This window comes from Hyphomonas jannaschiana VP2, from assembly GCF_000685215.1.
GTDB classification, from domain to species: Bacteria; Pseudomonadota; Alphaproteobacteria; order Caulobacterales; family Hyphomonadaceae; genus Hyphomonas; species Hyphomonas jannaschiana.
In genome coordinates, this window is sequence record NZ_ARYJ01000005.1 from 1 (window position 1) to 369354 (window position 369354).

The window sequence follows — 369354 nt, forward strand, 5'->3', positions numbered from 1 at the left end:
GTCCGCGCCGCTTGTCCGGCCATGACCAGCGGTGCACGAAACCTGACTTCGGCATGACCAGTCATGACGATAACGGACTATAACTGACTATAGCGGACTATACCGGACTAGGGTGCCAGGCCGGCCACAAAGAAAAGCCCGCCGGAGGGCGCTCCGGCGGGCTTTGTCCTTGATCTGTGTTCCGGATCAGGCCGGGTTCGGCTCCGGGTCGCCGGCCGCTTCGCCGCCATCGCCCTTCGGCTTGCGGCGCTTGCCGATGACCGGAACGGCGGAGGCGGGGCCGGTGTCTTCGGCGCCAAGGTCCGGACGGGTCGGCGGCTTGCCGTCAAGAAGATCGGTGATCTCGCTGCCGGTCAGCGTCTCGTATTCAAGCAGGCCATTGGCGATGGCAGACCATTCGTCATGGCACTCGGTCATGATGCGGCGGGCATCGTCCATGCCGGTCTGGATCAGCTTGCGGACTTCTTCCTCGATCTTGCGGGACGTGTCTTCCGAGACATGGCTCGACTGCACGATCTGCTGGCCGAGGAACACGTCGCCCTGATCGGAGCCGTAGTCCACCGGTCCGATCGTATCGGAGAGACCGAAACGCGTGACCATGGCGCGGGCAAGACGGGTCGCCTGCTGGATGTCGGAGGCGGCACCGGCGGTAACATTGTCGTCGCCGAATTTCAGCTCTTCCGCCACACGGCCGCCCATCATGATGGCGAGGCGCGAGGTCATCTCGATCTTGGACATGGACAGCTTGTCGTCTTCCGGCAGCTGCATGACCATGCCGAGGGCGCGGCCGCGCGGAATGATCGTCGCCTTGTGGACCGGATCAGCGGCCGGCACTTTCATGGCCACGATGGCGTGGCCGGCTTCATGCCAGGCGGTGAGTTCCTTTTCCTTCTCGGACATGACCATCGAGCGGCGCTCCGGCCCCATCAGGACCTTGTCTTTCGCGTCCTCGAATTCCTGCATCGCCACGACGCGCTTGCCGCGGCGGGCTGCCAGCAGCGCGGCCTCGTTGACGAGGTTCGCAAGGTCGGCGCCGGAGAAGCCCGGCGTGCCGCGCGCGATGGTCTTCGCGTCGACGTCTTTGGCCAGCGGCACATTGCGCATGTGAACGCGCAGGATCTTTTCGCGGCCCATGATGTCCGGATTGCCGACGGTGACCTGACGGTCGAAGCGGCCGGGGCGCAGGAGCGCCGGGTCCAGCACGTCAGGCCGGTTGGTGGCGGCGATCAGGATGATGCCTTCATTGGCTTCAAAACCGTCCATCTCGACCAGCAGCTGGTTCAGCGTCTGCTCGCGTTCGTCATTGCCGCCGCCGAGGCCTGCGCCGCGGGAACGGCCGACCGCGTCGATCTCGTCGATGAAGATGATGCAGGGCGCAGAGCGCTTGGCCTGTTCGAACATGTCGCGCACGCGGCTGGCGCCGACACCGACGAACATTTCAACAAAGTCGGAACCGGAGATGGTGAAGAAGGGCACCCCGGCTTCACCGGCCACGGCGCGGGCCAGCAGCGTCTTACCCGTACCGGGCGGGCCGACCAGCAGCGCGCCTTTCGGGATCTTGCCGCCGAGGCGCTGGAATTTGGACGGATCCTGCAGGAATTCGACGATCTCCTGCAGCTCTTCCTTGGCTTCGTCGACACCGGCAACGTCGTCAAAGGTGACGCGGCCATGCTTCTCGGTCAGCAGGCGGGCACGCGACTTGCCGAAGCTCATCGCCCCGCGGCCGCCGCCGCCCTGCATCTGGCGCATCATGAAGAAGACAAAGCCGACGATCAGCAGGATCGGCAGGATCGAGAACAGGAGCGAAGCGAAATTGTTGCGGCCGCTGTCGGCATCCACCGTGAACGGCACGTTCTTGTCGCGCAGATAGTCCTGCGTGCTCATGTCGAGGGCGCGCAACTCGCTGACCATCTTGCGGCCGTCAGTGGTCGTCACGATGATCTGGTCATCACCCAGCGTCGCCTCGGCCACTTCGCCATTGTCGACGAGCGTGTAGATTTCGGAGAGTTTCGCGCGCTTGGCACTGGCGGCTTCGGGATTTCCGCCCATCGCGACCGCCATGCCGATCACGAGCAGCGCAATTGCACCCCAGATGGCCAGGTTCCGAACGTTCATAGCATCTCTCTCAGTTTGGAAAGCTTCTCGACAGATAACATAGGGCCACCGGGCCCGAAAAACGACTCTTTAGCTGCGGCGTGGACATTTTATCTCATATGCAGCTGAACAGGCCGTCACCATGGCCGAAAGGCGTGCAGGGATTGCATTAACCTGTTCTGCCGGCAGCGCATGCTCCGCCGCGACTTTCAGATTGCCGTTTTTGATGTGGATGGCCGCCCCGCCGAGCGTTGCCGGGCGCAGCGTGTCCGGATTCGAGATGCGGCGTGTCAGGCGCGAGAGGGCATCCGTGCGCAGGGGCCGGGTCCGCCCGCCGGCAAGCGCGATCAGCGCGCCGAGCGCCCGCTCCCCCTGCTCGCCCGGCGGCATCGGGAGGGGCGTGCGCAGGGTGCCGTCGGCGCGGACTTCCACATCGGCCGACAGCCAGCGTCCAAGCGCCCGGTCCTGCACCAGCCGCAACAGCTGCAGCTTCTCCCGCAGGGCCAGCACCCGGGCGCGCAGGGCCGGCTCTGCCGCCAGCAGCTGGCGCATGCGCACCCGCTCATAGGCCGGATCCTTGTTCGACGGGTCTTCGACCCAGTCCTGCCCTTCGGCGCGCAGCATGTCCCGGAGCCTGGCACGCGAGGCCCGCAGCAGCGGGCGCGCAATCAGCACCGGTACGCCGGTCCCGCCTGCCGGAGACAGGGACAGCGGCTGGATGCCCGCCAGCCCGTACCAGCCGGACCCGGCCCGGGCGCGGATCAGAAAGGTCTCGGCCTGATCGTCTTCCGTGTGGGCGGTGAGGAGGATCACGCTGCCTGCCTCCCGCGCGGCGGCGGCGAGCAGGTCGTGGCGCGCCTGACGGGCCCTGGCCTGGCCGGGCTCAGGGCTTTCCCAGCGCAGCGTCCGGTGCGGGACGCCCAGCCCGGCAGCGACATCTGCCACGAAACGCGCCTCATCGGCCGCTTCAGGCCGCAGGCCATGGTCCACGGTCAGGGCCAGCAGGCGGCGGCCGCGCAGATTGGCCCAGTCAGCTGCAATCCGCAGGAGGGCAAGCGAATCCCCTCCTCCGGAGACAGCAATGCAAACCGGCCCTGCAGCATGGCTGCAGAGCCGGTCAAACGACTCAATCAGGTCTGCCGGAGCAGCGGGGGGCTTTAATTGTCGCAACCGGACCGGGTCCGTTCGACGGCGGCCAGGTCGCGTGTCACGCCGGATGCGTTCGGATAGCGTTTGGGCAGCGTATCGAGCGCCACGCAGGCCTTGTCCTTGTCGCCGATGAGACGCATCGACCGGGCCAGTTTCACCAGCGCGTCCGGCGCACGCGGATCGTCCGGATAAGAGCGGATCATCGTCGTGTAGGCCGCGCCGGATTCGGCATAGGCTTTCTGCTGGTAGAGCGACTCGGCCAGCCAGTAATGCGCTTCGCCGGCCTGCGGATCGCTGCCGAACTGGTCAAGGAAGGCGCGGAAGGCCTCTTCGGCGCCGGCATAATCGAACTGGACGAGCTTTGCCTTGGCGGCGGCGAACAGCGGACCGGCCTCACCCGGCAGGGCACTTGCGGGCAATGTGCCGAGCGAGCCCTGCGGCGCGCCGGGCGGCACAGCCGAAGCCGGGGTCGTATCAATCGCGGCGGTCTCTTCCGGCGCACCGGACTCAGAACGCGGCAGAAGCCGTTTCGGGCCGGTCGTCTCCGGTTCAACCGTTGCCGTGCGGGACATGCTGCCCGTCGCGGAAGGCCGGGACGGCGCAGACGCCGCCGCACCGGCAGATTCGTAAGGGTCCGTCGAGGCCGCGCCCGGATAGTCGGACAGGCCGGTAGCGGCCTCCCCTTCCGGCGGGTCCATGCCGAGGGAGCGGGCCTGCAGGTCCTGAATGGCGCGCGACTGGGCACGCAGCTCACTCTTCAGGGCGTTGATCTCGCGGGCCAGCGCTTCATTGTCATTGACCAGCGTTTCATTCTCGTTGCGGGCCTGCTGCAGCTGGAATTCCAGCGTCTCGACCCGGCCCGTCAGGGTCATCAGGTCGCTGGACAGGGCGTTCACCTGCACTTTCGTGTCCGCACTCAACTGGCGGGCCTGCGAAATCTGGTCAGCCAGATCGAGGCTGGTCGTGCCCTGCGTGATCGGGGCACCGCGCTGGGCGACAGCAGGCGCAGCAAGAAGCAGGAAGCTGGCCATAGCCAGGGCCGGGGTCTTGAACATGGGCGAATGTCTCCAGGATTTGCGGGACCATAGTAAAGCAGCCGGGGCCAAAATATGGCACCCGGCTGCAAATTCTTTCTGAATCAGATGCCCGGTCAGGGCAAGCCGGATCAGGTATTCGGGGAAACGACCTGGATGAAGCCGTTGCGGTTCATTGCCCAGGAAGCTTCGTCGGAACCGGCCGCGATCGGACGTTCCTTGCCGTAAGAGATCGTGTCGATCCGGTTCGGCGAGATGCCGAGGCTGACAAGATAGTCTTTCACCTTGGCCGCGCGGCGCTCGCCGAGGGCCAGGTTGTACTCACGCGTGCCGCGCTCGTCGCAGTTGCCGGCAACGAGAATGCGGACCGACGGGTCCTGGGTGTATTTCAGGGCGTGCTGCTTCAGCAGGGACTGGTCGTCGCTGTCGAGCGAGTCGCCGTTCAGGTCGAAATAGACGCGGTCGCCGAGGGCCGTGGTCTGGGCGATCTGCCCGACGTTGCCATCATCGACTGCGCCGGTATCGACGGTCTGGATGTCTTCGACCACGTTTTCAGAGGTCGTGGCGCCTTCCGTGATCGGGGCGGGCTTGGACGCACAGGCGCCGAGCAGAAGGAGCGAGGCACCTGCGAAGACAGATGCAGTGCGAATGTTCATGGACATGCCTTTCATGTGAAAAAGGGAGAGAGGAACGCACGAAATCCCTGCCCCTAAATAAAACAGCCGGGGCCAAAATGTGGCACCCGGCTGCTTGTTACTGAATTGAAATGTTCCGTTAGCTGGTGGTGCCCGAAACAATCTGGGTGAATCCGTTACGATTCAGGGCCCAGGAGGCTTCGTCCGAACCGGCAGCGATCGGACGTTCCTTGCCGTAGGAGATCGTGTCGATGCGGGACGGGTCCACGCCGAGCGACACCAGATAGTCCTTCACGACGGATGCGCGGCGCTCGCCGAGGGCGAGGTTGTATTCACGCGTACCGCGCTCATCGCAGTTACCTGCGACCATGATGCGGACCGACGGGTAGGACTGCAGCCAGGCAGCCTGCAGCTTCAGGATTTCCTGATCGTCGGGGTCCAGACGGTATTCGTTGAGGTCAAAATAGACGCGCTCACCGACGTTCACGCGGAAATCTTCCAGCGAACCCGGTGCCGGGCCAGTCGGCTCTTCGACCACCGGCGGCGGAGGCGGCGGCGGCGGCGGAGCCGGCTGCTCGACCGGCGGTGCTTCTTCAACCGGCGGCGGCGGCTCGGGTTGCGATGCGCAGGCGCCGAGGGCGATAAGCACAGCGGCTGCTGTGGAGATTTTGAGATAGGATTTCATTCAGTCAGACTCCCCTGGATGTCCTGAGCTTGGTGACGCCTTGCGGCCTCTGGTCTTGTCAGCCGCCGGCGAACGACGGGTGATGCTTGCACAATCGGGCCGAAATCCGGCAACAATCGGGCGCAAGCGGCTGCGATTGGCCTTTTACACAAAGATTTCCGTGCTGTCTCCCTAAAGCAACGCCCCCGATCGAAGAATCGGGGGCGAAACCTGTAGATTAATCAGCATATTATTGAAGAAGCGGCGACCAGGCAGGGTCAGACGCCTCCGTCTGGGTCTGCAGGCGGCGCTCATTGCGGCCCGAAAGGTCCACAGACCAGAGCTGCGGGCCGGCGCCGGGGCGGCTTTCGCGGAAATAAACGATCACACGGCCGTTCGGCGACCAGTCCGGACCTTCGTCCAGATAGGCTTCGGTCAGCAGGCGCTCGCCCGTGCCGTCGGTGCCGATGACGCCGATATAGAATTTGCCGCCGAGCTGTTTGGTGAAGGCCACCAGATCGCCGCGCGGGCTCCAGACCGGGGTCGAATACTGGCCCTTGTTGAAGGTGATGCGGCAGGCCACGTCACGGCCGCCCGACGGGCAGGTGCGCGGGCTGCCATCGGTGTTCATGATGTAGAGCTGCGGGCTACCGCCGCGGTCGGAGGTGAACACGATAGCCTTGCCGTCCGGCGACATGGACGGCGAGGTATCGATCGCCGGGTGATCCGTCAGGCGGCGCGACTGCCGCGTCTGCAGGTTCATGATATAGAGGTCGGAGTTACCATTGTTGGCCTGGGTGAGCAGGACACTCTCGCCATCGCGCGAGAAGCGCGGGGCGAAGGTCATGCCCGGGAAGTTGCCCAGCAGTTCCTGGCGGCCGGTCTCGATGTTGAAGAGATAGACGCGCGGCTTGCCGCCCTCATAGGACATATAGGTGATTTCCTGCGCCGACGGGCTGAAGCGCGGCGTCAGCACCGTATTGGTGCCGGGCGTCAGATACTGCTGGTTGGCACCGTCGGAATCCATGATGGCGAGGCGCTTCACGCGGTTCAGCTTCGGGCCGGTTTCCGCGATGTAGACGATGCGCGTGTCGAAATACGGGTCTTCACCGGTCAGGCGGGTGTAGATCGAATCGGCGATCTTGTGGGCGATGCGGCGCCAGTTGTCCGGCGTCGTGGTCAGGCGGCGGCCCGGCTGGCCGTTGATGCGCATGACATCCCCGGCATAGACATCCCACAGACGGAACGAGACGGCGATCTTGCCATCGGGCAGTTCCTCGAACGCCCCGACGACGAGGCCGTCGGTCTTGATGATCTTCCAGTCGGCAAAGCGCGGCTGAACATCAATCGACAGATCCTTCTGGATGAAGGAGGCCGGGTTCTGCATTTCGAACAGGCCGGTCGATTCCAGGTCGTTGCGCACGACATCGGCAATCTGACGGGCAAGATCGGTGTTCGTCCCTCCGCGGACTTCAAAGTCCGGAATGGCGAGCGGCACCGGTTTGAAGTTGCCGGGACCCTCCACAAGCACTTTGAGTTCGGCCGAGGCGGTGGGCGCCAATCCGATGGCGGCGGTGAAGGCCATCACCAGGGCGAGCAGCAGGCGGGTCATGGGATTCCTCCTTTGAGTGGGTCTAGGGCTGTGTCGGGCTGACGGTGACATTGATGTCTTTCCACAGGTCATAATCGTCTTCGGGCAATTGGTAAGGGGCACATTTGCGGACGGCGCGCAACGCCACGTCGACCGCGATGCCGGAGCGGCCAATCGGGCGCGAGCGCGGGCTGACCAGTTCGACATTGCCTTTCAGCGTGCCGTCCGGGTTCAGCGTGATGCGCATCTGGACATCGATCTGGTCCTCCTTGGGCAGATCGGACACACCGCGCCAGCAGGTATAGATCTGGCGGCGCATGGCGGCCTGCAGCGAGGCCGTATTGCCGCGGCGCTCCCCTGCCCCGGGGCGGGTTTCCTGGGCATCGCGCAGCACCGGCTTGTTGATCTGCGGCGGGACTTCCTCGCGCGGCTTGCGGCGTTCGTCCTCTGCCTTGTCCTTCAGGATGTCCTCGAACTCGTTCAGGAAGTCGAGATCGTCCGTGGCCTTCGGCTTCTGCTTCTCGATCAGCTTGGGCTCTTCCTTCTTGGGCGGAGGCGGTTCTTCCTTTTCAGGTTCGGGCGCAGGCTCGGGTTCCGGTTCGGCTTCCTCGTCGGGAATGACGACTTCTTCCTCTTCCGGGGCCGATTCCTCCTCAGGCGGAGGTTCAGGCGCCTCTTCCACCTCTTCGGGGACGGCCTCTTCTTCTTCCTGCGGCTCCTCGGCCTTCTGGACCGGGGCGATGTCGGTCACCAGGCCGATCTCCACGAAATCGATGGGCACATCGATGGCGCTGGCGCATTGCGGGATGCGCATCAGGATGTCGACCGGCGCAAGGCCCGGCTCCTCCTTCTGGAGGCGCTCGATCATCTTGTCGCAATCCGACTTCTGGTGCGGCCATGACAAGACCGCCGCCGCAAGGACGGATGCGTGCACGATCGTGGAGACTGTCAGGCCGCGAAGCATTCCTGCCGGCCGCTCCTTATTTCTTCTGTTCCGTTACGAGCGAGACGCGGGTGTAACCGGCGGCCCGGATCTCGGACATGACTTCCATCATGATGCCATAGGGCGTGGCTTCATCGCCGCGCACATAGATCGGCTTGTCATAGCCTTCGCCGATGATTGCCTGCAGTTGCGGGCCCAGCGTATCGACCTGAACTTCCGTATTCTGGATGAACACAGAGCCGTCCGACTTGATCGTGATGGCCAGCGGGGCATCGTTCGGATCTGTCTGGATCGGGCCGGACTTGGTTTTCGGCAGGCTGATGTCCTCACCCCGCACCAGCATCGGCGCGGTGATCATGAACACGATCAGCAGGACGAGCATGACGTCCACAAAGGGCGTCACGTTGATTTCGGCATTGAGAGAGCGGCGCCCGCGCCGTCCGCCCTTGCCGCCGGAGCCGAGGATCATACCCATGCGCTCAGTCCCGCGCCGGATCCGACGCCCGGCGCGACAGGCGCACCAGGACATCCTGCGAGAAGGCGTCGAGCTGGTCGGCGAACCGCGTCAGGTCGCCGGTAAACTTGTTGTAGAAGATAACGGCCGGGATGGCGGCCACGAGCCCCATGCCGGTGGCGAACAGGGCTTCGGCAATCGGGCCGGCCACGGTGCCGAGGCTGGTGTCCTGTTGGGCGGCAATGTTGAGGAAGGCGTTCATGATGCCCCAGACCGTGCCGAACAGGCCGATGAAGGGCGAGGCAGATCCGATCGTCGCCAGCACGCCGAGGCCATTGCCGGCGCGGCCAAGCTCGCGGTCGATGGTGGCGCGCATGGAGCGCTCGGCCCGGTTGACGAGGGCGGTCGCTTCGCCGGAACCCGGCGGCACGCGGCGCGCATCCGACCATTCCCGGGCAGCCGCCTGAAAGACACGGCTGGCCGCATCACCGCCGCCGGAGCCGGGGCGCAGGTCGAGGTCTTCAGTCCGGCCATTCCAGAAGGCGTCTTCAAACTGGCGGGCCTTTTTCCGGGCCGAGCCGAGCGAGAAGAGCTTCTCGCCGATCACGATCCAGGACCAGACCGAGGCCAGGAACAGCATGAACATGACCAGTTTGACCACCGGATCCGCCTCGAAAATGAGGGCAATCAGGGAAAAGTCGGTATTACTGGCCGCTGTGCCGATCGCTTCCGATTCCATAGGATGAATGTGCTCCTTGAAGATGGCAGGCCGGCAGCCCGCAGATAAGGCATGCGTCCCGTGGGGACGGGCGCTTTGTGCCCCTGTTTCTACAACAATTCCGGCAGAAACACGGCAGAGCGCCCTGATTCCGCAGCTTGCCTCCCGGCTAGGTGGGAAGGGTTAAGAATTTGTTCGATTTTATTAACCCTGCACGGGAAACAGGCAGGGCGAGTTATGCCGGATCCGCCCCGGTCCAGCGGAACGCGGCGAGCGTGTCCGTCATCTCGCGGACGGGACGGCGCGGGCGGCCATCGGCATGGATCATCACCGCGGTGATCTCGCCCTCGGCGATCACCTCCCCATCCCGCAGGCAGGCCTGACGGAACAGGAAGCGCGGGCCGTCGAGGCCGAGATAACGCGTCCGGATCTGCAGGAGGTCGTCCACTTTCGCGGCGCGCTTGTAGTCCACCGCCACGCGGGTCAGCGTGAAGGCGGCAGGGTCCTCCCGGTTCAGCAGGTCCTGGTGCGAGACGCCTGCATCGCGCAGGCAATCGGACCGGCCCCGCTCGAAGAAGCGGAGATAGTTCGCATGATAGACCATGCCGGTGAAATCGGTGTCTTCGTAATAGACACGGACCTCGATCCAGTGCTGGCGCTCAGCGTCGAAATTGCGGTCATCAAGGGCAGGCAGGCTCATGATTTCGCCGTACCAGAGGCGGCGAGAGCCGTCACCCCTGTTGCGCCCGCCTTAGTCACGCTGCCGCGTCAGTTCCAGCGGCGCCGTCCGGTAGCCGAGCGCCTCGGCGCGTTCTTTAAGCGCTTTCAGTTTCTTCGCTTCCAGCTTCGGCGTGCGCGACAGGATCCAGAGATATTTGCCATCCGGGCTGCCGACGAGCGAGGCAGAATAGTCCGGCTCCAGTGCGAGGATCCAGTAGTCGCCCTCGGCAAAGGGCACCCAGGACGGGGCGAACTTGACCTTCAGCTGGCTGTTGCCTGTGCCCTCCACGATCCGGGCCCGGCCTTCGGCGACCTTTTTCTTCCCGTCGAGCGTGTCCTTGAAACAAGTGTTCGTGACAGCGATGGTCCCGTCATCATTGACGTCATATTCGGCGGTCACGCCGGTGCAGTCGCGCTCGAACCAGTTGGGATAGCGGGCGATCTCGTACCAGAGCCCGGCATAGCGGCTAAGGTCGACCGAGGAGACCGTCTCCGGAGCGGATGGCTCTTCGCGATAATCGGGCTGGCTGGTGCAGGCGGCGAGCAGCAGGGCAGAAATGGCAGGAATGGCGAGGCGCATGGGAAAGTCTCCTTCCTCTCAGATACGCGCGAGACCGGTCACTGGTTTCCAGACATTGGCATCAGCCGTCTTCCGTCGGCTCTGCCGCCTCCGGCTCCGGCGCGTTTAGCTCTGCCAGGAAGGCGCGCAGGTCGCCAGCGGATTCGGCGGCCAGTTCTTCCTGTGGCAGGTGACCGGCATCCGGATAGATGACCAGTTCGGCCCCCGGGATGGCGTCTGCGAATTTGCGCGCCGCCGCGACGGGGATCAGCTTGTCCTGCTCGCCATGCAGGATCAGGGTCGGCACATCGATCCCGGACAGGGCGTCTTTCGTGGCCCAGACGCGCCCCTTCCCGCCGGAGGTCAGCGCCATCAGGGCGTCGCGGTGACAGGGCGCCCGGGCGAGCGCCGTGTAGCGGTTGACCATGTCGTCGGTTGCCAGATCCGGATTGGCAAAACTGTCCCGCAGGCCATCACGCACGAGCCAGGTCATATCGGTGTTCTTCATCAGCCGCCGGGCAACGGGATTCGACAGCAGCTTGAACACGATGGGATCCGATTTTTCTTCCTGTGCGTTTTCAGGCCAGCCGGACGCATCGACCAGGACCAGCCCGTCCAGCCGCGAGGGATGTGCCAGCGCATAGGCCCAGGCGACACCGCCGCCCATGGAATTGCCGGCAAGCGTGAACGTGTCGAGGCCGAGGGATTTCGTCACCGCATCGACCGTCTCGACGAATTGCTCGGTGCCGATCCGCTCGCTCTCAAGGCAATTGGTCAGGCCGTGGCCGGGCAGGTCGAGCGAGATCACGCGGTAATCGCGCTTCAGATTCGCAACCCAAGGTTCCCAGGTGTGCAATGAGGACGAAAATCCGTGCACCAACACAATTGCCGGCGCATCGCGCGGACCGACATCGCGGTAATGGACGCGCAGCCCATTTTCGAGCGGCAGGATGCGGCTGTCCGAATTGGCATAGACAAGTTCAAGCCGGTCATAGCCGATGTCTGCACGCTGCAGGGCGAACCAGCCAGCTGCCAAAATCGCAACAAAGGTAAGCAGAACCACCAGAAAACGGCGCATACCCGTTTCCTTCCTCCCGGTTGATTTCTGAATCAGGCTGGCAGAGTAAGCGCCCCCGGTCCTGCCCTGTCAATTACGGGACTCACCTGGCGCCACAAACCGCGCAGGCTTTGTCGCGCCGCAGCATGACCGTTCGCGACTCGCCGCCAAGTCCATTGATCAAAAGGACGCGGCCAATCAGGGGCCGCCCTGCACCAGTGATCAGTTTCACCGCTTCCATCGCCATGGCGGACCCGGTCATACCGGTCAGTGCACCGACCACGCCCACTTCGTCGCAGGCCTCTGCATCGGGCGGGGTTTCCGGCACCCAGCACCTGTAGCAGGGCGCATCCGCCTGCACGCCGGACGCAAAAACGCTGACCTGACCGTTCCAGCCGGCTGCGGCGCCATGCACCATGACCCGGCCAGTCTCGTGCGCCAGCCGGTTCAGCGCATAGCGTGTCGGAAAATTGTCGCTCGCATCGATCAGGATGTCCCCGGCCGGGGCCGCGCCCTCTCCAAAGCGCTCTGTCTTCACTTCCACATTCAGGGAAGGATCCATTCCGCGCAGCCGGGCTGCCAGCCCTTTCGCCTTCAGCGCGCCAATCTCTTCATCCGTAAACTGAATCTGCCTCTGGAGGTTTGAGCGCTCCACCCGGTCATCGTCCCAGAGTTCGATCTTTCCTACACCGGCCGCCGCGAGATAGAGCGCGCACGGCCCGCCAAGGGCGCCGGCACCGATTATGGACACATGTGCCGCGCGAAGCTTCTGCACGCCGGGCCCGCCGATCTCCTTCAGCAGGATATGGCGGCGGTGGCGGTCCAGCTCTTCCGGTGTCAGGCTCATGCCCTGCCCTCCCGGATCGCCGTGGAAGACGACGGGTCCAGCGGGCCGGTCAGATAGACCCAGGCAGGCGCCGCGAGGTCCGGCAGCAGCGGGGCGTAAGCTTCCGCAATGCGGTCTTTCACAAAGGTGCGGGTGAATTTCGAATTGCGTGCCCCGGGTCCCACCCCCGGCCGGGCCACGATGGCAATCGGCATCAGCCGGGCAATATCCTGCCAGCGCCGCCAATGGTGGAAACCGACCATATTGTCAGCGCCCATCAGCCAGACGAAATCTGCCTCCGGCGCATGAGAAACCAGCGTCAGAAGCGTCGGCCAGGAATAGCTGTAACCCAGCTGCTGCTCGATGTCGGTGACGATCATGCGCGGATGATGCCCCGCAATGGCTTCAGCCGACGCAAGACGTGCGTTGAAGTCACCATGGTCTGACTTCAGCGGATTACCGCGGGCAACGATCCACCAGACCCAGTCGAGCCGGAGCCGTTTCATCGCTGTTTCGGCAAGGTGGAGGTGTCCGGTATGGGCCGGGTTGAAGCTGCCACCGAACAGGCCGATGCGCAGCCCCTTTGCAGGACCCGGTAACCGGACTGGCCTCAAGGACGGACCTGCCCCTTGCCGCGGACGAGGTATTTATAGGTCGTCAGCTGTTCTGCGCCGACAGGGCCGCGCGCATGAATGCGCCCCGTCGCGATGCCGATCTCGGCGCCCATGCCAAACTCGCCGCCATCGGCAAATTGGGTGGACGCATTATGCAGCAGGATGGCGCTGTCGACATCGGCGAAGAATTTGTCGGCCACGGCCTGGTCTTCGGTGATGACCGCCTCGGTATGGCCGGACGACCAGCGGGAGATGTGCGCCAGTGCGCCATCAATTCCGTCGACGACGGCCACGGCGAGGATCGGCGCGAGATATTCGGTTGCCCAGTCCTCTTCGGTCGCAGGCTTCATGTCGGCAACGATCGCGCGGGCGCGTTCGTCCCCGCGCAGCTCGCAGCCGGCCTCTTTCAGTGCATCGGCCAGTTTCGGCAGCAGCGTCCCGGCAATTGCAGCGTCGACCAGAAGCGTCTCGGCCGAGCCGCAGATGCCGGTGCGGCGCATCTTGGCGTTCACGGCGGTTGCGATGGCCTTCTCCGGATCGGCCGCGCCGTCGATATAGACATGGCAAAGGCCTTCAAGGTGGCCGATCACCGGGACGCGGGCATCCATCTGGACGCGCTCGACCAGGCCGCGCCCGCCACGGGGCACGATCACGTCGACATTGCCGTCGAGACCGGCCAGAAGATGGCCGACGGCTTCGCGGTCCTGTGTCGGGACCAGCTGGATCGCGTCCTGCGGCAGGCCTTCTTTCTCAAGCGCACCGCGCATGGCGCTGACCAGCGCGCGGGACGAAAGCGCGCTTTCCGAGCCGCAGCGCAGGATCGCGGCATTGCCGGAGCGCAGGCAAAGCGCGCCAGCGTCGGCTGTCACATTCGGGCGACTCTCATAGATGATGCCGATCACGCCCAGCGGCACGGCAACGCGCGCAATGTCGAGGCCGGACGGCACGGTCCAGCGGGCCAGCTCGCGGCCAATCGGGTCTGCCAGGCAGGAAACGGCTTCGACGCCGCCGGCGATGCCTTCGACGCGGGCCTCGTCCAGTGCCAGCCGGTCGAGCATGGCCGCATCCAGGCCCTTGGCCCGGGCGGCTTCCATGTCTTCTGCATTGGCGGCGAGGATCTCCGGCGCCGCAGCACGGATGGCGGCCGCGATGGCTTTCAGGCCGCGGGTACGGTCCTCTGGGGTGAGCTTGCCGAGCGCGCGGGAAGCTGCCCGGGCGTTCCGGCCCAGTTGTAGCATGGTTTCAGCGAGGTCGGCGTTCGGTGCGGGGGTCTGAATAGTCATAGGCTTCAAGTGCCGTAAACGCGCGTGGGCTGCAAGGGTTCCGCCTGCAGCTGCAGGCCGGACATGGGCTGACAAGCGGGCGGAACCGGCTAAAGTCTGCGGCAATAAAGAGACAGGCCGGAGGACCCCATGATCGACACAGAGGCAATGCCCTTCCTGGCGGACATTCCCCGCGTTCAGGCCCAGATGCGCCCCAATGACACCGCTTTCTGGTTCGAAGGCGAGACGACGACCTATCAGGACCTCGACACCTATTCCAGCCAGGTCGCCAACGGGCTGATCGGTGCGGGCATCGAACCGGATGACCGGGTCGGCTACCTCGCGAAGAACACATCACAATATTATGAGATGCTGTTCGGCGCCGCCAAGGCCCGCGCCGTGATGACCGCCGTGAACACGCGGCTCGCCGCGCCGGAAGTGAAGTTCATCCTGTCCGATGCAGGCGCGAAAGTGCTGTTCGTCGGCAAGGATTTCTACGCCATGGCCGAAGAGATCCGCGCAGAGCTGCCGGATCTCGTCCAGATCATCGCCATTGATGGCGGCCATCCCGAATGGCCCGACTATCGCGAATGGCGCGACAGCCAGAGCGCCGCCCTGCCGGGCCTGACCCCCAAGGCAGATGATGACGTCATCCAGCTCTACACGTCCGGCACGACCGGCCTGCCGAAAGGCGTGCAGCTGACCAATGCGAACTATCACGCCCTGTTCGAACAGGCCGGCCAGCTGGAATGGTCCAGCTATGGCGCCGGCGAAGGCGTGATGAATGCAATGCCGCTGTTCCATGTGGCGGGGGTCAATCTCGGCCTGCTGGGTGCGATCCAGGGCGCGCGCACCGTCGTGCTGCGCGAGATCGACCCACAGGTCATCCTCAGCCTGATCGAAGAGCAGAACATCATGCACGCCTTCTGGGTGCCGGCCGTGATCCTGATGCTGACCCAGCAGCCGAATGTGCGCGACATCGACTGGAGCAATCTGAAGCAGGTGTTCTATGGCGCCTCCCCCATCACCGAGAGCCTGCTGCTGGAAGCGCAGGAGATCATGGGTGCCCGCTTCACCCAGCTTTACGGACTGACCGAAACGGTCGGTGCGGCGACCTTCCTGCCGCCGGAAGCGCACAACCCGTCCTGGGGCAAGCTGCGCTCCTGCGGTGTGCCCTATCCGGGCGCGGTGATCCGCTGCGTCGACGAGACGGGTGAGCCGGTGCCAGCTGGCGAAGTTGGCGAGATCGTCATCAAGGCCGGCTTTGTCATGAAGGGCTACTGGAACCGTCCGGATGCGACCGAAGAGTCGATCCGCAATGGCTTCTTCCATACCGGGGATGCCGGCTATTTCGACGAGGATGGTTTCCTCTACATCCATGACCGGGTGAAGGACATGATCGTCTCCGGCGGGGAGAACGTCTATCCGGCCGAAGTCGAGAATGCGATCTTCGGGCATCCGGCCGTCGCCGATGTCGCCGTGATCGGCGTGCCCGACGAGAAATGGGGCGAAGCGGTCAAGGCCATCGTCGTGGCCAAGCCGGGCGAGACGCCGACGCCGGAAAGCATCATTGCCTGGGCAAAGGAACGCATCGCCGGATATAAATGTCCGAAGTCTGTCGATGTGATCGAGGCCCTGCCCCGCAACCCGTCCGGCAAGATCCTGCGCAAGGATCTGCGGGAGCCCTACTGGAAAGACATGGACCGGCGGGTGGGCTGACCCTGCATCGGTGTCCTGTGCCTGCACAGGACACCCTTCGCCGCTGCGCCCTGTTTCAGGCTGAGACACGCCCTCGCGCTCATGGAGGGACAGGAGGGCTGTTGCAGCCACCTGCCTGAAGCGCAGTGAGCGCCCGAGCACTCTTCCGGAGGGTTATGGTTACCCATCCGTACACCAAATAAATCCGGAAAACGCAGCAAACAGGTCCCGTTCCAGTCAATTCAACAGATTGGCGAAAACAGGTGGAAAGCTTTCCGGGAGATTTTCGTCTGCAATGTTCAGACACGCGGCGGGTTCGGTCCGTCCAGTGCGCCGCAAAGGGAGACGAACATGAAAGACTGGCAGATATTCTTCTGGGCCGCCGCCTTCTTCAACTTTGCAATCGGCGCGCCACTTTTCATCTCCCCGGAGATGATGGTCGGCATGACCGGCACGGTGGAAGCCGTCGACCCGGCACTGATGAAAGTCACCGGCGCGCTCGTGCTCTGCTTCGGCGTCGTCTATGCGATTGTCGGCGGAGACCCGCAACGCTACCGCCCGGTCGTCTGGGCTGGCCTGCTCGGCAAGCTGGGTGTGGCCTATGTCTACCTTCCGGACTGGTATCAGGGCACGATCCCCTTCACCACGACTTTGATCGTCCTGATGGATGTCGGCTTTATCGCCGCCTTCCTCTATTTCCTGCTGCGGCCAACCCAGAAGAAATCTGGTTTCCAGGCCAATCGTGCGGTGAGTTCGTAAGGATCCCCACAAGAAAGAGGGCTCATGCAAGCCATCTTCTTTCCTTGCGGCTGACCGCAACTCAAGTGGCCTCCGGTGTGCGCCCCCCATACGCATTGCACCGGGGGCCCATTTCTTTTCCGGCGCAGCGTTCCGGTGCGCCCTGGCCCTGCGGCCGGTAATCACGCATGCTCACCAAACATCCGCACCCGCACGTCCCGATGCGAGCGCTGGCCTGGCAGGCCTGTAACGTAAAGCCAGCCCTTAAGAACGGGTCTTAGTGAGCGAGTTTCAGCCAGTCGCGCGCCGCAGACAGGGCGATCTTCACTTCGTCCGATGTCAGAAGCTCCGCCATTTCCTGGCGCTGCACTTTGGCTTCCTCATGCCCGCGAGCGGCAGCGAGGTTGAACCATTTGTGCGCGGCAACCAGATCGACATCCGCATCGATCCCGGCGGCGCAGACAAGGCCGGTCTGGTAAAGGTCTTCTGCACAAGCGTCAGCGCCCAGCAGGGCACCTGGCGGCAAAGGCATATCTGAATAGGGCATCTCTTTCTCCTGTCACCCATGTTCCCGTCTGTCGGAGTCTTCTCCGTACTTCAGGGATCAACCCAAGGGTCACCGGAATGTCCGGTGACGGAGAAAAGAGTGCGCCTTCAGGTTTTCGTTAGGGTTAACAGAAGATGGCCCCGCGAATCACTTCGTAAACGGAATGCCGGTTTTTGTTAGGACCAGACGCAAAAACGCCCCGCAGACAGGCTGCAGGGCATTCTCGCATGATGAGGCTTTCAGACCCGGTGGGAAACCGGAGCGTTATGCCGCAACTTTTTTCTTGGCCAGGGACTTGGCCAGTTTTTCCATGGCGTCGGTCTTGTCGATGTTTTCGACAGCCGCCAGTTCGCGGGCCATCCGGTCCAGCGCGCTCTCATAGAGCTGGCGCTCGGAATAGGACTGTTCCGGCTGGTCTTCGCCGCGGTGCAGGTCGCGCACGACTTCCGCGATGGAGATCAGGTCACCGGAATTGATCTTGGCTTCATATTCCTGGGCACGGCGCGACCACATGGTGCGCTTCACGCGGGCCTTGCCGCCGAGGGTCTTGAGGGCGTCGTCCACCAGTTTGGAGCCGGCCAGCGCCCGCATGCCGGAGGCTTCGGCGCGGTTGGTCGGCACGCGCAGGATCATTTTGTCCTGATCGAAGGCGACGACGTAAACTTCCAGCTCCATCCCGGCAACAGTCTGCTTCTCGACCCCGGTGATCTTGCCGACCCCGTGTGCCGGGTAAACGACGCTTTGACCCACCCCGAACGTCAGTGACGCATCTGCTTTTTTCGCCATGTCGGATATCGCCCTTTTCTACGCGTATAAGAGCCGACGAAACCCACCCCAGTCCGCTGTGTGTACGGTCTGAGTTAGGAAATTGCAGCTCTTTTCATTTATTGCTCAAGTCTGAACAGTATCACAAATCTGCAGCTTTTTCAACAGGTCTGCGCAAGCGTTAACTATGTATGAAGTTAACGAACCGCCGGAAATCGTTAACTTTTCCCCGGTTCTGCAGCAATCATTGGGCCGGCAGGGATACTGCCGGCATACAGATTGTCAGTCTCCCGTGCCCGGATTTGCGCTGAAGTATTTCTCAAGCTTACCGGTTTCCTGCGCAAACTCTTCGCGATCGGCCGGCGGCTCTTTCATTCGCGTGATGTTTGGCCATGACTTCGAATACTCGGAGTTCAGCTTCAGCCACTTGCCGTCCGGATCATCCTCCGTGTCGGGCTTGATGGCCTCAACCGGGCATTCGGGTTCGCACACGCCGCAGTCGATACACTCTTCCGGGTGAATGACGAGCATGTTCTCGCCTTCATAGAAGCAATCGACCGGGCAAACCTCGACGCAATCCATGTATTTGCAGCGGATACAGGCGTCGACAACGATATAAGTCATGGGCGGGAGGCCTCTTCAGAGGATTTTTGCAGGGGCGAAATGGCGCGCCCGGGCGGCCCTGTCAATGCGGCGTCCTGCACGGTGTGTTTAGCTTTACGCAGTGCGGCGGGCTTCTGCGCGCTGGCGGGCCCCAGCGCGGGCCACATCGTCGACATAGAGGAGCGAGGCGACATGACGGATGAAGGCGTCTTCCTCATCCGAGCGTTCGCCGTCCGAGAGGGCCACCCGGTACAGCCCCTCAACCACAGATACCCTTGATTCCATGGGAAGTTTCTTCACATGGCGGGTAAAGCTGTAGGAATCGACCGCCTCTTCGGCGAGGGTTTCGCCTTCTGCAATCAGTTCATCCACCGTCGCGGCATCGAGGTTGAACGCATCGAGCAGGATTTCCGCGATCATGTCGCTTTCAATGTTCACATATACGCCATCGACCAGCGCGGCCTCCACCAGAAGGGCGGCGGCAGCGAGGTGCGGGTCCATGTCCCGCTGGGCGGGCGTCCGGGCCCCGAAAAGGTTTCTGAGGATGTTCATTCGGCTCCGCCTTCCAGCAATGTGTAGAGGGCCTGGGCTTCAGCGGGCGGCCCGCGGCGGGTGCCGAGCTCCAGGATCTCAACGCTCGTTATATGCCCCCCGCGCACGAGGGTTACAACATCACCCGGTGTGATCCCCTGGCCGGGCTTGTCGACCCGGCGGGTCTGACCGTTGTGAGACAGGCGCACCCCGCGCCCGCGTACATGGCTGGCGGCCAGTGACCTCGTCTTGAAAAAGCGCGCCCGCCAGAGCCAGACATCGAGGCGCAGCGTGTCGGCCATTCAGCGGGCTCAGCGGAACGGTGTGTAGGTGAAGCCGCTCTCGGTGCCAGCGCCAGCCCTGGCCCCTGTGTCAGGCTTCGGACCGCCCTTCTTCTTCGGCTTGCGCTTCTTTTTCGGCGGCGGTTCGGGCGGCAGGAGCGCAGCCAGAGCGGCGAACGGGCTGTTCGGGTCGGGCTGACGCTGGCGGCTCTGGTGTCCGCCGCCGCGTTGCTGGCTATCCCGGCGCGGACCGCCTTTTCCGCCGCCACGATTGTCAGCGCTGTTGCCGCCTCTTTTGTCCGGGCGTTTACCCTGTCCTTGCCCGCCATCACGGCGGGGCGGGCGTCCGGCGCTCTCGTCCGGGCGGGACCGGGCGCTGTAGCGCCACAGGGTGACCGCGCCGGTTTCCTTGTCCTTTTCGGCCGGCGCCAGGCCAAAGCCTTTCAGCACGGCCGGCCAGTCATCTGCCGGGCACGACACAACGGACGCAAGATCGATCGGCACGGCGAAGGCGCTCTTTCCCGCTTCGCGGCGGCGCTTGGAGAGTTCCCAGCCAAGGCGTTCGGCCAGATCGGCCCGCACGGCACGTTTGCCGAAGCGGAGATAGCCATTGGCAGCGAGCGCCTCTTCCGGCCAGGTGCCGTCGAGCGGGAACGAGCCCGCCCCTTCCGGCGCGAGCGGAAAGGCTTCGCCTGCAAAGACGGCGCGCAGGATGGCGATCATGCGCTGGGCCGCCGGTTTCTGCGCATCCGGCACATGCGCGGCCACACGGCCGGCGCGGATGCCGATACCCTTCAGGGCTTCACGCTGTTCCGGTGTCAGGCGGACAGACTGGTCGTCACTCCGAAGATCCACCGCCGCGCCACTTTCCAGCACGCGGAAAGCAAGACCGCGCGGCAAGCCGTCCAGCGCCTCGCCGGATTTCTCTTCCGAAAGCTTCCAATGGACCGGCAGGACACGCGCGAGTTCCGCGCGCAGCCATTCCTCGATCCGGGCACGGGCCGGTTCACGGTCATGCGGTTCGGTCTCGGTTGCGCCAATGAGGTCGACACGCGGCGACATCCAGCTGGCGCCTTTCAACAGCCGCGCAACCGGCGCGCCGCCATGTTCGATCGAGCCATCATCGGCCAGCGTGAAGGCATCCGACGGCGCCCCGGCAATCTCGGCGAGACGTTTCAGCAGCATCGGGCGGATGGCGGCAGCGGCCGCGCCGCGCACAGCCTTGCCTTCCAGGGTTCGGGAATCCAGGACCGGTTCAAAGGTCAGGCCTTTCAGGCGTCCGACGATGTGGCCTTCGACGGTCACGTCGCCTTCCGGCGTCAGGTCAGTCACGAGTGCATCTTCCTTTTTCAGGCTGGCCAGCAGCGCTGTTGTTCTTCGGTCCACGAATCTTGCTGTCAGCGCCTCATGCAGCGCGTCCGACAAGGCGTCTTCTATCGTGCGGGTCTTTTCCTGCCAATAAGCAGGGTCTTCCAACCAGTCGGGGCGGTTGGCCGCATACGTCCATGTGCGGATGCTGGCAAGGCGTTGCTGCAATTTTGCGATGTCGCCTGCAGTGGATGAAAGATCGTCGAGGCGGCGCTCCATGCCGGCATTGGAGAGGCGTGCATCCGGGTCCATCAGCGTTTCGGCAAGGCCGAGCACAAGCCGGCCATGGCCTTCCGGGCCGAGCTTGCGGAAGTCCGGCAGGCGGGCAAGGTCCCACAACCTGCGCACTTTCCGGGCCCCGGAGATATTCGGCCCGATATGGCCGTCCTCGCTCATCCGGCGCAGCACCCATTCATCCAGCGCATGCGGTGTATGGATCAGAACCGGATTGCCGGACGGTTTTTCAAGGCTGCGGATCAGCGTTTTCAGCGACGAGAAATCGAGATCGGAATTGCGCCACTGGATCGCATCCACGGGGTCGAACCGGTGCGCCTCGATGGCGCGCCACTGTTCTTCCTCAAAGGGCGGGCAGTCGGCCGTCTCGCCAAACTCACCATCCTGCCGGAAGCGCCCGGCCCGTCCGGCGATCTGTCCGCACTCGGCGGTGGTCAACGGACGGTGACGGCGGCCATCGAATTTCGAGCGGGACGCAAAGACCACCCGGTCGACATCGAGGTTCAGGCCCATGCCGATCGCGTCCGTGGCAACGATGTAATCGACCTCGCCGGACTGGAACATCTCCACCTGCGCATTGCGTGTGCGCGGGCTGAGCGCGCCCATCACCACGGCCGCCCCGCCCTTCTGCCGGCGCAGCAATTCCCCGATGGCGTACACTTCCTCTGCGCTGAAGCCGACAATGGCGGTGCGCTTCGGCAGCTTGGTGATCTTGGTATGGCCGATATAGCGGAGCTCGGAGAAGCGCTCACGCGGCTCGGTCCCGGCGCCGAGCTTCAGCTCTCCCAGAATGCCGCGCATCGTGTCGGACCCGAGCAGCAGCGTCTCGTGATTGCCACGCAGGTTCAGGATGCGGTCGGTAAAGATGTGGCCGCGATCCTCGTCCTGGGCGAGCTGGATTTCGTCGATGGCCACAAAGTCGGTGCGCAGCTCCACCGGCATCGCCTCCACGGTGCAGATGAAGTAGCGCGCCGTGGGCGGAACAATGCGTTCTTCCCCGGTGATCAGCGCGGCGGACGCTTCGCCTTTGCGCTCCACCACGCGGTCATACACTTCCCGCGCCAGCAGGCGCAGCGGCAGGCCGATCATGCCCGTGCCGAAACCGGTCATCCGTTCAATCGCGTAATGCGTCTTGCCGGTATTGGTGGGGCCCAGAATGGCCTTCAGGGAGGAAGTCATGCGCAGCAGGTGCGCAGGAAGGCGGCACGTGTCAACATCCCACTGCCGCATGCCTTGCCACGCATGGCCGCTCTGGCACCGATCCTGCAGTTTCGTCACGCGAACCGTAAGAGGATGGCACGTGGCGAGCGGCGTAGTTTACCAGGGGAAAGCAGCACCCGTGCAGCGCTTTTATGTGCTCGACGGGTTTCGCGGCATCGCGGCGCTGATCGTTGTCCTCTACCATTATATCGGACCGGAAGATTATCCCTTCCTCGCGAACAGCTACATCGCGCTGGACATGTTCTTCGTCCTGTCCGGCTTTGTGATCTATCATTCCTACGCCCGTCGCCTGCGCAGCGGCATGAGCGCCGGGACTTATATCAACCAGCGTTTCGCGCGCCTTGCCCCCACCGTGGCCATCGGCGTCCTGTTCGGCGCGGTTGCGACGCTCGCCTATTACAATTCGACCGGGCAGGAAGTGGACGCGACCCGTTTCGCCCTGGTCCATGCCGGGCACCTCCTCTTCATCCCTGGCCTTGTCGACTATAACGATCCGGCAACCGGCATTTTCGAGCTCTTCCCGTCGAACGGGCCGCTCTGGTCGATCTTCTTCGAATTCGTCGCCAGTGTCTGCTTCATCTGGTTCGTGCGCATGCGCCGCCGGGCGCTCCTGATCGGCAGCCTCGCCTGCTTCATCATCCTGTTTCTCGGCGCCTGCTATGTCACGCTGACCACCGGGCGGCTGCTGACCCCGGGCGTCGGGTTCGCGCCGGAACACTTCCTGCTGGGCTTCCCGCGCGTCTTCGCCTCTTTCCTGGCCGGCATGCTGATCTATGCCCTGACCCAGGAAGCGCCGAGATACCTGACACGTCGGCTGCCGGTCAGCCGCGGCCTGCTCCCGGCTTTCGGCATCTATGGCGTCATGCTGGCCATGCTGTTCTTTCCCTTCCACATGTCCGGCGTCTATCCCTTCCTCGGCGTTGTCGTGCTCTGCCCGCTGCTGATCACGGTTGGCGCCCGCATCCAGCCGCAGGTGCGCTGGTTCAACTGGATCTCGGATTATCTGGGGCAGGTGTCATTCCCGCTCTACTGCATCCATGTGCCGGTCTTCCTGCTGGTGAAGACCTACCTGCCCGATGCGCCATGGAAGATTCAGGTTGTCGTATCGCTCGGCGCAGCGTTCGGGGCTTCGGTCCTGATCCTGGCCCTGATCGAATCCATGCGGGTCCGCCAGAACGTCACCAAGCTGCTGAAGCCTGTGCTGGGCTAAAAGCCGGCGCTCAGGCGACGGCGCGGATGCGGGCCTCTTTGGCGACCGGTTCGTCCGCCTTCACAGCATGCGGCTGGAAGTGGAGCAGTTCCCAGCGGCCGTCATGGTGCTCGACCAGGGCGGAGCAGCTTTCCACCCAGTCGCCGTCATTCATGTAGGTGATGCCATTGATCTCGCGCATCTCGGCCACGTGAATGTGGCCGCAAATCGCGCCGTCATAGCCCTTGCGGCGGCAATAGTCCGCCACATGGCCCTCGAAATTGTGGATATGGTTCAGCGCCCGCTTGGTGCGCTTCTTCAGCGCCTGGGACAGTGACCAGTAAGGCATGCCGAGGCGGCGGCGGATCGCGTTCAGCTTCGTGTTGGCCCACAGAAGGAAATTATAGGCATGGTCGCCAAGGTGCATGATCCATTTGCGGTCGGCGCGCATCATGCCGTCGAACATGTCACCATGGACAACGAGGTAGCGCTTGCCGTCCTCGCCTTCATGCAGGGCACGGTTCTTGACGCTGATTTCGCCAAACGCCAGCCGGAACTGGAGGAAGGCCCGCAGGAACTCGTCATGATTGCCGATGATATAGGTCACTTCCGTGCCGCGCTTGGCGGCCGTCAGGATACGGCGGATGACATTGGTGTGGGACTGCGGCCAGTACCATTTCTTGCGCATGCGCCAGCCATCGATGATGTCGCCGACAAGGTAGAGCTGCTGCGACGTATGCGTTTTCAGGAAGGCGCACAGCGCATCGGCCTGGCACCCGGCACTGCCGAGATGCACATCGGAGATGAAAATCGCCTTGTAGTCAGGCTTGGGCTGTTGACGCGGGGAGGGCATCCGTTGGCGGATAGCCTGATTTCATAAGGCTTTTGTGACAGTTCGGGTGCGAATATGTAACAAATACAGTGGCCTGATGGTTAATCAGCCTTCCAGCTCAACATCCCAGTAGAGATAGTCCATCCACGTCTCATGCAGATGGTTGGGCGGGAAGCGGCGGCCGGTTTCCTGCAGCTGGTAATTGTTGGGCCGGAAGGGCCGGCGCAGCAAGTGCATATCCGTCTGGTTCAGCAGCTTGTTGCCCTTGCGCAGATTACAGGGCGAACAGGCAGCAACGATATTGTCCCAGGTCGTGCGCCCGCCCTTGGAGCGCGGCACCACATGGTCAAACGTCAGCTGGTCATGCGCGCCGCAATAGGCGCACTGGAAACCGTCGCGCAGGAACACGTTGAAACGGGTAAAGGCCGGTGGGCGGTCCTGACGAACGAAATCGCGCAGGGCGATGACGCTCGGCAGGCGGAATTCCGTGCTCGGAGAGCGGATCACATGGTCGTATTCTGCAATAATATCGACACGATCGAGGAAAACCGCCTTCACGACTTCCTGCCAGGGCCACAGCGATAGCGGATAATAGGAAAGCGGCCTGTAATCGGCATTCAGAACCAGTGCGGGCCGCCCGTGCGGCGGCGCCGAAAGTATCTCAGCCATGGTGACCCCCCATGCGACAGAGACTGGAAACCTGTTGATTGAACCGACTGAAAGCGCACGCTCCTCTTCGTTTCGCCCAAACGTCTAGGCGATTCTTATCAAGAGAATATGACAGGAACCGCGTTTTGCAACGCTTTCCGGTCAGGCGGGCGGAATCCCGGCTTTCGCCCGCTCGGCATTCACCCAGCCCCAGAGGAGGTGCGCCGCAACGCCCCGGTGCGGGCGCCAGCGCTCTGCATGTTCGGTAAACGCCTTGTTTGCCATGCGCATCTCATAGCCGCCAAGCCGCCTGTGCGCCTCCATCAGGGCGGCATCGCCATGCGGGAAGGCGTCCATCTTCCCGGCGGCGTAGAGGAGGTAAAGGTCCGCCGTCCACGGACCAATCCCCTTCACGGCCAGCAATTCGGCGCGCGCCTCGCCCACCTCTGCCGCCTGCACACGGGAGAGGTCCAGCGCGCCATCCGCGATCGCCGCCGCGATCGTATTCATGTGGGACAGTTTCGGCCGGGAGAGCCCGCAGGCGCGCAGCGCGTCCTGATCGCAGGTGAGGACGCGCTCGGGCGTCACCTCTCCCAGAAAATCCGTCACCCGGCCCCAGATCGCATCTGCCGCGCGGGTGGAGACGAGCTGGTAGACCACCGTCCGCGCGAGCAATTCATAGCTCGCATCATGCGTCCGCCAGTCCGGGACGCCGACAATATCGTAGGCGCGGCCGAGCGCCGGGTCGATGTCTGACAAAGCCTCGCAGGCGGCCTTGATGGCTTTCCGGGATGGCGCAGTCACGACCGGTTGCCGGGCAGCTTGCCCAGCGGCACAGGCCCGACAAACACCGTGTCATCAATCACCGGCAGCGTCAGGAAGCCGCCATCGCGCGAGGCTGGCGCCAGCGTGCCGAAGACGATCTGCTCCTGCTGGCTCCAGTGACCGCTGTCGATCATGGCCTGTTTCAGGTCATCGGCATTTTCGATCCGCACCTTGAACGCCCCGTTGGAGCGGCCATTCGCCAGTGTCAAATTCGCCTGTGCGCCAAGGTCCAGCGGCCCCCAGTCCAGCAGCAGCTGAGCGACTTCCACTTCGCCGCCATCATCCAGAAGCGCTGGCCAGACACCGCCCACCTGGCGCCCTGCCGCTTCATAGGCCGGGAAGAAGCCGCGCACTTCCCCGATCAGGCGGGATGGCCCAAGCTCCGTACCCAGATAAGGCGCAGCGGCAGGCGCGGCATCGAGGGAGAGCTTCTCCCACTGGATTGCCACCATGAGATCATCCGGGCTTTCCGGGCGCGGGGCAAAATTCATCGACAGATTGGTCAGGTCATAAAGCTGCCCGCCCAGCAGCGCCTGTGCCTCGCCCGACTGGAAGCCGAGCCGGTTCAGCCCTGCCTTGTTCCAGGACAGGCTGAAGGCGGCCTTGCCGTCGAAATCGATGCTGTTGCGGATGCCATCCGCACCCGTGATGACATGATGGCCCGGCATGCGGCCGATCATGTGAGTGAGGTTCCAGGCCTGCATCGCGAACTGGACCTTGTCGCCTTCCCAGGACGCCTCCCCCGGCGCGCCGGAATAAGCGGGCGTATCGAACGTCAGTTCGAAGCGGAACGGGTATCCGCCCATTTCCCGGCTGGCATAGGTGAACGCGGCGCCCCTGGCCTCCTGGTCGGCGATCCATTCGTCGACAGCCTGATCGATCCGGCTGCTTGCCAGGTGCCACCAGGCCGACCAGCCACCGATGGCCAGCAGGAGCAGGACAAAAGGCAGGAACAGGCCGAGGCGCGACCGTTTCTTCGGTGTGGAGGCAGATGCCATCTTCGGAATTCCTTTATGCGGCCGGCAATTCGCGGCCCTGAACGGCGAGGCCTTCCTTCACCAGCGCATCGGTCGCCGGTTCCAGTTCGCCCTGCAGTCTTGCCATCATGTCCTTGCGCGGAAGGCCACCCGGTATTGGCGGCAGGATCTGGTAGACGATCTTGCCCGGCCGCCGCATGAAGCCCCGGCCCGGCCAGCAGAGACCGGCATTGGTTGCCACCGGCACGATCGGCGCTTCAATCGCCTTGGCCAGCGCAGAGATCCCGGCGGCATGATATTCCGGCGGCGCGCCCGGCGCCTTGCGGGTGCCTTCCGGGAAGATCACGATCTGGCGGTAATTCTCGGCCCGCTTCTTCGCTTCGCCCACCATGGCCTTCAGCGTTTTCGTCGTGCCCGCCCGGTCAATCGGGATCATGGCCGCTTTTAGCGCATACCAGCCGAGGAAGGGATACCAGAGCAGTTCCTTCTTCATGATGATGGCGGGGTCGCGCATCACGAGGAAGGGTATGAAGACGTCATACATGCACTGGTGCTTGCCCGCATAGATCACAGGGCCTTCCGGCATGTGTTCACGTCCGCGGATCTCCGTGCTGATCCCGCAGATCAGGCGCAGGCCAAGGCGAATGACGCGCGCATAGGTGCGGATGCCGAAGATCGTCGCCCAGCGCGGCAGAAGGAGGGCTGGCAGGAAGATGATGCCGAGGATGGCCATCCAGAGATACAGCCAGACCACGAACAGGAGAGAAGTGAAAACTCGCATGACCGCTGGCTTAGCCAATCGCGCGCGATCATTCCAGCGTCGTTACCCGCCACTTCGCCCATTCGAGGAAGACGCCCTTCAGAGACCTGTAATCGGTGAAGAGATGCGAGGGGTCGATCACCGTGCGCACGGGCCACGGCTCCAGCGTCAGATCTGGCATCGCGTCCTGCAGGACCAGCACACTGCGCGCCATGTGATAGTCCGACGTGACCACGATCAGGTCATGGTATCCGTTCTCATAGGCCCAGGCGGCGGTCTCGTCGGCATTGCCCAGCGTCGTCTCCGCCGCGTGGCCAATCGTGACACAGCAGGCCCAGACATCCGGGTCACCACCCGCCAGTTCGATCAGCTCTTCCATCGTCACATCCGGATGGACACCCGAGATCAGGAGGTGTCCGCCCCTGCCCTGCGAGACGAGCTTCACGCCTTCGGCAATGCGCAGGCCGGAACCGCCTGTCAGGGCCACGATGGCATCGCCCTTCACGGCCGGGTCCGGCTTCATGTTTGCCGCACGCTGGGCAAACAGAAGAAAGTCGATGGCCAACAAGCCCAGCACGAACACGACCAGCATCGTGCCGAACCGGGCCGCGCTTCGCCGGGGGTGGCTGCCTCTGCTCACATCATGCTCTTGAGCGCGCGGATCACCGTGACCCGCGCCGCGATGCGCGCGGCCAGGCCGGCAATCACCGGGGTCAGGACGAGGACGACGAGGTCCAGATAGTCGAGGCTGAGTTCCGGCAGGAGGCCCGCATGCCCGCCATGCGCCTTGGCTGCAAAAATTGCCGCCGCCGCAGCGCCGAGCGCCAGCAAGGCGCCCACTGCCCCTGCCCTGAGGCCGAGGACCCAGAAGCGCCGCTCGAACAGGCTGGCAATGAACCGGTCGCGCGCACCGGACAGGTGCAGCACATCGACAATATCCCGCCGCGCCAGCAGCGCGGCATGAGTTGCAAAGGCAATCACGGCGACGGCGGTGGAGGCCAGCAAGGCCACAGCCGTCAGGGCGATAAGGCGGGTAATCGCCAGCACACGGCGCACATCGCCGGCCCAGTCGGCATGCTCGTCCACGGCGCTGTCATAGCCCGCCTCGGTCAGCACGCGCTGCAGGGCCGGTCCCATGTCGGCCACGCCCGGATCCGCCGTCACAGCGACCAGCTGCGGCAGGGGCAGGCTGTCCGGAAGGCCGCGATTGCCGAAATTGGGCTCCAGCAGCTCGTCGATCTCTTCCTTCGACAAGAGGTGCGCCGAGGTCACGCCGTCCGTCTTCTCGATCAGCTTGCGGGCGTCCTCCGCCGCGCGCCGGTCGACATCCTGAAGCGTGACGGTCAATTCGCCCTCCACTTCCGCCGTCCAGGCCCGGGCGGCGCCATAGGTGGACTTGGCCGAGAGGGCCGCCAGCGCGGCCAGGAAGCAGAGCGCGGCCACAACGAAGAACAGCGCCGCTTCGCGCGCGTCTTCGACCGGCAGGAGGGGCGTTTCACGAGCCATCAGTCTGCCGCCTTTGCCGGGTCTGTCCGCCGGCGCCCGGCGGAGTCCTCGCCGAATTCGACATCGCGCACCAGAAGGCCATTGTTCAGCCGGTACACCGGCGCCTCCACCTGCCGGACGAGCCCCAGATCGTGCGTTGCGATGATCACCGTCGTGCCGCGGCGCTTGTTCAGCTCCAGGAAGAGGCGCATCAGGCGCGAGCCCATTTCCGGGTCGACGTTCCCGGTCGGCTCGTCGGCAATCAGGATGTCTGGTTGGGTGACGACCGCCCGGGCGATGGCCACCCGCTGCTGTTCCCCGCCCGACAGGGTCGGCGGTTTTGCGTGCAACCGCTTGCCAAGGCCGACCCAGGCGAGCAGCTCTTCCACATCGCCCCGATAATCCGAATCCTTGCGGCCAACCACGCGCAGCGGCAGGGCGACATTCTCATAGGCGGAGAGATGCTCCAGCAGGCGGAATTCCTGGAAAACGACGCCGACCCGGCGGCGCATCGCCGACAGCTGGTCCCGGGCCAGGCGCCCGGTCGGGCGGCCAAACAGCGAGACCTCCCCGCGTGTCGGCTTCAACGCTAGGTATAACAGCTTGAGAAGACTGGATTTCCCGGCGCCGGATGCTCCTGTCAGGAAGGTGAAAGATCCCTGTTTCAGGCTGAGATCAATACCGCTAAGAACGTCATCCGAAGTGTCGTAGCGTAACGACACGTTATCCAGACGCACAGCAATATCGTCAAAAGGGTCGAGTCTCGAAAGGGTCATCGGCTCCATCGATTGGCTCGGATGGCTGGATTATTGGGGCGAATTGCGGGAAAGACCAAGGCATGATCCTCACCTGCCCGAATTGTGAGACACAGTATTTCGCCGATGACTCAACAATCGGTGAAAGCGGCCGCACTGTGAAGTGCGCGGCCTGCGGGCATTCATGGTTCGTTGCCCCGCCGGGGCTGGAGATGGACCCGGCCCGGGCGAACCCGGCAGCCGCCCATGAAATATATCGCGAACGGGTGCGCGAACAGCGCCGCCGCAAGAGCCGGACCGTCGCCCTCCTCTCCTGGATCGGCACGGCTGTCCTGTTCTTTGCCCTCGGCGTCGCGGCCATCATGTTCCGCAATGATGTGGTGAAAGTGTTCCCGCGCGCGGCTGCCGCCTACAAGATGGCCGGCTTCACGGTGAACCGGTTCGGCATCGAATTCGCTGATATTGAGCGCTCGCGGACCTTTAACGACACGATTCCGGTCGTGACCGTCTCCGGACGAGCCGTCAATGTGGCCCGCTCCACCGTCGATACGCCGCTGGTGAAGGTCGACCTGAAAGACGAGCGCGGCCGTACCGTCGCCACCCGCTTTGGCGCCATCCAGCCTGCGCAGCTGGCCGCAGGCAGCGAGGGCAGTTTCCAGGTCGTGCTGGAACAGGCGCCGATGGAAAGTTTCCAGGTGGAACTGTCCCTCGTCGACCGGGGTGACGCCCCGCCGGATGCGCTGGCAGCCCCTGCCCCGGCAGCAGACGCCGCCCTGCCTGAAGCGGCAGACGAAATACCCGCCGGGGAAGACACCGAATGAGCCAAGACCAGAAGATCGAAGTCATCGTGCCGGAAGACCAGCTGATGGCCCGGATCGATGAGCTGGCCGACCGGCTGGCCCCGCGGCTGACCGGCGACTGGACGGTCGTCTCCATCCTGATCGGCGCGACGCCCTTCACGTCTGACCTGATGAAGGCGCTTGCCCGGCGCGGCGTCCACCCAATGCTGGATGTGATCTGGCTGGAGAGCTATCGCGATGCCCGCGAAAGCTCCGGCCGCGTGGTCGTGCGGGCAGACCTGTCGCGGCAGGTGAAGGATCGCGGCGTGCTGTTGCTGGACGATGTGTTCGATACCGGCCGCACGCTGGATTTCGCCAAGCATCATCTGCTCGCCAAAGGCGCGAAGGAAGTCATCACCTGCACGCTGACGCAAAAGCCGTGGGCCCCGCGCGGCGAAAAAGGCGTCGATTTCTGCGCCTTCGATTCGCCGGGCCGCTACCTCGTCGGCTACGGCATGGACGATGCCGGCAAATACCGCGGCCTGCCCTATATCGGCGCGCTGGACTGATCAGCCCCCCGACTATTACCGCTACAGGATCGCAGGGATGACGCGGTCTGGCGGGCGGTGGCCGTCGGCGAAGGTCTTGATGTTGATGATGACCTTTTCGCCCATTTCGGTACGGCCCTCGATCGTGGCCGAGCCCATGTGCGGCAGCAGCAGCACGTTCGGCAGGCCGATCAGCTCTTCATTCACCGCCGGTTCGCGTTCGAACACGTCGAGCCCTGCCCCGGCGAGCTTGCCGGCCTTGATGGCGCGGGCGAGCGCCGCTTCGTCGATCACCTCGCCGCGGGCCGTGTTCACGATGAAGGCTTCCGGCTTCATCAGCTCCAGGCGGCGGGCATTCATCAGGTGGAACGTGGCCGGTGTGTGCGGGCAGTTGATGGACACGATGTCCATCCGGGCCAGCATCTGGTCGAGGCTGTCCCAATAGGTCGCTTCCAGCTGTTCCTCGATCCGCGCGCCGACCGGCTTGCGGTTGTGATAGTGGATCTGCAGGCCGAAGGAGCGGGCCCGGCGGGCCACGGCCTGGCCGATGCGGCCCATGCCGATGATTCCGAGGCGCTTGCCTGCCAGACGCCGGCCGAGCATCCAGGTCGGCGTCCAGCCATCGAAGCCGCCGCCATCCATGATCTGCGCGCCTTCATGCAGGCGGCGCGGCACGGCCAGGATCAGCGCCATGGCGACATCTGCCGTGTCATCGGTCAGCACGCCCGGCGTGTTGGTGACGGTGATGCCGCGCTGAACGGCGCTCTGCACGTCGATATTGTCCACCCCCGCGCCGAACTGGGCGATGAGGCGCAGCTGGTCACCCGCACGGGCCAGCAGACGGCCATCGATATGGTCTGTCACGGTGGGCACCAGCACGTCGGCGGTCTGCATCGCCTCGGCCAGTTCTTCCTGCGTGAAGGGGTGATCGTCCTCATTGAGGCGGGCGTCGAACAATTCCTTCATCCGCAATTCCACCGCAGCAGGCAGTTTGCGGGTGACGACGATCTTCAGCTTCCTGGTCGGCATGAGCACCCTTTGTATCTTTTATAATCGACTCTGCGGAGGCCTTAGCAAAGCCCTGCCGGAACGCCAATGGCGAAGATTTTACGGCTAATTCACCAGAGCGTGGAATCTTGTCGCAGATTTCGCATTGGAAACCGTTGCACATGAAGTGGGCACCCATCCTGATCTCGGCCGTCTTGCTGATTGGCGGCACCGCCATGGCGCAGGCACCGGAGCTGGTGCGCGTGTCGCGATTCTCGGGCAAACCGGTCCCCCGTTTCGAAACGCTGAAATTTGCCATGGTCAACGGCCGTGCCGGCCCGTCCAAGGACCACCCCGTGCTGTGGGAATACCAGCGCAAGGGCCTGCCCCTGCTGGTGATCAAGGAAAGCGAGAACTGGCGGCGCGTGCGCGACCCCTCCGGCACGGAGGTCTGGGTCCATGCCCGGATGCTGGAAGAAGGCCACAAGGCCTATGTCCAGACGCCGACCGTGCTGCGCCAGGACCCGATGGAAGGCGCTGAGCCCGTGGCCGACCTTGGCCGCGGCGTGCTGGTCGATCTCGGCGCCTGTTCGCGCGGCTGGTGCCGGGTCCAGGCACAGGATTACCGGGGCTATGCGCCCCAGCCTTCCCTGTGGGGCGCCGACACGGGCGAAGCCGGTCTCTGACCCAAAACAGCGCCTCATGAGTTGACATTCCGGGCGGTCCGGTGCCTTCAGGACCGGTTACTGACGCTAAGGAAAACTACGCATGTCCGGACCGCACGACTTTCACAAGCCCCAATCCTCCTATTCCAAGGAAGACCTGCTCGAATCCGGCAAGGGCGGCTATTTTGGTCCCGGCAACGCCCAGCTTCCGGCCCCGCCGATGCTGATGATGGACCGGATTACCGAGATCACCATGGATGGCGGCCAGTTCGGCAAGGGCCATGTCGTTGCTGAACTCGACATCACGCCGGACCTCTGGTTCTTCGAATGCCACTTCCCGGGCGACCCCGTCATGCCGGGCTGCCTTGGCCTCGATGCGATGTGGCAGATCGTCGGCTACTGGCTCGGCTGGTCGGGCAGCCCCGGCAAGGGCCGCGCCCTCGGCGTGGGCGACGTCCGCTTCACCGGCGAGATCACGCCGGACAAGAAGCTGGTTCGCTACGAGATCGACATGAAGCGCGTGCGCCGCGGCAAGCTCGTCCTCGGCATTGCCGACGGCCGCGTCTATGTCGACGGCGAGCATGTCTACACGGCCACCGACATGCGCGTCGGCCTGAAGAACATGGACCAGCCGGCCTGATCCAGCGTGCTTGACGGGGGCCAGCCGCCCCCCTAGCCGTTTTCTTCAAGAACAAGCAGGAAGGATTCGCGCCATGGCTGATGACTGGACCCCGCCCGAAGGCACCCTGATGAAGGGCAAGCGCGGCATCGTGATGGGTGTTGCCAACCAGAACTCCATCGCCTGGGGCATCGCCCAGCAGCTGGCCGCCCAGGGCGCCGAGATTGCGTTCACTTATCAGGGCGAGAATCTGGAACGCCGCGTGCGGCCGCTGGTCGAATCCATCGGCATGGACTTCATGATCCCGGCCGACGTGACCGACGATGCCTCGATGGATGCCGCCTTCGCCTCCGTGAAGGAGAAATGGGGCAAGATCGATTTCCTCGTCCACTCCATCGCCTTTGCCGGCAAGGATGAACTGGTCGGCTCCATGGTCGAGAACACATCCCGCGAAGGCTTCCGCCGCGCGATGGACATCTCCGTCTATTCCTTCATCGACAGCGCCCGCCGCGCCGCAGAGATCATGCCGGATGGCGGCGCGATGATCTGCATGACCTATCTCGGCGCCGAACGCACCGTACCGTCCTACAACGTGATGGGCGTCGCCAAGGCCGCCCTCGAAGCCTCCACCCGCTATGCGGCACGCGACCTCGGCACGCAGGGCATCCGCGTCAACGCGATCAGCGCCGGCGCCATGCGCACGCTGTCGCTGGCCGGTATTCGCGGCGGCAAGAGCCTGATGGGCACGGGCCGCGACTGGTCCCTCCTCAAGGAAGACACACGCATGTCCGGCGTCGCCGGCTGCGCGCTCTACCTCCTGTCAGACCTCGGCCACTCCATCGCGGGCGAAGTGATCCACGTCGATGCCGGCTTCCACGCCGTCGGCGTGCCGGAGCTTCCGGAGGAATAATCCCCTCTCAGAAGACTTGACCCGTGTGAGCCGCTTCCCCAGATAAGCGGCTCAACGGAGTGTTTATGTCCAATTCCATGTCTGAGTCCCGGTAAGGGGCCTGCCGTTTGAGGCGCTGAGGGTCAGCGTCAGGCAGGCCGGCGAGAACGATGCCGCTGGCACTTGATGCCAGTGAACGTTTTTGCGCGCCGTCATATCTCCGGAGTGCGGCGCCCGACTTCGGACCACCAACAAAATGGACATCTCACGCGCAGAACAGCGCATCCTCCACCTGCTCGCACAGGGCGGGCATATCGACATCATCCGCAACGAGCACAACAAGCCGGAAGAACTGCATTGCTTCACCCGCGATGGCTGGCGCTATCCGGGCCTGAGCCTCCGCCTCTTCCGCAAGCTGAAGCGCAAACGCGCCATCGCCTCGCAGGGCGGCAAGCCCTACCGCATTACGCGGCGCGGGCTGGAGCTCGTCCGGGCGGAATTCGATAACCGGTAAGTGATGTTGCCCGGTCAGGTGTGCATGGTATCGGTGAGGCATGAAAACCTCGCCAGAGACCCATGTGCCCCTGACCGGCTATGCCGACGTTCCTGAAGACCAGATGCTGGCCCGCGCCCTCGCCTTCCATGACCGGATGGCGCGCCGCCGCTCTGTCCGTCAGTTCTCTGACAAGCCTGTCCCCCGCGAGATCATCGAGGCCTGCGTGCGCACCGCCGGCTCCGCCCCGTCCGGCGCGAACCATCAGCCCTGGTATTTCGCCTGCGTCGGCAGCGCAGACAAGAAGCGCGAGATCCGCGAAGCGGCCGAGGTCGAGGAGCGCGAATTCTATGCCGGCCGTGCGGGCGAAGAGTGGCTGGATGCCCTCGCCCCGATCGGGACCGATGCAGACAAGCCCTATATGGAAACCGCGCCCTGGCTGATCTGTATCTTCGCCCAGCGCCGCGGCGGCTTACGTGAAGGCGAAGACCGGAAAAACTACTACATCCACGAAAGCGTCGGCATTGCGACGGGTCTCCTGATCGCGGCCTGCCATGAGGCCGGCCTTGCCACGCTGGTCCACACACCGAACCCGATGAAGTTCCTGAACGGCATCTGCGGCCGTCCGGAGACGGAGAAGCCTTTTCTCATCCTCGTCGCGGGCCACCCGGCAAAAGAGGCAATGGTGCCGAAACACGCCCTGATCAAAAAGCCGCTGGATGAAATCGCCGGGTTTCTCTGACGCCTAACGCCCCACTGTCACGGCCGGGCCCGGCAGGCGGATGATGTAGTACATGCCCGGCTTCTCGCCGCGCGTCTTACCATAGGCCGTCAGCTCTATATCGCCCGACAGCGCTTTCGGGATGGCGCCGTTGATGACCGTGTAGCGATTGTCGGGAAGCTTGGCGTCGAAATGCTGGAAGCTCCACCCGCTCAAGGTCGGCGTCATGTTCAGGCGCTGGCCCGGCTGCATGCGCACCGGCAGCGGCGCCGGCAGCGAACCGGACAGCTCCACAAAGACCTGCGTCACCCACACGCCAGACTCCGTCCGCACAACGCCCATCGCGACATCGGTAATGTCCGGATTGAGAATATTGGCGCGGTGGCCGGGACTGTCCATCAGATTGCCGTGCAGGCGCTCAACGGCATTGCGGTTCAGGTTCCACCGTCCACCGATCACCTCCACCATGGCAACATTTTCGGCGCTGTACTCGACCAGCGCGCTGCGGTCGAAAGCGGCGACGCGCTCGAAATGGTGGCGCCCGTCCGGGCTCTCATGGCCGAAGAATTTATTGTAGGCCATGTCGAGACTCTGGAACCGCGCCGCATCCAGCAATTCCGGCCGGTAGCGCAACGGCTTCAGGCCGCGCGACGTGCGCTCCTCATTCACCCGGACAAGGAAATCGGCCTCCATCGCCGGATCGGCGGTGAAGCCGGCCGGCCAGCGCCGCAGGCAGGGTTGCACGGTCTCGACATAGTCGGCCACGGTCACGCCGCGATGGTGCACATCCATATTGCAGGCCGCCGCAGGCAGGGCCGCAAACAGGAAACCGGACAAACGAAACAGCGCGCGCATCTTCATGGCCTGCACAGTCTACCGCGCCGAACATGAACAGAATAGTTACGGGAACAGACGCCCCGAACGCGTCAGATCACGCCCGCCGTCTGCAGGCGGGCCAGCACAGGCGCCAGCATCCGCTCCAGCGCTTCGCCCGTTGGCCGTACATTGCCATAGGCCGGCAGGCCCTCATCGGCGATCACGAGGTCTGCCTCGAACTTCGCCGGATGGGTCCAGCGGTAATGCGCCGCGCGCACGGTGCCGAGATATTGCTGCAGCACGCTTTCCACGTCGCGCCCGCGCTCCACCACGTCCCGCCGGATCCGGCGCGCCAGGCGCAAATCGTCCGGCGTGTCGACATAGACTGACAGGTCGATCAGCGACCGGATCTTGGGCATGGAGAGCGCATGGATGCCTTCCAGGATGAGCACCGGCGCCGGCTCGATCCGGCGCGTCCTGGTGCTGCGGTCATGCCGGTCATAGTCATAGATCGGCTGGTCGATCCCCTGCCCCGATTTCAATGCGCGCAGGTCTTTCACCAGATGGTCCACCTCTTTGGAGGCCGGGGCATCATAGTTGATCGTCGCGATCAGGGCGTTCCGCTCTTCCTCATTGGCCGGGTCGCCGTAGAAGCTCATCGGGTGATAATAGGCATCCTCCCCGAACATCACGGCCTGGCCGTCCGGCAAATGGTCGAGCAGCGCCTCGGCCAGGGTGGACTTGCCGGATCCGGACCCGCCGGACATCGCGATGAGGAAGGCTTTGCGCTTGGTCATGCACTGGCTTTTGCGGCAATTACCCTTGCGCTTCAACGGGGAAACCGCCGCAGACCTGCGCAGGGCGCGACATTTTCCGGCTGGCCCTGCCCGGCCACGGGCGTAAGACAGCGGGGCAAGGAGTGATGACATGACTGACCCGCTCGACCGTGCCCGGTTCCACGCCCGGCAATGGCTGGACGCTCTCTCCACCTGCCCCGCCGGAGCGCAGGCAAGCGCGGCAGAGCTGCGCGCAGCCTTTGAGGCGCCGCTCCCTGAAACCGGCCGCGACGCCGCCGCGATCATCGACGATCTGGCTGCAAAGGCGACGCCGGGCCTCAATGCCAATGCCAGCGGACGCTTCTTCGCCTGGGTCATGGCCGGGTCCCTCCCCTCCGCCACGGCAGCGGACTGGCTGGTCTCTGCCTGGGACCAGAATGTCGGCCTGTTCTCCGTCGCCCCGGCCGCCGCCATGATCGAGGAGGTCACCGGCGAATGGCTGAAAGACCTGTTCGACCTGCCGCGCGAGGCCTCCTTCGCCTTCACGACGGGATGCCAGATGGCACATGTCACGGCGCTCGCCGCGGCGCGTCACCGCGTGCTTGCCAATGCCGGCTGGAATGCAGAAGAAGACGGCCTGTTCGGCGCGCCCGCAATCCGCGTGCTGACCAGCCGCAACCGACATGGCTCCATCGATTCGGCTGCGCGCTATCTGGGCATCGGCCAGTCGAACATTGTGGACGTCGACACCGGCCCGATGGGCGACATGCTGCTGGACGATCTGGAGCGCAAGCTCTCCCATTATGACGGGCCGATCATTCTCTGCCTCAATGCAGCGGACCTGAATGTCGGCACGTTTGACGATTTCGCGAAGCTGATTCCGGTGGCGCAGGCCGCGGGCGCCTGGGTGCATGTCGATGGGGCGTTCGGCCTGTTCGCCCGGGTGAGCGAGCGGCTGCGCCCACTGACCGAAGGAATTGACCTCGCCGACAGTTGGGCGACCGACGGACACAAATGGCTGAACGTGCCTTATGATTGCGGCATCGCCTTCGTGCGCGACGCGGAGGCCCACCGCGCGGCCATGGCGCTCGGCGCCGCCTACCTCTCGCCCAGCCGGGAGGCACGCGACCCGAATGACTGGAACCTTGAACTCTCCCGCCGCGCCCGGGCCATCCCGGTCTATGCGGCCCTGCAGGAACTGGGGCGTCAGGGCGTAGCCGACATGATCGACCGGTGCTGCGATCATTGCCGCGCGCTGGTTTCCGGCATCGGCGCCTTGCCCGGCGCGCGGCCGCTGAACGACCCGGTGCTGAACCAGGGCCTCGTCCGCTTTGAGCGGGACGCTGCCAGCAAGGAAGAAAATGACGCCTTCACCGACGAGGTCATCGCACGCGTGAATGCCAGCGGCGAAGCCTTCTTCTCCCCCACCATTTGGAACGGCCAACGCGCCATGCGCATCAGCGTCGTCAGCTGGCGGACAAATGAGGAAGATGTGGCGCGGACGATTGCCGCAGTGAAGCAGGCGCTGTCAGACGCAGACGCTTAGCAAGGCTGCGCACCGGCTTCAGAATAGATGATGCTGGCGCTGGGCATACGCTCCACCAGAAGGGCGAGCCGGTCGAGTGTGGCTTCGAACTGACGGGTCAGCCATTCGGCATCGAGGCCGGGCGGTGTGTCGCGCGCGACAAGACGCAGGCAGGTGCCTTCGGGCACGTCTTCCAGGCTCCAGATGATGCGTATCGCACCGGCAAAGCCACGCACAGGGGAGTCCAGTTCCACGATCTGAACGATCTGCTGGTCACGGACAATATCGACAAACCGGCCATTGATGGCCTGAACCGGACATTCGCCTGAAGAGCCGAAACTGACACGGAAGCGGCCACCGGGGCGCAGATCGAAGGTTTCGATGCAGATCTGCTCGCCCTCCGGCAACAGCCAGGTCCGGACCCGATCAAGGTCCGTCATCGCGCCATAGAGGGTGTCTTCAGGCGCAAAGACAATACGGGAGGCTTCATGAGTGTTGCAGGCAGGCATGGTTACGGCTCGTCAGTTCTTGTTGCTGAACGAATTGACGCGCGAAATGCGGCCGGGTTCCGGAAAACATCTGGGCAATAAAAAGGCCGCCCGTTTCGGGGCGGCCTTCTGAAGTCCATTGAGGGGCGAGGATTATTCCTCTTCGCCGCCCTTGTCTTCGGAGATTTCCTTGCCGGTCTCCTGATCGACGACTTTCATTGACAGGCGGACTTTGCCGCGATCGTCGAAGCCGAGCAGCTTGACCCAGACCTTGTCGCCTTCCTTGACCACGTCTTTCGGATGGCCAACGCGCTCGTTTGCCATCTGCGAGACGTGGACGAGGCCGTCCTTCGGTCCGAAGAAGTTCACGAAGGCGCCGAAGTCTTTCAGGCCAACAACCGTACCCTGATAGATCTCGCCGACTTCCGGCTCTGCAACGATCTCCTTGATCATCTGCAGGGCCTTGTCGATGGAGGCGCGGTCAAGTGCGGAGACCTGCACGGTGCCATCGTCGTCGATGTTCACCTTGGCACCGGACTCGTCCACGATACCGCGGATCACCTTGCCGCCAGACCCGATCACGTCGCGGATCTTGTCGGTCGGCACCTTGATGATTTCCATCTGCGGGGCATTGTCGGAGAGCTGGCCGCGGCTTTCGCCGAGCGCTTCCGCCATCTTGCCGAGGATGTGCATGCGGCCGCCATTCGCCTGGGCGAGGGCTTTCTCCATGATGTCCTTGGTGATGCCGGCAACCTTGATGTCCATCTGGAGCGAGGTCACGCCGACTTCGGTGCCAGCGACCTTGAAGTCCATGTCGCCGAGGTGGTCTTCGTCACCCAGGATGTCGGAGAGGACGGCGAACTCTTCGCCTTCCAGGATCAGGCCCATGGCGATGCCGGAGACCGGACGCTTCACCGGCACGCCGGCATCCATCATGGCCAGCGAGCAGCCGCAGACCGTCGCCATCGAGGACGAGCCGTTGGACTCGGTGATCTCGGAGACGAGACGGATCGTGTACGGGAATTCCGCGTGATCCGGCAGGACGGCTTTCAGCGCGCGCCATGCGAGCTTGCCGTGGCCGATTTCGCGGCGGCCAGCCCCACCCATCCGGCCGGTCTCACCGACGGAGTAAGGCGGGAAGTTGTAGTGCAGCAGGAAGTTTTCCTTCCGGGTGCCGTCCAGGCTGTCGATATATTGTTCGTCGTCGGACGTCCCGAGCGTCGCCACACAGATCGCCTGCGTTTCACCACGGGTGAACAGCGAGGAACCGTGCGTACGCGGCAGGAAGCCGGCTTCGGCCACGATCGGGCGAACCTGGTCCAGTTTCCGGCCGTCGATGCGCTCACCGGTCTTCAGGATGTCCCCGCGGACCACAGCGGCCTCGGTTTCCTTGAAGGCGGCCTTGAAGGTCTCGGCCGACATTTCGCCCGGCGCTTCTTCGGTACCCACCAGCGCGGCTTTCGCCTTGTCGCGGGCTTCAGCCACAGCGGCCTGACGGGCCAGCTTCTCGGTGATCTTGTAGGCAGCGGAGAGGTCTCCGCCGACAATGCCCTGGATCGCGGCGACGGCGGCGGAATTGTCCACCGGCTCGAAGTCGAACGGCGCCTTGGCGGCTTTCTCGGCGAGCTCGATGATCGCATCGATCACCGGCTGCATGGCGTCATGGCCGGCGACAACGGCGCCCAGCATCACGTCCTCGGAAAGTTCCTTGGCCTGAGATTCCACCATCATCACGGCGTCGGCGGTGCCGGCGACGACGAGGTCCAGTTCGGACTCTTCAAGCTCCATCTGGGTCGGGTTGATGAGGTATTCGCCATCCTTGTAGCCGACGCGGGCTGCGCCGATCGGGCCCATGAACGGGGCACCCGACAGCACCAGCGCCGCGGAGGCGCCGATCATGCCGAGAATGTCCGGGTCGTTTTCGAGATCGTAGGACACAGCCGTCAGCACGACCTGGACTTCATGCTTGAAGCCGGACACGAACAGCGGGCGGATCGGGCGGTCGATGAGGCGCGAGGTCAGCGTCTCTTTCTCGGTCGGACGGCCTTCACGCTTGAAGTAGCCACCCGGGATGCGGCCCGAAGCGTAGTATTTTTCCTGATAGTTGACCGTCAGCGGGAAGAAGTCCTGTCCGGGCTTGGCTTCCTTCGCAAAAACGGCCGTCGCGAGGAGGACCGTGTCGCCATACGTCACCATAACGGCGCCATCGGCCTGGCGGGCCACCTGGCCCGTTTCAATCGTCAGCGTGCGGCCGGCCCATTCCAGCGACACGGATTGCTTGTTAAACATTTCGTCTTGTCTTTCTTCACATACGAAAAGCCCGCCGCGGCCCTATTGCCCGGCGGGCTTGTTTTGGGTCGCCCTAGCGGCGGATGCCCAGTTCTGCGATGAGTTTGCTGTAGCGCGCCTCATCCTTGCCCTTGACGTAGTCAAGCAGCTTTCTGCGCGTTGCCACCATGGCCAGCAGGCCGCGGCGGGAGTGGTTGTCCTTCTTGTTGGACTTGAAGTGCTCGGTCAGATTGTTGATCCGTTCGGTCAGGATCGCGACCTGCACTTCCGGAGAGCCCGTATCGCCCGGTTTGGTGGCGAATTTCGTGATCAGCTCTGCTTTTTTCTCAGCGGTAATCGACATCGAATATCTTTCGTACTGTCGCCTTGCGGCGGGGTTCACATAAACGCCTGATTTGGCGGGGTTTTTCGGTGGTTTCCGGGGTCATTGGCCACAGCCGGGATGTCGTCCAGCAGGGTCAAGGTCCGAAAGGCCCACCTCAAGCGGCGGCTTATGGCTCATTTCGGGGGGAATTGGAAGGGTGGATATGCTGACAACGCCCAATCAACAACACACTTCTTATCTACTTCAAGTCGCTGGAAAAGAGTGTTCGAAAAATGCTGGCTGGCGGCACCGGTGAGGGACCAAAACGCAAATGCACATCTTCATAGATGAGTCCGGGTCGTTTAGTGGGATCGACAGTGAGACACCCTCCGTTTCAACCTTGGGAGCACTTGTTCTGCCCAGTTACTGTCTCCCGAAACTATTTCGAAAATACGCCAAGCTTCGAGAGCATCTGCCAAAACGCAACAATGAAGTAAAAGGCAGTTTGCTCGACGAAAGCCAGTTTGCTCAGGTCATTGACTTATTGAGACGCAATCAAGCGCTCTTTTGCGGTTCAATGATCGATCTATCCAATCATACGCCCGATGACATAGAGCTGCACAGAACCAAAGGTATTGCTGCTCTTGAACGGAATCTGGCCGATGGTCACACGCAGGAACTTCGGGAGAATTTGAAGAACCTCCAAGAACGGATGGCGAGTTTCTCTAAACCGTTATACGTCCAAATGATGGTCACGGTGGATCTGCTTCACCGAGCGATGGAGGAGATGATCGGCTTTCACTGTCAAAGAAATCCAAAAGAGCTTGCTGGTTTTCATTGGATGGTAGACGCAAAGCAGAAGTCTATTACTGACTGGGAGGATTGGTGGTCCAACACACTGATCGTTTGGCTTCAAGCCATGTCGATCAGGCAGCCAAAATCCCTGAACAGCGATGGAAACTACCAACATTTCGAACGGTTTTTTATATACGAAACTCCTGGATACCTTCTGAATACCGTGCCACCACGATTAGACGGACGTCCGGTCGGAGTAGATCTACAGAAAGTATTCGGGGAGCACTTCGACTTTTCGAGTGACCCACTCCCCGGCCTTGAGCTGGTCGACATAGTTACGAACTGTTTGCGCCGCGCGTTAATTGGGAATCTACAAGAGGCAGGCTGGCTTCCGCTTCGTGAACTAATGATAAATGGGCCCGACTATTCCGTCCGCCCCGTATCTATGAAGTTCGAAGACCAGATTGACTCACATAGCTACTCAGAAGTGCTTCACAAACTAATACCCGGCGCCCGCCCACTATCACCTTAGGTATCGTCCACCGCTTTCAGGAATCGAAACCTGCCATCGAGACTCGTAAGCCCCGTGTCGGAGAGGTTGGCGTCTATCCCACACCCTCCACCACGCCCTCCCCAACCACCACTGCAAGCCCGCCCCTCGCTCCCCCACCCAAATCCACCCCATATCCCTCCCCTGCCATCCTGCACGTCTCCCCCGGGCGGGGGCCGGGCCGGTACCGTTCGGTTTGCCTTGGGGAGGATTGGAGAGATTGGTTTGCACCCGGGGTAACGGCCGTGGGCAAGTCTAGCGATTCCGGTCTCGACGGGGGTGAAGGGAAATACCACCTACCAAGGCCGGTCCCGTTATGGCGGATCCGGTTTGAGGGCTTACCCTCTTGCTGGGCCGGCCGGGCATGCCAGGTGCATCCGGGCATGAAACGGCGGACGTGTCGGCGGATAGCGAAATCTCCAATCGGCGCGGCGGGCGGTAACGCTCCATTCCGTAGCCTTTTTCAACACCAGGCGGAGCGCCACGGCGCCTGCCGCGCCTTGGCCTCTTCGAGGGGGCAGACATCAACCCGCAACCGGATGGCAGCCGCCAGTCCGGCTTTAAGTGCTGGGCCTGCCTCCCGCACCGGCACGCATGGACAAGGCCCCGCGCGGGTGAAATGCTTCCCCAAAGGATAAAGGGAGACACATCATGCAGGTTCACGCATATGCAACCGAGGGCGCCACGGAGGCGCTGAAGCCGTTCGAGATCACGCGCCGCGACCTGCAGCCGAACGATGTGCTGATCGACATCACGCATTGCGGCGTCTGCCACAGCGACATTCACGCCGCGCGCAATGAATGGGGCCGCTCGAAATATCCCTTCGTGCCGGGGCACGAGATCATCGGCCGGGTCAGCGAAACCGGCCCGGACGTGACGCAGCACAAGGTGGGCGATCTCGTCGGGGTCGGCTGCATGGTGGATGCCTGCCTCGCCTGCCCGGCCTGTCATGACGGGGACGAACAATATTGCGAGAAAGGCATGGTCGGCACCTATGGCGGGATTGAGCCCGTGATCGGCGGGCCGACCTTTGGCGGCTATTCCCGCCAGATCGTGGTGCGCCAGGAATTCGTGCTGAAAGTGTCTGAGAAGCTGCCGCCGGAAAAGGTCGCCCCCCTGCTCTGCGCCGGGATCACCAGCTGGTCGCCGCTGAAGCACTGGAACATCGGCAAGGGCGACAAGGTGGGCGTGATCGGCCTCGGCGGCCTTGGCCATATGGGCATCAAGTTCGCCGTCGCCCTCGGCGCGGAGGTCGTGATGATCACCACCTCACCGGAAAAGGGAGAGGATGCGCGCCGCCTCGGCGTCAGCGATGTGCTGGTCTCGAAAGACCGGGCACAGATGAAAGCGCACCTGGGCAGCTTCGATTTCCTGCTGAACACCGTGCCGGTGAAGCACGACCTGAACCCCTATCTGGGCCTGCTCGCCCGCAACGGCACAATGGTGATTGTCGGCGCGATCGAGCCGCTGGAAGAAATGCATGGCGGCCTCTTGCTGGCCAACCGCCGGCGCATTGCCGGCTCCGGCATTGGCGGCCTCGAAGAGACGCAGGACATGCTCGACTTCTGCGCCGAACATGACATCACCTGCGATGTGGAAGTGATCGCCATGAAGGACATCAACGAAGCCTATGACCGCGTCGTCGCCAGCGACGTGAAGTACCGCTTCGTGATCGACATGGCGACGCTCTAGGCGACGAACACGCGGGCCGGTTCGAACCGTCCGGCGCGGACCTCGCCCATGGCGACGGCCTGTCCGTCGAAGATGACGAGGGCGGAGCGGTCGTCCTCCACGCGCTCGGCCCGCCACTGTTCCACAAGGTGGGGCATCAGCTGGATCTCGCGACCCTGGCGCACATTGGCCGCCTCGTCGCGGGTGATGGTGAGCTGGGGGATGTCGTCCAGCACGGCCTGCACCGGCTGCAGCAGGGCGAGCAGCTCGGCCTTGTCCTCGGTCTCCTCGATCCTGGAGATGGGCACGGCCTGCGCGGCGCCAAAATTGCCGACGCGCGTGCGGCGCAGCTGGCTGATATGGCCCTCGCAGCCAAGGTCGAACGCCAGGTCCCGCGCCATGGCCCGGACATAGAAGCCCTTGCCGGAAGTGACGTGGATCACCGTATGGTCCGCATCCGGCATGCCGATCACGGCGGCGTCGAACACGTCCACTTCGCGGGCCTTCAGTTCGAAATCCTCGCCCTCGCGGGCAAGGTCATAGGCGCGCTGGCCGTCTACCTTGATGGCGGAATATTTCGGCGGCACCTGTTCGATCGTGCCGACATAGGATTTGAGGAGCTCCTCGACCGCTTCCCGCGTGGGCCGCGCATCAGAGGTGGCGGTCGCTTCCCCTTCTGCGTCCTGGCTGGCGGTGGAAATGCCCCAGCGGATGGTGAAGACATATTCCTTCTCGGCGTCCATCGCCCACTGGACGGTCTTGGTCGCCTCACCAAAGGCAATCGGCAGGATACCGTCTGCCAGCGGATCAAGCGTGCCGCCATGGCCGACTTTTGCGGCATTGAAGCGGCGCTTCAGGATCGCCACGGCCTGGGTGGAGGTCATGTCCACAGGTTTGAACAGGTTCAGCCACCCGGTGACCGGATCGCCCTTGCGCTTGCGCTGTCTCGCCAAGATCAACTCCCTTGCACCGGCCGGCGGATCGGACGCCGCGATGCGGTCTGGCAGAATGGAAAGCGAGGGCCTTAAGCGGGCGGGCCTTCGCCGTCAACCGGGCGGAATGCAGCGCCGCTTCAGGAAGCCAGTCAGGAGGCGGGCTTCATCGCCTCGGCCACCTTGTCGAACAGGGCGTCCTGATGGTCGTCATCATGCCGTCGGGCGAGCTTTGGCAGCGGCGGGTCGTCGTCGGCCTCGTCCAGCTCGGGCAGCGGTTTCGACTCGGGCTCACCGGCGCGTTGCGGCGCGGCGGCAGACCGGCCACGCGGCGGTTCCGGATCAGGATCGTTCGGGGATTTGAGGTTCACGATGTCGAGATTGAGGTCAAAATCGCCGGTGATCGTCCGGTCGTCGGTGTCCATCTTGTGGCGCACCACATCGCGGATCTTGCACAGCACGTCACGATTGTCGTCCACCAGCGGAATCTGGCGGGCATCCGATGTGCCGATGACGAGGCGGAAATATTTCTGCTTTACCCGCAGCTTCGCCGCGATCATGCCCGCGCGCAGACCGCAGATCATGGCGCCGATCAGCATCACGACGCCGATACCCAGCATCACCATGCTGGACGGCCGGCCCGGCAGGACCGCCCACCAGCCAATGCCCATGAGAGCAAAGAACATCAGCGACACAAAGGCCGTGGCATAGCCCTTCTGCGTCACCCGGTTCTTCGGCGTATCCCAGGGAAAAAAGTCATTCGCCTCCACCGTCATGGTGGCGATGCGCTGGATGGCAATCGTATCGTCACCCATCTGCAGCGAAGCTGCGGAAATCTCACCCTGGCGGGCGCCCTCCATGTCGAGCGTCTGACGATCCATCACTTGCCCCTCTTCGGGCCCCTCTTCGGGCCCCTGTTCCAGGCCATATCCGTGGCCGCTTATCAACTTGTCATGAAATGCTCGCAATGTGGCCAGAGTAAGTCAACTTACAACGGGTCCAGAAACAGCCGGTCACTGCGACTGCCAGATTCGCCGACTTCAGAACGGGCAGTCCAGTTCCAGATGGAGCTGAAAATGAAGCGTATCATCCGTCAGCGGCAGTTTTACGGCCCGGACGGCGCGTCAGCGTGCCACCGCTTAAGAGTGGCCATCTGCATCAGGCATGCTTGCGGTGAGGGTCATCCGGAACGGCGGCCTCATTGTCGGCGTCCGTCTCCTCCGTCCTGTCACCGGTGATACCGCGCGCCTCGGGCCGGCCAAACAGGAACCCCTGCCCCACGTCGCATCCATATTCGGTCACGGTCATCGCATTATCGACCGAGTCGATTCCTTCAGCCGTAACGGAGAGCCCCAGGCTGTGCGCCATTGAGGTGACCGTGCGGACGATGGTCTGTGCGGTCTCGTCCGAAGACAGGTTCGAGATAAACGACCGGTCGATCTTCAGCGTCTCAAAGGGCAATTCACTGAGGTGACGCAGGGAGGAATAGCCCGTCCCGAAATCATCCAGCGAGATATGTATACCCTGTTTTTTCAGTACCCAGAGCACATCCCGGGCGATCTGAAAGTCACCGACCAGTGCATTCTCGGTCACCTCAATTTCCAGACGTCCCGGCGCGATGCCTTCATCGACGAGGATCTGCAGGATACGCTCGACAAGCCAGGGGTCGTTGAACTGCACCGGAGACAGATTGACCGAAAACTTCATGTCCCCCGGCCATGAGCGCGCGGCCCGGGCCGCCTTACGCAGCACCGCATAAAATATATCGGAGATAAGACCCGCTTCTTCAGCAATGGTGATGAAGTCTTCTGGTTCCCGGCACGTCCCGTCACCCATGCACCAGCGCGCGAGCGCTTCATAACCGATCACCGCCTTGTCCTCGAGACGGACCAATGGCTGGAAATGCGCCTGGATCCTGTCTTCGGCGAGCGCACTGCGCAGCTCGTCTTCGATCTTGGCACGGCGCAGGGCGGCGACTTCCATACCGGCTTCGAAGAAGCTGAAGCCGCTTCGTCCCGCCTGCTTGCACCGATACATCGCCGCGTCTGCCTGGGCGAGCAGCGTGTCGATACTGTCAGCCGGGTCAGATGTTGTGGTCACCCCGACACTCGCGCCAACCGACACGGACACTTCGCTGAGATCGAACCGGCGGTCAAAAGCGAGATAAATCGCCTCGACACGCGCCAGCAATTCATCTTCAGAGAATGCGCCGCGCAGGAGAATGCAGAATTCATCACCACCGAAACGATAGACCGACGCATCCGGCCCGGCGGCATTGACCAGCCGCGCCCCTACCGCCAGCAGAAGTTCGTCCCCTGCGGCATGGCCGTGGAGGTCATTCACCGGCTTGAACCGGTTGAGATCGAGGGACACGATCGTGACCGGCGCGCTTTCGGCCTCTTCCAGCGCTGCGGAGATCTCAATCTGTGCTTTGCGGCGATTGGCAAGGCCCGTCAGCGGATCATGCAGCGCCATCTGGCTGGCTGCTTCTTCCGCAGCCTTGCGGCGCCGCAATTCCTGCCGCGTGTCATCCAGCCGGCGCTTGGCATAAATGCCCAGCCCGATCGGCAGCACCATCAAGGTTGTCAGGATCTCGTCGAGTTCCCAGTGTTCATGCGCATCGGAGAGATGCAGAACATAGTCAAACGCTTCAATGCGAATTGCGATCAGGAGGACTGCCCCGAAAACCAGAACAAGCCAGACGCCATCAATCCAGGGACGTGATTGCCAGAACGGCTTTTCAGCGCGTTCCTCTTTGGGAGAATCGTTCATATGCCTTCGCCAGACGGCGACCCGATAAAATCTACGATATACCCAAGACAATCCTTTCCTAGATGGGATTCATTTCCAACAGCTTAAGCAAACCGGCCAGAAGTGGCCGGTGACTGCGCATCTAAATATCTGAATTTATTGGCCTTCTACGTCCCGCCGAACCTTGGGATCCATCAGAAGACGGTCAATTGCCGTGGCATCATCATATGATTTGTCAGCAATGAAGTGCAATTCCGGCGTGTAACGAAGATCGACTTCCCGGCCGAGACGCCCGCGCAGGAAACCGGCAGCCCGGTTCAGCGCGTTGGCCAGCTTTGTCCGCCCCTCCTCGGAATCGTCACCCAGCGGCGAAACAAAGATATTCGCATGCTTGAGATCAGGCGAGCAGCGCACCTCCCCGACCGTGATCATGACCTGTTCAAGGTCCGGATCCCGGAACGCTTCGCGCGAGAGAATGTCGGTCAGGGCATGACGGACAAGTTCGCCAGCGCGCAGCTGGCGCTGGGACGGCATGCCGGGCGGGGCTGCTTTACGGGCCATCAGGTAGAGCCTTCTCTTTGAGCCGGGCCACGAATGCCTGGCGCGCGGCTTTGTTCTTGCCAAACCATTTACTGGGGATGATCAGCGGCGCCGCCCCAACGAGCTGCACCGTCACATACCCTCCGGACACCGCCACATCTGAAACACTTGGCCAGGCCGCGCGAGTTTCGATACCGCCGCGCCGGATAACCACCCCGTCGTCTTCCAGGTCGATCCGGGTCTCCAGCGATGTTTCTGTCCCGCGCCCATGCGAGTGGCGATAGGACCACCGGATGAAGATCAGATACCACGCAATCCCGGCAAACGCCGCGACCAGCGCCGCGACCAGCCATTGCCAGTAAGGGCTGGCACCGACCATGATCATCGCATTGCGGATCAGCACAGACATGCTGGCCGAAATGATCGGCGCCGTGACACCCGCATAATAGACCGCAGTCGGACCAACCGTTCCGCCACGTGCCAGCCGTGTCAGTTTCCTGACATCCTTTTCGGTCAGCAGGCCGGCGACGGACAGCGGTTCAGTCATCACCGACCAGCTTAGTCGAGGGTCCTTGCGATTTCTTCAACCTGGAAGCACTCGATCTTGTCGCCGACGCGAATGTCGTCATAGCGCTCGAACGCCATGCCACATTCCATGCCGGCGGTGACTTCGTTCACTTCATCCTTGAAGCGCTTCAGCGTCTTCAGCTTGCCTTCGTGAATTACGACATCGTCGCGCAGGAGGCGGACGCCGCAACCGCGAAGCACCTTGCCTTCGGAGATCTTACAGCCGGCAACCTTGCCGACCTTGGTGATGTTGAAGACTTCGAGGATCTCGGCATAGCCGATGAAGGTCTCGCGTTTCTCCGGTGCCAGCATGCCCGAAAGCGTCGCTTTCACATCGTCGATCAGGTCGTAGATCACCGAGTAATAACGGATCTCCACGCCTTCCTTCTCGGCAAGGTCACGTGCCTGTTTGTTGGCGCGGACATTGAACGCGAAGATCGGGGCTTCGGACGATTTCGCCAGCAGCACGTCGCTTTCGGAAATACCGCCGACAGCGCCGTGGATGACGCGGGCGCGGACTTCCTCGGTGGACAGTTTGTCCAGCGATTGGCTGATCGCCTCGACCGAGCCCTGCACGTCGCCTTTGACGACGACCGGCAGTTCGGACGTTTCGACCGCGCCCTCTTTCAGGCGGGTCATCAGCTGGTCCAGCGAGGCGCGTGCCGCAGCACCGGCCTTGCCTGCCACCTGACGCTTCGTCCGGACACGGTAATCCGTGATTTCGCGGGCGCGGGCTTCGGTATCGACGACCACGAAGGCCTCACCCGGATCGGGCGCGCCATCAAGGCCGAGCACTTCGACCGGCTGGGACGGGCCTGCATCTTTCAGCTGTTGGCCGCGTTCATCGACCAGGGCACGGACCTTGCCCCACTGGGTGCCGGCAACGACGATGTCACCGCGCTTCAGCGTACCGCGCTTGACCAGCACAGTTGCAACCGGGCCGCGGCCCTTGTCGAGCTGGCTTTCGACCACGATGCCGTCTGCGTCCCGCTTCGGGTTGGCTTTCAGCTCAAGCAGCTCAGCCTGTAGCGAGATGGCGTCGGTCAGCTCATCCAGGCCCATGCCGGTCTTGGCCGACACGGCAACCGCCTGAGTTTCACCGCCCATGCTCTCAACCTGAACATCATGCTGCAGCAGGTCTGTCAGCACCTTGTCCGGATTGGCCGTTTCAAGGTCGCTCTTGTTGACCGCAATGATGATCGGGACACCGGCCGCCTTGGCGTGATTGATGGATTCAATCGTCTGCGGCATCACCGAGTCATCGGCAGCCACAACGATGATCGCAATATCGGTCGCGGTTGCGCCGCGGGCGCGCATCGCCGTGAAGGCCGCGTGGCCCGGCGTGTCGAGGAAGGTGATCCGTTCACCCGACTTCAGTTTCACCTGATAAGCACCGATGTGCTGGGTGATCCCGCCGGCTTCGCCCGAGACCACGTCTGTCTTGCGGAGCGCGTCGAGCAGCGAGGTCTTGCCGTGGTCGACATGGCCCATAATCGTCACGATCGGCGGGCGCGGTTCCAGATCCTTCGGATCGTCCTCAGCGCCTTCCAGACCGATTTCGACATCGGACTCAGCAACACGCTTCACCGTGTGGCCAAATTCCTCGGCGATCAGTTCAGCGGTGTCGGCATCGATGATGTCGTTGCCGCGCAGCATCTCGCCCTGCTGGATCATGAACTTCACAACGTCGGCGACGCGTTCGTTCATCCGGCCGGCCAGATCCTGCAGCGTGATCGTTTCCGGCAGCGTGACCTCGACGGACACTTTTTCGCGCTGATCACCGCCGCCGCCACGACGTTCGCGTTCACGTTCGCGTGCCCGGCGGACCGATGCCAGCGACCGCTGACGGTCGGCATCATCGCCAAGCGCGGATGTAATGGTCAGCTTGCCACGGCGGCGGGAGTCGCCACCGCGTCCGCCCCGCGACGGGGCTTCATTACGCGACCGGTCATTGCGGTCATCACGGCCGCCTTTGCCGCGCTTGCTGCGGCCGCCGCCATCGTCTGCCACAGGCGGGGCACCGTCCGACGCGGGCTGGAAGTCAGCCTTGGCGCGGGAAGACGAGGACTTGCTCGCCCGTTCCGCGCGCTCCTTCTCAGCCGCTTCGGCGGCCTTGCGGGCTTCTTCCTCAGCCTTGCGGCGGGCTTCAGCCTCTTCGCGTTCTTTTTGTTCCTGAAGCTTGCGCTCCTGTTCGGACCGGAGGCGCTCCTGAGCTGCCTTGTCTTTCTCGATCTCTTTGGCGCGCGCGTTCTGCTTGTTCTTTTGTTCTGCCAGCGCTTTCTGCTGCGCGATCAGTTCGGCAACCGTGATGCCGCGCTGGGCCGCGATGGCCTTCAGCTTCTGCTCAAGCGTCGCTTCGCCCTTGGCCTTTCCGCCTGCGGACGCAGGTGCGGAACCGGACCCTTCAGATCCGCCAGGACCAACCGTCCGGCGCTTCTTCGTCTCCACGACGACCTGTTTGGACCGGCCATGGCTGAAGCTCTGCTTCACCGTCCCCGAGGTCTTGCGGGAAACAGTGAGCGGCTTGCGCCCGCCCGTATTGCCACCAGTGTCTTTCGTATCGCTCATTCGTCCTACATATCACAATTCTGGCCAACGCACCCACATGGCGCGAAGGCGGTTTGTCCGCTACCGATCCTGATCCGTAAACCAGTCCAGCTCCGGCCTCTCCCGAAACCCGGCAAGGCGCGCATACGCGGCCTTCAGAGCTTTGGCGAAAGGCCCCTTGCGGACGAGACCGTGTATCACACGCTCACGTCCGAATGCCATGCCCAATTCAGCCGATGTCAGGGCACCCGCAACTTCCACCCCGCTATATAGGCCTTTCGCGAGGAAATACAGCTTCGAACGGCCATCTTCTGCACCGTCAGAGGCTTCCAGAAGCAGCCCGGGCGCCCGCTTCTGCAGGGCATCACGCACCTGATCGAAGCCGATCACGACGTCGCCGCCCTTCTTCGCCATGCCGATCAGGCCGATGAAACGCTGCACCAGCAGGCCTTCCACCGTATCCGGAAGGCCATCGGGAACCTGGACGGATGTCTTGAATGCGCGGGCAAACGCATTCTTCTTCACCGCTTCGGCCAGGACAGCGCGGTCTGCCTTGATCCAGACCCCGCGCCCGGGAAGCTTTTCCGCCACGTCCGGCGTGACAACGCCATCGGGCGAAAGTCCGAAGCGCACAAGCGCCTCCTTGCCGAGACGCTCCCGCGTCACAGCGCACTGACGGACGGAAGCATCGCCTCCGTCCGCAGTCTTTCCTTCAGTGCCGGCTACTGCGACATCACTCTTCGGGTGCGGCTTCGTCATCGCCGCCCTCCGCTGCTAGTGCGTCGAGATCGAGATCGCCAAGGTCACCGAGGTCACCCAGGTCGATTTCCTCTTCCGCGCCGCCGTCGAGCGTGTTGAGGGCGAGCAGTGCGCGCTCTTCCTCGGTCAGCTCCTGCGGGGCTTCGGCTTCTTTCTGCGCGGCAATCATCTGGTCGATGGCGTCGGCCTCAATCCAGCCAGCAGCAACGCGGGCCTTCATGATGAACATCTGGGCGTCATCCTTGCGCATTTCGCCCTTCTTCAGGATGCCCTCAACCCAGACCGGCTTGCCGTCCGGGCCCGGCTCGCGCCAGCCGGTGATGTCGTCCGGCACCAGGCCAGCCACATCGTCCAGCGTCTGCACGCCTTCCTCGCCGAGGCGAACCGCGAAGGACGGGTTCATGCCTTCCAATTCCATGACAGCATCCTCGACGCCCAGCTCCTTGCGCTTGGCATCGTTTTCAGCAGCGAGGCGCTCGAGGTATTCGCGGGCACGTTCCTGCAGCTCGGCCGCCACATCCTCGTCGAAGCCTTCGATCGAGATGAAGTCTTCCGGGGCGACATAGGCGATCTCTTCGACCGTCTCGAAGCCTTCCGAGGCCAGCAGCTGGGCCAGCGTCTCGTCGGCGTCGAGCGCCTTCATGAACAGTTCGGTCCGCTCCTGGAATTCGCGCTGGTAACGCTCGGAGTCGGCGGTTTCTGTGATCAGGTCGATCTGCCAGCCGCTCAGCTGCGAAGCGAGACGCACGTTCTGGCCGCGGCGGCCGATGGCCAGCGGGAACTGGTCGTCGGCGACGACGACTTCCACGCGGCGCTCTTCCTCGTCCAGCACCACTTTCGACACTTCGGCCGGCTGCAGCGCGTTCACGATGAAGGTCGCGTCGTCATAGCTCCACGGGATGATGTCGATCTTCTCGCCCGACAGTTCGCCCACAACCGCCTGCACGCGCGCACCGCGCATACCGACACAGGCGCCGACCGGATCGATCGAGCTGTCGTTGGAGATCACGCCGATCTTGGCGCGCGAGCCCGGATCGCGGGCACAGGCCTTGATCTCGATCACGCCCTCGTAAACTTCCGGCACTTCCTGGGCGAACAGCTTGACCATGAATTCCGGCGCAGCGCGCGACAGGAAGATCTGCGGGCCCTTGGTCTCGCGGGAAACCTTGTAAAGATAGGCGCGCACGCGGTCGTTCGGCTGGAAGTTCTCACGCGGGATACCATCATTGCGGCGGATGATGCCTTCGGCACGGCCGAGGTCGACGATCACATGGCCGTATTCGACGCGTTTGACGACGCCGGAAATGACTTCGCCGACGCGGTCCTTGTATTCATTGTACTGACGCTCACGCTCGGCATCGCGCACTTTCTGCATGATGACCTGCTTGGCGGTCTGGGCAGCGACGCGGCCGAAATCGAACGGCGGCAGCTCTTCGGTCAGCTCACTGCCGATCTCGAGCGACGCATCGATTTTCTTCGCTTCGGCGAGGCGCAGCTGCTTGGCTTCGTCCTCGAAGTCCTCGTCGGACACGACGGTCAGGACGCGCAGCAGGGTCTGCTCACCGGTCACCGGGTCGATGGTGGCGCGGATGTCATGCTCCTGGCCGTATTTCGCCTTGGCAGCCTTTTCGATCGCTTCCTGCATCGCCTCGATGACGATGTTCTGGTCGATCGACTTTTCCTCGGCCACGGCCTTGGCGATCTGCAGAATTTCGAGCCTGTTGGCTGAAACGCCGATAGCGCTCATGTGACGTCTCCCGTCTCTTCGTTGGAGTCTGTGTTGTCTTCTGTCTCGTCGATCTCAAGATCGCCGAGGTCGTCTTCATCCGGTTGCGGCGGCAGATTGCCGGACGCGCGGGCCGCTTCGATCAGCTCATCCGTCAGGACGAGGCTGGCCTTGCTCATCTCATGGACGTGCGCCACCAGCTCCACCTCATCGTCGAGCTCGATATGCGCGCCGTCCTCATCTTCCGCCGTGATCACGCCGGTAAAGCGGCGGCGGCCATCGATTGGACGGGCCAGTTCCACCTTGGCCAGATGGCCGATCCAGCGGCCAAAGTCCCCTTCCCGGGTCAGGGGCCGGTCGATGCCGGGGGTCGAAACCTCCAGCGTATAGGCTTCCTTGATCGGGTCTTCGGCTTCCATCACCGGACCAATGGCGCGCGACAGGCGGGCGCAATCCTCGACATCGGTCGGGGCGCCGCCTTCTTTCTCGGCCATGATCTGAAGGTGCGGCCGGCGCCCGCCCTGGATGCGCAGGCGCACGATCTCCATGCCCAGAGACTCGGCCACAGGCGTGACGAGGCTGAGAATGCGGCGTTCCTGTTCAGTCAGGGCGATCATGCGGGTCTTGTGGACCTTCCGGTAAAGAAAAGCGGCGGCCCCGTTTCCGGAACCGCCGCCGATATGTTTCGACTTGGTAGCTTATATAAGGCTGTAGGCGCCCGCTGTCGAGAGGGACGCTCAGCGCATGACATATTCGAAGGGATAGATCATGGCCGTCTTCTTCGTGCGCGTGCAGCCGGGCTCCTCCTGCACCTCATCAAATTTCCAGCGAAACGTCTTCATTCCCCTCACAGACGCACTGGCAAACGTATCATCCGGGATGGATGCGAGCACTTCGATATTGCTGATCTCACCGTCCTCAAAATCGACCCCGAGCACAACCGCGCCGACATACCCCCTGCGCGCAGCACTGGAAGGGTATGTGGGTCTTGGCGGCTTCACAACTTTACCGGAACAGAAAGGCGGCTCACTCGACATCGTCTTCGGAAATTCTGCCAGGATGGCCTCGGCTCTTTCCTCCGCCTGATCGAATTCATTCTCGTATTTGAACCGTCCATCCCTGCTGACATTGCTGAAACTGACATTTTCAAAAGAGCGGAAGTACGCGCCAAGTGCATATCTCCAGGCCATGGCCTGATAATCCAGCGACCGTAACGGCGCCTTCAGCGCCTCATCGCGGCGCTTGCCGCGCAGCCATGCCGCAAGATCGCTGATCTTGTCATAAGAGGCAAAATCCCGGTTCTCGTTGAAATCCGCGGTGGCGGAGAGGAGTTCGGCGATGGCCCAGCGGTCCGGCACGAGATCCCGGACCGGTTTCAGATGGGATGCCGCCATACCGGTCCGCGACGTGATCTCATCCCAGTCCGAGGTCTGCGTGGCCGGCACATAGAACGCCTCGAACGCAGACACGGTCAGCAGGCTGGGCTGGGCCGCCTCATTTGCGGCGAGCACGGCGCGGAACGCGTCGTCCGCAGCTGCATCCCCCTCGCTGGCCGACCAGATCGCGAAAGCCTTCAGCACATCGAACTCAGCCTGGCTCACCGGCGGGCTCTCTTCCCGCTGGCTGAGGAAGGTCACCATGGGCACCGCATCGGCACAGGCGCCGCGCAGGCAGAGCTGATTGGCCGCTTCGAAGGCGGCCGCAACCGCCTGAGGGTCTTCCGGATGCGCGATCGCCGTCGCACCCATCTCCCTCGCGGCCGCAACGATCACAACAGGGTCACCGGACTGAACCGCCTGATTGAAGCCGGAGACCGTTCCCGCCGGCATCTCGGCCCGGGCCGTCAGGGACAGTGACAAAACCATGCCCAGGACTGCCAGTCCGTATCCAAATAAATGTCTCATTCCGATTGCGCGCCCCGTCTCTTTAGGGGTGAACCTTTTCCGATCGTGAGACGGCGGTCAAGTGTAGCGGCCAGCTTTGCCGCAAACAAAAACGGCAGCTCCGGAGAGCTGCCGTTCGCATTCCTGAAAATCAGGAAACCCTTAGAGGATCTTCAGGTCCACCGCCGAGGTCTTGCCGCGGCGCTCGTCCTTGTAGAGCTCGTAGGAAACTGCCTGGTCTTCCGCCAGCGTGCGGAGGCCCGAGCGTTCAACTGCGGAGATGTGAACAAACACGTCCGTGCCGCCTTCATCAGGTTTGATGAAGCCAAAGCCCTTCTGGTCGTTGAACCATTTCACTTTGCCAGTTGCCATTACTTCTAGTCCTTTGTGTCAATTCAAGCAGCCGATCCCGGAATGGGAAGGTCTGCCTATCGAAACGGGTAGGAAGAAAGTCATGGCCGTCGGTCTGACGGGGTCTTGATATTTCAGACCGACCGAATTCGATGCGACATTTTGTACACGCCTTCGGGGTTTCCGTCAAGAAAATCCGCAGAGGTCAGACGATCTCGAAATCGTACCAGACCGGGGCACAATCGCCGAGCTGTTTTGTCTCATAACGGGTCGTTACATGATCGGCCGGCGGGCAGCGCCAGTCGTCGGCACGTTCTGCCAGCCAGCGGAAGCCGCCATGCTGCAAAAACCGCCACAGGGCTTCATCGGCATAGCTGGCGACATCTGTCGCAAAACGTAGGCGCGCGCCTGTCCGGCAGGCGCGATGCAGGCTGTCCAGGAAGTCCGGCTGGATCAGGCGGCGCTTCTGCTGGCGTTTCTTCGGCCAGGGGTCCGGGAACATGATGAAGACGCGGGACAGGCTGCCCGGCGCCAGGCCGTCAATCAGCGGGCGCGCATCATCCATCCGCAAACGGACATTGCCGAGCCCGTCAGCATCGACCTGGGTCAGCAGCTTGGCCATGCCTTCAATGAAGGGCTCGCAGCCGATCAGACCGGCCTCCGGGTGGCGCCGGGCCTGTTCGGCGAGATGTTCACCGCCGCCAAACCCGATCTCCAGCCAGATTTCCTTCCGTCCGGGGAACAGTTCCTGCGGATCGCTCAGCCCTTCCGGAACCTGCAGCTGCGGCAGCAGATCGTCGACCAGCGCCTGCTGGCGCGCCGAGAGGGCCCGCCCGCCAATGCGGCCGAAGGTCCGGATGGGGCGTGCGGTCTGGTCGGCGCCCTGATTATCGCCCTGATGCTCGGAAGTCTCGTTCATGTCGCGCCTGATGCCCGAGCAGGGCGGCGCAATCAATCCTCGTCCTGCTTCGACTCGAACGCCGAGGCTGCCGCCCGCACCGTATTGAGCAGCGACTTGCGCAGGGAATCGTCCTCGATCTTGCGGAAGGCGGCGATCAGGTCCAGCGTTTCGGCATCCAGCACCGGCGCAGCCGGACCGCCCGTGCCCGGCCCGTCTTCTGCCACCGTCAGACGGCCATCGTCCAGCATGTTCTCGGCGCCGTCATAGAAATAATTGACGTTCACGCCCATCACCGAAGCGATCTCGAACAGGCGCCCGGCCGAGACCCGGTTGACGCCCTTCTCGTACTTCTGGACCTGCTGGAAGGTCAGGTGCAGCAATTCGCCGAGTTGTTCCTGTGAGAGCTTCAGCTCCCGGCGGCGCCAGCGGATACGCTGACCGACCACGCGGTCTATTCCACTCGGAAGCTTGCTTTCAGACATAATCCCCTACCCACGGCACGTTACTGGTCCGGCGCGCACTCCTAACGGCGCCATGACGCAAATGCCAGACCCACAAAGGCCGCAAGTGTCAGCCAGAACAGCACAACCCCCGCCCGGCTCTGGAAAAGGGTCACTTCTGCAGGCGCCGGCAGCTTGCCGCGCCCGAAGGTCGTGTTCCAGCCTGACGGGGCGTCCTGCACCGGCGTGGCCCGCAACACTTCGCGGCCATAGCCGTCAATGATGGCCGAGGCTCCGCGGCTTGCGACCCGCACCATGGGCAGGCCGCTCTCGATGCTGCGATAGCGGTTCTGGGCATAATGCTGGGCCGGCCCCATACCGCCACCGAACCAGGCGTCGTTGGAGACCAGCACGATCCAGTCGGCCCGCGCCGCGAGGTTCGCAGCGCGCGTAATTTCCGGATAGAGGCCCTCATAACAGATGAGCGCCACGAAAGGCGGCACATTGTCGGCGAAGATCACAGCAGGGCCGGTCCCCGGGCGGAAACCGTTGCGCGCCAGCTGCTGCATTGCGCCCGGCAGGTAATCCGACAGCGCCTGGCCGAAGGGGACAATCTCTGCCGCCGCCAGCTCTCCGAACGGGACAAGGCGGAACTTGTCGTAAAGCGCCACCGCGCCGGACCGGCTGACATTCTCATCCAGCACGACGAGCGAGTTGAAATAGGCCCGCTCATTCTGCTCTTCCAGCTGGTAGCGCGTCGTCCCGGCAATCAGGGTTCGCGGCCCGAGATAGGCGCCGATGGCATCGAGGGCATTGATGTCGTTCAGCAGGCTGGTCGGCACGGCGCCTTCCGGCCACACGATGATGTCGCCCGGCTTGCTTTCGCCATTGGTCATCATGCGCAGATATTCGATCATTACCGGATCCGGGCCGACTTCCCATTTCTCGTCCTGCGGCACGCCGGAATCCATCAGGACCACGGATTGCTCGGTCAGCGGCGACGGCGCGGCGATGCGCTGCGCGCCCCAGGCCCAGCCGACTGCCAGCAGGATCACCGCCCCGAAGGACGGCGCGATCCGCAGGACAAGGCCGCGGGCATCACGGGTGTCGACCATGGCTGCCGGGGCCGCCATCACAAACACGGTCAGCAGGGTCAGCCAGTAGACGCCGCCCAGCGAGGCGGCCTGCGACAGCGCCCCACCCGGCACCCATGTCGTGCCCGGCAGGTTCCACGGAAAGCCACCGAATAAATGTCCACGTACGAATTCCGCCAGCGCGAAGAAGAAAGCAAACACAAAGACCCGCGACGGCGAAGCCGACCAGAAGGCTCCGGCCATGGCGCCGAAGAAGCCCCAGATCAGCGCCATGCCCGCCGGCAGCAGGATCAGCGGCATCCAGAGGAAAACAGCGAAGCGTTCCGGCTCAACCAGGAAAGGCTCTGCCGTCCAGTGCATGGAGATCAGCGTGAAGCCGACCCCGAAGGCCCAGGTGCGCATGAACACGGCCCGGCCCCAGCGGCGATGGCCGCGCGCGCCATCGATCATCCAGATCAGGCCCGTGAAGGACAGGGCCAGCACGGCACTGAAGTGAAACGGGGCAAAGGCGACGGCCGAAAACGCGCCCAGCAGGAGGGCGGCGCCAGCGGCGGCCCAGCCGGTCAGCCGGGCAAAAGCTTCGTGAAGGGGTCCAAGCGCAGTGAACCCGTGGCTGCGAACAGCAGTATTCATTTTGTCCTACTCCTGCGGCTTGGGCGCGGGCACAGGTTCTGGCGTCCTGAGACGTAAACGCCGGATGCGGCGGGCATCGGCATCGAGGATTTCGATCTCCACCCCGGACGGGTGGCGCAGGATTTCCCCGCGCACTGGCACACGGCCAGCGAGCGCATAGGCGATGCCGCCCAGCGTGTCGAATTCCGAATCCTCATCACTGAGTTCGAGGTCAATCCCCGTCTCCTCGGCGAAATCCTGTATTTCGGTGCGCGCATCCACTTCCCAGATCCGTGCGCTGCGCCGGACGAACATGGGCTCTTCATCGTCGTGTTCGTCTTCGATGTCACCGACGATTTCCTCAACCAGGTCTTCCAGACTCACCAGTCCGTCCGTTCCCCCATACTCATCCACAACCAACGCCAGATGAATGCGGGTCGACTGCATCTTCACCAGCAAATCGGACAGTTTCATGGAGGGCGGCACATAAAGGACTTCGCGGTGCAGCTGTTCCAGCGGCCGTTTGGCCGGTTCGCCGCCCTTGGCCAGTTCGCTGACAACGTCCTTGATGTGCACAAAGCCGATCGGATCATCCAGCGTTTCCCGGAAAACCGGCAGGCGCGAATGGGTGCAATCGGCAAAAATCTTCAGCAGTTCCGGGAATTCGGTGTTCACCTCGACGGCCTTCACCTCGGCCCGGGCGACCATCACATCCTCGACGCGCAGCTCCTCGAATTCCTGTATGCGCAGGCGCATGGCCTGCGGCGTCACGGGGGCGGATGCCTCCGGGTTTCCGTTGATTTCGGCCGTGGTTTCAGGCGCGGCACCCTGCCGGCGGCCTATTCCGAAAAAACTACGCCTGCGCCTCTGCGGCGCGGGTTCAGAAGGGTCTGGATCGCTCATCGTCTCTGTAATTCAATCCGTTCCATATGGGTTTGGAATGCCGAGTGATGCAAGCGCCTTTATTTCGAGGTCCTCCATGATCTCAGCCTCTGCCTCCACCTCATGGTCATGTCCCAGAAGATGCAGGTAGCCGTGCACCAGAAGATGCGTCAGATGATCGGCGAGGCTGATGCCCTGCGCGTCGGCGTCGCGCGCCGAAACGCCAAGCGCCACGGCAATGTCGCCCAGCTGCGGCCGGTCCATTTCATGGGCTGGGAAAGACAACACATCGGTCGGCTTGTCCTTGCCGCGGAAATCCCGGTTCAGCTGGTGCAGCGCCGCGTCATCGGCAAGCAGGAGAGACACCGTCCCTTCCGCAGGCTCCACTGCGGCGGCTGCCGCAAAGGCCCGGTCGCACAGGGCGGCAAGATCCGGCACGGCCTCCCAGCCGGTCTCTTCGACAATCAGGTCTGTTGTGATCATGGAGCCGCTCAATTGCCCTCGCCGGCAGCGGCATAGGCATCGATGATCCGGCTGACGAGGCCGTGGCGCACGACATCGGCAGCGGTCAGCGTGTGGACGCTGATCCCTTCGACATCCGACAGGATCTGCAGCGCATGGCGCAGGCCTGAGGTCTGAATGCCCGGCAGATCCACCTGCCCCGGATCGCCGGTAACGATCATGCGGCTGTCGCGGCCAAGCCGGGTCAGCACCATTTTCATCTGGGCGACGGTCGTGTTCTGCGCTTCGTCAACAATCACGAAGGCGTTCTTCAGCGTCCGCCCGCGCATGAAGGCGATGGGGGCGACCTCGATCTCGCCGCGTGCCATGCGGCGTTCCATCTGTTCCTGGCCCATCAGTTCACGCAAACTGTCCCAGATGGGCAGCATGTAGGGATCGACCTTCTCTTCCAGCGTGCCGGGCAGGAAGCCGAGCTTTTCCCCGGCTTCGACGGCCGGACGCGTCACGATCAGGCGCTGGCGCGCGCCGGACATCAGTTCCGCAACGCCGGCTGCCACAGCGAGGAAGGTCTTGCCGGTCCCGGCAGGGCCGATGCCGAAAACGAGGCCATTGTCCGGATTTGCCAGCAAATTGATGTAGCGCGCCTGACCCTTTGTCTGCGGCGTGATCGGCTTCTTCAACCCTTTGAGGCCTCCGCCAAAGCTCTGCGCCGGGGTGGACGCGGCCTCGATGGCGGCGTCGAGGTCCATGTCGGTAATCTCGGCGCCGGACCGCATGCGGCGCTCCAGCTCCGCAAGGGCGGCTTCCGCGATGGACACGCCCTCAGCGGTGCCTGCCAGCAGGATGCCTCCGCCCTGGCTTTCGGCGCGCAGGCCGTAATCCTTCAGCTTGTCTTCCAGCCGGTGAAGATACCGGTGGTGCGGTCCGCACAGGTCGCGCAGGCGCTCGGCATTGCTGACTTCGTAGAACCGGCTCACCGGCGCTTCCGGTGACATGTTCGGACGGCGCTTTCCGCTCACAGGGCGGCCTCGCGGACTTTGACCAACTCACCGGAGAGCGAGTTGAGGCTCGCATCGATCACGCGGACGTCCACAATGGTGCCGACAAGGTCCGCTATAGTCATGGCCTGGTCATGCGGTAGTTCGAAGTGAACCGCCTGAAGCCAGGGCGAGCGGCCATGCGCCTGTCCCGGATTGCGGCCCTTGCCGGTGATCAGGACCGGCACGGTCTGGCCAATCTTGGAATGGTTGAAGGCGGTCTGCTGCTCCCGCAGAAGCTGTTGCAGCTGCTGCAGGCGCGCGTCTTTCACCTCTTCCGGCACCTGGCCGAACATGTCGGCCGCCGGCGTGCCCGGACGCGCCGAATACTTGAAGGAATAGGCAATCGCATAGTCCACATCCCGGACCAGCTGCATCGTCGCCTCAAAATCGGCATCCGACTCGCCCGGAAAACCGACAATGAAATCAGAGGCAATCGCGATGTCCGGCCGGGCTTCGCGCACTTTGCGGATGATCTCGCGGTACTCATCCGCCGTGTGGCCGCGGTTCATGGCCTTCAGGATATTGTCCGAGCCCGACTGCACCGGCAGGTGCAGGAATGGCATCATTTCCGGCACCTCGCCATGCGCGGCAATGAGGTCATCATCCATGTCGCGCGGATGGCTGGTTGTGTAGCGAATCCGGTCGATCCCGCCAATCTTGGCGATATGGCGGACCAGCTGGCCAAGCGTCCAGTCAGGCGCGTTCGTCAGGGCCGGGGCCGCACCATGGAAGGCGTTCACATTCTGGCCAAGCAGCGTGATCTCGCGCACGCCCTGCGCCGCCAGGCTGCGCGCCTCCATCGTAATATCATCTACAGGACGCGAGAGTTCGGCGCCGCGCGTATAGGGTACGACACAGAAGGTGCAGAACTTGTCGCACCCCTCCTGCACCGACAGGAAGGCCGTCGGCCCGTCCGCTTCGCGCGCCTTCGGCAGCGCGTCGAATTTCTCCAGCGTCTCGAACTCGGTTTCGAGCCGGTCGCCCACAGCGCGGCTGGCCCGGGCGATCATTTCCGGCAGCTTGTGATAGGCCTGCGGGCCGAGTACGAGGTCCACAGCTGGCTGGCGGCGCATGATCTCGGCGCCTTCTGCCTGGGCCACACAGCCCGCCACGGCGATGGTGAGATTTCCACCACGTGCCTGTTTCGTCAGTTTCAGCTGGCCGAGCTCGGAATAGACCTTTTCCGTCGCCTTTTCGCGGATATGGCACGTGTTCAGCACGACCAGGTCGGCCTCGTCCGCACTCTCCACCGGCGCATAACCGAGCGGCCGCAGCACATCTCTCATGCGCTCGGAGTCGTATACGTTCATCTGGCAGCCATAGGTCTTGATGAAGACGCCCTTGGCTTGTTTGGGTTCGCGGGGGTCGGTCATTCGCGGGCTTATGCCTTAAAACAGGCCGGCCTTCCACAGCCGATTGCGGAGGCCTTGCAGCATGACATGCCTGCAATGCTCGCTTCACACAGTGGCAAACGGGGTTAGTGTCGGCCTCAAGCAGAGTAAAGGAGCCGGGGAGGCTTATGGAAAGTATTATTCGGACGCTAAACGATTTCGTGTGGGGGCCGCCAATGCTGGTGCTCCTGCTGGGAACGGGGCTCTATCTGACAATCGGCCTGCGGCTGTTGTCCGTCCTGAAAATCCCGTTCGCCTTCGGGCAGCTGTTCAAGAAACCGGACCAGAATGAAGAGGGTGACGTCACGCCATTCGCGGCCCTGATGACCGCCCTCTCGTCCACCATCGGAACCGGCAACATCGCTGGCGTTGCGGCCGCGATCGCCATTGGCGGGCCGGGCGCCGTATTCTGGATGTGGATCACAGCCATCGTCGGCACGGCAACCAAATATTCCGAAGGCGTACTGGCCGTCCGCTTCCGCGAGATCGACCATGACGGCCGCCATGTCGGCGGACCGATGTATTACATCAAGAACGGCATGGGCAAAAAATGGATCTGGCTGGGCGGCCTGTTTGCCACGCTGGGCATTCTGGCCAGCTGGGGCACCGGTGCATCGATCCAGTCCAATTCCATCGCGGATGCGCTGAATGCGACCTACAATGTGCCGCCGATTGTATCGGCTGTGGTTCTGTCGGCTGCAGCGGCAGCGGTTATTCTGGGCGGCATCAAGCGGATCGCGAGCGTCGCGAGCCGGCTGGTTCCGATCATGGCGATCTCCTATCTCGCTGGCGGCCTGCTGGTGATCTCGCTTCACCTCGACGCCGTTCCGGCGGCGTTCGGCATGATCTTCTCCGGCGCCTTCGGCTTCGACAGCGCAGGGACCGGTATCTCCATCGGCCTCTTGATGCTGGCGATGCAGAAAGGCGTCGCACGCGGCATCTTCTCGAATGAAGCCGGTCAGGGCTCCGCTCCGATCGCGCACGCCGCTGCCAAGATCCAGGACCCGGTCGACCAGGGTCTCGTCGCCATGCTGGGCACGATCATCGACACGCTGATCGTCTGCTCGATCACCGCGCTGGTGATCCTGACCTCCGGCGTGCTTGGCCAGGAATGCATTCCGACCGCTGCCAATGCGGCCGACATCCTGGCGAACGGCCAGCCGGCCGGCTGCGATACGGGGGCACCGCTGACGGTTGCGGCGTTTGACGCAGGCCTGACGGGTATCGGTGAGCACATCGTTGCCATCGGCCTGACCGTGTTCGGCTTCACCACCATTCTCGGCTGGAGCTATTATGGCGAGCGCTGTGCGGAGTACCTGTTCGGCGAGAAGTCCATCCTGCCGTTCCGCATCAGCTGGATCGTGGTCACCTTCTTCGGTGCCGCCGCGCTGATGCTCGAAGGCTCGGTCGCCAATATCGTGAACCTGTTCTGGCTCGTGGCTGACACGCTGACCGGCATGATGGCCGCGCCGAACCTTGTCGGCCTGGTCTTCCTCAGCCCGGTCGTGTTCGCGATGACCAAGGCGCATTTCGAAGCCGTCCGGAACGGCACGCCGAAACCGCGCTATCCGATCATCGACCAGCGCGAGCAGGCGCCGAAAAAGTAAGGCGCCCTTCACCCAAAACGAACGCCCCGCCCGGTTTCAGCCAGGCGGGGCGTTTTCATTTCCGGGGCCCCAAAAGACCATAAGAAACACCATGAAGAACACCGTGTATGGACCATATACAGACCATTTATACGGGGGTGCTTTCCGCGGGCGGGCGCTACCAGCTGCCGATATTCTCCGCGCTGGCCCAGGGCTCTTTCGGTTCGAGCGGCTTGCCCTGCTGGAGCAGCTCAACCGAGATCCCGTCCGGCGAGCGGATGAAGGCCATGCGGCCGTCGCGCGGCGGACGATTGATCGTCACGCCCATGCCCTGCAGCCTTTCGACAGCGGCGTAGATGTCTTCCACCGAATAGGCGAGATGGCCGAAATTGCGCCCGCCGCCATAGTCTTCCGGGTCCCAGTTATGGGTCAGCTCGATCATCGGGATCTGCATCTCGGTCGGGCTTTTGCCTTCCGGGATGCCGCCGCAGCGTTCGATGTCTGCCGGCGATGCCAGGAAGACCAGCGTGAAGCGCCCGGCCTCGCTGTCATAGCGGCCGACTTCGGTCAGGCCGAGGCCGTCGCAATAGAATTTGAGTGAGGCGTCAATGTCGGTGACACGCACCATTGTGTGCAGGAATTCGATGCTCATCAGGCACCTCCGTTCAGATCGCGAATAACTTGTTTCAGATTGGGCGGCATCAGCGCGTAATAGCGGCGCATGGCAATCGCCAGCAGGCCGATCGTGGCGAACATGAATGTCAGAAACACCATGAATGTGTGGATCAGCGTGCCCGTCTCGAACACCGGCGACTTGCCGCTCATCAGCCAGAACATGTTCCACACGGCATTGAAGCCTGCCACGAACGGGCCGAGCAGCAGGAACAGGATCGCCGCGCAAGCGAAGAAATAGGTCTCCCCCCGCGGGCCTTCACTGCGCAGGTAGAGATCGGTGAATTCGACATCGGTGACGTCTTCAGGGATTTCCTTGTCACGCTTCTTCGCAGCGAGGACGTCGGGCGCGAAGGCTCTGGTCTCTTTCCAGCGCCAGCCAAGGCTGATGCCCCAGGCCAGCAATCCGGCAATGGCGAAATAATAGATCAGCATGAGCAGGCCGTCCGGGCTTACGCCCCGGCCCGCTTTCAGGCGGCGTGGGCGCGTTCATAGGTGAGCATGGCGCGTTTGCGGGCCACACCCCAATGATAATTATGAAGACGCCCATCCGCCGCAAGGGCGCGATGACAGGGAATGAACCAGCTGACGGGGTTTGCCCCGACCGCTGCCCCGACGGCCCGCGCTGCTTTCGGATGCCCGCTCGCCCGGGCGAGTTCGCCATATGTGCAGGTCTCCCCGGCCGGAATTTCCAGGAGAGCGCGCCAGACCTGGCGCCGGAAAGGCGTGCCGTAGAGCGCGACAGGCAGCGGCTCGCCCTTTTCGAAGACCTGCGCCGCCATCCTGCGGGCGGCGGCATCGTCGCGCCGGATGTCGGCATCCGGATACCGCCCGGCGAGATCGGCAAAGGCCGCATCCTCGCCATAGCCCGGATGGATGAAGCCGGCCTTCTCCGGCGCCCCGTCATCGATAAAGCCCAGCGCGACGAGGCCGCGTGGCGAGATCAGCCAGGCCCCTTCCCCGAACGGGGTCGGCGCCCGGCCGAGCACAAGGTCTGCCCCGCGCCCGCCGGCCTTGGCTTCACCGGGGGTGAGGCCCTCATGTGCGATGAAGAGGTCATGCAGGCGGCCCGGCCCGGAGAGGCCCGTCTCGAACGTCGCGTCCAGCACGCTTGCGCCCTGACGCAGCAGTTCTCCCGCCTCGGCATGGGCGATGGCCGACTGGAACTGGCGCGGGGAGATTCCGGCCCAGCGGGTAAACTCCCGCTGGAAATGGCTGGGGCTGAGGCCCATGGCCCCGGACACGGACGCAAGGTCCGGCCAGTCGCGCCAGGTGTCGCCCAGATAGGACAAGGCCTCGGCCATCCGGTTATAGGCCGCGGCGCGTTCATCGAGAGGGAGCATCCGGTCTGTCATGCGCCGCAATCTGCCTGAGCCCTCAGGCCACGGCCACCCGATTCTTGCGCCCGGGCGCAAAGCCGCCAGGTCAGAATTGGCCTCTTCCCTGCCTGCGAAAAGCCCGGCATGACTACAGGATCGAAAACAAGAGACCGGAGTGAAACGGCCATGGCGGATGCACGCAGCATTATTCTGCACGAATACCCAACTTCGCCATATGCCGAGAAAATCCGCCTGGCGCTGCGCCTGAAGAACCTCGCCTGGTCGCGCGTTGAAATCCCCGTCATCATGCCCCGGCCGGACCTGATGCCGCTGACCGGCGGCTATCGCCGTACGCCGGTGATGCAGATCGGCGCCGACATTTACTGCGACACGGCGATCATCCTGCGCGAGCTGGAAGCGCGCTATCCGATGCCGGCGCTGAAACTGCCGGGCCATGAAGGCCTCGCCCAGATGGTGGCCGGCTGGACGGACGGACGCTGGTTCCAGTCTTCCGTCGCCGTCATCTTCGGCGAGATGGGTGACAAGGTCGGCGAGGATTTCAGAAAGGACCGGGAAAAACTCTCGGGCCGCCCCTTCGATGTCGACGCGATGAAAGCCGTCGCGCCAATGATGCGCGACCAGTGGCGCGCGCGGCTGATGCTGCTGGAAGAACGCCTTCAGGGCGGCAAGGGCGCAGGCTCGGGCAACTATCTGGTCGGCATGAAGCCCGGCCTTGTGGATGTGCATGCCTACATGAATGTCTGGTTCATGCACCAGAACGTGCCGGACTTCCTGGAGAAGTGTTTCGAGACGGCAGACCTGACCAAGGCCTGGTTCGAGCGCTTGCGGGAATTTGAAGGCCAGGAGCCGGAAACCATCTCGTCCAAAGAAGCGCTGGAAATCGGCAAACATGCCGCGCCGCGGCTTGTCATGGCGACGACGAAATACGAACCGCAGGACATCGTTCCCGGAGACATGGTGGCCGTGGCCCCGGACGATTACGGGCAGGTCTGGGTCGAAGGCGAGATCGTGCACGCAGACTCCCAGCGCGTGATCCTTCAGCGGATGTCGGAAGAAGCCGAGACCGTGCACATTCATTTCCCGCGCGCGGGCTTCCTCGTCCGCCGCATCTGACAAGGCGTTCCTGACCGGTCTTAACCGACTGGCCCTGTTCCCGGCGGCACAATGCGCTACATTTACAGGTAAAGGAGGGCCACCAGCATGGATCGACGCCTTTGCCTGATCACAGGGGCTTCCGCCGGGATCGGCGCGGAATTTGCCCGCCAGTATGCCGCGCTCGGCTGGGATGTGGCGCTAACCGCCCGCCGGGCTGACCGGCTGGACGCACTCGCGGCTGAGCTACAGGAAAAATACAAGATCACCGCGATCGTCATCGCTGAAGATCTCGCCAAGAAGTCTGCGCCGGCGAAGATCCTCGCGGCACTGGAAGAGCAGGGCCGCCATGTCGATGCGCTGGTGAACAATGCCGGGTACGGCCTGCCGGGCACCTTCTTTTCCACCAGCTGGAAGGAGCAGGGCGATTTCATCCAGGTGCTCTACACCGCGCCGCTGGAACTGGCGCACCGCGTACTGCCGGGCATGGCCGAGCGCGGCTATGGCCGCATCATCAATGTCGCCTCCCTCGCCGGCTATGCCGCCGGAAGCGCCGGGCACACGCTTTACGCCAGTGTGAAGGCGGGGATGATCAAATTCTCCGAAAGCCTGAACGCCGAATGCGAGGCACTCGGCCACGAGGACATCCACTGCACCGCGCTCTGCCCCGGCTTCACCTGGAGCGAGTTCCATGACGCCAATGGCACGCGCGAACAGACGAACAAGATGCCCAAATGGATGTGGATGGATGCAGAACCGGTCGTCCGGCAGGGCATCGAGGCCGTAAACAGGGGACAGCCGGTGATTGTGCCGGGCCTGGTCAACAAGGGGATGGCGACATTGTCCCGGATCCTGCCCGAACCGCTCGGCCGGGCCATGGTGCGGTCGCAGGGCAAGCGATTCCGCAAGATCGACTGAGGCCCTGCGTTGTTGCACCGCACAATTATGGACTGACAGAGCCAGAAGAGGCCCCTATAAGGGCAAAAAACTGAAAAGGGGCAAGGATATGAGCACCGGCGAAATGGTTCAGGAAAAGCAATCTGCGGTCATGGATGGCCTGACAGGCACGATGCGCGACGCCCTCGGCGCGCTCGACACCTATGCCGCCGCCGCAACGTCCGGCGCACGCGGCCAGCTCGCCGGCGAAGACGGCCGCCCGGACCGCAAGGCGTTCGAACGCCACCAGCATCTCGCCCACGGCCTGTCCTGGCTCGTCACCTATGTCGAGACGCTGCGCCAGGTGTCCGAATGGGCCTCCCGCCTCGAAGCGGAAGGCCGCTTTGGCCAGGTCGAGGCCCTGCTCTCCCAGATCCTGTTCAGCGAATATTGCGCCCAGATCGTCGGCGGCATTCCGATGAACCAGGGCGAGACCATCCGCCCGCACGAACTTGGCAGCCTGGAAGCATCCGAAACGCTGTTCTCAGATCCAGCGGTCAAGAAGCTGATCACCGAGGGCAAGACGCCAGCCTCCATGGCCGAAGCCGCTGCCCTGCTGCCGGACGCCCTGACACGCAACACGGTCGAAGAGACCGGTCTCGACGAAACCATGAGCATGGTGCGCGAACAGTTTGCGAAATACGCCGCCGAGCGTATCAAGCCGCACGCCCATGGCTGGCACCTGCGCAACGACTATATCCCGATGGACGTCGTCAACGAGATGGCAGAGCTCGGCGTGTTCGGCCTGACCATCCCGGAAGACTTCGGCGGCCTCGGCATGGGCAAGACGGCGATGTGCGTCGTCTCCGAAGAACTTTCCCGCGGCTATATCGGCACCGGCTCGCTCGGCACGCGGTCTGAAATCGCCGCCGAACTGATCCTGATCGGCGGCACGCCGGAGCAGAAGGAAAAATGGCTGCCGATGATCGCCAGCGGCGAGATCCTGCCGACGGCCGTCTTCACCGAACCGAACACCGGCTCGGACCTCGGCTCCCTGCGCACCCGCGCGGTGAAGGATGCCGACGGCGAGACCTACTCGATCACGGGCAACAAGACCTGGATCACCCACCCTGTGCGCGCAGACGTGATGACGCTGCTCGCCCGGACCGATCCGGCGACGAACAATTTCTCCGGCCTCTCCATGTTCCTGGCCGAGAAGCCGCGCGGCGACGATGCCACCCCCTTCCCGGCTGACGGCATGACCGGCGGCGAGATCGAAGTGCTCGGCTATCGCGGCATGAAGGAATACGAAATCGGCTTCGACGACTTCAAGGTGAAGTCCGAGAACCTGCTCGGCGGTGTCGAAGGCCAGGGCTTCAAGCATCTGATGGCAACCTTCGAAAGCGCCCGGATCCAGACCGCTGCCCGCGCCATCGGCGTGGCGCAGAACGCCTTCGAAACCGGCCTGCAATACGCCCTCGACCGCAACCAGTTCGGCAAGCCGATCTTCGAGTTCCCGCGCGTTGCCAACAAGCTGGTGATGATGGCGGCCGAACTCGTCGGCGTGCGCCAGCTGACCTATTACTCCGCCCGCAAGAAGGACGAAGGCAAGCGCTGCGACCTGGAAGCCGGCATGGCCAAACTGCTCGGCGCGCGCGTCGCGTGGGCGGCAGCCGACAATGCCGTGCAGATCCATGGCGGTAACGGCTTTGCCCTCGAATACACGATCAGCCGCATCCTGCAGGATGCCCGTATCCTCAACATCTTCGAGGGTGCCGGCGAAGTGCAGGCCATGGTCATCGCCCGCCGTCTGGTCGAAGGCGGCAACTAGGCCCGACTGAATTGCCGCGGGCAGGCAGATCCATCTGCCTGCGGTCTATTCCCCAAATGGCCTATTCTTCTGGGGGAACGTGTTCGTAGACACGGACCCAGTCGACAATGAATTTGTCCGGGAAGGTCGCTGGATCGGGCACATTTGCCCACCATTTGTTCGCCGCGCCATCAGTCGTATCGACTTCGCCGGACAGCTTCACCCAGAGCGGCACCTGGGAAACCCCGCCGGCAGAGGTGCGCCAGGTTTCGTCGCCATCAACATAGAAGATGTATTTGTCCGGGAACCATTCCAGCGTGAATGTGTGCCAGCCCTGCCGGATGCCCGGCCGCATGGAGGCGAAGACGCTCCACTGATGGTCTTCCTCATAACTGTCCCAGTGCAGGGCGTGGTTCACCTTGTCGGTCCAGCCGAAGGTTTCCATGATGTCGACTTCCGTCCCGTCCCGGCCGGACCCATCGACATTGTGCACCGAGCGGGAGAACAGCCAGAAGGCTGACCACCACCCTGCCGACCGGGGCAGTTTCGCGCGCACTTCGAACCGGCCGAACGCCTGCTCGAACTTGCCTTCGGTCGAGACCATCGCGCTGGCATAATCATAGGGGTCGGAATCCTCATCCGGATTCCGGTTGTCGATCACGCTGGTGCGGATAACCAGCTGTCCGAGGCCATTGAGGTAGACATTGTCTGCGTCCCACCAGCCGTCCGGCCCGTTCCTGTTGGGCCGGCGGTTGTATTCCTTGGAAATCCATTTGTCCGGGTCCGGACGGCCGCGCCCACTGAACTCGTCCTGGAACACAAGCCGCCATTCCGGCGACTGTTCGTCCAGCGCCGAAAAAGTCGGGGTTTCGCAGGCCGTGACGAACAGGGCCAGGAACAGGGACGCAAAGAGGCGTTTCATGCCTCCCTACCGGATCACGCCGCCGAGCGGCTCAACATCATCCGGTTCGTGTTGCAGGATCACCTTGGCGCCGAGCTCTTCGGCCAGCGTCTCGAACTTGTCCATCGAGGCCAGCGTTTCCGGCTCGCTCCAGTTAAAGCGCGGGACACGGCGAAGCTCCCGGCTTTCCTTGCGGTGCCAGAGATCGCCCGCCAGCAGGACGGGACCGCTTTCCGGCATGTCGAGCAGCAGGACGGAGTGGCCCGGCGTATGGCCCGGCATCTCGAGAATTTTTACACGGCCATCGCCGAAGACGTCATAGTCACCGGAGATGGTCTTCACCTCCAGAGGACGGAACGCGGCCCACATGGCGGCGAGCTGCGGGTCGACCTCGCGCTCGGTGCCTTCCGGCGGGAACATGTCATTGTACTCGTCCTCCTGCACGATCCAGGTTGCGCCCTGAACCTGATCGACCTGGCCGATATGGTCGAAATGGTCGTGCGAGAGAGAGACATAGTCGATGTCGTCCGGCGTGAGGCCGAGATCGGCCAGCTGCTCGGTGATCGTCTTGTCGAGCGAGACATTGAAGATGCCGCCGACATTCTGTTCCCCGGCCCCGGCGAGCATGCCCGGCAGGCCAAGATCCCACAGCAGGCGGCCTGCCGGATGATTGATGACATAGCAGGTGTCGGTGAATGTGTCGGTCTGGCCGGCATAGTCACCGGCGCTGGAGAAGGCATCCAGATCGAGCACATTGATCGTGCCGCAATCCAGCACGTTCACGGTCAGCGGCGCCGGCGCTTCGGCCTCGGTCACCTCTTCGGCGGCGGGCGTGTCTGCCGGCGTATCAGCCGGAGCTGCCTTCGGCGCACAGGCCGGTGCAAGCAGGAACGCAGTTGTGGCGAGCAGCGCATGGAACAGGCGCATCGGAACCCCCTTCAGTTCTCTGAAAAACCCTATGAAGGCGAACCTAACCCATGTCCGGATCGCGGGAAAGCGCAGTCCCGTCAAAGGGGACAATCCGGTAGAAACAACTCGCGCGGCCGGTGTGACAGGCCCCGCCGGTCTGCTTTACCTTCAACAGGACCGCGTCCTGGTCGCAGTCGATCCGCACCTCAACGACCTCCTGCGTGTGGCCGGAGGTTTCGCCCTTCACCCACAATTCGCCGCGCGAACGGGACCAGTAGGTTGCCCGGCGCGTCTCCAGCGTGGCGGCCAGCGCCTCGGCGTTCATCCAGGCCAGCATCAGCACATCGCCGGTCGCGACGTCCTGCGTGATCGCGGCGATCAGGCCGTCGGCATTGAATTTCGGGCGCAATTCGGGCGTCTCGTCCTGCGCACTGCCGGAAAGGGGGGGCGGAAAATCACTCATGCCCGCTCCATACGTCACCCCTCCCCTTCACGCCAGTCACAGTCTAGGCTGTGCTCATAAGAGTCCAAACCGGACCAACCCATGACGGAGGCATGACTATGGCGGACTATGAGCAGATCCTGAGCGACACAAAAGACGGCGTCCTGACGCTGACCCTCAACCGGCCCGACCGGCTGAACGCGTGGACCGATGTCATGCACAATGAGCTGAAACACGCCATCGTCACCGCCGGCAGCGACGAGGCCGTCCGCGTCATCGTGGTGACAGGCGCGGGACGCGGCTTCTGTGCCGGGGCGGACATGGACGTGCTGCAGGGCATTCAGGGCGGCGCGCGCGACCGGTTGGCGGAAATTGAGGAGACGCCGTCGGACCTGCGCGATCTCTATCCGGGCCGGTTCGGCTACATGTATGCCTGCCCGAAGCCGATCATTGCCGCGATCAATGGCGCCTGCGCCGGGATCGGCCTGATCTTCGCCCTGTTCGCGGATTTGCGCTACGCCGCCGCCGAGGCGAAATTCACGACCGCCTTTGCCCAGCGCGGCCTGATTGCCGAGCATGGCATCGCCTGGCTGCTGCCGCGCCTGATCGGCGAGGCAAAGGCGCTGGACCTTCTCTTCACCGCCCGCAAGTTTACCGGGGCCGAAGCGGCCGAGCTGGGCCTCGTCAATGCGGCCCTGCCGACCGGCGAACTGATGGGCAATGTGCAGCACACCGCCCACCATCTCGCCAATATGGTCTCGCCGCGCTCGGTGGCGGTGATGAAACAGCAGGTGCGCAAGACCTATTTCCAGAGTTTCGGCGACTCTCTTGCAGAAGCAGATGCTGCAATGGAGGAAAGCTTCACCACATTCGACTTCAAGGAAGGCGTGGCGAGCTTTGTGGAGCGCCGCGCCGCTCAGTTCAAAGGACGATAGGAGACCCATGACCCGCCGCATCGACATTGTGGAAGTCGGCCCGCGCGACGGGTTGCAGAACGATCCTGCGAACCTGACGGTCGAGCAGAAGCTGGAATTCATTGCCCGCCTCGAAGAGGCCGGGGTGAAGCGGATGGAATCCGGCAGCTTCGTCAGCCCGAAGGCCGTGCCGAAAATGGCGGACAGCCCGGCCGTGTTCGCCGGGCTCGACCGGTCGAAACCGACGCGGCACATCGCGCTCGCCCTCAATGAGAAAGGCGTGCGCCGCGCCATCGATGCGAAAGCCGACGAGATCAATTTCGTCCTCGTTGCCAGCGAAACCTTCGGCCGGAAGAATCAGGGCATGAGCCCACAGGAGAGCGCCGACATGCTGGCCCGGTGCGCGCCGCTGGTCCATGAGGCGGGCATCCCCCTCTCCGCCACGATCTCGGTTGCCTTCGGGGACCCGTATGATGGCGAGGTCGACCTCGGCGTGGTCGGCAATCTCGCGGCCCAGTCACAGCGCGCGGGCGTGGCGGAGCTGGCGCTCGGCGACACGATCGGCGTTGCGGACCCGTGGGCCGTGCGCCGCGCCATAGACCGGGTACGGATCGAGGCCCCGGACGTTTACCTGCGCATGCACTTCCACGACACGCGCGGACAGGCGCTGGCGAATGTTGCCGCGGCGGTGGATGCGGGCGTCGACGTGATCGATGCGAGCTGTGGCGGCATCGGCGGCTGTCCGTTTGCGCCGGCAGCGACGGGCAATGTGGCAACCGAAGACGTCGTTTACATGCTGGAACGCGGCGGCTTCGAAACCGGGCTGGATTTGTCCAAGCTGATCAACACGGCAAAGTGGCTGGAAACGGTGCTGAAGCACCCTGTCAGCTCAGCGCTGAGCAAGGCGGGTGGGTTTCCGGTGAAAGAAAGATTGATCACCTGAAGTCGCTGTTGCGAAAAGGCCACAACTTTCATGTTTTGTTTCCGTCTGGATTGTCGATAGGCAGCCTATGCTTATGTCACTCTATGGCGGGGGCCCGTGGGAGGTGCCGAGATGGCAAATTCGATTCAGGGTTTCGTACATATTGTTGAATCCCCGTCAGCATACGACATGCTGGATGGGCGCACAGAAGGTCGGTCTCTCTCTGAATTTTTGGAGCTCGCTCAGATCGATAGCAGCTATTCGCTAGCAACGACGCGAGAGACATTTGAGACAGCACTTAGTGAACGCCTAAGCGCTGCTGTGCAGCGATTTGATCCTAAACTGCCCATCATTCATCTAAGCATGCATGGCAACCAGCAGGGTATCGGCCTGACCGATGGACATTTTCTGTCGTGGGACGATCTGCGTACTGTACTTCTTCCGATCCAAAACGCTCTTCAGGGGCAGCTGCTAATATGCATTTCGTCCTGTTCGGGATACTATGGATGCCAGATGGCTATGTATGAGGACAACGAACAACCATTTTGGTCTCTTGTCGCAAACTCCGAAGAGGCAACTTGGCACGACTCTGCCGTCGCCTTTGTTACATTTTACCATCAGTTTTTCAAAACCGGGAACATCTACTCATCGGTTGAAGCGATGAAAGTAGCGTCCGGCGACCATAACTTTTTCGTTCAAAACGGCCATCATACAAAATCTGAGTGGCTTAAGAATATGACCGCCCTTCGAGAAGGTCAGCCACGACCGCCTCAAAATTTTGCAAATGCGCTGGCTCAGTTCGGTACGATAGGAAATTAGGCTGCTCATCTTGAGCTGGCAGGTGATCAGAACGCAATGCCATGAAAGCAAGGGCTATTTCTTAGCGCCCTTCACTTCCTGCAGGCTGGTGGTCTTCACGGCGCGGCCGATGTCGACCTTTTTCTTGCCTTTGCCATAGGAGGGCGCGCCGGCGGAGGCGCCGGAGACGGCGCCGCGGACGGTACGGTCCGTCAGCGGAGGGATGGTCATGGCCTTCGGGTTCGGCTGGTTCTCGTCGAAGAGGCTGGCCAGCTGGTCCGTCATCGCGCCGCCGAGCTGTTCGGCGTCCACGATTGTGACGGCGCGCTTGTAGTAGCGCGTCACGTCATGGCCGATGCCGATGGCGATCAGCTCGACAGGGCTGCGCGTTTCGATCTCTTCGATCACCTGGCGGAGGTGGCGCTCAAGATAATTGCCGACATTGACGTTCAGCGTGGAATCGTCGACCGGCGCACCGTCCGAGATCACCATCAGGATCTTGCGCTGTTCCGGCCGGGCGAGCAGCCGGTCATGCGCCCAGAGCAGCGCCTCGCCGTCGATATTCTCTTTCAAGAGGCCTTCGCGCATCATCAGGCCGAGGTTCCGGCGCGCGCGGCGCCACGGGGCATCGGCCTGCTTGTAGACGATGTGGCGCACATCGTTGAGGCGGCCGGGAGACGCCGGCTTGCCCGCCTTCACCCAGTCTTCGCGGGAGAGCCCGCCCTTCCACGCTTTCGTGGTGAAGCCAAGCACTTCGGTCTTCACATTGCAGCGCTCCAGCGTGCGGGCCAGAATGTCCGCACACAGCGCTGCGACCATGATCGGGCGCCCGCGCATGGAGCCGGAATTGTCCAGCAGCAGCGTCACGATCGTGTCGCGGAATTCCGAATCGTCTTCCTGCTTGAAGGAAAGCGGCGCGGTCGGATCGGTGATGACGCGTGTGAGGCGCGCGGTGTCCAGCACGCCCTCTTCCAGATCGAAGCTCCACGAGCGGTTTTGCTGCGCCATCAACAGGCGCTGCAGTTTGTTCGCCAGTTTCGAGACGGCGCCCTGCAGGCCCTGCAGCTGGTGGTCGAGATAGGCGCGCAGGCGCGTCAGTTCTTCGGCGTCGCACAGGTCGGGTGCCTGGGCCACTTCGTCGTGTTCGCGCGTGAAGACCGAATAGGTGAACCGGTCCTTATCGTCGCCATCGCGGAAATTGGGGCGCAGCGGCTGGGTGCCGTCTTCCTCGTCATCCGGCGTGTCGTCGGATTCCATGTCCATGTCCTGATCGACCGAGACATTGGATTCCTCGCCTTCCATTTCCTCCGTGTCGCCGGCTTCCATCTGCTCGGCGGAGGCGCCCATCGGCTCCTCGGATTCCATTTCCTGCTCGCCCTGGTCCGGCTGCTCCTCGGACTCCATCTCGCTGTCCTGCTGATCCTCGCTGGTCTCAGCATCTTCGCTGGGCACATCGGTGGCCGTCAGGTCACGGATCATGTCGCGGACAGTGCGGGCAAATTCCGGCTGGTCGTGCAGCTGGGAGATCAGCTTGTCGAGCGCATCGCCGGTCTTGTCGGCGACCTGCTGGCGCCAGACATCGGCCACGCGGGCCGCCGCTTCCGGCAAGGGGCGACCGGTCAGGCGCTCGCGCAGCAGGAATTCGATCGCCGGGGCCAGCACGGCTTCCGGTTCTTCGGCGCCCATGGCGAACTCGCCGGACTCGCAGCGATGGGTCAGCACCGCGTCCAGATTGTTGGCCGTGCCGCGCATCGCATTGGCGCCGAGGCTTTCGATCCGCGCGGTTTCGGCCGCATCATAGACCCGCCGGGGCAACTCCCCCTGCGGACGATGCTTCATATGCGCGCTCGTGTCATGATGCGCCTTGCGCAGCGCCACAGCATCGGCCTCGCCGCGGATCCGCGCCGCGACTTCCGCCGGCAGCGTGACCGGCGGCGGGCGCAGCACGATGCGCTCGGCATCGGCGCCTGCGTCATTGCCAAAGCCGACTTCCACGTCCCGGTCGGCGCTCATCGCCTTGGTCGTCACGGCGAGCGCTTGCTTGAAGAGTTCCTGGGGGGTGGTGTCCTTGGCCATATAAGTCTTGTCTTGTGCGCCTTCAGCGCAGTCTAGAAGCCGGCATCGGCCGCGGCCTGATTGAACAGGTCGAGGGTGCGGCGGAAAGCGAGGTCGTCGGCATGGGCGTCATAATCGTCCGAACGACGCCGGGCAAAGCCATGGCCGGCGTCATAGACATAGACCGGCACATCGCGCCGGGCCTGTTCGAACGCACGCACGCCGTCCATCGGAATATGCGCATCATGCTGGCCGAAATGGACGATGGTCGGGCATTTCGGCGACTGATCCTTCGCGCCGGGCACGAGGCTGCCATAATAGCCGCTGGCCGCCGACAGGCCTTCCAGCTGGCAGGCAGCGAGATAGGCCATCGAGCCGCCATAGCAGAAGCCTGTGATGAAGACCGGCGCCTCCAGTTCGGCGATGCAGGCCGCAATGTCCGCCATCGCGTTTTCGAGGCCGTTGGCGCGGGCATAGCCGCCGCCTTCCGCGATGGCTTCCGGCGAATGGCTTTCGGTGACGAAGCCTTTCTTCTGGCGGTCGAACATGGACGGGGCCAGCACTTCATAGCCCTCGGCGGCGAAGCGTTCGCACGCCTCGATCATGTAGGAGTTCACGCCGAAGATTTCCTGCACCAGCACCAGGCCGCCCTTGCGCGCGCCCTTTGCCGGCACATGCAGCGCATTGAACCGGAAGCCGTCACCGCTTTTGAGTTCGATGACCGTGCCGCTCATCTCAGGCCACCCGCACCATCAGGGCGCTTTCAGGCAGTTCCTCGGCGAAGCAGCGCTGGTACATCTCGGCGACCAGAGGCCGCTCCAGCTCGTCACACTTGTTGAGGAAGGTCATGCGGAAAGCATGGCCGAGATTGCCGAAGATGGCGAAGTTTTCCGCCCAGGTGATCACGGTCCGCGGGCTCATCACGGTGGAGAGGTCGCCGGACATGAAGGCGTTCCGGGTCAGGTCCGCCAGCGTCACCATCTTGGCGAGCGTGTCGTCGTCGACGCCGGTCGCCTTGGACTTCACGATCTCCACTTCGGCGTCGTGTTCCAGATAGTTCAGCGTGGTCACGATGTTCCAGCGGTCCATCTGGCCCTGGTTCAGCTGCTGCGTGCCGTGATAGAGGCCCGTCGTGTCGCCGAGGCCGACCGTATTGGTGGTCGAGAACAGGCGGAAATACGGGTTCGGCGCGATGACGCGGTTCTGGTCCAGCAGGGTCAGTTTGCCGGAGCTTTCCAGAACGCGCTGGATCACGAACATCACGTCCGGGCGGCCGGCATCGTATTCGTCGAAGGTGATCGCGACCGGGCGCTGAAGGGCCCATGGCAGGATGCCTTCGCGGAATTCGGTGATCTGCTGGCCGTCTTTCAGGACGATGGCGTCCTTTCCAACCATGTCGATCCGGCTGACATGGCTGTCGAGATTGACCCGGATCAGCGGCCAGTTGAGGCGCGCGGCCACCTGTTCGATATGGGTGGATTTCCCTGTGCCGTGATAGCCCTGCACCATGACGCGGCGGTTGTGCTCAAAGCCGGCAAGGATGGCCAGCGTCGTCTGCGGGTCGAACCGGTAGGCATCGTCAATCTCGGGGACATATTCGGTGCGGGTCTTGAAGCCATGCACCACCATGTCCGTGTCGAGGCCGAACACCTTGCGGACATTGATTTTCTCGGTCGGCTTCATGCCGTCCAGGGCGGTGGTGTCACTCATTACGGTCATTGCAAATATCTCAGGCTTCGGGAGGTCTATTCATACAATTAGGCTTCTAGCACGGCTACGTGTCCGGGCTAGTGCGACGTAGGGGAAATCCTGCAGCCGTGCTGGCTGGTCAGCGATCTTCCGGAGCGGGGGCGCCAGCGCCCATATCGGCAATCCACTTCCAGCTGCCGTCGTCCTGGCGCTGCCAGACGGTGATGTATTTGCCATAGGACGCCCCCTCCTGGCCGACACGCGTGTAGGTGGCGTAGCCCCAGGTATAGCCGAAATCCCCGCCTTTTCCGGCATGCGCCGCTTCCGGGGCCCATTCGATGATCATGTCTTCCGGCCAGTCAGACGTCCACGCCTCGACCGCGGCTTTCCCGGTTTCCGGCACGCCCGCAGACGGGAAAATCGTGACATCGTCGGCGGCGAACTCGACAAAAGCGGGCCCTGCCCCGATTTCGAGTGCGCGGGCGGCAAAGGCGCGGTCCGCCGCCAGCATTTCCTGTTCTGTTGTTGCGGCCGGGGAAACCGTGGCGCACGCGGCGAGTGCCATCACCGGCAGGACGATGACACGCTGCATCCATGGAGGCATTAGCCTCTCCTTCGATATGTGCCCCTACTCAGCCTCCGCCGTGCTGGCATCATACACGATCTTGCCGCCGACCACAGTCATAACGGTTTTCGCGTCCAGGATTTCGGCTTCCGGCACGGTCATCAGGTCGATGTCGAAGACGGTGAAGTCGGCGAGCTTGCCGGCCTCGATCGTGCCGAGATCGTCTTCCTGGAAGGCGGCATAGGCGGCCGCCGAGGTGAAGAGGGCGAGCGCCTGCTCGCGCGTCAGCTTCTGTTCCGGATGCCAGCCTTCGCCTTCAAAACCTTTCAGGTCTTTCCGGGCGACCGCGGCGTAGAACTCGATCAGCGGCGAGCCGACCTCCACCGGGGCATCGGAGCCGCCTGCGACGACGGCGCCGTCGTCAATCAAGGCTTTCCAGGCATAGGCCCCGGCCAGACGGTCGATACCGAGGCGGGCCGGCGCGAAGTGAAGGTCGCCGATGGCATGGCTCGGCTGCATGGACGCGATCAGGCCGAGGGCGCCGACGCGGGCAATGTCGGTCGGGGCGAGAATCTGTGTGTGCTCGATGCGCCAGCGCTTCTCCGGCGGGTAACCGCCAGCCTCATAGATGTCGAGAATGCGCTGGTTGGCGAGGTCGCCGATCGCATGGATGGCCACCTGGATGCCGGATTCGTCGGCCCGCTTCATGAAGTCTGCCAGGTCTTCATCGGTGATCAGGGACAGGCCGGACGTGTCTGGGCGGTCGGAATAAGGCTTGATCAGCTGAGCCCCGCGCGAGCCGAGCGCGCCGTCCATATACAGCTTGATGGCATGATTGGTGATCGTCGGCGTCTCATAATCCTGCGCGGCGGCAAGCGCCATGCCTTCCTCGGTGGCGTCGAAGGCGTTCCAGAGGCGAAGCGGGAGTTTCCCCTCCCCGGCCAGCTCCTGCATGATCGGCGCTTCGTCCGGGCCGACACTCATATTGTGTACGCCGGTCCAGCCGCGCGAGACATAGACTTTCGCGCCGGTTTCCAGCGCGCGGGCCTTGTCGGCCGCGTCCGGCTGGGTACGCAGCGGGGCGACCAGACCCATCGCATTGTCGATCAGCATGCCGGTGGCATGGCCGTCGGCATCGCGTTCGATGGCGCCGCCATCCGGGTTTTCGGTCTCGTCCGTGATCCCGGCGGCTGCCATCGCGGCGCTGTTCACCACCATGGCATGGCCGTCGGCGCGGGTCAGGATGACCGGATTGTCGGGGCTGACAGCATCGAGGTCTGCCGCAGATGGCATGCGGCCTTCCGGCCAGCCGGTCTCGATCCAGCCGCGCCCGAAGAGCAGCACGCCCGGCTCCATGCCGACGAGTTCGGCTTCGATCCGGGTGACCAGCTCGTCGATGGAGGCGGTGCCTTCGAGGCTGAGGTTCAGTTCCCGCTGGCCAATGCCCATCAGGTGGGCGTGAGCATCGGTGAAGCCCGGATACATGAAGGCGCCCTTCAGATCGACAAGATCGATCTCGGACTCGTCCCAGTCTTCTGACAGCGGCGGGGCGGTGCCGACAATACGGCCGTCTTCGCCAACCACAACGGCATCGACGGTCGGCAGGTCAGCCAGGCCGGTATAGATCGTGCCGCCGGTGAAGACCGTCAGTTTCTGCGCTGGTTCCGTCTCAGCTGCCTCTGGCGTCTGGCCTGCCCCGCAGGCAGCAAGTGTCAGAGCAAGGGCGAGAATGGCAAAGCGCAACATTAAGACCTCCGTTGATCAGCGGTCTTTGTCCTGCCATGCGATTTTACAGGGGGCAAAAGAAAAGCGCGCCAGAATTGGCGCGCTGTTCCGTTTCTGCAACTTTCGCTGCAGCTATGGGCAGATATCAGGCAACGGCCTTTTTGGCGATATCGCGCTTGATCTTGAGGGCCTTGGCCGACAGCGTGTCGTCCTTGGCTTTGGCCAGGAAACCGTCGAGGCCGCCCAGCTTGTCAACGGTGCGCAGGGCCGAGGCCGTGATGCGCATCGGGAAGTTCTGGTTCAGCGCTTCGGAGTGAAGCGTGACGCGCACGAGGTTCGGACGGAAAATCCGCTTCGTCTTGATCTGGGAGTGGCTGACACGGTGGCCGACCATCGGCTTGGTGCCGGTAAGTTCACACTCGCGGGACATGGTCTCGCTCCAATAAATGGGTCTTATCTCGAAGGCGCGCTGTTAAAACGCCTGAGGCCTGCCTGTCAACTCTGCTGTGCGGCGATTCCTCAGTTCCTGCGGCCTGTAACTGCTTGTCACAAGGTTTGACCTCAAATCCGCCCGATTAAGGCGGGAAAACGGCACCCTTGTTCAGGCAGCGTTGGCCCCCAATGCTTATATAGGGCAAAACGACAGTGTCCGGCCCCTCCGGCCGGTCAGGAAACGGTACAGTTCAGATGACGAAACGTTCGATCTTCCTTGCATCCGCCGCCGCGCTGGCCCTCACCGGGCTCGCCACGGCCGGCCTCGCCGTTGCGGACAAGTCCCCCGCCCCGACCAATGCGTCCGGCGCAATCCTGACCAATGTGAAGGCGGGCACGCCGACGCGGATGGAATATGAGCTGCGGGCCAAGGCCTATATCTTCTTCATTCCGGCGACCGGGCGGGCGACGTTCACGACAGACCTGATGCCCGACCGCTACACGATCGATTCCCGCGTGAAGGTCACGGGCATCGCGGACTGGTTCGTCAATTACGACATGAACATCCATGCCGAGGGCGAAACCCGGGACAATGAATTGAAAACCCGCACTTATGTTTCCCAGAACAAGGACGGGAAAAAGAACCGCAAGGTCGAACTCGCCATCAGCGACACCGACTTCACCATGAACGCGACCCCGCGCTTCGGAAATCTCGGCGATCCGGCCGCGACCACCGAACAGGTGCTGAAGACGAATGACCCAATCACCGCGCTGATCACCTTCGCGCTGGAACCCCGCGCGCCGGGTGCTGACCCGTGCGGCGGTCCGATCCGCATATTCGACGGACGCCAGCTGACTTATCTCCACCTCAAGAATGCCGGCACCAAGCGGGTCGACACGCCGGTCTGGACCGGTGAGGCCATCGAGTGTCACGTCACCATGGACAAGATCGCCGGCTACAAGAAGGGCGAGGCGGACAATGACAACCTGACCGGCATCGATGGCCCGCTGCGCATGTGGCTGGCCCCGCTGGACAATGGCGCATCGGTTCCGATCAAGATCGCCGCCGATTCCAAGAAGATCGGCGATGTGACCCTGACGGCGAAAACCCTGCGCTTCGAACCGCTGGTGACCACCGAGGCCGCCGCCGGACAGGACGTCGCCAAGAACTAGGCCTTATTCGCCGCTAAACCTGCTTGGGCAGGCGCCGCAGCGCCGCAATCAGATCGCTCATATCTTCAGGAAGGGGCGCTTCGAACCGGAGCGCCTCTTTCGTTATGGGGTGGACGAAGCCGAGCACGGCGGCATGGAGGGCCTGACGCGGGAAAGTACGCGCGGCATCGAAGCCGGCATCACGCCCCGGTCCGCTGCCCAGTACCGACACACCCTTGTGGCGGCCATAGACCGGATCACCGACCAGCGGCGTGCCGATATGCGCCATGTGGACCCGGATCTGGTGTGTGCGTCCTGTCTCCAGACGGCACTCGACCAGCGCCGCGGAGGGAAAGTTCGTGCCCTTCTCGCGGATGCCGAACGTTTCCAGCGTCTTGTAGTGGGTGATGGCATGGCGCCCGAAGCCGGCCTCCGGATTCTTGACCACGGCCATCTTCTTCCGGTCACCGCTGGAACGAGCGATATGTTCATCCACCGTGCCCTGCGAGGGCCGCGGGGCGCCACGCGTGACGGCGAGATAGGCGCGCTCGATGTCATGCGTGCTGAAAAGGGCCGACAGGCCAAGATGCGCCGGCTCGGTCTTCGCTGCGACGAGGACACCGGTCGTCAGCTTGTCGATCCGGTGCACGATGCCGGGCCGCTCAACCCCGCCGATGCCGGAGAGCTGGCCCTGGCAATGGAACAGCAACGCATTGACCAGCGTTCCGTCCTGGCTGCCCGGCGCGGGGTGCACGGCCATGCCGGACGGCTTGTTGAGAACGATCAGGTGCTCGTCCTCGAACAGGATGTCGAGCGGGATGTCCTGCGGCTCGGGCGTGGCGGCGACCGGCTCCGGCACGGCAACGACATACTCGGCGCCCGCCACGACAGGTTTTTTCGGATTGGTCTCCGCCACGCCATCCATGGTCACCGCCCCGTCCAGGATCAGCGCTTTCAGGCGCGAACGGGACAGGTCCTCTGCCGCGGCGGCGAGGAAAACATCGAGGCGTTTGCCGGCATCATCCGGGGTAGCGGTGAAGGTCATTCTGTGAGTCGGGCGGGTCATCGCGCGGCTTATAGACGAAACCGGCCCGACCCGTCATGCTATTGTCTCGAACCGGCGCTAGACCGGCCCCGCCCAGTTGGAGGATACCCCATGACAAACGTCACACGCCGCGGCCTGCTCGGTGCTGCCGCCACCGGAACGCTCAGCCTGGCGGCCTGCGCCACCCCGACCCCCAAAACCACCCCGTCCGGTTATGCAGGCGAAGTGGAATTCCTTCACGGCGTGGCCTCGGGCGACCCGCTGACCGACCGCGTTATCCTGTGGACCCGCGTGACGCCGAAAACCGGCGACGGCGCGATCCCGGTCAAATACGAAGTCTTCGGCCAGGACGGCGGCCTTGTTACCTCCGGCATGCTGAGCGCCGATGCCGCCCATGATTTCTGTGTCAAAGCCGACGCCAAGGGCCTGAAGCCTGCGACCACCTATACCTACAAATTCACCGCCATGACCGAAGGCGGCGACGTCACCTCCCCCACCGGGCGGACACGTACGACCGCCGCATCGGGCGAGGCGCCGGTGAAGATGATCGTCATCTCCTGCTCCAACTGGCAGTTCGGCTATTTCAATGCCTACAAGGCCCTGTCGGAAGAACCCGATCTCGATGTGATCCTCCATCTTGGCGACTATATCTACGAATATGGCATCGACGGCTATGGCGGTGAGATCGCAGAGAAGCTTGGCCGTCAGCATGATCCGATCACGGAATGCATTACTCTGTCGGACTATCGCCGCCGCCACGCCCAGTACAAGACGGACCCGAACCTGCAGGCCGCCCATGCCGCAGCCCCGTGGATCTGCACCTGGGACGACCATGAAAGCGCCAATGATTCCTACCGGACCGGTGCGCAGAACCATAATCCGGAAGAGAATGAAGGCAGCTGGTCGGACCGCAAGATGGCCGCCATCCAGGCTTATTTCGAGTGGATCCCGATCCGCGAACCGGAAGCTGGCAATATCACCTCCGCTGTCTGGCGCAGCTTCGAATTCGGCGACGTGGCCACGGTCCACGCGCTGGAATCCCGCCTGACCGGCCGCTCGCCGGAACTGGAATGGTATTCAGTTGCGGCCGGTAATCCGTCTCAGGAAGAAATGATGGCACGCGTCCAGGCGAAACTGGCCGAAGTCAACGATCCTGCCCGCACCATGCTGGGCGCCGAACAGGAGGCCTGGCTGGAAGGCGAACTCGGCAAGTCCGTCGCCGACGGAAAAACCTGGCAGGTTCTGGCCAATCAGGTGATCATGGCCAAGGTGGCCCTGCCGAACATGGGCGAGGTTCTCACCCCGGAACAGATCGCCGCGCAGGACAGCCCCTATGTCGAAGGCATGGTCGGCTTCTCTGCCCTTGGCCTGCCCTTCAACCTGGACGCCTGGGATGGTTTCCCTGCCGCCCGCGAACGTCTCTACACCTCAGCGAAGAAAACCGGTGCGCGCCTCGTCACGGTCACAGGCGACACGCACACGGCCTGGGCCAATACGCTGCACGACGCAGCAGGCGACCAGCGCGGCGTGGAATTCGGCTGCACCTCGATCACATCACCGGGCATGGGCTCGGTCATCAAGGACGTGCCGAATCTCGGCGAACTGTTCACCGACGCCAACAAGGACGTCGACTGGCACGACCCGTTCGGCCATGGCTATATCGTGATGACGCTGACTCCGGATACGGCGCATGCGGAGTTCAAGAAAGTCTCCGGCATCCTCAGCCATGACTGGACACTGGAATCGGTCTCGGCATGGAAAGCCAACGCCGAAGACGGCGGCATGACCGACCTTATGCCCGCCTGATCAGTCCAGAATACCGGCGAGGCCTGACCGCCCCCCATCGAGGCGCATCACCTCGCCGGTAATTATGGCGGCTTCCGGAGACGCCAGGAAAGCGGCAGCATCGGCAATCTCATCGGCCAGCGCGGCGCGGCCCAGCGGCGTGCGCTTGCTGGTCCAGGATTCCATTTTTTCCTCACGCGGACGGATGGCCACAATGGCATTCACGCGGATGCCGGCCTCGGCCAGATCCAGCGATCCGGCGCGGACAACCCCCAGCACACCGGCCTGCGTCACCGATTCGGTGAACCGGCCGGGCATGGTGGCGAGCGCGGAGTAAGACAGGACGAAGGTTACCGTGCCGCGCTGGCGGATGCGTTCGGCCCCACTCGTCGGCAGGTCGGCCTGATCGGCGATCCGCTCGGCAAAGACCTTGAGGCTCTGGGCGGCGCCGCGAACGGTGCGGGCCAGCGCCTTGTCGAATTTGTCCTGCTGGAAATCATGGATGGAATCGGGGTCGTCGATGCTGGGAATGACGATCAGATTGTCGATCCGGCCAAAACCTTCGACGGCGGCGGCCACGGCATTGCGCAGACCAAGCTTGGTATGCAGGTCACCCAGATGCAGCAGCACCTTTTCCGGCATGGCATTCTGCGCCGTCAGCATCCGGTCGCCGCTGGCGTCGGCGGCCAGCACATTGTGTCCCAGTTCGTGGAACCGGCGCGCCACAGCATCGCCGACTTCGCGGCCCAGTCCAAGGATGGCGGTTACGGGAGAGGCCACGGCGGTCAGTCTTCTTCGGCGTCGCGCACGGCGCGCAAATCGTCACCCAGCACGGTCAGCCGGTCATTCAGCCGGTGCATCGCGGCGAGCAGCTCCGTCAGCAGCCGCACAACAAGGAACAGGAAGCCAAGGACAGCAAATGCCCCAAGGACTTCAAGAAAGGCGCCGATGAAGTGGCCGGTGAACAACTGGCCCAACCCGCGCAGAACGGCCAGGACGACCAATGCGGCCAGCAAGAGATTGAAAATACCCGCCGCCTGGCGGATCGCGCCGAGGCTGAGCGATTTGTCCTGATCGAAAATGTCCCGCATGGAACCGGTCCTTTCGCCTGCTGCAATCACCGGCGAAAGGACCTTTCGTCCATTCAGCCGTTAGCTGGCTTCAAGCCATCGCAGCTCTTCTTTAATCTTGAGTTTCCGTCGCTTGAGGTCTTTGAGGCGGAGGGTGTCTGCAGCTGGGCGTTTTTCTTCTTCTTCGATTTTCTGGTCCAGCTTACGGTGCTTGTTTGCGAGCTCACTGATCCGGCCCTGTAGCGACATATCTGCCTCCTTCTTGCTAGTTAAGTGGCTGTGTCCTAATGGCAACACTTAAGCACAAGCTTGGCGGCTCGTCACCCTGATCTCAAATGAATCCTCCTTTAGATTCAGACTCCGCTTCAACTGCGGGCAGAGCGCCCGCTTTTCCTGTTCGCTTTCTGCGCAAACATGGCCTGATCGGCCCGCGCGATCAGGTGCCGGGCATCTTCGCCCGGTTGCCAGGCCACCACGCCGCAGGAAGCCCCGATGCGTAATCCCCGGTCGGGCGCATCCTCTGCGCCGCGCACCGTAAGCGCGTCGATCTGCTCGGTCAGCTGGATGGCCTTGCGCTCGGAATCGGCCAGAGTGGCCTGCGACAGGACGATTCCGAACTCGTCCCCGCCGAGACGGCCGACAATGTCGGTATCCCGCGTCAGGCTGAGCAGAATCTCCGACACTTTCAGCAGAACGGCATCGCCCGTGGCATGGCCGTAGATGTCGTTGACCGGCTTGAAATGGTCGAGATCGGTGAAAATCAGGCTCAGCGGCGTACCGAACCGGCTGGCAAGCGCGATTTCGCGGCGGACTTCGCGCTCAAAGGCGCGCCGGTTGAACATCGGGCAGAGGGCATCATTGTCGGCCAGCAATTCGGCCTCCGACAGGGCCTTGCGCGCCCCGGCCAGCTCTTCGCGCAGGGAGATGACCTCGTCGCACAGCGCCTCGATTGCCGCGCGGGTCTGACGGTCCACCGCGTCCAGATCGACACCCAGAATGTCGATCAGCGCGCGCCGCCGGTCTGCCTGCAGGGGAAAGCCGTCATCCGCCATTTCATGACGATACTGGCAGTCCGGGGCCTTGTGGAGCGAGTTCTCCCAGCAGGCGGCAGTTGACGAGGCAGGCCGCCTGCATATGGTGCGCGCTTTCCGCCAGCGAGGATGCCATGGCAACAAGCGAATCCCCCAAGGTAGGCATTATCATGGGCAGCCAGTCGGACTGGCCCGTGATGAAGGAAGCTGCTCGCCTGCTGGGCGAACTCGGCGTGGACTATGAAGCCCGGATCGTCTCGGCGCACCGCACACCGGACCGGCTGGTCAGCTATGCCAAGGGCGCGAAGGCACGCGGCCTGAAAGTGATCATCGCAGGCGCCGGCGGCGCAGCCCACCTGCCCGGCATGGCGGCTTCGATGACCCCCCTGCCCGTGCTGGGTGTGCCGGTGCAATCGAAGACCCTGTCCGGCCTCGATAGCCTGCTTTCCATCGTGCAGATGCCGCGCGGCGTGCCTGTAGGCACCTTGGCCATCGGCGAAGCGGGCGCCGTGAATGCCGGCATCATGGCCGCCTCCATCGTCGCGCTGGAAGATGAGAGTGTGGCGGCCAAACTCGACGCTTACCGCCAGTCGCAGACCGATGGGGTTGGGGAGACGCCGGAAGGATGACCCCCGTCGCGCCAGGCAGCGTTATCGGGATCCTCGGCGGCGGCCAGCTGGGCCGGATGCTTGCGAATGCCGCGCAGCGCCTTGGTTTCGATGTCGACATCTATTGCCCGGAAGATGATCCGCCCGCTGCGCGTGTTGCCCGCCATCACTGGAAAGGCGCCTATGATAACAAGGCACTGCTGGCCGAGTTCGCCAGGGCCTGCGCCGTCATCACGCTGGAATTCGAGAACATTCCCGTCATCGCCGCCGAAGCCATAGAAGCGGCCGGGACACATCTTCACCCCGGTGCAAAATCGCTCGCGACGTCTCAGGACCGGGCCGAAGAGAAGGCATTCCTGAACGGCATAGGCATCGCCACGGCGGACTATCGCATGATCAATTCGGATCATGACATTGCCAAAGCCCTGCCTGAACTTGGCGGAACCGGACTGCTGAAGACCCGCCGCGACGGTTATGACGGCAAGGGCCAGGCCTGGATCCGGTCTGCCGATGATATTGCCGCCGCCTGGGCCGATGTCGGCGAGGCGCCCTGCGTGCTGGAAGCGCCCGTCCCGTTCGAGCGCGAAATTTCCGTCATCGTCGCCCGCTCCAGTCAGGGTGAGACCGCGACCTGGGCGCCGCCGCACAATGTGCACAAGGACGGCATCCTTGCGACCTCCACCGTGCCCTCCGGCCTGCCCCGTCATGTGGAACAGGCCGCGCGGGAGAAGGCCATCGCGCTGGTTGATGCACTTGAACATGTCGGCGTGCTGGCGCTGGAACTGTTCGTGCTGCCGGATGGCACGCTGCTGGCCAATGAATTTGCCCCGCGTGTCCACAATTCCGGCCACTGGACGCCGGAAGCCTGCCAGACCGGCCAGTTCGAACAGCATATCCGCGCCATCTGCGGCTGGCCGCTGGGAGATACGCGCCGGCTGTTCGATGCCGAGATGGAAAACCTGATCGGCGAAGCGGGCAATGTCGACCCGGCCAGCCTTGCCCCGGCAGATGTGCTGACCCTTTATGGCAAGCACGAAGCCCGCCCCGGCCGCAAGATGGGCCATATCACCCGCCGCCTGGCCCCCCGGAAGGACTAGAACATGCTGCTTCCCGTCTCCACCTGGCAGGATATTGAAGCCTGGCTCAAGAAATCCCGCACGATCCTGATTCCCATCGGATCGATGGAACAGCACGGGCCGAACGGCTTTATCGGCACTGATGCGCTCTGCCCGGAAATCATTGCGCGCCATGCCGAAGCGCAGGCGCCGGATGACGTTCTGGTCGGTCCGACCTTCTCGGTCGGCTGCGCCCAGCATCATCTCGGCTTCCCCGGCACGATCACGCTGCGCCCGACGACGATGATCGCCGCGATGGCGGACTGGACCGAAAGCCTGATGCGCCACGGTTTTGAGCGGATCTACTGGCTGAACGGCCATGGCGGGAACGTTGCCACGATCCAGGCGGCCTTCTCCGAGATCCATTCGCGGCGCAGCTTCGACCCGCGCGGCGAGGACAACCGCCCGGGCCTGGAGCTGAAACTGCGCAACTGGTGGGATTTCTCTCCGGTCATGCAGCTCTGCAACCAGCTCTACCCCGTCGGCCATGGCAGCCACGCGACAGCCTCCGAAGTGTCGGTCACCTATTTCGGCTATCCGGACCGCGCGCGGCCTGAGGTGGAGATGAGCCCGAAGATCGCCCCGAACGGCAAGATCGGCGATGCGGTGCAGTACCGCCGCGACTTCCCGGATGGCCGCATCGGCTCCGACCCCACCCAGTCCAACGCGGAAGACGGCGGGAAGATCGTCGAAGCGGCCGCGAAAGCCGTTCTCGAAGAGGTGAAACGCTTCGCGGCGTAACCCAACCTTACTGAGAGCGTAATTTTCCAAAGTCTGGCCAGATGGGGCCAAGGGCGGTATCAGAATCTTCCAATGGAAAGAGGCGTCTGAACCAGAGAATGCTCGACATTCGCAGTCTGGAAAAAAGCTTTGGCGCCAAGCGCGCTGTGCAGGGCGTTTCCTTTACGCTTGAGAAGGGCACGGTGCTTGGCTTTCTCGGCCCGAACGGGGCCGGCAAGTCGACGACCATGCGCATGATTGCCGGCGTGCTGGAACCCGATGCGGGTGACGCGCTGATCAATGGAAAATCCATCGTCTCTCACCGCAGGCAGGCGCAGGCCGCGCTCGGCTATCTGCCGGAAGGCGCGCCGCTCTATGACGACATGACGCCGCCGGAGTTCCTGAATTTCATGGCCGCCGCGCGCAAGATCGAGCGAAGCAAGCGCAAGGACGCCGTGGAGCGCGCCATTGCCGACGCGCGTATCACGACCGTGGCAGGCCAGCGGATCGGCTCTCTCTCCAAGGGCTATCGCCGCCGCGTGGGTCTTGCCGGGGCGATCCTGCACGATCCGCCCGTCCTGTTGCTGGACGAGCCGACCGATGGCCTCGACCCCAATCAGAAGCGCGCCGTGCGGGCGCTGATCGCGCGGATGGCGCCGACCAAGGCGATCCTCATCTCCACACACACGCTGACCGAAGTGCCCGCCATGTGCACACGCGCCATCGTGGTCGACCGGGGCATCATCGTTGCTGACGGCACGCCGGAAGAGCTGGCGAAGAAATCCGATGACGGATCGCTGGAAGGCGCCTTCATGCGCCTGACCGACCAGGCCGAGGCAAACGCGCGATGAAGGAATTCCTGCGACAGCAGATGGGCGGCTTCGGCGCGACCTACCGGCGTGAACTTGGCGCCTATTTCGCCACGCCTATGGCCTATGTCTTCCTGGCCGTCTTCCTGCTCGCCCTCGGCGTGTTCACCTGGGAGGCCGGAAATTTCTTCGGGGCCGGTTCGGCTGACCTGTCGACCTTCTTTGTCTGGCACCCCTGGCTCTACATGATTTTCCTGCCCGCCCTGGCCATGCGCCTCTGGGCGGACGAACAGGGTGCGGGCACGGATGAGCTCCTGCTCTCCCTCCCGCTCGGCATGCCGGGGCTCGTGCTCGGCAAGCTGTGTGCGGCATGGACGGTCGCGGGCGTCGGCCTGCTGCTGACCTTCCCGATGTGGATCACGGTGAATTACCTTGGCGGACCGGACAATACGGCCATCGCGCTGACCTATCTGGTCAGCTTCCTGATGGCGGGGGCCTATCTCTCTGTCGGTTCTGCCATTTCGGCCCTGACCGGCAGCCAGGTGACGGCCTTTGTCATCAGCGTCCTGATCGCCTTTGCCTTTACGGCCGCAGGCTGGCCACTGGTCCTGTCCACCGTGAAGGCCGTGTTCGGAACCGGCTTTGCCGACCTTGTCGCGCAATTCTCCTTCCTGACCCAGTTCGAAGGCGCCCAGCGCGGCGTGCTGGAATTGCGGTCGGTCATGTTCTTCCTCGGCTTCACCGCCTTCTGGTCCATTCTGAACGGCCTGTGGGCCGCCCGCCAGAGGCTCGGCTGAGATGAAGTCGAAACACTACCTCCTCATCGCAACGGCGCTGGTAACGGTCATCTTCGTGGCGGGAAATCTGCTGGCGCAGAAAGTGCTGACCGGCGTTCAGCTCGATTTCACCGAGAACCATCTTTATTCGCTGTCGAAGGCGACGAAGGAAAAACTGTCGGACATCGCCGAGCCGGTGGACATCACGCTCGTCTATTCGCGCAGCGTCGGACAGGACTATCCGGCCGTGCGCGCCTATGCCGCCCGCGTGCGGGAATTGCTGAAAGCCTATGAAGCCCAGTCCGGCGGATATGTCCGGGTGCGGGAGATCGACCCCTCCCCCTTCTCGACAGCGGAAGACGAAGCGCTTGCGGCCGGCATCACCGCCATCGACACGAATGGCGACGACCCGCTCTATTTCGGCATCATCGGGCACAACACGATCGACGACCAGCGCGTGATCCCCTTCCTCGCGCCGGAACGGGAAGTCACACTGGAATATGACCTCACCCGCATGGTTGCCCGGCTGGACGATCCGGACCCGCCACGGGTCGGCATCCTGACCACGCTGCCGGGCATGTCCGCGCCGGGCGGACAGGGCGGCTACACATTGCTGGCAGACATCGACCGGTCCTTCGAGATCGTCCCGATTGCCGATAATTTCCAGTCGCTGCCATCCGATCTCGACGTACTTCTGGTGGCGCATCCGCCCCCCCTGTCGGAGCGTCAGGAATGGCTGATCGACCAGTTCGTGCTGCGCAAGGGCCGCGCGGTGTTCCTGGTCGATCCGGCGGCCAAGACGGCTGTCGGGCAAGGCCTGTTCGATGTCTCCACCGCGGGAGCGAAGTCCGATCTCGGACTATTGGGCGATTCCTGGGGCGTTTCGCTGTCAATGGATGCCGTTGCCGATGCAGCAGGCTCCCTGCCCGTGCCCGTCGATCTGGGTGACGGCCGGGTCGAGGAGCAGGCCCACCCGCTGTTCATCGCAGCGCCCGCTGGCGACATGAACCAGGACGACCTGATCACCGCCGACCTGACCCGCGCCGTGAACTTTGGCGCACCAGGCGCGCTGGTCACCTCCAAGCTGCCGTCTGACGTGACCTTCTCTCCCCTGATCGAGACCGGGCCAAGCCCCTCCTATATCGATGCCGACAAGGCCGTGCGCGACATGACGCCGTCCGACACGCTGAAAGCCTACCAGACCCAGCCCGGGCCGCTGGTGCTGGCCGCGCGCCTGTCCGGGCCGCTGGTCACCGCCTTCCCGGCCGGGGCACCGGCGCTGGAGGAACCGTCCGACCCCGTCATGGCCGAACTCGCGCGGGCCGACGCCGCCAATGCCCCGCCGCACATCTCTGCCAGCCTGACGGACGCCGAGCTCGTCTTCATCGCCGATGTCGATTTCATTGCGGACGATTTCTACATCGTGCCCGGGCGCGGCATCGTGGTGGCCGACAATGGCGCGCTGGTCCTGAATGCGCTGGACGCGCTTGCGGGCGGCGGGGAACTCTCGCGCCTGCGCTCGCGCGCGCCAAGCCTGCGCCCCATGACCCGCATCGACGAGATGCGCGCCTCCGCCGAAGCGATCTATTTCCGCCAGCAGGCCGAACTTGAGGCCAGCCTCAACGAAGCGCAGGGACGGCTGGAAGAATTGCAGGCCATCGGCTCGACTGACGGCTTCTTCCAGGGCGATGAGGCCGCCGACCTGACCGATGACGAGCGCGCCGAGCTGACCCAGCTGCGCGAACGGATCGTGACGCTGCGCGGCGAACTGCGCGCCATCGAACGAGACTACCGCCATGACATCGACCGGATGGAAGCGACGCTGAAAGCCATCAATATCTGGGGCGGTCCGATCCTGATTGCGCTGGCTGGCCTGCTTGTCTGGCGGCGCCAGCAGGTCCGCGCGCGGAGAGAGTCATGACAGAGCAGCGCCAACGCCAGCGGCGCAAACGCCTGCAGATCCTCGGCGCGGCCGCGGCCGTGCTGACAATCCTTGCCGTGCTGGCGCATATGGATTTCCGGGGCGGCCCGGCTCAGACCGGACGGACCGGACAGGCCGTCCTGCCGGACTTCGCCGCAATCCGCGCCGAAGCGACGGAGATCCGCGTGACGCTGGCCGACGAATCCTACCGCCTGCAGAACACGGCCGATGGCTGGACGCTGGAAGGGTCTCATGGCTATCCCGTGCGTGCCGACCGTCTGGCGGAGCTGGCGACCGGCCTTGGCGAACTGACCTGGGGCGAAGCGCGCACGCGGGATCCGGACAAGCTGAACCGGGTCGGCCTCGGTGATCCACGCAAGGGCGGCACCGGCGCGCTGATCGAGCTGGCCAACAGCGACGGCGAGGTGACCGCGTCCATCATCACCGGGCGCAAGGGAGAGCATCTCTATGCCCGCCGCCCGGACGAGATGCAGGCCTATCGTGTCACCGGCGACCTGCCGCCGCTCTACAATGGTGATGCCTGGCTGGACCTCAATATTCTCGACATCAGTCCGGATGCGGTCTCCGCCGTGCGCCTTTTCGACAAATATGGCGAGAGTCTTTACCTGCAGCGCGCCGTCGGCACGAGCGAACGCAGCTTCCGTCCGGGCCCGCCCTATCAGGACTTCCGCCTGATCAGCCGGCTTGCGGCGTCCACCCCTGCCCTCGCCCTGACGCGCTTCCAGCCAACGGGCGTAAAGCCGGCCACCGAGCTGACGACACGCCCGGTCGGACGGCACATCACGGAAACACATGACGGGCTGGAAGTGGAAGTCGAAGCCTATCGCGAGCCCGATGGCTTTTTCGTCACGCTTCGCGCCATCGAGGCTGGCGAAGGCGCGCATCGGGGCAGCACGATCAATGACAAGGCCACGGGCTGGGCGTTCGAACTGTCCGAATACGACTGGAACGATTTCACGCCGGCGGTCAGCTCCATCGTCCGGCCACCGGAAATTGCCGTGCCGGAGGCGCCGGAAACACCGTAAGCTTAGGGCGCGGGCGGCGGGTCCAGCGGCAGCGTGGCCAGCACAGGCCCGAACCCGGCTTCCTGCACAATCAGCGCACAATGCGAATGACAGGCCGGCAGTGTGATCTGTGTCCGTCCGCCAAGCCAGGGACCAAGCGCGGTGACCTGCGTCACAGGATGCACCATGTCGGTCGTGTTGTCGGCGCCGTCCAGATAATCGACATACCAGATGTCGGTCAGGCCATTGGCCTTGCCGCTCAGCTCTACCCCGTCTCCCTTGCGGACAAGACGCACGCCTTCCGGCGCTTCCTTGCGGGCTTTGGAAATGGCGGCCTCAACCTTTCCTGGCCGGTTGCCCGGACATTGTTCAACACCATTATAGACGGTCTGCGGCGTATACGGCCCGCGAAGGCGGAACCGGTCGACATAGGCGCGCTGGCGCTCTTTCGACTCTCCCATGGCCATCGGATCCTTGCCGCCCAGATAGTCCCAGTAATCCACCGACCAGGTCAGGATCAGGACATCATCGCGGGCCTGGTCCACGTCCTTCAACGTCGCATGCGCCTTCGGACACGCCCGGCAGTTCTGCGATGCAAAAAGCTCAATCAGGGTCGGCGACTCCGCCTGGGCGGCGGGGACGGCGACGGGCGAGAGAAGGAAAAGGGCTGCGAGCAGGCGTTTCATAACGGTTTTATTTATAGATCACCCTGGCCCTGACAACACAATCACAGCGGTGTGAGGGCTGCAAAAAACCCCCGCAGCGCCTGCTGCGGGGGTTTCTGATACTATGTTCCGGTCAGCCGCCCTATGCGTCGCCGCGCGCCAGGTTGCGCAGCACATAGTGCAGGATGCCGCCATTGCGGTAGTAGTCCAGTTCGTTCTCGGTATCGATGCGGACCACCGTATTGGCGGTGAAGGTCGTGCCGTCTTCACGGGTGATCTTCACTTCCATCGACTGGCGAGGCTTGATGTCGTTGATGCCTTCGATGGTGACCTGCTCCTTGCCGGTCAGGCCGAGCGCGGCAGCGCTTTCGCCTTCGGCAAATTCGAGCGGCAGGACACCCATACCAATCAGGTTGGAGCGGTGGATCCGCTCGAAGCTGCCTGCGATCACGGCGCGGACGCCGAGCAGGACGGTGCCCTTGGCAGCCCAGTCACGCGATGAGCCGTTGCCGTATAGATCTCCTGCAAAGATCACCAGTGGCGTGCCTTCGGCCTCGTACTTCATGGCGGCGTCATAGATCGGCATCTGTTCGCCATCCGGGTAGTGAACCGTCACGCCGCCTTCGACACCCGGAACCATCTGGTTCTTGATGCGGATATTGGCAAAGGTACCGCGCATCATGACTTCATGGTTGCCCCGGCGCGAGCCGTAGGAGTTGAAGTCCAGCGGGGAGACCTGGTGTTCCTGCAGATAAATGCCTGCCGGGCTGGAGGCCTTGATCGAACCGGCCGGAGAAATGTGGTCGGTGGTGATCGAGTCGCCGAAGACGGCCAGGACGCGGGCGTCTTTCACATCGGTCGGCGCATCCACGTCGAGGGTCATGCCTTCGAAGTAAGGCGGGTTCTGGACATAGGTCGAGGCAGGCGGCCAGCTATAGGTCTGTCCGCCGGAGACCTCGATGCCCTGCCAGTGCTCGTCGCCCTTGAAGACGTCAGAATAACGCTCGGCGAACATTTCCGGGGTCACGGCCTTGGCCATGATCTCGGCGATCTCGTGCGAGGTCGGCCAGATGTCTTTCAGATAGACGTCGTTGCCATTCTTGTCGGTGCCGATCGGATCCTTGGTCAGGTTCTTGCGCAGCGTACCGGCGATGGCATAGGCGACGACCAGCGGCGGCGAGGCGAGATAGTTCGCCTTGATGTCCGGACCGATGCGGCCTTCGAAGTTCCGGTTGCCCGAAAGCACCGAGCAGGAGACGAGGTCGCCGTCTGCGATCGCTTTCGCCAGCGGCGCGTCCAGCGGGCCGGAGTTACCGATACAGGTGGTACAGCCATAGCCGACGAGGTTGAAGCCGAGGGCGTCGAGATCGTCCTGCAGGCCGGCTTTTTCGAGATAGTCGGTCACGACCTGCGATCCGGGCGCGAGCGAGGTCTTCACCCACGGCTTGCGGGTCAGGCCGAGCTCGTGCGCCTTCCTGGCCACGAGGCCAGCGGCGATGAGCACGGACGGGTTGGACGTGTTCGTACAGGACGTGATGGCGGCGATGAACACGTCGCCATGGGTAACGGTGTAGTCTTCGCCTTCCACGGCGATCGGCTCAGCCGCATCCGATGCCTTGCCGAACTCTTTCGACATGGCTTCCGCGAACGCGATGTCACCTTCGGACAGGAGCACGCGGTCCTGCGGGCGTTTCGGGCCGGAGATGGACGGCACGACAGCGCTGAGGTCCAGTTCCAGCGTATCGGTGAAGACCGGCTCGGCCTGCTCCGGACGCCAGTAGCCCTGCGCTTTGGCGTAGGCTTCGACCAGCTCGACACGGTCCGCTTCGCGGCCAGTATTGGTGAGGTATTTGATCGTGTCATGATCGACCGGGAAGAAGCCGCAGGTCGCGCCATATTCCGGGGCCATGTTGGAGATGGTCGCCTGGTCTTCGAGGGTCAGGTTCGACAGGCCCGGGCCGTAGAATTCGACGAACTTGCCGACAACGCCCTTCTGGCGGAGCATCTGCACGACGGTCAGAACGAGGTCGGTCGCCGTGGCGCCTTCAGCCATCTTGCCGTCGAGACGGAAGCCGATGACTTCCGGGATCAGCATTGAGACCGGCTGGCCGAGCATCGCGGCTTCAGCCTCGATCCCGCCGACACCCCAGCCGAGGACGGACAGGCCATTGATCATGGTGGTGTGCGAGTCGGTGCCGACGCAGGTGTCAGGATAAGCGACGGTTTCGCCGTCTTCTTCCTTCGTCCAGACGGTCTGGCCGAGATATTCGAGGTTCACCTGGTGGCATATGCCGGTGCCGGGCGGCACGACGCGGAAATTCTTGAAGGCCGTGGAGCCCCAGCGCAGGAACTCATAGCGTTCCTGGTTGCGCTGATATTCGATCTCGACGTTTTTCTTGAAACTGTCCGGACCGGCGAAGCTGTCGACCATGACCGAGTGGTCGATGACGAGGTCAACCGGGACCTGCGGGTTGATGGCTTCGGCCGAAGCGCCGAGCTTCTTGGCGGCGTCGCGCATGGCGGCGAGGTCGACCACGGCCGGAACGCCGGTAAAGTCCTGCATCAGCACGCGTGCCGGGCGATAGGCGATCTCGTGATCGTCCTTACCCTTGTTGTCGAGCCATTTCTTGAACGCGAGAATGTCGTCCTTGGTGACGGTCTTGCCGTCTTCGAAGCGCAGCATGTTTTCCAGCAGCACTTTCAGCGAGGCCGGAAGGCGGGAAACATCGCCAAGTCCGTTCTCGGCGGCGGCCTCGATGGAATAATAGGTGTAAGTCTTGCCACCAGCGGTGAGCGTGCGTTTGGAATTGAAGCTGTCGAGGGACGGCATGGGAGGGGAACCTCGCGTCTAAGATGTGAATCCGGGGCCGCCTGGCGGACTGGGCGGCGCGTGCCCGTCTCATATAAGGCCGGAGGCGCTGACGCAATTGGGACAAAGGGACTATCCTGCAGCGCCTGAGCGGATAAAACGTGCGTTCAAACAGGCCGGTAGGAGATCCTGATGTCCCCACACACGCCAGATTCCCCTGATTTGCGCCATTCCAGGCGCGGAAACGGGTGCTGCGCGGCGTGACGGAGGTTCTGCTTTCCGCCACCGGCCTCGGCATGATTCGGGGGGAACGGGTGCTGTTTACTGGCGTCAGCCTGTCGGTGGCGCCGGGCGAAAGCCTCGTCCTGCGCGGCTCGAACGGCGCGGGCAAAACGACCCTGCTGCGTATTCTTGCCGGACTCACGCGGCCGGAAGCGGGCGAAGTGGTCCGCACTGGCCTGCATCACTGGTTTGCCCACCGCGAGGGCCTGAAGCCGCACGAAACCCCGCGTACACATCTTGGACTCTGGGCAAAGGCCTGGGGCTCGGATTCCGATCTGGACTCAGTGCTTGCCCAAATGGGCCTGAAGCGCCCGGCTGATGTGCCTGCGCGCTATCTTTCCGCCGGGCAGCGCCGCCGCACCGCACTCGGCCGGCTCCTGCTGGAGAAACGGCCGATCTGGATGCTGGACGAGCCCTACACAGCGCTCGACGCCGAAGGCCGCGAGCTGGTGCTCGAACTGATCGAGGATCACCTGAAATCCGGCGGCGGCGTGGTTGCGGCCATTCATGGCGAATCCGGCTTCGTGCCAACCAATGAGGTCGTGTTGTGAGGCCGGCTCCGATCCTCTCTGCCTTCCAGCAGGCACTGGGTGAGGCCTGGGCGGGCGGCGCAGGTGCACTGCTACCGCTCGGCTTCTTCGCGGGCGCGGCTGTGCTCGTGCCACTTGGAATCGGCACAGACCCACAGACGCTTCGCGCGGTCGGGCCGGGCATTCTCTGGGTTGCCCTCGCCCTTTCCAGCCTCGTGACGCTGGAGCGGATCTTTCAGGCAGACACCGAAGACGGCGCGCTGGACCTGTGGCTGCAGACCGGCGCGCCCGCCTCCGCCATTGCCGGGGCGAAGACCTTCGCGCACTGGCTGGCGGCGGGCCTGCCGCTCGCGCTGCTCTCCCCGCTCCTTGCGCTGATGTTCCAGGCGGAGGCCTCTGCCGATCTGCTGCGCAATGCCGCGCTCTATGGCCTTGGCGGCCTTGCCTTCTATTTCTGGGGCGGGGTTGGGGCGGCCCTGTCGGCCACGGTGCGGCGCGGCGGCCTGTTGATCAGTCTCATCGCCCTGCCATTGTACGTGCCGACAGCCATTTTCGGAGCACTCTCCATGACCAACGGCCCCGGCAGCGAAAGCGCACCCCTGTTTCTGGCGGCCTCCACCCTGTTCGCCCTGGCCGTTGCGCCATTCGCCATGGCTGCAGCCTTGCGCTTGGCGGCAGACTGAGGGAGCGGTATCGCAAGTCCATGTTTTCCTGGTTCGCAAATCCCCTCCGTTTCATGCGCCTGTCGAACTGGCTGGCGCCGCTTTGCTATGCGCTGAGCGCCCTGCTGATCGGCTGGGGCCTGTGGCAGGGCCTCTGGATGGTTCCGAAGGATGAATATCAGGGCGGGGACATCATGCGCGTGATGTTCCTCCACGTGCCCGCCGCCTGGCTCGCCATGGCAAGTTACATGGCAATGGCGGTGATGAGCTTCATCTGGTTCATCTGGCGGCATGAAGTGGCCGACATCGCTGCGAAATCCATCGCACCACTAGGCGCGGTCTGGACCGCGATCTGCCTTGCCACCGGATCGATCTGGGGCAAGCCGACCTGGGGCACCTGGTGGCAATGGGACGATGCCCGGATGATGTCGGTCCTGTTCATGTTCTTCCTGTTCCTCGGCTACATGGCGCTGCGCGCGTCCATGGACACACGCCAGAAGGCCGCCCGCGCCGGCGCCATCCTCGCCATGGTGGGCGCGATCAATGTACCGCTGATCAAATTCTCCGTGGACCTCTTCACCTCGCTGCACCAGGATTCGAGCGTGCTGACGGCTGACGGTCCGAAAATGGCCGCGGTCTATCTCTGGCCCCTGCTGGCAAGCGGCCTTGGCCACACCCTGCTCTTCGCGGGCCTGACGCAGACGCTGATGCGCGCCGAGATCTGGGACAGACGCACCGCGCAGGCGAATGCGAAACTCATGGCGGAAGGCTGAGCAGACCATGTTGCCTGATTTCGACAAGAATGCCGTCTTCATCTGGGCCTGCTACACCATCGGCGCAGTCGGCCTGGGTCTGACGATCCTGATCGTCACCCTGCGGGCGAAAGCTGCGCAGGCAAAAATGCAGCGGGCCGAAGCGCGCCTGCGCGGAGATGACGCAGCATGAAACGCTGGCTTGCGGCCATTCCGGTCACCGCACTTGTGCTTTTCGCGGGCCTGGCGGGCTGGGAACTCAGCCACCCGGAAAAAGGCGACTTCGAGCGCGTCTCCCGCACAGCGCCGGACCGGAGCTTCGAACGGCTGGAAGGCGGCACGCTGAGTTTCGCGCCCACACCTAATGGCGAGACGATTGCCGTGAACCTGTTTGCGAGCTGGTGCGCGCCCTGTGAGGCCGAGCATCCACGCCTGACGGCACTGGCCGAGGCCCATCCGGGGCAGATTTATGGGGTGCTATACAAGGATACGCCCGCCAATGGACGGAAATTCCTGGACGAACTTGGCAATCCGTATGCCGATATCGTTCTGGATCCGGATGGTCAGGGCGGTCTGGATTTCGGCCTGACAGGCGTGCCGGAAACCTTTGTGATCTCAGCCAATGGCGAGATCCTGGAGCATGTCGCCGGGCCGCTGGATGCAGACGCGGTGAAACGGGTGGGCGAGGCGCTCAGCGCGCCCCGCCCCTGAACCCTTTAAGCCAGATTACTTCTTCTTGGCTTTACGAGCGGCCGGCTTCTTTGCCGGTGCTTTTTTCACGGCCGGTGCTTTTGCAGCAGCTGCGGCTTTCTTCGGGGCAGCCTTTTTAGGAGCGGCCTTCTTAGGCGCGGCCTTCTTTGCGGCCGGCTTGGCAGCAGCAGCTTTTTTCGGGGCAGCGGCCTTCTTGGCAGCCGGCTTCTTGGCCGGTGCTTTTTTCGCAGCAGGTGCTTTCTTGGCCGGAGCTTTCTTCGGTGCCGCAGCCTTCGGCGCAGCTTTCGGTGCCGGGGCCGGCTTGGCTTCTTCTTCGGTCAGGCCGACGAGACCAGACATCAGGGCGTCCTGCTTCACTTTCGCGAGGCCGGAGAAGAGTGCAGCGTCAGCAGCCTGAACAGCCGGGAGGGCCTTATCCAGGGCCTTCTTGCCTTTTGCCGTCAGGGAGACGGACTTGGCGCGAGCGTCGGTTTTCGAAGCAGCACGCTTGATCAGACCGCTGGTTTCCATACGGGCGACCATGTCTGCGAGGGTCGAGCGGTCGATGCCGGTGGCATTGACGAGATCCGACTGGCTGGCGCCTTCATTGCCGTCCAGGGCTGCGAGCAGCGAGAACTGGCGCAGCGTGATGCCGGCGGAACGGAGCGCCTTTGCGCTGTGGTTTGCAGCAGCCTGCTGAGCGCGGTGCAGCAGGTGGCTTGGCGAAGCATTGAGATTGAATGACATTTTCGTTTACCTTTCGAGGGATGACTTAACTAGTTCGGCGGCCGACCCACCCACAAGCCCCCTAAAGCAGAGGCCCGTGTGCGGATCAATACCCCTCTCTTAGAACGCGATTGGATAACAACAGATGACGGATCAATTATCGAATCCTTTCATTTCGCCCCTTTTTCACACAGAAATACCCGAAGGAGACGATAAATTGCGGCGCGTTTGCGCGCATTGCCGGTTTATCGACTATGTGAACCCCAAAATCGTCGCAGGGTCGGTTGTGACCAAAGATGACCGGATTTTGCTCTGCCGGCGCGCAATCGAGCCTCGAAAAGGTTACTGGACCCTCCCCGCCGGATTCATGGAAGAAGGCGAAACAGTCGAGGAAGGTGCACGGAGGGAAGCCCAGGAAGAAGCGTGCGCGGACATCCGGATCCAGCAGTTACTCGCCGTTTACTCTGTTCCCCGCATCGCACAGGTTCAGGTCATGTTCCGGGCAGAGCTGATGTCTGACATCGCCGCCGGGCCGGAGAGTGAGGAAGTCGGATTATTCGCCTGGAAGGAGATTCCATGGTCGGAACTCGCCTTTCCGACCGTGATCTGGGCTCTGACACATTATGCAGAAACCCGGCACCTGCCCGCCTTTCCGCCCTTCGCCAACCCTCCGGGAACTGAAAAGCTCACCCATTAGGCGAGTCAGCGCTCGCCGGACTGGGTTTGCATATGCTTCAGAGTATAGGGCGCATTCGCCATGGCGAAGACGAAGCCAATGACGATATTTCCCATCTTCCAGTTCGCCCAGGCGGCCTCACCGAATGCCTGCCACACCACGATGTTCCATATTGCCATCGCAATAAAGTATAGGCCCCAACGGATCGCCAGGACGCGCCAGGCATAGTCCGGCAGATGAAAAAGCTCGTTGAACAGCATTTTCCAGATATTACGGCCAACGGCGAGGCCGCCGAAAATCGCACCCGCGAACATCAGGTTGATAATCGTCGGCTTCAGGAAAAGCAGGAGCTTCGAATGAAACGCGATGCCCAGAACGCCGAAAACACCGATAAGGCTTGAGGAAACGAGCAGGAAGGGCGGTATTCTCTGCTTACGGATCAACTTCATGCCAATCACTGCGGCCGTTGCCACAATCAGGACGCCTGTGGCCCAGAACAGCGCATTCTCACTGGAAAACAGCCCCTCTTCCGGAAAGCGCAGCATGACATTGTAGATGACAATAAAGGCCAGCGTCGGGCCGAGTTCCGTCCAGATTCCCCCGGCACGCGCGGCGGCATCCTTGACGTTCGCCTCCTGCGGGGCATCGTCCGGATGGGTCACTGTCTTCTGATCGAACTCGCTCATATGCTTCCTACGCACCATCCGTGCTTGCGGTTTTGTTAAAACCGCTGTCGCACGAAACGTCGCAGACGGCGAGTCTCACACTGCTCCGGCCTGCATCAGGACAAGGCCCGTGGCCAGAACCGAGGCCGCCACGATCCGCCGGGCGCCAAAACTCTCTTTCAGGAACACGGCCGCCATGACGGCGGCGAAGACGACAGAGGTCTCCCGGAGCGCGGTCACCATGGCCGCATCCGTCATCGTATAGGCAAAGATGGCTGCGCCATAGGAGAGCGAACCGGCAATCCCGCCCCAGATACCGGGCCGCAACTGCGGTCGCAGCGTTTTCATGTATTGCCCGCGCCTCTGCCAGAGAAACACGAGCGTGACGCCCACCCAGTCGATCAGGAAGAGGATGATGATGAATGTCATCGGATGCGGCATGGCGCGGGCGGCGCGCGTGTCGTTCACCGCGTAGAGGCCGACACCCACCGCCGTGAGGGCCGCCCAGACCAGTGCCGTACGGTCCAGCCGTCGGCCTTCGATCGTGGCTGCGGTCGGCAGCGCAAAGAAGAGAATGGAGAAGGACGCGCAGAAAAGGCCGATGGATTGCACCGGCGCCAGATGCTCGCTGAGCAGGAAGGTGCCGAAAATCGCCGTCGCCAACGGGCCGAGACCGCGCATCACCGGATAGACCAGCGACAGGTCGCCCCGGTGCATCGCCCGGACGAGGCAGAACTGATACATCCAGTGAGACACCATCGATACCGCGATCAGCGGCAAGGTACTCGGCGGCGGCATTGGGAAGAAGGGAACGAACGGCACGACGGTCAGCGCCATGACCACAGACACGATCATCCGTCCGGTCAGGATGTCCCCGCCCCTCTTCACGATCACATTCACAGTGGCCACCGTTATTGCGGAGAACAGGCAGATAACGATGGGAAGGAATTCTGAGCTTGGCATTCGGTTTCAGCTGGCAGGAACGGTGGGGGCCGTCTCATGCACCAGTTTCCCACTACTTTAAAGCCTGCCCTGCTCAACGCTGACGCGCGGTCAGGCTTTCTCGCGCCCCACTGCTCTGGCATCCTTTCTCAAAAGAATTGGAGGAAACAATGGCGACGCATGACCTGATTATCCGCGGCGGGACAATCGTGGACGGCACCGGGGCCGAGCCGTTCGAAGGGGACGTCGCAGTCTCCGGCGGTCACATTTCCGCAATCGGCAAGGTTTCCGGCAAGGGCATCGAGGAAATCGACGCGCGCGGACAGGTCGTGACGCCCGGCTTTGTCGACATTCATACTCATTATGATGGCCAGGCCGCCTGGGGCGAGGCGATCAGCCCCTCCTCCCTTCATGGCTGCACCACCGTCATCATGGGCAATTGCGGTGTCGGATTCGCGCCCTGCCGCCCGGAAGACCATGACCGGCTGATCCGCCTGATGGAGGGTGTGGAAGACATCCCCTTCCCCGTCCTGTCCGAAGGCTTGCCGTGGAGCTGGGAGAGTTTCCCGGACTATCTGGATTTTCTCTCTTCGCGCCAGTTCGACACCGACATCGGCGCCCAGTTGCCGCATGCGGCCTTGCGCGTCTATGTGATGGGTGAGCGAGGCGCAAACCGCGAAGACGCGAGCGCCGAAGACATCGCCGCCATGAAGCAACTGGCGAAAGAGGCCGTGATGGCCGGCGCGCTCGGCTTCTCCACCTCCCGCACACTGAACCATCGCACGTCCGACGGCCAGCCGACCCCGACGCTGACGGCCAGCGAGACTGAACTCATCGGTATTGCGGAAGGCCTGAAAGAGGCCGGGCGCGGTGTGTTGCAATTCGTGTCTGACTTCAATGATCCGCAGAAAGAGGCCGCGATGCTGCGCCGGATCGTTGAAGCATCCGGACGGCCACTATCGGTCTCCCTCGCTCAGGCCGATGTCGCGCCGGAAGGCTGGCGCGCCCTTCTCGGCGCGATCGAGACCGCCATGAATGATGGCCTGCCGATGCGGGCCCAGGTGGCGCCGCGCCCGGTCGGCGTGCTGCTCGGCCTGGAACTGACAATGAACCCGTTCAGCGCCCACCCGTCTTACGCAGCAATCGCCGGCAAGCCGCTGGCCGAACGCGTGGCGGCCCTGCGCGACCCGGCCTTCCGGGACAAGCTGCTGTCCGAAGAACCGGCGTCAGACAATCCGTTCCTGAAAGTCATGCTGCGCAGCTTCGGCAAGATGTTCCAGCTGCGCGATCCGGTGAATTACGAGCCGGGTCCGGAAAGCACGCTGGAATTCATGGCCAATGAACGCGGGATCAGCCCGGAAGAGATGGCCCTCGACCTGATGCTGGAGCGAGATGGTCATGGCGTGCTCTACCTGCCCTTCCTCAACTACTCGCAAGGCTCGCTCGAACCGATCCGGGCGATGATGGAGAGCCGCGCCACTCTACCTGGCTTGTCGGATGGCGGGGCGCATGTCGGCATGATCTGCGACGGCTCCTTCACCACAACGATGCTGACCCATTGGGCGCGGGATCGCCAGCGCGGGCCGAAACTGCCGATCGAATATCTGGTAAAGCGCCAGACGCAGGACACGGCCCAGTGGATGGGCCTTCACGACCGGGGCGTGATCGCACCCGGCTACCGCGCCGACCTTAACGTGATCGACCTGGCGAACCTGAAGCTTCACCTGCCGGAAGTGCAATACGACCTGCCTGCCGGCGGAAGGCGCCTCATGCAGCGCGCATCCGGTTACACTGCGACGATCCTCAAAGGCGAGATAACCCACCGGGACGGCGACCCGACCGGCGCGAAACCCGGCCGGATGGTGCGCGGCGCGCAAAGCCTTCAGACCGCGGCCATCGCGGCGGAATAGTCGACTTGTAAAGGTCACTTGACAGAGTAAAGCTTGCTTGTCATTTTGTCTGGGTAACTTGACAGAAGGAGCTTGCTTATGGCCCAGACACGTGGTTTCCGCACAGCCAATCGCCGCTATAGATTTCTCTTCTGGCCGATGATGGGCATCTATGTGGCCGTTATTCTCGCCGCAAAATTCTTCATCGACGAAGAGTCCGCGCCAACATGGCTGAATGCGGCGGGCGCCATTGCGGCAACCCTGCCGATCCTCGGAACGCTTTACGCCATCCGCCGTCAGACCGATGAGACGGACGAATATACGCGCATGCGCTATCTGAAAGCCCTGCGCGATGCCGGGCTTATCACCTGCGGCGTGACCTTCCTGTTCGGCTTCCTGCAGATCTTTGACGTGGTCGGCAGTCTCGACGTGTTCTGGTTCGGACCGATTTTCTTCTTTGCCTTCGGCCTGGCGCGCCTCCCGGAATGCCTTGGCCGGACGGTTTAGGGCTGGATATGAAGAACACTCTCCGAATTCTGCGTACGGAAAAAGGATGGAGCCAGGCCGAGCTGGCCGACCGGCTCGACGTGTCCCGCCAGTCCGTGAACGCCATCGAAACCGGGAAATACGACCCGTCCCTGCCGCTGGCTTTCGCCATCGCCCGCCTGTTCGGGCGCAGCATCGAGGAAATCTTCGATGATGAAGCAGAAACCGCCGCCGAAGCCGCCGAATAAATCGCCTAGGCGCCGACGCCCACCAGGGCTTTCGAGAAGGCCTCTGCACTGAACGGGCGGAGGTCTTCTGCCTTTTCACCGATGCCGATGAAGTGGATCGGCAGGTCATAGGCCTCGGCAATGGCGACGAGTACGCCGCCTTTAGCCGTCCCGTCGAGCTTGGTCATGACGAGGCCTGTCACACCGGCCGTATTGCGGAAAGCCTCGACCTGGCTGAGCGCGTTCTGGCCGACCGTGGCATCCAGCACGAGGATCACATCGTGCGGCGCGGTCGGGTCGAGCTTCTTGATGACACGGACGACTTTCTCAAGTTCCGACATCAATTCGGTCTTGTTCTGCAGGCGCCCGGCCGTATCGATCAGGACAAGGTCCAGCTCTTCCGCCTTCGCCTTTTCGATGGCCTCATAAACGAGACCCGCCGCATCGGCGCCGGTCGGCTTGGACATGACTGGAATCCCGGCCCGGTCACCCCAGACAGTCAGTTGTTCGATGGCGGCGGCACGGAACGTGTCACCAGCCACCAGAAGGGCTTTCGCCCCCTGCTCTTTCAGCTTCGATGCGATCTTGCCAATCGTTGTCGTCTTGCCAGAGCCGTTGACGCCTACGAAAAGCACAATGCGAGGGCTTGTCCCGTCAGAGAAGTCCACAATTTTTTCGCGGGGCTTCAGCACATCAGAAATTTCGCTGGCGAGGGCAAGTTTGATCTCTTCCGGGCTGATTTCGCGGTCAAACCGCTCTTTCGAGAGGTTTTTCGTCACCCGGGCAGCAACCTTCGAACCGAGATCGGACGTGATCAGAAGGTCTTCGAGTTCCTCCATCGTGTCATCGTCGAGCTTGCGGCGGCCGAGCGCAGCGAGACCTTCGGTTAGCCGGGACGACGAACGCGACAGGCCCTGCCCCAGCTTCGCGACAAAGCCCGGATTGTTGGCTTCAGCCTCCATCGCCGCGCGGGCAGCCGCTTCGGCTTCGGCGCGCAGGCGCTCGGCCTCGCGCCGGTCGGCGAGCAATTTCAGTTCGGCTTCGGCTTTCGCCTGTTGGGCCGCGCGTTCTTCGCGGGCCTTTCGGGCTTTTTCCGCCTCTTCTGCAAGGCGGGCGGCTTCTTCGGCATCGGCCGCGGCAGCTGCTTCCTCCGCCCGGCGTGCTTCTTCTTCCAGGCGTTTCGCTTCAGCAGCGGCCTCTTCGGCTTCGCGAGCCTGACGTTCTTCCCAGGCCTTGTTCGCCTCGGCAACGACGCGTTCGATTTCCGCCTTTTCGGCGGCGGCTTTCGCTGCCTCGGCTTCGGCGGCTTCTTTCACGGCGATGTCTTCTGCCGACAGCTCCGGCGATGCCATCTCAGCGCCGGCCGCCTTCATCTCCTCTTTTTTCTTTTTCTTCCCGAACCAGAGGATCATGCGTCTATTTCTCCGATCAGCTGCCTGCCGTCATGCCCGGTTATATGGGCCCGGACTGGCCGTCCAGCATGGCCAGGGTCGCGCGACAGTTTTACGGGGGTGAAGTCCGGCAGGCGCGCGGAACTTCCCCGCTCCACCAGGACGTCGCAGGTTTCGCCAATATGGCGCGAAAAGTGGGTTTTGAGGGCGTTTTCACCTGTTTCACGCAAGCGTGCGGCGCGTTCCTTGATGATCGCCTTGTCCAGCTGAGGCATCCGCGCCGCCGGGGTACCGGGGCGCGGGCTGTAGGGAAAGACGTGCAGGAAGGCGAGGCCGCAGTCTTCCACGAGGCTGACCGAGTTCTCGAAATGGGCCTCGGTCTCCGTTGGGAACCCAGCTATGATGTCTGCGCCAAGTGCAATATCCGGACGCAAGGCACGCAATTTCTCAGCCAACGCAATCGCATCCTCGCGCGCATGACGGCGCTTCATCCGCTTCAGGATGAGGTTGTCCCCATGCTGTAGCGAGAGGTGCATGAAGGGCGCGAGCCGCGGCTCGCCCATCGCCTCAAACAGGGCGTCGTCGATCTCGATGGCGTCGATGGAGGAAATGCGCAGCTGTTTCAGCTCCGGCACCAGTTTCAGGATGCGTTGGACGAGATTGCCAAGCTGTGGTGTGCCCGGAAGGTCCGCGCCCCAGCTGGTGAGGTCCACGCCGGTCAGCACGACCTCATAATGGCCCGTCTCCACGAGGCGGCGCACCTGGTCCACCACCTCCCCTGCCGGGACGGAGCGGGAATTCCCACGCCCGTACGGAATAATGCAAAAAGTACAGCGGTGGTCGCAGCCATTCTGAACCTGAACATAAGCCCGCGCCCGCCCGTCCATGCCATCGATCAGGTGAGCGGCGGTTTCCTTCACCGACATGATGTCGTTGACGCGCACTTTCTCATGCCCGCCCAGCAGGTCCGCCGGTTGCCAGGTCTCGGCCTTCATCTTCTCATGATTGCCGATAACGCGGGTGACTTCCGGCATCTTCGCGAACATGTCCGGATCGATCTGGGCCGCGCAGCCCGTAACGAGGATGGGCGCGCCCGGATGCTCCTTCGCCGCGCGGCGAATGGCCTGACGGGCCGAACGCACCGCCTCCCCCGTCACCGCGCAGGTGTTCACGATCACCGCATCGGAAAGCCCTGCGTCAGCCGCATGGCCGCGCATCACCTCGGACTCATAGGAGTTGAGGCGGCATCCGAGCGTAATCAGCGTCGGGCTGGAAGGCGGCTTCTGGTCTGTCATCGCGATCTCGTGCAGCGCACATCGCGCCGGAACGGGCACGAATCAAGCACTCTGCCTCAGATTTCGGTTTCGAATTCCAGTTCGACCGGGCCGGTCATGTAGACGCGATCGTCGCTTTCGCGCCATTCGATCAGCAATTCGCCGCCATCAAGGATCAGTTTCGCCGTCCGTTCGGTGAGCTTCGCACGCGCTGCGCAGACGAGCGCCGCGCACGCGCCCGTGCCACAGGCCTTGGTCAGCCCTGCCCCGCGTTCCCAGACGCGCAGGCGGATCGTCTGCCGGTCGATCACCTGCGCAAAGCCAACATTGGTGCCTTCCGGGAACAGCGGATGCCACTCCACCAGCGGGCCAAGCGCCGGAATGTCATAAGCGTCCACGTCGGAAACAAAGAACACCGCGTGCGGATTGCCCATGGAGACGACGGCGGGACGAGACAGGATGGGGTTGTCCATCGGGCCGATTTTCACATCGACGCCGCGTACATCCATCTTTTCCGCCAGCGGAATGTCTTCCCAGCCCATCAGGGGCGAGCCCATGTCCACCGTGATCAGGCCATCCTCAGCGCGGAAGGCGCGCAGCATGTCAGCCTCGGTCTGGATGGTGATGCGGTCCTTGCCGGTCTCGTCCAGCAGGAGGCGGCCGACGCAGCGGCTGGCATTGCCGCAGGCGGAGACTTCACCGCCATCCTTGTTCCAGATGCGCATGAACACGTCGCGCGCAGCATCCCGTTCGAGCGCGATCACCTGGTCAGCTTTCATTTCCTCGGCAAGCTGGCGCACCTGATCCTCCGTGGGGGAGAACGGCACAGACCGGGCGTCAAAAATGGCAAAGGCATTGCCCGCCCCGTTCATCTTCCAGATCTTCATATGCGCATCCGGCTCCGGTTTTCAGGCAACTGCGTAGCGGGCTCTATTGCCCTATCGCGGCAGCCGCGTCGAGACGATCCATCCGGCAACCTGAATGCCGAGCGCCAGAAGCAGCACCGCCGGGATCAGCCGGTGAGACACGAACAGGGAAAGCGCGGCAACCGCCATACAGGCATAATCCACGAGATCCGACGACATCAGCCAGCCTTCCGGCGTGCGGGCCCGGCGGACGTCCAGCAGCGTCACGCTTCGCCAGACACGGCCCATGTCGGGCGGACCGAATACTTCCTGAAGACGTTTCGGATCACGTATACCGGTCATTTCAGCAAGATCGCCGACCTGTGCTTCACCAAGCGCGATATTCCGTTTGCGGCCCGACGTGCCGATCAGGCTGACCAATGCCGACAGGAACACTGCAAGCGCGATAGCCATCAGCGTAAATCCGTCAAAAGGGCCATACCCGCTCATGGCAGGCATATAGGCGCGGGCAACCCGTTCCGGAAGATCAACGGCCGCTGAGTTTGGGGATCGCCGCCCAATAGTCGAAGTCGAGGAGCACGCCGTCGGCATATTTGCCATCGCCGGTCTTGTAGGCGAAGGCGCCCGGGTCCTGGTCCTTCACGGCGACGAGGCGCAGGCGCAGGGCCCCTGCCTTGTCCGACAGGTCTGCCTTGTCCAGCACTTCGCTCCAGGCATAGATCGTGTCGCCGGCGAACAGCGGGCTCGCATGCGTGCCGGCATTGATGGCCAGCACCTGACCGGCATTGGCAAGGCCGTTGAAAGCAAGCGACCGCGCAATCGAGATCACCACACCGCCATAGATCAGGCGCTTGCCGAAACGGCTGGATTTCTGGCCATGGGCGTCGAAATGGACTTTTGCGGTGTTCTGGTAGAGGCGCGTCGCGATCTGATGCTCGGCCTCTTCAACAGTCATGCCGTCGACGTGATTGATCTTCTCGCCGATCTCGTAGTCTTCATAGCCATAAGGCGATCCGGCGAGGGAGAAGTCCCAATCCTCCATTGGGGCGAAGCCTTCCAGCTCGCTGCCCGGCACGGCGTCCGGAAGGTCCGGAATATGGGTCGGCGGCACGGCGGCATCCTCTTCCCACTTGTTCACCATCACCCAGCGCACGAAGGACATGACTTCGATGCCATTCTGGTTGAAGCCGCGGGTGCGCACCCAGACAACGCCGGTGCGCTTGTTGGAGTTTTCCTTCATGCCGATGACTTCGGATACGGTGTTCAGCGTGTCGCCGGGCATGATCGGACGGCGAATGCGGCCATCGGCATAGCCGAGGTTTGCCACCGCGTTCAGCGAGATGTCCGGCACAGACTTGCCGAAGACGACATGGAAGGCGTGGATCGGGTCGATGGCAAGGCCCGGCAGGCCAGCAGCCTTTGCAAACTCCGCCGAGGAATACTGGGCGTAGCGGTTACCGGTCAGCGCCCGATAGAGCGCGATGTCACCCTCGGTCACCGTCTGGGGCGTGGCATGGACGAGTTCCATGCCGATCGAGAAGTCCTCGAAATAATTGCCGGGATTGGATTTTGTCTGTGCGGTCATGGCAGCCTCGGTTGCGGGGCCGCTGCCGGACCAGAGATCTGCCTAGATCTGCCAGCCGCCGCCCGTCATCTGATCGGCCACTACCTGCACGCTCGCACCATGGGAAATCAAGGCCGGAGACGCCTGAAGGACCCAAACCAGCGAAATCGCCGCAGTCAGCAGGCCGCCCAGCATCGCCTTGTCCGTCAGGCGAAGACGCAGGCGGTCCAGCATGTGCGGACCGGACACCAGATAAGGCAGGCCAAAGAAGCAGAAACCGGCAAAGGCCAGGCCAAGGGCTGCAGCAGCGAGAAGAGCAAATATCATCATGCCCTGAGAGTCGCGCGGAATGGCTTATATCCGGCGACAGGAATCGATGAAATTTGATCGAATCGGCCCGTTTTGAGCCGTTTTCGCAGTTGTCAGACGAGTTTCAGTAGATCTTCCGGCGGCCGGCCCAGCACGGCCTTCTTGCCCTTGATGCCGATCGGACGCTGGATCAGCTTCGGATTCGCGGCCATCGCCTCGAAAATCGCTTCATCGCTGGAGTCTGCATCGATCCCGGCGGCGGGAGCGTCCTTGGCGCGCATGAACACCCGCGGCGAGACCCCGCCCATCTTTTTCGCGATGTCTTTCAGCTCATCGACCGACAGCTGCTCGCTGACATTCATGTACTTGCGCACATCAGGCTCAACACCGGCCTCTTTCAGCATTTCCAGCCCCTTGCGTGAGGTTGAGCAGTTCGGATTGTGCAGGATCGTATAGGTCATAAGCGTCTCCCCTTCTCTGCTCACGCCGTTTCGAAGGCGCGGATGGCTTCATCCATCGCCACAGTGCGGCGGGCTTCGTCGAGATGCAGCAGTTCGGTCATCTTGCCGTTCACTTTCAGTACGCCCTTGCCGGCATTGGCCGGGTCGGCGAACGCCTCGATCACAGCCTTGGCCTGCTCCACATCATGCTGGCTGGGCGCGAAGACGCGGTTGGCCGTTTCCAGCTGCGAGGGGTGGATCAGCGTCTTGCCGTCAAAGCCAAGGTCGCGGCCCTGTTCACATTCATTGATCAGGCCATCCTCATCCTTGATGTCGTTGAAGACGCCATCAATCGCATAAAGGCCATAGGCGCGCGCCGCCGCGATGGAGAGTTGCAATGCCGTCTGGAAAGCAATCCGGTCCGGCGTCATCCTGGCGCGATATTCCTTGGCCAGATCGTTGGTGCCCATCACGAACGTGGTCAGGCGCGTGTCTTCAGACGCCGCTGCAATCTCTTCGACCCTGAGGATTGCCTTGGGCATTTCGATCATGACCCAGAGGCCGAAATCGTTCGGCGCGCCAGCTTCAGTCAGCGCCGCATCCAGGGTCATGATGTCTGCAGCCGATTCCACTTTGGGCGCCAAAACGGCCTTGGCGCCGCAAGCGACGGCGGCTTTGAGGTCATCCTCGCCCCATTCCGTGTTCAGCCCGTTCATACGGATGACGATCTCACGATGGCCATAACCGCCCTGCTTCACGGCGCTCACGATGGCTTCGCGCGCCGTGAGCTTGGCATCCGGGGCCACAGCATCTTCGAGGTCCAGCAAAAGCGTATCGGCTGGCAGGCCGCGGGCCTTTTCGAGGGCCCGTTCATTGGCGCCCGGCATATAGAGACAGGAGCGGCGCGGGCGGTGCGTCTGTGAAGCCATGGTCGTTCAATCCCTTTTCAAGCGCGCGGACTATCGCCCTGCACTGCAACTGGTGCAACTGCGGCAATTGCTTCCCGGCAAGAAAACCGGTTAGCTCGCCGATCCATTCAAATATCCCGGAACCTTTAAATGAATTGGCGTGCCCTGCTCCTAATGCTGCCTGCGGTTGCCGCGCCTGCACTGCAGGCCTTCGCTGAGCCGATTACCATCATCGAGCTTCGGGACGAGTTCGCCAAGCGCGATGCCGAAGCGCTCGATATTGCCTATCTCGACGGGCATCCGGTGATGACCGGAGAAATGCTGGGGCAGAGCTTCGATGCGATCTTGCGCGATTGCGCGGGCCCACAGAAGGCCTGTGAAGCGATCCGTTATGTCTCCTGCCGCGAAATGCCGGGCTTTTCCCGCATCGAAGCGCTGGAAGTCGCGAATGCGCACAATGCCGGCTACAAGAACGCGGCTGCCTATGCCGAAGAGAAATGGTTCGGACAGGTCGTCTGCATTCGCCTGCAGCAGGATTTCCGGGACGATGTGCAGTTTGGCTTCCCTCAGATCTTCGAGTGGCAGATGGAACTGGAGGACTTCCTCCAGGAGATGGACGACGCCCAGGCTGACAAACTGGCGGTAAACGTCCTCGACAACGCCGCAGAATAGGCCGTATGGCCGGGGGATGACTGACTTCCCGATTTCCGGCTTTACCGCCCCAGGCCTTGAATCCGTTCGCGACGCATTCGAGGCGAATTTCAATGAAACCGACGAACTCGGCGCCGGGTTCGCGGTTTACCACCGCGGCGAACTGGTCGCCTCTCTGCTTGGCGGCTGGGCCGACCGGCAGAAAACGACCCCCTGGGGCGCCGACACGCTGGTCCCGGTCTATTCCACAACCAAGGGCATCGCCGCCTTCGTGCTCGCCTCCCTCGTCGATACGCTGCCGGACGGTTACGAAACGCCCGTTGCAACCGTCTGGCCGGAGTTTGCCGCCAATGGGAAAGAGGCCGTCACGATCGGACAGGCACTGAGTCATCAGGCAGGCCTCCCCGGTTTTCCGGAAGAGATCGACCCCGAGCTCTGGCTGGACGCGCCCGCCTGCGCCGCCGCCATCGCAGAACTCGCGCCGATGTGGCCGCCGGGCACCGCGCATGGCTACCACCCGCTGACATGGGGCTATATCGCCGGAGAGATCGCCCGCCGGATCAGCGGCGAGACGCTCGGCACAACGCTGAAATCCATGTTCTCGGATGTGGATTTCCATATCGGCCTGCCCGCCAGCGAACATGACCGCTGCGCCGACATCAAACGCCCGAACGCCCTCGCAGACCTTGGTGAGCTGAACGATTACCGCAAGGCCGCCTTCGTCTACAAATGGTCGGCCCCCAATCGTGGCGGCGCCATCTGGCGCGAAATCGAGATCCCCTCCGCCAACGGCCACGGCACGGCAGAAAGCGTCGGGGCGATTTACCATCACTATGCCCGCAGCGGCGGCGGAAAGCTCCGCGCCGGCATCTTCGAGGACCTGATCCGCCCGCGCACGCACGGGCCCGATCTCGTCCTGCCACTGGAGACGAGCTTCGGCGCCGGCATCATGCTGAACACGCACGGCCTGTTCGGCCCGAACCCGGCCACGCTCGGCCATTCCGGCTGGGGTGGATCGATGGCGGTCTCCGATCCGGACGCGGAACTCACCTGTGCCTATGTCATGAACCGGCAGTCGAATGTGCTGGTCGGCGATCCGCGTGCCGTGCGCCTCGTCGAAGCCGTCTACGCCGCCCTCTGACATGTTCGCCTCGCTCGACTGGCCTGCCTTTATTGTTGCCATGCTGGCCGTGGAACTGACGCCCGGCCCGAACATGGGCTGGCTCGCGACCCTATCGGCCCGGGCAGGCCGCAAGCATGGCCTGAAAGCGGTGGCCGGCATCACACTGGGCCTTGCCGTACAGCTGGTCGCAGCCGCAACCGGCCTGTCTGCCGTACTTTCCGGGTCGATCACGCTTTATGAAGCCCTCCGCTGGGGCGGGGTTGCCTTCATGCTCTACCTCGCCTGGGAGGCTTTCAGCGACGATGGCTCAGCCCCGCCCGCCATGGCGAACAAGCTGGCTGGGTTCCGGCGGGGCCTGATCGCCAACCTCCTCAATCCGAAAGCGCTGGTGTTCTACCTGCTCGTTGTCGGGCAGTTCGCCGATCCACAGCTCGGCCACCTCTGGTTACAGATTCTCATCCTCGGCAGTCTGCATATTCTGCTGTCGCTGATCGTTCATGTGACCATCGTCCTGGTGGCCGATCATCTGGGCACGTTGCTGGACAAGTGGCGGACATCTTTTGCCGCGCGCCTCAGCTTCGGACTGGCGCTGGCCGTCGTTGCGCTATGGATTGCCATGTCGACCGCGCGGCCCTGACGGACATTTCGCGATCTGGCCTGCTTATTGCAGGTTAGGTCTTCAGATAGGAATCCCATCTCTATCTGTCAGAAACTGACACGCCCCGGTGCCGATCCCTCTGGCCCGGGGCATCTTTTTTCCTGAAATCAGACAGGCCGGGCCGCCCGCGCCAGCCTCCGGGCCTTGGCCTCCCCCATCATCGAGTCGACGGTGAACACGGCAAGCGCCAGCCAGATAAACGCAAAAGCGATTCCCAGCGTCAGGCCGAACGGCTCCCGGAAGATGAAGACGGCAATCAGGAATTGAATGCTTGGGCCGATATACTGCATCATGCCCACGGTTGAGAGTTTCAATCGCTTGGCCGCCAGAGCAAACAGGATCAGCGGAAACGCCGTGATCGGTCCCGCTGCCATCAGCAGCGCAATATCCCAGCCGCCCTGCCCCATCAGCCGCCCGTCCGGTTGCTGCGCGAACCAGATCAGCCAGCCAAGCGCCAGCGGTACCAGGACAACCACTTCCATCAGGAAGCCGGCCCGGCTGTCGACGGCCATTTTCTTCCGGATGACGCCGTAAGAGGCGAAACTCATGCACAGGAACAGCGCGATCCATGGCACATGGCCATAAGCGACCGTCACGACGGCCACCCCGATGGCCGCGATCGCCACGGACACCCACTGCGCCGGTCGCAGCGTCTCCGTGAAGAAGACCATGCCGAACAGCACGCTGACCAGCGGATTGATGAAATAGCCAAGCGAGGCCTCGATCGTCCGGTCGGCATTCACCGCCCAGATGTAGACGCCCCAATTTGCTCCGATCACCAATCCGGACAGGATCAGCCACTTTGCGGTGCGCCAATGGAAGGCCGCCCGGATGTCGCGCCAGTTGCCTGCCAGAGCGATCAGGAGCAGCGCCGTCGGAACGGACCAGACGATCCTGTGGGCCAGCAATTCCTGCGGCAGGACATGCCGCATCGCCCGGATGTACAGCGGCAGGCTGCCCCAGATGAAATAAGCTGTCAGACCGACAAGAAATCCGAAACGCTGGCTCGAAGACATGCGCCGCGCTGTATCAACACCCATGCGCCTTGGATAGTCACGAAATCCCGCGCTGTTTGCCTTGTTGGCGGCTTGGTCTAGATTTCAGGGAAATGGCCCGCAAACGCGACGGAGACAGCCCGCCTGATGGATGAAGAAACCTCCCCTTCTCTTCTCAACACGCTGAAGCTCGAAGACGTATTGCGGTCCATTCGCGACGACGTTGTCCATTTGGCGGCCGAGTTCGTTTCCTATGCCTCGCTCTGGCAGTTCCTGGCCATCGTCATTGCCGGGATTGCCGGATTCTTCCTGTCGCGTGTGCCCGTCAACCGGCTGCGGAAACTCGCCGAGAGCCGCGAGCGGCCGGATGTCGTGTTCCACGCGGCCGTCTCATCGGCGCGGATCGTCTGGCCCGTCCTGACAGCCCTGTTACTCTGGATCACCATTCCGGCCTTTGACCAGTTCGGCCTGCGCAATGAGATTCTGCGTGTCGCCGCCAGCCTGCTGAATGCGTGGATCATTGTCCGCCTGATCACCTCCAATATCCGTGATGGGATGGTGGCCAACACGCTGGCCCTGCTCGCCTGGCTGATCGCCGCGCTCTACATCCTCCGCCTGCTGCAGCCGGTGACGGAGTCCCTCGACTCGACCATTATCGAACTTGGTGGTGTGAAGTTCTCGATCCTGCGCCTGCTGACAAGCCTCGCCGTGGCGGCCTTCGCGCTCTGGCTTGGCCGTATCGCAGGCGATGCGGCGCAGGCGCAACTGCGCAGCTCGAAGAAGCTGACCCCCTCCATGGCCGGCCTGCTGGGCCAGGTGCTGAAGATTGCCTTCATCATCATCGCCATCCTGATCGCGCTTCAGGTGGTCGGGGTGAACCTGACAGCTCTGACGATCCTGTCCGGGACGCTGGGCATCGGTATCGGCTTCGGCCTGCAGGCGATCTTCTCGAACTTCGTGTCGGGCCTGATCATCCTGATCGAGAAGTCCGTAAAAGTGGGCGACTTCATCGAGCTTCAGTCCGGCGTCACCGGCCTTGTGCGCGAGATCAATATCCGCTCGACCCTCGTCACCACGAACGACAATGTCGACATCCTCGTGCCCAATGAGGAGTTCATCAAGGCACAGGTCATCAACTGGACTCTGCGCGAGGCGCGCCGGCGTGTCCGCGTGCCGTTCGGCGTCGCCTACGGTTCGGACAAGGAACTGGTCCGCAAGGCCGGGCTCGAAGCGGCCGAAGAGGTCGAGTGGACGCTGAAAGGCATGCCGGGCCGCTCGCCGCAGGTCTGGCTGACGAAATTTGGCGACAGCGCGCTGGAATTCGAACTCGTCGTCTGGCTGACCGATGCGGCCGTCAGCCGCCCGGCCCGCGTTGTTGCAGATTATAACTGGGCACTACATACGGCCCTCGAGAAATACGAACTCGAGATCCCCTTCCCGCAACGCGACCTGCACCTCAAGAGTGCCACCGGCCTCAACGTCACCGTCGAAACCCGCAAGGCCAAATTCGATTCCGATACGGAGTAAGCGATCCGCCACCTTTGGATGCTTCATTTTCTCCTATAGGTGTAACGTGATTGTAAGATTGCCCTGTTATGCCCGCTGCAGAACCGGGAGGGATTCATGCGGCCGGGGCAGGCAATCCTCACATTTGCAGCCATCATCCTGCTCGCTGCCTGCGGCGGCCCCGACGGGCCTCTCGTCCCCCCACTCGGCACGAAGGTGCCGCCGGTTCCGGCCGAGGGGCTTGAGCACCCGGGCCGGACCCGCATCAAAAGAGTGTCGACCGCCTGTTCGATGCCGCGGCCCAGCGAGGATGCCGAAATCCTCGGCATCATGGTTTCGCACGGCAACGCCCTCTCGAACATTGCCGTCGCCGGACAGGATGAGGAAACGACCGCCGCGTTCATTCATGTCGATCCGGGTGACACGCCGGTCTATCTGATCGCGTTGAGCGGCCAGCCGATGCTCTGGGTTGTCGAAGGGGCAACAGAGCGGGTTGAGCGCCTGATCGTGCAACCGGCCCCCACAAAGACCGGTCCGGGCGTGGCCGTCACGGGCCTGACCGCCAGCCGTGTTGGCGCCCTGAATCCCAATGCCTGCGGCCAACCGTACGAGCTTGTGCACTATGGAGCCGAACACCTGTTCCAGAAACTACGGAGTATTTTCCGGCGTGACGACCTCCGCATGGTCGGGGTTGAAAGCGTCGGCACCGTACGGGCGCCATCCGGAAAACTGGGCGGCGCCAGATCTTCCCGGAACGGACCAATGATCACGACCGACGCCGGCAATTATGTGATCCGTGACAGCAAGCCCGTCCGCGTGAACCCGAACGCCCGGAACTTCACGGTCAACCAGTTCAGGAGCTTCTATCCGGGCGGCGTCGTGATGGTTCACCCGGAGACCGTTGTCTCGACACGGCCGGTGGACGTCTATGATGTCCTGCCCGCTGAGGCAGGTCTGATCCAGCTCGTCGAAGCCGGTGCCCTGACCTTCGTTCCGGAAGAAGCCGGCTACCTGATCAATGGCCCGATCCCGCGCATTCCGGCCGGACTAAACGGGGCGCACTCCGTCAAATTCGGTCTGGCGGAAGGCGTTGAGAAGCCGAAAGGCACCTTCAACCATTCCAGCCTGTTCGACGCGGCGACAGGTGAATGCCTCGAAGGCCAGTGCAAATGGCTTGAGGAAATATCACGCAGGGACGACGAGTATCGCAGGCAGCTCCGCCGACGCCGCTGAGGATCAGTCCGTTACAGCCGGTTGTTTCTTCGGCTTGATGACGCCGCGGTTCAGCAGCTCTTCAGCGATCTGCACGGCGTTGAGGGCCGCACCCTTGCGCAGGTTGTCGGACACGCACCAGAACATCAGGCCGTTCTCGACGGTCGGGTCCTTGCGCACGCGGCTGATGAAGGTCGCCCAGTCACCAACGCACTCTTTCGGCGTGATGTAGAGGTCTTCCTCCGGATCATCGACCAGCATGATGCCGGGGCTTTCGCGCAAGAGGTCCTGCGCTTCCTTCGCGCTCATCGGCGCATCCAGTTCCACGCTGACCGCTTCGGAATGGCCGACAAAGACCGGCACACGCACACAGGTCGCGACAAGTTCGATACTCTCGTCGACGATCTTCTTCGTCTCGACGCGCATCTTCCACTCTTCCTTGGTGAAGCCGTCCTCCATGAAAACGTCGATCTGCGGGATCACGTTGAAGGCGATCTCCTTCTGGAAAATCTCAGGCGTCGGCTCATCGTTCACATAGATGCCGCGCGTCTGGTTCCAGAGTTCGTCCATCGCATCCTTGCCGGCGCCGGAAACGGACTGATAGGTCGAGACCACAACGCGCTTGACGCCCACGGCATCGTGCAGCGGCTTCAGTGCCACGACGAGCTGCGCGGTCGAGCAGTTCGGGTTCGCGATGATCATCTTCTTCTTGTAGTCCATCACCGCATCGCCATTGCACTCCGGGACGACCAGCGGCACGTCCGGGTCCATCCGCCAGGCCGAGGAATTGTCGATGGTGATGGCGCCGGCCTTGGCGATTTTCGGGCACCACTGTTTCGCGGTAGAACCGCCGGCCGACATCAGGACGAGATCGACCTTGGAAAAGTCAAAGCTCTCAATGTCCTGGCATTTGAGGGTGCGGTCGCCGAAGGAAACTTCCTTGCCCAGCGACCGGCGCGAGGCCACGGCGTGGACTTCGTCCGCCGGGAACATGCGTTCGTCCAGAATGGCCAGCAATTCACGCCCGACATTTCCTGTCGCGCCGACAATCGCAATCCGTGTGCCCATGGCTCTTTCGCTCCTCGTAATTCGAGGCGGGCTTATGACGCATTTCCAGCCGATGCGCAAAGCCTGTTGCCATTCCCGGCCCTGTCAGGCAGACCAAAAGGGCTCCCGGAGACACATATGGAGGCCCCCGCCCCATGCTCGACGACGTAATTGCCCGCTATATTCAAAGCTACAATGCCCGTGACATCGACGGCATGCTCGACTGCGTGACCGATGATGTCGTGTTTGAAAACATCTCCAATGCCGGCGGATCCATGCGCCTCGACGGCAAGGACATGATGCGCCAGGTGGCGGAATTGTCCGGCAACGCCTTCTCCTACCGCCGCCAGAGGCTGATCAATGTCGTCTCAGGCGCCGGAAAGGCCGCCGCAGAGGTGGAGTTCGAAGGCAAGGCCGCGGTCGACCTGCCCAATGGCGTGAAAGCCGGCGAGACGGTGAAAGTCCGCGGCGCCAGCTTCTTCGAATTCCGCGGCGATCTGCTCTGCCGGATCGCCGACTACAGTTAGGCCGAGGCCGCCCTATTCTTCCGGAATGCAGCTGACATGGTGCGCAGGCGCATAAGCCTGCGCAATCCGGTCCATGTCAGCGACGAAGGGCGCGGGCATTTCACTGCGGATCCCGGCCCAGACAACCGAACCACCCGGCGTGCAGATCACTTTCAGATAATCCGGCGCCGCCCCGGCCTCGAAGTTCGCGCTCGGCACCAGACCGCGTTTCGCCCGGTCCCAGATCTGGAACGTCGCCCATGCATGCTCGCGCATGATGTAGCCAAAGCGCAGCTGGTCCGTCGCATCCAGCGGCGGGGCCCCAGACATTCCGGCCCGGAACACCTCCGCCGTGTCGCGATCCGAGTAGATCGAGGCACGGAAAGCCGACCATTGCGTCATGGTGGCATTGGATTCATTGCGCAGCGTGACCGTGTTCCCGTCATGTAACTGGATCCCGACGAAGACCAGCGAGATGACGATAGCAATGGCACTGACAATCTGGGCAATGAAGGCAAAGTATTCCACGCGCGCCCGGCGTTGGGCGAGTTTCGCCTCCCGCGTCTCTGTCGGGTCTTCGTCTGCCATCCACCATCCCCCCCTTAAGGCGCTGGCCTGTCCCTTAAAGGGTCAGGCCGACTGCTGCAGTTCCGGCACGCGCAGGTCCGGGGCGAGGCCCTCCCCCATCATGTCGATGAAGTTGCCGGAATAGAACGCTTTCACGGCGCTTTCCGGCAGGCCCTGCAGCGTTTCGTCGAACCGCTTCAGCGGATTGCGGCCGCCTTCGACATGCGGGAAGTCGGAGGAGAACATGGCGATCTCTTCGCCGGCATTGCGGACAATCCAGCCTGCATCCTCATGTGGATAGGGCGCAGCCCGGAACTGGCGGCGGACAATCTCTGAGGGCTTCGCGGTCAGTTTCTGCAAACGCTCTTCATTGCGCATGAAGGCATGAGCCGCCGAATCCATGGCCCGCATCCAGCCGGGCACCCAGTTTGCGCCGAGTTCGATGGCGCCCCATTTGAGATCCGGAAACCGGTCGAACACGCCATCGAAGATCAGCGTCGCCAGCGTCTGCATCGCCGCTTCCGGGATCGGCATGTAGGAAACAGAAGTGAAATTGTCGTCGCCGCCGTGGAAGTCCGGCACCGGCGGCAGGCCATTCTCCTTGTAGACCGGATTTAGTTTTCTCTCGCCGCCCACATGAAGCACGACAGGAATGCCGGCCTCCTGCGCCGTTGCCCAGACCGGATCCAGCGCGACATGGCTTGGCGAATGATTCTGCGGGCAAAGGCTCGGCACCATCAGCGCCTTGGCGCCAAGCTCAATGGCCAGCTTCGCCGTGGCGAGCGACCGGTCAAAGTCCTCCAGCGGCACGTAGGCGACAGCGAGAAGACGGCGGTCGATGCTGCAGAAGTCCGTCATCATCCGGTTATGCGCATCGGCTGCCGCGTAGCAGAGCTCCATATCGCGCCCCTGATCGAGGCCGAAATTACCGAGGCAATGTGTGGTGAAGACGAGTTGGCTGGCAAAGCCGAGCTTGTCGAGCGTGTGCGGCCGGTCCTGCCGGAGCCAGGCGCCATGCGCGTCGTAGTTCTTCCGCAGGAGGATGTTGTCGTCCGCTTCGGCCCGGAAAGCCGCATCCTGTTGCAGCGCCAGGCGTTCGTCGACGTGTGCGGCCTTGGCGCCCGTGCGCAGTTCCTGTACGCGCGGCAACGCCAGGAACCGGTCCAGCAAGCGCTTCTCGAAATAAGGATCGAGACAATCGGCCGGCTCCATCAGATGGCTGTCGGCATCATGGATCAGTCGTCCATCGGCATATGACATGGCATTCCTCCCTTATATTTTTAGGGGAATGCTCTCATGCGGGATGGAGACGGGCAATCTTGCCCCTGCGTCAGCCTGTCAGAGCGCGGCGATGACTGCGTCCGCCATTTCGCGGGTTGTCAGGCTGCCGCCAAGGTCCTTCGTGCGAGCGCCCTGCTCGAGCGCCTTGCCGACCGCCGCGAACAGAATATCTGCGGTTTTCTCGCGGCCGAGCGACCAACGCAGCGCCATTTCCAGCGACAGGATCGCCGCGCACGGATTGGCGATGCCCTGCCCGGCAATGTCCGGCGCAGAGCCATGGACCGGCTCATAAAGCCCCGGCGTGCCCGGTGCACCGAGCGAAGCCGACGGCAACATGCCGATGGAGCCGGTCAGCATGGCCGCCTCATCCGACAGGATGTCACCGAAGAGATTGTCAGCCAGGATCACATCGAACTGCTTCGGCGCACGTACCAGTTCCATGGCGCAGGCATCGGCATACATGTGGGACAGGTCCACGCCTGCGCCCATTTCGGCATGGGCCAGCGTGACTTCCTGACGCCAGAACAGGCCGGATTCCATGACGTTCGACTTCTCCACCGAGCAGACCTTGCCTTGGCGCCCGCGCGCGATCTCAAAAGCCACGTGCGCCACGCGCTCGATTTCCGGATGGGTGTAAACAGCCGTGTCATAGCCCCGGCGGATGCCGCTGGTCTCGTCAATGCCTCGCGGCTGGCCGAAATAGACGCCGCCCGTCAGCTCGCGGACGATCATCAGGTCAAGACCTTCGACGATCTCCCGCTTCAGGCTGGAGGCTTCGACGAGGGCTGGGAAACAGAAAGCCGGTCGCAGGTTTGCGAACACGTCGAGGCCCTTGCGCAGAGCCAGCAGGCCGGCTTCCGGGCGCTTGTCACGCGCTGCGCCAACCCATTTCGGACCGCCGACAGCCCCCAGCAGGACTGCACTGGCATGGCGTGCATGGGCGAGCGTCTCTTCCGTCAGCGGCTCACCATGCGCGTCGATGGAGGCGCCGCCGACCAGGCCTTCTTCCAGCTTCAGGTCAGGCGCGACGACTTCCGCCACCCGGCGGACTTCGGCGATGACTTCTGGACCAATCCCGTCACCCGGGAGCAGGAGGAGTGTCTGGTGCATGTTCAGGCCTGTAGATTGCGCAAAACCAATGGGTGCGGCTCTACCCCCGCAGGGGCGCCCTGTCACCCATGGTTTTTGACGCAGACAGGCTTCGGATCAGCCGCCGAAACCTTCTTTCTTCGGCATCTGTCCTCGCTGGGACATCACACCATTGATCGCATTCTTGGCCGCTTCCCTGTCCCGCTCATCAATCTCGGCCCAGGTCGCCTTGTTGTTGCAGACGCGCTTGGGCAGAATCGTTCCGGACTCGGTGATCGAGCGGCATTCCATCTGAGCGCCTTCAGCGACGGTCATTTTTTCACTGGCGCCGCTGGCACAGGCGGTCAGGACCAGCCCGGCTGTGGCAGCAAGAATAAGTTTCTTCATGATGCAATTCCCTACAAATTAAAATCGTTCATGGTCCAATGCAGACGTCAGGAGCAGCTCCCCTCTGCCTGTGTCGAGCAGCCCGAGTTCAGACGCTGGAACTTGTCCGTCTGCTCTTTGGCGTTGGAATTTGTATAATCGTCGAAGGCGTCCCATGCCGCCTGCGTCTTGCAGGTCTTTTCCGCAAACCGGGTGCCGGTCACGGCTAATCTTCTGCAGATGACGTCTTCGCCATCCGCCGATACGAGATTGGATGTGTCCGTTTCACCGGCAGGCGCCGCAACAGGCGTTGTGCACGCCGCCGTTGCAGCGAAAAGGGCAAGCGCTGAAAATCCGTTCCGAACGTAACTCAAAGCTTGCCCCATTCTTTCAACGATCAGCCACCGGCATTGGTAGCAGCACCGGATCTGACGCGCTGGTAGCCGTCTGTCGATTCCTTGGCGTTACTATTGGTGTAAGCATCATACTGCTCCCACGCTTCGGCCGTCTTGCATTCCTTTTGCGGGAAGCGGGTGCCCGTCACCTTCATGCTGCGACAAACAAGCGGTTCGCCATTGGGACCGACATTGGCAGCCGCCGTCTGGGTGCCGGCAGCAGGTGTCGAACACGCCGTTGCCAACGCAGCCAGACCAAGGGCGGAGACACAGAAAATACGTTTCATGCATAAAATCCTTATTGTTGGACGATATGCCTAGCGGTTGCGTCCACGCGGCGCAATGCCCACGATTTCACTTTTTATACAATCAAAAAGAGAAACATCAAATGGCTTCCGGTTCAGCCTCATAAAGGCGCAGGGACCGGTCGGAGACGCCGAGGCCGGCAAATTCAGCACGCCATACCGCCATGTGCGGGGTCGCAAAATGCGCCTGCAGGGCTTCGCGGCTTTCCCAGCGTTCGGTCACCCGGATGAGCCCGGGGTCCAGCACATCGATACTGTAGGCATAATCGATACAGCCCGGTTCAGCGCGGCTTGCCCGGATCATGGTTTCCATGGCCGGCCGGGCGGCCTCGACCTTTTCCGGAGGAACCCTGACGCTGCCTTCTATGACGATCATGATCCTTGCTCCGCTTCGAGGCCGGCGTCGCCATCCGTCTGCTCTGCCGGAGCTGAATCAGGTGGCGGATCCTTCGGCAAGGTCACATTGACCTCCGGCTTCAGGGAAAACGGATCATTGTGACAGGCACCAAGGCCGATCAGGCCCAACATCAGCAGGATTGGTTTCACTCTGTCCGGCATCGGAAGCTCCCGTTTCATGCCGGCCCGCCTCAGCCTGCCGGCTCAAGCCATGGCATGGAGACTTTGCGCGTCGCCTCATAGGCATTGATGTCGCCTTCGGCCTGCAGAGAGGCGCCGATCTCGTCGAGCCCCTGCAGCAGATTGGATTTACGTCCCGGATCGACATCGAACGTATAGGTCTCACCGTCCGGCGCCGTCACGGTCTGCGTTTCGAGGTTTACCGAGAAGATATGGTTCGACCCGCCGGCCTGTTGCGCGAGTTTCTCACAGACATCCACTGGCAACCGCACCGGCAGGATGCCGTTCTTGTAGCAATTATTGTGGAAGATGTCGGCAAAGCTCGGCGCGATGATGACCGAAATGCCCTGGTCTGCCAGCGCCCAAGGCGCATGCTCACGCGACGAGCCGCAACCGAAATTTTCGCCCGCGATCAGAATGCCCGCCTTGCCGAATTCCGGCTTGTTCAGAACGAAGTCCGGATTCGGCGACCCATCGGCCAGCGTCTTCAGTTCATAGAAGAGGCCTTTGGACAAGCCGGTCCGTTCGGTCGTTTTCAGGAACTGTTTCGGGATGATCATGTCCGTGTCGACATTGGACATGGGCTTGCCCTTTTCGAGCAGCGGTGCGGCGGTTCCGGTGATTTCGGTAAACGGTGTCATGGGGGCGTTCTTACTTCGGCTCATGCGCAATGAAAAGCGTCGGAACACCCATTGTGCCATCGCGGACGGTGAAGACGCTTGAGCCGGGCTTGCGGCCTTTGCGCAGTTCCGAAACATTGAAGCCCGCTTCCGTCAGGCGCGCATGAGCGGCGGCAAGATCGGCCACTTCCCAGGTCAGGCCCCAGATCCTGTCCGGTCCTGCCGGGTCATGTGTCTCGCCCAACCGGTGGATCACCTCAAAGGTCAGCCCGCCGGTGCGGAAGAACAGGAAACGCGTCTTCCATTGCGGCGCATTGCGGTCGAGCGCGAGATCAAGGCCGAGCCGCGCGCCGTAAAGCCCGAGCGCCCGGTCAGGGTTCGGCGTGTCGATGACGATATGGTCCAGCGAGATCACCGCGCCTTCCGGATCGTTCTGGCTGGGCAGCGGGGTATCCGGCTGGACCAGGAAGGTCTTCACGCCGGCTGTTTGCTCATCGGTGCAACGGAAACGCTTCCAGCTCCGCGCCGTACCGTCCAGCCTATTGGTACTCTCACCCGGGATGACTTCATGCGGCTCCATGCCCCGCCGCGTGAGTTTGTGATGGGCGGTTTCAATATCAGCCGTCCCGAAGGCCAGCGTCTTCAGGCCGGGGCCTTCTGCTTCGATAATTTCCCGCAGCCTGTCAGCCACCGGCCCGTCCCCGGCAGGCGCCATCAGTTCGAGACTGGTGTTGGCGACCTTGAAAATCGCCGTCGCGGCGCCGCCTTCCGCCTCCGCGCGCCAGACTGGCGGCCGGCCCAGCAGGCTTTCATAGACAGCCGCACCAGAGTCGATCTCGGGCACGACAAGCACGATATGGTCGAGGCCGGTCACAAGCTGGCTCATGTCTTTTTCTTCTTCCTGTCTTTCTTTCCAAACCGCTTGCGGCGCGGAAACGGCATGACGCGCAGCTGTTCGCCCTCATGGGCAAGCGCCACGAGCCGCCCCTCCCCGTCCAGCCACGCCTCGCCGTCCAGTTCACCCTGCTTTCGCAGCTTGCGCACGCGCCGGGAAATGCGCAGCGGCGTGATCCATACCTCGTCTCCAACGGTGACTTCCGCGAGATAGGCCGCCGATTCCCCGTCGGATGTCCGGTTGATCTCGAAGACCACAGGCTGGGAGGCCCCCGTTTCCAACACCGCCGCGCGGCGCCGGTCGAAGCGCAGGGAGAACCAGGCCATGACGATCAGATAAACACCGAACCCGGCCAACAGCAGCTGCACCCAGCCGGACACGTCCAGCCGGATCATCGCATCCAGCCCTGCGGCCATCGCCAGCATGACGAGGCCAAGGATGAACAGGGCGAGGGTATGGAGCGCGATCACGCAGAGACGTTTACAGGCCTTCGAACAGGGCCGTCGAGACGTAACGCTCGGCAAAGCTCGGCAGGATCACAACCAGCGTCTTGCCCGCCATGTCTTCCCGGCTGCCATATTTCACGGCCGCCGCAGCCGCCGCGCCCGACGAGATGCCGCCCGGAATACCTTCCAGCTTCGCCAGCAGGCGGGCCGTTTCCATGGCTTCCTCATTGTCGACCTGCACCACATCGTCGATCAGGCTTGTGTCGGCATTGCCGGGCACAAAGCCGGCGCCAATGCCCTGGATCATGTGCGGGCCGGGATCACCACCAGACAGAACCGGACTGCCCGAGGGCTCGACGGCAATCATTTTCAGGCCCGGCTTCTTTGCCTTCAGCACGCGGCCGCATCCTGTGAACGTGCCACCCGTGCCGATGCCGGCGATCACCGCATCGACGGCGCCGTCTGTATCGTTCCAGATTTCCTCGGCCGTCGTTTTTTCATGGATCGCCGGATTGGAAGGATTGTCGAACTGGCTGGGCATGACAGCACCCGGTGTCGAGGCGATGATTTCCTGCGCCTTGGCGATGGCTCCGCCCATGCCCTTCTCTTTCGGCGTCAGCTCCAGCTGCGCACCCAGATAGGCCAGCATCCGCCGCCGCTCGATCGACATGGATTCCGGCATGGTCAGAATCAGCTTGTAGCCGCGTGAGGCCGCCACGAAGGCGAGACCGATGCCTGTGTTGCCAGACGTCGGCTCCACCAGTGTCCCGCCGGGCTTCAGCTTGCCGGAGGCTTCCAGCTCCAGGATCATGTTCAGACCAATCCGGTCCTTCACACTGGCCAGCGGATTGAAGAATTCGCATTTGAACAGGAGGTTCGCCTTGATGCCCTTTTCAGCGGCGAATTTTGGCGCGGCCACCAGCGGCGTCGCGCCGACCGTTTCAAGAATGGACGCATAGGTCCGCCCACGCGGGCCATCCAGCGTTACATTCCCGGGTAGTTTCACAGCTCCAGCCATCACGTCCTCCATATCGGTTTTGCGGAGACTATCCGCCCGCGGCGACGAGGAGGCAACTGAAAGCTCGGTTTAGGACGGACCTCACCAATCGGTCAGGCATTGCCGGGGTGCCGGTGCACATGCAAGTCTTCGCCATGATCTACCTGCTTCTCAAAGCCCTGATCTCGGGCGCGATTGTCGCGATCGTTTCGGAAATCTCGAAACGGTATCCCGGCGCGGGGGCCCTTGTGGCATCCCTGCCGCTTGTTTCCGTTCTGGGCATGATCTGGCTCTGGCGGGACAAACCGGACATTGAGAACATGGCGGCACATTCGGCCGCCACTTTCTGGTATGTGCTGCCCAGCCTGCCGATGTTTCTGCTGATCCCGGTCCTGCTGAAACAGGGCTGGTCCTTCTGGCTTTCACTCGTCGCAGGTTGTGTCCTCACCATCGCGCTCTACCTCGCGATGACATGGATCGGTCCGCGCTTCGGGCTGAAGCTTTAGCCGATCACGCCCGTGATGGCGGCTTTCGCGGCGAGGGCCGGGCTCATGAGGTGGGTGCGGCCGCCGCGGCCCTGACGGCCTTCGAAGTTGCGGTTCGAGGTCGAGGCACAGCGTTCGCCCGGTGACAGGATATCCGGGTTCATGCCGAGACACATGGAACAGCCCGGCTCGCGCCATTCGAAGCCGGCTTCGATCAGGATCTGGTCGAGGCCTTCTTCCTCCGCCTGCGCCCGGACGAGGCCCGAGCCCGGTACGACCATGGCGCGCACACCCTCTGCCACCTGATTGCCCTTTGCGATCTCGGCGGCCGCACGCAAATCCTCGATGCGGGAATTGGTGCACGAGCCGATAAACACGCGCTGAACCGGCGTGCCCGCAATCGGCTTACCGCCCTCAAGGCCCATATAGGTCAGCGCACGTTCGCAGGCGGCAGCTTTAACCGGATCGGAGAAGTCCTCCGGCTTCGGAATAATACCTGAGACCGGAATACCCTGTTCCGGGCTGGTGCCCCAGGTGACCGTCGGCTCAACGTCTTCCGCATTGATTTTGACGACATGGTCGAACACGGCGTCTTCATCCGTGTAGAGCGTCTTCCAGAAACTTTCGGCCACTTCCCAGGCCCCGCCCTTCGGGGCTGACGGACGGCCCTTCAGATAGGCGAAGGTCTTCTCGTCCGGCGCAATCAGGCCTGCACGGGCGCCGCCCTCGATGGAAAGATTACACAGCGTCATGCGCCCTTCCATGGTAAGGTTCCGGATCGCCTCGCCGCGATATTCCATCACACAACCCGTGCCGCCAGCTGTGCCTATCTGGGCAATGATGTGCAGCGCCAGGTCTTTCGCCGTCACGCCCGGCTTCAGCTTGCCGGTCACTTCGATGGCCATGTTCTGCATCTTCCGGGCGCGAAGCGTCTGAGTCGCCAGCACATGCTCCACTTCGGATGTACCGATACCGTGCGCCAGCGCGCCGAACGCGCCATGCGTGGACGTGTGGCTATCGCCGCAGACGATCGTCATGCCCGGCTGGGTCCGGCCCTGCTCCGGCCCGATCACGTGGACGATGCCATTTCGGATGTCGCCCATCGGGAAGATTTCGATCTTGTACTCTTCCACATTGCGCATCAGCGTTTCGAGCTGGTTGCGTGCTTCCGGGTCTTTGACACCGGCAAGGCCGGCCGCCTGGTTCTCCGTCGGCGTGTTATGGTCCGGCGTCGCAAGCGTCAGGTCCGGACGGCGCACACTGCGCCCGGCGGCTTTCAGCCCGGCAAAGGCCTGCGGCGTGGTCACTTCGTGGATCAGGTGCAGATCGATATAGAGAAGGCTTTCCCCCGACGCCTCATCGGTGTGCACCAGATGCGCATCCCAAATCTTGTCGTAGAGTGTCTTGCCTGCCATGGGCCGAAAATTCCCTGTCTGTAGAAGATTATTGCGCTCAAACGCGCAACTCAGCGCGTCTCGTGCAACACACGAGGCACCGCGTCAATGTGTCAGATGACCGGTCAGGCGACCCGGTGCACCGTTCTGCGGGCCCATGTCTCAACCGCCTCCAGCAATTCCGCCTTGTCGAGCGGCTTGGTCAGCACGGCATCCACGCCGCGGGTAAGGAAATCCTGCCGCTCCTCGGTCATGGCATGGGCTGTCACGGCAATGATGGGGGTCGGCGGGCGGCCGCCGGAACTTTCAAAATCGCGAATGACCCGCGTGGCCGCAAGCCCGTCCATCACCGGCATGGAGACATCCATCAGCACCAGGGCGTAGGCATTCTGGCGGAAGAGCTCGACCGCCTCCTCCCCGTTTGCTGCAAAGTGCAGCTCATAGCCGCTTGTCCGCAAAAGCCCGGCAATGACGCGCTGGTTCACGTCATTGTCTTCAGCAATCAGGATCCGCCCGGCAGACAGGGACATGCCGGACCGCACCGCCCGGGCGGGCCTGGCCGGCGCCTCCGGGCGCGGGGCTTTGGCGGGCCTCTGGCGTTCTGTCCCCTGGAATGCCTGGGCAACGGTTTCTCCCAGAACGCCGCTGCGGAGAGGCTTCACGAGGAAGGCGCTGACCCCGGTTTTCAGGAAGGCCTCTTTGACCTCGGCAGAATCTACCGAGGAAACAACCACGATCTTCAGCCGGTTGAAGGCCGGTTTGGACCGGATCATCTGCGCGACCCGCAGGCCATCTATGTCCGGCATCTGGAAATCCAGCACCAGCAGGTCGTAGGGCTCGCGGCGGTTGTACGCGTCGGCAAGGCGGCGCAGACCCGCCCGCGGATCCATCTCATGGTCCGAGCGGATGCCATACAGGGCCAGCTGGCTGGCGGAGATGCGGCAGTTCAGCGAAATGTCGTCAATCACCAGCGCGCGGAGATGGCTGAGGTCTGCCCGCTCGACCGGCTCCAGAAACAGGCGCGGCTCATCGTCCGCAATCGGCAGGGTCAGCTCCACGCGGAAGGTCGACCCGACGCCGAAAGTCGAGGTCACGCCGATCTCGCCTGCCATCGCCTCAACCAGGCTGCGGCAGATGGAGAGCCCGAGCCCCGTGCCGCCATAACGGCGCGTCGTCGACGCGTCGGCCTGTTCGAACTGGTGGAAGACCGTATCCAGCTTGTCTTCCGGGATGCCAACGCCGGTGTCATCCACGGTGATGGCCAAATGGGCATATCCGCCCTGGCCCGATCCGGCGATGCGGACCAGGACATGACCTTTGGTCGTGAATTTGATCGCATTGCCGACAAGATTGGTCAGGATCTGACGGATACGACCGGCATCACCAATGACTTCGTCCGGCACGTCGCGCGAAATATCGGTGATCAGCTCGATCCCCTTCTCGTTCGCACCGGACCCCAGCAAGGCGGCCACATCGTCCAGAACACCGGACAGTGAGAACGGCTCAGCATCGATCTTCAGCCTGCCTGCCTCGATCTTCGAGAAGTCTAGAATGTCATTGATGACCGTCAGCAGCGCCTCACCGGACCGCTCGATCATTTCAACGATCTCGACCTGTTCTTCGTCCAGCGCCGTGCGCCGAAGCACCTGAGACATGCCAAGGACGCCATTCATCGGTGTCCGGATCTCATGGCTCATATTGGCAAGAAATTCCGTCTTGGATTTTGACGCGTTAAGCGCAATCTGGCGTGCTGTTTCCAACTCTGCCGCCTGCTGCTTCGTCTCAGTCACATCCGTCAGGATACCAATAATATATGTATGGCCGTCTGCACCCTCGGTGCAGGACGCGGTGATCTCCATCCAGCATGTATCGCCCGCGGCATTGGTGACCTGCTCGGTCTGGACGTGGCCTTCAGGTGCCCCAAGGGCGAGATCTGCCAGTTCGCCGAAGAGGCCGGGCCGGTCTACAGGGAAATTGTCCTGCCCCCCGGCACCGATAAGCGCGTCGCGGGATTGTCCGGTGAAGCGGCAGAAGGCCTCATTTACCTCGACCCAGACATGATCAGCGCGCCGGATAAAAACGGGATTGGGCAGGAGATTCAGCGTCTCCGTCAGCAATCCGGTTTTGGCATCGCCAGTCATCGGTTCCAGTACTCCCCACAGGAGGAGATGACATCACACAGGCCTCAACAATCCCTTAAGTTGAACTCCTGCCGGGTCTGCGCCGTTGAGGGGAGACAATCCATCTTTTCCAGTGTCTTCGACAGTGCAGCATGGAGCGGTGTGTGCGGCTCCTCGCCAAGGAAATCCGTCAGTTTTCGATTGTCGAGGCGCACCGGCACGTCCCAGAGATATTTCATCTCCGCCAGTTCCCGGAACAGGGACACAAAGGGCGACAGCGCCAAAAGAACAAACCACGGAAAACCGCGAACCGGGGCATCCGGCGCACCGGCCGCAAAGCGGATTGCGTCTGCAAATTCCCGGCCGTCCTCGAACCAGTGGCCGTCGAAATGGAATGTTTCGAATGCGGACATTTCCCTGTCCCTGTCGATCAGCCGGGCAACTGCCTCTCCATAATCCGGCAGGTAGGCCCAGGCATGGCCTACGCCCTTCCGCCCCGGCCACATTACAGATGTCACCGGCTTGCCCGACTTTACGAGCCCCTGAGAGAACCAGGAGTTGCCTGTGCTGTGCGGCCCGAAAAAGTCCCCTGCCCGCACGATCAGCACACGCGTCCCCTGTCCTGCGGCGTGCTGGAGACGCTGCTCCATCTCCACGCGGATCGCGCCCTTTCGGGTGCGCGGGGTCTGCGGATCGCTCTCTTTCAGCAGGGGGAAGACGTCCGGGCCATAATTATAGACCGTGCCCGGAAACATGATCCGCGCGCCAGTGGCCTTTGCGGCGGCGATCGTATTTTCCAGCATCGGCAAAGCGAGGCCCTGCCAGTTCCGGTAGCCCGGCGGGTTCACCGCATGGACGATCAGCTCTGCATTGATCGCGGCATCGGCCACGTCGGCGGCATTCATCGCATCACCTCGCAGCCAGTCTGCATAAGGCAGCAGCGTCTGGCCGTAATCAGGCCGGCGGCTGAGCGCTCGGATCTGCCAGCCCCGGCGATGAAGGGCTCCGGCGATTTCATAGCCTGCCCCGCCTGTGGCCCCGAGGACGAGCGCTGTGCGTGAAGGGTTCATGGAAGGTCTCCTTTGCGTCGGCAGGGCAAAGGTGCTCGCGATCCCTGATAAAGAAAATTGCGATATTTTATGTACCGGCTATAGAAAAATAGTGGAACAGCTACCCCTCTCCTGGGACCATTGCCGGTCTTTCCTCGGCGTCTGGCGCACGGGCAGCCTGTCTGCTGCCGCACGGGCCAGCGGCCTGACCCAGCCCACCGTCGCCCGCCACATTACCCTGCTGGAAGAAGCGCTTGGCGGCGGCGCCCTGTTCATCCGCTCCCCACACGGCCTCTCGCCAACAGATCTGGCCGGCGCGCTCATTCCCCATGCGCTTGCCATGGAAGCAGCTTCCGCCGCCATGTTGCGGACCGCCTCCGGCGCGGAGGGCGGGATTTCAGGCGCCGTCCGGATCAGCGCCAGCCAGATCATCGGTGTGGAAGTCCTGCCCGGCATGCTCACCCGCTTCAGTGCGGATTATCCCGGCATCGACTTCGAACTCGTCGCCACGAACGAAACGTCAGACCTGCTGCGCCGCGACGCCGACATTGCGGTGCGCATGGTGCGTCCCGCCCAGGGGGCGCTGGTGGCGCAGAAAGCCGGCAACATCCAGCTCGCCATGTATGCCCACAAAGACTATCTCGCCCGGCGCGGTCGCCCGGAGACGGTCGACGCCCTACAAGACCACGCAATTATCGGCTTCGACCAGCAGACAGCCGGCATTCAGGCGCTGCAGAGCATCGGCATGCCCCTGAAGCGGGAGATGTTTGCATTCCGGACAGACAATGACGTCGCCCAGCTTGCCGCGATCCGCGCAGGTTTCGGCATCGGAATTTGCCAGCCCAATCTGGCGCGGGGAAATCCGGACCTCATCCGCCTCTTCCCGGAAGAGATGAGCTTCAGCCTCGAGACCTGGATCACCATGCACGAAGACCTTCGCGGCAACCGCCGTATGCGTCTCGTCTTCGACCATCTCGTGTCGGAAATGACAGCCTATGCCAAGGCGAGCACCGGGCTGCATTGAACCGTAAAACGAAAACGCCCCCGCCATTCGGCAGGGGCGCTTATCATTTTGCCAATGGCAGATCTGGGGCAGTAGAGGACTATTCCTCTGCGCCGCCCTCTGCAGCTTCTGCGGCGGCTTCGGCCTCAGCGGCGGCAGCGGCCGCGGCATCTGCTTCGGCTTTTGCCTTGGCAGCGGCTTCGCGCTCTTTAGCAGCGGCTTCCTTGCGGGCAGCCTTTTCGGCGTCCTTCTGGCGGCGGCGCTCGGTTTTCGAGACGGCGATCTCAACCTGCTCGATGCCGTGGCCGGTGGTCCGCTCGGCGATACGGGCACCCTTACCGCGCAGGCCGCGCAGATAGTAGAGCTTGGCGCGGCGAACGCGGCCCTTACGCTTCACTTCGATCGACTCGATCATCGGCGAAACCAGCGGGAACACACGCTCCACGCCTTCACCGAAAGAGATCTTACGGACCGTGAAGCTCTCGTTCACGCCAGCGCCCGAACGAGCAATGCACACGCCTTCAAAGCGTTGCACGCGCTCACGGTCGCCTTCCGTAATGCGGACGTTCACGGCCAGCGTGTCACCGGGCGAGAAAGCCGGGATTTCTTTGCCGCCGAGGACGCGGGAAACTTCTTCTGCGTCCAGCTGTTCAATAATGTTCATCGCCTGTCTCCGGCGCTTGGATATCGTGGGTTTCGGAGTAAGCGGCGTATAAATCGGGGCGGCGTTGCTTTGTCAACGCCTTTGCGCTGTTCAAACGCCATTCTGCGATGCGTTTGTGATCTCCGGACAGCAGGACATCCGGAGTCCCGTAAGGGCCCCACTGCCGCGGCAGCGTATACTGGTCATGTTCCAGGAGGCCATTCTCGAAGGATTCCTCACTCAAGGAGTCTGCATTGCCAGCCACGCCGGGTAGCAGCCGCACCACCGCCTCGGTCAGCGCCATGGCTGCCACTTCTCCGCCCGCAAGCACGAAATCGCCCATCGAGACCTCCTCCAGGCCGTGGGTTTCGATCACCCGCTGGTCGAGGCCTTCGAACCGGCCACAGAACATGACGAGGCCGGGGCTTTCCGCGTATTCCCGCGCCATTTCCTGTGTGAACGGCTTCCCGCGCGGGGAGAGATAGATGAGATGCTTGTTCGTCGTGACGATACTGTCGAGCGCGGCGGCAGCCACATCGGGGCGCAGCACCATGCCCGCCCCGCCCCCGGTCGGCGGCGCATCGACATTGCGATGCTTGCCGAGGCCGAACTCGCGCAGCTGGATCGTTTCCCAGTCCCAGATGCCTTCCTTGCGCGCCCTTTCCAGGATGGACACGCCAAGCGGGCCCGGAAAGGCCTCGGGAAACAATGTGATGAAAGTCGTCTCGAACATGCGCTGCCTTTAGCGCAGCCGTGCGGCGCCGTCACCTTCCTGCCGCTGCCTCAGGGCCGAACGAAAGCTTTCCGGGCCTGCGCCACCTTCCGCCTGACAACGCAGCCCTCTGCATGATCGTTGACCAGACCCATCGCCTGCATGAAGGCGTAGACCGTCGTCGGCCCGACGAATTTCCAGCCCAGCTTCTTCAGGTCTTTCGACAGGGCGACAGAGGCGTCCGAAACAGAGACCGTCTGCGGCGCCGGCAGCGCGGCCGGGTCGGGCTCGTACTTCCAGATAAAGGCCGCGAGCGAGCCGTGGCGGTCCACCATCTCCCCCGCCCGCGCGGCATTGTTGATCACGGCCTCGATCTTGCCCCGGTGGCGCACGATGCCGGCATCGCCCAGAAGGCGCACCACATCCTTGTCGCCATAGCGGGCGACCTTGTTGAAATCGAACCCATCGAAGGCAGCCCGGAAATTCTCCCGCTTTGCCAGGATCGTCCGCCAGCTGAGGCCCGACTGGAACGCCTCAAGGCTCAGCTTCTCGAACAGGCGCCGGTCATCGGCGACCGGGAAGCCCCATTCGGTGTCATGATAGGCAAGAAAATCCGGCGCCGCCGCGCACCAGGCACAACGCTGTTTGCCGTCCTCTCCCCTGATCGTGCGGCTCATGACGGTCAGGCCTTCAGGAAGTCCAGGCGCGGATCTGTCCGCGCGGGGGTGATTTCCAGCACGTCTGCCGTCACCACGCCTTCGGCGACAAACGGGTCAGCTGCGATGCGGGCGTCCAGCGCCTCGCGCGTCGTGCCGTGGGCGAGGATGCCGCCGCCGGCATTCGGCTGCAGGGAGCCGGCGGCGAGGAACACGCCTGCCTCGAAGCCCTCCCGGATCCAGGCATTGTGCCCGTCCATAAGGTCCGGGGCTTTCGATTTGTTGCCGGAGAATTTCAGTAAAACGACATACATCGGGCGTGTCCTTCTTGATGCGGAGGATTGATACTATTGGAGCCGGCCCGGCGTCTGCGCCGAGAGCCAGGTACACATCTCCTGAACTTCCGCCTCGACAAAAGCCTTGTCGCGAAGGGCGCTTGCCAGCGTCGCGACGCCCTGGCTGCGCGCCAGAAGGTGCAGAGCCAGCTGGTCGGCATCGCCCGGCTTATGACCCATCAGGGCGAACTGGCGCGCAAGCCAGTGCCGGAACAATGAGAAGAGTCCTGTCGCCCCGGCCTGCGACGGATGGCCAAGCTTGGCCAGCTCGCTGGTCAGCGTCCCGACCGGGCAGCCAAACGCCATGATCTTCGTCTGGTTCACGATCAGGATCTGGATGAAGCTGGTAATGCGCTCGACGGGCCCTGCCCCTTCGGCTTCCCACCCGTCCAGCATGGCCTGTGTGTTTTCCAGACGCTGCCGGATGACGGCGTCGAGAATCTCGTCCTTGCTCCGGAAGTGGTAATAGAAATTACCCCGGGAGATCTGCACCTCTGCTGCGATGTCCGCGAACGAGGTGTGCTCGAACCCGCGCTCATAGAACAGCTGGTCCGCCGCCTCTACGATCTGCGCTCTTGTATCCGTCGCCGCCATGCTGGTGCTCTCAAGATTTGGACAATTGTCCTACAGCGCCATTAGGACAATTGCCCTAATGCGTCAAGCGCGCCCTTGCCTTCACCGGCAATCCCGTCTAACTCCGCCCCGTCATCTGGGGAGTAGCCAGCCGCCGAAAGGCGGGCTTCCGTGTCAACATACTCGGCTGAGAGGCCGTGGTGCGGAAGGGGCGGTCACCACCGTCCGGGCGAGACCAATGACGCCGCCTCCTGCCCTGCCGGGCCGGGGAGTGCGGTGTCGTTGGACTCGAACAAGGCCCGGCATGGAGACCCGTTTCAATGGAAGCCCTGTTTACATCCACCGCCGTCGTTGCACTGGCCGAGATCGGCGACAAGACGCAGCTGCTCGCCATCCTGCTGGCCACCCGGTTCCGCACGCCGCTGCCAATCATCCTCGGCATCCTGGTGGCGACGCTGGCCAATCACTTCCTGGCTGCTCTTGTCGGCGCGAGTGTCGCCAATATTCTGGACGGCGAATGGTTCCGCTACATCATCGCTGCCTCTTTCGTGATCATGGGTATGTGGACCCTGATCCCCGACCAGCTGGATGATCTGGACGACAAACCGACCCGGTTCGGCGCCTTCTTTGCAACACTCATCGCCTTCTTCCTGGTGGAGATGGGCGACAAGACACAGCTGGCAACGATCGCCCTCGGCGCCCGTTTCGACCAGATCATCTGGGTCACCGCCGGTACCACGCTGGGCATGATGCTGGCCAATGTCCCGGCCGTGTTCCTTGGCCATGAACTGATCGAGCGTGTGCCCCTGAACATTGTGCGTTTTATCGCAGCTGCCCTGTTTGTGGTGATCGGTGTCTGGCTGGCCGCGCAGACAGCCGGCTGGGTGTGACCAGACAAGTGTTGACAAAATTTCCCATGAAATCAAAAGTGGAAATGTAGAGTTCGTTAGTGGGGAATCAAAAATGGACAGGCTTTTTCCGGAAATCACATCCGTGGGGGATGTGATGCGTCTGGCAAAAGGCGGCGCGATCGCCGGATTGGTGTTCGTCTGTCTGATCCTGCTCGACAGCTTTCTTGGCGGGTCTGCGTTCGGTGGCTCCGGCGCAGGTCTGCAGGGGGCCGGCGCCAGCCCGGCCATCCAGCTCCTTCTCACTGGCGCAGAGATCGCCGTCATCCTCGTTCTGGCCTGGCGCGTTTCGACCGGGCGCGGCCTGGTCAGCGCCATCCTGCTGATGGCGCTGTTCTTCCTGTGTGCCCTGTCAGGCATTGATGGCGGCCTCTTCGGCGTTGCGTGGACCATCGCCTATTTCGGCCTTGGCCTGCTGATGCTGAATGCCATCCGCGCCTGCCTGCGCCACGACGCCTTCATGGCGGAGGCCGCCCGGACGAATTGACCTTCCCTCGGCACTGGCGCTTGATGGTGCCAGTCCTGGCGTGAGTCCTGGGGAGGATCAGACATGCTCGACACCATCGCCACCATTGCCAACATTTTTGCGTCCGCCGCCGTTGTGCTGACGCTGGTCTTTATCGGCATCCAGCTGAAGCAGAATGCGGAACTGACGCGCATGGCCGCGGCGCAAACCTCCGCCCAGATGATGTCCACCAATCTTGGCCGGATCATCGAAAGTCCGGATCTCGCCGAACTGATCACCAGAGAGGGCGCACCGGAAAGCTGGTCCCGGCCCGAGCGGCTCCGGGCAACCAATTTCCTGTCGGCCAGTTTCCGCCATTATGAAGTTCTGCATACGCACAGACGCTTCGGCGTATTCGAGGAAGAATTATGGGGCGGCACCGAAGCCCGCCTGCGCGACAGCCTCGATTCCGCCGCCATTCGTGACTGGTGGCAGGAGTCCAAACCCTTCTACGCCAAAAGCTTCGTCGCCTATGTCGACGAAATCGTCGCGGAGTGGGAAGCTATCGAAGCGATTGCGGGGATGGGGGATGGGAAATTAAAGGGCGGTGATAGCGAAGCGGGTCCATCAGCTAAGTTGGCAGATTAGCCTTTATAAGGACCAAATACTTTCCTGCGAATACTAGCTGATCAATCTGAAGCAGCGTGAGAATGAGTATCGATATTTCTGCAATAAATTTGAACAACTTACCGATAACACTGCCTTCTGCGGCAGCTCTGTTGAAACCTGCGGCGCCTATCAGCGCAAAAGGAAGGCTCGCCAACCACCCAACCAATTTCCAGGCCCACCAAAGTGGATTTAAGGTTCTAATCAACGCACTCAAAAAGTCCCGGTCATATACACCTACTGCCGCCTCAACGGCATCGGTCACAAAGTGCGGATCCATTTGGTATCTATAGAGTCGGAATAAATTTGCGATTGGGTCCATATTATGGACACGACCGCCAGCAATGGGTGCATCCTGATATCTTACAATGGAGTGGCACCCAGCATCAATGATCGCTCTCTGAACATCCGTGATCAGATAGTTGAGCTTTACTCTATTTTGTTGAGCTACATTGCCCTCCACTACTTCCCCGCCGTGGCCGTGGGCTGTCAGATCATTGTAATATCCGACAAAAAGTTCGTGGAACTCTTTGAGTAATTTTGCACGCCGTCGATTCGACCATAATGGCAGGTTTTTATAGCCCAAAATTTCCCCTTTTTGGGTTTGTCTGCACCAAGATTTCTACTTATGTGATTCTCTGTGGCTCCGTCACCCCCAATCCGGCCAATCGCGGAACAGGCCGAACTTTACGTTCGTGACCATAGCATTGGCGGCGAAGTGCATCTCATCCACGGGTCCTTTGCGCGATGCTGCCACACGAAAGGCTTCGTCCAGCTGGGCGAGGTCCCGCGTTTCAATCATGACATCGAACTCCCGGACTGTATCGGGGCGCAGGCCCAGCTTGCAGCGCATCAGTCTCCAGCTCTCGATTTGTCCATCTCCCTTCAGCCTATTTAGAAATGCTCGTAGCGCTGCCACGAAGGCCCGCTCGTCCGTGCCGGGCTTCAGATCGAACCAGATGTGATAGATGTCCATTGCAAATCACTCGCAAATAAGTTTGCCGGAAGGCCCAGTCTTCTATACGGGAAGGTATATGTCCGCGACCCCCGCCCTCTCTGTCATCATTCCCTTTTTCAATGAAGCGGGAAACGTGCATCCCGTGATCGACGAAGTGCACGAACAATTGGTGGGCATTCCGTTTGAGATCATCTGCGTCAACGACGAGTCTTCGGACGCAACCGCAACGGAGCTGGCCGAGGCAAAAGCGAAGCATCCGGATACGGTTTTTGTATTCAGCCACATCCAGCGCCGGGGCAAGTCCGCTGCGTTGTTCACCGGTCTGAAAGCTGCACGCGGTGAGTGGGTCCAATTATTGGATGGAGATGGCCAGAACGATCCTGGCGACACGGCCCGCCTGTGGAAGGCAATTATTGCCCCTGGCGCCCCGGGCCGGCTCGGCATCATCGCGGGCAAGCGAAACAGCCGCAACGATTCCGGCTTCAAATGGGTGCAGTCACGCGTCGCCAACGGCGTGCGCCGCTTCGTGCTGCAAGATGATGCGACCGATACGGGCTGCGGCTGGAAGCTGATCCGCACGGCGGCCTTCCGCGATCTGCCCTATTTTGCCTCCATGCACCGCTTCCTGCCGGCGCTGATCAAGCGGGCGGGATGGGATGTGCGCGAGGAGCTGGTGAATGACCGGCGGCGCCTCGCAGGGGAGTCGAAATACGGCTTCCTCGGGCGGCTGGGTGCCGGGATCTTTGACCTGATCGGCATGTTCTGGCTGGTCCGCCGGGGCGGCTATGGCATCGCCAGAGAGTGGAACGACCCGCGCGCCGGTCAGGACTGAGCGGCGACGCACCAGACATACAGGGACCATTCTATAAATGGTCCCTACATGGTCTTTTCATGGTGTTCTTTATTGCCTTTTGAGACCTAGTCCTGCGTCCGTGTCGGACGGCCTGAGCTGCGCATGGCAGGCGGGCGCGTATCCTGTTTCGGCGCAGCCTGGGGCGCCGGGCGCGGCGCACTGGCCCGCGGCGGTGGTGACGGCGCAGGACGCGAAACTGGAGCCCTGGCCTGTGGCGGCGGGCTCGACGGCCTCGGCCGGCTGACAGGCGCATTGATCTGCGGCGCCGGCGTACGGACAGGGACAGGTGTCGCCGGCCGGCGCGTCACGGGCGTGGGCGTCGAATCCGGACGGCCACCGCCGCGCAGGGCTGGCGGGCGCGTGTCCCGGCCCGGCGTGACGCGCACATCAGGCCTTGTCGGGGTCAGGGTCCGTGGCGAGCCTGGGCGGCTGACGGGCGTCGTCGTGGACGGGCGCTCAATCCGCGGGCGAACAGGTGCGGGCGTGCCCCCGCCGCGGCTGGCCGGTCCGCCGACAAGGCCCGGATCCCTGCGGCGTTCCACGCGGCGGTCTCCCGGCCGGCGGTCAGGCTGCGGCGTTACCGAGCCCCGGCGCGACGGCGGTGTAACTGCAGCAGGCGTTGCAGGCGGCGTACCCCGCAGTGCGGGCGGAAGACTGCCGACCTGGGGCGCATCGCCCCGGCGCCCGTCACGGCCACTTCCGTCGCGGCCTGATCCGTCCCGGCCCGTGCCACCACGACCCGTCCGGTCACCGCGGCGGCCATCCCGGTCATGCCGGTCCCACCGGTCATGTCCGGTGCTGCCGACCGGGCGGATCGAGGAGATGTTGTCGTTGAGACGCAGGCCGTTCAGCCGGTCCACCGACGCATCGATAATCTGGCAGCGGCCCTGAAAATTGGCGTGTTCGCACACTTCCCATTGGCCGGACCGGATCTGGATCGAGGATACATTATCGTTGAACCGGTAGCGGCTGAGGTCGCGGATGCCGCGATTGATGCCAAGAGAGGCACCGCGGTCATAGGAGTCCGTATAGAGGGTTACTGCCGCGTCCCGCGCGCCATAATGGCCCCGCAGCGGCGGGTGGTCCCGGCGGTAATAAGTCGAGGAATAATAAGGTCTTGAATAGCCGCCCCAACCAAACCCATAGGGGTCATAGCCGAGCCGGGGGTCGTAGTACCCATACCGCCGGTAATCGGGCGAATAGCCGTAATGATAGACCTGGATCGAGGTCGAAGCACCATAGCCATAGCTGTAGGTGTCATAACCATACTGCTCGTCGTCGACATACCGGATGTAGCCATTCTCATCGCGAACGAACATCAGGCCATGCTCGGCATCTGTATATTCATATACAGGACGCACCGATGAGATCTCACCGGAAAGGCCATACCAGGCAAGGTCCGGCACGTCATAGCGCAGGAACACGCAGCGGCCGGTGAAGTCGCTGTGCTGGCAGACCTCCCACTGACCGGCCAGCACTGCGATGGAGCGTGCCCGGTCGTTGAACTGGAGGTTCGGCAGCGCATGGATCGGGTCGTATATCTCGCGCACCTCGCCAGTATAATTGGCGCCGCTGTAAAGGATCAGCGTTGGCGGACCATCATCCACAGCCGGGTCGTAGCTGTAGGCTTCTGTATCAGCCAAGGCGCCGCCAGCCATCGCAATCGGGGCGGCGAATACGGCCAGGAGGCGGAGGAATGTCTTCATCATCGGCCAAACTTTCACATCGTCTTGTGGAAAGTATGGCAAATCCTGTCTGAACGGCCCGCAACAAACGGATCAGGCCTCTGGCGGCCTTTCCTCGTCTTCCCTGGCGAGCCATTCGTCCAGAGTCGCGACCACGACGCGGCGGGCGGCGAGATCCACAACCGGGACATCGGCCAGGGTGAAAGGCACGAACACGCTGCCGCCGCCGACAAGGTCGATGTCCAGCAGGTCCCCTGCCCCGAAATCCTGCACCGCCCGGATACGCCCGGCCCGCTCGCTGCCGCCGGTGTAGACGTCCAGCCCGACGAGATCCTCAATGTAGAACTCGTCCTCATCCGCATCCGGCAGGCTGGCGCGTGGCACATGCAGGAGCGTGCCCCGCATGGCGTCCCAGTCTTCCTTCTGCTTCTGCTCTTTTGGGCGGACGATGAAATGGTCTTTCCCCGGACGGGCCGATTTCGGGGTCAGGATCACCTTGCCGGTCTCATCCAGTAATGGACCGAAATCGAAAACGGCGTCCGGGTCTGCGGTGAAACTCTTCACCCGCACATCACCGCGAACGCCATGGGCGCCCTTCAGGACGCCCACCACGATCAGTCTTTTGTCTGCAGTTTCGCTCATTCCGCCCTGTGTAGCGGCGCGCGCGCCAAGGGCAAGCGGCAGGTGCTGCCGCCTTAGCGCCAACGGCTGTAGCGGCGGATGGACGAGATATTGTCGTTCATCCGGATCGGTTTCAGGTCACCGGCTCCGGCGGTCAGGATTTCGCAGCGGCCGCGGTAGTTGGCGTGTTCGCAAACCTGCCAGGTGCCGCCGCTGACATAGAACGAACTGGCCTTGTCGTTGAACCGGTAGTAGCTGAGATCCGGCACGTCCTGGCTGATCTCGATGGCCGGGCCGCGCTGGTTGGAATCCGGGAAAAGGACAAGCCCCTGCCCGCCGCCCCAGCGGTCGCCGCCGCGCCAATGGTCCCTCCGGTCTTCCCGGCGGCCATCCCGCCAGCCGCGATCATAGGCGGCCGGACGGAGCGACGAGATATTGTCGTTCAGGCGGTAGTCGTTCAGCTGGGCCGTGCTGGCATCGATGATTTCGCAGCGGCCACGGAAATCTGCGTCCACGCACACTTCCCACACGCCGCGGTTGATCACGATGGAGGACGCCCGGTCGTTAAACCTGTAACGGTCAAGACGGGGCATGGCGCCATCCACCCGGATTGCCTCTCCGCGGAAACCGGCATCGGCGTAGAGCACGGCGGCGCCCTGGCGTCCCTGAAAGTCACCGCCGCGCCAGGTATCATGCCCGCCGCGATAATCGGCGCTGGCTGGCATGGCGAGTGTGGCAAAGCCCGCTGCGAGGGCGAGGACAGAAACGAGGGATGTGGTCTTCATGACAGGCTCCTTTCGGGACAGGCCGCTTTTAGGCAAAGCGATCTGAACCCCCTCAGGGTTCCCCGTTATCCTGCATTCAGCTTCGAGACCGGTTTCGGGCCCCATACGGAAAAGGCCGGCACCCTGATGGATGCCGGCCCTTCCATGGCTTGCCAGATGGCAGGCTGTTTATTCGGAAGCGGCTTCTTCAGCCGGGGCTTCCTCAGCCGGAGCCTCTTCGGCCGGAGCGGCAGCGGCTTCAGCAGCCGCTTCTGCGGCAGCAGCAGCTTTTTCTTCACGCTCCTTGGCGCGTTCCTGGGCTTTCTTGCCCGGCTCACCCTTGTTCGGGTTGTTGCCGTGCGTCCAGGCCACGATCGGCTTGCCGTCGACTTCGAGCTGCGACAGGAAGCGGGCGACACGGTCGGTCGGCTGGGCGCCCTTGCGGACCCATTCAGCGGCTTTCTCAGCGTCGATGTTCACGCGGTTTTCCGAGTCTTTCGGCTGGCGCGGATCATAGGTGCCGATCTTCTCGATGAAGCGGCCGTCACGCGGGGCGCGCGCGTCGGCAACAACGACGGAATAGAAAGGGCGTTTCTTGGACCCGCCGCGGGCGAGCCGGATTTTGAGGGCCATGGGGTGATCTCCTGTGTACTGGCGTCTCTGCTATGTTCTAGTCGGCCTCAAGGCCGCGGATATGCTCATGATGGCGGATGACTTCCGCCACGATGAAATTGAGGAATTTCTCGGCAAAGGCCGGGTCGAGCCCGGACTCCTGCGCCATCTGGCGGAGCCGTTCGATCTGTTCTGCCTCGCGGGTTTTGTCTGCGGGCGGAAGATTGTGCTGGGCTTTCAGCTTGCCGACCTGCTGGGTCAGCTTGAAGCGTTCGGCCAGCGTGTGCACGAGGATCGCATCGAGATTGTCGATACTGTCGCGGAACTGGTTCAGCTGGAACTTGGCCAGCGTCGTGTCGATGTCGGTCATTTCTTTTTACCCCCCAACAGGTCGCCCATGCCCGGCGGCAGCGATCCGCCGCCAAGGCCCGGCAATTGCTGCCCGCCCATTTTTGCAAGATCCGCCTGCGAAATGCCGGCCTGCTGCGCCATGTTCAACATGTTCTTCATGCCGCCCTTGGTGCGCATCTTCTTCATCATGCCGGCCATCTGCTGGTGCATTTTCAGAAGCTTGTTCACGTCCTGCACCGTGGTGCCGGAGCCGGCGGCAATCCGCTTGCGGCGCGAAGCGTTGAGCAGCGCAGGTTTCGCGCGCTCTGCCTTGGTCATGGAGGAAATGATCGCCTCCTGACGTTTCAGGACATTGTCGTCGAGATTGGCCGATTCCATGGCCTGCTTGGCCTTGCGGGCGCCGGGCAGCATGCCCATCAGGCCGCCGAGGCCGCCCATCTTCTGCATCTGGCGCAATTGGTCGGCGAGATCGTTGAGGTCGAAGATGCCCTTGCGCATCTTCTCCGCCATCCGCTCTGCCTTTTCGGCGTCCATCTGCTCGGCGGCCTTTTCGACCAGCGAGACGATGTCCCCCTGCCCGAGGATACGGCCGGCCACACGCTTCGCATCGAAGGCATCGAGCCCGTCGAGCTTCTCGCCGACACCGAGGAATTTGATCGGCAGGCCGGTGACCGCGCGCATGGAGAGCGCTGCACCGCCGCGGCCGTCACCATCCATCCGGGTCAGGACAAGACCTGTCAGCGGCAGACGCTCATGGAAGCGCCGCGCGGTTTCGACAGCGTCCTGACCGGTCAGGGCGTCTGCAACGAGCAGCGTTTCCTGCGGCCGGGCGATCTCTGCGATCTCGGCCGCTTCGGTCATCATCTGTTCGTCGATGCTGGTCCGGCCGGCGGTATCGAGGAAGAGGACGTCATAGCCGCCGATCTTTGCGGCGTTCAGCGCGCGGCGGGCGATGTCTGCCGGCAGCTGGCCCTGAACGATCGGCAGCGCGCTGACATTGTCGCCGCACTGGTCTGCGAGGATCGCCAGCTGTTCCATGGCCGCCGGGCGGCGCACGTCGAGCGAGGCGAGCAGGACTTTTTTGCGGCCCTTCTCAGACAGGCGCTTGGCCAGCTTGCCCGTCGTGGTCGTTTTACCGGAGCCCTGCAGGCCCGCCATCATCACGACAGCTGGCGGCGTATCAACGCGCAGGCTGGTGTCGGCCTCTTCCCCGCCGAGCATCTCAACAAGGCCGTCATAGACGATCTTGATGACCTGCTGGCCGGGCTTCACGGAGCGGATGACTTCCTCGCCCACGGCGCGGGTCTTCACCTTGGCGATGAAGTCCTTGACCACGGGCAGCGCGACGTCTGCTTCCAGCAGCGCAACACGGATTTCGCGCAGCGCTTCAGACACATCCTTCTCGGAAAGCGCACCGCGCCCCGTCAGATTGTCGAATATGCCGCCGAGCCGTTCGCTGAGGGCGTCAAACATCGCGTTACTCCTTATGCCGTCTGTCAGAACCGTCCTGACATGGGCGCTGATTGGCTTCAACGCAAAGACCAAGAGCCCCGCTGAGCGACACTTCGCCGGGCGGGGGGCCTCGCTGTCCTCACGGGAACGGTCAAGGCGCGCTTCTGGATTTGCGCGGATTTGGCGGGGCTAAAGCACGGGAAATGCCGGCCCGTCAAGCATTTAAGCCTGTTGCAGTTCCCGCACACGGTCGCGCAGCAGGGCGATCGACGCCACCGCCTCATCCCCGACCAGCGACAGGATGGCCATATCGGCCCAGGTGCCATTGGCCATGCGGAAATAACTGCGCAGCGTGCCTTCGCGCTTTGCGCCGAACCGCTCGATCGACCGGATGGAGCGCTCATTGCTCTCCGGCGTCAGGATCTCGATCCGCCGCATCCGCGAGGCGACCGCCCGCTCGATCGTGGCAAGCTGAACGGCCGGGACAATCGCCGTGCCCCGCATCTCCTCAACAATCCAGAGCGAGGCAATCCGCAGCCGCCGGTGGGTGCGGGAAATGTCCGCATAGGCCACCACCCCGGCAAAAGCGCCGTCCGACTTTCGCCAGATCGTGAAAGGAATGTAGTCGCCGGACTTCTTCAGCTCGAGCGTATGGTCGAAATAGGAGTGGAAATTCGTGCCGGTCGCGATGACCGGCATCCACTGCCACATGGCCTCAACCGCGCTGGTTCCTGCCAGAATGTCCCGGTCGTCTTCCGTCAGCACTTTCAGGCTGACGAGCTCGTTCTCAAGACCCGGATCTTCCAGTTTCATGCCCGGACAGTCTCATGCCCCGCAATTTTGGCAAGGCATTGAGATAGAAAAACCGGGCATCTCATCGAAATTTGATGACAGCGCGCCTCCCTTCCGGATTCACTCCGCCCCCGCAGGCCCGGCCAGCTTGCGGCTGAGATAGGTGAATTCCAGCGCCGTGCGTTTCGCCCGTTCCGTCTGGTTCGCCGCTGCGGCATGCCCGCCATCGATGTTCTCGTAATAGAGGAATGGCAGGCCGGCCGCCTCGAACTTCTTCGCCATCTTGCGGGCATGGCCCGGATGGACCCGGTCGTCCTTGGTGGAGGTCACGAAGAACGGCTCCGGATAGGGCTTTGCTGCGTCGAAATTCTGATAGGGCGAGATGGTTTCCAAGAAAGCCCGCTCTTCCGGCACGTCAGGCGAACCATATTCATCGACCCAGGACGCCCCGGCCAGCAGGAGGTGATAGCGCAACATGTCGAGCAGCGGCACCTGCACGACGACCGCATTCCAGAGGTCCGGCCGCTGGTTCAGCATGACACCCATCAGCAAGCCGCCATTGGAGCCGCCCATGATGCCGAGATGGTCCGGACTGGTCACGCCATCGTCAATCAGAGCTTCGCCCACGGCAATGAAGTCGTCATAGATACGCTGGCGGTTTTGTTTCAGGCCCGCCTGGTGCCAGGCCGGGCCAAATTCCCCGCCGCCACGGATATTGGCCAGCACATAGGCGCCGCCCTGTTCCAGCCAGAGCCGGCCGGTGACCGGGCTGTAGGACGGGTTCATCGACACCTGGAACCCGCCATAGCCGTAGAGCAGCGTCGGCGTTGTGCCATCCATCGGGATGTCTGCCTTGCTGACCAGGAAGTAAGGCACCTTGGTTCCGTCTTTCGAGACCGCGAATTTCTGGACGACTTTCAGGCCGCTGGCATCGAACTTCGCCGGCAGGCTTTTCAGCGTGGTCACCGTGTCCGCCGCCGCATCATATTCCAGCAGGGAATCCGGGGTGAGGAAGTCTTCGTAATTGAGGAAGATCTCGCTTTCGCGGTCGCTGGCAAAGGCGATGTTCGCCTGGCCTTCGCCCGGCAGAGCAACCGGCACGATCTCCCATTCCCCGTCCGCCATACCAGCGCGATAGATCTTTCCGACCGCCGTATCGCTGATGCTGAGCAGCAGCGTGTCTTTCGAAATGCTCACCCCTTCCAGCGCCTGCGCATCGGTCGGATGGAAGACCAGTGAGACCGGCGGCAGTTTGCGGGTCTCCATGAAGGCTGCCACATCGAAAGCGACGAGGTCGCCCGATTTGAAGCTGTCTGCCTGGCCTTCCGGCGCCCAGTCTTCCTGAAGTGAGACAAGGAACTGGCCCTGATAGATCCCTGCCGGAGATGATTTCAGCGGGATCGGCCATTTGACCGGTGCCGCCTCCCCGTCCGGGAACCACCAATAGGAGGAAGTGAAGAAGGTCTCCGCTTCGACCGCGCCCTGAAGCACGGTGCCGTCGTCCAGTTCCAGCGTCATCGGCCAGACGCCGACATCGGTGACATCGCCGCGATAGATCTCTTCTGCGCTTTCCAGCGGCGTGCCGCGCGCCCAGCGCTTCACGACAAAGGGATAGCCGGACTCGGTGACCGTGCCCTCCCCCCAATTGGTTGCGATCAGGACGGTATCCGGACCGGCCCAGGCGAGGCCCTGCTTGGCTTCCGGCGTGACAAACCCGTCTTCCACGAAGGTTTTGGTGGCGAGGTCAAACTCACGCTGGATCACGGCATCCTTGCCGCCATCGGACAGCGAAACCATGCATTTATAGGCGTCAGAGCCTTTCGGTGCGAAACAATTGGCGCCCTTGTAGACCCAGTTCTTGCCCTCGTCGGCAGCCAGCTTGTCGAAATCGACCACGGTTTCCCAGTCCGGCGCGTCGCCGCGATAGTCTGCAACAGGCGTCCGGCGCCACAGGCCGCGCACATGCGTATCGTCCTGCCAGAAATTGTAGACATAGCCTGACCGCACCACGCCATAAGCGATGCGCTCTTTCGAGTTCAGTGCGTCCAGCGCAGCCGCCTCAAACCCGGCATAGCGCGGGTCGGCCTGCAATTCGGCCAGCGTCCGGTCATTCTGCGCCCGCACCCAGGCGAGCGCGTCCTCGCCTTCGACCTCTTCCAGCCAGAGATACGGGTCTTCGCCCGGGAGGGTGTCAGCGGGCTTGGAAAGGTCTGTGTCTGCCAATTCGGTCTCCGGAATCTGTGTTGCCGTGCACGCCGATAGCATCAGCGCACTCATAAGAGTGGAAAAGAAACGCATAAGTCATCCTGCTGGGAGGTCGCTGGTGAAGCGCCAGTCTTAACGGCCGGTCCTGACGGTGCAAGCCGGTGACACGGTCGCAGACTCAGTCTTCGGCCCAGCGCCGGAGGCGTTCGAATTTCACCTCTTCCACGATCAGGGCGCGGGTTTTTTCCGGCACGACCGGGCGGATGCCGAAATAATCGACCCCCTGATCGCCTTCCATCAGAGGCACATCATAGGTGAAGCTGAAATCCTGAAACCCGCGCTCGAGATCGAAGACGTGCCAGCCCGAATCGCCGACGCGGCCGGCGGAATAATTGGTTTGCATCTGCAGCGCGCCGGAGACGTCGGCCGGCCGGGCGCGAACCGTGCACCGGACCGTGTAGCCGGCGAACTGGACTTCCATATCCGCCGCCAGCCTGAAATGCGGCCCGAGTTCCGGTGCAGCATCCAGCACGCCGGCATCCGCTTCGATATAGAGCTGTTTGCGCCCATCCGGGCCATCAATCAGACGGGTGACCGCGTCGCCCCCGGCAATGATCTTGTTGAGATAATCGCCGGACACGGTGATTTCGCTATAATTGACGCCATCCCCGGTAACCGCGCCAGTCGGTAACCGGCCAATGCCTGGCATGAGCGCAATCCCGACCATTCCGGCAGCCACCAGCAAAGCGAGAGGGAAGAAAATCCTGTCCTTCATCGGGGCCTTTCTCTCCCAGTGCTGTTCCGGTTGCGCCAGTGGGTGGACGCCGCTGGCCAATCAGGCCCGCTCCTGTTAGCAGGAGCGCGTCGGGTCTGGCGAGCGGCATTTGCCGACGCATCTGCTACGGGGTTTGCACCATATGTCAAAGTCCGCCTTGAAGCGCCGGGCGCGCGAAGCCCGCAACTGGCTGATGGAATCCTGCTTTCCGCTCTGGTCAGAACGAGGCGTGGGCGAACACGGCCTGTTCCGCGAGATCCTGTCCCTCGACCATCAGCCCGCCGATCACGCCACCACCCGGGTCCGGGTCCAGGCGCGGCAGACCTATGTCTTCACCGAAGCCCTGAAAATGGGCTGGAAACCTGACACAGCAGCTGATCATGTCGCGATGGGGCTTGAGGCTCTGATGGGCCCCTGCCTTCAGTCTGACGGCCTTGCCGGACGTGTTCTGGACAGCGCCGGCGGGGGGCTTACCGACAATTCGGCAGATCTCTACGACACTGCCTTTGTCCTGTTTGCCCTGGCCGAAACGGTGAACGCCCTCGATGGCGCGGAACATGCCAGAGAGGCAGCGGACGGCATCCTGAAAGCGGTCGACGCGAAGCTTCGGGCCCCGGATGGCGGCTATTTCGAATCCCTGCCGGCAGACCAGAAGCGCCACCAGAACCCGCACATGCACCTGCTGGAAGCCTGCCTTGCCCTGCACCGGGCCGATCCGGACGGCGGCCACCTCGCCCGCGCAGGCGAGATTGTCAGCCTATTCGACCGGTTTTTCACCGCCGGCCCCGGAGACCTGCTGGGAGAGCATTTCGCCCCCGGCTGGACCCAGCCAACTGGCCGCGACGCCGACATTGTGGAACCCGGCCACCAGTTCGAATGGGTCTGGCTGTTGCACGCCTATGCCCGGGCCAGCGGCACGCCCGTCCACCCGCGCGCCGACAGGCTCTACGCGTTTGCCTGCTCGACGCTGGATGAAGACGGCCGGGCCCTGCAGGAAGTCACCCGCGAAGGCGCCATTGCCAATGGCTCGCGCCGAACCTGGCCACAGACCGAAGCGCTGAAAGCCCATATTGCCATGTTTGAAGCGACGGACGAGGACGCTTTCGCCGCCGCTGCCTGCCGCAGCTTCGATGTGCTGATGGACGAATACCTGACGCCGGAAGGCGGCTGGATCGACCAGTACGACTCGACCGGCAAACCCATGTCCCAGAACATGCCCGCCTCGACCGGCTATCATGTCGTATTGGCCATGGCCGAGCTGATGCGGATCATGGATGCTTGAATCTGCGCCGTTTTAAGCCGAAAAGGCCGCCAGAAAGACCGTCAGGAACACAAAAGGACCTCTCACCGCGATGCCGAAGCTAGCTCTCGTCCGCCACGGACAATCCGCCTGGAACCTCGAAAACCGCTTCACCGGCTGGTGGGATGCAGACCTGACCGAAAAAGGCGAAGCCGAAGCGAAGAAGGCCGGCCAGCTGCTGAAGGGCGTCGATGCGGATTTCCGCGCCGCTTTCACCAGCTATCAGACCCGCGCCATCCGCACGCTGTGGCTGGCGCTGACGGAAATGGGCCGCGCCTGGATGCCGGTTGAGAAAGCCTGGCAGCTGAACGAGCGCCACTATGGCGGCCTGACCGGACTCGACAAGGCAGAGACCGCCGCCAAGCATGGCGACGATCAGGTCCATGTCTGGCGCCGTTCCTATGACGTGCCGCCGCCGCCGCTGGAAAAGGGCTCCACCTGGGACCTCTCCACCGATCCGCGTTACAAGGGCATCGACATTCCGGATACGGAAAGCCTGAAACTGACGCTCGACCGCGTGCTGCCCTATTGGGATACCGAAATCGCGCCAGTGCTGAAATCCGGCAAGGATGTTGTTATCGCCGCGCATGGCAATTCGCTGCGCGCGCTGGTGAAACACCTCTTCAATGTGCCGGACGACAAGATCACGTCCGTCGAGATTCCGACCGGCAACCCGCTGCTGATCGATCTCGATGACGACCTGAAACCGGTGGCCGTACGGTATCTCGATGCCGAGCGCGCACAGGCCCTGCCGGACCTGCCATGAGCAAACGGCGCGACCAGCGCATGATGGGGCGGGCGCTTGCGCTCGCCCGTCTCAATCACGGCCTGACCGGCGTGAACCCGTCCGTCGGCTGCGTGATCCTCGATTCCCATGGCCATATTGTCGGCGAAGGCGTGACCGGCCGGGGCGGCCGCCCGCATGCGGAAGAGATCGCGCTGGACGAAGCCGGCGAGGCTGCCCGCGGCGGGACGGCCTATGTCACGCTGGAACCCTGCCGCGAACGCTCGGCCGGCGGTAAGTCCTGTTCCGTCAAGCTGGAAGAGGCCGGCATTGCCCGCGTTGTCTGTTCCGTGCTGGACCCGCACCCGGTCGCCAATGGCGGTATCCTGCGCCTGAGACGTGCTGGCATTCAGGTCGAGGTTGGCACCGGCCGCCACGCTGCCGAAGGGCTCTACCGCGCCTTCTTCGCGAGTGTCGGCTAGCCTGCGCCCGTCCTTCGACTGCGCGATCAGCCCGGGAACGGCCCCGCATAGTCGATGATCTTCTGATAGAAGGCTTTCGAGTCACGCTGGAACGCCGCCTTGTTGAACTGCGCCTCATAGGAAGCGCGTCCACCAGCGACGATCTTCGCGGCGAATGCCTTGTCCGAGATCACCTTGCTGAGTGCATTCGCCAGCGCGTCGACATCATTCTTCGGAATCAGAACGCCGTTCTCGCCATCCTTCACATAGGCAGCCGGGCCGACAGCATCTGCCGCAACCAATGGGCGCGAGGCCGCCCAGGCATCCACCGTCACCGTGCCGAACGGCTCATAGCGTGACGGGAACGCCACGACATCGCAGGCCGCCAGCAGCGCGCCGCGATCATTCCGCCAGCCGAGGAAACGGACGCGGTCATCCAGCTTCAGCCGCTTGCAGTGCGCGCGCAGCTCCGCCTCAAGCGGGCCCTCCCCTGCGATCCAGACATAAAGGCCCGGCACTTTCGCGGTGGCATCCAGAAGCGTGTCGAGGCCTTTCTTTTCATGCAGGCGAGCCAGCGCCAGCGCCACAGGCGCATCTTCCGGCGTGTCGAGGCTTGCCCGGTCCACCGGGTCTGCCCCTTCGAAATCCGCATAAGTGTGGACGATGCCAGACCGGTCGTCGCTGACGCCCTGCTCACGGATATGGCGCAGAAGGTCGATGGTCAGACCGATATGCCATTCGCAGTTCACGAAGCGGGCGAGCTTGTAATAGCCGCCATACCAGCCGATCGAGCGGTTGCGGTATTCCTTCGGCGCGAACTGTCCGGCACGGCCCATCCAGTATTCGATGACATCCGGCTTGAACGCCTTGATCGCATCGCCCAGCACACGGCGGGTCGGGAACGGCCAGGCATTGTTGAAGGCCGCCACATCGACGCCAATCCCGGCCTCGCGGAACTTTTGCACACGAAACTGATTGTCGGGCCGGGTGACCACATGTTGGGTCAGGCCCGCTTCCGCGAGTGCCAGAACCGATTCCAGCATGATGTTTTCCGCGCCGCCCTCTGCGGCACCGGCCATGACGTGCATCACGCGCATGGGCCTCTCCTTCATGTCAGGTCAGAATGTCTGCAACGCGCATACCCATTTACAGGCGTGGCGGCAAACACTGGTTGGCAGTCAGGACTGAAATGCCTAAGCAGGGGCCGAACCGACCCGGGAGCCAGAGACATGTCAGCCTATCGCCTCTTCGGTGCCGAAACCTCGCCCTACTCGCTGAAAGTCCGTGCGTTCCTGCGCTACAAGGGCATTGCGTTCGAATGGGTCACGCGGTCCCGCGAAACGGAAACCGATTTTCGTGCGCTCGCACGCCATGCGACCGTGCCACTGCTGGTTTCGCCGGATCGTCCGGTGAGCCAGGAATCGACGCGCATGCTCTTCGCGCTCGAATCCTCGCACCCTGAGCCATCGGCCACGCCAGATGATCCGGCCCTGGCAGCGCTGTCGCTCATTCTCGAAGACTATGGCGACGAATGGCTGAACAAATGCATGTTCCAGCAGCGCTGGTCGAACAAACCCGACCGTGATCAGGCCGGCCTGCGCGCACTGGTGCAATTGTCCGGCGGCAAACGCCCGCGCGCTTGGAAGAAGCCTTCCGTGCAGATTGCCGAGCGCATGGCAGACCGCCTGCCGCTGGTGGGCGCCTCTTCCGAAAACGCGCCGGCCCTCGACGCCTCCTGGCGCCGGTTTGCGGACTTGCTGAACACGCACCTGAAGGAGCATCTGTTCATCTTCGGGGGCCGCCCGGCTTTTGCCGATTTCAGCCTGGCCGCCCAGTTCCAGCAGATGCTGCTGGACCCGACCCCGGCGGAATGGCTGAAAGACCGCGCGCCCTTCGTCGTGGCCTGGTGCGAGAACATGGATGGCCCGAAAGCCGGTGGTCCGCTTGCTGACTTGTCCGCGCTGGCGCCGACCCTGGCTCCGCTGTTCGCTGAGGAAGTCGGCAAGACCTATCTGGTCTGGGCCAAGGCGAATGCAGATGCGGCCCGTAAGGGTGCAGACAAAGTCTCAGCCGAACTGGAAAGCGGTCCCTTCGTCCAATCGGCCCAGAAGCACGCCGCCGAGGCCTTCAATGCCGTCGACCGGTTTGTCAGCCGGACACTGAAGGATTCGGCCACGCTGAGCGCCTTCCTGGATGACGCAGACTGCCTGAAGGCGTTCCGGCATACCAAAAAGCCGGCCAGCGCTGACGCCTGACATAGGCTGAAATTGAAAACGGCGCGCTCCTGCCCGGAGCGCGCCGTTCTATTTCCGTCAGATCCTGCCGTTTAGGCGGCGTCGGCGCTCTTCTTGCCGATCAGTTTCGGCTGAGGCGATTCGGATGTTCCGATCTCGATCTTGCGCGGCTTCTTCTCTTCCGGGAGTTCCCGGACAAGGTCGATCCGCAGCACGCCGTGGTCGAGCTGAGCGCCGGTCACGAGAATGTGATCGGCCAGCTGGAAGCGCCGGATGAAACTACGCTGGGCAATGCCGCGATGCAGGTAGTCCTTGCCGCCGGCGTCTTCGGTGTCGGTTTTCTTGCCCGCCACGGTGAGCAGGCCTTCCTTCGTTTCGATCTCCAAATCATCCTGCGTGAAACCGGCAACGGCGATCTCGATGGCGAAGGCGTTTTCGTCGACTCGCTCGATATTATAGGGCGGATAGCCCTGCGAGCCGTCCAGGCGCGCGGCCTGATCGATCATGTTGGCCATACGGTCAAAGCCAACCATGGTGCGGTAAAGGGGGGTCAGATCAATGTTCGACATGTCAGTCAGTCCTCTGTCTCAAAGCAACTGGGAACTCCCTGAACGGGGGGCTCCATTGGGGTTCGGACGTCGCAAACACCCGGCCCGATCGATGGCACCGGCACGAAATCCGGTCACAGCCCGCGTGGCAGCACCGTGACAAGGATACATGTGGGTGCCTAAAAGGGCGGTTCAAGAGGTCTCACCGACGGAGTAACAATGATGAAAACCGCCGTATCCGCTTCTCTTCTTGCCCTGGCTGTGATGGCAGCCTGTGCACCGGCCCCGGCCGACAGCCCCGAAGCCATTGCAGAACTCGACACAGATACCGCCGCGCCCGAAGCGCCGGCCGTCGAAAGCCCGCTGGACGCCGCCATTGCCAGCGAGCTGCGCTCGCCAGAGGAAAAGGCCCGCGACCAGTGGCGCCACCCGAAGGAGACGCTGGAATTTCTGGGCGTCGAACCGGATGACACTGTGGTGGAGATCTGGCCGGGCGGCGGTTGGTACACCAACATCCTGGCGCCGTGGCTCGCTTCCGGCGGCGGCAAGCTGGTCGCCGTCCTGTTCTCGCCCGAAGGCATCGACGATGCCGAGCGTGTTGCCCGGATCGAAACCAATAATGCGAAGTTCAAGTCGAACTATACCGACCCCGCATTCGGCACGATCGACTATTCCGGCTTCTCCGCGAACAGCGGCCCGCTGACAGAGCCCGGCACAGCAGATGCCGTGCTGACCTTCCGCAACATCCACAACTGGATGGCTGGCGGCTACGAACAGAAATTCTTCAACGACGCCTATGCGGCCCTGAAGCCGGGCGGCGTGCTTGGCGTGGTGGAGCATCGCCTGCCTTCCACCGCCGTGCAGGACCCGAAAGCCTCCAGCGGCTATGTCCACGAAGACTATGTGAAAACGCTTGCCGCAAATGCCGGTTTTGAATTTGCGGGTTCATCCGAGATCAACGCCAATCCGGCCGATACGGCAGATCACCCGTTTGGCGTCTGGACGCTGCCGCCCGTCAGCAATCAGCCAAAGGAAGGTGAAGAGGCGCCGGAGGGCTGGGATCCGGAAGTCTACAAGGCGATCGGCGAAAGCGACCGGATGACGCTGAAATTCATCAAGCCGGCTGAATAAACCGTCCCCGGACAAGTCCCCTGCCCCGCCGGCCCTCCGGCGGGGCCATTCTTTGGTGTAGCCAATGGCATTGAAATCCCTGTTCCCCACCCTCGTGAAGGAAGCCGCAATCGGCACCGATTCCCTGCGCGCCGAACTCGAAGCTGTCTGCTGGCTGCTGGAAGACGAAGACACCGCCGGCAATGACTGGTGCGACGAGCAGGGATATGACGGCTACACATCTTATGCCTCGCTGGACGATCTGCCGGAGCGCTTCCCGGAATTTGCCGCGCTGAAGGAACTGCTAGACGATCAGGCCGCCGCGTTCGCAAAGGAACTCCATTGGGACATGGGCGGCTTTCACCTTGAGCTCGATGCGCTCTGGGTGAACATTCTCGGCGAAGGCGGCAGCCATTCGGGGCACATCCATCCGGGAAGCGTGATTTCCGGCACCTATTATGTGGCCGTGCCCGACGGGGCCGGCACGCTGAAGATGGAAGATCCGCGCCTCACCTTCATGATGGGTGCGCCCCAGCCCGAAGACGACGCCCCGGAAGCGGCCCGCCGCTTCGTCTATCTCGAACCGAAAGAAGGCCATGCCCTGTTCTGGGAGTCCTGGCTGCGCCATGAAGTGATGCCCAACCGGTCTGAAGACCCGCGCGTATCGATCAGTTTCAATTATGCGCTGGTGCGCGACTGAAAGGTCCTCCCCTCATGATCATCGTCACCGGCAGTGTCCGCACAAGCCCGGACACCGAGGCAGAGCTGGTCGCCCTCTGCCAGGAACATTGCGCCCGTTCCCGCGCCGAAGAGGGCTGTATCGCCCATAATGTGCACAGAGATTGTGACGATCCGGCCCTTCTGGTTTTCGTGGAGTACTGGCGGGACATGTCCGCCCTGAAAGCGCATTTCGCGCTCAAAGAGAGCCGGGATTTCGTCAAAGCCGCCCGGCGCCTTTCTGCCGGCGGCGCACCCATGCGGATCTTCGAAGCGGCAGAAGTAAAGGCAGAGGCCTAAGACATTAGTCGTCTGCGGCAACGCCGCCCTTGACGTTAAGCCCTCAAAAGGCCATCGCCACGCGAACTCTCACTTCCTCCCTAAGCGAGCGCAGACAATGGACCTTTCAAAGATCAGCGCGGGCCAGAACCCGCCGGATGACCTCAACGTTCTGATCGAAGTGCCCCTCGGCGGCGATCCGATCAAATACGAGATCGACAAGGATTCCGGCGCCATGTTCGTCGACCGCTATCTCTACACCGAGATGCGCTATCCCTGTAATTACGGCTTTGTGCCCCACACGATGAGCCTGGATGGTGACCCGATCGATGTCATGGTCGTCGGCAACCGCCCGCTTGTGCCGGGTTCCGTCGTGCGCGCCCGCCCGGTCGGTGTCCTGATGATGACCGACGACAAAGGCCCGGACGAGAAGATCCTCGCTGTGCCGCATCCGAAGCTGACGGCCTATTACGACAAGATCGCGACCTATCACGACCTGCCGCAGACGCTTTGTGACAAGATCGCCCACTTCTTCACGCACTACAAAGACCTCGAACAGGGCAAATGGACCCGGATCGAGGGCTGGTATGGCATCGAGAAGGCGCGCGAGCTGATCGACGCCGCCGTCAAGCGCGGCGCAGAGAGCTGATCCTCTGACTCTGACGGGGGCCTGAATGGACCTTTCGGTCTGGATTGCCCTGGTTGCCCTGTTCATTGCAGGCGGCCTGACCCCTGGCCCGGCTGTCATGCTGGTGATGAGCACGTCGCTGCGCTATCGGGCGCCGACGGCGCTCCTCCCGGCGCTGGGTGTGGCCGCCGCCAATCTGCTCTGGATCTCGTTGGCCGCCGGCGGCATTGCGGCCTTTGCCGCGCAATTTCCCATTCTGTTGAACGGGCTGAAGATTGCCGGGATCTGCTTTATCGCCTGGCTTGCCTGGTCACTGGCCATGGCGGATCCGTCGAGCCCCCATGCCAGTGCAAAGGACGCCCCGCCGCGGGGCAAGCTGTTTGCCCGTGGTGTGGGGCTGCAATTGCTGAACCCGAATGCGCTCGTGTTTTTCGGCCTTCTGCTGCCGTCCTATTTCGACATGACCCATCCGGTCGTGCCGCAGGCGCTGATCATGATGGTCACGATCACGGTGTGCGAGATGACCGGCCTGACGCTTTATGCCTGGCTGGCCGACGGCATGAACCACCATTTCGAGTCGCCCGCCTTTACCCGCTGGTTCAATCGCGGGGCGGCGCTCGCCATGCTGGCGTCAGCCCTGTTTGCGTCGATTTCGACCTTCACACCGCACACTTAGCGGTCGACGACCTCAAACCGGCCGGTGCTCGCGTTCCGCCAGTGAAGTTCGCCATGCTTGATGGCAAACCAGGCCCCGTGCAGCTCCAGTTCGCCGGCGCTGACGGCCTTTTCCACGAAGGGGAAGCTCAGCAGGTTCTTGAGGGAGGTTTCGATCCCTTCCAGCTCCAGCGAGAATTGCGGATTGATCGAACCGGATTCCAGCACCCGGTCGCGCGCTTCGTCCAGAAGCGAAACCCAGGGAGTCACAAACTCACCGATCAGCGGATTGTCGCCGCCCGCCAGAGAGGCCTGAACACCGCCGCACCCGCCATGGCCCATCACCACGATGTGCTTCACCTTCAGCACATTCACGGCATATTCCAGCGCTGAACTGACGCCGTGCAGCTTTCCGTCTGGCATGTAGGGCGGGACGAGGTTTGCCACGTTGCGCACCACGAAAAGCTGGCCCGGCGCCGCCGCGAAAATGTCGGAGGGCTCGGCGCGGCTGTCGGCGCAGGCGATCAGCATGATGGACGGGCTCTGGCCCTCGCCGAGCTCACGGTAGAGCGCAGCCTGCTCCGCATAAACGCCGCCGCGAAAGCGCCGGTAGCCCTCAATCAGTTCCTCAATCGTCTTCATGGTCCCAATCCTGTGCCTGGCCCGTTTCCGGGACTGTTCCTGCCGGCGCTTCTCTATTGCATAGTGCAGAAGTCGCCAATCTGAATCGGACATTGTTTACCGGTTTGTCCTAGGGTTCCGAAAGAGGCCCCCGCAGCACCGGCCAGGGAGACCAGACCTATGTCGACAGATGCCAGCGTGAAGAAAACTTCCCGCAAGGGCCCTTCGCGCAGCGAGGAGTCCCGTTCCGCCATCCTGGAAGCGACACGGGCCGAGCTCGCCGAGAGCGGCTGGCGAACGTTCAGCGTCGACTCGGTTGCCAAGCGCGCCAGCGCCTCGAAACAGACCATCTATCGCTGGTGGCCCTCCATCGGGGCCATGTGTGTGGATGCCGCCCTGGCTCTCATCCCCGACAGTCCAGACGGCGGACGCGACCCGCAGGAGCGCATCGCCACGCTGATCGTCCCGCTGGAAGCGGCGGCCCGCACCGGCAATGGCCACGCCGTGCTGCGCGGTGCGCTGATGGCGGCCGCCGATGACCAGCATGCCGGCGAAGCCTGGCGCGGCTGGATGAACCGCGACATCCGCCAGCCCATGCGCATGGTGCTCGCCGAACTGGCCGCGAAACGCGTGATCCGGCGGGATTTCGACCTGGATGAAGTCATCGAACAGCTGCTCGGGCCGCTCTGGCACCGCATCTGTGTGATCCGCGGGCCGGTGAAGGAAGGCTACAGCATGCAGCAGGCGCGCTACGCCCTGCGGGTCTATTCCACCATCTGATACCGGGAAAATCCCTCCCCTCCCGGCACGCTGATCGCGTTCTGCACGAATCTTGCAGCGGATCTTCCCAAACTGGGAGGAAAACCGCATGTCCGCCGGACGCATCGCCTGGATCGATCACGCAAAAGGTATCGGCATCATTCTCGTGGTGATGTCTGTCGCAGCGCTTGGCTATGGCGCGCCGGAAGGTGGCGTAAACTGGATGATCGGCCTCGCAGACTGGGCCCGTCCGTTCGTGGTGCCGGCCTTTTTCCTCATTGCAGGCCTGTTCCTGCATCGCGGGCTCTTCGGCTCGGCCCCGGTCTATTTTGACCGCAAGATCCTCCGCCTCGCCTATTTCTTCGCGCTCTGGCTCGCCATCGAAACCGTCATCCTGAACGCCGGTGCATTCTCGCAGGGCCTGCCCGGCCTTGCCCGCCTTTATTTCAATGGCCTGGTCGCGCCGCAAAGCCCGCTCTGGTTCATCCAGCAGCTCTTCCTTTTCTACATCGTCACGCGGGCCATCCGCCGCCAGAAGCCGGCACGGGTTCTGGCCGCTGCGGCCGGGCTGCAGATCCTCGCGGCAGCAGGCCTGTTCCAGTTCGGCTGGTCTGTCCTCGATCATTTCGCGGCGAATTTCGTGTTCTTCTATGCCGGCTATGCGGGCGCATCCCTTGCGTTCGGTTTTGCAAACAAGGCGGTGAACCGCCTGCGTGACCTTGGCTGGACCCTGGTGGTCTGGGCGGGCGTGCACACCGCCTTCGTCGCTATGGGGATCGCGGGCCTGCCAATCGTTTCGCTGATCCTCGGCTTTGCCGGGACGTTCGCGCTGATCAGCGCTGGCGTGCTGCTCGCCCGTATCCCGGCAGCCCATTTCATCGGGGATGCCGGGCGCCAGTCTTTCGCGATCTATCTCGGCTTCTTCATCCCGCTACAGCTGCTGCTGGCCCTGGTGAAAATGAGCGGAATATTCGCAGACACCGGCGCGGCCAGCCTCGCAATCGCCGCCGCCACGCTGATGATCGCCCTCGGCATGCATCGTCTTGCCATGGAAACACCGCTTCGCGCGCTTTATGTCCGCCCCCGGATTTTCAGGCTGAAGCCGTCACAGGCCTCCGGGCGCGGCAGCCTGCTCGTCGCACCGACCCAGCCAGACGCCTGATAACTGGCGCCTAGCGCCCCCGGTTCCACACCATCAGCGGATCGAAGGCGCCGGTTTCCGCAGCCTTCTGGAGCTGTGCAATCTGTTCGGAGACGGGGTTTTCACCGGGCGTCTTCGCCCGTGCCCCATAAAGCGCCTCGTCCAGACGGCAGATCTGCTCGAACAGCGCTTCTGAACGGTCCACCAGTTCCAGGAAGCGCGCCGGCAGGCCCCTGCCCTCCTGCGCCTTCACGTCGAGCGGCGGATCCTCTCTCCGTATGCGGTATTTCTTGGCGGCAGCGTCATCGCGCTTCATCTCACCATCGCGCACGGCCTTCTGCATGACCAGCCAGCTCGCCGCCTGCATCAGGCGCGTCGTCAGCTCCATGCTCCAGGCGGCATAGGTCAGCCCCGGTTCCCGGTCCAGCGTCTTGGCGTGTTCGCGGCCCGGCCCGTCCAGATAGGTGGCCGTTTCCTCCACCAGCGCCATGCCGCGCGTGAAGACGGTATCGAACAGCTTGCCGCCGGTGAACCCGTCCGACATGCTCATGCCTTCGCCCTGCGACTGTTCCGCTGCCATAAATCTGTCCCTGATGCTCTGGACACCAACACCTGCTTTACCATGGCGATGTTTATGTCCGCTTAATCCCCGCCGCCACCAAACAGCGCATCGGCGGCTGCTTTCTGGGCGCGCTTTTTCTCGATTTCCCGTTCACAGGCGGCGATCCCGTCTTTCAGCTGCGCAATGCGCACTTCCAGCTCTTCCACCGACATCTGCTCCAGCGTCTGCGGTGTGTTTACGAGGATCGGCTCTTCATCCGAAATTGCCATCATCGCCTCCCGATCAGTCTGTTGGGGTTCATCAAAGCAGAAACAGGTCTTACATGCGACTCCTCAACACGGGAGTCATGCATATGGGCGAGACGATGAAAGCCGTCGAAATCGAGAAGGACGGGCCGCTGTACCTGGCGGACCTGCCAAAGCCGGAACCCGGCGCAAACGAGGTTCTGGTCAGAACGGCCTTTTCCGGCCTCAACCGGGCTGATCTCGTCCAGCGGGCCGGGGCCTACCCCCCGCCGCCCGGCGCCTCCACCATCCTCGGCCTGGAGATTTCCGGCACGGTCGAAGCCGTCGGCAGCGGCGTGACGCGCTGGAAAGCGGGCGACAAGGTTTGCGGTCTGCTCGCAGGCGGCGGCTATGCCGAATATGTCGCTGTCGATGAAGGCTCCCTCTTCCCGGTGCCGGAAGGCATGGGCCTCGATCAGGCGGCCTGCCTGCCGGAAGCCATGATGACGGTCTGGGCCAATGTGTTCGACCGGGTCGGCCTGAAAGCCGGAGAGAATTTCCTCTGTCATGGCGGCACATCCGGCATCGGCGTGATGGCGATCCAGATGGCAAAAGCAGCGGGTGCCGCGAAAATCTTCGCCACCGCCGGGACGGACGCGAAATGCCAGCTGGCCAGCAGCCTCGGCGCCACCCGCGCGATCAATTACAAGACGGAAGACTTTGTTGAGATCGTGAAGGCCGAGGGCGGCGCAGACGTCACGCTCGACATGGTCGGCGGCGACTACATCCAGAAAAACATCTCGGCGGCCAATCCGGATGGGCGCATCATCAACATCGCCTACCAGAACGGCTTTCAGGCGAACGTCAATTTTGCCCCGGTCCTCATGAAACGCCTGACGCTGGCAGCCACCACGCTGCGCGCCCGGCCGCTGCCGGAGAAAAAGCGTATCCGCGACGCGGTAGAGGCCGATTTCTGGCCGCACGTCACCAGCGGCACGATCATACCGGTTCTGCAGAAAGTCTACCCGGCAGCAGACGCCGAGCAGGCCCATCAGCTGATGGCCTCCGGCACGCATTCCGGCAAAATCCTGCTGTCCTGGTAAAAAAGGCCCAATTTACAGGCCCCTGTGGCTGGTGCCTTTCCAATACAGGGCAGCTGTACTATAGAAACAGGCAAGGTTCAGCACGCGCCTGACCCCGACCGCCCGGCACGACGTGCCGGGCGGCTGCATTTCAGGCGGCGTAAAAACAACAGGGAGAGCCTCATGTCCGAAGTCCTCATGCCGAAGGCCACAGCCGTCTGGCTGCTCGACAATACCAGCCTCACCTTTGCCCAGATCGCGGATTTCTGCGGCCTGCATCATCTTGAAGTCAAAGGCATCGCCGATGGCGACGTCGCCGAGAACATGCGCGGCGTCGACCCGATCGCCGGCGGCATCCTCTCCCGCGAGGAAATCCAGCGCGGCGAAGCCGATGAAGGCTACCGGCTGAAAGTGGCCGAGTCGAAAATCGCCCACATCCCGCAACCGAAGCGCAAGGGCAGCCGCTACACGCCGGTGATCCGCCGCCAGGACAAGCCGGATGCCGTGGCCTGGTTCATCCGCAACCACCCGGAAGTCTCCGATGCGCAGATCTCCAAACTGATCGGCACCACCAAGTCGACCATCAACAATGTGCGAGACAAGAGCCACTGGAACTCGCCGAACATCCGCCCGGTCGACCCGGTAACGCTCGGCCTCTGCACGCAGATCGAGCTCGATGAAGTGATCGCGAAATCGGCTGAGAAGCGCCGCAAGATGGAAGCTGAAAAAGCCCTGCGCACTGAAGGCCCGGGCCTCGCCCCGGCACAGGACGATCCGGACGCCTATGACACGTCCGAAGAAGACGCCGCGAAGAAGGACGTCTCCGCAGACGACGTATTCCGCGACTTCAGCTGATCCGGACACATCCGCTCAAAAACAAAGCCGGCGCTCTTCGGGTGCCGGCTTTTTTAAACCCAATGACGGCGCCGTCTGGGAATATACGCGGGGAGAGGACAAGGCCTCTCCCCCACCCTTCCCGTGTCATCCCGGAATTTGCGCAGCAAATATCCGGGACCCGGTCCTGCTGTGGGCGCACCAGCCACAAGGTCCCGGATAAGTCCTTCGGGCTTTCCGGGATAACACGTCGAGCGGGTTCTCTATCCACCCCACATCCCCGCCCGGCCATCCTGCACGTCTCCCCGGGGCGGGGGCCGGGCCGGTACCGTTCGGTTTGCCTTGAGGAGGATTGGAGAGATTGGTTTGCTGCCGGGGTAACGGCCGGGGGCAAGTCTAGCGATTCCGGTCTCGACGGGGGTGAAGGGAAATACCACCTACCAAGGCCGGTCCCGTTATGGCGGATCCGGTTTGAGGGCTTACCCTCTTGCTGGGCCGGCCGGGCATGCCAGGTGCATCCGGGCATGAAACGGCGGACGTGTCGGCGGATAGCGAAATCTCCAATCGGCGCGGCGGGCGGTAACGCTCCACTCCGTAGCCTTTATTCACACCAGGCGGAGCGCCACGGCGCCCGCTGCGCTGTGGCCCTCTTCGAGGGGTCAGAACGTTCTGTAACCGGATGGCCAGGGCCAGTCCGGGTTAAGGTGCTGGCGGAAAGCTTCAGCCGCTGGTTCTCAGGAAAACATACCAGGCGCCGGAGCCGCCATGGCGCGGATGGGCTTCGGAATAGCCGGAGACCAGCGCGCGGGCGGCCGGCATCTCCAGCCAGCGCAGGAAATTCCGGCGGAGCACACCTTCCCCGCCCTTCCCTTTGCCGGTGATGATCAACACGCAGCGCGCGCCTTCTGCCTGTTTGCGCTTCAGGAAGTCCGGCAACGCCGCATCCGCGCTGATCTGCGTGTGGCCATGCAGGTCGAACCGGCCCGCCAGTTCCAGCTTGCCCCGGCGCACGCGTTTCTCATTGGCCCGGTTCTGCGGCGGTGCCGGCGTTTTTGAGGGTTTGGGAACAGGCACGTGTGGCGCGGGGGCAGCCGGTTTTCCCTTACCGTGGCGGAGGACCGGCTCGCCATGTTCGAGCGCGTCGATGAACGTCTCTATCTCTTCCGTCTTCGGACCGATGGGCTTTACCGTCCGCGCAACGCGGGCCCAGGCGCGGGCTTCGTCGGGAGTGAGACGTCGGTGGCTCATGTCCGCCCCTTACGGTGCAGGCGGCGCCATGTCGAGACCGGCATACCCCTCGTTCCGAATCCGGGCGGCTACAGCGCGCGGGAGGAAAACCCACAGCCGTCCAGGCGCATTCATCGTTCCAGCCCGCTCGCCTGCTTGAGGCCCTGTCCCGAAATAAATATCCCCGCGTACCGCACCCTTGATGGCGCCGCCGGTGTCCTGAGCGACCAGCAATCCGGACCAGTCACCGCCCAGCCCCGGCGCTGTGGTCTGAACAAACATCGGCACGCCAAGGGGATGAAGACTGGTGTCCACAGCCATGGAACCCAGCGGCGTCAACGGAACGCCTTCCGCACCAGCTGGCCCGAGTGAGGGATCGCCTTCCACCTCGGCATTAAAGAAGACAAAGCGGGGATTCTGATTCATCGCCATCCGGGTTTCAGCCGGACCCGCCCGGTTCATCCAGGCACGGATACCCTGCATGCTCGCCTCCCCGCGGGTAATGCGCCCGGTACGGATCAGCCAATTGGCTGTCGATACGAATTTGTGGCCATTATGGGCGGCGTAGACGGCCCGCATGGTCGTTCCATCCGGAAAGGTCAGCCGGCCGGAGCCCTGGATCTGCAGGAAGAACACATCCGCCGGATGCGCATAGGCAATTGCCTGAACGCCCGATGTCGTGATCTGGGCCCGTGCGGGATAGGGCCGGGTTGTGCCGTTCGGAAGGCGCTGAAGGGGTTTGCCATTGTTGGGGATCAGGTCTGCCGGCAAAGCCGGGACTGGCTCCGTAAAGGGCGGGGTTGGCGTGCGGCGCGCTTCATAGGTCGGTTCGAAATAGCCGGTGAATTTCCGCGAGCCGTCCGGCGGAACCACCTCGACCGGCACGAACACCTGCTCCATCAAGGCGCGGGCATCTTCATCGCTGCGCGCGGCCGAGAGTGCGCCGCAGGGTTCTGCCCAGTCCTCGACGCGGCCGGCCCAGGGCGCTGCCGACGAAAGCGGGGCAGTGATTTCAAGCGCCGAGAATTTCTCGCACGACCGCTTGAACGCACTGACCGCCGCTTCAAGTCTGACGGAAGACCAGTTCGGCAAATCTGAAAATTCCGCCAGTGTTTCCCAGGCGGGCAGTTTCGGTGGAGCCGCCGGAGGCAGCGGTTGCAGTACTTCAGGGCCAGTAGGCTGAATGACTTTGATGGGTGCGGGCTGGGACTGGCAAGCGGCCAGCAGAAGCAGAAGGACAAACGAACGAAAGCGCGACCACATGCACGCTTTATGGCGTGCTTCCCGTGGAAGTGTCACCCGGAAATGTTTTCAGATCAGGCGCTAATTGGCGACTTCGACGTCGTCGAGAATCCAGTTCGGATCATCTGCACGGACATTGCGCATGAAGGTCCAGATTTCCTTGGCCGTACGCACCATCTCCCCATCGCCGAGTTCCGCTTCATAGCGGACGGCAACGCGCGCAATGTCCCCATCCAGATCAGCGCTTTCGATTTCGGCTTTTCGGATTCTGAGCAGTTCGAAGGCGGGCTGATCCGGTTCGCGGGCTGCAATCGCTGCATCCCAGGCCTCATAGACATCATCGTCCAGCATGGGGCGAAGCTTGTCTCGGTCGCCGCGGGCGAAGGCAGAAACGATGATTTCATAGGCTGCGCGGGCGCCTCTCATGAAATCAGGCGTGCTGAAGCTGCGATCAGCATTGTAAATTTCTTCCAGCCCGCCAGCGGCCGGACCGGTAAAGATCGGCTTGTCGGCATGGGCCATGGCCTCGTCGCGCGGTTTGGCCTTGTTGGTCGCATCATCGCCAGCTGTCGCCGGAGTCGGGCGGCTGACAGGGTTGTCATTGTCGCCCTTGCCGAGCGCGAAATACAGGCGCGACAGGACAAACAGCGCAACAGCTGCCAGGATCATGACTTCCATCACGGGGTCCATTGGTGGTGGCGTGTCCTTGCGTTCGTGTTCACTCAGCCCCCAAGATAGGGCCGACAAGCCGGAAGTGCCAGTGATCATTGCGCGTTAAGGGGCCGCATGCTAGCGCCCGCCGGGTAGAGTTGGGAGGTAGACATGACCGATACAAGTGCCCCGCAGGCACCAAATGAAGGCCAGAACGGCGCGACCCCGGCGGGTCTGCGCGTCCTCGGCCAGTATGTGAAGGATCTTTCCTTCGAAAATCCGGGACACACGCCTGTTCAGTCCCAGCCAAATATCGATCTTGGCATCGATGTCGGCGCAACACCGCATGCCGATGGCAACGGGATTTACGAAGTGTCCCTGAAGCTGTCCGCCAAGGCCGTTTCAGACGGAACCGTGCTGTTCATCACCGAACTGGACTATGCTGGCCTGTTCCAGCTGCAGAACGTACCGCAAGCGCAGCTTGAACCGCTGCTGCTGATTGAATGCCCGCGCCTGCTGTTCCCGTTTGCCCGCCGCATCGTGGCGGAGATCACGCGCGAAGGCGGTTTCCCGCCGCTGCTGATCGACCCGGTGGATTTTGTGCAACTTTACCAGCAGCAATACCGGCGGGCGCAGGAAGCTGCTGCCGCCTCCGGCCAGACGCCGCCGGTTCAGGACGCGTAACGCTTCCAGAAAGCCTCATCACCAAGGCCGCTCACGAAGGCTTCGTGGGCGGCCTTTTCGTCTTCGGTCAGACGGGAACCAAGCGGTTTCGGCCGCTGGCGCGCCGGCATGATTTCTTCGACGACTTCCGTTTCCACCACCGTCTCGAACGAGAAGGCCCGGGCCCGGCCACCCAGAAGCTCAAGATAGACCGCTGCCAGAAGCTGGCTGTCGAGCAGAGCGCCGTGGAATGTCCGGCTTTCCAGCGAAATGTCGAACCGTTTACACAAGGCATCGAGGCTGGCCGGCGCACCCGGAAATTTGCGGCGGGCCATGGCTGCTGTATCGACCCAGCGTTCATCCGGTATCGGGGCGCGTCCGCACCGGCCGAGTTCCATGTTCAGGAAGGACCGGTCGAAGCCCGCATTGTGAGCGACCAGCGTGGCATCCCCAATAAACTCCAGAAAAGCATCAATGACTTCCGGTGCTTCGAAAGGCGGCGCGTCTTTCAGGTCGTCATCCGTGATGCCGGTGATGCGGACGGTGTCGGCAGACACTTGCCGGCCAGGATTTATCAGCGTCCGGAACGTGCGGCCTGACGGGATGTGATTGATCATCTCCACCGCGCCGAGCTCGATGATGCGATCGCCCTCTTCCGGTCTGAGGCCCGTGGTCTCGGTATCGAAAGCAATCTCGCGGATCTGGCTCATGCATTATCCCCTGCGGCCTTGCGATTCATCAGGGCCACTATGGCGCGAACATGGTCGCGTGCAAACTCAAACCCATGCGCAGTCGACAGGATAAAGTCCGCTTTCGCCCGCTTTTCTGCATCCGGCACCTGACGGGCGAGGATGGCCTTGAAGGTCTCCTCAGTGACACCAGGTCTGGACAGCACGCGCTGGCGTTGCACGTCCGGCGGTGCGCTAACCACCAGGACATAGTCGCAATAGCCGGACCCGCCGGTTTCATACAGGAGCGGAATATCCAGCACCGCAAAGGTTGCACCGGATTTGCGTGCCGCTTCCCGGAAGTCTTGCTGGGCGGCGCCAGCCAGCGGATGGACGATGCCTTCAAGCTGCTTCATGGCGGCTGCATCGTTCAGGACACGTTCGCGGAGACGCGTGCGGTCGATGGCACCATCCACTTTGACACCGGGAAATGCTGCTTCGACGGGATCCACAGCTGCGCCGCCCTTTTCATAGAGCTGATGCACGGCTGCATCCGCATCATACACAGGCACGCCCTCGTCCCGGAACAGGGTGGCAGTTGCAGATTTTCCCATGCCGATGGAACCCGTCAGGCCAAGGATAATCACGTTGTGGCCTCCACGAGTTTACGGCAATGAGCGAGCGCGTCCTTCGTATCCGGTAAAACACCGAACCAGTGTTCGAAACTGTACGCCGCCTGCGCAACCAGCATGCCGAGTCCGTCCATCGGTTGCCAGTCCTTCTTCAGGGCTTCCTCGCGGATCGCCGCAGCAGGCTTTCCATAGGAAATGTCGTAGAAGTACTGACCCGTTGCCTGTGGCAGTTCCAGACTCTCACCGGAATGTCCGAGGCTGAGCGTGTTGATCACCACATCTGCCGTTGCGGCTTCAGAAATGCCCTGTTTGAGGGAACAGATTACAGCGGTGATCCCCGTTTCGGCAACGAGGGCTTTTGCTCTTTCCTCGGTGCGGTTGGCGATGGTGATTTCCGCGCGGAGGTCCATCAGGCTGACGGCTACGGCGCGCGCGGACCCTCCGGCTCCCAGTAGGGTGACGCGGCTACCGGCGACTTCGATTCCTGCGTCCAGCAAGCTGCGAACAAAGCCTGGCGCATCGGTATTTTCAGCGCGCCAGCCCCCCTGCTCCCGGCGGACCAGTGTATTTGCAGCTCCAATGCGGCGGGCGATGTCGCTGCTCTCCTCTGCCAGGGACAGCGCGTCTTCCTTGTGCGGAAGAGTAATGTTGAAACCAAGTGCATCGCGCTCTGACAATGTTTCAAGCGCGTTCTCAAGACCGCCCCGCTCAACCTGGAGGGCTTCATATGTTGCATCGAAGCCATGCTCACGGATCCACATCTTGTGGATCACGGGGGACAGCGAATGCGATACCGGATCGCCGATGACGCCTAGCAGCCAGGTCATGATGGCAGAACTCCCCGGATGCGGAAGTAGTCCAGCAATGGCAACAAAGGCAGGCCGAGGATAGAGAAATAATCCCCCTCGATCTTGTTGAAAAGCTGCGCACCCAGTCCTTCCAATTGATAGGCGCCGACTGTCGAGAGCAGCGGATCCCCGACTTGCTCGACGTATTGTTCGATAAAGTCTTCGCTGAGCGGACGCATGGTCAGTTTTGGACGCGCCAGGTGACGCCAGACCGGCTCGCCGTTTTCACAGACGACGATGGCCGTTTCCAGAGTGTGCGCCTTGCCGGACAATTTGCGCAAATGATCCCGCGCGCCCTCCAGGTCTTTCGGTTTGTCGAACGCCTCGTCACCAAGGGCCAGCATCTGGTCGCCGCCGATCACAAGGCCCGGCCGGCGCTGTGAAATCTTGACCGCTTTCAGCTCAGCCAGGCGCATGGCCTGATCCCGCACCGGCAGGCCTTCAGCGCGCAGGCCCGCTTTCATGGCATCTTCATCGACATTCGGGCGCACAGCTTCCGCTTCCACCCCTGCTGATGTCAGCAAGCGTCGCCGGCTTTCGCTGCCGGAAGCAAGGATCACGTTTAGAGTCATATGTGTCCCCGGCGTTCGTTGAGCAGGTTGAGGATGGCAGCTGCCGTTTCCTCGACAGAGCGTCGGGAGACATCAATCGTGCGCCACTTGTTTCGCTGGAACAGGCGGTTGGCCTGTGTGACCTCATCGCGCACAGCATCCTCGTCGGCATAGATTGTGTGCTCATCCTGGTTCAGGGAAATCAGGCGCGCGCGGCGGATCTGGACCAGCCGTTCGGCGCTGATCTTGAGGCCTACAATCATCGGGCCCTTATCGCCCATTTTCTCGATATGCGGCGGCAGCGGCACACCCGGGACGAGCGGGATGTTCCCGGCACGAACTTTCCGGTTGGCGAGATATACACAGGTCGGCGTCTTCGATGTGCGGCTGACACCCAGCAAAATAACATCGGCCCCGGTCAGGCTTTCGACATTCTGCCCGTCATCATGGGCGAGCGTGAAATTGATCGCTTCCATCCGCTCGAAATAATCATCGTCCAGCGCATGCTGGCCTGCGACTTTCTGGTTAGCAGAAATGCCAAGGTGGCGGCTGAGCATGGCAATGGATGCGTCCAGCACGGGCAGTGTCGGAATGCCCTTCTCACGGCAAAAGGATTCCAGCCTGCCGCGCAGGGCTTCGTCGGAAATCGTGTACCAGACAACACCTGGCGCAGCCTCGATTTCCCGCATCACCCGTTCCAGCTGGCGTTCAGAGCGGACCAAGTAATAATTGTGCTCCAGTGCCTGCACATTTTCGAACTGGGCGCAGGCAGCGCGCTGGATGGCGTTCAGCGTCTCCCCTGTCGAATCCGACACAAGGTGAACGTTGAAATAGATGCTGGGGCGAAGGGACCGAGTCATGGTCTCACTGTGTTGCCGAGGTTCGGCGATTTCACAAGACCTGTGACTCGCCTGTGGATAGCGCTTTTTGTCCCGCTGGAATCACAAAAATCCCACAGGCAGAGGAATCCGACTCCGCGGAATCACCTTCCGTTCCATCTTGTGACTCCAGCAAGACCATTTACGTTTGGTTAACTATTGAATCCCGGGCGTTAAGACCCGCTTAACCCTGTCCGCCAACCTGTGACTCCTGTGTGGAATTCTCTGGACAAATCCGCACATCACCCTTTTTCCCAAGGACTCACTGTCTAATAGTCATAAGCGCCCTGACGGGCTTGTTTTTTGTTTTTGGGAAAATTGCCATGGGCGCCGATGGATCGAAAAAACTGCTTAAGGTTCTCGGTGGTGAGCGCCTTGAAAGGCCTCCGGTATGGATGATGCGCCAGGCTGGGCGCCATCTTCCCGAATATCTCGAGCTTCGGTCCCGGGCCAAGAACTTCCTAGATTTCTGCTACACACCCTCCATGGCAGCTGAAGCGACGCTTCAGCCTGTCCGGCGGTATGGCATGGATGGGGCTATTCTCTTTGCAGACATCCTGCTGGTGCTCGATGCGATGGGTCTGGACGTCAAATTTGAAAAAGGTGTCGGCCCGCTGGTGGAACAGGTTTCAGGACCGGCCGATCTGGACCGCGTGCCGGCCGTTAAAGCTGCTGACAGACTGTCTCCGGTTTATGAAACTGTTTCACGGGTGCGCGAAGGCTTGCCAGCGGAAACCACACTGATTGGATTTGCCGGATCGCCCTGGACAGTCAGCCTGTATGCCATCGAAGGGCGCGGAAAGACGGACAAGTCCGATGCCTGGCGCTGGGCTCATGGCCGGCCGGAAGATCTTGCCGCTGTCATGGACAAGGTCAGCGAGGCGACGGTGGAATATCTTGCCCGTCAGGTTGAGGCAGGTGCCGAAGCGCTCATGCTGTTCGACAGCTGGGCCGAAGGCCTTCCGGACAATATCTTCCGCGAAGTCATCATCGCGCCGACGCAGAAACTTGTTGCCGGTCTTCGCGCGAGGGGCGTGACTGTTCCCGTCATCGGATTCCCGCGGGGCGCCGGTGTCATGCTGGAACCGTATGCAAAGGAAACCGGCGTGACCGCAGTCGGGCTCGATACGGCAGCAGTTCCCTCGTTTGTAAATTCGGTTCTGCCGCCGGATATGCCGGTTCAGGGTCATCTCGACCCGCTGCTGCTGATAGAAGGCGGGCCGCGGATGGAAGCGCGTGTGCGGGAATTGATGGCTGCCTATTCCGGCCGTCCCCATATCTTCAATCTCGGCCATGGCATCCGACCGGAGACGCCAATCGTAAATGTCGAGCGCGTTCTGAAGATTCTGCGGGAAGGTTGAGTATGGGCCGGAAGGTTGCCGTTGTGCTGTTCAATCTGGGTGGACCGGATAAGGCGGAGTCCGTCCGGCCGTTCCTGAAAAACCTGTTCCGCGATCCGGCGATTATCACAGCACCCCTGCCAATCCGCTGGTTCCTGGCGCGGCTGATTTCGCGGACCCGGGCACCGAGTGTCATCAAGAATTACGCGATGATGGATGCGGGCGGCGGGTCTCCCCTGTTGCCGGAAACGGAGCAACAGGCTGAAGCGCTTCAGGCGGAGCTGTCGAAACGTTTGCCGGATGATGAGGTGCGCTGCTTCATTGCCATGCGCTACTGGCACCCCTTTACCGAACAGGCCGCAAAGGATGTGAAAGCTTGGGGCGCGGACGAAGTTATCCTGTTGCCGCTCTACCCTCAGTTTTCCACGACAACGACGGGGTCTTCTCTGACCGCCTGGAAAAAGGCCTACAAGGAACCAGTCCGCACCATTTGCTGCTATCCCTTCGAGGAAAGCTTCGTCTCGGCCCATGTCGACCGGATCATGCAGGCCTGGAAAAAAGCAGGCCAGCCGGAAAACGTGTCTTTGCTACTGTCGGCGCATGGCCTGCCGGAAAAAATCGTCAAGGATGGCGATCCGTATCAATGGCAATGCGAGACCATGGCAGAGATGATCACAGGCCGCGTGCCGCGCGACTGGGAAGTCACCGCCTGTTACCAGTCCCGCGTTGGTCCGTTGAAATGGATCGGCCCGCCAACCGAAGAAGTGATCGCGGAGAAATCCAAAGAGGGTAAGAATATCCTGATCGCGCCGATCGCTTTCGTGTCGGAGCATATCGAAACCCTGGTCGAACTTGGTGAAGAGTACCGCCTCGTTGCCGAAGAACATGGTGCGGCAAGCTACACGCGTGTCGAAGCGCTTGGCATTCATCCGGAATTTATTTCGATGTTGGCAAATGAAACCATCGAAGCGCTTGGCATGAAAACGCCGATGCGTTCGTGTGGAGGTGACCGGCTCTGCCCACACGAGTTCAGCGGATGTCCGCACAAACAGCCGGTCAGAAAAGCCGGCCAGGCAATCAATCCGCAATCCTGAGGAACTTCGGCGAGATGCTCTATAACTGGATCAAGGCTGCGCATGTGATCTTCGTCATCGCCACGATGTCGAGTTTGATGATCTATCCGCGTTACAAGATCCACCAACTGGCAAGTCAGCCGGGCGAGCCCCTGTTCGAGACGATGAAGTCCGCGGCTAACAAGCTGCGCCTGATCGTGATGAATCCGTCCATCATCCTGATCTGGGTATTTGGCGGGCTGATGCTGTGGATGAACCCATCCCTGCTGTCTGAGCCCTGGATGCATGTGAAGCTGCTCTTCGTGACGCTCATCACTGCCATGCACGGTTATTATGTCTATGTCGGCAAGCGCATTGACCGGGGCACGTCGAAGGTGTCTGCGCGTACCCTGCGGATGCTGAATGAAGTGCCGTTCCTGATGATGATTGTCGTTGTCATCATGGTTCTGGTCCGGCCGTTCTGAACGGGCTGGTTGCGCGGGAACTCTTGACGAACAAGGCCTTGTGAGCTCATAAGCCTCGCAATCCGGTGCACAGTCCTTGTGCCTTGCGACGCGTTTTCGTTGCCCGGGCCTCCCAAAACCCGTCTCCCGCAGACCCCTACAATTGGAATCCATCGGCATGGCCTCTTCGATGCTCGACAACGTCACCAGCGTGACTCTTCGCGAACTCAAAGCGAAGTCCCCGGAAGAGCTGCTCGCATACGCAGAAGAACTGGAAGTCGAAAACGCCTCCTCGATGCGGACGCAGGACATGCTGTTCGCGATCCTGAAGGAGCTGGCCGATAGCGAAGTGGAGATTACCGGCCAGGGCGTGCTGGAAGTTCTGACGGACGGCTTCGGTTTCCTGCGTTCGCCGGAATCCAACTACCTGCCCGGCCCGGACGACATCTATGTCAGCCCGGAAGTCCTGAAAAAGGGCAACATCCGCACAGGCGATACGGTGGAAGGCCCAATCATCGCGCCGCAGGATAATGAGCGTTACTTCGCCCTGACCGACGTTTCGCGGATCAATTTCGAAGAGCCGGACAAGGCGAACAAGAAAGTCCATTTCGACAACCTCACGCCGCTTTATCCGGAAGAGCGCCTGCGCATGGAAAGTCAGGACCCGACCCGGAAAGACCGTTCCGGCCGCGTCATCGACATTGTGGCTCCGATCGGCAAAGGCCAGCGTGCCCTGATCGTCGCCCCCCCGCGGACGGGTAAAACCGTGCTGCTGCAGAACATCGCCTCAGCCATCGAAGAGAACCATCCGGAATGCTACCTGATCGTTCTCTTGATCGATGAACGTCCGGAAGAAGTGACGGACATGCGCCGGACGGTGAAGGGCGAAGTTGTTGCTTCCACCTTTGACGAACCGGCGACGCGTCACGTTCAGGTCGCCGAAATGGTGATCGAGAAAGCAAAACGCCTTGTCGAGCACAAGCGCGACGTGGTCATCCTGCTCGACTCGATCACGCGCCTTGGCCGTGCCTACAACACGACGGTCCCCTCCTCCGGCAAAGTTCTGACCGGTGGTGTGGATGCCAACGCCCTGCAGCGCCCGAAGCGTTTCTTCGGTGCCGCGCGGAACGTCGAGAACGGCGGCTCGCTGACCATCGTCGCCACGGCCCTGATCGATACCGGCAGCCGGATGGACGAAGTCATCTTCGAGGAATTCAAAGGCACCGGTAACTCCGAAGTCGTGCTCGACCGGAAGATCGCCGACAAACGGACTTTCCCGGCCATCGACATCATGAAGTCCGGTACGCGGAAAGAAGAACTCATCACGCCACAGGATCAGCTGTCCAAGATCTACATCCTGCGCCGCATCCTGGGACCGATGGGGACGAACGATGCCATCGACTTCCTGATCGACAAGCTGCGCCAGACGAAGACAAACGATGAATTCTTCGAAGCGATGAAGAACTGACGGAAGGCGCGAGGCCATGAGCGAGCGCGATACAATCTGCGCCCTCGCTTCGGGCCAGCCCCCGGCTGCAATTTGCATCCTGCGTTTGTCAGGTGATCGCGTCTGGAAGATCGCCGGCGCCTTGCTCGAATGTGGCCTGCCGGAACCGCGCCACGCGACGCTCACTAAATTCCGGGATGATGACGGGGACCTGATTGATGAGGGCCTCGCCCTCTTCATGCCGGGGCCGCATTCCTACACAGGGGAAGACACGCTGGAGCTCTACCTCCATGGCGGCCCAGCTGTGATCAAACACTCACTAGATACGCTGACACGGCATCCCGGCGTGCGTCTTGCTGAGCCCGGAGAGTTCACGCGCCGGGCTTTCGAAGCCGGCAAGCTGGATCTGACTGAGGCGGAAGGTGTCGCCGATATTATCGAAGCTGAGACCGAGGCGCAAAAAGCCCAGGCTCTGCGCCAGCTGACCGGCGGCCTCACGGAAACCTATGACCGCTGGCGCGCGGAGCTGACAGGCGTGTTGGCGCTGATCGAGGTCATGGTCGATTTTCCGGATGAGGGCGACACACCCGAGGATACGATCAGGCCAATCCTCAACAAGCTGGATCTGATTATCGCGGAGCTGGAAGACGCGCTTGGCGATCGGGGTATCGGTGAAAAGATCCGGGATGGATTCCGTGTCGCGATTGTCGGCCCACCAAATGCCGGCAAGTCTTCCCTGCTGAATCGGATCGCCCGCCGGGAAGCCGCGATCGTAACTGACATTGCCGGCACGACCCGGGATGTTGTTGAGGTCCGGCTTGTGCTGGGCGGCCAGGTTGTCTGGCTGGCAGATACGGCGGGTCTGCGGGAAACAGCTGACGTGGTGGAAGCTGAAGGCGTGCGCCGGGCGGAGCGTGCTGCGCGCGAAGCAGACCTTCGCATTCACGTGATTGATGGCGCCAATCCGGAACCGCCGGCCGGGCCAGTGGATCAACAGGACATTGTGGTCTTCAATAAGGCCGACCAAAGACCGGCTGCTCTGGCACCGGATGGCGCCCTGCCCGTCTCGGCTGCGACCGGTGAGGGTGTCGACACACTGGAGTCCTGGATTGGAAGTTTCATCTCCCAGCGCGCGGCTTCCGTGGAAGCCCCGGTCATCACGCGCGCGCGACACCGTGAAAAGCTGAGCGCGGGCCTCGCAAGTCTGATACAGGCGCGTCAGCTGCTGGAAGATGACATCGGCGCTGAACTGGCAGCGGAGGATGTCCGCATGGCATTGCGCCAGCTTGGGGCCGTGATTGGCACAGTGGGTGTTGAAGATATATTGGGCGCTGTCTTCTCCCAGTTCTGTATCGGCAAATGACCCCTAGGGTTTAGCGGCGCCCGGCGTTATATAGCCCGCTCATTATCCACAGGGTGAGCAAAGCCATGACGGGAACTTCCCGCTTTGATGTCATTGTTGTCGGCGGCGGCCATGCCGGATGTGAAGCTGCATCTGCAGCCGCTCGCTATGGCGCGAAAACCGCGCTCGTCACCCACAAGATTTCGACCATCGGTGAGATGAGCTGCAATCCGGCGATTGGCGGACTGGGCAAGGGACACCTCGTCCGGGAGATTGATGCCCTGGACGGTCTGATGGGGCGGTTGGCCGACAAGGCTGGAATCCAGTTCCGCATGCTGAATCGGTCCAAGGGACCTGCCGTCTGGGGTCCGCGTGCGCAGATCGACCGGAAGCTCTATCGCCAGGCCATGCAGGAAGCGATCCTGAACCATGAAAACCTGACCGTCATTGAAGATGGTGCCGAAGACCTGATCATTGAGGATGGACATGTCGCCGGGGTGATTGGCCTGAGCGGCGATAAATATCATGCGCCCAAGGTCGTGATCACAACCGGCACGTTCCTGAAGGGCGAGATCCACATTGGCGCCAAGCGTATTCCGGCCGGACGTGTGGGTGAGGCGCCGGCGATTGGCCTTTCGGACCGGCTCTACACCATGGACCTGCCAATGGGCCGGCTGAAAACCGGCACACCTGCCCGGCTCGATGGCCGTACCATCGCCTGGGATCGGCTGGAAATACAGCCGGCCGATGATGAGCCAGTGCCCTTCTCTTATCTGACAGACCGGATCGAAGTACCCCAGATCTCGTGCGGCATCACGTGGACTACGCCGGAGACCCACGCGATCATCGAAGAGAACATGGAACAGTCGGCCGTCTACTCCGGCGCAATTGCCGGCCGGGGCCCGCGTTACTGCCCTTCGATTGAGGACAAGGTGAACCGGTTTGCTGACCGGGACCGTCACCAGGTCTTCCTGGAACCAGAGGGTCTCGACGATCATACTGTTTATCCGAATGGAATTTCCACGTCGCTCCCCGAAGACGTTCAGGAGCGGTTTGTCCGGACGATCCCCGGTTTGGAAAGCGTGAAAATTCTCCAGCACGCCTATGCGATCGAATATGATTATGTGGATCCGCGCGCTCTGAATGCGGCTTTGGAAGTCAAAGTTCAGCCCGGACTTTATCTGGCGGGCCAGATCAATGGCACGACCGGATATGAAGAAGCCGGTGCACAGGGCCTGATGGCGGGTCTGAATGCGGCGCGGGCCGCTGACGGCAAGGACCCGGTCATTCTGGATCGGGCCGAAGCCTATATCGGCGTTCTGATCGATGATCTGATCACACGCGGCGTCACCGAACCCTATCGGATGTTCACATCCCGGGCGGAGTACCGCCTCGCGCTTCGCGCGGACAATGCCGATCAGCGGCTCACACAAAAAGGGATAGACGCCGGATGTGTGAGTGAAACACGGATGTCGATGTTTCACGTGAAACATTTGGCCCTCTCGAAATCCCGAAAAACGCTCCAAACCCTGTCTTTGTCCCCGGCAAAAGCCCGCGAGGCCGGGTGGAACGTTAATCAGGATGGCCGCGTCCGGACCGCCTGGGAGTATCTCGGATACAAGGACATCTCACTCGAGACCTTATCGAAGGTCTGGCCGGAACTTTCGGACATTGATCCGGCCATCGCGGCGCAATTGGAAATCGAGGCGCTCTATTCCGGATATATCGAACGGCAGGCCGGCGATGTCGAAGCCCTTCGCCGCGATGAGGCGTTGCAGATTCCGGATGAAATCAATTATGCGGCTATTGGTGGACTTTCCAATGAGGTCCGTCAGAAACTGGAATCCATCCGCCCGGCCACGCTTGGCCAGGCGTCCCGCATCGAAGGGGTCACTCCGGGTGCTTTGACGGCATTGCTTGGTCATGTGAAGCGCCGCCGGAAGACAGGCTAAGTCATGGTAAATCAGGATCGTGCGGCCTTTCTGGCCGCTGAGGATGTTTCACGTGAAACACTGGAGCGGCTCGACCGGATCATCGATACGCTGGATGTCTGGCGAAAGCGGAGCAATCTGATCGGGCCACGCGAATGGCCTGCGATCTGGACGCGCCATGTCGCCGATTGTTTCCAGCTTCTGGATCATCTTCCCAATGACGCAAGGGTCGTGGATCTTGGCTCAGGCGCGGGGTTTCCGGGTCTGATCATCGCGGCAGCCCGGCCAGGGGGCCATGTGACCATGATCGAGAGCGTCGGCAAGAAGTGCGCTTTCTTGCGTGCGGCTATCGAAGCGGCGGGTTTGAGTGCCACAGTCCGCCAGGAACGGGTGGAATCTGTCGGGCCAGTGTCTGCAGATTATGTCACCGCACGCGCTTTTGCGCCGCTTCCGAAACTGCTCGACTATGCGGCGCCCTGGCTGAAACAGGGTGCAACAGGGCTTTTCCTCAAGGGCGAACGCTGGAAAGAAGAATTGACGGAGGCCAGCCAAACATGGAACTTCGCTTATGAGGCGATTCCAAGCCGGGTTGGTGGGTCAGGTACAATTCTGATTGTCAGGGAGCTACGAGGTGGCAGGCATTAGGCCCAGAATCTTTGCCGTCGTGAACCAAAAGGGTGGCGTCGGTAAAACTACAACTTCCATCAATCTCGGGACAGCGCTCGCCGCCGTCGGACGCCGGGTGCTCATCGTCGACTTCGACGCACAGGGCAATGCGTCAACCGGCCTTGGAATCGAGCGGACAGACCGTGCAACCACGTCCTACGACATTGTCGTGGACCGTTTGCCGCTGGAGCAGGCGGTTCTGTCGACCATCGTTCCTCGCCTGGACATTGTTCCGGGGGATGAGAACCTGTCAGGCGTCGAGACGGAACTGGCCGCAGACCCGCACCGGTCTTACCGTCTGCGCGAGGCGCTCCACAACTATGTCGACCGCGCAGAAGAACAGGGTCTGCCGCGTTACGATTACATTCTCATTGATTGCCCGCCGTCACTGTCGGCACTGACGATGAATGCCATGACGGCCGCCGATGCGCTGCTGGTTCCGTTGCAGTGTGAGTTCCTCGCGCTGGAAGGCCTCAGCCAGCTGTTGCGCACGGTGGATGTTGTCCGCCAGGGGCTGAACCCGAATCTGGAAATCCAGGGCGTTGTGCTCACCATGTATGATCGCCGGAACAATCTGTCCGACCAGGTCGCCGATGAAGTCCGCGCCTTCTTTGGCAACAAGGTCTACAATACGGTAATTCCGCGCAATGTGCGTCTGTCTGAGGCGCCGTCCTTCGGTAAGCCAGCGCTTCTTTATGATTACCGTTGTCCGGGCAGCGAGGCGTACATCCGACTGGCCTCGGAAGTGCTCCAGCGCGAGAAGGCACGGGCGGCCTGATCGGGATGGCGAACGAACCCAAACAAAAGCCAAGCCGCCTGGGCCGGGGTCTCTCAGCCCTCATCGGAGAGGTGGAAGCGTCCACGCCAGCAAAGCCGGAGCCGGGCACAGCACCGGCAGCCAATGGTGTGAACGAGCTTTCGATCAAGGACATCCGGCGTAACCCAGACCAGCCTCGCCGCACATTCGATGATGCGGCGCTACAGGAACTCGCAGATTCCATCCGCAGCAAAGGCGTGCTCCAGGCAATTCTTGTCCGGCCAGATCCGAAGGAACCGGGGAAGTACCAGATCATCGCGGGTGAACGCCGCTGGCGGGCCGCCCGCCTGGCGGGTCTGGATTCCATTCCTGCTGTTGTGCGAGATCTGAACGAGCTGGAATTGCTCGAAGTCGGCATCATCGAGAACGTTCAGCGCGCTGACCTGAACCCGATCGAAGAGGCGGAAGCCTATGAGGCGCTGATGAACCGGTTTGGCCGGACGCAGGAAAGCCTCGCCAGCAGTGTCGGCAAAAGCCGTGTGCACATCACGAACACGCTTCGTCTCTTGCAGCTGCCAGAAGCGGCCCGCGCATATGTGAGGGCAGGCAAGGTGACGGCCGGCCACGCCCGGGCAGCTCTTGGTGCGTCAGATCCTGAAGCCGTGATCGAAATGGCGGCCGAACGGGGCCTGAGCGTTCGGGAAGTCGAGGCTCTGGTAAAGGGCGCGCGCGAAGGTGATGGCGTTGCAAGTGCTTCGACCAGGTCCAAGGCGCCTGAAAAGGATGTCGACACCGAAGCGCTGGAAGCAGATCTGATGCGACAGCTCGGCCTGCAGGTGGATATTCGCCACGGCAAGAATGGCGGTGAATTGCGGATCAAGTATCGCGACCTGGAACAGTTGGACGATGTGTGCCGCCGGCTGACACGCCGGAAGCCGTGATTGTCAGCGGGCGGCTTCGGCCGCTCTCGCCAGATCATTCATCAGCATACGGACTACAGCGTCTGTGCTGCCACCTGCCTGCTTGGCCTGGGCTTCGGCATCATAGATCCGCTCAAGGACACGGGTCAGCCGCCGCACAGGCCATTTGCTCAGCCGGGCCCGGTAGGCTGGCCACTCACTCTGCCAGACCGGCGGACGCAACTTCATGTTGGGGCTCGCCTGTCCTTCCTCGATCCGGACATGCGCATCCAGCATGCGCCGGACTTCAAACTGAAGAGAGCGCAGCACGCTGATGCCGGCTGTTCCAGCCATAGCGAGCTTGTCGAAAGCGGCATTTGCTGCAGCCGGATGGCCGTTCAGCGTGGCGGATATTGCGGTCGACAGGGTCTGTTCGAATTCGGTTGCGCACAAGGCGCGGACATCGGCCTCCGATACCGCGCGATCCAGCCCCATGGCGTAGAGTGCCAGCTTCTCGATTTCTGCATTTGCTGCAAGCCGGTGGCCGGGCAGGTCGCCCACGAACAGGCGCAGGGCATCCGGTCCAATATCGACACCGGATTCCTTCAGAGCCTGTTTGACACGTTGTTCGATGTCGACGCTTTCATCGGCGAAGAACTGGAGGCCCGCGGTTCGTTTTGCGGCTTCGACGGCGCTGCGAAGCTTGGACTTTTTCTGCAGACTGCCGGTTTCGATCAACAGGTGCGCGCTGAAACGGCCTTCGCTCTTGTCACCTTCTTCGATGGCGTCGATCAGGAGTTTGGCGATCTTGTCGCCGCTGGTCCGCACCCGTACGACACGCGGGTCGCCAAGCAGAGACACGGCCTCAAGCGCATCGAACAGAAGTACCGGTTCCTTCCGGATGGCATCATCATCCAGCAGGGTGACATCTGCGTGATTGGCTTTTCCAGCCCAGGCAGAGATCAGGAGCTGGCCATTGTCACTGGCGAGCCCTTCGTCCTCACCAAAGGCAAGCACGGCCCAGAATTGAGGATCGGGCTTGCGGGCAAAGGATGCTGCTTTTTTGCCCTGTAGAAGCATCAGTCTTGTGTCGCGAGCTGAAGCCGCAAATCATCGACAATCCGGCTCGCCAGCACGCGCATCACGCGGTCGGATGCATTGGTCTGGGCTGATATGTCCCCATAGGGTTCGTTCGGTACGGAGAAGCTGGTCTCCGCATCGGATTGACCTTCCACAGTGATATTTTCACCCCTCAGCGCATAGGTCGCCTTGGCCGTGTAGGATGAACGCGATGCTGCGCCATCCGGCTTGAACTGCAGGCGGATGAGTTGGTCCTTGAGCGTAACTTCAAGCACAGCAGAGTCGTCGAGGTTTGGGAGCCCGGCGGCAAGTTCCTGCTGAAGCGCGCGCCGCAGCTTGTAACCGGACCGGCCGGGAATTTCCTTCACCGTAATATTGCCTGCAGCAAAGGACGCGCTGCCGCTGGGTGCATAGACAGGCTGGAAGCCGCAAGCCGGCAGGACGAGAGCGAGCGCGATCAGGAAGCGTTTCATGCCACCACGATATTCACGATGCGGCCCGGCACGACAATGGTTTTCTTCACGGTCTTGCCTTCGATGAACGACACCACTTCTGGCAGGGCATGCGCGACGGCTTCCACCGCCTCGTTGGTTTCCCCCTTCGGCACCGTGATCTCACCCCGGCGTTTCCCGTTGACCTGAACGGCCATGGTCACGGAGACGTCCTCTGTCAGCGCCTTGTCGGCGACCGGCCACGGCGCAGCAGATACAAAGCCGTCTCCACCGATCCGTTCCCAGCACGCCTCAGCCAGGTGTGGCATGAACGGGGTCAGGCAGCGTGCCAGCATGGAGGCCCCTTCGAACCGTGCTCCGACAGCCTCACCGCTGGATTCCGCCTTCTTGAGCACGCTCACCCACTCATGGATGCTGGCAACAGCCGAGTTGAAGCGGAACTCCTCAATCGCCTTGTCGATGGCAACGACAGCCTTGTGGCTTGCCTTGCGGACTGTAAGCGAAGCGGCGTCGTCAGCCGGGTCCGCTTTCTCCATATCTCCGAGCGCGTCGAACACGCTCCACAGGCGCTGGGCGAAGCGGGCTGAGCCTTCGACGCCAGCCTGTGTCCACTCCACGTCGCGTTCCGGAGGAGAGTCGGACAGGACGAACCAGCGGGCGACATCTGCACCAAACTCGGCAATGATCGCATCCGGATCGACCGTGTTCTTCTTAGATTTCGACATTTTCTCGATCGGGCCAGGCGTAACGAGGCCGCCGGTAGCCTTTTCGATCCAGGTGTCACCTTCCAGCTCGACTTCCGATGGCTGCAGCCATTGTCCGGAAGCGGACTTGTAGGTCTCGTGCGTAACCATGCCTTGCGTGAACAGGCCGGCGAAAGGCTCGCCGCTCGGCAGGTCCAGTTCACCGATGTCCCGCATCGCACGCGAGAAGAAACGGGAATAGAGCAGGTGCAGGACGGCGTGCTCGATGCCGCCGACATACTGGTCGACGGGCAGCCAGTAGGCGCGCTCTTCCAGATCATCCGGGCTGGCAAAGCGGGCGTAGTACCATGACGAATCCACGAACGTGTCCAGCGTATCGGTTTCGCGCCGGGCGGGCTTGCCGCATTTCGGGCAGTCGACATGTTTCCAGGTCGCGTGCCGGTCCAGCGGATTGCCCGGCTGGTCGAACGTCACATCGTCCGGCAGGCGGACGGGCAGGTCGCTTTCCGGAACCGGAACTACACCGCAGCTGTCACAATGCACGATCGGGATGGGGCACCCCCAATAGCGCTGGCGAGAGACGCCCCAGTCGCGCAGGCGATAATTCACCGTGCCGGCGCCGAGGCCCATGCCTTCAATCCGCTCAATCGCTGTGCGTTTGGCGTCATCAATGCCGAGGCCGTCCAGGAAGCCGGAATTGAAGATGGAGCCGGGGCCAGTATACGCCTCGTCCTCAACGGTGAAGCTCGCCCGGTCGGCGCCCGGAGGCAGCACAACCGGCGTGACACTCAGTCCGAACTTGCGGGCGAATTCGATGTCCCTCTGGTCATGCGCCGGACAGCCGAAAATGGCGCCGGTGCCGTAACCCATCAGCACAAAGTTTGCGACCCAGACCGGAAGTGTCTTTCCGTCCACAAATGGGTGCTTGACGGTCAGGCCCGTATCGAAGCCCAGCTTCTCGGCCTTCTCGATGGCTTCCTCGCTGGTGCCGACCTGGGCGCATTTCCCGCGGAAGGCTTTCAGCTGCTCGGAGTTCTCAGCCAGCTGAATTGTCAGCGGATGGTCCGGGGACAGGGCGATGAAGCTCGCCCCGAACAGCGTGTCCGGGCGGGTCGTGAAAATCTCGATGCCGTCATCGAAATTGGCCGGTGCAGCGCTGTCCCACTCAAACCGCATCTGCAGGCCTTCAGACCGGCCGATCCAGTTCGCCTGCATGGTGCGCACCTTCTCAGGCCAGCGCTCCAGCTTGTGAACTTCTTCCAGCAGATCTTCGGCATATTCGGTGATCTTGAAGAACCACTGAGTCAGCTCGCGCTGCTCGACGAGCGCGCCGGAGCGCCAGCCGCGTCCGTCGATCACCTGCTCGTTCGCCAGCACCGTGTTATCGACCGGGTCCCAGTTCACCTTGGAGGCTTTCCGGTAGATCAGGCCCTTGTCCAGCATCTTCAGGAACAATGCTTGCTGCGCGCCGTAATATTCCGGATCGCAGGTCGCGAACTCCCGGCTCCAGTCCAGCGACAAGCCGAGCTTTGCGAACTGGGCCTTCATGGCGTCGATGTTCTGATAGGTCCATTTGCCCGGATGGACGTTCTTTTCCATTGCGGCGTTCTCTGCCGGCATGCCGAAGGCGTCCCAGCCCATCGGATGCAGCACGTTGTAACCTTTGGCCCGCTTATGCCGCGCAACAACGTCGCCCATCGCATAGTTGCGGACATGGCCCATATGCAGCCGGCCCGACGGATAGGGGAACATCTCCAGCACGTAGGCTTTCGGGGCGTCGCCCGCTTCCTTAGGCGATTTTGCCCTGAAGAGGTCCGCCTTTTTCCAGGCTTCACGCCATTTCTGCTCCGCAGCTTGCGGATCGTACCGGGTGGCCATTGGCCTCTCCCCCTGATTTTTGTCTGATCAGACCGGCTTCTAGCCGAGTTGCGAGTTCTTCAGGTTCCGCGCGCGGTCAAGGATCGCGTTTTCAAGCTGGATCGCGGTTTCCGGATCAACCGGCGCATCGACCCAGGCGCCATCCTGGTTCACCTGGCGGAACACGGCGACTTTCACACCGTCGGCGCGTAGTCGCGTGTCGAGAATATAGACGGTCGCCTTGACGCGCTCGTTTTCGGATCCCGGAAAGCTCTTCCAGTCATACACGATCAGGCCGCCGATCGGGTCGGTGCTTGAAACGGGCATGTTTGTGAACGTGTCGAGCGAGGCGCGCCACAGATAGGGGTTCACCGTGCCGACATTCTTCGCGGTGACGAGAGCGTCTGCGTTGACGCGCTTGCTGCCACCCTGGCATCCGACCAGCGCAAACAGGGCAGCGGCTGCCGCGGAGAAGACATATTTGTTCATGAGGAGAGTTCCCGAGCGCAATATCTTGTTGACCGGCGTTTGTATAACAACACGAGTCTGGGCTCGCCAGTGCTCATGTGTGCAGCGATCCGAGGGAGAAAAAGATGAAACGCCAATTCCTTCTGGCCCTTGTTTCGGCTGCTGCCTGCCTGCCAGCAATTGCGCAGGAAGACTGGGATGTCTGGGAGACAGACTGGGAGAAGGACGGCGCACTTCTGTTTGCGCCCGGCGCGGAAGAAGCTGTGCTCTACCGGCTGGGTCTCGGCTTCGACACCAACCGGGTTCTGGACAATGGTCTGGTTCTGGGCGCCGCCGCCCGGCTGGACGCCGAACTGGATCATCCGGCCCGCGCGGGCTTTTCAGGCATTGTTGCTGATCCCGCGCCCGGCGAACTGGCTGTCGCAGGGGCGTTCAGCGGGCTGGCCCGGTCTCCCGGGATTGAGGAAGACGGGGCAAGGGCCATGCTGCAGACGGCCTATATTTATGTCGAAGGCGGATATGGTGAAGCCCGGCTCGGTCGCGACGAAGGGGTTGCCAAACGTTTTGCGCAGGGCGCACCGTCCCTGTTTTCCAGCCTGTCCCTGCATGCGCCGCACCTTGATCCTGATGGCGGGGCGATTGTGCGGACCGATCATGACCTGACAGGCCCTGCCGCCAAAGTCTCTGGGACCACGCCGCGGATTGTCGGTTTCAAGGGCGGCCTCTCCTATACGCCAGAAGCCGATGTGCGCGGTCTGGACCGCGATCCGGTACGGATCCTGCCGGGAAGCCCTGCAATCGTGCTGACCAATGCCACGGAAGCCAGCGTCAGCTTCAATCATCGTTTCCGGCAAAGCGGTGTGCGGGTACGTGCTGCTACAGGCTGGAGCCGCGCGGATGTTGACGCTGCCCCGACAGCGCCAGTGTCCTACGGAACGGTCGAAACCTGGTCATTCGGCGCGAGTACGGAGTGGAAGAACACGGTCATCGGAGCCAGCTGGCTGAGCAGTGACAATGGCCTGAGCGGACTGTCGGGTGATTATACGGCCTGGACGGCTGGCCTGACCCATACGGCGTTCGGGCTGGACTGGGGCGTTGAATATGGCGAAGCGAGCGACGACGCGGCTGGCGCAGAAGGCGAATCCTGGAGGGCCGGAGTCGCCCGCTCGGTGACGGACTCTGCCCGCATAGCGTTCGGATACCGGTCTGATCAGCTGGATTTCGGGGCATATGCCCAATCACGTCGCCTCGGAGGCGAGGGCATTGTGATAGAAATCACACTATCGCATTAGTTTATCAGGACTGTCCGATAATTAATCTTCTGTTTAGGAGATGGCACCCCTAATATCGGACAGGGAAGAGGTGTATTTTATGCGGCTTGGGCTTTTGCTCACTTGTGCAATCTCCGCGACGGTTCTGGCGATGCCAGCTGCCGCGCAGGAAGATTCGCGCGTGCCGTCTGTCACCGTCGAGGCCCCTCAGCTTTCCGAAACCCAGGCCGGCAAGGTCGACTGGTATCGCCAGTTTGCTGTTTCCAAGCCGATTGAGGCACGTCCTGTCTGGCAGGCCGAACCCTCCGAAGATGTTTCGATGCAGTTCTCCGGAAGTGACCGCTGGGAATTCCGGATCGATAAGCTGTCGCGTCCTTCGGCGAATATTTCACCGCTTCCGCGTCAGGAAATGCAGGCTGGTGCCACTTTCAAAATCACCCCGCGCTTTTCTGTTGGCGGTGAAGTCAGTGTTGGCGCTGACGATCTGAATGCCGTGTCGACCTGGGAAGACCGGGACGTCGAGACCGGTGTCCGGCTGAAGTCGGCCTTCAAGTTCTAAGGCTGCGGCCGGGGCCGAACACGGCCTCTATTCCTTCTATTGCTGCAATACCTGCAACAGGTGCGACCTGCCCTGCCGTATAGGCATTTAACCCGCCGAGCGCGTAGACCGGTAGCTCCGAGGTGCGGGCCAGATTGCGGAAGCGGAGCGGGCCGAGCGGTTTGCGGGCGCTGGGGCTGGTGGAGGGAAATGCGGTCGAGAGCAATGCCGCGTCGATGCCCGCATCCTGTAGTATCCGCAATTGATCCGGCGTGTGGGCGCTGCTGGTCATCAGGGCAAACCGGCGCCGCCATCTGCGCGCCCTCGCCCGTTCCGAAAATGGCCAGTGAACGCCGTCTGCGCCGACTTCCATGGCGAGTTTTGGATCATTCGCGATGAGGAAGGCTACGTGCCGTTTCCGGCAGACCTCCGCCAGACTTGCCGCGACTATATCGTGCTTCGGCTGACCATAATGGCGATAAACCAGACCATGGCATGACGATAACCGACTAGCGGTGACCACCGGGTCGGGCGTCCGCGCCGGATCTGTCAGGTACAGAACCGGCGGCAGGAAACCCGGCAGGTGCCGCCCCGCGATACGTGCGGCGGTGCGGAGCTTGCGTTCGGCGCGGTTTCGGTCTTCCTGCATCATCGTGATGACTGATACCGACACGCTCTCCATTGCCAAGCGCCGCGACGCGGTGCTGGCCGAACTTTCCGATGCGGCCTCCCCGCCGCCGCAACTGGTCGCGGTGACGAAAACCCAGCCTGATGAGGCGATCGAGGAGATCCTTGCCACGGGCCAGCGAGTCTTTGGCGAGAACCGGGTTCAGGAGGCCGAAGCCCGCTGGGCCGGGCGCCGTTCGGCCTATCCGGACCTGGAACTACACCTGATCGGGCCGCTGCAGACCAACAAGGCAGAGCTGGCGGTGCGCCTGTTCGACGTGATCGAAACGCTGGACCGGCCGAAGCTTGCCGATGCGCTGGCGAAGGCGATGGAAAAAGTGGGGCGCGCCCTGCCCGTCCTGATCCAGGTGAACACGGGTGAAGAGCCGCAAAAGGCCGGTGTGATTCCGTCTGAACTGAAGCAGCTGCTACAGTATGCGCGTGATCGCGGCCTCGATGTTCAGGGCCTGATGTGCATTCCGCCGGTGGATGAACCGGCCGGGCCGCACTTTGCCCTACTCGCCAAGCTGGCGAAGGAAGCGGGCCTGCCGGTCCTCTCCATGGGCATGAGTTCGGATTATGTGACGGCCGCCCGGTTCGGCTCCACCCATGTCCGCGTGGGCTCGGCCCTGTTCGGTCCGCGCGATTATCCCTGATCTAGAGCTGGATCTGGATCTCTGACCCGCGCGCTGACAGCCGCAGGATTTCCAGCATGTCTTCCAGCGTCACCGCGATACAGCCGGCGGTCGGCCCCCAGTCCGGCCGGGCGAGGTGCAGGAAGATCGCGCTGCCCAGTGGTGGCACAGGCGGATCGTCATTATAGCCGAGCTCGACGATCACATCGTAGACATGGTCTTCCATCCAGAGCTTCTCATGGCTGGCGGCATAAGGAAGCTTGACCCAGCGATTGTAGAGCGGGTCGTCCGGCGCATCGCACCAGCCATCTTCTGGCGTCAGCGCAATCAGCGGCAGTAGGGTCTTTGGCGCCTCCAGCCTGTCCGGCCGATAGAAGACACGCCGCATGGGCCAGGTGCCCGCTGGCGAGAAGCCATCGCCTTCCCGTTTCTCTTCGGCCGCCACAACGCCGCTGCGCCCCACACTGCAACGGGTTTCACGGCCTGCGAGAAGAAAGCGGCCATCTGCATGGGCAATGAAATCTGCGCTCATCAATGCGTCCTGTCCTGTCCGGGAATCCTGCTTTGCCGGTGGCAAGTTTGAACAGGAGCTGTGCGCCCTGACAAGCTTGCGTGGGCAATGCGGCGGAGCAGGAGTTGATTGTGCCGCGTGTCGTGGCAATGGTCGGGCGTGTAAATGCATCGAGATGATGCCCGGAGACGACCCGCCATGACGATTTCCCCCTTCCACCTTGCCTTCCCGGTTCATGACCTTCAGGCCGCGCGCGATTTCTATGGAAGCCTGCTGGGCTGCCCGGAAGGGCGCAGCTCGGACGAATGGGTCGATTTCGACTTTCTCGGCCACCAGATCGTCGCCCATCTCGCGCCGGAGGAATGCGCGGGGCCGAAAACCAATGCGGTCGACGGCAAGAATGTCCCTGTCCGGCATTTCGGCATCGTCCTCTCAATGGAAGACTGGCAGGAAATGGCCGACCGGTTGAAAGGTGAAGTCGATTTCCTGATCGAGCCCCATATCCGCTTCAAGGGCGAGCCCGGTGAGCAGGCGACCATGTTCTTCACCGATCCGTCCGGCAATGCGATCGAGATCAAGGCCTTTGCCGACATGTCCCGTCTCTTCGCCAAATAAGCGAACCCGGACGGATCGTTGTCAGCCATCAGGCGGCCCGGCTCACGGAGACCTCCCGCTCTTGTGAACAAGCGTGCGTTACATTCATATGGCATCGTGAAGCGATATGAATAAATGCAGCACTCACTTTGCACAGGAGAGTCGCATGGCGGCCAAGAAAACGGTCCTTCTGGTGGACGACGATGAAGACCTTCGCGAGGCGCTGGCGGAGCAATTCGAGCTGCACGACAGTTTCGAAACGATTCAGGCCGCCAATGCCAATGAAGGCATCGAGGCTGCCACCACCCAGCGGATCGATCTTGTCCTGCTGGATGTCGACATGCCGGACATGGATGGCCGCGAGGCCTGCAAGATCATGCGGCAGAAGGGCGTGCGCGCGCCGGTCATCATGCTGACCGGACAGGACGGGGATGCCGATACGATCCTGGGCCTCGAATCCGGCGCCAATGACTATGTGACCAAGCCATTCAAATTCTCCGTGCTGCTGGCCCGTGTCCGCGCGCATCTGCGCAGTTTCGAACAGTCCGAGGACGCCACATTCAAGGTCGGTCCTTACGAGTTCCGGCCGGCGATGAAATTGCTGGTGACGGATGACGACAAGAAGATCCGCCTGACGGAGAAGGAAACCAACATCCTGAAATATCTCTACCGGGCGGGCGGCAAACCGGTAGCGCGGGATGAGCTGCTGGCGGAAGTCTGGGGCTATAATGCCGCCGTCACCACGCACACGCTGGAGACGCACATCTATCGCCTGCGCCAGAAGGTCGAGCCGGACCCGGCCCATGCCCGCCTGCTGCTGACCGATGCAGGCGGATACCGCCTGCAGCCGTGATCATCCGGCCTTGATCTGCACACTGACCGGTGCGTGATCGGACGGTTTCCAGCCGCCGCGCCAGCCAAGGTGAATCCTGTAGCTGTCGACCAGCGTATCCGGCAGGCCGGCGGGATTGACCCAGATATGGTCGAGCCGCCGGCCGCGGTTCGAGGCGGCCCAGTCCTTCGCGCGGTAACTCCACCAGGTGTAGAGCTTCTGGTCCTCCGGTACGGCGAGGCGGGCAATGTCGGCAAACTTCGCCATGTTGCGGGAGTCTTCCAGACGCTCTGTCTCTTCAGGGGTGTGAGAGACGATCTTCAGAAGCTGTTTGTGCGACCAGACATCGTTTTCATGCGGGGCGACGTTGAGGTCTCCCACAAGCACGCGCGGCGTCTTCGATTGTTTCTTGTAGGCAGGCCCCAGCTTTTCGAGGAAGTCGAGCTTGTGGGCGAACTTGTCGTTCTTCACCGGGTCCGGCTCGTCCCCGCCGGCGGGCAGGTAGATATTGTGGATCTCGATGCCGGCAACTTTCGCCGCGATCACGCGCGAATGGCCTTCGCGGCAGAGGTCGGGCGCGTCAATCCGTTCCAGCGGCAGGCGCGAGGCGATGGCGACGCCATGATGGCCGCCTTTCTGGCCGTTCAGGACGAGGTGCTTCAGCCCCATCTCGTTGAAGGCCTTCTCAGGGAATTCCCCGTCCTGGCACTTGGTTTCCTGCAGGCAGATCACGTCAGGATTTTCCTGCGCGACAAAGGCCTCGATGTTCGGGGCGCGCAGGCGAACCGAGTTGATGTTCCAGCTGACGATTTTGAGTGGTTTTGGCATGCCGTTGCGTAGCACTGTTCCCTGAAACGTCAACGCGCCCGAACGCGGGGGAGTTCGGGCGCGCCTGACGCGGTTTCCAACGTCTCGCCGGGAGGGGAAGGCTCCGGCGGCGACAACACGGTGGTTCACAGCGGGGGGGTCGGGTGCTGCGCGGGGTTTGCCGTGTGTCGACAGTTGCAAAGATGTCACTACGGCCGAAATTTTCAAGTAAAATATGTGTTAAGTGCTTGAGTGTCACACCATAACATTCGCCCCGGAAGCGAGTGCTCCCGGGGCGCCTGATTCTGCAACCTGTTGCAGCTGCTACGCTACTCGTCGTCGAAGTCCTTGACGATGAAGAGGCGCGGATTGATTTTCTTTCCGGTCTCCACATCGTGCAGCATCACCTCTGTAAGGTTCCCGCCACTGTCGAGCGTGCGCCAGCCGGTCAGATCATGCTGCGGGCCGTCGAAGATCAGGGTGAGCGTGCCATCCATTTCGCCGTCCGGATCGCGAAGGGTCACTTCGACATGCTCGCCCTCTTTGGTGACATCGACGATTTCGGCTTCGGTTTCGAAGTCGAGGTCGTCGTCCAGCAACAGGGCCAGCGGCGTGGAGCCCAGCGGCACGCGGTCCGTCGTTTCCAGCTCTGAGTCCTGCATCGCCACGGTCGTGCCATTGGCGACGATCAGGAGCGGGGAGGGGGCGTCATAGTCGAACCGCACTTTGCCGGGGCGGGAAATGGCGAAGCTGCCACTGGCGGAGGAGAAGTCCGGCGACAGCTGGTCGAACCGGCCGGAAGCGGTTTTCACCGACTCCATGGAAGCGGCGATGTCTTTCAGCAGGGCCGTGCGCTGTTCGGCGCTCATGCTTGCCGGGGTGGCGGTGATCTGTGTGGGGGCCGTTTCGGGGGTGCCCTGACGCGCCAGTGCGAGGGGCGCGGCGGCGAGAGCGGCAGCGGCAACCAGGGTGGCGAGTTTGGTCTTCATCGAACGGGTCTCCTTTTCGTGACCTTGCGCTTACATCTAGTCGCCTGAACCCTGCCTAAACAGGGCGGGAACAAGGTATTTTGGCCGCTTTTCGTTGGCCGCCATTCAGCTTCACTCCCGGCAAGGCGCAAGGCCTGACCGCAGATGAACACGCAGCCGTGTCTGTGGTTCCGCTTGCGAAACACGGCCTGAACGCCCATCTTCCGGCCAGAATTTGAAGGAACCCCAGCCATGGCTGATGCAAGCGCCCTGCACACGAAAGACACGACCGACCAAGAGTTCATGACTGATGTGGTCGAGGCGTCGAACACCCAACCCGTGATTGTCGACTTCTGGGCGCCCTGGTGCGGCCCGTGCCGACAGCTCGGCCCGGTAATCGAGAAAGTCGTCGAAAGCCATAATGGTGCGGTGAAGCTCGTGAAGATCAATATCGACGAGAACCCGGCCTATGCCGGCCAGCTCGGCGTGCGCTCCATTCCGGCGGTTTATGCCTTCGACAAGGGCCGGCCTGTCGATGCCTTCATGGGTGCGCTGCCGGAAGGCCAGGTGCGCAGCTTTATCGAGAAGCTCGTGTCGGGCACCGATTCCGCCAAGGAAATCGCCGACGCCCTTGCGCAGGCTGAGGCCGCCAGCCAGGCAGGTGATGTTGCCACCGCGGCGCAGATCTATGCTGCCGTGATCCAGCACGATCCGGAAAACGTGACGGCGATTGCCGGTCTTGCACGCTGCTATCTCGCCAATGGCGACAAGGAGCGGGCGAACGAGACGCTCAAACTGGTCCCGGAAGACAAGAAGCACGACACGGCCGTCAAAGGTGTGCGCATGGCCATCGACATGATGGAGGATGCGCCGGAGGCGGATGAGTTCGACGAGCTGCTGAACGCCGTCATGGCTGCGCCCGACGATCACGCCAAACGGTTTGAACTTGCAGAGAAATATGCAGCCGCCCAGCGTTATGGCGATGCGGTCGACCACCTGCTGATCATTCTCGGCTCCAAAATGGACTGGGAAGAGGGCAAGGCGAAGGAAAAGCTGCTTCAGATCTTTGAAGCGGCCGGCGCAACGGATCCGGTCACGGTGGAAGGCCGCCGGCGTCTCGCTTCGCTGATGTTTGCCTGAGGCGGCTGCCTCCCGCATAATGCCATGATGCGAGGGGGGCAACGACGCTCCGGAGGCAGAATGAGCATCGCAACCTATCATTCGGTGGATCAGTTGCCGGACACGCTGACCGTGTTCCCGCTGCCGGGCGTTGTACTGTTCCCGCAATGGCACCTGCCACTGAACATTTTCGAGCCGCGCTACCTGAACATGGTCGATGATGCGATGGCCGGGAACAGGCTGATCGGCATGATCCAGAGCATTGGCGGTACGCGGGAGAAGCCGGATTTGATCGGTGTTGGCTGTGCGGGCCGTATCACCTCCTATGCGGAGACCGATGACGGGCGGTACCTGATCACACTGGCGGGCATCGCCCGGTTCCGTGTGCTGGAGGAACTCAACGTCCGGACGCCCTACCGACAGGTGCGTCCCAACTGGGCCCCTTATGCGAATGATTTGCGCCCGGATTCGGAGATTGGCCTGCCGTCCCGGGAAGATCTCGTCGCGGCGCTGCGCAAATATGTCAGCAGCCACGACATGAAGGCTGACTGGCAGGCGGTTGAGGTCGCGCCGGTCGGGTCGCTGGTACAGGCGCTCGCGGCCGGCAGTCCGTTTTCCGTCATGGAAAAGCAGGCCCTGCTGGAAGCGCCGACCCTGAAAGACCGTGCGGACATGCTGATCACCATCCTGACAATGGATTCTGCTGGTTCCGGCGATGGAACCCTGCAATAGGACACCCATGACTGAAGACACGACCCAACCGCGCCGCGCCCATTCCGGCGTCGATCCGCGGCTCCTTGAAATCCTGATCTGCCCGCAGACCCGCCAGCCGCTCCGCTACAATGCGGAAACGGATGAACTGGTCTCGCCCAAGGCGCGGCTGGCCTATCCGATCCGGGGCGGCATTCCGATCATGCTGCCGGAAGAAGCCCGCGATCTCGACGCCGGGGAGGGCGGGGCATGAGCAGCATGGCCTGGCCAGTCAAACTGGTCTTCCGCAAGGCGGACGGTGTTCTCCATGCCGAATTCGATGACGGCCGGTCCGGCACAGTCAGCTACAAGCGGCTGAGGGAACAGTCTCCATCCGCGGCCGTTCGCGGTCATGGCGGCGGTCCGCCTCCGCCACAGGCGCCCGTTCCGGACGACATCACCGTGTTACGGGCAGATCCCGTTGGCCGCTATGCGCTGCGGATCGTGTTCTCTGACGGCCACGACAGCGGTCTCTATAACTGGGACCTGATCCGGCAGCTTACCGTCGGCGAAGACGCCGTTACTGCATAAGACTCGGCAGGTGCGTCTGGTCCGCGCTGGCTTGGCGCGCCATGGCCCGCCGCAGCGGGCCGATCTTGTTGGCTGCTGTCAGGGCAAGGCCCCGCAGAGGCTTCAGCACGGCATTGTCATTCGAGAAGGCCCGGTCGATCACATCCATGAACAGGGCGACACTCGTCATGTCGAAGCGGCGCCACTGCTGGTAACGCTCCAGGGCAGGGGCGGCACCATGATCAAGGCCGACTTCACGTGACTCCACCATGATGTCGATCAGCGCCGCCACATCCTTGAAGCCAAGGTTCAGCCCTTGTCCGGCCAGTGGATTGATCCTGTGGGCGGCGTCGCCCAGCAGTGCGACATGCGGACCGGTCATTGCCCGGGCAAGGCGCATCTTCAGCGGATAGGAGATGACAGGCCCGTCAATGGTCATGTGGCCGGCAAAGTCTTCAAACCGCGCATTCAGCTCGGCTTCGATGTCCTCGACCGGCATATCGGCCAGAGCTTCGGCGGCGCCGCGCTTCATGTACCAGGCAAGGTTCGCCTTGTTGTCGGGCATGGGCAGGGTGGCGAACGGGCCTTCCGGCATGAACAGCTGGCGGGCGATCCCTTCGTGCGGCCGGTCCAGCTTCACATTGGCCGCGAAAACCGACTTTCCGTAGTCATGATCCTCGGTTCCGATGCCCAGCGCGTCCCGCACGGAGGAATTTACCCCGTCACAAGCCGCCACGAGGCGCGTCCGGATCCGGGTACCGTCTTCCAGTACAACCGTGGCTGGTCCGGGGCCCTCTTCCAGCGTCTTGAAGCGGGCCTTCTGAAGGATCGTCAGCCTCTCATCAGTGCCTGCAATCTGACCAGCAATCTCGTCCAGGGCCTTCTGAAGGTCGGCCGACGGGACCATTTGCCCCAGGGGCTGGCCGTCATTATCCGCCGGAAGGTCCTCATTTCCGAAGATCACGCCCGGCGCCCCGAAGACATGGCTGCCACCGTCGACCGCTTCGAGCCCGTTCAGGGGAGCGATGACCCCCTCCAGCAGCGGGTGAACACCGGTCGCGCCCAGCATGCGCCAGCTGCCGCGGACAATAGCAAATGTGCGTGTATCCATAGCAGGCGCTGCAGCAGGATCGCGCGCATCTATCAGGATTGTCGAGAAACCGCGCTGGACGGCCAGAACCGCCAGTGAGGTGCCAACCGGCCCGGCCCCGACAATAACGAGGTCTACGGGTTCGTTGGACGAGAGGGATGGTTGAGACATGATGACTAGCTACGCCCGTCCCAACGCCTCGTCTAGCGGTGGTAAGGAATTGGGCGATTAGCCGCATCGCTGCACAGGTTTTGACCACAAGACTTCAGAATGGCCCTCTCATTCGAGCCGCCAAGCGACTTTCTTGGGCACCCGAAATCATATCGGGAGTGGGAGAGCGCGGGGGGTCCCGAGCTCCGAAACTGCGACATGGAGGGGCCGAATGGGCCAGTTACTGAAAAGAATGACGCGCGGGGTGGCCTTGCTGCCAGTCGCCGCGTTGACGGGGGCGCTCGCATACGCACAGGACGCAGATCTTGAAGCACGACTGGCCGCGCTGGAAGAGTCGGTGAACTCCAGCGCGAGCTCCTATGTCGATAACTCCTACCTGTTCCTGATCGGCGGCATCATTGTCATGCTGATGGCGGCTGGCTTCATGTGTCTTGAAGTCGGCCTGGTCCGTTCAAAGAACGCCGCCATGCAGTCCATGAAGAATGTCGTGCTCTACGCGGTGGCTGGCTTCATGTTCTGGCTCGTCGGCTACAATATGGCCTATCCGGGTTCCACCATTCTCGGCGGCCTGCTCGGCACGACGCCGGTAATCTGGAGCGGCGGCGACCTCGAAGCCATGAGCGATGCAGGTTATGCGCCGGCGTCCGACTGGTTCTTCCAGATGGTGTTTGTTGCAACAGCCGCTTCGATCGTTTCCGGCACTGTGGCCGAGCGCGTGAAGCTGTGGCCGTTCCTGATCTTCACGGCTGTTCTGACCGGCTTCATCTACCCGGTTGTCGTGTCCTGGGAGTGGGGCGGCGGTTACCTCGACTCCGCATGGGCCTTCTCCGACTTCGCCGGTTCGACGCTGGTGCACTCGACGGGTGGCTGGGCCGCTCTGATGGGCGCGCTGATCATCGGTCCGCGGACAGGCAAGTATTTCGGCAAGCAGGTGAACCCGATGCCGGGTTCCAACATCCCGCTCGCGGGTCTTGGTACCTTTATCCTGTGGTTCGGCTGGTTCGGCTTCAACGGTGCCTCGCAGCTCGCTGCCGGCACAGTGACGGACATCAACTCGGTCGCCCAGATCTTCGCCAACACGAACATGGGCGCTGTCGGCGGCACGCTGTTCGCCATGATCACCACCGCTGTCCTCTACAAGGGCAAGGTCGACGCCACGATGGTGTTCAACGGTGCGCTCGGCGGGCTTGTCTCCATCACGGCTGAACCACTGGCGCCGTCCATGGGCGCATCAGTCCTGATCGGCGGCGTGGGCGGTGTCCTAGCTGTCCTGACTGTCCCGATCCTCGACAAGTTCAAGATCGACGACGTCGTCGGCGCCATCCCGGTTCACCTGGTTTGCGGCATCTGGGGCACGATCATCGTGGCGGCTTCCTATGGCAACCACATCATGCCGGTGGAAATCGATGGCGAGCTTCAGACGAGCTATGTCGGCCAGCTGGTTGGCGTGCTCCTGACGGGCGTGTTCGTCTCGATCGCCTCTGTCATTGTCTGGACGGCCCTCAAATTCACGATTGGCGTTCGCGCCAGCGAGGAAGAGGAAATGGCCGGTATGGACGTTTCCGAAGTTGGTCTCGAAGCCTATCCGGACTTCACCAACGCCTAAGTTGCGGCTCTCCGAAACGAAGACCCCCGGCAGGAAACTGCCGGGGGTCTTTCATTGCGCGGAGGGTAGGGGCCGAAGGGCAGGGGGTTATTGTTCCGGCGTCTCGTCTGCCGGCGGTGTCAGGTCGCCATCTTCCATGGCTTCAGCCTCATTCTCATAATAGGGCCCGCCCACGGCGACTTCCGTCGCGCCTTCGTCCGGAATGATGATTTCTTCACGCGCTTCGGTGAAGATCAGTTCCTGCTCCGGTTCCGGCGTGTCGGCCACGACGACCGGGGGTTCACCCGTGATTTCGGAAATCTCCAGGGCATCCTGTTCCAGCCGGGCACGCTGAAGCTCGTTCAGCTCCTGAATGGACATGCCGTCCTGGTCGGCCGGGATTTCGTCAAAAATTGTTGCCTTGGAGGCGTTAACTGACGTGGCATCTTCATTCATTTCCTGGGCATTCGCAGACGTAAATGTTAACAGCGCAAAGGCTGCGGGTATGATCAGGGCGCGTGTCATTTGATGACTCCTTTCCTGTCTCCTGATTGTGCGGAATCAATCCCTCGCCGGGCCGGATGTTCCGTGATTACAGGAATTAAATACTATGACCGGGCAGGCGCTGCGCCGGACGGAAGGGCAGGCGGACGGAAAACAGCGGGCCGGTTTCAGGCCGGATCTGCCACGCTGAAATCGTTAATTCGCAACTGAAAAAGTCTTCAGCGCATTTGCCCGGAATTAAGGTTGATGGCCCAGATTGACCACTCCACCGACAACACGGAGCCGTCCCCCTTCATGACCGACTATGCTTATGATGATGACGCAACCCATTTCAGCGTTAGCGATCCTGTCTGGCGTATCCTGACGGGCGCTGCCGCGTTCGCGATCGGCGTTTTCATCTGCGGCAGTGTCGGTTCCTATGTTGCGACGGATCCGTCCTGGAATGCCGCGACCGATTCTGACGTTCAGAACCTGTTTGGCCGTTCCGGTGCCGTGTTCGCAGATCTTGCCCGCCAGACGCTGGGCTGGTCGGCCTGGACAGCCGGGCTGGCGCTGATGATCGGCGGTGCGATGCGCACCGTGCTGATCGGCGCGCCGCGTGTACATCGCTGGGTCAAAGGCTTCCTGTTCGTGCCGTTTTCCGCAGCATTCTTTGCCGCCTGGCCGGTGCCGCAGTCCTGGCCGCTGAGCGCCGGGCTTGGCGGCGTGGTCGGCGATGGCATGTTCCACTTTGCCGCCATGCCGTTCCGTGCGCTCATGTTGCCGTCCCCGGAAGGCTGGGCCGCTTTCTTCCTTGGGGTCCTGGCGCTCTGGGCCGGCCTGTCGGCGCTTGGCTTCCGCCGCGGCGATGCCCGTCTCCTGAAGCACGCTGCTGCAACGTCCGGCGCCCGCGCGGCCCGTCAGGCGAGCGGCATGGGCGGCATGCTGCTTGCCATTGCCCGGACCCTCGCACCGAAGCGCAAGGCCGTGCTCGAAGACGATGACATGATCAACACGCGAGAAGAGCGCGCCCGCGTCGTGATGTCCGATGATGACGAAACGCCCGGCTTCCTGCGCAAGCGCGGCAAGACAGTCATCGAGATTGAAGACGACGAGGATTTCGATGACGAAGAGGAATATCTCGACGACGCCGAAGACGATTACGACGATTATGACGACGAAGCCGACGCGGACGATTATGACGACGAGGATGAAGAACAGGAACGCAAGCCGCTCTTCACCCTGCCGAAGCCGAAAGCCAGGCCGCAGGCCTCCGCGCCGCGTGTGGCCAAGCCGATGGAACGCCGCCGCAAGGCCGGCCGCCTGCCGACCATCGACCTGCTGGAACAGACAGCCGAGCGTGCCGACTCGATCGATGAAGATGCGCTGCTCGCCAAGGCGGCCAAACTGTCGGACGTCCTGAAGGAGTTCGGTGTCCGCGGCCGCGTGAAGGAAGTGCGCCCGGGTCCGGTGATTACCCTGTTCGAAATGGAACCGGCACCGGGGGTCAAATCCTCCCGCGTCATCTCTCTGGCGGATGACATCGCCCGCTCCATGAGCGCCAAATCTGCCCGTGTGGCCGTCGTGCCGGGCAAGAACGCCATCGGTATCGAACTGCCGAACGAAGACCGCGACACGGTCTATCTGCGCACGCTGCTGCAGTCGGACGCCTATACCGGCTCGCGCGCCAGCCTGCCGATGGCGCTCGGCGAAGATATTGGCGGTGTGCCAACCGTGGTGGACCTCGCCAAGATGCCTCACCTGCTGATTGCCGGTACGACGGGCTCGGGTAAGTCGGTCGGTGTGAATGCGATGATCCTGTCACTGATCTATCGCCACACGCCGGAACAGTGCCGTTTCATCATGATCGACCCGAAAATGCTGGAACTCTCGATCTATGAGGGTATCCCGCACCTGCTGGCGCCGGTTGTTACCGATCCGAAGAAAGCGGTGAACGCACTTCAGTGGACGGTGCGTGAGATGGAAAGCCGCTATGAGCTGATGTCCAAGGCCGGTGTCCGGAACCTGGCCGGCTTCAACGAAAAGGCTGCGAAATACCGTAATTCGGGCGAAAACCTCGTCCGGAAGGTGCAGACCGGATTCGATGATCGCGGCAAGCCTGTCTACGAGACCGAGATTCTGCCAACGGAGCATATCCCGAACATTGTCGTCGTGATCGACGAGATGGCGGACCTGATGCTGGTCGCAGGCAAGGAAGTCGAAGGCTGTGTCCAGCGTCTTGCCCAGATGGCGCGTGCCGCCGGCATCCACCTGATCACCGCGACGCAGCGTCCGTCCGTCGACGTTATCACCGGTACGATCAAGGCGAACTTCCCGACCCGTATTTCCTACATGGTGACCACCAAGATCGACTCCCGCACCATCCTCAATGAACAGGGTGCTGAACAGCTGCTCGGCATGGGCGATCTGCTGTACCAGGCCCCAGGCCAGAAATCGACGCGCCTGCATGGTCCGTTCGTGTCGGATGAGGATGTTGGCGCCGTCACCGACTGGCTGCGTGAGCAGGGCGAGCCGGATTATGTCATGGACATCCTGGAAGCGCCGGACGATGGCTCCACCGGGTCCGCCGTCATGGACGCAATGCTCGGCACGTCGACCGGCGACGAGGAAGACGATCTCTTCGCTCAGGCCATCGCCATTGTCGTCCGCGACCAACGCGCGTCGACCTCCTATCTGCAGCGCCGCCTGAAAATCGGCTACAACAAGGCCGCAGGCGTTATCGACCGCCTTGAAGAAGAAGGTATCATTTCCGCGCCGAACCATGCCGGCAAGCGCGAAGTCCTGGCGAACGCACGTCCGTCTCCGGAATGACCGTCGCCTGAACAAACTCACCCGGTTAAGGTGGGCACTTGGGGCAACCCCCGTTCGCGGTGAAATGCGAACGGGGGTTTCAATTTGCCCGGACATTGCCGTGTTTCGGAACCTTTACAGCCAATTTACCGCGGCATCGTTCCGGCAAGTGTTCGGGAGGGAAGCAATGCGCCGGATAATTTTAACTGCCGATATTTTCATTGCCCTGCTTGTAATGGCTGTCCTCGCCTATGCGGGCAAGGGATATGCGGATGCCCGCGGGCATGCAGCGGATTTCAAGGCAAGGGCCGCACAGCTCTCGGACGCAGGAGCAGGCGCTGGTGCGCTCAGTCCGGAACAGCTCCGTATTTTGCTTCTCGTCGAAGATCCGGGATTTGTCCGCCACAAAGGACTGGACCTTTCGAACAAGGGAGCCGGCCTGACAACGATCACGCAATCCTTGTCAAAACGGCTGGCCTTTCAGGAGTTCCATCCGGGTTTGAAGAAGATTCGGCAAACGGGGTTTGCGATTGGTCTGGAGTCGAGCCTGACCAAGGAAGAGATCCTCACGCTCTGGCTCGACACCGTGGAAATGGGGCGGGACGCCAACGGCCAATGGATCACGGGCTTCCACCGGGCCAGCGAGGCGTTCTACGGCAAACCGGTCGAAGCGCTGAGCGATGCGGAGTTCATCGAACTCGTTTCGCTTCCCATCGCGCCCGGCCATTTGAATCCCTTCCGTCGTGGAAAGGATCTCGATGACAGGATTCAGAGAATTGCCCGCCGGGCGGCCGGAGAATGCAAACCGGAATCGGTGCGGGACGTCTGGCTGGAAGGCTGTGCTATCCAGTCAGACGTCTCCCATGTCGGATAACTCCCCGGATCCCCCCAGAAAGGGCGGGGATCTGGACGTGCTAGCCCATCGGGTACTGAATGTCTTTCGTGACCGCGTCACAGGCCTTCATCACATCATCGGACAGGGTCAGGTCTGCGGCGGCGAAAATGTCGTCCAGCTGGTCAAACTTCGACACGCCGACAATCGTGGAGGCGACGAATTTGTGCTGCTTCGACCAGGCGGTTGCCAGCGTAACGACGTTGATGCCAGCCTCTTTCGCGATCTCCATGAACTTTGCTGTGGAGGCGAGGGATTTCTCGTTCACGAACCGGTGCGCCATGGCGGCCTGGCGCCCTCCGATTTCCAGATAACGGGAGAAGCGCGCGCCTTCCGGCCGTGCTCCGTCCTGGTATTTGCCGGACAGAACGCCGCCACCGATGGGGGAGTAGGGGATAAGGCTGACGTCTTCCTTTACGCATACTTTGGAAAGGGCGTCCTCGAAGCGGCGATTGTTCAGGCTGAAATTGTTCTGGATGGTTTCATAACGCACCGTGCCAAGGCGGCTGGAGGCTTCCAAGCTTTTCATCAGGCCCCAGGCATCTTCATTGGAACAGCCGACAATGCGCACTTTGCCGGCGCGGACCAGATCGTCCAGCGTTTCCATCGTCTCGTCATAGGCTGTGCCATGGTCCGGCCAGTGGGTCTGGTAGAGGTCCACATAGTCCGTTCCGAGACGGGTCAGGCTGTCTTCGATGGCCTTGGTGATGTTGTGGCGATCAAGCGCGGTCATGCCGGCGCGCTGGCTGCCCTTGATCCAGCCATGAGAGGGCCCGCAGACCTTGGTGGCGAGGATGATGGAATCCCGGTCCTTGGTCTTCAGCCATTTGCCGACGATTTCTTCCGTGCGCCCGGCCCATTTCGTGTCCGGCGGGACGGGATAGTTCTCGGCCGTGTCGTAGAAATTGATCCCGGCATCGAAGCTGGCATCGAGGATGCGCAGGGATTCGGCCTCGTCGGCTTGCGAGCCGAAGGTCATCGTGCCCATGCAGATGTCGGATACGTAGATGGCGCTTCGGCCAAGGCGGCGGTGTTGCATGCTGGCGGTCTCCCTTATCTTTTCGGGGCGACACTAGCGGCCTGAAGCGGCAATACCAGAGGCGGGGGCCAACAAATTCGTTGGCGCCCGGTCCTGCTTACTCCGCTTCGGTCAGCAGCTGGGTGAAGTCGATCACTTCGAAGCCGTGGCCGGTGGCGCGGACGAACGCCTCGAAATCCTCGCGGGAAACGGCCGTAGTGCCGGTATTGGTCAGCGGGTGGAAGTTCACCGGGTCGTGCGCCATAAGCGCCGCGTCGACGAGAAAGCGCACGCGGCCGGTCTTGTCATTCATCAGGGCAAAGGCGGTGACCGAGCCGGGCGTCACGCCGAGCAGTTCCTCCATCAGCTCCGGCGGTCCGAAGGACAGGCGTTTCGTGCCGATCAGCCGGTGCAGCTTGTTCAGCTTCAGCTGTGAGTGGGCTTCGGCGGCAATCAGGATGATGGCGCCATCATTGTCCTTCAGGAACAGGTTCTTCGTGTGGCCGCCCGGCATGGCGGCCTTCAGCTCCTTGCCCTGATCCACGGTGAACACGGCCTCATGCCAGTGCGTCGTGTGCGCGATGCCCAGCGTGTCGAGATAAGCGAACAGGTCTTCGGGGGTTGCCGTCATGGGGCCCTTTGGGCCAAGACTTGACCCGTCCGTCAAGCGGTGAGCCTCTCCCATGTTTCTTGATTGCTACAAAATCTACGACGTCGCACCGGATCTGGTGCCCGCCCGGTCAAATCGTGACTGGATGGACGCCTTTACCGACCGCCATCCCTATCGCTGCCTGCCGCTGACCATGGCAAACTCCACGGGCTGGGAATTGCTGGCCCCGATGGACATCAAGATCGAGTGGAATGGTGGCCCGCGCAATGAGGACATCCGCCTCCTGACGCGGGGCGATCCGCGCGCCATCGAGAGTTTCGCGGGCGCACACTTCGCCCGGGGCATCGTCACCTTCCATACGGGCCACCTGTTCCGGACCCCACCCGGCTGGGGCGTCTGGGTCACCGGCCCGCCGAACTGGCCGAAGGACGGTATCTATCCGCTGACGGGCCTCGTTGAGACCGATTGGCTGCCATTCCCCTTCACCATGAACTGGCAGATGACCCGCAAGGGCAGCGTGGTCTTCGAAAAGGGCGAGCCCTTCGCCTTCATCACGCTGATGGAGCACAAGAAGCTGGAAGAAATCCAGCCGGAGCGCAAACTCCTGCGCTCCAATGAAGAGCTGGTGAAGGAATACAATGCCTGGACCGAAAGCCGCGCCGACTTCAACAAGCGCCTCGGCGAAGGCGAAGAGAACGCCATGAAGGAACGCTGGCAGCGTCACTATATGCGCGGCGAGAAGCCGACCGGCGACAAGGCGGACAGCCACCAGACCAAGCGCCGCCTGAAGCCGCCGAAAGAGATTTCATGACGACAATCCGGGCCTATGCGCCCGCAGACCTGCCGGCCCTGCACGCGATCAACGAGCAGGGGGTGCCGGGTGTCAGCCGCGAAACGATCGAGAGCCTCGGCAAATGGGTGTCGCTGTCCGAATGCCTTGTCGCCGTCGATGACGCTGGCCACCCGATAGGTTTCCTGAATCTCGTCCCGCCTGGAACTTCCGCCTATACCAGCCCGAACCTTCGCTGGTTCGAGGCCCGTGGTGGCAATGTGAACTATGTCGACCGGATCGCCATCGACGCGTCCGCCCGCGGGCAGCGGATTGGTGAGGCGCTCTATGAGGCCGCCTTCACCGCCTGCGCCGGGCGCTATGAGGCGATTGGATGCGAGGTGAACCGCCTGCCGCCCAATCCAGGCTCGCTCCGCTTTCACAAACGGCTCGGCTTCGAAGAGGTCGGTAGTCAGGCATTCGTGCCCGGCGAAAAGGAAGTGATCTATCTGGAGCGGACGCTCTGAAGCTCAGCCTTTGCGGCTCGCCTTTTCCGCAATGCCGCTGGTGCCTTGGCGCGTTTCCAGCGCAGCGGCCACATCGTCGAGGCTGACGCCGCGCACGCGGAGGGCGACGAGGGCGTGGTAGAGCATGTCGGCGGCTTCGCTGGCGACGCGGTCGTTGCTTTCTTCGCGCAGGGCCTGGATGAATTCCCCGGCCTCTTCCTCCGCCTTGTCCGCGCAGGCGCCAACGCCCTTCGAGAGCAGCTTTGCCGTCCAGGACGAGCTCGCATCGCCCGTTTCGGCGCGCGTATCGATGGTCATGCCCAGATGGGCGAGGGCTTCGGCGAGGCGGTCGGCGGATCCGAGAATAGACATGGGGCCTCCTTACCCTCCTTCCGCGAGGGGAGGAAGCCTGCCTGCTTGACGCAGGCGCGGGGCGCGTCACTTTTACTTCAAACGAGGAGGATTCCAGATGAACGACCGGGTGACGATCACGCATCTTGAAGACGGCATCGCCGATGTCCGCATGGTGCGCACCGACAAGATGAATGCGCTCGACCCTGCCCAGTTCCAGGCGCTGGCCGACACGATCGAGGAACTGCACGGCACCAAGGGCCTGCGCTGCGTCGTGCTGTCAGGGGAGGGGCGCGCCTTCTGCGCGGGGCTGGACCTCTCCAGCATGTCCGGGAATTCCTCCGGCGACGGGGAGAAGAAAAAAGGCGGCGCAACGGGCGACCTTGCGACGCGGGCTTTCGGTGATGCGAACCTCGCCCAATATGTCGCCTGGGGCTGGCGGAAGCTGGAGGTGCCCGTGATTGCGGCCGCACACGGCGTGGCCTTTGGCGGCGGGTTCCAGATCCTCTCCGGCGCGGACATCCGCTTCATCCATCCGGACACGCGCTGTGCGATCATGGAAATGAAGTGGGGCCTGGTGCCGGACATGGCGGGTTTCCCCCTCTGGCGGGGCAATGCGCGCGACGATGTGATCCGCGAACTGACCTACACGAACCGGGAGTTCAATGGCCGCGAAGCTCACGCCATGGGCTTTGCCACGCATGTCTCCGACACGCCGCATGAAGACGCGCTGGCGCTGGCGAAAGTGATCGCCAACAAGCACCCGGCGGCGATGCGCGGGGCGAAAACGCTGTGCAATGCGATGGCGGACCTGTCTGACGCAGACCTCCTGATGCTGGAAAGCACCGAACAGCTGAAAGTGATCCGCACGCCAAACCAGATGGAAGCGGTGATGGCCGAGATGCAGAAGCGCAAGCCGGTCTTCGCGGAATAGGCTCTACAACGGCCGCACCGGCGCGCCGGCTTCGGCCAGCGCGCGCCGGGCGTCTGCCACGGTCGCTTCACCGAAATGGAAGATCGAGGCGGCGAGCACGGCCGTCGCCCCGCCGTCCAGAACGGCGGCGGGCATATCGTCCACGCTGCCGGCGCCGCCACTGGCCACAACCGGAATGTTCACAACAGATGTGACCGCTTTCAGCAGCGGGATGTCATAGCCGGACTTGGTGCCATCCTTGTCCATGCTGGTTAGCAGGATTTCGCCGGCGCCCTTGCTTTCGGCGAGCTTTGCGAACTCGACCGCATCGATGCCCGTGGCCGTGCGGCCGCCATGGGTGAAGATCTCCCAGTGATTCTCCACCTTGCGCGCATCGATCGCAACGACCACGGCCTGGCGCCCGGCTTTTGCGGCGCAGCGGGCGATGACGTCCGGGTCTGCGACAGCGGCGGAGTTGATCGCCACCTTGTCGGCCCCGGCCCGGAGGAGCGCGACCAGATCGTCCGCGCTGCGTACGCCGCCGCCCACAGTGAGCGGCATGAAGCACTGTTCCGCCGTGGCGGAGACGATGTCCAAAAGCGTGCCGCGGCCCTCATGGCTGGCGGTGATGTCGAGGAAGCAGAGCTCGTCAGCGCCTTGAGAATCATAGGCTTTTGCCAGCGCCACGGGGTCGCCTGCGTCCTTCAGGTCCACGAAGTTGACGCCCTTGACGGTGCGCCCGTCTTTCACGTCGAGGCAGGGGATGATGCGGGTCTTGAGGCTCATGCCACGGCTTTAGCCGGGAAAGCGGCGCCCGCAAAGCCTGCGCGGTGACGCGGCCCCCAAAACCCCGGGAGACACCATGTAGAACACCGTGAATAGACCATATAAACACCATATATAGATCGAATTTCACAGACCTTCTGGACCCGGCCTTAAGCATGATCATGCATAAGCCGAGGCATGGGAACGGGATGGAGTTGGATGCCGCCGCGCGACGTGCGCCGGGCGGTCAGGACCGGGGCGATCATCACGATGGCCTCCGTCTTCTTTTCTTTCTTCCCGGTCTGGGTCTGGCTGCAGATCGACCCGGTGATCCGCCTTCAGGACATCTACATTTCCTGCATCGTGATTCCGGCCCTGATCGCGCCGACGTGCAGCTTCTTCATCCTGCGTGCCCAGATCCGGGCGCAGCGTCTGGCGGAGGAAAACCACCGCCTGGCCAATCATGACGAGCTGACGGGCCTGCCCAACCGCCGGGCCTTTTTTGCGCAGGCCGGGTCGCTGCACTCCCGGTCTCATCGCAGCACGGACATTTTTGCCTGCGCCCTTGCCGACATCGACAATTTCAAATGCATCAACGACACGCACGGCCATGACCGGGGCGACCGGGTGCTGAAGATGCTGGCTGCCGCGCTGGCGGACCTTTCCGCAGACAATGTCGTCCTTGCCCGTCTGGGCGGGGAGGAGTTTGCCGTTGCCGGCATGTTTGCCAGCGAAGCGGCCGCGCGCATCTGGCTTGAGGCACTGGTGCGCGAGGTGGAACACCGCCACCCGGCGGGCTTGCCGGTCACGATCAGTCTTGGCTGGTGCGTGGCCGAAGCGGGGGAGACCCTGTCGTCACAGCTCAGCCGGGCAGACCATGCCCTCTATGACGCAAAGGCCCGTGGCAAGAACCGCGCGGTGAAGGCCCGGCTCGACGGGGCGCGCGTGGTGGCCGCGGCGTAAACCGTCCAAAAGCCGGGCGCGGCATTTGACTCACCGCCAGGTGCCCCGCATGTCTGGGGCATGGCTGAACAGACACAAGACGAAGCCGCCCGCTGGGCACGGATGATCGACGCAGAGGAACGCGCCTTCGCGCTGCTGGACGCGATCGAGGCCGCGGGCATCATGAAACCGGGCCGCACGGAAGGCGAGGTCGACCGCGACATCGAAACCATCGCGGCAGAGCAGTTCGGGATAAAGCGCAACTGGCACCAGCGCCTCGTGCGGGCGGGCGTCAACACGACCTGCATCTTCTCAGACCGGCCAGATGAAGTGACCATCGGGCCGGAGGATACCGTCTATGTCGACATGGGCCCCGTCTTCGAACAGGCCGAGGCGGACGTTGGCCGCACCTATGCGATGGGGCAGGATCCGGCCCGCCAAGCGCTGGTGGCCGCGCTTCCGCAAGTGTTCGAGGAAATGCGCGCCTTCACGCTGTCACGCGAAGATGTGACGGGGGCGGAGGTTTATGACTTCGCCTGCCGCGCGGCGGAGGCGCGCGGGTATCATTTCGGCGGCAAGATCGCCGGGCACACCGTGGGGGAGTTCCCGCACGCCACCTGGCCACTGGAACAGGCCCACCAGCGCCTCTGGCCGGAAAACCCGGAGCCGCTGAGCAAGCCCGACCATCTCGGCCGTAAACGTTACTGGATTTTAGAGGCGCATTTGGTGGAACCGGGGCGGCGGTGGGGCGGCTTTTATGAGCGGTTGCTCAGGGGGTGAGTTCTTGCAATTAGGAGCGCTATTCTAATAGGCTAAAAACGAGAAAGTTACGAGGATATCGGTTTGTGAGCATAAGTTGCGATTAAACTTCGACAGTCTTTTAGCCTCGGTTGGGCGGGCAAAAGAAACCTGCTCTCTCGAAAAGCTGCTGTAATGTCATTGCTAGCGTGTAGCTTTGAGCCTTTTCGCGAAAGCCGTCTTTGTTGACTTCGCAATGCCACCCGTTTGCTTCAAAAGTAGTTTCATCTCCCGCTATTGGCTTGGAGGAGATATTCGCAGTCCAGCCTCGAAATAGAAAATTTTCGATGCGAATAGCCGCCCATCCAAAAAAAGCTCGTTGCGGGGTCCGATTCGCTCCCTCTTGGTCGGCCTGTTTAGTAAGATATCGAACACGGTCCATTTGGGGCTGTCGTGAACCCAGCCGATCAAACGAAAGGTCTGATTCTGGACGTGCGTCATAAAAATCATTCAGCTTAAACTGAGGCTCACTGAGCTCAGACTCACTGCGAGAACCAGACTTATCGAAGATCCGCCTACCAACGACCTCTTCAGGTCCTACGTCTTTGACGAATTCAGAATCCGACAATGTAATCCCTAACTAAAGATAACCCAGCTCGCTGCTATATCGTCCAAAGAACTCGAAATAGTTTTCAAGATTCAATTCGAACGACAGTGCATTATGCATATATTTGGTTGAGCTGACTATCAAGCCTAGGTTGTCTTCAAGTACAACAGATATTTTCCGTTCATTTTTTCTGTGTTCGATAACCACTCCACCCTCTGGTGAGCCGTAGACAGACGGTTGGGAAACCCATTTGGAAGCCGCAAGATTTAGGGCAAATTCAGCCCAGTGCCGAACCTCGGAATCTATATCTTTGGGAATCAAGTCCGTGCAATGCGGAAGCCAACTCTCAGGTGGATGGCGGCCGGACCAAGCCCCAACGCCGATAGGTTCGGCAGTAAACCATCCCTCCAATGCGCCAGTGCCTGTATAGGTTACTGGTGTAGCATAAGGGTTCCGCTCTATTGACGCGGTGCTCCAAAAATCCCTTCCGCCGATAAAAGTCGGCGAACCAGTGATGTAAGCTTCAATGAGGTCGGATTTTTCTTGTAATATCATTCAATCACCAGACGCGATTTCATCTCTTCCGTGAAGAGCTTAAAGAACTCAGATTTTTCTGACTGATGCGCAATTTCGATCCATTCAATGACCTTCTCGAGATCTTCGCACTTCCAATTGTTCGGCGTTGAGACGTCTATGTCGGCTACAATACCACCGGGCTGCTTGCGAGGTCCCGAAACATATTCCGGAGTAGCCAAGCGAACTTGGATTATATGATCAGGACCGAAAGTTTTTTGATAATTCACATTCAGAGGCGCTGAGAGATTGTCGTCTCCTACGGAGAACAAGCAATTAAGGTCTTCGATGCTACCAACACCATGTTCGGATTGGGAAAATGAATTTATGTACCGGAGTCCAAGTCTAGTTGCGCTGAACTTGGATAAGCTTGTTGATACCGCTTCAAATGCGCTTTTAATTTGAGGAAAGAAAGCATCCCAGCCTGGGTAAGACCCCAAACGGCCCACGCTAAAGTTATTGGTCCCAATTCGAATAATCGTAGACTTTTCCCCATCAGTCAGCTCGATGTGGGGTTGATACTTTAGATTTTGGTCTGCTTTACGCAGCTCAGCAGGCAGGTCACTAATTGGTAGCCGGTTGCTATCGTATTCACTCCAAGGTGGCAGGAGCGCGAGCTTGCCAATAACTACTTCCGGCAGCTTTTCGCTTTCCACGCTATCAAAACGCACCTCGCAGACCGATTCTAAAATTGTATCTGGACTAAGTTTGTTGGGCGCCATGAATTATTCAACTCCAAGGAGTAGCTTTAACATGGGCACATTTTCCATATGTATCAAGCCCTCGAGATCGGCACTTCCTACTATACATCGTTGCTTGATGCTAACTTGACGCCGAAACCATTATTGCCTCACTCGGCACAATATCCCCATCATAAAGGGCGCGCCCCAGAATAGATCCCGCAATCGGCGCATCTGCGGCCATCAGGGCGCGGATGTCGTTGACGCTGGCGACGCCGCCTGAGGCGATGACGGGGATGGAGACGGTGTTTGCGAGCTCTGCCGTGAACGGAACATTGACGCCGGTTTTCAGGCCGTCGCGGCCGATGTCGGTGGCGACGATGGCGGCGACGCCGCAGCCTTCGAAGGCTTTCGCGAGTTCGGTTGCCTTCATGTCGCTGGTCTCGGCCCAGCCTTCGACGGCCACCATGCCATTCTTCGCATCGATGCCGACGACGACCTGACCGGGCAGGGCGCGGGCGGCTTCTTTCACCAGCTCCGGATCGCGCAGGGCCACGGTGCCGAGGATGACGCGGGAGATGCCGGCCTCCAGCCAGGCGTCGATCTGCGCCCGCGTGCGGATGCCGCCGCCGAGCTGGACCGGCGCATCGGTCGCTTTGAGGATCGCCTCGACCGCCGCGCGGTTCACGGCCTTGCCCTCGAAGGCGCCGTTCAGGTCCACGACGTGAAGATGGGTGAAGCCCGCCTCGCGGAAGGCCTTGGCCTGCGCCGCCGGGCTGTCGGAGAAGACGGTCGCCTGGTCCATCTCGCCGCGCAGCAGGCGCACGCACTGGCCGTCTTTCAGGTCGATGGCGGGGTAGAGGGTAAAGGTCATTTTGGTGTCAGGGCGCCCATTGCAGGAAGTTGGCGAGGATCTTGAGGCCGGTCTTCTGGCTCTTCTCCGGGTGGAACTGGGTGCCGAACATGTTGCGCCGGGCGACCGCCGCCACGATCGGGACGCCATAGTCGGCCGTCGCGACCACATCGGCCGGGTTGTCGGGCTTCATCGCATAGGAATGGGTGAAATAGACGTGCGGATCCTCGCCCAGGTCTGCGAAGACCGGATGGGGCGTCAGGCGCGTGAAGTTGAGGCCGTTCCAGCCCATGTGCGGAATGCGGAAGCCTTCGCCGGGCTCGATCAGGTCCACCGTGCCCTTGATCCAGCCGAGGCCCGGCGTGTAGCCGTCTTCGAGGCCCGCCGTCGCCATCAGCTGCATGCCGACGCAGATGCCGAAGAAGGGCTTGCCCTCCTTGAGCACAGCCTCGTTCAGCGCGTCCACCACGCCGTCCCGGGCGCGCAGGCCTGCGGCGCAGTCGGCGAAATGGCCAACGCCGGGCAGGACGATGCGGGTGGATTCGAGGATGGCTTCGGGGGAATCGGTCACGACAATCTCGTGGCTCGTTCCCGCCAGCGTCACGGCTTCCCGCAGGGCCCGCTCGGCCGAGTGGAGATTGCCGGAGCCGTAATCGATCAGCGCGACCTGTGTCATGCGCGCGTGTTAGCCGGGCGGCGGGCATAGGAAAAGCCATTTCGTGTCACGGGCGTGGTTCTTCCTTGTGGGAAAGCGGGCTAGGCTGGCGCCGCTGCCAGTCTCGAACACAGGGTTATCCATGCCGGACATCATTCAGGACGCGAAGACCTTCCGGGCCGACCGGGCCTGGGGCGCGCGCGACATCGCCCGCATCGACGGGGCCAGCGTACGGCTGCACTGGACCGACCAGCCCTACAAATGGCACGTCAATGACGGGGAAGAGGTCTTTGTCGTGCTGCAGGGCGTGGTCGACATGCACTACCGGGAGTACGGCGCGGAAAAGATCGTGCAGCTCTCACCCGGGGACATGTTCGTCGCCGGGAAGGGGGAGGAGCATGTCGCCCGTCCCATCGGGGAGGCACGCGTGCTCGTGATCGAACGGGAAGGGTCCGTCTGACAGCGCGCCCGTCCGGTTTTCCTTGTGTGAGGGGAGGGGCTGTCCCAATCTCCACGCCAGATTCGGACCAAATGACGGAGTAAGCCCCATGCGCCCCATCCTGCCTCTTCTCTCCACCGCGCTGCTCGCCGCCTGCATCACGGGGCCTGCCTGGCCGGAAAGCCGCGATGCGAAGCTGATCGAACAGGTGGAAGAGAAGGCGGATCTGTCCAGCAGCCTGTCGGACCAGATCTGGGAATGGGCGGAAGTTGGCTATCAGGAGGAAAAATCCTCCGGGCTGCTTCAGCAGACGCTGAAAGTGGAAGGCTTCGACGTGGAGGCGGGTGTCGCGGGCATCCCGACGGCCTTCGTGGCGGAATACGGCACAGGCGGACCCGTCATTGCCATCCTTGCCGAGTTCGACGCCCTGCCGGGTATCAACCAGACAGCCAGCCCGGACCGGGAAGAGCGTGACGGCATGGGCGCGGGCCATGCCTGCGGGCACAATCTCTTCGCGGCCGGCTCCACCACCGCTGCCATCGCGATCAAGGACTGGCTGGAAGAGACCGGCACGCCGGGTCGCATCCGCCTTTACGGCACGCCGGCTGAAGAGGGCGGCAGCGGCAAGGTCTACATGGTCCGTGCGGGCCTCTTCAACGATGTCGACATCGCGCTGCACTGGCATGCAGGGGACCGCAACTCGGCGGCTGCGCGCACGACGCTGGCGAACCGCTCGGCCAAGTTCCGCTTCCATGGTCTCTCCGCACATGCGGCCGGCGCACCGGAGAAGGGCCGTTCGGCGCTCGACGGGGTCGAAGCCTTCGACATGATGGTCAACATGATGCGCGAGCACGTGCCGCAGGATGCCCGCATCCATTACGTCATCACCTCCGGCGGCGCCGCTCCGAATGTGGTGCCGGACTTTGCTGAAGTCTTCTACTATGTCCGCCATCCGACGGCGGACGGCGTGGAAGCGATCTGGACGCGCCTGGAAGATGCCGCCCGCGGGGCGGCGCTCGGCACGGGCACGACGGTCGACTGGGAAATCATCCACGGCAACAATCCGCTTCTGGTCAACGAGACACTGGCGAAGATGATGGACGAGAAACTCCGCGAAGTCGGCGGTGTGACCTATGACGCGGAAGAAGAGGCCTTCGCCGAGGCGATCTACGCCACGCTGACCACGCCGACGCTGCCGCTTGGCTCGGAATCGGAAGTGCAGCCCTATGAGGTTTCGCTCGGCTACGGCTCCACCGATGTGGGCGATGTCTCCTATGCCGTGCCGACCGTGGGCCTGAACACCGCGACCTGGGTGCCGGGCACGCCGGCGCACTCCTGGCAGGCCGTTGCGGCGTCCGGCACGTCAATCGGCCACAAGGGCACGCAGGTCGCGTCGAAAACGTTGACGCTGGCGGCGATCGAGCTTTTCACCAATCCGAAGCTGCGCGAGGCCGCCCGCAAGGAATTCGACGATAAGCGCGGCCCGGACTATCAGTACAAATCCCTGCTGGGCGACCGCGACCCGCCGCTCGATTACCGGAAGTAGGGGTTGATAACCGGGGCGTTGGCTCGGGCGGGTTTGTGCCGCCGGTTCAGCGGCTGCTGGTCACGCGCCTGCGCGGCTGCCAGATCGGCAGGATCAATGACTACGAAGGTGGTCTGCGTCCGCCCGCGGTGTTTGGTGTGGACGATCATCGTGGTGCACACCCGGCGGAAGGCGAGAAAGGACGGGCTGTCCAGAGGCTCTTCTTCCGTTTCGATCGTGTAATTGCCCGCAGGCCATTCGTCTTCGAGACTGTCGAGATAGAACGGGCTTCGGAACGTTACCAGCTGTTTTGAAATGCGATTCGTCATTGTGGTTCCTTTGCGGTCTCCATCTCTCACCCCTCATGGACGCAGGGTTGATGCGGGAAAGCCGCATCCGGAGGATTGATCCGGACGCGGCTCCCAAGGGGCGGTCAGGCGTAGGGGGGTGCCCGGCCGCTTTCGGGAACAGCTATTTCTTCGGAGGGACTTCTTTGTCCTGCTTGCCTTGCTGGCGGGCTTGTTCTGCCCGTCTTTCCTCAAGCGACATCGGCTGCGAGGGCTTTCCAGGTCTGTCCTGTTTGTTTTTGTTGTTCTGGGAGGACATCGGATTGGCTTTCATCTGCACGGAAAAAATATTCCGTATCCCATACATGGGGATGCGAGCCTGCGATTACATCGGGCGTGCAGAATTAAAGGCGATTGCGCCGCCGGGTCAGAGGCTGCCCTTGGTGCTCGCGGGCTGGCCGCCGAGGCGCGGGTCGACCGTGACGGCGGCACGCAGGGCGCGAGCCGTCGCCTTGAAGCAGCTTTCGGCGATGTGGTGGCAGTTCTCGCCATAGAGATTCTCCACGTGCAGGCACATGCCGCCATTGCCGGCGAGGGCGTGGAAGAACTCCTTGAAGAGCTCGGTGTCCATTTCGCCGATCTTGTCGCGCGTGAACTGTACTTTCCACACCAGATAAGGCCGCTTGCAGAGGTCGAGGCTCGCGCGGCTCAGCGTTTCGTCCATCGGGATATAGGCCGTGCCGAAACGGGTGATGCCGGCAAAATCGCCCAGCGCCTTCAGGATGGCCTGTCCAATGACGATGCCGGTGTCCTCGACACTGTGGTGCATGTCGATGTGCAGGTCGCCGTCGCAGCGCACGGTCAGGTCGATGGCGGAATGCTTGGAGAAACTTTCCAGCATATGGTCGAAAAATCCGATCCCAGTCTGGATGTCGGATTTTCCTGTGCCGTCGAGGTCGAGGGTCACGGAAATATCCGTTTCCTTGGTCTTGCGGCTGACGGTTGCGGTGCGGTTCTGGGTCATGGGTGCCGATATAGTGTGTAGATCGCGCTACAGCTAGCGCATCTTGTTCACTGATTTCTAAACATATTGGGGGAATGTGCGCTCGGGAAAGCACGCCCTGCGGCGTGCCGAGGCGAGGTAATTTTGCGCAAACTGTCGCAGATACGCCGGTTTTTCGGCTCGATGACGCTGCCGGCTTTCGCCGCGTTTGCCGGCGCAATTGCGGCTGTTCTGGTCTTTTCCGCCGTTGTGATGCTGGAACAGTCCTACCGCGTGCTCGTCGAGGGCAAGGCCTGGACCGAACTTGCTTCGCCTCCGGAGGTCATGATTGGCCTGATGCTGATGTCGCTTGTCGTTTCGTCGGGCGCATCATTCCTCCTGGCCCGCTCGTTCCAGCGCGTCCTGCAGAGATTCCTGGCCTATCTCGACGATACGACGTCCATGCGCCCGCGCGGTGTGGAATCGGTGATGTTCAAGGAATTGCGCCGTCTGCGTGTTGCGGTGACGCGCCGGGTCAGCCATCTGCGCCGCGAGAATGAACGCCTCGAACGGATCGCCTATGTCGACCAGCAGACAGGCCTGCCCAATACGATCGCGCTTGAGGCCTATATCGAACGCAAGTTGCCCTTCGCCTCGTTTGATGCGCCGGCCGCCTTCTTCCTGCTCGACCTTGACCAGTTCGGCCGTGCTGCCGAACGTCTCGGCAGCCTTGCCACCAACACACTGCTGAATTCGGTCGGGGAGCGCCTGACCGGCTGCCTGGCCCATCTCGACGCCCCGGTCGCGGCGAGCCTTGAAGGGTCCATGGTTGCGGCCCTGCACAATGATCAGTTCGCGATCTTCCTGCCGAATGCCATCACGCGGGAAAGCGTATCGAATATTGCGCGGTCCATCCGTGTGGCCTTCGCCCAGCCGTTCGAGATCAACGGACAGTCGATCAGTGTCGGCATGTCCGGCGGCATCGTCATGGCGCCGGAAGATGCCGACACGGCGCAGAAACTGTTCCGCCATGCCGATCTGGCGCTCCAGCAGGTGCGTCAGGAATCGGCCTCGGGCTTCCGTTATTTCTCGCCACGCCTCAACCGCGTGGCCCGGGGCAAGTACATGCTGGAGGCTGAGCTGCGCGAGGCTGTGGCTGCGCGCGAATTCAAGGCTGTATTCCAGCCGAAGGTCGATTTCGCCACCGGAAAGATCGTCGGTTGCGAAGCGCTTGCCCGCTGGCAGCGTGCGAATGGCAAGATCATTTCCCCGGCGGCCTTTATTCCGCTGGCGGAGGAAACTGGTCTGGTCAACCAGATCGGCGAACAGATTCTCGAATCAGCCTGCGAATGTGCCGTGGTCTGGATGAAGGAAGGCTTTGACGTCTCCGTCGCCGTCAACGTGTCTCCGCGTCAGTTCATGACGGTCGACCTGACCAATCTGGTTCTCGAAGTCCTGAAGCGGACGGGTCTGCCGCCCGGCCGCCTGGAACTGGAAATCACGGAAAGCATGGCTGTGTCCGATCCGACCAAGGTGGACCGGGTCATGCGTCCTCTGCGGGCACTCGGCGTAAAGCTCGCTCTCGACGATTTCGGCACCGGGCATTCGAATCTGTCCATGCTGACGCAGCTGCCATTCGACGTGTTCAAGATCGACCGGCAGTTTGTCTCTGCTCTGGATGCGGACCGTCAGGCACCCGCGATTGTCGAGATGATCCTCGCGATGGCGGAGACGCTGGGCCTGAAGACCGTTGCCGAAGGTGTCGAGACTGACCGTCAGGCAGAGTTCCTGTCGCGGCGCGGCTGTTCCATGGCGCAGGGCTTCCTCTACTCCCCGGGCCTTCCGCAGGAAGGGTTCCTGGAACTTCTGCGCGGCTGGGAAACCCGCTCGGCGACCTCCCGCAAGGCGAGCTAGGGGAGTCGGTGATAGACCGTGACCGGATGGTCGCGCAGCGCCGACATCGTCCACAGCATATAGCCTGCCTTTTCCGCAACCCGGCGTGAGGCGGTATTCGCTTCATCGATAATGCAGACGCTTTTGCCAGGATGGGTCTCATCCAGCCAGGCATGCATCCGTTTCACGACCTCACTGCCGATGCCGCGGCCCCAGGAGGCGCGCCCGAAGGCCCAGCCGGCTTCAGGCCATTCCGACAGGTCCGGCGTCATGCCCCGTTTAAAATCGGAGAAACCGGCTTCGCCCAGCCAGGTGCCGGTCTCGCGATCGATCACCGTCCAGTAGCCGAAGCCTTTCACGTCCCACATGCCGCGTCCGCGCACGGAGGCGAACCAGACATCCTGCGGGCTGCGCGTCACGCCGCCAATGTAGCGGACGACATCGGCATCGCCCCACATGGCGACAGCATGCGGATAATCGGCTTCTTCAAACGGACGCAGAATCAGACGGTCTGTCGTCAATGTCGGAGGGATCACGCGCCGGCCTTCATCTTCGCCAGCATGGCGCCCATGGCGGCGTGAACCGTCTGGATAGCCTTCAGGGGGCGGACCATGACTTTGAAATCGGAGATCTGACCGTCGACGTTCCATTCGATCATGTCGACGCCATTCACCTGAATGCCGTCCATGACGCATTCGAACTCCAGCACCGCCTTGTCCCCGCAATCGAAGACGCGGACATAGCGGAACGTGTCGCCGCCCAGCGTCTCACCCGCGGCTGTGAGATAGGCCATGGTGACCGGCTTGCCTTCTTGCGGCGTGTGCACGACCGGGCTGCGGAAGACGACATCGTCCGCCAGCTGGCCGGACAGGCCTTCCGGCGAATGGTCGCTCTCCATCCAGTCGAACCAGCGCTGCAGATTCGGCGCATAGCCGGTCATTGGCACAAGATGCTGCCTAGTCATTGATGCAAAACTCCATTGGCATGATCACGCCCGACACGGGCAGGGCCTTGCCGTTCAGTGTGTAGGGCTCAAATCGATATTCGGCGAGCGCCGCCAGGGCGTGCGCTTCGAAGGCCGGGTCAGAACAGCGGGCTTCGGGCTGTCTGGGGGTGCCGGTCTCGTCGATGTCGAAAACGAGATCGCAGACCGCGCTCTGTTTCAGGGCGGCGAGGCTGTCTGGCAGGCGCACCCGGCCTGTGGCGGCAATTGGCGGATGCGCAGGGCCGCCAAGTTTGGCGACGTCGCTTTCATCCACCCGTGCCTGCATGCTTTCCGGCAGGGGCGTCTTGTCCAGTTCCGCCCGTAGCGCCTTGCAGCCTCTGGCATAGGTGTTCGGGCCGGAGCGCGCGGCGTCTGTCATCGCCTTTTCCCGGTCCTCGAAAGAGGTGGGCGTTGCGGGCGTGTCGGGATCAGTCGCCATGGCGGGGTCTCCTGCCGTTCCGGATGCCTCCGGAGCAGGGGCCGTACATCCAGCCGCCAGCAGCAGCGCTGCCGCGATCAGGGCCTGTCTTGCACGCATGGGTCTTGCTCCGGTTGTCGTTGGAACAACCTAGCACGCAGCGCTGGCAGGGAAAGAGCCGATCAGGGCGCCGCGGCCTTGTCTTCCTCGGTCCGGCAGAAATTGACCGGGACGAGTACATTGTCGATGGCGGGGCTGTCCTGGCCTTCGGCCGGTTCGAATTCTAAGGGCGCGAACACGTTCGCGGCGGCCTCGTCGAATCCGGGCAGGCTGCAGCTTGTCTGGATGTTCTGCGTCTTGCCGCCCGCCGTGATGTCGAACATCGCCTCGCACGCACCTTCCACACCCAACAGCTGGTAGACGGCCGGATATTCGAGTGTCAGGCCTGTGGTCGGTACAGGCAGCGCCTGATCCCCGCCCGCGGCGTGGGCTGTCTCGAGCCGGTCCTGCCAGCCTTCCGGCGGGTTCATTGTAACGGCCTGTGTGCCGCCGCATGGCTCGATCTCTGTTGAATGACTCAGCACTTCCAGAGTGGTCTCGCTCAAAGGCGTTTCCAGCTTCTCATTCAGAGCGTCGACCGTTTCCGGCTTGAATCCATGGTAATTTTTTTCAGCGTGTGCCGCGCCTGCTAGCGGAATGGCGCAGACGGCGGCGGCGAGCAGATGGCTAAATTTCAAAGCGTTTCTCCTTGGTTGCCCCAGGAACCCCGCTCCCCACACTAATCGCCAGAATAGGCTTTTGCCAAATCCGGGTCCTTGCTCGCGACAAGATCGGCGAGGTCGGAGATCACCTTGGCCTGTTTCCAGGTGGCGTCATCCTGCATCTTGCCGTCGATCATCGCGACGCCCGTGCCGTCCGGCATGGCGGCCAGGATCTTGCGGGCGAATTTCACTTCGTCCGGATCCGGGCTGAAGACTTTCTTGGCGATGGCGATCTGGTTCGGGTGCAGGCTCCAGGTGCCGGAACAGCCGAGCAGGAAGGCGTTGCGGAACTGCTGTTCGCAGGCGTCGAGGTCGGCAATGTCACCGAACGGGCCGTAGAAGGCATTGATCCCGGCCATGCGGCAGGCATCGACCATGCGGGCGATCGTGTAGTGCCACGGGTCCTGCTGGGCGCTGGCGCGGGCGCTGCCGTCTTCCTTCGGATCCTCAATCACGCGGTAGAAGGGGTGACCGCCGCCGACGCGGGTCGTTTTCATCTTGCGGTCTGCCGCCAGGTCTGCCGGGCCGAGGCTGATGCCCTGCATGCGCGGGGAGGCGAGGGCAATGTCTTCGACCAGTGCCATGCCCTGCGCCGTTTCGAGAATGGCGTGGAACAGGATCGGGCGGGTCAGGCCGGCCTTGGCTTCCAGCTGGGCGACATACTGGTCAGCGAAGTGGATGTCCCACGGGCCTTCGACCTTGGGCAGCATGATGACGTCCAGCTGGTGGCCGGCTTTCAGTACCAGTTCCGACACGTCTTCCTGGAACCAGGGGGAGTTCAGCGGGTTCACGCGGCTCCAGAAACCGGTGCCGTTGCCCTGCCAGTCATACATGTTGGCCATCTCGATGGCGCCTGCGCGCGCCGCATCCTTGGCATCTGCCGGGATGGCATCTTCGAGGTTGGCCAGGATCACGTCGACGCCCGGGGCCATGGACGGCACTTTCGCGCGCACTTTGTCCAGGTGCGGCGGCACGAAATGGATCATCCGCTCCAGCTTGACGGGGAGGTCTCGCATGGGCTCGGGCGCCCCAATGGCGAGCGGCTTGAAGAAATTGCGCGGTGTTTTCTGTGACATGTTCTCTGCCCCTGACTTTTGCCGATACGCCTAGGGCGAATGTTGCACCGCGTCAAATCCTCAGATTGCCGCGACACCAACAGAGGGAACGACCCTTGCGGTCAGGCGTTATTCGGGGGTGAACAGCTGATGAGAAAGGTCAAAACATGTCTATTCTGATGATCCTGCTGACCATCCTGTTCCCGCCAGTGCCTGTGGCACTCAAGGAAGGGATTGGTACGCAGCTCCTGCTCAACGTGCTTTTGACGTTGATTGGCTGGCTCCCGGGCGTCATCCACGCCTTCTGGGTCCAGACACGCGGGTCGGGCGCAATCGAAATATAATGAATTGGCGGCTTTAACCGCCTACGCGTCGGCCGTTGTTTCGCCTGCTGCCATGCGCTTTTCGGAGCGGATGGCGCGGCGGAAGACGGCAACACCGATTGCAATGACGCCAATGGCCGTCACTGCTTCGCCGCCGAGAATGACCGACTTGCCGAAATGCATTTCTGCCAGGATCGACCAGGTGGCCGTGAAGAACACAATGGCTGCAATTTCGGTCAGCAGCGCGGCCGGGATAATCGCTTTAATCAACGGGCCCATGGGCTCTCTCCACATCTTAAGCCGGCAATATCGGCCCATGACCGCCTGATCGCAAGCGCGTTTAGCTGTTTTGAGGCTCAGCGGCTGGCCAGCGGGTGGGCGGTTTCCAGCAGTTCGGCGAGTTCATCTGTCAGGACGTGGGTGTAGATCTGCGTCGTGGCGATGTCGGCATGACCGAGCAGGGTCTGCACGCTGCGCAGGTCAGCGCCGCCCATCAGAAGGTGGGTAGCATAGGCATGGCGCAGGGCGTGCGGATGCACCCGGTCCGGACGAATCCCCGCCATGATCGCCAGCTCTTCCAGCAACTGGCCGAGGCGGCGGCGCGTCAGATGGCCTTCCTTGCCGCGAGACGGGAAGACGAATTTCTCGGCGCGCGTGCGGGCGAGGCTGTTCCTGGGCAGTGTCTCTTCGCGCACGGCCAGCCAGTCCGACAGCGCTGCCAGTGCCGGGCCGCCCAGCGGGCAGAGCCGTTCCTTGCCGCCCTTACCGCGAATGATGACATCGCGCGTCACCCAGCGCTCGCCCTTGCGGCGGGGGAGGGAGCCGAGCGTCAGCGACACAAGTTCCGAGACACGCAGGCCTGCGCCGTAGAGCAATTCGACCAGCGCCTTCAGGCGCAGGTCTTCCCCGCAGGCATCAATCAGCCGGGCCATTTCCTCGCGTGACAGCACATCCGGCACATCGCGGGAAGGTTTCGGTCCGTCCAGCTTTGCCGTCGGATCGTCCTTGCGGTCGCCCTCTTCGAACAGGAAGCGGAAGAAGCGCCGGACGGCAGAAAGTTTCCGGGCCTGAGACGACGGCGCCATGCCGCGTGCAGCGAGGTCTGCCAGCCAACCGGCCAGGTCCCGCGCCCCTGCGGTCTCCAGCTTTCCGCCGCAATATTCAGACGCGTCCAGCAGGTCGCGCCCATAGGCGTCGAGCGTATTGGGCGAAGCGCCCCGCTCGGCGGACATCATTTCCAGGAAGGCTTCGATACGCGCGCGATCAGACATGCCTCCAGCCTGGCAGGCATACATTGAAAGGGCGTGAACAAGATGCCGGCCGAAGCCCGGGCGTTTCAGCCCAGGCTTCGGCCAGAGTGATTAACCTTCCGGATTATACCAGACGGGGCTCGTCCAGGCGCGTTCCTGGATGGTCGAGGGCATATCCGGATTGGGCGGCGTGCCATTGCGGGCGGCATCCCAGCTGGACCAGCGGCAGGACGGGTTTTCCAGCACACGGACGTAGTAGGCTGACCGCCGTGCCGGGTCGAAGTCCGGGTCGGTCCAGATGGCTTTCATCTCGCCGACGCCTGTGCCGTCATTCGTGGAGCAGTCGGTCAGGTCAACGCTGGCCCCATTGTCCGGACACCGATGGGTTTGCGGATCGGGCAGGGCGCCGCCGGAACAGGCCGCATCATAGACGGCCTCATGGGCTGTGCCGTCGGCATCGGTCCAGACTTTCACCACCTGCACGCGCTGCAGGGGATAGGAGTCCGGATCGCGCATCGCCCAGGCCAGGATCTGCGGCGCTGCACCAGTGCCGGTCAGGTTCCCGCCCTGCGGGACGCCTGACTCATAGGCGTTGGCGACAAGGTCCGGATCGGAGAGGATGCCATCCTCAAAGTTGAAGCTTGCGAACATGCGGGCCTTCAGGCGCGGGCCTGATGTGCCGAATGTCTCCTTGCGGCGGATCGCATCGAAGATGGCTTCGCGCGTATTTTCGTCCGCCCACACACCGGCAAGGCCCGAGGCGCTGTACTGGCTGGCAGCCAGCAGGCGCCGCATGTTCGGAACCATCACACCATCGGCGGGAATGGACGCCTCGGTTTCCGTGGCGTCCCAGGTCATTGCGCCATTCGGCGGAATGGAATGGCGCGCCGCGGGATCGGCGCCGTCTGCCGGGAACTTGCCCCAGAATTTTTCCTCGATGAAGGGTCCGGCGCCGATATGCGTGTCGCTGGAACCGATGAAGCCGAACTTGAACGGGTTGAAGCCTTTCGTGTCTGCCAGGCCAAGGCCGCGGGCAAGCGCGTTGCGGGCATAGTCTCCAACATGTGGAGAGGATTTGGCTGCGCTGCCGATGAAGGTCTCGTAGAGTTCGAAATTGGCCCATTCGTCATTCGGCGAAAGGGAGGGGTGAACTTCCGACGTGCCCTTGATCTGGGTAATCTCAATGACAGGCTCGTTCCGCATACGGGTCACGGCATAGTCTGCCGTCAGCTCTCCGCCCTCATAGGTTTCGGACGCGAACATCTCGCCATTGGAGGCGTTCGAATTGTGCGGGATGGACATGACGTCCCGGCCGTCTGCACGCTGGGCGTCCATCCAGTCCCAAAGGTCTTCCGGGTTCGGAGAATCGAGTGTGGAGAAGAGACGCGCAGGCGCTTCACCGCGGAAGATCACATTCCGGTGCAGGTTTGCCGCCGCCGGGATTTCCGATTCCAGTACTGGCGTCATGGCTGTGAATTCATAGCCCGCGAATGTGGTGAACTTGCCGGGCTCATAATGGCGTTCAGCGGCGTCGATGGCGCGCTGCCAGGCCGAGTCGATCACATCGCGGTCATAGATCTCCTCGATCTCGTCCCCGGACACGATGGTGAGGCCGACATTCTGGAAAGACTGGGCCGGGTTCTCGGCATCCGGTCCGAACACGGTCTTGGCAAAGGCGGTCTGGGAGAGGGCCGAACCGGGCGTCGCCATCACCGGCATGATGCCCATATATTCGCCATGGTCGGTCACGGCCAGGAAATCGAGCGGGCCGTTCAGCTGGACGTCGTATCCGCCATCGGTGGTGATCTTCTCCCCCTTGGCAAAGCGGTAGGCATCGTCCGGCGTGGCGCGAACTGAAGAGATGAAGGCGTCAAAGGACTGGCCGGTGTGAACATGCAGGTCACCGAACAGGGCGACCCGGTTTGCCGGGGCAGGGGGCAATGTTTCTGCTGGTGCCGTTTCGGCCAGCGCCTCCGGCGTCGCTGCGGCTGTTTCCGGTGGTGCGGTCGTTTCCTGCTGAGCGGTGCAGCCCGCCGCAAGCAGCAAGACGGCGAGGCTCGCCTGTCCCAGATATTTCATGCTTTCCTCCCTCGGGCCTCTCGTCCGGGCCATCTCAGTGAGGGCAGCATCTGCCTTTTGCGGCAGAGATCAAGTCAGATGCGAGGTTAAGGCGCTTCTTTCCAGTATCCCGTCGCTTCCAGCGCCAGGAGGCGGGCGGCATCCTCCGCGCCGACATCCTGCAGCGCCGCCAGGATGAGCGTGATGTCCGCAAGGCCAAGTTCCGACGCATCCCCATTGGTCAGCGAGACGGTGCGCAGCACGACTTCCGCAGCCGTGCCGGAGCGCGCGGCAGCCCAGACCGCGATGGCGTCACCCGGAGCAGACGAGGCATCGGACACGGGACTTTCGAGCGAGAGGAAGGTCCGCGCCTCGGAAGGCGGGGCTGTGCCGGCTGCCGTCCACAGGGCAAAGATACGGGCAGCGGCTTCGGTCTTTCCCTCCATTTCCGCAGCCGCAATCAGGTCGTCTGCGGCTTTGCGTATGGCGCTCTTGCTGGCATCCGGATCCGAAAGGATCACGAGCGCGCCGATCCAGGCGGCGTTGAAGGATGGCGGGTCCGGAACGGGTTCCGGCTCAGGCTCCGGGTCTGGTGAGAGCGCGTCTTCGTCAGTACCGGGGTCTTGTTCGCGCCCCGCTTCTGCAAGACTGGAATCGTCGTCAGGTCCGGCACTGTCAGCGGCATCGGGCACAGGGTCGTCTTCGGGCGCCGGGCCAATGTCTTCCAGAAGGGCCGTGGGCATGGCCGGAGCGAGGCTGATGGGTTCAGGCTCCGGCTCTGGTTCAGGCGGGGTCACCCAGCGCAGGGCTTCTTCCAGTTCACCTGCAGCAATATTGGCCCGGGCAAAGAGAAGCGCCTTGTCCTCGGTGTCCGGACCAAGCGGCAGCCGCGCCATGCCATCGCGCAGAAGGCTGGCGGTCGCGGCAAAGCGGGCGGGGTTCGCCTGTGCCTCTTCCAGCGCGGCAGCGATTGCCTCGGCGGTTTCGGCATCGGAGCGCGCGCCATCGGCATCGGCGAATTTCGCCTCGCTGAGCAAAGTACGCGGATTGAAACCGTCCGCGGCGAGGGCGGAATTGTAGGCAATGCGGAATTCTTCCCGGTCGATCAGGCCGGCCTCGGCCGCGATCTGGGCAGCTTTCACGCGTACATCCGGCGGGGTCAGCTTGCGCCGGGCCATAGCTGCGGCAATGTCGGCGCGGTCCTCGGGCACAGCGTCCGGCGTCACTTCCAGAAAGGCGCGGTTTGACATGACGAAGCCGATGCCGTTGTCGAACTTCGCTTTTGGCGGCTTCGGTGCAACGCCCGACATGGCGAAGATCGCAGCGGACAGCCAGCTGTCTTCCACGCCCTGGGCCTGCGCCATTTCCATGGCGAGTTCGGCGCCGGACGTGTTGCCTGCAAGCGCGGCGCAGACGGCGCGTAGTTTCGGCCAGTAATCGCCTTCAAGGCCCGGCGTGGTGAGGGCTTCGCAGGCGGTGGCTTCATTGCCCAGAACGAGGTTCAGGTCTGCTGCCATGGCGGCGGCATCCGGCGATCCCAGCTCAGCGAACTGGCCGGCGGCAGCGGCGGCTTCGCCCAGTTCAAAGGCGATGCGGGCGCGTTCGGCCAGAAGCGCGTCGCTGTCTTCGCCTTCCGGGGCCTGTCCCGCTGACAGGGCGAGGCGGCGCATCAGCATCTGCTCTGCGGGGCTGAGGCCCTTCGTCCGGGCCTCTTGCATCAGGGCAAGCAGGTCTTCGCCGCGCGCGCCCCGCCACATGCGGGTGCGAAGGGCTGGTTCGTCCTCTTCGAGGTAGCTGATTCCCCACGGGTCGACCTGTTCCAGCCAGCTGTCCTCGATCTGCGCATGGGCAGGACAACTCAGGAGTGTGGCCAGGGCCGCGCCGGCAAGGAGGCGCCTAGACCACATCTTCAACCTCGATCCGGATCTCGCCCGGGGCAGGCTTGCCCTGTTCGGCCTTGGTTCCCAGCCACCACAGGCCTGCCAGCCCAATCACCGCCAAAACGCCAAGCAGGATCAGGAATTTGCGCATGAGATCACACCTCTGGGTTGTATTCAGACTTTTGCGGTCCACCTTCACCAATTGCGAAGGCCTCACCGTCTCTATAGGAAATGAACCGAACCGGCCATGAAAGTCCAGAATGCCTTCTGACAGCGACAGTCCAGCGCAACAAAAACCGGCGGCTCTGCCTTATGAGTCGCGCACGATTGCGCTTGTCGGCCTGATGGGGGCGGGCAAGTCGACGGTCGGGCGGCGGCTGGCGGAGAAGCTGGGCCGGCCTTTCTATGACAGCGACTCAGAGATCGAGAAGGCCGCCGGCCTGTCGATCTCCGACATCTTCGCCCTGCATGGCGAAGCAGACTTCCGGCGCGGCGAACAACAGGTTCTCAAACGCCTGCTGGCGATGCCGCCGCATGTGCTGGCGACCGGGGGCGGGGCCTACCTCAATGAAGAGACGCGGGCCCTGATGCGCGAACATGCGATCACGGTCTGGCTGAATGCCGATCTCGAAACCCTGTGGAAGCGCGTCCAGAAGCGCGACACCCGCCCGCTGCTGCAGCGCGACGATGCCAAGAGCGTGCTGACAAACCTGCTGGCCGAACGTGAGCCGATCTATTCGCAGGCCGACCTCGTCGTGCGATCCAAGGACGGTCCGCACACGAACACGGTGAATGCCATCCTGAAGGCCCTGAAGACCTGGAAACCCCAATGAGTGTAACGGCCCCCGAACTGGAAACCGTGTCTGTCGATCTCGGCGCCCGGTCTTACGATATTCTTGTCGGGCATGGCGCCTTGGCGGAGCTGGGCCCGCGCCTGTTGCCGATGCTGAAGCAGAAGCGCGTCTTCGTGCTGACCGACGAACATGTCGAAGCTGCCCACCGGGCGCGCGTTGAGGCGGTGCTGGAGGCGTCCGGTATCCGATCCAGCTGGCTGGCGCTGACGCCCGGTGAGAAGACCAAGAGCTTCACCAATCTCGAAGCCATTCTCGACTGGCTGCTCGAAGGCGGGGCAGACCGGGCCGACATTCTGGTGGCGCTCGGCGGCGGGGTGATCGGCGACATTGCCGGTCTCTCGGCCAGCCTGATGAAGCGCGGCATGGGCTTCGTGCAGGTGCCGACAACGCTGCTGGCACAGGTCGATTCTTCCGTTGGCGGAAAGACGGCGGTGAACAGCGCGCGCGGCAAGAATCTGATCGGGGCGTTTTACCAGCCCCGGCTGGTGATCGCCGACACGGAATTGCTCGCCACGCTGCCGGCGCGGGAGCTGCGGGCTGGCTATGCCGAAATTGTCAAATACGGCCTGATCAATGATCCGGCCTTCTTCGACTGGCTGGAAGCGAACGGCGCGCGCGTGCTGGCGCTTAAGGCCGATGCGATCACCTATGCCGTCGCTGTCAGCTGCCGGGCAAAGGCGGCGATCGTGGCCGAAGACGAGACCGAAAAGGGCGTACGCGCGCTGCTGAACCTTGGCCACACATTCGGCCACGCGCTGGAAGCGGCAAACAATTACCGGCCGGATCTCCTGCACGGTGAAGCCGTCGCCATCGGCATGGCGCTCGCCTTCCGCTATGGCGCCGCCGAAGGCATCACACCGGCGGAAGATGCTGCGAGGGTGAAGCGCATGCTGGAATCCTCCGGATTGCAGGCGGCTATTCCCGGCCGGCAGGGTGGAGCATATACGGCAGCGGAACTGGTCCGGCTGATGCAGCAGGACAAAAAGGCCAGCGGCGGGAAGGTGCCGCTGATCCTCGCCCGCGGAATCGGACAGGCCTACATTCATCCCGATGCAGACCTTGCCGCCGTGGAGAAATTCCTGCGCAGTGAAACTCTAGAGGGATAACAGGGGCAGACGGGCTGACATGATCGCCGGTTACATCATCGCCATTTTCGTATTGCTGGCGCTTTCAGGCTTTTTCTCGGGCTCCGAGACGGCCCTGACGGCGGCCTCGCGGGCGCGCATGCATGCGCTGGAGAAGGAAGGCGACAAGCGCGCTGCTGCCGTTAACCGGCTGATCTCCAATCGGGAAGGGCTGATCGGCTCCATCCTGCTCGGCAACAATGTCGTGAACATTCTGGCCTCGGTCCTGGCAACGTCGCTGTTCACGCAGCTTTTCGGTCAGGGCGGTGTGGCCATGGCCATGGCTACCGGCGTGATGACGATCCTCGTGCTCGTCTTTGCCGAAGTGATGCCGAAGACCTATGCCATCGGTCGTCCGGATGCGATGGCCATGAGCGTGGCGGGCATCATCTCCGTTCTCGTGGCGCTCGCTTCATGGATCGTGACGGCGATCCAGGCGATCGTCTCGGTGACGCTGAAGCTTCTGGGCCTTGGTGCACCGGCCGAAGCGATCACGGCGGATGAGGAAATCCGCGGCGCAATCGACCTGCATGCCTCCGAAGGCGGGGTGGGCGATGCCGACCGCCAGCGTCTCGTCGGCGCGCTCGACCTCAAGGAACTGACCGTCGAAGACGTCATGATCCACCGCAAGAACATCAAGATGCTGAGCGCCGATCTCGATCCGCGCCAGATGGTGATGAAGGCACTGGCGAGCCCGCACACACGGATCCCGCTTTATCGCGGCGAGAAGGAAGAGATCGTCGGTATTCTGCATGCCAAGGATCTCCTGCGGGCCATCATTCCGCTGGGCGGGAACCTCGCCAGCCTCGATCTCGATGCGATCATGCGCAAACCCTGGTTCGTGCCGGAAACGACGCCGGTGCAGGACCAGCTCGATGCCTTCCTGAAAGAACGTAGCCACTTTGCCCTCGTCATCGACGAGTATGGCGAATTACAGGGCCTGATTACGCTGGAAGACATTCTGGAAGAGATTGTCGGCTCTATCCATGACGAACACGACATCGCCGTGCAGGGCGTGCGCCCGCAGGAGGATGGCTCCGTCAATGTCGATGGCTGGGTGCCGATCCGCGATGTGAACCGGGCGATGAACTGGAACCTGCCGGACGATGAAGCCGTCACGGTGGCCGGCCTCGTCATTCACGAAGCGCAGACCATTCCGGAAGCCGGGCAGAGTTTCGTGTTCCATGGATACCGTTTCAACGTGCTGCGCCGCCAGCGCAACCAGGTGACCGGGCTGAATATCTCAGTAATCGAGCCCGCCTGAAGCCGGCGTCACGGTCGATACATTCATTGCCGCCTGCTGGCGCGAGGCCGGGCTGTTGCAGCCGTGGCGGATCAGCCATTTGCGCTGGTCCGGGGTCACGACATGGGCGCTGATCACATCGAGATCATCCGCCGGCACGAGGGCGTAGGTTGTTTCCCGGGAGGGAAGGTCATTGGAGACGGGGATGAACAGCACCTGGTCGCTGGCTACGCAGACAGTGTCCCGGATCTCCTGCAACTGCCATTGGTCGGCGCGCGGCTCCGTGTCTTCTGCGGAGGCTGCGCACACGCAGCCGCCTGCGGCCAGAGCCGCCATGATCATCCTGATTACCATCACCCGTTCTCCTCGACGGTGTTGAGGAGAATACGTTCAGGTAGGCAAAGGGGTTCCGAAGATTCTTGAGAATCAGGCCTTCGGTGCGCTGGCTTTGAGGGCCAGCGCATGCAGGCCGGTGTCGAATTCCTGTTGCAGGGCCAGCATGACGGTACGCTGGATCTGCACGCGTGACAGGCCCTCAAAGGCGGGGGAGACGATTTTCACGCTGTAATGCGTCTCACCCTCAGGCCTGGCGCCTGCATGGCCGGCATGTTTGGCACTGTCATCGCTGATTTCCAGCTCAACAGGCTCAAAAGCTTCCGTCAGGAGGTCATGAATCCGCGACAGTCTGTCAGTCAGTTGTGGCATCTTTAACGCGCACTCCCTATTATCCCGGGTCATGTCCGATGGCGATCCATTCCCCTACCGAGTCAAGTTCACCGATATAAGGGTGAACCCGCCGCCCGACGAGGTGTCGCGTGCGCGTGCCCGCAAGACACGCGTCTGCGATCACAAGGGCTGCGACCTGGAAGGCAGCCACCCGGCGCCCAAGCGGGGCGGGAAGGGGCGCCACCATTTCTGCGCCAAGCATATTGCCGAATACAATCGCAGCTTCAATTTCTTCGAAGGCATGTCGCAGGCTGAGGCGGCCGCGTTCGCCCGGGCCGAGCGATTCGGCCACAAGCGGACCTGGCGTTTCGGTACCGGCCCGATGGCGGGCAAGAAAAGCGCAGACCAGTTCGACCCGCGCCGCTGGGCCGGGCGCCGCTTCTTCGACATGGATGATGTCGCCGAAGCGACCGGCAATGCCACATCCGGCCGCCGGTCCAGCCTGCAGGTGCGGGCGCTGCGGGAACTGGATCTGGAGGCCGATGCGTCGCCGAACGAGATCCGCGTGCGCTACGCCGAATATGTGCGGCGCTTCCACCCGGATTCGAACCAGGGCGATCGTTCTTCTGAAGACAAGCTGCAGCGGGTGCTGCGTGCCGGCAAATTCCTGAAGGCCGCCGGCCTGATGAAAGGGTAGGGCGCCTGGTGCACGACCTGCTTGTCATCGGCGGGGGTATCAATGGCACGGGCATTGCCCGCGATGCCGCCGGGCGTGGCCTCGACGTGGTGCTCGTGGAAAAGGATGACCTGGCCCAGCATACAAGTTCTGCCAGCACGAAACTGATTCATGGCGGGCTGCGCTATCTGGAAATGTATGATTTCGCGCTTGTCCGAAAAGCGCTGATCGAGCGGGAAATCCTGCTGCGCGCTGCGCCGCACATTATCTGGCCGATGCGGTTCGTCCTGCCGCATGACAAGGACCAGCGCCCCGCCTGGCTGATCCGGCTCGGCTTGTTCCTGTATGACCATCTGGGCGGCCGGAAGATGTTGCCGCCAACAAAGATGCTGCGCCGGGGGAAGACGGACAAGCTTTCTCCGCTCAAGGAGGAATTCAGGCTCGCCTTCGAATATTCCGATTGCTGGGTGGAGGATTCCCGTCTCGTCGTCCTGAATGCGGTCGATGCGAAAGAACGCGGCGCGGAGGTGCGCACGCGTACTGCCTGCACAAAGCTCGTGCGCCACAAGGGTCACTGGGACGCCGAATTTACTTCCGCGCAGGGGACGGAAACGCGCCAGTTCCGCGCCGTCGTGAATGCCGCAGGCGGCTGGGTGGACGAGATCATTGATCTTGCCGACCCGAAGGATACAGCCACGCATCTGCGTCTGGTCAAAGGCAGTCACATCATCGTGCCCAAATGGCATGAGGGCGAGCACGCCTTTTTCTTCCAGAATGCCGACGGCCGCATCATGTTCGCCATCCCGTATGAGCGGGGCGAATATACGCTGATCGGGACGACCGATATTCCGTACACCGCTGACAAGGACAAGGTGGAGATCAGCCCGGAAGAGATCGAATATCTCTGCGCAGGGGCCAGCGAATACTACCAGCGGACCATCACCCCGGCGGATGTGGTTGCCACCTATTCGGGAGTCCGCCCCCTCTATGACGACCATGCGGCATCGGCCTCAAAGGTCACACGGGATTTCGTGCTGCACTACGAGACCGATGGCGGCGCGCCGATCCTCTCCGTCTTTGGGGGCAAGATCACGACTTACCGGGAGCTTGCCGAAGAGGCCGTCGCCGAACTTGCGCCCCTGTTCGAGGGCCTGCCGAAATCCTGGACGAAGAAAGCCAGCCTGCCGGGTGGCGACATTCCGGCGGCAAATTTCGATGCCTATCTTTCCGGTCTCGTGCTGAGCCATCCGCACCTGCCGGTCGAGTTGCTGACACGTCTCGCCCGCGCCTATGGCACGCGGACGCGCGCCCTGCTGGGAAAGGCGGAGACGCTTGCGGACCTCGGCCGGGACTTTGGCGGCGGGCTCACCGAGCGGGAGGTCGGCTGGCTGGTCGAACAGGAATTCGCCCGCAGCGCCGACGACATCCTCCACCGCCGCTCGAAGCTCTATCTGCACATGACGGGAGAGGAGCAGGCAGCCTTCACGGACTGGTTCAACACCAGCCATCCCGTACCAGCCTGAATTCCGGACAATAAAAAACCCTGCCGAAGCAGGGTTTGGTGCCCAGAAGAGGACTCGAACCTCCACGCCTTGCGGCACACGGACCTGAACCGTGCGCGTCTACCAATTCCGCCATCTGGGCCGATGGGTCTCCGCTCCGGGGAGCGGCGAAGGCGCGTCATAGAGCCAAGGGCGCGGCACTGTCAATCCGCCAGATGCGTGAAGCGGCATCTGCTGGCATTATGTGCAGGTGCCCGTGCGCTGCTGCGCCCCACACAGCGGCCATAGACACGCCCCCCGGCGTGTGGTGAAAGGCGTGAAATCAACCGTTCAGGCAGGGTTTGACCACAATGACCAAGGGCTTGGTGACCATTTTCGGCGGATCGGGCTTTATCGGGCGCTATGCGGCCCGTGAGCTGGTGAAAAAAGGCTGGCGTGTGCGCGTGGCCTGCCGGCGGGTGAATCTGGCGGGCGATGTGCGCCTCGCAGGGGCACCGGGCTGGGTCGACATCTCTCAGGCCAATATCCGTGACCGCGCCTCGATCGAGCGGGCGCTGGACGGCGCCGATGCCGTGGTGAACCTGGTTGGCGTCCTAGTCGAGAAGGGCAAGCAGACCTTCGAATCGACGCAGGCTGAAGGCGCGGCGCTTCTGGCCGAAGTGGCGGCAGAGAAGGGGATTACCCGCTTCGTGCAGGTGTCCGCCATCGGCGCGGATGCCGAATCCAAATCGGACTATGCCAAGACAAAGGCCGCGGCCGAAGAAGCCGTGCGCGGCGCTGTGCCGACCGCGACGATCCTGCGCCCCTCCGTCGTGTTCGGCCCGGAAGACGAGTTCTTCAACAAGTTCGCCCAGATGGCGCGCGTTGCGCCGCTGATGCCCGCCATCGGTGGCGGCAAGACGAAGATGCAGCCCGTGTATGCCGGCGATGTGGCCGAGGCGATTGCCGTGGCCGTCGATGACGCATCGACCGAAGGCAAGACCTATGAGCTGGGCGGCCCGCGCGTCTATACGATGAACGAGATCTACGACTTCATCTGCGCCACCATCGATCGTCCACGCTTCAAGGTCACGCTGCCCTTCTTTGCGGCCAAGCCGCTGGGCTATCTGTCGGGCGCGGTCTGGCGTTATGTCCCGCCATTCTCCTGGGGCTTTCTGGGCCAGCCGCCGGTCACCGGCGACCAGGTCGAGATGCTGAAGACAGACAATGTGGTGGCCGACGACGCCCTGACGCTGGCGGACCTTGGCGTGACCACGCTGGAATCGGTCGAAGCCATCGTGCCGACCTATCTCTGGCGCTTCCGCGATTATGGCGAGTTCCACAAGGCATCCGAGGCCTGAGGCACTTTTCTCGTTTTCCGTAAAAAAGCCGGCAGCCCACCCGGGTTGCCGGCTTTTTTGTGTCTGGATTTGTGGTGGCGGCCTAGAAGAACCCGACCAGCGGTGAGCCGAGGATCAGCAGGGCGCCCAGCAGGAAGCGGTACAGCACGAAAGGCAGGAAGCTCATCCGGCGGAGCAGAGCCATCAGGCCCCAGATCGAGGCAAGGCCTGTGATGAAGGCGATGCCAGCCACCACGAGGCCGTCCTGCAGGGTCAGGACACCCGTGCCGTCCGGGTCTGCCGTGAAGAGGCCGTAGGCGCCATAAAGGCCTGCAGCGGCGAGGATCGGCGCGCCGATCAGCATGGAGATGCGGGCGGCTTCTGTACGCTCATAGCCGAGCGCGCGGGCGGCGGTCATGGTAATGCCGGACCGGCTGGTGCCGGGGATGATCGCGGCGATGGCCTGCGTTGCCCCGATCAGGGCCGCATGGGCGAGGGTCATGTCCTCTTCCTTCCGGGTGCGCGGGCCGGCGACATCCGCCCACCAGAGCAGGGCGCCGAAGAAGATTGTCGCCCCGGCCACGGTGTAGACGCTGCGCATCATGTCCTGCAGGTTTTGCGGCAGCACGGCCTCGTATAGCAGGGCGGCGATCAGCGCGATGGGCGTCGCCACGATCACGCAGGCCGCGAGGCGTCCGCCCTGCGACAGGGGCTTCTTCGAAACGGGCGCTGCCAGCAGCTCAAACCCGCCGAGAATGGCGAGACCCACATCTTTGCGGAAATAGATCAGCATCGCCGCCAGCGTGCCGAGATTGGAGACGGCATTGATGAGGAGCTCATCGCGTCCCGTGACGCCAAACGTGTCGGAGGCGAGGAGAACATGCGCGGAGGAAGAGATGGGCAGCCATTCCGTGATCCCCTGCAGGGTCGCGATGATGGCAAGCTGTAGCAGTGACAACGGGCTGGCCTTTCAGAGCTTTCCCCGCAGGTCTAATTTGGTTTGAGCCGGGAGGCACGCGCTTTTCTCAATATCGTTATGATATGTAATGGCTGTTTTCTAACGGCAGGAAGGGTCTGTAGAGAGGTGATTTTCAGTATCCAATATCATAATGATACTTAGTGTTGCAGATTCATCTTGCCCGTCGGCCGCGCTGGTTCTATGCCCTGATCAGAGTTTCGGGAGGCCCGTATGCCAGAGAAAATGCTGCAGTTCACACATGTTCCGCGCACCATGCCTGACAAGCGGGGTGCGGATAAGCGCGCAGCGGATTTCGATGAGATCTATGATGCCTTCAGCGCGGACGCGGCGGCGGCACAGGCCTCGCGCTGTTCGCAATGCGGCGTGCCTTTCTGCCAGCAGGGCTGCCCGTTGCAGAACAATATCCCGGACTGGCTGCGTCTTGCCGCCGAGGGCCGTCTGGAAGAAGCCTGGCGCGTTTCTTCGGCAACCAACAACATGCCGGAGATCTGCGGACGTATCTGTCCGCAGGACCGGCTTTGCGAAGGCATCTGCACGATCGAACAATCCGGCCATGGTACGGTGACGATCGGATCGATCGAGAAATACATCACGGACAATGCGTGGGCGGAAGGCTGGGTGGAGCCGATCAAGCCGATGCGCGAGCGCAAGCAATCGGCCGGGATCATCGGGGCAGGGCCGGCAGGCCTCGCTGCAGCCGAACAGCTGCGCCGCAAGGGCTATCAGGTGACGATCTATGATGCCTATGACCGGGGCGGCGGCCTGCTGACCTATGGCATTCCGGGTTTCAAGCTGGAGAAGGATGTCGTCGAGCGCCGGATCAAGCGGCTGGAAGACTCCGGCATCAAGTTCAAGTTCAACACGCGCGTCGGGCAGAAAGTAACGCTGCAGAAGCTGCGGGATACGCATGACACGGTGCTGATCGCAACCGGCGTCTATGCGGCCAAGGATCTGAAATGCCCCGGCTCCGGCGCTGACGGCGTGCATGCGGCGCTGGACTATCTCACCGCATCGAACCGCAAGGGCTTCGGCGACGCTGTGGCGGAATTCGACGTCGGCACGCTGGATGCGAAGGACAAGCGCGTTGTCGTCATCGGCGGCGGCGACACGGCCATGGACTGTGTCCGCACCGCCATTCGCCAGGGCGCCAAGGAAGTGACCTGTCTCTATCGCCGCGACCGGGCCAACATGCCGGGTAGCCAGCGTGAAGTGCAGAATGCCGAGGAAGAGGGGGTCAAATTTGAATGGCTCGCCAGCCCCGAGGCCATTCTTGACACCAAGGGCAAGGCGAAAGGCGTGCGCGCCGCACGGATGAAACTGGGCGAGCCGGATGCGTCTGGCCGCCAGAGCCCGGTGAAAACCGGCGAGACCTTCAATGTGAAAGCGGACATGGTGATCAAGGCCTTGGGCTTCGACCCGGAAGACCTGCCGGCCCTCTTCGACGAACCGGCCCTTTCGGTCAATCGCTGGGGCGCGGTGAAGGTCGACTATTCGACGATGGAAACCAGCCTGCCGGGTGTTTACGCCGCCGGCGATATTGTGCGCGGCGCGTCTCTGGTCGTCTGGGGCATCAAGGATGGCCGGGACGCAGCAGAAGCCATGCACCAGGCAATGAGACAGGACGCACGCGCGTCGAAAGTGGCGGCGGAGTAATCAGATGTCAGACTATGTGAAACAGTACGAAGAAAACCGCCAGCGCCTGATCGAGGCGCATGCCTATGATCCCATGGACGAGCATGATGCCTGCGGTGTCGGCCTCGTGGCCTCGCTGGACGGCAAGCCGCGCCGCGAGATTGTCGAGATGGGCATCAAGGCGCTGAAGAATGTCTGGCACCGCGGCGCGGTCGATGCCGATGGCAAGACGGGCGATGGCGCGGGGATCCGTGTGGAGGTGCCGCAGGAATTCTTCCGCGAACATGTCACCCGCACCGGCCATAAGCCGACGGATGCCCCGATCTGCGTTGGCCAGATCTTCCTGCCGCGTACCGATTTTGCGGCACAGGAAGCGGCCCGCACGCTGGTCGAGACCGAAGTCCTTCACTTCGGCTTCTATATCTATGGCTGGCGCCAGCCGCCGATCGACGTGTCGGTCATCGGCCAGAAGGCGAAAGATACGCGCCCGGCGATCGAACAGATCATGTTCCGCGATGCGATGGGCCGTTCCAGCGAAGAACTCGAACGTGCGCTTTACATCTGCCGCCGCCGCATTGAGCGTCGCGCCCGCGAAGCGGCCATCCCCAGCTTCTATATCTGCTCCCTGAGCAATGCGTCGCTGATCTACAAGGGCATGTTCCTCGCGCAGGACATCGACAGGTTTTACCTCGATCTGCAGAGCGAGCAGTTCAGCTCCTCCTTCGCGATCTACCACCAGCGCTATTCCACCAACACGTTCCCGCAATGGGCGCTGGCCCAGCCTTTCCGCATGATTGCCCATAATGGTGAGATCAACACGGTACGCGGCAACAAGAACTGGATGAAGAGCCATGAGATCCGCATGGTGTCCGAGACCTATGGCGAACACGTCGAAGACGTGAAGCCGGTGATCCCGGATGGCACGTCAGACTCCGGCGCGCTCGATTCCGTGTGGGAACTGCTCTGCAAGTCCGGCCGATCTGCCCCGATGGCGAAGGCCATGCTGATTCCGGAAGCCTGGTCGAAGCGTGACTCTGTCATGCCGCTCGCTCACCGCGCGCTCTATGATTACTGCAACTCGGTCATGGAGCCCTGGGACGGCCCGGCCGGTATCGCGGCTTATGATGGCCGCTGGGCCATCGCAGGGCTTGACCGCAATGGCTTGCGTCCGCTGCGCTATGCGCTGACGACGGATGGCATTCTCGCAGTCGGTTCAGAAACCGGCATGTGCCCGCTCGGCGATCACGAAGTTGCCAAGCGCGGCTCGATCCCCGCCGGGGGCATGATCGCGGCGGACCTGAAAACCGGCAAGTTCTACGACCACAAGGAAATCGTCGACTATCTGGCCGCGCAGGCGCCCTATGAGGAATGGCTGTCGGCGGTGACGGAACTGGAGCCGGAAATCGGCCCCGGCGACGAACCGCCCATGTTCGCCAAGGAAGAGTTGCTGCGCCGCCAGACGGCCGCAGGCTACACGCTGGAGACGCTGGAACTCATCCTGTCGCCCATGGTGGAATCCGGCAAGGAAGCCATCGGCTCGATGGGGGATGACACGGCCCCGGCCGTGCTGTCGTTCAATTACCGCCCGATGAGCCACTTCTTCCGCCAGAATTTCAGCCAGGTGACCAACCCGCCGGTTGACCCCCTGCGTGAAGAACGCGTGATGAGCCTCAAGACGCGGTTCAAGAATCTCGGCAACGTACTGGATACGGACAAGTCGCAGCAGGAAGTCTTCGTTCTGGAAAGCCCGGTGCTGACCAATGGCATGTATGAGCGCCTGCTGACGAAGCTCGGTGTGTCCTATACCGAGATCGACTGCACCTTCCCGGCAGAAGACGTCACCAATGATGGCAGCGCCCTGAAAGAAGCGCTCTCGCGCATCCGTCAGGAAGCTGAAGACGCCGTGCGCGAAGGCCGCGAACATATCGTGCTGACGGACCAGTACCAGTCCGCCAGCCGCACGGCCATCCCGATGATCCTGGCGACTGGAGCGGTGCACTCGCATCTTGTCGCGCAGGGTCTCAGGACATTCTGCTCCATTACGGTGCGCTCGTCCGAATGTCTGGATACCCATTACTTCGCCGTGCTCGTCGGCGTTGGCGCGACTTGCGTGAACGCCTATCTCGCGCAGGATGCGATTACGGACCGGCATGCCCGCGGCCTTTATGGCGACATGTCGCTCGGTGAGTGTGTGCAGAACTACAAGGCTGCGGTTGAAGCAGGTCTGCTGAAGATCATGTCCAAGATGGGCATCTCGGTCATTTCCTCCTATCGCGGCGGCTATAATTTTGAGGCGCTGGGCCTCTCCCGCGCGCTGGTGGCCGACTATTTCCCCGGCATGAGCAGCCGGATATCCGGCCTTGGTCTTGCGGGTCTTGAAGAGAATGCGCTCGTTCGGCACGAAATGGCGTTTGACGAGGATGTCATCTCGCTGCCCGTCGGGGGCTTCTATCGCCTGCGCGCCAAGGATGAACCGCACGCCCTCGACGGCACGCTGATCCATACGCTGCAGACCGCCTGTAACACGGGTGACTATTCTGTGTACCGCAAATTCGCGGACGCGCTGGAAGACCGTGCGCCGATCCAGCTGCGTGACCTGCTGGACTTCAAGCACACGCTGCCGGCTGTGCCGCTGACGCAGGTCCAGTCGATCAATGAAATCCGCAAGCGGTTCGTGACGCCCGGCATGTCGCTCGGCGCGCTGAGCCCGGAGGCGCACGGCACGCTGAACATCGCCATGAACCGGATCGGGGCGAAGTCGGTTTCGGGGGAGGGCGGCGAAGACCGGGCCCGCTACCGCCCGCTGCCGAACGGCGACAATATGAATTCGTCGGTGAAACAGATCGCGTCCGGCCGCTTCGGTGTGACGGCGGAATATCTGAATCAGTGCCGCGAGATCGAGATCAAGGTCGCCCAGGGCGCCAAGCCCGGCGAAGGCGGCCAGCTGCCCGGCTTCAAGGTGACCGAGTTCATCGCCCGCCTGCGCCATGCGACGCCAGGTGTGACGCTGATCTCGCCGCCGCCGCACCATGACATCTATTCCATCGAAGACCTGGCCCAGCTGATCTACGACCTGAAGCAGATCAACCCGGAGGCCCGCGTCTGCGTGAAGCTGGTTGCCCAGTCGGGCGTCGGCACGGTGGCCGCCGGTGTGGCGAAAGCCAAGGCGGACATTATCCTCATCGCCGGCGGCGTCGGCGGCACGGGCGCCAGCCCCCAGACGTCGGTCAAGTTCGCGGGTCTGCCCTGGGAAATGGGCCTTGCCGAAGCGCACCAGATCCTGTCGCTCAACAATCTGCGCGACAAGGTCACCCTGCGGACCGATGGCGGCCTGCGTACGGGCCGTGACATTGTCATCGCGGCCATGCTGGGCGCCGAAGAATATGGTATCGGCACGGCGTCGCTCGTCGCCATGGGCTGTATCATGGTGCGCCAGTGCCACTCCAATACCTGCCCGGTCGGCGTCTGCGTCCAGGACGAGGCCCTGCGTGCGCACTTCACCGGCACGCCGGAGAAGGTCGTCAACCTGATGAGCTTCATCGCGGAAGACGTACGCGAGATCCTCGCCTCGCTGGGCCTGAAATCTCTCGACGAAGCGATCGGCCGTACCGATCTGCTGGCCCAGGTCAGCCGCGGCGCGACGCATCTCGACGACCTCGACCTCAACCCGCTTCTGGTTCAGGTCGATACCGACAAGCCGATCGTCTACCAGCCGGCCCACCGCGAGGAAGTGCCGGACACGCTGGACGCCCAGATCCTGCGTGATGCCGAGCCCTTCTTCGAACGCAGTGAGAAGATGCAGCTCGAATACGACGTGCAGAACACGATGCGTGCCATCGGCACACGGTCGAGCTCTGCCATCACGCGCAAGTTCGGCATGCACGCCCTGCCGGAAGGCCGCCTGCATATCCGGCTCGAAGGTTCGGCCGGCCAGTCGCTCGGCGCCTTCTCTGTGCAGGGCCTGCTGCTGGAAGTCATCGGCGATGCCAATGACTATGTCGGCAAGGGCCTGTCGGGGGCGACCATTGTTGTGGCCCCGCGTCCGAAAGACAGGCGCTCAGCCTCTGGCGATGCGATCATTGGCAACACCTGTCTTTATGGTGCGACCAGCGGCAAGCTGTTCGCCTCCGGTACGGCGGGCGTGCGTTTCGCGGTCCGCAACTCCGGCGCCAAGACTGTGGTCGAAGGCTGCGGCGCGAATGGCTGTGAGTACATGACCAATGGCCGCGCTGTGATCCTCGGCCCCATCGGCGACAATTTCGGTGCCGGCATGACGGGCGGGGCGGCCTTCATCTGGGATCCGACCAACCGGTTCGAACGGGTTGCCAATCCCGACTCGATCGACTGGCACCCGCTGCCGGAAATGCCGGCCGAACATATCGGCGAGGCAAAGGCCCTGATCGAGGAACATGTCCGCCGCACGGGCTCTGTCCGTGGCAAGGAAATCCTCGATGACTGGGACCGGTCCGTCCACGACATGCTCATGGTCGTGCCTAAGGAAATCGCGCACCTGCTGCTCGGTCGCACCAAGCCGAAGAAAAAGGCCAAGGCGAAAGCCTGACCTTCTTCCAAACAGAAAAAGCCCCGCGGTATCGCTCCGCGGGGCTTTGTTTTGCGAGGAAGCAGGATCAGCTCTTCTTGCGGCGGATGCGCGGCCAGATCAGCTTCAGCCAGATCCAGACGAACACGCCGATCAGGATCAGCCAGGGCAGGCCGACGGCGAAGGCGGTGATCACGGCGGCGAGCGCGCTGGAGAGATTATAGAAGAAGTCCCCGAAGGCACGGGCCAGCGGCTCCAGCGCCCCCTGCGATACCGGATTGCGCTTGGTCTCATAGTTGACCGACAGCTGGCTCATGCTGACGCGCAGGCGAAGCGCGGCGAGCGTGGATTTCAGCGAGTCGATCTCGCCATTCACACGGGCAAGCTCGCGCTCGGTTTCCAGCAATTCGCCCAGCTTGCCGGGCCGGTCGGCCAGCAGCTGTTCCAGCCGGGCCTGCAGCGTTTGCTGCGCTTTCAGCCGGGCGTCGGTGTCGATGATGGAAACGGTCAGGTCTTCGGCGGTTGTCTGCCGGTTCGTGATTTCGCCTTTGGCGGCTTCTGCCTCGGCATCGACCCCGTTCAGGAACTGCTCGATCCAGTCGGGCGTCGCGCGCAGGTTCAGCGAGGCGGATGCCGAATCCTCCGAATAGGCGTTCATCCAGGAATTCGTCACCATGCAGACAGCCGGACCAGCCTTGTTGCAGGCGTCGATATGGCCTTGCAGGGTCGGCTCGATCGCGGCGACGGGCAGGCGCATGCCGAGGGAATGGGAGTAGGCGATATATTGCTGGGCGACGGATTCCCCTCCCGGGCTGCCGCCACCAGCATCCATCTCCTCCATATAGATGCCGTCTTCGGCGACAATATTGCCCGCCATCGACTTCTCGGTTGCGGGCATTATCGGGTTCAACGGCCGGGCCGATTCGGCATAGTCCGACCGGCCGGGCCCGCCACAGGCGGCCAGTGCAAGTGTCGAGATGGTCAGCGCCGACAAGGCGATACGCAGTGATTGGGTATTCATCGGGGTCCCTCCAGTGGACACATCTCCCACATGAAACGCGGAAAAAGGCAATATTCCGCTCGGAAAGGGAAGAATTCGGGCGGTGCCGCCGGATTCTGCGCTCACCGGACATGCGTGGCGGGGGCAGGGAAGGGGCAGCGCCTGCGACGCGGGCGATTCTGGTCAGCGAGAATGCAATCGCGGATCGATTCCCCGGCCGGGCGACCTTTGTGTTGCCCCGGCTGGAGGCTGGGCGGAACGTGCCCGCATACCCGGCGCGACGGAGGGTGCGCCGGTCCTCCAGCCTCGGTGAGAGACCCTCCGGACCATTCTAAGGACCCAAGGTCATGATCAGAAACACAAGCGCTCCGTTCTTTTCGCCTTCCCGCCGCAGTCTGATGAAGCTGGCGGGTGCCGGCGCTGTTGGCGCCGCGACGGCCCTGTCGGCATGTTCGGAAACCGCCACCGCGGCCACCCCGGCCAATGATGCCATCGACCCGGATGCCCTCGCCATCCTGTCGTCAAACGAAAACCCGTATGGTCCGTCGCCGAAAGCGGTTGAGGCGATCAAGGCTGAAGCGGCGAACCTTTATCGCTACACCTATCCGACCGTGTCGAAATTTGCCGAGATGGTTGCCGAGCGCGAAGGCGTTGCACCGGAGCAGGTTCTGGTCACCAACGGCTCGACGCCGATCCTGGCTGCCTTCTCTGACTGGGTGAACGTGAAGGGCGGCAAGATCATCACCTCCGCCATCACCTATGAAGGTGTGCCGCGCGTGGCTGAACAGGCTGGCACCGAAGTCGTCTACATGCCGCTGACCCAGGACATGGGGTACGACATGGAAGCCATCGCCGCCCGCGTTGGCCCGGATACCGGGGCTGTCTATCTCTGCAACCCGAACAACCCGACCGGCAAGACGATCCCGACGGCACAGTTGAAAGCCTTCGTCGAAGACGTCAGCAACAAGGTGCCGGTCTTCGTCGACGAAGCCTATCTCGACATGTCAGACGACTATCCGGGCAATGTGATGTCCGAATTCGTTGCTGCCGGTAAACCGGTTGTCGTGGCACGGACCTTCTCGAAAATTTACGGCATGGCCGGTCAGCGTCTCGGCTATGGACTGATGCCGGCCGACATGGCGATGGACATGCGCAAGACGGGGCGCCTGTCGAACGTCAACTATCTGGGTCTCGTCGGCGGTATGGCCAGCCTTGAAGACACGGAACATTTCGAAAAGATGCGCGCCACGATGATCCGTGGCCGACAGAAGCTGATCGCCATGGCCGCAGACCTGGGCCGTCCGATCGCGCCGGATCCGCAGGGCAGCTTCATCTATATGGATGTCGGCATGCCTGCGAAGGATTTCGCGGCCAAGATGCTGGACCGCAATGTCCGCGTCGTCGGCGAGCGCTGGAGCGACCTGCCGAACTGGACGCGTATCTGCGTTGGCCTCGATCACGAGATCGATAAATGCCACGCGGCCGCGAAAGAAATCCTGACCTCAATCTAAGGGGGGTGGGGCCCCGGTCCTGACTCCGGTCAGGGCCGGTATCCGACCTTGCGCTCACCCGGTTCCAGAACGCGCCAGGCATGGTGGATGAAGTCCACCAGCAGGGGACGGGTGTCGCGCGGGTCGATGATTTCCTCCGCCAGGAAACTTTCCGCCGTGCGGAAGGGAGAGCGGATCGCCTCGAATTTCCGGTAGAGCTGTTCCTTCAGGGCGTCCGGGTCTTCGGCCTCGGCCAGCTCCTTGCGGAACGCGGCTTCGATGCCGCCGGCCATGGGCAGGCTGCCCCAGTCGCCGCTCGGCCAGCAATAGCGCCACTTCGTCTTTGACTGGTTCATCATCGCCGACCCGGCGAGGCCATAGGCCTTGCGGATGACCACGGAGCAGACCGGCACATCCGCCTGGTAGACGGCCGTCATCGCCCGCACGCCTGCGCGGGTGACACCGGCGGTCTCGGCTTTCACGCCCACGGCAAAGCCCGGGCAGTCGACAAAGTGGATGACCGGCAGGTGGAACATGGAGCAGAGGTCCATGTGGCGGGTGACCTTGTCGCACACATCCGCCGTCCACGCGCCATCCAGGAAGAAGGGGTCGCCCGCCAGGATGCCGACCGGGTAGCCGTCGATCCGGGCAAGGCCGGTGACGATGCCACGGCCCCATTCCTTGCCGATCTCGAAGAAGCTGCCATGGTCGACCGTGGCGTCGATGATCTTGCGCGGCTTGTAAGGCGTCTTGCCGTCCGTCGGCACGATGGAGAGCAGGCTCTCTTCCTTCCGGTCCGGATGGTCGGCCGGCGCGACGCGCTCCGGCAGGTCGTGTACGGACGGGGGCAGGTAGGACAGGAAGCGCCGCGCTGCGATGAAGGCGTCGGCTTCGGTGTCGACCACATTGTCCACTGTGCCGTTCTGCGCCTGGATCTTCCAGCCGCCGAGTTCTTCCTTGGTCACGTTCTCGCCAAGCGCGATGGCCACAGGGGGGCCTGCCACGAAGACCTGGGAGAGCTCTTTCACCATGACGGAGAAATGGCTGGCCGCCACGCGGCCTGCGCCCATGCCCGCGCAGGGGCCGAGGGCCAGCGAGACGAACGGCACCTGCGTCATGCCGTGAACGATCTCGTTCCAGCCGGGTGTTTCGGGGATGTAGGTGCGCGGGTCCTTCTCCAGCGACTTGACCGAGCCGCCGCCGCCCGTGCCGTCGATCATCTGCACCAGCGGCATGCGATACTCCGCCGCCATTTTGATCATCTGGACCATCTTCTGCCAGATCGAGGCATCCGAGGCGCCGCCGCGCACGGTGAAGTCGTCGGCGAGGATCACTGTCGGGCGTCCATCCAGCGTCGCGCGCCCGGTGACGGAGCTGGCCGGCAGGAAGCTTTCCATCTCGTCGTCGGAGGTATATGTCGCGCGCCCGGCAATCTTGCCGATCTCATGGAAGCTGCCCGGGTCCGCCAGAAAGGCGACACGCTCGCGCACCGTCAGCTTGCCGCGGCCGCGCTGGCGTTCGACCGGCTCGTCGCCGCCCATCTTCTCGGCCAGCCTTTCGCGGCGGCGGAGCTCTTCAATCGATTTTTCCCAACTCATGGGCTGAGCTTCCATGCTTCCCCAGCGCTAGGTCAAGCGGATGTGAGACCAGTCCGGCAAGAATTCTGCTCGCCCGGCTCACGAAACAGGAGGCCCTCATTACGGTACGGTATGTCACACAGCTTTTCCTTGATTTTCATACCGCGGGTCTGCTTTATCGCTTCAAATCCATTCCAAGGAGGAATCTCATGGATCTCGCAGAACTCACATCCAAGGCCAATGAAGCTGTTTCCGCTGGCGGCGACTTCAAGAAAAAGGTGAAGTTTGACTTCGGCGACGCCGGCAAACTCTTCATCGACGGCATGAACGGTGTGGCCAACAATTCCGACGACGCTGCGGATGCCACCATCAAGGTTGACTGGGAAGACTTCAAGAAGATCGCTTCGGGCGGTCTCGACGCGACGATGGCCTTCATGCAGGGCAAACTTAAAGTTGAAGGCGACATGTCGGTTGCCATGCAGCTGCAGAGCCTGATGAAGGCGCTTTCCTAAGGAGAGCCGCCCTTCGGGTTTGACAGGTCAGGCCGCCCCGGGACACCCTGCGGGCGGCCTTTTCCTTTTGGGATCACACGCACATGGACACGACCTCTTCGCCGGATACCGAATTCGTGCTGGTGCCCGGCAATCCGCCGCCACAGGGCGCGGAGATCGTCTGGTTCAAGGGCACAGGCGGACGGGCGCTCCGGGCCTGTGTCGCCCCGGCGCTGGCCCCGGACAAGCCGCGCGGCACGGCCATTGTCTGCCCGGGCCGGACAGAGTTCATCGAGAAATATTTCGAGGTCGGCCACGAGCTTCAGGCCATGGGCTTTGCCGTCGTTATCCTCGACTGGCCGGGGCAGGGCCTGTCGGACCGCCTGCTGGAAGACTCGAAAAAGGGCCATATCGACCGGTTCGAAACCTTCATGGGCGCGCTCGCCAATGGGCTGGAAGCGCTGGATGACCGGCTGCCGCGCCCTTACGTCTCGCTCGCCCATTCGATGGGCGGGGCGATTGCGCTGGCGGCGATTGCCGACGAGCTGGTGAAGGTGGACGCGGCGGCCTTCTGTGCCCCGATGTGGGGGATCAAGTCGAAATTCTTCGGCATGCGCTATCTCGTCTGGGCGATGCGCGCGACGGGCCGGTCCGGCGATTATGCCATCCAGCCCGGCCCGCCGGAGACGTTCGAGACCAATATCGTCACCCATGACAAGAAACGCTGGCAAATGCAGCGCGCGCTGGTCGACGCCCGGCCGGAGCTGGACCTTGGTCCGGTGACCTGGGGCTGGCTCGGCGCCTCGCTCGACATTCTGGCGCGGTTCACAAAAGCGAAGACGCTGAAGACAGTGACCATCCCGGTTTTCGTCGCCTCGGCAGCCGAAGAACAACTGGTCGACAATTCGACCCATACGGCGATCTGCAAACGCCTGCCGGATTGCGAACACGTCACGGTCGAGGGCGCGATGCACGAGATCCTGATGGAAACCGACGACAAGCGCGCGGAGTTCTGGGAGGGCTTCCAACGCCTCCTGAAACGTGCGGATATATAGAAACAAGAACAGTCTCTGGGGAGGAGGAAATCCGTGGCGATCATCACGCTTTCGCGCATTCTGGCATTCTGGGCGGGCAAACAGCCAGACCGGGCGGCCATTGACCATGAAGGAGTCCAGATCAGCTGGGCCGAACTGGACAAGCGGACGAACCGCCTGGCGCGCGCCTATGAAAAGCTGGGCGTGAAGCAGGACGATTTCGTCACCATCGCGCTGCCCAACGGAATCGAATTCTTCGAAGCCTGCCTCGCCACCTGGAAGGCCGGGGCGACGCCGCAGCCGATTTCTGCGCGCCTGCCCAAGCATGAGCGGGATCAGATCGTGGAGCTCGGCAAGCCGTCGCTCGTTATTGGCGTCCCGGAAGGCGAGTATGGCGACACGCCGTCCGTGCCGGAGAATTTCGTGCCGGATGCGAGCCTTCCGGATACGGAGCTGCCAGAGCGCATGGCGGCCTCGATCAAGGCGATGACCAGCGGCGGCTCCACCGGCCGGCCAAAACTGATCGTCTCCAAGATCCCGGCTGCCTGGGATCCGGAGCTGCCTTATCTTGAAATCCCGGTCCAGGGCGCGATCCTTATTCCCGGCCCGCTCTATCACAATGGCCCGTTCATGTGGGCGATGATTGCGCTCTTCAAAGGCTGCACCGTGGGCATCACGACGCGCTTCGACGCGGAGAAGACGCTGGCCACGATCGAGCGGCTGAAAGTGGATGTCGTCTACACCGTGCCCACCATGATGCGCCGCATCTGGGCGCTGCCGGAAGAGGTGCGGAACAAGTACGACCTGTCCAGCCTGAAGGCACTCTGGCATCTCGCTGCGCCATGCCCGGCCTGGCTGAAAGAGTGTTTCATCGAATGGCTCGGCGGCGACGTGATCTGGGAACTCTATGCCGGCACCGAAGGCCAGGGCACGACAATCATTCAGGGAACGGAATGGCTGGAGCATCGCGGCTCTGTCGGCAAGCCGGTCGAGGCCTGCGAGATGATTGTCGTTGACGAGGACGGCAACCGCCTGCCGCCCGGCGAAGTCGGCGAGATCTTCATGCGCCCGCTGGAGGGGCCGGGCACGACCTATCGCTATATCGGCGCCGAAGCCAAATCACTGGAAGGCGGCTGGGAAAGTCTCGGCGACATGGGCTATATGGACGCGGACGGCTATCTCTACCTGACGGACCGCCTGTCGGACATGATCCTGTCAGGCGGGGCGAACATCTATCCGGCCGAAGTGGAGGCTGCGATCGATGCCTATCCGGGCGTTCAGTCCTCGGCCGTGATCGGCCTGCCGGATGAAGACATGGGCGCGCGTCTGCATGCCATCATCTGCCGCCCCGAAGGCGCCGTGGACGAGGCTGACATGCTGGCCCATCTGTCGGACATGCTGGTGCGCTACAAGATTCCGAAGAGCTTCGAATATGTCAGCGAAGCCGTGCGCGACGATGCCGGAAAAGTGCGCCGCAAGACGCTTCGCGAGGAGCGCATCGCCGCCATGGCGCAGGACGCCTGAACGGGTTCCGGTTCCGCTTGACTTACCTTAGGGCGGGGCCCGTCCCCTCCTGAAAAGTCAGGAGGAGACCCAAATGAAAGTTGCTGCCGTCAAGAAGCCGGGCGGGCCCGGAAATCTCGTCATCGAAGAACGTCCGGACCCCGTTGCGGGCCCGGGCGAGGTGCTTGTGCGCGTGCGTGCGTCCAGCCTCAATTATCACGACTTTGTCGTCGTCATGGGTGGCATCCCGACACCGGACGGACGCATCCCGATGTCCGATGGTGCCTGCGAAGTCGTCGCCGTCGGCGAGGGCGTGACGAAATGGAAAGTGGGCGACAAGGTCCTCTCGCTCTTCTTCCCGGGCTGGCAGTCCGGCCAGATCGAGGCGGCAGGGTTCAACTCCGTTCCCGGAGATGGGGCAGACGGGTTCGGCGCCGAACTGGTGGCCGCGCCGGAAACCGCCTTCACGCGGATGCCGGAAGGCTGGACCTTTGAGGAAGCCGCGACCCTTCCGTGTGCGGCGCTCACCGCCTGGCGCGGGATCGTTGCCGAAGGCAAGATCAAGCCGGGCGACTGGGTGCTGACGCAAGGCACGGGCGGCGTCTCGATCTTCGCGCTGCAACTGGCGAAGGCGGCCGGCTGCCGGGTCATCTCCACCTCGTCTTCGCCGGAGAAGCTGGAGAAGCTGAAAGCCCTCGGCGCCGATCATGTGATCAATTACAAGGAAAATCCGGAATGGGGCGCCGAAGCGTTCAAGCTGGCCGGCGGGCGCGGCGTGGATGAAGTCGTCGAGATCGGCGGGCCGGGCACCATGGCGCAGTCCATCGCGGCCTGCCGTCCGGGCGGGCACATCTCGCTGATCGGCGTTCTGACCGGCGTATCGGGCGAAGTGCCGACAGCGGCGCTTTTCTCGCGTAACATCACCCTGTCGGGCATCACCGTCGGCTCGCGCCGGATGCAGGAAGACATGATCGACGCCATCGAGGCGAACGGCATCAAGCCGGTGATCGACTCGACCTTCCCGCTCGAAAAGATCGCCGACGCATTCGCGCATCAGGCGAGTCAGAAGCATTTTGGCAAGATCGTCCTGACGGTCTGATCCGTTATGGTCATTTATAGTCCGGCATAGTCATGAGACGTCATGCCGGAGCACGCCCTGGTCCGGTATGATCATGCCATGATCATGGGCTGACATGAAAAAACGCCCTCCCGGCAGGGGAGGGCGTTTCTTTGTTTCAGGATGAAACAGCTTAGCCGGCGATATACTGCGCGCCGTTCACCGTCATCGTCGCGCCGGTGATGAACGCACCGTCGTCGCTGGCGAGATAAGCGCACATCGAGGCGATTTCTTCCGGCTTGCCGAGACGGCCGACCGGGATCGTCGCGATGATGCCCTCGAGCACTTTCTCAGGCACAGCGCGCACCATCTCGGTGTCGATATAGCCCGGGCAGACCGTGTTCACGGTGATGCCCTTCTTGGCGCCTTCCTGGGCGAGCGCCTTGGTGAAGCCGATCAGGCCGGCCTTGGCGGCGGAGTAGTTCGCCTGGCCGAACTGGCCCTTCTGGCCGTTGATGGAGGAGATGTTGATGACGCGGCCCCAGCTGCGCTCGCGCATGCCGTCCCAAACCTGGCGGGTGACGTTGAAGGCGGAGGTCAGATCGATGTCGATCACCTGCTGCCATTGGTCTTTCGTCATTTTGTGGAAGGGCGCATCGCGCGTCACACCGGCATTGTTGATGACAATGTCGATCGGGCCGAGATCCTTCTCGATGGCTGCGATGCCTTCACCGACAGCGTCATAATCGGCGACGTCGAACTTGTAGACATGGATGCCGAGCTCATCGGCGGTCGCCTTTGCCGCTTCCTCGTTGCCGGCATAGTTTGCCGCCACTTTGTAGCCGGCTTTCGCCATGGCTGCGCTGATGGCGTGGCCGATACCGCGTGTACCGCCTGTAACCAGAACTGTTTTGGACATGGGTGCTCCTCCCTGGATTTTTTGCACTGCAACATGCTTAGCGTTACTGTTGCAGAAACTTCAATAGCGCATTGGTCGCATGCAGATTTTATGCGAGATTGTGCCGCATAGCACAAAAATTGCTTTTCCCGTGGGGAAAGCTGAGGGATGAAAATGGCCAAAGGGACGGGCTCTGCAGAGCCGATCATCATCAAGAAATACGCAAACCGGCGCCTCTACGACACGTCGACATCGTCCTATGTGACGCTCGACCACCTGTCTGAACTGGTCCGCGAGGGCCGGGACTTCGAGGTTCGCGATGCCAAGACGGGCGAGGATCTGACGCGTCAGGTTCTGACGCAGATCATCTTTGAGCAGGAAACCAAGGGCGAGGGCGCCCTGCCGCTGAACTTCCTGCGCCAGCTGATCGGCTTCTATGGCGGCGGCGCGCAGACCTTCCTGCCGGCCTTCCTCGACATGTCGATGAACTCTTTCGCCGAAGCCCAGAAGGAATGGCAGAAAGCTGCCAATCCGATGACCATGTTCGAAAAACAGGCCCGCCGGAACATGGCGATGTTCGAACAGGCCATGAAGATGTTCATGCCGACGCTTTACAATTCGGCAAAGCCTGAAAAGCCTGCCTCGTCTTCTGCGTCCGCCTCTGCGGCCGGGTCGATGATGGAAATGCAGGCTGAGGCACTTGCGAATATGCAGGCGCAAATGTCTGCCATTCAGGACCAGCTGGCAGAGCTTTACCGCAAGGACTGACGCCATCGCGGCATCCGGATACGAAAAAGCCCGCTCGGCTGAGCGGGCTTTTCTGATTTGAGGGCCGGGTTCGGATCAGCCGTGATCGACACCGAAGTCACGCCGGGCAGAGACGATGGTCACCACAACGCCCGCCAGGACATCCAGCAATGTCATCGACATCAGGATGAAGAAGGTGGAGGTCGCGAAGTTCGGCGCCAGCAGGAATTCGATCAGGCAGAGAATGAACAGCATCATCGAAATGGCGTGATTGATGATGGTTGAGGTGCCGGTGCTGGTCGATTTCAGGATTTCCAGAAACAGGAACACGATCGACAGGAGCAGGATGGCGTCGCCCTGCGTCAGCACCCATTTGACGCCGGAAATCATCGGCAGGGAGAAGAAGGTCTCGTTCAGCACGGCCTGGAGCGGGGCGGTGTCGCTGGCGATCACCTGTCCCAGCTCATTGGTCGTGGTCGCCGGGCCGCCAGCCATGACGGCGAGGAGATTGTACAAGGCCACCGGAACGACCAGTAGCGGAAAGATTCCGAAGATTGCACGCATCAAATACCCCTTCTCGGTGCTGCTGCGGGACCCGGCATTTTGCCGTCTGTTCCGGGCGATAAACCCGCCAATGACGGCCGCCTGTGTGTCCTTTTTCATGTTCACTAACCCGTCGCTCAGCGCGTGTTAACACGAGGTGTACCGGATAGTTTCCGGAGAGGCGAGGAAAAATCCCCCGCCGCCTTAACCACCAGTATTCCCGCAAATCGGGCGATTTGCGGGCGGGGTGTCCATGAATTGAAAGCGGATCAGATTTCGTCCGCGCCGCCCGGATTGCGCCGGCGGCGGATCAGCCAGGTAACGCCGCGCAGATCCGAGAAGGCGTCATTCAGGCGGCCGAAATTGGTGTAGTTGGACCGGCCCGCTCCGCGTTCGCGATGGTTCACATCGCGGTATTCCACGCCAAAGCCTTCGGCCCGCATCAGGGCCGGCATGTAGCGGTGCATGTGATCGAAATAGGGCAGCTGAATATAGGCCGCGCGCTGCATCACCTTGATGCCGCAGCCGCTGTCGTCGCAATCATCCTTCAGCATGCGCTTACGGATATTGTTGGCAAAGCGCGAGCCGAAGCGTTTCCAGGCCGTATCCTTGCGCTTGGCGCGGCGGCCCATCACCATTTTCAGGCCTTCCGGCGCATCCCGGCGGGTCAGCTGGCGGTAGAGGTCCGGCAGGTCGGCCGGATCATTCTGGCCGTCGCCGTCCAGCGTGCCGATGACCGGGGCCTTGGCGGCGAGGATACCGGAGCGGATGGCCCGGCTCTGTCCGGCATTCTTCCGGTGACCCAGCACACGCAGCATCGGGTATTGGGTCTTAAGCTCCACCAGCTGGGCGCGGGTGTCGTCGGTCGAGGCATCGTCCACGAACACCATTTCAAAGGCGCGCCCGTCGAGGGCCTTGGCAATCTCGCCGATCAGGGTGGCGACGTTTCCGGCTTCATTGTGCACCGGAACGACGACGGAAAACTCGAGAGCCTGGTCCAATTCCAGATCCCTTCTGCTGGTGCGCCCCCAAGCCGGCGCGCGAAAAGTCTTCGCGTCATACAGAGCGTTCCGCCTGATGGCGAGCCCTCTGGTTCACTTGCCACTGACACAGGCGCAGCGCCCAAAAGCGCAAGACGAAGCGGGCCGAAGCAGTTAGAGGAGGGGACATGACAATGCTCGACCGCCTTTCGACCGGCTGGAAAGCCTGGGTCGCTCTTTTCCTGATCACTTTCAGCGCTGCTGCGCCCGGTGTCTTCATGCTGCCCGCGCTGGACCGCGATGAAAGCCGGTTCGCGCAGGCCTCCAAGCAGATGCTGGAGGATCATGACTATATCCGCATCCAGTATCAGGACGAGCTTCGGAACAAGAAGCCAGCCGGCATTCACTGGCTGCAGGCGGCGTCCACGGCTGTCTTCACCGGCCCGGAAGCCAAGCAGATCTGGACCTATCGCTTCCCCAGCTGGATCGGGGCGAGCCTTGCGGCACTGACCTGTTTCTGGTGCGGCATCCCGCTGATCGGGCGGCGTGCGGCCTTTCTGGGCGCGGCCCTGTTCGGCTCCACCCTGTTGCTGACGTCGGAAGCGCATATTTCCAAGACCGATGCAGTACTGGTCTGTCTGACGACGTTCGGCATCGGTGCCCTGGGGCGGCTTTACATGCGCGAAGGGTCTCCGAAGCGGATGGCGCTCCTGTTCTGGCTCGCCATGGGGCTCGGTTTCCTGATCAAGGGGCCGGTGACGCCAATGGTGGCGGCCTATGCCGGGGCCGGCGTCTGGGTCTGGGGCCGGGCGGAGAACGGCAAGGGGGGCGACTGGTGGCGTCCGCTGCTCTGGTGGCCGGGGCCGCTCCTGTTCTTAGCGCTGGTGTTGCCCTGGTTTACCTGGGTCCAGATCGCGACCAGCGGAGAATTCCTGCAGGGCGCAGTCGGTAAAGACCTGAAAGACAAATTCACCGGCGCCTCTGAAGGTCATGGCGGCTGGCCACTCTATCACCTGACCCACCTTCCAATCTGGTTCTTCCCGGCGATCCTGCTGATCGTGCCGGGGCTCGTAGCGGGGTGGAAAGATGTCCGTCAGGCAACGGCTGCGAGGACAGGCTGGCCCGGTCTGATGATCGGGGGCGCCTTGCTGGCGGCGAGCCTGTTGCTGGCGCTGGTCCTGCCAGCCTCTGCGGCAAACGGCGTGAAGGTTGCCTATCCGGCCGTCCTGCTTCTGGTGTTCTGGTATTTGTCGACGCAGGACGCATGGCGCCGCCGTGCGCCGGTGTCACCTGACGCCCCGGACAGGGTGAAGGGACTGAGGCTGCTCCTGTGCTGGACGCTGCTGACCTGGATTTTCTTCGAACTGATGCCGACCCTGCTCAGCCATTACATCCTTCCAGCCTATCCGGGCATGGCGCTGCTTTGCGGCCATGCTGCGGTGCGGCTGATGGAAGGGGAGAAGATGCCGGTTTCGCGCTGGCTGTCGCTTGCCCTGTTCGGGCTTGGTGCCGGACTCCTGCTGGCGGTGTCCTATCCCGGCGTGACTCACTATTTCATGGCGGAAGCGGCCGGGGATTTCACCACCGCATCCAGTTCTGAGGTATTGGCGACATGGCAGGGGTACCGTGTGTTTCCTGTCTGGCTCTGGTGGGCCGCATTTGCGCTGTGCGGGGTGGCCGCCATTGAGTTCAGCCGTGCCCGGACGGTCATGTCCATCGCGGCGGGTATTGCTGGCGCTTTCGTCATCGGATGGCATATCCGCATCTTCATGTTGCCCAGCCAGATCTGGGTGCAGCCGACCGAGACGGCGCGACTGGCGCTGGAAGATGTGTGCGGCGTGCCCGGAGAAGCCTGCAAGATGACGCCGCCGCAGCGGATCCTTTCGCTCGGTTATGCGGAACCGTCCTACATTCTCACCATGGGCACGCAGAACCTCCACCCGCCGGAAACCCCGCTGGACCTGCCCACGGATATGACGGCGTACCCGGTTGTCTATCTCGTGAACTATGAAGACCGCAAAGCCGAGCCGCCGGTGGCCAAGGAAGTCGAGCATCTGCGTGCACAGGCAAACGGTATGGGACTCTGCATCACAGAGTCCGAGCCGTACTACGCGCTCAACTATTCGAATGGCGATCCGGTGACCTTTGTCGCCATGCGGTTCGGTCGGGAAGGCTGCCCCTAGAAAGTATAGCCGATGCGTACGCCATAAGTGCGCGGATCCGACCGGAATGTGTCATAGCCGATGAAGCCATAGCCGGAGAGCGCATAGTCTTCATCGGTCAGGTTTCGGGCCCACAAGGTGACGTCTATTCCGGGGTTCGCAAAACGGAGGCCCGCTTCTGCCTGAAGCGTCGTGAACCCTTTTTGCATGCGGGACGCCAGGCCCTCCGGATCCAGGTAGTAGCGGCTGCGATACTTTGCGTGCAGTGAGACGTGGCCTTCCGCATTGGAGGGCAGGATGAAGTCATACCGCCCGCCCAGCGTGGCGGAGACGTCTGGTGCGAAGGGCAGGGGGTTGCCGTCGAACTTTCCGGCATTTCCGCCAATGTCGGAGGTCTGGTCGATTTGCGTGTCGAGCAGGGTGAGCCCGCCTTGCAGGGACAGGGCGTCTGTCGCCTGCCAGCGCATATCGGCATCGAGACCATAGACGGTGGCGGCGTCGAGGTTGGACAGGGAATTTGACGTGATGCTGGAACCGTCCGGAAGCGGAAAGTTCACGAAGATGCGTGCCTGGGGGGCGTCATAGTCCTGCCAGAACAGGGCCGCGTTCCAGATGAAGCGGCTGGAGGGCTCTGATTTGAAGCCGGTCTCATAGGCTGTGACCGTTTCCGCATCGAACAGGCCTTCGTCGGAAAAATGGGTGGCATTGTTCTGCACTTCCCCATTGAACCCGCCGGATTTGTAGCTGTTTGCGACAGACACATAGGCCGTGCCTGCACCCGTCTCATAGGCCAGCGCAACATTGCCGGTGAGCTTGGTGTCTTCGATGTCGTTTGCACCGGCGGCGAGGCCAAGCCCACCGACATTGTTGTATCCGACTGTGCCGTCATCGAAGATGTGCCGTCCTGCGCCGGCGCCTTCGATCGTCTCCTGCGTGATCCGGGCACCGAGCGTGGCGGTAAGCCGGTCAGTCAGCGACACCTCATTATAGGTGAAGGCCGCAAGGACAGATCGTTCCTGCCGGATGTCGGTGATCAGCGTCATTGCGGTTCCATCCGAAACAGGGGCAGGCCCTGCGCGGCTGGCGGCACCCACATAAGGGCAGGTGCCGAGAAGTGTGTCGGGATCCAGTTCTCCGCACCAGATCGTATAGGTCTGGCTGAAGTCCTCTGCTGCGGCATAGATCCCGAACAGGGTGGAGCCGCGAGTGCGCTCTGTCTTCAGGCGGATTTCCTGAGAGTACTGTCTGAAATTCCGATCATAGGAGAGGTTTGCATTGAAGAGCGGGTTGCCGAAGAGAGCCACGCCGCCGTCAAAGTCAAATCCGTAAGACTGGTTGAAGCCCTCAAACGCGGTGAGAGAGGTCAGCGTCCATTCGCCGATGTCGCGGACATATTCTGCGGACGTGCCATAGAATTCATTGTCGGTATCCTGAATACCATCGCTTCCAACGGAAATATCATGATCCGACAGGCCAAGCGTGTCGTTTCGCGGCGCGGCATTGACGCCATTGTCTTCCTCATAGTGGGTGCGGATCAGCAGGGAGCCGCCAAGCGTGTCTTCCGAGCTGAGCCCAAGCCGCAGGCCGAACTCGTCGCGTATGCCACCAGCTGCATCCGGTCCGCCGGTGTTGTCGAGCGCCGCATCGCGGGAGAGGTAGCGGCCGGCGAGGCGGTAGCTGAAACCGCCAGAGGTCTGTCCGTACGCGCCTTCCACATCAGTGCGCTTCAGATTGCCAAATCCGGCCCGCAGATAGCGGGACTGGCCATCTTCCGGGCGGGCGGTCAGGAAGCTGATTGCGCCAGAGGATGCATTACGCCCGAACAATGTGCCTTGCGGGCCTTTCAGCACCTCGATGCCGGAAAGGTCGTAGAGCATCAGTCCGGTCTGCACATTTGTTGCCAGCAGGACGCCGTCGGAATAGACCGCCGCGGCGCCGGGGGTTAGCGCCTGATGATCCACAGCGCCGATTCCGCGGATCTGGAAGGCCACCTGGGTGCCGTTGGCCACAGCGGCTTCCACGCCGGTCAGCAGGTCCGTCACATCCTCGGCGCCGAGATAGGCGGAGGCGAGCCCGAGCTCCTCCCCGCCGATGACGCTGACCGACATCGGGATTTCGCTGAGCGGAGTCTGGCCGGCTGTTGCGGTTGTCACGACGGGGTCGAGCCTTGCCGGAGCATCCTCCGGTTCGGCGATGAAGGTTGATGCGGCGAGAATAAGCGCAAGAGACATTTGGCGGGGCCCTTCTTTGGGAAGAGGGCGCTTATCAGGCTTGGCGAAAGCGTATCAACAGGTTCGCTGCGGCAAGTCTGCTAAAGTGACTTTGCACTTTACTTGCTGCAGGTTCGCCTTGGCCCGAAAGGTCGGTGATTTACACCGCAGGGCATGGCGCATAGCCTGCGGCCAACAGCGGGAGACATCACATGAACTGGAAGCTTCGGGCGTGCGCCGCCTCATTGATCGCACTTGGAACGGCAGGTCTGGCCGCAGCCGACAGCGATCTCCGCGCGGCGATCGACAAGGATTATCAGGAGAATCTCGGACCGCTGTTCCAGTATTTCCACCAGCACCCGGAGCTCTCCTTCCTGGAGACTGAAACCGCCCAGCGGCTTGCCTCCGAACTGCGCGCCCTTGGCTATGATGTCACCGAAGGCGTTGGTGGCACCGGCGTGGTGGCGGTGATGAAAAACGGCGATGGCCCGACAGTCCTGATGCGCGCCGATATGGATGGCCTGCCGCTGAAAGAAGACAGCGGTGTCGCTTATCCCTCGACGGTCACGCAGGTGGACATTGATGGCGTTGAGAAGCCGGTAATGCATGCCTGCGGGCACGATGTGCACATCACATCGCTGGTTGGTGCTGCCCGCCAGATGGCCGCACGCAAGGACGCGTGGTCCGGCACGCTGGTGCTGGTCGGCCAGCCCGCCGAGGAGCGGATCGGCGGCGCCCGCGCGATGATCCAGGACGGGCTCTATGAGCGTTTCCCGAAGCCGGACTATGCGATTGCCTTCCATGTTGCGGCGGAACTTGAGGCTGGAAAGATCCAGGTGCCGCTGGAACAGGTCGCATCCAGTTCCGACAGTGTCGACATCATCGTCCACGGTGTCGGTGCACACGGGGCATATCCGCATATGGGCATCGACCCGGTCCTGGTGGCATCGCAGATCGTGGTCTCCCTCCAGTCGATCGTCTCGCGGTCGATTGCGCCGCTGGAGCCGGGCGTGATCACGGTGGGAGCCATTCACGGTGGCTTCAAGCACAACATCATCGGCGACAAGGTCGAGATGCAGATCACAGTCCGCTCCGACGATCCGGAAGTGCGTGAAGAATTGTTGGACGGCATCGACCGGGTGGCGCGCGGTGTCGCGATCTCGATGAATGTGCCTGAAGATCTGATGCCGGAAGTCATCCGCTCTGAAACGGAAACCACACCGCCAACCATCAATGACCCGGCGACCGCCCAGCGCCTTCGCGATGCATTTGCCACCCGTATTTCAGACAGTGTGCTGGTCGATCCGCCGCGCGACGGCATGGGGGCAGAGGATTTTGCCTATTTCGTCACGCCCGATACCGGCGTGAAAGGCGTCTATTTCAATGTTGGCGGTACACCGGCCGATAAGCTGGAAAATGCCGCGTCCCACCATTCTCCGTTCTTCAGGATCTGGCCGGAGCCGTCAGTGGAACTGGGCACGGAAGCCATGGTCATCGGGGCGATGACTCTGATGCCGGCGAAGGACTGACGGGAAGGATCAGCGCGGCGCGCGCTTGGCGAGAATCCGCTGCAGCGTGCGCCGGTGCATGTTCAGGCGCCGGGCCGTTTCCGAGACATTGTGATTGCACAGCTCATACACGCGCTGGATGTGTTCCCAGCGCACCCGGTCGGCCGACATCGGGTTTTCCGGCGGCGCCGGTTTTTCGTCTGTGGTGGCCGTTAGGGCGCGGATGATGTCTTCCACATCTGCAGGCTTTGAAAGGTAGTCGACAGCGCCCGCTTTCACGGCAGCGACGGCGGTGGCGATGGCGCCATAGCCGGTCAGGATCACGGCCCGGGCTTCAGGGCGGCTTTTCTGCAGAACTTCCACCACATCAAGGCCGCTGCCATCTTCCAGGCGCAGGTCCAGAACGGCGAAAGCCGGCGGGTTCAGACGGGCAATATCCTTGCCTTCTGCAACATTGGTAACAGCAGAGACGATGAATCCGCGCTGGGCGAGGGCCCGGGCAAGTCGTTGCACGAACGGGCCGTCATCATCCATCACGAGACAGGAGCGGTCTTCGACCCCTTCGAGACTCTCATGAAGATTGATATTTACTGGCCGTTCCATGCTCAGCTTCCCTCGCTACCTGATTCTTCTATAGGGGTTCCAAATCAATTAATCCAACGCGGATGCTTCAAGAGCTGCACGTGGCCAGAGGGCCTGAACGATGGCGCCAGTCCGGGGGGGCGTGCGGTTTCTTGTGGCGATCCTGCCGCCGGTGCGTTCGATCAGGGTTTTTGCAATAAAGAAGCCAAGTCCCATGTCTCCGCCGCCGAGATGTGCTTCACTCCGCTCCGAGACATAGGGTTCGCCGAGCTTCGGCAGAACTTCCTGCGCAAAGCCAGGCCCGTCATCGCTGATTGAGATCATGATCTGGTCCGCCGTCCAGCTGGCCTGCGCGGTGACCTTTGAATCGGCGAAACTGACGGCGTTTTCAACGAAAGCGCTGATGGCATGTAGGATTTCGGGGCTGCGGTTCAGGATAGGCGGACGGTCGTCGGCCTCGTCTTCGCCGGGCCGGACGACCACTTCCACGGCAACGCCGAGACCTTTGAAGGGGGCCGCCGCTTCAGCGACCAGCGCATCAAGGGTCACGCGGGCGTGGACGATGTCGGTCGCTTCGCGAGCCTCACGGATCGTGGCGAGAATGGTCCGGCAGCGGTCTGCCTGTTCGGCCAGCAGGGTCAGGTCTTCATATTTCGGATCGTCCGGCGGTGTTTCCGCCATCAATTCCTTGGCGACGAGGTGAATGGTCGCCAGCGGGGTGCCGAGTTCATGCGTCGTCATGGCGGACATCGCGCCAATAGCGGAGAGTTTCTGCTCCCGGGCCATGACAATGCTGGCCGCATCGAGGGCGCGGACAAGCTTGGCCTCGTCCTGGCTGACGCGTCCGGCCGACACGGCGAAGAAGACGACGCCAACAGCAAGGGCGGCGAACTGGCCGAGGTGGAACAGGGGCGGCAATTCCACCAGCGCGCCATTGATCCAGGGCAGGGGCAGGGAAATCAGCGGCATGAAGGCGGCCAGCGTCAGCGCCAGCAGTGCGATCAGCACAGCCCGCATAGGCGACAGGCTGAGCGCCGCCACGGTCACCGGCGCGACCAGTAACAACAGGAAGGGGTTCGACAGACCGCCTGTCACGGCCACCAGGGCCGCAAGCTGGACCGTGTCGAAAGCGAGTTGGAGAGAAGCCTCCCAGCCGCGTGTCAGGCGCTGGCTCTGAAAGGCAAATGACAGGAAGACGTTCAGCCACGCCGACGCGGCTATGATCGCAAGACACGCAGCGAGTGGCAGGTCGAAGCCCAGGACAAAGAACACGAACAGCACAGCGGCTGTCTGTCCGCCCACCGCCAGCCAACGCAAGGCGATGAAGGTACGCAATCGCGTGCGTCCAAGCGCCGACTGGGCAGACCCCAGCCCTTCCGGGGCAAGGGTGAAGATGGCATCATCGAAACCGAGCCTGTCGGCGCGGTTCATATCCTGGCGGGACGGATCACTCATTTGTGTCTTATGCGGCAGCGTGACGCCCTCGCCAAGCGGCGGTAGGCCGTCCTAGAGGATGATCATGACCAGACTTCGTATGACTTCCGCCATGCTCGGTGTGCTGCTTGTGGCCGCCTGCGGCCCCGCAAAACCTGCTGAACCTTCTGCCGGCGGCTCAGCTGGCGGCTGCATGTCGCGGGCCTACCCGAACATCGGTGGGCCGATCTCGTTGGTGAACCAGGCCGGGGAAGCGGTTACGGAAGAGACCTATAAAGGCCACCCGACGCTGATCTATTTTGGCTTCACCTATTGTCCGGATGTCTGTCCGATGACGCTGGTGACCGTGAAGCGCGCTTATGACCGCCTCCCGGAGGATGTCACACCGCCTCAGACATTGCTCATTTCCATCGATCCGGAGCGGGATACGCCGGAACAGCTGGCGCAATATGTGTCGACCAAAGCGTTCCCGGCCAATCTGCAGGGCCTGACAGGGACACCGGAACAGGTCCGGTCGGCGGCAGATGCCTTCCTGGCGGATTATTCGCGGATCGAGCAGCCCGACAGCGCCAGTGAGTACTCCATGGATCACACCTCGCTGCTCTACCTGATGGATGAAGACTGGAAGCTGAAAACCTTCTTCACCCATGAGGACACGGACGAAACCATCGCCACCTGCCTGACAGAATTGCTGGAAGAATAGTCGCCTGGCTGCCGGGCCTAGTGGGCCGTCCAGCCGCCATCGATCGGCAGCAGGGCGCCATTGATCTGGTCGGCCGCCGGAGAGCAGAGGAAGGCAGCCATTTCGCCGATCTGCTCAACGGTCACGAATTCCTTAGTCGGCTGGGCTTCGAGCAGCACGTCCTTGACCACTTCGTCTTCGGTGATCCCGCGGGCCTTGGCCGTGTCGGCGATCTGGGCATCGACCAGCGGCGTGTGGACATAGCCGGGGCAGATCGCGTTGCAGCGAATGCCGTGGGTCGCTCCTTCGAGTGCCACAGTCTTGGTCAGGCCGGCAATGCCGTGCTTGGCGGCTACATAAGCGGCCTTGTAGGGCGATGCGACCAGCGCATGCGCTGAGGCCGTCTGGATAATCCTGCCCCAGCCTTTTTCCTTCATGCCCGGCATGGCGAGACGGATCGTGTGGAAGGCGGCTGACAGGTTCAGCGCAATGATGAGGTTCCACTTGTCGACCGGAAAATCCTCGATCGGGGACACATGCTGCATGCCGGCATTGTTGACCAGGATGTCGGCGCCGCCGAATTCGTCCTGGACATAGGTCATCATGTTCTCGATTGCCGGAATCCGAGTGAGATCGGCGCTGGAATAACCCACCATCACGGAGTGATCTGCAGCAATCTTGCGTTTCAGCGTGTCGATTTCACCGGCATCGCCAAACCCGTTGAGCACGATGTTGCACCCCTCCGCCGCCAGCCGGACAGCGATGGCTTTGCCAATGCCGCTCGTGGAGCCGGTGATAAGGGCTGTTTTACCTTTCAGCATGATGGTCTCCTTGAGCGGCGGGAACGCCATGTTAGAAATAGGGCCGGGCTCCCGCCGGGTCACCACTATAATCACACAGGATTATCAGGAATTATGGGCGGAGAAATCGGTGCTTTTGTCGAGGCGTTTCCTCGTTTCCTGATCTGGACAGCCAGCGCTGGTGTCATGCTGGTCATCGCCAGCACGATTTATGTCCTGCTGACACCCTGGAAGGAATTTGCTGAAGTCCGCCGAGGAAATACGGCGGCTGGCCTGGCACTTGGTGGCGCGATTACCGGCCTGGCCTTGCCGATGTCTTCTGCGCTGGCGTCCAGCGTCACATTGATCGATTTCGCAATCTGGGGCGTGGTTGCGCTGCTGTTGCAGTTGATTGTCTATCGGCTGGTTGACCTTCTTCTGGGCGGCTTGCCGAGGCGGATCGAGGAAGATGAGGCCGGTGCCGCGGTCGTTCTGGTCGCTGCGAAACTCGCATCTGCCCTCATTCTTGCCGCAGGCTTGTGGGATCCTGCGCTTCAACGGTTCTGATTAGGAGCGCGAAAGCCCCGTGCGGAAGTTCGACTGGCTGCTTTATGTCTCGGTGCTCGGGCTGATTGTCTTTGTCCTGTTCGCGCAGGGCGATCATGTGGACGCGCCCGAGGCGCCGCCGACCGTGCTGGAAGCGGACGGGCCGACCCTGCCGCCGCCTTCACCGCTGGACGAGCAGATCCTGATCCAGGTGGATGCTCCCAAGGACGGCATCGGCACCGCCTTCGCGGTAAACCGCAAGGGCCAGTGGATTACCGCCAGGCATGTGGTTGATGGGTGCGATTCCGTTGGCCTGCTCGTGGCACCTGGCCAGTATGTGCCGGTGGAGTCCGTCACGCTGGACCCGGATTTTGATCTTGCCCTGATTTCGACGGGCCGCAGCCCGAACCCGGTTCAGCTGGATCTCGCCTCACCCCTCCGTATTGGCAGCGAAGGCTATCATGTCGGTTATCCGCAAGGCCGTCCCGGGGAAGTGGCGACGCGGCTGATGTCCCGGTCGAAGCTGATAACGCGCGGGCGGCGGGAGAATTCCGAACCGATCCTCGCCTGGGCAGAGTTCGGCCGGACACGCGGTCTCGATGGCACGTTGGGCGGCATCTCAGGCGGCCCGGTCTTCGACGCCGGAGGACGTGTGCGCGGCGTGATCGTCGCCGAAAGCCCGCGCCGGGGACGTATTTATACAACTGCGCCATCCTCGGTCGAAGCCTTCCTGACGCGCCTCAATGTCGATCCGGAAGATGGGCCTGCCGAGGCCTTTGATGAACAGACGTATGGACCACGTTCCGACAATGCCCGGCGTCTGTTGCAAGTGGTGAAGGTTGCCTGCAAGGTATCGCCATGACCCGTTTTGCAGACCGCCTCATCGATGCTGCGCGCCAGCATGGGCCGCTTTGTGCCGGCATCGATCCGCATGCCGGGCGTATCCCGGCGCTGTTCGGCGGGGATACGCCGGACGGGCTTGAAGCCTGGGGGCTTGCCCTTGTCCGGGCCTTTGAGGGCCGCGTCGCCTGTGTGAAGCCACAAGTGGCCCTGTTCGAGCGCCACGGGCCGGAAGGTATGAAGGCCCTGCAGACGGTGTCGCGCGCTGCAAAGGAAGCAGGGCTGATTGTCCTGATGGATGCCAAGCGCGGCGACATCGGCTCGACCGCCGAAGGCTATGCGGCGGCCTATCTCGGAAAGCATGCGCCTTTCCATGCGGATGCGCTGACGGTGAACCCATATATGGGCCTCGATACGCTGGAGCCGTACGTCCGCGAGGGTGAGGCGAACGGGAAGGGGGTTATCGTGCTGGTGCGCACATCGAATCCCGGCTCGGCAGATTTCCAGTCGAAAAACCTTGAAGGCGCGCCGCTTTATGCCCGCGTCGGCGAGGCACTTGCGCCGCTGGCCGAGCGCCTGATGGGCCAGTCCGGCTGGTCCGGTCTGATGATGGTGACCGGAGCGACCGGCCCGGCGGAAGCCCGGGCAATCCGGACGCTGGCACCGAAATCCCTGTTCCTCGTCCCGGGCTATGGCGCTCAAGGCGCCCCGGCTGCAGACGCGATGGCCGGTTTCGTGCCCGGCCCGGCAGGGCTTGAAGGCGGCGTGGTCAGTGCGTCGCGTTCCGTGAACTTCCCGGCCGGAACGGAAACGGCGCCGGATGTGGAAACCTGGACCGGAATGGTGCGCGATGCGGTCGCAGCCGCTCAGGCCGATCTGAAAGGGGTGATGACCCCGGCCTGACGCACGTCTTCTGCCCTAGGGTCACACCTCGACAAACCGCCCCGAAAGACTAGCATTGCGACAACCAAGGCGGCGCCAAGACCGCTTTTGCACAATGTCGAGGGGAGGAACACCGACATGGCCGCTTTGAGCCGAATTTTTCTGGCAGGATCTGCGCTGGCATTGCTGGCGGCATGTGGTCCCAAGGAAACCGCACCTGCGCCCGCACCGGAAGCCAAAGCCTTTGCCGCTGTCGACACCGCAAGGATCGAAACGGCCTCGGCCGGCGCGGAATGGCTGACTTATGGCGGCACATATGACGAGCAGCGCCACTCGTCTCTGGATGCGGTGAACAAGGACAATGTCGATCAGCTGGGTGTCGCCTGGACGTTCGACCTTGCAACCAACCGTGGCGTCGAAGTCACGCCGGTCGTCGTCGATGGCGTGATGTTCGTGACGTCCGCCTGGTCGGTCGTTTATGCGCTCGACGCCAAGACAGGCGAAATGCTCTGGGAACATGATCCGGACGTTGACCGCGCCGTTGGCGTGAATGCCTGTTGCGATGTCGTGAATCGCGGTGTCGCTGTCTATGACGGCAAGATCTATGTCGGCATCATTGATGGCCGCCTTCAGGCACTGGACGCCAAGACGGGCGATCTTGTCTGGGAAACAGTGACGGTTGACCAGTCCAAGCCTTACACGATCACCGGCGCGCCGCGTGTCGTGAATGGCAAGGTCCTGATCGGCAATGGCGGTGCGGAACTCGGCGTGCGCGGTTACCTGTCTGCTTATGATGCGGAGACCGGTGACAGGGTCTGGCGCTTCTACACCGTGCCCAACCCGCAGAAACAGCCGGATGGTGAAGTGTCTGACACGGCCTTCGAACAGATCGGCAATGCGACGTGGGGTGATGAAGGTGCCTGGGTCACCGATGGCGGTGGCGGCACTGTCTGGGATTCCATTGTCTATGACGAAGTGAATGACCAGATCATCTTCGGGGTCGGTAACGGGTCTCCGTGGAATCGGACGTTCCGCGATCCGTCGGCCGGGGACAATCTGTTCCTGTCTTCCATCGTCGCCGTCGATGCGAATACCGGCGAGTACAAGTGGCACTTCCAGACGACGCCCGGAGACAACTGGGATTATACCGCGACGCAGACGATCATCCTGGCGGACCTGCCGCTCGGAGAGGGCGGGGCGCCGCGCCGGGTCGCTATGCAGGCACCCAAGAATGGTTTCTTCTACGTGATCGATGCGGCCACCGGCGAGTTCATTTCCGGCGATGCGTTCGTGCCCCTCAACTGGGCCACTGGTCTGGATGAAAACGGCAGGCCCATCGAAGTGCCCGAGGCACGCTATGGCAAGGTGCCGTACAATCAGCTTCCCGGTCCGCTCGGGGCGCACAACTGGCACCCGATGGCCTTCAACCCGGATCTGAACCTTGCCTATATCCCGGCGCAGGAAATCCCGCAGGCTTATGCTGAAGACCCGCGCTTCTTCACCAAGGAAATCAAGTGGAATACAGGCGCAGACTTCTCCGCCGGTGTCCCGACCGTGGCCACGCCGGAAGTGGCGAAATTCCTGCGTTCCACCCTCAAGGGGCGCCTGATTGCCTGGGACCCGGTGGCACGTGAACCGCGCTGGACCGTGGAACACGGCAATGCCTGGAATGGCGGTGTGCTGTCCACCGCGGGGGGGCTTGTCTTCCAGGGCAAGCTCAACGGTGACTTCGTTGCCTATGACGCCGCCACAGGGGACAAGCTCTGGAGCCGGAACGTCAAGTCAGGCGCCGGCGCCGGCCCAGGCACCTATATGATCGATGGCGAACAGTATGTGACCATCGCGACCGGCTGGGGCAGCGCTTTCGCCCTTTCGGCCGGATTTGCCTATGACGAAAAAGTGCCATCCACCGTCGGCAAGATTGTGACGTTCAAATTGGGTGGCACCGGTGAAATTCCGGATGCGGACCTGCCGGCTATTGACCGGACACCGAAGGCCGAACCCTTCGGCACCGAGGCACAGCTTGCCGAAGGCGTCGTCGATTACGCTCGTAACTGCGCCGTGTGCCATGGCCCGCTGGCGGTGAGCTCGGGCGTGCTGCCGGACCTGCGCTGGTCGGCGATTTCGGCAAATCCGGACTCCTGGAAAGGCGTGGTTCTTGAAGGGCACTATTCCGCCAATGGCATGGTGTCGTTCGCAGACTATCTCAGCGAGGACGATGTCGAAGCGATCCGCGCCTATGTTCTGGCACAGGCCCATGCGGCTGCCGCAGCGGACGACAGCGGCGAATAGCGCTGATTTCCCACTTGCTGCCCCGCTGGCTACCGGTCTAGGTTGCCAGCGGGGTCAACTGGGGGGCGCAAATGTTCCGGATTATTTTTATGGCAGCGGCGATGGCGTCGATGCCTTTTGCATATGCACAGGAAGCGGCTGATCCCGTTGCGGATCTAACACCGGAAGAGCGTGCAGCAGCCTATGCCGCGTATGCGGAAGACCTGCTGAAAGACGTATCGGTCGAGCACGGGCAGATTGCGCTCAAGGGCGCGCCGGTCACACTCAATGTGCCGGATTCTATAGATTATTACGACAGTCAGGAAAGCCAGCTCGTTCTTGAAGACCTGTGGGGCAATCCGCCCGACGATACGGTTCTTGGTATGCTGTTCCCCGCAGGCGCTTCACCGGCCGAAGCAGAATGGGGCGCGGTCATCACTTATGAAGGCAGCGGTTATGTCAGCGATGATGATGCAGCTCATACCGATTACACCGCTCTGCTGAAGGACATGCAGGCTGCGACACGCCGCAACAACTCCCTGCTGGAGCGGGAAGGTTATGCGACGGCTGAACTGGTCGGCTGGGCGGTGGAACCGAGTTATGACGCAGCAAGCCACCGGATCGGCTGGGCCAAGGATCTCGTCTTCTCGACCTCGGGAGGTGAGCACACGTTGAACTATGACATGCGGGTTCTTGGCAGGGGCGGGGTCCTCTCTGTCAATTTCGTTGCCTCTATGACTGCTCTGGAATCTGTCCGGGCTGCGGCGCCGGAAGTGTTGGCTATTCCAGACTTCAATGAAGGCAATCGGTATGAGGATTACCGGCAGGGAGACAAGACTGCCGGTTACGGCGTAGCGGCCCTGATCGCGGGTGGCGTTGGTGTGGCCGCTGCCAAGAAGGTCGGCCTGCTGGGGGTGGGGCTGCTCTTCCTCAAAAAGGGCTGGGTAATCCTGATCGCGATTTTCGGTGGCATCATGGGTTGGCTGCGCCGTACGTTTGGTGGTGGCACGGAAAGCTGAGGCGGGTTATCCTCACACCATGCATATTCTGCTGTTCATCCTGAGCATTCTTGTGGCGATTGGCGTCTGGTCCTGGCGGATCCGGATGGCGCGGGATGGCCTGCATGAGGCCGGCAAGGTGGCCAGGACGGCGATCAACATGCCGCGCAAGCTGGCCTTCCAGTACAAGGCAGGGAAAGGCGGGCTGACGCTGATCGAGGACCCGCGTGAGGCTGCGGCCATCATGATGATGGAGGTGGCACGCGCCAGAGGCGGCCCGCTAACTGACAATCAGACCGCTGTCATGGACCGCGAAATCATGCATCATTTCGAGTTCAGCCAGGAGGATGCTGACGCCCTGACGGCACATGCCGCCTGGGTGACGAATTCGGCCCCGCCGCCAGCGGAGACAATGCGCAGGCTGAGCCGGTTGATTGTGACCTCATCCGTGCTCGGCCCAAAGGAAATCGTCGACCTGGATGCGATGCTGGTGGCCGTGTCCGAAGCGGAAGGCCTGCCGACCCGCGACCAGATGGCGTTACTGCAGGTTTACCGTGACAAGGCAGGCCTGAAGACCTGAGTTGCGCCATCGGTCATCTGGCCCTAGGGCCGGTTCATGACTGCAACGACCCTGCCTTCTGCCTACCGGACCAAGGTGCTCAATGAGACTTGGACCAATTTCTCTGTCCTGCGCCATGGTGCATTTGATGGTGTGCTGGTTACGTCCAAGAATTCCGGTACGCACTGGCTGAAATACATGCTCGCGGTCGCTCTGGCTGAGACGCACGGGATCGAACGGCCCAGGTATTTTTCCGAGAATGCCGTCCGGCCCTATATTGGCTGGCCGAAAGATGCGCCTGTCTTCCCGGAGCTTCCCCGGCTTGCTTTCAGCCACACGATTCCGCATCGGCTTGCGGATTGGGGATGGGCCCGCGGCCTGGCAAAGTTGCCGCCCTATGTGCTGGCCGTTCGGCACCCGATGTCGATTCTCGCCAGCCATCACGCGAAATGGGAATACGACATCAAGGTCGACTGGCTGACCTATCTGGAAGGGGACCCCGGTGGAACGAAGTACCGGTGCGATCTCTACTGGCTGGCCCGCTTCTGGAACCGCTGGGGCGAAGTGCTTGCCCGGCATGGCGAGTCCATTCTTGTGGTCCATTATGAGGACACTCTGAAAGATCCGCGCAAAGTGCTTGAGGCTGTGGACCGGCACTGGGGGCTGAACCTGACCGCTGGTTCTATCGAGGCAGCGCTGGCGGCCGGGACCAAGGATGCCATGGCTGAAAAGGTCGATCCGGAAGCTGAGCCAAATGTTCTGCAGAACCGGAAGACCAGTTTGTCCGATCTGTTCTCAGGCGATGCGCTTGAGATTTATCAGCGCAAGATCGGTGAACTTTTCCGCCACGATCTCGGTTACGACCTGCTCAGTCTTCCGTCTTGAGATAGCCGCTGGAGCGGCCGTCCGGTCCGTATTTGATCCACCACGGCTCTGCCTTGGCCTGTTCTTCCAGTTTCAGGAAGTCCGGATCTGACAGGACGGCTGCGGCGTAGTCGGCCGCTGCGCCGCTGAGCGGCAGGCCATAGGTGCGGAAACGGGTGACGACCGGAAGATAGAAGGCGTCTGCCGCGCTCCACTTTCCGAACAGGAACGGACCATTCCGGCCAAACTCGGCCCGCAGCCCGCTCCACAATTCCTGGATCCGATCGATGTCTGCGGCGAGTTTGACGGTCATTTCCGGCGGCAGTTCCCGGCCTCTTATGTCCATCGGGCATTTGCCGCGCAGTTCAGGAAAGCCTGCATGCATTTCGCTGGCGGCGGCGCGGGCCACGGCCCGGGCGGCTGCATCTTCCGGCCAGACTTCTCCCGGCGGGGCCCATTCCGCAATCCACTCGGTAATGGCGAGGCTTTCCCAGATGGTCTGGTCATCCCAGATCAGCAGCGGTACTTTTGCAGTCGGGCTGATTTCCTTCAGTCGGGCGGTGGTTTCCGGAAAATCCAGCGGGACGATGACTTCTTCCACTGGCAGACCGGTCTTGCGGGCCACCATCAGCGGGCGGATCGACCAGCTGGAATAGTTCAAATTCCCGAGAACGAGACGCCTCATTCCGGCTTGCCCTCGCCGATGGCCCAGCGGGTCTCATTGATGTGGACATGCCCGAAGACACCTTCGGTCACGTACGGATCCTGCGCGTGGATCGCCTTGGCGGCTGCGAGATCCCCGGCTTCGATCAGGAAAACGGAGCCAACCATGTTCCCGCCCTCATCAAGAAGCGGACCGGCCATGCGGACACATGGACCAAGATTTGCCGCCCAGGCCAGATGAGCGGGCCGCGCTTTGGCGCGGGCTTCGGCGCCCCCGTCGGTCTTGTCCAGGCAGTGCAGGCAGAAAAGGGGCATTGGGCGTCTCCATCCGATTTGCCCGGCAGGCTATCGCACAGTCGGCCTCACCTGCCTATGGGTGCCGCGACAGATTCCCTGCCGCCTGAATGAATCATTGATCCTTCAGCATTTCCCGGTATGGTCCGGCTCCATGAACGACACCACAGATACCCGCCAGCAGATCCTGGATGCCGCCATGGAGCGCATCCTGCATTATGGTTACGCCAAGACGACGATGTCCGAGATTGCCAAGGATTGCGGCATGTCTGCAGGCAACATCTATCGCTTCTTCGCGTCCAAGCTGGATATCGCCGAGGCCATGGCCCGCAAATTCAGTGCGGAGATGTACCAGGCTTATGCCTCCATCGCACGTGAGAAGCGGCCTGCACCGGAGCGGCTGCGTGAGTTCTTCGACTACGGTATGGTCAGCACCTATCAGGCCATCGAGGCCAAGGCCAAGATTCTGGAAGTGGCAGAAGTTTTAGGAGATGAGCGGCCGCTCTACATGAATGAGCAGATGGCGCAGGAACGCGTCTATCTGGTGCAGATCCTTGAAGATGGCATCCGCGACGGCGTGTTCCGCCCGCTGGACCGCCTCGATGAAACCGCGGAGTTCATACAGGCCGCGCTGATGAAGTTCCGGTTTCCGCAGCTGTTCTCCCACCTCACCCTGCCAAAACTCAAGCGCGAACTGACAGGGGTTATGGACCTGATCCTGGCTGGCTTGTCGAGGGACGCGAAGGTCCCGTGACGACAGCAAATACTGAACTCTGAATAATTTTAAAATCGTTCATTGATTTTTGTTCACAGCTTCTCTATATGAAGCTCGTGGACGGCACTGATGGCCGTTCCCGCATAAGGAACAGAGACAATGACCCTTTCAAAAACGGAATCCCGCCAGTCGTTTGTTGCCCTGATGGCAGCCCTGCCATTCACGATCGGCCTGCTCGCCACCATGGTGTCGTTCGCTGAATTCGTGGTCTGAGGCCTTGCGCCCCGACAGACTGACCTATCAGGCCTTGGCGCCCCGGCGTCCCGTCGTATAGGCCGGATCGGACTTCGCCGCCGCTTCATCCAGCGGCCAGCGAGGTCTTGCCCCGGCGCCAAGGTCACCTTCCGGATGCTCAAGACCGCCGGCCAGACGCTCGGCCCCGGCAAGCGCAATCATCGCAGCATTATCCGTGCAGTGGCGCATCGGCGGAGCAATCAAGACCGCCCCGTTCTCTTCCGCCACTTTCTCAAGGCCGGCCCGGATCGCCTTGTTTGAGGCAACGCCGCCGGCAACGACAAAACGCTTACCGTTGCCGCCTACCGGATTGAATGCTTCCAGCGCCCGCCGCGCTTTTTCCGACAACACATCGACGATAGCCGCCTGAAAGCTGGCGCAGATGTCGGCCATTCGGGAAGCGGTTAGGTCTTCGGCCTCTGCGGCGCGGGCGACAGCGGTTTTCAGGCCGGCAAAGCTCATGTCGAGGCCGGGCCTATTGAGGAGTGGTCGGGGAAAGTCGATGGCTTTCGGATCGCCGGCTGCGCCGATGCGTTCCACCGCCGGCCCTCCCGGAAACCCAAGTCCCAGCAACTTCGCGGTCTTGTCGAAAGCTTCACCTGCGGCATCATCGATTGTCGACCCCAGCCTGCGATAATCGCCCAGGCCGCGTACTTCCAGAAACTGGCAATGCCCGCCGGAGACAAGCAGCAAGAGGTAGGGGAAGGGGCAGTCATGGGTCAGCCTCGGGCTGAGCGCATGGCCCTCCAGATGGTTGACTGCCAGAAACGGTTTGCCTGCCGCCTGCGCGATGGCCTTGCCCGTCATCATGCCGACCAAGACGCCGCCGATCAGGCCCGGGCCGGATGTTGCGGCGATGGCATCAAGGTCCGAATAAGAAATGCTGGCATCCTTCATCGCAGCGGCGATTGTCTGGTCGGCCAGTTCCGCATGTGCGCGGGCAGCGATCTCCGGCACGACGCCCAGATAGGGGGCGTGTTCTTCCAGCTGGGTATGGACCTTTTCCGACAGGATCTCGACCGTCCCTTCGGGCGCAAGTCGAATGACTGCCGCAGCCGTTTCGTCACAGCTGGTCTCGATGCCGAGAAGGGTGAGTGGGCGTGTCATGCCGGGCATATAGCGCCGGAATCCGGACGGCCCAAGCGGCGATAGCGGCAGGAAAGGGCGCTTTTCTGAACTGGGTCTGTAAGAAACCCCTCCGGGCTGGCACTAAACAGGCATGACACAACACGCAGATCAGGATGCGCTCTATCAGAAGGCGGCCAGTCAATTCGGTCCGGCCCTGCAGCGTCTCGCCCGTGCCAGCGAGGCCAATCCCGAGAGGCGCCGCGACCTTCTGCAGGACATGCATGTCGCACTCTGGAAGAGTTTCGGCCTGTTCGATGGGCGCTGCCAGTTGAGCACCTGGGTTTACCGGGTGGTACACAATACCGCCGCTCGCCATGTCGACCGGGAAAGGCGCCACAACACAGGCCAGATCGCGCTCGATGAGGTTCCCGACTTGCCGGATGGCCGGAACATCGCGGCGGCGTTCGAGAAGGGCGATGCGATTGAGCGGCTGAATGCCTGGATCCGCCGCCTGAAAATACCAGACCGGCAGATCCTGACTCTCTATCTGGAAGACCTGCCCGCCACGGAGATCGCTGAGATTACCGGCCTGTCTTCCGGTGCAGTGGCAACTCGCATTTCCCGCCTCAAGGCACAGCTCGCCAAAGATTTCGAGGAGCCGAAACATGCCTGATCGTGATCCCCTCCAAACCCTATGGACCCAACAGACACAGGAGACGTTCTCAATGTCACTTGCAGATATTCATGCTCATTCCCGGCGCTTCCAGTCGCGTATCCGTACGCGGAACCTGACGGAGTATGCCGCAGCGGCGCTGGTGATTGCAGTGTTTGGCTGGATGGCGTTTCTCATTCCCGACCTTGTCGTCAAAGCCGGCTGCATCCTGACGGCTCTTGCGGCAGCCTATGTCGCATACGCCCTTCACACGAAGGCGAGTGCGCCGGGCAGTCAGCCAGATGGCGGCGAGCCCTTGCTCGATTTTCATCGCGCCGAACTCTTTCGCCAACGGCAGGCACTGGCGACGGTGCCGCGCTGGTATCTGGCACCTTTCGTGCCGGGCATGCTTCTCTTTGTCGGCGGCGTGTCCTTTGCACCCGATAGTGGTTTGCCCTTGATGGCGCGCTTCTTTCAGTTCGGCATCGCGACCGCGATTGTTACGGCTGTGTTTGCAGGAGTCGCCTGGCTGAACGCGCGCGCCGTCAAGCAGCTCGATGCCCGGATCGCGGCGTTGGATGACGCCCGTGACCAGACCTGACCGTTTATCGGGCACATGACCAGCCCGGCGCAGGCGCCCCCTTTCACCTGCCCGGGAACCCGATAAGACTGCCCTGCGAGACACCGGCTGGCAGAGAATTGGAAGAGGGCGCAGATGGACATTGACCGCAGAGCATTCCTGGGCAGTGCCGCGCTGGCGACCAGTTTTCTGGCAGCTTGCCAGAAGCAGGCCGGGTCGGCGTCACCGGATGTCGAAGACACGGGTTCAGCAGACACTGTTCCGACGGCCCCGGATGACCAGGTCACCGGCCCGCTGCGAGACTATATCGAGCAGCACCGTGCAGCCTGGGGCCTTCCAGGGATGACCGTCGCCCTCGTCACCCGTGATGGATATGAAGCAGTGGTGACGGCAGGGTTTGCGGATATTGAACAGAATATCCCCGTCCGTCCCGATCATCTCTTTCAGATCGGATCAATCTCCAAAATGTTCACGGCGCTCGCGGCCTGGTCACTGATCGACGAGGGCCGCCTGTCTCCGGATGTAAAGCTTCTGGATAGCCTGAAAGGACTGAAGGTCCGGGGCGGGGGACAGATCCGGCTGCAGCACCTGCTGAACCATACAGCCGGCCTGCCGGGGGACTCGGCACTCTTTCCGGAAGGCGGGCTATGGTCCGGCTTTGAGCCGGGTTCGAACTGGTCCTATTCGAATTGCGGCTACCAGCTTGCAGGAAACATGATCGCTGCGGCGGATGGGCGTCTGTTCCCTGATGTTATCCGCGACCGGGTACTCGACCGGATTGGCATGGAGGAGAGTGTGGCAGCTCTTCATGTGGCAGACCGTCCCCGTTATGCTCAGGGGTATGAACCCGCGCTGACGGATCGATTGAACCCTATCCCGGCAAAGATGACGCCCACCGCATGGGTCGACAGCGACAACGCAGCCGGCAGCATTGCGGCAACGCCCGGTGATATGATCAAGTTTCTCCGTTTCCTGATGAATGTTGCGGATGGAAAAGGCGCGCCGGTATTTTCGGATGAGACGGCGAAGCGCTTCCTTTCCGACCCGGCCGATGGATGGGGGGAGGGGGCGAAATACGGGAACGGGATAGCCCATGTCGAAATCGATGGACGGCCTTACCTGCACCATACTGGCGGCATGGTGTCCTTCTGTTCGTCGCTTCATGTGGATGTTGAGGCGGGCGTGGCGGCGTTTGCGTCGTCCAATGTCCATTATGCGCTGAACTATCGCCCCAAGAATATCACGATCCACGCCTGCAATCTGATGCGTGCCATGCAGGAAGGCGCGCCCGTGGCTGACCCGGCCCCGCCGCATGAGGCGCTGGCCTCTCCGGAAATGTTCGCCGGGCGGTTCACGGCAGCCGATGGCGACCAGTTCGATGTGGTGGTCTCCGGGGGCGATCTGCGTCTTCGCAAGAGTGACCGGGATAGTGCCCTTTATCCCGTTGCGAGCGGCCTTTTCGCAACGGATGATCCGGATCATGCGCTCTCCGGTGTGGTCGTCGAGGCAGAGAACGGCGGGGCGGTCAGGGCCTGGTGCGGGGACGTGGAATATCTGGTGGATCCGTCCACGGCGTATAAGCCACCACCAGCGAAGTCCCTGCGTGCTCTCGCCGGCCGGTATGACAATGACGACCGGTGGGCCGGGCCGCTCTATGTCTATGTCCGTGACGACAGGGTGTTCCTCGGCAACATCGTGGAACTCGTCCCTGCAGAGGACGGCGGCTGGCGCACGACAGATGCCTCTTCACCGGAACGCATTCACTTCGATGGCGTGATCAATGGCGTGCCGCAGAGACTGCTCTTCTCCGGCATCCCCTACATCCGGCGGTTCAGTTAAGGGATCAGTCCCCGTCCATCCTGAGGGCGGCGACGAAGGCTTCCTGCGGGATTTCGACTTTGCCGAACTGGCGCATGCGTTTCTTGCCGGCGGCCTGCTTGTCGAGCAGTTTGCGCTTCCGGCTGGCATCGCCGCCATAGCATTTTGCCGTCACGTCTTTTCTCAGGGCGCTGAGGGTTTCACGTGCGATCACCTTGCCGCCGATGGCTGCCTGGATCGGGATCTTGAACATCTGACGCGGTATCAGGTCTTTCAGGCGTTCGCACATCTGGCGCCCGCGGCTTTCGGCCCGGTCGCGGTGCACCAGCATGGCGAGCGCATCGACTGGTTCGTCATTGACGAGGATCTGCAGCTTCACGAGGTTCTCGGCGCGGTGGCCGATAATCTCATAGTCGAAGCTGGCATAGCCGCGGCTGATGGATTTCAGGCGGTCGTAGAAGTCGAACACCACTTCGTTCAGCGGCAACTCGTATTTCACAAGCGCGCGTCCGCCGACATAGGAGAGTTCGGTCTGAATCCCGCGGCGGTCCTGGCAGAGTTTCAGGATGGCGCCGAGATATTCATCCGGCGTGTAGATCGTCGCGTTGATCCACGGCTCGCGGATTTCCTTGATCTTGGTCACTTCCGGCATGTCGGCCGGGTTGTGCAGCTCGATCTCCGTGCCGTCGGTCATCGTCATCTGGTAGACCACGGACGGGGCGGTGGCGATCAGGTCGAGATCGAATTCACGGCTGAGGCGTTCCTGGATGATTTCGAGATGCAGGAGCCCGAGGAAGCCACAGCGGAAACCCATACCGAGGGCGGCACTGGTTTCCATCTCCCAGGTGAAGGAGGCGTCGTTCAGGCGTAGCTTGCCCATGGCTGCGCGCAGATCGTCAAAGTCGCCCGCATCCATGGGGAACAGGCCGCAGAAAACGACCGGCTGAACTTCCTTATAGCCGGGCAGGGCCTTTTCGGCCGGGCGGCGCTCTTCGGTGATTGTGTCACCGATGGCCGTATCGCCGACTTCCTTGATCGAGGCCACAAAATAGCCGACCTCGCCGGGGCCCAGCGCCTCAACCTCGGTCAGTTTCGGATTGAACGTGCCGACCTTGTCGATTTCGTAGGTTCCGCCGGTCCGCATCATGCGGATCTTCTGCTTGGCCTTCAGCACGCCGTCATGCACGCGCACGATCACCACGACGCCGAGATAGGGGTCGTAATAAGCATCGACCAGCGCGGCCTTGAGCGGGGCGGCCGCGTCGCCGGATTCCGGCGGCGGCAGGCGGGTGACGATCGCTTCCAGCACATCGGTAATGCCGAGCCCGGTTTTGGCGGAGGTTTCGATCGCGTCGGAAGCATCAAGGCCGATAATGTCCTCGATTTGATCCTTTACGCGCTGCACGTCTGCGGCCGGCAGGTCCACCTTGTTGAGGACCGGTACGATTTCGAGGTCCTGGTCGATGGCCTGATAGACGTTCGCCAGGGTCTGGGCTTCGACGCCCTGTGAGGCGTCGACCACGAGCAGAGCGCCTTCACAGGCTGCGAGGCAGCGGGAGACCTCATAGGAGAAGTCGACGTGTCCGGGCGTGTCCATCAGGTTGAGGACGTATTCTTCACCGTCATTCGCCTTGTATGTCAGGCGCACGGTCTGGGCCTTGATGGTGATGCCGCGCTCTTTCTCGATGTCCATCGAGTCGAGCACCTGCTCCCTCATCTCCCGGTCGGTCAGGCCGCCGCAGGTCTGGATCAGGCGGTCCGCCAGCGTCGACTTGCCGTGGTCGATATGGGCGATGATGGAAAAATTCCGGATTTTGTCGCGAGGTGTCATTCGCGCGATATAGCCGCGCCTGTGCGGGGCGGAAAGAGGTCTTTGGCTGGGCACAGCAATGAACCGGGCCTCCGGACACGCCAGCCGCCGCTCGCGATGCGGGATTTCGGGCGGAGTGTTTTTAGAATCCCGTTTCTACAGGCAAGCTGATTGAGTGAGTGTTTGCTTGCAAATGCCGCCCCGATATGCAAATGAGCGTTCACTAACAACTCTGAAAACCCGATAGCAAGTCAGGAGACAATCATGGTGGGTTCGACGATTACAGCAGCAGGCGCCTTCCTGCTCAAAGTGCTGGGCGGGCTCTGGTTTGCGGACTTTATCTCCGGCGTGGTCCACTGGCTGGAGGACCGGTATGGCAATCCGGAATGGCCGGTTATCGGGCACACGATACGGGAAAACCAGCAGCACCACTTCACGCCGCGGAGCTTCCTGAAAGGCACGCTGTGGACGCGCAACCGGGAAGTCCTGGCGATTGGCGCAGCCTTTCTGGCAGCCTTCTGGGCCTTCGATGTGCTGAATGCGTTCACCGTCTCCGCGGTCATTTTCGGCGTCATGTCGAACGAGGCGCATGCCAGTGCCCACCGGAGTCCGCCAGAAAATGGCCGCATTATCACGGCGTTGCAGAAAACCGGCCTGCTGCAATCCCACCGCCATCACGCGGCGCATCACCGTAAAGGCAAGGACACGCATTTCTGCGTTCTGACCAATCATGTGAACCCGGTTCTGGAGCGGATCCGCTTTTTCCAGACACTGGAGGCCATCGTGACCCGCGTCACCGGTGTGCGCCCGCGGCCGGACCTGTCGGTCAATCCGCGCTACCGGCCAGCGATTTAAGCCTGATTACGCCATGACTATAGCGGACTATCTACGTGCCTCACCGGGTTTCCGCTGACCTGTAGCCGGTGTAAGGGGAACTATGGCTGACACACAGCACCCCGCACCGGCAAAGACCGGCATCACCGAGGACGGCTTCCTGACGGATTGCTGGTATCTCGCCGCCCCGTCGGCTGAGCTGAAGGCTGGCAAGCAGCACCGCATCCTGGTCCTCGGTGAGCCGGTTGTCGTGGGCCGCACCCCGGCCGGCGAGCCGTTCGCCCTGCGGGACATCTGCCCGCACCGGCTGGTGCCGCTGTCGGCGGGCCAGCAGCTGGAGACCGATGGCGAGTGGGCGCTGCAATGCCCCTATCATGGCTGGCGGTTCGGGGCAGGGGACGGCGTCTGCAAGCTGATGCCGAGCCTGACCGAGGACAGCCCCTACGATCCGTCCAAAGTGAAAGTGCGCCGCTATCCGGTGCATGAGGCCAACGGGGCGGTCTATCTCTATGTTGCGCACAATCCGCGCTTCGAAGGCGAGCCTGCCGTGCCGCCGCCGGATTTCGGACCGCTGCCCGCGAAGCCGAAATTCATCATCCATGACGTGTTCAATGCGCATATGGATGACGCCGTGGTCGGCCTGATGGACCCGGCGCATGTGCCCTTCGTGCATAATCAGTGGTGGTGGCGACCGCCCTCGGCGGGGCTGAAGCTGAAAGAGAAGCCCTTCGTGCCGACGGAGCGCGGCTGGGCCATCGACCGGCATGCGCCAAGTTCGAACTCGAAGCTCTACCGCTGGATCTTCGGCGGCGATGTGCAGACCGAGATCCGCTTCCAGCTGCCGGGCTATCGCTGGGAGATCGTCTCCAATGATACCGCGCGCCTGCTGACGCTGACCTGTCTGACGCCTGAGGCGCCAAAGAAGACGCGCATCACCCAGTTCACCTGGTGGACGGGCGCGCCGCTCCTGAACCTCGCCATTCCGATTGCCAAACCGGCAGGCCGTAAATTCCTCGATCAGGACGGCACGATGGTGAACCTCCAGAACGAGGGCATGGCGCACCAGAAAGCGATGCTCTGGATCGATGACATCGACGTGCAGGCCAAATGGTACCAGCGCCTGAAGCGCGAATGGACCGAGGCCCGCACCGAAGAACGCGACTTCAACAATCCGATCGAACCGCGCACACTCCGCTGGATGAGCTGAGGCGCCCTTCGGGGGCAGGGGGGACAATTTGAAAATTCTTGTCCTTGGCGGATACGGCCTGATCGGGCTTTCCATCACGAAGGCATTGCTGGCCGCCGGGCATGAGGTGACGGGGCTTGGCCGGTCGGTACGCAAGGGCGAGGCGGCTGTGCCGGATGTGACCTGGATCGGGCGGGACCTCTCCCACATGACAGAGGCAGAGGACTGGACCCATGTTCTGGCCGGCATGGACGTGGTCGTGAATGCGGCCGGCGTGCTGCAGGACGGGATGAATGACCATGTCATGGCCGTGCAGCGGGATGCTGTGCGGGCCCTGACCGCCGCGTGCGAACCGGCTGGCGTCCGCCAGATCATCCAGATTTCCGCGCCCGGCGTGTCGGAAAGTTCGGACACGGTGTTTTACCGCTCCAAGGCCGAGGGTGACGCCGCCGTGAAGGCGAGCGGACTGGACTGGGTGATCTTCCGCCCCGGCCTTGTGTTGTCCCCGCAAGCCTATGGCGGCACCAGCCTGCTGCGCCAGCTGGCCGCTGTGCCACTGGTCCAGCCCGTCATGCTGGCAGATGCAGACATCCGTACCGTGCACGTAAAGGATGTGGCCAAGGCTGTTGTGCGGGCGGTGGAAGATCGCCTCACCGGCGTGGATGCAGACCTCCTGTCATCCGAGCCCACGCGCCTTGAAGACCTGATCCTCGCCATCCGGGCCTGGCTTGGCTTTGCGCCGCCGAAGGCGGTGATCCGTGCGCCGCTGTTTCTCGGGGCGCTCACCGCACGACTGGGGGATCTTGCCGGTTGGCTCGGCTGGCGCCCGGCCTTGCGGACAACGTCCCTGAAAGTGCTGGGGAAGGGGGTGACAGGAAATGCGCAGCAATGGCCGGTGCGAAACCTCGCGGACACGCTGTCGGCACTTCCGTCCACCGTGCAGGAGCGGACTTATGCGCGCACGGCGCTGCTCTATCCTTTCCTTCTGCTGATCCTGTCGGCTTTCTGGATTGTCTCCGGCCTGATCGGTTGGGGACAGCAATCTGCGGCCATGGCCGTCTTCGGACCGGAGATGCCCGCCGCAACCGGCAAGGCGCTGGTCCTTGGCGGCTCCGTCGCCGATATTGTCATCGGGGCGGCCCTGCTCGTCCGGCCGTTCACGCGTCCGGCGGCGCTTGCGGCTGTGCTGGTCAGCCTCGCTTACCTCGCCGGCAGCGCGATCCTCGCGCCGCATCTCTGGGCCGATCCGCTGGGGCCGATGGTGAAAGTCTTTCCGGCCATCGCCCTGTCGCTGACCGTCTGGACCCTGACGGAGGCGCGCTGATGGAGTGGATGCATTTCCTGCGCTGGGCGCACATTATCGGGGCGACCGTCCTGCTCGGTACAGGTGCAGGCATCGCCTTCTTCATGGTGATGGCCCACCGGACGCGGGATGCGCGTCTGATCGCGCACACAGCCTCCATCGTGGTGATTGCGGACTGGCTGTTCACGGCGACGGCCGTGGTTGCGCAGCCCATCACGGGCACGCTGCTCGCCATGGAAATGGGTTGGCCGCTGACGCAGGGCTGGATCGTGGCGGCGCTGGCGCTTTATGTCTTCACCGGCCTCTTCTGGCTGCCGGTCGTCTGGATACAGCACAAATTGCGCGATCTCGCGCGCGAAGCGGTGGAGACGGGCGCGCCCCTGCCGGAGCGCTATTTCCGTCTCTACCGGATCTGGTTTGCCTGCGGGTTTCCGGCCTTCTTCGCCGTCCTGGCGATCCTCTGGCTGATGGTCGCCCGCCCGGTCTTCTAGCGCTTAGTCGCCAACCGTCAGGAAGACTTCCGAAGCCGCCACGGTGAGGGCCGAGACGTCCGCATCCAGCGTGTCAGGGCGGGCGGCGGTCGGGTAGGCCTCGCCCAGCAGGCTGAGCGCACCGCGAATGGCCTCTGCCGCATCTGGATTTTCCACCGCGATAGCCTCTTCTTCGGAGTCGAACTGGTCTTTCGCCGCGGTGTAGAAGCCGTAGCCGTCGAGATAAGGCTCGTAGAAGTCCGACTCGGTGGAAAGGCGATACATCTTGGTCGAGCGGTCGATCATGTCGGCCACCACGCCGGTGGTGATTGCTGCCGGGCTGGAGCCGTCGTCGGGTGCCTTTTCCGATGCCTTGCGCAGGGTGGCGACGATTTTCGCGGTGCGTGCATTGATCTCCTCAACACTCTCACCGGCGAACACGGCGGCGGAGGCGTCCAGGAACTGGTCTGTGAAGTCCGCCACGCCGCGTGCTTCGAATACCGGCTCCATGTCGAACAGGACTTCGGACACCGGGTGCGCGAACATTTCACCGGCGGCCTGTGTTTCACCATCACGATACGCGTCGCGCGCGGCCAGGACGTGGGCTTCGGCCACGGTGAGAGCAATATTGTAGACGACCGGATCGGTCAGCGCGGCTTCGATGGCCACGCCGCCTTCGCCTTCGCCGGAGGCAGCGGCCGGTGCGTTCACCGCGTCCAGCTTCGCTTCGACTTCGGCCTCGGTGGCGGCCGCGTCCGGGGTGGCCGTATCTGCGGCGGGCTGTTCGGCGGGCGGGGTGTCCTTGGCAGCGGGCTCGCCACATCCGGCCAGTGCCGTCGTCGTCATGAGGGCGGCGCCGAGGCCGAGATGCGTCCAGCGTTTCTTCTTGATGTCCATGGCCTTGCAGGGCTCCTTCCGGTCGGGGAAATGCGTCTGCGCCTGTCCTGCCCGAAATGAGAAGCATTCGCAACTGATATTCCGCCGCGTCTGCAGTCTTTCCGGGGGCAGGGGTGTGAACAAATCGGGAAAATGCAAGGTGTCATTAACCGGCACGCCTGATAGGTTAGAGGGATGACCACCACGATTCGAATCCTCGGTATCGACCCGGGCCTGCGCCATACCGGCTGGGGTGTGATCGAGCTTAGCGGCATGCGGCTGACGCATATTGCGCATGGCGTGATTTCGGTTGATCCGAAGCAGGATATGGCCGAGCGCCTTGGCGGCATCTTTGAGGCTGTGGGGGAACTTGCCCGCTATCACCAGCCGACGGCCGCTGGCGTGGAGGAGACGCTGGTGAACGCCAACCCACGCTCAGCGCTGAAGCTCGGCCAGGCGCGCGGCGCCGCGATGGCGGCGCTGGCCATGGGCGGTGTGCCGGTCGCGGAGTTTGCACCCCGCAAGATCAAGCTCGCCGTTGTCGGTACCGGCACGGCGGACAAGGACCAGGTCATGTTCATGGTCAAACGCCTACTGCCCAAGGCGGCGGACCTCAAGTCTGACTCCGCCGATGCGCTGGCCTGCGCCATCTGTGCGGCCCACCATCTGCCGGCTGACATGAAGCGGGGGGCGGCATGATTATCGGACGTCTTGTGGGCGAGGTCGCGGGCCTCGGCACGGATCATCTGCTCGTGGACGTGAACGGCGTCGGCTATGTCTGCATGGCCGGTACACGGCTCCTCTCGCGCACACATGCGGGGGAGAAGATCACCGTTCATGTCGAAACGCGGGTGACGGAGAATTCCATCACCCTGTTCGGCTTCGGCACGGATGAAGAGCGCGCCTGGTTCGTCCGCCTGCAGGATGTGCATGGCGTGGCGGGGAAGGCCGCGATGGCAATCCTCGATGCGATCAGCCCGGCCGAGCTGATGGATGCGATCGCACTTGGCGATGCCAAAGTGCTGGAGCGCGCCAAGGGTGTCGGCAAGAAACTGGCCGAGCGGATTGTGCATGACCTCTCCGGCAAGCCGCCGCCGATGGGCCGTTTCGGCAAGTTCGAAGCGGCCAGCGCCGCCGGTATGGCGAGCGCGCCTGTGGCCGCGGCAACCGGCGCCCGGGGCGAGGCGATCTCTGCGCTCGTCAATCTCGGCTACTCCCAGTCCGATGCCGCGCGCGCTGTGGCACGCGTGGCGAAGGATGCGGCTGACGATGTCGGCGTGCTCGTGAAAGCGGCCCTGAAGGAACTGGCGAAATGAGCCGCGAAGGGTCCCTCTCCGATCCGAACGCACAGGGCGGGGATGCGCTGGACCGGGCGCTCCGTCCTCAGACGTTTGAGGACTATGTTGGCCAGCGCAAGGCGAAGGCGAACCTCAAAGTCTATGTCGAGGCCGCGCGGGGCCGAGCTGAGGCGCTGGACCATGTGCTGCTGTTCGGCCCGCCCGGCCTCGGCAAGACGACGCTGGCGCAAATCCTCGCCCGTGAAATGGGCGTCGGCTTCCGCGCGACCTCCGGCCCGGTGATCGCCAAGGCGGGCGACCTGGCCGCGATCCTCACCAATCTTGAGCCGAACGATGTCCTGTTCATCGACGAAATTCACCGCCTGCCGCCGGTTGTGGAGGAAATCCTCTATCCGGCGATGGAAGACTATGCCCTCGACATCGTGATCGGGGAGGGGCCGTCGGCCCGGTCCGTGCGGCTGGATCTTGCGCCCTTCACGCTGGTCGGTGCCACGACGCGAGCCGGGCTGCTGGCAACGCCGCTGCGCGACCGGTTCGGCATTCCTGTGCGGCTGGAATTCTATGAGCCCGAAGAGCTTGGCCGTATCGTCATGGCCGCGGCGCGCAAGCTGAATGCGCAGATCACGGAGGAAGGCGCCGTCGAGATTGCGAGCCGTGCGCGGGGCACGCCGCGGATTGCGCTGCGCCTCCTCCGCCGGGTGCGTGACTTTGCCGAGGCCGCAGGCGATGCGATCAACCGCGAGAGCGCAGCGAGTGCCCTCAAGCGGCTGGAGATCGACAGCGACGGCCTCGACGCGCTGGACCGGCGCTACCTGCATGCGCTGGTGAAGACCTATGCCGGCGGGCCTGTCGGCGTGGAGACGCTGGCCGCCGCCCTGTCTGAAGCGCGTGATGCGGTGGAAGACGTGATCGAGCCTTACCTGATGCAGCGCGGCTATGTCGCCCGCACGCCGCGCGGGCGCGTTGCGGCGCCGCTCGCCTATGAACGCCTCGGCCTGCCAAATCCGGGCGGACAAGAAATAGGCCAACAGACAGGATTGTTCGGGGAAAAATAAGCCGCACAGGGAGACAAGCCGATGATGCGTTCCGATGCCGATTTCATGAAAGAGGCCTATGCCGAGGCGCAGAAGGGGCTGGAGGAGGGCGGCCTGCCCATCGGTGCCATCCTTGTGCGCGATGGCGAGATCATCGGCCGCGGGCATAATCAGCGCGTCCAGAAGGCCGACCCGATCCTGCATGGCGAAATGGCCTGCATGCAGAATGCCGGCCGGCAGGCGAGCTACAAGGGTACGGTCATGTATACGACCCTGTCGCCCTGCATGATGTGCACCGGTACGATCATCCAGTTCGGCGTGCCCCGCGTGGTGGTCGGCGAAAGCGTGAATTTCAAGGGCTACCAGGATGTGCTGGCGCTGGCAGGCATTGAGGTGAAAGACCTGCACGATCCAGCCTGTATCGACATGATGGGCGATTTCATCCGCCATCATCCCGGCCTCTGGAACGAAGACATCGGCAAATAGGCCGATAGGCCCGCCTGACACAATTTGAACACTATTGGCGCGCGATGGTGAGGATTGCGGCTTTTTGCTGCGTGATCCGAAAGGGATTTCCCCATGCTTCGCCAGACCTTTACCGCCCGGACGCCGCTCCGGTCGGGAACCTTTGCATTGCTGTGCGCAGTATTGGTGGCTTTCCTTCCTGCAGGCGCCGCCACAGCGGAAAACACCGTGCCGGACAACGCAACCGCCAATTCCTACAACACAGGCTGGAAGTGCGATGACGGCTTTCAGGAGCAGGATGGCGCCTGCGCCGACATTCAGTTGCCTGACAATGCCTATCTGAACAACCGCTCGTTTGGGCGGGGCTGGGTCTGCATGTTCGGCTTCGAACGTGTCGAGGAAGCCTGCGTGCCGGTGGACGTGCCCGATCATGCCTATCTGGAGCCGTCCGGCGTCCGGTGGAGCTGCGAGCGGGGCTATGAGGCGAAAGACGGCAAATGCGTCCCGGTCAATGTGCCGGAAAACGGCTATCTCAGTGGCCTCAGCTATAATGATGGCTGGGCGTGCGAGCGCGGCTACAAGGCGGAACGCGACCGCTGTGTTGAAATCCCTGTGCCGGAACATGGCTATCTGAGTTCCGCGCGGTCAGGCCCCGGCTGGAAATGCGAGCGCGGCTATATCGCATCAGGCGACAAGTGTGTTGTCCTGAACGTGCCCGAGAACGCCCACCTTGGCTACACGGAAGAAAACTGGGAATGCAACAAGCCATATATTCAGCGTGGGGACGTGTGCGAACTGCCATGAGGGCCAGGTGATCCCGGCTTTCATGGCAGTGACGACCCTGCGCTCAGCCCTTCAGGCCGGCCCAGCACTTTAACCCGGTATGGCCTTGGGGCCATCCGGTTACAGAACGTTCTGGCCCCAGTGAGGCCATGGCGCGGCAGGCGCCGTGGCGCTCCGCCTGGTGTTGAAAAAGGCTACGGAGTGGAGCGTTACCGCCCGCCGCGCCGACTGGAGATTTCGATATCCGCGGGCACGTCCGCCGTTTCATGACAGGATGCACCTGCCATGCCCGGTCGGCCCAGCAACACCCCGAGGGATGGAACCGGATCCGCCATAGCAGTCCAGGCCTTGGTAGGTCGTATTTCCCGTTACCCCCACCCGACCGGAATCTCTAGACTCGCCCCCGGCCGTTACCCCGGGTGCAAACCAATCTCTCCAACCCTCCCCAAGGCAAACCGAACGGTACCGGCCCGGCCCCCGCCTCAAGAAGACGTGCAGGATGGCCGGGCGGGGATATGGTGTGGATAGAGAGCCCTTTCCAAGTGTCATCCCGGAAAGCCCGCAGGGCTTATCCGGGACCCAGAAAATCAAGCGCCGCTACAGGACTGGGTCCCGGATATTTGCTGCGCAAATTCCGGGATGACAGGGGGAGGGTGTGGGAGAGGGGCAGGCCTATCCTACACGCGTCTTCCCCGACGGCGCAAGTTGGAAGTGAAGCGCAATCCGTAGGGTGGGTTGAGGCGAAGCCGATACCCACCAAACCAATTGTGCCGGGAGTCCGAACGGTGGGTATCGCTCCGCTCAACCCACCCTACGCCGCCTCAGGGCAGCATCACCGCGCCGCCTTTCCAGAAGATCGCGATCAGGATGGAGGCCGCCGACACGATCAGCGACAGCGCCGCCATGCGGGTGGAGACGCGGAAGCGGGATTTGTCTTCCTGCAGATCGGCCAGCACGCTGGCCAGCAGGGGGAAGTTCACGCAGTGGCGGTCGCCCCCGATGCGCAGGCTGAACATGTTCACGCTGTCGCCATCGCCGGTGTGCGAGCCGTATTTGGCGTTCATGTGATAATAGAGCCGGCCGAAGATGAGGTCCGGGTCACAGCGGAAGCGCCGCGCCAGCGCGTCTATGTCGATCGGCACCCAGATCTTTGTGGAGCGGGTCTTGGTCTCGTCGGAGAAGTCGCCAAAGGCGCGCTCATAGCGCTTGTAGATCTCCGCCAGCAGGCGCTCATCCGTCGGGATCTTCGCCATCCGAGTGCCCTTTGGTTGCCCCACAAGTGGGATTGGATCGACGCTTAAAAAGTGTTGGCAAACCGTATTCCAGAATAGACCAAACCTATAACCGTGGGGATCATGGAGACAAGGTCAGCAAGAAGACCAGAGGAATAGAATATTGTCCAGCGACGGCGATTGTTGCTATTGATTTTTGCTCGAGCGTTCGTGGCAGATTGAATCTGAGCGGATAGCTGATCTCGGTCCGCTTCAAGCTTCTCAATTGATTGATTTACCTTGGTTAGCCCACCGTTGGCAGACCATAATTCTGCAGCTAGCCTTGATCTAACGCGCGCAATTCTGTCCGTTTCAAGCGCAGGGTCCGACAATGCATTTGTCCCCCTTCGAAAATCGTCTGCAAGCCTATTTATCTGTAAGGCTTCGATAGCATCTGTCACCTCAAGAGCGTTCTTTGCAGCCAACGCATTTCTGGCGCGTTGTGATGATATTTCCGAGCTTCTTTCTTTCGCAGTAGGAAACTTTGCGTCTAGCTCTTTAAGCGCAGTTTCATATTCTTCAATTCGCGATTCCCAAATGCGAATAGAGTCTCTTTCGGCTTGAATTTCGATGGTACGACCCGAAACCTGCGCCTTCAAAGACTCGATCGATTCAGAGTACACATCTTGCTCTTCAATCTGAAGCTGATCAAATTTATCGCGTTTGGTAACGGTGTACTTGGTGAGATAGCCGTACACAGAGAAAGCCATATAGAAGCCAAAAAGTATCGCCGCCCCGCTAAGCGATCTTATGGCGTAGATTGCATTCCTGTCGATATCTAGAACGACAGCGCCGAAGGAACCCGTGAATGACAGGTAGTTATGATGTATCAAAAATACCGAAGTCGCAAATAGGATAACCCATTTGCGTTGAGCCAAAAACCTGCGCGAGAATTCCGGATCAGAGCCTGATCCGCTATCATTAAAAACACTTTCAAAAGAGACCTTCATGACCCTGTTACGTAGGCATGATTCCCATTGAAGGTGGAGTCTCTAATTCTTCCCGAACTTCCGGTCACGCCCCGCCAGCAACCGCAACCGCAGGGCGTTCAGGCGGATGAAGCCCTCCGCATCCTTCTGGTCGTAGGCGCCGTGGTCGTCTTCGAAGGTGACGATCTTCTCAGAGTACAGAGAATAGGGGCTGGAGCGGCCGATCAGGTAGGCCTGGCCCTTGTAGAGCTTGAGCGTCACTTCGCCGGAGACGTAGCGCTGAGAATGGTCGATGGCGGCCTGCAGCATTTCGCGCTCCGGGCTCCACCAGAAGCCGTTATAGATGAGCTCTGCATATTTCGGCATCAGCTCGTCTTTCAGGTGCGCGGCGCCGCGGTCGAGCGTCGCCTGTTCGATGCCGCGGTGGGCGACCAGCAGGATCGTGCCGCCGGGCGTCTCATAGATGCCGCGGGACTTCATGCCGACGAAGCGGTTTTCCAGGAGGTCGAGCCGGCCGATGCCGTGCTTCTTGCCATAGGCGTTGAGGGCGGTCAGCAGCGTCGCCGGGGACATTTCCTCGCCATTGATCGAACAGGCATCGCCTTTCTCGAAACCGATGGTGATGATCTCCGGTTCGTCCGGGGCGTCTTCCGGGGAAATCGTGCGCATATGGACGAATTCCGGCGCGGGCTGGGACGGGTCTTCCAGCACTTTTCCCTCGGAGGAGGAGTGCAGCAGGTTGGCGTCGACCGAGAAGGGGGCCTCGCCGCGCTTGTCCTTGGCGATCTCGATGCCGTGGGATTCGGCGAATTTCAGCAGGTCCGTCCGGGACTTGAAATCCCAGTCGCGCCACGGGGCGATGACCTTGATGTCCGGGTTCAGGCCGTAATAGCCGAGCTCGAAGCGGACCTGGTCGTTGCCCTTGCCGGTGGCGCCGTGGCAGACGGCGTCGGCGCCGACCATGTCGGCAATCTCGATCTGGCGCTTGGCGATCAGCGGGCGGGCGATGGAGGTGCCGAGCAGGTAGACGCCCTCATAGACGGCATTGGCGCGGAACATCGGGAAGACGTAATCGCGCACGAAATCCTCGCGTACATCCTCGATGAAGATGTTTTCCGGCTTCACCCCGGCGGCGAGCGCCTTTTCGCGGGCGGGGCCGAGTTCCTCGCCCTGGCCAAGATCGGCCGTAAAAGTCACAACTTCTGCGCCAAACTCGGTTTGCAGCCATTTCAGGATGATCGAGGTGTCGAGACCCCCGGAATAGGCAAGAACGACCTTTTTCGGGGCGGATTTCGGCGTGGACATGGAGAATTTTTCCCTGAGCGCTGCAGCTTGAGGCTGTTGCATTAAGGCGACGGCCCGTCGCTGACAAGCGGGGAGCCGCTTTCGATGGGCCATGGTTTTCGTTACATTAATCGTTTACCGTAACTAAGAGGGCAGGTTAATCGTCTGCAGCGTGGGGTTAAGGTCATGATCGACAGCCAGAACGACAGCAGAAAGGCCAGCGGAAACGCTGCTGAGCCGGGCTCTTTCCGGGCGCGTCTGATGGCGCGCCAGGCCGCACGGCCGCAATCCACCCTCGCCATCGATTCCGGCATCTTCTACCGGCCGGGCGCCTCCAGCACGCCGGAGAGCCGCCGCGCCGCCGATGCCGTGCGCGACGAGGCCCGCCGCCGCCGGGCGAACGCCGAGGCTGCCGCAAAGGCTGAAGCAGTCGCGAAGGCTGAAGCCGAGCGCATCCGCGCCGCAACCGCCGTCGAAGTGCCTGCGCCTGCCGTCCAGGCCCCGCCGAGCGACGAAGAACTGGTCTCGGTGATCGAGGACATCGCCGCCCGCAAGGAAGAAGAACGCCGCGCGCCTGCACCAGCGATTGTCTCATCCGCCGCCGCCGCAACGGCGCGCCCCGAAGTGCGCCCGCAGGTCGCCGAACGGGAAGAGCACGAAGACGTGTCGACCCGTCTTGGCGATGTCTCTCAGCTCGCCTTTGCCGGCCTTGCCGTGCTGGGCCTTGCCGGCCTTTCCGTCCTGGCTGCGCAGAATGCCCTGAAAAGCAAGGACAAGGCGGTTGAACCTGCTACCGGCACCAGCGAAACCGGCGCGCTCGCCCCGGCGCTGAAACCGGGCGGAGCCTCCGCCGTCGCGCTCGCCAGCGCGGCAGAGCCCGAAGCGCCGAAAGCCTGGTTCAACTATCAGGGCGTCGCCGACATGCTGGCCGATCGCAAGGCCGAGATGGAAACCGAGGCGAAGCTCGCGCAGGAAGCCGCCGAAAAGGAAGCCCGTCTGCGCGCCGCCAAGGCCATCGCTGATGCCGAAGCCGTCCGCGTAGCCGAGGCAGAGGCCGCCGCTGCGGCTGCCGCTGAACAGGCCCGCCTCGCTGAGGAAGCCGAGCGCCAGCGCCTTGCTGAGGCCGAAGCGGCCCGCGTGGCGCAGGTGGAAGCCGACCGGCTCGCCCGCCTGGAAGCGCAGCGTCAGGCCGCCGCCGAGGCCGAAGCGCAGCGCCTCGCTGACCTCGAAGCGAAACGCGTGGCCGAAGCCGAGGCCGAGACCCAGCGCCTTGCCAATCTCGACGCCCAGCGCCTTGCCAAGCTGCGCGCCGACCGCGAAGCCGCCGAGGCTGCCGCCCGTCAGGAAGCGTTCGAGCTCGCCAAGTCACAGGAGGCCGAGCGCCTTCGCCTCGCGGCCCTCAAGGCGCAGGCAGAGGCCGATGCGGCCGAAGCGCGCCGCTTGGAACAGATCGCCGCGAAGGCTGCCGCAGACCGGCTGGCCGCTGAGAAACTTCTGGCCGAACAGCAGGCCCGCCAGGCAAACCTCCAGACGATTTCTGCGCCTGCCATTGCCCCGGCGCCCGCACCGGCCTCACCAAAGCCGGCCGTTGCCGAGGCCCCGGCGCCGCAGCCGATCGTGTTCACCGCCTATGAAGGCCCGGTGCCCGTCCCGGCGTCTCACAAGCCGGCAAAACCAGCCCAGCTGATCCGTGCGTCCTACACACCGGATGAAGGCAAGACCGTCACGCGCAAGGCGCCCGCCGCGATGAGCGCCGGCAAGGCCGATGTGCGCGACTTTGCCGAGACCTCAGGGCTGCAAACGCCGGAAGCCTTCCTTGCGGGCCGTGTCGAGCGCACCTCGGCTGAGCCTGTCCTGACCGAAGACATGGATCTCGTCCGACAGGCCTTCCGCTCCATTCTGGACAATGGCGCCGACGGGTCGAAACAGGCCATCATCACGCCGGATGGCCGCACGCTGACCATTGTGCTGGAACGCACCGTGTCCCGTGAAATGGGCCAGTCGACTGTGCGCACCGTCACCTTCACGCCGGGCGTCAGCAAGGTGACCCGTGTGGTGACGGAACAGGCACCGGTCACGGTCAGCGTGATGTGCCGCGATGTGGCCTATGCCTTTGCCGGGCAGGAGCGTGGCCGCTTCGCCGCCTGCCAGGCGCCGGAAGGCGGCTGGACGCTGGCCCGCGCCACCGATGTGGTGAAAGTGACGACCGCCAGCCTGCCTAATTCCGCGTCCTGACCGGGGCAGCCTTGCCTGAAGCTGCATGGGCCTCGGCCCTGCGGACAAGGTGTTTTTCCACGATGCGGTAATTCTTCCGGTTCGACCGGTAGAAGATGTCGAACACATCTCCGGCGACCGGCAGCGACCCCAGCGCCGTGTCGACGACGAGGTTCCAGACAATCCCGATGGAGGCCGAGGCAGGCAGCTTCAGCCGCCACGCTGTGGCGAGGGCGTGCAGGCCAATGGCGCCGGTCGCCGCGTCGCCGACCACGGGGACCAGTCCCAGCACGGAATCGAGGCCGAATTTGATGCCGAACAGGCCGAACCGGGAGTCCAGCAGGCGGGAGAAGGCGTCAAGCGCGGCTAGTTCCTCGCCGATGGTGCGCCCATGCGGCAGCATCATGGCGCGGATTTCCTCGTCTGTCCGTTTCCTGGCCATTTGTCTCTCCCGGCAATGCCTGACGAGCTTGCCGCAATTGCCAGCGCCCGCAAAGCCTGCTGAATACCGGGCATGACCGAGACCGGCGAAACCCATGTCTATAAATTGCTGACCGGTGACGACTGGCAGGCTGCGTCCGCTGCTGGCGTAACCAGTGTGGCGATCGACCAGCAGGACGGCTATGTCCACCTGTCGACGCGGGCGCAGGTGGAAGAAACGGCGCGGCTCCACTTCGCCAGCGCCAAGGGCATCCGTCTGCTGCGGTTCGCCGTGGCGGAGCTGCCGCCGCTGACCTGGGAGCCGAGCCGGGGCGGGCAGATGTTTCCGCATCTCTATGCGCCGCTGGAAGTGTCCCGCGCCGATGCCGTCTGGCAGTTGCGGCGCGGCGAAGATGGCGCCCTGCATTTTCCGGAGGATTATTGATGAGCCTGACCGATTTCGGTGCCAGCCTCGTGAAATTGCTGCCACCGGAAGCGGCGCATACGGCCACGATCAAGGCGCTGAAACTTCGCCTTGGCGTGCCGCTGAACCCGCCGCTGGCCGATCCCGCGCTGGAAACCGTTCTGCCGAAATCCGGGCTGAAGCTGCCGTCACCTGTCGGGCTGGCGGCCGGGTTCGACAAGAATTGCGATGTGCCGGACGCGATGGCGAAATTTGGGTTCGGCTTTGTCGAATGCGGCACGGTGACCCCGCGCCCGCAGCCCGGCAATCCGAAGCCGCGCCTGTTCCGGCTGGATGAAGACCGGGCGGTCATCAACCGGATGGGCTTCAACAATGCCGGGCTCGACAATTTTGTCCGTAATCTGAAAACCTATCGCGGCGAGGTGCCGATCGGCGCGAATGTCGGCGCCAACAAGGACAGTGACGACCGGGTTACGGATTATGTCACCGGCATCCGGGCTGTCGCCCCGCATGCAGACTATGTGACGATCAATATTTCCTCACCGAATACGCCGGGCCTGCGCGGCCTGCAGGACCGGGCGTCCCTCGAAGCCCTGCTGACGGCGTGTGGAGGAACGGACCGGTCGGGCAAGCCTGTCTTCCTGAAGGTCGCCCCGGACCTTGATGAGAAAGCGATTGCCGACATTGTCGAAGTCGTGCGCGGGCCGGGGGCGTGGTTGTCCGGCCTGATCGTGTCCAACACGACTCTGGCGCGTCCCGAGACGCTGAAAAGCCCCGACAAGGGCGAAACGGGCGGCCTCTCCGGTGCGCCGCTGATGGGTCCGTCAACGGAGGTTATGGCCGCATTCGCACGCGCGCTGAAGGGCGAGTTTGACCTGATAGGGGCAGGGGGGATTGCCAGTGCGGCGGATACCTATGCCAAGATCCGTGCCGGCGCGAATGCGGTCCAGCTGTATTCCGCCATGGTCTATGAAGGGCCGGGCCTTGCGCAGGAAATCAACAAGGGGCTGCCCGCGCTGCTGAAGGCGGATGGGTTTGCGACGCTGGCGGAAGCTGTGGGAACGGGGCTCTAGGCGGTCTGAAGCCGCCGGAACAGGCCCGGCACATAGACGCCAAGCGCCGCGGCGCGATAGAGATACATCAGCAGGAAAGCGATCCAGACGCCGGTATTGCCGTAGAGCGGGCGCAGGATCATGTCCGTACTGATATAAAGCACAGCGACGGCCACGCCTGCATTGCGCAGGGCCCGGCCCTGTGTGGTGCCCAGGAAGAGGCCATCCAGCTGCCACGGCGCAATGCCGATCAGCGGCACCAGCGCGCAATAGGGCAGGTAGGCAAGCGCCGCATCGCGCGCTTCGACATCGCGAACAAAGGTCGTGATGACCCAGCCGCCGCCCAGGAAATAGAGCAGGGCAAAGCCGAGCCCGGCGATCAGGGCGAATTCACTGGTCAGCCGCATGGCCCGAGCAAGGCGCGGCGCGCTGTTGGCGCCATAGGCTTCGCCGGCTTCCTTCTCCGCGACAAAGGCAAAGCCATCCAGCACGAAGGCGGCCACCGTAATGAACTGCAGCAGGACTTCATTGCCCGCAGTCACGGCGGTGGAGATCATCGTGCCGGAGCGGACGAACCAGCCAAAGCAGAGCACCAGCGCCAGTGTACGGATCATGATGTCCCGGTTGGCGCCGAACAGGGCGGCGAGGCGTGCACGGTCGAACAATGGGGCAGCGCCCCGGAAAGCCGGGAAGACCAGCGCGAGGCCAAAGAGCAGCGCCGTCCATTCCGCGATCGCCGTGCCTGCGCCGATACCGGCCGGGCCGAGACCGAGCCTTGCGACGAACCATGTATCCAGCCCGGCATTCACGGCGTTCATCATGATCTGGAAGGCGAGCATCTGCCCGGTCCGTCCGGTGCCCAGCATCCAGCCGGTGACGGCGAGGCCCATCAGATAGGCGGGCGCCCCCCAGATGCGGGAGTCGAAATAGGCGCCCGCCAGCGTCTCTACCTGATCGGTGCTGGCGAAAGCGGTGAAGGCGAGGGGTTTCAGGATCGGCGAGAGGATCAGCAGCGCCAGCCCGATGGCGCCGCCGAGGGAGAGCGCGCGCAAGAGGACTGCCCGCTTCTCCGCTTCATCACCCCGCCCGGCCGCCTGCGCGGAGAGCCCGGTGGTCGACATGCGCAGGAAGCCGAAGCCCCAATAGATGAAGCTGTACGCCACCGCAGCGATAGCGACCGCTGCGAGGTCTGCCTTGTCGCCGAACTGGCCCATGACGGCAGTATCGACAATGCCGGTCGTGGCCGTCGCGGCCTGTGCGGCAATGATCGGCAGGGCAAGCTGCAGGGTCTTCTGGCGGGTCAGCATGGGAGGCGGGGTGTAGACCGCTTTGCCCCTCAGGGCGAGGGCGGAGACTCCGCCGGCGTGCCCGGGCGCTGGTGCAGTTCGATGGCGCGGTACAGCGCCTCGGAATCCGGCAGCGAGAGCATCAGATAGATCGGAAAGGCCGCCGCGATCACGAACAGGGCAATCGGAATGCCGCGTGAGAATTTCGGTGGCTCCGGATGCTTGGCCACGGCGATGGCCAGCATGACCAGGAACAGGAAGGCCAGCGCATACCCGGCCAGCACGTCGCTAAACCAGTGCGCGCCAAGATACATGCGCGAGGCCCCGATCATCACGATGAGGAGCAGGAAGGACCCGGTCAGCCCCCAGCGCATCCAGCCGCGGAAAGTGACGAAGGTCAGCCCGGCAATCGCGCCATAGATCAGGGCCGAATGGGCGACGTGGCTGGACGGAAAGCTGAACAGATCCACGCCGGTATAGGGAATGTCGGTCGGGCGGGCGCGCGCGATCCAGAGCTTGATTGTGTGCACCACGACCGGCATCGAGCCGAAGCAGGGCGCATAGCACATCGCCCGCCAGCGCGCGCCTGTGAACAGGAAGGAGGCGACCGTCACCACAGCCGCAAGTGTGAGGAACAGGCCGTCTCCCAGCGCCGTGACGACCAGCATCAGATCATAGAGCGGGCCGCCCCGTGCCCCTTCGACGAGGCTGTCGACCAGCCGGTCAATCGGGGCGAGGGGCCAGAAACCGGCCGCCCCGGCAGCCAGAATGGCGAACACGATGATCGCCACGCCCGCCGTCCAGCCAAGCTGGCGCGCGCCAAAGGTCGGAACGGTGCGCGGGCGCCGTCTCACGCGGACGCGCGCTTTCCTGTCAATGTCATACGCAACACGGGTTTTGCCTCATCGCCCGAATTCAACCCCTACAGCCCATGAGCATAGGCGCATGGACTGCAGCAGGGAAGGTTAAACCGGATCGCGGGCGATGTAGACGTCGTAGTCGAACTCGTTTTCCCATTTTGCAACGGCGGTCGCCACGGTCGCATCCCCGGTCACATTTGTGAGGGTCCGCATCATGTCGAGCAGCCGGTCAAAGGGCAGGATGAAGCCGATGACGAGATAGGCCGTTTCCTGCGGAATGCCGACCTGTTGCAGCGCCATGCCGGAGAGGAGCAGGCCTGCGCTGGGAATACCTGCCGCGCCGATCGAAACCAGCGTGGCCATCAGGGCGACCAGCACATACTGGCCGAGCGTCACATCCACGCCGAGCGCCTGCGCGCCGAACAGGGCGACCATGCCGATATAGATGGCGGTGCCATCCATATTGATGGTCGCGCCCAGCGGCAGGACAGAGCCGGCAATTGATTTGTCGACACCAAGGTTTTCCTCGGCACAGGCGATGGTGACCGGCAGGGTCGCGCTGGAGGAAGAGGTGGAATAGGCAACGGCCTGCGCATCGGTGACGCCGCGGAAGAAGGGCATCAGTGGCAGGCGCAGCACGAATTTGATGATCCCGCCATAGGTGATGATGATGTGCAGGAAGCAAGCGAGGTAGAGCGCGATGGCGAGCACGCCGAGGCTCTGCAGGATGCCGAGGCCTTGCGTGGCCAGCACCCATGTCATCAGGGCGAACACGCCGAACGGGGCGGTTTCCATGACGAACTCGGTGACTTTCATCATCACTTCGGCCGCACCATCGAAGAAGGCGGCCACCGGCTTGCCCATGTCTCCGGCCAGCATGATGCCGACGCCGAACAGGATGGCGAAGAAGATCACCTGCAGGATGTCGCCTTTGGCGAGGGCTTCGAATGGATTGGTTGGCACGATGGCGAGGAAGCGTTCGACGAAGCCACCCGCCGCATCCGCCCGGGCGGCGGCATCCGCCATGGCGCTGCCATCGACGCCCTCGAACATTTCCGGCGACAGGCTGGCGCCCGGCTGGAAGAGGGTGGCCATGATCAGGCCCAGTGTCACGGCGATGGCGGTGGTACCAAAATAAAGCCCGATGGTCCGCAGGCCCAGGCTGCCAAGGCGTTTCGGGTCGCCCATGGCAATCATGCCCGACACGAGCGTGAAGAAGACGAGCGGGACGACCAGCATCCGGATCAGGCGCAGGAACAGGTCTCCCAGCCATTTGACCCAGTCGGTGGCGAAGACCGCAGCCGCATCGGGGCCCATGCCTGCGCGCAGCGCTATGCCTGCGATTGTGCCGAGCACGAGCGCGGCAATCACGCGCTTCCACAGGTCGATTTCAAACCACCACTTCATCCACAGCTCCCTCAGAATTTGGCCAGACCCTAGGGAGGAGATCATGCGAAGGCAATTGGGGCTTTGTCTGCCACTGCAATCGGACCACCAGTGCTTGCCAGAGGGGCAGGGGCGGCCTTATTGCGGCAGACCATGGCAAATTTTCGCGCGTCCCTGCCGATTGACGAGGTGCTGGGAGATATTTCTGCCCGCCTTGGCGCGGCGCCCCGGCTTGTGCTGGCTGCCCCTCCGGGGGCCGGCAAGACGACGCGTGTGCCGCTGTCCCTGGCGGGGTTCCTGGATCTTCCGGCGGTCGTAGAGGGGCGTATCCTCCTGCTTGAGCCGCGCCGCATCGCGGCGCGCATGGCCGCGCAGCAAATGGCGAAAAGCCTCGGTGAGCCGCTTGGCAAGCGCATCGGCCTGACGACCCGCGTCGACCGGAAGGTCTCGGCCGACACGGTGGTGGAGGTGATCACGGATGGCCTGTTCACCCGGCGGATCCTGAATGACCCGGAACTGGCGGGCGTGGGCGCCATCCTGTTCGACGAATTCCATGAGCGCAGGCTGAATTCGGATCTTGGACTCGCCCTGGCGCTGGAAAGCCAGGCGGCATTCCGGGAAGACCTGAAACTGCTCATCATGTCCGCGACGCTCGACACGGCCCGCGTCTCGGCCGTGTTCGATGCGCCTGTCGTGGAGAGCGAAGGCAGGATGTTCCCGGTGGAGACGCGTTATCTCGGCCGGTCGCAGGACCGGACCGAGGACCGGATGGCCTCAGCGATCCGGCGGGCGCTGAGAGAAGAGACGGGCTCCATCCTCGCTTTCCTGCCGGGGGCAGGGGAGATCCAGCGCACGGCAGAGCGGCTGGACGGTCTCGGGCCGGATGTGATCGTGGCGCCATTGTTCGGTGCCCTCAGCCCGGCGGAACAGGATGCGGCGGTTCAGCCCGCGCCGGAGGGCAAGCGCAAAATCGTTCTGGCGACGGACATTGCCGAAAGCGCGTTGACCATTGAGGGCGTCCGGATCGTGATCGATTCCGGCCTGTCGCGCGTGGCGGAGGACAATATTGGCGGGCTTGGGTCCCGCCTCAGCACGGTGCGCGCATCGCGCGCGTCGGTCGACCAGCGCCGTGGCCGGGCCGGGCGACTTGAGCCGGGCGTCTGTTATCGTCTTTGGGATGAAGAGGCGACGCGTGGCCTGATGCCTGCGCCGGTGCCGGAAATCCTGTCGAGCGATCTGTCCGGCCTTGTCCTGACGCTGGCCGAATGGGGGGAGCGGGACGCAGGCAACCTCACCTGGATGGACGCGCCGCCCGCAGGCCGCCTGAAGGCGGCTACGGACTTGTTGCTGACCTTGCGCGCGGTGGATGAAGACGGCCGGCTCACGCCGCTGGGCTCCGAGATGTCCCGCCTGCCATTATCGCCGCGGCTGGCTGCGCTGGTCGCCGGGGCGGAAGGCGGCGAACGGGCGCTTGCGGCAGAAGTGGCCGCCCTCGCAGGCGAACGCGGCGTAGGCGGAACATCCATCGATCTGCGCGAGCGGCTCACCCGGTTCCGGCAGGAGCGCTCGCCCCGCGCCCGGGTGCTGCAACAGCAGGCGAAGAACTGGGGCAAGGGCGCGGCACCATCCGGCGATCTTCCAAAGCTGCTGGCCCGCGCCTGGCCGGACGAAGTGGCCCGCAAGCGCCCCGGCAGCACGGGGACTTTCCTGCTCGCCTCCGGTCGTGCCGCGACGCTGCCGGACAATGACCCGCTCGCGAAATCGGACTGGCTGGTGGTCGCCGACCTTGGCGGGGCGTCGAAAGAAGCGCGTATTTCGCTGGCTGTCCCGATCAGTGAGGCAGATGCGCTGGCGAGCGGAACAGTTGTCAGCGAAGACCGGGCCGAGTTTGATCCGAGAACGGCGCGTTTTACGGCGCGGCGCGTAAAAGCACTGGGCGCCATCGTGTTGTCGGAAACGCCGCTGCCGAAACCGTCTGCGGAGGTCGCCGCAAAGGCGATGTTGAACGCGGTGCAGGAACAGGGCTTTGCCGCCATTGGCGCAGAAGACGTGGTGGAGGAGACACTGTCGCGGCTCACCCTGCTGGAACAGTCGGGCCTGATTGACGCGCAAGGTCTCAGCGCCGATGGCTTGATGTTGACGGCGGGGGGCTGGCTCCTGCCCTGCCTGAAGAAAGCCGGGGCGCAGGTGCCCGCCGACCATAAAGTGCGCGAGGCGCTGATTGCGTCGCTCGACTGGCAGGTGCAGGAAGCGCTGCGCTCAGGCGCGCCCCTGTCGCTGGAACTGCCCTCGGGCCAGTCTGCGTGGGTGGATTATCTCGACCCGCGTGCACCGCTCGTGTCTGCAAGGGCGCAGGCCTTCTGGGGGTGTGCAGAGCATTTGCGGATTGCGGGCGGACGTGTGCCGGTGACGGTCGAGATGCTGTCACCCGGCATGAAGCCCGTTGCGACAACGCAGGACCTGCCCGCCTTCTGGCAAGGCGGTTACAAGGACATGGCGAAGGATATGCGCGGACGTTATCCCAAGCATGACTGGCCGGACGACCCGGCAAGTGCCCGCGCGCATGAAGGCCGGACGAAGAAACGATTGTCATGACCAAAGCATTCCATATCCGCAGTGACTGGCGTGAGGGCGATGTGGAGCGCATCGTCGACCTGCACCGGCGTGGCTATGAGCAGGAGGGTGGGCATCACTATGGCGCTGACTTCCTGGATCATGTGCGGCACACGGTCGAAGAGGCCGATATTCCGTCCCATCCGGCAAGCCGTGTCTGGTTCGCCGAGATGGACGGCGAAACGGTCGGCTGCGCGGCGGTGGTGGACCGGGGCGATGCGGGCCAGCTCCGCTGGGTCGTGCTGACGCCGGAGACACGCGGCCTGGGCATTGGCGGCAAGCTGCTGGATGCGGCGATGAAACATGCCGAGGCGCAGGACTGGCAATCCATCTATCTGGAAACAACCGATGGGCTGGAGGCGTCGATGGCGCTCTATAAGCGGCTCGGTTTTGAAATCGAGGTCGCGGAGGACCGCCCGCTCTGGCATGGTGGCGGCCGCTTCCTCCAGATGCGCCGGCCGCTATAGGTTCAGAACGGGCAGGGCGAGGTGAGGGTCAGCCGGACACCGGTGACCGGGTGCTCGAAGATGAGTTCGCTCGCATGCAGGTGCAGGCGTGGTGCGGCGGCCAGAGCGGCCGCGTGCGCGTAAAGCCTGTCGCCGAGAATCGGATGGCCGATTTCGGCAAGGTGCACCCGCAGCTGGTGCGACCGGCCGGTAAGCGGCGTGAGGCGAAGTCGGGCGTGATCGGCGTGGTGTTCCATCACTTCATATAGGGTGCGACTGGGCTTTCCGGTTTCGTGATCCACTTTCTGCCGCGGACGGTTTGGCCAGTCGGTGATCAGCGGCAGGTCAATCTCTCCCTCCGGCGGATCGGGCTTGCCCCAGACATCGGCGGTATAAGCCTTCTCCACCGTGCCCCGCTCAAACAGGCCGGACATGGCAGACTGCATCTCTTTCGACCTGGCCAAGATCAACAGGCCGCTGGTTGCCATGTCCAGCCGGTGAACCGTCAGCGCCCCGGGATGATCGGCATTGACGCGGGCGACGGCACAATCGGCTTTCTCCGGTCCTCGTCCGGGAACGGACAATAGGCCGGATGGCTTGTCGATCACGATCAGGTGGTCGTCGACATGCACATAGCGGACGGGGTTCTGTGGCGGCGTGTAGGGGGTCACACCACAAGGTCCGGCAGGATCAGGCGGAAGACCGTGCCTTTCGGTCCGGTAGAGGCGAGCACGAGGTCTCCGCCCATGCCGACGGCCAGTTCCCGGGCGATGACGAGGCCGAGGCCGGTGCCGGTTTTCCGGGATGAAGCAGCGAAGGGTTTGAACAGATTGTCCCGCGCATTGGGCGGCAGGCCGGGACCGGTATCGGTGAACTCCATACCCTCGCGGGTGAGGGTCACGGTGATGCGCTTGGGCAGGCTTGCGGCCGCGACCATGGCCTCGGCAGCGTTGCGGATCAGGTTCGTGGCCAGGCGGTGCAGGTGTTCCGGGTCGGCATGGATGATCCGTGCGCTGGGCAAGTCATCGATGAACTCGACTTCCGGCCAGGCGGCGAGCGCTTCGGCCGCGGCCTCCTCGACGCAGCCGCGCAGGGAGACCGGCTGCATGTCGGCCGGCTGGGGCGCGGCCTTGCCATAGTCCAGCGTTTCGGAGGCGAGGTTGATCGCGCGGGTCAGCGCCCGTTCGAGACGCGGGGCCGCCTTTTGCACGCGCGGGTCTTCCGACCGGGCCAGCGTATCGGAGACGAGCTGCGCCGAGGCGAGCGAGTTGCGAAGATCGTGATTGATCTTGGCGACGGCGGTGCCGAGTTCTGCCAGGTGGGCACGCTGGCGGAAGGCATCGGCCACGGCTTCTTCCATATCCGACAAGGCATTCTGGGCACGGCCGATTTCGTCACGCCTTGAGGTCGGCTGCAGCCGCCGGGTCCAGCCGCCGGGATCCATGCGGAACTGTTCGACACTGGCGGTGACGCGCACCATCGGCCGGACCACGACGAAATGGAGCAGCACATAGATCACGGTTGCGGCGATCAGGGCGATCAGGAAGGACAGGCCGAGGATACGCTGGCCATAGGCATAGAGGTCCTTGCGGAGCGGGGCCTGCGGCACGACCACTTCGATGATGCGATCCGGTGTCGACCCGATGGCCGTGATCACGAGGATACGGTCCTTTGGCGCCGCGAAGGCGCCCATCACCTGCATCACCCGGCGGACCGGTGTCGTTTCGCGTAGGTCGAGCTGATAATAGCTGCCCTCGATGTCCATATCGGAATCGAGCAGCTGGATATGCATGTCGTCCTCAACCTCGGCCACGGAGAGAACTTCGGCATTTTCCAGCAATTGCTGGGCAAGCTCCTCCGACACCATGCGGGAGGGGGAGGCGTCGAGGGCGAGAGCGGCGATGCGGGCTGCCTGCAGCCTTTCGTTCAGCCAGGCTGTGCGGAAACCTGACGCGCTGGGGATGAAAATCAGCCCCTCGACAAACAGGATTGCGGCCAGGGTAAAACCGAACAGGCGGAACGATAGCCCATGGTACCAGCGAGCGGACGCAGGCTGGCGGACGGGGGCCGGAAGGGGGGCGCTTGCGTTGCCGTTCACATGGGCTGAACTAGCCTACGGGATGCGCTGGAGCAAGCCGACGAGACGCCGCGAATTGGTTCCGAACACGACCGGCGTGAAGTGGGCAGAGGCGGCCCGTTTCACAACTTCGGCGCGAGTCGGGTAAGGCGAGATGAAATTGGTCAGCGCGGTCAGTTTCAGCCCGTTCGACATGGCGACCGACACAAGCTGGAGAATGTCGCCCGCACCTTCGCCGACAATGGACGCGCCAACCAGTTTGCCTTTGTGCAGCACCAGTTTGCACTCGCCGAGCGTCTTGCCCTCGGCAATGGCGCGGTCGTTTTCGTGGAAGGGGAAGGCGGACGTGGTCACCTTGCCGCCATGCTTCGCAATCGCCTCAGCTTCGGTCAGGCCGAGCTGGGCGACTTCCGGGCTGGTGTAGGTAACCGCCGGGACGGGCAGGCTGGAGGCCTTGGTGCCTTGTTTGAAGAAAGCCCTGCGGGTGAAGACTGAGGCGTGCCATCCGGCAATATGGGTGAATTGCTCCTTGCCGGCGGCATCGCCCAGCGCCCAGACGCGGGGATTGGATCGGCAGCGCAGCGTGTTGCCCACAACGATGCCCTTGTGGTCGGCTTCGACACCGCCTTTTTCAAGGTCCAGACCGTCCAGAACGGCGCGGCGGCCCGTGGCGACCAGAAGGTGGCTGCCTTCGATCACCGGCGTGCCTGCGCCGTTTTCGGTGTGTACGCGGATCCGCCCGCTTTCCTGGCTGACCCGCCCGGCCTTGTGCTGTTCGAGGATGGTCACGCCCTCATCCCGCAAGGCCTTGATCGCAATGGCAGCGTGTTCGGCATCTGCCCGGGGCATCGCCCGGCCCATCTCGATCACGGTGACGTCTGACCCCAGGCGCCGGAAGGCCTGCGCCATTTCGAGGCCAATCGGGCCGCCGCCGAGAATGATCAGGTGGCGGGGCAGTTCCGGCAGCGTGAAGATGGTTTCATTGGTCAGGAAGGGTACGTCCTTCAGCCCGTCAATCGGCGGGATGAGTGCGCGCGAGCCTGTGGCGATGACGATGCGGCGGGCCTGGGTCCGGGTCGTTTCCGAGACGATGGTCTTCTTGTCAGCAAACCGGGCGGCTTCCCGGATGACCGTGACGCCAAGGCCTTCGAACCGTTCCTGGCTGTCGACCGGGGCAATCGTTTCGATGGCGCCCGCAACATGGGATTTGACAGTCTCCCAGTCTGTTTTTGGGTCCTCAGTCTGGATTCCGTACTTTCTGGCTTCACGAACACCGGCCGCTGCCTTCGCGGCGCTGAGCAGCGCCTTGGAGGGGACGCAGCCATAATTCAGGCAGTCACCGCCCATTTCGTGCTTCTCATAGAGCACCACTTTCAGGCCGAGCTGGGCGGCACCGGCGGCTGCGGACAGGCCACCGGATCCGGCCCCGATCACGCAGAGGTCGGCTTTCAGGTCTTGAACAGGGTCGGTCATGCGGGTGGGCTTTCGATCTTGGGAACTTTGCGGCCAAGGAATTTCTTCCAGATGACCGGCATCAGAGAGACGACGGCAAGCGCCGCGAAGGCGGGCACAAGGTTCCCGGCAACCGCGCCGATGTCCGGGTTTTCCCCGGCTTCGAAGGTCGCGCCGAGGCCGGCACCGATCCAGGTATAGGCGACAACACCCGGGATGATGCCGATGGCCGTGGTCAGAGCATAGTCCGGGTAGCGCGCGCCCAGCAGCGCCGGGGCGATATTGGCAACAGGGAAGGGCACGATCGGCAGGAAGCGCAGGGCGAACATGTAGGAGCGCGGGTTCTCATGGAAGCCCGCCTCCATCCGGCGAAGGAAGGGGCCGGCCCGTTCGCGCAACATGCCGCCAAAGGCTGTGCGGGCGGCCAGGAACAGGAGGCTCGCGCCCAGCGTGGCGCCGACGACGGTCGCGGCGGATCCGCCTGCGAGGCCGAAGAGGAACCCGCCTGCGATCGTGATCCAGAGCGCGCCCGGCACCATGAACAGGGTGGAGAGGGCATAAATGATCACATAAGCGGCGACGGCGATCAGCAGATTGCCTTCGACGAAGCTGCGCAGGGCTTCATGCTGTTCGCGCAGGGTTTGCAGCGACAGGTAATCGAACAGGCCGAGCCGCCAGCCTGCCAGCAGGCCACCGGCGATCAGATAGACCGGCCAGAGGCGCTGCCAGAGCGGCGCGCGGGATTTCACGCTGGTGTCAGTCATTCGGTTTCGGCCTTCTTCGTGTCGTTGAGGGACCAGTCATAGTCATACGCGCGAATGCGCGGGTTGGAGCGGATGTCTTCGGCGAGGACCGGCTCTGCATAGGCCAGAAGGTGTTCGATAACAGCTTGTTTCGATCCGCCGAAGTCGGATTCGAACCAGTCATAGATGGAGGAGACGGTCAGGCCCCGGCTTGTCACGGTCACGCCGCGCGGATCGTTGACATAGGCGCGCGCGGCTGCGGCGAGCTTTTCGTCCAGTGTATCGGCCTGCCAGGCTTCCGGCTGCAGGTTGGGGCAGGAGACGGCGGCGCAGTTGATGGCGTAGTGCACGAGCGGATTGCCGAAACGCGGGCGCAGGATGCCGTGCTCGATCTCGTCGAGGGAGACGGTCTCGCCGCCTGCCGCCACTTTGATCTTCTTCCACGGTCCGCCGAAGAGGTAGCCGTCGCGGATCGATCCGGTGGGGTATTGTTCCAGAATGTAGCGGACGGTGACGGCATTATAGAGATTGGCCCAGGCGGCGAAGGTGGCCGCATCGGTGCCGGACAGGTCCATGTCCGCAAAGCTTTCGATATATGTATCGAGCGTGGCCCGGTCCTTTGCGTTGGCCTGGAAGGCTGCATAGTCGACGCGGTTCACGCCGTCCGGTCCGGGTTTCACATATTTCTTCAGGAGGCAGGTCCATGCCGCATGCACCGGTTTCTCGGCTGGCAATTGCTGGACCATGCCGGAGACCGGAACGGCCGGTTGCGCCAGCGCGCTGAGCGGCGTCAGGGCAAGGGCGACAGGCAGGGCAAGGCGGCAGGCAGCGGCGGGCATGAGGCGGATCGGCTCCGGATCGGGTGAATTGAGCCCCTCACATAGCGCACCCGGCCGGACTTCGCCCGTCACGCCTTTTCAGCTGCCGATCAAAGGCCCGTGATCGGCGCCTCAGCCGCCTGTGGCCGGCGTGTCGATTTCCATCCAGTCCTGTGGCGGCAGGCTGTAGAGCATGTCCATGACCTCGAACCCGATGCCATTGGGGCGTCGGGAGCTGGAATTCCAGAGGATGACGACGCCGGTGTCCTGCTCCGGATCGAACAGGATATAGGACCTGTAGCCTTCCACAGCGCCGCGGTGGCCGATCACGCGGTCACCATTGACGCCATATTTGTAGATCCGCCAGCCAAGCCCGTAGCGGGCGTCGCGCACCGTGCCCCGGTACCGGCTGGACATGCGTCTTTGCTCGCCACTTGTGTAGACACGCGGGGTCTGGAGCATTTCCAGCGCTTTCTCGCTGAGGACGTCCGGCATCAGCCCCATCTGGGCGCGGGCATAATTGGCAAGGTCGAGGATCGACCCGTTTACGCCGCCGGCGGCCGGAACCCTGTAATAGTCTTCATTGACCCGGCGCTTCAGCTGCGTGTCATCTGCTCTGGACCGCCTTGAATAGGGCCGGGCCCAGGAGGGCGCCGTCTGCAGGCCGTTCCGGCCAATGCTGGCCGATACCATGCCCAGCGGCTTGAAGACCGATTCTTCCACCGCCTCGGCATAGGAAGAATGGGTCACGTCTTCGACGACTTCCGAAATCGTGTCGTAGGCGACGTTCTGATAGGTGTGGCAATCGCCGACCGGGCAGAGCGGCTTGAGAGACCGAAGGCTGTGGCGGATGTCTGCAGCCTCCCAGCCATCCTCCAGCCGCGTGTCATAGGCATTCGGGACAATACCCAGCCTGTGGGAGAGAACATCTTCGAGCGTTGCACGGTGTTCGCCGCCGCCCGGCAGCCGCAGCGAAGTGCGGAACTTCGAGACCGTATCGGTCAGGTTGAGTTCGTGCCGGTCGGCAAGGATGGCGACTTCGGTAGCTGCGACGCCCTTTGACAGCGATGCCCAGCGGAAGACCGTTTCGTCCGTCACCGGCGTGCCGCCGCGCTCAGTGACGCCATAACCGTTGGCGAAGGCGATATGGCCATGGTCGATCACCGCGACCGCCAGACCGACGATGTCTTCCTGCGCGGCCAGCCGGCTGATCCGGTCATCCAGGCGCGCGTAATCTATGGTCTGGGCGAAGGCGGCGGGCAGGGGAAGGGTTGCGGCCAGGCAAATGGCCAATGTGCGCAGGAGACGCATAATCTGATCCCGTGTTCATGGCCCGCCCGGCACCAGTCACACCAAGACTCTCTGCAGATGTAAAGATCGCTGGATGCCAGGGGGCGCGATCTGTAAGCCCGTCTGGCAGACAGCGTGCCCGGCTGACCGCTTTTCATGCTGATTGCATGACTTGACCCGGCGCGTCCGGCCCTGTATTGGCCCCCTTTTCCGAGACACTTAGCTTCCAGAGCAGACTGATGAAACGCACTTTCCAGCCGAGCAATCTCCGCCGCAAGCGCACGCACGGCTTCCGTGAGCGCATGTCCACCAAGAACGGCCGCAAGGTCCTGGCTCGCCGCCGCGCGAAGGGCCGCAAGTCCCTCTCCGCCTAAGAACGGCGCCAGTCCGCCTCTCCGAAGGGGTAGGCCGTGACGGCAGATACCGGCAAGATTTCGATTGAGGTCGTACGCCTGCGCGTGCGGCCTCAATTCATTTTCGTGCGGGGTGGCCGGGCAGAGCGGCGCAAATCCCTCGTTGTCCAGGCCCGCAAGCGGGCCGGGGAGGCGCCGGGCGATCATGCCGGGGCCGGCTTCACCGCCACAAAGAAGATCGGCAATGCCGTCATCCGCAATCGGGCCAAACGGCGTCTTCGCGAGGCCGCACGCCAGTTGCTGCCGCGCCATGGCCGCCCCGGTTGGGACTATGTGTTCATTGCGCGTCAGGATACCGCTGATATTGGCTGGCCGCGTTTGCTTGACGATATGGAAAGCGCACTGATAAGCCTCGCCGCTGATTAAACCCCGCCGCCCGTCCGGGCGATCCTGCTTCAAGATTCCGGGACCCCGAGATGGAAAAAGAAGACCAGCGCAATTTTCTGCTCGCAATGGTGCTGATGATCGCGCTCGTGCTGGGCTATCAGAAATTCTTCGTTGAGCCGGCGCAGAAGAAATATGAAGCGCAGCAAGCCGCAGTTGAGGCCGAATCCCAGGCCAAGACGGCCGATACCGGCGTTGTCGCCATCGACCAGCTGAAACCGGTCGAAGAGGCGCTGGCAGACAATGCGCGCATCGATTTCCAGGGGGAAGGCGTCGACGGCTCGATTCGCCTCGCGGGCGCGCGCATCGATGATGTCAGCCTGCACGATTACTATCTGACGGTCGAGAAGAAGCAGGAAGTGCGCCTGTTCCGTCCGGAGAACAGCGAATACGGCTATTTCGCCACTTATTACTGGGCTTCGGGCGGCACGCTGGTGGCGGGCCGCAATTCGCCCTGGACCGTCGTCTCGGGTGACAAGCTGACCCCGGACTCGCCGGTTGTCCTGAAACTGGAAGGCGACGGCGTCACTATTGAGCGGACCATTTCGCTCGATGAGAACTACATGTTCACCTTCACCGACAAGGTGACCAACACGTCCGACACGCCGCGCAGCTTCCGCGCGGTCGGTTCGCTTGAACGCTTTGGCGACTTCAAAGGCTTCCTTGAGGCGACCGACCCCGGCTCGTCCGTCTCGACGGCTGCGCATATGGGCCTGATGGGCCATACCGACGGCTCGCTGCGCATGAAGAAGTTCAAGGGCCTCTATGATATGAAAAGTATCAAGGGCGAGTCGGCTGATGGAACGTTCCCGGCGCCGAATGGCGGCTGGTGGGGCCTGTCCGACAAATACTGGCTGGGCGCCCTGATCCCGCAGCAGGACATGTTCTTCGCGGGCATGATCGACAAGCGCAAGCTCGCCACGGGCAAGGATCTGGAGCTTCGCACCGAGTCCGCCACACTGGACCTCGCCCCGGGCGCCAGCGCCACGATGGAGAACCGGATCTTTGCCGGCGCCAAGCGCTATGAGGTGCTGAAGGATTATGAGAAAAATCTCGGCATTCCGAAGTTCGAGGATGCCATCGACTGGGGCATGCTGTTCTTCCTGACCAAGCCGTTCTTCTATGCGCTTGAATGGCTGTCCGGCATTGTCGGCTCGTTCGGCTGGGCGATCCTGGCCTTTACCGTGCTGGTCAAGCTGCCGCTCGTGCCGCTCTACAATCAGAGCTACAAGTCCATGGCGAAGATGAAGAAGCTGCAGGAGCCGACGCAGGAAATCCGTGAACGCTTCAAGGCCGATCCGCAGCGCCAGCAGCAGGAAATCATGAAGCTCTACAAGGAAGAGGGCGCGAACCCGCTGGGCGGCTGCCTGCCCATCCTTGTGACCATCCCGATCTTCTTCGCCCTGTTCAAGACGCTCTACGCCACGATCGAGATGCGCCATGCCTCCTTCATGTTCCTGAAGGATCTCTCGGCGCCGGATCCAACCGCCATCGGCAATCTCTTCGGCCTGATCCCGTGGTGGTCTGCGGCGGACCTGAAATCCATTCCGTTCCTCGGCATGGTGATCGGCGTCGGTATCCTGCCGATCCTGTACGGCGCGACCATGGCGGCCCTGCAGACGCTGTCACCGCCGCCGCCAGACCCGATGCAGCGCCGCATGATCCAGTTCATGCCGTTGATCTTCCTGTTCGTGTTCGGAGGATTCCCGGCTGGTCTCGTCATGTACTATGTCTGGTCGAACACGCTGTCCTTCATTCAGCAATACTTCATCATGCGCCGGAACGGGGTGGACACCGAGATCGGCAAATTCGTGAAGAAGCTGTTCTCGGGCGGCAAGGAGCCTGCCAGCTGATCCGATGACGGAAGAGACATCCCCCGGCGAACCTGGCTTCAGCGAAGAAGCGCTGGAAGCGGGCCGTCTCCTGTTCGCGGGGGACGCCACCTTCGTCATGGGCGTGGTGAACCTCAAACAGTTGCCGCCGGCCGACCGGACGGAAGTCTGCTTCGCCGGCCGGTCGAATGTCGGCAAGTCCAGCCTGATCAATGCGCTGACCAACCGGGCGAAACTGGCCCGCTCCTCGGCAGAACCCGGCCGGACGCGAGAACTCAACTATTTCGACATCGGTGAAGGTCAGCTCTACCTCGTGGACCTTCCGGGCTTCGGTTATGCCAAAGTGTCCCGCTCGCAGACCGAAGCGTGGACACGCCTGACCAAGTCTTACCTGCGCGGGCGTCCGTCGCTGCGCCGGGTGTTCCTTCTGGTCGATGCCCGCCGTGGCCTGATGGATACGGACGAAGAAGTCATGGACATAATGGACAAGTCCGCCGTGACCTATCAGATCGTCCTGACCAAGGTCGACAAGGTGGCCAAAGGCGAGGTCGACAAGCTCGCCTCGAAGATTGCCGACAAGCTGAAGAAGCGCGGGGCGGCGCATCCGGTGGTACGGATGACATCGTCCGAAAAGGGCTGGGGCATTCCCGAACTGCGCGCCGAGATCGCCGGACTGATCTAGTCAGCGCTCTGGCCGGGGTGATAACGCCGTGTGGCGCTCTCCGCGATTTCCAGCCAGTCGAGGTGCGCCCGGCGCCAATTTTCCATAGCGAACAGCTCTGCCTGGTCGGCATAGTGCGATGAGTTCGGGTCGAGCGTCGCCGATCCGAAGGGGTGAATGACCCGGGCCGTCTGGTTGCCGTCGGCGTCCCATTCCACAAGTGCGATCCATGTGTCTCCGGCATTCATGTGAAGCGTGCCGTCATCGCGGATCTCTGCCGGATAGACTGCGCGCAACGTGTCCGGCCCGCCGCTGATCGGCCAGGTCTGGTCCCCGCGCGCCAGCTTGTTCACTTCGCCCCATTCCGGATCGATCCGGCCGTGATGCTCCATCAGCCAGCTGACGGCCTCCCGGAATGCCGTCTCAGGGGAAGGAGGCGGAATATGGGTGTAACGCGCCGTGATTTCCCGCAGCGTTGTCAGCCCGCCGAGCGCTGCATGGCGGGAAGACATGTCCATGTCGAAATCCCATTCTGCGAGAAAGGCTGCGGCCTCGGCCATGTCCGGCTCATCACTCCAGTCCTGCGCCAGCACCGTCTCGATCACCTGCCGTGCTTCGGAGCCTTCAGCATAGGCTGTGTCGAACTTGATGGAGAGCAGGCGCGCCCGGTCCATGGGGCCGGTGCCGTCGGTCAGTTCCATGATACGCAGGGCGCGGTTTGTCTGGTTCGTCTGAAGGCCCATGCTTTGCGGGAAGTCTTCCGGCGCCAGATTGTCCGGTCCGTCGGTTGCGCTGTAGGGGGTGTTGTTGGCATTGAAGACGAAGCCGGAGACAGGGTTGGTCAGTTTCGGCACCGCTGCCCAGTCGCGATAGCCGTCCCAGATCAGGTCCGACCGGTCGCCCGGCAGGTCGCCGCTCCAGTCCCAGGCATCGTCACGGGCCGGATACTGGGCGTTGTGGATGAAGCCGATATTCCCGTCCTTGTCCGCGAACACATAATTGATCGAGGGCAGGGCGTTCAGCGACATGGCGTCGAGGAAACTGTCGAGCCCCGTGGACCTGTTCAGCCGGTAATACTGTTCCAGCTGGCGGATCTCACCCATGCCGGCATAGCGGATGGCGTAAGTGCCGGTTGGCGCTTCGATTACCGGTCCGTGGGCGGAGCGCAGGACGGGGCGTTTCACTTTCAGCGCAAATGGGCCCCACAGTTTCACATGCAGTATGGCGGTCGACGTCTCGAAATCCTGCCAGTCGCCATCAAGCAGGTACTGGTTCCTGTTATCCGGGTTCCTTGTGAGGACGTAGGTATCCGACAAGTCCTGCGCGCTGACCGTGTTGGCCCAGCCGATGTCATGGTTGAAACCGTGCAGGATCACCGGCGTGCCGGGGAAGATGCCGCCGGTTATGTCGAGGCCTTCGTCGGAAGCAATATGCGCCTCGTACCAGGCGACCGGCCCGGTCAGCGGCTGGTGGGAATTGATGATCAGCCGGGTGACGCCGTCCCCGCTGCGGGCAGGGGAGACAGCAAACGCATTCGATCCGCGCTCGGACAGCGTTTTCGGCGCCATCAGGAAGGCTTTCCTGTCGCCTTGCGGGTCCAGCGCGATGGATTGGGTATAATCGTCCGAGAAGAGGCCGGTCAGCGTCTCGTCGAGGCCATAGAAGAACGGTGTCTTGAACAGGAAGCCGGCGACGATGTCCTGCGGGGTGAACGGGGCGAGGCCTGTCCAGGTCTCATCGGGGTGCTGCGAAGCATAGAGGTTCAGCCCGGCGGCATAGGCTTCGGCGATGGCTTTCACGTCATCGGGAATGTCGGTCTCGTAGCGCGCATCGATCGTGTCCCAGACGCCGAGAAGCGAGACGAGATAATCCGCCGGAGCCGCGTCTTTTCCCCGGTAACGGGCCAGCTTGCCGCGCGTCACCGCGACGACTTCCTGGATGGTCTCGAAATCATCCTCGGCATGGGCATAGGCGAGGCCGAAAGAGGCATCCCGGTCCCGCTTGCCGCGGATGTGGGGTACGCCATACTCGTCGCGCAGGATTTCCGCGTCATAGGCGTCTGCGGACGCGGCCAGCACGGCCGGAGGCGGATTGGCGGGCAGGGGATCCCAGAGCACAACGCCAGCGCCTGCAAGGACGACCATGGCGAGTCCCGCCAGACCGGACAGAATTCGTATCATCTGTAGTGCTTCCTGAACCCCATTCAGCCCTGGACCTTAAAAGGCTTTTCCCGTCCGGCAAGCCGCTTATCGGTATGGGGGAAATTCCGGATGCTGGCTGCGCACAGCGATTGCCGCGGCGAATAGGCGTTTCACCCGGCCGCAAAGCGCGTTAAAGGGGCGGCCATGACTGACGAGTTCTCTGCCGCCCAATTCACTGCGAAAACCCTGTCCGAGGCGCTGCCCTATATCCAGCGCTATGCCGGACAGATCATTGTCGTGAAATATGGCGGCCACGCCATGGTGGACGAAACCCTGTCCGCCATGTTCGCCCGCGATGTGGTCCTCCTGAAGACGCTGGGCATTCATCCGGTCATCGTGCATGGCGGCGGCCCGCAGATCGGCAAGCTGCTGGACCGGCTGGGCATCGTCTCCGAATTCAAGGGCGGCCTGCGCGTCACCGATGAAGCGACCATGGAAGTGGTCGAAATGGTGCTCTCCGGCCCGATCAACAAATCCATCGTTCGGGCGATCAATCAGGCCGGTGGCCTGGCTGTGGGCCTGTCGGGCTCTGACGGCCAGCTGCTGCAGGCGACCAAGGCCACCAAGACCGAACGCGACCCGGACAGCCATATCGAACAGGTGCTCGACCTTGGCTTTGTCGGTGAGCCCACCGGCGTGGACACGAGCGTCATCGAAGCCCTTCTGAAGGCCGATTCGCAGCTGATCCCGGTCGTTGCACCGGTGGCCATGGGGCCGGACGGGCACCGGTTCAACGTGAATGCCGACACGGCTGCGGGCGCACTTGCCGAGGCGCTGGGTGCCAGCCGCCTCCTGCTTCTGACGGATGTCGCCGGCGTGCTCGACAAGGACAAGAACCTGATGCGCGACATCAAGGTGGCCGACATCCCGCGCCTGATCGAAGACGGCACAGCTGTTGGTGGCATGATACCGAAGCTTGAAACCGCGGCCCATTCCGTAAATCATGGTGTCGGGGCGGCGGTTATTCTGGATGGACGTGCGCCGCACGCCCTCCTCATGGAGCTGTTTACCGAACATGGCGCTGGAACGCTCATTTCGTAACGTCCTGGTGGTCCTTGCGGCTGCTGTCTGTTTCCCTGTCCTGACCGCGACCGCGCAAGCGTCCGGCGCGAAGGATGGCTGGAAGCTGTGCAACAAGACGTCCTACATCATTGATGCCGCCATCGGCGTGCCTGAGGAAAAAGACGTCACCGTCGAGGGCTGGCTGAAGCTGCGTCCCGGTGAGTGCAAGGTGGCGGTCGAGACGCCGCTGGAGCCGAAATATCATTTCCTGTATGCGCGCACCTCGCCGGCCCATCGTGGTGGCCCGCGCGAATGGGGCGGCCGTACCGAGCTGTGTGTGGACCCCACCGGCAGCTTCACGCTGGAAAACCCGCCCGAATGCGCCCCGATGGGACTGGAAGCACGTGGTTTCCGGGCGGTGGAGATCTCCAGCAAGGTGCGCTGGACGACAGACCTGACCGAGATCGAGAATTACAGCCTGGACAAGGCCCGCGCAGCCGGCCTGCAGCGCCTCCTCGAGGAAGCCGGCATTACCAGCGGCGCCATCGACGGCAATATCGGCCGGCGCACCCGGCTCGCCATCGGGGAGTTCCTCAAGCAGAACAATCTGCCCGCCACGACGTCGGATGATGACCTGATCGATTTCCTTGAACAGGTGGCCAAGGACCGGGGCCGCAATGTCGGCTTCAACCTCTGTAACCGCACCAAGAAGCGTATCTGGAGCGCCATTGCCCGGCGCGGAGCCGAAGGCTGGGAAAGCCGGGGCTGGTGGCTGCTGGAAGCAGGCGGCTGTGCCCGCGTGATCGACCGGCCGCTGCGCGGCACCGAATACTATGTCTATGGCGAGATGGAGGACGGCTCCAAGATCCGCACCCTGTCCAAGGCGTCGGATGCGTTCTGCGTCGGCCATGCGAAATTCGCGATTGCCGGGCGGGACCAGTGCGAAGCCTCTGCCTATCGCACGGCGCTGTTCGCTGCGACGCCCCCGCCAACCGAGCGCAAGCTGGTGTTCGAATTCTTCGAACGGGACTTTGCCAAGGCAGGCGGCAATGACCGCTAAGGCCGCTGGCGTCCACATCGCCCCGTTCGGGAAGTTCGACCATGTCACCGACTGGGTCTTCGATCTCGACAACACGCTGTATCCGGCCGAGTGCGATCTCTTCGCCGAGATCGACACGCGGATGACGGCCTTCGTGTCCCGCGCGCTGGCCCTGCCGCCGGATGAAGCACGGAAGGTGCAGAAAGACTATTACAAGACCTACGGCACCACGCTGTCGGGTCTGATGCAGGTCAACCGGATCGAGCCGGCCGATTTCCTGCACTATGTGCACGACATCGACCTGTCTCCCTTGCCGGACCTGCCGGGCCTGCGCGCCGCGATTGAGGCGCTGCCGGGCCGGAAGTTCGTCTACACCAATGGCTCGCGCCGCCATGCAGAGCGTGTGACGGAGAAGATGGGCCTTTCGCACCTCTTCCATGACAGTTTCGGCATCGAGGACGCGGCCTACACGCCCAAGCCGAAACAGGACTCTTATGACCGCTTCTGCGGGCTGCATGGCGTGGATCCGAAACAGGCGATCTTTTTCGAGGATCTTGCCCGCAACCTGCTGCCGGCCAAGGATATGGGCTTCACCACGGTGCTGGTTCATTCCGAAAAGGACTGGAGCCACGAGCCCATCGAGGCCCGGCCTGCGACGCTTGAGGACATTTTGAAGGATGACGGGCCGGACCACATCGACTATGTCACCGGCGACCTCGCAGCCTTCCTCGAAGCCGCGCGGGACACGCTGAAATAAGAACCAGAGCCTAAAAACAAAAAACTGGGGGACAACCCATGACCGAAGCCCTTGCCCGCGTAATCGATTCTGCCTGGGAGGCGCGCGACACGCTCTCCACCGAAACGAAAGGCGAAGTGCGCGATGTCGTGGATGCCGCCATCGACCTGATCGACAAGGGCGAGGCGCGCGTCGCCGAGAAGGGCGCTGACGGGGAATGGGTCGTGCACCAGTGGCTGAAGAAGGCCGTGCTCCTGTCCTTCCGCCTCAACGCCAATGGCATGATCGGCGGTGTGCCGGGCGGCGGCAACTGGTGGGACAAGGTGCCTTCCAAATTTGAAGGCTGGGGCGAGACCGAGTTCAAAGAGGCAGGCTTCCGCGCCGTGCCGCCTTGCGCCGTGCGCCGCGGGGCGTTTGTCGCGCCGAATGCCGTGCTGATGCCGTCTTATGTGAATATCGGCGCCTATGTCGGCGAAGGCACGATGATCGACACCTGGGCCTCTGTCGGCTCCTGTGCGCAGGTCGGCGCGAACTGCCACATCTCCGCCGGCACCGGCATCGGCGGCGTGCTGGAGCCGCTGCAGGCGAACCCGACCATCATCGAGGACAATTGCTTCATCGGCGCGCGCTCCGAAGTCGTCGAAGGCGTGATCGTGGGGGAGGGATCTGTCATCGCCATGGGCGTGTTCATCACCCAGTCCACCAAGATCGTGAACCGCGCGACGGGTGAGATCAGCTATGGCAAAATCCCGCCTTACTCCGTCGTCGTGCCCGGCACGCTGCCGGACAAGAACGGCGGCCCGAGCCTCGCCTGCGCTGTCATCGTGAAAACGGTCGACGCCCAGACGCGCTCCAAGACCGGCGTGAACGAGCTGCTGCGGGACTAGCCGGCGCCCTCGGGTTGCGTTGGCCTGATTGACGCGCTACCTTTGCGAGCAAGGGGGCGCCATGCGAAAAACGTCGATTTTATCCGGGTTCGCCCTTGCGGTGGCAGCGTGCACGAGCACATCTCCCACGCCCCTTCCTGTTCCGGAAGCGGCGTCTGTAAAGCTGCCGGAGAACGCAGAAGCCGCGGCCATGACCGAGAGGTTTGCCAGCCTGATGGAGCGGAAGCTTCCCATGCTGGATCGGCTCGCCGTGATCACGGCACGGGACCAATATGTGCGGAAAGTCCTCATCCCGATGTTTTCGGACGAGGCGCTGGATTCGGAGGTGCGGACTGCTTTTCAGTCTGGTGCCGGTGGATACATCTATCAGGTGGACACCCTCAATACGGCCGAACTCAAGCTCATCCTGCAGGAATATTCCTGGGCGGACATCATCGAAGGCGAGCCGCAATTGTTCACACAGGTCTTCCATGTCGTACAGCATTCGCCGGATGAAGCCTTCCGCGCCGAAGTGCTTGCGGAAATCGGTCCCTATGCAGAGCGCGGGGAGATAGACGGGCAGGAATATGCCCTGATGTACGACCGTGTCGAACTCGCCGCCGGGCGGCAACAGCTTTACGGGTCGCAATTGGAGTGCCTGAACGGGCAGTTTGATGTCCATGACCTGAAGGATCCGGAAGGTGTCGATGCGCGCCGCGCCAGTATGGGCATGCAGCCCTTGCAGGACTATCTGGAGCAGGGGCGCGCTTTGTATGGCCCCTGCTGAATGGGGTTTCGGCACGTAACGAGCTGCTGCGGGACCAGGTGTTTTGCGCCCCTGCTCAGCAGGTGCCGTCTTCAATACAGGCGACCAGCTGTTTCAGTGAGGTGAGGTGGCTGCCGACGAGATCGTGCGTGCCGAACAGCGGCAGGTCGATGTCCGGTGAAATGCCCTTGCCCTCGAACACGTTGCCGTCTGCATCGGCGAAGATCTCGTTCGAGAGTTCAAGGTACCAGCCATTTGGCAGGGGTTTTGCCAGCGGTGTCGAGAAGGCGCCCCGGCTCGTCTGTCCGGCCGTCCTGATCTGGGGAAGCTGCCGCAGCATCATGGCCGTGATCTCACCCCCGGAAACGGTGACGTCGCTGATGATGACATAGACGGGCTTTGTATAGCGCGGCCCATCCTGATACGGATTGATTGTATAGACGGCCTGCGGCGCGCCATCCCATTCGGTTCTGACAGTGTAAGCCGTGAAGGGTGAATCGGTGAACCGGCTGGCAATGGCACGGGTGATGGCGTCATAGCCGCCGCGATTGTTCGACAGGTCGAGGATCAGCGCATCCGTGCCGTCAAATCCGGCAAGCGCCTCATCGAACAGGGCGTGCAGGGCCGCGACCTCCGCTTCCGCCCATTCCGGCGTGCCGGGCTCGTGCCCGGTCGTGAAACCGCCCATGGTGAAGATCTGGATGTACCCGATATGGTCATTGATCGTGCCACGGATGAATCGCTCATTGCCTGTATGGACCGCGCCCTCATCCAGATAGGGCATGAGATTATCGAGAAGTCCGATCAGCCAGGGGCCTTCGCCAATCTCGTCGCGTGCGCGGGGCAGGGTCGTGCCGAGACCAGACTGGATCCGTCTGGTCTCCCCCTCAAGGCTGGCAACCAGCTTGGTGTGGGAGTCCTGAAGCGGTTCCAGAAGACTTGCCAGCAGGTCGAGCAGGTCTGCCTCGCTCATCTCCGGCGACAGGCTGGTGCGTGCGGTTGCGACGTTCTTCTCCCAATCGACGCCGCGCTGGTCGAAGAAGGCATAGTGGCGGCGGAAGACGGATGTGAAGACATCGAAGACGGCTTCGGGGCCGGTGTCGGTCTCTTCACGGCAAGTCTCCGGCAGGGCGCTGATCCGGGTAAAGACGGCATGTCCGTCCGCGGGCAGGTATTCAAACCGGGCCGTGCCATCTGCCTGCGGGGTGAAGTAGCGGTATTCTATCTGCCCCATCATGGTCGGCCCGTCCTGGCGTGTCGGATAGCAGGCGGCGGGCGTTTCCTGCCAGCGGATGATGTCATCGGGCGTGATCTGGAGCAGCCAGCCGGATTCTTCAGACCGCCAGACGCCCTGCGCTTCGGCCAGCATGCCGTTTCCCGTGTCGAGCATCTGCCGGCTGGCGGGTTCGGGCGGCGCATATGTGCCTGCGCAACCAGCTAGACCCAGAAGAAGAATAAGCGTGCGAAACATGTCAGAAGCCTAAAAGTGACCGTGGTCACCTTTTAGGTTTGCCGCTGCCGGAAGGCAACAGGTTTCCTGTTGCGAGCTGTTCGATTGCGCGGAACCTGATTTCCAGATCTTTCAGGATGTTCTGACTCTGCCCGGTCACCACGCATTGCCTCACCGTGCCGGTAAACAGGGTGAGCATCAGGTCGGCAATGGCGGCGCTTCCGGTCCCGGCGGGTAATTCGCCCCGGGCGATGGCGCGCCGGACCTGTGCCTCGAAAGCTTCGTGTGCGATGGCATCATTCTGCGTCTCGACCGCCTGGATGGCCGGCGTTGTCGGCGACAGCAGGGTCTTGGCCTGCCAGAGTTCCGGCGACGCCTCGCAGAGGCTGATGGTCCGCCGGCAGGTTTCCAGTGCGGCATCGGTCAATGTGCCGGCGGTATTCTCCCCCCCGGTGGTTTCGAACGCAGTCGCGATGAGCCGCCTGTACCATTCGGCCAGGATGTCCGCCTTGGACGGAAAGTGATTGAAGAAGGTTCCCTTGGCCACACCTGCGGCCCGGGTGATTTCGGCAACCGTTACGGTGTCGTATCCCTTCTCCTCGAACAGGGCGACCGCTGTCGCATAGAGGGCTTCGAAGACTTCGCGTTTCTTGGTGTCGCGTTTTCCGGCCATGATCCAATCCCTTCTGGCGCGCCAGAAGGGACCGGTTCTACAGCCTAGTCAAACACCACAACCTGCCGGGCCACAGTGCCCTTGTTGTCCTTCAGGTTCTGCAGGGCGCCCGTGATGCCGTCGAGGCCGATGCGGTCTGAGATCATGTCGTCGAGGTGGAGCTTGCCCTGCCGGTAGAGTTCCACCAGGCGCGGGAAGTCGATCCGGAACTGGTTAGAGCCCATGATCGCGCCCTGCAGGCGTTTCTCGGTGACCAGCATTTCGATGCCCGGAATCTCGATGTTCACGCCGGGCGTAATCATGCCGATCAGCGTGGCGACGCCGCGCGGGCGCATCATGTGATAGGCCTGTTCGGCGGTCTGCTTCAGGCCGACGCATTCGAACGCATAGTGCACGCCGCCCTTGGTCAGCTCTTTGACCGCTTCAACGGCATTGACCTTGGACGGATTGACGACGTCGGTCGCCCCGAACCGGACAGCCATCTGCAGCTTCTCGTCCGACAGGTCGACCGCGATGATCCGGCTGGCACCGGCAATCGCCGCGCCATTGATGGCCGACAGGCCGACGCCCCCACAGCCGACCACGGCCACGGTCGATCCGGGCTCCACCTTGGCGGCATGGAACACCGAGCCGACGCCGGTGATCACGCCGCAGCCGATCAGGCAGGCGCGGTCGAGAGGCATGTCCTTGTCGATGGCGCAGAGGGCGTTCTCATGCACCAGGATCTGTTCGGCAAAGGAGGAGAGATTCAGGAACTGCCCGACCTTTTCGCCCTTGATGGAGAGACGCGGCGCCTCGCTCATCTGGCGCTGGAACTGTTCGCGGTTGATCGTGTGGCAGACCGACATGTGGCCGGAGAGGCAGTATTCACACGTGCCGCAGAAAGGGGAGAGGATGGAGATCACATGGTCGCCCGGCTTCACGGCCGAGACCATGGAGCCGACTGCTTCCACGACGCCGGCGCTTTCATGGCCGAGGATGACCGGCGTCTCGACCGGGAAATTGGCATCCCAGAAATGCACGTCGGAATGGCAGACCCCGACGGCTTTCAGCCGGACGAGGACTTCCCGCGGACCGGGCTTGTCGATCGTGACCTCTTCAATCGACAGCGGCTTGTTCGGCTCCCGCATCACAGCAGCTTTCATGGCGTTTCCTCCTGATCTTTATGTTTTGCCCGAGGATGACCCTGAAAACCGGTCTTGGCGAGACCTGCCGCTAGGGGAGGTTGATCAGGAAAGGGAAGACCGGGTCAGGGCATGCCAGGGCGCGGTGAGCGTCCTGCGGCCCGCTTCCGGCAAAAGATCCGGCGCACCAAGCGCCATGGCCGCTTCGAGCAGGCAGAGCGAGGCCGTGTACCAGGGTTCGGCCAGGTGCATGTCGGGATCGTCTTCGTCCGGTCCATCCGTCGTGTACCAGGCCATGTCGCCAAATAGCCGGATGGCATTGTCGCAGACACTGTTGAAGATCGCTGCCAGCCCCCGGCCGATCGGGGAGACGGGCGTGCCGCCGGCCCCGATGATGCCTTCCCAGTCCTCGAACACGCGCTTGTCGTCCGGCAGGTCTTTCCAGTTCAGCCATGCGCGGGAATAGAGCTGTCCGGCTTCCGGGGCGCGATGCTCAGACAGGGTCTGGGCGTCTTCACGGCTCAGCCGGGCAGCGCGATCGAGGATCCAGACGACGGCCTCGCCATGAGGCCCGAAACATTCGGCTGGCGGCACCTGTCTCAGGATGCGGACGGCAACGGCCCGTGTGTAGTCGCCAGTATGGTTCTGCGGAGAGATGGCATCCACCACCTCGGCTTCCCAGAAGGTTCCCGGCCAGCTCGTGATCAGCACGCCGGCCAGCGAATGCTCCACCACGATCCAGGGTGCATCGCGGGTTTCGTTGCGGATCACATCCCCCTTCACGGCCCCGGCGAAACGCAGGTCCCGGCGTTCATCAGCCACATAGATGAAGCCGGTCTGCCTTTTCCGCCCAAGGCCGCGGAGCGGGTTTGAGACCATGGAAGGCCTATTCGGGCTCCGGCCCGGCAACCAGCCCGCTGGCCCGGCCCATGACCTGGAAGATCTCGTTCTGCTCCATGACGCCGGAGATGAGTTCCGATCCGGGGCCCGAGGCGAAGATGGCCACATCGTCGCCGCCATGGGTCTCAGACCACATCGGGTAAAGCGATTGCTGGAGGAAGTCCTTGTCGGTCGTGTCGACGCCGGTCAGGTCCTTGCGGATGCAGTCGAAGCCGTCTTCGGTCGGCGTGCAGGCGCCGGGGCCGTTCATATAACCGAGCGTCGTATAGGGCTTGCCGTCGAGGGCCTTGGACGGCTTGCCGTCGATCGACATGGAAGACAGGCCGAGGATCGGGTTGCCGCGCCGGGCATAGCCCGAAATGGTCAGCGTGTGGGAATGGTCTGCGGTGACGATGATCAGCGTATCGTCCGAATTGGTCATCTCCAGCGCAGCCTTGATCGCCTGGTCGAACTGGTCGGCCTCTTCCAGCGCGCGGGCGGCATTGCCGGCATGATGGGCGTGGTCGATGCGGCCGCCTTCGACGAGCAGCACAAAGCCATCCGGATCCTGCGACAGGCGGGTGATCGCCGCGCGGGTCATTTCCACAATGGAGGGTTCGCCGGCCGGGTCTTCGGCGCGGTCGAGCTCATAGTCCATGTGGGAAGGCTCGAAGAGCGCGAGCACCTTGTCTTCGCTGGTAAAGTCCTGCGCGTCGAAGCCTTCGCGGTCGATGATGTATGTGTGGTCCGGGCGCGCGGTCCAGTCTGCGATCAGGTCGCGCTGGTCTTTCCGGTCGCTGGTCTTGCCCGGATATTCCGGGTCTTCCGCACCGCCTTTCAGGAAGGCAGAGCGGCCGCCGCCCATGGCGACTTCAAACCCGTCCCCGGCAGGCCAGTCGATGAACTGGGTGGCGATGTCCGGGCAGGAGTCTGCTCCCGGACCGCCGGAACCGACATAGGCTTCCCAGTCGCGGTTCGGTGTCTTCGAATAGGTGGCGCCGGGGGTGGCGTGGGTCAGGCGGGCCGTGGTGATGACGCCTGTTGCAAGCCCGGCCGCTTCCGCGATCTCGAAAATCGTGTCGGTCGTGTTGCCCTCGACGCTGGCGCAATTGTCGTAGGACGCATCGCCCGTGATGCCGAGCGTCCGGGAATTCGTTTTCACGCCGCTCATCATGGCCGTGGCGGTGGAGGCGGAGTCCGCGATCTGGGCGTCATGGCTATAGGTTTTGGACAGGGCGGAATAGGGCAGCTGGTCCATGGTCAGCTTGTAGGACTCACCGTCCACACCGCGTTTCTGCCCGGCATAGATACGGGTTGCCGTGACCGTTGGAATGCTCATGCCGTCGCCGACAAAGAGGATGACATTCTTGGCCGGGCGCAGGCCGCGCGCCGCGATCCTGGCATCGATCGCTGCCTGCGCGTTGAGATAATAGTCGTTATCCGCCTGACGGGGCACGGCAGGCTCACGGTCCAGCGTGGCAATCGGGGAGGCAACCGGTTCTGCCACGGCCGCGTCGGCGGGTTCGGTCGCTGCCGGTGTTGCCGCACACCCCGCAAGGACGAGAGCGATCAGGGGCAGGGCGGTGAGAGTCTTGCGCATAGGGGCCTCCGGTAGATTCGACTTGTCTGCGTCGTAAGGTGTTTGTGTGACGGTTTTCCTCGTCAGTCGACTGCAACGCGCGGTTTCCGGCCGCGTTGGGCCAGCCAGACGGCAAACAGGATGACCACGCCGCCCATTGCCTGAAGGACGGTCAGGGATTCTCCAAACAGGCGCCAGGAAACAGCGGCGGCCACTACGGGCTGGACCAGGACCAGAAGGCCCGCAACCGCTGCAGACGTCCGGCCGAGCCCGGTGACGATCAGGGCCTGTCCGGCGATCTGGGACACCAGCGCCAGGAAGATCGGCACCTGAAAGCCGGCCGCGGTTTTCGGCACAAAGGTTTCGCCCGTCGCCAGCACGATGCCGGCGGCAACGATCACTTCCACAAAGGTCAGCCAGAAAATGGCTTCGATGCCGCCAATCGTCCGGCGGGCAATGTTGGAGCAGAGCATGTAGCCGCTGACGAGAAAGGCGGCGGCCACCGCGAACAGGTCACCATGAATATTGCCTTTGCCGCTTTCTCCGCCGCCGAGCGACAGGGCGGCTGCGCCAAGAATGGCGAGGGCGGCGGCAACGAACCAGAAGGCATGCGGGCGCTGTTTGAGGAAAAACCAGGCGCCGAACCCGACCAGCACATTGCCAAGGTTCACGATAAAGGTCGCATTGGACACGGTCGTCAGCGTCAGGGCGTGGTGCCAGAGGGCGATGTCGAGCGTGAAGAATGTCCCGGCCATCAGGATGAAACGGTTCGGCAGGCGGGGCGCGCGACGCTCGATCAGGAAGACCAGGGCCAGCAGCAGCGGCAGGGCGAAGACATAGCGCCAGAAGGCAATGGCCTGCGGGCCAAGCTCGTCCAGGCCGAAGCGAAGGCCGATCGGGGCGAAGCCGATGCCGACGCCGCCTGCCAGAACCATCAGCGGCCCCGTCCAGGAACGCGGCGTGGGCGGGGAGGCGGGTATGGCTGTCATGAGAGGCCTGTCATCCGGCGAAGGTCGTCCGGCGTCTTGCCTTCATCACGCCAGGCGCGCAATCCCCTGTCGCCAGCCCGCTTGGACAGTTTCTTTCCATCAGGCCCCAGTATGAGCGGATGGAACCGGTAGACAGGCTGCGGCCAGTCCATCAGCGCCTGCAGCAGCGCATGAACGGAGGTCATCTCGCGTATGTCCTCACCGCGGATGACATGCGTCACACCCTGAAGCGCATCGTCATGGCAGCAGGCGAGATGATAGGAGGCCGGGGTTTCCTTGCGCCCCAGCACCACGTCGCCGAAGGGGGCCGGGTCTGCCGCCACCCGGCGCGGCGTCCCGTCACTCTCGTCGATATAGCCAAGCTGCTCATAGCGGGGGCCCAGTGCATCGCGAGCGGCGGCCAGCGACAGGCGCCAGGCAAAGGCCTCGCCCCGGGCAAGGCGCTTTTCCTCCTCGCTCGCCGGCAGGGGGCGCCCCGTAAAGCCCCATTCGTCCGGCCTGGCACCCGCTGGCATGGCGGCAGCGATCTCACGGCGTGTGCGAAAGCATCGGTAGACAAGCCCGCGCATCCGCAAGTCCGTTATAGTCGCCTCATAGTCATCGAAATGATCGGACTGGCGCCTGACAGGTCCGTCCCAGTCCAGGCCCAGCCAGCGCAAGTCCTCAAGGATTGCCGCTTCATATTCCGGCCGGCAGCGCGTCTGGTCGATGTCCTCTATCCGCAACAGGACCCGGCCGTTCGCGGCCCGGGCAGCATCCCAGACATGGAATGCCGAACAGGCATGGCCAAGGTGCAGATAACCGGTGGGCGAGGGCGCAAACCGGGTGACGAATTCCGACATGCCGCCCGTTAGCCTCCCGCCAATCCCGCTGTGCCACCCCGCCATGCTGTCCGATGGGGCTTGCCTGCGTCAACAGCGTTTCCCTGTTGCAAGCGCGGCTCAGGAACCGTATCGCCAAAGGGCTTGAGAGGTCCAATTTTATGCCTGTGACGGACTGGCTGACATCGGCAGAAGCCTGGGCGGGTGCCCATGTGCGGGAAACCCAGTATCTCGCAGCGCTCGGTGTTGTCCTCGGGCTCCTTTTTGGCGGCTTTCTGATTGTCCTGGCGGCCCGTTTCTGCGTGCGCATCGTTCGCCGGCTCGGCGACGTGATGGCGGCCCGCGCGCTGCGTACGGACAAGACACCAGGCTACAGGATCGTGCTGGCAAAGCCTGTGGGGCGCAAGCGCGGTGCAACGCTGAAATGGCTGCAGGCTGCACTGACAGACCATCTTTCCGCATTCAATTTCGGTGCGCCCTTCCGGATCATGCGCATGAGTCCGTTGCTCGGCGGGCTCGCGCCCCGGACGGTCGAACGCGCGCGCCGGCGCATGGCTGCGTCCGATGCGGACCTTTTTGTCTGGGGTGAACGCCGGGGCCGGAAAGAGGATGGCCTTGTGCTTCACGGTCTGACCCGTGGCGGTGGCCTGACAGCTGCCGAAGCGCGGCTGTTCACCCTGCGCTTGCCGGCCCGCGAAACGTCGATGGAAGGGGCAATGCCGAAGATCGCCGCCTTCCTGCTGGCCAAGAAGCTGCAGCCGGGACTCGGCAATCCGCAATCCTTCCGTCCGGAGAAAATCAGCCTGCTGGCCGAAGCCCTGTCAGCCATGCTGGACCATGAAGGCCCCATGCCGGTGGCGGTCCGTAATGAAGTGGAAGGCGATTTCTGCGCCTCGGCTGTGCACGTGGCGGAGGAGGCAGGGGATCTGGCAGGTCTCGACCGGGTGATCGCCCTGCGGCGTGAACATCTGACAGAAGGTGCAGTTCAGGCCGATCCGGAGCGCGCCATACAGGCCCGGATGGACATTGGCCGGGCGCTGCTGGCGCGGGCGGCGAAGAAATACGAGCCGGAGCTTGTCCGCGAAGCGATCGGTTACCTGTCCCAGGTGGTCGAAGCCCTGCGGGCCGATCCGTCGATCATGCGCGCGCAAGCCGCCTCCGACGCCATGTTCAAGGCGCAGAGCCTGATGGAGACCCGCAAACGCTTCGCGGTGAATTTCGGGACCTAGACGGGCCGAGCCTCAGACGGACAGGCCGACCGGGCAGGACACGCCCGTGCCGCCAATGCCGCAATAACCGGCCGGATTCTTGGCGAGATATTGCTGGTGATAATCCTCAGCAAAATAGATCTCGCCGAGCGGGGCCACCTCAGTCGTGATTTTTCCGGCATGACCGGCCTCGGCGAGGGAGGTCTCATAGGCCGCAATCATCCGCCGGGCGGCGTCTGCCTGCGCGTCGCTGGTTGTGTAGACTGCGGAGCGGTATTGCGTGCCGACATCATTGCCCTGGCGCATGCCCTGGGTCGGGTCGTGATTTTCCAGGAAAACCTTCATCAGACCCTCGAATGAGATGACTGCCGGGTCAAAGATCACGTCGACGACTTCGGTATGCCCTGTCTGGCCGGTGCAGACTTCCTCATAAGTCGGGTTGGGCGTGTATCCGCCCGCATAACCGACCCGGGTCAGCCAGACGCCATCCTGCTCCCAGAATTTGCGCTCCGCGCCCCAGAAACAGCCGAGTCCGAACACAGCGCGCTCAAACCCGGCCGGTGTTTCGGCCAGAAGGCCGCGTCCGTTTACAAAATGGGTATCGGCAGTCGGAATCGGATGCGGCCGGCCCTTCAGCGCGGTTTCCGGCGTCGGCATCGCAGCAGGTTTACGGGTGAACAGCATGGCGGCCTCCTTCAGCTGTTCTTTCATATGGGACGTTGCTGTTGCAACGGCAATCACAGTCTTGCGAGGTTCGTCTCCATAAGTTAGAGCGTCCGCTGCTGGATTGGTGAGGTGGCCGAGTGGTCGAAGGCGCACGCCTGGAAAGTGTGTAGGCTAGCAATAGTCTCCAGGGTTCGAATCCCTGTCTCACCGCCAGCCAGCAGTTTTCCTTTCCGCCTTATTCCTCGCTCCAGGTGCCGAGTGCCTTGTAGAGCGCGATACTGTTCAGATTGTTGTCCAGGCTCGCTAGAATCCACTGCTGCTGGGCGTTGTAATATTCCCGCTGCGCATCAAGGACGGTCAGATAGCCATCGAGGCCGGATTTGAACCGTTCGCCGGAGAGTTCGAACGTTACCTGGGTGTCTTCGGTCAGTTGCGCCAGCGCACTGAGGCGGCGGTCAATCGTATCGGAGATGGCGGCGGCATCGGCCACTTCGCGGAAAGCCTGCTGGATTGTGCCCTGATAGGCTGCCAGCGCTGCATCCGCCTCCGCTTTCGCCGCATCCAGATTCCCGCGGCGGCGGTCAAAATCGAAAATGGGCAGGTCGATGGCAGGCGCGAAGGTCCAGCCGCTGGTGCCATTCCCATTGAAGAGGTCATCCAGCGATCCACTGGCCACGCCGACCCCGCCGCTCAGCGAGATGCTGGGGAAGTAAGCGGCCCGTGCGGCGCCGATATTTGCATTCGACGCGCGCAGCCGCGCTTCAGCGGCCCGCACATCCGGCCGGTCCAGCAGGACGAGAGACGACTGGCCGACCGGCAGGTTGAGCTCCACCGGGGCAGGGAAGAGGCTTGCCTGCTCCAGCAGTCCGGCTGGCACGGGGGCGCCCACGAGCAATTGGAGGGCGTTCTTGTCCCGCCGGACGGCCGCTTCGAATTCGGCCGCCTGGGCCTGCGCCTGCGCGACAGAGGCGGATGCCCGGCGGACATCCAGTTCGCTGGCCGTTCCGGCGGCGAACAATTCCCGTGTCAGGTCGAGGCTTTCCGTCTGGCTTTCCGCTGTCCGGTTCGCGAGCTTAAGAAGCTCGTAATCGGCGGCGAGCTGCATCCAGGTTTCAGCCACGGTGCCGGCAAGGGAGATCTTTGCGGCGCGCTGGCCTTCCTCGGTGGCGAGATAGGTCTGCAGCGCCGCATCGTTCAGATTGCGGATACGGCCAAAGAAATCGAGTTCCCAGGCCGACACGCCGATCTGGGCGTAGGTGCTGTCCGCGAAACGGGCCGCGCTGGCGCTGCCCTCGTCGAAGGTTCCGCCGTCCTGAATTGTCGCGCTGGCGCCGAGTGCGGGCCAGAGCGCCGACCGGGAGACGCGCAAGTTTGCCCGCGCCGCCCTGACGTTCGCCGCGGTGACACGCAGGTCGCGGTTTTCTTCCAGGGCCATGCCGATCACCTGTTTCAGGGCGGGGGAGGTGACCACGTCGTCCCAGAGGAGGGGCTGGACGGTTTCCGTTTCCGCCTGGCTGACCGGGAGGTCTGCCGGAACGGGCAGCGCGCCGGGCTGATAGTCCGGGGCGAGATTTACGCATCCGGCCAGCATCAGTGTGCCGAATGCGCTTGCGAAAAGGGCTTTGGAGTTCATGCGGATGCCTCTGCATGTTTGTCTGGGCCGGAGAAGCGATTGGTCAGCTTCCGGATGATGACATAAAAGATGGGGGCGAAAAGCAGGCTGAACGTCATGGCCGCGATCACGCCGCCGAGAACGATGATGCCGATTGCATTCCGTCCGGCTGCACCTGCGCCCGTGCTGAGGGCCAATGGCAGGACGCCAAAGCCGAAGGCGAAGGACGTCATCAGGACCGGACGGATCCTCATGCGGACGGCTTCAATCGCCGCAGCGACCAGTTCCTTGCCCTGGTCTTCCAGACCCCTGGCGAACTCGATGATGAGGATGGCGTTTTTCGAGGCCAGACCGACCGTGGTCAGCAGGCCAACCTGGAAGAATACGTCATTCGACAATCCGGCAAGATTTGCGCCGGCGACGGCACCGGCAACACCGAGCGGCGCGACGAGCAGGACCGAGATTGGAACCGTCCAGCTTTCATAAAGGGCTGCAAGACAGAGGAAGACGAACAGGATCGAGATGCCATAGAGCGCCATGGCCTGATTTCCGGATTCGCGTTCCTGACGGCTGAGGCCGCTCCACGAATAGCCGATACCATCGGGCAGTTTCGAGATCAGCTCCTCCATGGCGAGCATGGCGACGCCGGAGCTCTGGCCGGGGGCGGCGGAGCCTTGAATGTTGAAGGCCGGTACACCGTCGAAGCGCTGCAGCTGGGGCGGGCCATAGGTCCAGTTCGTGCTGGCGATTTCATCCAGCGGCGCCATCTGGCCGGTGTTCGTCCGAACGAACCAGTCGCCGACATCGTCGGGCTGCATCCTGTCTTCGGCTGCGCCCTGAACGTAGACGCGTTTGATCCGGCCACGGTCGATGAAGTCATTTACATAGGTTCCGCCGAACGCGACGGACAGGAGGCTGGTGGCGTCGCCTACGGATACGCCCAGCGCCTGCGCTTTCTGATAGTCGAGGTCGATATTGAACTGCGGACCGTCTTCCAGCCCGTTCGGGCGGACACCGGCCAGACGCGGATCCTGGCCCGCCATTCCCAGCAGCTGGTTGCGGATGTTCATGAACTCTTCGTGCGTGTAGTTGCCGTCATTCTGCAAAAACAGGTCGAAGCCGCTCGAATTGCCGAGTTCGCGGATGGCCGGTGGTGAAATTGCGAAAACGCGGGCTTCGTCGATCTGGGAGAGGGCCCCCATAGCGCGGCCGACAATGGCCTGAACCGAATTTTCCTTGCCGGGACGTTCGGACCAGTCCTTCAGGGAGGCAAAGGCGATGCCGTTGTTCTGACCCTGACCGGCGAAGCTGAAGCCGGCCAGCGAAAAGATGCCTTTGACGTTGGACCCTTCACTTGTCTGGTAATAGTCAACGACGCCGTCCATGACTTCTGCCGTGCGTTCGAGACTCGCATTCGCAGGCAGCTGCGCCAGTGTGAAGTAGTTGCCCTGGTCTTCGTCTGGCAGGAATGATGCCGGCATCCGGGTGAAGGCGAACCCCGTCAGTGTCAGGATCAGTACGAAACCTGCCATCATGATGCCCTTGCGGCGCAGCGCGCGCGACACCACGGCTTCATAGCCTGCCGTGAGCTTCCCGAATCCGTTGTTGAAAATCCTCGCGGGTGCCCCGAGCAGCGGGTGGGCCGTGCCATGGCTGGGCTTGAGCAGCGTCGCGCACAGGGCAGGGGAGAGGATGATGGCGACAATCACGGACAGCGTCATTGCCGAGACAATCGTGACCGAGAACTGGCGGTAGATGACACCGGCGGAGCCGGGGAAGAAGGCCATCGGAATGAAGACGGCCGACAGAACCACGGCAATCCCGACCAGTGCGCCGATGATTTGTTCCATGGACCGGATCGTGGCCTCGCGCGGGGGGAGCTTCTCTTCCGACATCACACGTTCAACGTTCTCGACGACAACGATGGCGTCATCGACGAGCAGGCCGATGGCGAGCACCATGGCGAACATGGTCAGCGTGTTGATCGACATGCCCATGATCAACAGGACAGCAAATGTCCCCAGCAGGACGACCGGCACAGCGATCAGAGGGATGAAAGAGGCACGGAAGCTCTGCAGGAAAATAAAGATGACGATGAAGACCAGGCCGATGGCTTCGAACAGGGTCTTCTGCACTTCGTGGATAGAGGTTTCGATGAACGGCGTGGAATCGACCGGAAAGGCATAGGTCATGTCTTCGGGGAAATTGTGCGACATTTCCTCAACCGCGACTTTCACCCGCTCTGCTGTGTCCAGCGCATTGGCGCCGGTGGCCAGGGACACGGCAAAGCCGGTTGCCGGATAGCCGTTGAATTTCGAGACGAAGGCATAGTTTTCGGCACCGAGTTCAACCGTCGCGACGTCGCCGAGGCGGACAGAGCCGCCCTCGGTCGTTGTGCGAAGCAGGAGGTTCCGGAACTGCTCAGGCGTGGAGAGAAGCGACTGCAGGGTAATGGTGACGTTGATTTCCTGCCCTTCGACGGAGGGTGCCCCGCCGAGCGCGCCGGACGAAATCTGCGCGTTCTGCTCCCGGATCGCCTGAACGATGTCACTCGGCATGAGGTTGTACTCGACGAGCTTTTCCGGCTTCAGCCACACCCGTATGGCATAAGGGGAGCCGAAAGCCGTGACGCTGCCGACGCCATCAAGACGGCTGATCGTGTCATACATGTTTGAGCGGACATAGTCGCCGAGGTCGGTCTGGTCATATGTTCCGTTCGGGGAATAAAGGGAGGTGATCAGAAGGAAACCGGTGCTGGCCTTGCTGACGGTCACGCCCTGACGCTGAACCTGTTCAGGCAGGAAGGGCGTCGCGAGGGACAGTTTGTTCTGAACCTGGACCTGAGCGATGTCCGGATCGGTTCCCGGCCGGAAGGCCAGCGTGATGGAGGCGGACCCGTTGGAACTGGATGTGGAGTTGACGTAATCGAGCCCGTCCAGTCCGGTCATCTGTTGCTCGATAATCTGCGTCACGGAGTTTTCAACAGCCTGCGCAGATGCGCCGGGATAATTGGCCGTGACACTGATCGTTGTGGGTGCAACGTCCGGGTATTGCGCGACCGGCAGGGTACGCAGGGCGAGGACGCCTGCGAGCATGATAAGGATCGCAATCACCCAGGCGAAGACCGGGCGGTCGATAAAGAACTTTGCCATCAGACTAACCTGCGTGTGCTTATTTCGATCCGCCGCGCGTATCCTGCGCTGCCGATGTCTGTTCGTTGGCGGGTTGAGGCTGAACCGTCATGCCGTCGCGGATTGACTGCAGGTTGGCCGTTGCGACCTGCTCGCCGCCTTTCAGTCCGTTCAGGACGGTCCAGGTATTGTCGGCGTTTTGCTCGACAGTGATGATGCGCTGCCGGACAATGCCATCCTCTCCCACCACCATGACGGAGGCCTCTCCCGTCGGGGTCCGCGAGACCACAGATTGGGGCAGGGTCGCGACATTCTCGTAGTAACCGGCGACAAATTTCGCCCGGACGAACATGCCGGGCAGGATCAGGTCGTCGGGATTCGGAACAACCACACGAACGGCAACAGTGCCGGCGCTTTCCTCGACATTCACTTCGCTGAATTCCAGGTCACCCGCCAGCGGATAAGGGGTGCCGTCGGCCAGAATAATGTCGACCGGGATCGTGTTCTGCTCAGTTGTCGCAATCTCGCCCTCGGCGATTTGCTGACGCCAGCTCAGGATCCGGGCGCTGGAAACGGTCAGGTCGACATAGATCGGGTCTGTCTGCAATACGCGTGCAAGCGGCGCGGTCTGGTTCTGCGTCACCAGTGCGCCCTGCGTCACGGAGGAGCGGCCAATCCGGCCTTCGATCGGGGAGGAGATCTTTGTGCGGGCAAGGTCGATCCTGGCCCGGTCAAGCGCCGCCTTCTGGATGCCGATGTCGGCTTCTGCCTGTCTGGCGGAGGCGACGGCCTGGTCATACTCCTGCTGGCTGACGGCATTGATGCCGGCGAGGCGCTCAAAGCGGGCAGCCGTTTCCTTTGCCACAGACGCGGTTGCTTCCGCGCGGGCGAGGGCCGCTTCGGCGCTGCGAACCGCCGCGGCATACTCTGCTGCGTCGATCTGATAGAGCGCCTGACCCTTCCTGACGGTGTCACCCTCCTTGAACAGGCGCTCGCTGATGATGCCGGTAACCTGCGGACGGATCTCCGCTTCGGCATAGGCGCGGGCACGTCCTGACAATTCGATGACATTGGGAACGTCCGTCAGGCGGACAGTCATGGTCTGCACGACAGGGGCGGGCGGGGCGGCAGGTTGCTGGCTGGCCGTCTCGGCACCGCATGCTGCGAGCAGCAGGGTCGAGGCGAGCAGAAATGCGGGCAGGCTCTTCTTCGCGGTCTGCATGAAACGGTCCTTGACGGCAGATTGGGAGGAGGGCTATCAAAATAGAATGAATGCTCTATCTAATGACGCACTGCACAAAGTCAAGATTGAGATGTTTAACGAGGGGGAAGGAAAAGCAGATGGGTGAACTGCCCGTGTCGAAAACGGTTGCCAAACGCGAAGCGAGGATCGCAGAAATCCTGGCCTGCGCAGAAAAACACTTTTCTATCAAAGGCTTCCACGGCGCCGGAATATCCGGAATCGCTGCGGATTGCGGGATCAGCGTGGGGCATCTCTACCATTATTTCGGCAGTAAAGATGAACTGATCCAGGCTGTCGTGAAACTGGAAATGCGCCGTCAGGACGAGAGTATTGCCGCCTTTGAAAACCTGTCGCCCGAAAATCTGAGAATAGAAATGGCGGAACTGACCAATGCCATCTTCTCGACTGACGAGGAGCCCTTCCGGACAGTCCTGAACTTTGAAATCCTGGCGGAGGCCCAGAGGAACCCCGATGTTGCCGAGATCCTCCAGCAACAGGACAAGCAGATGCGCCTGCGCTTTGTCTCCATTCTCCGCCGGGCGGGAATTGACGATCCCGAAACCCGCACAGAACTGATCTTCACCATTTTCTCCGGCCTGTCGGCGCGTGCCCTGCGCCACCCGCAGCAGGAACGGGCAGCTCTGCTTGAGGTGATCAAGGACGTCATCCTGAAAATACTGGGAGACAAGCCGGTGACGTCCGGCGCAGCATGCGCCTGAGCGAGGGCGAGAGCGTCGGACAGGCAGGCTAGCGGAGGGTAAAATGGAAAAGACAATGGAAACGGCGCAGGGGCCGCTCGCGGGGCTTCGCGTGCTGGAACTCGGCCAGCTGATTGCGGGGCCATTCTGCGCGCAGCTCTTCGGCGACATGGGCGCCGATGTCATCAAGGTCGAGGCGCCGGGGCAGGGCGATCCGATGCGCACCTGGGGGCGGACAGGCTATCCGCTGCTCTGGTCTGTCTGCGCGCGCAACAAGCGCTGCATCACGGCAAACCTGCGCGAGAAGGAAGGCCAGGACATCGTCCGGCAATTGGTCCGTCAGGCAGATTTCGTCGTCGAGAATTTCCGCCCGGGCACGATGGAAAAGTGGGGGCTCGGCTACGAGGATCTCAAAAAGGAAAACCCCGCGATCATCATGATCCGTATTTCCGGATACGGGCAAACGGGGCCCTATTCGAAGCGCCCCGGTTACGCGTCTGTCGGAGAAGCCATGGGCGGCGTGCGCTACCTGATGGGTGAACCGGACCGGAAGCCGTCACGCGCCGGCATTTCCCTCGGTGACACGCTGGCCGGCACGTTTGCAACCATGGGCGCACTGGCGGCGCTGCATCACCGGGAGAAGACCGGGGAAGGCCAGGTGGTCGATGCCGCGATCTATGAATCCATTCTGGCGATCACCGAATCCCTGGTGCCTGAGTACACGGTCGAGAATTACACGCGCGAACGGTCCGGCTCTTACCTTCCGGCCATTGCGCCGTCGAACATCTATGACTGTTCAGACGGCATGGTCATTCTCGCGGCCAATCAGAACACGGTCTTTACGCGGCTGTGCGAGGCGATGGGGCGGCCCGGGCTGAAAGACGATCCGCGCTATGCAACCCATGTTGCGCGGGGCGAGAACCAGGCCGAGCTGGACAATCTGATCAATGACTGGACCCGAACCCGCACCATCGACGAGGTCGAGGCGGTCATGATCGAGCATGCCGTCCCGGTCGGGAAGGTCTATCGCGCCCGGGACATGCTGGATGATCCGCATTATGTCGCGCGCGAAGCTCTGGTCGATCTGCCAAGTGAGCGCTGGGGCACGATCAAGATGCAGAACGCTTTCCCGAAGCTTTCGGCCACGCCGGGATCCGTGCGCTGGAGCGGGCCGGAGAGGCTCGGTGAGCATACCGAACAGGTCCTGACGGACCTTCTCGATCTGACACCGGAGCAGATCGGGAAATTGCGCAGCAGCGGCATTGTCTAGGCGCTGGCCCGGTGGGCGGCCTTAGTCGCCCACTTGCCCGCGCACCTCTACGGCCGTCGCCGGGAAGTCAGCCCAGATCCCGTCCACGCCGGCGTCAAACAGGGCTTTCAGCTCTGCGTGGCTGTCGGTGAAAGGCGCGTCCGGGCGGTCGTCCCGCACCGTATAGACGTGGACCAGTAGCCCGGCCTTGTGCGCGCGGTCGACGAAGTCCGTCGGCTGACCGTCTTCGTCGAGCACATAGGAGACATCCGCGCCGACGCCGTCGGTCGGCATGGTCTCCAGATCATAGCTCAGTCCCATCATGGCGGCATAGGGCGCGCCGACCATGTTCTGGATCAGCGGCAGGTCGCTCTTCTCTGCAATCTCGGCCAGGAAGGGCGGCTCGAAGCACTGGATATAGACCGGGATGCCGGCTTCTTTCAGGCCCTTGGCTTTCATCGCATCCAGAATCGGATCGGCGAGGCCCTTGCCGATGGATGTGTAATGGCTCGGCCACTTGGCTTCGACATGCAGGCCGACAATGTTGCCTTTTTCCGCTTCGGCGAGGACGAGGTCCATGATTTCGTCGAAGGTCACGATGTCCAGCGTGTCATTGTACTGCATCGGGCGGCCGTCGAATTGCTGGCGTGCCTTCAGGGTCTGGATCTCGGCGAAGGTGAAGTCGTCGGCCCACCAGTCTTCGTGTTCGCCCAGGGGCGTCTGGCGTTTCACCTTGCGGTCGGCGAATTCCGGATGGTCGGCAATGTCGGTGGTCGCGGACAGGTAGAGGTCATGCCGGGCAATCAGGACGCCGTCGGAAGTCATGACAAGGTCCGGTTCGATAAAGTCGGCGCCCTGTTCGATGGCCGTCTTGTAGGCCATGATCGTGTGTTCGGGGTAGAGGCCGCTGGCGCCCCGGTGAGCGATCACGATTGGCTGCTCGCCCGTCAGCGTGTTCCATGCGGTGGCGGCGGGTTCTGTGGCGGCGGAAGTCTCCACCGGGCCTGATTGGGGCGCGGGCGCGCTGGTACAGGCGGCAGCCAGGACGAGAGCGGAAGCGGCGATCAGTCGTTTCATATCAGGCACTTTCAGAAGAAGAGGGGCGGCCTGCCGGAGGAGGGGCTCCCCGCCGGCAGGCCGATGGATCAGAATTTGACGTAGACGCCGGCTTTCACCATTTGCGGCTTGCCACGGATGATCGTGTGCAGGCCGAAGGCGCCGCCGGTGTTGCCGACATCGATCAGGTATTCCTCATCGAAGAGGTTCTCGCCGAGGACATAGGCGCCCCAGCGCTCGCTGGCAGCGTCATAGCCAACGCGCAGGTTCGCAACGCCATAGGCCTTCTGATACTCCTGCACCACGGTGCCGTCCGGATACATTTCCGGCGTACGGACAAAGCCGCCATTGCCGTCTGCGGCATAGTCGAAGCCATTGTCATCTTCGAAGAAGTGCTTGCTCTTCCAGATATAGCTCGGGACGATCGAGATGTCGCCATGCTCGCCCATCGGCACGGTGATGTCCGCGGCCAGCGAGAAGCTGTGCGTCGGGCTGAGGCGGAACTTGTTGCCGGCAAACTGCAGCGGGTTTCCGTTGTCATCCTTGTCGTCATATTCGGAGTGCGTGAAGGCATAGGTCGCCAGCAGGCGGACATTGTCGCTGACCAGTGCCTGACCGTCGAATTCGAGGCCGTACTGCGTGGCGTTGCCGGAGTTCTCGGTGATGAACACGCCGTTGATCGGGTCGAACCGGGTCGTCTGGAAGTCCTTGTACTGTCCATAATAGACAGAGCTGGTCATCTGCAGCCGGTCGTCGAAGAAGCGGCCGAAGACACCGGCTTCCACATTGTCCAGCGTTTCTGCATCGATCAGGCTGTAGTCCGCGCCGGAGGCCGACAGGACTTCCGGACGCCGGCCGCGGCCATAGGCAACCCAGGTGTTCACATTGTCGGACACGCGATAGGCGGCGTTGAAGCGCCAGGTGAAGGCGCCGTCGGTGCCTTCAGAAGCCGAGGCCAGCTGATCGAGCGTATCGGCGCTGAGGAGGAGTGTCGGCGCGAGGGTCACGCCGTTCAGCCCGCCGAGCCCGGCAAGATAGGGGTTCGTCTTCAGGGCGTGGCCGATGGTGCTGGCCGACAGGTCTTCCTTCGTATAGCGCAGGCCCGCCGTCAGTTTCAGCTTGTCGCTGACCGCATAGGTCACGTCGCCGAACAGGTCATAGGAGTCGCGGTCTTCGGTCGACAGGGACTGTTCGAGATGCTCCCCGTAGAGCGGCACCAGCTGGCCCATCAGCAGGGCGGCGAGCGCGGAATACTGAAGCGGCGTATCGAAGCTGCCGAAGTTCTCGGCGCCCGGAACACCGGCAAGGGCGAGGTAGGCCTGCGCCTGGGCAACCGTCAGGCCAGCCGCTCCGGCAAGGGTCGGGGCAAACAGCGACTGGGCATAGGCTTCGTCGGTCGAGAAGCGCAGCTCCGCCTTGCTGTCGATGGTGAAATAATTGCCGCCGAAGAAGGCCGTCAGCTTGCCGCCGGCATCATAGTTCAGGCGCAGTTCCTGGCTGAACGTGTTGGCTTTACGGGCCTGATAGAACTGGAGCAGGTTGAAGGCCGCGCCGTCGGAGTCCCAGGCTTCTTTCGAGATCAGGTTGCGATAGTCGGTCAGCGAGGTCAGCGACCAGGCATCGTTGATGTCGTATTCGATGTTCGACGTGATGTAGAACAGGTCGCGGTCGTTGCCGAGCTTGCTGCGCACCTGGTCGTCATTGATGTTCATGGCTGTGGCGCCGTACGGGTCCACCTTGCCATTCACTTCGAAGAAGCCGGAGGTGAACTGCGTGCCGGTGGAATCGTCTTCCTGATAGTTCACGAACACATCGGCAGTCAGTTTATCCGTCGGGGCCCAGCGCAGGGCGGTGCGGAAGGCGGTCGTGTCCTGACCCATCAGATCCGGCGAATTGGCCGTATTCGGAACATAACCGTCCATGTTCTTGATCTGGCCGGACACGCGCAGGGCAAGCGTGTCATTGATGGCCCAGTTATAGTGGCCCTCGGCGCGGCGCGAGTTGTAGTCGCCGCCTTCCAGCATCAGCGATCCGGAATTGCCGCTCAGCGAGGCGCGGTTCTGGATGAAGTTGATGCCGCCGACCAGGGCGCCCTGGCCGAACAGGGTGGCCTGCGGGCCTTTGACGACCTCGACACGCTCCATGTCATAAATGGCGAGATTGGTCGCGAAGGACGGGTTGCCGATGGCCACGCCGTTCTGGAACATGGCGACGCGCGGCGTGCCGCTGTCGGAGACGACCCCGCGCAGCGAGTAGCTCGGTGCGTTGAGGCTCTGCGCCTGCACTTGCAGGCCGGGGACGAAATTGCCGAGGTCTTCCAGATCATCTGCGGCCAGCTTGTCGATCAGGTCCTGATCCGTCACCGACACGTTGATCGGAACATCGATCAGCGACTGTTCCTGCTTCTGCGTCGTCACGGTGACCGTTTCGAGGCGGCGGTCGCTTTCAGCGGCGTCGGGATCGGCAAAGGCGACGAACTGGCTGGTGAAGGTGAGAGCTGCAAGCGCGGTTGCAGAGCGAAGATGACGTTTCATGAGAAGCCCATTCCTTGTTGCGACGCACAATCGGCCGCTTGGCGGGCTGGCTATTTTTTTTCGAACGGCGCTTCAAATCAAAGTTTTACGACCATGGTTCTGTATCAATTCCGTATACGAAACAGGAGGGTTTTGGCGATTTTCACGACTGGACTGCTCCGAAATGCGCAGGGCGCGCCCACGGCTTTGTAACAAAGCCGAAGGAATAGAAACTGATCCGTGTAGGGCAAATGTAGGGCGTGTGACACATTCTTGTGGTGTTCGTCTTCTGTGGTAGAAATAATAGCGAAGACTATCCGGAAGGTTGAGCCGCGATTTTGGGTTTCCGCTGCACATTGCGGTGACACACGTGCGACCGGATTGCGCACTTTTCCCATCAGCCGCCTTGCCGGGACACTACAGAAACATGGAAGGCGCGCGCAGGCGTCCTGCAATTTCCCTTCAACCTGTTGCGGCGGCAACACGGTGCGGCCGTTCCGAAGTCACAAGAAACTGTCACGGGATCCCATTAAAGGCTGCCGGGAGATTGCCGGATGCCTGCGTGGGTGACCGGCCGGAAACATCAGGAGACAGACAAATGCCTCTTTCAGATCCGACCCGGCGGCCTCGCGTCGCGCCTGTTCTGGTTGCTCTGGCCGGACTGGCTGCCGCGTGTACATATTCTGCGCCGGTTCCGGCCCCGGTTCAGGCAGAGGTCCCGGTGGCAGACACCGCGTTCACCATTGCCGTCCTGCCGGATACGCAGAACTATCTCGATTATACACACCAGACGGCGGAGGGCTTCCCCTTCGATGCGAACGAGATGTTCCTGGAGCAAATGCAGTTCGTCGCCGACAATCTGGAATCCGAAGGCGGTGAGATCGCCTTTGTCTCCTCGCTGGGCGATGTCTGGCAGCACCAGACGCTGGCCATGGATGAGGAACATGAAGCGCGCGGCTTCGAACGCGTGCCCAATCCGGTCATGGACGCACACTTCGCCCCGACCGAAAAAGTGAAAACGGTGGAGATGCCGAAAGCCCATGAGGGCTTTTCCCTGATCGCTGGCAAGACGCCGTTCTCGGTCGTGCCGGGCAATCATGATTACGACTCGATGTGGACGTCGGCGAAATTCCCGCCGCAGGCTACGAGCCCGGCAGAAGTCGATCCGCATGACCTGAAAAAATCACTCGGCGTCGTGCATCCGGGCGGGCTCGACAATTTCCGGTCCGTGTTCGGCGCCGACACCGGCTTCTTCAAGGACCAGCCCTGGTATGTCGCCTCGCATGAGGGCGGGGCCGACAGCGCGCAGGTGTTCGAAGCCGGTGGCTACCGCTTCCTCCATATCGGCCTCCAGTTCGATCCGCCGGATGCCTCGCTGGAATGGGCCGCCTCGGTGATCGCGCAATATCCCGGCTTGCCGACGATTGTCTCCACACATGACTACATGACCAAGGAAGGGGAGCGGCTGCCGAACCCGATCGTCGATGGGCATGCCGTCGATCCGATCAACAACAGCCCGGAAATGGTCTGGGAAAAACTGATCCGCCAGCAGGACCAGATCTTCCTCGTCCTCTGCGGTCATGAACATGGCCAGGCCTGGCGGGTCGATGACAATGCGTTCGGTAACTCTGTCTGGCAGGTGTTGGCCGATTATCAGGACCGCGGTCAGACGGCGAAGGATGCCGGCGTGCAGTCGGTCTGGCCGGTCGGCATCGGCGATGGCTGGATGCGCCTGATGAGCTTCGACTTCGGCAAGGACGTGCCGGAGCTGACGGTGGAGACCTACTCCACCTATTACCGGAAACAGAGCCGCGACATGGCCGAGTATGCCGGCTGGTACAAGGCGGGCGAGAAGCCGGAGCTTTCCGACGCGGCTTTCCATGACGAGGACGATTATGTGCTCGTGCTGGACGATTTCCGGTCACGGTTCGGCACGCCATAGTCCATTATAGTCATGCCATGATCCGGGCAGGTCCGTGCTGATCCGTCCTGGTCCGGCATAGTCGTGCCATGGTCTGTGGCTGCATGACACAGTTGTCATTCTGAGGGGGCTGTGGCCTTCCTCCGGCCAGTATGTGGTACCGATCCAGCCGCTCCCGGATGATGTCATTGCTCAGCGCCGTCGCGCTGATGGCAATGATCGTGCGCGGTCTGGTGCCATCGGGCTATATGCTGGCCGCTGCTGACACGCCGGGCGATTTCGTCAGCATCGTCATCTGCCATGGCGACGGCACCGACGGCACACAGGCCCTGATGGACCTGAAAAACGGCAAGATCGTCGATCCGGAAGAAATCCCGGGCCAAACCGACGACGGCAAGAACCAGGCCTGTCCGTATGCCATGTCGGCGCATTTCACGCCGCCCGTGGTGAGCGGAAAGCTGGAAAAGCCCGTTCAGGAACCGGCGGTTTTCCTGTCTGCCTTTGACTATCTCGTCCCGGGACGCGGCCTTGCCGCTCCGCCGCCGCCGGCCCGTGGGCCGCCCCTGACCATCTGATTTCGTCTCGCGCGCACCCGTCTCCGGACGTGTGCGTTTGGTGCGCTGGCATGAGGCCGGTGCGTCCGGAATCGGATAAAATTCAATGCACAACAATCTGGTTGCAGCCCCTGACAGGCTGCAGGTCCCTCAGATCGGGGACCGTGAAATACACCGGCCGGGTGCCGGTGAAGACGATGGGCGGGTCTGGCTGGACGCTGTCATCACGCCGAACGTTTCCCTGAACAACCGGGTGGCGCTGACCCTTGCAGCATCCCTGATCCTGCCTGGCAGCCTGATTTGCCTGGCGACGGCCTGGATGGGCGCCTGGCTGGTGACCCCGCTGGTGTTCCTGTCGGAAGTCGGGCTCGGCGTCATGATCCTCTGGCACGCCCGGTCCCTCGGCCAGTACAGGCAGCGCGTCTGCCTCACCGATACGTTCCTCCTGGTCGAAACCCGTACCCGGGCCGGACAGCCCGTCGAACGGGCGGAGCTGCCGCCGCACTGGCTGCGTGTAGACCGCGTCAACGACACGGGCAGGGGGTGCGATGCCCTCGTCCTGCGTGCCGGGACCCAGCACGCCGACATCGGCTCCGTCCTCTCTCCGCCTGAACGCAGCTCGCTGGCGGATGCCATCGAAACCGCTCTCCGCAATCGCCGCCGTGGCCAGTCACTGGCGGCCTGACTTCTCTGCCTCACGAAAGAAAATGAATATGAAACACACACTCCTTGGCGGCACCGCCGCAACCCTTCTCGCCTCAGCCGGCATTGTGCTGCCTGCCACGGCGCAAACGCCGACGGAACTTCCGCCGATTGAAGCGCAGGACAGCGGTGCTGCGCAGGACGGCGCTGTCGCCGTCGGCAGCACCGAAGTGACAGGGGCAGGCCTCGAGGCCGGCCTTGCCACCTCCTCGGACTCGCTGCGGCTGATTTCCCGGGCACCGGGCGTTGCGGTCCAGTCGAATGGCGGCCTCGCCTCGCTGCCGATCCTGCGGGGCCTGGCGGATGACCGGGTCGGCGTGCTGATCGACGGCCAGCAATCCACCAATTACTGCCCCAACCATATGAACCCGGTGACGTCCTATATCGACGCCTCACGCGTCGAGCGGGTGGTCGTCACACCAACCCTGTCGCCCGTCAGCATGGGCGGGGACAATATTGCCGGCATCATCTCGATCGAGAGCCGGGCGCCTGAATTTTCAAACGGCGGTGTTGATGTTTTCGGTGAAGCCGGTGCGACGTACCGGAGTGTCTCGAACGGCGTCGGCGCGTCGCTTCAGGCGAATGCCGCAGGCGAGAAAGTCAGCGCCCGTTATGAGGCCAGCTGGAACAAGGCGGACAATTACAAGTCCGGCGCAGGCGACGAAGTCCGCTCCACGCTCTATGAGAACTATGACCAGTCGCTGCTGCTTGCCGCCCGTCCGGCGGAGGATGTCCTGCTCTGGGCCCGCATCAGCCAGCAGGGTGTGCCTTATGAAGGCTTTGCCAATCAGCGCATGGACCTCACCGACAATACGAGCACCAGCGTGCAGTTGCACGGCGAAGGCCCGCTCGGGGCAGGGATCCTGACAGCGGAAGCCTCCTGGCGCAGCGTCGATCATGAAATGAACTTCCTCTCCGACAAGGGCGGCGCGGCGACCGGCGGTATGCCGATGATCACCGAAGGCGAGGATGTTTCGGCCAAGGTTTCCTATGACACGCCGGTCGAGGGCATTGGCCAGGTCCGTGTCGGTGCAGAACTCTTCCGCGCGTCCATGGATGATTACTGGCCTGCGGTTCCGGGCAGCATGATGATGTCGCCGCTCGACTATGTGAACATCAATGACGGCGAACGGAACCGCACGGGCGTGTGGGCGGAATGGGAAGCCAGCCCGTCACCGGAATGGTCGACCCTTCTCGGCATGCGCTACGAGCGCGTGGAAATGGATACCGGCGAGGTTCAACCTTATTCCTGGACCAGCATGATGAGCATGCCCGACGCCATGGCCGCCATGGCGTTCAATGCGGCTGACCGGGCACGGGAAGACGACAATATCGATGTCACCGCGAAGGCGACCTGGCGCCCGAGCGACTCTGTTGCAGTGGAGTTTGGTGCTGCGCAGAAAACCCGGTCCCCGAACCTTTATGAGCGCTACGCCTGGGGCCGGGGCTCCATGTCCAGCTCGATGACCAACATGACCGGCGATGGCGCGGGCTATGTCGGCGACATCGATCTGGAGCCGGAAGTCGCGCGGAGCCTTGCCGCAACGCTCGACTGGACGGATGGAGCAAGGAGCGGCCGGATCCTGCGGCTTTCCGCCTGGGCCAGCGATGTGGAAGATTATATCGATGCAGACCGGATCGGCAGCCTGAAAGACGGCCTGCCGATGCTCCAGTTCGCAAACCACGAAGCGGAGCTCTACGGCCTTGAAGCCACCGGTGCGATGCCGCTCTGGCAGACCGGCTATGGCGATACGCGGTTCACTGGAACGGTCAGCTGGGCGAAGGGCGAGAACAAGGACACAGGCGACAATCTTTACAACATCGCCCCGCTTCAGGGCCTGTTCGCGTTTGAGAACACGAAAGGGGTCTGGATGCAGGCGCTCGAACTGGAACTGGTCGATGAGAAGGATGACATCAGCGCTGTGCGTCAGGAACTGCAGACGCCCGGCTATGTGCTGATCCATCTGCGGGCAGGGGGCGAGATCGGCCGTGTGCGGTTTGCCGCAGCGATCGAGAACCTGCTGGATCAGGATTATGACCTGCCGCTCGGCGGGATTGCCTTCGGCGACTACAAATATGGTGGCCGGGTCGGCCCGTTCCATCAGGTCGCTGGCCCCGGCCGGTCGTTCAATCTCAGTCTGAACGTCGCCTTCTGACGTGCTGCGGAGGGTTCTCACCTCCAGCTATATGGCGGGCGTGGCTCTGGCTGCGCTCGCCCATGGCGGTTTGCTGGCAGGAATTGCCCTGCTGGCACCTGCCGGTTCGACGGGTCTTGGCCCGAGGGATGACATGTTTCTCGTGACTCTCGTCGAGGAACCGATGACGTTACCCGCGCAGGTGCCCGAACCAGACCCGCCGCAAACGAAGCGGCCACCCGCTCCCCCTGAGAAAGTGGAAGATCCGCAGGCTCCGGCGGCTGAAGTCGCAACCGCGCCGGCACCGGCCCCTGAGCCGGTAAAGCCGGTTGAAGACGTGCTGCCAGTTCCCGAGCCCGCACCGGCTGCGGATACAGCACCCGGTGGGCCGGAGTCCGGCCCGGCATTTGTGACCCTTGCCGCTGACGCCCCTGCGCAAGCGGTGGCACCGCCCTCTGCTGTAGAGCAGGCCGGGTCAAAAGGCGCGGCATCGCTCAGCGGCGACGGCAAGGCGATACGGGATGCCTATCTGCGGGATGTGCGCCTGCAACTCGCCCACCATGCGCCGCGAGGCGTGCGGGGGGCTGGGAATTGTGAAGTCGAGTTTCGTCTGTCATATGCAGGCGAAGTTGTGTTCGTTGGAATACGGACCAGCAGTGGAAGCCGGCTCTATGACCGCAGGTGCCTGAAGTCGGTCACGGCGGCCGTTCCTTTCCCGGTGGCGCCAGAGGGCGCTGCTGCTGAGGATCTGAGCTTCACGATTGTCATCGAACAGAAGCGCTGACCTGCCGCTCGACTGCGTCTGACGCAGATTTTGCTGCAAAATATTGATGCAAGGCCATCCGTTGCCGGACAAATGAGCAGGTATGGCCCATATTCTGCCCAAGTGCTGGGATTGGTAAAGGAAAGCCTTAATCAGGCATGTCTTTTAATTAATCTTAACGCTTGTGATGGATGGTCACAATCGTTAGCCAAAACGTGTCCCGTATTAACCATGATGTTCAAGGTTCTTCCGACGTCCTTCTCCTTCCTCGCGGCCTGCGCTGTTGCTGTCATGCCTGCGCAAGCGGATGTGCTGCTGTCTTCGGCCTCGGTCGAACGGGTGGTCCTGATGGAATACGAGGATGGATCGACGGAAACGGAATACGTGCCGGCAGACGCCGTCGAGCCCGGACAGGAACTCGCCTATGTGGTGAGCTTCCGGAACGAAGGGGCCGAAGAGGAAGACAGCGTCGTCATGACCATCCCGGTGCCGGAAGACATGATCTATGTCGATGACTCGGTGATCGCCGACAATGCGGCTGTCGACTTCTCCGTCGATGGCGGCAAGTCCTTCGCGCCGCGCGATGATCTGGTGATCGAGGATGGAGACAATGTCCGCATGGCCTCCGCCGACGAGATCACGCATGTTCGCTGGACCTTCGCGCGCGTGACCCCGGGCGAGGAAGGCATGCTGGCCTTCCATGCGATCTTGAACTGAAACCACCCGTCAGCTGCCCTGCATTGACCCATATACCCGCCCTGGCGTAACGCCGGTGCCATGACTCGTGTGAAGATTTGCGGCCTCAAGGATCCGGACTTCGTGCGCCTCTGCGCAGCGGAGGGAGCAGACTGGATTGGCTTTGTCTTTGTCGAGGCCAGCCCGCGCTACGTCACACCGGAAGCGGCCGAGACCCTGCTGCTCGGCGTTGGCCGCGCCGTGCCGGTGGCCTTGCTGGCGGATGCCGATGAAGCGCTGATCGACCGGGTGACCGCGACGGGGATTCGTGTGCTCCAGCTCCATGGACAGGAAACCCCGGACCGCGTGGCCGAAATCGCTGCGCGCACCGGATGCGAGGTCTGGAAGGCGTGCGGTGTGGAAACGGAAGACGACCTAGCCGGGGCAGGGGCCTTCACCGCTGCAGACCGGCTGCTGATCGATGCTAAACCACCAAAGGATGCCGATCGTACAGGAGGGCATGGGCAGGCGTTCGACTGGTCGATCCTGAAAGGCTGGACGGCAACGAAACCGTGGATACTGGCAGGCGGACTGACGCCAGAGAATGTGGCCGAAGCCATCGCTGCGACAGGTGCACCGGCGGTTGACGTCTCCTCTGGCGTGGAGCGGCTGCGGGGGCTAAAGGACAAGGAGCTGGTGCGGGCGTTTCTCCGCGCCGCCAAAGAGGTCTGAAAATGATGGACGTTAGAAATACCTGGGACCAGTGGCCGGACATGAACGGCCGGTTCGGTGAGTTCGGCGGACGCTATGTCGCCGAAACGCTGATGCCGCTGATCCTGGAACTCGAAGCTGAGTACCGCCGGGCGCAGAAAGACCCGGCATTCAAGGCCGAGATGGACGACCTCTGGACCCATTATGTCGGCCGCCCGTCGCCGCTGTATTTCGCTGAGCGCCTGACCGAGCATTTCGGCGGGGCGAAGATCTACTTCAAGCGCGACGAGCTGAACCATACTGGCGCGCACAAGATCAATAACTGCCTGGGCCAGGTGCTGCTCGCCCGGCGCATGGGCAAGACGCGGATCATCGCGGAAACGGGCGCGGGTCAACACGGCGTGGCGACGGCGACGATCTGCGCGCGCTTCGGCCTCGAATGCGTCGTCTTCATGGGCGAGACCGATGTCGAGCGCCAGAAGCCGAACGTGTTCCGCATGCGCCTGCTGGGCGCCAAGATCGTGCCGGTCTCGTCCGGCACCGGCACGCTGAAGGATGCGATGAACGAGGCCCTGCGCGACTGGGTTACCAATGTCGACAATACGTTCTACTGTATCGGCACGGTGGCCGGGCCTCATCCGTACCCGGAACTGGTGCGCGACTTCCAGTCGATCATCGGCAAGGAAGCCCGCGAGCAGATTCTTGAACGGGAAGGGCGCCTGCCGGACGTCATCATGGCCTGCATCGGCGGTGGCTCGAATGCCATCGGTCTGTTCCATCCCTTCCTGGAAGATGAAAGCGTCCGCATGATTGGCGTCGAAGCTGCGGGCCATGGCATCGAAACGGGAGAACATGCGGCGGCTCTCAATGGCGGACGCCCTGGCATCCTGCACGGCAACCGCACTTATCTGCTGCAGACAGATGACGGCCAGATACTCGATGCGCATTCCATCTCTGCCGGGCTCGACTATCCGGGCATCGGTCCGGAACATGCTTTCCTCCGTGACACGGGCCGGGCCGAATATCTGTCGACAACAGACAAGGAAGCCCTTGAGGCGTTCCAGCTCTGCACGAAGCTCGAAGGTATCATCCCGGCACTTGAGCCGTCCCACGCGCTCGCACGTGTTGGTGAAGTGGCACAGGAACTGGGCAAAGATGGCCTGATCATCCTCAACATGTGCGGCCGCGGCGACAAGGACGTCTTTTCTGTCGCCAAGCATCTCGGAGTGGACATGTGAGGCAGGTTCTTCCCGTCATCCTTCTTGTTTCGCTGGGCGCCTGCGTGCCGACGACCAAGTATAGATATGTCCCGCTGACGCAGCAGAATTTCGAGGCGGCGCAGAATGGCGAGAAGATTCCGCTCGTGGCGCACGATACAGTGCTCTGTTTCGCCGATGGGCGGACGGCACCCATCCGGGATGCGGAATGGACCGATAATGGCATCTGCGGGCAGGCACATCCCCCGATTGGCGGTGATGATGGCAACCGATGCTATGACTGGGACCAGATCGCCGGCATCGGCATTCCATACGAAGGACGCTCCCTGTCGGTTATACCCATGGCCGCCGTTCAGATAGGAAAATGTGACCAGGAGGCGTTTGCAGAATGACCGACCTTCTCCTTATCCGCATCACTTGCCCCTCGCAGCGGGTGGCCGAAGACATTGGCGATGCCGCTGTCGAGCACAAGCTGGCGGCCTGCGCGAATCTGGAAGGCCCGGTCTCGTCCACCTATCGCTGGAAAGGCGTGGTGGAGCAGGCGTTTGAATACATTCTCTGGCTCAAGGCGCCGAAGGCGAACTGGGACCGGATCGAGGCGCTCGTCCTCACCCATCACCCTTATGATGTCCCGGCCATGGTGGCGCTGCCGTGCCTTGAGGCGCACGCGCCTTATGCCGCCTGGGTCCACGAAAACACGGAAAGCTGATGCCAACGGAACGTATTACCGCTGCCTTCGACCGCGCGAAGGCGGAAAAGCGCGCAGTCCTGGTCTCCTATCTCATGGCGGGCGACCCCGACCTTGAGACGAGCTATCAGGCGCTCTGCGCCCTGCGCGACAATGGCGCCGACATCATCGAGCTGGGCGCGCCCTTTACCGACCCGATGGCCGATGGCCCGGCAATCCAGCGGGCAGGCCTGCGCGCACTGGCGGCGAAGACAAAGCTGACGGATGTGCTGGCACTCGCGGCCCGGTTCCGTGAAACCGACCAGACCACGCCGCTGATCATCATGGGCTATGCCAACCCGGTCCATTCCATGGGCTATGGGGCCTTTGCAGAGGCGGCGCATGGGGCCGGTGTCGACGGCACGATCATTGTCGACCTGCCGCCGGAAGAAGATGAACCGCTGCGGGATGAGTACGCCAAATACGGCCTCTCCGTGATCCGTCTGGCGACGCCGACCACGCATGAGGCCCGGATGAAGAAGGTGGCCGAAGGCGCTTCCGGCTTTCTGTATTTCGTCTCCGTGACCGGTGTGACGGGCGCTGGAAGCGCCGATCCTACCGTCATTGCAGGGAACATTGAGATGGCCCGGCGCGTTTCAGGACTGCCAGTTTGTGTTGGCTTTGGTGTAAAAACCGGTGCACAGGCTGCGGAAATGGCTAAAATAGCCGATGGGGTTGTCGTAGGCAGTGCTTTCGTGGAGCATGCAGAGGCGGCTCACGAATCAGGGGATCTGGCCCGCGCACCCCAGGGCATGGGGGCTCTGGCCAAGGAACTGAGCAAGGCGATCGCAGGGGTCGCCAAACCGTAGTGGCTGTTACAGCCGTGGAGGTTGTCGGATGAACTGGATCAACAAGGTCACCCCGCCTGGCCTGAAGACCATGCTGACCAAGCGTGACACGCCGGATGACCTGTGGGTCAAATGCCCGCTGTCCGGTGAGCTGGTCTACAAGACCGACCTGGAAGAGAACTGGCATGTGACGCCAGCCGGCGCACACCTGCGGATTTCGCCACGCACGCGCTTCCGCCTCCTGTTCGATGATGAACGCTGGGAACCGATCGAGCTGCCGGGCGTCGCCATGGACCCGCTGAAATTCAAGGACGACAAGCCCTATCCGGCCCGCCTGAAGGCGGCCAAGGCCAAGATCGCGGCCCGCGAAAAGAAAGAAACCGAAGGCGGCGGCGCGCCGCTGCTGCAGGATGACTGCATGGTGGCCGCCTATGGCAAGATCGGCGGTGTGCCTGCGGTCGTGCTGGTCCAGGATTTTGCCTTCATGGGCGGTTCGCTTGGCATGGCAGCCGGGGAGGGGTTCATCACCGCGGCCCATATGGCGCTGGCCCGCAAGGCCGCTTTTGTCGTCTGCACCGCATCCGGCGGCGCGCGCATGCAGGAAGGCACGCTCAGCCTGATGCAGATGCCCCGCACGACGCTCGCCATCAATGAACTGGGCGAAGCGAAACTGCCTTATGTCGTCGTGCTGACCGACCCGACCTCCGGCGGTGTCTCGGCGTCCTACGCCATGCTGGGTGATGTCCACATTGCCGAGCCCGGCGCGATGATCGCCTTTTCCGGCCCGCGCGTGATCGAACAGACGATCCGCGAGAGCCTGCCCAAAGGCTTCCAGCGGTCTGAATTCCTGCGTGAAAAAGGCCAGGTCGACATTGTGGTCGACCGCCGCAAGATGAAGGACACGCTCTCGCGCGTCCTGTCCATGCTGATGCCGAAATCGCGCCGCGCCAGCGACAGCATGCCGGCCTCGCTCAATCCGCCCAAAACGCACGTTGCCAAGGGCAAGACTGATTGAGCGGAGACAGTGCGGCCCTTGCCGCAGCGCTGAAGCGTTTCGAAGGGCTCTATCCTGAAACCATTCACCTGTCGCTGGGACGGGTCGAGGCTGCGCTTGAGGCACTCGGCCGGCCGCAGGATCGCCTGCCGCCGGTCATTCACGTCGCTGGAACCAACGGGAAGGGCTCGACGACCGCCTTCATGCGCGCCATGGCCGAAGCAGCAGGCCTGAAAGTCCATGTCTTCACCAGTCCGCACCTTGTCCGCTTCAATGAACGGATCCGGCTGGCAGGCGAAATCGTCGATGATGCCCGCCTGATCGACTGGCTGGAGCGGACTTATGAGGCCATCAAGGGCCAGGAGATCACGCATTTCGAGGCGACGACGGCGACGGCGCTGCTGGCTTTTTCCGAAGTGCCTGCGGACCTGCTGATCCTCGAAGTCGGCCTTGGCGGGCGGTATGACGCTACGAATGTGATCGAGCAGCCTGCGCTGTGTGTGATCACGCCGGTGGACTTCGATCACAAGGCGTTTCTCGGCTCCGACATCCGCAAGATTGCGGGCGAGAAAGCGGGCATCATCCGGCCCGGCCGTCCGGTGCTGAGCGCCATTCAGCGCAAGGTCTGTGACGACGTCATCACGGCCGAAGCGGCGAAACAAGGGGCGCCGCTCTACAAGCTCAAGGCGCACTATATCGATGCCATGCCGGATCATATCGGACTTATAGGTGAGCATCAGCGGGCCAATGCGGCACTTGCCGCGATGGCGATGCAGCTGTTCGGTAATTCCACCCGCATCCCGCAAGAAGCGATCTTCGAAGGCGCGCGCACCGCGACCTGGCCGGCCCGGATGCAGCGTCTGCAGGATGGCCCGCTGACGGCACTCGTTCCGGGCAGGGAAGTCTGGCTGGACGGCGGTCACAATCCGCACGCCGCCCGGGCAATTGCCCGGCATCTGGCAAAGCAGGAAGGAAAGACCGTCCTTGTCTCGGCCATGCTGGCGTCCAAGGATGCGACAGGGTTCTTCCTGCCGTTCCGGTCCCTGCGCCCGCCGGTGTTCACCGTGCCGAATGCGCCGGGCCACCGGGCCGCGGAACCGCAGGAACTGGCGGAAGCCGCCAACACCGCAGGACTTGAGGCAGTGGCGTGCGAGAGTCTGGAAGCGGGTCTCAAGGCGGCTGCTGAAACCGGCGCAGACCGGATCCTGATCTGCGGGTCGCTTTATCTTGCGGGGGAAGTCCTGTCGAAGAATGGCGAAGAGCCGGTCTGACACCACCCAAAAATTTTGACCAGACACGAAAAAAGGGCGGCCAATCAGGCCGCCCTTTCCACTCTACGCGTACTCTACTGTCCGGGAGTATGGTTCTTGAACCTTAACAGAACCCGAACACGGTGACCGCAGGGCCTAGCTGGACTGTTTGGCCAGCAGGTTGCGGATTTCTTCCAGAAGCACTTCCTGGCGCGGCGGAGCCGGCGGCGGGGCAGCTTCTTCCTTCTTCTTCAGATTGTTCATGCCCTTGATGATCAGGAACATCACGAAGGCAACGATGATGAAGGAGATGATGGCGGAGATGAAATTGCCGAGCTCGACAATCGCGGCAGGTTTCACCACTTCGCCGGCCTCGTTGACGACTTCCGGTGTGATCGTGAAGGAGATCGACGACAGGTCGATCCCGCCCATGACCGGGGCGAGAAGGGGCAGGAACACGCCCTGAATGAAGGCGGTGACGACGGTGGCAAAGGCGCCGCCCATCACAAAGCCGACGGCCATGTCGATCAGATTGCCCTTCAGGGCGAATTCCTTGAATTCCTTGAGCATTTGAGTTTCCCCTCCTGAGGCTCCGAGCCTAGATACCTACCGGTTTGATCCTATTATTTGGCAAACCGGTCAAGGCAGATCGTATTTCGGGGGCGCTTGAGAGGCCTATCTCGCCTCAGGGTCTTCGCCGCCATTGACGCGGGCGCGCAATTCCTTGCCGGCCTTGAAGAAGGGGACAGACTTGGCCGGAACCTCCACCGGTTCCCCGGTCCGCGGGTTACGCCCCTTGCGGGAATCTCGCTGGCGGACAGAGAACGCGCCGAAGCCGCGCAGCTCAACACGGTCACCGCGGGCGAGCGCGGCGGCGATCTCGTCCAGGATCACATTCACGACCTTTTCCAGATCTTCCTGGCGGAGGTGAGCGTATTCCGTCGCGAGTTTTGCGATAAGTTCTGACTTCAGCATCCCTTTGATATAAAACGCATTTGCGGCGGGAGCGCTAGGCCCCCGCCGCAAACATTTCATCAAATTTAGAATGCAGGTGCTGCCGGCCCCAGCGGGCCGGCCTTACCCGGCTCAGCCCTTAAGGGCTTCTGCCTCAGCTTTCCAGTCAGCACCCTTGCCGGATGTGCCGACTTCTTCTTCCAGAGCTGCCAGCTGATCGTCCGTCATGGAAGCGATCTGCCAGAAGTGGAAGACGCCTGCATCGTTCAGCTTCTTCTCGAAGGCCGGGCCAACGCCTTTGATCTGTTTCAGATCGTCTGCGTCGCCTTGCGGAGCGGCCAGGCGGCCGTTCGCATCGGCATCGCCGGAAGCAGCAGCTGCCGGGGCAGCGTCTTCCTTGCCGGCGCCCGAAGAGGCCAGGGCCGCGCCGAGAATGTCGCCCAGCGACGCACCGGCATCAGCCGATCCGTATTGTGCGACGGCTTCGGCTTCCTCGGCAATTTCCAAGGCCTTGATCGAGAGCGACACGCGGCGCGAGCCACGATCGACCTGAATCACCTTGGCGTCGACCTTGTCGCCGACAGCGAAGCGTTCCGGACGCTGATCTGCGCGGTCACGCGACAGATCGGAGCGGCGGATGAACGACTTCATGGCCGGCTCGCCGAATTCGACTTCGATACCGCCCGAGGTGATCTCGGTGACGGTGCAGGTCACGGTCGCGCCACGCTTCACGCCGCCGGTGTTGAGCGATTCCATCGGATCGCCTGCCAGCTGCTTGATACCCAGCGAGATACGCTCTTTGTCGACGTCGACGTCGAGCACTTTCGCCTTGACCACGTCGCCCTTGTTGTAGGCTTCGATAGCCTGGTCACCCGACTGATCCCAGGAGATGTCGTTGATGTGAACCATGCCGTCCAGGTCCGGGCCGAGGCCGATGAACAGGCCGAACTCGGTGATACCGCGGACTTCGCCTTCGATCTCGGTGCCGATCGGATGCTCTGCCAGGAAGGCCGACCACGGATTGTCCATGGTTTGCTTCAGGCCGAGCGAGATGCGGCGCTTCTCGGAATCGACGTCCAGCACTTCCACATCGACTTCCTGAGAGGTCGACAGGATCTTGCCGGGGTGCACGTTTTTCTTGGTCCAGCTCATTTCGGAGACGTGGATCAGGCCCTCGACACCGTCTTCCAGCTCCACGAAGGCGCCGTAGTCGGTGATGTTGGTGACGACGCCCTTGAGGCGGGCACCAACCGGGTAACGCACATCGATGCCATCCCACGGATCGGCGCCGAGTTGCTTCATGCCGAGCGAGATACGCTGGGTTTCCGGGTTGATCTTGATGATCTGGACTTCGACTTCCTGGCCGACTTCAACCACCTGCGACGGGTGATTGATGCGCTTGTAGGACATGTCGGTGACGTGCAGCAGGCCATCGATGCCGCCAAGGTCGACGAACGCACCATAGTCGGTGATGTTCTTGACGATACCCTTGCGGACGTCGCCTTCGGCCATGTCGGACACGATTTCCGCACGCTGTTCGGCGCGGCTCTCTTCCAGGATGGCACGGCGCGAAACAACGATGTTGCCGCGCGAACGGTCGAGCTTGAGAACAGCGAAGGGCTGAACTTCGCCCATGAGCGGGCCGACATCGCGGACCGGGCGGATGTCCACCTGGGAGCCCGGAAGGAAGGCGTTGACGCCGCCGAGGTCGACGGTGAAGCCGCCTTTGACGCGGCCGGAGATTGCGCCCTTGACCGGTTCGTTGGCGTTGAAGCTCTTTTCGAGCTTGATCCAGCGCTCTTCGCGGCGGGCCTTGTCGCGGGACAGGACAGCGTCGCCAAGGGCGTTTTCAATACGGTCGAGATAGACGTCGACGATGTCGCCGGATTTCGGCTGGTCGTCTTCCATCGAGAATTCGCGAAGCGGAATACGGCCTTCGGTTTTCAGGCCGATGTCGACGAGCACGGCATCGTTTTCAATGCGGATGACGGTAGCCGGAACGACTTGGCCTTCCTGCATTGCCGACGCCGCAGCCGACGATTCGAACATGGAGGCGAAATCGTCGGTGGAGGGGTTCATTGAGTCAGTCATGTAAGGTTCCTGAGGCGGGGCGAACGGTTCAAGGCAGGCGCGCACCATTGCGGCCTGCTGGATCGACCCGAGAGCGTGGTCTCTTTAATCTTCAGTGGTGCAGCCTGTTTGGATTTGAGGCCCCCTGTATTTACAGGAGAAAGCCCCTTCAGGTGCGGGTTCCACGGGCGAGGACGGCCTCAACGGCTGCCAGCGCCTTTTCCACTGCGGCCTCTATAGTGAGGTCGGTGGTATCGATCAAGACGGCATCTGCCGCCATTGTGGCCGGGGCATCCTTGCGGTTCTGGTCACGCTGGTCGCGTTCGCGCAGCTGCTGGATCACCTGTTCGAGGGAAACGTCCTCGCCGAAGCCGAGCAGTTCGCGCCAGCGCCGGTAGCCGCGCTGTTCGACATCGGCATCAACCCACAGCTTCACATCGGCGTCCGGAGCGATCACCGTGCCGATGTCGCGGCCATCGAGGAGGGCGCCGCCGTCCTGCAGGGCGAAGGCGCGTTGCAGCTCGTACAAAGCCTGGCGGACCTTTGGGAGTGCGCTGACTTTCGAGGCGGCCTTACCGGCCTCGGCGGTGCGCAATTCGGCCTCATCGAAATCATCGAGGTCGAGCGATGCGGCGACTTTTTCGAGCCGGTCCTCATCGTCCAGCGCCACGCCTTTCTTCAGGGCGGCGACGGCGGTTGCGCGGTAGAGGCGCCCGGTGTCCATGTGTGGCAGGCCATACCAGGCGGCGAGCCGCTTGGAGATGGTGCCTTTCCCGGAGGCCGTCGTGCCGTCAATCGCGATGATCATGGGCGCGGGGATTGGGTGAAGGTGCGCGGGAAGTCAAGCTGGAGGAGTATTGGAGAAGCACTTCACGAGCGAAGCGAAGGCGCAGCGGCCCCGGGCCAGAGGCCCGGGAACCGCCGCGAGCAATCGATCAACGCGGCGCCATGCGGATCGCGCCGTCGAGGCGGATGCACTGGCCGTTGAAATAGGTGTTGCGGGCGAGCTCCATGGCCAGCGACGCATATTCTTCCGGTTTGCCGAGGCGTTTGGGGAAGGGGACGGACGCGGCGAGGCTGTTCAGCACCTTGTCCGGCGCGCGCAGCATCAGCGGTGTCGCGAAAATGCCCGGCATGATCGAGTTCACGCGGATGCCGATGTCCATCAGGTCACGCGCCATGGGCAGGACGAGGCCGTTCACGCCAGCCTTGCACGAGCCATAGACCACCTGGCCGATCTGGCCGTCCTGCGCCGCGACCGACGCCGTCAGCGTGATGCAGCCGCGTTCGCCGTCTTCCAGTTCCGGCAGGGACGACATGCCGAGCGCGGAGAGCGAGGCGATGCGGTAGGAGGCGACCAGCACGCCCTGCGCGCCGAAGGCGTAGTCTTCGGTCGGCAGGCGCTTGTAGCGGGCGTTTTCCTTGTCCCAGGACAGCGTCTTGCCGCCCTTGGCCGCCATGGCGCAGTGGACGGTGATGCGTTCCTGTCCGTTGGCGGCGCGGGCCTTTTCGAAGCCGGCGACGCAGGAATCCTCGTCCATGATGTTCACATTGCAGAAGACGCCGCCGATTTCCTTGGCGGTAGCTTCGCCGGCTTCTTCATTGATGTCGAAAATGGCGACCTTGGCCCCGGCCTTGGCGAGGGCGCGGGCGGTGGCCTGGCCGAGGCCCGAGGCGCCGCCGGTGACGACAGCTGCGGTGTCATTGGTGATCTGCATGGTGTTTCCTCCTGATTATATCTGACTATGCCGGATCATAGGGTGATCAGGCGGTCTCTTCGACGAAGCCTTTCCATGACTTCATGTAGCTGACGAACGCATCGCCCAGCCCTTCGGCGCGAAGATGCGCTTCGGGCACGGGCAGGGCGATGGGGGTGAAGTCCGGATCGGCCAGCACCTTCTCCGGGAAGTCATGATGCAGGATCGCGCCGCGCCCGACGACGACAAAGTCGAGCCCGGCCTCCATCGCGTCCCGGCAGGCCTTGCCGGTGGTCAGCTTGCCCGCCGCGCCAAGGCGGCAGTCACCGCGCGGCAGGTCCGTGAACCAGTCGACCAGACGCTTTCCCTTGAAGGCTTCGTCCTGCGGTTCCTTGAATGTGTCCCACAGAGACATGTCGAGATAGTCGACCTTGCCGCCGGTCATGATCTCTCCCGCCAGGCGGCGGATCTCGCCAAGGTCCATGCCGAAGCGTTCCGGCGACAGGCGTACACCGAGGGAGAAGTCCTTGCCGCACTCGCTCCGCACCGCATCGATCATCTCCATCAGGAACTTCACGCGGTTCTCGTAGGACCCGCCCCATTCATCCTCGCGCAGGTTCACCTCGCCGCTGAGGAACTGGCAGATCAGGTAGCCATGGGCGCCGTGCAGTTCCACGCCGTGGAACCCGGCTTTCTCGGCCCGTTTCGCGGCGGTGACGAAATCGTCGAAGGCCTGTTTCACTTCATCGCCCGTCATGGCGCGGGCACCGAATTCCTCATTGGCAGACGGGCAGACCGGCGCTTCGCCGATCAGGTCTGCAGGGGAGCGCATGCCCGCATGGTGCAGCTGGACGACCGAATGCGTACCGGTCCTGTTCAGCGCCTCGGCAAGGCGCGTCAGGCCCGGCAGATGCTTGTCGTCGAAAATGCCGAGCTGGCCGGGGAAGCCCTGGCCGATGGCCTGCACATGCGCCGCGCAGGTCATGGTGAGGCCGAAGCCGCCCTCTGCGCGATAGGTGAGCCAGCGGAACTCGTCATCGCTGAGCGTGCCGTCGGCGTTGCTCTGAAGGTTGGTCAGCGGCGCCAGCATGAAGCGGTTCTTCATGGCCGGGCCATGGGCGAGAGTCAGGGGAGAAGAAAGATCAGTCATGCCCGCACTTTGGCGCAGGGCACGGAGACGTCAATTCTGCCGCTGGGGCAGGGGACTAGCGGACGGCGTTCAGCGCGGCAGCGATTGCGGCCCGGTTTTGCGGGTCGATCACGGCAAAGACGATGTCGGCGTCGCGGGCGGCCGGGTGGCGGGCGCAGATGGTGACGGCGATGTGGGCGGCCTGCGCGGGCGGGTAGCCATAGGCGCCGGTCGAGATGGCGGGGAAGACGATGCGGCGAAGGCCGCGGTTCGAAAGCTCGGTGAGGCAATTGCGGTAGCAGTTCGCCAGAATGTCCGCCTCGCCATTCTGCCCACCATGCCAGATGGGGCCGACCGTGTGGAAGATGAGGCGCGGGGCAAGGCCGAAGCCTTCGGTGACGCGCAGTTCCCCCGGCGGGCAGGGGGCGAGCGGACGGCAGGCTTCCTTCAGCGCAGGCCCGGCGGCATATTGGATCGCACCATCCACCCCGCCGCCGCCCATCAGGCTGGAATTGGCGGCATTGACGATCACCTCCGTCTCAATGTCGAGCAGGCTGCCGGGATAAAGAACGAGACGGGGCATCAGAGGTCACTTCGTTTCGCTGTCTGGTTCAGGCGAATGGAAGAGACGTATCAGCGTGGGGCTGTTCTTCATAGGCAGGGCATGGGTCTGCTGCCGAAGTGGGCTCACGAACGGCGACTATTAGTCCATTTCTGCCTCGAGCTTTTTGCCCGCCATATGTCCGCTTTGTACCCGATTTCGGCTATTGCGCTTTGGCGGCGGCGCTTCTGAGAAGCGGGCAAATTCTGAAGCGCGGCGATCAAGACTCGCCTTGGAGAGCAGGTATTGGGGAAGGGTAAGCTACCCCACGATTTCTCGAAATGGCTTGACCACCCGGGCGGGCCTACGATTGAACCGAGGAGTTTGTTGCAAGAGCAGTGACAAGCGATGACAAATCGTGAGTCCGAGGCGTGAGAAATGGCGGCTGAGGCAGACCTTGAAGAAATCGCGAAACAGCTAGAGGCGATCCTAGAGCGTTTCACGCATGATCGAAGCGGAATTCACATCGCCAGCGATGACGAGCGCTTGTTCAAACGCCTCACGCACGAAGCCAAAGACATCATGGATCAAATGTTCGGGCCTCTGAATTCCTTCTCTCATGCGCTCGCAATGGCGGCCAACGGCTCCGTACAAAATTATCTCGGCTCACCATCCTACGCTGGGGTAAGCGATACGTTGGCCTCCGTCGAGGCGGCCGTAAACAGCATTCGTCGGAGAACGGCGACGCCAAAAAAGGATGGTGCAATCTTGCCTGCGTATGTGGATGGCACACGTCTCGCGCAGATTCGATCCGCTTCCAGATCGCATTTTGATTCAACACGACTTGCTCAACTCTGCCACGAATTGAATGTCGCACACGCCAATGATTGCTTCCTGACGGTCGCGATGTTGGTGCGGACGATTGCCAATCACGTTCCGCCCGCCTTTGGCTGCAAGAATTTCGCCGAGGTTGCCAATAATCTCGCCGCGGACAAGTCTCTCAAAAAGTCTCTGGTAAATTTGGAATCATCTCTCAAGAACATTGCAGACTACAATTTGCATCAGCAAATTCGGCAAATCGAAAGCTTGCCAACTGCAACACAGGTAGATTTTAAACAGGACCTTGATCGGCTGCTAGAAGAAGTCGTTCGGCGCTTGAACGCTCCTTAGGTACGTCGCACGGCGTGCGCTGAACTTCTGCTTAGTGGCGAGCTGACGGAATGTCGCTTCGTGGGATCAATCTGAAGCGCCGGTATTGATTTGCAATGTCTGGAGTGAGACTTAATCGGGCCACTACTTGCGCAATGCTTGATGGCCGAGTCCGGCGATCGCCAGCCTTCTCACCCCTCCGAAATATCCGCCCCCAGCGTGGCCATGTGGGCCAGGAAGTCCGGATACGATGTATCGATCATGGAGATGTCGTCGACGCGCACCGGGTTCTGCGTGGCGGTGCCCATGACGAGGGCGCTCATGGCGATGCGGTGGTCGTGATGGGTCTGGACGAGGCCGCCGCCCGGCACCTTGCCGGCGCAGCCCTGCACGATGAAGCCGTCCGGCGTCCCTTCCGCCTCGACGCCATTGGCGCGCAGCATGGCGACGGTGGCGTCGATGCGGTCTGATTCCTTCACGCGCAGTTCCTCGGCGCCGGTGACGACCGTCTCGCCCTCGGCAAAGGCGGCGAGCACGGCGAGGATCGGGAATTCGTCGATCATGGCGGCGACATAGCGCTCCGGCACGTGGATGCCTTTGAGCTGCGCATAGCCGGACGCGATATTGATCTGGCGCTCGCCGGCGGCTTCGCCAGCCTCTTCGGCGCCCAGATGCGCGCCCATCAGGTTTGCGACATCATAGAAGCCGGACCGGGTCGGGTTCGACATGACGCCGTCGACCTGAACGTCGCTGGCCGGGGAGAGAATGCCCGCCGCAACCAGGAAGGCGGCAGAAGAGGGGTCGCCCGGAATGGCGGCTTCGATGGCGCGCAGCGTCTGGCCGCCTTTGATTGAGATACGCGTCGGCTCGCCCGGCTTGCGCTCCACGCCAACATCCACGCCGAAACCACGCAGCATGCGTTCTGTATGGTCGCGGGTGGGTTTGGCTTCTTCCACTATGGTCGTGCCGTTGGCCGAGAGGCCCGCCAGCAGGACGGCGGACTTCACCTGCGCAGAGGCCTGCGGCGGCGCGTAGGTGATCGCCTGCAGGTTTTTTGAGCCGGTCAGGGAGAAGGGCAGGCGCCCGTCCGGGCCGGCGGTATCCTTCAGGCCCATCTGGCGCAGCGGGGTCAGGATGCGGTTCATCGGGCGGGAGCAGAGGCTCTTGTCGCCGGTCAGCTCTGCCGTGAGAGCGTGGCCTGCCATTACGCCCATCATCAGGCGCGAGCCCGTGCCGGAATTTCCGAAGTCCAGAACGCCTGCAGGCGAGGAGAGGCCTTTGGTGCCGACGCCGGTCACTTCCCAGGCCCCGCCGCCAAGGCGTTTCACGTCCGCGCCGAGGGCCGACATGGCCGCGCCGGTGCGCAGGACATCGTCGCCTTCCAGCATGCCGGTGAAGTGGCTGGTGCCCTCTGCGAGCCCCCCGAAAATCAGGGCGCGGTGGCTGCAGGATTTGTCCCCGGGGGCCCGGACGGCGCCTTTAAGGGATTTGACGGGACGGCTGGTCCAGACCATGAAGAATTCCGAGCTGAATTTTTGCGTGAATTGGGGCTTTGACAGCGCGCGACGTTCATGGCAAGCGCCGCCCAGATCAAAATCCAGAAATCCAACGAGGAGGCGTGTCGCCCGTGTCGAAAGACAAGCTTGGAACCAAACAGGTTTGCCCGTCCTGCGAAGCCCGTTTTTACGACCTCAACAAACGCCCGGCCGTGTGCCCGAAGTGCGGTGAGGAATTCGATCCTGAAGACGAGGTCATCCGCACCACCATCACCAAGGTGAAAGCCAAGGCCGCCCGCGCCGCGGTCAAGGCCGAGGACGATGATGAGGATGACGACGAGGAGGACGAGAAGGCGACGGCCGCCCGCGACGACGACGATTCCGACGATGAGGATGAAGGCGACGACGAGGAAGAAGCCAAGGAACTCGGCGAAGACGACGACGAAGTGATCCTCGAAGGCGGCGACGACGAGGAAGACGACGAATCCGGCGCGAAAGTGCCGAGCGGCTTCAACGAAGACGGCGTCGACGATGACGATGATGACGACATCATCCTGCCCGACGATGACGACGATGATTTCGAAATCGACGACGACGGCGATGATGATGACGATCTTACCCTCGATGATGACGAGGAAGATGAGAAATAGACTTGAAAGCCGGAAGAGGGGGGGATAAACCCCGCTCTTCCCGGTCCGGGGCCATAGCTCAGTTGGGAGAGCGCTTGCATGGCATGCAAGAGGTCAGGGGTTCGACTCCCCTTGGCTCCACCATTTTCCTTCCCGGAAATCGGCCTATCAATATTCCCGTCAGGCCGCTTGATTGCCGTCCTGCTGGAGATTGTGCGCCTGTTTACAAGTCTGGTGAAGCCCGCTGCGGACTGAAGCTGTTCTGACGCCGTCTGGGCGAGCGCATGGCCTCCACAACGAGACCGGCAAAAATCTTCGCCAGCTCAGTGCCATCATCAGCCATGCGGATATGGGTGAGGGGCAGGGGCGGAAGATTGTAATGCGCGGGGGCTTCGACCAGGTCACGATCTGCAAGTGAAAGAGGGAGCGCCGCGACCGCCAGGTCGGCGCGCAGGGCTGCAACCTGTCCCATGGATGTGTCGCTCGAATAGGCGACCCGGTAGGCCCGGTTTGCCTTTTGGAGGGCGTGAAGCGCTGCCTCGCGCCACGCACATCCGACTTCTGCGACAGCAAGGGGAAGCGGATCCTGCCCGGCGGCGCGTCCGCCATCCAGAACCAGCCACTTCAGCGGCTCCGAGAAAAGGTCGCGCGCCTTGATTGCGGATGTTCCCACATCGTTGAACAGCGCCAGATTGGCGGAGCCCTCCGAGATGTTCCTGTGGACGCTTTCGCTTGTCCCCAGCTGTACATCGACGTGAACGTCCGGATGCGTTTCGGCAAGGCGCCGCAGAAGGCCGGGCACCAGAGACACGCCAAGATCGTGCGGCGCGGACAGCTGCAGGCGGCCTGCGACCGGAGACCGGCGGAAGAGGGCAATTGTCTCGTCATTCAGGCCCAACAGGCGCCGGGCCTGTCCAAGCAGGGACTCGCCCTGGGCCGTCAGCATGACATGGCGTGCATCCCGGTCCAGCAGGCGCGTGTCCAGCAGCTCTTCGAGTTTCCCGATCTGGAGACTGACGGCCGAAGGGGACTTGCTCACCTGCTTTGCGGCGCGCCTGAAGGAACCGGTTTCACATATTGCAACAAAGCTGCGCAGGGCATCCAGATTGAAGGTCCGGTTCGCCGGGACGCGCTCTGCAGCACTTTTTGTTGTTCTGTTTTCCTGAACCATAGGTTCAGATCATACGGTTTTTCTGATCTGAATTCAAAGCTTATTCTCTGACCCTCAAGGCGGGAACAGGATATGTCGATCATTTTGCGGAACAGACTGTTAGGCCTCGGATGGGCTGCTGTGGCGATTGCGGTCTGGTCAGGCTCCCTGATCATGTTGCGCCTTGGTGTGACGACGAGCCTGAACGCGTACGACCTGACAATGTTACGGTTCGGCGTGGCTGCTCTGATCCTCGCGCCGGTGGCGATCCGGGGAAGTGCCGGTCCTGACGGGCTGGGGCTGACAGGGGGCGCGGCAATGGTGATCACGTTTGGCGCGCCCTACGTGTTGCTGATTTCCCTTGCCTTGAAGACTGCCCCTGCCGCTGCAGCCGGGGCCCTCAATCCCGGTGTGATGGCCATTGTTTCGGTTCTTCTGAGCCGGATCATGACAGGTGACCGGATTGAGGGCCTGCGGTTTACCGGGTTGGTGATTACGGCAATGGGAATCGTGCTGTTCACCTGTGCTGGCGGGCGCATCGCGGCAGGTCATCTGATTCTGGTCGGCACAGGCATCATGTGGGCAACTTATGTTCTGATCACCCGTCATGCGGCTATCCCAGCGCTGAAAGCGACGGCCATCGTCGCGACTGGGTCGGCTGTTTTCTATCTGCCGGTCTATATTCTTGTCCTGCCCAAGCAGATCTTCAATGCTCCGCTCGCGGATGTCCTGGTGCAGGCCGGGTTTCAGGGTGTTCTCGTCAGCGTTGTGGCAATTTATGCCTTCAACCGGTCTGCCGAATTGCTTGGAACGGTCACCGGCGCGACCCTGCCTGCGCTTATCCCGGTGGTCACGCTTGGCCTCGGCGTGGTTGCGCTTGGCGAAACGGCCGGAGCAGGAGAGCTTTTCTCGGCATTCCTGGTCACGGCCGGGCTGGTCCTGATACTTGTCGGCAAGTCCGCAATGCGTTGGCTCCCAAGGGGGCTTTCAACTGGATTGGCCAGATGGTCCCGCCTCTAGAGCCATGGGCGGATGACCGGGCCAGGGGGGGCATGATTTGCAGGGAATTCAGGCGGTTTCTAAGCTGATTTCAGCGTCAGCAGCTTGATTCCGGCTGCGCCGAACAGCGTTCCGATCACCAGGTCGAACGGGCGGCGCATTTTCCTGTAGGCCGCCACCGCTGATCGTGTCGAAAACAGGCAGGCATAGCCCACAAACACGCCCGTTCCGGCGAGTGCGCACAGCGCGACGGCGGTGAACAGGAAGACCGGCGGGGCCGTGGTCGCTGCGCCGACCGACAGGGTCGCCATCCAGACCAGCGGCGCTTTCGGATTGGTCAGGTGCAGCAGCAGGCCGCGCAGGTATTGCAGGCTGTGGGAGATCGTTACGGGCGTAGCCTCCGTCACGCCTGCTGCAGGTTTGCGGCTGGCAGACCGGAACGCCCTGAAAGCCAGAAAGAGCAGGTAGAGCCCGCCCGCCATCTTCATCGCGGTGAAGAACAGAATGGACGTCTTCAACGCCGCGACAAAGCCGAGCGCCGCCACGCAGGCCCAGAAGACCGACCCGGTGACAATTCCCAGTGAAAGCATCACGCCCGCCGCCCGGCCTTCGCGGGCGGAGACGTTCATGATCATCAGCGTCGCCGGGCCGGGGCTGGCCGCGCCGACAATGAAGACGGACAGGATCAGTAACAAATTCGGCAGGTAGAGGCTGAGGAAGTCGGCTGGCATATCTCGGTCCCTGGGAGGATGTGTCGTGCGGTTGTGCAGCAGACACAGCATATAATGCGAGGAAGAGACAGCAATTTTCCGTGATCGGCCGCCTTGAAGAGACCGCATCACAGCACTTGAAGCGCCACAATTGACCCCCACCTTGATAGGGAACGAAAGGTGCCCAACAGGGACCTCATGTTCGCCGTATCTGTCGTGCGACGGAAAGGAGTGCCGACATGTTGAACGACGAAACCACACCCCGCTTCGATGCGGACCCCATCGTCTACATTCGCCACCTGGGTGCAGACGAAGTGCAGGACCTCGTGCCCGCCAATGCCCTTGAAGGGATCGGCCGGCCGGAAGACCTGTTCATTGTGTCCTCTGCCGACGGCCAGCAACTGGCCATCGTGGAAGGCCGCGACGCCGCTTTCGCAGCGGCCCGGATGCATGACCTGACCCCGGTCAGCGTGCACTAAAGGACCATAAAGAACACCATATATAGACCATGTATGGACCATATACGCCCTGCCCGCAGAGATGCCGGCGGGGCTTTCTTTTACGGCCCTTGCCAATTGCCCCGCTGAAGTTGACACTGGCGTCAACCAAGATCCGGGGAGGATACAGGGCATGAGACCCATCATTCTGGCAGCGGCGATTGCCGCAATTCTGGCGCCCGCCGCCTGTTCGAAAAAGGAAGCACCTGCGCCGGAGACCGGCCCGGGTGCCGAACTGCCGCAGGACGGCATGACCCATGTGTCTGCCGAAGGCAACTTTGCCGAAAATCTCCAGCTCGCCCTGATCGAGGCCGAGCCCGGCGAGACGATCGTCATGCCGGAAGGGACCTTTGAGTTCACGACCGGCCTGTCGCTGGATGTCGACGGCGTGACCCTGGCAGGGGCGGGGCAAGGCAAGACGATCCTCGACTTTGCCGGACAGACCGGCGCGGGCGAAGGCCTGCTGGTGACCGCCGATGATGTCGTGCTGACAGATTTCGGCATCCGCGACACGAAGGGTGACGGCATCAAATCCAAGGATTCGGACCGCATCACCTATCAGTATCTGACGGTGGAATGGTCGGGCGAGCCGGACGAGACGAATGGCGCCTATGGCATCTATCCGGTCGAGTCGACCGATGTGCTGGTGCAGAACTGTACCGTGCGCGGTGCCTCGGATGCGGGCATCTATGTCGGCCAGTCGCAGAACATCATCGTTCGCGACTCGGTCGCCGAATACAATGTCGCCGGGATCGAGATCGAGAACTCTTCCTATGCCGACGTGTACGGAAATATCGCGCGCCATAATGCGGGCGGCATCCTCGTCTTCGACCTGCCGGACCTGCCGGTGATGGGCGGGCACTCCACGCGCGTTTATGACAATGACATTGTCGAGAATAATACGAAAAACTTCGCCCCGGTCGGCAATATCGTGGCGGGCGTGCCGAGCGGCACGGGCCTGATCGTGATGGCCAATTCCGACGTTTATGTCTCAGGCAACCGCTTCAAGGACAATCGCAGCGTGCATGTCATGCTGACGGCCTATACAGAACCGTTCACGGATGAAAACTACAATCCGCTGCTGAACGACATCACCATCGCTGGCAACACGTATGAAGGCGGGCTGGATGATCCGCAGGGCATGCTGACGCCAATCGCCGCGGCGCTGGGCGGTCAGCTGCCGGCCATCATGACCGATGGCGTGACCCGCTGGGATGGCGGGGAAGACCAGACCGTCAACCTCGTTATCAATGAGGCGCCGGAGGTCGGCTTCATCAATATCGGCCTTGGCGAATACCCGATCAATCCGGCCAACATGCGGCCCAGCATGGACCGGCCCGCCTCCACACCGGTCGCGGAACGGGATCCGGTCGTGCTGCCGCAGGACAAGTCCTGATCATGCGGATCGCCTGGCCGTTTGCCTGTCTCGCCCTCGCCGCTTGCGGGGCAGGGCAGGCCGCGGCGCCTCCCGGGCCTGATCTTGAAACCATTCTGGCGGAGAAGCCTGCGCCGGTCCTGTCCGACTACGGCTTTTTTACCGATGCCGGGGCCGATCATCCGGCCAGGCAGGTCAAAGCCTATGACCTGATCAATCCGCTCTTCTCGGACGATGCGGACAAGCACCGGTTTATCTATGTCCCGCCGGGCGAGATCGCGAAGGCTGATGGCGCGGGCCTGCCGGAGTTTCCGGTCGGCACGGCGCTGATCAAGACTTTTGCATTTGCGCCAGACCTGCGGGATCCGGAAACCGGGAATTTCAAGGTCGAAACGCGGGTGATCATCCGCAAGGCCGATGGCTGGGCGGCGTTCCCCTATGTCTGGAACGAGGCCGGCACACAGGCGACATACGCCCCGGTCGGCGCGCGCCGGACGATCGAGACGATCAGTCCGCAGGGCGAGCCGCTGGAGATCCATTACGAAGTGCCCAACAAGAACCAGTGCAAGACCTGCCATCAGAGCGGCGATGTGGTGGAACCGATCGGGCCGAAACTGCGCAACCTCGATCATCCGGGGCCGGCCGGTGTGGACCAGCTGTCGGACTGGGTGTCAGCCGGCATTCTGGACGGCGTACCGCTGGGCCTGAAGGCGGCGCCGGATGCGATGGATGTGAGCCTGCCGCTTGATGTGCGGGCGCGCGGCTATCTGGATATCAATTGCGGCCATTGCCACAATCCCGGCGGGTCTGCGTCCAATTCCGGCCTGTGGCTGATGCTGGAAGAAACCTCGCCCACGCGCCTTGGCCTCAAGAAGCATCCGACGGCCGCGGGAAGGGGCTCCGGCGACCGCCACTATGTCATCGATCCGGGGCACCCGGAGGAGTCCATTCTCGCCTTCCGCATGGCCTCCACCGAACCCGGCATCGCCATGCCGGAACTCGGCCGGACCCTGCCGGACCCGGTAGGGATAGATCTGATCAATCAGTGGATCGCGGGAATGGAGACGGAGTAGACGCTCCGGTTACGACTGTTCCGGCCAGACGGTCATAGGGGGTGCGGCCGCCGAAGAAGAACAGGGACGCGAGATAGCTGAGACTGGCAAGGCAGGCGGTGAAGCAGATGATCAGGTTCGCTGTTGGCATCGGGTCCAGAAACGGGCGTCCGGGTACGTACCAGATAGCTGCATGCGCGATCTCCCATGGTAAAAACTTTACGGCGTTTCTTATGCCCGCTCGGAGGATCGTCATGGATTTGGGCGGCAGTGCGTTGACCTGAAGACGGAGGAGGCGCTTTCCGATCGTCGCGCGTTTCGAACTGCCTTCCTGAAGCGTAAAATATAGCCAGACCGGCAGAGTCAGCGTGACGAACCCCATCAGGTGCGCGTGTGTTCTCGGGCTGTCTTCACCCGGAATGATCGCACTATTGCTCAGGCATGTGGTGACGATCAGGGAGAGCAGGACTGCGTAGCCCGCCAGCACGATATAATCGATGAGGAAGCCGCCAATTCGGGCAATTGCCAATTTCACGAATTTGTCCTCTTTCCAGCCTGTGTGTGGTCTTGCCAGCCCCTGTAACCACGGCACCTGCCGGATGCGTCCAGCGGGATAAACTTCACTGGTGAACATAGCCGGGCCGGATGAATTCGTGTAGACGGGAATGAATCGGGAACATGTTGCAAAGGGCTGCGCTTTTGACATTCTTGCCTCGCTCCATTGTGCCGAAAGCCCCGCCCATTAAAACGCAGGGCATCAAGACAAAGCTCGTGCCGCTGATCGCCCGGTCCATCGCGTGGGATGGGAAGGGGCGTTGGATCGAGCCGTTCCTGGGGTCTGCCGTTGTGGCGCTGAACATCGCGCCCCAGCGGGCCTTACTCGCCGATACGAACGAGCACATGATTGCCCTTTACCGGGGTATCCAGGAAGGCTCGATTACCGGACCCGCAGTGCGCAAGTTTCTTGAGCGCGAAGGCGCTGAACTGCTCGATAAGGGTGAGTCCCACTACTATGCCATCCGCGACCGTTTCAATGAACAAGGCGCGCCTCTGGACTTCCTTTTTCTCAGCCGGTCCTGTTTCAACGGAATGATGCGGTTCAACAAAAAGGGCGGGTTCAATGTGCCGTTTTGCCGGAAACCTGAACGCTTCCGTCCTGCGCTGGTCACCAAGATTGTGAATCAGGTCGAGTGGGCGCGCCGCGCGATGGACGGGAAGGACTGGGAATTCGTGGCGCAGGACTGGCGGATAACGATTGCCGGGGCCAGGTCTGGTGACCTCATCTATTGCGACCCGCCCTATGTCGGTCGGCATACGGACTATTACAATGGTTTCACCGATGAAGAGTCTGATGATCTTGCGCAGGCGTTGATTGGCACGGACGGATCCTTCGCCTTGTCAAACTGGCTGGAGAACAAGTACCGGCGTAATGATTATGTCGACCGCTGGTTCCCGGACTATGCGTGGCGCACGATGTCTCACTTCTATCATGTCGGCCCGCAGGAGGCCCTCAGAAATGAGATGACGGAAGTTGTCATCCTGTCTCCCTGCGCAGCCGCGCCGCCCGGTGAGCCGGTGCAGGCAGATGAAGCGCCATTACCCCTGTTCGAGACGTCGGAACTCAGCGATGTTTGAGAAATTGCTGCGATCTGCTTTCGTGCGGCCATAGGCGCGCCAGTAGGCGAGAAACTCTTCCTCGGATGTGAAGGGGCCGTTGCCGGCACGGAAATCATCAATCGTTCCATTGATGGAGCCGATATTGGTCGTGTTGCCACTCCCAGCGCGATCGGATGAAATCCGCCACTTTTCCTGGACGAACACTTCGACATTGCCGAACGGAAGAGGAATGTCTTCAAGCTGGTCCACACCGAATTTGTGTGCGGCCTGTGCCTTTTTTTCCGCGATGCGGTTATAGACGAAGCCGATCACCCAATGCTCCGAATACTGGTCGAACGGGAAGACGATGCTCTTCTTCTCGTTGCCGGGCCGGATGAAGCTGGTGTAGCCGCCGAGCGTGTAGCGGAACCGGTCGTCATCATGGATACGGTAGGTCGTCTTGATGTCGATGGCGATTTTCCCGCCGGCCTCGAGGCCCCGGTGGAAGGTGAAATCCGGATAATGGTTCTGAACCGCAGGCTCAACACATTCATAGTTCAGCGCTTTTGCTGCGGCATATACGGCCGGACGGCTGACCAGTTCAAAGACCGTGCTCAGAACCTTCGTGTCAGCGCCCAGCGGATAAACGCACCCGGTCTGATCGACGATGCCGCAGACTTTGTAGGAATCAGCCAGCTTTTCCAGCTCTTCTGTGAGCCTGGTTTTGATTTCTGACATATCCCTGCTTTCTCCGGCCGTATCCGGGCGGCATTGGGCGTCTGAATTCTTGAGATTCCGTTGTGGCCCGCTCCGGAGGGGCAGCGAGTGTCCGTCCCGGGGGAGGCTCCACGGACTCCCCATCCTGCTTGCTCTTCCACAGGCTCGGGCATAGGGTGCGCGCGCTTTAACCCCGAGGATCGAAACCATGGCCGATACGCAGCGCCCAAGCCTTCCCGTCACACTGGATGATGTGAAAGCCGCTGCAATGATTATTGCAGGCCAGGTCCAGAACACACCGCTCAGCCATTCGAAGACGCTGTCCTCGATCACGGGCGCCGAAGTGTGGGTGAAGTTCGAAAACCACCAGTACACCGCCGCCTTCAAGGAGCGCGGCGCGCTGAACAAGCTGTCCAAGCTGACCGACGACCAGAAGAAGCGCGGCGTGATCGCAGCCTCTGCCGGAAACCATGCGCAGGGCGTGGCCTATCATGCCCGCCGCCTCGGCATTCCGGCGACCATCGTGATGGCCGAGACGACGCCCTTCAACAAGGTGCAGCACACGCGCGACCATGGCGCCCGCGTGGTGCTGGAAGGCCTGATCTTCGACGAGGCAAAGGATTATGCGCTGGAGCTGGCCGAGAAAGAAGGGCTGACCTTCATCCATCCCTTCGACGATGCGGACATCATTGCCGGGCAGGGCACCATCGCGCTGGAAATGCTGGAAGCCAATCCCGGCCTCGACACGCTGGTCGTGCCGATCGGCGGCGGCGGCCTGATCAGCGGCATCGCCACAGCGGCCAAGGCGCTGAAGCCGGACATCAAGGTCTTCGGCGTCGAAGCGGCGATGTATCCGTGCATGCACGCGGCACTGAATGGCAAGACGCCCAAAATGGGCGGCGCCACAATCGCCGAGGGCATCGCGGTGAAAGAGGTCGGCAAGCTGACCCGCCAGTTCGCCGAACAACTGGTGGACGACATCCTGCTGGTCGAGGAAGAGCACCTCGAACGGGCGATCACGCTCTATGCCGACATCGAGAAAACGATTGCGGAAGGGGCAGGGGCCGCCGGCCTTGCGGCACTGCTGGCGCATCCGACGCGGTTTTATGGCCGGAAAGTCGGCCTCGTGCTCTGTGGCGGGAATATCGATACACGGCTGCTGGCTTCGGTGCTGACGCGGGCGCTGGTGCGGGAGAACCGCCTCGCGCGCATCCGCATCATCGGCGACGACCGGCCGGGCCTTCTGGCGCTGGTGTCCAAGATCATCGGCGATCAGGGCGCGAACATCATGGAAGTCGCGCACAACCGGATCGCGCTGGACGTGCCGGCCAAGGGCGCGGAGTTCGACATCCTGATCGAGACCCGCGACAGCCAGCACACGCAGGAAGTCGTCGATGCGCTGACCATGGCGGGCTATCCGCCGCGCAGCATGTGACATCTGTAATGTTTGAGGCTGGCCGGGGCGGGTGACTTCGCCCCGGAAGCGGCCTAGACCCTCTGACCGATAGAGAAGCCGAAACGGAGCCTCCTGATGAAGCGCATTCTCGCTGTTGCGGCCAGTGCCGCCCTCGCCCTGATCGCCGCCTGTACAGGCGAAAAAGCGCCGACCGATGTCGACGCGGTGTTCGAGCAGCACATGCCATGGAACCCGGATGCCAAAGGCATCCAGACAGATGATTCCGGCCTGCAATGGATCGTGATCCGGAAAGGCGACGGCGAGGGGCCGAGCCCCACCCCCAGCGATCTTGTGCGCGTCAATTATGAAGGCCGCACGGCGAATGGCGACAAGTTCGATTCCTCCTTCGATCGCGGCAAGCCGGCCATGTTCCGCCTGAACCAGGTCATCCCCGGCTGGACCATCGGCCTGCAGAAGATGCATGAGGGTGACCAGTTCCTGTTCTACATCCCCAGCAAGCTGGCCTATGGCGACAGCCCGCGTCCCGGTTCGGTCATCAAGCCGGGCGACGATCTCGTCTTCCTGGTCGACCTTGTTGACCTGATGGAGCCGAAATCCGTCGATACGGCGGCATGGGAAAAGTATACGCCGTGGAACCATGACGCACCGGAGGTGAAGAAGACCGGCTCCGGCCTCGAATATGTCGTGCTGGCCAGTGGCGACGAGACCGGTGCAAGCCCGGCCAACGGGCAGGATGTTGTCGTCTATTATGAAGGCCGCCTCGCCGACACAGGCGAGATGTTCGACAGTGCCTTCCAGCGCGGCGCGCCGGAAGTCTTCCCGTCCAACCGCCTGATCCGCGGCTGGGTCGAGGCCCTGTCGATGATGAAGCCGGGCGACCGCTGGCTGCTCTACATCCCGTC

Annotated in this window: 385 protein-coding genes and 3 tRNA genes; 172 read left to right on the forward strand and 216 right to left on the reverse strand. The window is 62.5% G+C overall.

Translation table 11 applies throughout. The features are described from left to right. Window positions 1-186: 186 nt before the first annotated feature. The 15 genes from ftsH to HJA_RS08500 form a co-directional block, all read right to left on the reverse strand. A complete protein-coding gene (gene ftsH, locus HJA_RS08430) occupies window positions 187-2115 on the reverse strand; it encodes an ATP-dependent zinc metalloprotease FtsH (RefSeq protein ID WP_035580963.1) in 1929 nt (642 codons plus the stop codon). A 69-nt stretch (window positions 2116-2184) separates the two neighbouring features. Beyond that, entirely contained in the window at window positions 2185-3264 is a 1080-nt protein-coding gene (gene tilS / locus HJA_RS17985) for a tRNA lysidine(34) synthetase TilS (RefSeq protein ID WP_051597526.1), read from the reverse strand. Beyond that, window positions 3252-4298: a tol-pal system protein YbgF gene (gene ybgF / locus HJA_RS08440; protein WP_035580966.1), complete on the reverse strand. Its 1047-nt coding sequence runs from the start codon at window positions 4296-4298 to the stop codon at window positions 3252-3254. Before ybgF ends, tilS begins: the two co-directional genes overlap by 13 nt. Before the next feature lie 110 nt (window positions 4299-4408). Beyond that, window positions 4409-4933 (reverse strand): peptidoglycan-associated lipoprotein Pal, encoded by a 525-nt coding sequence (pal, locus tag HJA_RS08445; RefSeq protein WP_081814639.1) that lies wholly within the window; start codon window positions 4931-4933, stop codon window positions 4409-4411. A gap of 118 nt (window positions 4934-5051) precedes the next feature. Beyond that, on the reverse strand, window positions 5052-5597 hold the full coding sequence (gene pal / locus HJA_RS08450) for a peptidoglycan-associated lipoprotein Pal (RefSeq protein WP_035580969.1): 546 nt from the start codon (window positions 5595-5597) through the stop codon (window positions 5052-5054). A gap of 229 nt (window positions 5598-5826) precedes the next feature. Then, window positions 5827-7188: a Tol-Pal system beta propeller repeat protein TolB gene (tolB, locus tag HJA_RS08455; protein WP_035580974.1), complete on the reverse strand. Its 1362-nt coding sequence runs from the start codon at window positions 7186-7188 to the stop codon at window positions 5827-5829. Window positions 7189-7210: 22 nt separating this feature from the next. Further along, a complete protein-coding gene (locus tag HJA_RS08460) occupies window positions 7211-8131 on the reverse strand; it encodes a hypothetical protein (RefSeq protein WP_035580977.1) in 921 nt (306 codons plus the stop codon). Between the two features lie 16 nt (window positions 8132-8147). Then, a complete protein-coding gene (locus tag HJA_RS08465; protein WP_035580980.1) occupies window positions 8148-8585 on the reverse strand; it encodes an ExbD/TolR family protein in 438 nt (145 codons plus the stop codon). 4 nt (window positions 8586-8589) lie between these two features. Then, window positions 8590-9303: a MotA/TolQ/ExbB proton channel family protein gene (locus tag HJA_RS08470; protein ID WP_035580983.1), complete on the reverse strand. Its 714-nt coding sequence runs from the start codon at window positions 9301-9303 to the stop codon at window positions 8590-8592. A gap of 214 nt (window positions 9304-9517) precedes the next feature. Then, window positions 9518-9982: a YbgC/FadM family acyl-CoA thioesterase gene (locus tag HJA_RS08475; protein ID WP_035580986.1), complete on the reverse strand. Its 465-nt coding sequence runs from the start codon at window positions 9980-9982 to the stop codon at window positions 9518-9520. Between the two features lie 51 nt (window positions 9983-10033). Further along, a complete protein-coding gene (locus tag HJA_RS08480; protein WP_035580989.1) occupies window positions 10034-10582 on the reverse strand; it encodes a lipocalin family protein in 549 nt (182 codons plus the stop codon). A 61-nt stretch (window positions 10583-10643) separates the two neighbouring features. Beyond that, window positions 10644-11639 (reverse strand): alpha/beta fold hydrolase, encoded by a 996-nt coding sequence (locus tag HJA_RS08485; RefSeq protein WP_035580992.1) that lies wholly within the window; start codon window positions 11637-11639, stop codon window positions 10644-10646. Window positions 11640-11721: 82 nt separating this feature from the next. Further along, the gene (locus HJA_RS08490) at window positions 11722-12465 is read right to left on the reverse strand and encodes a HesA/MoeB/ThiF family protein (protein WP_035580997.1); all 744 of its coding nucleotides are present in this window, start codon (window positions 12463-12465) and stop codon (window positions 11722-11724) included. Further along, a complete protein-coding gene (locus HJA_RS08495; protein ID WP_035581000.1) occupies window positions 12462-13058 on the reverse strand; it encodes a nicotinate-nucleotide adenylyltransferase in 597 nt (198 codons plus the stop codon). The genes HJA_RS08490 and HJA_RS08495 overlap by 4 nt, the downstream gene beginning before the upstream one ends. After that, entirely contained in the window at window positions 13055-14341 is a 1287-nt protein-coding gene (locus HJA_RS08500) for a glutamate-5-semialdehyde dehydrogenase (protein ID WP_081814617.1), read from the reverse strand. Before HJA_RS08500 ends, HJA_RS08495 begins: the two co-directional genes overlap by 4 nt. A 129-nt stretch (window positions 14342-14470) precedes the next feature. Here HJA_RS08500 and HJA_RS08505 point away from each other — a divergent pair, with 129 nt between their 5' ends. Continuing rightward, window positions 14471-16039, forward strand: a complete 1569-nt coding sequence (locus HJA_RS08505; RefSeq protein ID WP_035581003.1) for a long-chain-fatty-acid--CoA ligase — start codon at window positions 14471-14473, stop codon at window positions 16037-16039. A 330-nt stretch (window positions 16040-16369) separates the two neighbouring features. Beyond that, window positions 16370-16777, forward strand: a complete 408-nt coding sequence (locus HJA_RS08510; RefSeq protein WP_035581006.1) for a hypothetical protein — start codon at window positions 16370-16372, stop codon at window positions 16775-16777. A 256-nt stretch (window positions 16778-17033) separates the two neighbouring features. Here HJA_RS08510 and HJA_RS08515 read toward each other — a convergent pair whose 3' ends face one another. The 6 genes from HJA_RS08515 to HJA_RS08540 all read right to left on the reverse strand — a co-directional run bounded on the left by HJA_RS08515 (window position 17034) and on the right by HJA_RS08540 (window position 22264). Continuing rightward, window positions 17034-17303 (reverse strand): hypothetical protein, encoded by a 270-nt coding sequence (locus HJA_RS08515; protein ID WP_035581009.1) that lies wholly within the window; start codon window positions 17301-17303, stop codon window positions 17034-17036. 264 nt (window positions 17304-17567) lie between these two features. Further along, on the reverse strand, window positions 17568-18089 hold the full coding sequence (locus tag HJA_RS08520) for a CarD family transcriptional regulator (RefSeq protein ID WP_035581011.1): 522 nt from the start codon (window positions 18087-18089) through the stop codon (window positions 17568-17570). Between the two features lie 261 nt (window positions 18090-18350). Continuing rightward, complete coding sequence (gene fdxA / locus HJA_RS08525) at window positions 18351-18692, reverse strand: ferredoxin FdxA (protein WP_035581013.1); 342 nt, start codon at window positions 18690-18692, stop codon at window positions 18351-18353. 93 nt (window positions 18693-18785) lie between these two features. Next, window positions 18786-19223 (reverse strand): tellurite resistance TerB family protein, encoded by a 438-nt coding sequence (locus HJA_RS08530; RefSeq protein ID WP_051597528.1) that lies wholly within the window; start codon window positions 19221-19223, stop codon window positions 18786-18788. Then, window positions 19220-19504 (reverse strand): RNA-binding S4 domain-containing protein, encoded by a 285-nt coding sequence (locus HJA_RS08535; RefSeq protein ID WP_035581016.1) that lies wholly within the window; start codon window positions 19502-19504, stop codon window positions 19220-19222. The genes HJA_RS08530 and HJA_RS08535 overlap by 4 nt, the downstream gene beginning before the upstream one ends. Before the next feature lie 9 nt (window positions 19505-19513). After that, window positions 19514-22264, reverse strand: a complete 2751-nt coding sequence (locus HJA_RS08540; protein ID WP_035581717.1) for a helicase-related protein — start codon at window positions 22262-22264, stop codon at window positions 19514-19516. A gap of 160 nt (window positions 22265-22424) precedes the next feature. Here HJA_RS08540 and HJA_RS08545 point away from each other — a divergent pair, with 160 nt between their 5' ends. Further along, on the forward strand, window positions 22425-23516 hold the full coding sequence (locus HJA_RS08545) for an acyltransferase family protein (RefSeq protein WP_035581021.1): 1092 nt from the start codon (window positions 22425-22427) through the stop codon (window positions 23514-23516). A gap of 10 nt (window positions 23517-23526) precedes the next feature. Here the strand turns inward: HJA_RS08545 and HJA_RS08550 are convergent, their stop codons facing one another. The 8 genes from HJA_RS08550 to ftsE form a co-directional block, all read right to left on the reverse strand. After that, window positions 23527-24348: a UDP-2,3-diacylglucosamine diphosphatase gene (locus HJA_RS08550; protein WP_051597529.1), complete on the reverse strand. Its 822-nt coding sequence runs from the start codon at window positions 24346-24348 to the stop codon at window positions 23527-23529. A gap of 84 nt (window positions 24349-24432) precedes the next feature. Then, window positions 24433-24996, reverse strand: coding sequence for an HNH endonuclease (locus HJA_RS08555; protein ID WP_035581024.1), 564 nt, complete (start codon window positions 24994-24996; stop codon window positions 24433-24435). 141 nt (window positions 24997-25137) lie between these two features. Further along, the gene (locus HJA_RS08560; protein WP_035581029.1) at window positions 25138-25779 is read right to left on the reverse strand and encodes a DNA-3-methyladenine glycosylase family protein; all 642 of its coding nucleotides are present in this window, start codon (window positions 25777-25779) and stop codon (window positions 25138-25140) included. Continuing rightward, a complete protein-coding gene (locus HJA_RS08565) occupies window positions 25776-26798 on the reverse strand; it encodes a DUF2125 domain-containing protein (RefSeq protein ID WP_035581031.1) in 1023 nt (340 codons plus the stop codon). Before HJA_RS08565 ends, HJA_RS08560 begins: the two co-directional genes overlap by 4 nt. Window positions 26799-26811: 13 nt before the next feature. After that, on the reverse strand, window positions 26812-27558 hold the full coding sequence (locus HJA_RS08570; protein ID WP_035581034.1) for a lysophospholipid acyltransferase family protein: 747 nt from the start codon (window positions 27556-27558) through the stop codon (window positions 26812-26814). Window positions 27559-27586: 28 nt separating this feature from the next. Continuing rightward, window positions 27587-28177 (reverse strand): YdcF family protein, encoded by a 591-nt coding sequence (locus tag HJA_RS08575; protein ID WP_155839906.1) that lies wholly within the window; start codon window positions 28175-28177, stop codon window positions 27587-27589. Next, window positions 28174-29043, reverse strand: coding sequence for a cell division protein FtsX (locus HJA_RS08580; RefSeq protein WP_035581037.1), 870 nt, complete (start codon window positions 29041-29043; stop codon window positions 28174-28176). The genes HJA_RS08575 and HJA_RS08580 overlap by 4 nt, the downstream gene beginning before the upstream one ends. Then, window positions 29043-29798: a cell division ATP-binding protein FtsE gene (gene ftsE, locus HJA_RS08585; protein ID WP_051597573.1), complete on the reverse strand. Its 756-nt coding sequence runs from the start codon at window positions 29796-29798 to the stop codon at window positions 29043-29045. Before ftsE ends, HJA_RS08580 begins: the two co-directional genes overlap by 1 nt. A gap of 62 nt (window positions 29799-29860) precedes the next feature. Between ftsE and HJA_RS08590 the strand changes: the two genes are divergently transcribed. Both HJA_RS08590 and HJA_RS08595 read left to right on the forward strand, forming a co-directional pair. Further along, complete coding sequence (locus HJA_RS08590) at window positions 29861-30598, forward strand: MJ0042-type zinc finger domain-containing protein (RefSeq protein WP_035581041.1); 738 nt, start codon at window positions 29861-29863, stop codon at window positions 30596-30598. Further along, complete coding sequence (locus tag HJA_RS08595) at window positions 30595-31125, forward strand: phosphoribosyltransferase (protein WP_035581044.1); 531 nt, start codon at window positions 30595-30597, stop codon at window positions 31123-31125. Before HJA_RS08590 ends, HJA_RS08595 begins: the two co-directional genes overlap by 4 nt. Before the next feature lie 21 nt (window positions 31126-31146). On the opposite strand, the gene HJA_RS08600 is transcribed toward HJA_RS08595, so the two are convergent. Further along, a complete protein-coding gene (locus tag HJA_RS08600) occupies window positions 31147-32133 on the reverse strand; it encodes a 2-hydroxyacid dehydrogenase (protein WP_035581047.1) in 987 nt (328 codons plus the stop codon). A 140-nt stretch (window positions 32134-32273) separates the two neighbouring features. On the opposite strand from HJA_RS08600, the gene HJA_RS08605 reads away from it, so the two are divergent. The 5 genes from HJA_RS08605 to HJA_RS08625 all read left to right on the forward strand — a co-directional run bounded on the left by HJA_RS08605 (window position 32274) and on the right by HJA_RS08625 (window position 35499). Next, window positions 32274-32777 (forward strand): SH3 domain-containing protein, encoded by a 504-nt coding sequence (locus tag HJA_RS08605; RefSeq protein ID WP_035581050.1) that lies wholly within the window; start codon window positions 32274-32276, stop codon window positions 32775-32777. A gap of 82 nt (window positions 32778-32859) precedes the next feature. Continuing rightward, window positions 32860-33396 (forward strand): bifunctional 3-hydroxydecanoyl-ACP dehydratase/trans-2-decenoyl-ACP isomerase, encoded by a 537-nt coding sequence (gene fabA / locus HJA_RS08610; RefSeq protein ID WP_035581053.1) that lies wholly within the window; start codon window positions 32860-32862, stop codon window positions 33394-33396. A gap of 73 nt (window positions 33397-33469) precedes the next feature. Next, window positions 33470-34285, forward strand: a complete 816-nt coding sequence (locus tag HJA_RS08615; RefSeq protein WP_035581056.1) for an enoyl-ACP reductase FabI — start codon at window positions 33470-33472, stop codon at window positions 34283-34285. Window positions 34286-34520: 235 nt separating this feature from the next. Beyond that, window positions 34521-34778, forward strand: a complete 258-nt coding sequence (locus HJA_RS08620; RefSeq protein WP_035581059.1) for a YjhX family toxin — start codon at window positions 34521-34523, stop codon at window positions 34776-34778. A gap of 40 nt (window positions 34779-34818) precedes the next feature. Then, window positions 34819-35499 carry a nitroreductase family protein gene (locus HJA_RS08625; RefSeq protein ID WP_035581062.1) on the forward strand — a complete coding sequence of 227 codons (681 nt, stop codon included), beginning with the start codon at window positions 34819-34821 and terminating at the stop codon, window positions 35497-35499. 3 nt (window positions 35500-35502) lie between these two features. Here the strand turns inward: HJA_RS08625 and HJA_RS08630 are convergent, their stop codons facing one another. After that, window positions 35503-36333 carry a CAP domain-containing protein gene (locus tag HJA_RS08630; RefSeq protein ID WP_162177045.1) on the reverse strand — a complete coding sequence of 277 codons (831 nt, stop codon included), beginning with the start codon at window positions 36331-36333 and terminating at the stop codon, window positions 35503-35505. 71 nt (window positions 36334-36404) lie between these two features. Further along, the gene (udk, locus tag HJA_RS08635; protein ID WP_035581068.1) at window positions 36405-37091 is read right to left on the reverse strand and encodes a uridine kinase; all 687 of its coding nucleotides are present in this window, start codon (window positions 37089-37091) and stop codon (window positions 36405-36407) included. A 130-nt stretch (window positions 37092-37221) separates the two neighbouring features. On the opposite strand from udk, the gene HJA_RS08640 reads away from it, so the two are divergent. Beyond that, entirely contained in the window at window positions 37222-38616 is a 1395-nt protein-coding gene (locus HJA_RS08640) for a pyridoxal phosphate-dependent decarboxylase family protein (protein ID WP_035581071.1), read from the forward strand. On the opposite strand, the gene HJA_RS08645 is transcribed toward HJA_RS08640, so the two are convergent. The 3 genes from HJA_RS08645 to rpsO all read right to left on the reverse strand — a co-directional run bounded on the left by HJA_RS08645 (window position 38613) and on the right by rpsO (window position 41715). After that, window positions 38613-39104 (reverse strand): SRPBCC domain-containing protein, encoded by a 492-nt coding sequence (locus tag HJA_RS08645; RefSeq protein ID WP_035581074.1) that lies wholly within the window; start codon window positions 39102-39104, stop codon window positions 38613-38615. The genes HJA_RS08640 and HJA_RS08645 overlap by 4 nt on opposite strands. A gap of 132 nt (window positions 39105-39236) precedes the next feature. Beyond that, complete coding sequence (gene pnp / locus HJA_RS08650; protein WP_035581077.1) at window positions 39237-41372, reverse strand: polyribonucleotide nucleotidyltransferase; 2136 nt, start codon at window positions 41370-41372, stop codon at window positions 39237-39239. Window positions 41373-41445: 73 nt separating this feature from the next. Then, a complete protein-coding gene (rpsO, locus tag HJA_RS08655) occupies window positions 41446-41715 on the reverse strand; it encodes a 30S ribosomal protein S15 (RefSeq protein WP_035581080.1) in 270 nt (89 codons plus the stop codon). Window positions 41716-42007: 292 nt separating this feature from the next. Between rpsO and HJA_RS08660 the strand changes: the two genes are divergently transcribed. After that, window positions 42008-43003, forward strand: coding sequence for a hypothetical protein (locus HJA_RS08660; RefSeq protein WP_035581083.1), 996 nt, complete (start codon window positions 42008-42010; stop codon window positions 43001-43003). Window positions 43004-43672: 669 nt separating this feature from the next. Continuing rightward, window positions 43673-44713 carry an NAD(P)-dependent alcohol dehydrogenase gene (locus tag HJA_RS08665; protein ID WP_035581086.1) on the forward strand — a complete coding sequence of 347 codons (1041 nt, stop codon included), beginning with the start codon at window positions 43673-43675 and terminating at the stop codon, window positions 44711-44713. Here HJA_RS08665 and truB read toward each other — a convergent pair. From truB to miaB, 18 genes are all read right to left on the reverse strand, one after another. Continuing rightward, window positions 44710-45645: a tRNA pseudouridine(55) synthase TruB gene (gene truB / locus HJA_RS08670; protein WP_035581089.1), complete on the reverse strand. Its 936-nt coding sequence runs from the start codon at window positions 45643-45645 to the stop codon at window positions 44710-44712. The two genes, HJA_RS08665 and truB, sit on opposite strands and share 4 nt — an antisense overlap. Before the next feature lie 131 nt (window positions 45646-45776). Continuing rightward, the gene (locus HJA_RS08675) at window positions 45777-46505 is read right to left on the reverse strand and encodes a hypothetical protein (protein WP_035581092.1); all 729 of its coding nucleotides are present in this window, start codon (window positions 46503-46505) and stop codon (window positions 45777-45779) included. A gap of 277 nt (window positions 46506-46782) precedes the next feature. Next, entirely contained in the window at window positions 46783-48396 is a 1614-nt protein-coding gene (locus HJA_RS08680; protein WP_051597531.1) for a putative bifunctional diguanylate cyclase/phosphodiesterase, read from the reverse strand. Window positions 48397-48531: 135 nt separating this feature from the next. After that, the gene (gene rbfA / locus HJA_RS08685; RefSeq protein ID WP_035581095.1) at window positions 48532-48936 is read right to left on the reverse strand and encodes a 30S ribosome-binding factor RbfA; all 405 of its coding nucleotides are present in this window, start codon (window positions 48934-48936) and stop codon (window positions 48532-48534) included. Then, window positions 48926-49462, reverse strand: a complete 537-nt coding sequence (locus HJA_RS08690; protein ID WP_035581098.1) for a YcxB family protein — start codon at window positions 49460-49462, stop codon at window positions 48926-48928. Before HJA_RS08690 ends, rbfA begins: the two co-directional genes overlap by 11 nt. An 11-nt stretch (window positions 49463-49473) precedes the next feature. Then, window positions 49474-52050 (reverse strand): translation initiation factor IF-2, encoded by a 2577-nt coding sequence (gene infB, locus HJA_RS08695; protein WP_035581101.1) that lies wholly within the window; start codon window positions 52048-52050, stop codon window positions 49474-49476. A gap of 60 nt (window positions 52051-52110) precedes the next feature. After that, window positions 52111-52788, reverse strand: coding sequence for an RNA-binding protein (locus HJA_RS08700; protein ID WP_035581105.1), 678 nt, complete (start codon window positions 52786-52788; stop codon window positions 52111-52113). Next, the gene (gene nusA, locus HJA_RS08705) at window positions 52763-54535 is read right to left on the reverse strand and encodes a transcription termination factor NusA (RefSeq protein WP_035581109.1); all 1773 of its coding nucleotides are present in this window, start codon (window positions 54533-54535) and stop codon (window positions 52763-52765) included. The genes HJA_RS08700 and nusA overlap by 26 nt, the downstream gene beginning before the upstream one ends. Next, window positions 54532-55194 carry a ribosome maturation factor RimP gene (gene rimP, locus HJA_RS08710; protein ID WP_277813102.1) on the reverse strand — a complete coding sequence of 221 codons (663 nt, stop codon included), beginning with the start codon at window positions 55192-55194 and terminating at the stop codon, window positions 54532-54534. The genes nusA and rimP overlap by 4 nt, the downstream gene beginning before the upstream one ends. A 57-nt stretch (window positions 55195-55251) precedes the next feature. Continuing rightward, on the reverse strand, window positions 55252-56379 hold the full coding sequence (locus HJA_RS08715) for an energy transducer TonB (RefSeq protein ID WP_035581115.1): 1128 nt from the start codon (window positions 56377-56379) through the stop codon (window positions 55252-55254). Window positions 56380-56559: 180 nt separating this feature from the next. After that, window positions 56560-56769: a cold-shock protein gene (locus HJA_RS08720; protein WP_035569491.1), complete on the reverse strand. Its 210-nt coding sequence runs from the start codon at window positions 56767-56769 to the stop codon at window positions 56560-56562. A gap of 184 nt (window positions 56770-56953) precedes the next feature. Beyond that, window positions 56954-57667 (reverse strand): tRNA (guanosine(46)-N7)-methyltransferase TrmB, encoded by a 714-nt coding sequence (gene trmB, locus HJA_RS08725; protein WP_051597574.1) that lies wholly within the window; start codon window positions 57665-57667, stop codon window positions 56954-56956. Window positions 57668-57699: 32 nt separating this feature from the next. Continuing rightward, on the reverse strand, window positions 57700-58131 hold the full coding sequence (locus tag HJA_RS08730; RefSeq protein ID WP_035581118.1) for a helix-turn-helix domain-containing protein: 432 nt from the start codon (window positions 58129-58131) through the stop codon (window positions 57700-57702). Between the two features lie 41 nt (window positions 58132-58172). After that, complete coding sequence (gene lnt / locus HJA_RS08735) at window positions 58173-59816, reverse strand: apolipoprotein N-acyltransferase (RefSeq protein WP_035581120.1); 1644 nt, start codon at window positions 59814-59816, stop codon at window positions 58173-58175. 6 nt (window positions 59817-59822) lie between these two features. After that, window positions 59823-60566: a transporter associated domain-containing protein gene (locus HJA_RS08740; protein ID WP_241764326.1), complete on the reverse strand. Its 744-nt coding sequence runs from the start codon at window positions 60564-60566 to the stop codon at window positions 59823-59825. Between the two features lie 144 nt (window positions 60567-60710). Continuing rightward, the gene (gene ybeY / locus HJA_RS08745) at window positions 60711-61160 is read right to left on the reverse strand and encodes an rRNA maturation RNase YbeY (protein ID WP_035581126.1); all 450 of its coding nucleotides are present in this window, start codon (window positions 61158-61160) and stop codon (window positions 60711-60713) included. An 8-nt stretch (window positions 61161-61168) separates the two neighbouring features. Further along, on the reverse strand, window positions 61169-62134 hold the full coding sequence (locus HJA_RS08750; protein ID WP_155839923.1) for a PhoH family protein: 966 nt from the start codon (window positions 62132-62134) through the stop codon (window positions 61169-61171). 20 nt (window positions 62135-62154) lie between these two features. Further along, window positions 62155-63552 (reverse strand): tRNA (N6-isopentenyl adenosine(37)-C2)-methylthiotransferase MiaB, encoded by a 1398-nt coding sequence (gene miaB, locus HJA_RS08755; protein ID WP_035581129.1) that lies wholly within the window; start codon window positions 63550-63552, stop codon window positions 62155-62157. A gap of 146 nt (window positions 63553-63698) precedes the next feature. Here miaB and HJA_RS08760 point away from each other — a divergent pair, with 146 nt between their 5' ends. Continuing rightward, window positions 63699-65177, forward strand: a complete 1479-nt coding sequence (locus HJA_RS08760) for an alanine/glycine:cation symporter family protein (protein WP_051597532.1) — start codon at window positions 63699-63701, stop codon at window positions 65175-65177. Window positions 65178-65334: 157 nt separating this feature from the next. Here the strand turns inward: HJA_RS08760 and HJA_RS08765 are convergent, their stop codons facing one another. From HJA_RS08765 to HJA_RS08775, 3 genes are read right to left on the reverse strand one after another with little or no spacing between them, the layout of a single operon-like run. Next, the gene (locus tag HJA_RS08765; protein ID WP_035581133.1) at window positions 65335-65808 is read right to left on the reverse strand and encodes a lactoylglutathione lyase; all 474 of its coding nucleotides are present in this window, start codon (window positions 65806-65808) and stop codon (window positions 65335-65337) included. Next, a complete protein-coding gene (locus tag HJA_RS08770) occupies window positions 65808-66263 on the reverse strand; it encodes a hypothetical protein (RefSeq protein ID WP_035581136.1) in 456 nt (151 codons plus the stop codon). The genes HJA_RS08765 and HJA_RS08770 overlap by 1 nt, the downstream gene beginning before the upstream one ends. Window positions 66264-66298: 35 nt before the next feature. Continuing rightward, complete coding sequence (locus HJA_RS08775) at window positions 66299-67183, reverse strand: methylated-DNA--[protein]-cysteine S-methyltransferase (RefSeq protein WP_035581139.1); 885 nt, start codon at window positions 67181-67183, stop codon at window positions 66299-66301. 150 nt (window positions 67184-67333) lie between these two features. On the opposite strand from HJA_RS08775, the gene HJA_RS08780 reads away from it, so the two are divergent. The 3 genes from HJA_RS08780 to HJA_RS08790 all read left to right on the forward strand — a co-directional run bounded on the left by HJA_RS08780 (window position 67334) and on the right by HJA_RS08790 (window position 70967). Then, on the forward strand, window positions 67334-68281 hold the full coding sequence (locus HJA_RS08780; protein ID WP_035581141.1) for a glutathione S-transferase N-terminal domain-containing protein: 948 nt from the start codon (window positions 67334-67336) through the stop codon (window positions 68279-68281). An 87-nt stretch (window positions 68282-68368) separates the two neighbouring features. After that, entirely contained in the window at window positions 68369-69178 is an 810-nt protein-coding gene (locus HJA_RS08785) for an SDR family NAD(P)-dependent oxidoreductase (protein ID WP_035581143.1), read from the forward strand. A gap of 88 nt (window positions 69179-69266) precedes the next feature. Then, on the forward strand, window positions 69267-70967 hold the full coding sequence (locus tag HJA_RS08790) for an acyl-CoA dehydrogenase family protein (protein ID WP_035581145.1): 1701 nt from the start codon (window positions 69267-69269) through the stop codon (window positions 70965-70967). 61 nt (window positions 70968-71028) lie between these two features. Here HJA_RS08790 and HJA_RS08795 read toward each other — a convergent pair whose 3' ends face one another. The 3 genes from HJA_RS08795 to hisI are packed head-to-tail and all read right to left on the reverse strand — an operon-like array spanning window position 71029 to window position 73219. Continuing rightward, complete coding sequence (locus HJA_RS08795) at window positions 71029-71868, reverse strand: glycoside hydrolase family 16 protein (RefSeq protein ID WP_035581147.1); 840 nt, start codon at window positions 71866-71868, stop codon at window positions 71029-71031. A 6-nt stretch (window positions 71869-71874) separates the two neighbouring features. Next, window positions 71875-72774 (reverse strand): N-acyl homoserine lactonase family protein, encoded by a 900-nt coding sequence (locus tag HJA_RS08800; protein WP_035581148.1) that lies wholly within the window; start codon window positions 72772-72774, stop codon window positions 71875-71877. A 43-nt stretch (window positions 72775-72817) separates the two neighbouring features. Further along, complete coding sequence (gene hisI / locus HJA_RS08805; protein WP_035581150.1) at window positions 72818-73219, reverse strand: phosphoribosyl-AMP cyclohydrolase; 402 nt, start codon at window positions 73217-73219, stop codon at window positions 72818-72820. A gap of 98 nt (window positions 73220-73317) precedes the next feature. Here hisI and HJA_RS08810 point away from each other — a divergent pair, with 98 nt between their 5' ends. The 3 genes from HJA_RS08810 (at window position 73318) to HJA_RS08820 (ending at window position 75853) form a co-directional block, all read left to right on the forward strand. Further along, window positions 73318-74133, forward strand: a complete 816-nt coding sequence (locus tag HJA_RS08810) for an enoyl-CoA hydratase (protein WP_035581151.1) — start codon at window positions 73318-73320, stop codon at window positions 74131-74133. Window positions 74134-74140: 7 nt separating this feature from the next. Then, window positions 74141-75055, forward strand: coding sequence for a hydroxymethylglutaryl-CoA lyase (locus HJA_RS08815; protein ID WP_035581153.1), 915 nt, complete (start codon window positions 74141-74143; stop codon window positions 75053-75055). A 111-nt stretch (window positions 75056-75166) separates the two neighbouring features. Further along, window positions 75167-75853 carry a hypothetical protein gene (locus HJA_RS08820; RefSeq protein ID WP_035581155.1) on the forward strand — a complete coding sequence of 229 codons (687 nt, stop codon included), beginning with the start codon at window positions 75167-75169 and terminating at the stop codon, window positions 75851-75853. 54 nt (window positions 75854-75907) lie between these two features. Here HJA_RS08820 and cobT read toward each other — a convergent pair whose 3' ends face one another. The 6 genes from cobT to rpmB all read right to left on the reverse strand — a co-directional run bounded on the left by cobT (window position 75908) and on the right by rpmB (window position 82296). Beyond that, window positions 75908-77908 carry a cobaltochelatase subunit CobT gene (cobT, locus tag HJA_RS08825; protein WP_035581157.1) on the reverse strand — a complete coding sequence of 667 codons (2001 nt, stop codon included), beginning with the start codon at window positions 77906-77908 and terminating at the stop codon, window positions 75908-75910. A 32-nt stretch (window positions 77909-77940) separates the two neighbouring features. Beyond that, window positions 77941-78621 carry a dienelactone hydrolase family protein gene (locus HJA_RS08830; protein WP_035581159.1) on the reverse strand — a complete coding sequence of 227 codons (681 nt, stop codon included), beginning with the start codon at window positions 78619-78621 and terminating at the stop codon, window positions 77941-77943. Window position 78622: 1 nt separating this feature from the next. Next, the gene (cobS, locus tag HJA_RS08835) at window positions 78623-79606 is read right to left on the reverse strand and encodes a cobaltochelatase subunit CobS (protein ID WP_199285798.1); all 984 of its coding nucleotides are present in this window, start codon (window positions 79604-79606) and stop codon (window positions 78623-78625) included. Window positions 79607-79715: 109 nt separating this feature from the next. After that, window positions 79716-80180, reverse strand: coding sequence for a YybH family protein (locus HJA_RS08840; RefSeq protein ID WP_081814620.1), 465 nt, complete (start codon window positions 80178-80180; stop codon window positions 79716-79718). A 24-nt stretch (window positions 80181-80204) separates the two neighbouring features. Next, window positions 80205-81887 (reverse strand): amidohydrolase, encoded by a 1683-nt coding sequence (locus HJA_RS08845; RefSeq protein WP_035581164.1) that lies wholly within the window; start codon window positions 81885-81887, stop codon window positions 80205-80207. Window positions 81888-82011: 124 nt separating this feature from the next. Then, window positions 82012-82296, reverse strand: a complete 285-nt coding sequence (rpmB, locus tag HJA_RS08850) for a 50S ribosomal protein L28 (protein ID WP_034760974.1) — start codon at window positions 82294-82296, stop codon at window positions 82012-82014. A gap of 257 nt (window positions 82297-82553) precedes the next feature. On the opposite strand from rpmB, the gene HJA_RS08855 reads away from it, so the two are divergent. Next, complete coding sequence (locus tag HJA_RS08855) at window positions 82554-83471, forward strand: DUF3108 domain-containing protein (protein WP_051597533.1); 918 nt, start codon at window positions 82554-82556, stop codon at window positions 83469-83471. Between the two features lie 13 nt (window positions 83472-83484). On the opposite strand, the gene HJA_RS08860 is transcribed toward HJA_RS08855, so the two are convergent. Next, the gene (locus HJA_RS08860) at window positions 83485-84495 is read right to left on the reverse strand and encodes an RluA family pseudouridine synthase (protein WP_241764328.1); all 1011 of its coding nucleotides are present in this window, start codon (window positions 84493-84495) and stop codon (window positions 83485-83487) included. 111 nt (window positions 84496-84606) lie between these two features. Between HJA_RS08860 and HJA_RS08865 the strand changes: the two genes are divergently transcribed. Further along, window positions 84607-86301 carry an alkaline phosphatase D family protein gene (locus HJA_RS08865; RefSeq protein ID WP_035581168.1) on the forward strand — a complete coding sequence of 565 codons (1695 nt, stop codon included), beginning with the start codon at window positions 84607-84609 and terminating at the stop codon, window positions 86299-86301. Here HJA_RS08865 and HJA_RS17990 read toward each other — a convergent pair whose 3' ends face one another. The 4 genes from HJA_RS17990 to HJA_RS08885 form a co-directional block, all read right to left on the reverse strand. Then, the gene (locus tag HJA_RS17990) at window positions 86302-87060 is read right to left on the reverse strand and encodes an SDR family NAD(P)-dependent oxidoreductase (RefSeq protein WP_051597534.1); all 759 of its coding nucleotides are present in this window, start codon (window positions 87058-87060) and stop codon (window positions 86302-86304) included. Between the two features lie 5 nt (window positions 87061-87065). Beyond that, the gene (locus HJA_RS08875) at window positions 87066-87371 is read right to left on the reverse strand and encodes a hypothetical protein (protein ID WP_035581173.1); all 306 of its coding nucleotides are present in this window, start codon (window positions 87369-87371) and stop codon (window positions 87066-87068) included. A 60-nt stretch (window positions 87372-87431) separates the two neighbouring features. Beyond that, window positions 87432-87599 (reverse strand): YdcH family protein, encoded by a 168-nt coding sequence (locus tag HJA_RS08880; RefSeq protein ID WP_035581175.1) that lies wholly within the window; start codon window positions 87597-87599, stop codon window positions 87432-87434. 116 nt (window positions 87600-87715) lie between these two features. Next, on the reverse strand, window positions 87716-88402 hold the full coding sequence (locus HJA_RS08885; protein ID WP_051597535.1) for a GGDEF domain-containing protein: 687 nt from the start codon (window positions 88400-88402) through the stop codon (window positions 87716-87718). Between the two features lie 113 nt (window positions 88403-88515). Between HJA_RS08885 and purE the strand changes: the two genes are divergently transcribed. From purE to HJA_RS08920, 7 genes are all read left to right on the forward strand, one after another. Next, window positions 88516-89010, forward strand: a complete 495-nt coding sequence (gene purE / locus HJA_RS08890; protein WP_035581177.1) for a 5-(carboxyamino)imidazole ribonucleotide mutase — start codon at window positions 88516-88518, stop codon at window positions 89008-89010. Continuing rightward, a complete protein-coding gene (locus HJA_RS08895) occupies window positions 89007-90086 on the forward strand; it encodes a 5-(carboxyamino)imidazole ribonucleotide synthase (protein WP_035581179.1) in 1080 nt (359 codons plus the stop codon). The genes purE and HJA_RS08895 overlap by 4 nt, the downstream gene beginning before the upstream one ends. Before the next feature lie 3 nt (window positions 90087-90089). Next, a complete protein-coding gene (locus tag HJA_RS08900; RefSeq protein WP_035581181.1) occupies window positions 90090-90845 on the forward strand; it encodes a creatininase family protein in 756 nt (251 codons plus the stop codon). Between the two features lie 98 nt (window positions 90846-90943). Continuing rightward, the gene (locus tag HJA_RS08905) at window positions 90944-91675 is read left to right on the forward strand and encodes an ABC transporter ATP-binding protein (protein ID WP_035581183.1); all 732 of its coding nucleotides are present in this window, start codon (window positions 90944-90946) and stop codon (window positions 91673-91675) included. Beyond that, entirely contained in the window at window positions 91672-92430 is a 759-nt protein-coding gene (locus HJA_RS08910; RefSeq protein ID WP_241764329.1) for an ABC transporter permease, read from the forward strand. Before HJA_RS08905 ends, HJA_RS08910 begins: the two co-directional genes overlap by 4 nt. A gap of 1 nt (window position 92431) precedes the next feature. Further along, window positions 92432-94330: a Gldg family protein gene (locus HJA_RS08915; RefSeq protein ID WP_035581185.1), complete on the forward strand. Its 1899-nt coding sequence runs from the start codon at window positions 92432-92434 to the stop codon at window positions 94328-94330. After that, entirely contained in the window at window positions 94327-95376 is a 1050-nt protein-coding gene (locus tag HJA_RS08920) for a DUF4340 domain-containing protein (protein WP_035581186.1), read from the forward strand. Before HJA_RS08915 ends, HJA_RS08920 begins: the two co-directional genes overlap by 4 nt. A 2-nt stretch (window positions 95377-95378) precedes the next feature. Here the strand turns inward: HJA_RS08920 and HJA_RS08925 are convergent, their stop codons facing one another. Together HJA_RS08925 and acnA are read right to left on the reverse strand one after the other, a co-directional pair. Further along, entirely contained in the window at window positions 95379-96041 is a 663-nt protein-coding gene (locus HJA_RS08925) for a DUF1223 domain-containing protein (RefSeq protein ID WP_051597536.1), read from the reverse strand. A gap of 121 nt (window positions 96042-96162) precedes the next feature. Continuing rightward, window positions 96163-98850: an aconitate hydratase AcnA gene (gene acnA, locus HJA_RS08930; protein WP_035581188.1), complete on the reverse strand. Its 2688-nt coding sequence runs from the start codon at window positions 98848-98850 to the stop codon at window positions 96163-96165. A gap of 239 nt (window positions 98851-99089) precedes the next feature. On the opposite strand from acnA, the gene ccmA reads away from it, so the two are divergent. The 5 genes from ccmA to HJA_RS08950 are packed head-to-tail and all read left to right on the forward strand — an operon-like array spanning window position 99090 to window position 101766. Beyond that, window positions 99090-99662 carry a heme ABC exporter ATP-binding protein CcmA gene (ccmA, locus tag HJA_RS08935; RefSeq protein ID WP_241764330.1) on the forward strand — a complete coding sequence of 191 codons (573 nt, stop codon included), beginning with the start codon at window positions 99090-99092 and terminating at the stop codon, window positions 99660-99662. Further along, window positions 99659-100324: a heme exporter protein CcmB gene (gene ccmB, locus HJA_RS08940; protein WP_051597537.1), complete on the forward strand. Its 666-nt coding sequence runs from the start codon at window positions 99659-99661 to the stop codon at window positions 100322-100324. The genes ccmA and ccmB overlap by 4 nt, the downstream gene beginning before the upstream one ends. Window positions 100325-100344: 20 nt before the next feature. Further along, a complete protein-coding gene (gene ccmC / locus HJA_RS08945) occupies window positions 100345-101076 on the forward strand; it encodes a heme ABC transporter permease CcmC (RefSeq protein WP_035581191.1) in 732 nt (243 codons plus the stop codon). A 7-nt stretch (window positions 101077-101083) separates the two neighbouring features. Beyond that, complete coding sequence (locus HJA_RS18545; RefSeq protein WP_155839908.1) at window positions 101084-101248, forward strand: heme exporter protein CcmD; 165 nt, start codon at window positions 101084-101086, stop codon at window positions 101246-101248. After that, on the forward strand, window positions 101245-101766 hold the full coding sequence (locus tag HJA_RS08950) for a redoxin family protein (protein ID WP_035581194.1): 522 nt from the start codon (window positions 101245-101247) through the stop codon (window positions 101764-101766). Before HJA_RS18545 ends, HJA_RS08950 begins: the two co-directional genes overlap by 4 nt. Window positions 101767-101781: 15 nt before the next feature. On the opposite strand, the gene HJA_RS08960 is transcribed toward HJA_RS08950, so the two are convergent. Next, on the reverse strand, window positions 101782-102492 hold the full coding sequence (locus HJA_RS08960) for a MarR family winged helix-turn-helix transcriptional regulator (RefSeq protein ID WP_051597538.1): 711 nt from the start codon (window positions 102490-102492) through the stop codon (window positions 101782-101784). A 124-nt stretch (window positions 102493-102616) separates the two neighbouring features. Between HJA_RS08960 and HJA_RS08965 the strand changes: the two genes are divergently transcribed. After that, window positions 102617-103168, forward strand: coding sequence for an NUDIX hydrolase (locus HJA_RS08965; RefSeq protein ID WP_035581197.1), 552 nt, complete (start codon window positions 102617-102619; stop codon window positions 103166-103168). 5 nt (window positions 103169-103173) lie between these two features. Here the strand turns inward: HJA_RS08965 and HJA_RS08970 are convergent, their stop codons facing one another. Together HJA_RS08970 and HJA_RS08975 are read right to left on the reverse strand one after the other, a co-directional pair. Continuing rightward, window positions 103174-103833 carry an inner membrane-spanning protein YciB gene (locus HJA_RS08970; protein ID WP_051597539.1) on the reverse strand — a complete coding sequence of 220 codons (660 nt, stop codon included), beginning with the start codon at window positions 103831-103833 and terminating at the stop codon, window positions 103174-103176. Window positions 103834-103908: 75 nt separating this feature from the next. Beyond that, window positions 103909-104775: an EamA family transporter gene (locus tag HJA_RS08975; protein WP_035581200.1), complete on the reverse strand. Its 867-nt coding sequence runs from the start codon at window positions 104773-104775 to the stop codon at window positions 103909-103911. Between the two features lie 149 nt (window positions 104776-104924). On the opposite strand from HJA_RS08975, the gene HJA_RS08980 reads away from it, so the two are divergent. The 3 genes from HJA_RS08980 to HJA_RS08990 all read left to right on the forward strand — a co-directional run bounded on the left by HJA_RS08980 (window position 104925) and on the right by HJA_RS08990 (window position 107377). After that, window positions 104925-106664, forward strand: coding sequence for an N-acyl-D-amino-acid deacylase family protein (locus HJA_RS08980; RefSeq protein ID WP_035581202.1), 1740 nt, complete (start codon window positions 104925-104927; stop codon window positions 106662-106664). A gap of 78 nt (window positions 106665-106742) precedes the next feature. Then, window positions 106743-107150 carry a hypothetical protein gene (locus tag HJA_RS08985; protein WP_051597540.1) on the forward strand — a complete coding sequence of 136 codons (408 nt, stop codon included), beginning with the start codon at window positions 106743-106745 and terminating at the stop codon, window positions 107148-107150. 8 nt (window positions 107151-107158) lie between these two features. After that, window positions 107159-107377 carry a helix-turn-helix transcriptional regulator gene (locus tag HJA_RS08990; RefSeq protein ID WP_035581205.1) on the forward strand — a complete coding sequence of 73 codons (219 nt, stop codon included), beginning with the start codon at window positions 107159-107161 and terminating at the stop codon, window positions 107375-107377. Between the two features lie 5 nt (window positions 107378-107382). Here HJA_RS08990 and ftsY read toward each other — a convergent pair whose 3' ends face one another. From ftsY to HJA_RS09030, 8 genes are all read right to left on the reverse strand, one after another. Then, the gene (gene ftsY / locus HJA_RS08995; protein WP_035581207.1) at window positions 107383-108768 is read right to left on the reverse strand and encodes a signal recognition particle-docking protein FtsY; all 1386 of its coding nucleotides are present in this window, start codon (window positions 108766-108768) and stop codon (window positions 107383-107385) included. Then, window positions 108765-110042 carry a tRNA (N(6)-L-threonylcarbamoyladenosine(37)-C(2))-methylthiotransferase MtaB gene (gene mtaB / locus HJA_RS09000; protein WP_035581765.1) on the reverse strand — a complete coding sequence of 426 codons (1278 nt, stop codon included), beginning with the start codon at window positions 110040-110042 and terminating at the stop codon, window positions 108765-108767. The genes ftsY and mtaB overlap by 4 nt, the downstream gene beginning before the upstream one ends. A gap of 56 nt (window positions 110043-110098) precedes the next feature. Then, window positions 110099-110908 (reverse strand): diaminopimelate epimerase, encoded by an 810-nt coding sequence (gene dapF / locus HJA_RS09005; RefSeq protein ID WP_035581210.1) that lies wholly within the window; start codon window positions 110906-110908, stop codon window positions 110099-110101. A 51-nt stretch (window positions 110909-110959) separates the two neighbouring features. After that, on the reverse strand, window positions 110960-111340 hold the full coding sequence (locus tag HJA_RS09010; RefSeq protein ID WP_155839909.1) for a hypothetical protein: 381 nt from the start codon (window positions 111338-111340) through the stop codon (window positions 110960-110962). A gap of 73 nt (window positions 111341-111413) precedes the next feature. Further along, entirely contained in the window at window positions 111414-112472 is a 1059-nt protein-coding gene (locus HJA_RS09015; RefSeq protein WP_035581215.1) for a MaoC family dehydratase, read from the reverse strand. 42 nt (window positions 112473-112514) lie between these two features. Beyond that, complete coding sequence (locus HJA_RS09020) at window positions 112515-112781, reverse strand: hypothetical protein (protein WP_035581218.1); 267 nt, start codon at window positions 112779-112781, stop codon at window positions 112515-112517. A 92-nt stretch (window positions 112782-112873) separates the two neighbouring features. Then, on the reverse strand, window positions 112874-113221 hold the full coding sequence (locus tag HJA_RS09025; protein ID WP_035581220.1) for an arsenate reductase family protein: 348 nt from the start codon (window positions 113219-113221) through the stop codon (window positions 112874-112876). Between the two features lie 20 nt (window positions 113222-113241). Continuing rightward, window positions 113242-114129 (reverse strand): HpcH/HpaI aldolase/citrate lyase family protein, encoded by an 888-nt coding sequence (locus HJA_RS09030; protein ID WP_035581222.1) that lies wholly within the window; start codon window positions 114127-114129, stop codon window positions 113242-113244. A 129-nt stretch (window positions 114130-114258) separates the two neighbouring features. Between HJA_RS09030 and HJA_RS09035 the strand changes: the two genes are divergently transcribed. Genes HJA_RS09035 through HJA_RS09045 form a run of 3 tightly spaced genes read left to right on the forward strand, consistent with a single transcriptional unit; the run spans window position 114259 to window position 116519 of the window. Continuing rightward, window positions 114259-114780: a hypothetical protein gene (locus HJA_RS09035; RefSeq protein WP_155839910.1), complete on the forward strand. Its 522-nt coding sequence runs from the start codon at window positions 114259-114261 to the stop codon at window positions 114778-114780. A gap of 16 nt (window positions 114781-114796) precedes the next feature. Continuing rightward, window positions 114797-115900: a serine hydrolase domain-containing protein gene (locus HJA_RS09040; protein WP_035581227.1), complete on the forward strand. Its 1104-nt coding sequence runs from the start codon at window positions 114797-114799 to the stop codon at window positions 115898-115900. Window position 115901: 1 nt separating this feature from the next. Then, window positions 115902-116519 (forward strand): LysE family translocator, encoded by a 618-nt coding sequence (locus HJA_RS09045; RefSeq protein ID WP_035581230.1) that lies wholly within the window; start codon window positions 115902-115904, stop codon window positions 116517-116519. A 128-nt stretch (window positions 116520-116647) separates the two neighbouring features. Here the strand turns inward: HJA_RS09045 and rarD are convergent, their stop codons facing one another. Beyond that, window positions 116648-117556 (reverse strand): EamA family transporter RarD, encoded by a 909-nt coding sequence (gene rarD / locus HJA_RS09050; RefSeq protein ID WP_035581768.1) that lies wholly within the window; start codon window positions 117554-117556, stop codon window positions 116648-116650. A gap of 126 nt (window positions 117557-117682) precedes the next feature. Between rarD and HJA_RS17995 the strand changes: the two genes are divergently transcribed. After that, window positions 117683-119062, forward strand: coding sequence for a mechanosensitive ion channel family protein (locus HJA_RS17995; protein ID WP_051597541.1), 1380 nt, complete (start codon window positions 117683-117685; stop codon window positions 119060-119062). A 96-nt stretch (window positions 119063-119158) separates the two neighbouring features. Beyond that, window positions 119159-120274 (forward strand): hypothetical protein, encoded by a 1116-nt coding sequence (locus HJA_RS09060; protein ID WP_035581232.1) that lies wholly within the window; start codon window positions 119159-119161, stop codon window positions 120272-120274. 3 nt (window positions 120275-120277) lie between these two features. On the opposite strand, the gene HJA_RS09065 is transcribed toward HJA_RS09060, so the two are convergent. Continuing rightward, window positions 120278-121321, reverse strand: coding sequence for an aspartate-semialdehyde dehydrogenase (locus HJA_RS09065; RefSeq protein WP_035581234.1), 1044 nt, complete (start codon window positions 121319-121321; stop codon window positions 120278-120280). 134 nt (window positions 121322-121455) lie between these two features. Between HJA_RS09065 and HJA_RS09070 the strand changes: the two genes are divergently transcribed. Continuing rightward, on the forward strand, window positions 121456-121827 hold the full coding sequence (locus HJA_RS09070; protein ID WP_035581236.1) for a nuclear transport factor 2 family protein: 372 nt from the start codon (window positions 121456-121458) through the stop codon (window positions 121825-121827). Between the two features lie 12 nt (window positions 121828-121839). Here HJA_RS09070 and HJA_RS09075 read toward each other — a convergent pair whose 3' ends face one another. The 12 genes from HJA_RS09075 to cysK all read right to left on the reverse strand — a co-directional run bounded on the left by HJA_RS09075 (window position 121840) and on the right by cysK (window position 129364). Then, window positions 121840-122394, reverse strand: a complete 555-nt coding sequence (locus tag HJA_RS09075) for a hypothetical protein (protein ID WP_035581238.1) — start codon at window positions 122392-122394, stop codon at window positions 121840-121842. Window positions 122395-122436: 42 nt separating this feature from the next. Next, window positions 122437-123633, reverse strand: coding sequence for an amidohydrolase family protein (locus tag HJA_RS09080; RefSeq protein ID WP_035581241.1), 1197 nt, complete (start codon window positions 123631-123633; stop codon window positions 122437-122439). A gap of 78 nt (window positions 123634-123711) precedes the next feature. Further along, complete coding sequence (gene leuB, locus HJA_RS09085) at window positions 123712-124764, reverse strand: 3-isopropylmalate dehydrogenase (RefSeq protein ID WP_035581244.1); 1053 nt, start codon at window positions 124762-124764, stop codon at window positions 123712-123714. A 96-nt stretch (window positions 124765-124860) separates the two neighbouring features. After that, window positions 124861-125130 (reverse strand): hypothetical protein, encoded by a 270-nt coding sequence (locus HJA_RS09090; protein ID WP_035581247.1) that lies wholly within the window; start codon window positions 125128-125130, stop codon window positions 124861-124863. Window positions 125131-125177: 47 nt separating this feature from the next. Beyond that, window positions 125178-125483: a hypothetical protein gene (locus tag HJA_RS18550; RefSeq protein ID WP_155839911.1), complete on the reverse strand. Its 306-nt coding sequence runs from the start codon at window positions 125481-125483 to the stop codon at window positions 125178-125180. 23 nt (window positions 125484-125506) lie between these two features. Next, window positions 125507-125791, reverse strand: a complete 285-nt coding sequence (locus tag HJA_RS09095; RefSeq protein WP_035581248.1) for a hypothetical protein — start codon at window positions 125789-125791, stop codon at window positions 125507-125509. Between the two features lie 97 nt (window positions 125792-125888). Further along, the gene (locus HJA_RS09100; RefSeq protein ID WP_035581251.1) at window positions 125889-126185 is read right to left on the reverse strand and encodes a putative quinol monooxygenase; all 297 of its coding nucleotides are present in this window, start codon (window positions 126183-126185) and stop codon (window positions 125889-125891) included. Next, on the reverse strand, window positions 126182-126385 hold the full coding sequence (locus tag HJA_RS09105; RefSeq protein WP_035581253.1) for a hypothetical protein: 204 nt from the start codon (window positions 126383-126385) through the stop codon (window positions 126182-126184). The genes HJA_RS09100 and HJA_RS09105 overlap by 4 nt, the downstream gene beginning before the upstream one ends. Window positions 126386-126396: 11 nt before the next feature. After that, on the reverse strand, window positions 126397-127026 hold the full coding sequence (gene leuD / locus HJA_RS09110; protein WP_035581255.1) for a 3-isopropylmalate dehydratase small subunit: 630 nt from the start codon (window positions 127024-127026) through the stop codon (window positions 126397-126399). A gap of 10 nt (window positions 127027-127036) precedes the next feature. Further along, window positions 127037-127891 carry a VOC family protein gene (locus HJA_RS09115; RefSeq protein ID WP_035581257.1) on the reverse strand — a complete coding sequence of 285 codons (855 nt, stop codon included), beginning with the start codon at window positions 127889-127891 and terminating at the stop codon, window positions 127037-127039. Further along, window positions 127888-128370 carry a hypothetical protein gene (locus HJA_RS09120; RefSeq protein ID WP_035581259.1) on the reverse strand — a complete coding sequence of 161 codons (483 nt, stop codon included), beginning with the start codon at window positions 128368-128370 and terminating at the stop codon, window positions 127888-127890. Before HJA_RS09120 ends, HJA_RS09115 begins: the two co-directional genes overlap by 4 nt. 10 nt (window positions 128371-128380) lie before the next feature. Then, window positions 128381-129364, reverse strand: a complete 984-nt coding sequence (cysK, locus tag HJA_RS09125; RefSeq protein ID WP_035581772.1) for a cysteine synthase A — start codon at window positions 129362-129364, stop codon at window positions 128381-128383. 134 nt (window positions 129365-129498) lie between these two features. On the opposite strand from cysK, the gene HJA_RS09130 reads away from it, so the two are divergent. Then, a complete protein-coding gene (locus HJA_RS09130; protein ID WP_035581774.1) occupies window positions 129499-129849 on the forward strand; it encodes a DUF3147 family protein in 351 nt (116 codons plus the stop codon). Here the strand turns inward: HJA_RS09130 and leuC are convergent. The 3 genes from leuC to HJA_RS09145 all read right to left on the reverse strand — a co-directional run bounded on the left by leuC (window position 129846) and on the right by HJA_RS09145 (window position 134412). After that, window positions 129846-131243: a 3-isopropylmalate dehydratase large subunit gene (gene leuC, locus HJA_RS09135; RefSeq protein WP_035581261.1), complete on the reverse strand. Its 1398-nt coding sequence runs from the start codon at window positions 131241-131243 to the stop codon at window positions 129846-129848. The two genes, HJA_RS09130 and leuC, sit on opposite strands and share 4 nt — an antisense overlap. Before the next feature lie 104 nt (window positions 131244-131347). After that, window positions 131348-133363, reverse strand: a complete 2016-nt coding sequence (locus tag HJA_RS09140; protein ID WP_051597542.1) for a response regulator — start codon at window positions 133361-133363, stop codon at window positions 131348-131350. Between the two features lie 44 nt (window positions 133364-133407). After that, complete coding sequence (locus HJA_RS09145; protein ID WP_035581263.1) at window positions 133408-134412, reverse strand: NAD-dependent epimerase/dehydratase family protein; 1005 nt, start codon at window positions 134410-134412, stop codon at window positions 133408-133410. A 91-nt stretch (window positions 134413-134503) separates the two neighbouring features. Here HJA_RS09145 and HJA_RS09150 point away from each other — a divergent pair, with 91 nt between their 5' ends. Beyond that, window positions 134504-135415 (forward strand): LysR family transcriptional regulator, encoded by a 912-nt coding sequence (locus HJA_RS09150; protein ID WP_035581264.1) that lies wholly within the window; start codon window positions 134504-134506, stop codon window positions 135413-135415. Window positions 135416-135494: 79 nt separating this feature from the next. Here HJA_RS09150 and rplS read toward each other — a convergent pair whose 3' ends face one another. From rplS to HJA_RS09175, 5 genes are read right to left on the reverse strand one after another with little or no spacing between them, the layout of a single operon-like run. Continuing rightward, window positions 135495-136058 carry a 50S ribosomal protein L19 gene (gene rplS, locus HJA_RS18875; RefSeq protein ID WP_035581266.1) on the reverse strand — a complete coding sequence of 188 codons (564 nt, stop codon included), beginning with the start codon at window positions 136056-136058 and terminating at the stop codon, window positions 135495-135497. Further along, window positions 136045-136770 (reverse strand): tRNA (guanosine(37)-N1)-methyltransferase TrmD, encoded by a 726-nt coding sequence (gene trmD, locus HJA_RS09160; protein ID WP_035581268.1) that lies wholly within the window; start codon window positions 136768-136770, stop codon window positions 136045-136047. Before trmD ends, rplS begins: the two co-directional genes overlap by 14 nt. Before the next feature lie 50 nt (window positions 136771-136820). Beyond that, complete coding sequence (locus HJA_RS09165; protein ID WP_035581270.1) at window positions 136821-137426, reverse strand: DNA-3-methyladenine glycosylase I; 606 nt, start codon at window positions 137424-137426, stop codon at window positions 136821-136823. Window positions 137427-137431: 5 nt separating this feature from the next. Beyond that, on the reverse strand, window positions 137432-137719 hold the full coding sequence (locus tag HJA_RS09170) for a YciI family protein (protein WP_035581271.1): 288 nt from the start codon (window positions 137717-137719) through the stop codon (window positions 137432-137434). A 33-nt stretch (window positions 137720-137752) separates the two neighbouring features. Further along, complete coding sequence (locus HJA_RS09175) at window positions 137753-138334, reverse strand: TetR/AcrR family transcriptional regulator (RefSeq protein ID WP_035581274.1); 582 nt, start codon at window positions 138332-138334, stop codon at window positions 137753-137755. Window positions 138335-138633: 299 nt separating this feature from the next. Here HJA_RS09175 and HJA_RS09180 point away from each other — a divergent pair, with 299 nt between their 5' ends. The 3 genes from HJA_RS09180 (at window position 138634) to HJA_RS09190 (ending at window position 140314) form a co-directional block, all read left to right on the forward strand. Further along, window positions 138634-139203, forward strand: a complete 570-nt coding sequence (locus HJA_RS09180) for a TMEM165/GDT1 family protein (RefSeq protein WP_035581277.1) — start codon at window positions 138634-138636, stop codon at window positions 139201-139203. A 73-nt stretch (window positions 139204-139276) separates the two neighbouring features. Beyond that, window positions 139277-139708 (forward strand): hypothetical protein, encoded by a 432-nt coding sequence (locus tag HJA_RS09185; RefSeq protein ID WP_035581280.1) that lies wholly within the window; start codon window positions 139277-139279, stop codon window positions 139706-139708. 63 nt (window positions 139709-139771) lie between these two features. Continuing rightward, window positions 139772-140314 (forward strand): hypothetical protein, encoded by a 543-nt coding sequence (locus HJA_RS09190; RefSeq protein ID WP_035581282.1) that lies wholly within the window; start codon window positions 139772-139774, stop codon window positions 140312-140314. Here HJA_RS09190 and HJA_RS18555 read toward each other — a convergent pair. Together HJA_RS18555 and HJA_RS09205 are read right to left on the reverse strand one after the other, a co-directional pair. Next, the gene (locus tag HJA_RS18555) at window positions 140298-140918 is read right to left on the reverse strand and encodes a hypothetical protein (RefSeq protein WP_155839912.1); all 621 of its coding nucleotides are present in this window, start codon (window positions 140916-140918) and stop codon (window positions 140298-140300) included. The two genes, HJA_RS09190 and HJA_RS18555, sit on opposite strands and share 17 nt — an antisense overlap. Window positions 140919-140981: 63 nt before the next feature. After that, window positions 140982-141308: a DUF6614 family protein gene (locus tag HJA_RS09205; protein ID WP_035581289.1), complete on the reverse strand. Its 327-nt coding sequence runs from the start codon at window positions 141306-141308 to the stop codon at window positions 140982-140984. Window positions 141309-141366: 58 nt separating this feature from the next. Between HJA_RS09205 and HJA_RS09210 the strand changes: the two genes are divergently transcribed. Further along, complete coding sequence (locus HJA_RS09210) at window positions 141367-142122, forward strand: glycosyltransferase family 2 protein (protein ID WP_035581292.1); 756 nt, start codon at window positions 141367-141369, stop codon at window positions 142120-142122. Window positions 142123-142208: 86 nt separating this feature from the next. On the opposite strand, the gene HJA_RS18000 is transcribed toward HJA_RS09210, so the two are convergent. From HJA_RS18000 to HJA_RS09260, 9 genes are all read right to left on the reverse strand, one after another. Then, on the reverse strand, window positions 142209-143852 hold the full coding sequence (locus tag HJA_RS18000; protein ID WP_051597543.1) for a beta/gamma crystallin-related protein: 1644 nt from the start codon (window positions 143850-143852) through the stop codon (window positions 142209-142211). 69 nt (window positions 143853-143921) lie between these two features. Further along, window positions 143922-144470 carry a ribosome maturation factor RimM gene (rimM, locus tag HJA_RS09220; protein WP_035581295.1) on the reverse strand — a complete coding sequence of 183 codons (549 nt, stop codon included), beginning with the start codon at window positions 144468-144470 and terminating at the stop codon, window positions 143922-143924. Between the two features lie 53 nt (window positions 144471-144523). Next, window positions 144524-145234 (reverse strand): beta/gamma crystallin-related protein, encoded by a 711-nt coding sequence (locus tag HJA_RS18005; RefSeq protein WP_051597544.1) that lies wholly within the window; start codon window positions 145232-145234, stop codon window positions 144524-144526. Window positions 145235-145402: 168 nt separating this feature from the next. Continuing rightward, window positions 145403-145846 carry a 30S ribosomal protein S16 gene (gene rpsP, locus HJA_RS18880; RefSeq protein WP_035581298.1) on the reverse strand — a complete coding sequence of 148 codons (444 nt, stop codon included), beginning with the start codon at window positions 145844-145846 and terminating at the stop codon, window positions 145403-145405. Between the two features lie 37 nt (window positions 145847-145883). After that, entirely contained in the window at window positions 145884-146195 is a 312-nt protein-coding gene (locus tag HJA_RS09240) for a chorismate mutase (protein ID WP_035581301.1), read from the reverse strand. Next, entirely contained in the window at window positions 146192-147649 is a 1458-nt protein-coding gene (ffh, locus tag HJA_RS09245) for a signal recognition particle protein (RefSeq protein ID WP_035581303.1), read from the reverse strand. Before ffh ends, HJA_RS09240 begins: the two co-directional genes overlap by 4 nt. Before the next feature lie 201 nt (window positions 147650-147850). Continuing rightward, a complete protein-coding gene (locus tag HJA_RS18010) occupies window positions 147851-148441 on the reverse strand; it encodes a GNAT family N-acetyltransferase (RefSeq protein WP_051597545.1) in 591 nt (196 codons plus the stop codon). Window positions 148442-148540: 99 nt separating this feature from the next. Beyond that, on the reverse strand, window positions 148541-150643 hold the full coding sequence (locus HJA_RS09255) for a prolyl oligopeptidase family serine peptidase (protein ID WP_241764332.1): 2103 nt from the start codon (window positions 150641-150643) through the stop codon (window positions 148541-148543). Between the two features lie 160 nt (window positions 150644-150803). Next, entirely contained in the window at window positions 150804-151400 is a 597-nt protein-coding gene (locus HJA_RS09260; protein ID WP_035581308.1) for a hypothetical protein, read from the reverse strand. A 142-nt stretch (window positions 151401-151542) separates the two neighbouring features. Here HJA_RS09260 and HJA_RS09265 point away from each other — a divergent pair, with 142 nt between their 5' ends. The 3 genes from HJA_RS09265 to HJA_RS09275 all read left to right on the forward strand — a co-directional run bounded on the left by HJA_RS09265 (window position 151543) and on the right by HJA_RS09275 (window position 153906). Continuing rightward, window positions 151543-152682, forward strand: a complete 1140-nt coding sequence (locus HJA_RS09265; RefSeq protein ID WP_035581311.1) for an AGE family epimerase/isomerase — start codon at window positions 151543-151545, stop codon at window positions 152680-152682. Window positions 152683-152752: 70 nt separating this feature from the next. Beyond that, the gene (gpmA, locus tag HJA_RS09270) at window positions 152753-153466 is read left to right on the forward strand and encodes a 2,3-diphosphoglycerate-dependent phosphoglycerate mutase (protein ID WP_035581313.1); all 714 of its coding nucleotides are present in this window, start codon (window positions 152753-152755) and stop codon (window positions 153464-153466) included. Then, entirely contained in the window at window positions 153463-153906 is a 444-nt protein-coding gene (locus HJA_RS09275; RefSeq protein WP_035581316.1) for a bifunctional diaminohydroxyphosphoribosylaminopyrimidine deaminase/5-amino-6-(5-phosphoribosylamino)uracil reductase RibD, read from the forward strand. Before gpmA ends, HJA_RS09275 begins: the two co-directional genes overlap by 4 nt. A 26-nt stretch (window positions 153907-153932) precedes the next feature. Here the strand turns inward: HJA_RS09275 and HJA_RS09280 are convergent, their stop codons facing one another. After that, the gene (locus HJA_RS09280; RefSeq protein ID WP_035581319.1) at window positions 153933-154982 is read right to left on the reverse strand and encodes a glycosyltransferase; all 1050 of its coding nucleotides are present in this window, start codon (window positions 154980-154982) and stop codon (window positions 153933-153935) included. Between the two features lie 132 nt (window positions 154983-155114). Between HJA_RS09280 and HJA_RS09285 the strand changes: the two genes are divergently transcribed. After that, window positions 155115-156140 carry a glutathione S-transferase family protein gene (locus HJA_RS09285; RefSeq protein ID WP_051597547.1) on the forward strand — a complete coding sequence of 342 codons (1026 nt, stop codon included), beginning with the start codon at window positions 155115-155117 and terminating at the stop codon, window positions 156138-156140. A 71-nt stretch (window positions 156141-156211) separates the two neighbouring features. On the opposite strand, the gene HJA_RS09290 is transcribed toward HJA_RS09285, so the two are convergent. Further along, window positions 156212-156688 carry an Hsp20 family protein gene (locus tag HJA_RS09290; RefSeq protein WP_035581320.1) on the reverse strand — a complete coding sequence of 159 codons (477 nt, stop codon included), beginning with the start codon at window positions 156686-156688 and terminating at the stop codon, window positions 156212-156214. Between the two features lie 198 nt (window positions 156689-156886). Between HJA_RS09290 and HJA_RS09295 the strand changes: the two genes are divergently transcribed. The 5 genes from HJA_RS09295 (at window position 156887) to HJA_RS09315 (ending at window position 160077) form a co-directional block, all read left to right on the forward strand. Continuing rightward, window positions 156887-157798 (forward strand): class I SAM-dependent methyltransferase, encoded by a 912-nt coding sequence (locus HJA_RS09295; RefSeq protein WP_241764333.1) that lies wholly within the window; start codon window positions 156887-156889, stop codon window positions 157796-157798. Between the two features lie 64 nt (window positions 157799-157862). Continuing rightward, entirely contained in the window at window positions 157863-158477 is a 615-nt protein-coding gene (locus HJA_RS09300; RefSeq protein ID WP_035581325.1) for a TIGR02466 family protein, read from the forward strand. A gap of 14 nt (window positions 158478-158491) precedes the next feature. After that, window positions 158492-158794: a putative quinol monooxygenase gene (locus HJA_RS09305; protein WP_035581327.1), complete on the forward strand. Its 303-nt coding sequence runs from the start codon at window positions 158492-158494 to the stop codon at window positions 158792-158794. Window positions 158795-158891: 97 nt separating this feature from the next. Continuing rightward, window positions 158892-159422, forward strand: coding sequence for an inorganic diphosphatase (gene ppa / locus HJA_RS09310; protein ID WP_035581329.1), 531 nt, complete (start codon window positions 158892-158894; stop codon window positions 159420-159422). A gap of 25 nt (window positions 159423-159447) precedes the next feature. Continuing rightward, window positions 159448-160077, forward strand: coding sequence for a LysE family translocator (locus tag HJA_RS09315; RefSeq protein WP_035581332.1), 630 nt, complete (start codon window positions 159448-159450; stop codon window positions 160075-160077). Here HJA_RS09315 and HJA_RS09320 read toward each other — a convergent pair. Further along, window positions 160074-160697, reverse strand: coding sequence for a carbonic anhydrase (locus HJA_RS09320; protein WP_035581342.1), 624 nt, complete (start codon window positions 160695-160697; stop codon window positions 160074-160076). The two genes, HJA_RS09315 and HJA_RS09320, sit on opposite strands and share 4 nt — an antisense overlap. 159 nt (window positions 160698-160856) lie before the next feature. Between HJA_RS09320 and HJA_RS09325 the strand changes: the two genes are divergently transcribed. Both HJA_RS09325 and HJA_RS09330 read left to right on the forward strand, forming a co-directional pair. Next, on the forward strand, window positions 160857-161456 hold the full coding sequence (locus HJA_RS09325; RefSeq protein ID WP_035581343.1) for a TetR/AcrR family transcriptional regulator: 600 nt from the start codon (window positions 160857-160859) through the stop codon (window positions 161454-161456). A gap of 88 nt (window positions 161457-161544) precedes the next feature. Further along, complete coding sequence (locus HJA_RS09330) at window positions 161545-162597, forward strand: acyltransferase family protein (RefSeq protein WP_051597548.1); 1053 nt, start codon at window positions 161545-161547, stop codon at window positions 162595-162597. A 10-nt stretch (window positions 162598-162607) separates the two neighbouring features. On the opposite strand, the gene rcdA is transcribed toward HJA_RS09330, so the two are convergent. Both rcdA and HJA_RS09340 read right to left on the reverse strand, forming a co-directional pair. Then, a complete protein-coding gene (gene rcdA / locus HJA_RS09335; RefSeq protein ID WP_035581349.1) occupies window positions 162608-163156 on the reverse strand; it encodes a protease adaptor protein RcdA in 549 nt (182 codons plus the stop codon). A 62-nt stretch (window positions 163157-163218) separates the two neighbouring features. Next, a complete protein-coding gene (locus tag HJA_RS09340; protein ID WP_206741704.1) occupies window positions 163219-163407 on the reverse strand; it encodes a DUF1192 domain-containing protein in 189 nt (62 codons plus the stop codon). Between the two features lie 53 nt (window positions 163408-163460). Here HJA_RS09340 and HJA_RS09345 point away from each other — a divergent pair, with 53 nt between their 5' ends. Together HJA_RS09345 and HJA_RS09350 are read left to right on the forward strand one after the other, a co-directional pair. Further along, window positions 163461-164465, forward strand: coding sequence for an NAD(P)H-quinone oxidoreductase (locus HJA_RS09345; protein WP_241764334.1), 1005 nt, complete (start codon window positions 163461-163463; stop codon window positions 164463-164465). A gap of 162 nt (window positions 164466-164627) precedes the next feature. Further along, window positions 164628-165299 carry a DUF1013 domain-containing protein gene (locus HJA_RS09350; RefSeq protein ID WP_035581356.1) on the forward strand — a complete coding sequence of 224 codons (672 nt, stop codon included), beginning with the start codon at window positions 164628-164630 and terminating at the stop codon, window positions 165297-165299. A gap of 699 nt (window positions 165300-165998) precedes the next feature. On the opposite strand, the gene HJA_RS09355 is transcribed toward HJA_RS09350, so the two are convergent. The 3 genes from HJA_RS09355 to HJA_RS09365 all read right to left on the reverse strand — a co-directional run bounded on the left by HJA_RS09355 (window position 165999) and on the right by HJA_RS09365 (window position 168437). Further along, entirely contained in the window at window positions 165999-166526 is a 528-nt protein-coding gene (locus tag HJA_RS09355; RefSeq protein WP_035581358.1) for a Smr/MutS family protein, read from the reverse strand. Between the two features lie 9 nt (window positions 166527-166535). Further along, complete coding sequence (gene mltA, locus HJA_RS09360; protein ID WP_241764335.1) at window positions 166536-167597, reverse strand: murein transglycosylase A; 1062 nt, start codon at window positions 167595-167597, stop codon at window positions 166536-166538. Window positions 167598-167828: 231 nt separating this feature from the next. Continuing rightward, window positions 167829-168437: a Tim44/TimA family putative adaptor protein gene (locus HJA_RS09365; protein WP_035581363.1), complete on the reverse strand. Its 609-nt coding sequence runs from the start codon at window positions 168435-168437 to the stop codon at window positions 167829-167831. Window positions 168438-168569: 132 nt separating this feature from the next. On the opposite strand from HJA_RS09365, the gene secB reads away from it, so the two are divergent. Beyond that, window positions 168570-169082, forward strand: a complete 513-nt coding sequence (secB, locus tag HJA_RS09370) for a protein-export chaperone SecB (RefSeq protein ID WP_035581364.1) — start codon at window positions 168570-168572, stop codon at window positions 169080-169082. On the opposite strand, the gene dnaQ is transcribed toward secB, so the two are convergent. The 5 genes from dnaQ to HJA_RS09395 are packed head-to-tail and all read right to left on the reverse strand — an operon-like array spanning window position 169070 to window position 172620. Further along, window positions 169070-169762, reverse strand: coding sequence for a DNA polymerase III subunit epsilon (gene dnaQ / locus HJA_RS09375; RefSeq protein ID WP_051597576.1), 693 nt, complete (start codon window positions 169760-169762; stop codon window positions 169070-169072). The two genes, secB and dnaQ, sit on opposite strands and share 13 nt — an antisense overlap. A gap of 5 nt (window positions 169763-169767) precedes the next feature. Continuing rightward, window positions 169768-170376 (reverse strand): dephospho-CoA kinase, encoded by a 609-nt coding sequence (gene coaE, locus HJA_RS09380; protein WP_035581368.1) that lies wholly within the window; start codon window positions 170374-170376, stop codon window positions 169768-169770. Beyond that, window positions 170373-171188, reverse strand: coding sequence for a shikimate dehydrogenase (gene aroE, locus HJA_RS09385; protein ID WP_051597549.1), 816 nt, complete (start codon window positions 171186-171188; stop codon window positions 170373-170375). The genes coaE and aroE overlap by 4 nt, the downstream gene beginning before the upstream one ends. Further along, window positions 171185-171781 (reverse strand): Maf family protein, encoded by a 597-nt coding sequence (locus tag HJA_RS09390; protein ID WP_035581370.1) that lies wholly within the window; start codon window positions 171779-171781, stop codon window positions 171185-171187. Before HJA_RS09390 ends, aroE begins: the two co-directional genes overlap by 4 nt. Continuing rightward, window positions 171778-172620 carry a pyruvate, water dikinase regulatory protein gene (locus HJA_RS09395; protein ID WP_035581371.1) on the reverse strand — a complete coding sequence of 281 codons (843 nt, stop codon included), beginning with the start codon at window positions 172618-172620 and terminating at the stop codon, window positions 171778-171780. The genes HJA_RS09390 and HJA_RS09395 overlap by 4 nt, the downstream gene beginning before the upstream one ends. 341 nt (window positions 172621-172961) lie before the next feature. Here HJA_RS09395 and hemE point away from each other — a divergent pair, with 341 nt between their 5' ends. From hemE to HJA_RS09440, 9 genes are all read left to right on the forward strand, one after another. After that, window positions 172962-173999: a uroporphyrinogen decarboxylase gene (hemE, locus tag HJA_RS09400; protein WP_035581373.1), complete on the forward strand. Its 1038-nt coding sequence runs from the start codon at window positions 172962-172964 to the stop codon at window positions 173997-173999. A 2-nt stretch (window positions 174000-174001) separates the two neighbouring features. Beyond that, on the forward strand, window positions 174002-175072 hold the full coding sequence (hemH, locus tag HJA_RS09405) for a ferrochelatase (protein ID WP_035581375.1): 1071 nt from the start codon (window positions 174002-174004) through the stop codon (window positions 175070-175072). Between the two features lie 14 nt (window positions 175073-175086). After that, window positions 175087-175515, forward strand: coding sequence for a CopD family protein (locus HJA_RS09410; RefSeq protein ID WP_035581377.1), 429 nt, complete (start codon window positions 175087-175089; stop codon window positions 175513-175515). 157 nt (window positions 175516-175672) lie between these two features. Continuing rightward, the gene (gene rho, locus HJA_RS09415) at window positions 175673-176962 is read left to right on the forward strand and encodes a transcription termination factor Rho (RefSeq protein ID WP_321439451.1); all 1290 of its coding nucleotides are present in this window, start codon (window positions 175673-175675) and stop codon (window positions 176960-176962) included. Between the two features lie 16 nt (window positions 176963-176978). Beyond that, complete coding sequence (gene mnmE, locus HJA_RS09420) at window positions 176979-178304, forward strand: tRNA uridine-5-carboxymethylaminomethyl(34) synthesis GTPase MnmE (RefSeq protein WP_035581379.1); 1326 nt, start codon at window positions 176979-176981, stop codon at window positions 178302-178304. A 65-nt stretch (window positions 178305-178369) separates the two neighbouring features. Then, window positions 178370-180235, forward strand: a complete 1866-nt coding sequence (mnmG, locus tag HJA_RS09425) for a tRNA uridine-5-carboxymethylaminomethyl(34) synthesis enzyme MnmG (RefSeq protein WP_035581381.1) — start codon at window positions 178370-178372, stop codon at window positions 180233-180235. Between the two features lie 3 nt (window positions 180236-180238). Continuing rightward, window positions 180239-180859: a 16S rRNA (guanine(527)-N(7))-methyltransferase RsmG gene (gene rsmG / locus HJA_RS09430; RefSeq protein WP_051597551.1), complete on the forward strand. Its 621-nt coding sequence runs from the start codon at window positions 180239-180241 to the stop codon at window positions 180857-180859. Further along, window positions 180855-181658: a ParA family protein gene (locus tag HJA_RS09435; protein ID WP_034767098.1), complete on the forward strand. Its 804-nt coding sequence runs from the start codon at window positions 180855-180857 to the stop codon at window positions 181656-181658. The genes rsmG and HJA_RS09435 overlap by 5 nt, the downstream gene beginning before the upstream one ends. Window positions 181659-181663: 5 nt before the next feature. Next, window positions 181664-182578: a ParB/RepB/Spo0J family partition protein gene (locus HJA_RS09440; protein WP_035581383.1), complete on the forward strand. Its 915-nt coding sequence runs from the start codon at window positions 181664-181666 to the stop codon at window positions 182576-182578. A 3-nt stretch (window positions 182579-182581) separates the two neighbouring features. Here HJA_RS09440 and holA read toward each other — a convergent pair whose 3' ends face one another. The 4 genes from holA to HJA_RS09460 are packed head-to-tail and all read right to left on the reverse strand — an operon-like array spanning window position 182582 to window position 187118. Beyond that, on the reverse strand, window positions 182582-183616 hold the full coding sequence (gene holA, locus HJA_RS09445) for a DNA polymerase III subunit delta (RefSeq protein ID WP_035581386.1): 1035 nt from the start codon (window positions 183614-183616) through the stop codon (window positions 182582-182584). Then, entirely contained in the window at window positions 183616-184089 is a 474-nt protein-coding gene (gene lptE, locus HJA_RS09450; protein WP_035581388.1) for an LPS assembly lipoprotein LptE, read from the reverse strand. Before lptE ends, holA begins: the two co-directional genes overlap by 1 nt. Continuing rightward, a complete protein-coding gene (gene leuS / locus HJA_RS09455) occupies window positions 184086-186650 on the reverse strand; it encodes a leucine--tRNA ligase (protein WP_035581390.1) in 2565 nt (854 codons plus the stop codon). Before leuS ends, lptE begins: the two co-directional genes overlap by 4 nt. Window positions 186651-186689: 39 nt before the next feature. Continuing rightward, complete coding sequence (locus HJA_RS09460; RefSeq protein ID WP_035581392.1) at window positions 186690-187118, reverse strand: DUF3576 domain-containing protein; 429 nt, start codon at window positions 187116-187118, stop codon at window positions 186690-186692. A 104-nt stretch (window positions 187119-187222) separates the two neighbouring features. On the opposite strand from HJA_RS09460, the gene HJA_RS09465 reads away from it, so the two are divergent. Together HJA_RS09465 and HJA_RS09470 are read left to right on the forward strand one after the other, a co-directional pair. Beyond that, window positions 187223-188389: a porin gene (locus HJA_RS09465; RefSeq protein ID WP_035581394.1), complete on the forward strand. Its 1167-nt coding sequence runs from the start codon at window positions 187223-187225 to the stop codon at window positions 188387-188389. A gap of 79 nt (window positions 188390-188468) precedes the next feature. Continuing rightward, window positions 188469-188927: an NtrZ family periplasmic regulatory protein gene (locus HJA_RS09470; RefSeq protein ID WP_035581395.1), complete on the forward strand. Its 459-nt coding sequence runs from the start codon at window positions 188469-188471 to the stop codon at window positions 188925-188927. Here the strand turns inward: HJA_RS09470 and HJA_RS09475 are convergent. Continuing rightward, on the reverse strand, window positions 188917-189579 hold the full coding sequence (locus HJA_RS09475; protein WP_162177046.1) for a thiamine phosphate synthase: 663 nt from the start codon (window positions 189577-189579) through the stop codon (window positions 188917-188919). The two genes, HJA_RS09470 and HJA_RS09475, sit on opposite strands and share 11 nt — an antisense overlap. Here HJA_RS09475 and HJA_RS09480 point away from each other — a divergent pair. Next, window positions 189563-190228 (forward strand): YggS family pyridoxal phosphate-dependent enzyme, encoded by a 666-nt coding sequence (locus HJA_RS09480; RefSeq protein ID WP_035581397.1) that lies wholly within the window; start codon window positions 189563-189565, stop codon window positions 190226-190228. The two genes, HJA_RS09475 and HJA_RS09480, sit on opposite strands and share 17 nt — an antisense overlap. Before the next feature lies 1 nt (window position 190229). On the opposite strand, the gene HJA_RS09485 is transcribed toward HJA_RS09480, so the two are convergent. Continuing rightward, a complete protein-coding gene (locus tag HJA_RS09485; protein ID WP_035581399.1) occupies window positions 190230-190739 on the reverse strand; it encodes a L,D-transpeptidase family protein in 510 nt (169 codons plus the stop codon). Between the two features lie 177 nt (window positions 190740-190916). On the opposite strand from HJA_RS09485, the gene HJA_RS09490 reads away from it, so the two are divergent. Further along, the gene (locus HJA_RS09490) at window positions 190917-191333 is read left to right on the forward strand and encodes a VOC family protein (RefSeq protein ID WP_035581401.1); all 417 of its coding nucleotides are present in this window, start codon (window positions 190917-190919) and stop codon (window positions 191331-191333) included. Window positions 191334-191478: 145 nt separating this feature from the next. Beyond that, window positions 191479-192165, forward strand: coding sequence for a response regulator transcription factor (locus HJA_RS09495; protein WP_035581403.1), 687 nt, complete (start codon window positions 191479-191481; stop codon window positions 192163-192165). Here the strand turns inward: HJA_RS09495 and HJA_RS09500 are convergent, their stop codons facing one another. Both HJA_RS09500 and HJA_RS09505 read right to left on the reverse strand, forming a co-directional pair. After that, on the reverse strand, window positions 192166-192972 hold the full coding sequence (locus HJA_RS09500; protein ID WP_035581406.1) for an exodeoxyribonuclease III: 807 nt from the start codon (window positions 192970-192972) through the stop codon (window positions 192166-192168). A 308-nt stretch (window positions 192973-193280) separates the two neighbouring features. Next, entirely contained in the window at window positions 193281-193940 is a 660-nt protein-coding gene (locus tag HJA_RS09505) for a LolA family protein (RefSeq protein ID WP_035581408.1), read from the reverse strand. 231 nt (window positions 193941-194171) lie between these two features. Here HJA_RS09505 and trxA point away from each other — a divergent pair, with 231 nt between their 5' ends. Genes trxA through HJA_RS09525 form a run of 4 tightly spaced genes read left to right on the forward strand, consistent with a single transcriptional unit; the run spans window position 194172 to window position 196319 of the window. Then, window positions 194172-195059 carry a thioredoxin gene (trxA, locus tag HJA_RS09510; protein WP_035581410.1) on the forward strand — a complete coding sequence of 296 codons (888 nt, stop codon included), beginning with the start codon at window positions 194172-194174 and terminating at the stop codon, window positions 195057-195059. A 60-nt stretch (window positions 195060-195119) separates the two neighbouring features. Next, complete coding sequence (locus HJA_RS09515; RefSeq protein ID WP_035581412.1) at window positions 195120-195770, forward strand: LON peptidase substrate-binding domain-containing protein; 651 nt, start codon at window positions 195120-195122, stop codon at window positions 195768-195770. Between the two features lie 7 nt (window positions 195771-195777). Then, entirely contained in the window at window positions 195778-196002 is a 225-nt protein-coding gene (locus tag HJA_RS09520) for a Trm112 family protein (RefSeq protein WP_035581414.1), read from the forward strand. After that, window positions 195999-196319: a gamma-butyrobetaine hydroxylase-like domain-containing protein gene (locus tag HJA_RS09525; RefSeq protein WP_035581417.1), complete on the forward strand. Its 321-nt coding sequence runs from the start codon at window positions 195999-196001 to the stop codon at window positions 196317-196319. The genes HJA_RS09520 and HJA_RS09525 overlap by 4 nt, the downstream gene beginning before the upstream one ends. On the opposite strand, the gene HJA_RS09530 is transcribed toward HJA_RS09525, so the two are convergent. After that, window positions 196309-197559 (reverse strand): FAD-dependent monooxygenase, encoded by a 1251-nt coding sequence (locus tag HJA_RS09530; RefSeq protein WP_035581419.1) that lies wholly within the window; start codon window positions 197557-197559, stop codon window positions 196309-196311. The genes HJA_RS09525 and HJA_RS09530 overlap by 11 nt on opposite strands. Window positions 197560-197770: 211 nt before the next feature. On the opposite strand from HJA_RS09530, the gene HJA_RS09535 reads away from it, so the two are divergent. Next, window positions 197771-199165, forward strand: coding sequence for an ammonium transporter family protein (locus HJA_RS09535; RefSeq protein WP_051597553.1), 1395 nt, complete (start codon window positions 197771-197773; stop codon window positions 199163-199165). A gap of 87 nt (window positions 199166-199252) precedes the next feature. On the opposite strand, the gene HJA_RS09540 is transcribed toward HJA_RS09535, so the two are convergent. Then, window positions 199253-199669 (reverse strand): hypothetical protein, encoded by a 417-nt coding sequence (locus HJA_RS09540; protein WP_035581423.1) that lies wholly within the window; start codon window positions 199667-199669, stop codon window positions 199253-199255. 225 nt (window positions 199670-199894) lie between these two features. Here HJA_RS09540 and HJA_RS09545 point away from each other — a divergent pair, with 225 nt between their 5' ends. Both HJA_RS09545 and HJA_RS09550 read left to right on the forward strand, forming a co-directional pair. Beyond that, complete coding sequence (locus HJA_RS09545) at window positions 199895-202459, forward strand: DNA translocase FtsK (RefSeq protein WP_241764336.1); 2565 nt, start codon at window positions 199895-199897, stop codon at window positions 202457-202459. A 100-nt stretch (window positions 202460-202559) separates the two neighbouring features. After that, a complete protein-coding gene (locus HJA_RS09550; RefSeq protein WP_206741705.1) occupies window positions 202560-203312 on the forward strand; it encodes a transglycosylase domain-containing protein in 753 nt (250 codons plus the stop codon). A gap of 40 nt (window positions 203313-203352) precedes the next feature. Here HJA_RS09550 and HJA_RS09555 read toward each other — a convergent pair whose 3' ends face one another. Continuing rightward, window positions 203353-204369: an aldo/keto reductase gene (locus tag HJA_RS09555; protein WP_035581426.1), complete on the reverse strand. Its 1017-nt coding sequence runs from the start codon at window positions 204367-204369 to the stop codon at window positions 203353-203355. 97 nt (window positions 204370-204466) lie between these two features. Further along, window positions 204467-204979 (reverse strand): prolyl-tRNA synthetase associated domain-containing protein, encoded by a 513-nt coding sequence (locus tag HJA_RS09560; protein ID WP_035581428.1) that lies wholly within the window; start codon window positions 204977-204979, stop codon window positions 204467-204469. 52 nt (window positions 204980-205031) lie between these two features. Here HJA_RS09560 and HJA_RS09565 point away from each other — a divergent pair, with 52 nt between their 5' ends. Both HJA_RS09565 and HJA_RS09570 read left to right on the forward strand, forming a co-directional pair. After that, window positions 205032-205769 carry a DUF6065 family protein gene (locus HJA_RS09565; protein WP_035581430.1) on the forward strand — a complete coding sequence of 246 codons (738 nt, stop codon included), beginning with the start codon at window positions 205032-205034 and terminating at the stop codon, window positions 205767-205769. Next, a complete protein-coding gene (locus tag HJA_RS09570) occupies window positions 205766-206254 on the forward strand; it encodes a GNAT family N-acetyltransferase (protein ID WP_035581432.1) in 489 nt (162 codons plus the stop codon). Before HJA_RS09565 ends, HJA_RS09570 begins: the two co-directional genes overlap by 4 nt. Window positions 206255-206257: 3 nt before the next feature. Here HJA_RS09570 and hisE read toward each other — a convergent pair whose 3' ends face one another. Beyond that, window positions 206258-206605, reverse strand: a complete 348-nt coding sequence (hisE, locus tag HJA_RS09575) for a phosphoribosyl-ATP diphosphatase (protein ID WP_081814626.1) — start codon at window positions 206603-206605, stop codon at window positions 206258-206260. A 97-nt stretch (window positions 206606-206702) separates the two neighbouring features. On the opposite strand from hisE, the gene HJA_RS09580 reads away from it, so the two are divergent. Further along, window positions 206703-207518 (forward strand): crotonase/enoyl-CoA hydratase family protein, encoded by an 816-nt coding sequence (locus HJA_RS09580; RefSeq protein WP_035581434.1) that lies wholly within the window; start codon window positions 206703-206705, stop codon window positions 207516-207518. Window positions 207519-207521: 3 nt separating this feature from the next. On the opposite strand, the gene hisF is transcribed toward HJA_RS09580, so the two are convergent. After that, the gene (hisF, locus tag HJA_RS09585) at window positions 207522-208283 is read right to left on the reverse strand and encodes an imidazole glycerol phosphate synthase subunit HisF (protein WP_035581436.1); all 762 of its coding nucleotides are present in this window, start codon (window positions 208281-208283) and stop codon (window positions 207522-207524) included. 198 nt (window positions 208284-208481) lie between these two features. Here hisF and HJA_RS09590 point away from each other — a divergent pair, with 198 nt between their 5' ends. Then, a complete protein-coding gene (locus tag HJA_RS09590) occupies window positions 208482-209225 on the forward strand; it encodes a GGDEF domain-containing protein (protein WP_051597554.1) in 744 nt (247 codons plus the stop codon). 60 nt (window positions 209226-209285) lie between these two features. Then, complete coding sequence (locus HJA_RS09595) at window positions 209286-209984, forward strand: M24 family metallopeptidase (protein ID WP_035581438.1); 699 nt, start codon at window positions 209286-209288, stop codon at window positions 209982-209984. Between the two features lie 598 nt (window positions 209985-210582). On the opposite strand, the gene HJA_RS18560 is transcribed toward HJA_RS09595, so the two are convergent. The 4 genes from HJA_RS18560 to hisH all read right to left on the reverse strand — a co-directional run bounded on the left by HJA_RS18560 (window position 210583) and on the right by hisH (window position 213331). After that, on the reverse strand, window positions 210583-211104 hold the full coding sequence (locus HJA_RS18560; RefSeq protein WP_155839913.1) for a hypothetical protein: 522 nt from the start codon (window positions 211102-211104) through the stop codon (window positions 210583-210585). Next, window positions 211101-211844, reverse strand: a complete 744-nt coding sequence (locus HJA_RS18375) for a TIGR04255 family protein (protein WP_081814628.1) — start codon at window positions 211842-211844, stop codon at window positions 211101-211103. Before HJA_RS18375 ends, HJA_RS18560 begins: the two co-directional genes overlap by 4 nt. 100 nt (window positions 211845-211944) lie before the next feature. Continuing rightward, window positions 211945-212676 (reverse strand): 1-(5-phosphoribosyl)-5-[(5-phosphoribosylamino)methylideneamino]imidazole-4-carboxamide isomerase, encoded by a 732-nt coding sequence (gene hisA / locus HJA_RS09610; protein WP_035581444.1) that lies wholly within the window; start codon window positions 212674-212676, stop codon window positions 211945-211947. 7 nt (window positions 212677-212683) lie between these two features. Next, window positions 212684-213331: an imidazole glycerol phosphate synthase subunit HisH gene (gene hisH, locus HJA_RS09615; protein ID WP_035581446.1), complete on the reverse strand. Its 648-nt coding sequence runs from the start codon at window positions 213329-213331 to the stop codon at window positions 212684-212686. A 121-nt stretch (window positions 213332-213452) separates the two neighbouring features. Between hisH and HJA_RS09620 the strand changes: the two genes are divergently transcribed. Both HJA_RS09620 and HJA_RS09625 read left to right on the forward strand, forming a co-directional pair. Beyond that, entirely contained in the window at window positions 213453-213770 is a 318-nt protein-coding gene (locus HJA_RS09620) for a cupin domain-containing protein (protein ID WP_035581447.1), read from the forward strand. Between the two features lie 88 nt (window positions 213771-213858). Further along, on the forward strand, window positions 213859-215295 hold the full coding sequence (locus HJA_RS09625; protein ID WP_035581449.1) for an amidohydrolase: 1437 nt from the start codon (window positions 213859-213861) through the stop codon (window positions 215293-215295). On the opposite strand, the gene HJA_RS09630 is transcribed toward HJA_RS09625, so the two are convergent. Together HJA_RS09630 and hisB are read right to left on the reverse strand one after the other, a co-directional pair. After that, window positions 215283-215603: a hypothetical protein gene (locus HJA_RS09630; RefSeq protein ID WP_035581451.1), complete on the reverse strand. Its 321-nt coding sequence runs from the start codon at window positions 215601-215603 to the stop codon at window positions 215283-215285. The genes HJA_RS09625 and HJA_RS09630 overlap by 13 nt on opposite strands. A 385-nt stretch (window positions 215604-215988) precedes the next feature. Continuing rightward, window positions 215989-216585 carry an imidazoleglycerol-phosphate dehydratase HisB gene (gene hisB, locus HJA_RS09640; protein ID WP_035581455.1) on the reverse strand — a complete coding sequence of 199 codons (597 nt, stop codon included), beginning with the start codon at window positions 216583-216585 and terminating at the stop codon, window positions 215989-215991. A 123-nt stretch (window positions 216586-216708) separates the two neighbouring features. On the opposite strand from hisB, the gene HJA_RS09645 reads away from it, so the two are divergent. Further along, window positions 216709-218457: a putative bifunctional diguanylate cyclase/phosphodiesterase gene (locus HJA_RS09645; protein ID WP_051597555.1), complete on the forward strand. Its 1749-nt coding sequence runs from the start codon at window positions 216709-216711 to the stop codon at window positions 218455-218457. Here HJA_RS09645 and HJA_RS09650 read toward each other — a convergent pair. The 5 genes from HJA_RS09650 to HJA_RS09670 all read right to left on the reverse strand — a co-directional run bounded on the left by HJA_RS09650 (window position 218454) and on the right by HJA_RS09670 (window position 221676). After that, a complete protein-coding gene (locus HJA_RS09650; RefSeq protein ID WP_051597556.1) occupies window positions 218454-218972 on the reverse strand; it encodes a GNAT family N-acetyltransferase in 519 nt (172 codons plus the stop codon). The two genes, HJA_RS09645 and HJA_RS09650, sit on opposite strands and share 4 nt — an antisense overlap. Next, window positions 218969-219400: a nuclear transport factor 2 family protein gene (locus HJA_RS09655; RefSeq protein WP_206741706.1), complete on the reverse strand. Its 432-nt coding sequence runs from the start codon at window positions 219398-219400 to the stop codon at window positions 218969-218971. Before HJA_RS09655 ends, HJA_RS09650 begins: the two co-directional genes overlap by 4 nt. Further along, complete coding sequence (locus HJA_RS09660) at window positions 219393-219959, reverse strand: energy transducer TonB (RefSeq protein WP_035581459.1); 567 nt, start codon at window positions 219957-219959, stop codon at window positions 219393-219395. The genes HJA_RS09655 and HJA_RS09660 overlap by 8 nt, the downstream gene beginning before the upstream one ends. 62 nt (window positions 219960-220021) lie before the next feature. Further along, window positions 220022-220576: an energy transducer TonB gene (locus HJA_RS09665; protein ID WP_035581463.1), complete on the reverse strand. Its 555-nt coding sequence runs from the start codon at window positions 220574-220576 to the stop codon at window positions 220022-220024. Window positions 220577-220617: 41 nt separating this feature from the next. Further along, window positions 220618-221676, reverse strand: coding sequence for an HpcH/HpaI aldolase/citrate lyase family protein (locus tag HJA_RS09670; RefSeq protein ID WP_035581465.1), 1059 nt, complete (start codon window positions 221674-221676; stop codon window positions 220618-220620). A gap of 146 nt (window positions 221677-221822) precedes the next feature. Here HJA_RS09670 and HJA_RS18380 point away from each other — a divergent pair, with 146 nt between their 5' ends. Continuing rightward, complete coding sequence (locus HJA_RS18380; protein ID WP_081814629.1) at window positions 221823-221999, forward strand: YqaE/Pmp3 family membrane protein; 177 nt, start codon at window positions 221823-221825, stop codon at window positions 221997-221999. A 21-nt stretch (window positions 222000-222020) separates the two neighbouring features. Here the strand turns inward: HJA_RS18380 and HJA_RS09675 are convergent, their stop codons facing one another. The 5 genes from HJA_RS09675 to HJA_RS18770 all read right to left on the reverse strand — a co-directional run bounded on the left by HJA_RS09675 (window position 222021) and on the right by HJA_RS18770 (window position 227317). Continuing rightward, window positions 222021-222257, reverse strand: a complete 237-nt coding sequence (locus HJA_RS09675; protein ID WP_035581467.1) for a hypothetical protein — start codon at window positions 222255-222257, stop codon at window positions 222021-222023. 77 nt (window positions 222258-222334) lie between these two features. Beyond that, window positions 222335-223249, reverse strand: coding sequence for a site-specific tyrosine recombinase XerD (locus HJA_RS09680; protein WP_035581469.1), 915 nt, complete (start codon window positions 223247-223249; stop codon window positions 222335-222337). Between the two features lie 90 nt (window positions 223250-223339). After that, window positions 223340-225307: a DUF3604 domain-containing protein gene (locus HJA_RS09685; protein WP_051597557.1), complete on the reverse strand. Its 1968-nt coding sequence runs from the start codon at window positions 225305-225307 to the stop codon at window positions 223340-223342. Between the two features lie 86 nt (window positions 225308-225393). Next, on the reverse strand, window positions 225394-227193 hold the full coding sequence (locus HJA_RS09690) for a hypothetical protein (protein WP_035581471.1): 1800 nt from the start codon (window positions 227191-227193) through the stop codon (window positions 225394-225396). Continuing rightward, window positions 227183-227317: a YdgA family protein gene (locus HJA_RS18770; RefSeq protein WP_162177047.1), complete on the reverse strand. Its 135-nt coding sequence runs from the start codon at window positions 227315-227317 to the stop codon at window positions 227183-227185. Before HJA_RS18770 ends, HJA_RS09690 begins: the two co-directional genes overlap by 11 nt. Before the next feature lie 109 nt (window positions 227318-227426). Here HJA_RS18770 and HJA_RS09695 point away from each other — a divergent pair, with 109 nt between their 5' ends. Genes HJA_RS09695 through HJA_RS09705 form a run of 3 tightly spaced genes read left to right on the forward strand, consistent with a single transcriptional unit; the run spans window position 227427 to window position 230408 of the window. Further along, the gene (locus HJA_RS09695; RefSeq protein ID WP_035581473.1) at window positions 227427-227999 is read left to right on the forward strand and encodes a shikimate kinase; all 573 of its coding nucleotides are present in this window, start codon (window positions 227427-227429) and stop codon (window positions 227997-227999) included. Further along, the gene (gene aroB, locus HJA_RS09700; RefSeq protein WP_035581475.1) at window positions 227996-229126 is read left to right on the forward strand and encodes a 3-dehydroquinate synthase; all 1131 of its coding nucleotides are present in this window, start codon (window positions 227996-227998) and stop codon (window positions 229124-229126) included. Before HJA_RS09695 ends, aroB begins: the two co-directional genes overlap by 4 nt. 19 nt (window positions 229127-229145) lie before the next feature. Beyond that, window positions 229146-230408 carry an HlyC/CorC family transporter gene (locus HJA_RS09705; protein ID WP_035581477.1) on the forward strand — a complete coding sequence of 421 codons (1263 nt, stop codon included), beginning with the start codon at window positions 229146-229148 and terminating at the stop codon, window positions 230406-230408. Here HJA_RS09705 and HJA_RS09710 read toward each other — a convergent pair. Both HJA_RS09710 and HJA_RS09715 read right to left on the reverse strand, forming a co-directional pair. Continuing rightward, window positions 230388-230741 (reverse strand): hypothetical protein, encoded by a 354-nt coding sequence (locus tag HJA_RS09710; protein ID WP_155839915.1) that lies wholly within the window; start codon window positions 230739-230741, stop codon window positions 230388-230390. The genes HJA_RS09705 and HJA_RS09710 overlap by 21 nt on opposite strands. A gap of 72 nt (window positions 230742-230813) precedes the next feature. Then, window positions 230814-231092 carry a BolA family protein gene (locus HJA_RS09715; protein ID WP_035581482.1) on the reverse strand — a complete coding sequence of 93 codons (279 nt, stop codon included), beginning with the start codon at window positions 231090-231092 and terminating at the stop codon, window positions 230814-230816. Window positions 231093-231123: 31 nt separating this feature from the next. Between HJA_RS09715 and HJA_RS09720 the strand changes: the two genes are divergently transcribed. Together HJA_RS09720 and HJA_RS09725 are read left to right on the forward strand one after the other, a co-directional pair. Further along, window positions 231124-231750: a J domain-containing protein gene (locus tag HJA_RS09720; RefSeq protein ID WP_035581484.1), complete on the forward strand. Its 627-nt coding sequence runs from the start codon at window positions 231124-231126 to the stop codon at window positions 231748-231750. Between the two features lie 8 nt (window positions 231751-231758). Next, window positions 231759-233252, forward strand: a complete 1494-nt coding sequence (locus tag HJA_RS09725; RefSeq protein WP_241764337.1) for a glycerol-3-phosphate dehydrogenase — start codon at window positions 231759-231761, stop codon at window positions 233250-233252. 36 nt (window positions 233253-233288) lie between these two features. Here HJA_RS09725 and HJA_RS09730 read toward each other — a convergent pair. Further along, window positions 233289-233373, reverse strand: a tRNA-Leu gene (locus tag HJA_RS09730). Window positions 233374-233581: 208 nt separating this feature from the next. Between HJA_RS09730 and HJA_RS09735 the strand changes: the two genes are divergently transcribed. Further along, a complete protein-coding gene (locus HJA_RS09735; protein WP_035581487.1) occupies window positions 233582-234571 on the forward strand; it encodes a complex I NDUFA9 subunit family protein in 990 nt (329 codons plus the stop codon). A gap of 82 nt (window positions 234572-234653) precedes the next feature. Here the strand turns inward: HJA_RS09735 and HJA_RS09740 are convergent, their stop codons facing one another. Then, complete coding sequence (locus HJA_RS09740) at window positions 234654-235508, reverse strand: undecaprenyl-diphosphate phosphatase (protein ID WP_035581489.1); 855 nt, start codon at window positions 235506-235508, stop codon at window positions 234654-234656. A gap of 231 nt (window positions 235509-235739) precedes the next feature. Here HJA_RS09740 and HJA_RS09745 point away from each other — a divergent pair, with 231 nt between their 5' ends. Continuing rightward, window positions 235740-237182, forward strand: a complete 1443-nt coding sequence (locus HJA_RS09745; RefSeq protein ID WP_035581491.1) for an NAD(P)-dependent oxidoreductase — start codon at window positions 235740-235742, stop codon at window positions 237180-237182. 4 nt (window positions 237183-237186) lie between these two features. Beyond that, window positions 237187-241722, forward strand: a complete 4536-nt coding sequence (gltB, locus tag HJA_RS09750; protein ID WP_035581493.1) for a glutamate synthase large subunit — start codon at window positions 237187-237189, stop codon at window positions 241720-241722. 67 nt (window positions 241723-241789) lie between these two features. On the opposite strand, the gene HJA_RS09755 is transcribed toward gltB, so the two are convergent. Next, window positions 241790-242722 (reverse strand): DUF4349 domain-containing protein, encoded by a 933-nt coding sequence (locus HJA_RS09755; protein WP_035581495.1) that lies wholly within the window; start codon window positions 242720-242722, stop codon window positions 241790-241792. 326 nt (window positions 242723-243048) lie between these two features. Here HJA_RS09755 and HJA_RS09760 point away from each other — a divergent pair, with 326 nt between their 5' ends. Beyond that, window positions 243049-244212, forward strand: a complete 1164-nt coding sequence (locus HJA_RS09760; RefSeq protein ID WP_035581496.1) for a pyridoxal phosphate-dependent aminotransferase — start codon at window positions 243049-243051, stop codon at window positions 244210-244212. 29 nt (window positions 244213-244241) lie between these two features. On the opposite strand, the gene HJA_RS09765 is transcribed toward HJA_RS09760, so the two are convergent. Beyond that, a complete protein-coding gene (locus HJA_RS09765; RefSeq protein ID WP_035581498.1) occupies window positions 244242-245789 on the reverse strand; it encodes an acyl-CoA carboxylase subunit beta in 1548 nt (515 codons plus the stop codon). Window positions 245790-245977: 188 nt separating this feature from the next. On the opposite strand from HJA_RS09765, the gene HJA_RS09770 reads away from it, so the two are divergent. From HJA_RS09770 to HJA_RS09785, 4 genes are all read left to right on the forward strand, one after another. Further along, window positions 245978-246280: an SCP2 sterol-binding domain-containing protein gene (locus HJA_RS09770; RefSeq protein ID WP_035581500.1), complete on the forward strand. Its 303-nt coding sequence runs from the start codon at window positions 245978-245980 to the stop codon at window positions 246278-246280. A gap of 83 nt (window positions 246281-246363) precedes the next feature. After that, complete coding sequence (locus HJA_RS09775) at window positions 246364-247314, forward strand: alpha/beta fold hydrolase (RefSeq protein WP_035581502.1); 951 nt, start codon at window positions 246364-246366, stop codon at window positions 247312-247314. 33 nt (window positions 247315-247347) lie between these two features. Further along, window positions 247348-248817: an AMP-binding protein gene (locus HJA_RS09780; protein WP_035581504.1), complete on the forward strand. Its 1470-nt coding sequence runs from the start codon at window positions 247348-247350 to the stop codon at window positions 248815-248817. 73 nt (window positions 248818-248890) lie between these two features. Continuing rightward, window positions 248891-249895: a zinc-dependent alcohol dehydrogenase family protein gene (locus HJA_RS09785; protein WP_035581505.1), complete on the forward strand. Its 1005-nt coding sequence runs from the start codon at window positions 248891-248893 to the stop codon at window positions 249893-249895. Window positions 249896-250046: 151 nt separating this feature from the next. Here the strand turns inward: HJA_RS09785 and phbB are convergent, their stop codons facing one another. Continuing rightward, a complete protein-coding gene (gene phbB / locus HJA_RS09790; RefSeq protein WP_035581508.1) occupies window positions 250047-250772 on the reverse strand; it encodes an acetoacetyl-CoA reductase in 726 nt (241 codons plus the stop codon). A gap of 153 nt (window positions 250773-250925) precedes the next feature. Here phbB and phaR point away from each other — a divergent pair, with 153 nt between their 5' ends. Then, the gene (gene phaR, locus HJA_RS09795; RefSeq protein ID WP_035581817.1) at window positions 250926-251519 is read left to right on the forward strand and encodes a polyhydroxyalkanoate synthesis repressor PhaR; all 594 of its coding nucleotides are present in this window, start codon (window positions 250926-250928) and stop codon (window positions 251517-251519) included. A 75-nt stretch (window positions 251520-251594) separates the two neighbouring features. Here phaR and HJA_RS09800 read toward each other — a convergent pair whose 3' ends face one another. Continuing rightward, complete coding sequence (locus HJA_RS09800) at window positions 251595-252062, reverse strand: hypothetical protein (RefSeq protein ID WP_035581819.1); 468 nt, start codon at window positions 252060-252062, stop codon at window positions 251595-251597. A gap of 248 nt (window positions 252063-252310) precedes the next feature. After that, entirely contained in the window at window positions 252311-253042 is a 732-nt protein-coding gene (locus tag HJA_RS09805; RefSeq protein WP_051597558.1) for a glycosyltransferase, read from the reverse strand. Window positions 253043-253209: 167 nt separating this feature from the next. On the opposite strand from HJA_RS09805, the gene HJA_RS09810 reads away from it, so the two are divergent. Beyond that, a complete protein-coding gene (locus HJA_RS09810; RefSeq protein WP_035581513.1) occupies window positions 253210-255204 on the forward strand; it encodes an ArnT family glycosyltransferase in 1995 nt (664 codons plus the stop codon). Here the strand turns inward: HJA_RS09810 and HJA_RS09815 are convergent. Beyond that, on the reverse strand, window positions 255201-257414 hold the full coding sequence (locus HJA_RS09815) for a TonB-dependent receptor (RefSeq protein WP_035581515.1): 2214 nt from the start codon (window positions 257412-257414) through the stop codon (window positions 255201-255203). The two genes, HJA_RS09810 and HJA_RS09815, sit on opposite strands and share 4 nt — an antisense overlap. Window positions 257415-257605: 191 nt before the next feature. On the opposite strand from HJA_RS09815, the gene HJA_RS09820 reads away from it, so the two are divergent. Continuing rightward, entirely contained in the window at window positions 257606-258922 is a 1317-nt protein-coding gene (locus HJA_RS09820; RefSeq protein WP_035581517.1) for an amidohydrolase, read from the forward strand. A 9-nt stretch (window positions 258923-258931) separates the two neighbouring features. On the opposite strand, the gene HJA_RS09825 is transcribed toward HJA_RS09820, so the two are convergent. Then, window positions 258932-259504, reverse strand: coding sequence for an ActR/PrrA/RegA family redox response regulator transcription factor (locus HJA_RS09825; protein ID WP_051597559.1), 573 nt, complete (start codon window positions 259502-259504; stop codon window positions 258932-258934). A gap of 48 nt (window positions 259505-259552) precedes the next feature. Next, window positions 259553-260938, reverse strand: a complete 1386-nt coding sequence (locus tag HJA_RS09830) for an ActS/PrrB/RegB family redox-sensitive histidine kinase (protein WP_051597560.1) — start codon at window positions 260936-260938, stop codon at window positions 259553-259555. 64 nt (window positions 260939-261002) lie between these two features. Here HJA_RS09830 and HJA_RS09835 point away from each other — a divergent pair, with 64 nt between their 5' ends. Next, entirely contained in the window at window positions 261003-261620 is a 618-nt protein-coding gene (locus HJA_RS09835) for an SCO family protein (RefSeq protein ID WP_035581824.1), read from the forward strand. Window positions 261621-261637: 17 nt separating this feature from the next. Here HJA_RS09835 and HJA_RS09840 read toward each other — a convergent pair whose 3' ends face one another. Beyond that, window positions 261638-262420 carry a 3-hydroxybutyrate dehydrogenase gene (locus HJA_RS09840; protein ID WP_035581825.1) on the reverse strand — a complete coding sequence of 261 codons (783 nt, stop codon included), beginning with the start codon at window positions 262418-262420 and terminating at the stop codon, window positions 261638-261640. Between the two features lie 93 nt (window positions 262421-262513). On the opposite strand from HJA_RS09840, the gene HJA_RS09845 reads away from it, so the two are divergent. The 7 genes from HJA_RS09845 to HJA_RS09875 all read left to right on the forward strand — a co-directional run bounded on the left by HJA_RS09845 (window position 262514) and on the right by HJA_RS09875 (window position 269359). After that, on the forward strand, window positions 262514-262945 hold the full coding sequence (locus HJA_RS09845) for a DUF350 domain-containing protein (protein WP_035581519.1): 432 nt from the start codon (window positions 262514-262516) through the stop codon (window positions 262943-262945). A gap of 19 nt (window positions 262946-262964) precedes the next feature. Next, complete coding sequence (locus HJA_RS09850) at window positions 262965-263786, forward strand: S1 family peptidase (protein WP_035581521.1); 822 nt, start codon at window positions 262965-262967, stop codon at window positions 263784-263786. Continuing rightward, window positions 263783-264667: an orotidine-5'-phosphate decarboxylase gene (pyrF, locus tag HJA_RS09855; RefSeq protein ID WP_035581523.1), complete on the forward strand. Its 885-nt coding sequence runs from the start codon at window positions 263783-263785 to the stop codon at window positions 264665-264667. Before HJA_RS09850 ends, pyrF begins: the two co-directional genes overlap by 4 nt. A gap of 117 nt (window positions 264668-264784) precedes the next feature. Beyond that, window positions 264785-266938 carry a PQQ-dependent dehydrogenase, methanol/ethanol family gene (locus tag HJA_RS09860; protein WP_035581525.1) on the forward strand — a complete coding sequence of 718 codons (2154 nt, stop codon included), beginning with the start codon at window positions 264785-264787 and terminating at the stop codon, window positions 266936-266938. Window positions 266939-267009: 71 nt separating this feature from the next. Then, a complete protein-coding gene (locus HJA_RS09865; protein WP_081814631.1) occupies window positions 267010-267936 on the forward strand; it encodes a DUF2167 domain-containing protein in 927 nt (308 codons plus the stop codon). Between the two features lie 19 nt (window positions 267937-267955). Further along, window positions 267956-268495 carry a hypothetical protein gene (locus HJA_RS09870; RefSeq protein ID WP_035581527.1) on the forward strand — a complete coding sequence of 180 codons (540 nt, stop codon included), beginning with the start codon at window positions 267956-267958 and terminating at the stop codon, window positions 268493-268495. A 36-nt stretch (window positions 268496-268531) separates the two neighbouring features. Further along, entirely contained in the window at window positions 268532-269359 is an 828-nt protein-coding gene (locus HJA_RS09875) for a sulfotransferase domain-containing protein (protein WP_035581529.1), read from the forward strand. On the opposite strand, the gene HJA_RS09880 is transcribed toward HJA_RS09875, so the two are convergent. Together HJA_RS09880 and HJA_RS09885 are read right to left on the reverse strand one after the other, a co-directional pair. Then, window positions 269343-270023: a glutathione S-transferase family protein gene (locus HJA_RS09880; protein ID WP_035581530.1), complete on the reverse strand. Its 681-nt coding sequence runs from the start codon at window positions 270021-270023 to the stop codon at window positions 269343-269345. The two genes, HJA_RS09875 and HJA_RS09880, sit on opposite strands and share 17 nt — an antisense overlap. Beyond that, window positions 270020-270316, reverse strand: a complete 297-nt coding sequence (locus HJA_RS09885; RefSeq protein ID WP_035581532.1) for a YciI family protein — start codon at window positions 270314-270316, stop codon at window positions 270020-270022. Before HJA_RS09885 ends, HJA_RS09880 begins: the two co-directional genes overlap by 4 nt. Window positions 270317-270449: 133 nt before the next feature. Here HJA_RS09885 and HJA_RS09890 point away from each other — a divergent pair, with 133 nt between their 5' ends. Then, complete coding sequence (locus tag HJA_RS09890) at window positions 270450-271049, forward strand: TetR/AcrR family transcriptional regulator (protein WP_035581830.1); 600 nt, start codon at window positions 270450-270452, stop codon at window positions 271047-271049. A 261-nt stretch (window positions 271050-271310) separates the two neighbouring features. Here the strand turns inward: HJA_RS09890 and tsaD are convergent, their stop codons facing one another. Then, window positions 271311-272411, reverse strand: coding sequence for a tRNA (adenosine(37)-N6)-threonylcarbamoyltransferase complex transferase subunit TsaD (gene tsaD, locus HJA_RS09895; protein WP_241764338.1), 1101 nt, complete (start codon window positions 272409-272411; stop codon window positions 271311-271313). A gap of 112 nt (window positions 272412-272523) precedes the next feature. Here tsaD and HJA_RS09900 point away from each other — a divergent pair, with 112 nt between their 5' ends. The 3 genes from HJA_RS09900 (at window position 272524) to HJA_RS09910 (ending at window position 275443) form a co-directional block, all read left to right on the forward strand. Next, on the forward strand, window positions 272524-273045 hold the full coding sequence (locus HJA_RS09900) for an RNA polymerase sigma factor (protein ID WP_035581536.1): 522 nt from the start codon (window positions 272524-272526) through the stop codon (window positions 273043-273045). Window positions 273046-273097: 52 nt separating this feature from the next. Then, window positions 273098-273625 (forward strand): hypothetical protein, encoded by a 528-nt coding sequence (locus HJA_RS09905; RefSeq protein WP_035581537.1) that lies wholly within the window; start codon window positions 273098-273100, stop codon window positions 273623-273625. A gap of 114 nt (window positions 273626-273739) precedes the next feature. After that, a complete protein-coding gene (locus HJA_RS09910; RefSeq protein ID WP_035581539.1) occupies window positions 273740-275443 on the forward strand; it encodes a serine hydrolase domain-containing protein in 1704 nt (567 codons plus the stop codon). A 4-nt stretch (window positions 275444-275447) separates the two neighbouring features. On the opposite strand, the gene lepA is transcribed toward HJA_RS09910, so the two are convergent. After that, window positions 275448-277253 carry a translation elongation factor 4 gene (gene lepA / locus HJA_RS09915; RefSeq protein WP_035581542.1) on the reverse strand — a complete coding sequence of 602 codons (1806 nt, stop codon included), beginning with the start codon at window positions 277251-277253 and terminating at the stop codon, window positions 275448-275450. Between the two features lie 243 nt (window positions 277254-277496). On the opposite strand from lepA, the gene HJA_RS09920 reads away from it, so the two are divergent. From HJA_RS09920 to HJA_RS09935, 4 genes are all read left to right on the forward strand, one after another. Next, entirely contained in the window at window positions 277497-278087 is a 591-nt protein-coding gene (locus HJA_RS09920; protein ID WP_035581544.1) for a fatty acid desaturase CarF family protein, read from the forward strand. An 82-nt stretch (window positions 278088-278169) separates the two neighbouring features. Then, a complete protein-coding gene (locus HJA_RS09925; protein ID WP_035581546.1) occupies window positions 278170-279273 on the forward strand; it encodes an aromatic ring-hydroxylating oxygenase subunit alpha in 1104 nt (367 codons plus the stop codon). 28 nt (window positions 279274-279301) lie between these two features. Then, the gene (locus HJA_RS09930) at window positions 279302-280576 is read left to right on the forward strand and encodes an SDR family oxidoreductase (RefSeq protein ID WP_035581548.1); all 1275 of its coding nucleotides are present in this window, start codon (window positions 279302-279304) and stop codon (window positions 280574-280576) included. Continuing rightward, the gene (locus HJA_RS09935; protein ID WP_035581549.1) at window positions 280576-281046 is read left to right on the forward strand and encodes a DUF2269 family protein; all 471 of its coding nucleotides are present in this window, start codon (window positions 280576-280578) and stop codon (window positions 281044-281046) included. The genes HJA_RS09930 and HJA_RS09935 overlap by 1 nt, the downstream gene beginning before the upstream one ends. A 3-nt stretch (window positions 281047-281049) precedes the next feature. Here the strand turns inward: HJA_RS09935 and HJA_RS09940 are convergent, their stop codons facing one another. Further along, entirely contained in the window at window positions 281050-281922 is an 873-nt protein-coding gene (locus HJA_RS09940; RefSeq protein ID WP_035581551.1) for a hypothetical protein, read from the reverse strand. A gap of 174 nt (window positions 281923-282096) precedes the next feature. Here HJA_RS09940 and ruvC point away from each other — a divergent pair, with 174 nt between their 5' ends. The 5 genes from ruvC (at window position 282097) to HJA_RS09965 (ending at window position 285502) form a co-directional block, all read left to right on the forward strand. Next, entirely contained in the window at window positions 282097-282600 is a 504-nt protein-coding gene (ruvC, locus tag HJA_RS09945) for a crossover junction endodeoxyribonuclease RuvC (RefSeq protein ID WP_035581553.1), read from the forward strand. Then, window positions 282597-283217: a Holliday junction branch migration protein RuvA gene (gene ruvA / locus HJA_RS09950; protein WP_155839916.1), complete on the forward strand. Its 621-nt coding sequence runs from the start codon at window positions 282597-282599 to the stop codon at window positions 283215-283217. The genes ruvC and ruvA overlap by 4 nt, the downstream gene beginning before the upstream one ends. Then, complete coding sequence (gene ruvB, locus HJA_RS09955; protein WP_035581555.1) at window positions 283214-284254, forward strand: Holliday junction branch migration DNA helicase RuvB; 1041 nt, start codon at window positions 283214-283216, stop codon at window positions 284252-284254. Before ruvA ends, ruvB begins: the two co-directional genes overlap by 4 nt. A 21-nt stretch (window positions 284255-284275) precedes the next feature. Beyond that, window positions 284276-284719, forward strand: coding sequence for a nucleoside deaminase (locus HJA_RS09960; protein ID WP_035581557.1), 444 nt, complete (start codon window positions 284276-284278; stop codon window positions 284717-284719). A 93-nt stretch (window positions 284720-284812) separates the two neighbouring features. Next, on the forward strand, window positions 284813-285502 hold the full coding sequence (locus HJA_RS09965) for a hypothetical protein (protein WP_035581559.1): 690 nt from the start codon (window positions 284813-284815) through the stop codon (window positions 285500-285502). Between the two features lie 800 nt (window positions 285503-286302). Here HJA_RS09965 and HJA_RS09970 read toward each other — a convergent pair. From HJA_RS09970 to HJA_RS09980, 3 genes are read right to left on the reverse strand one after another with little or no spacing between them, the layout of a single operon-like run. After that, the gene (locus HJA_RS09970) at window positions 286303-286734 is read right to left on the reverse strand and encodes a hypothetical protein (RefSeq protein WP_035581561.1); all 432 of its coding nucleotides are present in this window, start codon (window positions 286732-286734) and stop codon (window positions 286303-286305) included. A gap of 44 nt (window positions 286735-286778) precedes the next feature. Next, window positions 286779-287702: a hypothetical protein gene (locus HJA_RS09975; protein WP_155839917.1), complete on the reverse strand. Its 924-nt coding sequence runs from the start codon at window positions 287700-287702 to the stop codon at window positions 286779-286781. A gap of 42 nt (window positions 287703-287744) precedes the next feature. Further along, window positions 287745-288986 (reverse strand): argininosuccinate synthase, encoded by a 1242-nt coding sequence (locus HJA_RS09980; RefSeq protein WP_035581565.1) that lies wholly within the window; start codon window positions 288984-288986, stop codon window positions 287745-287747. Window positions 288987-289151: 165 nt separating this feature from the next. On the opposite strand from HJA_RS09980, the gene HJA_RS09985 reads away from it, so the two are divergent. Beyond that, window positions 289152-291200: a hypothetical protein gene (locus HJA_RS09985; RefSeq protein ID WP_035581567.1), complete on the forward strand. Its 2049-nt coding sequence runs from the start codon at window positions 289152-289154 to the stop codon at window positions 291198-291200. Here HJA_RS09985 and HJA_RS09990 read toward each other — a convergent pair. Continuing rightward, window positions 291184-291621 (reverse strand): DUF4112 domain-containing protein, encoded by a 438-nt coding sequence (locus HJA_RS09990; RefSeq protein ID WP_051597562.1) that lies wholly within the window; start codon window positions 291619-291621, stop codon window positions 291184-291186. The genes HJA_RS09985 and HJA_RS09990 overlap by 17 nt on opposite strands. Before the next feature lie 72 nt (window positions 291622-291693). Here HJA_RS09990 and HJA_RS09995 point away from each other — a divergent pair, with 72 nt between their 5' ends. Together HJA_RS09995 and HJA_RS10000 are read left to right on the forward strand one after the other, a co-directional pair. Then, on the forward strand, window positions 291694-292044 hold the full coding sequence (locus tag HJA_RS09995) for a DUF952 domain-containing protein (protein ID WP_035581569.1): 351 nt from the start codon (window positions 291694-291696) through the stop codon (window positions 292042-292044). Then, window positions 292044-293096 carry a quinone-dependent dihydroorotate dehydrogenase gene (locus HJA_RS10000; RefSeq protein ID WP_035581572.1) on the forward strand — a complete coding sequence of 351 codons (1053 nt, stop codon included), beginning with the start codon at window positions 292044-292046 and terminating at the stop codon, window positions 293094-293096. The genes HJA_RS09995 and HJA_RS10000 overlap by 1 nt, the downstream gene beginning before the upstream one ends. On the opposite strand, the gene HJA_RS10005 is transcribed toward HJA_RS10000, so the two are convergent. The 3 genes from HJA_RS10005 to HJA_RS10015 form a co-directional block, all read right to left on the reverse strand. Next, window positions 293093-294382 carry an MATE family efflux transporter gene (locus tag HJA_RS10005; protein WP_035581574.1) on the reverse strand — a complete coding sequence of 430 codons (1290 nt, stop codon included), beginning with the start codon at window positions 294380-294382 and terminating at the stop codon, window positions 293093-293095. The two genes, HJA_RS10000 and HJA_RS10005, sit on opposite strands and share 4 nt — an antisense overlap. Window positions 294383-294411: 29 nt before the next feature. Then, the gene (locus tag HJA_RS10010; RefSeq protein ID WP_035581576.1) at window positions 294412-295215 is read right to left on the reverse strand and encodes a phosphatase PAP2 family protein; all 804 of its coding nucleotides are present in this window, start codon (window positions 295213-295215) and stop codon (window positions 294412-294414) included. Window positions 295216-295326: 111 nt separating this feature from the next. Continuing rightward, window positions 295327-296628, reverse strand: a complete 1302-nt coding sequence (locus HJA_RS10015; protein ID WP_035581578.1) for a dicarboxylate/amino acid:cation symporter — start codon at window positions 296626-296628, stop codon at window positions 295327-295329. Between the two features lie 132 nt (window positions 296629-296760). Between HJA_RS10015 and hrpB the strand changes: the two genes are divergently transcribed. Next, complete coding sequence (gene hrpB / locus HJA_RS10020; protein ID WP_035581580.1) at window positions 296761-299202, forward strand: ATP-dependent helicase HrpB; 2442 nt, start codon at window positions 296761-296763, stop codon at window positions 299200-299202. Continuing rightward, window positions 299199-299687, forward strand: a complete 489-nt coding sequence (locus HJA_RS18015) for a GNAT family N-acetyltransferase (protein WP_051597563.1) — start codon at window positions 299199-299201, stop codon at window positions 299685-299687. The genes hrpB and HJA_RS18015 overlap by 4 nt, the downstream gene beginning before the upstream one ends. Window positions 299688-299689: 2 nt before the next feature. On the opposite strand, the gene HJA_RS10030 is transcribed toward HJA_RS18015, so the two are convergent. The 6 genes from HJA_RS10030 to HJA_RS10055 are packed head-to-tail and all read right to left on the reverse strand — an operon-like array spanning window position 299690 to window position 306067. Beyond that, window positions 299690-300337 (reverse strand): pseudouridine synthase, encoded by a 648-nt coding sequence (locus HJA_RS10030; protein WP_035581582.1) that lies wholly within the window; start codon window positions 300335-300337, stop codon window positions 299690-299692. Continuing rightward, a complete protein-coding gene (locus HJA_RS10035) occupies window positions 300334-301764 on the reverse strand; it encodes a sensor histidine kinase (RefSeq protein WP_081814633.1) in 1431 nt (476 codons plus the stop codon). Before HJA_RS10035 ends, HJA_RS10030 begins: the two co-directional genes overlap by 4 nt. A gap of 15 nt (window positions 301765-301779) precedes the next feature. Continuing rightward, entirely contained in the window at window positions 301780-303216 is a 1437-nt protein-coding gene (locus tag HJA_RS10040; RefSeq protein WP_035581585.1) for a dihydrolipoyl dehydrogenase family protein, read from the reverse strand. Further along, window positions 303213-303959, reverse strand: a complete 747-nt coding sequence (locus HJA_RS10045) for a TVP38/TMEM64 family protein (RefSeq protein ID WP_035581587.1) — start codon at window positions 303957-303959, stop codon at window positions 303213-303215. Before HJA_RS10045 ends, HJA_RS10040 begins: the two co-directional genes overlap by 4 nt. After that, window positions 303956-304849 carry a DUF547 domain-containing protein gene (locus HJA_RS10050; RefSeq protein WP_051597564.1) on the reverse strand — a complete coding sequence of 298 codons (894 nt, stop codon included), beginning with the start codon at window positions 304847-304849 and terminating at the stop codon, window positions 303956-303958. The genes HJA_RS10045 and HJA_RS10050 overlap by 4 nt, the downstream gene beginning before the upstream one ends. A 39-nt stretch (window positions 304850-304888) precedes the next feature. After that, window positions 304889-306067, reverse strand: coding sequence for a serine hydrolase domain-containing protein (locus HJA_RS10055; protein ID WP_051597565.1), 1179 nt, complete (start codon window positions 306065-306067; stop codon window positions 304889-304891). 218 nt (window positions 306068-306285) lie between these two features. Here HJA_RS10055 and rpmH point away from each other — a divergent pair, with 218 nt between their 5' ends. From rpmH to yihA, 4 genes are read left to right on the forward strand one after another with little or no spacing between them, the layout of a single operon-like run. After that, the gene (rpmH, locus tag HJA_RS10060) at window positions 306286-306420 is read left to right on the forward strand and encodes a 50S ribosomal protein L34 (RefSeq protein WP_035581589.1); all 135 of its coding nucleotides are present in this window, start codon (window positions 306286-306288) and stop codon (window positions 306418-306420) included. 36 nt (window positions 306421-306456) lie between these two features. Continuing rightward, a complete protein-coding gene (rnpA, locus tag HJA_RS10065; RefSeq protein WP_081814634.1) occupies window positions 306457-306825 on the forward strand; it encodes a ribonuclease P protein component in 369 nt (122 codons plus the stop codon). 50 nt (window positions 306826-306875) lie between these two features. Continuing rightward, window positions 306876-308696: a membrane protein insertase YidC gene (gene yidC, locus HJA_RS10070; RefSeq protein ID WP_035581591.1), complete on the forward strand. Its 1821-nt coding sequence runs from the start codon at window positions 306876-306878 to the stop codon at window positions 308694-308696. Between the two features lie 4 nt (window positions 308697-308700). Then, on the forward strand, window positions 308701-309357 hold the full coding sequence (yihA, locus tag HJA_RS10075) for a ribosome biogenesis GTP-binding protein YihA/YsxC (RefSeq protein WP_035581593.1): 657 nt from the start codon (window positions 308701-308703) through the stop codon (window positions 309355-309357). Here the strand turns inward: yihA and HJA_RS10080 are convergent. Further along, window positions 309354-311516, reverse strand: a complete 2163-nt coding sequence (locus tag HJA_RS10080) for an acylase (protein WP_035581595.1) — start codon at window positions 311514-311516, stop codon at window positions 309354-309356. The two genes, yihA and HJA_RS10080, sit on opposite strands and share 4 nt — an antisense overlap. 165 nt (window positions 311517-311681) lie before the next feature. Here HJA_RS10080 and argB point away from each other — a divergent pair, with 165 nt between their 5' ends. The 5 genes from argB (at window position 311682) to HJA_RS18020 (ending at window position 315967) form a co-directional block, all read left to right on the forward strand. Beyond that, complete coding sequence (gene argB, locus HJA_RS10085; protein WP_035581597.1) at window positions 311682-312578, forward strand: acetylglutamate kinase; 897 nt, start codon at window positions 311682-311684, stop codon at window positions 312576-312578. Beyond that, a complete protein-coding gene (locus HJA_RS10090; RefSeq protein ID WP_035581599.1) occupies window positions 312553-313599 on the forward strand; it encodes a DUF1036 domain-containing protein in 1047 nt (348 codons plus the stop codon). The genes argB and HJA_RS10090 overlap by 26 nt, the downstream gene beginning before the upstream one ends. Beyond that, the gene (locus tag HJA_RS10095; protein WP_035581602.1) at window positions 313589-314335 is read left to right on the forward strand and encodes a pyrimidine 5'-nucleotidase; all 747 of its coding nucleotides are present in this window, start codon (window positions 313589-313591) and stop codon (window positions 314333-314335) included. Before HJA_RS10090 ends, HJA_RS10095 begins: the two co-directional genes overlap by 11 nt. A gap of 38 nt (window positions 314336-314373) precedes the next feature. Beyond that, window positions 314374-315201, forward strand: a complete 828-nt coding sequence (dapD, locus tag HJA_RS10100) for a 2,3,4,5-tetrahydropyridine-2,6-dicarboxylate N-succinyltransferase (RefSeq protein WP_035581604.1) — start codon at window positions 314374-314376, stop codon at window positions 315199-315201. A gap of 190 nt (window positions 315202-315391) precedes the next feature. Next, window positions 315392-315967 (forward strand): DUF6624 domain-containing protein, encoded by a 576-nt coding sequence (locus HJA_RS18020; RefSeq protein WP_051597566.1) that lies wholly within the window; start codon window positions 315392-315394, stop codon window positions 315965-315967. Window positions 315968-316022: 55 nt separating this feature from the next. Here the strand turns inward: HJA_RS18020 and HJA_RS10110 are convergent, their stop codons facing one another. From HJA_RS10110 to gluQRS, 7 genes are all read right to left on the reverse strand, one after another. Further along, entirely contained in the window at window positions 316023-317417 is a 1395-nt protein-coding gene (locus HJA_RS10110; RefSeq protein ID WP_081814635.1) for a S41 family peptidase, read from the reverse strand. Between the two features lie 25 nt (window positions 317418-317442). Next, window positions 317443-318069, reverse strand: a complete 627-nt coding sequence (locus HJA_RS18025) for a TetR/AcrR family transcriptional regulator (RefSeq protein WP_051597567.1) — start codon at window positions 318067-318069, stop codon at window positions 317443-317445. Between the two features lie 44 nt (window positions 318070-318113). After that, entirely contained in the window at window positions 318114-319214 is a 1101-nt protein-coding gene (locus HJA_RS10120) for a Zn-dependent alcohol dehydrogenase (protein ID WP_035581609.1), read from the reverse strand. Between the two features lie 84 nt (window positions 319215-319298). After that, on the reverse strand, window positions 319299-320072 hold the full coding sequence (locus HJA_RS10125; RefSeq protein ID WP_035581611.1) for a hypothetical protein: 774 nt from the start codon (window positions 320070-320072) through the stop codon (window positions 319299-319301). A 7-nt stretch (window positions 320073-320079) separates the two neighbouring features. Further along, a complete protein-coding gene (locus tag HJA_RS10130) occupies window positions 320080-321672 on the reverse strand; it encodes an alkaline phosphatase (protein WP_035581613.1) in 1593 nt (530 codons plus the stop codon). 62 nt (window positions 321673-321734) lie between these two features. Further along, on the reverse strand, window positions 321735-322640 hold the full coding sequence (locus HJA_RS10135; protein WP_035581614.1) for a DMT family transporter: 906 nt from the start codon (window positions 322638-322640) through the stop codon (window positions 321735-321737). Next, window positions 322637-323482, reverse strand: coding sequence for a tRNA glutamyl-Q(34) synthetase GluQRS (gluQRS, locus tag HJA_RS10140; RefSeq protein ID WP_035581617.1), 846 nt, complete (start codon window positions 323480-323482; stop codon window positions 322637-322639). Before gluQRS ends, HJA_RS10135 begins: the two co-directional genes overlap by 4 nt. 140 nt (window positions 323483-323622) lie before the next feature. On the opposite strand from gluQRS, the gene HJA_RS10145 reads away from it, so the two are divergent. Then, a complete protein-coding gene (locus tag HJA_RS10145) occupies window positions 323623-324690 on the forward strand; it encodes a hypothetical protein (RefSeq protein WP_035581620.1) in 1068 nt (355 codons plus the stop codon). 12 nt (window positions 324691-324702) lie between these two features. Here the strand turns inward: HJA_RS10145 and msrA are convergent, their stop codons facing one another. After that, window positions 324703-325353, reverse strand: coding sequence for a peptide-methionine (S)-S-oxide reductase MsrA (gene msrA, locus HJA_RS10150; RefSeq protein WP_035581857.1), 651 nt, complete (start codon window positions 325351-325353; stop codon window positions 324703-324705). Window positions 325354-325458: 105 nt separating this feature from the next. Between msrA and HJA_RS10155 the strand changes: the two genes are divergently transcribed. Next, window positions 325459-325548: transfer RNA gene (locus tag HJA_RS10155), tRNA-Ser, on the forward strand. A gap of 22 nt (window positions 325549-325570) precedes the next feature. On the opposite strand, the gene HJA_RS10160 is transcribed toward HJA_RS10155, so the two are convergent. From HJA_RS10160 to HJA_RS10170, 3 genes are read right to left on the reverse strand one after another with little or no spacing between them, the layout of a single operon-like run. Beyond that, a complete protein-coding gene (locus tag HJA_RS10160; protein WP_035581624.1) occupies window positions 325571-326968 on the reverse strand; it encodes an efflux transporter outer membrane subunit in 1398 nt (465 codons plus the stop codon). Then, the gene (locus HJA_RS10165; protein ID WP_035581627.1) at window positions 326965-330099 is read right to left on the reverse strand and encodes an efflux RND transporter permease subunit; all 3135 of its coding nucleotides are present in this window, start codon (window positions 330097-330099) and stop codon (window positions 326965-326967) included. Before HJA_RS10165 ends, HJA_RS10160 begins: the two co-directional genes overlap by 4 nt. A gap of 19 nt (window positions 330100-330118) precedes the next feature. After that, window positions 330119-331300 (reverse strand): efflux RND transporter periplasmic adaptor subunit, encoded by a 1182-nt coding sequence (locus tag HJA_RS10170; RefSeq protein ID WP_035581630.1) that lies wholly within the window; start codon window positions 331298-331300, stop codon window positions 330119-330121. Between the two features lie 119 nt (window positions 331301-331419). On the opposite strand from HJA_RS10170, the gene HJA_RS10175 reads away from it, so the two are divergent. Further along, window positions 331420-332040 carry a TetR/AcrR family transcriptional regulator gene (locus tag HJA_RS10175; RefSeq protein ID WP_035581634.1) on the forward strand — a complete coding sequence of 207 codons (621 nt, stop codon included), beginning with the start codon at window positions 331420-331422 and terminating at the stop codon, window positions 332038-332040. Window positions 332041-332083: 43 nt separating this feature from the next. Further along, window positions 332084-333289, forward strand: coding sequence for a CaiB/BaiF CoA transferase family protein (locus tag HJA_RS10180; protein ID WP_051597568.1), 1206 nt, complete (start codon window positions 332084-332086; stop codon window positions 333287-333289). Between the two features lie 21 nt (window positions 333290-333310). Here the strand turns inward: HJA_RS10180 and HJA_RS10185 are convergent, their stop codons facing one another. Both HJA_RS10185 and HJA_RS10190 read right to left on the reverse strand, forming a co-directional pair. Continuing rightward, the gene (locus HJA_RS10185; RefSeq protein WP_035581637.1) at window positions 333311-334345 is read right to left on the reverse strand and encodes a glycerophosphodiester phosphodiesterase family protein; all 1035 of its coding nucleotides are present in this window, start codon (window positions 334343-334345) and stop codon (window positions 333311-333313) included. A gap of 68 nt (window positions 334346-334413) precedes the next feature. Beyond that, complete coding sequence (locus tag HJA_RS10190; RefSeq protein ID WP_035581640.1) at window positions 334414-336858, reverse strand: TonB-dependent receptor; 2445 nt, start codon at window positions 336856-336858, stop codon at window positions 334414-334416. 577 nt (window positions 336859-337435) lie between these two features. On the opposite strand from HJA_RS10190, the gene HJA_RS10195 reads away from it, so the two are divergent. The 13 genes from HJA_RS10195 (at window position 337436) to HJA_RS10255 (ending at window position 349295) form a co-directional block, all read left to right on the forward strand. Then, window positions 337436-338779: a metallophosphoesterase family protein gene (locus HJA_RS10195; protein ID WP_035581643.1), complete on the forward strand. Its 1344-nt coding sequence runs from the start codon at window positions 337436-337438 to the stop codon at window positions 338777-338779. 158 nt (window positions 338780-338937) lie between these two features. Continuing rightward, a complete protein-coding gene (locus HJA_RS10200) occupies window positions 338938-339333 on the forward strand; it encodes a DUF2946 family protein (protein ID WP_035581645.1) in 396 nt (131 codons plus the stop codon). Window positions 339334-339418: 85 nt separating this feature from the next. After that, a complete protein-coding gene (locus HJA_RS18030) occupies window positions 339419-339997 on the forward strand; it encodes a DUF2244 domain-containing protein (RefSeq protein ID WP_051597569.1) in 579 nt (192 codons plus the stop codon). 28 nt (window positions 339998-340025) lie between these two features. Beyond that, a complete protein-coding gene (locus HJA_RS10210; RefSeq protein ID WP_051597570.1) occupies window positions 340026-342170 on the forward strand; it encodes a TonB-dependent receptor in 2145 nt (714 codons plus the stop codon). A 1-nt stretch (window position 342171) separates the two neighbouring features. Further along, complete coding sequence (locus HJA_RS10215; RefSeq protein WP_155839918.1) at window positions 342172-342933, forward strand: TonB C-terminal domain-containing protein; 762 nt, start codon at window positions 342172-342174, stop codon at window positions 342931-342933. A 210-nt stretch (window positions 342934-343143) separates the two neighbouring features. Further along, window positions 343144-343629 (forward strand): hypothetical protein, encoded by a 486-nt coding sequence (locus HJA_RS10220; protein ID WP_035581653.1) that lies wholly within the window; start codon window positions 343144-343146, stop codon window positions 343627-343629. A 60-nt stretch (window positions 343630-343689) separates the two neighbouring features. Beyond that, window positions 343690-344319 (forward strand): phosphoribosylanthranilate isomerase, encoded by a 630-nt coding sequence (locus HJA_RS10225; RefSeq protein ID WP_035581657.1) that lies wholly within the window; start codon window positions 343690-343692, stop codon window positions 344317-344319. Window positions 344320-344324: 5 nt separating this feature from the next. Beyond that, window positions 344325-345536: a tryptophan synthase subunit beta gene (gene trpB, locus HJA_RS10230; RefSeq protein ID WP_035581863.1), complete on the forward strand. Its 1212-nt coding sequence runs from the start codon at window positions 344325-344327 to the stop codon at window positions 345534-345536. Next, window positions 345533-345907: a hypothetical protein gene (locus HJA_RS10235; RefSeq protein WP_035581660.1), complete on the forward strand. Its 375-nt coding sequence runs from the start codon at window positions 345533-345535 to the stop codon at window positions 345905-345907. The genes trpB and HJA_RS10235 overlap by 4 nt, the downstream gene beginning before the upstream one ends. Next, on the forward strand, window positions 345904-346224 hold the full coding sequence (gene cutA, locus HJA_RS10240; protein WP_035581663.1) for a divalent-cation tolerance protein CutA: 321 nt from the start codon (window positions 345904-345906) through the stop codon (window positions 346222-346224). Before HJA_RS10235 ends, cutA begins: the two co-directional genes overlap by 4 nt. Then, window positions 346224-347051 carry a tryptophan synthase subunit alpha gene (trpA, locus tag HJA_RS10245; RefSeq protein ID WP_035581667.1) on the forward strand — a complete coding sequence of 276 codons (828 nt, stop codon included), beginning with the start codon at window positions 346224-346226 and terminating at the stop codon, window positions 347049-347051. Before cutA ends, trpA begins: the two co-directional genes overlap by 1 nt. A gap of 28 nt (window positions 347052-347079) precedes the next feature. Beyond that, a complete protein-coding gene (locus HJA_RS10250) occupies window positions 347080-348045 on the forward strand; it encodes an acetyl-CoA carboxylase carboxyltransferase subunit beta (RefSeq protein WP_035581669.1) in 966 nt (321 codons plus the stop codon). Continuing rightward, the gene (locus tag HJA_RS10255; protein ID WP_035581671.1) at window positions 348042-349295 is read left to right on the forward strand and encodes a bifunctional folylpolyglutamate synthase/dihydrofolate synthase; all 1254 of its coding nucleotides are present in this window, start codon (window positions 348042-348044) and stop codon (window positions 349293-349295) included. Before HJA_RS10250 ends, HJA_RS10255 begins: the two co-directional genes overlap by 4 nt. Window positions 349296-349430: 135 nt before the next feature. On the opposite strand, the gene mscL is transcribed toward HJA_RS10255, so the two are convergent. From mscL to HJA_RS10290, 7 genes are all read right to left on the reverse strand, one after another. Beyond that, on the reverse strand, window positions 349431-349844 hold the full coding sequence (gene mscL, locus HJA_RS10260) for a large conductance mechanosensitive channel protein MscL (protein ID WP_035581673.1): 414 nt from the start codon (window positions 349842-349844) through the stop codon (window positions 349431-349433). Window positions 349845-349949: 105 nt separating this feature from the next. Next, window positions 349950-350249 (reverse strand): integration host factor subunit beta, encoded by a 300-nt coding sequence (locus HJA_RS10265; protein ID WP_035581675.1) that lies wholly within the window; start codon window positions 350247-350249, stop codon window positions 349950-349952. Between the two features lie 111 nt (window positions 350250-350360). After that, window positions 350361-352319, reverse strand: a complete 1959-nt coding sequence (gene rpsA / locus HJA_RS10270) for a 30S ribosomal protein S1 (RefSeq protein WP_035581865.1) — start codon at window positions 352317-352319, stop codon at window positions 350361-350363. Between the two features lie 148 nt (window positions 352320-352467). Continuing rightward, entirely contained in the window at window positions 352468-353106 is a 639-nt protein-coding gene (gene cmk / locus HJA_RS10275; protein WP_035581677.1) for a (d)CMP kinase, read from the reverse strand. Window positions 353107-353233: 127 nt separating this feature from the next. Then, window positions 353234-354016 carry an SDR family oxidoreductase gene (locus HJA_RS10280; protein WP_035581679.1) on the reverse strand — a complete coding sequence of 261 codons (783 nt, stop codon included), beginning with the start codon at window positions 354014-354016 and terminating at the stop codon, window positions 353234-353236. Between the two features lie 46 nt (window positions 354017-354062). Next, on the reverse strand, window positions 354063-355145 hold the full coding sequence (locus HJA_RS10285) for an NADH:flavin oxidoreductase (RefSeq protein WP_035581680.1): 1083 nt from the start codon (window positions 355143-355145) through the stop codon (window positions 354063-354065). Between the two features lie 55 nt (window positions 355146-355200). Further along, complete coding sequence (locus HJA_RS10290) at window positions 355201-355707, reverse strand: macro domain-containing protein (RefSeq protein WP_035581682.1); 507 nt, start codon at window positions 355705-355707, stop codon at window positions 355201-355203. Window positions 355708-356103: 396 nt separating this feature from the next. Between HJA_RS10290 and HJA_RS10295 the strand changes: the two genes are divergently transcribed. Then, window positions 356104-356835 (forward strand): hypothetical protein, encoded by a 732-nt coding sequence (locus HJA_RS10295; protein ID WP_035581684.1) that lies wholly within the window; start codon window positions 356104-356106, stop codon window positions 356833-356835. A 170-nt stretch (window positions 356836-357005) separates the two neighbouring features. Here HJA_RS10295 and aroA read toward each other — a convergent pair whose 3' ends face one another. Beyond that, the gene (gene aroA, locus HJA_RS10300; RefSeq protein ID WP_035581686.1) at window positions 357006-358328 is read right to left on the reverse strand and encodes a 3-phosphoshikimate 1-carboxyvinyltransferase; all 1323 of its coding nucleotides are present in this window, start codon (window positions 358326-358328) and stop codon (window positions 357006-357008) included. Window positions 358329-358441: 113 nt separating this feature from the next. Here aroA and HJA_RS10305 point away from each other — a divergent pair, with 113 nt between their 5' ends. Further along, window positions 358442-358960 (forward strand): TIGR02300 family protein, encoded by a 519-nt coding sequence (locus HJA_RS10305; RefSeq protein WP_035581687.1) that lies wholly within the window; start codon window positions 358442-358444, stop codon window positions 358958-358960. Between the two features lie 47 nt (window positions 358961-359007). Beyond that, a tRNA-Ala gene (locus HJA_RS10310) sits at window positions 359008-359083 on the forward strand. Window positions 359084-359162: 79 nt separating this feature from the next. Here HJA_RS10310 and HJA_RS10315 read toward each other — a convergent pair. Continuing rightward, complete coding sequence (locus HJA_RS10315) at window positions 359163-360110, reverse strand: LysR family transcriptional regulator (protein ID WP_051597571.1); 948 nt, start codon at window positions 360108-360110, stop codon at window positions 359163-359165. Window positions 360111-360182: 72 nt separating this feature from the next. Here HJA_RS10315 and HJA_RS10320 point away from each other — a divergent pair, with 72 nt between their 5' ends. Next, window positions 360183-361109: a DMT family transporter gene (locus tag HJA_RS10320; protein WP_051597572.1), complete on the forward strand. Its 927-nt coding sequence runs from the start codon at window positions 360183-360185 to the stop codon at window positions 361107-361109. A gap of 59 nt (window positions 361110-361168) precedes the next feature. Here the strand turns inward: HJA_RS10320 and HJA_RS10325 are convergent, their stop codons facing one another. Then, window positions 361169-361819, reverse strand: a complete 651-nt coding sequence (locus tag HJA_RS10325) for a LysE family translocator (RefSeq protein ID WP_035581689.1) — start codon at window positions 361817-361819, stop codon at window positions 361169-361171. Between the two features lie 218 nt (window positions 361820-362037). On the opposite strand from HJA_RS10325, the gene HJA_RS10330 reads away from it, so the two are divergent. The 3 genes from HJA_RS10330 to HJA_RS10340 all read left to right on the forward strand — a co-directional run bounded on the left by HJA_RS10330 (window position 362038) and on the right by HJA_RS10340 (window position 364743). Continuing rightward, entirely contained in the window at window positions 362038-362277 is a 240-nt protein-coding gene (locus HJA_RS10330) for a DUF1150 family protein (protein WP_035581690.1), read from the forward strand. 151 nt (window positions 362278-362428) lie between these two features. After that, entirely contained in the window at window positions 362429-363691 is a 1263-nt protein-coding gene (locus tag HJA_RS10335) for a parallel beta-helix domain-containing protein (RefSeq protein ID WP_035581692.1), read from the forward strand. Window positions 363692-363693: 2 nt separating this feature from the next. Beyond that, window positions 363694-364743 carry an SO2930 family diheme c-type cytochrome gene (locus tag HJA_RS10340; protein ID WP_035581695.1) on the forward strand — a complete coding sequence of 350 codons (1050 nt, stop codon included), beginning with the start codon at window positions 363694-363696 and terminating at the stop codon, window positions 364741-364743. On the opposite strand, the gene HJA_RS10345 is transcribed toward HJA_RS10340, so the two are convergent. Further along, window positions 364709-365257, reverse strand: coding sequence for an RDD family protein (locus tag HJA_RS10345; protein ID WP_162177048.1), 549 nt, complete (start codon window positions 365255-365257; stop codon window positions 364709-364711). The two genes, HJA_RS10340 and HJA_RS10345, sit on opposite strands and share 35 nt — an antisense overlap. Window positions 365258-365421: 164 nt before the next feature. Here HJA_RS10345 and HJA_RS10350 point away from each other — a divergent pair, with 164 nt between their 5' ends. Then, the gene (locus HJA_RS10350; protein WP_155839921.1) at window positions 365422-366357 is read left to right on the forward strand and encodes a DNA adenine methylase; all 936 of its coding nucleotides are present in this window, start codon (window positions 365422-365424) and stop codon (window positions 366355-366357) included. On the opposite strand, the gene HJA_RS10355 is transcribed toward HJA_RS10350, so the two are convergent. Then, the gene (locus tag HJA_RS10355; protein WP_035581701.1) at window positions 366319-367056 is read right to left on the reverse strand and encodes a type II restriction endonuclease; all 738 of its coding nucleotides are present in this window, start codon (window positions 367054-367056) and stop codon (window positions 366319-366321) included. The two genes, HJA_RS10350 and HJA_RS10355, sit on opposite strands and share 39 nt — an antisense overlap. A gap of 187 nt (window positions 367057-367243) precedes the next feature. Between HJA_RS10355 and HJA_RS10360 the strand changes: the two genes are divergently transcribed. Together HJA_RS10360 and HJA_RS10365 are read left to right on the forward strand one after the other, a co-directional pair. Then, on the forward strand, window positions 367244-368470 hold the full coding sequence (locus HJA_RS10360) for a threonine ammonia-lyase (RefSeq protein WP_035581704.1): 1227 nt from the start codon (window positions 367244-367246) through the stop codon (window positions 368468-368470). A gap of 96 nt (window positions 368471-368566) precedes the next feature. Further along, on the forward strand, window positions 368567-369354 hold a 788-nt coding region (locus HJA_RS10365), incomplete at its 3' end, for an FKBP-type peptidyl-prolyl cis-trans isomerase (RefSeq protein ID WP_035581706.1).

Bases quoted from the DNA above. Each gene is read 5' to 3' on its own strand.
- HJA_RS10360 (WP_035581704.1), top strand. From the start codon at position 367,244: ATGGCCGATACGCAGCGCCCAAGCCTTCCCGTCACACTGGATGATGTG.
- ccmC (WP_035581191.1), top strand. From the start codon at position 100,345: ATGTTTTCCTGGTTCGCAAATCCCCTCCGTTTCATGCGCCTGTCGAAC.
- acnA (WP_035581188.1), bottom strand. From the start codon at position 98,850: ATGCCGTCCCTCGACAGCTTCAATTCCAAACGCACGCTCACCGCTGGT.
- fabA (WP_035581053.1), top strand. From the start codon at position 32,860: ATGTCCGGACCGCACGACTTTCACAAGCCCCAATCCTCCTATTCCAAG.
- HJA_RS08895 (WP_035581179.1), top strand. From the start codon at position 89,007: ATGACCCCCGTCGCGCCAGGCAGCGTTATCGGGATCCTCGGCGGCGGC.
- HJA_RS09350 (WP_035581356.1), top strand. From the start codon at position 164,628: ATGTCCGAAGTCCTCATGCCGAAGGCCACAGCCGTCTGGCTGCTCGAC.
- HJA_RS08480 (WP_035580989.1), bottom strand. From the start codon at position 10,582: ATGCGCCTCGCCATTCCTGCCATTTCTGCCCTGCTGCTCGCCGCCTGC.
- HJA_RS09485 (WP_035581399.1), bottom strand. From the start codon at position 190,739: ATGAGCGCAGATTTCATTGCCCATGCAGATGGCCGCTTTCTTCTCGCA.
- lnt (WP_035581120.1), bottom strand. From the start codon at position 59,816: ATGAATACTGCTGTTCGCAGCCACGGGTTCACTGCGCTTGGACCCCTT.
- miaB (WP_035581129.1), bottom strand. From the start codon at position 63,552: ATGACCGACCCCCGCGAACCCAAACAAGCCAAGGGCGTCTTCATCAAG.
- rplS (WP_035581266.1), bottom strand. From the start codon at position 136,058: ATGAACATTATTGAACAGCTGGACGCAGAAGAAGTTTCCCGCGTCCTC.
- mnmG (WP_035581381.1), top strand. From the start codon at position 178,370: ATGACGGGAACTTCCCGCTTTGATGTCATTGTTGTCGGCGGCGGCCAT.
- HJA_RS10125 (WP_035581611.1), bottom strand. From the start codon at position 320,072: ATGGTCTCAAACCCGCTCCGCGGCCTTGGGCGGAAAAGGCAGACCGGC.
- hemH (WP_035581375.1), top strand. From the start codon at position 174,002: ATGGGCCGGAAGGTTGCCGTTGTGCTGTTCAATCTGGGTGGACCGGAT.
- HJA_RS10190 (WP_035581640.1), bottom strand. From the start codon at position 336,858: ATGAAACGTCATCTTCGCTCTGCAACCGCGCTTGCAGCTCTCACCTTC.
- HJA_RS09030 (WP_035581222.1), bottom strand. From the start codon at position 114,129: ATGGCTTCACAGACGCACCGCCCGCGCCGCTCCTGTCTCTATATGCCG.
- yidC (WP_035581591.1), top strand. From the start codon at position 306,876: ATGGAAAAAGAAGACCAGCGCAATTTTCTGCTCGCAATGGTGCTGATG.
- HJA_RS08500 (WP_081814617.1), bottom strand. From the start codon at position 14,341: ATGACTATTCAGACCCCCGCACCGAACGCCGACCTCGCTGAAACCATG.
- hemE (WP_035581373.1), top strand. From the start codon at position 172,962: ATGGGCGCCGATGGATCGAAAAAACTGCTTAAGGTTCTCGGTGGTGAG.
- HJA_RS09075 (WP_035581238.1), bottom strand. From the start codon at position 122,394: ATGGCAGACGAAGACCCGACAGAGACGCGGGAGGCGAAACTCGCCCAA.
- HJA_RS08880 (WP_035581175.1), bottom strand. From the start codon at position 87,599: ATGTCGCTACAGGGCCGGATCAGTGAGCTCGCAAACAAGCACCGTAAG.
- HJA_RS08965 (WP_035581197.1), top strand. From the start codon at position 102,617: ATGACGGATCAATTATCGAATCCTTTCATTTCGCCCCTTTTTCACACA.
- HJA_RS10165 (WP_035581627.1), bottom strand. From the start codon at position 330,099: ATGGCAAAGTTCTTTATCGACCGCCCGGTCTTCGCCTGGGTGATTGCG.
- cutA (WP_035581663.1), top strand. From the start codon at position 345,904: ATGACCGACCTTCTCCTTATCCGCATCACTTGCCCCTCGCAGCGGGTG.
- HJA_RS10005 (WP_035581574.1), bottom strand. From the start codon at position 294,382: ATGCTGACCCGCCAGAAGACCCTGCAGCTTGCCCTGCCGATCATTGCC.
- HJA_RS08845 (WP_035581164.1), bottom strand. From the start codon at position 81,887: ATGTTGCGCTTTGCCATTCTCGCCCTTGCTCTGACACTTGCTGCCTGC.
- ffh (WP_035581303.1), bottom strand. From the start codon at position 147,649: ATGTTTGACGCCCTCAGCGAACGGCTCGGCGGCATATTCGACAATCTG.
- HJA_RS09315 (WP_035581332.1), top strand. From the start codon at position 159,448: ATGGACCTTTCGGTCTGGATTGCCCTGGTTGCCCTGTTCATTGCAGGC.
- HJA_RS08580 (WP_035581037.1), bottom strand. From the start codon at position 29,043: ATGGCTCGTGAAACGCCCCTCCTGCCGGTCGAAGACGCGCGCGAAGCG.
- HJA_RS08950 (WP_035581194.1), top strand. From the start codon at position 101,245: ATGAAACGCTGGCTTGCGGCCATTCCGGTCACCGCACTTGTGCTTTTC.
- HJA_RS10340 (WP_035581695.1), top strand. From the start codon at position 363,694: ATGCGGATCGCCTGGCCGTTTGCCTGTCTCGCCCTCGCCGCTTGCGGG.
- HJA_RS08815 (WP_035581153.1), top strand. From the start codon at position 74,141: ATGACCCGCCGCATCGACATTGTGGAAGTCGGCCCGCGCGACGGGTTG.
- HJA_RS08800 (WP_035581148.1), bottom strand. From the start codon at position 72,774: ATGCGCCTGTTCCATGCGCTGCTCGCCACAACTGCGTTCCTGCTTGCA.
- HJA_RS08485 (WP_035580992.1), bottom strand. From the start codon at position 11,639: ATGCGCCGTTTTCTGGTGGTTCTGCTTACCTTTGTTGCGATTTTGGCA.
- leuB (WP_035581244.1), bottom strand. From the start codon at position 124,764: ATGCACCAGACACTCCTCCTGCTCCCGGGTGACGGGATTGGTCCAGAA.
- HJA_RS10265 (WP_035581675.1), bottom strand. From the start codon at position 350,249: ATGCTGAAGTCAGAACTTATCGCAAAACTCGCGACGGAATACGCTCAC.
- HJA_RS09825 (WP_051597559.1), bottom strand. From the start codon at position 259,504: ATGGAACGGCCAGTAAATATCAATCTTCATGAGAGTCTCGAAGGGGTC.
- cobS (WP_199285798.1), bottom strand. From the start codon at position 79,606: ATGACCGTAATGAGTGACACCACCGCCCTGGACGGCATGAAGCCGACC.
- HJA_RS18020 (WP_051597566.1), top strand. From the start codon at position 315,392: ATGACCGAGAGGTTTGCCAGCCTGATGGAGCGGAAGCTTCCCATGCTG.
- trmD (WP_035581268.1), bottom strand. From the start codon at position 136,770: ATGTTCGAGACGACTTTCATCACATTGTTTCCCGAGGCCTTTCCGGGC.
- HJA_RS09295 (WP_241764333.1), top strand. From the start codon at position 156,887: ATGATGAAAACCGCCGTATCCGCTTCTCTTCTTGCCCTGGCTGTGATG.
- HJA_RS09775 (WP_035581502.1), top strand. From the start codon at position 246,364: ATGGACACGACCTCTTCGCCGGATACCGAATTCGTGCTGGTGCCCGGC.
- HJA_RS09140 (WP_051597542.1), bottom strand. From the start codon at position 133,363: ATGACTGGCGATGCCAAAACCGGATTGCTGACGGAGACGCTGAATCTC.
- HJA_RS09115 (WP_035581257.1), bottom strand. From the start codon at position 127,891: ATGAGCCAGCTTGTGACCGGCCTCGACCATATCGTGCTTGTCGTGCCC.
- HJA_RS09890 (WP_035581830.1), top strand. From the start codon at position 270,450: ATGAACGACACCACAGATACCCGCCAGCAGATCCTGGATGCCGCCATG.
- HJA_RS09185 (WP_035581280.1), top strand. From the start codon at position 139,277: ATGGACAGGCTTTTTCCGGAAATCACATCCGTGGGGGATGTGATGCGT.
- HJA_RS09910 (WP_035581539.1), top strand. From the start codon at position 273,740: ATGGACATTGACCGCAGAGCATTCCTGGGCAGTGCCGCGCTGGCGACC.
- HJA_RS18010 (WP_051597545.1), bottom strand. From the start codon at position 148,441: ATGAAACTGGAAGATCCGGGTCTTGAGAACGAGCTCGTCAGCCTGAAA.
- HJA_RS09480 (WP_035581397.1), top strand. From the start codon at position 189,563: ATGACTGATACCGACACGCTCTCCATTGCCAAGCGCCGCGACGCGGTG.
- HJA_RS08535 (WP_035581016.1), bottom strand. From the start codon at position 19,504: ATGGCCGACACGCTGCGCCTCGATGTCTGGCTCTGGCGGGCGCGCTTT.
- HJA_RS09995 (WP_035581569.1), top strand. From the start codon at position 291,694: ATGACCGAGACCGGCGAAACCCATGTCTATAAATTGCTGACCGGTGAC.
- HJA_RS08520 (WP_035581011.1), bottom strand. From the start codon at position 18,089: ATGGCGAAAAAAGCAGATGCGTCACTGACGTTCGGGGTGGGTCAAAGC.
- HJA_RS08750 (WP_155839923.1), bottom strand. From the start codon at position 62,134: ATGTCACCGGAAGCGCCGGTGAGCCGGTTCTACGAAGTCAGCAATGCC.
- HJA_RS10290 (WP_035581682.1), bottom strand. From the start codon at position 355,707: ATGCCCCGTCTCGTTCTTTATCCCGGCAGCCTGCTCGACATTGAGACG.
- HJA_RS18375 (WP_081814628.1), bottom strand. From the start codon at position 211,844: ATGGCGCCCAACAAACTTAGTCCAGATACAATTTTAGAATCGGTCTGC.
- phbB (WP_035581508.1), bottom strand. From the start codon at position 250,772: ATGTCCAAAACAGTTCTGGTTACAGGCGGTACACGCGGTATCGGCCAC.
- HJA_RS09935 (WP_035581549.1), top strand. From the start codon at position 280,576: ATGGAGTGGATGCATTTCCTGCGCTGGGCGCACATTATCGGGGCGACC.
- HJA_RS09390 (WP_035581370.1), bottom strand. From the start codon at position 171,781: ATGACTCTAAACGTGATCCTTGCTTCCGGCAGCGAAAGCCGGCGACGC.
- HJA_RS09940 (WP_035581551.1), bottom strand. From the start codon at position 281,922: ATGGACATCAAGAAGAAACGCTGGACGCATCTCGGCCTCGGCGCCGCC.
- HJA_RS09080 (WP_035581241.1), bottom strand. From the start codon at position 123,633: ATGTCATATGCCGATGGACGACTGATCCATGATGCCGACAGCCATCTG.
- pyrF (WP_035581523.1), top strand. From the start codon at position 263,783: ATGACCCGTTTTGCAGACCGCCTCATCGATGCTGCGCGCCAGCATGGG.
- HJA_RS08960 (WP_051597538.1), bottom strand. From the start codon at position 102,492: ATGTCATTCAATCTCAATGCTTCGCCAAGCCACCTGCTGCACCGCGCT.
- HJA_RS09675 (WP_035581467.1), bottom strand. From the start codon at position 222,257: ATGGGCCCGTTGATTAAAGCGATTATCCCGGCCGCGCTGCTGACCGAA.
- HJA_RS08915 (WP_035581185.1), top strand. From the start codon at position 92,432: ATGAAGTCGAAACACTACCTCCTCATCGCAACGGCGCTGGTAACGGTC.
- HJA_RS08875 (WP_035581173.1), bottom strand. From the start codon at position 87,371: ATGCGGGACATTTTCGATCAGGACAAATCGCTCAGCCTCGGCGCGATC.
- HJA_RS10080 (WP_035581595.1), bottom strand. From the start codon at position 311,516: ATGATACGAATTCTGTCCGGTCTGGCGGGACTCGCCATGGTCGTCCTT.
- HJA_RS08900 (WP_035581181.1), top strand. From the start codon at position 90,090: ATGCTGCTTCCCGTCTCCACCTGGCAGGATATTGAAGCCTGGCTCAAG.
- mtaB (WP_035581765.1), bottom strand. From the start codon at position 110,042: ATGACAGACCAGAAGCCGCCTTCCAGCCCGACGCTGATTACGCTCGGA.
- HJA_RS09655 (WP_206741706.1), bottom strand. From the start codon at position 219,400: ATGACTAGGCAGCATCTTGTGCCAATGACCGGCTATGCGCCGAATCTG.
- HJA_RS10210 (WP_051597570.1), top strand. From the start codon at position 340,026: ATGAAACACACACTCCTTGGCGGCACCGCCGCAACCCTTCTCGCCTCA.
- lptE (WP_035581388.1), bottom strand. From the start codon at position 184,089: ATGAAACGCTTCCTGATCGCGCTCGCTCTCGTCCTGCCGGCTTGCGGC.
- HJA_RS09715 (WP_035581482.1), bottom strand. From the start codon at position 231,092: ATGCCACAACTGACTGACAGACTGTCGCGGATTCATGACCTCCTGACG.
- leuS (WP_035581390.1), bottom strand. From the start codon at position 186,650: ATGGCCACCCGGTACGATCCGCAAGCTGCGGAGCAGAAATGGCGTGAA.
- HJA_RS09870 (WP_035581527.1), top strand. From the start codon at position 267,956: ATGCATATTCTGCTGTTCATCCTGAGCATTCTTGTGGCGATTGGCGTC.
- gpmA (WP_035581313.1), top strand. From the start codon at position 152,753: ATGCCGAAGCTAGCTCTCGTCCGCCACGGACAATCCGCCTGGAACCTC.
- HJA_RS08640 (WP_035581071.1), top strand. From the start codon at position 37,222: ATGACTGACCCGCTCGACCGTGCCCGGTTCCACGCCCGGCAATGGCTG.
- HJA_RS09280 (WP_035581319.1), bottom strand. From the start codon at position 154,982: ATGCGCGTGATGCACGTCATGGCCGGTGCCGCAGAGGGCGGCGCGGAA.
- rcdA (WP_035581349.1), bottom strand. From the start codon at position 163,156: ATGGCAGCGGAACAGTCGCAGGGCGAAGGCATGAGCATGTCGGACGGG.
- HJA_RS09175 (WP_035581274.1), bottom strand. From the start codon at position 138,334: ATGGCGGCGACGGATACAAGAGCGCAGATCGTAGAGGCGGCGGACCAG.
- yihA (WP_035581593.1), top strand. From the start codon at position 308,701: ATGACGGAAGAGACATCCCCCGGCGAACCTGGCTTCAGCGAAGAAGCG.
- HJA_RS08620 (WP_035581059.1), top strand. From the start codon at position 34,521: ATGGACATCTCACGCGCAGAACAGCGCATCCTCCACCTGCTCGCACAG.
- hisF (WP_035581436.1), bottom strand. From the start codon at position 208,283: ATGAGCCTCAAGACCCGCATCATCCCCTGCCTCGACGTGAAAGACGGG.
- HJA_RS09745 (WP_035581491.1), top strand. From the start codon at position 235,740: ATGCCAGAGAAAATGCTGCAGTTCACACATGTTCCGCGCACCATGCCT.
- HJA_RS08920 (WP_035581186.1), top strand. From the start codon at position 94,327: ATGACAGAGCAGCGCCAACGCCAGCGGCGCAAACGCCTGCAGATCCTC.
- HJA_RS09695 (WP_035581473.1), top strand. From the start codon at position 227,427: ATGCCTTCTGACAGCGACAGTCCAGCGCAACAAAAACCGGCGGCTCTG.
- HJA_RS09900 (WP_035581536.1), top strand. From the start codon at position 272,524: ATGACACAACACGCAGATCAGGATGCGCTCTATCAGAAGGCGGCCAGT.
- trxA (WP_035581410.1), top strand. From the start codon at position 194,172: ATGGCTGATGCAAGCGCCCTGCACACGAAAGACACGACCGACCAAGAG.
- HJA_RS09040 (WP_035581227.1), top strand. From the start codon at position 114,797: ATGACTGACTTCCCGATTTCCGGCTTTACCGCCCCAGGCCTTGAATCC.
- HJA_RS09090 (WP_035581247.1), bottom strand. From the start codon at position 125,130: ATGAAGAAACTTATTCTTGCTGCCACAGCCGGGCTGGTCCTGACCGCC.
- HJA_RS18005 (WP_051597544.1), bottom strand. From the start codon at position 145,234: ATGAAGACCACATCCCTCGTTTCTGTCCTCGCCCTCGCAGCGGGCTTT.
- HJA_RS08885 (WP_051597535.1), bottom strand. From the start codon at position 88,402: ATGGCGGATGACGGCTTTCCCCTGCAGGCAGACCGGCGGCGCGCGCTG.
- HJA_RS08665 (WP_035581086.1), top strand. From the start codon at position 43,673: ATGCAGGTTCACGCATATGCAACCGAGGGCGCCACGGAGGCGCTGAAG.
- hrpB (WP_035581580.1), top strand. From the start codon at position 296,761: ATGGCAAATTTTCGCGCGTCCCTGCCGATTGACGAGGTGCTGGGAGAT.
- HJA_RS09835 (WP_035581824.1), top strand. From the start codon at position 261,003: ATGACCAGACTTCGTATGACTTCCGCCATGCTCGGTGTGCTGCTTGTG.
- rpmB (WP_034760974.1), bottom strand. From the start codon at position 82,296: ATGTCCCGCGAGTGTGAACTTACCGGCACCAAGCCGATGGTCGGCCAC.
- ybeY (WP_035581126.1), bottom strand. From the start codon at position 61,160: ATGATCACAACAGACCTGATTGTCGAAGAGACCGGCTGGGAGGCCGTG.
- HJA_RS10015 (WP_035581578.1), bottom strand. From the start codon at position 296,628: ATGAAGTGGTGGTTTGAAATCGACCTGTGGAAGCGCGTGATTGCCGCG.
- HJA_RS10090 (WP_035581599.1), top strand. From the start codon at position 312,553: ATGGCGCTGGAACGCTCATTTCGTAACGTCCTGGTGGTCCTTGCGGCT.
- HJA_RS09100 (WP_035581251.1), bottom strand. From the start codon at position 126,185: ATGATCGTCATAGAAGGCAGCGTCAGGGTTCCTCCGGAAAAGGTCGAG.
- HJA_RS09035 (WP_155839910.1), top strand. From the start codon at position 114,259: ATGAATTGGCGTGCCCTGCTCCTAATGCTGCCTGCGGTTGCCGCGCCT.
- HJA_RS10120 (WP_035581609.1), bottom strand. From the start codon at position 319,214: ATGAAAGCTGCTGTGATGCGGGAGCCGAACAAGCCGCTGTCGATTGAA.
- leuC (WP_035581261.1), bottom strand. From the start codon at position 131,243: ATGGCAGGCAAGACACTCTACGACAAGATTTGGGATGCGCATCTGGTG.
- HJA_RS09505 (WP_035581408.1), bottom strand. From the start codon at position 193,940: ATGAAGACCAAACTCGCCACCCTGGTTGCCGCTGCCGCTCTCGCCGCC.
- HJA_RS08765 (WP_035581133.1), bottom strand. From the start codon at position 65,808: ATGAGCATCGAATTCCTGCACACAATGGTGCGTGTCACCGACATTGAC.
- HJA_RS09540 (WP_035581423.1), bottom strand. From the start codon at position 199,669: ATGACACGCGCCCTGATCATACCCGCAGCCTTTGCGCTGTTAACATTT.
- HJA_RS09530 (WP_035581419.1), bottom strand. From the start codon at position 197,559: ATGTCTCAACCATCCCTCTCGTCCAACGAACCCGTAGACCTCGTTATT.
- HJA_RS09240 (WP_035581301.1), bottom strand. From the start codon at position 146,195: ATGACCGACATCGACACGACGCTGGCCAAGTTCCAGCTGAACCAGTTC.
- HJA_RS08810 (WP_035581151.1), top strand. From the start codon at position 73,318: ATGGCGGACTATGAGCAGATCCTGAGCGACACAAAAGACGGCGTCCTG.
- HJA_RS09705 (WP_035581477.1), top strand. From the start codon at position 229,146: ATGATCGCCGGTTACATCATCGCCATTTTCGTATTGCTGGCGCTTTCA.
- HJA_RS10355 (WP_035581701.1), bottom strand. From the start codon at position 367,056: ATGTCAGAAATCAAAACCAGGCTCACAGAAGAGCTGGAAAAGCTGGCT.
- HJA_RS10320 (WP_051597572.1), top strand. From the start codon at position 360,183: ATGTCGATCATTTTGCGGAACAGACTGTTAGGCCTCGGATGGGCTGCT.
- HJA_RS10250 (WP_035581669.1), top strand. From the start codon at position 347,080: ATGAACTGGATCAACAAGGTCACCCCGCCTGGCCTGAAGACCATGCTG.
- HJA_RS09305 (WP_035581327.1), top strand. From the start codon at position 158,492: ATGATCATCGTCACCGGCAGTGTCCGCACAAGCCCGGACACCGAGGCA.
- HJA_RS08465 (WP_035580980.1), bottom strand. From the start codon at position 8,585: ATGGGTATGATCCTCGGCTCCGGCGGCAAGGGCGGACGGCGCGGGCGC.
- HJA_RS18545 (WP_155839908.1), top strand. From the start codon at position 101,084: ATGTTGCCTGATTTCGACAAGAATGCCGTCTTCATCTGGGCCTGCTAC.
- ftsY (WP_035581207.1), bottom strand. From the start codon at position 108,768: ATGATCCTCTGGTTCGGGAAGAAAAAGAAAAAAGAGGAGATGAAGGCG.
- dapF (WP_035581210.1), bottom strand. From the start codon at position 110,908: ATGAAGATCTGGAAGATGAACGGGGCGGGCAATGCCTTTGCCATTTTT.
- HJA_RS09520 (WP_035581414.1), top strand. From the start codon at position 195,778: ATGACTGAAGACACGACCCAACCGCGCCGCGCCCATTCCGGCGTCGAT.
- dapD (WP_035581604.1), top strand. From the start codon at position 314,374: ATGACCGAAGCCCTTGCCCGCGTAATCGATTCTGCCTGGGAGGCGCGC.
- HJA_RS09625 (WP_035581449.1), top strand. From the start codon at position 213,859: ATGCGCCCCATCCTGCCTCTTCTCTCCACCGCGCTGCTCGCCGCCTGC.
- HJA_RS09290 (WP_035581320.1), bottom strand. From the start codon at position 156,688: ATGTCGAACATTGATCTGACCCCCCTTTACCGCACCATGGTTGGCTTT.
- gltB (WP_035581493.1), top strand. From the start codon at position 237,187: ATGTCAGACTATGTGAAACAGTACGAAGAAAACCGCCAGCGCCTGATC.
- HJA_RS08470 (WP_035580983.1), bottom strand. From the start codon at position 9,303: ATGGAATCGGAAGCGATCGGCACAGCGGCCAGTAATACCGACTTTTCC.
- hisH (WP_035581446.1), bottom strand. From the start codon at position 213,331: ATGACACAGGTCGCGCTGATCGATTACGGCTCCGGCAATCTCCACTCG.
- rimM (WP_035581295.1), bottom strand. From the start codon at position 144,470: ATGAGCGAAACTGCAGACAAAAGACTGATCGTGGTGGGCGTCCTGAAG.
- HJA_RS09970 (WP_035581561.1), bottom strand. From the start codon at position 286,734: ATGGCGAAGATCCCGACGGATGAGCGCCTGCTGGCGGAGATCTACAAG.
- aroB (WP_035581475.1), top strand. From the start codon at position 227,996: ATGAGTGTAACGGCCCCCGAACTGGAAACCGTGTCTGTCGATCTCGGC.
- HJA_RS18770 (WP_162177047.1), bottom strand. From the start codon at position 227,317: ATGCGCAAATTCCTGATCCTGCTTGGCGTTTTGGCGGTGATTGGGCTG.
- HJA_RS09830 (WP_051597560.1), bottom strand. From the start codon at position 260,938: ATGAGTGATCCGTCCCGCCAGGATATGAACCGCGCCGACAGGCTCGGT.
- HJA_RS08760 (WP_051597532.1), top strand. From the start codon at position 63,699: ATGGAAAGTATTATTCGGACGCTAAACGATTTCGTGTGGGGGCCGCCA.
- HJA_RS08690 (WP_035581098.1), bottom strand. From the start codon at position 49,462: ATGACTGAACCGCTGTCCGTCGCCGGCCTGCTGACCGAAAAGGATGTC.
- HJA_RS09755 (WP_035581495.1), bottom strand. From the start codon at position 242,722: ATGAATACCCAATCACTGCGTATCGCCTTGTCGGCGCTGACCATCTCG.
- HJA_RS09670 (WP_035581465.1), bottom strand. From the start codon at position 221,676: ATGTCACAGAAAACACCGCGCAATTTCTTCAAGCCGCTCGCCATTGGG.
- HJA_RS09820 (WP_035581517.1), top strand. From the start codon at position 257,606: ATGAACTGGAAGCTTCGGGCGTGCGCCGCCTCATTGATCGCACTTGGA.
- HJA_RS09620 (WP_035581447.1), top strand. From the start codon at position 213,453: ATGCCGGACATCATTCAGGACGCGAAGACCTTCCGGGCCGACCGGGCC.
- HJA_RS10285 (WP_035581680.1), bottom strand. From the start codon at position 355,145: ATGACTGATCTTTCTTCTCCCCTGACTCTCGCCCATGGCCCGGCCATG.
- HJA_RS08790 (WP_035581145.1), top strand. From the start codon at position 69,267: ATGAGCACCGGCGAAATGGTTCAGGAAAAGCAATCTGCGGTCATGGAT.
- HJA_RS09885 (WP_035581532.1), bottom strand. From the start codon at position 270,316: ATGCCCCTTTTCTGCCTGCACTGCCTGGACAAGACCGACGGGGGCGCC.
- tsaD (WP_241764338.1), bottom strand. From the start codon at position 272,411: ATGACACGCCCACTCACCCTTCTCGGCATCGAGACCAGCTGTGACGAA.
- HJA_RS08460 (WP_035580977.1), bottom strand. From the start codon at position 8,131: ATGCTTCGCGGCCTGACAGTCTCCACGATCGTGCACGCATCCGTCCTT.
- HJA_RS10045 (WP_035581587.1), bottom strand. From the start codon at position 303,959: ATGACTGACACCAGCGTGAAATCCCGCGCGCCGCTCTGGCAGCGCCTC.
- HJA_RS10195 (WP_035581643.1), top strand. From the start codon at position 337,436: ATGCCTCTTTCAGATCCGACCCGGCGGCCTCGCGTCGCGCCTGTTCTG.
- HJA_RS10040 (WP_035581585.1), bottom strand. From the start codon at position 303,216: ATGACCGACCCTGTTCAAGACCTGAAAGCCGACCTCTGCGTGATCGGG.
- HJA_RS09205 (WP_035581289.1), bottom strand. From the start codon at position 141,308: ATGGACATCTATCACATCTGGTTCGATCTGAAGCCCGGCACGGACGAG.
- HJA_RS10335 (WP_035581692.1), top strand. From the start codon at position 362,429: ATGAGACCCATCATTCTGGCAGCGGCGATTGCCGCAATTCTGGCGCCC.
- HJA_RS08905 (WP_035581183.1), top strand. From the start codon at position 90,944: ATGCTCGACATTCGCAGTCTGGAAAAAAGCTTTGGCGCCAAGCGCGCT.
- cysK (WP_035581772.1), bottom strand. From the start codon at position 129,364: ATGGCTGGAGCTGTGAAACTACCCGGGAATGTAACGCTGGATGGCCCG.
- HJA_RS09785 (WP_035581505.1), top strand. From the start codon at position 248,891: ATGAAAGTTGCTGCCGTCAAGAAGCCGGGCGGGCCCGGAAATCTCGTC.
- HJA_RS10145 (WP_035581620.1), top strand. From the start codon at position 323,623: ATGCCTGTGACGGACTGGCTGACATCGGCAGAAGCCTGGGCGGGTGCC.
- HJA_RS09300 (WP_035581325.1), top strand. From the start codon at position 157,863: ATGGCATTGAAATCCCTGTTCCCCACCCTCGTGAAGGAAGCCGCAATC.
- HJA_RS10315 (WP_051597571.1), bottom strand. From the start codon at position 360,110: ATGGTTCAGGAAAACAGAACAACAAAAAGTGCTGCAGAGCGCGTCCCG.
- HJA_RS08615 (WP_035581056.1), top strand. From the start codon at position 33,470: ATGGCTGATGACTGGACCCCGCCCGAAGGCACCCTGATGAAGGGCAAG.
- HJA_RS09685 (WP_051597557.1), bottom strand. From the start codon at position 225,307: ATGAAATATCTGGGACAGGCGAGCCTCGCCGTCTTGCTGCTTGCGGCG.
- HJA_RS09525 (WP_035581417.1), top strand. From the start codon at position 195,999: ATGAGCAGCATGGCCTGGCCAGTCAAACTGGTCTTCCGCAAGGCGGAC.
- HJA_RS09630 (WP_035581451.1), bottom strand. From the start codon at position 215,603: ATGACGAATCGCATTTCAAAACAGCTGGTAACGTTCCGAAGCCCGTTC.
- HJA_RS09170 (WP_035581271.1), bottom strand. From the start codon at position 137,719: ATGTATGTCGTTTTACTGAAATTCTCCGGCAACAAATCGAAAGCCCCG.
- HJA_RS10325 (WP_035581689.1), bottom strand. From the start codon at position 361,819: ATGCCAGCCGACTTCCTCAGCCTCTACCTGCCGAATTTGTTACTGATC.
- HJA_RS09595 (WP_035581438.1), top strand. From the start codon at position 209,286: ATGGCTGAACAGACACAAGACGAAGCCGCCCGCTGGGCACGGATGATC.
- HJA_RS18030 (WP_051597569.1), top strand. From the start codon at position 339,419: ATGCACAACAATCTGGTTGCAGCCCCTGACAGGCTGCAGGTCCCTCAG.
- HJA_RS09410 (WP_035581377.1), top strand. From the start codon at position 175,087: ATGCTCTATAACTGGATCAAGGCTGCGCATGTGATCTTCGTCATCGCC.
- HJA_RS08605 (WP_035581050.1), top strand. From the start codon at position 32,274: ATGAAGTGGGCACCCATCCTGATCTCGGCCGTCTTGCTGATTGGCGGC.
- HJA_RS09260 (WP_035581308.1), bottom strand. From the start codon at position 151,400: ATGAAGGACAGGATTTTCTTCCCTCTCGCTTTGCTGGTGGCTGCCGGA.
- cmk (WP_035581677.1), bottom strand. From the start codon at position 353,106: ATGATCATCGCGATTGACGGCACGACGGCCTCCGGGAAAGGCACCATC.
- HJA_RS09020 (WP_035581218.1), bottom strand. From the start codon at position 112,781: ATGATGATATTTGCTCTTCTCGCTGCTGCAGCCCTTGGCCTGGCCTTT.
- HJA_RS10175 (WP_035581634.1), top strand. From the start codon at position 331,420: ATGGGTGAACTGCCCGTGTCGAAAACGGTTGCCAAACGCGAAGCGAGG.
- HJA_RS09060 (WP_035581232.1), top strand. From the start codon at position 119,159: ATGCGGCCGGGGCAGGCAATCCTCACATTTGCAGCCATCATCCTGCTC.
- HJA_RS09180 (WP_035581277.1), top strand. From the start codon at position 138,634: ATGGAAGCCCTGTTTACATCCACCGCCGTCGTTGCACTGGCCGAGATC.
- HJA_RS09925 (WP_035581546.1), top strand. From the start codon at position 278,170: ATGGCTGACACACAGCACCCCGCACCGGCAAAGACCGGCATCACCGAG.
- leuD (WP_035581255.1), bottom strand. From the start codon at position 127,026: ATGACACCGTTTACCGAAATCACCGGAACCGCCGCACCGCTGCTCGAA.
- HJA_RS10225 (WP_035581657.1), top strand. From the start codon at position 343,690: ATGACTCGTGTGAAGATTTGCGGCCTCAAGGATCCGGACTTCGTGCGC.
- HJA_RS10180 (WP_051597568.1), top strand. From the start codon at position 332,084: ATGGAAAAGACAATGGAAACGGCGCAGGGGCCGCTCGCGGGGCTTCGC.
- HJA_RS18025 (WP_051597567.1), bottom strand. From the start codon at position 318,069: ATGGCCGGAAAACGCGACACCAAGAAACGCGAAGTCTTCGAAGCCCTC.
- HJA_RS09765 (WP_035581498.1), bottom strand. From the start codon at position 245,789: ATGAGTTGGGAAAAATCGATTGAAGAGCTCCGCCGCCGCGAAAGGCTG.
- fdxA (WP_035581013.1), bottom strand. From the start codon at position 18,692: ATGACTTATATCGTTGTCGACGCCTGTATCCGCTGCAAATACATGGAT.
- HJA_RS08540 (WP_035581717.1), bottom strand. From the start codon at position 22,264: ATGACTTCCTCCCTGAAGGCCATTCTGGGCCCCACCAATACCGGCAAG.
- HJA_RS08770 (WP_035581136.1), bottom strand. From the start codon at position 66,263: ATGCTGATCTATTATTTCGCCATTGCCGGATTGCTGGCCTGGGGCATC.
- mscL (WP_035581673.1), bottom strand. From the start codon at position 349,844: ATGCTCAAGGAATTCAAGGAATTCGCCCTGAAGGGCAATCTGATCGAC.
- HJA_RS08830 (WP_035581159.1), bottom strand. From the start codon at position 78,621: ATGAGCGGCACGGTCATCGAACTCAAAAGCGGTGACGGCTTCCGGTTC.
- HJA_RS09735 (WP_035581487.1), top strand. From the start codon at position 233,582: ATGACCAAGGGCTTGGTGACCATTTTCGGCGGATCGGGCTTTATCGGG.
- HJA_RS09105 (WP_035581253.1), bottom strand. From the start codon at position 126,385: ATGAAACGGGAGCTTCCGATGCCGGACAGAGTGAAACCAATCCTGCTG.
- HJA_RS08475 (WP_035580986.1), bottom strand. From the start codon at position 9,982: ATGAGCCTGCCTGCCCTTGATGACCGCAATTTCGACGCTGAGCGCCAG.
- HJA_RS09985 (WP_035581567.1), top strand. From the start codon at position 289,152: ATGATCGACAGCCAGAACGACAGCAGAAAGGCCAGCGGAAACGCTGCT.
- holA (WP_035581386.1), bottom strand. From the start codon at position 183,616: ATGCTTCTACAGGGCAAAAAAGCAGCATCCTTTGCCCGCAAGCCCGAT.
- ppa (WP_035581329.1), top strand. From the start codon at position 158,892: ATGGACCTTTCAAAGATCAGCGCGGGCCAGAACCCGCCGGATGACCTC.
- rpsO (WP_035581080.1), bottom strand. From the start codon at position 41,715: ATGTCGATTACCGCTGAGAAAAAAGCAGAGCTGATCACGAAATTCGCC.
- HJA_RS08985 (WP_051597540.1), top strand. From the start codon at position 106,743: ATGGCCCAGACACGTGGTTTCCGCACAGCCAATCGCCGCTATAGATTT.
- HJA_RS08785 (WP_035581143.1), top strand. From the start codon at position 68,369: ATGGATCGACGCCTTTGCCTGATCACAGGGGCTTCCGCCGGGATCGGC.
- HJA_RS08795 (WP_035581147.1), bottom strand. From the start codon at position 71,868: ATGAAACGCCTCTTTGCGTCCCTGTTCCTGGCCCTGTTCGTCACGGCC.
- tolB (WP_035580974.1), bottom strand. From the start codon at position 7,188: ATGACCCGCCTGCTGCTCGCCCTGGTGATGGCCTTCACCGCCGCCATC.
- HJA_RS08625 (WP_035581062.1), top strand. From the start codon at position 34,819: ATGAAAACCTCGCCAGAGACCCATGTGCCCCTGACCGGCTATGCCGAC.
- ruvA (WP_155839916.1), top strand. From the start codon at position 282,597: ATGATTATCGGACGTCTTGTGGGCGAGGTCGCGGGCCTCGGCACGGAT.
- HJA_RS09070 (WP_035581236.1), top strand. From the start codon at position 121,456: ATGCTCGACGACGTAATTGCCCGCTATATTCAAAGCTACAATGCCCGT.
- HJA_RS09800 (WP_035581819.1), bottom strand. From the start codon at position 252,062: ATGCGTGCAATCTTCGGAATCTTTCCGCTACTGGTCGTTCCGGTGGCC.
- HJA_RS09545 (WP_241764336.1), top strand. From the start codon at position 199,895: ATGGCCCAGATTGACCACTCCACCGACAACACGGAGCCGTCCCCCTTC.
- hisA (WP_035581444.1), bottom strand. From the start codon at position 212,676: ATGACCTTTACCCTCTACCCCGCCATCGACCTGAAAGACGGCCAGTGC.
- HJA_RS09980 (WP_035581565.1), bottom strand. From the start codon at position 288,986: ATGTCCACGCCGAAATCCGCCCCGAAAAAGGTCGTTCTTGCCTATTCC.
- HJA_RS08675 (WP_035581092.1), bottom strand. From the start codon at position 46,505: ATGGATCGTCAGACGCTCGACATGGAGGGCGCCCGCCAGGGTGAGATT.
- HJA_RS09580 (WP_035581434.1), top strand. From the start codon at position 206,703: ATGAACGACCGGGTGACGATCACGCATCTTGAAGACGGCATCGCCGAT.
- rsmG (WP_051597551.1), top strand. From the start codon at position 180,239: ATGGTAAATCAGGATCGTGCGGCCTTTCTGGCCGCTGAGGATGTTTCA.
- HJA_RS10000 (WP_035581572.1), top strand. From the start codon at position 292,044: ATGAGCCTGACCGATTTCGGTGCCAGCCTCGTGAAATTGCTGCCACCG.
- rpsP (WP_035581298.1), bottom strand. From the start codon at position 145,846: ATGGCCCTCAAAATCCGGCTCGCCCGCGGCGGGTCCAAGAAACGCCCT.
- pnp (WP_035581077.1), bottom strand. From the start codon at position 41,372: ATGTTTAACAAGCAATCCGTGTCGCTGGAATGGGCCGGCCGCACGCTG.
- HJA_RS09920 (WP_035581544.1), top strand. From the start codon at position 277,497: ATGGTGGGTTCGACGATTACAGCAGCAGGCGCCTTCCTGCTCAAAGTG.
- HJA_RS08730 (WP_035581118.1), bottom strand. From the start codon at position 58,131: ATGTCTGAAAGCAAGCTTCCGAGTGGAATAGACCGCGTGGTCGGTCAG.
- HJA_RS08645 (WP_035581074.1), bottom strand. From the start codon at position 39,104: ATGCCTGCCTGCAACACTCATGAAGCCTCCCGTATTGTCTTTGCGCCT.
- HJA_RS09975 (WP_155839917.1), bottom strand. From the start codon at position 287,702: ATGAAGGTCTCTTTTGAAAGTGTTTTTAATGATAGCGGATCAGGCTCT.
- HJA_RS08715 (WP_035581115.1), bottom strand. From the start codon at position 56,379: ATGGTTTTGTCACTGTCCCTGACGGCCCGGGCCGAGATGCCGGCGGGA.
- trmB (WP_051597574.1), bottom strand. From the start codon at position 57,667: ATGAACGAGACTTCCGAGCATCAGGGCGATAATCAGGGCGCCGACCAG.
- HJA_RS09570 (WP_035581432.1), top strand. From the start codon at position 205,766: ATGACGACAATCCGGGCCTATGCGCCCGCAGACCTGCCGGCCCTGCAC.
- HJA_RS09265 (WP_035581311.1), top strand. From the start codon at position 151,543: ATGTCAAAGTCCGCCTTGAAGCGCCGGGCGCGCGAAGCCCGCAACTGG.
- HJA_RS08820 (WP_035581155.1), top strand. From the start codon at position 75,167: ATGGCAAATTCGATTCAGGGTTTCGTACATATTGTTGAATCCCCGTCA.
- HJA_RS09130 (WP_035581774.1), top strand. From the start codon at position 129,499: ATGATCTACCTGCTTCTCAAAGCCCTGATCTCGGGCGCGATTGTCGCG.
- HJA_RS09960 (WP_035581557.1), top strand. From the start codon at position 284,276: ATGATGCGTTCCGATGCCGATTTCATGAAAGAGGCCTATGCCGAGGCG.
- HJA_RS09500 (WP_035581406.1), bottom strand. From the start codon at position 192,972: ATGCCAAAACCACTCAAAATCGTCAGCTGGAACATCAACTCGGTTCGC.
- HJA_RS09015 (WP_035581215.1), bottom strand. From the start codon at position 112,472: ATGACCGCACAGACAAAATCCAATCCCGGCAATTATTTCGAGGACTTC.
- HJA_RS09860 (WP_035581525.1), top strand. From the start codon at position 264,785: ATGGCCGCTTTGAGCCGAATTTTTCTGGCAGGATCTGCGCTGGCATTG.
- HJA_RS09875 (WP_035581529.1), top strand. From the start codon at position 268,532: ATGACTGCAACGACCCTGCCTTCTGCCTACCGGACCAAGGTGCTCAAT.
- HJA_RS08550 (WP_051597529.1), bottom strand. From the start codon at position 24,348: ATGCCCTCCCCGCGTCAACAGCCCAAGCCTGACTACAAGGCGATTTTC.
- HJA_RS08555 (WP_035581024.1), bottom strand. From the start codon at position 24,996: ATGGCTGAGATACTTTCGGCGCCGCCGCACGGGCGGCCCGCACTGGTT.
- HJA_RS09325 (WP_035581343.1), top strand. From the start codon at position 160,857: ATGTCGACAGATGCCAGCGTGAAGAAAACTTCCCGCAAGGGCCCTTCG.
- HJA_RS09010 (WP_155839909.1), bottom strand. From the start codon at position 111,340: ATGGCTATCGCGCTTGCAGTGTTCCTGTCGGCATTGGTCAGCCTGATC.
- HJA_RS09905 (WP_035581537.1), top strand. From the start codon at position 273,098: ATGTCACTTGCAGATATTCATGCTCATTCCCGGCGCTTCCAGTCGCGT.
- HJA_RS10295 (WP_035581684.1), top strand. From the start codon at position 356,104: ATGGCGGCTGAGGCAGACCTTGAAGAAATCGCGAAACAGCTAGAGGCG.
- rho (WP_321439451.1), top strand. From the start codon at position 175,673: ATGGCCTCTTCGATGCTCGACAACGTCACCAGCGTGACTCTTCGCGAA.
- HJA_RS09065 (WP_035581234.1), bottom strand. From the start codon at position 121,321: ATGGGCACACGGATTGCGATTGTCGGCGCGACAGGAAATGTCGGGCGT.
- HJA_RS09165 (WP_035581270.1), bottom strand. From the start codon at position 137,426: ATGAGCCGCACGATCAGGGGAGAGGACGGCAAACAGCGTTGTGCCTGG.
- rpsA (WP_035581865.1), bottom strand. From the start codon at position 352,319: ATGACTGACTCAATGAACCCCTCCACCGACGATTTCGCCTCCATGTTC.
- aroA (WP_035581686.1), bottom strand. From the start codon at position 358,328: ATGGTCTGGACCAGCCGTCCCGTCAAATCCCTTAAAGGCGCCGTCCGG.
- HJA_RS08700 (WP_035581105.1), bottom strand. From the start codon at position 52,788: ATGACGAAGCCGCACCCGAAGAGTGATGTCGCAGTAGCCGGCACTGAA.
- HJA_RS09470 (WP_035581395.1), top strand. From the start codon at position 188,469: ATGCGGCTTGGGCTTTTGCTCACTTGTGCAATCTCCGCGACGGTTCTG.
- ftsE (WP_051597573.1), bottom strand. From the start codon at position 29,798: ATGACCCTTTCGAGACTCGACCCTTTTGACGATATTGCTGTGCGTCTG.
- HJA_RS09680 (WP_035581469.1), bottom strand. From the start codon at position 223,249: ATGTCTGATCGCGCGCGTATCGAAGCCTTCCTGGAAATGATGTCCGCC.
- HJA_RS08865 (WP_035581168.1), top strand. From the start codon at position 84,607: ATGACAAACGTCACACGCCGCGGCCTGCTCGGTGCTGCCGCCACCGGA.
- cobT (WP_035581157.1), bottom strand. From the start codon at position 77,908: ATGGCCAAGGACACCACCCCCCAGGAACTCTTCAAGCAAGCGCTCGCC.
- nusA (WP_035581109.1), bottom strand. From the start codon at position 54,535: ATGAGCGCTATCGGCGTTTCAGCCAACAGGCTCGAAATTCTGCAGATC.
- HJA_RS09330 (WP_051597548.1), top strand. From the start codon at position 161,545: ATGTCCGCCGGACGCATCGCCTGGATCGATCACGCAAAAGGTATCGGC.
- ftsH (WP_035580963.1), bottom strand. From the start codon at position 2,115: ATGAACGTTCGGAACCTGGCCATCTGGGGTGCAATTGCGCTGCTCGTG.
- rpmH (WP_035581589.1), top strand. From the start codon at position 306,286: ATGAAACGCACTTTCCAGCCGAGCAATCTCCGCCGCAAGCGCACGCAC.
- HJA_RS09095 (WP_035581248.1), bottom strand. From the start codon at position 125,791: ATGAAACGTATTTTCTGTGTCTCCGCCCTTGGTCTGGCTGCGTTGGCA.
- HJA_RS10095 (WP_035581602.1), top strand. From the start codon at position 313,589: ATGACCGCTAAGGCCGCTGGCGTCCACATCGCCCCGTTCGGGAAGTTC.
- hisB (WP_035581455.1), bottom strand. From the start codon at position 216,585: ATGACCCAGAACCGCACCGCAACCGTCAGCCGCAAGACCAAGGAAACG.
- ruvB (WP_035581555.1), top strand. From the start codon at position 283,214: ATGAGCCGCGAAGGGTCCCTCTCCGATCCGAACGCACAGGGCGGGGAT.
- HJA_RS08530 (WP_051597528.1), bottom strand. From the start codon at position 19,223: ATGAACATCCTCAGAAACCTTTTCGGGGCCCGGACGCCCGCCCAGCGG.
- HJA_RS08590 (WP_035581041.1), top strand. From the start codon at position 29,861: ATGATCCTCACCTGCCCGAATTGTGAGACACAGTATTTCGCCGATGAC.
- HJA_RS09565 (WP_035581430.1), top strand. From the start codon at position 205,032: ATGTTTCTTGATTGCTACAAAATCTACGACGTCGCACCGGATCTGGTG.
- HJA_RS09840 (WP_035581825.1), bottom strand. From the start codon at position 262,420: ATGCTGAAAGGTAAAACAGCCCTTATCACCGGCTCCACGAGCGGCATT.
- HJA_RS09145 (WP_035581263.1), bottom strand. From the start codon at position 134,412: ATGAACCCTTCACGCACAGCGCTCGTCCTCGGGGCCACAGGCGGGGCA.
- HJA_RS09660 (WP_035581459.1), bottom strand. From the start codon at position 219,959: ATGCGTGCAAGACAGGCCCTGATCGCGGCAGCGCTGCTGCTGGCGGCT.
- HJA_RS09590 (WP_051597554.1), top strand. From the start codon at position 208,482: ATGCCGCCGCGCGACGTGCGCCGGGCGGTCAGGACCGGGGCGATCATC.
- HJA_RS09965 (WP_035581559.1), top strand. From the start codon at position 284,813: ATGCTTCGCCAGACCTTTACCGCCCGGACGCCGCTCCGGTCGGGAACC.
- HJA_RS08780 (WP_035581141.1), top strand. From the start codon at position 67,334: ATGGCGGATGCACGCAGCATTATTCTGCACGAATACCCAACTTCGCCA.
- trpA (WP_035581667.1), top strand. From the start codon at position 346,224: ATGCCAACGGAACGTATTACCGCTGCCTTCGACCGCGCGAAGGCGGAA.
- HJA_RS09340 (WP_206741704.1), bottom strand. From the start codon at position 163,407: ATGGCAATTTCGGATGAAGAGCCGATCCTCGTAAACACACCGCAGACG.
- HJA_RS08595 (WP_035581044.1), top strand. From the start codon at position 30,595: ATGAGCCAAGACCAGAAGATCGAAGTCATCGTGCCGGAAGACCAGCTG.
- HJA_RS09865 (WP_081814631.1), top strand. From the start codon at position 267,010: ATGTTCCGGATTATTTTTATGGCAGCGGCGATGGCGTCGATGCCTTTT.
- rbfA (WP_035581095.1), bottom strand. From the start codon at position 48,936: ATGGCCCGTAAAGCAGCCCCGCCCGGCATGCCGTCCCAGCGCCAGCTG.
- HJA_RS08510 (WP_035581006.1), top strand. From the start codon at position 16,370: ATGAAAGACTGGCAGATATTCTTCTGGGCCGCCGCCTTCTTCAACTTT.
- mnmE (WP_035581379.1), top strand. From the start codon at position 176,979: ATGAGCGAGCGCGATACAATCTGCGCCCTCGCTTCGGGCCAGCCCCCG.
- secB (WP_035581364.1), top strand. From the start codon at position 168,570: ATGACCGATACAAGTGCCCCGCAGGCACCAAATGAAGGCCAGAACGGC.
- msrA (WP_035581857.1), bottom strand. From the start codon at position 325,353: ATGCTGTTCACCCGTAAACCTGCTGCGATGCCGACGCCGGAAACCGCG.
- HJA_RS10160 (WP_035581624.1), bottom strand. From the start codon at position 326,968: ATGAACTCCAAAGCCCTTTTCGCAAGCGCATTCGGCACACTGATGCTG.
- ruvC (WP_035581553.1), top strand. From the start codon at position 282,097: ATGACCACCACGATTCGAATCCTCGGTATCGACCCGGGCCTGCGCCAT.
- HJA_RS08515 (WP_035581009.1), bottom strand. From the start codon at position 17,303: ATGCCCTATTCAGATATGCCTTTGCCGCCAGGTGCCCTGCTGGGCGCT.
- HJA_RS08775 (WP_035581139.1), bottom strand. From the start codon at position 67,183: ATGACAGACCGGATGCTCCCTCTCGATGAACGCGCCGCGGCCTATAAC.
- lepA (WP_035581542.1), bottom strand. From the start codon at position 277,253: ATGACACCTCGCGACAAAATCCGGAATTTTTCCATCATCGCCCATATC.
- HJA_RS08970 (WP_051597539.1), bottom strand. From the start codon at position 103,833: ATGAGCGAGTTCGATCAGAAGACAGTGACCCATCCGGACGATGCCCCG.
- HJA_RS09210 (WP_035581292.1), top strand. From the start codon at position 141,367: ATGTCCGCGACCCCCGCCCTCTCTGTCATCATTCCCTTTTTCAATGAA.
- HJA_RS08980 (WP_035581202.1), top strand. From the start codon at position 104,925: ATGGCGACGCATGACCTGATTATCCGCGGCGGGACAATCGTGGACGGC.
- HJA_RS10280 (WP_035581679.1), bottom strand. From the start codon at position 354,016: ATGCAGATCACCAATGACACCGCAGCTGTCGTCACCGGCGGCGCCTCG.
- HJA_RS09440 (WP_035581383.1), top strand. From the start codon at position 181,664: ATGGCGAACGAACCCAAACAAAAGCCAAGCCGCCTGGGCCGGGGTCTC.
- phaR (WP_035581817.1), top strand. From the start codon at position 250,926: ATGGCCAAAGGGACGGGCTCTGCAGAGCCGATCATCATCAAGAAATAC.
- HJA_RS09365 (WP_035581363.1), bottom strand. From the start codon at position 168,437: ATGGACCCCGTGATGGAAGTCATGATCCTGGCAGCTGTTGCGCTGTTT.
- gluQRS (WP_035581617.1), bottom strand. From the start codon at position 323,482: ATGTCGGAATTCGTCACCCGGTTTGCGCCCTCGCCCACCGGTTATCTG.
- HJA_RS09555 (WP_035581426.1), bottom strand. From the start codon at position 204,369: ATGCAACACCGCCGCCTTGGCCGAAGCGCCATCTACGTATCCGACATC.
- HJA_RS08840 (WP_081814620.1), bottom strand. From the start codon at position 80,180: ATGCCTCCATGGATGCAGCGTGTCATCGTCCTGCCGGTGATGGCACTC.
- HJA_RS10330 (WP_035581690.1), top strand. From the start codon at position 362,038: ATGTTGAACGACGAAACCACACCCCGCTTCGATGCGGACCCCATCGTC.
- HJA_RS08680 (WP_051597531.1), bottom strand. From the start codon at position 48,396: ATGAACGATTCTCCCAAAGAGGAACGCGCTGAAAAGCCGTTCTGGCAA.
- HJA_RS09045 (WP_035581230.1), top strand. From the start codon at position 115,902: ATGTTCGCCTCGCTCGACTGGCCTGCCTTTATTGTTGCCATGCTGGCC.
- HJA_RS09395 (WP_035581371.1), bottom strand. From the start codon at position 172,620: ATGACTCGGTCCCTTCGCCCCAGCATCTATTTCAACGTTCACCTTGTG.
- HJA_RS09490 (WP_035581401.1), top strand. From the start codon at position 190,917: ATGACGATTTCCCCCTTCCACCTTGCCTTCCCGGTTCATGACCTTCAG.
- HJA_RS09720 (WP_035581484.1), top strand. From the start codon at position 231,124: ATGTCCGATGGCGATCCATTCCCCTACCGAGTCAAGTTCACCGATATA.
- HJA_RS08630 (WP_162177045.1), bottom strand. From the start codon at position 36,333: ATGCGCGCGCTGTTTCGTTTGTCCGGTTTCCTGTTTGCGGCCCTGCCT.
- HJA_RS10220 (WP_035581653.1), top strand. From the start codon at position 343,144: ATGATGTTCAAGGTTCTTCCGACGTCCTTCTCCTTCCTCGCGGCCTGC.
- pal (WP_081814639.1), bottom strand. From the start codon at position 4,933: ATGAACATTCGCACTGCATCTGTCTTCGCAGGTGCCTCGCTCCTTCTG.
- HJA_RS08565 (WP_035581031.1), bottom strand. From the start codon at position 26,798: ATGGCATCTGCCTCCACACCGAAGAAACGGTCGCGCCTCGGCCTGTTC.
- HJA_RS08860 (WP_241764328.1), bottom strand. From the start codon at position 84,495: ATGACCTTCACCGCTACCCCGGATGATGCCGGCAAACGCCTCGATGTT.
- HJA_RS09560 (WP_035581428.1), bottom strand. From the start codon at position 204,979: ATGACGGCAACCCCCGAAGACCTGTTCGCTTATCTCGACACGCTGGGC.
- HJA_RS10110 (WP_081814635.1), bottom strand. From the start codon at position 317,417: ATGTTTCGCACGCTTATTCTTCTTCTGGGTCTAGCTGGTTGCGCAGGC.
- HJA_RS08570 (WP_035581034.1), bottom strand. From the start codon at position 27,558: ATGCGAGTTTTCACTTCTCTCCTGTTCGTGGTCTGGCTGTATCTCTGG.
- HJA_RS08505 (WP_035581003.1), top strand. From the start codon at position 14,471: ATGATCGACACAGAGGCAATGCCCTTCCTGGCGGACATTCCCCGCGTT.
- HJA_RS08600 (WP_035581047.1), bottom strand. From the start codon at position 32,133: ATGCCGACCAGGAAGCTGAAGATCGTCGTCACCCGCAAACTGCCTGCT.
- HJA_RS17995 (WP_051597541.1), top strand. From the start codon at position 117,683: ATGGATGAAGAAACCTCCCCTTCTCTTCTCAACACGCTGAAGCTCGAA.
- HJA_RS09190 (WP_035581282.1), top strand. From the start codon at position 139,772: ATGCTCGACACCATCGCCACCATTGCCAACATTTTTGCGTCCGCCGCC.
- ybgF (WP_035580966.1), bottom strand. From the start codon at position 4,298: ATGTTCAAGACCCCGGCCCTGGCTATGGCCAGCTTCCTGCTTCTTGCT.
- pal (WP_035580969.1), bottom strand. From the start codon at position 5,597: ATGAAATCCTATCTCAAAATCTCCACAGCAGCCGCTGTGCTTATCGCC.
- HJA_RS09815 (WP_035581515.1), bottom strand. From the start codon at position 257,414: ATGTCTCTTGCGCTTATTCTCGCCGCATCAACCTTCATCGCCGAACCG.
- HJA_RS09495 (WP_035581403.1), top strand. From the start codon at position 191,479: ATGGCGGCCAAGAAAACGGTCCTTCTGGTGGACGACGATGAAGACCTT.
- HJA_RS08975 (WP_035581200.1), bottom strand. From the start codon at position 104,775: ATGCCAAGCTCAGAATTCCTTCCCATCGTTATCTGCCTGTTCTCCGCA.
- HJA_RS09320 (WP_035581342.1), bottom strand. From the start codon at position 160,697: ATGAAGACGATTGAGGAACTGATTGAGGGCTACCGGCGCTTTCGCGGC.
- HJA_RS09760 (WP_035581496.1), top strand. From the start codon at position 243,049: ATGATCAGAAACACAAGCGCTCCGTTCTTTTCGCCTTCCCGCCGCAGT.
- HJA_RS18015 (WP_051597563.1), top strand. From the start codon at position 299,199: ATGACCAAAGCATTCCATATCCGCAGTGACTGGCGTGAGGGCGATGTG.
- HJA_RS10055 (WP_051597565.1), bottom strand. From the start codon at position 306,067: ATGCGTCTCCTGCGCACATTGGCCATTTGCCTGGCCGCAACCCTTCCC.
- HJA_RS09345 (WP_241764334.1), top strand. From the start codon at position 163,461: ATGCGACTCCTCAACACGGGAGTCATGCATATGGGCGAGACGATGAAA.
- udk (WP_035581068.1), bottom strand. From the start codon at position 37,091: ATGACCAAGCGCAAAGCCTTCCTCATCGCGATGTCCGGCGGGTCCGGA.
- HJA_RS09770 (WP_035581500.1), top strand. From the start codon at position 245,978: ATGGATCTCGCAGAACTCACATCCAAGGCCAATGAAGCTGTTTCCGCT.
- rarD (WP_035581768.1), bottom strand. From the start codon at position 117,556: ATGTCTTCGAGCCAGCGTTTCGGATTTCTTGTCGGTCTGACAGCTTAT.
- HJA_RS18000 (WP_051597543.1), bottom strand. From the start codon at position 143,852: ATGATGAAGACATTCCTCCGCCTCCTGGCCGTATTCGCCGCCCCGATT.
- HJA_RS08925 (WP_051597536.1), bottom strand. From the start codon at position 96,041: ATGAAACGCCTGCTCGCAGCCCTTTTCCTTCTCTCGCCCGTCGCCGTC.
- HJA_RS10200 (WP_035581645.1), top strand. From the start codon at position 338,938: ATGATGTCATTGCTCAGCGCCGTCGCGCTGATGGCAATGATCGTGCGC.
- hisI (WP_035581150.1), bottom strand. From the start codon at position 73,219: ATGAGTGATTTTCCGCCCCCCCTTTCCGGCAGTGCGCAGGACGAGACG.
- HJA_RS09990 (WP_051597562.1), bottom strand. From the start codon at position 291,621: ATGGCCAGGAAACGGACAGACGAGGAAATCCGCGCCATGATGCTGCCG.
- HJA_RS09025 (WP_035581220.1), bottom strand. From the start codon at position 113,221: ATGACCTATACGATCCTGCACAATCCGAACTGCTCAACCTCACGCAAG.
- HJA_RS10170 (WP_035581630.1), bottom strand. From the start codon at position 331,300: ATGCAGACCGCGAAGAAGAGCCTGCCCGCATTTCTGCTCGCCTCGACC.
- HJA_RS08910 (WP_241764329.1), top strand. From the start codon at position 91,672: ATGAAGGAATTCCTGCGACAGCAGATGGGCGGCTTCGGCGCGACCTAC.
- HJA_RS09690 (WP_035581471.1), bottom strand. From the start codon at position 227,193: ATGTGGTCTAGGCGCCTCCTTGCCGGCGCGGCCCTGGCCACACTCCTG.
- HJA_RS10130 (WP_035581613.1), bottom strand. From the start codon at position 321,672: ATGCGCAAGACTCTCACCGCCCTGCCCCTGATCGCTCTCGTCCTTGCG.
- HJA_RS09275 (WP_035581316.1), top strand. From the start codon at position 153,463: ATGAGCAAACGGCGCGACCAGCGCATGATGGGGCGGGCGCTTGCGCTC.
- HJA_RS18560 (WP_155839913.1), bottom strand. From the start codon at position 211,104: ATGATATTACAAGAAAAATCCGACCTCATTGAAGCTTACATCACTGGT.
- aroE (WP_051597549.1), bottom strand. From the start codon at position 171,188: ATGACCTGGCTGCTAGGCGTCATCGGCGATCCGGTATCGCATTCGCTG.
- purE (WP_035581177.1), top strand. From the start codon at position 88,516: ATGGCAACAAGCGAATCCCCCAAGGTAGGCATTATCATGGGCAGCCAG.
- HJA_RS09845 (WP_035581519.1), top strand. From the start codon at position 262,514: ATGGGCGGAGAAATCGGTGCTTTTGTCGAGGCGTTTCCTCGTTTCCTG.
- infB (WP_035581101.1), bottom strand. From the start codon at position 52,050: ATGAGCGATACGAAAGACACTGGTGGCAATACGGGCGGGCGCAAGCCG.
- HJA_RS08990 (WP_035581205.1), top strand. From the start codon at position 107,159: ATGAAGAACACTCTCCGAATTCTGCGTACGGAAAAAGGATGGAGCCAG.
- HJA_RS09460 (WP_035581392.1), bottom strand. From the start codon at position 187,118: ATGAACAAATATGTCTTCTCCGCGGCAGCCGCTGCCCTGTTTGCGCTG.
- HJA_RS08720 (WP_035569491.1), bottom strand. From the start codon at position 56,769: ATGGCAACTGGCAAAGTGAAATGGTTCAACGACCAGAAGGGCTTTGGC.
- HJA_RS08490 (WP_035580997.1), bottom strand. From the start codon at position 12,465: ATGAGCCTGACACCGGAAGAGCTGGACCGCCACCGCCGCCATATCCTG.
- hisE (WP_081814626.1), bottom strand. From the start codon at position 206,605: ATGTCTATTCTCGGATCCGCCGACCGCCTCGCCGAAGCCCTCGCCCAT.
- HJA_RS08660 (WP_035581083.1), top strand. From the start codon at position 42,008: ATGCACATCTTCATAGATGAGTCCGGGTCGTTTAGTGGGATCGACAGT.
- HJA_RS09880 (WP_035581530.1), bottom strand. From the start codon at position 270,023: ATGAGGCGTCTCGTTCTCGGGAATTTGAACTATTCCAGCTGGTCGATC.
- HJA_RS10185 (WP_035581637.1), bottom strand. From the start codon at position 334,345: ATGAAACGACTGATCGCCGCTTCCGCTCTCGTCCTGGCTGCCGCCTGT.
- trpB (WP_035581863.1), top strand. From the start codon at position 344,325: ATGGACGTTAGAAATACCTGGGACCAGTGGCCGGACATGAACGGCCGG.
- HJA_RS09515 (WP_035581412.1), top strand. From the start codon at position 195,120: ATGAGCATCGCAACCTATCATTCGGTGGATCAGTTGCCGGACACGCTG.
- HJA_RS09285 (WP_051597547.1), top strand. From the start codon at position 155,115: ATGTCAGCCTATCGCCTCTTCGGTGCCGAAACCTCGCCCTACTCGCTG.
- argB (WP_035581597.1), top strand. From the start codon at position 311,682: ATGACTGACGAGTTCTCTGCCGCCCAATTCACTGCGAAAACCCTGTCC.
- HJA_RS09355 (WP_035581358.1), bottom strand. From the start codon at position 166,526: ATGAGCCACCGACGTCTCACTCCCGACGAAGCCCGCGCCTGGGCCCGC.
- HJA_RS10135 (WP_035581614.1), bottom strand. From the start codon at position 322,640: ATGACAGCCATACCCGCCTCCCCGCCCACGCCGCGTTCCTGGACGGGG.
- HJA_RS09710 (WP_155839915.1), bottom strand. From the start codon at position 230,741: ATGGTAATCAGGATGATCATGGCGGCTCTGGCCGCAGGCGGCTGCGTG.
- HJA_RS18380 (WP_081814629.1), top strand. From the start codon at position 221,823: ATGTCTATTCTGATGATCCTGCTGACCATCCTGTTCCCGCCAGTGCCT.
- HJA_RS09810 (WP_035581513.1), top strand. From the start codon at position 253,210: ATGACAATGCTCGACCGCCTTTCGACCGGCTGGAAAGCCTGGGTCGCT.
- HJA_RS09465 (WP_035581394.1), top strand. From the start codon at position 187,223: ATGAAACGCCAATTCCTTCTGGCCCTTGTTTCGGCTGCTGCCTGCCTG.
- HJA_RS09535 (WP_051597553.1), top strand. From the start codon at position 197,771: ATGGGCCAGTTACTGAAAAGAATGACGCGCGGGGTGGCCTTGCTGCCA.
- HJA_RS08855 (WP_051597533.1), top strand. From the start codon at position 82,554: ATGACGAAACGTTCGATCTTCCTTGCATCCGCCGCCGCGCTGGCCCTC.